The 445,760-nt window shown below is 63.8% G+C and carries 448 protein-coding genes, 4 tRNA genes and 1 pseudogene (1 of these 453 running past the window's edge); 242 read left to right on the top strand and 211 right to left on the bottom strand.

Annotated features, from left to right (window positions below; all coding sequences use genetic code 11):
* Nucleotides 1-28, top strand: partial view of an EAL domain-containing protein gene (locus DTX69_RS02245; protein WP_162916526.1) — the end only. Its footprint begins 1,208 nt before the window's first position; the window shows 28 of its 1,236 coding nt (coding positions 1,209-1,236); the start codon falls outside the window, past its left edge; the stop codon is at nucleotides 26-28.
* 156 nt (nucleotides 29-184) lie between these two features.
* On the opposite strand, the gene DTX69_RS02240 is transcribed toward DTX69_RS02245, so the two are convergent.
* The 4 genes from DTX69_RS02240 to cobT (DTX69_RS02225) all read right to left on the bottom strand — a co-directional run bounded on the left by DTX69_RS02240 (nucleotide 185) and on the right by cobT (DTX69_RS02225) (nucleotide 4,403).
* Nucleotides 185-721 (bottom strand): ActR/PrrA/RegA family redox response regulator transcription factor, encoded by a 537-nt coding sequence (locus tag DTX69_RS02240; protein WP_119299840.1) that lies wholly within the window; start codon nucleotides 719-721, stop codon nucleotides 185-187.
* Nucleotides 718-2,052 (bottom strand): ActS/PrrB/RegB family redox-sensitive histidine kinase, encoded by a 1,335-nt coding sequence (locus DTX69_RS02235; RefSeq protein WP_119299839.1) that lies wholly within the window; start codon nucleotides 2,050-2,052, stop codon nucleotides 718-720. Before DTX69_RS02235 ends, DTX69_RS02240 begins: the two co-directional genes overlap by 4 nt.
* A 94-nt stretch (nucleotides 2,053-2,146) precedes the next feature.
* Nucleotides 2,147-3,358 (bottom strand): DNA glycosylase AlkZ-like family protein, encoded by a 1,212-nt coding sequence (locus tag DTX69_RS02230; RefSeq protein ID WP_119299838.1) that lies wholly within the window; start codon nucleotides 3,356-3,358, stop codon nucleotides 2,147-2,149.
* Between the two features lie 19 nt (nucleotides 3,359-3,377).
* The gene (gene cobT, locus DTX69_RS02225) at nucleotides 3,378-4,403 is read right to left on the bottom strand and encodes a nicotinate-nucleotide--dimethylbenzimidazole phosphoribosyltransferase (protein WP_119299837.1); all 1,026 of its coding nucleotides are present in this window, start codon (nucleotides 4,401-4,403) and stop codon (nucleotides 3,378-3,380) included.
* Nucleotides 4,404-4,517: 114 nt separating this feature from the next.
* Here cobT (DTX69_RS02225) and cobS (DTX69_RS02220) point away from each other — a divergent pair, with 114 nt between their 5' ends.
* The 5 genes from cobS (DTX69_RS02220) to DTX69_RS02200 all read left to right on the top strand — a co-directional run bounded on the left by cobS (DTX69_RS02220) (nucleotide 4,518) and on the right by DTX69_RS02200 (nucleotide 8,817).
* Complete coding sequence (gene cobS / locus DTX69_RS02220; RefSeq protein ID WP_284735494.1) at nucleotides 4,518-5,336, top strand: adenosylcobinamide-GDP ribazoletransferase; 819 nt, start codon at nucleotides 4,518-4,520, stop codon at nucleotides 5,334-5,336.
* Complete coding sequence (locus DTX69_RS02215) at nucleotides 5,333-5,974, top strand: histidine phosphatase family protein (protein WP_119299836.1); 642 nt, start codon at nucleotides 5,333-5,335, stop codon at nucleotides 5,972-5,974. The genes cobS (DTX69_RS02220) and DTX69_RS02215 overlap by 4 nt, the downstream gene beginning before the upstream one ends.
* Before the next feature lie 140 nt (nucleotides 5,975-6,114).
* Entirely contained in the window at nucleotides 6,115-6,795 is a 681-nt protein-coding gene (locus DTX69_RS02210) for a lipid-binding SYLF domain-containing protein (RefSeq protein WP_119299835.1), read from the top strand.
* Between the two features lie 28 nt (nucleotides 6,796-6,823).
* Complete coding sequence (locus DTX69_RS02205) at nucleotides 6,824-7,423, top strand: SCO family protein (protein ID WP_119299834.1); 600 nt, start codon at nucleotides 6,824-6,826, stop codon at nucleotides 7,421-7,423.
* A 170-nt stretch (nucleotides 7,424-7,593) separates the two neighbouring features.
* On the top strand, nucleotides 7,594-8,817 hold the full coding sequence (locus tag DTX69_RS02200; protein ID WP_119300036.1) for a polyhydroxyalkanoate depolymerase: 1,224 nt from the start codon (nucleotides 7,594-7,596) through the stop codon (nucleotides 8,815-8,817).
* A gap of 148 nt (nucleotides 8,818-8,965) precedes the next feature.
* On the opposite strand, the gene DTX69_RS02195 is transcribed toward DTX69_RS02200, so the two are convergent.
* A complete protein-coding gene (locus DTX69_RS02195) occupies nucleotides 8,966-11,587 on the bottom strand; it encodes an ATP-binding protein (protein ID WP_162916524.1) in 2,622 nt (873 codons plus the stop codon).
* A 227-nt stretch (nucleotides 11,588-11,814) separates the two neighbouring features.
* Between DTX69_RS02195 and DTX69_RS02190 the strand changes: the two genes are divergently transcribed.
* From DTX69_RS02190 to DTX69_RS02115, 17 genes are all read left to right on the top strand, one after another.
* Nucleotides 11,815-12,231 carry a GFA family protein gene (locus DTX69_RS02190; RefSeq protein WP_119299833.1) on the top strand — a complete coding sequence of 139 codons (417 nt, stop codon included), beginning with the start codon at nucleotides 11,815-11,817 and terminating at the stop codon, nucleotides 12,229-12,231.
* A 53-nt stretch (nucleotides 12,232-12,284) separates the two neighbouring features.
* Nucleotides 12,285-12,878 (top strand): putative glycolipid-binding domain-containing protein, encoded by a 594-nt coding sequence (locus DTX69_RS02185; protein WP_119299832.1) that lies wholly within the window; start codon nucleotides 12,285-12,287, stop codon nucleotides 12,876-12,878.
* Nucleotides 12,875-13,363, top strand: coding sequence for a cupin domain-containing protein (locus DTX69_RS02180; RefSeq protein WP_119299831.1), 489 nt, complete (start codon nucleotides 12,875-12,877; stop codon nucleotides 13,361-13,363). Before DTX69_RS02185 ends, DTX69_RS02180 begins: the two co-directional genes overlap by 4 nt.
* Nucleotides 13,364-13,428: 65 nt before the next feature.
* The gene (locus DTX69_RS02175) at nucleotides 13,429-13,902 is read left to right on the top strand and encodes a YcgN family cysteine cluster protein (RefSeq protein ID WP_119300034.1); all 474 of its coding nucleotides are present in this window, start codon (nucleotides 13,429-13,431) and stop codon (nucleotides 13,900-13,902) included.
* Between the two features lie 97 nt (nucleotides 13,903-13,999).
* A complete protein-coding gene (locus tag DTX69_RS02170) occupies nucleotides 14,000-14,875 on the top strand; it encodes a bifunctional transcriptional activator/DNA repair enzyme AdaA (RefSeq protein ID WP_162916522.1) in 876 nt (291 codons plus the stop codon).
* Between the two features lie 144 nt (nucleotides 14,876-15,019).
* Nucleotides 15,020-15,727 (top strand): M48 family metallopeptidase, encoded by a 708-nt coding sequence (locus DTX69_RS02165; RefSeq protein WP_119299829.1) that lies wholly within the window; start codon nucleotides 15,020-15,022, stop codon nucleotides 15,725-15,727.
* A 389-nt stretch (nucleotides 15,728-16,116) separates the two neighbouring features.
* On the top strand, nucleotides 16,117-16,290 hold the full coding sequence (locus DTX69_RS29945) for a hypothetical protein (RefSeq protein WP_162916520.1): 174 nt from the start codon (nucleotides 16,117-16,119) through the stop codon (nucleotides 16,288-16,290).
* A 54-nt stretch (nucleotides 16,291-16,344) separates the two neighbouring features.
* A complete protein-coding gene (locus tag DTX69_RS02160) occupies nucleotides 16,345-16,560 on the top strand; it encodes an ATP-binding protein (RefSeq protein ID WP_119299828.1) in 216 nt (71 codons plus the stop codon).
* A 135-nt stretch (nucleotides 16,561-16,695) separates the two neighbouring features.
* On the top strand, nucleotides 16,696-17,256 hold the full coding sequence (locus tag DTX69_RS30920; RefSeq protein WP_162916518.1) for an ATP-binding protein: 561 nt from the start codon (nucleotides 16,696-16,698) through the stop codon (nucleotides 17,254-17,256).
* A complete protein-coding gene (locus DTX69_RS02150) occupies nucleotides 17,141-17,968 on the top strand; it encodes a metal ABC transporter ATP-binding protein (protein ID WP_119299827.1) in 828 nt (275 codons plus the stop codon). The genes DTX69_RS30920 and DTX69_RS02150 overlap by 116 nt, the downstream gene beginning before the upstream one ends.
* Before the next feature lie 401 nt (nucleotides 17,969-18,369).
* Nucleotides 18,370-19,245, top strand: a complete 876-nt coding sequence (locus tag DTX69_RS02145; RefSeq protein WP_119299826.1) for a metal ABC transporter permease — start codon at nucleotides 18,370-18,372, stop codon at nucleotides 19,243-19,245.
* A gap of 62 nt (nucleotides 19,246-19,307) precedes the next feature.
* Nucleotides 19,308-20,123 (top strand): type 1 glutamine amidotransferase, encoded by an 816-nt coding sequence (locus DTX69_RS02140; RefSeq protein ID WP_119299825.1) that lies wholly within the window; start codon nucleotides 19,308-19,310, stop codon nucleotides 20,121-20,123.
* A 59-nt stretch (nucleotides 20,124-20,182) separates the two neighbouring features.
* Nucleotides 20,183-20,944 carry a TVP38/TMEM64 family protein gene (locus tag DTX69_RS02135; protein ID WP_162916517.1) on the top strand — a complete coding sequence of 254 codons (762 nt, stop codon included), beginning with the start codon at nucleotides 20,183-20,185 and terminating at the stop codon, nucleotides 20,942-20,944.
* On the top strand, nucleotides 20,944-22,368 hold the full coding sequence (locus DTX69_RS02130) for a dihydrolipoyl dehydrogenase family protein (RefSeq protein WP_322090872.1): 1,425 nt from the start codon (nucleotides 20,944-20,946) through the stop codon (nucleotides 22,366-22,368). Before DTX69_RS02135 ends, DTX69_RS02130 begins: the two co-directional genes overlap by 1 nt.
* Before the next feature lie 45 nt (nucleotides 22,369-22,413).
* On the top strand, nucleotides 22,414-23,820 hold the full coding sequence (locus DTX69_RS02125; protein ID WP_119299822.1) for a sensor histidine kinase: 1,407 nt from the start codon (nucleotides 22,414-22,416) through the stop codon (nucleotides 23,818-23,820).
* An 87-nt stretch (nucleotides 23,821-23,907) separates the two neighbouring features.
* Nucleotides 23,908-24,099 carry a hypothetical protein gene (locus DTX69_RS02120; protein WP_119299821.1) on the top strand — a complete coding sequence of 64 codons (192 nt, stop codon included), beginning with the start codon at nucleotides 23,908-23,910 and terminating at the stop codon, nucleotides 24,097-24,099.
* A 140-nt stretch (nucleotides 24,100-24,239) separates the two neighbouring features.
* Complete coding sequence (locus DTX69_RS02115; RefSeq protein ID WP_284735492.1) at nucleotides 24,240-24,845, top strand: hypothetical protein; 606 nt, start codon at nucleotides 24,240-24,242, stop codon at nucleotides 24,843-24,845.
* A gap of 9 nt (nucleotides 24,846-24,854) precedes the next feature.
* Here the strand turns inward: DTX69_RS02115 and DTX69_RS02110 are convergent, their stop codons facing one another.
* The 3 genes from DTX69_RS02110 to ggt all read right to left on the bottom strand — a co-directional run bounded on the left by DTX69_RS02110 (nucleotide 24,855) and on the right by ggt (nucleotide 28,382).
* Nucleotides 24,855-25,313: an MgtC/SapB family protein gene (locus DTX69_RS02110; protein WP_119299820.1), complete on the bottom strand. Its 459-nt coding sequence runs from the start codon at nucleotides 25,311-25,313 to the stop codon at nucleotides 24,855-24,857.
* Nucleotides 25,314-25,400: 87 nt separating this feature from the next.
* Complete coding sequence (locus tag DTX69_RS02105; protein ID WP_119299819.1) at nucleotides 25,401-26,591, bottom strand: class I SAM-dependent rRNA methyltransferase; 1,191 nt, start codon at nucleotides 26,589-26,591, stop codon at nucleotides 25,401-25,403.
* A 9-nt stretch (nucleotides 26,592-26,600) separates the two neighbouring features.
* A complete protein-coding gene (ggt, locus tag DTX69_RS02100) occupies nucleotides 26,601-28,382 on the bottom strand; it encodes a gamma-glutamyltransferase (protein ID WP_284735491.1) in 1,782 nt (593 codons plus the stop codon).
* A gap of 141 nt (nucleotides 28,383-28,523) precedes the next feature.
* Here ggt and panB point away from each other — a divergent pair, with 141 nt between their 5' ends.
* The 3 genes from panB to DTX69_RS02085 are packed head-to-tail and all read left to right on the top strand — an operon-like array spanning nucleotide 28,524 to nucleotide 31,201.
* Nucleotides 28,524-29,393 (top strand): 3-methyl-2-oxobutanoate hydroxymethyltransferase, encoded by an 870-nt coding sequence (gene panB, locus DTX69_RS02095; protein ID WP_119300032.1) that lies wholly within the window; start codon nucleotides 28,524-28,526, stop codon nucleotides 29,391-29,393.
* An 18-nt stretch (nucleotides 29,394-29,411) separates the two neighbouring features.
* Nucleotides 29,412-30,260, top strand: a complete 849-nt coding sequence (gene panC, locus DTX69_RS02090; RefSeq protein ID WP_119299818.1) for a pantoate--beta-alanine ligase — start codon at nucleotides 29,412-29,414, stop codon at nucleotides 30,258-30,260.
* A gap of 2 nt (nucleotides 30,261-30,262) precedes the next feature.
* Nucleotides 30,263-31,201, top strand: a complete 939-nt coding sequence (locus DTX69_RS02085; RefSeq protein WP_119299817.1) for a threonine ammonia-lyase — start codon at nucleotides 30,263-30,265, stop codon at nucleotides 31,199-31,201.
* A 10-nt stretch (nucleotides 31,202-31,211) separates the two neighbouring features.
* On the opposite strand, the gene gpt is transcribed toward DTX69_RS02085, so the two are convergent.
* From gpt to DTX69_RS02070, 3 genes are all read right to left on the bottom strand, one after another.
* A complete protein-coding gene (gene gpt / locus DTX69_RS02080; RefSeq protein WP_119299816.1) occupies nucleotides 31,212-31,706 on the bottom strand; it encodes a xanthine phosphoribosyltransferase in 495 nt (164 codons plus the stop codon).
* A gap of 73 nt (nucleotides 31,707-31,779) precedes the next feature.
* Nucleotides 31,780-32,217: a DUF4864 domain-containing protein gene (locus DTX69_RS02075; protein WP_119299815.1), complete on the bottom strand. Its 438-nt coding sequence runs from the start codon at nucleotides 32,215-32,217 to the stop codon at nucleotides 31,780-31,782.
* Between the two features lie 121 nt (nucleotides 32,218-32,338).
* Nucleotides 32,339-33,397, bottom strand: a complete 1,059-nt coding sequence (locus DTX69_RS02070; RefSeq protein WP_162916516.1) for a hypothetical protein — start codon at nucleotides 33,395-33,397, stop codon at nucleotides 32,339-32,341.
* A 364-nt stretch (nucleotides 33,398-33,761) separates the two neighbouring features.
* Here DTX69_RS02070 and DTX69_RS02065 point away from each other — a divergent pair.
* Nucleotides 33,762-33,838, top strand: a tRNA-Arg gene (locus DTX69_RS02065).
* A gap of 717 nt (nucleotides 33,839-34,555) precedes the next feature.
* Here DTX69_RS02065 and DTX69_RS02060 read toward each other — a convergent pair.
* Nucleotides 34,556-34,813, bottom strand: coding sequence for a hypothetical protein (locus tag DTX69_RS02060; protein WP_119299813.1), 258 nt, complete (start codon nucleotides 34,811-34,813; stop codon nucleotides 34,556-34,558).
* A 133-nt stretch (nucleotides 34,814-34,946) separates the two neighbouring features.
* On the opposite strand from DTX69_RS02060, the gene DTX69_RS02055 reads away from it, so the two are divergent.
* Nucleotides 34,947-35,498 carry a hypothetical protein gene (locus tag DTX69_RS02055; protein ID WP_119299812.1) on the top strand — a complete coding sequence of 184 codons (552 nt, stop codon included), beginning with the start codon at nucleotides 34,947-34,949 and terminating at the stop codon, nucleotides 35,496-35,498.
* Here DTX69_RS02055 and DTX69_RS02050 read toward each other — a convergent pair.
* Nucleotides 35,458-35,907 carry a hypothetical protein gene (locus tag DTX69_RS02050; RefSeq protein ID WP_119299811.1) on the bottom strand — a complete coding sequence of 150 codons (450 nt, stop codon included), beginning with the start codon at nucleotides 35,905-35,907 and terminating at the stop codon, nucleotides 35,458-35,460. The genes DTX69_RS02055 and DTX69_RS02050 overlap by 41 nt on opposite strands.
* 108 nt (nucleotides 35,908-36,015) lie before the next feature.
* Between DTX69_RS02050 and DTX69_RS02045 the strand changes: the two genes are divergently transcribed.
* The 3 genes from DTX69_RS02045 to DTX69_RS02035 all read left to right on the top strand — a co-directional run bounded on the left by DTX69_RS02045 (nucleotide 36,016) and on the right by DTX69_RS02035 (nucleotide 37,990).
* Nucleotides 36,016-36,360 (top strand): hypothetical protein, encoded by a 345-nt coding sequence (locus DTX69_RS02045; protein WP_162916515.1) that lies wholly within the window; start codon nucleotides 36,016-36,018, stop codon nucleotides 36,358-36,360.
* Between the two features lie 61 nt (nucleotides 36,361-36,421).
* Complete coding sequence (locus DTX69_RS02040) at nucleotides 36,422-36,676, top strand: forkhead box protein (protein WP_119299809.1); 255 nt, start codon at nucleotides 36,422-36,424, stop codon at nucleotides 36,674-36,676.
* Between the two features lie 456 nt (nucleotides 36,677-37,132).
* Nucleotides 37,133-37,990 carry a DUF2971 domain-containing protein gene (locus tag DTX69_RS02035; RefSeq protein WP_119299808.1) on the top strand — a complete coding sequence of 286 codons (858 nt, stop codon included), beginning with the start codon at nucleotides 37,133-37,135 and terminating at the stop codon, nucleotides 37,988-37,990.
* A gap of 46 nt (nucleotides 37,991-38,036) precedes the next feature.
* Here DTX69_RS02035 and DTX69_RS02030 read toward each other — a convergent pair whose 3' ends face one another.
* Together DTX69_RS02030 and DTX69_RS02025 are read right to left on the bottom strand one after the other, a co-directional pair.
* The gene (locus DTX69_RS02030; RefSeq protein ID WP_119299807.1) at nucleotides 38,037-38,327 is read right to left on the bottom strand and encodes a hypothetical protein; all 291 of its coding nucleotides are present in this window, start codon (nucleotides 38,325-38,327) and stop codon (nucleotides 38,037-38,039) included.
* A gap of 215 nt (nucleotides 38,328-38,542) precedes the next feature.
* Complete coding sequence (locus DTX69_RS02025; protein WP_162916513.1) at nucleotides 38,543-39,334, bottom strand: hypothetical protein; 792 nt, start codon at nucleotides 39,332-39,334, stop codon at nucleotides 38,543-38,545.
* Between the two features lie 96 nt (nucleotides 39,335-39,430).
* On the opposite strand from DTX69_RS02025, the gene DTX69_RS02020 reads away from it, so the two are divergent.
* Both DTX69_RS02020 and DTX69_RS02015 read left to right on the top strand, forming a co-directional pair.
* Complete coding sequence (locus DTX69_RS02020; protein ID WP_119299805.1) at nucleotides 39,431-40,051, top strand: hypothetical protein; 621 nt, start codon at nucleotides 39,431-39,433, stop codon at nucleotides 40,049-40,051.
* A 23-nt stretch (nucleotides 40,052-40,074) separates the two neighbouring features.
* Nucleotides 40,075-40,785 (top strand): hypothetical protein, encoded by a 711-nt coding sequence (locus tag DTX69_RS02015; protein ID WP_119299804.1) that lies wholly within the window; start codon nucleotides 40,075-40,077, stop codon nucleotides 40,783-40,785.
* Between the two features lie 321 nt (nucleotides 40,786-41,106).
* Here the strand turns inward: DTX69_RS02015 and DTX69_RS29935 are convergent, their stop codons facing one another.
* A complete protein-coding gene (locus tag DTX69_RS29935; RefSeq protein WP_162916512.1) occupies nucleotides 41,107-41,274 on the bottom strand; it encodes a hypothetical protein in 168 nt (55 codons plus the stop codon).
* 176 nt (nucleotides 41,275-41,450) lie between these two features.
* On the opposite strand from DTX69_RS29935, the gene DTX69_RS02010 reads away from it, so the two are divergent.
* Both DTX69_RS02010 and DTX69_RS02005 read left to right on the top strand, forming a co-directional pair.
* On the top strand, nucleotides 41,451-41,804 hold the full coding sequence (locus DTX69_RS02010; RefSeq protein WP_119300031.1) for an ArsR/SmtB family transcription factor: 354 nt from the start codon (nucleotides 41,451-41,453) through the stop codon (nucleotides 41,802-41,804).
* A complete protein-coding gene (locus DTX69_RS02005; protein WP_119299803.1) occupies nucleotides 41,801-42,301 on the top strand; it encodes an SRPBCC family protein in 501 nt (166 codons plus the stop codon). Before DTX69_RS02010 ends, DTX69_RS02005 begins: the two co-directional genes overlap by 4 nt.
* An 80-nt stretch (nucleotides 42,302-42,381) precedes the next feature.
* On the opposite strand, the gene DTX69_RS02000 is transcribed toward DTX69_RS02005, so the two are convergent.
* Nucleotides 42,382-43,539, bottom strand: a complete 1,158-nt coding sequence (locus tag DTX69_RS02000; protein WP_162916511.1) for an MFS transporter — start codon at nucleotides 43,537-43,539, stop codon at nucleotides 42,382-42,384.
* Nucleotides 43,540-43,678: 139 nt separating this feature from the next.
* The gene (locus DTX69_RS29930) at nucleotides 43,679-43,852 is read right to left on the bottom strand and encodes a hypothetical protein (protein WP_162916510.1); all 174 of its coding nucleotides are present in this window, start codon (nucleotides 43,850-43,852) and stop codon (nucleotides 43,679-43,681) included.
* Between the two features lie 154 nt (nucleotides 43,853-44,006).
* On the opposite strand from DTX69_RS29930, the gene DTX69_RS29925 reads away from it, so the two are divergent.
* The 10 genes from DTX69_RS29925 to DTX69_RS01955 all read left to right on the top strand — a co-directional run bounded on the left by DTX69_RS29925 (nucleotide 44,007) and on the right by DTX69_RS01955 (nucleotide 55,342).
* Entirely contained in the window at nucleotides 44,007-44,216 is a 210-nt protein-coding gene (locus DTX69_RS29925; protein ID WP_162916509.1) for a hypothetical protein, read from the top strand.
* 32 nt (nucleotides 44,217-44,248) lie between these two features.
* Nucleotides 44,249-44,827: an HPF/RaiA family ribosome-associated protein gene (locus tag DTX69_RS01995; protein WP_119299801.1), complete on the top strand. Its 579-nt coding sequence runs from the start codon at nucleotides 44,249-44,251 to the stop codon at nucleotides 44,825-44,827.
* Between the two features lie 57 nt (nucleotides 44,828-44,884).
* On the top strand, nucleotides 44,885-45,538 hold the full coding sequence (locus tag DTX69_RS01990) for a (2Fe-2S)-binding protein (protein ID WP_119299800.1): 654 nt from the start codon (nucleotides 44,885-44,887) through the stop codon (nucleotides 45,536-45,538).
* Nucleotides 45,539-45,541: 3 nt separating this feature from the next.
* Complete coding sequence (locus tag DTX69_RS01985) at nucleotides 45,542-46,531, top strand: FAD binding domain-containing protein (protein ID WP_119299799.1); 990 nt, start codon at nucleotides 45,542-45,544, stop codon at nucleotides 46,529-46,531.
* Nucleotides 46,532-48,748: a xanthine dehydrogenase family protein molybdopterin-binding subunit gene (locus DTX69_RS01980; RefSeq protein WP_119299798.1), complete on the top strand. Its 2,217-nt coding sequence runs from the start codon at nucleotides 46,532-46,534 to the stop codon at nucleotides 48,746-48,748.
* A 133-nt stretch (nucleotides 48,749-48,881) separates the two neighbouring features.
* Nucleotides 48,882-49,157 (top strand): hypothetical protein, encoded by a 276-nt coding sequence (locus DTX69_RS01975; RefSeq protein ID WP_119299797.1) that lies wholly within the window; start codon nucleotides 48,882-48,884, stop codon nucleotides 49,155-49,157.
* A gap of 109 nt (nucleotides 49,158-49,266) precedes the next feature.
* Complete coding sequence (locus DTX69_RS01970; RefSeq protein ID WP_119299796.1) at nucleotides 49,267-50,343, top strand: LLM class flavin-dependent oxidoreductase; 1,077 nt, start codon at nucleotides 49,267-49,269, stop codon at nucleotides 50,341-50,343.
* Between the two features lie 617 nt (nucleotides 50,344-50,960).
* Nucleotides 50,961-51,251, top strand: coding sequence for a type II toxin-antitoxin system HicB family antitoxin (locus DTX69_RS01965; protein WP_119299795.1), 291 nt, complete (start codon nucleotides 50,961-50,963; stop codon nucleotides 51,249-51,251).
* Nucleotides 51,252-51,364: 113 nt separating this feature from the next.
* Nucleotides 51,365-52,132: an META domain-containing protein gene (locus DTX69_RS01960; RefSeq protein ID WP_162916508.1), complete on the top strand. Its 768-nt coding sequence runs from the start codon at nucleotides 51,365-51,367 to the stop codon at nucleotides 52,130-52,132.
* A gap of 171 nt (nucleotides 52,133-52,303) precedes the next feature.
* Nucleotides 52,304-55,342 carry an HD domain-containing phosphohydrolase gene (locus DTX69_RS01955; protein ID WP_119299793.1) on the top strand — a complete coding sequence of 1,013 codons (3,039 nt, stop codon included), beginning with the start codon at nucleotides 52,304-52,306 and terminating at the stop codon, nucleotides 55,340-55,342.
* A gap of 1 nt (nucleotide 55,343) precedes the next feature.
* On the opposite strand, the gene DTX69_RS01950 is transcribed toward DTX69_RS01955, so the two are convergent.
* Together DTX69_RS01950 and DTX69_RS01945 are read right to left on the bottom strand one after the other, a co-directional pair.
* A complete protein-coding gene (locus tag DTX69_RS01950) occupies nucleotides 55,344-55,958 on the bottom strand; it encodes a UdgX family uracil-DNA binding protein (RefSeq protein WP_119299792.1) in 615 nt (204 codons plus the stop codon).
* Between the two features lie 63 nt (nucleotides 55,959-56,021).
* A complete protein-coding gene (locus DTX69_RS01945; protein ID WP_119299791.1) occupies nucleotides 56,022-56,759 on the bottom strand; it encodes a FadR/GntR family transcriptional regulator in 738 nt (245 codons plus the stop codon).
* 168 nt (nucleotides 56,760-56,927) lie between these two features.
* Between DTX69_RS01945 and DTX69_RS01940 the strand changes: the two genes are divergently transcribed.
* The 5 genes from DTX69_RS01940 to DTX69_RS01920 are packed head-to-tail and all read left to right on the top strand — an operon-like array spanning nucleotide 56,928 to nucleotide 61,058.
* Nucleotides 56,928-57,929, top strand: coding sequence for an ABC transporter substrate-binding protein (locus DTX69_RS01940; protein WP_119299790.1), 1,002 nt, complete (start codon nucleotides 56,928-56,930; stop codon nucleotides 57,927-57,929).
* 19 nt (nucleotides 57,930-57,948) lie between these two features.
* Nucleotides 57,949-58,767: an ABC transporter permease gene (locus tag DTX69_RS01935; protein ID WP_119299789.1), complete on the top strand. Its 819-nt coding sequence runs from the start codon at nucleotides 57,949-57,951 to the stop codon at nucleotides 58,765-58,767.
* Nucleotides 58,768-58,827: 60 nt separating this feature from the next.
* Nucleotides 58,828-59,595, top strand: coding sequence for an ABC transporter ATP-binding protein (locus DTX69_RS01930; RefSeq protein ID WP_284735490.1), 768 nt, complete (start codon nucleotides 58,828-58,830; stop codon nucleotides 59,593-59,595).
* 9 nt (nucleotides 59,596-59,604) lie between these two features.
* The gene (locus DTX69_RS01925; RefSeq protein WP_119299787.1) at nucleotides 59,605-60,360 is read left to right on the top strand and encodes an ABC transporter permease; all 756 of its coding nucleotides are present in this window, start codon (nucleotides 59,605-59,607) and stop codon (nucleotides 60,358-60,360) included.
* Complete coding sequence (locus DTX69_RS01920; protein ID WP_119299786.1) at nucleotides 60,357-61,058, top strand: fumarylacetoacetate hydrolase family protein; 702 nt, start codon at nucleotides 60,357-60,359, stop codon at nucleotides 61,056-61,058. The genes DTX69_RS01925 and DTX69_RS01920 overlap by 4 nt, the downstream gene beginning before the upstream one ends.
* Nucleotides 61,059-61,067: 9 nt before the next feature.
* Here the strand turns inward: DTX69_RS01920 and DTX69_RS01915 are convergent, their stop codons facing one another.
* Nucleotides 61,068-61,967, bottom strand: coding sequence for a LysR substrate-binding domain-containing protein (locus tag DTX69_RS01915; protein WP_119300030.1), 900 nt, complete (start codon nucleotides 61,965-61,967; stop codon nucleotides 61,068-61,070).
* A gap of 114 nt (nucleotides 61,968-62,081) precedes the next feature.
* Between DTX69_RS01915 and DTX69_RS01910 the strand changes: the two genes are divergently transcribed.
* The 3 genes from DTX69_RS01910 (at nucleotide 62,082) to betC (ending at nucleotide 65,403) form a co-directional block, all read left to right on the top strand.
* Complete coding sequence (locus DTX69_RS01910; RefSeq protein ID WP_119299785.1) at nucleotides 62,082-63,107, top strand: NADP-dependent oxidoreductase; 1,026 nt, start codon at nucleotides 62,082-62,084, stop codon at nucleotides 63,105-63,107.
* A gap of 18 nt (nucleotides 63,108-63,125) precedes the next feature.
* Complete coding sequence (locus DTX69_RS01905; RefSeq protein WP_119299784.1) at nucleotides 63,126-63,815, top strand: FMN-dependent NADH-azoreductase; 690 nt, start codon at nucleotides 63,126-63,128, stop codon at nucleotides 63,813-63,815.
* Nucleotides 63,816-63,879: 64 nt separating this feature from the next.
* Nucleotides 63,880-65,403 (top strand): choline-sulfatase, encoded by a 1,524-nt coding sequence (gene betC, locus DTX69_RS01900; protein ID WP_119299783.1) that lies wholly within the window; start codon nucleotides 63,880-63,882, stop codon nucleotides 65,401-65,403.
* A gap of 603 nt (nucleotides 65,404-66,006) precedes the next feature.
* Here the strand turns inward: betC and DTX69_RS01895 are convergent.
* The 9 genes from DTX69_RS01895 to DTX69_RS01855 form a co-directional block, all read right to left on the bottom strand.
* A complete protein-coding gene (locus DTX69_RS01895; protein ID WP_119299782.1) occupies nucleotides 66,007-66,600 on the bottom strand; it encodes a PRC-barrel domain-containing protein in 594 nt (197 codons plus the stop codon).
* A gap of 208 nt (nucleotides 66,601-66,808) precedes the next feature.
* Nucleotides 66,809-67,444, bottom strand: coding sequence for a microcompartment protein (locus tag DTX69_RS01890; RefSeq protein ID WP_119299781.1), 636 nt, complete (start codon nucleotides 67,442-67,444; stop codon nucleotides 66,809-66,811).
* Nucleotides 67,445-67,646: 202 nt separating this feature from the next.
* Entirely contained in the window at nucleotides 67,647-67,928 is a 282-nt protein-coding gene (locus DTX69_RS01885; RefSeq protein WP_119280364.1) for a BMC domain-containing protein, read from the bottom strand.
* Nucleotides 67,929-67,958: 30 nt separating this feature from the next.
* Nucleotides 67,959-68,219 carry a EutN/CcmL family microcompartment protein gene (locus DTX69_RS01880; protein WP_119299780.1) on the bottom strand — a complete coding sequence of 87 codons (261 nt, stop codon included), beginning with the start codon at nucleotides 68,217-68,219 and terminating at the stop codon, nucleotides 67,959-67,961.
* Complete coding sequence (locus DTX69_RS01875; RefSeq protein WP_119299779.1) at nucleotides 68,216-68,662, bottom strand: hypothetical protein; 447 nt, start codon at nucleotides 68,660-68,662, stop codon at nucleotides 68,216-68,218. The genes DTX69_RS01880 and DTX69_RS01875 overlap by 4 nt, the downstream gene beginning before the upstream one ends.
* Nucleotides 68,659-69,276 carry a BMC domain-containing protein gene (locus tag DTX69_RS01870; protein ID WP_119299778.1) on the bottom strand — a complete coding sequence of 206 codons (618 nt, stop codon included), beginning with the start codon at nucleotides 69,274-69,276 and terminating at the stop codon, nucleotides 68,659-68,661. The genes DTX69_RS01875 and DTX69_RS01870 overlap by 4 nt, the downstream gene beginning before the upstream one ends.
* Before the next feature lie 2 nt (nucleotides 69,277-69,278).
* On the bottom strand, nucleotides 69,279-70,874 hold the full coding sequence (locus DTX69_RS01865) for an aldehyde dehydrogenase family protein (protein WP_284735489.1): 1,596 nt from the start codon (nucleotides 70,872-70,874) through the stop codon (nucleotides 69,279-69,281).
* A 10-nt stretch (nucleotides 70,875-70,884) separates the two neighbouring features.
* Nucleotides 70,885-72,192 carry a class-III pyridoxal-phosphate-dependent aminotransferase gene (locus DTX69_RS01860; RefSeq protein ID WP_284735488.1) on the bottom strand — a complete coding sequence of 436 codons (1,308 nt, stop codon included), beginning with the start codon at nucleotides 72,190-72,192 and terminating at the stop codon, nucleotides 70,885-70,887.
* An 11-nt stretch (nucleotides 72,193-72,203) separates the two neighbouring features.
* Entirely contained in the window at nucleotides 72,204-73,202 is a 999-nt protein-coding gene (locus DTX69_RS01855) for a phosphotransferase enzyme family protein (protein ID WP_119299777.1), read from the bottom strand.
* Nucleotides 73,203-73,427: 225 nt separating this feature from the next.
* Here DTX69_RS01855 and qhpR point away from each other — a divergent pair, with 225 nt between their 5' ends.
* Both qhpR and DTX69_RS01845 read left to right on the top strand, forming a co-directional pair.
* The gene (gene qhpR, locus DTX69_RS01850) at nucleotides 73,428-74,498 is read left to right on the top strand and encodes an AraC-like transcriptional regulator QhpR (RefSeq protein WP_162916507.1); all 1,071 of its coding nucleotides are present in this window, start codon (nucleotides 73,428-73,430) and stop codon (nucleotides 74,496-74,498) included.
* 122 nt (nucleotides 74,499-74,620) lie between these two features.
* Nucleotides 74,621-75,613 (top strand): M23 family metallopeptidase, encoded by a 993-nt coding sequence (locus DTX69_RS01845; RefSeq protein WP_119299775.1) that lies wholly within the window; start codon nucleotides 74,621-74,623, stop codon nucleotides 75,611-75,613.
* A gap of 9 nt (nucleotides 75,614-75,622) precedes the next feature.
* Here DTX69_RS01845 and DTX69_RS01840 read toward each other — a convergent pair whose 3' ends face one another.
* From DTX69_RS01840 to DTX69_RS01800, 9 genes are all read right to left on the bottom strand, one after another.
* Nucleotides 75,623-76,381, bottom strand: a complete 759-nt coding sequence (locus DTX69_RS01840) for a class II aldolase/adducin family protein (RefSeq protein ID WP_119299774.1) — start codon at nucleotides 76,379-76,381, stop codon at nucleotides 75,623-75,625.
* 60 nt (nucleotides 76,382-76,441) lie between these two features.
* A complete protein-coding gene (gene fabG, locus DTX69_RS01835) occupies nucleotides 76,442-77,221 on the bottom strand; it encodes a 3-oxoacyl-ACP reductase FabG (protein ID WP_119299773.1) in 780 nt (259 codons plus the stop codon).
* Nucleotides 77,222-77,240: 19 nt separating this feature from the next.
* Nucleotides 77,241-78,065, bottom strand: a complete 825-nt coding sequence (locus tag DTX69_RS01830; RefSeq protein ID WP_119299772.1) for an ABC transporter permease — start codon at nucleotides 78,063-78,065, stop codon at nucleotides 77,241-77,243.
* Entirely contained in the window at nucleotides 78,065-78,970 is a 906-nt protein-coding gene (locus DTX69_RS01825; protein ID WP_119299771.1) for an ABC transporter permease, read from the bottom strand. Before DTX69_RS01825 ends, DTX69_RS01830 begins: the two co-directional genes overlap by 1 nt.
* The gene (locus tag DTX69_RS01820; RefSeq protein ID WP_119299770.1) at nucleotides 78,970-80,037 is read right to left on the bottom strand and encodes an ABC transporter ATP-binding protein; all 1,068 of its coding nucleotides are present in this window, start codon (nucleotides 80,035-80,037) and stop codon (nucleotides 78,970-78,972) included. Before DTX69_RS01820 ends, DTX69_RS01825 begins: the two co-directional genes overlap by 1 nt.
* Nucleotides 80,038-80,133: 96 nt before the next feature.
* Nucleotides 80,134-81,297 (bottom strand): ABC transporter substrate-binding protein, encoded by a 1,164-nt coding sequence (locus DTX69_RS01815; RefSeq protein WP_119299769.1) that lies wholly within the window; start codon nucleotides 81,295-81,297, stop codon nucleotides 80,134-80,136.
* A 218-nt stretch (nucleotides 81,298-81,515) separates the two neighbouring features.
* Nucleotides 81,516-82,253, bottom strand: a complete 738-nt coding sequence (locus DTX69_RS01810; protein ID WP_119299768.1) for a type 1 glutamine amidotransferase — start codon at nucleotides 82,251-82,253, stop codon at nucleotides 81,516-81,518.
* Between the two features lie 11 nt (nucleotides 82,254-82,264).
* Nucleotides 82,265-82,693, bottom strand: a complete 429-nt coding sequence (locus DTX69_RS01805; RefSeq protein WP_119299767.1) for a diol dehydratase small subunit — start codon at nucleotides 82,691-82,693, stop codon at nucleotides 82,265-82,267.
* Nucleotides 82,690-84,984 carry a propanediol/glycerol family dehydratase large subunit gene (locus tag DTX69_RS01800; RefSeq protein WP_119299766.1) on the bottom strand — a complete coding sequence of 765 codons (2,295 nt, stop codon included), beginning with the start codon at nucleotides 84,982-84,984 and terminating at the stop codon, nucleotides 82,690-82,692. The genes DTX69_RS01805 and DTX69_RS01800 overlap by 4 nt, the downstream gene beginning before the upstream one ends.
* Before the next feature lie 295 nt (nucleotides 84,985-85,279).
* Here DTX69_RS01800 and DTX69_RS01795 point away from each other — a divergent pair, with 295 nt between their 5' ends.
* From DTX69_RS01795 to DTX69_RS01785, 3 genes are all read left to right on the top strand, one after another.
* The gene (locus tag DTX69_RS01795) at nucleotides 85,280-85,462 is read left to right on the top strand and encodes a hypothetical protein (protein ID WP_162916506.1); all 183 of its coding nucleotides are present in this window, start codon (nucleotides 85,280-85,282) and stop codon (nucleotides 85,460-85,462) included.
* Nucleotides 85,463-85,539: 77 nt separating this feature from the next.
* Nucleotides 85,540-86,016 carry a cupin domain-containing protein gene (locus DTX69_RS01790; protein WP_119299764.1) on the top strand — a complete coding sequence of 159 codons (477 nt, stop codon included), beginning with the start codon at nucleotides 85,540-85,542 and terminating at the stop codon, nucleotides 86,014-86,016.
* Between the two features lie 118 nt (nucleotides 86,017-86,134).
* Nucleotides 86,135-87,370, top strand: coding sequence for an MFS transporter (locus DTX69_RS01785; protein ID WP_284735487.1), 1,236 nt, complete (start codon nucleotides 86,135-86,137; stop codon nucleotides 87,368-87,370).
* A gap of 3 nt (nucleotides 87,371-87,373) precedes the next feature.
* Here the strand turns inward: DTX69_RS01785 and arfB are convergent, their stop codons facing one another.
* Nucleotides 87,374-87,796: an alternative ribosome rescue aminoacyl-tRNA hydrolase ArfB gene (gene arfB / locus DTX69_RS01780; protein ID WP_119300027.1), complete on the bottom strand. Its 423-nt coding sequence runs from the start codon at nucleotides 87,794-87,796 to the stop codon at nucleotides 87,374-87,376.
* 164 nt (nucleotides 87,797-87,960) lie between these two features.
* On the opposite strand from arfB, the gene DTX69_RS01775 reads away from it, so the two are divergent.
* Nucleotides 87,961-88,173 carry a DUF2061 domain-containing protein gene (locus DTX69_RS01775; RefSeq protein WP_119299762.1) on the top strand — a complete coding sequence of 71 codons (213 nt, stop codon included), beginning with the start codon at nucleotides 87,961-87,963 and terminating at the stop codon, nucleotides 88,171-88,173.
* Here DTX69_RS01775 and DTX69_RS01770 read toward each other — a convergent pair.
* Nucleotides 88,148-88,795 (bottom strand): TetR/AcrR family transcriptional regulator, encoded by a 648-nt coding sequence (locus DTX69_RS01770; RefSeq protein ID WP_119299761.1) that lies wholly within the window; start codon nucleotides 88,793-88,795, stop codon nucleotides 88,148-88,150. The two genes, DTX69_RS01775 and DTX69_RS01770, sit on opposite strands and share 26 nt — an antisense overlap.
* A 122-nt stretch (nucleotides 88,796-88,917) precedes the next feature.
* Between DTX69_RS01770 and DTX69_RS01765 the strand changes: the two genes are divergently transcribed.
* The 6 genes from DTX69_RS01765 (at nucleotide 88,918) to sigJ (ending at nucleotide 94,378) form a co-directional block, all read left to right on the top strand.
* Nucleotides 88,918-90,024, top strand: a complete 1,107-nt coding sequence (locus tag DTX69_RS01765; RefSeq protein WP_119300026.1) for an ABC transporter substrate-binding protein — start codon at nucleotides 88,918-88,920, stop codon at nucleotides 90,022-90,024.
* A gap of 81 nt (nucleotides 90,025-90,105) precedes the next feature.
* Nucleotides 90,106-90,966 carry an ABC transporter permease gene (locus DTX69_RS01760; protein WP_119299760.1) on the top strand — a complete coding sequence of 287 codons (861 nt, stop codon included), beginning with the start codon at nucleotides 90,106-90,108 and terminating at the stop codon, nucleotides 90,964-90,966.
* On the top strand, nucleotides 90,963-91,775 hold the full coding sequence (locus tag DTX69_RS01755; protein WP_119299759.1) for an ABC transporter permease: 813 nt from the start codon (nucleotides 90,963-90,965) through the stop codon (nucleotides 91,773-91,775). Before DTX69_RS01760 ends, DTX69_RS01755 begins: the two co-directional genes overlap by 4 nt.
* Complete coding sequence (locus tag DTX69_RS01750) at nucleotides 91,768-92,829, top strand: ABC transporter ATP-binding protein (protein ID WP_119299758.1); 1,062 nt, start codon at nucleotides 91,768-91,770, stop codon at nucleotides 92,827-92,829. The genes DTX69_RS01755 and DTX69_RS01750 overlap by 8 nt, the downstream gene beginning before the upstream one ends.
* Nucleotides 92,830-92,934: 105 nt before the next feature.
* Entirely contained in the window at nucleotides 92,935-93,483 is a 549-nt protein-coding gene (locus DTX69_RS01745) for a hypothetical protein (protein WP_119299757.1), read from the top strand.
* Entirely contained in the window at nucleotides 93,476-94,378 is a 903-nt protein-coding gene (gene sigJ, locus DTX69_RS01740) for an RNA polymerase sigma factor SigJ (RefSeq protein ID WP_119299756.1), read from the top strand. The genes DTX69_RS01745 and sigJ overlap by 8 nt, the downstream gene beginning before the upstream one ends.
* On the opposite strand, the gene DTX69_RS01735 is transcribed toward sigJ, so the two are convergent.
* Nucleotides 94,375-95,133 (bottom strand): MBL fold metallo-hydrolase, encoded by a 759-nt coding sequence (locus DTX69_RS01735; RefSeq protein ID WP_119299755.1) that lies wholly within the window; start codon nucleotides 95,131-95,133, stop codon nucleotides 94,375-94,377. The genes sigJ and DTX69_RS01735 overlap by 4 nt on opposite strands.
* A gap of 64 nt (nucleotides 95,134-95,197) precedes the next feature.
* Between DTX69_RS01735 and DTX69_RS01730 the strand changes: the two genes are divergently transcribed.
* The 7 genes from DTX69_RS01730 to DTX69_RS01700 all read left to right on the top strand — a co-directional run bounded on the left by DTX69_RS01730 (nucleotide 95,198) and on the right by DTX69_RS01700 (nucleotide 102,185).
* Nucleotides 95,198-95,737, top strand: coding sequence for a 3'-5' exonuclease (locus DTX69_RS01730; RefSeq protein WP_119299754.1), 540 nt, complete (start codon nucleotides 95,198-95,200; stop codon nucleotides 95,735-95,737).
* Nucleotides 95,738-95,835: 98 nt separating this feature from the next.
* On the top strand, nucleotides 95,836-96,351 hold the full coding sequence (locus DTX69_RS01725) for a flavin reductase family protein (protein ID WP_119299753.1): 516 nt from the start codon (nucleotides 95,836-95,838) through the stop codon (nucleotides 96,349-96,351).
* A gap of 19 nt (nucleotides 96,352-96,370) precedes the next feature.
* Nucleotides 96,371-97,885, top strand: a complete 1,515-nt coding sequence (locus DTX69_RS01720) for a 4-hydroxyphenylacetate 3-hydroxylase family protein (RefSeq protein ID WP_119299752.1) — start codon at nucleotides 96,371-96,373, stop codon at nucleotides 97,883-97,885.
* Between the two features lie 8 nt (nucleotides 97,886-97,893).
* Complete coding sequence (locus DTX69_RS01715) at nucleotides 97,894-98,337, top strand: RidA family protein (RefSeq protein WP_119299751.1); 444 nt, start codon at nucleotides 97,894-97,896, stop codon at nucleotides 98,335-98,337.
* Entirely contained in the window at nucleotides 98,334-99,008 is a 675-nt protein-coding gene (locus DTX69_RS01710) for a DUF1028 domain-containing protein (protein ID WP_119299750.1), read from the top strand. Before DTX69_RS01715 ends, DTX69_RS01710 begins: the two co-directional genes overlap by 4 nt.
* 142 nt (nucleotides 99,009-99,150) lie before the next feature.
* A complete protein-coding gene (locus DTX69_RS01705; RefSeq protein WP_119299749.1) occupies nucleotides 99,151-100,080 on the top strand; it encodes a LysR family transcriptional regulator in 930 nt (309 codons plus the stop codon).
* A gap of 11 nt (nucleotides 100,081-100,091) precedes the next feature.
* Nucleotides 100,092-102,185 (top strand): oxidoreductase, encoded by a 2,094-nt coding sequence (locus DTX69_RS01700; RefSeq protein ID WP_119299748.1) that lies wholly within the window; start codon nucleotides 100,092-100,094, stop codon nucleotides 102,183-102,185.
* Here DTX69_RS01700 and DTX69_RS01695 read toward each other — a convergent pair.
* The 3 genes from DTX69_RS01695 to DTX69_RS01685 form a co-directional block, all read right to left on the bottom strand.
* On the bottom strand, nucleotides 102,169-102,846 hold the full coding sequence (locus tag DTX69_RS01695) for a DUF6134 family protein (protein ID WP_119299747.1): 678 nt from the start codon (nucleotides 102,844-102,846) through the stop codon (nucleotides 102,169-102,171). The genes DTX69_RS01700 and DTX69_RS01695 overlap by 17 nt on opposite strands.
* Nucleotides 102,847-103,013: 167 nt before the next feature.
* A complete protein-coding gene (locus DTX69_RS01690) occupies nucleotides 103,014-104,333 on the bottom strand; it encodes a glycosyltransferase (protein WP_119299746.1) in 1,320 nt (439 codons plus the stop codon).
* On the bottom strand, nucleotides 104,330-105,304 hold the full coding sequence (locus DTX69_RS01685; RefSeq protein WP_119299745.1) for a GntR family transcriptional regulator: 975 nt from the start codon (nucleotides 105,302-105,304) through the stop codon (nucleotides 104,330-104,332). The genes DTX69_RS01690 and DTX69_RS01685 overlap by 4 nt, the downstream gene beginning before the upstream one ends.
* Nucleotides 105,305-105,457: 153 nt before the next feature.
* On the opposite strand from DTX69_RS01685, the gene DTX69_RS01680 reads away from it, so the two are divergent.
* From DTX69_RS01680 to DTX69_RS01645, 8 genes are read left to right on the top strand one after another with little or no spacing between them, the layout of a single operon-like run.
* Nucleotides 105,458-106,501, top strand: a complete 1,044-nt coding sequence (locus DTX69_RS01680; protein ID WP_119299744.1) for a polyamine ABC transporter substrate-binding protein — start codon at nucleotides 105,458-105,460, stop codon at nucleotides 106,499-106,501.
* A 59-nt stretch (nucleotides 106,502-106,560) separates the two neighbouring features.
* Nucleotides 106,561-107,439, top strand: a complete 879-nt coding sequence (locus tag DTX69_RS01675) for an ABC transporter permease (protein ID WP_284735486.1) — start codon at nucleotides 106,561-106,563, stop codon at nucleotides 107,437-107,439.
* Nucleotides 107,436-108,221, top strand: coding sequence for an ABC transporter permease (locus DTX69_RS01670; protein ID WP_119299743.1), 786 nt, complete (start codon nucleotides 107,436-107,438; stop codon nucleotides 108,219-108,221). The genes DTX69_RS01675 and DTX69_RS01670 overlap by 4 nt, the downstream gene beginning before the upstream one ends.
* Complete coding sequence (locus tag DTX69_RS01665; protein WP_119299742.1) at nucleotides 108,218-109,270, top strand: ABC transporter ATP-binding protein; 1,053 nt, start codon at nucleotides 108,218-108,220, stop codon at nucleotides 109,268-109,270. Before DTX69_RS01670 ends, DTX69_RS01665 begins: the two co-directional genes overlap by 4 nt.
* 17 nt (nucleotides 109,271-109,287) lie before the next feature.
* On the top strand, nucleotides 109,288-110,580 hold the full coding sequence (locus tag DTX69_RS01660; protein ID WP_284735485.1) for a glycosyltransferase: 1,293 nt from the start codon (nucleotides 109,288-109,290) through the stop codon (nucleotides 110,578-110,580).
* Complete coding sequence (locus tag DTX69_RS01655) at nucleotides 110,577-110,939, top strand: cupin domain-containing protein (RefSeq protein ID WP_284735484.1); 363 nt, start codon at nucleotides 110,577-110,579, stop codon at nucleotides 110,937-110,939. Before DTX69_RS01660 ends, DTX69_RS01655 begins: the two co-directional genes overlap by 4 nt.
* A gap of 11 nt (nucleotides 110,940-110,950) precedes the next feature.
* A complete protein-coding gene (locus DTX69_RS01650; RefSeq protein ID WP_119299741.1) occupies nucleotides 110,951-111,295 on the top strand; it encodes a cupin domain-containing protein in 345 nt (114 codons plus the stop codon).
* Nucleotides 111,292-112,803, top strand: a complete 1,512-nt coding sequence (locus DTX69_RS01645; RefSeq protein ID WP_119299740.1) for an aldehyde dehydrogenase family protein — start codon at nucleotides 111,292-111,294, stop codon at nucleotides 112,801-112,803. Before DTX69_RS01650 ends, DTX69_RS01645 begins: the two co-directional genes overlap by 4 nt.
* Here the strand turns inward: DTX69_RS01645 and DTX69_RS01640 are convergent.
* Genes DTX69_RS01640 through DTX69_RS01625 form a run of 4 tightly spaced genes read right to left on the bottom strand, consistent with a single transcriptional unit; the run spans nucleotide 112,800 to nucleotide 116,535 of the window.
* Nucleotides 112,800-113,924 (bottom strand): ABC transporter permease, encoded by a 1,125-nt coding sequence (locus DTX69_RS01640; protein WP_119299739.1) that lies wholly within the window; start codon nucleotides 113,922-113,924, stop codon nucleotides 112,800-112,802. The two genes, DTX69_RS01645 and DTX69_RS01640, sit on opposite strands and share 4 nt — an antisense overlap.
* 3 nt (nucleotides 113,925-113,927) lie before the next feature.
* Nucleotides 113,928-114,866 (bottom strand): ABC transporter ATP-binding protein, encoded by a 939-nt coding sequence (locus DTX69_RS01635; protein ID WP_119299738.1) that lies wholly within the window; start codon nucleotides 114,864-114,866, stop codon nucleotides 113,928-113,930.
* Entirely contained in the window at nucleotides 114,863-115,858 is a 996-nt protein-coding gene (locus DTX69_RS01630) for an HlyD family secretion protein (protein ID WP_119299737.1), read from the bottom strand. Before DTX69_RS01630 ends, DTX69_RS01635 begins: the two co-directional genes overlap by 4 nt.
* Nucleotides 115,855-116,535 carry a TetR/AcrR family transcriptional regulator gene (locus tag DTX69_RS01625; protein WP_119299736.1) on the bottom strand — a complete coding sequence of 227 codons (681 nt, stop codon included), beginning with the start codon at nucleotides 116,533-116,535 and terminating at the stop codon, nucleotides 115,855-115,857. The genes DTX69_RS01630 and DTX69_RS01625 overlap by 4 nt, the downstream gene beginning before the upstream one ends.
* A gap of 281 nt (nucleotides 116,536-116,816) precedes the next feature.
* Here DTX69_RS01625 and DTX69_RS01620 point away from each other — a divergent pair, with 281 nt between their 5' ends.
* From DTX69_RS01620 to DTX69_RS01595, 6 genes are all read left to right on the top strand, one after another.
* Nucleotides 116,817-118,859 (top strand): elongation factor G, encoded by a 2,043-nt coding sequence (locus DTX69_RS01620; RefSeq protein ID WP_119299735.1) that lies wholly within the window; start codon nucleotides 116,817-116,819, stop codon nucleotides 118,857-118,859.
* 225 nt (nucleotides 118,860-119,084) lie between these two features.
* Nucleotides 119,085-119,402, top strand: a complete 318-nt coding sequence (locus DTX69_RS30525; protein ID WP_284735483.1) for a hypothetical protein — start codon at nucleotides 119,085-119,087, stop codon at nucleotides 119,400-119,402.
* Between the two features lie 86 nt (nucleotides 119,403-119,488).
* Nucleotides 119,489-119,671, top strand: coding sequence for a hypothetical protein (locus tag DTX69_RS01610; protein ID WP_119299734.1), 183 nt, complete (start codon nucleotides 119,489-119,491; stop codon nucleotides 119,669-119,671).
* Between the two features lie 205 nt (nucleotides 119,672-119,876).
* Entirely contained in the window at nucleotides 119,877-120,434 is a 558-nt protein-coding gene (locus DTX69_RS01605) for a PepSY domain-containing protein (RefSeq protein WP_119299733.1), read from the top strand.
* Nucleotides 120,435-120,439: 5 nt separating this feature from the next.
* The gene (locus DTX69_RS01600) at nucleotides 120,440-121,162 is read left to right on the top strand and encodes a response regulator transcription factor (protein WP_119299732.1); all 723 of its coding nucleotides are present in this window, start codon (nucleotides 120,440-120,442) and stop codon (nucleotides 121,160-121,162) included.
* 1 nt (nucleotide 121,163) lies between these two features.
* Nucleotides 121,164-122,528 (top strand): ATP-binding protein, encoded by a 1,365-nt coding sequence (locus DTX69_RS01595; RefSeq protein ID WP_162916505.1) that lies wholly within the window; start codon nucleotides 121,164-121,166, stop codon nucleotides 122,526-122,528.
* Nucleotides 122,529-122,531: 3 nt separating this feature from the next.
* On the opposite strand, the gene phaC is transcribed toward DTX69_RS01595, so the two are convergent.
* Nucleotides 122,532-124,334: a class I poly(R)-hydroxyalkanoic acid synthase gene (gene phaC, locus DTX69_RS01590; protein WP_119299730.1), complete on the bottom strand. Its 1,803-nt coding sequence runs from the start codon at nucleotides 124,332-124,334 to the stop codon at nucleotides 122,532-122,534.
* A 198-nt stretch (nucleotides 124,335-124,532) separates the two neighbouring features.
* Between phaC and DTX69_RS29920 the strand changes: the two genes are divergently transcribed.
* The 11 genes from DTX69_RS29920 to DTX69_RS01535 all read left to right on the top strand — a co-directional run bounded on the left by DTX69_RS29920 (nucleotide 124,533) and on the right by DTX69_RS01535 (nucleotide 137,938).
* Nucleotides 124,533-125,765, top strand: coding sequence for an OmpA family protein (locus DTX69_RS29920; RefSeq protein WP_162916504.1), 1,233 nt, complete (start codon nucleotides 124,533-124,535; stop codon nucleotides 125,763-125,765).
* Nucleotides 125,766-125,819: 54 nt separating this feature from the next.
* Nucleotides 125,820-127,142: a homoserine dehydrogenase gene (locus DTX69_RS01580; protein WP_119299728.1), complete on the top strand. Its 1,323-nt coding sequence runs from the start codon at nucleotides 125,820-125,822 to the stop codon at nucleotides 127,140-127,142.
* Nucleotides 127,143-127,184: 42 nt separating this feature from the next.
* Entirely contained in the window at nucleotides 127,185-128,138 is a 954-nt protein-coding gene (glpX, locus tag DTX69_RS01575; RefSeq protein ID WP_119299727.1) for a class II fructose-bisphosphatase, read from the top strand.
* Between the two features lie 30 nt (nucleotides 128,139-128,168).
* A complete protein-coding gene (gene recJ, locus DTX69_RS01570; RefSeq protein WP_322090871.1) occupies nucleotides 128,169-129,953 on the top strand; it encodes a single-stranded-DNA-specific exonuclease RecJ in 1,785 nt (594 codons plus the stop codon).
* A 109-nt stretch (nucleotides 129,954-130,062) separates the two neighbouring features.
* Nucleotides 130,063-130,138, top strand: a tRNA-Glu gene (locus DTX69_RS01565).
* 876 nt (nucleotides 130,139-131,014) lie between these two features.
* Complete coding sequence (locus DTX69_RS01560) at nucleotides 131,015-132,961, top strand: PrkA family serine protein kinase (RefSeq protein WP_119299726.1); 1,947 nt, start codon at nucleotides 131,015-131,017, stop codon at nucleotides 132,959-132,961.
* Nucleotides 132,962-132,987: 26 nt separating this feature from the next.
* A complete protein-coding gene (locus DTX69_RS01555) occupies nucleotides 132,988-134,298 on the top strand; it encodes a YeaH/YhbH family protein (protein ID WP_119299725.1) in 1,311 nt (436 codons plus the stop codon).
* Entirely contained in the window at nucleotides 134,295-135,851 is a 1,557-nt protein-coding gene (locus DTX69_RS01550) for a SpoVR family protein (RefSeq protein ID WP_284735482.1), read from the top strand. Before DTX69_RS01555 ends, DTX69_RS01550 begins: the two co-directional genes overlap by 4 nt.
* A gap of 19 nt (nucleotides 135,852-135,870) precedes the next feature.
* The gene (locus tag DTX69_RS01545) at nucleotides 135,871-136,362 is read left to right on the top strand and encodes a PAS domain-containing protein (RefSeq protein ID WP_119299724.1); all 492 of its coding nucleotides are present in this window, start codon (nucleotides 135,871-135,873) and stop codon (nucleotides 136,360-136,362) included.
* 149 nt (nucleotides 136,363-136,511) lie between these two features.
* On the top strand, nucleotides 136,512-137,270 hold the full coding sequence (locus DTX69_RS01540; protein ID WP_119299723.1) for a flagellar motor protein MotB: 759 nt from the start codon (nucleotides 136,512-136,514) through the stop codon (nucleotides 137,268-137,270).
* Nucleotides 137,267-137,938 carry a flagellar motor protein MotB gene (locus DTX69_RS01535; RefSeq protein ID WP_119299722.1) on the top strand — a complete coding sequence of 224 codons (672 nt, stop codon included), beginning with the start codon at nucleotides 137,267-137,269 and terminating at the stop codon, nucleotides 137,936-137,938. The genes DTX69_RS01540 and DTX69_RS01535 overlap by 4 nt, the downstream gene beginning before the upstream one ends.
* Here the strand turns inward: DTX69_RS01535 and DTX69_RS01530 are convergent.
* From DTX69_RS01530 to DTX69_RS01485, 11 genes are all read right to left on the bottom strand, one after another.
* Nucleotides 137,935-138,294, bottom strand: a complete 360-nt coding sequence (locus tag DTX69_RS01530; protein ID WP_119299721.1) for a GFA family protein — start codon at nucleotides 138,292-138,294, stop codon at nucleotides 137,935-137,937. The two genes, DTX69_RS01535 and DTX69_RS01530, sit on opposite strands and share 4 nt — an antisense overlap.
* A gap of 13 nt (nucleotides 138,295-138,307) precedes the next feature.
* Nucleotides 138,308-138,502: a hypothetical protein gene (locus DTX69_RS29915; protein ID WP_162916502.1), complete on the bottom strand. Its 195-nt coding sequence runs from the start codon at nucleotides 138,500-138,502 to the stop codon at nucleotides 138,308-138,310.
* Nucleotides 138,489-138,965, bottom strand: coding sequence for an urease accessory protein UreE (locus tag DTX69_RS01525; protein WP_119299720.1), 477 nt, complete (start codon nucleotides 138,963-138,965; stop codon nucleotides 138,489-138,491). Before DTX69_RS01525 ends, DTX69_RS29915 begins: the two co-directional genes overlap by 14 nt.
* A 4-nt stretch (nucleotides 138,966-138,969) precedes the next feature.
* Nucleotides 138,970-139,437 carry an amidohydrolase family protein gene (locus DTX69_RS01520; protein ID WP_456073053.1) on the bottom strand — a complete coding sequence of 156 codons (468 nt, stop codon included), beginning with the start codon at nucleotides 139,435-139,437 and terminating at the stop codon, nucleotides 138,970-138,972.
* 27 nt (nucleotides 139,438-139,464) lie between these two features.
* The gene (locus DTX69_RS01515; RefSeq protein ID WP_119299718.1) at nucleotides 139,465-140,484 is read right to left on the bottom strand and encodes a phosphatase PAP2 family protein; all 1,020 of its coding nucleotides are present in this window, start codon (nucleotides 140,482-140,484) and stop codon (nucleotides 139,465-139,467) included.
* 59 nt (nucleotides 140,485-140,543) lie between these two features.
* Nucleotides 140,544-141,416, bottom strand: coding sequence for an SMP-30/gluconolactonase/LRE family protein (locus DTX69_RS01510; protein ID WP_119299717.1), 873 nt, complete (start codon nucleotides 141,414-141,416; stop codon nucleotides 140,544-140,546).
* Nucleotides 141,413-142,204, bottom strand: a complete 792-nt coding sequence (locus DTX69_RS01505) for an SDR family NAD(P)-dependent oxidoreductase (protein WP_322090870.1) — start codon at nucleotides 142,202-142,204, stop codon at nucleotides 141,413-141,415. The genes DTX69_RS01510 and DTX69_RS01505 overlap by 4 nt, the downstream gene beginning before the upstream one ends.
* A gap of 58 nt (nucleotides 142,205-142,262) precedes the next feature.
* Nucleotides 142,263-143,024, bottom strand: coding sequence for a FadR/GntR family transcriptional regulator (locus tag DTX69_RS01500; RefSeq protein ID WP_119299715.1), 762 nt, complete (start codon nucleotides 143,022-143,024; stop codon nucleotides 142,263-142,265).
* Between the two features lie 60 nt (nucleotides 143,025-143,084).
* The gene (locus DTX69_RS01495) at nucleotides 143,085-143,852 is read right to left on the bottom strand and encodes an ATP-binding cassette domain-containing protein (protein ID WP_119299714.1); all 768 of its coding nucleotides are present in this window, start codon (nucleotides 143,850-143,852) and stop codon (nucleotides 143,085-143,087) included.
* Complete coding sequence (locus DTX69_RS01490; RefSeq protein WP_284735481.1) at nucleotides 143,845-146,031, bottom strand: ABC transporter permease; 2,187 nt, start codon at nucleotides 146,029-146,031, stop codon at nucleotides 143,845-143,847. The genes DTX69_RS01495 and DTX69_RS01490 overlap by 8 nt, the downstream gene beginning before the upstream one ends.
* Nucleotides 146,032-146,209: 178 nt before the next feature.
* Nucleotides 146,210-147,292 (bottom strand): substrate-binding domain-containing protein, encoded by a 1,083-nt coding sequence (locus DTX69_RS01485; protein ID WP_119299712.1) that lies wholly within the window; start codon nucleotides 147,290-147,292, stop codon nucleotides 146,210-146,212.
* Nucleotides 147,293-147,513: 221 nt separating this feature from the next.
* On the opposite strand from DTX69_RS01485, the gene araD1 reads away from it, so the two are divergent.
* The 4 genes from araD1 to DTX69_RS01465 all read left to right on the top strand — a co-directional run bounded on the left by araD1 (nucleotide 147,514) and on the right by DTX69_RS01465 (nucleotide 151,020).
* On the top strand, nucleotides 147,514-148,509 hold the full coding sequence (gene araD1, locus DTX69_RS01480; protein ID WP_119299711.1) for an AraD1 family protein: 996 nt from the start codon (nucleotides 147,514-147,516) through the stop codon (nucleotides 148,507-148,509).
* Nucleotides 148,487-149,446: a 2-dehydro-3-deoxygalactonokinase gene (locus tag DTX69_RS01475; protein ID WP_162916501.1), complete on the top strand. Its 960-nt coding sequence runs from the start codon at nucleotides 148,487-148,489 to the stop codon at nucleotides 149,444-149,446. The genes araD1 and DTX69_RS01475 overlap by 23 nt, the downstream gene beginning before the upstream one ends.
* Nucleotides 149,443-150,063: a 2-dehydro-3-deoxy-6-phosphogalactonate aldolase gene (locus DTX69_RS01470; protein WP_119299709.1), complete on the top strand. Its 621-nt coding sequence runs from the start codon at nucleotides 149,443-149,445 to the stop codon at nucleotides 150,061-150,063. Before DTX69_RS01475 ends, DTX69_RS01470 begins: the two co-directional genes overlap by 4 nt.
* Before the next feature lie 84 nt (nucleotides 150,064-150,147).
* Nucleotides 150,148-151,020: a hypothetical protein gene (locus tag DTX69_RS01465; RefSeq protein WP_119299708.1), complete on the top strand. Its 873-nt coding sequence runs from the start codon at nucleotides 150,148-150,150 to the stop codon at nucleotides 151,018-151,020.
* On the opposite strand, the gene rfbC is transcribed toward DTX69_RS01465, so the two are convergent.
* Entirely contained in the window at nucleotides 151,004-151,558 is a 555-nt protein-coding gene (gene rfbC / locus DTX69_RS01460; protein WP_119299707.1) for a dTDP-4-dehydrorhamnose 3,5-epimerase, read from the bottom strand. The genes DTX69_RS01465 and rfbC overlap by 17 nt on opposite strands.
* A gap of 156 nt (nucleotides 151,559-151,714) precedes the next feature.
* On the opposite strand from rfbC, the gene DTX69_RS01455 reads away from it, so the two are divergent.
* Nucleotides 151,715-153,412: a glycosyltransferase family 2 protein gene (locus DTX69_RS01455; protein WP_119299706.1), complete on the top strand. Its 1,698-nt coding sequence runs from the start codon at nucleotides 151,715-151,717 to the stop codon at nucleotides 153,410-153,412.
* On the opposite strand, the gene rfbA is transcribed toward DTX69_RS01455, so the two are convergent.
* Together rfbA and rfbB are read right to left on the bottom strand one after the other, a co-directional pair.
* Nucleotides 153,409-154,272, bottom strand: a complete 864-nt coding sequence (gene rfbA, locus DTX69_RS01450; RefSeq protein WP_119299705.1) for a glucose-1-phosphate thymidylyltransferase RfbA — start codon at nucleotides 154,270-154,272, stop codon at nucleotides 153,409-153,411. The two genes, DTX69_RS01455 and rfbA, sit on opposite strands and share 4 nt — an antisense overlap.
* 2 nt (nucleotides 154,273-154,274) lie before the next feature.
* Complete coding sequence (rfbB, locus tag DTX69_RS01445) at nucleotides 154,275-155,402, bottom strand: dTDP-glucose 4,6-dehydratase (RefSeq protein ID WP_119299704.1); 1,128 nt, start codon at nucleotides 155,400-155,402, stop codon at nucleotides 154,275-154,277.
* Nucleotides 155,403-155,790: 388 nt separating this feature from the next.
* Between rfbB and DTX69_RS01440 the strand changes: the two genes are divergently transcribed.
* The 3 genes from DTX69_RS01440 to rfbD are packed head-to-tail and all read left to right on the top strand — an operon-like array spanning nucleotide 155,791 to nucleotide 159,669.
* Nucleotides 155,791-156,939, top strand: a complete 1,149-nt coding sequence (locus DTX69_RS01440) for a glycosyltransferase family 4 protein (RefSeq protein WP_119299703.1) — start codon at nucleotides 155,791-155,793, stop codon at nucleotides 156,937-156,939.
* A gap of 29 nt (nucleotides 156,940-156,968) precedes the next feature.
* Nucleotides 156,969-158,771 (top strand): ABC transporter ATP-binding protein, encoded by a 1,803-nt coding sequence (locus DTX69_RS01435; RefSeq protein WP_162916499.1) that lies wholly within the window; start codon nucleotides 156,969-156,971, stop codon nucleotides 158,769-158,771.
* A gap of 7 nt (nucleotides 158,772-158,778) precedes the next feature.
* Nucleotides 158,779-159,669, top strand: coding sequence for a dTDP-4-dehydrorhamnose reductase (rfbD, locus tag DTX69_RS01430; protein WP_119299701.1), 891 nt, complete (start codon nucleotides 158,779-158,781; stop codon nucleotides 159,667-159,669).
* Here rfbD and DTX69_RS01425 read toward each other — a convergent pair.
* The 20 genes from DTX69_RS01425 to DTX69_RS01330 form a co-directional block, all read right to left on the bottom strand.
* Nucleotides 159,666-159,983 carry a hypothetical protein gene (locus DTX69_RS01425; RefSeq protein WP_284735480.1) on the bottom strand — a complete coding sequence of 106 codons (318 nt, stop codon included), beginning with the start codon at nucleotides 159,981-159,983 and terminating at the stop codon, nucleotides 159,666-159,668. The two genes, rfbD and DTX69_RS01425, sit on opposite strands and share 4 nt — an antisense overlap.
* The gene (locus DTX69_RS01420; protein ID WP_119299700.1) at nucleotides 159,980-160,663 is read right to left on the bottom strand and encodes a hypothetical protein; all 684 of its coding nucleotides are present in this window, start codon (nucleotides 160,661-160,663) and stop codon (nucleotides 159,980-159,982) included. Before DTX69_RS01420 ends, DTX69_RS01425 begins: the two co-directional genes overlap by 4 nt.
* A 100-nt stretch (nucleotides 160,664-160,763) precedes the next feature.
* Nucleotides 160,764-162,170, bottom strand: a complete 1,407-nt coding sequence (locus DTX69_RS01415) for an APC family permease (RefSeq protein WP_119299699.1) — start codon at nucleotides 162,168-162,170, stop codon at nucleotides 160,764-160,766.
* A gap of 5 nt (nucleotides 162,171-162,175) precedes the next feature.
* Complete coding sequence (locus DTX69_RS01410) at nucleotides 162,176-162,367, bottom strand: hypothetical protein (RefSeq protein WP_119299698.1); 192 nt, start codon at nucleotides 162,365-162,367, stop codon at nucleotides 162,176-162,178.
* 21 nt (nucleotides 162,368-162,388) lie between these two features.
* Entirely contained in the window at nucleotides 162,389-162,871 is a 483-nt protein-coding gene (locus DTX69_RS01405) for a hypothetical protein (protein ID WP_119300019.1), read from the bottom strand.
* 39 nt (nucleotides 162,872-162,910) lie between these two features.
* Nucleotides 162,911-163,207 (bottom strand): hypothetical protein, encoded by a 297-nt coding sequence (locus DTX69_RS01400; protein ID WP_284735479.1) that lies wholly within the window; start codon nucleotides 163,205-163,207, stop codon nucleotides 162,911-162,913.
* Between the two features lie 288 nt (nucleotides 163,208-163,495).
* Nucleotides 163,496-163,732 carry a hypothetical protein gene (locus DTX69_RS01395; RefSeq protein WP_119299696.1) on the bottom strand — a complete coding sequence of 79 codons (237 nt, stop codon included), beginning with the start codon at nucleotides 163,730-163,732 and terminating at the stop codon, nucleotides 163,496-163,498.
* Between the two features lie 21 nt (nucleotides 163,733-163,753).
* On the bottom strand, nucleotides 163,754-165,154 hold the full coding sequence (locus tag DTX69_RS01390; RefSeq protein WP_119299695.1) for an ammonium transporter: 1,401 nt from the start codon (nucleotides 165,152-165,154) through the stop codon (nucleotides 163,754-163,756).
* A 280-nt stretch (nucleotides 165,155-165,434) separates the two neighbouring features.
* Complete coding sequence (gene glnT / locus DTX69_RS01385) at nucleotides 165,435-166,742, bottom strand: type III glutamate--ammonia ligase (RefSeq protein WP_119299694.1); 1,308 nt, start codon at nucleotides 166,740-166,742, stop codon at nucleotides 165,435-165,437.
* A gap of 45 nt (nucleotides 166,743-166,787) precedes the next feature.
* Nucleotides 166,788-168,116 (bottom strand): FMN-binding glutamate synthase family protein, encoded by a 1,329-nt coding sequence (locus DTX69_RS01380; RefSeq protein WP_119299693.1) that lies wholly within the window; start codon nucleotides 168,114-168,116, stop codon nucleotides 166,788-166,790.
* 12 nt (nucleotides 168,117-168,128) lie between these two features.
* On the bottom strand, nucleotides 168,129-168,812 hold the full coding sequence (locus tag DTX69_RS01375) for a GltB/FmdC/FwdC-like GXGXG domain-containing protein (RefSeq protein ID WP_119299692.1): 684 nt from the start codon (nucleotides 168,810-168,812) through the stop codon (nucleotides 168,129-168,131).
* 1 nt (nucleotide 168,813) lies between these two features.
* On the bottom strand, nucleotides 168,814-169,713 hold the full coding sequence (locus DTX69_RS01370; protein WP_119299691.1) for a class II glutamine amidotransferase: 900 nt from the start codon (nucleotides 169,711-169,713) through the stop codon (nucleotides 168,814-168,816).
* 128 nt (nucleotides 169,714-169,841) lie between these two features.
* Nucleotides 169,842-170,573: a helix-turn-helix domain-containing protein gene (locus DTX69_RS01365; RefSeq protein ID WP_119299690.1), complete on the bottom strand. Its 732-nt coding sequence runs from the start codon at nucleotides 170,571-170,573 to the stop codon at nucleotides 169,842-169,844.
* A gap of 91 nt (nucleotides 170,574-170,664) precedes the next feature.
* Entirely contained in the window at nucleotides 170,665-171,165 is a 501-nt protein-coding gene (locus DTX69_RS01360; protein WP_119299689.1) for a PAS domain-containing protein, read from the bottom strand.
* A gap of 141 nt (nucleotides 171,166-171,306) precedes the next feature.
* Nucleotides 171,307-172,764 carry a preATP grasp domain-containing protein gene (locus DTX69_RS01355; protein ID WP_119299688.1) on the bottom strand — a complete coding sequence of 486 codons (1,458 nt, stop codon included), beginning with the start codon at nucleotides 172,762-172,764 and terminating at the stop codon, nucleotides 171,307-171,309.
* A gap of 186 nt (nucleotides 172,765-172,950) precedes the next feature.
* Nucleotides 172,951-174,012 (bottom strand): GlxA family transcriptional regulator, encoded by a 1,062-nt coding sequence (locus DTX69_RS01350; RefSeq protein WP_119299687.1) that lies wholly within the window; start codon nucleotides 174,010-174,012, stop codon nucleotides 172,951-172,953.
* Nucleotides 174,009-174,737, bottom strand: coding sequence for an aminomethyltransferase family protein (locus DTX69_RS01345; RefSeq protein ID WP_119299686.1), 729 nt, complete (start codon nucleotides 174,735-174,737; stop codon nucleotides 174,009-174,011). The genes DTX69_RS01350 and DTX69_RS01345 overlap by 4 nt, the downstream gene beginning before the upstream one ends.
* 3 nt (nucleotides 174,738-174,740) lie before the next feature.
* Nucleotides 174,741-177,662 (bottom strand): 2Fe-2S iron-sulfur cluster-binding protein, encoded by a 2,922-nt coding sequence (locus DTX69_RS01340; protein WP_284735478.1) that lies wholly within the window; start codon nucleotides 177,660-177,662, stop codon nucleotides 174,741-174,743.
* Nucleotides 177,662-177,973, bottom strand: coding sequence for a sarcosine oxidase subunit delta (locus tag DTX69_RS01335; RefSeq protein WP_119299685.1), 312 nt, complete (start codon nucleotides 177,971-177,973; stop codon nucleotides 177,662-177,664). Before DTX69_RS01335 ends, DTX69_RS01340 begins: the two co-directional genes overlap by 1 nt.
* 10 nt (nucleotides 177,974-177,983) lie before the next feature.
* Nucleotides 177,984-179,240, bottom strand: a complete 1,257-nt coding sequence (locus DTX69_RS01330; RefSeq protein ID WP_119299684.1) for an FAD-dependent oxidoreductase — start codon at nucleotides 179,238-179,240, stop codon at nucleotides 177,984-177,986.
* Nucleotides 179,241-179,448: 208 nt separating this feature from the next.
* On the opposite strand from DTX69_RS01330, the gene DTX69_RS01325 reads away from it, so the two are divergent.
* The 4 genes from DTX69_RS01325 to DTX69_RS01310 all read left to right on the top strand — a co-directional run bounded on the left by DTX69_RS01325 (nucleotide 179,449) and on the right by DTX69_RS01310 (nucleotide 183,807).
* The gene (locus DTX69_RS01325; protein WP_119299683.1) at nucleotides 179,449-181,152 is read left to right on the top strand and encodes a methyl-accepting chemotaxis protein; all 1,704 of its coding nucleotides are present in this window, start codon (nucleotides 179,449-179,451) and stop codon (nucleotides 181,150-181,152) included.
* Nucleotides 181,153-181,228: 76 nt separating this feature from the next.
* Complete coding sequence (locus DTX69_RS01320) at nucleotides 181,229-181,921, top strand: helix-turn-helix transcriptional regulator (RefSeq protein WP_119299682.1); 693 nt, start codon at nucleotides 181,229-181,231, stop codon at nucleotides 181,919-181,921.
* Between the two features lie 73 nt (nucleotides 181,922-181,994).
* On the top strand, nucleotides 181,995-182,978 hold the full coding sequence (locus DTX69_RS01315; RefSeq protein WP_119300017.1) for an NAD-dependent epimerase/dehydratase family protein: 984 nt from the start codon (nucleotides 181,995-181,997) through the stop codon (nucleotides 182,976-182,978).
* A 133-nt stretch (nucleotides 182,979-183,111) separates the two neighbouring features.
* Nucleotides 183,112-183,807: a response regulator transcription factor gene (locus tag DTX69_RS01310; protein ID WP_119299681.1), complete on the top strand. Its 696-nt coding sequence runs from the start codon at nucleotides 183,112-183,114 to the stop codon at nucleotides 183,805-183,807.
* Nucleotides 183,808-183,816: 9 nt separating this feature from the next.
* On the opposite strand, the gene DTX69_RS01305 is transcribed toward DTX69_RS01310, so the two are convergent.
* A complete protein-coding gene (locus DTX69_RS01305) occupies nucleotides 183,817-186,129 on the bottom strand; it encodes a response regulator (RefSeq protein ID WP_119299680.1) in 2,313 nt (770 codons plus the stop codon).
* Nucleotides 186,130-186,154: 25 nt separating this feature from the next.
* Nucleotides 186,155-186,649 carry a molybdopterin-dependent oxidoreductase gene (locus DTX69_RS01300; protein WP_119299679.1) on the bottom strand — a complete coding sequence of 165 codons (495 nt, stop codon included), beginning with the start codon at nucleotides 186,647-186,649 and terminating at the stop codon, nucleotides 186,155-186,157.
* A 264-nt stretch (nucleotides 186,650-186,913) separates the two neighbouring features.
* Between DTX69_RS01300 and DTX69_RS01295 the strand changes: the two genes are divergently transcribed.
* Together DTX69_RS01295 and DTX69_RS01285 are read left to right on the top strand one after the other, a co-directional pair.
* A complete protein-coding gene (locus DTX69_RS01295) occupies nucleotides 186,914-187,291 on the top strand; it encodes a response regulator (RefSeq protein ID WP_119299678.1) in 378 nt (125 codons plus the stop codon).
* Between the two features lie 265 nt (nucleotides 187,292-187,556).
* Nucleotides 187,557-188,030 carry an HIT family protein gene (locus DTX69_RS01285; RefSeq protein WP_284735477.1) on the top strand — a complete coding sequence of 158 codons (474 nt, stop codon included), beginning with the start codon at nucleotides 187,557-187,559 and terminating at the stop codon, nucleotides 188,028-188,030.
* A 185-nt stretch (nucleotides 188,031-188,215) separates the two neighbouring features.
* Here DTX69_RS01285 and DTX69_RS01280 read toward each other — a convergent pair whose 3' ends face one another.
* The 3 genes from DTX69_RS01280 to DTX69_RS01270 all read right to left on the bottom strand — a co-directional run bounded on the left by DTX69_RS01280 (nucleotide 188,216) and on the right by DTX69_RS01270 (nucleotide 189,752).
* A complete protein-coding gene (locus DTX69_RS01280; RefSeq protein ID WP_119299675.1) occupies nucleotides 188,216-188,386 on the bottom strand; it encodes a DUF1328 domain-containing protein in 171 nt (56 codons plus the stop codon).
* Between the two features lie 95 nt (nucleotides 188,387-188,481).
* On the bottom strand, nucleotides 188,482-189,357 hold the full coding sequence (locus DTX69_RS01275) for a family 1 encapsulin nanocompartment shell protein (protein WP_119299674.1): 876 nt from the start codon (nucleotides 189,355-189,357) through the stop codon (nucleotides 188,482-188,484).
* Nucleotides 189,354-189,752 (bottom strand): encapsulin-associated ferritin-like protein, encoded by a 399-nt coding sequence (locus tag DTX69_RS01270; RefSeq protein ID WP_119299673.1) that lies wholly within the window; start codon nucleotides 189,750-189,752, stop codon nucleotides 189,354-189,356. Before DTX69_RS01270 ends, DTX69_RS01275 begins: the two co-directional genes overlap by 4 nt.
* Before the next feature lie 217 nt (nucleotides 189,753-189,969).
* Here DTX69_RS01270 and DTX69_RS01265 point away from each other — a divergent pair, with 217 nt between their 5' ends.
* Together DTX69_RS01265 and DTX69_RS01260 are read left to right on the top strand one after the other, a co-directional pair.
* Nucleotides 189,970-190,734 carry a superoxide dismutase gene (locus tag DTX69_RS01265; protein ID WP_119299672.1) on the top strand — a complete coding sequence of 255 codons (765 nt, stop codon included), beginning with the start codon at nucleotides 189,970-189,972 and terminating at the stop codon, nucleotides 190,732-190,734.
* A 248-nt stretch (nucleotides 190,735-190,982) separates the two neighbouring features.
* The gene (locus DTX69_RS01260) at nucleotides 190,983-191,237 is read left to right on the top strand and encodes a hypothetical protein (RefSeq protein ID WP_322090869.1); all 255 of its coding nucleotides are present in this window, start codon (nucleotides 190,983-190,985) and stop codon (nucleotides 191,235-191,237) included.
* 74 nt (nucleotides 191,238-191,311) lie between these two features.
* Here the strand turns inward: DTX69_RS01260 and DTX69_RS01255 are convergent, their stop codons facing one another.
* From DTX69_RS01255 to DTX69_RS01230, 6 genes are all read right to left on the bottom strand, one after another.
* Entirely contained in the window at nucleotides 191,312-191,497 is a 186-nt protein-coding gene (locus DTX69_RS01255) for a hypothetical protein (protein ID WP_119299671.1), read from the bottom strand.
* Nucleotides 191,498-191,520: 23 nt separating this feature from the next.
* A complete protein-coding gene (locus DTX69_RS01250; RefSeq protein WP_284735476.1) occupies nucleotides 191,521-192,861 on the bottom strand; it encodes an amidase in 1,341 nt (446 codons plus the stop codon).
* Between the two features lie 7 nt (nucleotides 192,862-192,868).
* Nucleotides 192,869-194,287 carry a TRAP transporter large permease gene (locus DTX69_RS01245; RefSeq protein WP_119299669.1) on the bottom strand — a complete coding sequence of 473 codons (1,419 nt, stop codon included), beginning with the start codon at nucleotides 194,285-194,287 and terminating at the stop codon, nucleotides 192,869-192,871.
* Nucleotides 194,284-194,919 (bottom strand): TRAP transporter small permease subunit, encoded by a 636-nt coding sequence (locus DTX69_RS01240; protein ID WP_119299668.1) that lies wholly within the window; start codon nucleotides 194,917-194,919, stop codon nucleotides 194,284-194,286. Before DTX69_RS01240 ends, DTX69_RS01245 begins: the two co-directional genes overlap by 4 nt.
* A gap of 85 nt (nucleotides 194,920-195,004) precedes the next feature.
* On the bottom strand, nucleotides 195,005-196,138 hold the full coding sequence (locus tag DTX69_RS01235; RefSeq protein ID WP_119299667.1) for a TRAP transporter substrate-binding protein: 1,134 nt from the start codon (nucleotides 196,136-196,138) through the stop codon (nucleotides 195,005-195,007).
* Nucleotides 196,139-196,313: 175 nt separating this feature from the next.
* Nucleotides 196,314-197,555, bottom strand: coding sequence for an AI-2E family transporter (locus DTX69_RS01230; RefSeq protein ID WP_119299666.1), 1,242 nt, complete (start codon nucleotides 197,553-197,555; stop codon nucleotides 196,314-196,316).
* A gap of 80 nt (nucleotides 197,556-197,635) precedes the next feature.
* Here DTX69_RS01230 and DTX69_RS01225 point away from each other — a divergent pair, with 80 nt between their 5' ends.
* From DTX69_RS01225 to otnC, 12 genes are all read left to right on the top strand, one after another.
* Entirely contained in the window at nucleotides 197,636-198,100 is a 465-nt protein-coding gene (locus DTX69_RS01225) for a flavodoxin family protein (protein WP_119299665.1), read from the top strand.
* A 428-nt stretch (nucleotides 198,101-198,528) separates the two neighbouring features.
* A complete protein-coding gene (gene nanR / locus DTX69_RS01220) occupies nucleotides 198,529-199,236 on the top strand; it encodes a transcriptional regulator NanR (RefSeq protein WP_119299664.1) in 708 nt (235 codons plus the stop codon).
* Complete coding sequence (locus DTX69_RS01215) at nucleotides 199,233-199,541, top strand: putative quinol monooxygenase (RefSeq protein WP_119299663.1); 309 nt, start codon at nucleotides 199,233-199,235, stop codon at nucleotides 199,539-199,541. The genes nanR and DTX69_RS01215 overlap by 4 nt, the downstream gene beginning before the upstream one ends.
* Nucleotides 199,542-199,577: 36 nt before the next feature.
* The gene (locus DTX69_RS01210; protein WP_119300015.1) at nucleotides 199,578-200,354 is read left to right on the top strand and encodes an HpcH/HpaI aldolase family protein; all 777 of its coding nucleotides are present in this window, start codon (nucleotides 199,578-199,580) and stop codon (nucleotides 200,352-200,354) included.
* A gap of 12 nt (nucleotides 200,355-200,366) precedes the next feature.
* The gene (locus DTX69_RS01205) at nucleotides 200,367-201,416 is read left to right on the top strand and encodes an NAD(P)-dependent oxidoreductase (RefSeq protein ID WP_119299662.1); all 1,050 of its coding nucleotides are present in this window, start codon (nucleotides 200,367-200,369) and stop codon (nucleotides 201,414-201,416) included.
* 97 nt (nucleotides 201,417-201,513) lie between these two features.
* Nucleotides 201,514-202,950, top strand: coding sequence for an ABC transporter substrate-binding protein (locus tag DTX69_RS01200; protein ID WP_119299661.1), 1,437 nt, complete (start codon nucleotides 201,514-201,516; stop codon nucleotides 202,948-202,950).
* A gap of 95 nt (nucleotides 202,951-203,045) precedes the next feature.
* A complete protein-coding gene (locus tag DTX69_RS01195) occupies nucleotides 203,046-203,969 on the top strand; it encodes a carbohydrate ABC transporter permease (RefSeq protein ID WP_162916496.1) in 924 nt (307 codons plus the stop codon).
* Nucleotides 203,966-204,808 (top strand): carbohydrate ABC transporter permease, encoded by an 843-nt coding sequence (locus DTX69_RS01190; RefSeq protein ID WP_119299659.1) that lies wholly within the window; start codon nucleotides 203,966-203,968, stop codon nucleotides 204,806-204,808. Before DTX69_RS01195 ends, DTX69_RS01190 begins: the two co-directional genes overlap by 4 nt.
* Nucleotides 204,809-204,823: 15 nt before the next feature.
* The gene (locus DTX69_RS01185; RefSeq protein WP_119299658.1) at nucleotides 204,824-205,915 is read left to right on the top strand and encodes an ABC transporter ATP-binding protein; all 1,092 of its coding nucleotides are present in this window, start codon (nucleotides 204,824-204,826) and stop codon (nucleotides 205,913-205,915) included.
* Nucleotides 205,916-205,931: 16 nt separating this feature from the next.
* A complete protein-coding gene (locus DTX69_RS01180) occupies nucleotides 205,932-207,902 on the top strand; it encodes a hypothetical protein (protein ID WP_162916494.1) in 1,971 nt (656 codons plus the stop codon).
* Nucleotides 207,902-209,185 carry a 3-oxo-tetronate kinase gene (gene otnK, locus DTX69_RS01175; protein ID WP_119299656.1) on the top strand — a complete coding sequence of 428 codons (1,284 nt, stop codon included), beginning with the start codon at nucleotides 207,902-207,904 and terminating at the stop codon, nucleotides 209,183-209,185. The genes DTX69_RS01180 and otnK overlap by 1 nt, the downstream gene beginning before the upstream one ends.
* Entirely contained in the window at nucleotides 209,182-209,811 is a 630-nt protein-coding gene (otnC, locus tag DTX69_RS01170) for a 3-oxo-tetronate 4-phosphate decarboxylase (protein WP_119299655.1), read from the top strand. Before otnK ends, otnC begins: the two co-directional genes overlap by 4 nt.
* Nucleotides 209,812-209,872: 61 nt before the next feature.
* On the opposite strand, the gene denD is transcribed toward otnC, so the two are convergent.
* Nucleotides 209,873-210,853: a D-erythronate dehydrogenase gene (gene denD, locus DTX69_RS01165; RefSeq protein ID WP_119299654.1), complete on the bottom strand. Its 981-nt coding sequence runs from the start codon at nucleotides 210,851-210,853 to the stop codon at nucleotides 209,873-209,875.
* Between the two features lie 167 nt (nucleotides 210,854-211,020).
* On the opposite strand from denD, the gene mgrA reads away from it, so the two are divergent.
* The 5 genes from mgrA (at nucleotide 211,021) to rbsK (ending at nucleotide 217,038) form a co-directional block, all read left to right on the top strand.
* Nucleotides 211,021-212,064 carry an L-glyceraldehyde 3-phosphate reductase gene (mgrA, locus tag DTX69_RS01160; RefSeq protein ID WP_119299653.1) on the top strand — a complete coding sequence of 348 codons (1,044 nt, stop codon included), beginning with the start codon at nucleotides 211,021-211,023 and terminating at the stop codon, nucleotides 212,062-212,064.
* 145 nt (nucleotides 212,065-212,209) lie between these two features.
* Nucleotides 212,210-213,211 carry a deoxyribose-phosphate aldolase gene (gene deoC / locus DTX69_RS01155; protein ID WP_119300014.1) on the top strand — a complete coding sequence of 334 codons (1,002 nt, stop codon included), beginning with the start codon at nucleotides 212,210-212,212 and terminating at the stop codon, nucleotides 213,209-213,211.
* A gap of 5 nt (nucleotides 213,212-213,216) precedes the next feature.
* Nucleotides 213,217-215,601, top strand: coding sequence for an aldehyde dehydrogenase family protein (locus DTX69_RS01150; protein ID WP_119300013.1), 2,385 nt, complete (start codon nucleotides 213,217-213,219; stop codon nucleotides 215,599-215,601).
* Nucleotides 215,602-215,637: 36 nt separating this feature from the next.
* Nucleotides 215,638-216,087, top strand: coding sequence for an RbsD/FucU family protein (locus DTX69_RS01145; RefSeq protein ID WP_119299652.1), 450 nt, complete (start codon nucleotides 215,638-215,640; stop codon nucleotides 216,085-216,087).
* A gap of 6 nt (nucleotides 216,088-216,093) precedes the next feature.
* Complete coding sequence (rbsK, locus tag DTX69_RS01140) at nucleotides 216,094-217,038, top strand: ribokinase (RefSeq protein WP_119299651.1); 945 nt, start codon at nucleotides 216,094-216,096, stop codon at nucleotides 217,036-217,038.
* Between the two features lie 5 nt (nucleotides 217,039-217,043).
* Here rbsK and DTX69_RS01135 read toward each other — a convergent pair whose 3' ends face one another.
* A complete protein-coding gene (locus tag DTX69_RS01135) occupies nucleotides 217,044-217,718 on the bottom strand; it encodes a DJ-1/PfpI family protein (protein ID WP_119299650.1) in 675 nt (224 codons plus the stop codon).
* A gap of 51 nt (nucleotides 217,719-217,769) precedes the next feature.
* Here DTX69_RS01135 and DTX69_RS01130 point away from each other — a divergent pair, with 51 nt between their 5' ends.
* A complete protein-coding gene (locus DTX69_RS01130) occupies nucleotides 217,770-218,777 on the top strand; it encodes a GlxA family transcriptional regulator (RefSeq protein ID WP_119299649.1) in 1,008 nt (335 codons plus the stop codon).
* Here DTX69_RS01130 and DTX69_RS01125 read toward each other — a convergent pair.
* Together DTX69_RS01125 and DTX69_RS01120 are read right to left on the bottom strand one after the other, a co-directional pair.
* The gene (locus DTX69_RS01125) at nucleotides 218,765-219,106 is read right to left on the bottom strand and encodes a hypothetical protein (RefSeq protein ID WP_119299648.1); all 342 of its coding nucleotides are present in this window, start codon (nucleotides 219,104-219,106) and stop codon (nucleotides 218,765-218,767) included. The two genes, DTX69_RS01130 and DTX69_RS01125, sit on opposite strands and share 13 nt — an antisense overlap.
* Before the next feature lie 65 nt (nucleotides 219,107-219,171).
* Nucleotides 219,172-219,810, bottom strand: coding sequence for a TetR/AcrR family transcriptional regulator (locus tag DTX69_RS01120; protein ID WP_119299647.1), 639 nt, complete (start codon nucleotides 219,808-219,810; stop codon nucleotides 219,172-219,174).
* A 109-nt stretch (nucleotides 219,811-219,919) separates the two neighbouring features.
* On the opposite strand from DTX69_RS01120, the gene DTX69_RS01115 reads away from it, so the two are divergent.
* A complete protein-coding gene (locus DTX69_RS01115; protein ID WP_119299646.1) occupies nucleotides 219,920-220,828 on the top strand; it encodes an SDR family oxidoreductase in 909 nt (302 codons plus the stop codon).
* Between the two features lie 53 nt (nucleotides 220,829-220,881).
* On the top strand, nucleotides 220,882-222,228 hold the full coding sequence (locus DTX69_RS01110) for a type I glutamate--ammonia ligase (RefSeq protein ID WP_119299645.1): 1,347 nt from the start codon (nucleotides 220,882-220,884) through the stop codon (nucleotides 222,226-222,228).
* A 938-nt stretch (nucleotides 222,229-223,166) separates the two neighbouring features.
* On the opposite strand, the gene DTX69_RS01100 is transcribed toward DTX69_RS01110, so the two are convergent.
* From DTX69_RS01100 to DTX69_RS01090, 3 genes are read right to left on the bottom strand one after another with little or no spacing between them, the layout of a single operon-like run.
* On the bottom strand, nucleotides 223,167-224,462 hold the full coding sequence (locus DTX69_RS01100; protein ID WP_119299643.1) for a TRAP transporter large permease: 1,296 nt from the start codon (nucleotides 224,460-224,462) through the stop codon (nucleotides 223,167-223,169).
* Nucleotides 224,459-224,965: a TRAP transporter small permease gene (locus tag DTX69_RS01095; RefSeq protein WP_162916492.1), complete on the bottom strand. Its 507-nt coding sequence runs from the start codon at nucleotides 224,963-224,965 to the stop codon at nucleotides 224,459-224,461. Before DTX69_RS01095 ends, DTX69_RS01100 begins: the two co-directional genes overlap by 4 nt.
* Before the next feature lie 49 nt (nucleotides 224,966-225,014).
* Complete coding sequence (locus DTX69_RS01090; protein ID WP_119299641.1) at nucleotides 225,015-226,016, bottom strand: sialic acid TRAP transporter substrate-binding protein SiaP; 1,002 nt, start codon at nucleotides 226,014-226,016, stop codon at nucleotides 225,015-225,017.
* Nucleotides 226,017-226,190: 174 nt separating this feature from the next.
* On the opposite strand from DTX69_RS01090, the gene DTX69_RS01085 reads away from it, so the two are divergent.
* Entirely contained in the window at nucleotides 226,191-227,087 is an 897-nt protein-coding gene (locus DTX69_RS01085) for a dihydrodipicolinate synthase family protein (RefSeq protein ID WP_119299640.1), read from the top strand.
* 35 nt (nucleotides 227,088-227,122) lie between these two features.
* Complete coding sequence (locus tag DTX69_RS01080) at nucleotides 227,123-227,782, top strand: GntR family transcriptional regulator (RefSeq protein ID WP_119299639.1); 660 nt, start codon at nucleotides 227,123-227,125, stop codon at nucleotides 227,780-227,782.
* A 15-nt stretch (nucleotides 227,783-227,797) separates the two neighbouring features.
* On the opposite strand, the gene DTX69_RS01075 is transcribed toward DTX69_RS01080, so the two are convergent.
* Entirely contained in the window at nucleotides 227,798-228,724 is a 927-nt protein-coding gene (locus DTX69_RS01075) for a LysR family transcriptional regulator (RefSeq protein ID WP_119299638.1), read from the bottom strand.
* Between the two features lie 124 nt (nucleotides 228,725-228,848).
* Between DTX69_RS01075 and DTX69_RS01070 the strand changes: the two genes are divergently transcribed.
* The 11 genes from DTX69_RS01070 (at nucleotide 228,849) to DTX69_RS01020 (ending at nucleotide 244,999) form a co-directional block, all read left to right on the top strand.
* Entirely contained in the window at nucleotides 228,849-229,889 is a 1,041-nt protein-coding gene (locus DTX69_RS01070; RefSeq protein WP_119299637.1) for a class 1 fructose-bisphosphatase, read from the top strand.
* A gap of 10 nt (nucleotides 229,890-229,899) precedes the next feature.
* Nucleotides 229,900-230,775, top strand: coding sequence for a phosphoribulokinase (locus DTX69_RS01065; protein ID WP_119299636.1), 876 nt, complete (start codon nucleotides 229,900-229,902; stop codon nucleotides 230,773-230,775).
* Between the two features lie 14 nt (nucleotides 230,776-230,789).
* A complete protein-coding gene (gene tkt / locus DTX69_RS01060; RefSeq protein WP_407643965.1) occupies nucleotides 230,790-232,823 on the top strand; it encodes a transketolase in 2,034 nt (677 codons plus the stop codon).
* Between the two features lie 2 nt (nucleotides 232,824-232,825).
* Nucleotides 232,826-233,905, top strand: coding sequence for a class II fructose-bisphosphate aldolase (fba, locus tag DTX69_RS01055; RefSeq protein ID WP_119300011.1), 1,080 nt, complete (start codon nucleotides 232,826-232,828; stop codon nucleotides 233,903-233,905).
* A 25-nt stretch (nucleotides 233,906-233,930) separates the two neighbouring features.
* Nucleotides 233,931-235,388, top strand: coding sequence for a form I ribulose bisphosphate carboxylase large subunit (locus tag DTX69_RS01050; protein WP_119299635.1), 1,458 nt, complete (start codon nucleotides 233,931-233,933; stop codon nucleotides 235,386-235,388).
* A gap of 12 nt (nucleotides 235,389-235,400) precedes the next feature.
* Complete coding sequence (locus DTX69_RS01045; protein WP_119299634.1) at nucleotides 235,401-235,820, top strand: ribulose bisphosphate carboxylase small subunit; 420 nt, start codon at nucleotides 235,401-235,403, stop codon at nucleotides 235,818-235,820.
* Nucleotides 235,813-236,736: a CbbX protein gene (gene cbbX / locus DTX69_RS01040; protein WP_119299633.1), complete on the top strand. Its 924-nt coding sequence runs from the start codon at nucleotides 235,813-235,815 to the stop codon at nucleotides 236,734-236,736. Before DTX69_RS01045 ends, cbbX begins: the two co-directional genes overlap by 8 nt.
* Nucleotides 236,736-237,413, top strand: a complete 678-nt coding sequence (gene rpe / locus DTX69_RS01035) for a ribulose-phosphate 3-epimerase (RefSeq protein ID WP_119299632.1) — start codon at nucleotides 236,736-236,738, stop codon at nucleotides 237,411-237,413. The genes cbbX and rpe overlap by 1 nt, the downstream gene beginning before the upstream one ends.
* Nucleotides 237,414-237,524: 111 nt before the next feature.
* The gene (locus DTX69_RS01030) at nucleotides 237,525-239,366 is read left to right on the top strand and encodes an autotransporter assembly complex protein TamA (RefSeq protein ID WP_119299631.1); all 1,842 of its coding nucleotides are present in this window, start codon (nucleotides 237,525-237,527) and stop codon (nucleotides 239,364-239,366) included.
* Nucleotides 239,366-243,643, top strand: a complete 4,278-nt coding sequence (locus DTX69_RS01025) for a translocation/assembly module TamB domain-containing protein (RefSeq protein WP_119299630.1) — start codon at nucleotides 239,366-239,368, stop codon at nucleotides 243,641-243,643. The genes DTX69_RS01030 and DTX69_RS01025 overlap by 1 nt, the downstream gene beginning before the upstream one ends.
* 84 nt (nucleotides 243,644-243,727) lie before the next feature.
* Complete coding sequence (locus DTX69_RS01020) at nucleotides 243,728-244,999, top strand: radical SAM protein (protein ID WP_119299629.1); 1,272 nt, start codon at nucleotides 243,728-243,730, stop codon at nucleotides 244,997-244,999.
* Nucleotides 245,000-245,014: 15 nt separating this feature from the next.
* Here DTX69_RS01020 and DTX69_RS01015 read toward each other — a convergent pair whose 3' ends face one another.
* From DTX69_RS01015 to amrS, 5 genes are all read right to left on the bottom strand, one after another.
* Nucleotides 245,015-245,734: a DnaJ domain-containing protein gene (locus DTX69_RS01015; protein WP_119299628.1), complete on the bottom strand. Its 720-nt coding sequence runs from the start codon at nucleotides 245,732-245,734 to the stop codon at nucleotides 245,015-245,017.
* A gap of 14 nt (nucleotides 245,735-245,748) precedes the next feature.
* The gene (locus DTX69_RS01010) at nucleotides 245,749-246,468 is read right to left on the bottom strand and encodes a vWA domain-containing protein (RefSeq protein ID WP_119299627.1); all 720 of its coding nucleotides are present in this window, start codon (nucleotides 246,466-246,468) and stop codon (nucleotides 245,749-245,751) included.
* 133 nt (nucleotides 246,469-246,601) lie between these two features.
* Nucleotides 246,602-249,010 (bottom strand): polyamine aminopropyltransferase, encoded by a 2,409-nt coding sequence (locus DTX69_RS01005; RefSeq protein ID WP_119299626.1) that lies wholly within the window; start codon nucleotides 249,008-249,010, stop codon nucleotides 246,602-246,604.
* Between the two features lie 2 nt (nucleotides 249,011-249,012).
* A complete protein-coding gene (locus DTX69_RS01000) occupies nucleotides 249,013-249,648 on the bottom strand; it encodes a protein-L-isoaspartate(D-aspartate) O-methyltransferase (protein WP_407643967.1) in 636 nt (211 codons plus the stop codon).
* Nucleotides 249,649-249,819: 171 nt separating this feature from the next.
* Nucleotides 249,820-250,920, bottom strand: a complete 1,101-nt coding sequence (gene amrS / locus DTX69_RS00995; protein ID WP_119299624.1) for an AmmeMemoRadiSam system radical SAM enzyme — start codon at nucleotides 250,918-250,920, stop codon at nucleotides 249,820-249,822.
* Between the two features lie 525 nt (nucleotides 250,921-251,445).
* Here amrS and DTX69_RS00990 point away from each other — a divergent pair.
* Nucleotides 251,446-252,687: a M48 family metallopeptidase gene (locus tag DTX69_RS00990; protein ID WP_119299623.1), complete on the top strand. Its 1,242-nt coding sequence runs from the start codon at nucleotides 251,446-251,448 to the stop codon at nucleotides 252,685-252,687.
* A gap of 68 nt (nucleotides 252,688-252,755) precedes the next feature.
* Entirely contained in the window at nucleotides 252,756-253,436 is a 681-nt protein-coding gene (locus DTX69_RS00985) for a DUF72 domain-containing protein (protein ID WP_284735475.1), read from the top strand.
* 38 nt (nucleotides 253,437-253,474) lie between these two features.
* On the opposite strand, the gene DTX69_RS00980 is transcribed toward DTX69_RS00985, so the two are convergent.
* The 6 genes from DTX69_RS00980 to DTX69_RS00955 form a co-directional block, all read right to left on the bottom strand.
* Nucleotides 253,475-254,401, bottom strand: a complete 927-nt coding sequence (locus tag DTX69_RS00980; RefSeq protein WP_119299621.1) for a M20/M25/M40 family metallo-hydrolase — start codon at nucleotides 254,399-254,401, stop codon at nucleotides 253,475-253,477.
* A gap of 124 nt (nucleotides 254,402-254,525) precedes the next feature.
* Complete coding sequence (locus DTX69_RS00975; protein WP_119299620.1) at nucleotides 254,526-255,671, bottom strand: acyl-CoA desaturase; 1,146 nt, start codon at nucleotides 255,669-255,671, stop codon at nucleotides 254,526-254,528.
* Nucleotides 255,672-255,685: 14 nt separating this feature from the next.
* On the bottom strand, nucleotides 255,686-255,901 hold the full coding sequence (locus tag DTX69_RS00970; RefSeq protein WP_119299619.1) for a hypothetical protein: 216 nt from the start codon (nucleotides 255,899-255,901) through the stop codon (nucleotides 255,686-255,688).
* Between the two features lie 131 nt (nucleotides 255,902-256,032).
* Nucleotides 256,033-256,242, bottom strand: a complete 210-nt coding sequence (locus tag DTX69_RS00965) for a cold-shock protein (RefSeq protein ID WP_119299618.1) — start codon at nucleotides 256,240-256,242, stop codon at nucleotides 256,033-256,035.
* Between the two features lie 380 nt (nucleotides 256,243-256,622).
* Nucleotides 256,623-256,814, bottom strand: coding sequence for a hypothetical protein (locus DTX69_RS00960; protein WP_119299617.1), 192 nt, complete (start codon nucleotides 256,812-256,814; stop codon nucleotides 256,623-256,625).
* Nucleotides 256,815-256,858: 44 nt separating this feature from the next.
* Complete coding sequence (locus tag DTX69_RS00955; RefSeq protein WP_119299616.1) at nucleotides 256,859-257,122, bottom strand: cold-shock protein; 264 nt, start codon at nucleotides 257,120-257,122, stop codon at nucleotides 256,859-256,861.
* Nucleotides 257,123-258,060: 938 nt separating this feature from the next.
* On the opposite strand from DTX69_RS00955, the gene DTX69_RS00945 reads away from it, so the two are divergent.
* From DTX69_RS00945 to DTX69_RS00935, 3 genes are all read left to right on the top strand, one after another.
* Complete coding sequence (locus DTX69_RS00945) at nucleotides 258,061-258,357, top strand: hypothetical protein (RefSeq protein ID WP_284735474.1); 297 nt, start codon at nucleotides 258,061-258,063, stop codon at nucleotides 258,355-258,357.
* 80 nt (nucleotides 258,358-258,437) lie between these two features.
* Entirely contained in the window at nucleotides 258,438-258,686 is a 249-nt protein-coding gene (locus DTX69_RS00940) for a hypothetical protein (RefSeq protein WP_119299613.1), read from the top strand.
* Between the two features lie 356 nt (nucleotides 258,687-259,042).
* The gene (locus tag DTX69_RS00935) at nucleotides 259,043-260,092 is read left to right on the top strand and encodes a methyltransferase (protein WP_119299612.1); all 1,050 of its coding nucleotides are present in this window, start codon (nucleotides 259,043-259,045) and stop codon (nucleotides 260,090-260,092) included.
* On the opposite strand, the gene DTX69_RS00930 is transcribed toward DTX69_RS00935, so the two are convergent.
* From DTX69_RS00930 to DTX69_RS00895, 7 genes are all read right to left on the bottom strand, one after another.
* Nucleotides 260,070-261,314 (bottom strand): glycosyltransferase, encoded by a 1,245-nt coding sequence (locus DTX69_RS00930; protein ID WP_162916487.1) that lies wholly within the window; start codon nucleotides 261,312-261,314, stop codon nucleotides 260,070-260,072. The two genes, DTX69_RS00935 and DTX69_RS00930, sit on opposite strands and share 23 nt — an antisense overlap.
* Nucleotides 261,315-261,322: 8 nt before the next feature.
* Nucleotides 261,323-262,024: a class I SAM-dependent methyltransferase gene (locus tag DTX69_RS00925; RefSeq protein ID WP_284735473.1), complete on the bottom strand. Its 702-nt coding sequence runs from the start codon at nucleotides 262,022-262,024 to the stop codon at nucleotides 261,323-261,325.
* Nucleotides 262,021-262,974, bottom strand: a complete 954-nt coding sequence (locus tag DTX69_RS00920; RefSeq protein ID WP_119299609.1) for a hypothetical protein — start codon at nucleotides 262,972-262,974, stop codon at nucleotides 262,021-262,023. Before DTX69_RS00920 ends, DTX69_RS00925 begins: the two co-directional genes overlap by 4 nt.
* 783 nt (nucleotides 262,975-263,757) lie before the next feature.
* Nucleotides 263,758-265,191: a UdgX family uracil-DNA binding protein gene (locus DTX69_RS00910; protein ID WP_119299608.1), complete on the bottom strand. Its 1,434-nt coding sequence runs from the start codon at nucleotides 265,189-265,191 to the stop codon at nucleotides 263,758-263,760.
* Complete coding sequence (locus DTX69_RS00905; RefSeq protein WP_119299607.1) at nucleotides 265,188-266,417, bottom strand: putative DNA modification/repair radical SAM protein; 1,230 nt, start codon at nucleotides 266,415-266,417, stop codon at nucleotides 265,188-265,190. Before DTX69_RS00905 ends, DTX69_RS00910 begins: the two co-directional genes overlap by 4 nt.
* 71 nt (nucleotides 266,418-266,488) lie before the next feature.
* Nucleotides 266,489-266,770, bottom strand: a complete 282-nt coding sequence (locus tag DTX69_RS00900; RefSeq protein WP_119299606.1) for a SemiSWEET family sugar transporter — start codon at nucleotides 266,768-266,770, stop codon at nucleotides 266,489-266,491.
* A gap of 348 nt (nucleotides 266,771-267,118) precedes the next feature.
* The gene (locus tag DTX69_RS00895) at nucleotides 267,119-267,346 is read right to left on the bottom strand and encodes a DUF378 domain-containing protein (RefSeq protein WP_119299605.1); all 228 of its coding nucleotides are present in this window, start codon (nucleotides 267,344-267,346) and stop codon (nucleotides 267,119-267,121) included.
* Nucleotides 267,347-268,409: 1,063 nt separating this feature from the next.
* On the opposite strand from DTX69_RS00895, the gene DTX69_RS00890 reads away from it, so the two are divergent.
* From DTX69_RS00890 to DTX69_RS00875, 4 genes are all read left to right on the top strand, one after another.
* Complete coding sequence (locus DTX69_RS00890; protein WP_284735472.1) at nucleotides 268,410-269,453, top strand: single-stranded-DNA-specific exonuclease RecJ family protein; 1,044 nt, start codon at nucleotides 268,410-268,412, stop codon at nucleotides 269,451-269,453.
* The gene (gene uvsE / locus DTX69_RS00885) at nucleotides 269,450-270,490 is read left to right on the top strand and encodes a UV DNA damage repair endonuclease UvsE (protein ID WP_119299603.1); all 1,041 of its coding nucleotides are present in this window, start codon (nucleotides 269,450-269,452) and stop codon (nucleotides 270,488-270,490) included. The genes DTX69_RS00890 and uvsE overlap by 4 nt, the downstream gene beginning before the upstream one ends.
* A 278-nt stretch (nucleotides 270,491-270,768) precedes the next feature.
* Nucleotides 270,769-271,218: an SRPBCC family protein gene (locus tag DTX69_RS00880; protein WP_119299602.1), complete on the top strand. Its 450-nt coding sequence runs from the start codon at nucleotides 270,769-270,771 to the stop codon at nucleotides 271,216-271,218.
* A 163-nt stretch (nucleotides 271,219-271,381) separates the two neighbouring features.
* Complete coding sequence (locus DTX69_RS00875) at nucleotides 271,382-271,777, top strand: cupin domain-containing protein (protein ID WP_119299601.1); 396 nt, start codon at nucleotides 271,382-271,384, stop codon at nucleotides 271,775-271,777.
* Between the two features lie 131 nt (nucleotides 271,778-271,908).
* On the opposite strand, the gene DTX69_RS00870 is transcribed toward DTX69_RS00875, so the two are convergent.
* Nucleotides 271,909-271,985: transfer RNA gene (locus DTX69_RS00870), tRNA-Arg, on the bottom strand.
* 244 nt (nucleotides 271,986-272,229) lie between these two features.
* On the opposite strand from DTX69_RS00870, the gene DTX69_RS00865 reads away from it, so the two are divergent.
* Together DTX69_RS00865 and DTX69_RS00860 are read left to right on the top strand one after the other, a co-directional pair.
* Nucleotides 272,230-272,808, top strand: coding sequence for a TRAP transporter small permease subunit (locus tag DTX69_RS00865; protein WP_119299600.1), 579 nt, complete (start codon nucleotides 272,230-272,232; stop codon nucleotides 272,806-272,808).
* Nucleotides 272,805-274,484 (top strand): TRAP transporter large permease, encoded by a 1,680-nt coding sequence (locus DTX69_RS00860; protein ID WP_119299599.1) that lies wholly within the window; start codon nucleotides 272,805-272,807, stop codon nucleotides 274,482-274,484. Before DTX69_RS00865 ends, DTX69_RS00860 begins: the two co-directional genes overlap by 4 nt.
* Nucleotides 274,485-274,544: 60 nt before the next feature.
* On the opposite strand, the gene DTX69_RS00855 is transcribed toward DTX69_RS00860, so the two are convergent.
* Together DTX69_RS00855 and DTX69_RS00850 are read right to left on the bottom strand one after the other, a co-directional pair.
* Nucleotides 274,545-275,645, bottom strand: coding sequence for a TRAP transporter substrate-binding protein (locus tag DTX69_RS00855; protein ID WP_119299598.1), 1,101 nt, complete (start codon nucleotides 275,643-275,645; stop codon nucleotides 274,545-274,547).
* Between the two features lie 193 nt (nucleotides 275,646-275,838).
* Nucleotides 275,839-276,270, bottom strand: a complete 432-nt coding sequence (locus DTX69_RS00850; RefSeq protein ID WP_119299597.1) for a CBS domain-containing protein — start codon at nucleotides 276,268-276,270, stop codon at nucleotides 275,839-275,841.
* A 155-nt stretch (nucleotides 276,271-276,425) separates the two neighbouring features.
* On the opposite strand from DTX69_RS00850, the gene DTX69_RS00845 reads away from it, so the two are divergent.
* Nucleotides 276,426-276,710: a DUF3572 family protein gene (locus tag DTX69_RS00845; RefSeq protein WP_119299596.1), complete on the top strand. Its 285-nt coding sequence runs from the start codon at nucleotides 276,426-276,428 to the stop codon at nucleotides 276,708-276,710.
* A 6-nt stretch (nucleotides 276,711-276,716) separates the two neighbouring features.
* On the opposite strand, the gene DTX69_RS00840 is transcribed toward DTX69_RS00845, so the two are convergent.
* Together DTX69_RS00840 and DTX69_RS00835 are read right to left on the bottom strand one after the other, a co-directional pair.
* On the bottom strand, nucleotides 276,717-277,724 hold the full coding sequence (locus tag DTX69_RS00840) for an alpha/beta hydrolase (RefSeq protein ID WP_119299595.1): 1,008 nt from the start codon (nucleotides 277,722-277,724) through the stop codon (nucleotides 276,717-276,719).
* A 24-nt stretch (nucleotides 277,725-277,748) separates the two neighbouring features.
* A complete protein-coding gene (locus DTX69_RS00835; RefSeq protein WP_119299594.1) occupies nucleotides 277,749-278,759 on the bottom strand; it encodes an ABC transporter ATP-binding protein in 1,011 nt (336 codons plus the stop codon).
* An 87-nt stretch (nucleotides 278,760-278,846) separates the two neighbouring features.
* Here DTX69_RS00835 and DTX69_RS00830 point away from each other — a divergent pair, with 87 nt between their 5' ends.
* The 5 genes from DTX69_RS00830 (at nucleotide 278,847) to DTX69_RS00810 (ending at nucleotide 283,947) form a co-directional block, all read left to right on the top strand.
* On the top strand, nucleotides 278,847-279,032 hold the full coding sequence (locus DTX69_RS00830; RefSeq protein WP_407643964.1) for a zinc-finger domain-containing protein: 186 nt from the start codon (nucleotides 278,847-278,849) through the stop codon (nucleotides 279,030-279,032).
* 85 nt (nucleotides 279,033-279,117) lie between these two features.
* Nucleotides 279,118-281,958: a DNA polymerase I gene (gene polA / locus DTX69_RS00825; protein ID WP_119299592.1), complete on the top strand. Its 2,841-nt coding sequence runs from the start codon at nucleotides 279,118-279,120 to the stop codon at nucleotides 281,956-281,958.
* A gap of 15 nt (nucleotides 281,959-281,973) precedes the next feature.
* Complete coding sequence (locus DTX69_RS00820) at nucleotides 281,974-282,624, top strand: hypothetical protein (protein ID WP_119299591.1); 651 nt, start codon at nucleotides 281,974-281,976, stop codon at nucleotides 282,622-282,624.
* An 8-nt stretch (nucleotides 282,625-282,632) separates the two neighbouring features.
* Nucleotides 282,633-283,334 (top strand): class I SAM-dependent methyltransferase, encoded by a 702-nt coding sequence (locus DTX69_RS00815; RefSeq protein ID WP_119299590.1) that lies wholly within the window; start codon nucleotides 282,633-282,635, stop codon nucleotides 283,332-283,334.
* Nucleotides 283,327-283,947 carry an NUDIX domain-containing protein gene (locus tag DTX69_RS00810; RefSeq protein WP_284735471.1) on the top strand — a complete coding sequence of 207 codons (621 nt, stop codon included), beginning with the start codon at nucleotides 283,327-283,329 and terminating at the stop codon, nucleotides 283,945-283,947. The genes DTX69_RS00815 and DTX69_RS00810 overlap by 8 nt, the downstream gene beginning before the upstream one ends.
* Here DTX69_RS00810 and DTX69_RS00805 read toward each other — a convergent pair.
* The gene (locus DTX69_RS00805; protein WP_119299588.1) at nucleotides 283,940-284,608 is read right to left on the bottom strand and encodes a hypothetical protein; all 669 of its coding nucleotides are present in this window, start codon (nucleotides 284,606-284,608) and stop codon (nucleotides 283,940-283,942) included. The two genes, DTX69_RS00810 and DTX69_RS00805, sit on opposite strands and share 8 nt — an antisense overlap.
* A 179-nt stretch (nucleotides 284,609-284,787) precedes the next feature.
* On the opposite strand from DTX69_RS00805, the gene DTX69_RS00800 reads away from it, so the two are divergent.
* The gene (locus DTX69_RS00800) at nucleotides 284,788-285,435 is read left to right on the top strand and encodes a hypothetical protein (protein WP_162916485.1); all 648 of its coding nucleotides are present in this window, start codon (nucleotides 284,788-284,790) and stop codon (nucleotides 285,433-285,435) included.
* Nucleotides 285,436-285,449: 14 nt separating this feature from the next.
* On the opposite strand, the gene DTX69_RS00795 is transcribed toward DTX69_RS00800, so the two are convergent.
* On the bottom strand, nucleotides 285,450-286,058 hold the full coding sequence (locus DTX69_RS00795) for a glutathione S-transferase family protein (protein WP_162916483.1): 609 nt from the start codon (nucleotides 286,056-286,058) through the stop codon (nucleotides 285,450-285,452).
* 117 nt (nucleotides 286,059-286,175) lie between these two features.
* Between DTX69_RS00795 and DTX69_RS00790 the strand changes: the two genes are divergently transcribed.
* The gene (locus DTX69_RS00790) at nucleotides 286,176-286,478 is read left to right on the top strand and encodes an ArsR/SmtB family transcription factor (protein ID WP_119299585.1); all 303 of its coding nucleotides are present in this window, start codon (nucleotides 286,176-286,178) and stop codon (nucleotides 286,476-286,478) included.
* On the top strand, nucleotides 286,475-286,924 hold the full coding sequence (locus DTX69_RS00785) for an SRPBCC family protein (RefSeq protein ID WP_119299584.1): 450 nt from the start codon (nucleotides 286,475-286,477) through the stop codon (nucleotides 286,922-286,924). Before DTX69_RS00790 ends, DTX69_RS00785 begins: the two co-directional genes overlap by 4 nt.
* A 79-nt stretch (nucleotides 286,925-287,003) precedes the next feature.
* On the opposite strand, the gene DTX69_RS00780 is transcribed toward DTX69_RS00785, so the two are convergent.
* From DTX69_RS00780 to DTX69_RS00745, 8 genes are all read right to left on the bottom strand, one after another.
* Nucleotides 287,004-288,188, bottom strand: coding sequence for a site-2 protease family protein (locus DTX69_RS00780; RefSeq protein WP_119299583.1), 1,185 nt, complete (start codon nucleotides 288,186-288,188; stop codon nucleotides 287,004-287,006).
* 265 nt (nucleotides 288,189-288,453) lie between these two features.
* The gene (locus DTX69_RS00775; RefSeq protein ID WP_162916481.1) at nucleotides 288,454-289,758 is read right to left on the bottom strand and encodes a sn-glycerol-1-phosphate dehydrogenase; all 1,305 of its coding nucleotides are present in this window, start codon (nucleotides 289,756-289,758) and stop codon (nucleotides 288,454-288,456) included.
* 22 nt (nucleotides 289,759-289,780) lie between these two features.
* Nucleotides 289,781-291,247, bottom strand: a complete 1,467-nt coding sequence (locus DTX69_RS00770; protein WP_119299581.1) for a xylulokinase — start codon at nucleotides 291,245-291,247, stop codon at nucleotides 289,781-289,783.
* Between the two features lie 35 nt (nucleotides 291,248-291,282).
* A complete protein-coding gene (locus DTX69_RS00765) occupies nucleotides 291,283-291,942 on the bottom strand; it encodes a class II aldolase/adducin family protein (protein WP_284735469.1) in 660 nt (219 codons plus the stop codon).
* 22 nt (nucleotides 291,943-291,964) lie between these two features.
* The gene (locus DTX69_RS00760; protein ID WP_284735468.1) at nucleotides 291,965-292,768 is read right to left on the bottom strand and encodes a DeoR/GlpR family DNA-binding transcription regulator; all 804 of its coding nucleotides are present in this window, start codon (nucleotides 292,766-292,768) and stop codon (nucleotides 291,965-291,967) included.
* Complete coding sequence (locus tag DTX69_RS00755) at nucleotides 292,765-293,457, bottom strand: beta/alpha barrel domain-containing protein (protein WP_119299579.1); 693 nt, start codon at nucleotides 293,455-293,457, stop codon at nucleotides 292,765-292,767. Before DTX69_RS00755 ends, DTX69_RS00760 begins: the two co-directional genes overlap by 4 nt.
* Nucleotides 293,458-293,648: 191 nt before the next feature.
* Nucleotides 293,649-294,644 (bottom strand): threonine ammonia-lyase, encoded by a 996-nt coding sequence (locus tag DTX69_RS00750; protein WP_119299578.1) that lies wholly within the window; start codon nucleotides 294,642-294,644, stop codon nucleotides 293,649-293,651.
* 9 nt (nucleotides 294,645-294,653) lie between these two features.
* Nucleotides 294,654-295,526 carry a tryptophan 2,3-dioxygenase gene (locus tag DTX69_RS00745; RefSeq protein ID WP_119299577.1) on the bottom strand — a complete coding sequence of 291 codons (873 nt, stop codon included), beginning with the start codon at nucleotides 295,524-295,526 and terminating at the stop codon, nucleotides 294,654-294,656.
* Between the two features lie 150 nt (nucleotides 295,527-295,676).
* Between DTX69_RS00745 and DTX69_RS00740 the strand changes: the two genes are divergently transcribed.
* Entirely contained in the window at nucleotides 295,677-296,381 is a 705-nt protein-coding gene (locus tag DTX69_RS00740; protein WP_162916479.1) for a hypothetical protein, read from the top strand.
* A gap of 2 nt (nucleotides 296,382-296,383) precedes the next feature.
* On the opposite strand, the gene ftsY is transcribed toward DTX69_RS00740, so the two are convergent.
* The 3 genes from ftsY to dapF are packed head-to-tail and all read right to left on the bottom strand — an operon-like array spanning nucleotide 296,384 to nucleotide 299,428.
* On the bottom strand, nucleotides 296,384-297,322 hold the full coding sequence (gene ftsY / locus DTX69_RS00735; RefSeq protein WP_119299575.1) for a signal recognition particle-docking protein FtsY: 939 nt from the start codon (nucleotides 297,320-297,322) through the stop codon (nucleotides 296,384-296,386).
* Nucleotides 297,319-298,590, bottom strand: a complete 1,272-nt coding sequence (mtaB, locus tag DTX69_RS00730) for a tRNA (N(6)-L-threonylcarbamoyladenosine(37)-C(2))-methylthiotransferase MtaB (protein ID WP_119300009.1) — start codon at nucleotides 298,588-298,590, stop codon at nucleotides 297,319-297,321. Before mtaB ends, ftsY begins: the two co-directional genes overlap by 4 nt.
* Complete coding sequence (gene dapF / locus DTX69_RS00725) at nucleotides 298,583-299,428, bottom strand: diaminopimelate epimerase (protein ID WP_119300008.1); 846 nt, start codon at nucleotides 299,426-299,428, stop codon at nucleotides 298,583-298,585. Before dapF ends, mtaB begins: the two co-directional genes overlap by 8 nt.
* 168 nt (nucleotides 299,429-299,596) lie before the next feature.
* Here dapF and rpsT point away from each other — a divergent pair, with 168 nt between their 5' ends.
* The 9 genes from rpsT (at nucleotide 299,597) to DTX69_RS00680 (ending at nucleotide 310,535) form a co-directional block, all read left to right on the top strand.
* Nucleotides 299,597-299,860, top strand: coding sequence for a 30S ribosomal protein S20 (gene rpsT, locus DTX69_RS00720; protein ID WP_119299574.1), 264 nt, complete (start codon nucleotides 299,597-299,599; stop codon nucleotides 299,858-299,860).
* 683 nt (nucleotides 299,861-300,543) lie between these two features.
* Nucleotides 300,544-300,963, top strand: a complete 420-nt coding sequence (locus DTX69_RS00715) for a rhodanese-like domain-containing protein (RefSeq protein WP_119299573.1) — start codon at nucleotides 300,544-300,546, stop codon at nucleotides 300,961-300,963.
* A 32-nt stretch (nucleotides 300,964-300,995) separates the two neighbouring features.
* Nucleotides 300,996-302,402, top strand: coding sequence for a chromosomal replication initiator protein DnaA (gene dnaA / locus DTX69_RS00710; protein WP_119299572.1), 1,407 nt, complete (start codon nucleotides 300,996-300,998; stop codon nucleotides 302,400-302,402).
* Between the two features lie 356 nt (nucleotides 302,403-302,758).
* The gene (gene dnaN, locus DTX69_RS00705) at nucleotides 302,759-303,877 is read left to right on the top strand and encodes a DNA polymerase III subunit beta (protein ID WP_119299571.1); all 1,119 of its coding nucleotides are present in this window, start codon (nucleotides 302,759-302,761) and stop codon (nucleotides 303,875-303,877) included.
* A 43-nt stretch (nucleotides 303,878-303,920) separates the two neighbouring features.
* On the top strand, nucleotides 303,921-305,120 hold the full coding sequence (gene recF / locus DTX69_RS00700; protein WP_119299570.1) for a DNA replication/repair protein RecF: 1,200 nt from the start codon (nucleotides 303,921-303,923) through the stop codon (nucleotides 305,118-305,120).
* A 42-nt stretch (nucleotides 305,121-305,162) separates the two neighbouring features.
* Nucleotides 305,163-307,613 carry a DNA topoisomerase (ATP-hydrolyzing) subunit B gene (gyrB, locus tag DTX69_RS00695; RefSeq protein WP_119300007.1) on the top strand — a complete coding sequence of 817 codons (2,451 nt, stop codon included), beginning with the start codon at nucleotides 305,163-305,165 and terminating at the stop codon, nucleotides 307,611-307,613.
* A gap of 448 nt (nucleotides 307,614-308,061) precedes the next feature.
* Nucleotides 308,062-308,841 (top strand): hypothetical protein, encoded by a 780-nt coding sequence (locus tag DTX69_RS00690; RefSeq protein WP_119299569.1) that lies wholly within the window; start codon nucleotides 308,062-308,064, stop codon nucleotides 308,839-308,841.
* A 79-nt stretch (nucleotides 308,842-308,920) separates the two neighbouring features.
* Nucleotides 308,921-309,718, top strand: a complete 798-nt coding sequence (locus DTX69_RS00685) for a hypothetical protein (protein ID WP_119299568.1) — start codon at nucleotides 308,921-308,923, stop codon at nucleotides 309,716-309,718.
* A 10-nt stretch (nucleotides 309,719-309,728) separates the two neighbouring features.
* Nucleotides 309,729-310,535, top strand: a complete 807-nt coding sequence (locus DTX69_RS00680) for a hypothetical protein (RefSeq protein ID WP_162916477.1) — start codon at nucleotides 309,729-309,731, stop codon at nucleotides 310,533-310,535.
* Between the two features lie 9 nt (nucleotides 310,536-310,544).
* Here DTX69_RS00680 and DTX69_RS00675 read toward each other — a convergent pair whose 3' ends face one another.
* The 7 genes from DTX69_RS00675 to DTX69_RS00645 all read right to left on the bottom strand — a co-directional run bounded on the left by DTX69_RS00675 (nucleotide 310,545) and on the right by DTX69_RS00645 (nucleotide 317,557).
* Nucleotides 310,545-311,510: an RDD family protein gene (locus DTX69_RS00675; protein ID WP_119299566.1), complete on the bottom strand. Its 966-nt coding sequence runs from the start codon at nucleotides 311,508-311,510 to the stop codon at nucleotides 310,545-310,547.
* The gene (locus DTX69_RS00670) at nucleotides 311,503-312,522 is read right to left on the bottom strand and encodes a stage II sporulation protein M (protein WP_119299565.1); all 1,020 of its coding nucleotides are present in this window, start codon (nucleotides 312,520-312,522) and stop codon (nucleotides 311,503-311,505) included. Before DTX69_RS00670 ends, DTX69_RS00675 begins: the two co-directional genes overlap by 8 nt.
* Before the next feature lie 4 nt (nucleotides 312,523-312,526).
* Entirely contained in the window at nucleotides 312,527-313,840 is a 1,314-nt protein-coding gene (locus DTX69_RS00665) for a DUF58 domain-containing protein (RefSeq protein ID WP_119299564.1), read from the bottom strand.
* The gene (locus DTX69_RS00660; RefSeq protein ID WP_119299563.1) at nucleotides 313,837-314,793 is read right to left on the bottom strand and encodes an AAA family ATPase; all 957 of its coding nucleotides are present in this window, start codon (nucleotides 314,791-314,793) and stop codon (nucleotides 313,837-313,839) included. The genes DTX69_RS00665 and DTX69_RS00660 overlap by 4 nt, the downstream gene beginning before the upstream one ends.
* Nucleotides 314,762-316,042, bottom strand: coding sequence for a hypothetical protein (locus DTX69_RS00655; protein WP_119299562.1), 1,281 nt, complete (start codon nucleotides 316,040-316,042; stop codon nucleotides 314,762-314,764). The genes DTX69_RS00660 and DTX69_RS00655 overlap by 32 nt, the downstream gene beginning before the upstream one ends.
* Nucleotides 316,039-316,758, bottom strand: a complete 720-nt coding sequence (locus tag DTX69_RS00650) for a DUF4129 domain-containing protein (RefSeq protein WP_119299561.1) — start codon at nucleotides 316,756-316,758, stop codon at nucleotides 316,039-316,041. The genes DTX69_RS00655 and DTX69_RS00650 overlap by 4 nt, the downstream gene beginning before the upstream one ends.
* Before the next feature lie 238 nt (nucleotides 316,759-316,996).
* Complete coding sequence (locus DTX69_RS00645; protein ID WP_119299560.1) at nucleotides 316,997-317,557, bottom strand: hypothetical protein; 561 nt, start codon at nucleotides 317,555-317,557, stop codon at nucleotides 316,997-316,999.
* A 176-nt stretch (nucleotides 317,558-317,733) separates the two neighbouring features.
* Between DTX69_RS00645 and DTX69_RS00640 the strand changes: the two genes are divergently transcribed.
* Nucleotides 317,734-319,395, top strand: coding sequence for a glycosyltransferase family 4 protein (locus DTX69_RS00640; RefSeq protein WP_119299559.1), 1,662 nt, complete (start codon nucleotides 317,734-317,736; stop codon nucleotides 319,393-319,395).
* Here the strand turns inward: DTX69_RS00640 and DTX69_RS00635 are convergent.
* The 7 genes from DTX69_RS00635 to DTX69_RS00610 form a co-directional block, all read right to left on the bottom strand.
* Complete coding sequence (locus DTX69_RS00635; protein WP_119299558.1) at nucleotides 319,370-321,724, bottom strand: methyl-accepting chemotaxis protein; 2,355 nt, start codon at nucleotides 321,722-321,724, stop codon at nucleotides 319,370-319,372. The two genes, DTX69_RS00640 and DTX69_RS00635, sit on opposite strands and share 26 nt — an antisense overlap.
* An 80-nt stretch (nucleotides 321,725-321,804) precedes the next feature.
* Complete coding sequence (locus DTX69_RS29910) at nucleotides 321,805-322,572, bottom strand: methyltransferase domain-containing protein (RefSeq protein ID WP_162916475.1); 768 nt, start codon at nucleotides 322,570-322,572, stop codon at nucleotides 321,805-321,807.
* Entirely contained in the window at nucleotides 322,569-323,171 is a 603-nt protein-coding gene (locus tag DTX69_RS29905) for an alpha/beta fold hydrolase (RefSeq protein ID WP_162916473.1), read from the bottom strand. Before DTX69_RS29905 ends, DTX69_RS29910 begins: the two co-directional genes overlap by 4 nt.
* A complete protein-coding gene (gene bioF, locus DTX69_RS00625; RefSeq protein WP_119299556.1) occupies nucleotides 323,168-324,343 on the bottom strand; it encodes an 8-amino-7-oxononanoate synthase in 1,176 nt (391 codons plus the stop codon). Before bioF ends, DTX69_RS29905 begins: the two co-directional genes overlap by 4 nt.
* Before the next feature lie 7 nt (nucleotides 324,344-324,350).
* The gene (locus tag DTX69_RS00620) at nucleotides 324,351-325,661 is read right to left on the bottom strand and encodes an adenosylmethionine--8-amino-7-oxononanoate transaminase (protein WP_119299555.1); all 1,311 of its coding nucleotides are present in this window, start codon (nucleotides 325,659-325,661) and stop codon (nucleotides 324,351-324,353) included.
* On the bottom strand, nucleotides 325,654-326,643 hold the full coding sequence (gene bioB / locus DTX69_RS00615; RefSeq protein ID WP_119299554.1) for a biotin synthase BioB: 990 nt from the start codon (nucleotides 326,641-326,643) through the stop codon (nucleotides 325,654-325,656). Before bioB ends, DTX69_RS00620 begins: the two co-directional genes overlap by 8 nt.
* A 76-nt stretch (nucleotides 326,644-326,719) precedes the next feature.
* On the bottom strand, nucleotides 326,720-327,145 hold the full coding sequence (locus DTX69_RS00610) for a GFA family protein (RefSeq protein ID WP_119299553.1): 426 nt from the start codon (nucleotides 327,143-327,145) through the stop codon (nucleotides 326,720-326,722).
* A gap of 78 nt (nucleotides 327,146-327,223) precedes the next feature.
* Here DTX69_RS00610 and bioD point away from each other — a divergent pair, with 78 nt between their 5' ends.
* Nucleotides 327,224-327,898, top strand: a complete 675-nt coding sequence (bioD, locus tag DTX69_RS00605; RefSeq protein ID WP_119299552.1) for a dethiobiotin synthase — start codon at nucleotides 327,224-327,226, stop codon at nucleotides 327,896-327,898.
* Here bioD and DTX69_RS00600 read toward each other — a convergent pair.
* Nucleotides 327,856-329,094: an aromatic ring-hydroxylating oxygenase subunit alpha gene (locus DTX69_RS00600; protein ID WP_119299551.1), complete on the bottom strand. Its 1,239-nt coding sequence runs from the start codon at nucleotides 329,092-329,094 to the stop codon at nucleotides 327,856-327,858. The genes bioD and DTX69_RS00600 overlap by 43 nt on opposite strands.
* Nucleotides 329,095-329,320: 226 nt before the next feature.
* Here DTX69_RS00600 and DTX69_RS00595 point away from each other — a divergent pair, with 226 nt between their 5' ends.
* The 4 genes from DTX69_RS00595 to DTX69_RS00580 all read left to right on the top strand — a co-directional run bounded on the left by DTX69_RS00595 (nucleotide 329,321) and on the right by DTX69_RS00580 (nucleotide 332,283).
* Nucleotides 329,321-330,064: a substrate-binding periplasmic protein gene (locus DTX69_RS00595; protein WP_162916471.1), complete on the top strand. Its 744-nt coding sequence runs from the start codon at nucleotides 329,321-329,323 to the stop codon at nucleotides 330,062-330,064.
* A gap of 73 nt (nucleotides 330,065-330,137) precedes the next feature.
* Complete coding sequence (locus tag DTX69_RS00590) at nucleotides 330,138-330,593, top strand: metallopeptidase family protein (RefSeq protein ID WP_119299549.1); 456 nt, start codon at nucleotides 330,138-330,140, stop codon at nucleotides 330,591-330,593.
* Nucleotides 330,594-330,697: 104 nt separating this feature from the next.
* Entirely contained in the window at nucleotides 330,698-331,486 is a 789-nt protein-coding gene (locus DTX69_RS00585; RefSeq protein ID WP_284735467.1) for a dienelactone hydrolase family protein, read from the top strand.
* Nucleotides 331,487-331,491: 5 nt separating this feature from the next.
* Complete coding sequence (locus DTX69_RS00580; protein ID WP_119299547.1) at nucleotides 331,492-332,283, top strand: phosphodiesterase; 792 nt, start codon at nucleotides 331,492-331,494, stop codon at nucleotides 332,281-332,283.
* A gap of 6 nt (nucleotides 332,284-332,289) precedes the next feature.
* Here DTX69_RS00580 and DTX69_RS00575 read toward each other — a convergent pair whose 3' ends face one another.
* The 7 genes from DTX69_RS00575 to DTX69_RS00545 form a co-directional block, all read right to left on the bottom strand.
* Complete coding sequence (locus DTX69_RS00575; RefSeq protein ID WP_162916469.1) at nucleotides 332,290-332,664, bottom strand: hypothetical protein; 375 nt, start codon at nucleotides 332,662-332,664, stop codon at nucleotides 332,290-332,292.
* Between the two features lie 134 nt (nucleotides 332,665-332,798).
* Nucleotides 332,799-334,592 carry a DNA helicase RecQ gene (recQ, locus tag DTX69_RS00570; RefSeq protein ID WP_284735466.1) on the bottom strand — a complete coding sequence of 598 codons (1,794 nt, stop codon included), beginning with the start codon at nucleotides 334,590-334,592 and terminating at the stop codon, nucleotides 332,799-332,801.
* Between the two features lie 124 nt (nucleotides 334,593-334,716).
* Nucleotides 334,717-335,127 carry a hypothetical protein gene (locus DTX69_RS00565; RefSeq protein ID WP_119299544.1) on the bottom strand — a complete coding sequence of 137 codons (411 nt, stop codon included), beginning with the start codon at nucleotides 335,125-335,127 and terminating at the stop codon, nucleotides 334,717-334,719.
* Between the two features lie 51 nt (nucleotides 335,128-335,178).
* Nucleotides 335,179-337,050 (bottom strand): cobaltochelatase subunit CobT, encoded by a 1,872-nt coding sequence (gene cobT, locus DTX69_RS00560; protein WP_119299543.1) that lies wholly within the window; start codon nucleotides 337,048-337,050, stop codon nucleotides 335,179-335,181.
* A 13-nt stretch (nucleotides 337,051-337,063) separates the two neighbouring features.
* Nucleotides 337,064-338,059, bottom strand: a complete 996-nt coding sequence (gene cobS / locus DTX69_RS00555; protein ID WP_119299542.1) for a cobaltochelatase subunit CobS — start codon at nucleotides 338,057-338,059, stop codon at nucleotides 337,064-337,066.
* Nucleotides 338,060-338,193: 134 nt separating this feature from the next.
* Nucleotides 338,194-338,853: a J domain-containing protein gene (locus DTX69_RS00550; RefSeq protein ID WP_119299541.1), complete on the bottom strand. Its 660-nt coding sequence runs from the start codon at nucleotides 338,851-338,853 to the stop codon at nucleotides 338,194-338,196.
* A 59-nt stretch (nucleotides 338,854-338,912) separates the two neighbouring features.
* A complete protein-coding gene (locus DTX69_RS00545; RefSeq protein WP_284735465.1) occupies nucleotides 338,913-339,839 on the bottom strand; it encodes a DMT family transporter in 927 nt (308 codons plus the stop codon).
* Here DTX69_RS00545 and DTX69_RS00540 point away from each other — a divergent pair.
* Nucleotides 339,811-340,182 carry a BolA family protein gene (locus tag DTX69_RS00540; protein ID WP_322090868.1) on the top strand — a complete coding sequence of 124 codons (372 nt, stop codon included), beginning with the start codon at nucleotides 339,811-339,813 and terminating at the stop codon, nucleotides 340,180-340,182. The two genes, DTX69_RS00545 and DTX69_RS00540, sit on opposite strands and share 29 nt — an antisense overlap.
* Before the next feature lie 132 nt (nucleotides 340,183-340,314).
* On the opposite strand, the gene DTX69_RS00535 is transcribed toward DTX69_RS00540, so the two are convergent.
* Genes DTX69_RS00535 through DTX69_RS00515 form a run of 5 tightly spaced genes read right to left on the bottom strand, consistent with a single transcriptional unit; the run spans nucleotide 340,315 to nucleotide 344,319 of the window.
* Nucleotides 340,315-340,923 carry a DUF2889 domain-containing protein gene (locus tag DTX69_RS00535; RefSeq protein ID WP_119299540.1) on the bottom strand — a complete coding sequence of 203 codons (609 nt, stop codon included), beginning with the start codon at nucleotides 340,921-340,923 and terminating at the stop codon, nucleotides 340,315-340,317.
* Between the two features lie 12 nt (nucleotides 340,924-340,935).
* Nucleotides 340,936-341,274 carry a YbjQ family protein gene (locus DTX69_RS00530; RefSeq protein WP_456073052.1) on the bottom strand — a complete coding sequence of 113 codons (339 nt, stop codon included), beginning with the start codon at nucleotides 341,272-341,274 and terminating at the stop codon, nucleotides 340,936-340,938.
* The gene (locus DTX69_RS00525) at nucleotides 341,271-342,596 is read right to left on the bottom strand and encodes an HlyC/CorC family transporter (protein WP_119299539.1); all 1,326 of its coding nucleotides are present in this window, start codon (nucleotides 342,594-342,596) and stop codon (nucleotides 341,271-341,273) included. The genes DTX69_RS00530 and DTX69_RS00525 overlap by 4 nt, the downstream gene beginning before the upstream one ends.
* A 47-nt stretch (nucleotides 342,597-342,643) precedes the next feature.
* Nucleotides 342,644-343,774: a 3-dehydroquinate synthase gene (aroB, locus tag DTX69_RS00520; protein WP_119299538.1), complete on the bottom strand. Its 1,131-nt coding sequence runs from the start codon at nucleotides 343,772-343,774 to the stop codon at nucleotides 342,644-342,646.
* The gene (locus DTX69_RS00515) at nucleotides 343,771-344,319 is read right to left on the bottom strand and encodes a shikimate kinase (RefSeq protein WP_284735514.1); all 549 of its coding nucleotides are present in this window, start codon (nucleotides 344,317-344,319) and stop codon (nucleotides 343,771-343,773) included. The genes aroB and DTX69_RS00515 overlap by 4 nt, the downstream gene beginning before the upstream one ends.
* A gap of 254 nt (nucleotides 344,320-344,573) precedes the next feature.
* Here DTX69_RS00515 and DTX69_RS29900 point away from each other — a divergent pair, with 254 nt between their 5' ends.
* The 10 genes from DTX69_RS29900 to DTX69_RS00470 all read left to right on the top strand — a co-directional run bounded on the left by DTX69_RS29900 (nucleotide 344,574) and on the right by DTX69_RS00470 (nucleotide 352,042).
* Complete coding sequence (locus DTX69_RS29900; protein ID WP_162916467.1) at nucleotides 344,574-344,717, top strand: hypothetical protein; 144 nt, start codon at nucleotides 344,574-344,576, stop codon at nucleotides 344,715-344,717.
* A complete protein-coding gene (locus DTX69_RS00510; RefSeq protein WP_162916465.1) occupies nucleotides 344,695-346,566 on the top strand; it encodes a hypothetical protein in 1,872 nt (623 codons plus the stop codon). Before DTX69_RS29900 ends, DTX69_RS00510 begins: the two co-directional genes overlap by 23 nt.
* A gap of 3 nt (nucleotides 346,567-346,569) precedes the next feature.
* Complete coding sequence (xerD, locus tag DTX69_RS00505; protein WP_322090867.1) at nucleotides 346,570-347,529, top strand: site-specific tyrosine recombinase XerD; 960 nt, start codon at nucleotides 346,570-346,572, stop codon at nucleotides 347,527-347,529.
* 133 nt (nucleotides 347,530-347,662) lie between these two features.
* Entirely contained in the window at nucleotides 347,663-348,643 is a 981-nt protein-coding gene (locus tag DTX69_RS00500) for an HpcH/HpaI aldolase/citrate lyase family protein (RefSeq protein WP_119299535.1), read from the top strand.
* A 23-nt stretch (nucleotides 348,644-348,666) separates the two neighbouring features.
* Nucleotides 348,667-349,626, top strand: a complete 960-nt coding sequence (locus DTX69_RS00495; RefSeq protein ID WP_119299534.1) for an acetyl-CoA carboxylase carboxyltransferase subunit alpha — start codon at nucleotides 348,667-348,669, stop codon at nucleotides 349,624-349,626.
* A gap of 43 nt (nucleotides 349,627-349,669) precedes the next feature.
* Nucleotides 349,670-350,032: an EF-hand domain-containing protein gene (locus DTX69_RS00490; RefSeq protein WP_119299533.1), complete on the top strand. Its 363-nt coding sequence runs from the start codon at nucleotides 349,670-349,672 to the stop codon at nucleotides 350,030-350,032.
* A gap of 95 nt (nucleotides 350,033-350,127) precedes the next feature.
* Nucleotides 350,128-350,613, top strand: a complete 486-nt coding sequence (locus DTX69_RS00485) for an EF-hand domain-containing protein (RefSeq protein ID WP_119299532.1) — start codon at nucleotides 350,128-350,130, stop codon at nucleotides 350,611-350,613.
* A 24-nt stretch (nucleotides 350,614-350,637) separates the two neighbouring features.
* The gene (locus DTX69_RS00480) at nucleotides 350,638-351,264 is read left to right on the top strand and encodes an RNA polymerase sigma factor (protein ID WP_284735464.1); all 627 of its coding nucleotides are present in this window, start codon (nucleotides 350,638-350,640) and stop codon (nucleotides 351,262-351,264) included.
* A complete protein-coding gene (locus DTX69_RS00475; RefSeq protein WP_119299531.1) occupies nucleotides 351,261-351,587 on the top strand; it encodes a hypothetical protein in 327 nt (108 codons plus the stop codon). The genes DTX69_RS00480 and DTX69_RS00475 overlap by 4 nt, the downstream gene beginning before the upstream one ends.
* Complete coding sequence (locus DTX69_RS00470) at nucleotides 351,584-352,042, top strand: periplasmic heavy metal sensor (protein ID WP_119299530.1); 459 nt, start codon at nucleotides 351,584-351,586, stop codon at nucleotides 352,040-352,042. The genes DTX69_RS00475 and DTX69_RS00470 overlap by 4 nt, the downstream gene beginning before the upstream one ends.
* A 98-nt stretch (nucleotides 352,043-352,140) precedes the next feature.
* Here DTX69_RS00470 and DTX69_RS00465 read toward each other — a convergent pair whose 3' ends face one another.
* The 4 genes from DTX69_RS00465 to DTX69_RS00450 form a co-directional block, all read right to left on the bottom strand.
* Entirely contained in the window at nucleotides 352,141-352,983 is an 843-nt protein-coding gene (locus tag DTX69_RS00465; protein WP_162916463.1) for a protein-L-isoaspartate O-methyltransferase family protein, read from the bottom strand.
* Entirely contained in the window at nucleotides 352,983-353,777 is a 795-nt protein-coding gene (locus tag DTX69_RS00460; protein ID WP_119299529.1) for an alpha/beta fold hydrolase, read from the bottom strand. The genes DTX69_RS00465 and DTX69_RS00460 overlap by 1 nt, the downstream gene beginning before the upstream one ends.
* 107 nt (nucleotides 353,778-353,884) lie before the next feature.
* Nucleotides 353,885-355,249, bottom strand: coding sequence for a glutamate--cysteine ligase (locus DTX69_RS00455; protein WP_119299528.1), 1,365 nt, complete (start codon nucleotides 355,247-355,249; stop codon nucleotides 353,885-353,887).
* Nucleotides 355,250-355,257: 8 nt separating this feature from the next.
* The gene (locus DTX69_RS00450; RefSeq protein WP_119299527.1) at nucleotides 355,258-356,049 is read right to left on the bottom strand and encodes a 16S rRNA (uracil(1498)-N(3))-methyltransferase; all 792 of its coding nucleotides are present in this window, start codon (nucleotides 356,047-356,049) and stop codon (nucleotides 355,258-355,260) included.
* Between the two features lie 181 nt (nucleotides 356,050-356,230).
* Here DTX69_RS00450 and ubiA point away from each other — a divergent pair, with 181 nt between their 5' ends.
* The 6 genes from ubiA (at nucleotide 356,231) to DTX69_RS00420 (ending at nucleotide 362,847) form a co-directional block, all read left to right on the top strand.
* Entirely contained in the window at nucleotides 356,231-357,142 is a 912-nt protein-coding gene (gene ubiA, locus DTX69_RS00445) for a 4-hydroxybenzoate octaprenyltransferase (protein WP_284735512.1), read from the top strand.
* Entirely contained in the window at nucleotides 357,139-357,801 is a 663-nt protein-coding gene (locus tag DTX69_RS00440; protein ID WP_322090866.1) for a class I SAM-dependent methyltransferase, read from the top strand. The genes ubiA and DTX69_RS00440 overlap by 4 nt, the downstream gene beginning before the upstream one ends.
* Nucleotides 357,802-358,130: 329 nt before the next feature.
* The gene (locus tag DTX69_RS00435; RefSeq protein ID WP_119299525.1) at nucleotides 358,131-358,598 is read left to right on the top strand and encodes a (2Fe-2S)-binding protein; all 468 of its coding nucleotides are present in this window, start codon (nucleotides 358,131-358,133) and stop codon (nucleotides 358,596-358,598) included.
* Nucleotides 358,595-360,886: a xanthine dehydrogenase family protein molybdopterin-binding subunit gene (locus DTX69_RS00430; RefSeq protein ID WP_119299524.1), complete on the top strand. Its 2,292-nt coding sequence runs from the start codon at nucleotides 358,595-358,597 to the stop codon at nucleotides 360,884-360,886. The genes DTX69_RS00435 and DTX69_RS00430 overlap by 4 nt, the downstream gene beginning before the upstream one ends.
* Nucleotides 360,887-361,058: 172 nt before the next feature.
* A complete protein-coding gene (locus DTX69_RS00425; RefSeq protein WP_119299523.1) occupies nucleotides 361,059-361,790 on the top strand; it encodes an MOSC domain-containing protein in 732 nt (243 codons plus the stop codon).
* A gap of 64 nt (nucleotides 361,791-361,854) precedes the next feature.
* Nucleotides 361,855-362,847 (top strand): CAP domain-containing protein, encoded by a 993-nt coding sequence (locus DTX69_RS00420; protein WP_119299522.1) that lies wholly within the window; start codon nucleotides 361,855-361,857, stop codon nucleotides 362,845-362,847.
* Nucleotides 362,848-362,959: 112 nt separating this feature from the next.
* Here the strand turns inward: DTX69_RS00420 and DTX69_RS00415 are convergent, their stop codons facing one another.
* From DTX69_RS00415 to DTX69_RS00405, 3 genes are read right to left on the bottom strand one after another with little or no spacing between them, the layout of a single operon-like run.
* Complete coding sequence (locus DTX69_RS00415; RefSeq protein WP_162916461.1) at nucleotides 362,960-363,550, bottom strand: DUF4166 domain-containing protein; 591 nt, start codon at nucleotides 363,548-363,550, stop codon at nucleotides 362,960-362,962.
* Nucleotides 363,513-365,009, bottom strand: coding sequence for a TIGR01777 family oxidoreductase (locus DTX69_RS00410; protein WP_119299521.1), 1,497 nt, complete (start codon nucleotides 365,007-365,009; stop codon nucleotides 363,513-363,515). The genes DTX69_RS00415 and DTX69_RS00410 overlap by 38 nt, the downstream gene beginning before the upstream one ends.
* Before the next feature lie 2 nt (nucleotides 365,010-365,011).
* A complete protein-coding gene (locus DTX69_RS00405) occupies nucleotides 365,012-365,548 on the bottom strand; it encodes a GbsR/MarR family transcriptional regulator (RefSeq protein ID WP_119299520.1) in 537 nt (178 codons plus the stop codon).
* Between the two features lie 280 nt (nucleotides 365,549-365,828).
* Between DTX69_RS00405 and clpS the strand changes: the two genes are divergently transcribed.
* The gene (gene clpS / locus DTX69_RS00400) at nucleotides 365,829-366,134 is read left to right on the top strand and encodes an ATP-dependent Clp protease adapter ClpS (protein WP_119299519.1); all 306 of its coding nucleotides are present in this window, start codon (nucleotides 365,829-365,831) and stop codon (nucleotides 366,132-366,134) included.
* A 3-nt stretch (nucleotides 366,135-366,137) separates the two neighbouring features.
* On the opposite strand, the gene DTX69_RS00395 is transcribed toward clpS, so the two are convergent.
* Both DTX69_RS00395 and DTX69_RS00390 read right to left on the bottom strand, forming a co-directional pair.
* The gene (locus DTX69_RS00395; RefSeq protein ID WP_119299518.1) at nucleotides 366,138-366,449 is read right to left on the bottom strand and encodes a SemiSWEET family sugar transporter; all 312 of its coding nucleotides are present in this window, start codon (nucleotides 366,447-366,449) and stop codon (nucleotides 366,138-366,140) included.
* A 35-nt stretch (nucleotides 366,450-366,484) separates the two neighbouring features.
* Nucleotides 366,485-366,889 (bottom strand): DUF4170 domain-containing protein, encoded by a 405-nt coding sequence (locus tag DTX69_RS00390; RefSeq protein ID WP_119299998.1) that lies wholly within the window; start codon nucleotides 366,887-366,889, stop codon nucleotides 366,485-366,487.
* A gap of 155 nt (nucleotides 366,890-367,044) precedes the next feature.
* Between DTX69_RS00390 and DTX69_RS00385 the strand changes: the two genes are divergently transcribed.
* Nucleotides 367,045-367,755, top strand: coding sequence for a hypothetical protein (locus DTX69_RS00385; protein ID WP_162916459.1), 711 nt, complete (start codon nucleotides 367,045-367,047; stop codon nucleotides 367,753-367,755).
* A 15-nt stretch (nucleotides 367,756-367,770) separates the two neighbouring features.
* Here DTX69_RS00385 and DTX69_RS00380 read toward each other — a convergent pair whose 3' ends face one another.
* The 5 genes from DTX69_RS00380 to DTX69_RS00360 form a co-directional block, all read right to left on the bottom strand.
* Nucleotides 367,771-368,724: a sulfotransferase gene (locus tag DTX69_RS00380; protein WP_119299516.1), complete on the bottom strand. Its 954-nt coding sequence runs from the start codon at nucleotides 368,722-368,724 to the stop codon at nucleotides 367,771-367,773.
* A gap of 140 nt (nucleotides 368,725-368,864) precedes the next feature.
* The gene (locus tag DTX69_RS00375) at nucleotides 368,865-369,770 is read right to left on the bottom strand and encodes a LysR family transcriptional regulator (RefSeq protein ID WP_119299515.1); all 906 of its coding nucleotides are present in this window, start codon (nucleotides 369,768-369,770) and stop codon (nucleotides 368,865-368,867) included.
* 100 nt (nucleotides 369,771-369,870) lie between these two features.
* Nucleotides 369,871-370,236: a SpoIIAA family protein gene (locus tag DTX69_RS00370; RefSeq protein ID WP_119299514.1), complete on the bottom strand. Its 366-nt coding sequence runs from the start codon at nucleotides 370,234-370,236 to the stop codon at nucleotides 369,871-369,873.
* Between the two features lie 179 nt (nucleotides 370,237-370,415).
* The gene (locus tag DTX69_RS00365; protein WP_284735463.1) at nucleotides 370,416-370,880 is read right to left on the bottom strand and encodes a YbhB/YbcL family Raf kinase inhibitor-like protein; all 465 of its coding nucleotides are present in this window, start codon (nucleotides 370,878-370,880) and stop codon (nucleotides 370,416-370,418) included.
* Between the two features lie 141 nt (nucleotides 370,881-371,021).
* Nucleotides 371,022-371,768 carry a hypothetical protein gene (locus DTX69_RS00360; protein WP_119299513.1) on the bottom strand — a complete coding sequence of 249 codons (747 nt, stop codon included), beginning with the start codon at nucleotides 371,766-371,768 and terminating at the stop codon, nucleotides 371,022-371,024.
* Between the two features lie 77 nt (nucleotides 371,769-371,845).
* Between DTX69_RS00360 and DTX69_RS00355 the strand changes: the two genes are divergently transcribed.
* The 6 genes from DTX69_RS00355 to DTX69_RS00330 all read left to right on the top strand — a co-directional run bounded on the left by DTX69_RS00355 (nucleotide 371,846) and on the right by DTX69_RS00330 (nucleotide 378,174).
* Nucleotides 371,846-373,354, top strand: a complete 1,509-nt coding sequence (locus DTX69_RS00355) for a UbiD family decarboxylase (protein ID WP_119299512.1) — start codon at nucleotides 371,846-371,848, stop codon at nucleotides 373,352-373,354.
* 33 nt (nucleotides 373,355-373,387) lie between these two features.
* On the top strand, nucleotides 373,388-373,996 hold the full coding sequence (locus tag DTX69_RS00350) for an imm11 family protein (RefSeq protein ID WP_162916457.1): 609 nt from the start codon (nucleotides 373,388-373,390) through the stop codon (nucleotides 373,994-373,996).
* Nucleotides 373,997-374,271: 275 nt separating this feature from the next.
* Nucleotides 374,272-375,162 carry a 5-formyltetrahydrofolate cyclo-ligase gene (locus DTX69_RS00345; protein WP_119299510.1) on the top strand — a complete coding sequence of 297 codons (891 nt, stop codon included), beginning with the start codon at nucleotides 374,272-374,274 and terminating at the stop codon, nucleotides 375,160-375,162.
* Nucleotides 375,159-375,944: an enoyl-CoA hydratase-related protein gene (locus tag DTX69_RS00340; RefSeq protein WP_119299509.1), complete on the top strand. Its 786-nt coding sequence runs from the start codon at nucleotides 375,159-375,161 to the stop codon at nucleotides 375,942-375,944. The genes DTX69_RS00345 and DTX69_RS00340 overlap by 4 nt, the downstream gene beginning before the upstream one ends.
* Nucleotides 375,944-376,891 carry a prolyl aminopeptidase gene (gene pip / locus DTX69_RS00335; RefSeq protein WP_119299508.1) on the top strand — a complete coding sequence of 316 codons (948 nt, stop codon included), beginning with the start codon at nucleotides 375,944-375,946 and terminating at the stop codon, nucleotides 376,889-376,891. Before DTX69_RS00340 ends, pip begins: the two co-directional genes overlap by 1 nt.
* A 2-nt stretch (nucleotides 376,892-376,893) precedes the next feature.
* Nucleotides 376,894-378,174 carry an ArgE/DapE family deacylase gene (locus DTX69_RS00330; RefSeq protein ID WP_119299507.1) on the top strand — a complete coding sequence of 427 codons (1,281 nt, stop codon included), beginning with the start codon at nucleotides 376,894-376,896 and terminating at the stop codon, nucleotides 378,172-378,174.
* A 4-nt stretch (nucleotides 378,175-378,178) separates the two neighbouring features.
* On the opposite strand, the gene DTX69_RS00325 is transcribed toward DTX69_RS00330, so the two are convergent.
* Complete coding sequence (locus tag DTX69_RS00325) at nucleotides 378,179-378,640, bottom strand: CreA family protein (protein WP_119299996.1); 462 nt, start codon at nucleotides 378,638-378,640, stop codon at nucleotides 378,179-378,181.
* 184 nt (nucleotides 378,641-378,824) lie between these two features.
* Nucleotides 378,825-381,560: a preprotein translocase subunit SecA gene (gene secA / locus DTX69_RS00320; RefSeq protein WP_119299506.1), complete on the bottom strand. Its 2,736-nt coding sequence runs from the start codon at nucleotides 381,558-381,560 to the stop codon at nucleotides 378,825-378,827.
* A 250-nt stretch (nucleotides 381,561-381,810) separates the two neighbouring features.
* On the opposite strand from secA, the gene DTX69_RS00315 reads away from it, so the two are divergent.
* The 4 genes and pseudogenes from DTX69_RS00315 (at nucleotide 381,811) to mutT (ending at nucleotide 384,973) form a co-directional block, all read left to right on the top strand.
* Nucleotides 381,811-382,767, top strand: a complete 957-nt coding sequence (locus tag DTX69_RS00315; RefSeq protein WP_119299505.1) for a peptidylprolyl isomerase — start codon at nucleotides 381,811-381,813, stop codon at nucleotides 382,765-382,767.
* Nucleotides 382,768-382,800: 33 nt separating this feature from the next.
* Nucleotides 382,801-384,036, top strand: a complete 1,236-nt coding sequence (gene argJ / locus DTX69_RS00310) for a bifunctional glutamate N-acetyltransferase/amino-acid acetyltransferase ArgJ (RefSeq protein WP_119299504.1) — start codon at nucleotides 382,801-382,803, stop codon at nucleotides 384,034-384,036.
* Nucleotides 384,017-384,457, top strand: a pseudogene (locus DTX69_RS31190) (GNAT family N-acetyltransferase); the annotation flags it as partial. The gene argJ and the pseudogene DTX69_RS31190, both read left to right, overlap by 20 nt.
* A 78-nt stretch (nucleotides 384,458-384,535) precedes the next feature.
* The gene (gene mutT / locus DTX69_RS31185; protein ID WP_456073054.1) at nucleotides 384,536-384,973 is read left to right on the top strand and encodes an 8-oxo-dGTP diphosphatase MutT; all 438 of its coding nucleotides are present in this window, start codon (nucleotides 384,536-384,538) and stop codon (nucleotides 384,971-384,973) included.
* A 184-nt stretch (nucleotides 384,974-385,157) separates the two neighbouring features.
* Here mutT and DTX69_RS00300 read toward each other — a convergent pair whose 3' ends face one another.
* A complete protein-coding gene (locus tag DTX69_RS00300; RefSeq protein WP_119299502.1) occupies nucleotides 385,158-385,595 on the bottom strand; it encodes a MarR family winged helix-turn-helix transcriptional regulator in 438 nt (145 codons plus the stop codon).
* Nucleotides 385,596-385,836: 241 nt separating this feature from the next.
* Between DTX69_RS00300 and DTX69_RS00295 the strand changes: the two genes are divergently transcribed.
* Both DTX69_RS00295 and DTX69_RS00290 read left to right on the top strand, forming a co-directional pair.
* A complete protein-coding gene (locus DTX69_RS00295; RefSeq protein ID WP_119299501.1) occupies nucleotides 385,837-386,268 on the top strand; it encodes a DoxX family protein in 432 nt (143 codons plus the stop codon).
* 22 nt (nucleotides 386,269-386,290) lie between these two features.
* Entirely contained in the window at nucleotides 386,291-386,962 is a 672-nt protein-coding gene (locus tag DTX69_RS00290; protein ID WP_119299500.1) for a glutathione S-transferase family protein, read from the top strand.
* A 78-nt stretch (nucleotides 386,963-387,040) separates the two neighbouring features.
* Here the strand turns inward: DTX69_RS00290 and DTX69_RS00285 are convergent, their stop codons facing one another.
* From DTX69_RS00285 to DTX69_RS00270, 4 genes are all read right to left on the bottom strand, one after another.
* Entirely contained in the window at nucleotides 387,041-387,640 is a 600-nt protein-coding gene (locus DTX69_RS00285; RefSeq protein WP_119299499.1) for a response regulator, read from the bottom strand.
* 273 nt (nucleotides 387,641-387,913) lie between these two features.
* Nucleotides 387,914-389,500 (bottom strand): peptide chain release factor 3, encoded by a 1,587-nt coding sequence (locus tag DTX69_RS00280; protein WP_119299498.1) that lies wholly within the window; start codon nucleotides 389,498-389,500, stop codon nucleotides 387,914-387,916.
* A 92-nt stretch (nucleotides 389,501-389,592) separates the two neighbouring features.
* On the bottom strand, nucleotides 389,593-389,958 hold the full coding sequence (locus DTX69_RS00275) for a hypothetical protein (RefSeq protein WP_119299497.1): 366 nt from the start codon (nucleotides 389,956-389,958) through the stop codon (nucleotides 389,593-389,595).
* Nucleotides 389,959-390,007: 49 nt separating this feature from the next.
* Nucleotides 390,008-390,340, bottom strand: coding sequence for a hypothetical protein (locus tag DTX69_RS00270; RefSeq protein WP_284735461.1), 333 nt, complete (start codon nucleotides 390,338-390,340; stop codon nucleotides 390,008-390,010).
* 221 nt (nucleotides 390,341-390,561) lie between these two features.
* On the opposite strand from DTX69_RS00270, the gene DTX69_RS00265 reads away from it, so the two are divergent.
* On the top strand, nucleotides 390,562-391,680 hold the full coding sequence (locus tag DTX69_RS00265; protein ID WP_119299496.1) for a succinylglutamate desuccinylase/aspartoacylase family protein: 1,119 nt from the start codon (nucleotides 390,562-390,564) through the stop codon (nucleotides 391,678-391,680).
* 13 nt (nucleotides 391,681-391,693) lie between these two features.
* Here DTX69_RS00265 and DTX69_RS00260 read toward each other — a convergent pair whose 3' ends face one another.
* Nucleotides 391,694-392,311 (bottom strand): LysE family translocator, encoded by a 618-nt coding sequence (locus DTX69_RS00260; protein ID WP_119299495.1) that lies wholly within the window; start codon nucleotides 392,309-392,311, stop codon nucleotides 391,694-391,696.
* Nucleotides 392,312-392,717: 406 nt separating this feature from the next.
* Between DTX69_RS00260 and aqpZ the strand changes: the two genes are divergently transcribed.
* Nucleotides 392,718-393,449 (top strand): aquaporin Z, encoded by a 732-nt coding sequence (gene aqpZ, locus DTX69_RS00255; protein ID WP_284735460.1) that lies wholly within the window; start codon nucleotides 392,718-392,720, stop codon nucleotides 393,447-393,449.
* Between the two features lie 33 nt (nucleotides 393,450-393,482).
* Here the strand turns inward: aqpZ and DTX69_RS00250 are convergent, their stop codons facing one another.
* The 11 genes from DTX69_RS00250 to DTX69_RS00200 all read right to left on the bottom strand — a co-directional run bounded on the left by DTX69_RS00250 (nucleotide 393,483) and on the right by DTX69_RS00200 (nucleotide 402,929).
* On the bottom strand, nucleotides 393,483-393,902 hold the full coding sequence (locus tag DTX69_RS00250) for a metal ABC transporter ATP-binding protein (protein WP_119299493.1): 420 nt from the start codon (nucleotides 393,900-393,902) through the stop codon (nucleotides 393,483-393,485).
* A gap of 116 nt (nucleotides 393,903-394,018) precedes the next feature.
* Nucleotides 394,019-394,933, bottom strand: coding sequence for a DMT family transporter (locus tag DTX69_RS00245; protein ID WP_119299492.1), 915 nt, complete (start codon nucleotides 394,931-394,933; stop codon nucleotides 394,019-394,021).
* 155 nt (nucleotides 394,934-395,088) lie between these two features.
* Nucleotides 395,089-395,511, bottom strand: coding sequence for a ribosome silencing factor (gene rsfS / locus DTX69_RS00240; protein WP_119299491.1), 423 nt, complete (start codon nucleotides 395,509-395,511; stop codon nucleotides 395,089-395,091).
* Between the two features lie 24 nt (nucleotides 395,512-395,535).
* Nucleotides 395,536-396,144, bottom strand: coding sequence for a nicotinate-nucleotide adenylyltransferase (locus DTX69_RS00235; RefSeq protein ID WP_119299490.1), 609 nt, complete (start codon nucleotides 396,142-396,144; stop codon nucleotides 395,536-395,538).
* 234 nt (nucleotides 396,145-396,378) lie between these two features.
* Nucleotides 396,379-397,668, bottom strand: coding sequence for a glutamate-5-semialdehyde dehydrogenase (locus DTX69_RS00230; RefSeq protein WP_407643963.1), 1,290 nt, complete (start codon nucleotides 397,666-397,668; stop codon nucleotides 396,379-396,381).
* The gene (gene proB, locus DTX69_RS00225; RefSeq protein ID WP_119299489.1) at nucleotides 397,665-398,798 is read right to left on the bottom strand and encodes a glutamate 5-kinase; all 1,134 of its coding nucleotides are present in this window, start codon (nucleotides 398,796-398,798) and stop codon (nucleotides 397,665-397,667) included. Before proB ends, DTX69_RS00230 begins: the two co-directional genes overlap by 4 nt.
* Nucleotides 398,795-399,862 (bottom strand): GTPase ObgE, encoded by a 1,068-nt coding sequence (obgE, locus tag DTX69_RS00220; protein WP_119299488.1) that lies wholly within the window; start codon nucleotides 399,860-399,862, stop codon nucleotides 398,795-398,797. Before obgE ends, proB begins: the two co-directional genes overlap by 4 nt.
* Before the next feature lie 212 nt (nucleotides 399,863-400,074).
* A complete protein-coding gene (rpmA, locus tag DTX69_RS00215; RefSeq protein ID WP_119299487.1) occupies nucleotides 400,075-400,332 on the bottom strand; it encodes a 50S ribosomal protein L27 in 258 nt (85 codons plus the stop codon).
* Between the two features lie 31 nt (nucleotides 400,333-400,363).
* Nucleotides 400,364-400,678, bottom strand: a complete 315-nt coding sequence (gene rplU, locus DTX69_RS00210; protein ID WP_119299486.1) for a 50S ribosomal protein L21 — start codon at nucleotides 400,676-400,678, stop codon at nucleotides 400,364-400,366.
* Nucleotides 400,679-400,871: 193 nt separating this feature from the next.
* Nucleotides 400,872-401,915 carry a carcinine hydrolase/isopenicillin-N N-acyltransferase family protein gene (locus DTX69_RS00205; RefSeq protein WP_162916455.1) on the bottom strand — a complete coding sequence of 348 codons (1,044 nt, stop codon included), beginning with the start codon at nucleotides 401,913-401,915 and terminating at the stop codon, nucleotides 400,872-400,874.
* Nucleotides 401,916-402,929, bottom strand: a complete 1,014-nt coding sequence (locus DTX69_RS00200; RefSeq protein WP_119299484.1) for a Gfo/Idh/MocA family protein — start codon at nucleotides 402,927-402,929, stop codon at nucleotides 401,916-401,918. It abuts the gene before it with no gap.
* A 201-nt stretch (nucleotides 402,930-403,130) separates the two neighbouring features.
* Between DTX69_RS00200 and DTX69_RS00195 the strand changes: the two genes are divergently transcribed.
* From DTX69_RS00195 to DTX69_RS00180, 4 genes are all read left to right on the top strand, one after another.
* A tRNA-Ser gene (locus DTX69_RS00195) sits at nucleotides 403,131-403,220 on the top strand.
* 37 nt (nucleotides 403,221-403,257) lie between these two features.
* Nucleotides 403,258-403,482 (top strand): hypothetical protein, encoded by a 225-nt coding sequence (locus tag DTX69_RS00190; RefSeq protein WP_119299483.1) that lies wholly within the window; start codon nucleotides 403,258-403,260, stop codon nucleotides 403,480-403,482.
* A gap of 672 nt (nucleotides 403,483-404,154) precedes the next feature.
* The gene (locus DTX69_RS00185) at nucleotides 404,155-405,144 is read left to right on the top strand and encodes an acyltransferase family protein (RefSeq protein ID WP_119299482.1); all 990 of its coding nucleotides are present in this window, start codon (nucleotides 404,155-404,157) and stop codon (nucleotides 405,142-405,144) included.
* A gap of 208 nt (nucleotides 405,145-405,352) precedes the next feature.
* Complete coding sequence (locus DTX69_RS00180; RefSeq protein ID WP_119299481.1) at nucleotides 405,353-405,598, top strand: hypothetical protein; 246 nt, start codon at nucleotides 405,353-405,355, stop codon at nucleotides 405,596-405,598.
* A gap of 6 nt (nucleotides 405,599-405,604) precedes the next feature.
* On the opposite strand, the gene DTX69_RS00175 is transcribed toward DTX69_RS00180, so the two are convergent.
* The 3 genes from DTX69_RS00175 to DTX69_RS00165 form a co-directional block, all read right to left on the bottom strand.
* Nucleotides 405,605-406,585, bottom strand: a complete 981-nt coding sequence (locus DTX69_RS00175; RefSeq protein WP_162916453.1) for a sulfotransferase — start codon at nucleotides 406,583-406,585, stop codon at nucleotides 405,605-405,607.
* 302 nt (nucleotides 406,586-406,887) lie between these two features.
* Nucleotides 406,888-408,495, bottom strand: a complete 1,608-nt coding sequence (locus DTX69_RS00170; protein WP_119299479.1) for an alpha-amylase family glycosyl hydrolase — start codon at nucleotides 408,493-408,495, stop codon at nucleotides 406,888-406,890.
* Between the two features lie 172 nt (nucleotides 408,496-408,667).
* On the bottom strand, nucleotides 408,668-409,483 hold the full coding sequence (locus DTX69_RS00165) for a FadR/GntR family transcriptional regulator (RefSeq protein ID WP_119299478.1): 816 nt from the start codon (nucleotides 409,481-409,483) through the stop codon (nucleotides 408,668-408,670).
* A 276-nt stretch (nucleotides 409,484-409,759) separates the two neighbouring features.
* Here DTX69_RS00165 and chvE point away from each other — a divergent pair, with 276 nt between their 5' ends.
* From chvE to DTX69_RS00145, 4 genes are all read left to right on the top strand, one after another.
* On the top strand, nucleotides 409,760-410,827 hold the full coding sequence (chvE, locus tag DTX69_RS00160; protein WP_407643962.1) for a multiple monosaccharide ABC transporter substrate-binding protein: 1,068 nt from the start codon (nucleotides 409,760-409,762) through the stop codon (nucleotides 410,825-410,827).
* A 167-nt stretch (nucleotides 410,828-410,994) separates the two neighbouring features.
* Nucleotides 410,995-412,542 (top strand): multiple monosaccharide ABC transporter ATP-binding protein, encoded by a 1,548-nt coding sequence (mmsA, locus tag DTX69_RS00155; protein ID WP_119299477.1) that lies wholly within the window; start codon nucleotides 410,995-410,997, stop codon nucleotides 412,540-412,542.
* 24 nt (nucleotides 412,543-412,566) lie between these two features.
* Nucleotides 412,567-413,772 (top strand): multiple monosaccharide ABC transporter permease, encoded by a 1,206-nt coding sequence (mmsB, locus tag DTX69_RS00150; protein ID WP_119299476.1) that lies wholly within the window; start codon nucleotides 412,567-412,569, stop codon nucleotides 413,770-413,772.
* Between the two features lie 205 nt (nucleotides 413,773-413,977).
* The gene (locus tag DTX69_RS00145) at nucleotides 413,978-416,095 is read left to right on the top strand and encodes a methyl-accepting chemotaxis protein (RefSeq protein WP_162916452.1); all 2,118 of its coding nucleotides are present in this window, start codon (nucleotides 413,978-413,980) and stop codon (nucleotides 416,093-416,095) included.
* 10 nt (nucleotides 416,096-416,105) lie between these two features.
* On the opposite strand, the gene sigZ is transcribed toward DTX69_RS00145, so the two are convergent.
* From sigZ to DTX69_RS00130, 3 genes are all read right to left on the bottom strand, one after another.
* Entirely contained in the window at nucleotides 416,106-416,777 is a 672-nt protein-coding gene (sigZ, locus tag DTX69_RS00140) for an RNA polymerase sigma factor SigZ (RefSeq protein ID WP_162916450.1), read from the bottom strand.
* Nucleotides 416,774-417,340: a DUF2703 domain-containing protein gene (locus DTX69_RS00135; RefSeq protein WP_162916448.1), complete on the bottom strand. Its 567-nt coding sequence runs from the start codon at nucleotides 417,338-417,340 to the stop codon at nucleotides 416,774-416,776. Before DTX69_RS00135 ends, sigZ begins: the two co-directional genes overlap by 4 nt.
* 412 nt (nucleotides 417,341-417,752) lie before the next feature.
* Nucleotides 417,753-418,019 carry a hypothetical protein gene (locus tag DTX69_RS00130; protein WP_119299473.1) on the bottom strand — a complete coding sequence of 89 codons (267 nt, stop codon included), beginning with the start codon at nucleotides 418,017-418,019 and terminating at the stop codon, nucleotides 417,753-417,755.
* Between the two features lie 175 nt (nucleotides 418,020-418,194).
* Between DTX69_RS00130 and DTX69_RS00125 the strand changes: the two genes are divergently transcribed.
* Both DTX69_RS00125 and bchE read left to right on the top strand, forming a co-directional pair.
* The gene (locus tag DTX69_RS00125) at nucleotides 418,195-419,289 is read left to right on the top strand and encodes an FUSC family protein (RefSeq protein WP_162916446.1); all 1,095 of its coding nucleotides are present in this window, start codon (nucleotides 418,195-418,197) and stop codon (nucleotides 419,287-419,289) included.
* A 99-nt stretch (nucleotides 419,290-419,388) separates the two neighbouring features.
* Nucleotides 419,389-420,969 (top strand): magnesium-protoporphyrin IX monomethyl ester anaerobic oxidative cyclase, encoded by a 1,581-nt coding sequence (gene bchE / locus DTX69_RS00120; protein WP_119299471.1) that lies wholly within the window; start codon nucleotides 419,389-419,391, stop codon nucleotides 420,967-420,969.
* Here bchE and DTX69_RS00115 read toward each other — a convergent pair.
* On the bottom strand, nucleotides 420,896-421,627 hold the full coding sequence (locus tag DTX69_RS00115) for an extensin-like domain-containing protein (RefSeq protein WP_119299470.1): 732 nt from the start codon (nucleotides 421,625-421,627) through the stop codon (nucleotides 420,896-420,898). The genes bchE and DTX69_RS00115 overlap by 74 nt on opposite strands.
* A gap of 95 nt (nucleotides 421,628-421,722) precedes the next feature.
* Here DTX69_RS00115 and DTX69_RS00110 point away from each other — a divergent pair, with 95 nt between their 5' ends.
* Nucleotides 421,723-422,151, top strand: coding sequence for a DOPA 4,5-dioxygenase family protein (locus tag DTX69_RS00110; RefSeq protein ID WP_119299469.1), 429 nt, complete (start codon nucleotides 421,723-421,725; stop codon nucleotides 422,149-422,151).
* Between the two features lie 113 nt (nucleotides 422,152-422,264).
* Entirely contained in the window at nucleotides 422,265-423,131 is an 867-nt protein-coding gene (locus DTX69_RS00105; RefSeq protein ID WP_119299991.1) for a pirin family protein, read from the top strand.
* Nucleotides 423,132-423,134: 3 nt separating this feature from the next.
* Here DTX69_RS00105 and DTX69_RS00100 read toward each other — a convergent pair whose 3' ends face one another.
* The 3 genes from DTX69_RS00100 to DTX69_RS00090 form a co-directional block, all read right to left on the bottom strand.
* Nucleotides 423,135-424,985 (bottom strand): SLC13 family permease, encoded by a 1,851-nt coding sequence (locus DTX69_RS00100; RefSeq protein ID WP_119299468.1) that lies wholly within the window; start codon nucleotides 424,983-424,985, stop codon nucleotides 423,135-423,137.
* Between the two features lie 116 nt (nucleotides 424,986-425,101).
* Entirely contained in the window at nucleotides 425,102-425,701 is a 600-nt protein-coding gene (locus tag DTX69_RS00095; RefSeq protein WP_119299990.1) for a dioxygenase family protein, read from the bottom strand.
* Nucleotides 425,702-425,766: 65 nt separating this feature from the next.
* Nucleotides 425,767-426,528, bottom strand: a complete 762-nt coding sequence (locus DTX69_RS00090) for a FadR/GntR family transcriptional regulator (protein ID WP_162916444.1) — start codon at nucleotides 426,526-426,528, stop codon at nucleotides 425,767-425,769.
* Nucleotides 426,529-426,932: 404 nt separating this feature from the next.
* On the opposite strand from DTX69_RS00090, the gene DTX69_RS00085 reads away from it, so the two are divergent.
* From DTX69_RS00085 to pldA, 10 genes are all read left to right on the top strand, one after another.
* Nucleotides 426,933-428,081, top strand: a complete 1,149-nt coding sequence (locus DTX69_RS00085; RefSeq protein WP_119299466.1) for a cupin domain-containing protein — start codon at nucleotides 426,933-426,935, stop codon at nucleotides 428,079-428,081.
* A gap of 41 nt (nucleotides 428,082-428,122) precedes the next feature.
* On the top strand, nucleotides 428,123-429,250 hold the full coding sequence (locus tag DTX69_RS00080) for an LVIVD repeat-containing protein (protein WP_119299465.1): 1,128 nt from the start codon (nucleotides 428,123-428,125) through the stop codon (nucleotides 429,248-429,250).
* A 22-nt stretch (nucleotides 429,251-429,272) separates the two neighbouring features.
* Nucleotides 429,273-429,665 (top strand): RidA family protein, encoded by a 393-nt coding sequence (locus DTX69_RS00075; protein WP_119299464.1) that lies wholly within the window; start codon nucleotides 429,273-429,275, stop codon nucleotides 429,663-429,665.
* Between the two features lie 56 nt (nucleotides 429,666-429,721).
* Nucleotides 429,722-430,327, top strand: a complete 606-nt coding sequence (locus DTX69_RS00070; protein ID WP_119299463.1) for a glutathione S-transferase family protein — start codon at nucleotides 429,722-429,724, stop codon at nucleotides 430,325-430,327.
* A 159-nt stretch (nucleotides 430,328-430,486) separates the two neighbouring features.
* Entirely contained in the window at nucleotides 430,487-431,401 is a 915-nt protein-coding gene (fhmpcd1, locus tag DTX69_RS00065; RefSeq protein WP_119299462.1) for a 5-formyl-3-hydroxy-2-methylpyridine 4-carboxylate 5-dehydrogenase, read from the top strand.
* A gap of 77 nt (nucleotides 431,402-431,478) precedes the next feature.
* On the top strand, nucleotides 431,479-432,528 hold the full coding sequence (locus tag DTX69_RS00060; protein ID WP_119299461.1) for a putative B6 ABC transporter substrate-binding protein: 1,050 nt from the start codon (nucleotides 431,479-431,481) through the stop codon (nucleotides 432,526-432,528).
* Nucleotides 432,529-432,552: 24 nt separating this feature from the next.
* Entirely contained in the window at nucleotides 432,553-434,124 is a 1,572-nt protein-coding gene (locus DTX69_RS00055; protein ID WP_119299460.1) for a putative B6 ABC transporter ATP-binding protein, read from the top strand.
* A gap of 154 nt (nucleotides 434,125-434,278) precedes the next feature.
* Complete coding sequence (locus DTX69_RS00050) at nucleotides 434,279-435,376, top strand: putative B6 ABC transporter permease subunit 2 (RefSeq protein WP_162916442.1); 1,098 nt, start codon at nucleotides 434,279-434,281, stop codon at nucleotides 435,374-435,376.
* Nucleotides 435,377-435,379: 3 nt separating this feature from the next.
* Nucleotides 435,380-436,315, top strand: coding sequence for a putative B6 ABC transporter permease subunit 1 (locus tag DTX69_RS00045; RefSeq protein ID WP_119299459.1), 936 nt, complete (start codon nucleotides 435,380-435,382; stop codon nucleotides 436,313-436,315).
* Nucleotides 436,316-436,371: 56 nt separating this feature from the next.
* Nucleotides 436,372-437,184: a 4-pyridoxolactonase gene (gene pldA, locus DTX69_RS00040; RefSeq protein WP_119299458.1), complete on the top strand. Its 813-nt coding sequence runs from the start codon at nucleotides 436,372-436,374 to the stop codon at nucleotides 437,182-437,184.
* Nucleotides 437,185-437,347: 163 nt separating this feature from the next.
* Here the strand turns inward: pldA and pldH are convergent, their stop codons facing one another.
* Both pldH and ppaT read right to left on the bottom strand, forming a co-directional pair.
* Complete coding sequence (gene pldH, locus DTX69_RS00035) at nucleotides 437,348-438,088, bottom strand: pyridoxal 4-dehydrogenase, SDR-type (RefSeq protein WP_119299457.1); 741 nt, start codon at nucleotides 438,086-438,088, stop codon at nucleotides 437,348-437,350.
* Between the two features lie 27 nt (nucleotides 438,089-438,115).
* Nucleotides 438,116-439,288, bottom strand: a complete 1,173-nt coding sequence (gene ppaT / locus DTX69_RS00030) for a pyridoxamine--pyruvate transaminase (RefSeq protein ID WP_119299988.1) — start codon at nucleotides 439,286-439,288, stop codon at nucleotides 438,116-438,118.
* A gap of 113 nt (nucleotides 439,289-439,401) precedes the next feature.
* Between ppaT and DTX69_RS00025 the strand changes: the two genes are divergently transcribed.
* The 5 genes from DTX69_RS00025 (at nucleotide 439,402) to pgmG (ending at nucleotide 445,615) form a co-directional block, all read left to right on the top strand.
* Nucleotides 439,402-440,982, top strand: a complete 1,581-nt coding sequence (locus DTX69_RS00025; RefSeq protein WP_119299456.1) for a GMC family oxidoreductase — start codon at nucleotides 439,402-439,404, stop codon at nucleotides 440,980-440,982.
* 7 nt (nucleotides 440,983-440,989) lie between these two features.
* Nucleotides 440,990-441,412 carry a hypothetical protein gene (locus tag DTX69_RS00020; RefSeq protein WP_119299455.1) on the top strand — a complete coding sequence of 141 codons (423 nt, stop codon included), beginning with the start codon at nucleotides 440,990-440,992 and terminating at the stop codon, nucleotides 441,410-441,412.
* A 12-nt stretch (nucleotides 441,413-441,424) separates the two neighbouring features.
* Complete coding sequence (locus tag DTX69_RS00015; RefSeq protein ID WP_119299454.1) at nucleotides 441,425-442,948, top strand: acyl--CoA ligase; 1,524 nt, start codon at nucleotides 441,425-441,427, stop codon at nucleotides 442,946-442,948.
* 407 nt (nucleotides 442,949-443,355) lie between these two features.
* Nucleotides 443,356-444,060 carry a Rossmann-fold NAD(P)-binding domain-containing protein gene (locus tag DTX69_RS00010; RefSeq protein ID WP_119299453.1) on the top strand — a complete coding sequence of 235 codons (705 nt, stop codon included), beginning with the start codon at nucleotides 443,356-443,358 and terminating at the stop codon, nucleotides 444,058-444,060.
* Between the two features lie 148 nt (nucleotides 444,061-444,208).
* Nucleotides 444,209-445,615, top strand: coding sequence for a phosphoglucomutase/phosphomannomutase PgmG (gene pgmG / locus DTX69_RS00005; protein WP_284735459.1), 1,407 nt, complete (start codon nucleotides 444,209-444,211; stop codon nucleotides 445,613-445,615).
* Nucleotides 445,616-445,760 lie beyond the last annotated feature (145 nt).

Below are 445,760 nucleotides of genomic sequence, written 5' to 3'. Positions count from 1 at the left end.
GAGCCCGGCTGCCGGCGCTGCGTCATAGAGTCGGCTACGTGACATCATCGCACGTATACACCGGTGTCACCCCGGACTTGTTCCGAGGTCCATCGTCCAACTGCTCGTGCGACTGCGGAATGGAACCCGGCTCGCGCTTCGCTTGGCCGGGATGGCATGAAGAGGTAGGCGTGAGTTCCTGCCTTTACCCCCGCGGCGCGTACTTCGCGAGGATGCGCTGGAGGGTGCGGCGGTGCATGCGGAGCCGCCGTGCGGTCTCCGAGACGTTGCGGTCGCACTGTTCGAACACGCGCTGGATATGCTCCCAACGCACGCGGTCTGCCGTCATCGGCTGTTCTGGTGGCGGTGGCAATGCGGTCTTGTCCTCGAGCAGCGCCGCTTCCACCTGGTCGGCATCGGCGGGCTTGGGCAGGTAATCGGCCGCACCGTGCTTGATGGCCGCGACCGCGGTCGCGATGTTGCCGTAGCCGGTCAGCATCACCACGCGGCAGTCCGGATTGACGCTGCGGATCTCGCTCACGATGTCGAGGCCGCTACCGTCATTGAGCCGCAGATCGACCACCGCATAGTTCGGTGCCTCGGCCTTGGCTACGGCGATGCCGTCCGCGACGCTCTCCGCTTGGTGCACGGTGAAGCCGCGCTTTTCCATGGCAAGCGCCAGCCGCTGCCGATAGACGGTGTCGTCATCGACGATCAACAGGGATTTCGACTTGTCATTCATCCTAGAACGCTCCTTGGCCAGGATACGCGCGCTTCGGCGCCGCCATACTGGTTGTTGCTGAAACCAACGGTACCGCCCGTCCGTTCGATCAAATTCTGCGCGATGAAGATGCCAAGGCCCATATGATCGCCCTGGCGTTGGGCTTGGTCCAGCCCCTCGCCGCTGCTGCTTGATAGATACGGATCGCCCAGCCGCCGCAACACATCGGGCGGGAATCCGGGCCCGTCGTCGGTGATCGTGATGGTGATCTCCGCGCGGGTCCAGGCGATCATCACCTTCACCTCCTCACCCGCGAACTCGATGGCGTTCTGCAGCAGGTTGCCGAGGCCATGCATGATCTCCGGCCGGCGCGGCATGACGGGATCGCGCGGCTCCGCGGGGTCCGGCGAGAACTCGATGCGCAGCGCCACGTGCGGCCGCGCGTGGGGCGCCGCGGCCAGCTCCACCAGCAACCCGGCAGGCAGGACATTGAAGTGGTCCTTGCTCTGGTCCGGCTTGCGCGACAGCTCGGCCAGGATCTCGCGGCAGCGTTCGCTCTGGCTGACCAGCAGATCGGCATCGGCGCGGTGCTCCGAATCCGTCGGCAGATCGCGCGCCAGCTCCTTCGCGACCAGCGAGATCGTGCCGAGCGGAGATCCCAGTTCATGCGCTGCCGCTGCCGCTAGCGCGCCGAGGGAGGAGACGCGCTGCTCGCGATCGAGCGCCGCCTGTGCCGCCGCCAGCGCATCGGACAGGCGCCGCGATTCCTGCGCCACGCGATAGACGTAGAAGGTGAGGAAGAGCACGGCGAAGATCAGTGCGATCGCGTAACCCGCAACGAAAATGTCCGGGATCTCGAACGCGCCTTCGGGCCAGGGCAGGGGCTCGTGCCGGATCGCGAGCAGCACAATGCAGGCGATGGCGAGGCCCGCAAGGCTGAGGGTGCTGCGGTTGGACAGCGCCGCGGCCGAAACCGTGACCGGCGCCAGGATCAGTACCGAGAACGGATTGTTGAGCCCGCCGGTGAGGTAGAGCAGGACCGCGAGCTGCAGGATGTCGAAGGCGAAATAGAGTGCCGATTCGCGGTCGGTCAGTCGCTCCGATTGCGGGCGCCGCACTTGCGTCGCCAGCGTGACCGCCGCTAGCGCCGCTACCGCCGCGCCCGCCCACGCGATCTCCATCGGGAAGCCCAGCACATAGTGCACCACCAGCAGCGTCAGCGCCTGCCCCGCCACCGCGATCCAACGAATGATCAGGATGGTGCGCAGCCGCACGCGGCCGATCGTGCGGCGTGGCGTGCGAACGCGCGAGGAAAGGCCGGTCGAAGGGCTCTCTGCGGTCAAATGGCTCATGAGCGGGACTATCGCCGCCGCGGTGCGTTCATGGCAAGCACGCTAGCCCACCGCACCACCGGTAGAGCGGCATTTTGCCGCGTCTTTCAAGCGCTTAGGCGTCGATCCGGCCAGTAAGCGCGCGGCGCAGCCGGGCCGGCGTGAGGCCCGGCGCCTCGATCCGTACCGCGCCGGCGATCCGCCCCAGGCGGTGGACGGCGTTGCGCAAGCTGTCATCGGGCACCTTCTTGTTGAGATCCAGCCCGACAATACGCCAAACGTCGCCGTCTTTCTTGATATCGATCAATCCGGCCACCTCGTTCCGATACAGGATCGGCATGGCGAAATAGAAGCGCCGCTGGTCCTGCGGCGTATAGGCCTCGAACTTGTAGGCAAAGCCGAACAGCTCGGTCAGCCGCCGGCGGTTGAACAGCAGATTGTCCAGCGGTGGGATGATGCGCACCGCGTCGTCGGCCTCGTGAACGGGCTGCGCCAGATTCTCCGCCAGGGCATAGAGCGGCTCGCCATTAGCCGTGCGCGCGAACGGCGCCTCGACCAGCACGCCTTGCTGGATCGCGCGATCGACCGCCTTGCGCGCCACCGGGAGCCAGCCCTCGCGCCAAGTCCCGATATGATGTGCCGTCCGCTCGGTCAGCTGCCGATGAGTCGCGAGCTTCAGGACCGATGCGGCGGAGCGTACGAAGAACGCCAGCTCTTGGCGGCGCGTCGGGCGGTGCTTGGTCAGCAGCTCCGGCGCGACCTTCTCCGTCAGGTCGAACTGGCGGTGGAAATGCTTGGTGCGGCCGGCAATCTGCACCTCGCCCAGATAGAACAGGTAATCGAGCGCCCGGGTGGTCAGCTTGATGGTGTTGAACCCGCCGGGCACCCGCTCGCTGTCGAGATCGGCGGGAGAGATCGGCCCCTCCTCGCGCATGCGCTTCTTGAGGCGCCGCATGATCGGGCGCAGCTCGCGCAGCCGCTCGGTATTGGTGATGGTCCGGCCGAAATCCTTCACGAACCAGGGCAGCCAGTCGCGCCGCGTGGCGAATTGCGGGTAGTGCGTCTCCAGCATCCCGCGGTCGCGATAGAACAGCTTGTAGAGCGCGTCGACCGGTGCATCCGTGCGCGCGGCCCAGGCGATCTCATGATTGCGGAGGCCGTTCACCCGGATCGAATCGATCTGGATCATGCCGAGCGTTCTGGCTTCTTCCGCCGCACGCTCGGCCGGCCACAGCGGCCCGGACAGACCGAGGCGCGCCAGGATGAAGGCACGCGCAGCCCCCGGATCGTTGGAACTGGGATTGCTGGATGAGTCGGGCTCTCTCACGGAGATGGTCGCCAGATGGTTATTCCTTGTTGCTGACTCCGGCCTCGGCGAAGGTTGCCATGCCCGCGTGGCACAGGGCGGCGGCACGCACGATCGGAATCGCCAACGCTGCCCCCGACCCCTCACCCAGCCGCATGCCCAAATCTAGCAGCGGCTTCTTGCCAATTTCCGTCAGCAGCCGCCGGTGGCCGGGCTCCGCCGAGCAGTGAGCGACCAGGCAGTGATCGAGCGCGCCCGGATGCGATTTCAGCAGGATGCAGGCCGCCACGGTGCTGGCGAACCCGTCCAGCAGCACCGGCACCCGCGCCATGCGCGCTGCCATCACCGCGCCGACGATGGCGGCGAGTTCATGCCCGCCGAGGCAGCGCATGATCTCGAATCCATCGGTGAACTTGGCGCGGTGCAGAGCGAGCCCTTCATCGATCACTTCCGCCTTGCGTTTCAGCTGCGCGCCTTGCACGCCGGTGCCGGGTCCCGCCCAGTCGGAGCCGGTGCCGCCAAACAGTGCTGCGGCGATGGCCGCAGCGCTGGTGGTGTTGGCAATGCCCATCTCGCCGACGCAGAGCAGGTCAACGCCGGGCTCGACGCACATCATGCCGTAGGCCATGGCGCGCGCCCCTTCCTCTTCGCTCAGCGCCGGCGCGCGCGTGAAATCCTTGGTCGGCTGATCCAGGCACATCTCATAGACGCGCAGGTCGGCGTCGGCGTTCTTGCACAGCTGGTTGATCGCGGCACCGCCAGCCTGGAAGTTCAGCACCATCTGCTGTGTGACTTCCCTGGGATAGGCGGAGACGCCGCGGTCCGCGATGCCGTGGTTGCCGGCGTACACGGCAACGCGCGGATGATTGACGGCAGCCGGATGCCTGCCCTGCCAGGTGGCGAGCCAGCTCGCGATCTCTTCCAGCCGGGCGAGCGCGCCGGTCGGCTTGGTCAGCTGCGTCTCGCGCTCGGCGGCCCGGGTCGCCGAGTCCAGGTCGGGGCCAGGGAATTCCGCCAGGATGCGGCGAAGTTCGGCGAAGCTGGCAGCGGATTGGGTATCCAAGATTGGCTCCTGATGGGCGTTTCGTTAAGACTCTGGCTCTAAGTCTTAGTAAGGGAAAGCTTGCGGCCGCTGTTCTGCACCTGCATATGGGGTCCTGGCAATCGGGACAGCGATCGATTGAACAACAAAGAGATGGACGACCAACCCAGACCCTTCCAGCCAGCTGACCAGAGCGCGAGCAGGCCCAGCTGGCATCCCGGCCAATGGTGGCGGGAGATCCGCCTGGCCATCGGCTTTTTCACCCGCCTGCCGCTCAAGTCTCCGGCCGGCCGCGCGGCCGAGGCCGCCCGTGCTTTCCCGATCGCCGGCGCTGTCATCGGCCTGATCGGCTCGCTCATCTATCTTCTGGCCATGGAGATTGGCCTCTCTGGCTTGCTGGCGGCGCTGCTTGCCGTGGCAGCGACGGTCGTCGCCGGCGGCGCGCTGCACGAGGATGGCTTGGCCGATTTCGCCGATATGCTGGGCGTGCGCGGCGATCGCGAGCGCAAGCTGGAGGTGATGCGCGACAGCCGCATCGGCTCCTATGGCGTCCTGGCGCTCGGCTTCTCCACTGCGATCAAGGTCAGCGCGCTGGTGGGGCTGGGCGAGCCCTGGCTGGTGGCCGGAGCCCTCATCGCGGCCCACGCCATGGGGCGCGCGACCTTGCCAATCATCATGCGGTCGCTGCCCTTGGCACGCCCCAACGGCCTCGCGGTGGAGGCCGGCAAGCCGAGCGCGGCCGCGACCTATCAGGGCCTCGGCGTTGCGCTGCTGATCTCCGCCTTTGCGTGCGGTCCGGGCGCGGCCTTGGTCAGCCTGGTGGTCGCGATCGTCGCCGCCTTCCTGGTCTCGGAAGTCGCACGCCGCCAGATCCGCGGCTACACCGGCGATGTCCTAGGTGCCGCCCAGGAGATCGCGCAGCTCGCCGTCTTCATCAATCTCGTCTCGCTGGCATGATTCATACCGTAACCCGCTGGTGGTTGGTGCGGCATGCTCCGGTGATCGGCGTGAATGGCCGCGTCTATGGCCAGGACGACATTGAAGCCGATTGCGCCGATGAAGCCGAGTTCAAGCATCTCGCCGGTCTGCTGCCGCACGATGCGGTCTGGCTGGTCTCGCATCTCAAGCGCACGCATCAGACCGCATCCGCCATTTTCGCGGCGCGGGTCATGGCGACGGTGCCGGCGCCGATCATCACCAGCGCGCTGGCCGAGCAGCATTTCGGCGACTGGGAAGGCATGACCTATGCCGACCTGGAGGCGCTGCGCGGTGCCGATTATCTCCGCTTCTGGCATTCGCCCGCCAGCGAGCGGCCGCCCGGCGGCGAAAGCTTCGAGGATGTGGTCGCGCGTGTCGGCGGCGCCATGTCGCGCATCACGGCAGAGCATGCGGGCAAGGACATTGTCGCGGTGGTCCATGGCGGCACCATCCGAGCGGCGCTCTCGATCGCGCTCGGCATCGAGCCAGAGCGGGCGCTCGGCTTTGCCATCGACACGTGCTCCGTCACCCGCCTGGACCATCTGAAGGGCGCGGCCGAAGGTGCCGCCTGGCGCATCGTCGCGGTCAATCAGCATCCGGACGCCCTAACGCGTTGACGCGCTTGTGAGGTTTGGGCGACTCGCGCCGCCATTGCGCTGCCTTATTTCGCTGGCTATGTCTGTGCCGTCCCGGCATGTCGATTCGTTAACAAGAAGCGCCGGGGCCGCATATCGTCGGGGACCATCAGGAGGCTGCCATGTTGACCCGTCGTTCTCTCATGCTCGCCGGATTGGCCACGCCGGTCGCCGCCGCTGTCGGTGCGCGCGCCGCATGGACGCTGACGCCGCAGCAGGAACTCGTGGACAAGGCGCGGATCACCTTCGAGAAGCTGATCACATCCGTGGAGTTTGGCGAGCTGCCCGGCTACATGAAGCGCGCCAAGGCCGTTCTGATCTTCCCCGAGCTCTACAAGGGTGGCTTCGTCCTGGGCGCCGAAGGAGGCCGCGGCATCCTCTCCGCGCGCGGTGCGCAGGGCTGGAGCCAGCCGGCGTTCTACGATCTGGCGGCCGGTAGCGTCGGCCTGCAGATCGGCGGCCAGGTGAGCGAAGTCGTGCTGACCATCATGAGCGACAAGGCGCTGGACGCCGTGCTGACCGACCAGCTCAAGTTCGGCGGCGACATGTCGATCGCGGTCGGGCCGATCGGCAAGGGGCTTGGCGCCGACACCACCACCAATTTCCAGGCGGATGTCTATAGCTTTGCCAAGACGGCCGGCTTGTTCGGCGGTGTCTCGTTCGAAGGTGCCGGCATCATCAAGAAGGACGATTGGAACCGCGCTTACTATGGCCAAGGCGCGACCCCGCGCGGCATCGTGGTGGAGGGCAAGTTCAAGAACCCGAACACGAATGCGCTGCTGAAGAGCCTGCAGCCTTATTGAGCGCACGTACAGGAAGCAACCGAGGGACATGAACTCAGTCTGGGTACGCCGCGGACTTACCGCTGTCCTCATCGCCGTTTTGGCGATCTGCGGCGTTCTGCTGCACCAGCTCTATCAGCGCACCCTGACCGGCAATACGGCCGGCGAGGCGCTGATCGGTGGGCCGTTCGAGCTGGTGGACCAGAACGGCAATACGGTGACCGACCAGACCTTCCAGGGCAGGCTGATGCTGGTCTATTTCGGCTTCACCTATTGCCCCGATGCCTGCCCGACGGCCCTCGGCGTCATGAGCGCTGCGCTCGACAAGCTGGACGTGGCGGCCGACCGGGTCGTTCCTATCCTGATCACCGTCGATCCCGAGCGCGATACGCCGGCCGTCCTGAAGGACTACGTGTCGAACTTCCATCCGGGCATGCTGGGCCTGACCGGCACCAAGGATCAGATCGCCAAGGCCGCCAAGGCCTATCGCGTCTTCTATCAGAAGGCGGCGGGCCCAACGCCCGACGACTACCTGATGGACCACACGCTGCTGATCTATCTGATGGACGGCGACGGCAAATACATCACCCACTTCGGCCCCGACGCCACGCCGGACCAGATGGCCGACGAAATCCGCAAGCATCTATAAAAACTTGTGGGCGCATGATGTGTGCCGGCCACAGTTTTTCATGTCAGACAAAAGTCTAGTTGCGCGCGAGTCGCAGCCTTCGTAACGTCTCGGCAACCTTCCTGGGGGGAAACTGAGGCCGAGTCGCGCCCGTCTTGTCGGGCCGCGGCGAGAAGGTGGAAGGACTGCATATGCTCTACCAAGCGATCGAGGCCCATTTGGCGAGCCTCACGCCGGCGCGGCTGACCGCGCGTTGGATGCACCAGATGATGTCGCATCCGATGCTGCCGCACTCCTACACGACCGGCTTCCGCGCTGCTGCTGCCTGGTTTGAGTTGTTCGATCGCGCGACCCAGCGCCGGACGAAGCCGGCCTTTGGCCTCGATGCGACGCTGGTCGCCGGCGAGCAGGTCGCCGTGCGCGAGGCGCTGGTGGCCGAGAAGCCGTTCTGTCGCCTCGTGCATTTCGCGCGCGATCTCAAGGCGCCGCGCACCGATCCCCATGTCCTGGTCGTGGCGCCGATGTCCGGCCACTTTGCGACCCTGCTGCGCGGCACGGTGGAGACTTTGCTGCCCGAGCATGAGATCTATATCACCGACTGGACCGACGCGCGGATGGTTCCGCTAAGCGCCGGCAGCTTCCACCTTGCCGACTATATCGACTACGTCATCGACTTCCTGCGCATCCTAGGCCCCGAGACGCATGTCATGGCCGTCTGCCAGCCGTCGCCGCCGGTTCTGGCCGCCACGGCGCTTATGGCGGCGGGCGGCGACCTCGCGACTCCCAAGAGCCTGACCTTGATGGGTGGGCCGGTGGACACGCGCGTCAATCCGACCGCGGTCAACTTTGTCGGCATGAGCCAGAGCCTGGATTGGTTCGAGCGCAAGGTGATCGATCTGGTGCCGCCGCATTATCCGGGCGCCATGCGGCGGGTCTATCCGGGCTTCCTGCAGTTGGGAGGCTTCATGTCGATGAATCCCGACCGCCACGTCCAATCGCACATCGACTTCTTCCATCACCTGGTGATCGGCGATGGCGAGAGCGCCGCCGGGCATCGGCGCTTCTATGACGAGTATCTCTCCGTCATGGACCTGTCGGCGGATTTCTACCTCGACACCATTCGTCACGTGTTCCAGGACCACTCGCTGCCGACCGGCACCTTTACGCACCGGGATGAGAAGGTGGTGCCGGCCGCGATCCGGAAGACCGCGCTCATGACCATCGAAGGCGAGCTCGACGACATCTCGGGCCTGGGCCAGACCAAGGCCGCCCACGATCTCTGCCGCAATATCCCCGCCGCCAAGCGCCGCCACCTGGAGCAGGAAGGCGTCGGCCACTACGGCATCTTCAACGGCCGCAAATGGCGGCAGTTCATCTACCCAGCGTGGGCGGAGTTCGTGCGGAAGGTTGGTTGAGCAGACGAGTTCACTGCGACATCGTCATGGTCGTGCTTGGCACGACCATCCACGAGCTTCGTCATGCAAAATCGTACTATCGCAAGCAAACTCGTGGATCCTCGTCCCAAGCAGGATGACGGATTTGAGAGGTTGGAGTTCCTGATCGTTACCGCGGCACTTGCGGCTTGCACAGCTCACCCAGCGTCTGCCTCAGCTCGCGCAGCTTGGGCGGCTTGCTCAGCACGCGGTCGATGTTGGGCGGAATGTCGTCATCCGGCATCAGGCGCGTGCCCCAGCCGGTGAGCAGGATGACCGGCGTGGAAGGCGCAACTTCCTTTACCGCGCTGGCGACGCGGCGGCCGTCGACGTACGGCATGCCGAGGTCGGTGATCACGGCGGAGAAGGATTCGCGCCGCTGGTGCGCCGCGCGGAACGCGTCGATCGCGCCCTGTCCGCTGCTGGTCTCGGTGACCATGTGACCATCCGCTTCCAGGAAATCGCCGAGCGACTTCAGGAATAGTGGATCATCGTCCACCAGCAACAGGCGCAGCCGCTCCGGCGCGGCATGGGTCCGCGGCGGCGTTGCGGCAGGCGTTTCGGTCGCAGCCTGCACGGGGAAAACCAGGGAAACGGTCGTGCCGCGCCCGTACACGCTGCGAATGTCGATCTCCGCCCCGTGGCGCCGTACCACGCCGTAGACGGTGGCGAGTCCGAGCCCCGATCCGCCATCGCCCTTGGTGGTGAAGAAGGGCTCCATGCAACGCCGCCGCGTCTCGTCATTCATGCCAATGCCGGTATCGGCAAGATCGATCTGGACATAGCCAGCGTCGCTCGCGTGGGGGCGTGGGACCGTCTTGGTCCGCAGCGTCAGAGTGCCGCCGTTCGGCATGGCGTCGACCGCGTTCAGGATGAGATTGACCAGCGCCTCGCGGATCTCGCCCTCGATGCCGGGGACGGTCGGCAGCTCTGCCGCCAGGTCGGTCTTCACGGTGATGATATGGCCGCGCCGCTGCGGCATGTCGTGCCAGCGCGCCCGCGTCAGGTCGATCGCCTGCAACGCGACGGGATTGAGCTGCACGGGCGCTTGCTCCGATTCCGCGGCGCGCGGGCGGTAGAACTCGCGCATGCGCACGACCGTCTGGGCGATGTTGTCGATGGCGCGCTGAATCGTGAGGAGCGAGTCCCGCACGCGTGGGCTGAGGTCGGCCCCGCTTTCCAGCAGCGCCTCGGTATGCAGCGCGATCGGCGACAGGGCATTGTTGATATCGTGGCCGATGCCGCTCGCCATTTGTCCCAAGGCGCGCAGCCGCTCCTGCTGCAGCACCGCGTGCTGCGTCTGCTGCAGATCCTGATAGGCCTGCTGCACCGCTTCGTAGAGCTCTGCCTGATGGGCCGCCAGCGCAACATGCTCGCAGAGCTGGCGCAGGAACTTGCACTTGCCGGTGCTGAAGCCCTTGGCCTGCCGCCGTGCGACGATCAGCACGCCGAATACGCGGTCCTCGATCTTCAGCGGCGAAACGACCAGCGAGCGCAGACCAGCCTCCGCAAGCCGCTGTGACAGGGGTGAGGCGACCAAGCCGGTGTCCGGTTCGGAAACCTGCGTGCCGCGGATGGCGTGCGTCAGGGCATCGCTGTCGATCGGCAGGCGCACGCGCTCGGACAAGCCGAGCTGCCGCGCGAGCCTGGCGCAGCGCGGTCCGACCTTGGAAACGGTCAGCACGTTGCTGCTGCCGTCATAAAGGCAGAGGCACGACAGGTCGACCGGCACCTGCTCTTCCAGGCTGCGGACCACGATTTGGTAGATGCTGTGGAGATCCTGCCGGTTGCCGATCGCGCGGGTTATCTCATGCAGCAGGTTGAGGCGCCGCAACTGGACTTGCGCATTCTGCTCCGCTTCGCGCCGCACCGCGACTTCCGATTCCAGGTCTGCGGTGCGCTCGCGCACCCGGCGTTCCTGCTCGTCGATCAGTTGCGCCAGCTGGCTTTCCGCCCGCACGCGCTCGGTCATCTCGAGCGAGGCTAGCTTCAGCAGCAGCACCAGGAGGACGAGATAACCGACCAGCGTGCCAAGATGGGCGACGATGGCCTGGGTGTCGTTCTCGCGCTGCGAGAACAGCATGACCAGGCCGGCGAGCAGCAGAGCGGGAGATGTCCAAGCGAGCGCGCGCACCAGGCGGTCGTCCGCGCGATTGCGCCAGCAATGGACCCCGATGCCGAGCCACAAGAGCGGCGCCACGAACAAGACCGGGCGCGTGACGCCGAAATGGGCCGGCGCCGTATAGCTGGGCAGCCACTGGAAGGCGGCTAGCAATCCGGCCGTCAGCGCCACGATGATCGCCGCAAAGCCCAGAGTCGATGGCGCGTTGCGGCCCGATAGCCAGAGAGATCCGCCAACCGCGATGGGCAGCAGGTGCGCCGCCGGCCCCCAGGTCGCGGCGCGCAGCGCGTCCGCCGATGCCGGCAGGGCAGGCGCACTGCCCGGCCAATCCACGATTGCGAGGAGATGGATGAGCTCAAGCAGCGACGTGACGGCAAAGCCAATCGCCAGCCAGGTGAGGAACGGCCGCTCGACATGCCGGCCCATCACCCACAGCAGCAGCGCCAGCACACCGGCGGTCAGGCCGATGGCGGTATCGACAATTGTGTGAAGCGTGGGATAGTCGCGCGGCCCCATCGCCAGCAGCGCACCGCTCGCCAGCACATAGACGACCAGCAATGCGGTCGCGGCAAAAAGGGCCGTCGACTTCTCGGTCTCGGCTGTCTGTTTGCCGGCTATGATTGTGGCCATGACGCAAACGACCGTGACGCGCAGGCCGGCGCCTCGGGACGAGCCCGGTGAACGATCCGCATGCGAGCCCCGCTTTGCCCCCGCTGGGAGCGTGTCCGAGATCGATGAGGCCTACTGACGTTAGGATGATGTGCCGGCATGTTCAAGGCCCATCGTTGCTGGGCCCTCTCCAAGGATGGAAGTGAATCGGTTAAAGTATCGAAGCGGCTCCAATCCGGAAGGAAACAATGTCCCGCATTGCATCCTGTTCCTGCGGCCAGCTGAAATTGACCATGGAAGGCGACCCGACCGAGGTGACGGTCTGTCACTGCTTCGAATGCCAGAAATCGACCGGTAGCGTGTTCGGGGTCTCGGCCTATTGGCCCAAGAGCGCTTGCGTCTCCATTGATGGGCAGGTGAAGAGTTGGCGCCGTTCTTCCGATTCCGGGCGATGGGTCGAGAGCTACTTCTGCCCGATCTGCGGGAGCACAATGTACTGGTACGCAGAGTTCGCACCGGACGAGATCGGGGTCGCGCCGGGCAATTTCGCGGACCCCAGCTTTCCCGCGCCGACCTCGGCCGTGTGGGATTCCTGCCGCCATCCCTGGGTCAAACTGCCGGCAGAGTGGCCCGAGGAGGCGAAGCGGGGCGGCCTGCCGGAATAGCGGTCCGCAATTTTCGCCAAGTCGCAGCCTCGGCTTCGCAGTAGGACGATGAAATGACAAACCCTGCGCAAAAGACGCTCCGCCGGGTCGTGTGGCGGCGCATTCTGGATGATCAGTCGTTCGAAGAGTGCGAGACCGCGACCTCGCTCGGCCGCTTCGCGATTGGCGGCCGCATCATCGCCGCGCAGGAAGGCGAACCGCTCAGCGCCTGGTATGAGATTCACTGCGATCAACACTGGTCGGCGCAAGCCATCGACATCGAACAGGCTTTCAATGATACGTCCCGGCATCTGCTGCTGGAACGCGCAGGTGAAGGTTGGCTGGTCAATGGCGTGCGCGACGCGCAGCTCGATGGCTGCATGGAGCCGGACCTGGGCCTGACGCCATCCACAAACGCACTTGCCATCCGGCGCCTCGATCTCGCGATCTGGCAATCGGCGGAGATCCTTTGTGCCTGGGTCAAGTTTCCCGCACTCTCGGTCGAGCCGTCGCTCCAGCGCTATGAGCGTCTGGCGGATCGCGAGTATCGCTACACCAACGTCGCCAGCGGCTTCACGGCGATCGTCACGGTCGATGAGCTGGCCTTGCCTGTTTCCTATGAGCGCATCTGGCTGCGCATTGCCGATTGGCATGGAGATGAATCATGAGTGATGCACCCCGCAAAGTGCTGTGGACGGCGGACGAGATCGCCGCCCGCGGCAAGCCTTTCAAGCAGCGGCTCAATCCCAATTCGGAATTCATCGGGGCTGGACTCTCTCGCATGGCCGGCATGAGCCGCGCCCACGTCACCCTCGCGCGCCTGCCGGCCGGCAAGGACTCCTTCGCCTATCACGCCCACATGATGGAGGAGGAATGGATCTACATCATCTCCGGTCGCGGCGTTGCGGAGATCGATGGCGAGAGCCACGAGGTCGGGCCCGGCAATTTCATGGGCTTTGCCACGCCCTCGGTCCCGCATCTTCTGAAGAACCCGTTCGAGGAGGAGCTGGTCTATCTGATGGGCGGAGAAGATAGACCGCTCGATGTGCTCGATTACCCGGCCCTTGGCAAGCGCTACCTCCTGGTCGGCAGCGCCGGCGGCACGGAGTTCTACGAACTGGGCGCGCCGATCAAGCCGTTTGGACCGGCCTAGCCCCTTCGCCATCGGCGGCGAGAGCCGCTATAGTGCGGCCATCGACAGCACATATGGACACAGCGATGGCGGATGGCGAGCAGCCGTTCTGGAAGACCAAGAAGATGAGCCAGATGACGCAGGCGGAGTGGGAGAGCCTGTGCGACGGCTGCGGCAAGTGCTGCCTCAACAAGCTCATCGACACGGATAACAACGAGCTCCATTTCACCAACGTCGCCTGCAAGCTGCTCGACACCAAGAGCTGCCAATGCACGCGCTACAAGGACCGCTTCAAATACGTGAAGGATTGCGTGCGCCTGACGCCGCGCAACGTGAAGAAGATCCGCTGGCTGCCCGACACCTGTGCCTATCGCCTGGTGGCGGAGGGCCAGGACCTCTACGACTGGCACCATCTGAAATGCGGCGACCGCAATGCGGTGCATCGCGCCGGCATCTCGGCGCGGGGCCGCGCGATCTCGGAAACGGAGGCCGGCGATCTTGAGGACCACATCGTCGATTGGGCTCCGCCGCAGCCCCATCGGCGGGCAGCAAGACGCTGAAAAGGCACGGCTTTTTGTGCGCAAGCCTCGGATAGCTGAAAGGCCTTTGAAACCCTAGGTATCGGCCATGTCCATTCGCAAAAGACGAGAGAGCGACATGTCCGAAGCCATGGTGGGTGCCGTCCGCGATGCCGCCGCCTATATCGAGCAGCGCGCCGATGCGGAAGCAGACGGTCCGGTCAGCCTGAAGGAACTCAGCGACCATACGGGCGTCAGCCCCTGGCACTTGCAGCGCCAGTTCAAGCGCGTGCTGGGTGTCAGCCCGCGCCAGTACGACGACGCGCTGCGCATGAAGCGCTTGCGCAAGGGGCTGAAGAGCGGCGTCGGTGTCGCCGGCGCCACCTTCGAGGCGGGCTATGGTTCATCCAGCCGCGTCTATGAGCGCGCGGCTTCGGCGCTCGGCATGACCCCTGCCAGCTACGCGAAGGGTGGGAAGGGACAGCAGATTCGCTATGGCATTGCGCCCTGCGCGCTCGGCCTCGTGCTGGTGGCGGCGACATTGCGCGGCATCTGCCGCGTGCAGCTGGGTGCAAGCGATGCGGCGATGATCCAGCTGCTCAAGTCGGAATTCGCCGAGGCGGAGATCGATCGCGACGACGAGGCGCTGGAGCCCTATCTCGAGGAGATCCTGCGCCGGCTGGAGGGCCAGGCGCCGCACGAGGACCTGCCGCTGGACATTCGGGCCACCGCTTTCCAGCGTCGGGTATGGGAAGAATTGCGGCGGATCCCGGTCGGCGAGACCCGGAGCTATGCCCAGGTGGCCGCCGCCATCGGCCATCCGGCAGCTGTCCGCGCCGTAGGCAATGCCTGTGCCAACAACCCGGTTGCGATCGCCATCCCGTGCCACCGCGTTTTGCGTAATAACGGAAATCTCGGCGGCTACGCTTGGGGAATTAAGCGAAAACAGGCTCTTATCGCGGCGGAAAAGTCGCGTTCGGACAACTCCGAGGCTCGCGCCAGAAAAAAGGCGTAAGTGGTTGAAACCGGCGAAGCCGGGGCTCTATTCTGACCTCCGAGAGCGCGTCGTTTGCCTTGGGTGGTCATGCCGAAAGCCTTGGAAAACCGGGGAAAAATAAGAAAAGCGCCGCGCCCCAAAGGTTCGGCGACGCGGCGTCGCATGGCGGAAGCGGCCGATCTTCACCTCATGGATTTCGAGCGTCGTTCGGTGCCTCTGGTGTTCCAGGAGAACCGGCGCGCACGGCGCATCATCCTCAGACTCGACTACGGCGCTTCGCGCATCGTGGTGGTGCTACCAAAACGCACGACGCGTCATGAGGGTAAGCGATTCGCGTTGCAGAATCGCGACTGGATCGAAGAAAGATTGGATCAATTGCCGGAGACCGTCGCGTTTGCGCATGGCAGCGTGATTCCATTCCTCGGCATTCCCCATCGCATCCGTCATCGCGCCAATGCTCGCGGGGTCGTGTGGTGCGAAGAGCAGGAGATCCACGTCGCCGGCCACGAGGACCATGTTGCACGCCGGGTTTCCGACTGGCTGAAGCTCGAAGCGCGGCGCGAGATCGAAGCGCGCGCGCGTGCCAAGGCCGAGCAGCTCGGCAAGCAGGTGAAGCGTGTCATCCTGCGCGACACCAAGAGCCGGTGGGGCAGCTGCACGACGGATGGCGTCTTGTCTTTTTCCTGGCGCCTGGTCCTCGCGCCGCGCCACGTGCTGGACTACGTGGTCGCGCACGAGGTCGCGCATCTCAGGGAAATGAATCACGGCCCGCGTTTCTGGAGGCTGTGCAGTGAGATCTGCCGCAGCGTGCAGAGCGCGCGCGTTTGGCTGGAAGAGAACGGAACCGATCTTTATCGCTACGGCCGTTGAGAGGCGGCCGCAGCATCGCTGCAAATTGACCTCTCTCCTCGAAAGGCCTGCGTCGACTCCCCTGTCGGCGCAGGCCGAAGCTTTTCTGGTGCCGGCGCGCGGCCGCAGAGATTACCGTCGCGGCACGTTCGATTTGTCCTAAAAGCCGCGAGAAAGGCCGGTTCCGTATGTTTCGCGTTCTCACCCGCTCAGGCCGTCAGCCCTGTGCGCTTGGCGCGTCGCGCAATCAGATACTGGCGCGCGACCTTGGCGGACCTGCGCCGACGATCGACGATCTCCGTGCGTCCCATCCGGCGATCCGAGCTTCGCGGTGGTGGAGGGCGAGGGCAAGGTCGCTCGACGCCGATCGAAGGCGTGAAGGAGCTGATCGCCTTCCGGTATCCCCAGCGATGTCGACCGGCCTCGCGATCGCGGAGCAGGGTCGCTATCTCGGCGTCGGCACCATGACGGCCTTGCTGGAGAAGGCGGTCGACCTCACCCATCGTCGCGCCGTGGAGTTCGAGGGAGCGCATCGCAAGGCGGAGATCGCGAGCGAGGCAAAAGTCGCTTGCTCGCCATCATGAGCCACGAGCGGCGCACGCCGCTCAACGCCGTCATCAGGTTCGCGGAGCCCCCGCATGCGCGACGTCGAGCAGATGGGAGCGAAGCAACGCCGGGGCTACATCACCGACATCCGGAACTCCGGCGCGCATCTCTTGGCACTCATCAACGACATCCTCGACTACTCGAAGCTCGAAGCGGATCACCTGCCGCTCAGCGAGACGATCTTCGATCTGCGCCAGTTCCTGCATGACGGATTGCGGCTGGTGCGCGTGCAGGCGGAGGCGGCGTGATCCTGCACTTGCCGCCGGCGCGCGGTCGCTATGAAGGGCGACGAATGGCGCTGCGCCAGCGCGTGGTCAACCTGCTCGCCAACGCCATCAAATTCGCGCCCGGCTGTGAGGTCACCCTCGCCGCCGAAGTGACGGATGGGGAAGCATCGAGGTCCGGACGCGCATGCCGGCTGCGGCAACCCGCCAGACCAGCTCGAACAGGTGTTCCAGCCTTTCCACCAAGTCGAGAATGGGCTCAGCCGCAATGGCGCCGGCCTTGGCCTGCCGCTCACCCGGAAGCTGATGGAGCGTCACGGCGGCACGCTCCACGTGGAAACGCGCAGTCGAGCAGGGCACCACGGCCATCCTCCGGCTTCCCGGCGGCTCGGTTCCCCCGGATGGCCTCCGGACAGTTTGGCCGCTTCGCCTAAGTCCTTGGAACAAGCCTCTTATCTGTGGGTTCTCGGCGCGTTGTTGTTATGTTATAACGCCGCTGAACCAATCACGGTCAGGCCATGCATCATCTTCACCCCGCCGAGACAACGCTCAATTGGAGCGCCGCACGCAGACTGGCGATCGCGGGCCTGGGAGTGCTGTTGCTATGGGTCGCGGTTTGGTGGGCAATCCAATAGAAGCGGCCCTGTCCCGGGCCGCCCCGCACGAAAGCCGCCCGTGGCCCGCATCGCAGGCACAACCGGTGGACGTGCTCCGCCTTGACGATGTCACCATCGCCTATGATCGCCACCCGGTCGTGCATCACATCAGCGGCGCGTTCGAGGGAGGCAGCCTGACGGCTCTGGTCGGTCCCAATGGTGCCGGCAAGAGCACGCTGCTGAAGGCGATCGCCGGCTTGCTGCCAGTCACGGCCGGCGCGATTCGATTTGGCATCGACCGGGGCGCTGTCGCCTATCTGCCGCAAGTCGTGGATGTCGATCGCAGCTTCCCACTGCGCGTGGTCGACGTGGTGGATTTCGGTCATTGGCGCAAGGTCGGCGCGCTGCGCCGGTTGAGCGGAGAAGATCGCGCGGTCAGCGTCGCAGCGATCGCGTCGGTCGGGCTCGCGGGTCTCGAGCACCAACCGATCGGCAAGCTTTCCGTCGGCCAGTTCCAGCGCGTACTGTTCGCGCGGCTGATGGTGCAGGAAGCGGCACTCATCCTGCTCGACGAGCCGTTCAACGCCATCGATCAGAAGACCGCGGCGGACCTCATGAATGTCGTGCGCGACTGGCAAACTGAGGGGCGCACGGTCGTCGCGGCCTTGCACGACCTGGAGCAGGTGAGGCGCGATTTTCCCGATGCCCTGCTGATGGCGCGCGAACTGGTGGCCTGGGGCCCCGCACGCCAGACCCTGAGCGATGAGAACCTGGAACGCGCCCGCCATCTCGCCGCCAGCTGGACCGATCCCGCTGCAGCAATCTGCGCACGCTAAATGATGGGCAACTGTACGAACGAGCAATCGCAAAATGCATCGCTCTCCCCTTGCCGGAGAAGGGCATGGCATATGCGCGATTGGTGCAAACAGAACTCCCCTTCCCCCCTTGTTGGGGAAGGATGCGGAGCCTTAGTGCGCGTTAGCGACCCCCGGCTCGCAAGAGCCCGGGGGTGGATGGAAGGCGGCGCGGCGAGTGCCGTGCGCGCTCGCAAGAGCGCAATTCGTCTGGGCCGCAGCGCGGCATCACCCCCCATCCCAACCTTCCCCTACAAGGGGGGAAGGGGCTCGTCGCGCGACGTCGCGCACTCTTGCATTCCAAGTGCGAGCCCCCGGCACCGCAAGGGAAGCAGGGGTTCGTTTCATGGCTCCTTCCGTTACTGCGATTGGCCTGCAGAGTGATGCAGCTGCTCTTCGATTTCCTGTTTCAGCCTTTTATCGAGTTCGGCTTCATGCGCCGGGCGCTGGTGGCGTGCCTTGCCTTGTCGATCAGCGCCGGGCCGATCGGCGTGTTCCTGGTGCTGCGTCGCATGGCCCTGATGGGCGATGCGATGTCCCACGCGATCCTGCCCGGGGCCGCGATCGGGTTCCTGGTGGCGGGCTTGTCGCTCTGGGCGATGAGCCTGGGCGGCCTGATCGTCGCCTTGATCGTGGCGCTGGCGGCCGGCGTCATGAGCCGCATCACGCCCCTGAAGGAAGACGCGGCGCTCGCCGGCTTTTTCCTGATTTCGCTGGCGCTGGGCGTGTTGCTGGTTTCCGTGAAAGGCAGCTCGGTCGACTTGCTGCATATTCTGTTCGGGACACTGCTGGCCGTATCGAACAGCGCGCTGGTGCTGATCGCCGGCGCATCGACCATCACTGTTCTGGTGCTGGCACTCATCTATCGCACGCTGATTCTCGAGTGCTTTGATCCCGGCTTCCTGCGCGCGGTCGGTGGCCGGGGCGGCCTTGCCCACGCCACCTTTCTGGCTCTGGTGGTGCTCAACATGGTGGCGGCGATGCAGGCGCTGGGCACGTTGATGGCGATCGGGCTGATGATGCTACCGGCCACCTCTGCGCGCCTCTGGACCATCTCGATTGGCCGCATGATCGGCGTTGCCGTCCTGGTGGCCGTGCTCTCATCGGTTGCCGGGCTCATCTTTTCCTACTATGCCAATCTGCCCTCCGGCCCGGCGGTGATCCTGTCCGCCGGCTTGCTCTACCTCCTATCCCTCGCAGTCGGCAGCAATGGCGGGTTGCTGCGCCGCTACATCAGGCGGCCCCATCTGGAGCACTGATGGGGTCGTTGCATGGCGCGGGCTGCTGCGACATCATGCGGCTTCTTGGAGGGTGAGAGGCCATGAACGTCCTAGTCATTCAAAATAATCCGCAGACGCCGGTCTCCTTGGTCGGCGACTACCTGGTCGCGGCTGGCGCCAAGCTTGCCACCATCCTGCCGCATCATGGCGATGCACTGCCGAAGACTCCGCAGGGCTACGATGCCGCTATCATTCTCGGGGGACCGCAGCACGCCGGGGACGATGCGAACTACCCGGCGTTTCCGCCCATGCTGGATCTGCTGCACGCGTTCCATGAGCAGGCGAAGCCGCTGCTGGGCTTGTGCCTTGGTAGCCAGCTGCTCGCCCGCGCCTTCGGGGAGAAGGTGCGGCGCAACGAAGAATTCGAGGTCGGCTATCCGCCGATCGAGATCACCGAGGACGGCAAGGAGGATCCGCTGCTCACCGGCCTGGCACCGCGCCAGCGCATTTTGCAGTGGCATGAGGATACCTTCGACATGCCGGAGGGCGCCGCGCACCTGATGACGGGCGCCGCGTGCCGCAACCAGGCCTTCCGTTTCGGTCGCACGACCTACGGCTTCCAGTGCCATTTCGAAGTGTCGGTGGATCTCGCCAAACAATGGTTCGACCAGTGGGGCCATACCATCGTCAAACGCTTCGAAGAGCAGACCGGACGAGAGGTGCTCGACCGCGCCCGTGACGAGATCGCACGCTATGGCGGCCGGGCTGCCAACTTCTGCCGCGTCGTGACCCAGCGCTGGGCCGCCTTGGTGCAGGAGGCCGCGAGGGCAGGGCGGCCTGACCCGGCGTCTCTCATGCCTTTGGGGCATGAATTCACTCAACACTTAGTGAGTGGCGAGCGGGCGCGTGACGGCTAACATGCTGGTTGAAGGCTCGGCTGCGGGGGACCATGCCAGCCAGCAAATCAGCAGGGGCCATGGTCGGACCGCACGAACTCATACCCAACGACGGAAGCCAGCAACCACGCCGCGCAGCGTGGCGCCGCTGGCTGCCGCTCGGCGTCATCGCGCTCGGCCTGATCCTGGTCTTCGCCTTCGACCTCGATCGGTTCGCGAGCTTCCAGCATTTGAGGGCGCATCACCAGCTCCTCGCCGAGTTCGTGGCGGCGCACTACGTCGAGGCTCTGATCTGCTACCTGCTGCTCTACGTGTCGTTCGTCGCCTTGTCGCTGCCTGGCGCGATTTGGCTGACGGTCGCGGCCGGGTTCCTGTTCGGCGCGATGGTCGGCGCGATCCTGGCGGTGATCGCGGCTACCACTGGCGCAACGCTGCTGTTCCTGGCGGCCAAGACATCGCTCGGCGACTATCTCCATACCCATGCCGGTCCGTGGCTGGCGAAGGTCGAACGCGGTTTTGCCGACAATCAATGGAGCTACCTGCTGATGATGCGGCTGTTCCCGGTAATCCCGTTCTTCATCGCCAATCTCGTGCCGGCCTTTCTCGGTGTGCCGCTGCCGGTTTTCATCATCACCACGTTCGTCGGCATCATTCCGGCGACGGCGATCTTCGCAACCGTAGGCGCGGGATTGGGCAGCGTGCTGAAGACCAGCGCAGATCTCAGCCTGCACAGCCTCATGACGCCGGAGGTTGAAGGCGGGCTGGTCGGGCTGGCGATATTGGCTGCCGCGCCGATCGCCGTGAAGTATCTCCGCCGTCGTCGTGCCGCGCGGGATCGATGATGCGGCTGCTGAAACCGGACATCTGCGTGATCGGCGCGGGCTCGGCGGGCTTGTCGGTGGCCGCCGGCGCGGCGCAGCTTGGTGCTGAGACCGTTCTCATCGAAGCCGGCAAGATGGGCGGCGATTGCCTGAACTACGGCTGCGTCCCCTCGAAGGCTTTGCTGGCTGCCGCGAAGGCCGCGATGCAGCACCGTCATTCCGGCGGCTTTGGCGTGGAGTTCGCGCCGCCGCGCATTGATCTCTCGCGCGTCCAGGCGCATATCGAGGAGGTGATCGCCGCCATAGCGCCGCATGATTCAGTGGAACGCTTCGAAGGCCTGGGCGTGACGGTTCTCAGAAGCTGGGCCAAGTTTGTCGATGATAGAACTCTCGAAGCGGGCGACGCGCGCATCCAGGCGCGACGCTTTGTGCTGGCGACCGGATCCTCCGCTTTCATTCCGCCGGTCCCGGGCCTGGATCAGGTGCCCTATCTCACCAACGAGACGGTGTTCGAACGTGTCGCGGAGATTCGCGACCTGATCGTGCTTGGCGGTGGACCGATCGGCGTGGAGCTCGCGCAAGGCTTCGCGCGCCTCGGCGCCAAGGTGCAGCTGGTGGAGATGGCGCGCCTTCTGCCGCGCGACGACGCCGAAGCGGTCGAACTGGTGCGCGCGTCCCTGGTCCGCGACGGTGTCGCCCTGCACGAGGGCAGCACAGCGAGCGCGGTGCAGCGCGTTGGCGACCACATCCGCATCGCCCTGCGCGGTGCCGATGGCCAAACGCAATGGTTGGAGGGGGCGCATCTGCTGGTCGCGGTCGGGCGTAAACCACGCGTGGAGAACATGGGCCTGGAACACGCCGGAATCGCCGCCACGCCCAAGGGCGTGCGGGTCGACGCGCGCCTGCGGACCACCAATCGCCGTGTCTATGCGATCGGCGACTGCACCGGCGGACCGGCCTTTACCCATGTCGCTGGGCATCAGGCGGGCCTGGTCATCCGCAGCACCTTGTTCCGTCTGCCGGTCAGGTTCGATGCACGCGCCTTGCCTTGGGTGACCTATAGCGATCCGGAGCTGGCGCAGATCGGCCTGACCGAGGAAGCAGCGCGGCGCGACCGCGCAGACATCGTCGTCACGCGCCAGCCCGCCGTCGGAAATGACCGTGCGCGGACGGAGCGGCATGAGGATGGATTCCTGAAGGTCATCTCCGACCAAAGCGGCCGCATCCTCGGCGTCACCATTGTCGGCGCGCAGGCCGGCGAGCTGCTGGCGCCCTGGTGCTTGGCGATGGCGCGGAATCTCAAGCTTTCGGCGTTGGCAGGGCCGATGTTGCCCTATCCGACTTTGTCCGAGCTCAGCAAGCGCGCAGCGGGCCAGTTCTATGCTGCCAAGCTGTTTTCGCCGGCCATCCGCAGGCTTGTGCGCGTCTTGCGCTGGTTCGGGTGAGCAGCTATCACAAATCCATGTGTAGACCTTCAGCTAACGGCTAGGATGTCGGAAGAGAAGGCCGCGCTTCCCGGTTTCGGCCGAGGCCTGTCAGCCCGGCTGCTGGCGCTGACCATCTGCTTCGTGATGGTGAGCGAGGTGCTGATCTACGTGCCTTCGATCGCACGCTTCCGCGACGACTGGCTCAGCGAACGCCTTGCCACCGCCTATCTCGCGATCCTCGCGCTCGAGGCGACTCCGGACTACATGATCGATCCGCAGCTCGAGATCGAGCTGCTCGAGAATGCAGGCGCGCGCCTGATCGCCTTGCGCACGCCGGACGGAAAGAACCTGATCATGCGGGGATCGACGCCGGCCAACATCATCATCAGCCGTCAGATCGATCTGAGCGACCAGATGCCGACGACCCTGATCAAGGACGCGTTCGAGCAGCTGTCTTCCGGCGGGGGCCGGCTACTGCGCGTGAGGGGGCAGACGCCGCAAGCGGGCGATGCCTGGATCGACGTCGTGCTGGACGACACGCCGTTGCATCAGGCCATGATCTCCTATTCGTGGCGCATCGTCGGCCTCAGCATTGTCATCTCGCTGGTGACCGCCGCGCTCATCTTCGCGGCGCTGCAATGGCTGCTGATCCGGCCGATGCGCAACCTGACCCAGCGCATGGTCGATTTCCGCGCCAATCCGGAGGACATGTCGCGCGACGATGCGGCGGCGCGTCGAAGCGACGAGATCGGTGTCGCGGAGCGCGAGCTCCTGCAGCTCCAGAAACAGATCCGCAAGGCGTTGAAGCAGCGCGAGCGCCTCGCCGCGCTCGGCACCGCGGTCAGCAAGATCAACCACGATCTGCGCGGCGTGCTTGCAACGGCGCAGCTGGTGGCCGACCGCCTGGCGCACAGCGACAATCCGGAGGTGAAGAAGATGGCGCCATCCTTGGTGCGCTCCCTCGACCGCGCCATTTCGCTTTGCACCGATACGCTCAACTTCACGCGCGAGGGACCGACCAAGCCGGAATATTCCCGCTTCCCGCTGGCCGAGCTGCACGGTGAAGTGGGCGAGAGCCTTGGCAAGTATCTGAACGGCGCGGTCGTCCTCCAAGCCGATTTCGCGCAGGACTTCACCTTGACGGCCGACCGCGCACAGCTCTACCGCGTGATCCACAACCTGGCGGAGAACGCGCTGCAGATGGGAGCGCACAACGTCGCGATCCGCGCGCGCCGGGCCGACGGCAAGGTGGAGATCGAGGTCGCTGATGACGGACCTGGCCTGCCGCCAAAGGCGCTGCAGAACCTGTTTGCGCCGTTCAAAGGGTCTGCCCGGTCAGGCGGCACCGGCCTCGGCCTCGCCATCGCGCGGGAACTGATGCGCGTTCAGGGCGGTGACCTCAAGCTCGCCGCCAACGATGCCAAGGGCGCCACGTTCCTGCTGGAGCTGCCCGACCGCCAATCCGCCTAGCGGCCCTGCAATTAGCCCAAAGGCGGGCTTGCTTCACGGCGGCGCGCCCCCTATTTTCGCGCGACTTGAAGCTGCCAAGCGGGTGTCATGGAAATGATTTCGAAGGTTGGGATCGTCTTTCTGCTGGGACTTTTTGCCGTTCTGTCGCTGGTCGTGGCGGCGGGCGGGCACGACAATTTCCAATACTGGGGCGGCCTCAGCTTCTTCATCGTCTGCATTCTGCTGGCCTTCTACGCCGTCGCCGAACTGACCAACGGCCGGCAGTCCGACCATCACTGAACCCAGCCGCTGCTCCCTGTCCTTTTGACGGTTTGGGCCCATCCCAAACAGTGCTAGGATCGCTTGTATCAAGCGATCGCGGCGTGACCATCCATTGATCGCGCCCCTTCGCCAGTCCGGCCCTGGTCAAGGAGGCGAGGATGGGCGAGACGCGCGAGGCCGTTGGCCTCTTTCACGATGAAAAAGCGCTGCACGACGCTGCTGACGAACTGCTGATCAACGGCTTCAACCATGCCGATCTGTCGCTGCTGGCGGCGGACCGGGCGATTGAGACTCGCCTCGGCCACAAGTTCGAACGCGTTGCCGATCTCGAGGATGATCCGAGCGTGGCCTTCCAGGCGTTCGTCGACAGCGATTCGCGCACTGAGGGCAAGGGCGTCCTGGTCGGCGGCCTGTTCTATATCGGTGCGGTGGCGGCGGCCGGCATGGTGGTGGCGTCCGGCGGAACGGTCGCGGCCCTTGTTCTCGGCGTCGCGGCCGGCGGCGGCGCGGGCGGGGTGATCGGTATCATGCTTGGCCGTTTCCTGGAGAAGCATCACGCGCATGCCCTGCAGGAGCATCTGGACAAGGGTGGCCTCCTGCTCTGGGTCCACACGCCAGACGAGGCGCACGAGCGCAAGGCACTCGAAATCCTGCGCCGCTGTGGCGCCGAGGACGCGCACGTGCATTCGCTGCCGAAGCCTGACTACACCGCGACCGGCGGCGTCTCGAAGCAGCTCAGCTTCATACGCAGAATAGGGCTCTAAGGCGAAAGCTCAATCCTTCCGCTCTCCCACGCCTTTTCCTTCCAGGAGGCCAAGCAGCACCAGGATGACGAGCGAGAGCGCGACCAAGAGCCCAGCAACGATGAAGAACCCGCCGCCGCAAGCCAGGCCTGTAGCGCCGCTCATCCAGATAGTGGCGCCCGTGGTGAGGTTCCTGACGTCGCCGCGCGCCTGGATGATCACGCCGGCGCCCAGAAATGCGACGCCCGCTACGACGCCCTCTATGACGCGGATCGGATCGCCGCTCGAACCTGGCGATATCTCAAGACTGGTCCGGAACAGCTCGAAGGAAATGATCGTGAAGGCGGCCGCTGCGAGCGAGACCAGCATATGCGTGCGCAGACCGGCGGGCTTCTGGCGCCATTCGCGCTCGACGCCGATGATCATGCCGGCCAGCGAGGCTGCGCCCAGCCGCAATGCTAGATCTTCAAGCGGGAGCTCCATCCCCATGTCGCTTCTCATGTGCTGGTAGGTGCCCGCACTACTTCTCAGCAACGAAACGAAGGACTGAATGGTTCCCCCTGCAACGCGTGGGCTCTAGTCGACTTGTAGCAGCAGCCCCTTGAGATAGCCGCTTTCCGGCAGCATGGGATGAACCGGATGGTCCGGCGCTGCGCCGGTCGCGTGCAGGATGCGCCCGGCGCGGCCGGCTTCGTGCAGGCCACGCGCGACCTGGGCGCGAAATTCGTCTGGCGGCATGTGATACGAGCAGGACGCGAGGAACAGGAAGCCACTGTTCCTGAGCCGGCTTGCGCAAAGGCGCGCGAGCTTGCGATAGGCGCGGGCGCCCTGGTGGAAATCCTTCCGCGATTTCACGAAGGCCGGCGGATCGGCCATCACCAGATCGAACGTGTGATGCGCAGCGCCGGCTTGCTCGAGGAAATCGAATGCCTCCCCCGTCTCCGTGGTGAGCCGGTCGCCGACCTCATTGAGGGCGGCGGCGCGATGCGCGAGATCCAATGCTGGCTGGGACCGATCGACGCTGAGCACCGACTTGGCGCCGTGGCGCGCCGCCTGCACGCCGAACCCGCCGCTGTAGGCGTAGAGGTCAAGCACATCGGCGTCCTTGGCGAAGCGCGCGGCGAGCAGGCGATTGTCCCGCTGATCATAGAACCAGCCAGTCTTCTGTCCTTCGGCAAGATCGGCAAGGAACCGCGCGCCGTGCTCCCGCAGCTCGATCGCGCCGTCGAGCGTGCCCTTGGCAAGGCGATGCACCGGCGTCAGTCCTTCCAGGGCACGCGCCGGCCCGTCGCCGGAGATCACGATCGCACGCGGCTTCAGCAACCGATCGAGGGATGCGATCAGCGGCTCGATCAAGCGATCGGCACCGGCCGCGTTCGGCTCCACCACGACCACGTCGCCGAACCGGTCGATGACGCAGCCCGGAATGCCGTCCGCCTCGGCGTGCACCAAGCGATAGTATGGTGCACCGATCAGCCGCTCGCGCAATCTCAGCGCGCGCTCCAGCCGCCGATGCAGGAAGGTCTCGTCGATCGCGCGGTCGGCGTCGCGGGTCAGCAGGCGTGCGGCGATCAGCGAATGGGCGTTGAAGAAGGCCGCGCCGAGCGGTCTTCCATCGGCACGGACGAGTGTCACGATCTGGCCCGGCGGCAGCGCCTTGGCCGCCGCGTCCATCACCAGCTCATTGGAGAAGATCCAGGGGTGGCCCAGCATGGCGCGCTTGTCGCCACCCGGCTGCAATTTCACGCGCGGCCTATCATTGCTCATGTCGTGTTCCTATTCGCCGAGCGCGATGCCGTCCCGCCTGCGATCGCTGGCGCCGATCATTCGGCCGTCCTTGAATTGCACGATATTGAGGCCGCTCCTCAGCTCGCGCTCCTCGACCTCGTGGCCAAGCGCTTGAAGCGAATCGCGCAGCTCGAGTGCATTGGTTCCCGCCTCGAGCAAGGTCGGACCATTGCGATTGAGAATGTGCGGCGCGGCCGCAGCAGCGCCGGGTGAGCGGCCCCAGTCGATCATCTCGATCAGCGCTTGCGCGACATAGCCGATGATGTTGGGTCCACCGGGAGAGCCGAGGGCGAAGGCGGGCCTGCCGTCCCTGTCGAAGACGATCGTCGGCGTCATGGAGCTGCGCGGGCGCTTGCCAGCCTCGACGCGATTGGCGGTGGCCCGGCCGCCGGAGGCCGGCAGGAAGGAAAAATCGGTGAGCTGGTTGTTGAGCAGGAAGCCTTTCACCATGCGGTGCGAGCCGAACGCCATCTCGACGCTGCTGGTCAGGCTGACGATGTCGCCGGCGCTGTCCACGATGACGAAGTGGGAGGTGGAAACCGGTTCGAATTGCTGCTGGCTGACTTGCGCCACGATCAGCGGATCGGTGAATCTGCCGGGCTGCGCCTCGCCGATGGTGCGATCGCTGCGGATCTGGCCGGCGCGCGCTTTGAGATAGTCGGCGTCCAGCATCTTGGCGGCCGGAACACGTGCGAAATCGCTATCGGCCACGTAGCGGTCGCGGTCCGCAAAGGCAAGGCGGCTGGCATCGGCGATCAGGTGAAAGGCTTGTGGGCCGTTGGGGTCCATCGGCGGCAGATCGAAATTCTGCAGGATGCCGAGGATCTGCAGCAGCGCGATCCCGCCGGAGGTTGGCGGACCCATGCTGCACACCTGGTAGACCCGATAGGGCCTGCACAGAGCTTCGCGCTCGCGGGCGCGATACTCCACGAGGTCGATCGCCGTCATGTGCTCAACACCGTCCTCATTCACCGCGGCGAGGATCGCCTGCGCGATCGGCCCGCGATAGAAAACGTCGGCACCGCCCTCCGCCACCGTGCGCAAGGTCTCGGCGTAGGCGGGATTGCGCAGGATCGCGCCGGCCGGCCAGGGATTGCCGGCGGAATCATAGAAATAGGCGCGCGCCTCCGGGTCGCGCTTAAGATGCGCGTCCTTGGACAGCGCAGCCGCGAGCGCCGGCGGCACCGCAAATCCGTTCTCGGCCAGGTCGATCGCCGGTTGGAACAGATCGGCCCAGGGCAAGCGGCCTTCGCGCCGGTGTGCGAGCTCCAGCACACGCAACGCGCCGGGCACGCCGACGGATTTGCCGCTCAACGCCGCATCCAGGAAGTCGAGCGGCTTGCCGTCCTTGTCCAGGAAGAGGTCGGCACGTGCGCTCTTCGGCGCAGTCTCGCGTCCGTCGAGCGCGCTCAGCTTGTGCGTGACGCCATCCCAATGCAGCAGGAATGCGCCGCCACCGATCCCGGAGGATTGCGGCTCCACCAGGCCGAGCACAGCCTGGGCCGCGACGGCTGCATCCACGGCGCTGCCGCCCTTGCGGAGGATGGCGAGCGCTGCTTCGGACGCGGCCGGATCGGCTGTCGCCACCATGAAGTGATCGCCGACCGCTTCGGGCGCGGTCGGAATGCCGCTCTGGGTTGCGACCAGGGGCTCTGTCGGCCGGGGCTCCGGCGCCGACACGCAGCCGCCTGCCAGCAAGCCCAGCAGCGCAAAGGCCAGGATGCTCCAGCTTGGGGATGTCCTTGATACGCGCGGATCGTCGGTCATCATGCGGCAATTACCCAGATTCTCGGCGTTCTTAGCGGCTTCCTGATGGCAGGGGAAGCGGTCCAAACGCCGCCGGATTCCTATTGTGCACCGCAGCAAATCGGTGGAAGATGCGCCTCTCCGAAAGATCAGGCGGAGCTGGGCATGAGCATTCACGATAGCGGCACGGCCGGCGGTAAGACCAAGCCCTCTGGCGCCAAGATGACACGGATCAGCGTGCCTGATCTCGTGGCGCGCAAGGGCAAGGAAAAGATCGTCTGCCTCACCGCCTATACCACGCCGATGGCGCGTGCGCTTGATCCGCATGTCGATCTGCTGCTGGTCGGGGATTCGCTCGGCATGGTGATCTATGGGTTCGAGAGCACGCTGCCCGTCACGCTTGACATGATGGTGATGCACGGCGCCGCTGTCCGGCGCGGGTCGGAGCATGCGTGCCTGGTGGTCGACATGCCGTTCGGGTCCTATCAGGAAAGCACCGAGCAGGCGTTCCGCAGCGCCGCGCGGCTGATGCGGGAGACCGGCTGCTCGGCCGTGAAGCTGGAAGGCGGGCGCGAAATGGCGCCGACCGTGGAGTTTCTGGTCAAGCGCGGCATTCCGGTGATGGGCCATGTGGGGCTGATGCCGCAATCTGTGCACACGCTCGGCGGCTATCGCGCGCGCGGCCGCGCCACCGATGAGGCCGCCGGCGTGATGGCCGATGCGGTGGCGATCGCGGAGGCGGGCGCGTTTTCGGTGGTTGTCGAGGGCGTGCTGGAACAGGTGGCGCAGGCCATCACGGCGCGCATTCCGGTGCCGACCATCGGCATAGGCGCCTCGGTCGATTGCGACGGCCAGGTGCTGGTGACGGAAGACATGCTGGGCCTGTTCGGCGCCTTCAAGCCGCGCTTCGTGAAGCGTTATGCGGAGTTGGCGGACGACATTGCTTCGGCGGCGGCCAGCTACGCTGCCGACGTGCGCACCGGCGTCTTCCCTGGACCGGACAATGTGTTCGGCAGCCTCAAGAAATCGAGCTGACGGACGCTAGCATCGATCATGCCTGAGCTTCAGATTGTCCGGACCGTCGCCGATCTGCGCGTTGCGGTGGCGCACTATCGGCGCAGCGGTGCCAGCGTCGGGCTGGTGCCGACCATGGGTGCGCTGCATGACGGGCATCTGACCCTGGTGCGCTCGGCCAAGCTCGACAATGCGCGGGTGATCGCGACCATCTTCGTCAATCCCAAACAATTCGGCCCGACCGAGGATCTGGCGCGCTATCCGCGCGACGAAGCGGCGGACGTGGCGATGTTGAAGGAGCTCGGCACGGACCTGCTGTTCACGCCGGACGTCGGAGAAATGTATCCCGATGGATTCTCGACCAGCATTTTGGTCGGCGGGCTGACGCAGCATCTGGAAGGCATCTCAAGGCCGCACTTCTTCACTGGCGTTGCGACCGTGGTGACCAAGCTGCTGCTGCAGGCTCTGCCCGACCGCGCCTACTTCGGCGAGAAGGATTTCCAGCAGCTGCAGGTCGTGCGTCGGATGGTGCGCGATCTCAACATCCCGGTGGCGATCGTGCCGATCCCCACCATCCGCGAGGCGGATGGATTGGCGATGTCCTCGCGCAACCGCTACCTCTCGCCCGCGCAACGCAAGATCGCGAGCGCACTGCCGCAGATCATGCATGAGACGGTGGCGGAGCTGCGCACCGGCCTGGCCGCTGCGCCGATCCTCGCCGGCGCCAAGGGCCGCCTGCACCAGGCCGGCTTCGACCGCGTGGATTATCTGGAGCTGTGCGACGAGACGACATTGCAACCGGTCCCGCTTGCACGCACGCCGTCGCGCGTGTTCGTCGCGGCCTATGTCGGCGCGACGCGCCTCATCGACAACTGGCCGGTCATCTGATCATGAATATCTCGATCGAACGGATCGCGGCGGCCATTGGCGCGATCGATCCCATCTTCAAGGCGACGCCGCAGTTCTTGTGCGACGGGCTGAGCGCGGAGCTCGGCCGGCCGGTCCTGCTGAAGGTCGAGACGCTCAATCCGATCCGCTCCTTCAAGGGGCGCGGGACATCATGGTTTGCGCAGAGCTTCGCCGAAAAAGGCCGAGCGGTGATCTGCGCTTCGGCGGGGAACTTCGGGCAAGGCATCGCCTATTGCGGTACGCGCGCCGGGCTCACGGTGCAGGTGGTGGCGCCGGCCAATGCCAATCCGCTGAAGCTGGAGGCGATGAAGCGGTTCGGTGCGGAGGTCATCCTGCACGGCCACGATTTCGACGCGGCCAAGCTGCATGCGCAGGAACTGGCGCGCAAGAGCGGTGGCTATTTCCTGGAAGACGGACGCGAGCAGGCGATCGCCGAAGGCGCGGGCACCATCGCTCTCGAGCTGCTGCAATCGGCCGTCCGCCCGTCGGCGATTTATGTGCCGGTCGGCAACGGATCCCTCATCTCCGGCGTCGCCGCCTGGATCAAGGCCAAGGCGCCGGACATCAAGGTGATCGGCATCTGCCCCGAGGGCGCACCCTCCATGATGCTTTCCTGGCGCGAGGGGCGCGTCGTGACGACGGACAGCGCGAACACTATTGCCGACGGCCTTGCCGTGCGCCTGCCGGTGCCGGAAGCGGTCGCCTTCATGCGCGACCACATCGACGACGTGGTGCTGGTGAGCGATGCGCGCATGAAGGAAGCGATGCGCCTGCTGTTCCGTCACGCCGGCGTGGCGATCGAGCCTTCCGGCGCGGCGGGCCTGGCCGCGATCATGGACGCGCCGCGCGCCGAGGTACCGGTCGCCACCATTCTGTGCGGCGGGAATGTGCGGATGGATTTGTTGAGGGAGTTTGCCTAGGTCGAGGCGCTCACTGGCCCTTCAATTTCACGATCGGCTGGATGAATTGCGGTTCGATGTCCCAGGGGAAATAGATCCAGGTATCCTGGCTCACCTCGGTGACGAACGTGTCGACCAGCGGCCGCCCCGCAGGCTTGGCATAGATGGTGGCGAAGTGCGCCTTGGGCAGCATCTCGCGCACGTATTTCGCCGTCTTACCCGTGTCGACCAGATCGTCGATGATGAGCCATCCGGCGCCGTCGCCAGCCACGCCCTTGAGCAGCTTCATCTCGCCCTGCTGATGCTCGTCCGAGTAGGACGTCATGCAGACCGTATCGATCAGCCGGATGTCGAGCTCGCGCGCGATGATCGCCGCCGGCACCAGGCCGCCGCGGGTGATGGCGACTATGCCCTGCCACTGGCCGCCGGTCGGGCCTTGCCCGATCAGGCGCCAAGCCAAGGCCTTCGCGGTCCGGTGCAGTTCCTCCCAGCTTACCGGGAAGGTCTTTTGGTAGGAGACGGTCATGAGCGCTGGTCCTTGGAAGCCATCGAATATGCGCTTCCCTTAGCGCGGCCTCGCGGCAGCGGCAAGCGGCCAGTCAGACGTTCTCGTCCGCCGCCCGTACCAGGTAGCAGCCACTGATTCGCCAGCTGCCGTCGCGCTGCCGTTCCATGGTGTAGTAGGCGAGATAGGAGAGCCCATCGGGCCCGACAACGAACACTTCCTGGGTCGGGCCGAACTCGCTTGCCTGGACGCCGCGGAACTGGACGCCCCGCGGGCGATAGACCGGCTGATAGGCCTGCGTCACCATCTGGCTGAAGATCTGCGGGCTCTGGAACTTGCTCTGGATCGCGGGCGAGGCATAGGCGAAGGCTGCAGCCCAATCGTCGATCTTGAAGGCCTCCATCTGGCCTCGGATCACCTGCCGGATGGCGGCGGCCTCGGCCGGAGCGATCGACTCGCCCGCCGTCGCAAGGGCACCGCCGGCCAGCAGCATCGTGGCGATCAGAGTCAATCGGCGGGCAAGAGCGACCATTGACGGCCTCCGCGCAGAAGCAGGCGCATCATACGCCTCCTTCAGGCTCTACGCTGTGCCGGCCGATCTGGATTTGGTGCCGCGGAAGCAATGCAGCCGGCGGAACCCCGGTTCCAGGCGATCAGCGGACGTACAGGCGGACTTCGTTGCTCTGGACGTTCGGGTCCGTCAGCTGGCTGACGCTGACGCGATCCGCGGGCAAGCCCATGTTCAGCAGGGATTGCATGACCCTTTGGGTGCTGGCGCGCGCGGCCTCGGCATTCCGTGCGAGTTCTTCCGAAGTGCCGTCGGCCGGTGCGACCGCCACGAGGTCGAAGGCGACGTTGGGCGAGCGGGCCAGGGCGGCGCTTACCGCCTCATAGAGCTGCTGTTCGTATTCGACGCCCGGATTGTCGAAGCGGATGACGACGAACGGCCGCCCGCTGGCGAGGCCGGCTCCGGCCGGGCCGGCAATGTGCGCCGACGGGGCTGCCGATTGCTGAAGCGGTGGGGCAACATTGGCTGCGGTGCCGATTGTGGGCGGCGCCATCTGGGCCAGCTTGGCGCCCTCCGTCCCGAGGAAATGGCTTTCCCGCAGCACCTGCTGCCGCATCCCATCGAGCAGCTGGTCGAGGCTGTTGGCGGTCTGGGTCGTGGCGTCTTCGAGCACGAGCAGCTGGCGACGGTCCTCGTTCGTGCCTTCAGGGTCCGCGCTGGCGGCGCGAATCGACTGCTGCAAATAGGCCGCATAGGCGATGTTCTTCGCCACCTCGCTGGACAACGCGTTCATCTGATCCAGGCTGGCCGAAATGACGCGCAATTGACCTTGGGCCTGCTGCCAGGCCGGGATGGACTCATCCGCTGCGGTGCCGCCCGGCTGGCGGGTTTGGATCGTGCTGGCGGTAATCTGGTAACCGGCAACATTGGCCTCCAGGTCGGTCTGCAGCTGCCGGCCGCGCTGGACCTGCGCGCCCGCAGCCTGCTGAAGCCGGGCCAGGTCCGAACGGAACTGGGTGATGCGGGCCCCCACGGGTGTCGCGCTTGGCGTGCCCAGCTTGGACACGTCCAGCGGCACGATCTGGGCCGGCTGAGTGGCAGGGCTGACGCCAGTGACCGAGGGAGCGACACCCTTCTGGACAAAATCGCACGCGCCAAGCGTCAAGGCCGCAACCAATAGGGCGAAAACTCTGGATTTTTTCATTTTTAGGTAGGCCCCCGGTGCTGGCAACCATGTCCTGGACAGGTGTTATTGGACACCCGTTTGGCAGTTTTTCCGCCAAGAATCAACCGGCATGCCCCTCCGGTCCCGGCGCGCGGGATGCGCGAAAGAGCCACGCCTCGGCGGCTTGCACCAGGGCGGAATGCTACCCAATTCAAGGCTTTGGCGATCGGCCGCGAGGCCTTGCGATCATAGAGAAGGCAGCACGCTTGACGCTTGCAAGTGCCGGCCCTCTCCGCTAGGTTCCGCCCCCGCGACGAGGCGGCCTCCGGGCCCCTTCGCTGCAAGTGTGGCTTGTGCCCGTCCGATGGCGCAGCCAACCAGGGCCGGCCGACCGGCCCGATGCGCGCCCGTAGCTCAATTGGATAGAGCATCTGACTACGGATCAGAAGGTTAGGAGTTCGAATCTTCTCGGGCGCGCCATCATTTCAATATGTTAGCTGCCATCTAGAAGCGTCAAACCGGAGCCTGGGTAACATCCTGGGTAACAGCGTGCATCTGTGAGAATTTTCAGGCCCCCGGCCAGGGATGCCGTTTGCTTACTTGCTCCAAAGCACACCCCACCAATACAGTCCTCGTGCCGTCATTTCGCCGAGTCCACAAGCGATCTGACTTAAGACACAATTACTTGTGGATAAGTTGGTAGTTAACAACTCCCAACTCATTGAAAAACTGGGGATTTTTGCGCGGGCGAATACTTGACCGACGCAACGGGTTACGATAGGTATCGATGCGTCTGAAAAGACACGAGCCGGACGGGGGTCTAGACCGTCCGGCTCGAAACACAGAGGGCCACAGTGCTACCCCTGGCCCCCGTGGCAATAGATGCGGGGCGGACCCTAGCGGGCCGCCCGTGACCACGTCAATAGGGGGTAGCTCCACTTGGCGGCAGCGCCGCCGAACATAGGAGTGCCCTGCCATTGAGCAGTATCACATGGCGTAATTGTGGCGATCACTGGTGCGACTTCGATCGGCTCAAGCTCGAGACGGTCGGGGACGAGATCGGTGGTGTTTACATCATCTGGCATCGCGGCAGCCCAAGTTGGACTGTCCGCGTTGGACAAGGGATCATAGCTGATCGCATCAGTGCGCATCGGCGGGATCCTCTCGTCACCGCCTATCGGCCGCTCGGCCTCAGCGTCACATGGGCAGAGTTACCGGTATGGATGTGGGATGGCGTTGAGCGGTTTCTTGCTGATCGCCTGACCCCACTAGTCGGAGATGCCTTTCCGGACGTTCGGCCCCATCCGGTAGCGCTGCCGTGGTAGCCATCCCAGCCAGGATGGCCTCTGCGGCCTCGATCAGCTTCATGTGCTGATACCAGCTCCAGGGCGGCTCGTTCCCGCCCTGGATCTTTTCCTTGGCCCAGTCCCTGATGCGCTCGAGCTCGTCTTTCATGCCGGCCTCTCAGTGCTGGAAGGTATAAAGCCTCCGCTCTAAACCACTAACAAACAATGAAAACCGGAATCTGTTGCAACCGCAAACGTCGTTCGCTGTCGCGTAGGCGGCAGCCGAACGGGAGCATCGATCCATGATCGGGGACACGCTGCGTCGCGAGGTCAAAGCTTACCTTGAATGGTTCGACATCGTGGCTGCTGCCATGAAGGCGAAGCCCGGAGCGGAACTCACGCTGGGAGAGGTGAGGAGCTACTTCGCCTCGACAGGGAACGACCTTGATGGCGTGCCCTATGATCCCGCCAATACCGTGCACGTGAACAAGTTGGATGAGTGTCTCGAGGGGGTGCTGACTCGATTCGAGCGGCTTCACTTAGTTGATGCTCGCCTGGATCGAAATCGATATACGCCCAACCTCGGCTTACACACACCCAAGCGGGTCGCGCGCCTGAGCAAGCGCGGCGAGCGCCTGTCGATGCGGCCAACCTGGTGGAAAGTTTGCTATTGGACCGTCGTGGTCGTGGCGATCGTAGTGGCCGCGTTCTTCGCCCGGTATAAGTGGGTTATCACCCTTGTGACTATATCGACAGCGATCGCAAAGCTGGTTCTGCAGTGGGACATCGTGGCATCAGGCGCCGTCGGCCTCTTCACCGCACTTGTAGCGTTCGTTGTGCATGCAATGCGGTAGCCTGCGCTGCGCAGCGCCGCGGCATCAGCGGATGATCCGCCTGCGGGAGCTGCTCAAAACCAAACTCAGGCACCACGCGCTTGAGGTAGGCGCCGAGCCACGCCGCAGCAAATGCGCGGTGGCACCATGATTTATGATCCGGCCGCTCGAAGCAGCAGAGCACCGGGCTTCGGCCGGCCGCGAGCTCTTCTATTTTGCCAACGATCGCCGCGGGGTCCAGCTGGTCCAGGATCTGCTGATAGCGCCGGCGATACTGGTCGACGTCGATCGAGGTGAACCAAGGTCCTGGCTGTAGTTCGTGCAGCATGCGATAGCCCGCCGGTTGCCGCCTGGGCACGCCGCGCGAGATGCCGATCTTGATGGAGCCTTCGGGGAGCTGGGAGAACCATGAGGCGGTGAGCAATTTCATTTTTGAATCTTAGGTCGCGAGCGCGCCAAGTAAACTGCAAAGCGTTCCTTGCCCCCGATTCTGATGCTGCCTATGTTCGCGTGGTCGCTGCGCGTCGCGGAGATGAGCATGAGCGAGCCCTATCGGCCTGACACCGGCGGTCACGCGCACGGCGCCATCCGCGACAGCTTCCTCGCCGCAGTTGACGCCTTCGAGGCCTGGAAGGCCGGACTGGCAGAGCCTGAAGTCGCCTTTGGCACCGATCGCGTGCCGGTCCGGATCTCGCGAGTGCTCGAATACATGATCCTTTGCACAGACCCGCTGCCGACCGGCGCCGCGCGACAGGTGGCCAAGGTCACTGGGCGACGGCTGCGTGATGACGCCACGTACGGCGAGGCCGCCGGCGCCCTACTCCCAGCCGTCGCGATCCGCGCGGTGCGCGTGAGATTACTGCCCGCGACTGTCGCGGCTTGACTATTCGCAACCTCCGCGAGAGCATGACTCAGGGGAAGTCGCTAGGGGGACCATTCGAACAATGGAAGAATGGGGCCGATATTGTGTGTTGGCCATCCTCGAATGGCTGACTGGAGTTCTCGTGGGCTGGAACAGCGAACGTCATCTGAAGCAGCGCCTGCGCAAGATGTTAAGAGATCCGAAATTTCCCAAAGGATTCCGCTCAACTGGGCAGCTGATGCATGGAATCGCGTCAGATAAACAGAAGACCGTCCGTCTGCTGTTCGCGATCGGTGCGCGTCGATCGGAAATATCTGACGAGTGGACTCTGAAGTGATCCCTCGATCGCAGGGCGGCACGCACGCGCGCGGCCTTGACTGAGCCTGTGCTGACGTGCGCCAGCTCCGCAGCCTGCTCTCTGGTGACAGTGGGTTCGCAAATTTGCGGACCCTGCTTGAACTGATTGTCGCCCAAGCGAAAATTGGCGAGTGCCGGTGGGGGGCACTCTCAAAACGCCGGCGCTCTTGATCGGGGACCGGTGGGGCAGTTTTGCTTACAGCGTCGCGAAATTGGCAGGGGGGTTGGCGCCAGCCGGTCGCTGTCGTGGCGCCTGTGGCCGGGCGCCTGGTGGCAGCCTGATGGATGAGGGAATGAGGGCTGATTGCCACTGGCCGGCCGGCGGCGCACTACGCAGCCTGGACCAGCGCTGAGGCGGCCGACTATCTTCGCCAGACTTGGGGATTGCTGCGCTGATTGTTGCGCGCGGCGGCCGTTCTCTTGGGGATTAAGGGGCATGTGGTACGCGCTGACCGATCACGCCAGATACGTCTATCACTATACGCGAGCGGAGACCGTGGCGCTTCACATCCTGCCGTCAGGACAGCTGAGATTCTCGCCCTTTCGCCTGACCAACGATCCCCGTGAATCGAAAGACTGGGCGCTCAACTATCACGCCCGCGCGGTTAGCCTTGACTTTGCTGAGCCGCCGGTCCGGGCGCTGCTGAACAAGCACATCAAGCATGGCTGGCGGGTCGGATGCTTCTCGGAAGATGTCTACGAGGCTTGCGAGACAAAAAGGCGAGAAGACAACGGCGAAGATCTCGACGCCGCGCCCTTCGAGCGCGGTCACTCGCGACCGGCGATGTGGTGGCACTATGGCGATCGTTACGCCGGCGCGTGCCTGGTCTTCGATCGCCAACAGCTCGACCGCGATATCAGAGCTGCCGCCGCTGCGCTCGGCCGTCAAGTCCACAGCGATCGCGTGCGATACGAGGTTGGTCGACGCATCCGAAAGGCACCCGATCCGCTGATGGTGAACCTGGATGAGGTGGTGCGGCTTGGGCCGGTTGCCTATGCCAAGGCGCACATCGATCAGCACTGGCGAGAGCTGTTTTTCGTCAAGAACCAGGACTGGAGCCAGGAGCGCGAATGCCGATGGATCGTCGAAGGCGGAGAAGACGAATTCTTCTTCGTGAATATCCACCGGTCTCTCGTCGGCATCTTGATCGGGGATCAATTCCCCAAAAAGCACTGCGCAGCGGTGACCGCATATGCCTTCGCGCACGACCTGAATGTCGCCGTTATGCGCTGGCAGAACAGCGTCCCGCAGCCCTGGCCTGCCATCGCGGAGCTGCTTGAAACGCAGTATTAGCAGTGTGTGGCGGCGGGTCGCGCCTGACCCGCCGCCGTGGCGCCGCCTATTGGCCCGTCGCGGCCGGCGGCCCCAGATCACCTGCGGCCGGCTGCTGGCGCCAGGGCAGCCGCTTCTGCAGGCTGATAGCATGCTGCTTCAGCGTCTCGGCGAAGATCCTGTCGAAGTTTGCCTTGGCGCGCGCTTTGAAGTCGTCGATGTCCTTTGGTGGATAGCCGGCGCACTGGAGGCGTTCCACGTGATCGGCCAGCACATTCTCGAAGTGGCGCAGCATCGCGTTCGCGAGCGCCTCGACGGCGGCGTTCACAGTCCCGTCGTAGGGCGTGGTCTTGCTCATCGGCTTTTCTCCTCGATCTGGCGCAGCCGCCTTTCAGCCGCGTCTAGCCGCGACATCATTCCGCGCACAGTCATCAGCAGCTGATCGTGTTCCCGCTTGTGCGCATTGGCGTGACGCTCGATCGCGTCGACTATCAATCTGCCGATCGTCTCGCCGAGCCATTTTGGATCTAGGGAAAGGGCTCTGGCGCGCTTCTGTGGCTGTGGCACGATGGGTCAGCTCCCGGCCAGACCGCTGATGATCGCTCGCGACACGGCACCGGGATCGCGCAGCCAGAATCCATACTCACGATTGATCTTCAACGCGGAGCTCGAGCTCTGCCAGAGGCCGGTGAGGTTCTGCGCGCCACCCAACGGACCGTCCGAAAGCTGCAGGTCCGCTTGATCAGTTGCATCTACGCTGAGCGCGCCCTGGCTCGCGAGGATCTGATCGGCATCGATCGCCATTAACACGCCGGAATCGAGCGTGTCGCTCACGAGGAAGGGCGTCTCGCCGACCTTACCACCTGAGGGCGACAGGTTCGGGAACATCATGCCAGCACTGCCGACCAAGCCCGCGGCGAGCGCCGCGGTGGCCGGGTCGGAGACCAAGAACACCTTGCTGGTTTGGTAGGTCATCAAGGTGGCGAAGACGGCCGCGATTGCCTCGGGGATCGTGGCAACGGTTGTCTCCTCTGTCTGGCTCGAGACGATGGAGTCGAGAAAGACCATGTCGACCACTCGGGCGGCTGCCGTGCGCAGCTCGAGCGAGAACAGCGTTTGTCCAGCCGTTCCTGCAGCTCGGAAGATTTCGCGCGTGAAGGTCACGATCGCGCTGGCCCTGCGGCGCTCAAGCTGGTCGCCTTCGATCTGGAGGCTGCCGATCGGCACAACCTCGCCCAAATCGAGCTCAGCGCCAATGAGGCCCACCGTCGTCGCGGCGATCTTGGTGCGCATCGGTGCCTGGCGGAATCCGTTCGCGGCGGCGATGGCATCGAATACGCCCACGCTGGCGAGTGACGTTAGCAACGCGAGGCCGCTGTAGGGGTCGATATCCGATCTAGCTCGACCAAGGTCAGGACCAGTTCCTCGTGCTCGGTGCGTTTGCGGTCTTGAACAGTGTTCATGGACTTCCTCCCAGATGGTGCCGGCGACCGGCCGGCGCGGCGCTCCGCGCTCCGTGGTAGGTCATTCGGCGGCTCGGATAACTCCGACCGCAACGCCAATATCGCGATCGGCGCAGTCGGTGTGTTGCTTTTCTGGCCGGCGCTCTTCGCTCTCGATCTGTCCGATGCTGAGCGCGTCGAGATCGATGCCCTGCATCGGCGTAACATGCATTTGGCCAGCTTGGCGCGTGACTGTTCCTCAACCGCGGGCCGGGGTTCGATCACAACCGCCCGCGCTGTGCGCTCCGGCGCATTCGATGGCAAATGGACCGGCGAAGGCGGAAACGACGGATGCGGCTCGCCATGGGCGATGGAGATCAGCGTCACAGGCGGCGAAGCCAAGGGCCTGCTATGGCGCGGCAAGGCCGAATACAACTTCCAGGGAACCATCAACCGAGAGGGCAAGCTCGAGAAGGCCCTGGCGGGCAAGACGCCGGCATCGAATGGCGTCGTGGGCCCGCGCTTCATCACGGTGAATGCTGCGTTTGGTGAGGAGGCGGCGGGCGGCGACTATTCGATGGCAGCGGGAAGCGCCGGCACGTGCACGGTGGCGGTGAATTTGAACCGGCATCAGGCCTAAATCTGCAATTGAGGTCAATTCAAATGGGAACTCGCCTGATAGGAACTCTGGTCGAACGCGCCGGTGAGCTAGCCGCGGACTTAGAGAAGGAATTCGAGAAGTGCTTGCATGATCTGGAAGTTACGCCTCGAGCGCTGAACCTGACGCACGAGGTCATTGAAAAGTGCGCGAACGCACTCGATCAGCTTATGCACTTAGCCTGGGAGATCAGGATAGCGCCGACGCTCGGGGTCTCGGAAAGGCCGCGCGGATATTTTCCAGCCGCGATAGACGAACAGAGCTTTCGATCTGCCCTCGGTCAATGGAAGCTTGTCGACGTTGAGCAAAAAGATCCGGTATTCGCCAAAGTGCTCAGACGGTGGCAGCCGTTGTCCGATCCGCAAAACAACTGGATAGCCATGCTTCGAAAGTTCGCCGCGAAGAAGCACGTGGGCTTGGTGCCGCAGAAGATCCAGTCCGAACCGCGCGTGGTGGTTTCCGATCAACGTGGAAACAGCGTGTCTTGGGGGCCAGGCGTGACATTTGGACAAGGTGTATCGGTCTTCGGCGCGCCAATCGATCCCAAATCGCAGCTGCCGGTTGAAACTCCAGGCGTGGAGGCGCGCGTCGAAATCTGGGTGCGATTCCACATCGAAGGCACTGACCTGAACGCTCTCTCCTTTTGCACAGAGTGTGTTTCGGGAACCAAGCTGATAATCGCCAACTTCGCCTCGGAACTCGTGCTGCCCGACTAAGCCTATTGACCGCACCATGGGCCGCGCAATGAACCTTGACCACCCCTCGAGCGACAGACCGTAGCGCGCCCCTGGTGATGCTCCTCAAGCCGGCCAGGGTTGACCGCCGGCGGAGCTCGAGGCCGCTGGCGGTCTTTGCCATTGACCGGTCGTCACCGCCGATCGCATCGCACACGCTATCCTACCCACATCCAGCCGGTGCCGCCGCCCGCGCTGCCGGCGGGCTGCGCGACCTGCATAGCGATGTAGGGGAACCACCGCGCGGCGGAATCGACGTTCGCATAATCGAGCGTGAACCCGTCCGCGTCGAACGAAACGAAATCAGCTGTCGCACCCGGCGGCGGTGTTGACTGCCCGACCGACGACGATGCTGTCGTTGTGCGCCCGATAGGCGTTCGCGATTGCGCTGTTGTCGTGCGAACCGGCGCCAGCCCAGGCGCGGTTGCTTGATCCTGTCGCGAAGCCCATGAACGCGCGCATGAAGGTCACGACCGTGTCGAGAGATGTAGCATATCCACCAACCCCTCCGGAACCTGTCGGTCAGCGCATTACCCTTCAGCTAGCTTCCAGTGCATTGATGACAAAACAAGCGCCATAAGCAGACCTTTGCCGGCGATGGCGCGCAATTCTTGCGTCGTGCGAACGAGACTGCTACTGTTAGCCAGATGGCTATACATTATACCGAGGCGCTGGATCGGACATTTCATGCCCTAGGCGACGGGTCGCGACGACGCATGCTGGCAACGATCAGTCGAAAAGGTGCCTGCTCGGCGGGCGAGCTTGGAGTCCTGTTCGAAAGCTCGCAGCCGACCATCTCCAAGCACTTGCGGGTGCTGGAGCAGGCGCAATTGATTACCCGACATGTGGAGGGACGTCGTCACATGTTCAGGCTTCAGCCGACGCAATTGCGGCAGGCCCGGGCGTGGCTCGAGCGTCACCTCGCCTTCTGGGAAGGCAGCCTCGATCAGCTTGAAGGCCTTCTGGAAGAATTGAAGCAAGCCGAGGGGAAACGCGAATGACTGACTTACCGAGCTACGTGCTGGAGCGGACATTCGCGGCGCCGCGGGCACTCGTTTGGAGAGCCTGGACCGATCCTCAGCTCCTGTCCCGCTGGTATGGACCAAACGTCGAGACGATCATTCATCGTCTCGACGTGAGGCCGGGCGGACTATGGCTCAACGAAATGAGAATGGGCGGAAGGTCCAGCTATCAGCGTACGCAATTCACTGAAGTCGCCGCGCCGGAACGGCTCGTTTGCCTCATGGCCAATGCCGACGCGCGATGGAACATCGCGCCCAATCCGATGATGCCGGACTGGCCCCGCATCCTGTTGACCACCGTAACTTTCGAGGAAGAGCGCAGCCAAACCCGGATGCGCCTAACGTGGACACCGCACGAAGCGAGCGAAGCCGAGATCGCCTGCTTCGCGGCCGCAATGGACAATATGGGCAAGGGCTGGGGCGCGGGCATGAAGCTGCTCGAAGAGCTGCTCACTGAACTGAAGGCTGCGAACTGATGCACGACCGCCACGGATGCTAGCGGGAGTGTTGTCAATGCGCGCCTGGAGCAAGTGGCGGCTCTGGCGCGCTGCGTCTGTCAGCGGCGCTCGATCAAGACCCAGCCCACCGCCATCGCAACGCAGCTTGCCGCCACGACCAGGAACATGGTGCCGAGCGAACTTTGGCCGGCGATGAGACCGAGAGCTGGCGGACTGGCCAGATAGCCGGCATAGCCGAACGCGACCACGAAGGCGATCGAAGAGCCGGGCGTATTGCTGCGCCCGGCGGCGCTGATCAGGATCGGCACGATGTTGGAAAGGCCAAGGCCGACGAGCGCAAAACCGGCCACGACCGCCAGATAATCAGTCAGCAGGACCGCCATGAGGAATCCGAGCACCGCGACGACGCAGCTGGTGATGATCACCCTTTGCTCGCCGAAACGCAGGCGTAGCCAGTCTCCGGATAGACGCCCCAGCGCCATGGTCGCGGAGAATGAAGCGAAGCCCCAGCCTGCACGATCGATGCTGGTCCGGACTTCACTGGTGAGGAAGAGCGAGCTCCAGTCGCGCACCGCGCCTTCGGCGGAAAAGCAGATCGCCGCCAGGATGCCGAGGGTGAGGGCAATCCGGTTGATCGCGAATCTCGGCCCTGCCTTGCCATCGCCTTTGTGCCGCAGCGGGATCAGATCGTGCTGACAGGTCAGGAAGAGAATGACCAGCAAGGCGCAGAGGATCAGCGCCTGGGTCAGATCGCTGACCACCGCCAGCATGGCACCGACTGCCGCAGCGCCAACCAATCCGCCGACACTCCACATGCCGTGGAAGGACGCCATGACGCGCCAGTTCATGTGCATCTCGACGTCGGACGCATAAGCGTTCATCGCCACATCCATGAGACCGCCGGCGGCGCCGAACAACAACAGGGCAAGGACGAAGAGCGCCCAGGTCGATGAGATCGAGACCGCGATGTAGCTCGCAAGAAAGATTGCGAGGCTGACGCGGATGAGCGGACTTGCGCCAAACCTTGCGATCAGCCGCCCGCTGAAGGCCATGGCCAGGACCGCGCCGATGCCCATGCCGAGCAGCATCAGGCCGAATGTCCCTTCATCCGCATCCAGACGCGCGATCGCGCGCGGAACCAAGGCGGCCCATCCGCCGAACGCCACACCGTTGATGAAAAAGGCCATCGCCGTAGGGTACCAGAAGCGATGAACCGCGCGATAGAGGTGCCGGGTGGACAAGGTCGATCCTGTCATGACTTGAAGCTTGTCGCAGAGCCGCGACGGATGGAGGGAAATACCTTCTATCAAGCAAATGCGCCGCGCAGTGTCGGGAAGCGCCGCGCGCGTGTCAATCGTCGCCGATGACGGCATGCCGTCAATTGTGCGCGCTGCTCTACTCCAGCACCTCGAACTGGCTCACGATCCAATAAATTTCCGCCGCAATCGCCAGCAGCGCGAAGGCGCCGTGATAGCGCCGGTCGGCGATGAAGATGGCGGCGATCGATAGAGCGAATAAAACGCCCTGCCGGACCGGATAGAACACACCGAACGCGCTGAAATGATCCACCCCTCGATCGCGGTATCGACGAGGTCGGCCAGAAAGCGTGCCGAGCAGGAAATAGAACCACTTCTGTCGGGGAATGGAAATACTCGGCAAAGCTCGAATATTCATCCATGCGATCGGGAAACAGAAGCGCGCTTAAGAAGAAGAACAGGGCAGCATGGCAGATGACGAAGAAGTAGATCTCGAACGTCCAGATGTCGATACGCTGCAACCCCAACTCGAACCACCGGAAATGCACGATCGCGAGCGTGACGATTCCAATGATGATCCGGACGTGGATGAAACTGGTCGTGGGTCAGAAGCTGGTCCATGGGCCTTGCTCCCGCAGTCCCGACGTGGGAACATGCCATTGAGGCATCTGTTTTAGGTTTAAGTGTTCCTACCTCAGGGTGAGGCCTCATGCAAAGACCACTGGAGATCGCCTTCAAGGATCTGGACTCGTCGGATTTCGTCAGGAACCTGGTCGAGGAGCGCGTCGACCGACTGGAACGGTTCCATCCCCACATCATCGGCTGCCGGGTCGTGATCGAGGCGACTCATCGCAGCGCTGAAGGGCACCATCCGCCGCTGGGCATTTCAGTGGAGGTCGATGTCGCCAACCGGCCGCGCATTGTCGCCAAGGATTCGGAGGCGCAGCGCTCCATGAAGGGCGACCATTTGGCGGCCATCAATCGCGCCTTTGAAGCAGTCGAACGCCAGCTCGAGAATCTCAGCGACCGGCAGCGCGGCGAGGTCAAGTTCCACGAAAATGCTCGGCAGACCGGCAGTATCGTGCGGCTGTTCCCCGAGCAGGGCTATGGCTTCATCGAGATCGGCGGTGGTCCCGAACTCTATTTCACGCGCAACGCCATGGTGGACGGTAACTTTGACGAGCTGAAGGTCGGCACCATGGTGCAGGTGACGCAAGCGATCAGCGAAGGTCCGATGGGACCGCAGGCGAGCTCCGTCGGCATCGTGAGCGCCCAGCGGCGCCGCTGACTGTCCAGCGTGTTCTGAGGCGGAACGTACTGCAGCGCCAGTAGTTAGCGCTGCAAGATGAAGCGGCCACCAACCTCCCAACCGACTACATCATCCGGCGCGACAGCGCGCGAAGACGGCGTGTTCAACCGGCGACACTTCCTCGTCGGCACCGCGACATCAGCCGTGCTTCCGTTGTCGTTCGGCACCACAGGCGTTCGCGAAGCAGTGACCGACGCCGCGCTGCCGACACAGGTTCCCAGCAGTTCCGTCGCGCTCCTCGTCAACGGCCGCACGCATCGCCTAATCCTTGATAACCGCACGACCTTGCTCGACGCACTGCGCGAGCATCTTGCTCTGACAGGTACCAAGAAGGGCTGTGACCACGGACAATGTGGCGCATGCACGGTTCATCTGGACGGCGAGCCGATCCTGTCTTGCCTGACCCTGGTGGCATCGGTTGAAGGTCGCGCCGTCACGACGATCGAAGGGCTGGCGCAGGCGGATGGGGCTTTGCATCCGGTGCAGCAGGCCTTCATCGATCATGACGCGTTCCAATGCGGCTATTGCACACCGGGGCAGATCATGTCCGCGGTGGCGTGCGTCGAAGGCGACCGCGCCGGCAGCGATGCGGAGATCCGCGAATATATGAGCGGCAATCTCTGCCGCTGTGCTGCCTATCCCAACATCGTCGCCGCCATTCGCGCGGCAAAGACCGAAGTGCGGAGTTGAGACATGCGGCCTTTCATCTTTGAACGCGCCACGTCTCCAGAGAGCGCGATCGCCGCTTTTCACGCGGATCGCGCGACCTCGTTCCTCGCCGGCGGCACGACACTTCTCGATTTGATGAAGCTCGATGTCGTGCGACCGGAGCGGGTGATCGATATCAACGCGCTCGGTGCCAATGAGATCGAGATCAGCGAAGACCGACTGCGGCTCGGCGCGTCGGTGCGCATGGCCGATGCGGAGGCACAGGAGGAATTGCGCCGCCGTGTCCCGATGCTGACCCAGTCTCTGGCGCTCGCGGCCAGCACACAGCTTCGGCACATGGCGACCTTGGCCGGCAATGTGCTGCAGCGTACCCGCTGCCCCTACTTCCGCGATGTCAGCTGGAGTGCCTGCAACAAGAGGTTGCCGGGCTCGGGTTGCGCGGCGATGGCGGGCTTCAACCGGCAGCATGCGGTGCTCGGCGCCAGCGATGCCTGCATCGCGACCTATCCCAGCGATTTCGCGCAGGCGCTGATCGCGCTCGACGCCACTGTGGACGTTGTGGGACGCCGAGGGCGGCGACAGCTTCCGTTTGCCAAACTGCATGTTCCGCCCGGCCGGACGCCGGAAGTGGAGACCACACTGGCGCCGGATGAGCTGATCCTGGGATTCGAGATGCCGATCGAGCCCTGGATGAGCCGATCACTCTATCTCAAGATCCGGGATCGCGATTCCTACGAGTTCGCGTTGGCCTCGGCGGCGGTTGCGCTCGAGGTTGATGGCGGAGCGGTGCGACAGGCGCGCATTGCCTTGGGCGGAGTCGCGGCGGTGCCGTGGCGCGCGCGCGAAGCCGAGCAAGCGCTGATCGGCCGCGTGCTGGATGAGGCGAGCTGCCAGCTGGCAGCGGACATCGCCTTCGCCAAGGCGCAACCTCGGGAGCACAATGCCTACAAACCTCTCCTCGGCCGCCAGACCGTCGCGCGGGCGCTCCTCCAGGCTGCTGCGATGGAGGCATAGATGGCGATCATCGGCCCGGTACAGCAAAAGAACATGGGCCCACCGCACTCGCGCATCGACGGCCGCGCAAAGGTGACCGGCGCTGCGCCGTATGCGTCGGACTTTGCAGTCGGGCGTCCCGCCTACGCGTATTTCGTGACCAGTTCCATTGCGCGCGGGCGCATCACCGGATTTGACATGGCCGCAGCGGGGCAGGTGCCGGGGCTGCTCGACATCCTGACCTATGAGACCATGCGTGGTGCGGTGAAGAAGCCGACCTTCTTTGCCGGAGGTGGTTATGCCGGCACCACCATTCGCCCGCTGGATGGCCCGGAGATTTTCCACGACGGACAGATCGTCGCCGTCGTGCTGGCTGACAGCTACGAATCCGCGCGCGAAGCGGCGTACAAGGTGAAGGTCACATGCCAAGCTGAGCAGCCGGCCGCGACCTTCGGTTCTGCCGGCGCCACCACGGAGGATGCCGCCGACGCCAAGGGCCACGAGGACCCCGCGGTCGGCGACATTGCGGCGGGATTGGCGGCGGCGTCGGCGACCGTGGATGCGGACTATGCGACGCCAACACAGCACCACAATCCGATCGAGCTGTTCACGACGACCTGTGCGTGGACCGGCGACAAGCTGACGGTCTATGAGCCGAGCCAGATTGTCCATGGTCTGAAGCACGGCGTGGCGGAGCAGCTTGGTATTCCGCCCGACCACGTCCGGATCGTCAGCCCGTTCGTCGGCGGGGCGTTCGGTTCCAAGGCCTCGGTCACGCCGCGTACCGCCTTGGCTGCAATTGCCGCCCGGTGCCTCGGTCGTCCGGTCAAGCTGGTGCTGACGCGTGAGCAGGGCTTCAGCGTCGCAACCTATCGCGCCGAAACGCGCCATCATCTGCGCCTCGGCGCGGATGCCGACGGAAAGTTCACCGCACTGTCCCATGAGGCGTGGGAGGTGACGTCACGGCCGGACTCGTATCTGGTCGCCGGAACGGACACGACAGCGCGGCTCTATGCGTGCCCCAACGTCTTCACCAAAGTGCACCTGGTCCATGTGGATCGCAACACGCCTGGCTTCATGCGCTCGCCGCCGGAGGTGCCGTATCTCTTCCCCCTGGAATGCGCGATCGACGAGGTCGCGGAGAAGCTGGGACTGGATCCGATCGAACTGCGCCGGCGCAACGACACGATGAAGGAACCGATCGGGGGACTGCCCTATACCAGCCGGTCTCTGATGGAGTGCTTCGACCAGGCGGCTGAGAGTTTCGGCTGGGCGCGGCGCTCGGCCGCGCCGGCTTCCATGCGCGATGGCGATTGGCTGATCGGCTGGGGCTGCGCCAGCACCTGCTATCCGACTGCGCTTGCTCCCGCCACCGCGCGCGTGATCCTGTGGAAGGACGGCCGCGTGAAGGTGGAAACGGCAGCGCACGATCTCGGCACAGGCGCCTATACGGCGCTGGCGCAGGTGGCGGCCGAGCGCTTGGGCGTGCCCGTCGGCCAGGTGACGATCGCGCTCGGCGATTCCGATCTGCCACCGTCACCCGTCGCGGGAGGATCGATCACCACGGCCAGTGTTTCCTCCGTCATTGCGAAGGCCTGCGATGCCATTCGTGCCAAGCTGGGCGTCAATGACTCTGCGCTGATCGATCCTGGCATCCGCGTGGCCGGGTTTGAACGGTTGGGCGTTGCCCTGGTCCAAGAATATGCCGAGTTCGCGCCGCACGGCGCCAAGCCGGAAGGAATCGACAAGCTCTACGCCGGCCTGTCGACCCTCAAAGGCGGGGCGATGCTGGAGGACCGCATCCAGTACGCCTTTGGTGCGGAGTTTGTCGAGGTGCGAATTCATGCGCGCACGCGCGAGATTCGGGTGCCGCGCGTCCATGGCGCCTTCGCCGCCGGTCGCATCGTCAATCCCAAGACGGCGCATAGCCAGCTGATGGGCGGTCTGATCTGGGGCGTGTCCTCTGCTTTGCACGAGGCGACCGAGATGGACCTGGGGACCGCGCGCTACATCAACGACAACTTCGCCGATTATTTGGTGCCGGTGAACGCCGATATCGAAGACGTGTCCGTGATCCTGGTGCCTGAGCGCGATACGCAGGTGAACCCGCTTGGGATCAAGGGCCTGGGCGAACTCGGCAACGTCGGCACGAATGCCGCAGTCGCCAACGCCGTGTACCACGCGACGGGCCGGCGCATCCGGGAGCTGCCGATCCGACTCGAGAAGCTGCTCGCCTGAGCAGAATTGCCGAACGAGTTCAGGATCATATGCACGACTCGGCGCAACGCGTTACAATCTTCTGACGGTGCAACAAATCCTTAATCTGTGAGTTGCACACTAGACAGTGCAAAAGTCCGAGGTGTAGCGCGCGATGTTCCACCTGGTACTGACGACCTGTTTCGCGGGCATCCTGTGCTACGCCAGCGAGCCAGACGTGGACTACATATCGGCCGAACGCTGCCTGCAGCAGGGAGCGATCCTCTCCGGCCTCGCCCGCGCGCAACTGAAGTTCCCCCGCATGCCGCAGACTTCCCGGATTGTCTGCTCCGGGATCGATGGCTCCACGGAGACCGTCTATCTCGGCCAAGCTGGCGCTGAGATGCCTGCGTTCCCCGACGACGCCCTGAGCTTGCCTGCGATCGACTGACCTCGGCGCACTCCGCCTGATCTTCAGACTTGCACTTGCTCGATCAGCGGACCATTTGGTTTATGTTCGATAGATATCGAATACAGCCCCACTGACCGCAGGCCTTTGGATGATTCCTTTTTCCGTTCTCGATCTCTCGCCGATCACGGAAGGCGCAACGGCAGCCGATGCGCTCCGCAACACGCTGGATCTCGCGCGCCATGCCGAAAAGCTGCGCTATCGGCGATACTGGCTGGCGGAGCACCACAACATGCCGGGCATTGCGAGCGCGGCGACCGCCGTGGTGATCGGGTATGTCGCGGCCGGCACGAAAACCATTCGGGTCGGATCGGGCGGCATCATGCTGCCGAACCACGCGCCGCTCGTCATTGCGGAGCAGTTCGGCACCCTGGAGTCGCTGTTCCCCGGCCGCATCGATCTGGGCCTGGGGCGCGCGCCCGGCACCGATATGATGACGGCGCGGGCCCTGCGCCGCGATCTCGGCGACAGCGGAAATCGCTTCCCGGAGGATGTCGCGGAGCTGCGCGCCTATCTTTCGCCCGCCATTCCGGGACAGCGGATCCGCGCCGTTCCTGGCGAAGGGTTGAAGGTGCCGATCTGGCTGCTGGGCTCCAGCCTCTACAGCGCGCAGCTCGCTGCCATGCTGGGCCTGCCCTTCGCTTTTGCATCGCACTTCGCGCCAGGCGCGATGATGGAGGCGCTGGCGCTCTATCGCAGCCGGTTCGAACCGTCGGCGGAGCTGGCGCGGCCGTATGCGATGCTCGGGCTCAACATCATCGCCGCCGAGACCGACCAAGAAGCCGCAGGTCTTTTCACCTCGCTGCAGCAGAGCTTCGTCAATCTGCGCCGTGGCCAGCCCGGCCGGCTACCGCCACCGATCGAAGATTTCGAGCGCTTCGCTTCGCCGGTGGAGCAGGCGCAGCTTCGGCAGGCGCTCGCGTGTTCCTTCGTGGGCGGAGCGGAGGCGGTGAAGCAAGGTCTTGCCGACTTCATCAATCGAACCCAGGCCGACGAGCTGATCGTCAGCGGCCATATCTTCGATCATGCGGCGCGTCTGCGCTCCTTCGCCATTGCCGCGGAGGTACGCGACGATCTGGCGCGCGAGGCAAAGCAGCCGGAACAGCGCATCATCGGCTCACAACCAGGAAACAAAGTTGAAGAAAAGGAAAGCGGCGGCGAAGACTGAGGGGGAAGGGGAGTGCTTCGCCGCCGGGCCGCTGAGGGCAAGCGGCCACATTCGAGCGATACAACCCCTGTTTGCCAGATTGGTTCCACCCGATTCCTAATTTTTCCGAAATGAACAACTTCTGCAATGCCTCGCCCTATGTATAGCTTTGAAAAATCCGCTCTGCTGAAGCAATTAGAGCATCTTCGCCTCTGACCGCCATGCCACCATTCGGCGAGCCGCTTCCGGATGGCGGCGCCGTTGCCCCGTTCGCGCCAGCTCTACAGACAGTTGGCGTTCGGCCGAAAATCAAAACGCGGCGACGTCGTCGAGTTCGGCAAGGAATGTCGCTGCTTGTGCATGCGACCTGTAGGGCTATCCAGGGGCGTGTCGCTTGAAATCGCTGCTCGGGCGCGCTGTCCCTTGATCGTGATGTCATTTTGATTGCTAAGGATGAGCGAGAGTCATAACGTTTGTGCATTGCAGTGAAACCAAGGCTGGTTGAGTCCGCTGACGGCTCGGCAGCTTCGCCCGCCGGCTTCGGGCGACGATGTTGATCAGGATCGGTCAAGGATCTCCGCACTTTGGGGTGCAAAGTGTGTGGTGTTCCTGCGTTCCCTTGAGGGGAGGTACGTTCAGTGGCCCACTATATCAGCGTGCTGATGCCGCGGAGTGCGGGGGGCTGGCGCGCCTTGTTCCCGGACATTCCCGATTGCGAGGTTGAAGGCGATAGCATCGATGCCACGGTCTTACGCGCGGCTGGCGTGCTGACCGAATACGTCCAGAGCCGCTACGGCGACGGACCGCCTTCGCCGCGCGAGCTTGTCGAGATCAAGGCCGACGACCAGTGGGCATCGTCGCATGCGATCGATTGGACGAAGGCGGTCGTAACTATGGTGCCGCTGCGCGGGACCAACGCCCACACTTGATCCGTCCACACTCCCAGCATGCCCAAAGAGCTTAGTCGGATTGCTCGAGCGCGCGGGGACGTGATATGTCGGCGCCTGTCGTCTTGACTGTGGGCTCGCGAGCGGGGGCAACGATGCGATGGAACCTTAATGTGCGGCGCGTTTCCGCTGCCTGGAGCAGCGGCGCAGTCCTGATGGCTCTTGTCCTCGCGGGGTGCGCCAGCACGAAGTCAGAGCCACCGCCATCCATCGTCGGACTTTGGGCGGCGCAGGAGGTTGCAGGCACGCCGGTGCCAAGCGATGCGCGTGTCACGCTGTCGATTTACGGCGATGGCAGGGCAGTCGGCCGCGCCGCCTGCAACAACTACACGACCAAATACAAGCGCACGGGCGACAGCATCGCCTTCGGGCCGACAATCAGCACCAAGATGGCGTGTGCGCCGGAGCTCATGAGCCTGGAACAGAGCTATCTCAGCACGCTGGATGCCGCGACCCGCGTGGAACGACGCGCCGACGGCACGCTGGTGCTGACGACCGACGGCGCGGAGCAGATCCTGTTTCGCCGCCAGGAATCGTCGAGCCTGCAGGACGCACGCGCCCGCGGCGTCGACTTCCGCGCCCTGGGGCAAGAACCGGGCTGGATAGTGGAACTGAAAGAAGGCGAGCAGATCACGGCGGTGTTGGACTACGGCGCAACCTCGCTCATCCTGCCGACGCCGTCCGCCGACACGGCTGGGGATGGGACGGTGACTTATAACACGAGCACCGATGCCGACCGCCTCCAGCTCACCATCAAGAGAAAGGTGTGCATCGACAGCATGAGCGGTGAATCCCACCCCTCGACCGTGCAGCTCCTGGTGAATGAGAAAAGCTATCAAGGATGCGGCGACTGGCTGTATTGATCAGCGTCCGAAAGCCCGTTCGACAATATTCCGGTCGATACACCGGCAGGTAAGGTCAGGGCCGCATCCACTGCTTTGCCGCGCCTTTCGCAACTGTGGCGTGCTTCGTAGATAGACCGGACCGTTAGCTGGGAATACGCTCCGGCACATAAGCCACTGACGGAGCGTGCCATGTCGCAGAGCGCGATTACGGCGGCCGTTTCATCCTCTTCCGATGCTGCCGGCATCTCATCTCAATCGGAACAAGCGCGGCGACGAAGCAAGACGCTGCGCGTGCCGCTGCACGTGCTGGCGGCGTTGTCCGTGGCCATCCTGCTGTTGGTGACGGTCGGCGCCCTCGGTGGGCAGACCTATCGGGGCGTGCAGGAAATCCTGAGTACGGCCGCGCTGGAAGAGACCCACTTCATCAGTGAAGCGCTGGGCAAGAAGGTCGAGAGCATTCTCGAACCGGCGGAAAGCCAGCTAACATTGCTGGCTCACAGCGATTTGCCCGCGGCCGGCACGCTGGCGAACCGACTGTCGGAGTTGCCGCTCTTTCTCGAAGCGCTCAAGCGTAACACGCTGATCGATGCCAGCTTCGTCGGTTATCCGAACGGCGAGTTCATCCTGTTCCGCCCGTTGCGCAACGCGGAGGCGCGCACGTTCTTCGATGCGCCTGCCGAGAGTACGTTGCTGGTGCAGTCGGTATCGCAGGATGCGGCCGGTGTCATGCTCGGTCTGTATCAGTTCTTCGACGCGAACGGCCGCGTCCTGGATTCGGCGTTCAAGAACGACTACCGCTTCGATCCGCGGACTAGGCCATGGTACATGGAGGTCGGGCGGGATGACGCTTCCATCCTGACCGGCCCCTATCCCTTCTTCACCACCCAGAAGGTCGGCGCGACCATGGCGCGCCGATCCGCCGATGGCAGAGCAGTGGTCGGCCTGGACTTCACCCTGCAGTCGCTCGCCGAAGCGCTCGACGGCCTTGCCATCACGCCCTCCACCGAAATCGCCGTCATCGATGCGGAACAACACGTCATCGGCTATCGCGATGCTGCCAAAATGATCGTGACGGATGAGCTCGGCGGCCTGCGCTTGGCGACCATCGATGAGTTGAACGTACCGGTCCTGGCAGGAGCCTTCTCGGCTTTGGCTGGTGGTGCGGAGCGTGGGGAACTGGAGATAGACGGCCGCGGTTGGCAGGTGATGCGCGCCGCCATTCCGGGCCGCACGGCGCACAATTTCACCTTGCTGGCGGCGATCCCGGACGACGAGCTGTTCGTCGCCGCGCGCCGGATCGTCGAGCGCCAGGCTATTGTCGGCCTTGTCATCGTGCTGGCTGCGATCGCCATCGGCTGGTGGGGGGCTCGGCTTCTGACTAGATCGCTGCATCTGTTGGTCAAGGAGACCAAGCTCATCCGCTCCTTCGATTTCCGGAGAGATACCAAGGTCCCGACCATCCTCACGGAGGTCGAAAACCTGAGCCAAGCGCTCGATACGATGAAGGGAACGATCCGCAAGTTCCTGGACATCGGCAACGCCTTGTCAGCGGAACGCGACCTCGGCGCCCTGCTTGAGCGCGTGCTGCGGGAATCGGTGCGGCTGGCTGGCGGCGATGGTGGCGTGGTCTACCTCGTGGACAAGGAGGGAGCGCACCTGGAGCCTGAGATCGCCCGTTGGCAGGGCAAGCATATGCTCGACGAGCAGATCATACTGCCGCGGCTCTCTCTGAACAGCCCGGCGCTCGTGCCGGAGATCGTCGCCGCCTTGGCTCAGGGAGAGATCATGGTTGCCAAGCGCAACCTGACCGAGGCGGAGCTGGAAGCGCTCGGCATGCGTTATGGGATGACGGCAACCGGCGCCGCGCGGGTGGGACTCGTCGCAGTGCCGCTGTTCAATCGCAAGAGGGAGCCGCTAGGGGCCCTGTTGCTGATCAAGACGCTCGGCGTCAATGATCGCTGGTCGGTGAATCCGCGCCTGCGCGAGCTCATCCGGGCAGTCAGCGGCAGTGCCGGAATCGCCATCGAGAACCACCAATTGCTGCAGGCCCAGAAGGATCTGATGAACGCGCTGATCAAACTGATCGCCGGCGCGATCGACGCGAAGTCGGCCTATACCGGCGGCCATTGCCAGCGCGTGCCGGTCCTGACCCGCATGCTGGCAGAGGCGGCCTGCGCGCAAAAGGAGGGACCGTTCAAGGACTTCCAGCTCTCCGAAGAGGAATGGGAAGCGGTGGATATTGCATCCTGGCTGCATGATTGCGGCAAGGTGACGACGCCCGAATATGTGGTCGACAAGGCAACCAAGCTCGAGACCATTCATGACCGCATTCACGAGATCCGCATGCGGTTCGAGGTGCTGAAGCGCGACGTTGAGATCGCCTATTGGCAGACCGTTGCGAAAGGCGGTGACGCGGATGCGCTGCATGAAAGGATGGAAGCGGAGCTGCGTGCGCTCGATGAGGATTTCGCGTTCGTTGCCGAATGCAATGAGGGCGGCGAGGTCATGGATCCCGAGAGGATCGAGCGGCTGAAGCGGATTGCCGCGCGCACGTGGCGCCGGACGCTGGATGATCGCCTCGGCGTCTCGTTCGAGGAGAGGGAGCGCAAAAATCGCTCGGCTGCTTCCGATCTGCCGGTCGAAGAGAAGCTGTTGGCGGATCGTGAGGACCACATCACCTACCGCGCACCGCATGAGATCATCGGCAGGGAGAATCCGTGGGGCATTCGCGTCGAAACGCCGACGTACAAGTTCAATCGCGGTGAGATCTACAATCTCAGCATTGGACGCGGCACCCTCACGCCCGAGGAGCGCTACATCATCAATGACCACATGACCCAGACCATCATGATGCTGGAAAGCCTTCCGCTGCCGCGTCATCTGCGCAACGTGCCCGAGATCGCAGGCGGCCATCATGAGAAGATGAATGGCAAAGGCTATCCCAAGCGCCTTACGCGCGATCAGATGTCTCCGGTCGCGCGCATGATGGCGATCGCCGACGTGTTCGAGGCGCTGACCGCGGCCGATCGCCCTTACAAGAAGGCGAAGACGTTGAGCGAGGCCATCCGGATCATGGCCAACATGAAGCGTGACCATCATCTGGACCCGGACCTGCTCGATCTCTTCCTGACCTCAGGCGTGTGGAAGAACTATGCGCACCGATTCCTGGATGTGGCACAGATCGACGAGCCGGATGTCGATGCCGTGCTGAAGACGCAACCGGCTTAGGCTACGCTGCGCGCTTTGCGGCCGGGACGTGCTGTGCGATCAGGCGGAGATCCTCGACGAAGCGGCTGTATTCCTGTGCCTTGATCTCCGGATCCGGCATGCGCAGCAGAAAGGACGGATGGATGGTCACGAGGCCCGGCAGGCCATTCTGAAATTGGATGAGGTGACCGCGCGACGTGCCGATGGGGATCGTACGTCCTGCGAGGGCCCGTGCGGCGGTTGCGCCGAGTGCGACGGCCAGAGCGGGCTTGATGATATCCAGCTCCAGATTCAGCCACCATTTGCAGGCTTCGATCTCGCCGGCATTGGGCTTCTTGTGGAGACGCCTCTTGCCGCGCGGCTCGAATTTGAAATGCTTGACCGCATTGGTGACGTAGACACGGTCGCGCTTGACACCTGCGTCGGCCAAGGCGCGATCGAGAATCCGTCCGGCAGGTCCAACGAAGGGGCGGCCCTGCAGATCTTCCTGATCACCCGGCACCTCGCCAACCATCATGACCGGTGCGTGTGCAGGTCCCTCGCCGAACACAGTTTGTGTCGCGAAGCGATAGAGAGGGCAGCGCTGACAAGTCTTCGCGTCCTTGGCGACGCTGGTGAGTGAGAGGCGCGCGGTCATCGCCGGCTCCGGATTGGGACGTTGCTCCGGAAACAGCCACGAAGCGGATCGGTTCCTGGCCCTTTAGAGGCGAGCGCCGGCCGGCGCGGCCTCGCGCTTCTCCGTCATCACGACCTCGGTCGCAGGGCGCGGCCTCAGCAGATTGCGCTCCACATTCTCCAGATGCATGCGCATGGCGGCTGCGGCGCGATTGAGATCGCGATTCTCGATCGCATCGACGATTGCCTCGTGATCCTCGAAGGAATGATGGTTGGGTGCCGGCTTCACCTTCTCTACGCGCAGCCGTCCCCACACCACAGCGCGGCGCACGGCGTTCAGCGTATCGAGCAGTGCCAGGAGCAGCGAGTTCTGCGTCGCCTCAGCGATCACGCGGTGCAGCCGGTTGTCCCATGCTTCGTACTGCCGCCAGGTCTGCGCGGCACGGGTGCGCTGCATGCAAAGGTGCATCTCCGCGATGTGAGCGGAGGTCGCGTTGAGCGCGGCCATCCGCGCCACTTCCGGCTCCAGCACCAGGCGCGTGCGCATCACCTCTGTGGGATTGGTGCGGCGCGTGATCGCCGCGACATCCGCCATTGTCTCGATCGGCCGGCTGCCGATGAAGGTCCCTTTGCCGACATGGCGCCAGATCTGATTCTCCGATTCGAGCACGGCCAAAGCCTTGCGCAGGCCGGCGCGGGTGACGCCCAGCGTCTGTGCAAGATCGCGTTCGGGCGGCAAGCGGCTGTCGAGCGGCATCTCGATCTGCGCGAGATAAGCGCGCAGTCGAGCAAGGGCTGTCCCAGTAGCGATTTCGTCGTTCATAGCAAGAACCAATCACGGAATTGGTCTGCAGAATATCTGCGCAAACATTAGACATTGCAAGCGTGTCGAAGATCAAGCCTTGCAACCAAGCTTAACCATTGTAAGATTGGTTTCAGAACAAAGCCAGAGCCCAAAGGCTCATCTTCAACGGGCGAACGGGAGGAACGGATGAATATGTGGATGAAGGGCCTGCGTGGCCCGCTCACGGCCGCGACCATTGCGCTGGCGTCGCTCGGCTGGTCTGGACTGGCATCGGCGGCCTCGCAGATGCATGTCGCGTTCGGCGACATCGCGACTGTGGAATCGCTCAACTTCCTGATCGCGCTCGAGCGCGCGAAGGAACGCGGCGTCGACGTCAAGGTCACCTTCTTCAAGTCGGAGGATGTCGCCGCCCAGGCCGTCGTCGGCGGCGAAGCGGACATCGGTGTCGGGACACCTTATGCGCTGATCCAGAAGGTCAAGGCGCCGATCCGGCTGTTCTATCAGATGAGTTCGCTGCGCTTTTTCCCGATCGTGAACACCGAATTCTATAAGGACTGGAAGGACCTCGACGGGCAGGAGATCGCGGTGCATGCGCGCGGCTCCGGCACTGAAGCCATCATGAAGCTGATGGCGCAGAAGCACGGCATCACCTACAGCAACGTCAGCTACGTGCCCGGTGCGGAGGTGCGCGCCGGCGCGCTGCTGCAGGGCAATATCAAGGCCTCGATCGTCGATTCGACCAACAAGAACCTGCTCGAGGAGAAAGCGCCGGGCAAGTTCGCAGTCCTGCCGACGGAGGGCGTCAACGCGACCGACGAAGCGCTCTATGCCAATACCGAGTTCCTGAATGAGAACGCCGAAGCGGTGCAGATCCTGGTGGAGGAGCTGCTGAAGACCTGGCGCGAGATCAACGCCAATCCCAAGGTCGTCGCCGATCTGCGCAAGAAATACAATCTGCTGGCGGATCTGCCGGCGGATCTCGAAAGCGAGGTGGTGCCGTACTATGAGGAATCGGTGCCGACCGGCGCGTTCCCCAACAATGGCGGCAGCGAACAGGCGGCCAAGGACGACTTCGAATTCTACGCGCTGGCGGGCCAGATCGAAGGCGATCCTGCCAGCTTGAAGGTCGAGGATTTCTGGACCTTTGAGCCGCTGAACAAGGCGCTCGCCAAGGTCGGCACGCAGTAAGCGCGCGAGGTTTCAAGCGATGGATGCCAGGCTCGAAGATCCCATTGCGGCACAGCTCGCCGCGCAGCCGGGGGAGGCGGCCCGCAGCCGCCACCAAATCCTGTGGTGGCGGCTGGCATCCATCGCTCTGTTCTGCGGCGCGTGGGAGGTTGCCGGGCGTGTGCCCATCAACCTTGCCTTTCCCACCTTCTCCTCGACCATCATGGCTTTCGGCGAAATGGTCGCCGACGGCACGATGCTCAAGGCCTACGGCCTGACGTTGCAGCCGCTCGTCATCGGCCTCATCGTCTCCGCCGTGCTGGGCATCTCGACCGGCGTCGCGATGGGACTGCGTAAGAGCGTCGAATGGATGGCCGCGCCGATCTTCATTGTGCTGCAGGCGGCACCGGTGGCGGCGGTCATCCCGATGGTGACCTTTGTCTATGGCATCGGCTTGACGGCGAAGGTGATCTCCGTCTGTCTGCTGGCGCTGCCGGTGATCGTGCTCAACAGCTACAAGGCGGTCGCCAACGTCAATCCGTCCCTGATCACCATGTGCAGCTCGTTTCTCGGCTCGCGCTGGCAGCAGATCATCAAGATCATCCTGCCGGATGCGAGCCCGGTGATCTTCGCGGGTCTAAGACTGGGAATCGGAGCGGGCTTCGTCGGTATCATCCTGGCCGAACTGCTGATCACACCGACCGGGATCGGCGATCTCATCACCTATCATCGCGCGGTCGCGAACTACGGGCACATGTATGCCGCCACCGCCTCCATCATCGTGTTCTCCGCTTTCACCTTGAGCGCGCTCCAATGGGTGGAGGAGAGCTGGATCCGGCCGGAAAAGAAGAGGTCCTGACGTATTATGGTCGCTGTCACCCGCAAAGTCCCACGCGCCGCCGACCCGCATGGAGAGAATATGGCCAGCCTTGAGAGCATCATCTCGGTCCGCGGCATCAACAAGATCTATCCGGGCCAGGTCCATGCGCTCAAGGACGTAGACCTCGATTTCTCCGCCGGTGCCCTCACCAGCCTGCTGGGACCGAGCGGCTGCGGCAAGACGACATTGCTGAAGATCATCGCGGGATTGCTGGAGCCGAGCACAGGCGATGTGCTGGTCAAGGGCCGTAAGGTGACAGGGCCGGGGCCGGAACGTGCCTTCGTGTTCCAGGATTTCGCGCTGATGCCCTGGGCGACGGTGCTGCGCAATGTCGGGTTCGGCCTGGAGCTGCGTGGCGTGGCGGAAGCTAAGCGGCACGAGACCGCGCGGCGCTATATCGAGCAGGTCGGCCTTGCCGGCTTCGAAGACAAGTACCCGCATGAGCTGTCCGGCGGCATGCGTCAGCGTGTCGGCTTGGCGCGCGCTCTGGCCGTGGATGCCGACGTCCTGCTGCTGGATGAGCCGTTCTCCGCGGTCGATGAACAGACCCGCCGCAAGTTCCAGGAAGATTTGCTGCGCCTGCGCGAGGTCGAACGCAAGACCTTCATCTTTGTCACGCACAGCATCGAGGAGGCCGTCTACCTCTCCGATCGCATTGTGCTGCTGTCGCGCCGGCCGGGGCGCGTCTCGCAAGTGATCACCCCGCAGATCGACCGCTCCGGCTCGCCCGATGAGATCCGCCGCGACCGCGCCTATCTCGATACGGTCGAGGAGATCTGGCAGGGCCTTCGGCACTTCGTGGATTGAGGGGGGACCATGACTCTGTTCGGCTACCGCGTGCCGATGATGAGCTCGCTCATCCTGTGGTGCCTGATCTGGGAGATCGTCGGGCGCCTGGAGCTGGTGTTGCTGTTTCCGCCCTTCAGCGGTGTGCTCGCCGCCCTGGTCGAGCTGGTGCAGAGCCCGAAGTTCCTCGCTGCCACCTGGACCACGCTGACGACGTTCTGCATCGGAATGGCGCTGGCGATTGTTTGCGGCATTGCCCTCGGTGTCCTGATGGGGCGGGTGAAGGCAGCCGAGAATCTGCTTGGCATGTGGGTGAACGTGTTCGCCAGCGCGCCACTGTCCGCCCTGGTGCCGGTGCTCATGATCCTGTTCGGCATGGGCGCGAAGACCATCGTGGTCAGCGTGTTCCTGTTCGCGATCTGGATCATCGCGCTCGACACGCAGGCGGGGGTCAAGCACATCACGCCCTCTCTCATCGACATGGCCCGCAGCTTCGGCGCCGGACGGCGCGACGTCTACGCCAAGATCATCCTGTGGGCCGCGCTGCCGGAGATCCTGGCCGGCATCCGCCTCGGCTTCATCCGCGGGGTCAAGGGTGTGGTCATCGGTCAGTTGCTGGTCTCGATCATCGGCTACGGCGAGCTGTTCGAGCTCTATTCGCGCAGCTTCCTGATGGAGGAATTCTGGGCGCTGACCATCGTGCTGTTCGCCTTCGCGCTGCTGGTAGCGGAGCTGGTCGGCATGCTTGAGAAACGCATCGAATATTATGCAGGAGTGAGACAATGAATATTGAGAACAGCCGTTACATCTTCGCGCCGCATTCGCTGCCGACGTTGCCGATCCGCGGTTCGGACAAGCTGTTCCCGGTGCATCGCATTTATTGTGTCGGGCGGAATTATGCCGAGCATGCCATCGAGATGGGCCACGATCCCAATCGCGAGGCGCCGTTCTTTTTCCAGAAGAACCCCGACACGTTGGTACTGAGCGGCGGGACCTTCCCTTATCCCGACGCGTCCAAAGATGTGCATCACGAGCTGGAAATGGTGGTCGCGCTGAAATCCGGCGGCAAGGACATCCGACAGGATCAGGCATTGGCCCACGTCTTCGGCTATGCAGTCGGCCTGGACATGACGCGGCGCGATCTCCAGGGTGAGGCAAAGAAGCTCGGCCGTCCCTGGGAAGTCGGCAAGGCGTTCGAGTCCGCAGCGCCCTGCTCGGAGATCGTGCCGGCTTCCGTCGTCGGTCATCCGTCGCAAGGTGCCGTCTGGCTGGAGATCAACGGCGAGGTGCGCCAGAAGGGCGATCTCAACCAGCTCATCTGGAAGGTGCCGGAGATGATCGCCTATCTCTCCGGCCTGTTCGAATTGCGCGCCGGCGATCTCATCTTCTCTGGCACGCCGGCCGGCGTCGGGCCTGTGAAGCGCGGCGACGTGCTCCATGGCGGCGTCGATGGCGTAGGGGAGTTGCGGGTAACGGTCGGATAACGCCTGATCTCAGCGCTGGTGAGGCTTTCGGGCGAACTCGCCACGCAGCCAACCTTGCACTGCTGCGATCGGCTCGGTCAGAGGCCGCTCGGGACCGCGCACCAGATGCAGCGTGAATCCGTCGATCTCCGGCCCGAACGGCACAACGAGTGTCCGCGTCGCCAACTCCTCCTGCACCAGCAGCATGCTGTGCAGCGCGACGCCGTTGCCGGCCACCGCTGCCTGGATCGCGTGCGTCTCGTCACTGAAGCGCAGCCCCGCGCGTGCGTCGATGCCGTCCAGGCCGGCGATCTTCAGCCAGTGGCGCCAAGTCGGATTCCTGGGATCGTTGCGGCGCCAGTCCGAGTGGATCAAGGTCGCTGAGCGCAGGTCGCTCGGTTTCTTGAGACCGAGACGCGGGCTCGCTACCGGCGCAAACCGATCGATGGTCAACGGCTCCGCGATCAGATCGGGGTAGGAGCTGCGCCGCCCGTAGCGCAGCGCAAGATCCGCGACGCCGCTTTTCACGTCCACGACATCCAAAGTTGCCAATAAGGTCAAATCGATGTTCGGCCGCGCCTTGCGGAACGCGGCAATGCGCGGCACCAGCCACTTGGCGGCAAAGGCCGGTGTTGCCGAGAGCGTGACCGTGGTGCGCCGGCTCTTGCGCGTGAGTCCCTCGATGGTGCGCGCGAAGGCATCGAATCCGTCGGTCAGGACCGGCAGTAGCACGTGCCCCTCTGGCGTCAATACCACCTGCCGCGTTCGCCGCTCGAACAAGGGCGTGCCGATCGCCTGTTCCAGCTGCCGAATCTGGTGGCTGATCGCAGTCGGCGTGACGTGCAGCTCCTCCGCCGCACGCTTGAAGCTGGAATGGCGCGCGGCTGCTTCGAAGGCTCGTAAGGTGGCGAGGGGCGGCAGGCGTCTCATTGGCGATCTCATGAATGAATTGAACTCATCCATCCCCTGAAGAGCATGATTTTGTCAATGTGGGCGGGGTCCTCCATCTAGTGATCAAACAGTCACGATGGAGAGACTGAGATCATGGCCCAACTCAAGAGCCGCAGGATCGTTCTCGCCTCGCGTCCGATCGGCGCGCCAAGATCTGACAATTTCCGTCTGCTCGAAGAGGACATTCCAGATCCCAGGGGCGGCGAGGTGCTGCTGAAGACGCTGTGGCTGTCGCTCGATCCCTACATGCGCGGGCGCATGAGTGATGCAAAATCCTATGCGGAGCCGATCGGGATCGGCGACGTGATGCCAGGCGGAACCGTCAGCAAGGTCCTCGCGTCGCGAAACAAGGCACTCGCGGTCGGCGACATCGTGCTCGGCTATACCGGCTGGCAGGATTACGCGGTGTCAGACGATACCGGATTGCGGAAGGTCGATCCCACGCTCGCGCCGATCTCGACCGCGCTTGGCGTGCTCGGCATGCCGGGCATGACCGCCTACACCGGCCTGCTCAACATCGGCAAGCCGAAAGCCGGCGAGACAGTGGTGGTTGCGGCGGCGAGCGGCGCGGTCGGTTCAATCGTCGGTCAGATCGCCAAGCTGAAAGGCTGCCGGGTCATCGGGATCGCGGGCGGTGCCGGCAAGGTGCGGTATCTCACCGAGGAGCTGGGCTTCGACGTGGGGCTGGATCATCGCTCGCCGAATCTTACCGAACAGCTCCAGGCGGCAGCACCGAACGGAATCGACATCTACTTCGAAAATGTCGGCGGCCATGTCTGGGATGCCGTCTTCCCGCTCCTCAACAACTTCGCGCGCGTGCCGGTGTGCGGTCTGATTGCACATTACAACGACACAGGCCCCGGGCCAGGCCCTGATCGTTTGCCGGGCATGATGAACACGATCCTCTACAAGCGCCTCACTGTGCAGGGCTTCATCGTGCTCGACTTCGACTCTCAGACCGACGCCTTCCTGCGCGAGGTCGCGCGCTGGGTGAGGGAGGGCAAGATCAAACATCGCGAAGACATCGTGACCGGCCTCGAGCGTGCGCCGGCTGCCCTTGCCGGCCTCTTGGAGGGCCGGAACTTCGGAAAACTGCTGGTCAAAGTCGCCGAGAGCTAATCACTCAGGAGCTACGCTATGAAACTGCTGCACATTGCTTCCAGTGCCCGGCCCGACAGCTCGGATCGCAGCCCGTACGGCTCGCACACGCGTCGCCTCACCGACCGTTTCGTCCGGCGTTGGCTGGCGAACCGGCCGGGCGATTTGGTGGCCTATCGCGATGTCGGCCAATCGCCGCCTAGTCCGGTCACGGCCAAGTGGATCCACGCGGCCTTCACCAAGCCAGACCAGCGCGAGCCCTGGATGCACGCGGTACTGGCTGAGAGCGATGCGCTGGTGGACGAGCTGCTCGCCGCCGACCTGATCGTCGCCGGCGTGCCGATGTACAACTTCGGCATGCCGGCGCAGTTCAAGGCCTACATCGACAACATCGTGCGGGTCGGACGCACCTTCGGCTTCGACCGGTCACGGCCAGGCGATCCGTACTGGCCGATGCTGGCCGGTCTGGAAAAGCGGCTCGTCGTGCTCAGCGCGCGCGGGGATCACGGCTATGATCCCGGCGGGCGGCAGGCTCACGTGAATCATGTGGAAGGCGGCGTGCGTGACGTCTTCGGCTATCTCGGCGTCACGGATTTCCACAGCATCGCGATCGAGTATGACGAGTTTGCCGATGAACGGCTGCAAGCCTCGATCGCCGCAGCCGAGCAGGCCGTCGATGCGCTCGTCGAGCGTTTGTCAAGGGAGGTTGGAGAGCGGAAGGCCGCGTGACCCACTTGACCGGGAGGCCGAGGCGGCAGGATGATCCGGCCTGCCTCCCTGTTCCAAGCCCGCAATGCCTCGCCCGGACAAGCGCCCCAACATTCTCCTCGTGATGTTCGACCAGATGGCGGCCTTGTCGCTGCCGGTCTACGGGCATCCCATCGTGCGAGCGCCGCATATGACACGGCTGGCGGCGCGGGGCACGCTGTTCGCGAACGCCTATTGCGCATCACCGCTGTGCTCGCCGGCGCGGTTCGCAATGCTGACGGGCCGGTTGCCCAGCCGGATCGGCGCCTATGACAATGCGGTGGAGCTGCCGGCAGGCGTGCCGACGCTGCTGCATCATCTGCGCAATGCGGGCTATCGCACCTGCCTCTCCGGCAAGATGGATTTCACCGGCGCCGATCAACTCCACGGATACGAGGAGCGGCTCACCACCGATCTTTCGCCATCGGACTTCGGCTGGGTGCCGGACTGGGAGCATCCGGAGACGGTCCAACCCTGGTTCCACACGCTGCATTCCGTGGCGGAGGCGGGGCCGTGCGATCATTCGCTGTCGCTGCGATATGACGAGGAGGCGTGCCTGCAGGCCGTGCACTGGCTGCACGCCGCGGCGGACCGGCCGGACGGCAGGCCATTCATGCTGACCCTCTCCATCATGCATCCACACGATCCCTACCAGGCGCTGCGGCCGTTCTGGGACCTGTACCAGGATTCCGAGATCGACATGCCGGACTTGCCCCGGCGCAGTGCCAAGGATCGGAATCCGGTGGAGCGGCGGATGCACGCGCTCTACGACCGCGACGAGGTCCCGATCTCTCCGGCACAGGTTCGCCGGGCGCGCCGTGCCTATTACGCCATGTTGAGCTATTGCGACGATGTGCTTGGTCGATTGATGCGGGCGCTGGAGGTTGGCGGGATCAGCGACGACACGATGGTCATCGTGACCTCCGACCACGGCGACATGCTGGGCGAGCGCGGGCTGTGGTACAAGATGACGTTTTACGAGCGCGCCGTGCGCGTGCCCTTGCTGCTCGCCGGGCCAGGAATAAGGCCGCGCCAGAGGATCAAGGAAGCGGTCTCCCACCTCGATCTCTTGCCGACCCTCGCTGCCCTTATCGGCGCCAGGCTTGAGCACAGGGAGCTAGCCGGGCGTGATTTGTCGCCGGTTGTGAAAGGCGAAGCGGCGGCACGGGTCGACATTCGCGGTGAATATCTGGCGGAGGGCTATGACGCGCCAGTCGTGATGGTCCGCCGCGGTTCGCACAAGTTCGTGCATTCCGTCACCGATGGATCCGAGCTCTACGATCTCGCGCGCGATCCGGTAGAACTGCGCAACCTGGCGCTGGAGCCTGCATATGCGGGCATGGTTGCGGACCTGCTGCGCGCCGCGGAGCAGCACTGGGACTTCGGCCGGCTTCGATCGGATGTTATCGCGAGCCAGCGGCAGCGGCGCATGATCCACGCTGCCTTGACCACAGGCCGCATCGCGCCGTGGGACTATGCCCCGAAAACCGACGCAGCGGATTCCTATTATCGCAACTACGATCCGACACGGCCTGATCCGGACCGCGCGCTGCGCCGGCCCCGCAGGTAAGGCGCCGGCCCGCCAATTCCCTGGGCAGCCGCCTGCTCAAAGCCTGTGCAGTGTTCCTATCCAGAACGATGAAAGCCCAGAAATTCGCACGATTCCGAGCAGGAGCGCATTGGTACGGTTCCTGCTTGTTGAGGCCCGAACGCGAGGTTCAAAGTCAATGGGAGGCTGGGATCTCGAAACACCGGCAGGTGGGCTGGCCAAGGCTCCTGATCTCCTGGGTGTGGCCCGCTTGGCGTGTTGCGGCCGGCGGCGTGAGCCGCCGGCCAAAGCTTCCACTCGAATCTTCCGGAGTACCGCCAGCACTCCGAAGAGACGGCCCGGTGACGCCTTCGGGTTTCACCGGGCCGTTACTGTTTCGGTGCTGTTCAGCGCATCGCGCAGGCGCAGCAGGTCATTCCTGAGAGGGCGCAATGCCGGATCAGCCTGCCGGGCCTCGCGCGCAGTCGCCGAAGTGCCGATCGAACAGGCGCATATCGTCTGCTCTCATTCGCATGCGACCCGCGGCAACATCAACGTTGTCCTTGGCGTCGCCTGATCGAAAGAAAGAAAACGCCCGGCGGACAAATCCGCCGGGCGTCGCAGCGTCACGTCACGATCGACAGCTTACTGCGTCGGAGCCGGTGCGTTCTCCTGCTGCGTCTGCATCTGAGCCGCATCGGCTTCGGCCTTCTGGGCTTCCTGGGTCTTGAAGTCTGGGGCCGCCTTCAGCTGGTCTTGGTTGTACTGGATCTTAGCTACTTCGGCATCCGACTGGATGTCGACTTCGCTCCACTGTAGGCCTACCTGCTTCGCGCCGACTCCGAGCACGCCGCCAACAGAGAGGACCATGCCGGTGGCCTTGCCATCCTTGTCGAACAGGATGTCCTTCACGGTGCCAACCTTGTCGCCGTTTGTGTCATAGACCTCCATGCCGATCAGCTTTTCAGCACGCACCTGATCGGCAGCCTGTGCCGGAATGACCGCTTCGCTCGGTGGTGGCGAAGCCGCCTGCTCGGTCTCGGCCGTTGTCGGCGCGGCCGGATCCGTGGTGGGCTGCTGCTGAGTCATGTCACCTGCCGGCGCCTGGTCCGCGGGCTGCGCGGGCGTAGTTTGCTCGGCCGGCGGCGTGATCGTCGTCGGCTGAGTCGCCTCTTGCGCCAGAGCTGGAAATGCGGCAAGCGAAGCGACCGTCGAGAGCAAGAAGAATTTCTTCAACATCTGACGCTCCTTCCTGAGTGTAACGTCTCGCCAGGCAACGCCCGGCGACGCAAGAAAAACACAGGGCTTCACATGCCAGTTCCCGGCGCCGCCGGGCACGCGGGAATGTGATGGCTCGCGGCCCCGTCCGGTGACCCAATAAGACCTTGCAATCCGCGGAAAATCACAGAAAAGTCACGCGCCAAGCGGCGAGGCGTCGCAGCCTCGATCAGCGTCCGGATTGGCGCCCTTCAATCGCGCCCAGAACCTCGTCGATGCGGTCGCGCGCCAGTTCGCAATCGTGCGTGCTGCCGGCAATGAAAAGGCGGCCGCTGGCGCCGATCATCTGCAGGTCGACCAAAGTGATTCCGGGTGCCGCCTTCTCCGCTTCGTTCGCTGCGACGGTGGCGAACAGCGCCGGCTCCAGCTCGTAGACCAGCAGCGATTTGCCCGGCAGCAGCATGGACGCTTCGCGCGTGCGGTTGAGGATGATGGCGTGCTGGTCCGCCACGTTCTCGATGATGTCGGCGAACAAGGTGCGCGGCTTAAACTGATCCGTTGGCTTGCGGCCGATGCCGCTCAGGATTGCCTGCCCCGCCGAGCGAAGCGAGTCGAGATCGGAATGATGCAGCTCCATCAGGCCGTATTGCCGCTCGACATAGAGTAGACCCGGCTCCATGTCCGGCGCGCTCTTCAGCGCCAGATCGCAGATGCGATGGATCGCGAGGGCCGGCGCCACTTCGATGATCAGGCTGTGCTCGCCCTCCATCGGAGGATAGCCACGCGCACGCATGGGCGTCGCCATATAGGCCGCGAACTGCCGCGCCAGCGATTCGATCGGGAGGTAGACACGAAGCTCAGTCATTGAAAGCTCCGCATCGCGGACTCACGCAACCTGAATCCCTTCCCCCAGGCTGGGGGAGGGCCGGGGCGGGGGAAGCGAGCGAAGATTCCCTGCCAGGGAGGCGCGGCTTACCCCTCCCTGACCCTCCCCCATATCGGAGGAGGGGGCTAAGAGCAGAGCGAAGGAATCGGCGCGCCACCACGAAGTCCTTAAGCAAACGCCCTTACTTCCCCGGCACCGTCGTGAAGTGCTTGGCAAGATCGGCGTGCGGGCGCGGGATCACGTGGACCGAGACCAGCGTGCCGACGCTGTTCGCCGCTTCCGACCCGGCCTCGGTCGCGGCCTTCACCGCGCCGACATCGCCGTTGATGATGACGGCGACCAGGCCGTCGCCGACCTGCTCGCGGCCGACGATGGTGACGTTCGCCGCCTTGACCATGGCGTCGGCAGCCGCCAATGCCGCGACGAAGCCCTTGGTTTCGATCATGCCGATTGCGTTGGACATCTCACTCTCCGTTCTTCAGTTGGAGTTGCGTTATTTTTTCTTGTTGGCGCCGCTGGGCTGATCCAGCGAGCCGATGATGAGCGCGTCGATCGGGATCTTGCCGCCGCCCAGCCAGGCGGCCGCGGTGGAGCCGGTCACCACCATGACCTCTTCCCCTTCGCCGCAACCCAGAACATCCAGCGCCATGATGCGGCTTCCGCCCTCGGTCTCCACCTCCAGGAAGGCGCCGGACGGGATGTGATCGATCCGCTTGGTGGCCCAGTACCGGCCGATGACGTGACCGCGTATCATGGCTTCATCCTTTCGAACGTAAGGCCGAGGCTGCGCGCGCGATCCTTGGCCAGGGGCGTGACGGTGACGCCCGGCCCCAGCACCAGACGCGAGAGACCGCGAGGCAGTTTGTTGAGGGAGGATTCCGTGACAACACCGCTGTCGATGCGGTGAGACTGAGCGACCGGGGCAGTCGCTTGAAGAGCGGGCGTTGCAGCAGGTTGCGTCGCAGGGCGAGCCAGCCGGAAGGGATAGCGCCCCGCCGCGATCTCCTTCGCTTTGGCGGGATCGCTTGCGAGCGACAAGACGCGGCGGGCAAAGGCGACCAGATCGGCATCGCTTGCGATGGTGACGCGTTCTTCCGAAAGCGGCGGAGCAGCGTTGGTCGAGGGCTTTCGGATCGCCGCAACCTCTTCGGCGATCACCGACTTGACCAGCTCGCGCAGGAGGCTCTTGTCGATCATGCCGCCAGCCTCGACAGGTTCTGCAGCGCTTCCTCTGCTGCTGCTGCGGCACTGCGCACGGATGATTCTTCGCCGGAGAGATAGACGCGGCCCGTGGCACCGACCATGCGATAATCGATGATCTTGATATCGGCATACTTCTCCGCCTCGTTGGCGGCAAGGATGGCGTAGCTTGCCGGCTGCATCTCCAGCACGAACAATGATTCGCCGGGGAGGATCATGGAGCCGAGCTTGTTCCGGTTGATGAGGAAGGCGTGCACCGGATCGACGCGCGTGACGATCTTGGAGGCGAGAATCTGCGGCCGCGTCGCCTGGCTCTCGTCGGCTTCCAGCGATTCGAGGACGGCCTGAGCTGCTGCCTTGACCAGCCCGGTCGAGCGCGAATGGAACTCGAGATAGCCGAACTGCCGCTCGACCACCAGGATGCCGCCGCCGACCTCGGCGTATTTGAGCGCGACGTTGGTCAGAGGCTCGATGTCGAGACCCGGCGCCACCTCGATGATCTGCGCCGCCATGTTGGTGCGCGGCAGCCTTCCGCGCATCCACGTCGCCATGTAGCACAGAGTCTGCGGTTGCAGCTGGTCGATGAAGATGAAGGAGCGCAACTCGGCCATGATCACTTCCTGAAAGCCGCGCGCAGCTCTTCGAGCACGATGCGGCGGATCTCCTCCCGCATCAGGGCGATCTCGTCGGCGACCGCGTCGCCACCGACTTGCGCGAACAGCGATTGGTCGGCCCGCTCCGCCCCTTCCTGAAGGCGGCCGATGGTCATCGGTGCTTCGCGACCGATCGGCAACGGCGCCTGGCCGTTCCAGGTCTCAAGGCCGGAGAAGTCGCCGAACGCCTCGTTCGCTTCGTCGCTATAGGCGATGCGCGTCCAGTTCACGAGATGCTTGGGGCCAATGTTTTCGCCCACCGACGAGCGGCCGAAGTAGCCGGTGCCGATTGTGAAGGAGGGCGCAAGGTGGGTTCCGAAACCCGCGGCGCCTTGGCTGCAGGGCGCATTGACCACGACGCGCAGGGCTTTCACGGCGCTGGCAAAGCGGAGGATATTGGCGGGATTGCTGCTGTGGATCGCAGCGGAATGACCGGCACCTGACATGCGGATCAACGCACGTGACGTCGAGATGCCCGAATGGACATGCGGCACGCGCACGAAGCCCAGCACGGGACAGAGTTTCTCCTTGGACAGCGCTTCATCGATCCCGACGCGATCGATCGGCGTGAGGATGACCTTGGTCGAAGACGGCACCTTGATGCCGATCCGCGATGCGATCTCGGTTGCACTCTTCCCGACCACCTCGACATTGAAGGAACCGAGGCCGAAGAGATACTCGCGGATGTTGTCCACCTCATCGGGCTTTGCCACATAGGCGCCGGTCTTCGCCATCGCCTGCAACAGCTTGTCCGCGATGGCCTCCTCCGCCACCACCACGCTCTCGTTGGTGCACAGGATCGAGTTGTCGAAGCTCTTGGAGCCGATGATGCGCTTGGCAGCGACATTCAAGTCAGCACTGGCATCGACAAAGGCCGGCGCGTTGCCGGGTCCGACGCCGATCGCGGGATTGCCGGAGGAATAGGCTGCCCGCACCATCGGCGTCCCGCCGGTCGCGAGGATCACACTCACCCGCGGCGACTGCATGACGTAGTTGATAAGCGGCAGGTTCGGTTCTGTGATGATCTGGATGATTCCAGCCGGCGCGCCGGCCTGCTCGGCCGCCTTGGCCATCGCCAGAACCCCTTCAGCCGAGCACTTCTTCGCATAGGGATGGGGCGAGACGATGATGGCATTGCGCGTCATCAACGCCAGCAGGATCTTGAAGAAGACCGTGCAGACCGGATTGGTGGAGGGGGTGAGGGCAAAGACGATACCAGCGGCGCGCGGCACTTCCACGATCTTCTGCTCAGCGATCACGCGCTTGGAACAGAAATCCTCGCTCTTGTAGGCCTCGTAGATGCCGCGGGAGCAGATCTCGTTCTTGATCTTCTTGTGCTCCGCGACGCCGAAGCCGGTTTCCTTGACCGCCGCCTCGGCCAGCGGACCCGCCAAGGCGAATGCCGCATCCGCTGCGGCCTTGGTGATGCGATCGACCGCCGCACGGTCATAGTGCGCATAGGAAGCGGCGGCCCACTCCGCCAGCTGCAGCATCATGTCGGCAGTGCCGGTCTGGCGCTTTTCGCCCGCCAGCAGCTCTTCGACGATCGCGTTCATCGTGGCTCTCTCATGCGGCGTAGCGGCGCTTTCCCGATCCCTTGCATTCGGCACGCGCCAGGCCAATCGAACGCTCCACGCGCTCCAGCAATTCCTCGCAGAGCGGTGCGGTCATCAGCACGCCGGGCTTGAACTGCAGCACGCGCGGATCGAGGGTGGAGAAGATCGCCCACACGCCGTTCTCGTAGAGGTGCTTCATCACTGGCTTGGCCCCTTCGGGGTAGTCGAACTCGAGCCCCAGGACGACGCCGCACTGCCGGATGCCGACGAAGAAGTCGGAATAGAGCTTCATGATCTCGGCTAGGCCGCTCGCCATCAGCTCGGAGATGTAGTTGACCATCGGCTTCATCTGCGGCCGCTCGAGGATCTCCAGCGTCTTCATGGCAACCAGGCAGCCGAGCTCCGCGCCGCCCATGGTCGCCATGTGTCCGAACCCATCCTGCTTGAGCCAGCCGGCATAGGGTTCGCGCACCACCACGCAGGCGATCGGATACATGCCGCCGGAGATGCCCTTGCCAATGACGACGATGTCGGGCTGGATGCCATAGCGCTGATAGCCCCACATCTCGCCGGTGCGCATCAGGCCGGTCTGCACTTCGTCGGCGATATAGAGCGCGTCGTAGCGCTCGCACAGTTTTTTCACTTCGGTGAGGTAGCCGGGCAGCGGCATGGGGAAGCCGTAGGTCGCGGGAATCGTCTCCATGATGACGGCCGCGACGTCCTTGGCCTTCAGCGCGTCTTCCATCGCGTTGAGATCGTTGAACGGCACATTGATGAACTCGTCCGGCTTCTCCGAGAGGAACAGCTTGGAGAAACGGTCGGCGCCGGCTGCGACCGCCAAACCCGTGTGGCCGTGATAGGCCTTGATGATGGAGACGATCTTTTTCTTCTGCTTGGCATGACGCGCGGTCTTGATGGCAATGTCGATCGCCTCGCCGCCGCCTGAACCATAGATCGTGTAGTGCAGGTCGCCACCGCAGCTCTTGGCCAGCTTCTCGGCGAGCGCAGTACGGCCCAGCGCCGGAAAGTGATGGTTGCCCATGTCGAACCGCTGCGTGCCGCGGTTCAGCACCTCGACCAGCTCCGGATGGCGATGGCCGATATTGTAGGTGCCGCCGTTGAGATGCACGTCGATCAGGCGGCGGCCATCCATATCATGGAGGAAATACCCCTCGCGCCGGTCGATCACCAAGTCGACGCCGGCATCCTGCCAGAACTGGGTCTTGCCCGGATTCCAGAACTCGATGGATTTCCGGATGAACTCCTTCTTCTCGGGGCTCTGGGCCTCGAGCATCTCGGCGTTGTCGGGATTGGCCATCGGGCGACTCCTCAGCCGTATCTGCTCAGATATTTCTCGGCCATCTCGCAGGAGCCGACGCAATAGGCTGGCCCTTCCTGCTTGGCGAGGTCGGTCTCGTGATGCGATCCCATCCAGGCGAGCAGCAACATCCGCCTGAGCAGGATGAAGGTCCAGATCTCGTCCTCTTCTTCCTTGGAGAGCGGGCGGACGCGGCGATAGCCTTCCTTCCACGCTTCCATCAGCTCCGGCACTTCGGGCTTGTGCTCGAAGAAGCTGACGGCGGTGCCGGCGTCATAGAGGAACCAGCCGATGCCGCAATCGTCGAAGTCGATGACGCGTGTATTGCCGTTGTGGATGAGGAGATTGGCGAGACGGAAATCCGCATGGATCAGGCCGAACCGATCCGGTGCCTTGCCGAACTTGTTTAGCCGCCGCTCGAGCGTGTCGACCAGGCGCTGCAGGATCGATCGGTGCTCGGGAGTCATATCCGGGCCTTCTTCCCACGGCCCCCAGTTCGCCTGCTGGCCGAGCGAGTGCTCGAAGTCCCAGCTAAGGCGCTCGAAATAGGGCGGCCGCTTCCAGCCCATCGAATGGATGTGCGTACGTGCCGTCACCTCGCCCAGCTGCTTGAAGGGTTCGATCAGGTTTTCCTGGGCGGGCTCCTGCCCGTCGATCAGGTGGAACAGCACGCAATTGCGTGGGCGCGGCAAAGCGCGATGGCTGACGCTCTGGATCTCCTCGCCATCGAGGCCGGGGATCGCCTGCGGCGTCAGCACGTTCGCTTCCGCTTGCAAGGCATGCATCCAGGCGAGCTCGCTCTTGATGCCATTGACGCTGTGATAGCCTTCGCGATGCACACGCAGGATGACCGGCCGTGCACCATTGGCCGGCGTGACGAGATAGGTCGTGTTTTCGGAATGATTGATCATCTCGAGCGTTGCACCGCCCAGGCCCCAGCAGGGCAGGGCCGCTTCCGCCACCTGGCCGACAGCCTGCAGCAATTGCTCGTGGGTCAATATTCCGTTCATTCCAGCCCCTGCGCATGATCCTGATTCGCCCCATAGCATCGTGCTGCTAGGGGCATCTGCGCATTGAGGCAAGCTAGATGTGGTAATGGCACGATGCTTGACAGGTGAGCGGCCGATCTTGACAGAAAGGCCGGCTCAGAGGCTGCCTTGATCCCGCCGTTGGGCCTATGCGAAGATCACATGTCTGCAGGGTTGGGCTGGATTCCAGCAGGGGAGCCTTTGACCATGAGCGGGATTGTTGGAACTGCCAACATCGGCGGTTCGGCCGCGACGCCGAGGGGCGCGCAGCCGGCGATCCTCGCTTCCGCCGCCACCGGCATCGTCGGTCATATCGAGCGCCTACATGGCGACATCGACAGCATTTTCGGCAATGCCGGCATCGCCCCTGAGATGGCCGGCATGCCCACACTTCAGCTGCGCCTGGCGTCCTTCATCACTTTGTTCGAGGAGGCGGCGCGCCGCACGAGCCAAGACAATTTCGGCCTGGAGTTCGGCAACCAGTTCATGCCGCGCGACCTGGGCCTATGGGGCTATGCCGCGATTTCCGCGCCTACCTTGGGCAGCGCGCTTGAGACGCTCGTCAATCTCTTCCCCTATCAGCAGGGCTCGTCCTTCCTGCGCTGCGTGAAGCGCAAGGATGGCTTGCTGCGCCTCGAATATCAGATCGTGGCGCCAGATATCGTGGCACGGCGGCAGGACGCGGAGCTGTCGCTCGGTATGTTCCTCAATGTGATCCGCGAAGCATGCGGTACGAAATGGGCGCCGGAGGAAGTGCACTTCGAACACCCGCGTCCGCAGGCCTGGAAGGAGCATGAAGACGCGTTCGATGCGCCAGTCTATTTCAGCCAGCCGACCAATGCTCTGGTGTTCCGCACCGACATCCTTGGTCGATCCATGCCGGCGCGCGACCTGCAGCTGCTCGCTGTGATGCAGACCTGCATGGAGCAATTGGGCCCGAGCTCGCCCGCCGCGGACGGGCTCTACGATCGGATCTGCGCCGCCATCCGCATGCGCCTGCCGAACGGTTATCCGACGCTGGAGCAGATCGCACATGACCTGCGCATTTCTCCTGGGGCCGTGCAGCGCGAGCTGTCCGACCACAACGTCACCTACAAGGACGCCGTGGAAACGACCCGGCGTAACCTGGCGGAGTTGTATCTGCAGCAGCGCCAGCTACCGCTGACGGAGATCGCGCTGCTGTTGGGCTATTCGGAGTTGAGCGCTTTCAGCCGCGCTTTCACCCGCTGGAGCGGCACTTCGCCGCGACACTATCGGCGGGTGAAGACGGGTCATTGAAGTCCGCCGCATTCCGGCGGTGCGGTTGACATCGCCTCCGCCCACCTCCAGATGACATCTAGATTCAACCGGCCGATTGCCGCCTGACGTTCTGATGCGATGTCATCCCGGCGGATGAAGAAATGCGGTTACTACTGATCGTCAGCCTTGCAGCGTTTGGAGTCGTGGCCTCCACCAATGCGGATGACTCCGCGCTGGTGAAAGGACGAGCGTTATCCGAAGCTTTCCTGGGTCGCGATATGTCGCAGATCTGGCCGGCGATGACGCCTGAGCTCCGCGCGGCACTTGGCGATCCAGCCACGCTCAGGAATCTCCGCAACCAGCTGGAGCAGACCCACGGCGCTGAAGCAGATGCGCCGCAGGAGGATGTGCAGGACCAGGGCGAGATTCAGACCTATCGGCGAACAGCGCAATGGACGAAATCCGGCACGCAGCTTGTGATGCAGTGGTCCTTTGACCCCCAGGGAAAAATCGCCGGTTTCTTCGTCCGTCCCGCGCAAACGGTCGCCGAGAGCCGCTTTTTGGACTATCAGACCAAAGCCGTTTTGCGGGTTCCTTTCCGGGGCGAATGGTTCGTGTTCTGGGGCGGCCGTACGCTCGAGCAGAACTATCATGCCGCCGATAAAGCGCAGCGGTTCGCGCTCGATCTTCTGATCCGCAAGAATGGTGCGAGCTACGCTGGCGATGCGGCCAAGCTCGACAGCTATCATTGTTGGGACCAGCCGATCCTTGCGCCTGCCGAAGGCGTGGTGGCCGGTGCAGTCGACGGATTGCGCGATCAGCCGATCGGGGAAGGCAATCCGAAAAATCCGGCCGGAAACCACGTCATTCTCGATCTCGGCAAGGGTGAGTTTGCCTTCCTCGCGCATCTGAGAAAGGGCAGCGTCACGATTGAGCCTGGCGATCAGGTAACGACCGGACAGGAACTCGGCAAATGCGGAAATAGTGGAAACTCTTCGGAGCCGCACCTGCACTTTCACCTGCAGACCACGCCGGACTTGCGGGCTGGGGAAGGATTGCCCGCCTTTTTCGAGAACTATCGTGCCGACGGAAAGATGGTCGGGCGCGGCGAGCCGATCCAAGGCCAGGTCGTTGCGCCGGCGAGTCCGAACTAGCTCGAGCAGCTACTCCTTATAGCTGGGATCCGCCTTGTCCAGCGCCTGCTTCAACTGTTCGAAGTGGGCGAAGGCGCTGTCGCCGTAATCTTCCCAGCCGCGGGCGGTCTTTTCCGCCAGTTCGTGCGGCATGATGTTGAGCTTCTGCCCCGTGGAGTAGGCGAGGATCATGGTCTGGGCGGCGCGCTCCAGGAAATACATGTCCTCGAACGCCTCGGCGACGGTGGGCGCGGCGCACAGGACGCCGTGATTGCCCATCATGATGGTGCGCTTGTTGCCCAGCACGCGAGCGAGGCGCTGGCCTTCGGCCTTGTCCTCGGCGATGCCATCGTAGGCGAGGTCGATGGCAAGGCGGTTGTAGAAACGCGCCGTGTTCTGGTCGATCGGCTTCAGCTCCGGATCGGCCAGTGCGGCGAGCGCCGTCGCGTAGGGCGGATGCAGATGCAGCAAGCAGCGTGCATGGGCGACGCTGGCATGGATGCCGCCGTGGATCGCCCAGGCGGAAACGTCAGGCGCCTCCGGCGCGTGCATGATGCTGTCGTCATCCGCGTCGAGCAGCTGCAGATCGCTGGCCCGTATGGTGGAGAAGTGCCGCCATTTCGGATTCATCAGGAACGTCTTGCCGTCGGCGGAGACGGCAACGCTGAAATGGTTGCCGACCGATTCGTGCCAGTTCATCTGCACCGTCAGGCGAAAGGCGGCGGCAAGGTCGACGCGCAATTGCCACTCGGTCGCATCGCGGCTGGTCTTCAGTTGGGTGACCGACATTTCTGCACTCCCAGAGAATCTGGGCCGAGTGTCGCCGCAACCGGCTTTAAATGCAAATGCTTAGGCCGAGGCCAATGCCTCCAGCGATTCCGGCAGGATCTGCCCGCCGTCAACAATGATCGTCTGGCCGGTGATGTAGGCCGCTTCCCTGGAGGCGAAGAAGGCGGCGGCGTTGCCGATGTCTTCGACTGCGCCCAGGCGCTTCAGCGGGATCGAAGCCGCCATGGTCTTCATGTAATCCTCGCCCAATCCCGCCAACCCTTCGGTCACGATGTTGCCGGGCATGACCGCATTCACCGTGATGCCGTATTTTGCCAGCTCGATGCAGGCGGTGCGCATGAAGCCGAGCTGGCCGGCCTTGGTCGCGCCGTAATGGGTCCAGCCCGGATAGCCGGTGACCGGGCCGGTGATCGAGGAGGTGATGACGATCCGCCCCTGGCTGCTGTTCTTGAGATGCGGCACGCAGGCCTTGATCGCCAGGAAGGTGCCTTTGAGGTTGGTGTTCATCACCTCGTCCCAGCTCTCGGGACTCATCTCTTCGATCTTGGCCTGCGGGAAGATGCCGGCATTGGCGCACAGGACGTCCAGCGCACCATGCCGGTCGACCGCAGCCTTCGCCATCGCCTCCATGTCGGAGAGCTTGGTGACATCCGCGGCACACGCGCCCACGGTCGCGCCGCCCTTGCCCAGCTCCTGTGCCGCAGCCTCCGCATCCTTCAGGTGACGCGCCACGATCAGAACCTTGGCGCCATGGCCGGCGAACACCTTCGCGATGCCCTTGCCGATGCCCTTGCTGCCACCGGTGACGATGACGGATTTGCCCTTCAGCGATGCAGACATGATGTTCCTCCCTACATTCCTATTTGAGTCGCGCGCGGCGCCGCAACACGATCAGGCCGTAACCGCCGAGGAGCAGGATCGCGGCCATCATGGTGGATACGGTTCCAAGTACCGGCACGCCGGGCGTATAGCCGGCAATCATCTTGGCATAGAGATATTCCGGCAGTGTCGTGTCGGCGCCGGTCGTGAACAGCGACAGCGGGAAATTCCCCCAGGACAGCAGGAAGGCGAACAGCGCGCCGGAGAACAAGCCGGGGAACAGAACGGGCAGCGTGACCTCTCTCAGCACTTGCCAGCGCGTGGCGCCCAGGTCGAAGGCGGCTTCCTCCAATGCCGGGTCGAAGCTATAGACCTGGATCGAGATCACCAGCGTCACGACCGGCACGATCCATACCAGGTGCGCGAACACCGTGCTCTTCCAGGAGAGGGGAATACCCATTGCATTGAACCAGAGCAGCAGCGCAAGCCCCAGCACCGACTGCGGAAAGAAGATCGGCAGCAACACGATCTTCTGGAACAGCGAGCGACCCTTCCAGTCGTAGCGCGCGAAGGCCAGCGCGCCGAAGAAGGCGATCACCACCGCGATGACGGTCACGCACAAGGCGATCGAGATCGAGGTCTTGAACAGGATGTGGATCTCGATCGAGTTGAACGTCTTTTCCCACCAGTCGAAGCCCCAGCGCGTGATCGGGAAAATGAAGTAGCGGCTCGAGGTCGAAGAGGCGAGCAGGAGCGACAAGGCCGGCATGTACATGAAGGCCACGACGCTGAGCACCCAGGCCCAGAGCAGGGCAGTGCGCCACCTCTTGGAGCCCGCAGCGCCGGATGTCGTCGCGCCGGCCATCAGCGCCTCCCCAGGATGGTATCGAGGTCGAACCGCCGCAGGACCAGCATGACCAGCGTGCCGACAACCAGCATCAGGAGAACCGCGAGAGCCGCGCCGAGCGGCCAGTTCTGGGCATAGGTGAAGGCAAGCTCGATCTCATGGACGATTGGAATGACACGCTGACCGCCGAGCACCTTCGCTTCGACAAGCGCGCCGACGGCGAGCACGAAGGAAAGTAGGAAGCCGATGACGATGCCCGGCATGGCCAGCGGCAGGTCCACTTCCTTGAAAACCTGCCAGCGGCTCGCGCCCAAATCGAAGGCAGCATCGCGCGTCTCGTTCGGCACCATGCTGACGCCGAGGGTCATCGGGAACAGCATGAACGGCATGTAAACATAGACCATGCCGAGCACGATCATGCCTTCGGTGAATAGCCAGGTCTCGCCCTCGTAGCCGAACAGAGACTTGAGCGTCCCGAGCATCACGCCGTTCTTGATGAAGAACAGGATCCAGCCATAGAGGCGGACGTTCTCCGACACGAACAGCGGAATGGTGAAGAGCAGGGTCAGCAACGTCGACCAGCGCCCGAACACGCGCGTCAGCCCATAGGCGATGGGATAGCAGATGAGCGCCAGCAGGATGACCGTCACCGCGGCGAGGCCGAGCGACCACAGGAACGACCGGTAGGTGGTGCCGGAGAAGATCGTAACATAATTATCGAGGGTCGGCTCGTTCAGAAGGCTGAAGCTCCGCTCTGGCATGAAGCTGAACATGATGACCCACGCCAGCGGCGCGGCGAAGCCGATCAGCAGGAACGCGATCACCGGCAGCGCATGCGCGGCGCCGGGCCGCAGCTTCAGCCAGCGCAGGATGACAAAGCGCGGCTGGCGGGTGGCGATCGCAGGTGCGCTGGCTTCGGCCATCAGTCGCCCACCAGAATACTGTCGCGGGCGTTCCAGCCGATCTGGACCTCGCTGTCGATGCCGCCCTGGAACGCCTGCTGCCGCAGCCGCTCCACGATGAACACCTGCTCGCCCACGCGCACCTGGTACTGGATGCGCGACCCCAGCGCATATTCGTTGTACAGCCGCCCGCTCAACCTGTTCTCGGCACTATCGCTGCGCTCGACGATGCGGATGGATTCGGGGCGTACGACCAGGTGCCCGGAGCGGAAGCCGGCCGGAATGGGCGGCGAAGTGAACTCCGCACCCAGCTCCGCGGAATGCAGCTTGCCGGTGCCGTTGATCGCCACCGGGATGATGTTCACGTCGCCGATGAATTCCGAGACGAACTTGCTGTTGGGCGCCGTGTAGATCTCGTTCGGCGTCCCCACCTGGACCAGGCGGCCTTGCCGCATGACGCCGATCCGGTCGCTCATCACCATCGCCTCTTCCAGCGAATGGGTGATGTAGATGAAGGTCTTGCCCGTCTCGCGGTGGATGTCCTTCAGTTCCTTCTCGAGCGTCTTGCGCAGCTTGTAGTCGATCGCGCTGAGCGGCTCGTCGAAGAACAGGATGTCGGGATTGTAGGCGAGCGCCCGGGCCAGCGCGACGCGCTGCCGCTCGCCGCCGGAGCACTTGGTGACGTTCTTGCCGTAATAATCCGCAGGCAGGCGCAGCTGCTCCATCAGCTGGAGCGCGCGCGCCTTGCGGTCGGCCTTGGACACGTCACGGATCTTGAGCGGGAACTCGATGTTCTCGCCGACCGTGCGGTGCGGAAACAGGGCCAGCGATTGGAAGACCATGCAGGTCGGCCGCCGGTTCGCCGGCACGTCGTTGATGCGCTTGCCCCGCAACAGGATGTCGCCGCTGGTCGGTGTCTCCAGCCCGGCCAGCATGCGCAGGACGGTGGTCTTGCCGCTGCCCGACGGGCCGACAATCGTGAAGAACTCGCCTTCGCCGATGACAAGGTCGATGGTATGGACGGCGGTGAAGCTGCCGAACGACTTGGTGATCTGCCGAAGCTCGATGACGGGTGTGCGTGTATTCATGCCGCGGGATACCGGCCCCTCTTGCGTGCAATCCATTCCATATATGATCGGGGTCCTCCCGCGTCCGAGAGGACCCCGACCTGCGTCGATTCGCGATCAGCCGCCGGAGACTTCGCGCTTCGCGGCGGTCATGATGTCGAGCAGTTTCGGATAATCCGGCACGATATCATATTCGGCCGAGCGGGCCATTTCCTCTTCAAGGCTGTCCCACTGGATGATCTCCAGCTCCTCCTTGGTGAAGAGCTTGAAGCACTCAGGATCGCCCATCTGGGTGACGGGATTGAACGTGCCCTCGGCGAACGCCACGGTGTGCGACATGTCCGGGGTCTGCACATATTCGAGGAAGTGCTCGGCCAGGGGCGAGACATTCGGATTGTTCACCACCGACGTGATCTCGATCCAGGCGATGCCGCCCTTGCCACCCGGCATTGGGCCCTTGTTCGGGGTAATCCCGCGGATATTCAGGGCGCCGTCAGCCCGCGCCGGCGAGCAGCTGTAGGTGCCGCCCGTCAAGTAGAAGTCGATGTCACCGGAGACCAGCAGCTGGTTCATGGTCGCCAGATCGCCGACCACCTTTGCGTTCTTGAAGACCCGCTTCGCGGTCTCGGTATAGCGGGCAACCTCTGCGTCCGTATGCTCCTTGAACGGGTCGAACCCGGCGATGCAGCAGAGGTCGAACACGTTCCAGTCGTCCGATTCCTGCACGCCGTACTTGCCGGCATTGGCATTGTCGTTCCACAGATCCCACCCTTGATCCTCCGCGCTGGCGCGGCTGATCTTGTCGGTGTTGACGACGAAGCTGTAGGGGCCGAAGCGCTGCGCGATGCCGAGCATGTTCTCGCCGCTATCGTCCATGGCCCATCTGTAGGGCGGCTTGAAGGCCGGCAGCATCTTCGCGAAGTAGGGTTCGAACCTGGCACGCTCGATCGGCTTGATCAGCTTCTCGGGCCACATGACCTTGCGGGCCCACGGGTTGTTGACGTTGATGAGGTCCCAGACATTCATCTCGCCCGCGCGCAGGCGGTTGATCATGGTGGGATCGTTGGTGAGCGATTCCGCTTTGACCGTGGCGCCGGTGGACTTGCGGAACGGATCCAGCACCTGAGCGGAATTATATCCTTCCCAGCACAAAATGTTCAGTTCCTTGGAGCGATCGGCCATCGCCTTGCGCAGGCCAAGCGTTCCGCCGGCCGCGAATGCGGCAGCCCACAGTGCCGATTGCTGCATGAAGTTCCGGCGCGACAGTTTCGATGTGAACATTGTCCCTCTCCCGAATCGGTCGGGTCACAGCGCGGGACAACGGCCCGGATGTCTGTGCCCGGTATGCCTCACCTGATCTTTTTGCGCGCGGGTATTTCAGCGCACCGGCTGCCCGCGGGCAAGTGGAACCAATGGTCCCACCCACTCGAAGCCTAGTGAAGCGGTGCCAACCGATCTTGACATCTGCCGCTGGGATTTTGACAGGCTCCGCCAGCCTCTTAGGGCACCTTGGACAAGACCATCCAGTTCCGCACCAACAGCTGACATTGGGTGCGATGGCGGGCGAAATTCTCCCGGAACTGGCGGTCGAGATCAGTCAGCAGGCGCGGCTCATCGTTGGTAAAGGCGGTCCCGAACTTGCGGATCCAGTCGCGCACGATATCGATGGTCACTTCCGGGTGGAACTGCGTGGCATAGGTGGCGCGACCGATGCGAAAGGCCTGGATCGGACAGGCGCCGCCCGTGGCAAGCGGCACGGCACCGGGAATGTCGCGCACCGCTTCGAAATGGTTCTGGAATGATGTGACCTGGTCGCCGAGCGCGGCGAACACCGGGTCGCTCTGGCCTTCCGGCGTCACGTTCATGGTGTAGAAGCCGGATTCCAGCCGGTCCATGCGATAGACCTCGCCGCCGAAGGCACGGGCGATGATCTGCGCGCCGAGGCAAATGCCGAGCACGGGCCGATCCGCTGCTGCGAATTCCTGGATGAGGCTCATAGTCTCGGCGAGGAAGGGATGCTTGTCAGTCTCGTTCGCGCTCATGGGACCGCCAAGCACGATCAGGCCCGCATAGTCAGCCACCTGATTCGGGATGCCGGGATAGTTGAATGGCGCATGGCTCGCATGACGCTCGACCGGCATCACCGCGTCGTAAATGGCGCCCTCCCCGATCAGGGTTTCGCCGATCAGGCCGGCGGGCGCGGTTGCTTCCGGCACGATCAACAGGTATTTGCGCATGAAAGGTCGGATCAGAAGCGTTTGGAGAACAGGCCGCGGCGTTCATAGACCTCCGCCGCTTCTTCGATGAAAGAGGCCATCTGCTCGGCCTTGTAGGTTCTGCGCAGGAGGTGCGCCGCATCGAGCAAGTCGGCCTTGCCTTTGGCGCGGCCGGGGCGAAGCAGCTCGTAGATCCCGAGGATCACGTCCTGTGGCACATCGACGAGTTCGGCCGCGCGTCCGAAATTGCGACCCAGGGTCGGCCGGCCGGCGGCGCGCGCGATCGCTGCCTGCTGGCGCAAGGCCTCCGGTGTGATGCGCAGGTCTTCCAGCGCAACAGCACCGGCCTCGAGCGCCTCGAGCGTCAGATGCTCCAGCATCTTGCCGCTGCGCGTGCGCACCAGGTCGGGGCGCTTCTCCGCCAGCGGGTAGTCGGTGGTGGTGAGGTGCTTGTCGGTCACTGCATGACCTCCGCCAGGCGGATCTCGATATTTTCGGGTGCCGCGCCGTCTTCGGTCAGGCTGGTCTCGATGGCGTAGATCAGCGCGACTTGGGCATGGAATCGCGCGCCCATCGCCTCGCCCTTGGTCGGTACGACGACTGGCTCCGGCGTTTCACTGAGCGCATAAGCGGCCGCGTTCTCTCCCATGCGCCGGTAGTGCTCGAGCTTGGTGATGGGCGCGTTGGAGAAGAGCTCCAGATTGTGATGGGGCAGTCGATCGTGCTGGTGGATGACGGCGGTTCCCTTCGCCTGAATGCCGATGCCGACCCCGGAACCGGCGAGGCGCGCGGCGCTGAGGCCCAGGAACGAGGTGTCCGCCGTATGCCGCAGGCGCACGATGCGCGGCCGGCAACCCTTGGCACGGATGCCGGAGATGAGCGCATCCAGAATGGAGGAGAGCGGGTGCCCGCCGAGCGTCCGGAAGATCTTCAATCCGAAGGCCGGCGAGATGCCGATCACGACCTCCCTGGGGTCGCTACCCGGCTCGGCCGCTCCCATGGTGCGATATTGGATCAGGCGCGACTCTGCCTTGGCATGGCGCCCCTCGCTGCGCAGCACTTCGTCACGATCCAGAACGTCACGGATGTTCACCAGCTGCTCGCGCCGCTCCTTGCTGACACGATAGCCCGTGCCGGGACCGAGATACTCATTGGGATCATTGACCGCACTGATGATGCGCCCGTTGCGCACGATGGCAGAGGTCTGCAGGTAATCGCCGGTCACGCGCAGCTTTACGACATTCAGCAGGTTCTGCGCCTCGGTGCGATAGCCGCGCTTGGCCAGCGCCTTGATCACGTCGATCACGTTGATGCGGCGCTGCTTGATCGCCTCGCTGATAAAGGAAACGTCCCCCGGCAGGTAGCTCTGCGTTTCTTCAGACCCCGAGGCGGCGACCACGCTTGCCATCATGTCCGCGGTGGGTTTGCCGAGGTTCAACTCTTCGAACACGGCAGCAATGGCCTGCACGGCGCGGCTGCGCAGATCGAGGATCTCCGTTTCGCCAACCGGCGTCAGTCCGCCGTCGGCCTCGAAGTCGCGCTGCAGGACCAGGAAATCCTCCAGCTCTTCGCCGTTCATGAGCGAGGGATTGAAGGAATTGTCGTATTTCAGGATCGAGCCGAAACCGGAACAGATGAGGTCGGACCCGGCGATCAGGTAGGGCAGGATCTTGGCGCCGACGCGGATTTCCGATTCGGTCGGCCGCGCATCATTGCCCGACGCGCATTCGAGGTCGAGCCACACCGCCAGCAAGTTCTCCGCCATCAGCTCGCGCACGCCGCCCGGCACGGTGCAGGTGACGGGCGCGCCATCGATGCCGCCATTCTGCGTGCCCTGCACGCCCATGCCGCGCTGCAGGCAGAGGCAGCGCGCCTCGAGATAGAGCAGCGACTTGCTCTCGTGGAACCCCATGAGCAGTTCGGAGCCCGCGCCGGACGTGCAGCGCATCTTGATGCCGCGGGAGGCATAGGCGGTGGAGAGGAACGCCTTGGACCAGGGCGTATCGTCGCCGTCGATGAAGGCGCGTTCGGTGCCATAGACCGAGACCGTCTCGGCATAGGACGTGAAGCCGGCCATCCCGATCTGCAGCTCTTCTGCCTCCTCACTGGAGCATTGGAACAAGGTGCCCCAGCGACCGACGGCGGCGCCGACGGCGCAGGCCACGGCGTTGGACCAGGCATTGCGCGCGACGCGCATGGTGGTCTCGATCTCGTCGAACCCGAAGGCAACGGCGGTTGCGGCATCCGCCGCCAATTGCAGCGGGTCATCCTTGGCGTTCGTGACATGGCCCTGGTTGCCCGGCGTATGCCGCGCCCGCATCTTGCTGTAGGCAAAGGCGATTTCCAGCGCGTTCAGCTCCGCCACCACCTCCGCCAGCTTTGCCGGCGTCATGCCGTGGGCCAGGCGCACCAGCTTGGCGCGCGGCACGTTCATGTCGACCAGCATGCGCGCGATCTCGTGCGACGGGATCGCCATCGCCTCCGGCGCGACTTCGAGATCGAGATGATGAGTCGCGATGAAGAGGTCGATCATGTCGAAATCGACGGCGGCAATGCCGTCCATCGATTTGACCTTGCCGTCTTCGATCTCGAGGCCGGGCTTAGGATCGTTGGGGGACGAGAAAGCGGCAAAGCCGGCGCTCGCGTCTTCCACGGCGAACTTGTCGAGGCGCAACGGCCGCTCGTCCCAATCTGCGAAGCGCCGCCACCGGTTCACCTTGATCTGCGGCGCGCCTTGCGGCTTGTCCGGCATGCCCAATCTCTCCAGTCGCCGTGCCGGAGGCTAATCCTCGCCCCGGCCGAATGCAATTCGCCCACCCGGCGCCGTACAGCATTGCGCCGGCCTGGCGGAGGCTTCGGGCAGGATATGGGCTGTCACCGTAGCGGTTCTTGACCTTTGAGCGGCACTGTTTGACCGCGGTTTCAGCTCCTTCTTGCCATGTCGCGCCGGCATCGAACCGATTGGCCAACGGCATTTTTCTGCGTGCGCGCGGCGGCGCAGGCTTGTGGCGTCGACGCTTCCGTCGATGCCCTTGGAGATGACGCCGATGATCAGGATTTATCGCCGCTTTCCCAAGAACGCGGTGCGCCACTGGCGCGCGATCGAGCGACACCCCGCCAGTGGCGATTCCAGCTTCTTGCTGCAGCCGGAATTGATCGCTGGCCCATACGTATTGCTGGCCGACATGGTGCCAGTTCGAGCGCGCGATAGCCGGTCGTTATCGAATTGAGAGCCGATCAGCATTTCAGCCCAGCGGCCGCATCGAACATTCTCGCAGCCACCCAAACCCCTCGGAAAGGAAACCACATGAGCAAGACCATTCTGCGCGGCCTGTCTGCGGCCGCTTTGATTGCCGGCGCCATGGTGTTCGGCAGCGCGGCCTTCGCCGGCGAATGTCCGGCCGGCAAGATAGTGGCCGACGGCAAAGGCCAGGCCGACCAGATGCTGGCGGCCAAAGACGTGACCGACACGGTGCTCGCTTCCATCGATCTGTCGAAGGAAATGATCGCCGCGCAGGACCGTCAGTTCCGCATGCGGCGCCTCGAGATCCAGCCGGGTGGTATTGTGCCGTGGCACAGCCACGCCGATCGTCCCGCCTTGATCTACGTGGTCGAGGGCGAGGTCGCCGAGTATGCCAGCATCTGCGCCGATCCGATCGTCCACAAAGCGGGTGATGTCTCGGTTGATGCCGGCCGGTCGCACTGGTGGAAGAACACCGGCAAGAAGAAGGTCGTGCTGATCTCCGCCGACATCCTGCACGACAAGGCCGATACGAATATGTAGTGCTGCCCCGAGATGGGGGCAGAGTGGGGAAGCGAGCGAAGGCTTTCTCCCATCGTGCACCTGCTTTCCCTCCTACCCTCCCCCATTTTGGGGGAGGGGATTCCATCGAGTGATGGTAATGCAAAGTGAAGCACAGACGATTGAAGCGGCGACACTTGCCAGCGGCTCGGCATCGCACTTGCTGCGTCTCTCCACCATTTCGCTGATCGCATTCCTGACGCTGGTCGATCTCTTCGCGACGCAGGCGATCCTGCCGTCGCTGGTGCGCGCCTATGGCGTGAGCCCGGCGACCATGGGCGTTGCGGTCAATGCCAGCACACTTGGCATGGCCGTTGCGGGTCTCGTCGTCGCCGCTTTCAGCCGGCGCATCAACCGGCGGCGCGGCGTCGTTCTCAGCTTGGCGCTGCTGGCAGTTCCGACAGCGCTGCTCGCCACGCTGCCGGATCTGACACTCTTCACCATCCTGCGCGTCATCCAGGGGTTGTGCATGTCGGCGGCCTTCAGCCTGACGCTTGCCTATCTCGCCGAGAATTCCACTGCCCGGGAAACGGCGAGCGCGCTCGCCGCCTATGTGACCGGCAACGTCGCCAGCAATCTGTTCGGACGGCTGATGTCCGCGTCCGTCGCGGACCATCTGGGACTGGCGAGCAACTTCACCTTGTTCGCCGGTCTCAACCTGGTAGGCGCCGTGCTGGCCTACGTCACGCTGACCCGCATGAGCGCGACGATGCCTGGGCGCGGTAATGGGGCGCCGGTCGCTGCCTGGTTGGAGCATCTGCGCAGCGGACCGCTGTGCGCCGCGTTCGCGATCGGCTTTTGCATCCTGTTCGCCTTCATCGGCATCTTCACCTATGTCAACTTCGTCCTGACACGGCCGCCCTTCGGCATCGGGATGATGCAGCTGGGCCTCATCTATTTCGTCTTCCTGCCATCGCTGCTGACCACCCCGCTGGCCGGCCGTGCCGTCGCCCGCTTCGGCACGCGCCCGACTTTCTGGGGCGCCTTGGCAATTGCCGTGATCGGCCTGCCGCTGCTGCTCACGACGAATCTGTCCCTGGTCTTGCTGGGATTGGTGCTGGTCGGCGTGGGGACTTTCTTCGCGCAGGCGGCGGCGACCGGTTTTGTCGGCCGCGCCGCCACCGGAGATCGCGGATCGGCCGGCGGATTCTATCTCGCCAGCTATTTCGGCGGCGGCTTGGCGGGCAGTTTCGTGCTCGGGCGTGCCTTCGATGCCTTCGGGTGGGGCGCCTGCGTGGCCGGCGTGGGCGCTGCGCTGGCGCTCGCCGCTGGTCTGGCGTTCAAGCTGCGCCTGCCGGGCGAGCAGCGTACGCGGAACTCCGAGCAGTTCCGCTAGCCGTCAGTCGAAATCGGGCCGCTTGTTGCGCATGCGCTTGATGCGCCCGCGGCGCTGCTTGCTCTCGTGGCGCTTCTCCTTGGCGGCCTTGGTCGGCTTGGTCTTGCGGCGCGGTTTCGGCACATGCGTGGCGGCTTGGATCAGCGCGATCAGGCGCGCGCGCGCATCTTCCCGGTTGCGTTCCTGGCTGCGGTAGCGCTGGGCATCGATCACCAGCACGCCCTCGTTGGTCGCGCGCTGACCGGCCAAGCGGATCAGCCGCGCCTTCACGTCCGGCGGGAGATTGGGCGAGCCGGCGATATCGAAGCGCAGCTCGACCGCGGTCGACACCTTGTTGACGTTTTGCCCACCAGGGCCGGAGGCGCGCACAAACCGCTCCTCCAGTTCGGATTCGTCGAGGGCGATGGATCGGGTGATTCGGATCATGGCGCAAATTACCTTCTCCGGCCGAAAACGCCAGCGATCGAAGGCGTCGATCAATCTGCCCAGATCAATTCATTGGCCGAATGGGCTGGCAAGAGCCATTTTCATTTGCAGGTCCCGAACCATTCTGCGAATAATTCTCAATTGCGGGATGTGAGGAGGTCAAATTGTTGAAAACATTGAGCTTTGCCGCGGTCCACTTTACCGTCGCCTTCGTCATCGGCTACCTGCTGACGGGGAGCATTCTGGTCGGCGGTGCCATGGCCTTGGTCGAGCCGGCCTGCAACACCATCGCCTATTACTTCCACGAGAAGGCGTGGGCCGCGGCCGCGGCGCGGCGGACTCGACAGCCGATCAGTGCCTACGCCGCGGCGCGGTAGCCGCCTGCCGCGCCGCGAGCCCGGCAAAGACACAGCCGATCTGCTTCCTGAGCTCGCTCTTGAGGCGCGCCATCGGCATATCGTCGTGAGCGACGAAAGTCTGGAATAGGCTGTTCACCATCTCGAACAGCACATCCCCCGCCACGTCCGCATCGATGTCCGCCGACACCGAACCGCGTTCCTGTAGCACCGCGATGAGGTCACCGACCTGGTCGGCGAGCTTGCGATCGAGCGCTGCATAGCCACGGCCGAATGGGCTCTTCGCCTGGGTGAGCGCGGTCGCCATTGCATTGCGCCACAGCTCCTTGCTCAGATGCACCAGCGAGTGGTCGACGTAGAATTCCAGCAACTTGCGGACAGCGATGATGGGATCCGCTGGCGGGTTGGCGATCATCAATTTGCCGCGCTCGCGCACTTCTTCGCCGTCCAGCGCCACCAATGCTAGCAGCAAGTCTCCCTTGGACTGGAAGTAGTTGTAGACAGTGCCGGCGGCGACCTCTGCCTCCGCCGCAATGCCTTCGATGCTGGTTACCGCGAAGCCGTCGCGTTTGAAGAGCGCGCCGGCCGCCGCCAAAATATGGCTGTGGCGCTTGGCCTTCTGGCGCTCGCGCAAGCCGGTCATGATTGCATTCCTGATCTATTTCTGCAGTTGACACAATTTTGAAGTCCATTCATCTTTTGTCAAGGTGGATGGAAGACTGGCCGGCGGAAAAGACCGGCCGGCGGACAGGGATGGAGGGAGAGATGGCTTCAGAGTGCAAGCCGTGCCGCGCTGTGCGCGAGGCTTTCAATCGGCGCAGCGTTCTTCTTGCCGGCGCCGCGAGCGCGTTCGTCGGATCGCTGGGATTGAGATCGCGGCGCGCGGCCGCGGCGGAGGAGCTGAATTGCCTGGTCTGGTGCGATCATACCGATCCCGCGCTGCTGGAGCCGTTCGAGCAGGCGTTTGACTGCAAGATCAACGTCAAGGAATACGGGGGCACGGGCGAAGCTGTCGCGCTGCTGGAGCAATCGCAGCCCGGCGACTGGGACGTGTTCGTCGTCGATTCGGTCGACGTGCCGAACATGGTGGAAAAGGGATTGATGGCGGAACTGCCGGATGCGGAGATGCCGTGGGCGGACATCTTCCCCGAACTGCATCAGAAGCAACTGCACTACAAGGACGGCAAGCTCTACGCGATGCCGGAGAAGTTCGGCTACAACGCGCTCGCCTTCAATCGCGACAAGGTGCCGGAGGCAGAGGCGCGCAAGGCCGCGGTGATGTGGGACCCAAAATATGCCGGCCGCATCGCGATCTACGACTACTACATCCCGACCATGGAGATGGTCGCGCTCGGCATGGGGATTCGGCCGGACACCATCACCAAGGACGATCTGCCGCAGATCCGCGACAAGCTGCTGGAGATGAAGAAGCTGGCGAGCGTGGTGGGCGACGTGCCGACGGTGCAGAACGCGCTCATCACCGGCGCCGCTGACATCATCGTCGCCGGCGGCGAATACTCCGTCGTCAACTTGATGAAGGAGAACCCGGCGCTCGATTGGGTGCTGCCGGCCGAAGGCGGCATCCGCTGGATGCAGGCGATCGGCGTGTTCGCGTCCAGCACCAAGCAGAAGCTCGCGACCGAGTTCGTCAAATACATCCTGAGCCCCGACGGACAGGCGCGTCTTGCGACCTCCAGCTGCTACTGGGCGATGCCCACCAACAGCAAGGCAAGCCTGCCGGACGATATCAAGAAGGTGCTGCGCTGGGACGAGCAGCCCGGCTTCATCGCCGCCTCGTATCCGTACTTCATCCCCGACGCGGAGCTGGATGCGGCGATGCAGGAAGTCTGGACCCAGTTCCTGCAGGCGTGAGTCCAGATCGCCTTGACTCCTCTCTTCGTCATCCCAAGGCGAAGCCTTTGCCATGACGAAATAGAAGCAATGAGAGCAACGATGCGCTTCCATTTCAGCCGTGCGGACCTCCGCGATTGGGGGCTGTGGCCGGCTGTCTTGTGGACCACGTTGTTCTTCGCGCTACCGCTCGCCGCGATGCTGGCCATGAGCTTCGCGGAGCGGGTGGCGGGGAAGATCACCTTCACCTGGACCTTGGCGAACTACGCGGCCTTCTTCACGCGTGCGGGCGGCACGTTTGTCCAGGCGCTGATCAATTCGCTGGAAGTGACGATCCTCGCCACCATTCTCAGCATCTTGGTTGCGTACCCGCTTGCTTACATCCTCGCCTACCGCGTGCCGGCGAAGTGGCGGCGCATCCTGCTGGTGCTGATCGTGCTGCCGTTCTGGACCAGCTACGTCATCCGCTCCTACAGCTGGCTGCTGGTGCTGTCGCAGAATGGCATCATCAGCCAGACCCTGCTCGATCTCGGCTTGATTGCGCAACCGGTCGGGCTCGGCAACAGTCGCTTCGCAACCGTGCTCGGGTTCGTGCATTTCTTCGCGATGCTGCTGACGCTCACCATCTTCGCCAACCTCATCCAGATCAAGGACAGCTACCGCAGGGCTGCCGCAGATCTCGGCGCCAACAACTGGCAGGTGTTCTGGCACGTGACCTTGCCCTTGAGCCTGCCTGGCGTCGCAGTCGGCGCCTTCCTCACCTTTGTGCTGGCGATCGGCGATTACATCACGCCGCAGATCCTCGGCGGCAATCGCGAGCTACTGCTGCCTCAGGCCATCATGCTGCAGATCGGTCGGCAGGCGGACTTCCCGCTCGCCTCCGCGCTGTCGATGATCCTGATGCTGGTCGTCACGGTGGCTTTCCTCGTCAGCGCCAAGCGCTTGAAAATGGAGCGCGTATGAGGGCGCAGGCCAAAGTGATACGGTGGACCGATGGCGTAGCGCTGCTCTATTTCGCGCTGGCGCTCCTCTTCATCTTCCTGCCGGTCGGCTCTCTGATCCTGTTCGCGTTCCAGGACGGCCTCGCCCCGGTGCCGCCGTTCAAAGGGCCGACGCTGCAATGGTTCGACAAGGTGCTGCACAATCGCCGCCTGATGGAGGCGCTGTGGAACTCGGTGCTGGTGGGCGGAGTCTCTTCGCTGGTCGCGACTTTTCTTGGTTTTCTCGCAGCCTTCAGCCTGGCGCGGCGCGACTGGCGTTTTGCGCGCGGCGCGCAGCTGCTCCTGATGGCGCCGATCACGGTGTCGTATCTCATTATCGGCATGGGGCTGCAGATCACCTTCAACATGATGGGCGTGGACCGTTCCCTGCTGGCAGTCGGGATTGGCCACGTGGTCATCAACCTGCCGCTCTGTTTCGCCATCGTCTACTCGCAATTGGGCGAGCACCAGGCCAACATCGAGCGCGCTGCCCGCGACCTCGGTGCCAAGGAGTGGCAGGTCGTCGCCCTGATCACCGCGCCCATGCTATGGCCGACATTGCTGGCCGCCTATTTCATCGCTTTCACCTTGTCGTGGGACGAATTCGTGATCGCGTTTCTGTTGAGCCGTTTCGACGTGACGTTGCCTGTGGTGATCTGGGGCCTGCTGCGCTCCGGCCTCAGCCCAGAATTGAATGCGGCCGGCACACTGGTATTTGCCATTTCCGTCGCGATCGTCCTGGCGGTCGAGCTATTGCTGTGGCGCGGGCGAAAGGCGGTCGCCAATGGCTGAAGCAACGCCGCGCGTCAGCCTCAAGGGCATCGCCAAGAGCTACGGAGAGACGATCGCGCTCGCCGAAACCAATCTTGAGATCGCCGCAGGCGAGTATGTCGTTCTGCTCGGTCCTTCCGGCAGCGGCAAGACGACATTGCTCTCGATTCTCGGTGGCTTCGTGGAACCGAGCGGTGGGCGTGTGTGGATCGATGGCAGTGACGTGACGGACCTGCCGCCCGCGCGTCGGCCAACCGCCACCGTGTTCCAGGATTACGCCCTCTTCCCCCACATGTCGGTCAGCGCCAATGTCGCCTTCGGCCTGGCGATGCGGCGACTCGCCAGGGCGCAGCGTCTGCGCAAGGCCGAGGAGATGCTGGCGCTGGTCGGGCTCAAAGGCTTCGGCGAGCGCGGCGTGCATCAACTCTCCGGCGGGCAGCGGCAGCGCGTGGCCCTGGCCCGCGCTATCGCGGTCGATCCTGCCGTCCTGCTGCTCGATGAGCCGCTGGGCGCGCTGGATCTTGGTTTGCGCCGGCAGATGCAAGAGGAGCTGGTGCGCCTGCAGCGGCAGCTCAACGCCACCTTCGTCCACGTCACCCACGACCAGGAGGAGGCGATGTCCATCGCCGACCGCGTCGTGGTGATGAAGGATGGCAGGATCGAGGACATGGGCTCGCCGTCGCGCGTGTATCTGAAGCCGGCCTCTTTGTTCACTGCCCGCTTCATGGGCGAGAACAACCTGATCGAAGGCCAGGTGATCGGCAGTGTGAACGGGCAGGCGGCGGTGGACACGGTGCTCGGCCGGCTGCTTGTCGACCAGCCGGCTGCGGCCGGAGAGAAGGTCCACCTCGCCCTTCGGCCGGAGCAATTGCGCTTCTCCGCCGAACTGGGTGCGCAGGCCCTGGGCGATGCGGAAATCATCGAGTTCAGCTTCCAGGGCACGCACTTCCGGGTTCATTGTCGCCTGGCCGGTCGGGAGCTGATGGCCCGGGTCCCGGCCGAGGGGCCGCCGATGGCGGGCGAGATGCTGCCGCTCTATGCCCGGGCCGGCGATCTGGTGCTGCTCCGCCAGTAAGCGACTGATCCGGAGGGCTATTTTCTCCATGTCACATGATGCGCGGGCAGCTCGTCATCGTACAGGCTGGCTGAATGCCACATACTGTGCGACAGGAGAGGCGCGATGTTGAAATGGTTCATGAAGCGCAAGCTGCGGGCGTTCGGCGACGCCTTCGGCTATGACACCAGTTACGGCGCGGAGCTGATCGATACCGATCCTGCGGCGGGCCTAGCCCTCGCGCGCCTCTCGAAGGTGGCCGCCTATCAGGCCGACGCACCGGCTCCCGCCTGGTATGCCGCCAAGATCGTGGCGGCGATGAGCGAGGATTGCGGGCCCTGCGTGCAGCTCGGTGTGACCATGGCGCAGCGCGGCGGGGTATCCGATTCCGATCTGCGCGGGATCATCGTCGGAGATGTTGCGCGGATGAGCGCCGACGCCTCCCTCGGCTACCGCTTCGCCAAGGCCCTGCTGGCGCGCAGCGCCGAGCTGGAGGCGCTGCGCGACGAGATCCAACGCCGCTGGGGCGCCAAGGCGCTGGCTGCGATCTCGATCACCATCGTGGCGAGCCGCACCTTCCCTGCGCTCAAATACGCCCTGGGCCACGGTCAATCCTGCCAAGCGGTGGAGATCGGCGGCGACATGGTCGCGCCGAATGAGATCGCCTATGCCTGAGCCCATCTTGATCGAACGCGACGATCCGGCGGCGAGCTTCGAGCCACATCGCGCCTATCTGCGCGGCCTTGCCTATCGCATGCTGTCCTCGATGGCGGAGGCGGAGGACGCGGTGCAGGACGCCTATATCCGCTGGCACCGCATCGGCGTGAAGGCGCGTAGCGCGATCGAGAATCCGCGCGCCTGGCTTTCGAAGGCGACCACGCGGCTTTGCCTCGACAGGCTGAAATCCGCGCGGGCGCAGCGCGAATCCTATGTCGGGCCGTGGCTGCCCGAGCCCGTGATCGAGCCGGAAGCGGCCGATGACCCGGCCGAGCTGGCGCAGGATCTTTCGGTGGCGTTCCTGCTGCTGCTTGAGCGCTTGTCGCCGCTGGAGCGCGCGGCCTTCCTGCTGCACGACGTATTCGAGATGAGCTTCCAGCAAGTAGCAGAGGTGCTGCGGCGGGACGAAGCTGCCTGTCGCCAGCTCGCCACCCGCGCGCGCAAGCATATCGAAGCCGGCCGGCCGCGCTTCGATGCCAACGCTGAGGACCAGGCGCGCATTGCCGCCGCGTTCCTGGCGGCAGCCGGCTCCGGCGACGCAGGACAGCTGGCGCAGTTGCTCGCCAAGGACGCGATCCTGATCAGTGACGGCGGCGGCAAGGTGAAGGCTGCTCTCAATCCGATCCTCGGCAGCGACAACGTCATTGCCTTCTTGCTCGGCGTTCAGAAGAAGGTGCCATTCCCAGAAGGGACGGAATACCGGCCTTCGGTCATCAACGGCTTGCCTGGATTCCTCATCGTCCTGCCGGACGGCAAGATCGTACAGACGCTCTCGTTTGAGATCGAGGACGCCGTGATTCACCGCATCTATGCCGTGCGCAATCCCGACAAGCTGAAGACGTTGCAGTCTTAGCGCGCCGCGCTGTCGCGGGGGCAGCCCATCTTGCGCTTGCCTTCCAGGTACTGGTCGATCAGCGCGACGTAACGCTGGCCGTCGAAGCTCGGGAAATGGCCGCCATGGACGATGCGCGGCTTGAGCGTGCGCAGGCGGTCCATGGTTTTCAGGTATGTCGGAATGTGCGAATGGTAGCACTGGTCCGACAGCGGCCCGTCATAGATCGCATCGCCGGAGAAGAAGACGCCGGTCGCTTTTTCCCACAAGCCGATCGAACCGGGGGAGTGGCCGGGCAGGTGCAGCACCTCGAACTGCCGGTCGCCCAGGTCGATGATGTCGCCCTCGTTCACCAGTCGCGTCGCCGGTGCGGGCTCGATCCGGTAGGCGGACTGCTCGTACCCGCCGGGCGGCAGCGCCAGGAACATCGCCTTCGGCGCATAGACATCGGCGACCGTCGCATGCTGTGTCGGATTGGCTAGGATGTCCGCCTCGTCCTGATGGATCGCGCGGTCCGGGAATTCGTGATGATTGCCGATGTGGTCGAAATGGCAGTGGCTCGCGACCGCCAGCAACGGCCGCTCCCCGACCAGAGCGACTTGCCGGCGCAGGCTGACCACACCCATGCCGGAATCGATCAGCAGGTCGCGGTCGCGGCCGCGCACGTGCCAGATATTGCAACGGTAGTACGGCTCGATGAATTGCTCGCAGATGAGCGTCACGTCATCCGACAAGCGCTCTATCTTGTACCAGCTTTCGAGTGTCGCGCTCTGCATGGAACGACTCTAGCGCGGCTCTGCCTGGCTTGCCAATCGGAGCCGCGCCGGGTCAGATGCGCCGATGAGCAAATACAACCGCATGCTGTTCGTCGATGTCGAGCTCACCTGCTGGGACGGCAATGTGCCGGCGGGAGAAGTGTCGGAGCTGATCGCCTTCGGCATCGTCGACCTCAAGACAGACGAGCTCAAGATCCGGCGCGAGAAGCTGTTCTTCGTGCAGCCGCAAGTCTCTACCATTTCGCCGTTTTGCACCTCGCTGACCGGCATCACGCCCAAAGAAGCGGAGACGGCGCCGCCCTTGCCGGAGGTCGTGCGCACAATCCGCAAGACCTTCGGGCAAAGCGACTGGTGCGCCTGGGGCCGCGACGACGCGCTGATCCGTGAAAGCTGCGAACGCGCCGGGGCAGAGCTGCCCTTTCTCGGCTGTTTCCACGATCTGGCGGCCCAGGTCCGGGGCCTCCTCGGCCTCACGTACCGGCTGGGCCTGGATGAAGCGCTGCACCGGTTCGACCTCGATTGGGAGGGGCCGCCGCACGATGCTCTGGCGGACGCCAGAAACCTGGCCCGCCTCTTTATCGCGCTTGCGCGGCGGCTGCGCTGAATCAGGAATTCCGATCTAAAAGCTCCAAAAGAACTATTTTACTTGCGCCGCGATCCGGCTGACGATGGGCTTGCGTCGATTCCAGGCGGAGGCGGACGATGGAGAACGGAATTTCCACAGAAGAGACGCGAGCGCGCTTCCTGCAGGCCATGGCCGAGGCGGCAACGAGCGTCACGCTCGTGACGACCGCCGGGCCGGCTGGGCGCTTTGGCGTGACGGTCAGCGCTTTCGCGTCGGTTTCGGCCGATCCGCCGATGCTGCTCGCCTGCATCAATCGCAGGAGCCCGGCCGCGGCTGCCATCACGGCGAATGGCGGCTTCTGCGTGAATGTCCTGTCCGCCGCGCAGAGTTATCTCGCCGACGTATTCGCCGGTCGCTCGGAGCACCTCCGGCCGTACGATTTCACCTGTGCCGAATGGGAGCGGGACGAGGGCGGCTGGCGGCTCAACGACTCTGTCGCGTCCTTCGCCTGCGCGCTGGATCGCGAGGTTGCGGCCGGGACGCATCAGATCCTGATCGGCCGCGTGCTCAAGACACATCGTGCCGAGCAATCCTGCACCGGCAGCCTGGTCTATTCCCGCCGCGCTTATTCGATCGCGCAGCCCATCCTCTGACGTCCACGAGAGAGCCACCATGATCCGCACCGGCAAGCAGTATATCGACAGCATCCGCGACGGCCGCGTCGTGTATATCAATGGCGAGCGGGTCAAGGATGTGGCGACGCATCCGATGTTCAAGCCGCTGGTCGACATCCGCGCGCGCATCTACGACATGCAGCACGAGGCGGCGACGCGCGAGGTGATGACCTACGAGGAAGGCGGCGAGCGCTTCGCCACCGGCCTCAAGCTGCCGCACAGCCAGCAGGATTGGTGGGACAAGCGGCGCGCCACCGACGCGGTGTTCGAGGATGTGAAGGGCGTCATCACCCGCGTCGGCGACGAGACCGTCGGCGAGATGTGGTCGCTCTATGACGGACAGGATGTCCTCAATGAGGTCGATCCGCAATTTTCGCAGAACATCACCCGGCACATTGATCGCGTCATCAAGCACGATCCCTTCCACGTCTCAGCCAACACCGACCCCAAGGGCGACCGTTCCAAACGGCCGCAGGACCAGGACCCCGACATGCTGCTGCATGTGGTGAAGGAGACTGACAAGGGCATCATCGTGCGTGGCGCGAAATACGAGACGGCGGCCGCTTACGCCAACCAGGCCTTCACCAAGCCGACCATCGCGAACTGGGGCGATTCGCAGTTGTCGGACTATGCTGTCGGCTTCATTGTCGACCTCGGCGCGCCAGGCATCAGCATGATCTGCCGCACCGGCTTCGCAGGCCGCGCGCCGGTCGAGGATTACCCGCTCGCCAACCGGTTCGATGAGGTCGACTCGCTGGTGGTGTTCGATGACGTGCTGATCCCGTGGGAGAACGTCCTGTTCTATCGCCACACCAAGGCGGCGATGTTCATCCGCATGACCCTGCACCGGTATAGCGCCTATGCCTTTGTCCAGCGCATCATGAAATTCGCCGACATGATGATCGGCGCGGCGCTCTTCAATGCACGGCAGACCGGCCTCGACAAGCAGCAGGCGGTGCAGGAGAAGCTGGCCGAGATCGCGGTCTACCGCGAAGGCATCAACGCGCACCTGACCGCCGCGATCGCGCTCGCGGAGAAGAGCCCGGGCGGCCTGCTGATGCCCCACCAATCGCTGCTCTATACCGGCCGCGTCCATGCCTGTACCAACCTGCCGCGCATGATGCATCTCGCGCGCGAGCTCTGCGGCGGGCAGATCTGCGTCACGCCAGACTATGCGGCATTCCATCATCCGGAGTCAGGCAAGTGGCTGGAGAAGTTCTACACGATCAACGAGGATTGGGTGGCGGATGACCGGCGCCGATTACTCGCCTTCGCGCGCGATCTACTGAACTCCGACTATGCGGGCCATCGCCTGACCTTCCAGCTGTTCGCGCAGTCGCCGCCCTTCGCGCATCTCGCAGCGGTCTATCGCAACTTTGATTGGGAGGGATCGCTGGATTTCGTGCGCAAGTCAGCGGGCTTGAGCGACAAGGTGATGGGCAAGCTGAAGCGCGCGCCGGGCGACAGCGCGGTGATTAAATGGTTCGACGGCGCCAAGAAAGCCGCTGAATAGGGGGAATCATGGCGCACACGCGCATCCGGAAGTTCAATACCAAGGACACCTACCCGGAGCAGAAGCTCGACAACGATCTCTGCCAGGTCGTAGTGGCGGGGGATACCGTCTATCTGCGCGGCCAGATCGCGCAGGATCTGGAGACGCGGGAATCGCTCCATATCGGCGATGCCGGGAAGCAGGCGGACAAGGCGATGTCGAACATCGCCCTGCTGCTGGAAGAGGCGGGCAGCGAACTCAGCCATATCGTGAAGGTGGTGGTCTATCTGACCGACATCCGCTATCGCGAGCCGGTCTATCGCGCTATGGGCAAGTGGCTGAAGGGCGTCTTCCCGGTCTCGACCGGGTTGGTGGTGCAGGCGCTGGCCAGACCCGAATGGGTGGTGGAGATCGACGCGACTGCCGTGATCCCCGAGGGCTACAAACCCAAGAACAAGAAAGGCAGGAAATGACGTTCTCCATTGCTGCGCGCTGCACCGAGACGGGGATGTTCGGGATCGCCGTCTCTTCGTCGTCGCCCGCCGTCGCTGCGCGCTGCGCCCATGCACGAGCCGGCGTTGGCGCGTTCGGCACGCAGAACATCACCGACCCCAGGCTTGGGCCGCAGGGGCTCGACCTCATGGCGAAAGGTGCAAGCGCAGAGCAAGCGATCGCGATCCTGAAGCAGTCGGCGCCGCACATCACTTTTCGCCAGTTGATCGCGGTCGATGCCCAGGGGGGCACGGCGGCGCACTCCGGCGATCATACGCTGGGTACCCATGCGACGGCGCAGACGATGAACGTAGCGGCGGCCGGCAATCTGCTGCGCGACGCGGAGATTCCGGCAAAGATGGCGGCTGCCTTCCAGCGTGTCCAAGGCCATCTCGGCGACCGGCTACTTACGGCAATGGAGGCCGCACTCGCAGCCGGCGGGGAAGAGGGACCGGTGCACTCCGCCGGCCTGCTGATCGTGCGTGACGTGCCCTGGCCGGTTGCCGATCTGCGCGTCGACTGGTCCGACGGCGACCCGATCGCGGAGTTGCGGCGGCTCTGGACCATCTACAAGCCGCAGCTTGAAGATTACGTCACGCGCGCGCTCGATCCGACCGCCGCACCGAGCTTCGGCGTGCCTGGGGATCAGTAGTGGCAGCTTTGCCCCTTGCTATTCATCCCCTACCCCAAGCTGGGGGAGGGTTAGGGAGGGGGAAGCCGTGCTTCGATGCGAGACAGTCATCGCTCGCTTTCCCCACTCCAGCCCTCCCCCACTTGGGGGAGGGGGTTTTCTGATGCGCTTCACCTTGCGGCATTTGCAATATTTCGTCGCCGCCGCCGAGGCGAGTTCGATCGCGTTGGCGTCGCAGAAGATTGCGGTGTCGCCGCCGTCGATCTCCGCCGCCATCGCGCACCTGGAGAAGGAGCTCGGGCTGCAGCTGTTCATCCGGCATCACGCGCAGGGGCTTTCGCTGACCGCCAGCGGGCGGCAGATGCTGCGGGAAGCGAAGGCGCTGCTGGCGCAGGCGGATGCGCTCCATGCCTCGGCGCGCGATCTGACGGAGCAGGCGCGCGGGCCGCTCAATGTCGGGTGCCTCGTCACGCTGGCTCCGATCATCCTGCCTGAGCTATGCCGCGCCTTCCAGCAGCGCTTCCCTGCCGTGCAGGTCTCCGTCCACGAGGGCGACCAGGAGCATCTCATCGATCGGCTGCGGCGCGGCGAGATTGACATATCGCTGACCTACGATCTCCAGGTGCCGGAGGATGTGCAGTTCGAGGGTTTGGCGCAGCTGCCGCCTTACGCATTGTTGTGGCCCGAACATCGCCTCGCGCAGCGGCGATCCTTGTCTCTGCATGACCTGGCGCCGGAGCCTCTCATCCTGCTCGATCTGCCGTTGAGCCGCGAGTATTTCCTGTCGCTGTTCTTCCAGGAAGGGCTGACGCCGCAGATCATCGCGCGCTCGACGCACCCGGATGTCATCCGCACCATGGTGGCGAATGAGTACGGCTACGCGCTGTTCAACGCGCGGCCGCGCAACACTTCGGCGTTGGACGGCAAGCCACTGCAGGTCGTGCCGCTCAAGGGACCGTATCGTCCGATGAGCCTCGGCCTCGCGTCTATGAGGCAGTCGGGCAGGCCGCGCGCACTCATCGAGTTCGAGGAGTACTGCCGGGTCCAGATCAATCAGCGTGGCATTCCCGGGCTCATTACGCAATTCAAGTAGAAGGTGCCGTCATGGCGCGTGATCCGCGTTACGACATCCTATTCGAGCCGGTGAGGATCGGCCCCAAGCTCGCGAAGAACCGCTTCTACCAGGTGCCGCATTGTAATGGCGCCGGCTATCGCGACCCCAGTGCCAATGCCGGGATGCGGCGGGTGAAGGCGACCGGCGGCTGGGCCGTGCTCTGCACGGAGCAGGCGGAGATCCATCATACATCCGAGATCACGCCGTTCATCGAGCTCAGGATCTGGGACGATCAGGACATGCCAATGCTGACACGCATCGCCGATGCGATCCACGAAGGCGGCGCACTGGCCGGCATCGAGCTCTGCTACAACGGCATGAACGGCCCCAATCTTTATTCCCGCGAGACTCCGCTGGGGCCGATGAACCTGCCGATTCTCACCTTCACCAACGATCCGGTGCAGGCGCGGGCGATGAACCGCGAGGACATCCGCAATCTACGCCGCTGGCATCGCGCCGCCGCCATCCGCGCCAAGCGGGCCGGATTTGACCTGGTGTATGTGTATGGCGCGCATGGATTCGGCGCCGCGCAGCATTTCCTCTCCCGCCGCACCAACCAGCGGAGCGACGAATATGGCGGCTCGCTGGAGAACCGTGCGCGGCTGCTCAAGGAGCTGATCGAAGATACCAAGGACGCGATCGGCGATTCCTGCGCCGTTCCGGTGCGCATCCTGGTGGACGAGATGATGGGCGACGGCGGCATCACCAATGCGGAGATCCGCGATGTCATCGGCATGCTGGCGGACCTGCCGGATCTATGGGACTTGGCGCACGGCTCCTGGGACTATTGTTCCAGCACGTCACGCTTCGCCGGCGAGGGTTGCCTCGAAGAGTACGTAAAGGGCATCAAGGCGCTGACCACCAAGCCGGTCGTGGCGGTCGGCCGCTTCACCTCGCCCGATGCGATGGTACGACAGGTGAAATCCGGCATCCTCGATCTGATCGGCGCCGCGCGTCCGTCCATCGCCGATCCGTTCCTGCCCAAGAAGATCGAAGAGGGGCGGCTGGACGACATCCGCGAATGCATCGGCTGCAACATCTGCGTGACTGGCGACATGACGGGGGCGCTCTCCCGTTGCACGCAGAACCCGACCTTCATGGAGGAATGGCGCAAAGGCTGGCACCCGGAAGCGATGCGTGCGAAGCAATCGGACGCACGTGTGCTGGTGGTGGGTGCCGGGCCGGCGGGCTTGTCGGCGGCGCGCGGGCTCGGCCTGCGCGGCCACGAGGTTGCGCTGGCGGAGGCCGGGACCGAGTTCGGCGGACGCGTTGCCAGGGAAGCGCGCTTGCCCGGACTCGCCGCCTGGATCCGCGTGCGCGACTATCGCGTCGGTCAGATCCAGAAGATGCCGAACGTCCAAGTCTATCTAGATTCGATGTTGTCCGCTGATGACGTTCTGGAATTCGGTTTCGAGCATATCGCGATCGCCACCGGCTCCACGTGGCGCCGCGACGGCGTGGCACGGTTCCAGACCCAGCCGATCTCCATCGATCCGGGCATGCCGGTCTTCACGCCGGATGACCTGATGGCTGGCAAGCTGCCCAAGGGCGACGTGCTGCTCTATGACGACGACCACTACTACTTGGGCGGTGTCCTGGCCGAACTGCTGGTGAAGAACGGCAGTAAAATCGCGCTCGTGACACCGTCCATCCGCGTCTCCGACTGGAGCTACAACACGCTGGAGCAGGCCTTCATCCAGAAGCGGCTGATCGAGCTGGGCGTGGAAATTCATGTGACTCGCGGCCTTGTCGAGATTGCGCGCGACCATGCGGACATCGCCTGCACCTATTCCGGCCGCAGGTCACAGATCGCCTGCGATGCCGTGGTGCTGGTGACCGCTCGGCTGCCCAACGATTCCCTTTATCTCGATCTGGAGGCGCGGCAGGCAGACTGGCGCGATGCCGGCATACGCAGCGTCAAGCTGATCGGCGATGCCAGCGCGCCGGCGCCGATTGCCTGGGCGACCTATGCCGGCCATCGCTATGCGGAGGAACTGGATGCGCCGGACATCGGCGATGCGGTGCCGTTCCGGCGCGAGGTGGCCGAACTCGCCCCGGGCGACTTGACTATTCCACTTCGGTGAGGGTGGTCGGTCCCTGGCAGCGCCGGCAGACGTAGTTGATTATCGAACCGTCTTTGGTGCGGAAGCGCAGCTTCACCCAGCGCCCTTCGTCATCGAACCAGATCTCGCCATTGAGATCGCCGGAATAAAGATAGCGCCGCGCGCGCAGCGATCCGCCGCGCGTCGTGACCGTGTCGAATCCCTGATAGAACACCCGGACGTCGCTGAGCTTGCCCGTCAGGGTATTGAGCAACGGCCCGCCTTTCAGCAGGGCTGCGTTCCAGTGGCTGGTCGGCAGGATAGCCGGGACCTTGAAGGTTCCCTCGGACGAGGAGATCACCATTCCGGCGGCATCCCGCACCGCCTGGACATGCGTGTAATCCCCGTTCTCGTTGGTCGAGGCCTCGACGGACTTTAACTCCCCATCGCTCCACAATTCATGGGCCTGGTGGCGTAAACGATAGGCCGAGAGGAACAACAGGTCGACTTCAACGTCGGCACGGGAGTCCACCCGCACGCCCTCCGTCGTGCGCGTGAAGGTCACGATGTGCTGGCCAATCAGCTCACCGTCGCGCTCCACATCGAAAAGGATCTCATTGCCGTACAGCTGGAAGGGATCGCGCGCGGGCAGCGGCACGTCCGCGATCGCGGTGCCTGATGCGAAGAGCGCAGAAGCGCCCACGACTGCAACTCGAACTCCCTGTCGAAGCATGTGTCCCTCATGCTTGCGATCGTGACTGCGTCAGGTGCTGCGCGCCGGTTTCCGGCGCGACCAAACGCGTGAAATGCCCTTGAGTTTCCCCGGGGCAAACAATTGGGAATAATTGCCCTTTTGTCAACCGCTGTTTGTCAGCCCACCGGCGCAGACCGCGACGGGCGCCTGCTGCCCTCGTGTGCCGCGCGCACGATCAGCTCCGCGGCGCGGCGGCGCTGGTTCTGGGCGGCGAGGCTGGCGCTCAACTCCTTGAGCTGCCGCTTCATGGCGGTATCCGACAGCAGCCGCCGAACCGTGGCGAGCATCTCTTGCGGCCGCCAATCATAGCGCGGCAGCCGGGCGCCGAGCTTCAGCTCCTCCACGCGCTGCGCATTGTCGTGGCCGTCCCAGCAGTAGGGCATGACCAGGGACGGTTTGCCAAAGGTCAGCGCCTCGTTCAGCGAGTTGTTGCCGCCATGATGGATGAAGAGGTCGACCTGCGGGATGACCGAGGGCTGCGGATACCAATATTCGAGATGGATATTGTCGGGCACCGTCTCGTAATGGTCCTTGTACGGACCGACGGACATCAGCACGCGATAAGGCGTCTCCGCGAACAGGTTGATCAGGCGCTGGAACAGGTCGGTGTCCGCCGCGCCGAGCGACCCGAAGCCAATATAGATCAATGGCTTGTCATTGTGCTTCGGGAAATAGGGCAACTCATATGGCGCCTCGGCCCGCACCGCGCCCCCGATATAGGCGAAGCGCCGCGGGTCGAGTGGCTGGCGGCGCCGATAACCGATCGCCTCCGGCGTCAGGAGCAGATTGAGCCAGGGCGAGGCCTGGAGAAACTCACCCTGCACCATCCTGGCCTCGCCGACCGAGGTGAGAAAGGCGTTGTAACGGTCATGCACCGGTTTCAACGCGTGCACATACGCGCTGCGGAACACGTTCCACGAGGCGCGATCTTCGAGGGAGCAACCGGACGTGTAGGGTGGCACGTCCTCGTCCGGCAGCTCCGTCTCCGCGCAAGAGATGATGCGCACCCACGGACAGCCGGCCCGGCCGATTGCCGGGAAGTACACGACATTGTCCAGGCAGACGACGTCCGGCTTCAGCGTGGCGAGCGCCTTCTTCAGGCCCGGCTCCGCATGGATCGCGCTGTCCACGATCGCGTTCCAGGCAGGCACCTCGTAGGTCGCGATCTGGTCCAAGGGCGACAAATGGAAATGCGGCCGGTGCTGGTCGATGAAGCGCTGCCAGAAATCCGCGATCTCCGCGTCCGATTTCAGCGGCGACATGGCAACCGGCAGCTCGTGGAACCCGTAATTGCCGAACATGCCGGCAAAGCCCGGATCGCACAGGAAGACCGGCCGATGGCCCATGTCGCGCAGTTCTTGCGCTAGGGCGACGCAATTCAAGGACGCACCGTAGGCCGCTTCCGGCAGGAAGGCGATGGTGAGCTTGTCGCTCATCGCGTGCCCATCAGTGAGGCTCGCAGCATCGGCGGGGCACCGCGATTGACGAAGCCAGGCCGCGCGCGCAGCGATGCCGCCAGATGCTCGCGCATCAGCTCGGCGGCGCGCGTCAGGTCGCCCGCTTCCGCCGCCTCCAGGATGACAAGGTGCTCACGGCAGGATTCGATCAGGCGGGCAGGCGGCACCTGCATGCTGGTGGTGGCAAGGCGGCGCAGGCGGCTTTGTCGTCGGATGGCGTCTGACAGGAACCGGTTGTTGGAGGCATCGCCCATCGCTTCGTGGAATGAGATGTCGACGTCCAAGGCACGCTTCAGATCGAGATGGCGCGCGTCCTGCTGCGCCAGGTCGCGGAGCGCGACCTTGAGGTCACGCGCCCGCTTGGGATCCAGCGCAAAGCCCGGCTGCAGAAAGGCGGCCGGCTCGAGGATCAGGCGAAAGCGATGGCTGTCCTCCTGGGAGCGCAGGGAATCCAAAGCTGGCAGGAACACCCAGCGTTGCCCGAGCGCGCGCTCGACGATGCCATCCTTCTGCAGCCGGTTGAGAACGTGCAGGACAATGGCGCGCGGCGCCGTGTACCGCCGCGCCAGGTGGGCCGCGGTCACATCCGCTTCCAGACGCTTGGAGAAGCGGTCGCGCAGAATGGCATCGTGCAAAGCGGAATCCGGTGTCTCCGCCGCGACCGGCCCGCGCGATCCCGAGAAACCGTCGGCAATGAAAAAGCCGCGCTGATCGCGGCGCTCCAGCAGGCCCTGTTCGGTGAGCAGCGCCAGGGCCGCGCGCACCGGCGTGCGCGACACGTGAAAAGCCTCGGTCGCCAGCCGCTCCGGCACATGATCGCCGGGATTGAGGTCCTGTTGATGCAGCCAGGCGAGTATCCGTTCAGCCAGCGTCGCCCGCGTTGCGGACCGGCGCGGCGCGGCGACGCGTGACCGGGACCGTCTGGATCGTGCTGCGGAACGGGGTGGCATGATTGTATTATTGAACGCGATTATACATTCTTGGCGCTTGACGTATTTTCTAGCACAAAAATACAATTCCCGCCAACCGGAGCCGGATGCAGCGGCTGTCAACGAATGGCCGACCGATCGGCCTGAGGCGTACAGGGAGCGGGAGAGGTTTTCATGACAAAGGCAATGACCAAGGCCGCGTTCATCGCGGTGATGATGTGCGGCGCGAGCGGAGCCGCCTTCGCCGACAAGATCGTTATCTCCAACTGGGACGGCTACATGCCGCCCGAGCTGCTGGAGAACTTCACGAAGGAAACCGGCATCGAAGCGGAGATGTCGGTCCATGCCACCAATGAAGAGATCATGGGCAAGGTGACCGCCGGCGGCGGCAAGGGCTATGACGTGCTGTTCGTCTCCAGCCCGTTCGCCGAGGCGCTCAAGAAGCTCGACCTCATCGCCCAGCTCGACCCGGCGAAGATTCCGAACCTCGCCAACCTGTATCCGGAAGCGCAGAAGCTCGAATACGATCCGGGCAACACGTTCTCCGTGCCGTACGCGTGGGGCACCACGGGCCTGTGCTATCGCAGCGACCTGGTCTCGCCGGCGCCGACCAGCTGGATGGACATGCTGAAGCCGGCCGATGCGCTCAAAGGCAAGATCACCATGCTCAAGACGGACCGCTGGCTGATGGCGGCTGGGCTGAAGGCGCTCGGCTATTCGGTCAACTCGACAAACGAAGAGGAGGTCGCGAAGGCCAAGGAGCTGCTGAGCGGGGCCAAGAAGTCGCTGCTCGCCTACGATGACACGACGTTCTATTCCAAGCTGGTGTCGGGCGAGGCGAGCCTGGTCCACGCCTGGGACGGCTGGTGCAACTACGGCATCGCGGAGAATCCGGCGATCAAGTTCGTGGTGCCGAAGGAAGGCAGCGACATGTGGGTCGACACCATGACGGTGACGGCGGCCTCGCAGAACAAGGACGCGGCGATGGCCTTCATCAACTACGTTCTGCGGCCGGATGTGCACAAGTGGGTCGCCGAAAACATCCTCTACAAGGTGCCGAACCAGAAGGCGATGGAACAGCTCGATAAGGCGATGTTCGAGCAATATCCAAACCTCGCGATCACGCCGGCGGAGCTGATGAAAGAAGAGCAGCTGCGCGATCTTGGTAACGGGCAGAAGCTCTACACCCAGGCAGTAACCGAGATCACCTTCCAGTAAGAGATATGCAAGCGCCGCCGCTCCTATATGAGGGGCGGCGGCGTTGCTTTTGAACCCGGATGATGGCGCGGCGCACGATCCTGATGGCACCCGGACTGGGCTACCTTGCCCTGCTGTTGATCGTGCCGTGTCTGATCATTTTCGCCTACAGCCTGTTCGAGCGTGGGACCTATGGCGGCATCGTCTACGACCCGACGCTGGAGAATTACCAGCGCGCGGCGAGCTCGCTGTTCGCGCGCATTTTCCTGGATTCGGTGCGGATCGCCGCGACGGCAACGATCGTCGCATTGCTGGTCGGCTATCCCGCGGCCTATGCGATCGCGCAACAGCCGCGCAATCGCCAGATGGCGCTGCTGGTCCTGGTGATGCTGCCGTTCTGGAGCAACTATCTCATCCGCACTTATGCTTGGATCGTGCTCCTCAACAACCAGGGCCTGATCAATCGCACGCTGCAAGGCGCTGGCGTGATCGAACAGCCGCTGCCGCTGCTCTATAACGAGTTCGCGATCGTGCTGGGCCTGGTCTACAACTATGTGCCGTTCGTCATCCTGGCCCTCTACAGCTCGATCTCGCGTCTGGGGCCGGAGCTGCGGGAGGCCTCGTTCGACCTCGGCGGCTCGGCCTGGACGACCTTTCGACGCGTGACCTTGCCGTTGACCGTGCCCGGCATCGCGGCCGGCGCGGTCTTCGTGTTCGTGCTATCGATCGGCAACTTCGTGACGCCGGACCTGCTGGGCGGCGGACAGCGGCCGATGCTGGGCAACCTGATCTACAGCCAGTACCTCTCGGCGCGCGACTGGCCGATGGGATCGGCGCTCGGCTTCATCCTGGTCGTCATCATGCTGGCGCTGCTGTTCGGGCAAGCGATCCTCTCAGCACGGGCATCCGGCGAAGGCGAGGCGCGTATCGTGCCACAGCCGGCGAGGGTGGCGGCATGATGGCGCGCGATCCGATCCGGCTATGGCTCAATGCCCATCTCGGGCTGGTCTATGTCTTCCTCTATGTACCGATCCTGGTGCTGATCGCCCTCTCCTTCAACAAGAGCGGCCTGCCAACAGCTTGGACCGGCTTTTCGACCGAATGGTACGGCAAGCTGGTGGCCAATCCGAAGATCCTCTCGGCCGCCGGCAACTCCCTGATCGTCGCGGTTGCCTCGACCATCATCTCGACGGTGATCGGCACCCTGCTCGCAATGGGGCTGGAGGAGGGAAGGTCGAATCCGTGGCTCGACGCGCTGGTGGCGGCGCCGATGATCATTCCCGATATCGTGCTGGCGATTGCGCTGCTCTCCTTTTATACGCTGCTCAACATGAGCCTGGGACTGCATTCTATCGTGCTGTCGCACGCCGTCTTCAATATCGCCTTTGTGTGCATGGTGGTGCGCACCAGGCTTAAGAATTTCGACCGGTCGATCGTCGAGGCCTCGATCGACCTCGGCGCCAGCGAACTCACCACCTTTCGCCGCGTCACGCTGCCCGTGATCGCACCCGGTGTGGTCGCGGCGGCGTTGCTCTCCTTTACGCTCTCGATCGACGAGTTCATCATCGCCTATTTCACCGCCGGGGCGGGGCAGGGCTCGACTACATTCCCGATGCAGATCTATGCCATGATCCGTTTCGGCGTGACGCCGGAGATCAACGCCATCGCCACCATCGTGATCGGCTTCAGCTTCTTCCTGGTCCTGCTGTCGCAGCGCCTGAACCGCGAGGCGGCGCCATGAGTGTGCTGCTGCAGATCGAGAATGTCACCAAGCGCTTCGGCCCGATCACGGCCGTCGATCACATCTCGCTGGAAGTGAAGGACGGGGAGTTCTTCGCGATCCTCGGCCCCTCTGGCTGTGGCAAGACTACCTTGCTGCGCGTGATCGCCGGGTTCGAGCCGCCGGACGAAGGGCGCGTGCGCTTGGCTGGTGGGGATATCACGGAGCTGAAAGCGAACCGCCGGCCGGTCAATCTCATGTTCCAATCCTACGCTCTGTTCCCGCACATGACGGCATTCGGCAACGTCGCCTACGGTCTGGAAATGGAAGGCGTGCAGGGCGCGGAGCTGAAGAAGCGTGTCGACCAAGCGCTTGCCATGGTGCGCATGTCGGAGTTTGCGGCGCGCAAGCCCAATCAGCTCTCCGGTGGCCAGCGCCAGCGTGTCGCGCTCGCGCGTGCCCTGGTGAAGCGGCCCAAGGTGCTGCTGCTCGACGAGCCGCTGGGTGCGCTGGACCGCAAGCTGCGCGAACAGATGCAGATCGAGCTCAAGCGCCTGCAGCAGGACACTGGCATCGCCTTCGTGGTCGTGACGCACGACCAGGAGGAGGCGCTCACGCTGGCGGATCGGATCGCCCTGCTGGACCGCGGACGCATCGTGCAGCAGGCGACGCCGCGGGAACTCTATGACAAGCCGGTCAATCGCTTTGCCGCGGATTTCATTGGATTGATGAACTTCATTGAAGGAACCGTCGCGCGCAGCACGTTCCAAGCGCCCGGGATCGGCCGCTTGCCGGCTCCGAATGGCATTGCGGACGGGCCGGCCGCCCTGGCGATCCGGCCGGAGCGCGTGCAGGTGCGGGACGCCGCCGATGGCGCTGCGATCCAGGGGCAGGTGGAGGGTGCCGCTTTCCTGGGGCAGGACGTGATCGCGCATGTGGCTGTGGCGAACCTGCCGCGGCCGATCGTAGCGCGGCTGGCGGCGGGCCATCCATTGTCCGAAAAGCTGACGCGCGGGCAGCAAGTCTGGCTGAACTGGCAGGCCGACCAGGCCGTTATTCTGAAGGATTGAGCGAGGAGGAGTTCATTATGGGCAAGACCATCGTGTTATTTCCGGAGGCCGCCTTCGGCCCGGCGCTCAATTGCGTCGGCATCGCGCAGCAGCTGAAGAAGGACGGGCACAACCCCGTCTTCGTCTGCGACAAGGGCTTCAAGGGCGTGTTCGAGAAATACGGGTTCGAAGAGAACCTGGTCGACATGTCCGGCGGCATGTCGGACGAGGAAATCGCCAAGTTCTGGGCAAATTTCATCGCCGAGAAGAAGCCGCATTTCCGGCTCTCGCCCATCGACCAGCTCCCGACCTATGTCATCCCGGTGTGGGAGGCGATTGTCGACTCAGCGATCATCGCGGAAGACGGCCTCAACGCGCACCTGCAGCGCATCAAGCCGGACCTGGTCGCGGTCGACAACGTGATCCTGTTCCCGGCGATCAAGCGCGCAGGCTGCCCCTGGGTGCGCATCATCTCCTGCTCGGAGAACGAAGTGCCGGATCCCGATATCCCGCCGCACCTGTCGGGGTGCCACGAGAACGACAAGGCCGGATTCAAGGCGTTCGAAGACCGTTTTCTGGAGCTGGTGAAGCCGACCCATGCGCGATTCAACGAGTTCCTGGCCAAGGTCGGCCATGAGCCTTATCCGCTTGGCCAGTTCTTCGAGACCTCTCCCTATGTCAATCTGCTGCTCTATCCGAAGCCGCTGGCCTTCAAGCGACGCCATCCGCTGGACCCGAAGAAGTTCCAGTATCTGGAAGGTTGCGTGCGCGACGAGGGCACTTACCAGATTCCGACCTTCAATGCCAACAACGACAAGCCGCTGATCTATGTCAGCTACGGTTCGCTCGGCGCGGCAGACGTCGATCTCTATCAGCGCATGATCGGTGTGTTTGCCAAGCTGCCGTACCGGTTCCTGATGAATGTCGGCGACTATATCGGCGAGTACAAGGACGTGCCGCCGAACGTGCATCTGGAATCCTGGTATCCGCAGCCGGCGGTCATTCCGCACGTCGATCTCTTTATCCATCACGGCGGCAACAACAGCTTCAACGAGGCGCTCTATTTCGGGAAGCCTGCCCTCATCATGCCGTTCTGCTGGGACGGCTTGGACAATGCTGCGCGCATCCACGACACCGGCTACGGCGACCAGCTACCGCGCTACAGCTGGACGGACGAGGAGCTGGCCAATACCATCGGGCGGCTCATCGGCGATCAACCGATGAAGAAGCGGCTGGCAGACGTCTCGCGCCACATGCAATCGGCCAAGGGCACGGAAAAGGCCGCGCGCATCCTCAGCGAGGTCGCGACCAAGGGGACCTTCAATCCGTGACCGATAGCCTGAAGAGCTCGGCGCCGCACATCTATGACGCTGTGTGGTTCCCCGACCTCGCGGATTGGGGCGAGCAACCGAAGTGCACGGGGGGGCCGTCGAGATCATCCGGGCGCCTGTTGTTCAAAGGCCCGAACAACGAGCCGGAGACGGGTGTCTGGGTCTGCACGCCCGGCACCTGGCCTCTCATCATTCCGCGTGATGAGTTCTGCCATTTCATCGCCGGTCGGGCGACCTACCGGCGCGATAATGGCGAGGTGATCGAGGTTCGGTCCGGCACCTGCGTGCATTTCACAGCAGGCTGGACCGGCACTTGCACCGTTCATGAGACCATGCGCAACGTCTACATGCTGCGCTGAAGGAGTAGTTGATGACCACACCAGTTCTCTACGACCCGAAGGACGCGACCGAGCTCAAGGATTGGGGCCCGATCCCGACCATGATCGAGGGCCGCTCCATGACCTCCGGCGTGCTGCTGCACAAGGGACCGAACGGCGAGAACGAAAGCGGCATTTGGGTCTGCACGCCGGGCTACTGGCGCTGCGAAGTCACGCGCGACGAGTTCTGTCATTTCCTGCTCGGCCGCTGTACTTATACGCATGAATCCGGCGAGGTGATCGAGATCAAGCCGGACACCATCGCCTTTTTCCCGCAGGGCTGGAAGGGCACCTGCCGGGTGCATGAGACGATTCGCAAGGTCTATATGATCCGATGAGATTCGATCCCTTCGCCGCGCAGATCTTCGTTGCAGGCGGCTACCGCACCGCTCCTGGCGCGAAGACGCAAGACGTGATCAATCCCGCCGACCTGAGTGTGGCGGGCAAGATCGCGCTGTGCGAAGCGCGGCATACCAGTCCTCCCCTGGAGGCCGCGCAGATCGCGCAGAGGGCCTGGGCTGCATTGGATGCCAAGAGCCGCGCCGCAGCCCTGCATCGCTGCGCCGACGCGATGGAAGCGAACGCGCAAGGGCCGGTCGCGGAGCTGATGACCCGCGAGATGGGGAAGCCCTACACCGAGGCGGTGGGCGAGTTGCTGAACGTCGGATCCATCTTCCGCTACTTCGCGGAAATCGTGCGAGACGATGCCGGCTTCCTGGCGGGACCGACGTCGCCGGGCTCATTGCAGTACGCCAGATATTTCCCGTACGGCATCAGCGCCCATATCCTGCCCTTCAATTTCCCGATCATCCTGATGGCCTTCACAGCGGCGGCCTCGCTTGCAGCCGGTAACGCGGTGGTGATCAAGCCGGCGCCGGCCACATCGCTCTGCACGCTCAAGTTCATGGAGCATTTCGCGAGCCTGCCGCCGGGGCTGGTGTCCTGCCTGACCGGCGGTGCCGAGGCGGCACAGGCATTGATCGCCGACGAGCGCGTGAAGGTGGTCGCCTTCACCGGCAGCGTCGAAGCGGGTCAGAAAGTGGCCGCAGCTTGCGGCGAGCGGCTGAAGCCGTGCGTGATCGAAGCGGGTGGCAGCGATCCCTTGATCGTGATGGACAGCGTTGATCCGGATGTCGCTGCGGCGGCAGCGGTGACAGCGGCGTTCCATCTCTCCGGCCAGGTCTGCACCGCAACCGAGCGCATCCTGGTGCATGAAGCGGTGCACGATGCTTTCGTCGGTCGCATGGTGGCGCGCACCCGCGCGCTGCGGGTGGGGCCCGGCCTCACCAATGTGGAGATCGGCCCGCTGGTCAGCGGGGCCGCGCGGGACAAGGTGACGAGCCTGGTGGAGCAGGCGGTGGCGCAAGGTGCCAAGGTCGCCTGCGGCGGGAAGGTTCCTGCCGAGCATAATGTCGGCTGGTTCTACGAGCCGACGGTCCTCACCAACGTGACTCCCGACATGGCGATCGTGCGCGCAGAGTTGTTCGGCCCGGTTGCGCCGATCATCAAGGTGCGCTCGTTCGACGAGGCGGTCACGCTGGCGAACGCGTCGCGTTATGGCCTGGGTGCGGCGATCTATACCAACCGCCTGGATGAAGCCATGGCCGCTACCGAGCGCCTGGAAGCCGGCATGGTGTGGGTCAACAATGTGCTGGGCGACAATGACGCGCTGCCGTTCGGCGGTTGGAAGGCAAGCGGCATGGGTCGTGCGCTCAGCCGCCTTGGCCTCAATGCCTTCCGCCAATCCAAGATGGTGATGCTGGATCCCAAGGCGGAGCTGCAGGGCTGGTGGTATCCCTACTCCGATGCGTTCTTCAAGGAGCGCGGCGGGGACAGGCTCGGCTAAGCCACCGTCCTGCGGTAGCGCAATAGAGCCAGCGCCATCGCCGCCAGCATGAAGGCGGCGATCGGCCAGAGGTTCGGCCACACCTCGTACGGCGCGTTCCCCTTCAGCATCACGCCGCGGATGATGCGCAGGAAATGCGTGAGCGGCAGAACTTCGCCGATCCACTGTGCCCATTCCGGCATGCCGCGGAAGGGGAACATGAATCCGGACAGCAGCAGAGAGGGAAGGAAATAGAAGAAGGAGAGCTGCATCGCCTGCATCTGGCTCTTGGCCAGGGTCGAAAAGGTGAAGCCGACCGACAGGTTCGCCGCGATGAAGAAGATCGCCGATCCGAACAACAGCGGCAGCGAGCCGATCACCGGCACGTCGAACAGGTAGTGCGCGGCCAGGATGATGATGGTGACCTGCACATAGCCGACGAAGATGTAGGGCGCGATTTTGCCCAGCATCACTTCGACAGGCCGGATCGGCATGGCGAGCAGGTTCTCCATCGTGCCGCGCTCCTGCTCCCGCGTCATGGCAAGGCCTGTCATCATCACCATGGTCATGGTGAGAACGACGCCCATCAAGCCGGGCACGATGTTGAATTGGGTGATGCCTTCCTCGTTGTAGCGGCGGTGGATCTGCAGGTCGAATGGCGGCGGCGCATTCTTGAGAGAAGCCAGCGGCCCTTTGAGATCGTGATCCAGCGCCGTGTCATTCAGGCTGATGAGGGCGGAGATCGCGTTGCTGGTGGCGGCGGGATCGGTCGCATCCGCCTCGACCAGCAGGGTCGGCCGGTCGCCACGGATCAGGTCGCGCGTAAAGTCGACGGGAATGGTGACCACGAACTGCACGTCCCCTAGCCGCAGCAGCTCGTCGGCGCGTGCTTCGCTCACCGGCGATTCGACGATGCGGAAATAGGCGGAGTTCTGCAAAGCCGTGACGATCGAGCGGGCAAATGGCGAGGAATCGCCCATTACCACCGCGGTCGGCAGCGACTTGGGATCCGAATTGATGGCATAGCCAAACAGGATGAGCTGCATCAGCGGCACGCCCACCATCATGGCGAAGGTGATGCGGTCGCGCCGCATCTGCACGAACTCCTTGATGAAGACGGCGAGGAAGCGGCGCCAGAGCATAGATCAGGCCGCCCGCGGATCGTTCTCGGCGCGCGCAACGAGGTCGATGAACACGTCTTCGAGATTGGGTTCCGTGCGCTGCCAGGTCAGCATCGGATCGCTGCGGTATGGCGCGATCGCCCGCTCCAGCGCCGCCGCATCGCGCCCGCCGACATGCAGCCCCGCGCCGAACGCCGCCACGGCGTCGATTCCCGGCTTGCCGCTCAGGTCCTGCGACAAGGTCGCAATGCGCGCACCGTCCCCTTTGGCCGCTACGGCCCAGGTGGTCAGGCCCGCTTCCGCAATCACCTGGTGGATCGACCCGTAGGTGAGCAATCGCCCGTAGGCGATGTAGACAATCTCATGGCAGCGCTCCGCCTCGTCCATGTAGTGGGTCGAGACCAGAACGGTGATGCCCTGCGCCGCCATGGCGTGGATCTGGTCCCAGAAATCGCGCCGCGCCTTGGGATCGACGCCGGCAGTCGGCTCGTCGAGCAGCAGCAGTTCCGGCTCGTGCAGCAGGCAGGCGGCCAGCGCCAGGCGCTGCTTCCAGCCGCCCGACAGGGCACCCGCCAGCTGATTGCGACGATGATGCAATCCAAGCCGTTCCAGCGACGCTTCCACCCGTTCGTTGCGGCGATCGAGGCCGTAAACCCGCGCGGTGAATTGCAGGTTCTCCTGGATGGTCAGGTCTTCATAGAGGCCGAACTTCTGTGTCATGTAGCCGATATGGCGCTTGATCTGGTCGGTCTCGCGGATCACGTCATAGCCGAGGCACGTGCCGCTGCCGGAATCCGGCTTCAGCAATCCGCACAGCATGCGGATGCTCGTCGTCTTGCCGCTTCCATTGGGGCCGAGAAAGCCGCAGATCTGCCCGCGTGCCACCCGCAAGGTCAGATCGTGCACGACCGTCTTGCCGTCGAAGCTCTTGCTCAGGCCCTGGACGTCGATGGCGAGAGTCATGAGCCCGTACCCTGCGCCACCGGTTGGCCACTTGGCGCCGCGGGCAACGGCCTGACATCGACCGGCAGTCCCGGATGCCAAGGCTGGTTCAGATCGTCGGGCCTCGCCTCCACCAGGAACACCAGCTTCTCCCGCCGTCTCAGGCTGTAGATGACGGGTGGCGTGAACTCGGCCGTGCGCGCGATGAAGGTGATGGTGGCGGTCAGGTTCGGCGGACACGAATCGCAGGAAACGGCGAGCTTCTGGCCGACGGCAATGGTCGCGAGCGCCGGCTCCGGCACGAAAAAGCGCAGCTTCACCTTGTCGGGTGTAAGCAGGCTTACGATGCCCTGGCCGGCACTCGCAGTCTCGCCTGCGCGGAAGAACACGTCCTCGACACGTGCCGCCGCCGGCGCCCTTTCCTGCCGCCGCGACAACCGCCACGCCGCGTCGGCGAGCGCGGCCTTGCGTGCCTCGACCAGCCTTTCCGCGGCCGCAATCTTGTCGATGCGCGCGGGCAGCTTCGCTTCGGCCAAGCGCGCTTCATATTCGGCGATGTTGCCGCGATCGGCCAGGATGGCGGACTTCGCCTCGTCCAGCTCTTCCTCGCCGATGATGCTGCCTTTGACCATTTTTTCGCGGCGGGCCAGGCGCGGCACCGACAAGGCGAGCGAAGCGCGGGCCTTGTCCAGCTGCGCCTGGATGATGGCGAGGTCTTCCGGTCGATCGCCTTTCCGCAGGTCGGCAAGATCGGCTTCGGCCTGCGCCAGTTCCGCGGCGGCCTGGTTGCGCGCCGCACGTTCGGCGTCGTCCTCGAGCGTGAACAAGGGTTGGCCAGCTTGAACCTGATCTCCGCGCTCGACAGCAAGCGCGATGATTCGTCCGGTTTCGAGCGGTGCGACATAGGTGTATTCGGCTTCGACATAGCCCTGCCACGTGTCGGTGTCGGGCCGGTCGCAGCCGCCGATAACGATCAGCAGGGCAAATGCGGTCACAACACGCAGTGCGGTCATGATGACCTCCTTTTTCGCCGTGCCGGCGTCGCCAGGCCGCGCAGAAGAATGTCGCGATGCTGCCGGATCAGTGCGTCGGGAGCGAAGGGACTCGGAGCGTGGCGCGCAAAGGTGTGACGCCAGATCACGGAGAGAATGAGCGGTGCCACAATGCACTTGGCCGTGAGGTCCGGATCAACTTGACGAAACTCACCGCCGTCGATTCCGCGGCGGACCAGCGCGGTCAACTGCGTCAAGGCCGGCCCGATGACCTCGGCGAGGTAGAAGACCGCGAGCTCTGGAAAATTTCCGGACTCGCTGATGACCAGCTTCGGAATGGCGGAGCGGCGTGGATCGTTGGCTATCGCGACCATCTGGTCCAGGAAGATGTCGAGGGCGACACGCGCACTGTCGCTGGCGCGTGCGCGGTCGCCGACATCGCGGATGGTGGTCACCAGAGTCTGGCGGATGACTTCCTTGAACAGTTCCGCCTTGTTGTCGAAGTAGCGGTAGAGCAGTCCCTTGGAGATGCCGGCCGCCGTCGCGACGTCGTCCAGTTTCGTGGAGGCGAAGCCCTTCGCCACAAACACCGTGAGCGCGGCGTCCAGGATCTCCCGCGGCCGGTCGGCAGCACGCCGGCGCCAGCGCGGCGCAGGATCTTCCAAAGCAGTAGCGGCTTGTCTGTTGGTGCGGGCCATGACGGCGATTATCCGCCGCGTCGGCCATGTGAGTCAATAATTAACTGACTGGTCAGTTAATTATCTTAGCAAGCCGGTGAGCTGCTCAACGAAGCCGCTCGCCGGGTCGATACGTGCCTGACAAGCCTCGAAAAAGTGGCTTGATGCAGCCGCGGCAGAATCTCGCTTGCAGCCGCCTCGGGAGCCTGAAATCATGAGCCGTCAGGAAAAAATGGCCGCGGTCCGCCGGCGTCCATCCGCATCCCGGCCCGTGGCCCTAAAGTCCAGGGAGGGACGGAATCATGGCAGGCAGAGCACCTTCGGCGCCTCGTTGCGCCGCAATTGTCGGACCCTACTCCAGCGGCAAGACGTCGCTGCTCGAAAGCCTGCTGCACGTTGCGGGCGTCCTCTCCAAGAAAGGCAATGCCAAGGACAAGACCCTGCTGGGCGACAGCTCTGCAGAAGCGCGCGCCCGCGGCCTGTCTGTCGAAACGACGGCTGCGCAGGCGGAATTCCTGGGCGAACGGTGGACGTTCCTGGATTGCCCCGGCGCGGTCGAGCTGGGGCAGGACATGCGCAATGCGGTGCTGGCGGCCGATATCGCGATCGTGGTGGCCGAACCGCAGACGGAAAAGGCTCTGACTCTGGCGCCGATCTTCAAGTTCCTTGATGACAACAAGGTTCCACACATTCTTTTCGTCAATAAGATGGACAGCTCCGACCTGCGCGTGCGCGACGTTATGGAAGCGCTGCAGGCGGTCTCCGCCCGGCCGCTGGTGCTGCGGCAGGTGCCGATCCGCGAAGAGGGTAAGAACGGCGACGTGGTCACCGGGTATGTCGATCTCGTCAGCGAGCGTGCCTATCGCTATCACCCCGGCCAGGCGTCCGACCTTATCAAGCTGCCGGAGGACATGCTGCCGCGCGAGCAGGAAGCGCGCGAGCAAATGCTGGAGCATCTCGCCGATTTCGACGACCAGCTTCTGGAGCAACTGCTAAGCGACGCAGTCCCAAGCAAGGACGCGATCTATCAGCAGCTCAGCAAAGATCTAGCACAGGATCTGATCGTGCCCGTGCTGATGGGCGCAGCGGAGCAAGATTACGGCGTACGTCGCCTGCTCAAGGCGTTGCGCCATGACGTGCCGGGACCAGAAGCGGTACGCGATCGCTTGGGTCTTGCCGATGAAACGCCGGCTGTGGTCGTGTTCAAGACCTATCACCAACCTCACAGCGGCAAGGTGGCTCTGGCGCGCGTGCTGTCGGGCCAAATCTCGGATGGCCAGACCTTGGGCGGCCAGCGCATTGGCGCGCTGCTGCGGCCGAAGGGCAACGGCTTCGACAAGATCACCAATGCAGGCGCTGGCGAAGTCGTCGGCCTTGGCCGCATGGATGCAATCAAGACCGGCGATGCGCTCACGGCGAGTGGCAAGGTGCCGGAGGGCTTCAAGTGGCCCGAGGCGCTGACCCCGCTTTACGCGTTGGCGGTGGACGTGGAGAACCGCAATGACGAGGTGAAGCTGACGGCGGCCCTTGCCAAGCTGGCGGAGGAAGATCCATCCCTGCGTTTCGGGCATGACCCGGATACGCATGAATTGCTGCTGCAGGGGCAGGGTGACATCCATCTCCAGATCGCGTTGGAGAGACTGAAGCTGCGCTACAACCTGCCGGTCAAGTCGCGCCGGCCGCAGGTCAGCTACAAGGAAACCATCCGCGCCAACATCAAGCAGCATGCGCGCTTCAAGCGCCAATCGGGGGGCCATGGCCAGTTCGGGGATGTGCATGTCGAAGTCTGGCCGCTCGATCGCGGTCAGGGGTTCGAATTCCAGGACCGGGTGGTCGGAGGCGCAGTGCCTCGGCAATTCATCGGCTCGGTCGAGGAAGGCATCCGCGAGTATCTGAGCCGCGGTCCGCTCGGGTTCCCGGTCGTGGATGTCGCAGTCGCTCTCTATGACGGCCAGTACCATTCAGTCGACAGTTCCGATCAGGCCTTCAAGACCGCGGCACGGATGGCGATGCAGGAGGCGATGCCGAAATGCCATCCCATTCTGCTGGAGCCGATCTATGCGGTTGATGTTTCGGCTCCTGCCAGCCTGACGTCCCGCATCCATTCGCTGGTCACAAGCCGACGCGGCCAGATCCTGCAGATCAAGAACAAGCCGGACTGGGATGGTTGGGAAGTGGTCGAGTGCCTGATGCCACAGTCGGAGCTTCAGGATCTTGTGATCGAGCTACGATCTTTGACCTATGGTGTGGGTAACTTCGCCTATCGTTTCGACCATTTGCAGGAACTAACCGGGCGGCTCGCCGATAAGGTCATAGAGCAGCGCCAGACCGTGGCAGCCAGATGATGCGACTCACATATAGGTGAGCGCATTTCGCAAAAGTGGCTTGGCGTGCAGATGCGCTGCAATTGTAAGATGCACGCTGGAAAGGACCACAAGTGACTGCGCGCAGTAACCACAGCAGGGTGCGATACCGAACAGCAGCGCTGGCACTGCTGCTTGCCGGCGCGTTCACGTCTGCTCAGGTCGTCGCCAACATTATCTGGGCTGCTCCCGCTTTTGCCGAAGCCGGTGGCAAAGGCAACGGGGGCGGGGGCGGCGGTGGTGGTGGCGGCGGTGGTGGTGGCGGCGGCGGAAAAGGTGGTGGAAACGCTGGTGGCGGCGGTAATGCTGGTGGCGGCGGTAATGCCGGTGGCGGCGGTAATGCCGGTGGTGGCGGAAACGCTGGTGGGAATAGCGGGGGCAATAGTGGCGGGAACGCCGGAGGCGGAAACGCCGGCGGGAATAGCGGTGGAAACGCCGGTGGAGGAAATGCTGGCGGCAACAGCGGGGGAAACGGCGACAGTGCTGCGGGGGGCGGGAATCCGGGCGCGGCCGCGAAGTCGGTAGACGGGACCTCACCGGAGACAACGACCGAGGACACCAATTCCGCGCTCAGCCTGCGCGAAGCGGGTGAGATCAAGCCGCTTGGTGACTTGTATAAGGTCGCCGAGCAGCAGCTGAACGGCGAAGTGATCGATGCCAAGCTGGTCGGTACGACGGCGGACGGCTGGTCTTATGATCTGCGGGTCATCACGCGAGATGGCCATGTGCGCCAGGCCCGATATGATGCGTCCACCTTGGCCCTGCGTTCACTGGACGGCCAGCCGATCGAGTGACCCGATGGTCGGTCCCTAAACCGCGGCACCTGCGTCACACTCGTCGCGGAGTACGGGAATAGACGACCTATCTACTTAACCGATAATTAACTGACAAATGGCGGACCTATGCCAAGCAGTGTTACGCTGGGCGGCCGCCGATTCATGGCTGGTTCAGCTTGGAAAGGGTAGAAATCGGGCGAACGGAAAGGATCTGTCCGTAACGATGCTTCGTACCCAGAGCAAAAGGCCGCTCGGCAGACTGGCGCTGGTCGCACTGCTGTCTGCGTGTTTTGTTGCCGGCGAGGTCGCTCTCACCGTGGTGTGGAGTGATCCTGCCTTCGCCGGGAATGGCAAAGGCGGCGGCAATGGCGGCGGAAACGGCAGTGGTGGCAATGCGGGCGGCGGAAACGGCGGTGGTGGCAACGCGGGCGGAAACAGCGGCGGCAATGCCGGCGGCAATAGCGGAAATGCCGGCGGCAACGGCAAGGGCAAAGGCGCTGGCGGCACGCCCTCAAGCGCTGGTTCATCGCCCGCCAGCACGACAGCCAACTCCGCGCTCGGTTTGCGCGAGGCCGGCATTATCCGGCCCCTTGAGGATGTGTACAAAGTTGCGGAGGAGCAGCTCCAGGGCCGGGTCCTTGACGCCGAGCTTGTGGGCAGCACCGTTCACGGCTGGAATTATGATCTGCGCGTCGTGACCGAGGATGGTCATGTGCGCAAGGCGCGCTATGATGCGGCGACCCTTGCATTGCGGGCTTTGGACGGCCAGCCGATCGAGTAACAAAAATGCGCGTTCTGGTGATCGAGGACGATCCCAATTTGAATCGTCAGCTTGGCAGCGCTCTCGATAGCGCTGGCTACGTCGTCGAATCGGCAGTCGACGGCGAGCAGGGTCATTTCCTGGGGGAGACCTCCGATTTCGATGCGGTCGTTCTTGACCTCGGCTTGCCGGGCATGAACGGCATCGACGTGCTGCGTAAATGGCGGTCCGCCGGGCGGACGATGCCGGTGCTGATTCTGACGGCGCGCGATCTGTGGTCCGACAAGGTGGCGGGCATCGATGCCGGCGCCGACGACTACCTCGCGAAACCATTCCACATGGCCGAACTCCTGGCCCGCATTCGCGCTCTGATCCGGCGCAGCACGGGCCGTGCCGATCCAGTCCTGGTCAGCGGTGCCGTCAAGTTCGATACCAGATCCGGCACTGTGACGCGCGACGGCGTGCCGGTGATCTTGACCACGTTCGAGCAGCGGCTGCTGCAATTCCTGATGCACCGCACCGGCCAGATCGTGCCGCGCAGCGAGATCATCGAGCATATCTACGCGCAGGACTTCGATCGCGATTCCAATACCGTCGAGGTGTTCGTCAGGCGCTTGCGCCTGAAGCTTGGTGCCGAGGCGATCGAGACCGTGCGTGGACAGGGCTACCGCATGCCGCAAGCGGACACCACCGGGCGAGAGGAAGCACCGGAAGGCAGCAGTGGACGCGGCGCAGTCGGGACCGACTGACTTGGCGTCTCCTCAGTTTCCGCTGCTTGACCGCAAGTCCCTGACTTTCCGGCTGATCGTAGGAGCCTCGCTGCTCTGCGGCGCGACCTTGCTCGTAGCCTATGTCCTTCTCACGACCTTGTTCGATCTGCATTTGAGGCGCGGGGTCGACGCCGAACTGGTCGACCGGTTGGACGATCTGGCAGCTGGGGTGGAACGCACCGGTGACGGCGGAATTGCGATGGTTCGCCATCCCGACGTACCGAAATACGAACGCCCATTGTCCGGTCAATATTGGCAGGTCGAGGCGGAAGGCCAGCCGCCGATCCGATCCCGCTCGCTGTGGGACGGCCGCCTCCCGGCAGCGACATCGCGCAGCCAACTGGGGCAGATCAGCCTGCGCGAGATCAAAGGGCCGCGTTCGGAGCGGCTGCGCTTGGCGCAGCGGACTTTGCAGTATCCGGCCCCTGCGGCGTACGTCACTTTTTCCGTCGCGGCCGATCTGGCGCCGGCGCTGGCTGCGGCGCGGCAGTTTTCTCGCATCCTCGGCGTCTCGCTGGCAGTGCTCGGAATCGGGCTGGTTTCCGCCGTGGTGCTGCAAGTCCGCGTCGGTCTGCGGCCGCTGGGTGGAATCAAGGCGGCGCTGGCGGCGATCCGGGCGGGCAAGATCCAACGCTTGTCGGACGATGCGCCGACGGAGATTGCTCCGCTCGCACAGGAGCTGAACGCTCTCTTGGATCACCATGGCAGCCTGATCGATCGCGCGCGCGGGCAGGCCGGCGATCTGGCACACGCGCTCAAGACGCCACTCGCGGTGCTGCGCAATGAGCTTGAAAATACGAAGACGCCGGATTGCAAGGTCGCGTTGGAGCAGATCCAGATCATGAGCGATGCCGTCCAGCACCATCTGGCGCGCGCGCAGGCGATCGGCGGCGCGCGCCTCTTGGGCGTGCGTGCGGACGCCGCGCATGCCATCGAAGCGCTGGCACGCACCCTGCCGCGCATGAGCGATCGCGACATCGACGTCGAAGTGCAACTCGCGTCCAAGCCCTTGTGGTTCGCCGGTGAGGCGCAGGATTTGAGCGAGCTGCTCGGCAATCTGCTCGACAATGCGTGCAAATGGGCGTCCGCCAAGGTGCGTATCGTCGCCGCGCGCTCCAATGATCGCTTGAAGGTCGAGATCGGCGACGACGGCCCCGGCATCGCCGTGGAACAGCGCGCCGTGGCGCTGCAGAGGGGAGGGCGGCTGGACGAGCGCAAGCCGGGCAGCGGCCTCGGGCTTACCATTGCGACGGATCTCGCCCAGCTCTATGGCGGCAGCTTGACACTCGGCCAGTCACCGCTCGGCGGGCTCAAGGTGGAATTGGACCTGCCCGCCGCGGACTGACTGCTACTGCGCCTGCACTTTCACATACGAGCCCGGCGCATCTTCGATCGCTTTCAGCTTGCCTGAGCCCGGCGCGCGTGCCGAGATGGTCCCGTCGGAATGCTCCGCAATCCATTCCTGCCATTCCGGCCACCAGGAACCCGGCCGCATCTCGGCCTTCGCCAGCCAGTCGTCCGGGTTCTTTGGAAACTTCTTCAGGCTGGTGTTGGTCCAGTGATTGTATTTGCCGGCTGCCGGCGGATTGACCACGCCCGCGATATGTCCGGAGGCTGCTAGGACGAAGCGCACCGGCCCGGAATAAAGCTGGGTCGCGACGTAAGTGGCCTTCCAAGGCGCGATGTGGTCCTCGCGCGTGGAGAGAATGAAGGTCGGCATCTTCACCTTGGTGAGATCGATCGGCACGCCATTCAGCTCGATTCCGCCCGGCCTGCTCAGCAGGTTGTTCTGATACATAGTCCGCAGATAGAAGCTGTGCATGGCGGCCGGCATGCGCGTCGAATCGGAATTCCAGTAGAGCAGATCGAAGGGGAACGGTTCCTTGCCCAGCAGGTAGTTGTTGATCACGAACGACCAGATCAGGTCGTTGGCGCGCAGCATGTTGAAGGTGTTCGCCATCTCCGCGCCCTCGAGATAGCCGCGCTCGTTCATCTTCTCCTCAAGTGCAGCCAGCTGCTCCTCGTCGATGAAGACAGTGAGCTCGCCCGCTTCCTTGAAATCGACGAGCGTGGTCAGGAACGTCGCGCTCGCGATCCGATCGGCCCCGCCCTGGGCGGCGAGATAGGCAAGCAGGCAAGCCAGCAGCGTGCCGCCGAGGCAGTAGCCGACGACGTTGGCAGTCTTCTCGCCGGTTGCTGCCTCGATCGCGTCGAGCGCCGCAATCGGTCCTTCCAGCAGATAGTCGGAAAAGGTCTTGGCCGCGAGCGTCTCGTCGGGATTGACCCAAGAGATGACGAACACGGTCTGCCCCTGGTCGATCGCCCACTTGATGAACGAGTTCGCCGGTTTGAGGTCGAGGATGTAGTATTTGTTGATCCAGGGGGGAATGATCAGCAACGGCCGCTTCGCGACCTCCTTGGTCGTCGGCGCGTATTGGACCAGCTGAATGAGATCGTTCTGATAGATGACCTTGCCCGCCGTGACGGCGATGTTCCGGCCGACTTCGAAAGCCTCGAGGTCGGTCATCCGGATCTTGAGCTGGCCATTGCCCCGCTCCAAGTCATCGAGCAGATTCTGCAGCCCCTTCACCAGATTTTCGCCGCGGCTCTCCATGGTGGCGCGCAGCACTTCCGGGTTGGTCATCACAAAATTGCTGGGTGCCATCGCATCGACGAACTGGCGCGTGTAGAAATCGATCTTGCGCGCCGTCTTTTCGTCGAGCCCTTCGACGCTCTGCACGGTCGATTGCAGCCAGCGTGCGGTCAGCAGATAGGATTGCTTGACGAAATCGAAGACTTGGTTGTCCTGCCAGGCTGCATCCTTGAAGCGGCGATCATCCTTCGCGGGCGCGATCACGGGGTCGGACTCGTGGCCCATCATGCGCTTGGCGGTGGACTGCCAGAGAGTCATGTAATCCTGCCATAGGGAGAACTGCGCCTCCATGAGCTTGGCGGGATCGCTCATGAAGCGCGCGGTCATTTCCATGAAGGCACGGCCGATCGCCATCGGATCCATGCCTTGCGCGTTCTGGAACTGGTTGCGTTGGACGAAATCGGCGACGAGGCGCTGGGACTGCTCGGCGATCCGCGCCATGGCCTGAGACCAGGCCGCCGGATCCATATGGCCATTTTCCCCGCTTTGTTCGCTCATGCGTCCTCTCAGAATTTCCGTTTTTCTTTCAACGCTTTGACTGCCACAAGCGTTGCGCCGATTTTGCCAATCGACGTAGGCCGATCTTTGCTATAGTAGCGCACGCTCAGGATTCGGCACTAAGTCGTTGAACGGCGGTCGCAAATGACATGCGTATCGCCCGCGACCAAGGTGTCCAGCAGGGAGGATGCTGACTTTATGGTCGTTTCGTTGTCGTCGCGCGGGATCGGCGCTGTAGTCCTCGCCGTCGGCCTGGCGCTGGCCGCCGGCTGTTCGTCCGATAGCGATGTCCCACAGACCACCGTAAGCGCTCCGGACGGCGGTACGAAAGTCAACACCGATACGGGATCCGGCGGCAATTTCCCCGACGTCAATACCGTTCCCACTCAGCGGCCAACCTCCACGATCCAGGACCTGGCCCAGGCGCCCGAGGGGTTGGCAGGTGCGCGGACCGGCACTCAATATGGCGAGGCACTGGTCGGTGGACCGACTTCCTCCGCAGCGCCGCCACCGCCGCCACCGCCACCACCGCAGGAGGAGTTGGCGCCGATTCCGGAGGCTGGAATAAAGACAGAGACGTCGGGTGCCAGTCCGGCGGGCCCATCCACAGCACCAGCCCAAACATATGTGGAGCCGGTCGGATCCGCAGCGCCGGCTGAAATGTCTGCCGCATCGAACGAGCCGATTGCAACGCCGGAGGTCGCGGAGCCTGAGCCGATGGAACCGGTTGCCGGAGCTGCGCCGGCACCGACCGCTCCGGAAGGCCAGATGATTCAGGGCACGACCGCCCAGCCCGCCGCGCCAACGGTGGCGGCACCGCAACCGGCACCGGCTCCGGTGACGACGCCACAGCCGGTGCCATCGCAGCCCCAGGCCGCATTGCCACCCGCTAGCGCGCCGGCGCCATCACCAGCCGCACCACAGCAGGCCCAGCTGCCGGCGAGCGCGCCTGCGTCTGGCTATCGCGCGTCGGCGCCGGAAGCCTACGGAATAACGCCCCCGCAGCCCGTCGCGGCGCCATCTCAGCCGTACAATCCAGCGCCGGCCGCACCAGGCTACGCGAATTACGGCCAGCCGCCCCTCAGCAGGCAACCCTTCGGCTTGATCTATTTCGGCGACGGCTCGTCGGAGGTGCCGTCGGACGGACGAGACGTCCTTAAGCAGATGGCAGACATCCAGCGCGCTTACGGCGGTGTCGTCAATGTCGTCGGCCACGCCAGCATGGGCGGCGGGACCACGGGCTATGAGGCCAACCAGCGCATTTCCGAGGCACGCGCCATCGCAGTGGCACGCCAGCTGATGAGCTACGGTGTACCGCAGAGTGCCATCCGCGCGTCGGCGGTCGGTGCTTCGCAGCCGCTTTATTCCGAAGCAGTGCCGAACGGAGAAGCGGCCAACCGGCGCGTCGAAGTTTATCTTACCGCCTACTGATTCGGGTCTACATGAGAAACAGAGGATGGGTCGGGCAGCCGATCCCCGCCGCAGATGGCTGCTAGCACCGCACCCGACGGACGCGGCGACAACCGGCCGTTGCGCGTGGGCATCGCAGGCCTCGGCACGGTCGGCACCGGCGTTGTGAAACTGCTGGCCGAGAATGCCGAGATCCTGCGGCTGCATTGCCCGCGCGCGATCGAGGTTGTGGCGGTCTCGGCGCGAGACCGGTCGAAGGATCGCGGCATCAACGTCGCAAATGTGCATTGGACCGACGATCCGCTGGCGCTGGCCGACGACCCGAACGTCGATGTCGTGGCGGAGATGATCGGCGGCTCCGACGGTGTGGCGAAGGCGTTGGTCGAGAAGGCGATCGCCAAAGGCAAACACGTCGTCACGGCCAATAAGGCGCTGCTGGCCCATCATGGCACGCAGCTGGCACTGGCGGCGGAGCGGGCAGGCGTCGCGCTGGCCTACGAGGCGGCGGTGGCAGGCGGCATTCCCGTCATCAAGGCGATGCGCGAGGGCTTGGCGGCCAACCGCATTGAGCGGGTCTACGGTATCCTCAACGGCACCTGCAATTACATCCTCACTCAGATGCGCGAGACCGGGCGGGAGTTCGCCGATGTCCTCGTCGAAGCGCAGACGCTGGGCTATGCCGAGGCCGATCCCAGCTTCGATGTGGACGGCGTCGACGCTGCGCACAAGCTCGCCATCCTCACCAGCGTCGCTTTCGGCTGCCAGATCGATTTTCCTGGTGTGCGCATCAGCGGCATCCGCAACGTCTCCGCCATGGACATCGCCTATGCTGACGAGCTCGGCTACAGGATCAAGCTGCTCGGCATCGCACGCCTCACGCCTCATGGAGTGGAGCAGCGCGTGCATGCCTGCATGGTGCCGGTTGGCGCGGTGATCGCGAAGGTCGACGGCGTCTACAACGCCGTCGTCACCGACGGCAATTTCGTCGGCCAGAATGTGGTCATCGGCCGCGGCGCGGGCCAGGGCCCCACCGCCTCTGCCGTGGTCAGCGATCTCATGGATATTGCGCGCGACCGCATCCTGCCAGCCTTCTCGGCGCCGGCTGAGAGCCTGAAGAAGCTTCCCTCGGCACCTCCTGGCAGCCATTTCGGACCGTATTATCTGCGGCTGATGGTGGTCGATCGGCCAGGCGTGATCGCCGATATTGCCGCAGCGTTGCGTGACGAGAATGTGTCTCTGGAGGCGATGATCCAGCGCGCCCGCGGCGACACTGTGCCGGTCGTGTTAACGACGCATGAAACGACGGAGGCGGCGATCCACCGCGTGGTGCGCCGGCTCGGCCACATCGATTCCATCTTGGAACCGCCGCACGTTCTGCCCATTGAACTGCTCGCGTGACGGCGCCCCGGCGCCGCGCGATCCGCAACAGGGAGTGCACTCATGGACCGAAATCTCGCCTTGGAAGCCGTTCGCGTGACCGAAGCGGCAGCGCTGGCCGCCTCGCGCCTGATGGGACGCGGCGATGAGAAGGCCGCCGATCAAGCCGCCGTCGATGCCATGCGGTCGGCGCTCAACAGCCTTGCCATCGAAGGCACGGTGGTGATCGGCGAGGGCGAGCGTGACGAAGCGCCAATGCTTTATATCGGCGAGAAGGTGGGCGCCGGTGGGCCCAAGATCGATATCGCCCTCGATCCCCTCGAAGGGACGACCATCACCGCGAAGGGCGGCTCCAACGCCTTGGCGGTTGTGGCCATGGCGGAGGAGGGTGGGTTCCTTAACGCGCCAGATGTCTACATGGACAAGATCGCGATCGGGCCTGGCCTGCCCGACAACGTCGTCGATCTCGACGGCGGGCCGGAAGAGAATCTTCGGCAACTCGCAAAAGCGAAGCGGATGGAGATCGCCGATCTGGTCGCTTGCATCCTCGACCGCCCTCGGCACACTGAGCTGATCTCGCGTGTGCGCGCGGCGGGCGCGCGCATCATGCTGATCTCGGATGGCGACGTGTCCGGCGTCATCTCCACGGCGCGGCCGGACAGCGGCGTAGACATCTATATGGGTTCCGGCGGCGCGCCCGAGGGCGTGCTGGCGGCCGCCGCCCTGCGCTGCATCGGCGGGCAGATGCAGGGCCGGCTGCTGTTCCGCAACGATGATGAGAAGGGCCGCGCCCGGCGCCTCGGTATCACCGATCTCAATCGCAAATACGGACTGAACGATCTGGCGAAGGGCGACGTGATGTTCGCCGCGACCGGAGTCACCGATGGCGCGATGCTGCCGGGCGTGCGCCGCGGCCCGTATACGGCGACCACGCATTCCATCGTCATGCGTTCCAAATCCGGGACGGTCCGGGTGGTCGAAGCGCAGCACAACTGGAAGATCAAGGCGACCTTGTAGAATCAGCTAAAGGACGCTTTTCTGGCGCCGATGATGGAAGCCACTCCCTATCTCGGCGTCTCCAGATCGCTGTGCGGCCGATTCTGGCTCGAGCGGCCAGGGGATGATCGCCTCGGCCTTGCCATCGCGCAGCGCTGCCAGGTGCCTGAGATCGTCGGCCGCATGCTGGCGGCGCGCGGCCACACCTTGGAGGGCGCGCCGAGCTTTCTGCAACCCAAGCTGCGCGACCTGCTGACCGATCCGTCCGAGCTCAAGGACATGGATCAGGCGGCGGCGCGGCTGGCGGATGGGATCGGGCGAGGCGAGCGCATCGCAATCTTCGGCGATTATGACGTCGATGGGGCGACGTCCGCGGCTCTGTTGTCGCGCTTCCTGCGCGCGGTCGGTGTGGAGGAGCCGCTGCTCTATGTGCCGGACCGGATGCGCGAAGGCTACGGCCCGAATGCGCCGGCCTTTCATGCGCTGAAGGCGCAAGGCGCGACCCTCGTCATCACGGTGGATTGCGGCATCACCGCTTTCGCCGCGCTGGAGGAAGCGCAGCGCATCGGCCTCGATGTCATCATCGCCGACCATCACGTGGCCGAGCCGGCGTTGCCGGCGGCGCAGGCGGTCATCAATCCCAACCGGCTCGATGAGAATTTCCCCCATCGCAACCTGGCGGCGGTCGGCGTGGTGTATCTGCTGGTGATCGCGACCAATCGCGCGCTGCGGCGGCGCGGCTGGTTTGGCCCCGCGCGGCCTGAACCGGACCTGCTGCAGTGGCTTGATCTGGTTGCGCTGGGCACGGTGTGTGACGTGGTGGCGCTGACCGGACTCAACCGCGCGCTGGCCTCGCAAGGGCTCAAGGTGATGGCCCGGCGCGGCAATCTCGGCATCAAGGCCTTATGCGACGTGGCGCGGGTGGACGATCGGGTGGATGCCTATCACGCCGCCTTCCTGCTGGGTCCCCGTGTCAATGCGGGTGGGCGCGTGGGGCGCTCCGATCTGGGCGCAAGGCTGCTGGCGACCGACGATCCGGTCTTGGCAAGCGATCTGGCGCGCCAGCTCGATGCCTACAACGAGGACAGACGCGCGCTCGAGAACGAGGTGCAGGCGGCCGCACTGCGCCAAGCCGAGGCGCAGGCGGCAGACAACCCGCATCTGCTGTTCCTCGCGGGTGCAGGTTGGCATCCTGGTGTGATCGGAATTGTCGCAGGCCGTTTGAAGGAGCGCTATCAGCGCCCAGCGTGCGTCATCGCGCTGGAGGATGGCGTGGGTAAGGCATCCGGCCGCTCCGTCACGGGTCTGCATCTCGGTCAGGCCATCATCGCCGCGCGTGAAGCGGGCCTGGTGCTGAAAGGTGGCGGCCATGCGATGGCGGCGGGATTCGAGGTCCAGGAGGAGAAGCTCGGCGCCTTGCAGGCGTTCATCGCTGCGCGCTTCAAGGACAACCTCGACGGCACGCCGCTCGTGCCGACCTTGTTGATTGATGGCGCGCTGCAGGCGCGCGCCGCCTCCCCGCAGCTGATCTCCACGCTCGATCGCCTCGCGCCCTTTGGCGCCGGCAACGCGGAGCCGCGCTTCGTGCTTCCCGCGCAGCGGGTGGCGATGGCCGACATCGTCGGCTCCGATCACGTGCGCTGCATGCTCACGGGACCGGATGGTGGGCGGCTGAAGGCGATCGCATTCCGCGTCGCCAGTGAGGAATTGGGCCGCACGCTGCTGGCGAGCCGCGGTGCGGCGCTGCATATCGCCGGGCGGCTGAAACGGGACAGCTGGCGGGGCCGCGAGCAGGTGCAAATCCAGATCGAAGATGCGGCGTTTGCGGCAGGCTGACGCATCGCCTTGAATTATGAAGCAATTTCAATGTAATAGTCGCGGTTGATCTGGAGCGACAAAGCATATAAACAAGCCGCGCCGAGAAGTCGGCATGAAGCCTTGTTGCGTCCCCATCGTCTAGAGGCCCAGGACATCACCCTTTCACGGTGAAGACACGGGTTCGAATCCCGTTGGGGACGCCATCTGGCCAATCTGATCCCCTCACAGCTCGCTCATCCCACGATGTTGTTCACGCAACGTTGCAACGCGTTGCATGCATGCGCGCCCGAGGCGCTCTGAGCGCGCAGATGTTCCCACTCAGGCATCCGTAATAGCCATTTCGACAGAGTGATGCTGCATTTGCGCGCCGTGACGGCGCATTTGCGCGCCGTGACGGCGCATTTGCGTTCGTTCTTGCCACAATTGCGGCGTTGCAGTGCGCACACATGTCACGATGAACGGTCTGTGATCGATTGGCCGATTCAATTTTTGCTCTCACGCAGACGTGTCCAGAGTTACACTTACCTTTGGCCGAGTCGGGTTTTAGTATTCGTTAACCCTAACCGTGGCAGACTTGACTTGGCCTGGAGAGCGCATACTTGACAATTGCTGGACCGCCCTTGCGTAGCGTGTGTCCCGGAACCCAGGCGACCGGGACGTGTTGGTAGGTCGGAGCGTGTTGCATGTGCCCAACGAAGACACAGCGAACGGCAGTGACTTTCGATATCGGCTCCTGCGGGAGCCGGTCGCGAGCGCATTGCGACGCGACGACGACGGGTTACGCGGCGGTTCAAGGATGCTCCAGCGATGTTGGTGTCATTTCATCGCAGCGGCGGGTTAGCGACCGCCAATAGAACCGAACTACGTCGTTCGGGGGCAACAACCGAACGCCTCACCCGACTGTACTCGAAATTTGACGCCGCTGCTCGCAGCGCGCGGGGTCACGCGCGCGCGATCGCATGCTTCGCTGCTGATGCAGATCGCTCTCTAGACACGATCGGGGCAAGCACGACCAGAATTGGCGCCGCTGGCCTCGCAATTGCATACACATCGTCACGCCATCACATCCCAGGTGCGCAATGAATCACCAGTCCGACGTCTTCGACCTTTACACCAATCTGTTCGAGAGCCGCAGGCAGACGGAGTTCTCGCTCCGCGAATATCTCATGCTCTGCCGCGAGGATCCGACGACCTACGCCACCTCAGCCGAGCGCATGGTCGCGGCCATTGGCGAGCCGGTCGTGATCGACACCGCGCAGGACGCGCGCCTCGGCCGCGTTTTCATGAACCGGTCGATCAAGCAGTACCCGGCCTTCTCCGACTTCTACGGCATGGAGGAGACAATCGAGCGCATCGTCGGCTTCTTCAAGCACGCGGCGCAGGGGCTGGAGGAGCGCAAGCAGATCCTCTACCTGTTGGGCCCGGTCGGCGGTGGCAAGTCCTCTCTGGCCGAGCGTCTGAAGGCGCTGATGGAGAAGCTGCCGATCTATGTGCTGAAAGCAGGCGACCAGATCAGCCCCTGCTTCGAATCGCCGCTCGGCCTGTTCGATCCTGACCGCATGGGTGCCGTGCTGCAGGACAAATACAACATCCCGCTCCGCTACTTGACCGGGCTCATGTCGCCATGGGCAGTCAAGCGGGTGGGCGAGTTCGATGGAGACATCTCCAAGTTCACTGTGGTGAAGCTCTATCCCTCGAAGCTGAAGCAGATCGGCATCGCCAAGGCCGAGCCGGGCGACGAGAATAACCAGGACGTCTCCTCGCTGGTCGGCAAGGTCGATATCCGCAAGCTCGAATTCTACAGCCAGAACGATCCTGACGCTTATTCGTACAGCGGTGCCCTCAATTTGACCACCCAGGGTCTGCTCGAGTTCGTCGAGATGTTCAAGGCGCCGATCAAGATGTTGCATCCCCTGCTGACCGCGACGCAGGAGAACAACTATGTCGGCACCGAGAGCGTGGGCGCGATTCCCTATCAGGGGATCGTGCTGGCCCACTCGAACGAAGCGGAGTGGCAGAGCTTCAAGAACAACAAGAACAACGAGGCCTTCATCGACCGCATCTGCGTGGTGAAGGTGCCCTATTGCCTGCGCGCCAACGAGGAAGCGCAGATCTACAAGAAGCTGGTGCAGACCAGCGACCTCGCCATGGCGCCCTGCTCACCGGGCACGATGGAGATGCTCTCCCAATTCTGCGTCCTCACGCGCCTCAAGGAGCACGAGAACTCGAACCTCTTCTCCAAGATGCGGGTCTATAATGGCGAGAACCTGAAGGATGTCGATCCCAAGGCCAAGTCCATGCAGGAGTACCGCGATGTCGCGGGCGTGGACGAGGGCATGACCGGCATCTCGACTCGCTTTGCCTTCAAGGTCCTGTCTGAGACGTACAATTTCGACATCGAGGAAGTGGCCGCCGACCCCGTGCACCTGATGTACGTGATGGAGAACGCAATCAAGCGCGAGCAATTCCCCGATGCGGTCGAGAAGCAGTATATCGACTTCATCAAGAGCGAGCTGTCGCAGCGTTACGCGGAGTTCATCGGCAACGAGATCCAGAAGGCCTATCTGGAGAGCTACGGCGACTACGGACAGAACCTGTTCGACCGATATGTCGCCTATGCCGATGCCTGGGTCGAGGATCAGGACTACAAGGATCCGGATACCGGCCAGCTGTTCGACCGCAAGATGCTGGACCAGGAGCTCTCGAAGATCGAGAAGCCGGCGGGCATCGCGAATCCCAAGGACTTCCGCTTCGAGGTGGTGAAGTTCGCGCTCAGAGCCCGCGCCGCCAACCACGGCAAGAACCCCGCCTGGACCAGCTATGAAAAGATCCGCGAGGTCATCGAGAAGCGCATGTTCTCGCAAGTGGAGGATCTGCTGCCCGTGATCAGCTTCTCCAGCAAGGCCGACAAGGACACTGAGAAGAAGCATACCGAGTTCGTGGCGCGCATGGTCAGCCGCGGCTACACGCCACGGCAGACCCGTCGCTTGGTCGAGTGGTATATGCGGGTGAATAAGGCCGGTTAAGGCTATAGTCCGCCGAGGGAGAGCGCATGAACATCGTCGACCGGCGGCTGAACCCGAAAGGCAGAAGTCACACCAACCGGCAACGCTTCATCCGGCTGGTACGGGAACAGATCAAGGATGCGGTGGTCCGCTCCATCAAGGAGCGGGCCCTGGGTGATGTCGATACCAAGGAGGTGGTCAACATCCCCCGCAAGCGCATCCAAGAGCCGCGCTTCCACCACGCCCGCCAGGGCGGCAATCGCGAGCACGTCCATCCGGGTAACAAGGAGTTCGTCGCCGGCGATACCTTGCCGAAGCCCGACGGTGGCGAGGCCGGCGGTCGCAGCCGCGAAGGCAGCCCCGATGGCGAGGGCGAGGATGATTTCCGCTTCACCCTGACGCGGGACGAGTATCTCGACATCCTGTTCGACGAGCTGGAACTGCCGAATCTGGTCAAGACCCACTTGAAGGAGACGGTCGCGTCTCAGCCTCAGCGCGCCGGCTTCACCGCGAGCGGCTCGCCCCGCAATCTCAATCTCGTCCGAACCATGCGGCACAGCCTCGCCAGGCGCATCTCGCTCCATCGCCCGACCTTGGACGAGATGGCGATGGTGACCAACAGGATCGCGGAGCTTGAAGCGAAGGAAGGGCGGACCGAGGTCGAGGAGAAGAAGCTCGGCGAGCTGCGTATCGTCCAGGCGCAGCTCGAGCGCCGCATGAAGCGGATCGCCTTCATCGATCCGGTCGACCTGCGTTTCAATCGCTATGAGCAGACGCCGAAGCCGAATGCGCGGGCAGTCATGTTCTGCCTCATGGACGTGTCCGGTTCCATGAGCGAATACATGAAGGATCTCGCCAAGAGGTTCTTCCTGCTGCTGCACCTCTTCCTGTCCCGGAAATACGAGCATGTGGATGTAGTTTTCATCCGTCACACGTCCGAGGCCAAGGAAGTGGACGAAGAGACGTTCTTCCGCTCGGCCGAAACCGGTGGCACGGTGGTTTCCAGCGCGCTTGCCGAGATGAAGCGCATCATCGACGAACGCTATCCCACCGACGCCTGGAACATCTATGCGGCGCAGGCCTCCGACGGCGACAACTATCCGAGCGACAGTGAAACCTGCACGCGCATCCTGCGGGATGAGCTGCTGCCCTTGTGCCAGTATTTCGCTTATATCGAAGTGGTGGACGAGCGCGAGGCCGGCATGTTCCGCTCCGAGGGCAATGCCAGCCTGTTGTGGCGTGACTACAAGACGGTAGCCGACCTGGCCCTCAACTTCGTCATGAAACGGGTGTTCTCCAAGTCGGACATTTTCCCCGTTTTCCATCAGCTGTTCGCCAAGACTCAGAAGGTTGCATGATGGCGGGTCGATCGGCAAACACGAGCGTGCAGCCGGGTAGCGCTTTGCTGTTCCAAACCGGCGAATGGAATTTCGACACGCTGAAGCGCACTTTTGATGCGATCGAGGATATCGCGCTCAATGAGCTGAAGCTCGATCCCTATCCCGTCCAGGTGGAGATGATCAGCTCGGAGCAGATGCTCGACGCTTATTCCTCCATCGGCATGCCGGTGTTCTATCACCACTGGTCATTCGGCAAGCGCTTCACCCGCGACGAGGCGCTGTATCGCAAGGGCTATCAGGGACTGGCCTACGAGATCGTCATCAACTCCAACCCCTGCATCTGCTACGTCATGGAAGAGAACACCATGACCATGCAGACACTGGTGATGGCGCACGCCGCCTTCGGCCACAATCACTTCTTCAGGAACAATTACCTGTTCAAGGAGTGGACCGATGCCGAAGGGATTCTCGATTATCTCAATTTCGCGAAGTCCTATGTCGCGCGCTGCGAGGAGCAGCACGGCATCTCCTCGGTCGAACGCGTGCTCGACGCCGCGCACGCGCTGATGGATCATGCGGTCAATCGCTATGGGCGGCGGCCGCGGCTCAGCCTGGCAACGGAGAAGAAGCGCGCCGAGGAGCGCCTGGAGCATCAGCGGCAGACCTACAACGATCTTTGGCGCACGCTTCCGCCCAAGCCGAAGCGCGAGGAAGTCAAGCCGGAAGTCGACATGGCGCGCAAGAAGCTCGGCTTGCCGGAAGAGAACCTGCTCTATTTCATCGAGAAATTCTCGCCGTCCCTCAAGGATTGGGAACGCGAGCTGGTGCGCATCGTGCGGAACATCGCGCAATACTTCTATCCGCAGAAGCAGACCAAGATGATGAACGAAGGTTGCGCCACCTACGTTCACTATCGGATCATGAACAGGCTCTACGATCTGGGTAAGATCAGCGAAGGCTCGATGCTCGAATTCCTCTCGAGCCACGCCAACGTCGTGTTCCAACCGGACTTCGATGATCGGCGCTATTCCGGCCTCAACCCCTATGCCCTCGGCTTCGAGATGATGCGCGACATCGAGCGCGTCGTGACCGACCCAACCGATGAAGACCGCGAGTACCTGCCGGAAATCGCCGGCAACGGCGATGTGATGGAAACGCTGAAGACGGTCTGGGCGAATTTCCGCGACGATTCCTTCATCGCGCAATATCTGAGCCCTACCATGATGCGCAAGATGCGGCTGTTCAAGCTCACGGACGAGAGCGAGGCGCCGCACTATCTGGTCGATGCGATCCATGATGAGCGCGGCTATGCCCGCGTTCGCCGCGCTCTTGCCCGGCAATATGATCCGGGTGAGCGGGATCCCAACATCCAGGTCTCCGATGTCGATCTCAAAGGCAGCCGGCGCCTGGTGCTAACCCACCAGTTGCACAACGACATCCCGCTTTCGGAAGATGACGCTCGTGCCGTTCTCGGCTACGTGGCCGACCTCTGGGGCTATGACGTGCAACTGCTCGGGATCGGTACAAACGACGTGACGAAGTATCAGTACGACGCTTCGCCGCGCACCTAAGTGCGCGATCAAGGAAGGCATGGCATCTCATTCCAAGCTGATCGATGTCAGCCAAGTCACGTCCGAACGGGTCAAGAAGTTCCGGTTCTATTGGCCAGGCAAGTTGACCGGCAGATCGCTTCCGCCGCGGGACGCGATCGATCCAGCGGAGATTCCGCGCCTGCTGCCATATCTGGTGATCGCCGAGATCGAGCGGAAGCCGCTTAGAGTGCGCTACCGGCTGGTTGGCACGCGAGTGGTGGAGGCGAATGGCCACGACTTCACCAATCGCTATCTCGACGAATGCAAGTTCGCCGTCGAGCCCCTGCTTGTGGAATGCTATCGCCGGCTGGTCGCAACGCGCGGGCCGGTCTTTGCCTACTACGAATGGAACAAGAGCGAGTGGCACAAGCCGACCGGTCGTGTGGGTGGCTGCGAAACCGGCTTTTTCCCATTGAGCAACGACGGCATCACGGTCGATGGCGCCATCAGCATGGCCGATTCCGGGGTTCCGCCGCGGCAAATCGCCTGATGCCGAAACGAGGGGGCCGGCGGATGTCCTTCTCGGGCTCGTGACCTAAGAGGCTGAAAGCCAAGGGACCGGCAGGCCTTAAGCCCTTTTTAAGCATAATATGTGTGGATGGGAGCCATGCTTGGCTGCGGGCGACGGGTCCCCAACCCATGGACGTGATCAGCGACACGATCGACCCCGCACGCGCTCATGCGGCGTCGGATGGCACGGCGAACAGCGCGCCCGGCGAAGCCCAATTGACGCAAGCCATACGCTGGCGTCCGCCGAGCCTGCCGACGGCGCCCCGGGTACATCAGCCCCGCAACCCGAGCCTACCAAGCTTTGCAGGCCTGATGACTCTCATTCTGACCTTCTTCATCGTTCTGGCCAGCATGTCTCTGCACGACAAGACCAAGACGGACGCGGCGATCGCCAGCGTCCAGGAGGCGTTCGGCAACGCCATCCCGGTCGAGGAGCCCCGTGAGCGCACGGATGAGGACATCCTGCGCGACTATATCGTGGGTCTGACGCAGCGCATCCAGTCTCTGGTGCCGCTCATGGGCGGCAAGCCGGCGCCGGCCTCCGATCATCAGGTGCTGTGGCTGCCGGCGGAGCTGGTCTTTCCGGATCAAGACGTGACGCTCGCGCCGGTGTTCCCGACCGTGTTGCGCGAAGTTGTGAATTCCCTGGATGGAGTTCCGCAGCGTTTCATGCCGCACATCGAAATGCGGCTGTGCGCGGCCGAGCCGAGCGATCAGGTGAGAGCCCGTGCGGTGGCGATCGGCGCTGCATTGGCGGGCGAGCGTGCACCGCTCAAGCAATTCTCGATCGGCATTGCACGCTGCGATCCAGCTCGTATCGGGATCGCGGTGGCCTTGACGTCGACCACCGATGACGCCGTGCCCGCCGCTGAGGAGCAGGCGCCATGAAACCAGCGCGTCATCGTTCCCTTCAGTCACCGCCGCCGTCAGACAGTGGGGTACAGCAGCCCTGGCTGCTCAGCTATGCGGATTTCATCACCAACGTGCTGGCGTGCTTCGTGCTGTTGTTTTCGATGGTTTCGCTGGATCACGACAAGTTCCAGAGGATCCTGGGCTCGATCCCTGGTCGCGCGCACCTCGATCTCCAGGCGCCTCAGCCCGTGGAACGCGGCATGGTGTCCGAAGCGACGGATCCGGCCCGCAGCCCGAGCTACCTGCTGGCCCTTCTCAAGGGTTCTTTCGAGAAGGACCCGAAGCTTGCGACCCTCGAGCTGACGGGCAACGGCGACCGCGTGATCGTGACGCTGCCGACGAGCACCTTGATCAGCGAGCTTGGCAACGGGGGCGGTGCGAAGAAGGACGGTCTGCTTTTCGCTCTTGGCGGTGCGCTGCGCAGCTTCCCGAACGAGATCATGGTGCAGGGCCAGGGCGTCGCGATCAACGATCCGGACCGCTGGGGCAAGCTGCTCGTGCTGACCCAGCTGTCTGCCGCTGCGATCGAGCAGGCCGGCGTTCCGGGACCGATCCCGGCGCGCACGGAGCTTAGCGCCAGTGGTGCCGCCTCGATGCAGGTCAACGTGATCATCACGGAGCGCGCCGCCGACACGACGCCTTAGTGTGTCCGTCCATCCCACGTGGCGCCGTCGAGGGAGCGGATTCGGACTGAGTTCAGGACGTCGAGGGGGAAGTTGCGGATGTTGACGCCCATCTTCCGCTCCGGATCTGGCCTCACTCGCTGCCAGCACACAACGCATCCACACGTGGTGCAACGGACGAAGCGAAGCGCCTTTCGGCCCCAGGCATAGGATTCCGTCGCCCCGGCCTTCGCTTCAACGCGCACAGTCGACGCCTTGTAATAGGCCCACAGCACGCCATAGCGCCGGCAGATGGAGCAATTGCAGTCGGTGACGCTGCGTGGCTTTCGCGGAATTGTCACGTGCACGGCGCCGCAATGGCATACGCCAGTCAGCATCCGACCTCCGTTATCAGACCTGCCGCCATTCCGTCAGCGGCGGGAGATCGCGTGCAAACTGCATGCGACGCGACGGCAGGCCGCCCAGTTCCAGTACCAGCGACGCGATTCGTTCCAGGCCTTCACCTGCGCGTGTTTGGGAAAACGACCGGCTTGTCGCCGCGCTTGGCGGCATCCGCCAAACTGGTGCGCGGTCAATCGTGTCCATGATGGTGACCGCCCGACAGCGTGACATAGGCGCGGCCCTCGGCATGGAAAGGCGCGGTGACGGTACGCGTCTCGGCGCCCAGGCCGCGCAGCATCTGCTCCAACACGGGATCATCCACGATGCGCAGGCAGCGATCATCGACGATCTGCACGGGCACATGCCGGTTGCCGGCATGCCAAGCCAGGCGTGCCAGATGCCGCGCATCGGTCGCGATGGCCTCGACCAGCGGCTCCGGTGCTGCGATCACGCGGATGATCGTGCCGTCAGCCAGCACCAGCCCGTCACCGTCCGCCAGGCGCGCCGGCCGCACCAGATCGAGCAGGAACGGGACGCCACGATCGTCCAGCAGGCGCACGCGCCGCCGGCAGCGATCGGCATAGATCAGAGTGACGGTGCCGCGCTCCAGAGTCGCGAGCCATTCACCGGCGGCGATGTAGTGGGCGGCGTGACGCGATGCGTCCATGGCATCAGAACAGGAAACAGCGGTGCGCCATGGGAAGCTGCGCGGCAGGCTCACAGGTCAGTAGCCTGCCATCGGCACGGACTTCATAGGTTTCGGGATCGACCTCGATCACAGGCATGGCGCTATTATGCACCATATCCTTCTTGTAAATCGAGCGGGTTCCGGCGACCGCGATCAGCGGCCGAGTCAGGCCGAGGCCCCGTCCGATATCACGCTGCAGCGCCGCGGCGCTGGTGAAGGTCACGGCACTGACGGAAGATGCCCCGCCGAAGGCGGCGAACATCGGACGGTGATGCCGCGGCTGCGGTGTCGGGATCGAGGCGTTGGGATCGCCCATCGGTGCCGCTGCGATCGTGCCGCACTTCAGCACCAGATCGGGCTTCACGCCGAAGAAGGCTGGGTTCCACAGAACGAGGTCAGCCAGCTTGCCGACCTCGACCGAGCCCACGTCGGCGGCCATCCCCTGGGTCAAGGCAGGACTAGGATTGCATCATTGGCGTCACGCCAGCGCGACAGCAGGCTGATGCCGGCTTGCGATGAATGCGACGGCCTTGCTGGCAATGGTCCAGGCAGCGTAAGCGATGCCGACGGATGCGATGCCGTCAACGGCATAGTGATAGCCAAAATGGATCGATCCGATCCAGATTGTCATCGCGAAGAACAACGACGCATATCGCAGCAACGGCTTGCGCCAGGACGCGATGACGTAGAGCACGGCGACGGCCACATGCACGGATGGGAAGGCGGATATGCCGCCGCCCTTGACTGCGACTTTCGCGTTCCAGTACTTCGCGAGGTAGTGCTGCGTCATCTGGATGGGGCCATCCTTGAGCAGCAATGTGAGCTGATCATTCAGCGGCGCAAAGCGCTCTTTGAGCACGGGGTTGAACTCGCCGGCAAAGCAGGGCCCCGCGGACGCGAACAATGCGGCAAGGCAAAGTCCCGCCATGGCCCAGGTCAGAAACATGGCGAGCAGGAACTTCGCGGCATGCTCGCGGCCCGCCAGCACGACGACAAGCGGCATCGAGAACGCGACGGGCACGCCCCAACCGACGTACCAGAACTGCAGAAACTTGGATCCCATCTCGGTGCCGAACACGGCGTGCGTGTAGCGCCACGGATCCGTGCCAAAGATGACCCTGTCGAGCTCGGCAAAGTAATCATCCCACGTGAAGCCGAGCTTGATGCCGATCAGGGTCTTCGTAATCGTGAAGGCCGCCATGAAGATCGGAGCGATGAATCCTGGGACCGCGAGCCAGACCCAGAGCTTGGGATCCGTCAGGGACTTGTAGACTTCTGCGAGCGGCGACTTGCCCGTTCGGCTCGCCTGGAAAGTGGGGAACACCACGCGAGGGATTAGCCCAACGAGAAGGCTCAGAAACCCGATCTGGAAATAGCTCGAAACAATATCGCCCCAGTGCAGGACGCCATGGGACAGCACCCACGCCACGCCAAGAGTGACGACGGCAATCAACCCGAATAAGGCAAATAAATCCCTGTCAATCCCATCAATTTTCATCCCTGCAGTTAGCCCGAAAAGGTATTACTTTTCGGTAAAACGGTCGACCTGAAGTGGAGCTATCCCGCGAATTGGGAGGTTGGCAGACCGGCTGTTCCCGGATCGACCTCGAACAGCCCGCCGGCCAGCGGCTCTTTCGCGAGCTGCGCGTCGGAAAGACCGATACGCGCGGAGGTCACAAACATCCGGTCGAGATTATCGCCGCCGAACGTGCAGGAGGTGACCTGCGATACCGGCATCGGGATTACTTGATCGCGCGTTCCGTCGGGCCGGAACCGGGTGATGCGCCATCCAGCCCAATGGGCGACCCAAAGGCAGCCATCGCAATCAGTGGTCATGCCGTCTGGATAACCTTCTTCGTCGGTGAATCGCGCGAACACGCGCTTGTTGGTGAGGCTGCCATCCGCTTCGATCTCGAAGCGGTAGATTTCGCGTATGAAACTGTCGGTGTGGTAGACGGTCCGGCCGTCGGGGCTGAAGGTCGGACCGTTGGCGACGATATAACCCGTGTCGACCTGGTGAACGGAAAAGTCCGGATCGAGGCGATAGAAGGAACCCGAGGCCTCCTGTTCCGGATTGTGCATGGTTCCGAACCAGATGCGGCCTTGCTGATCCACCTTGGCGTCATTCAGGCGATTGGCCGGCTTATCGCGCTCGATTTCACAGCGGCGCGTGACGGTGAAAGGATCGAGCGTCACGTCCGCAATGGCATGGGCGAGCCCGACGATGAAGCCCGGCTTGCCACGGCGCTCGACGGCCCATCCGATCGTGTCCGGTATATCCCAGCTGTGCGTCGCGCCATCGGCCAGGCGATAGCGGTTGAGCTTCTTGACCTTGATGTCGGTCCAGTAGATCGCCTGATCCCTTGCCGACCAGAGCGGTCCTTCGCCCAGATTGGCCTTCGCGTCCAGCAGGAGTCGCGGCGCGGTCATGCCCAGCCGCCATCGACGGTGAAATCCTGCGCCGTGCACATGCGCGCATCGTCGGAAGCGAGGAACATGACCAGCCGCGCCACGTCGATCGGTTCGATCCGGCCTGCCAGACATTGCTCCTGGTCGAGCAGTTTCTCACCGGCTTCGTCCAGCCACAGCTTCTTCTGCCGCTCCGTCATGACCCAGCCCGGCAGGACCGTGTTGACGCGGATATTGTCTTTCCCGAGGTCGCGCGCCATGCCGCGCGTGAGGCCATGCACGGCCGCCTTTGCCGTGGTGTAGGCCGCAGCGCCCCCCATCCTCACCTTCCAGCTAATGGAACCGAAATTGATGATGGAGCCGCCGCCCAGCCGCTTCATCTGCGGCGCCACCGATTGGATTGCGAAGAACATGGGCCGCAGATTGATGGCCATGCGCTCGTCCCAATAGTCCGGCGTCACGTCCTGCCAGTCATGACGCATGTCGTTGGCTGCGTTATTGACCAGCACGGCGATGTCGCCCAGCTCGCGCCCGATTCGATCGATGGCTGCCTGCATGGCGGTGATGTCGGTGACATCGCAGCGGGTGAAATGCGGTGCGACGCCGTATTGTCCGCGGAGCGACTCGCACAAATGCTTGCTCCCGGCTTCGTCGATGTCGACGAACGCGACGCGGGCGCCTTGATCGACGAAGCTCTCGACGATCGCGGCACCGATGCCGGAGCCGCCACCGGTCACGAACACACTCTTGTCGCGCAGGCTCGGAAACTTGCCGAAATTCGAAAGGTCCATGGATGCAATCTTGCTCAAGGAAATCGTCTCAAGGCGTGAATCAAGATCACAGCCCGCCGCCCCTTGGCAAGATTTGTCAGGCCGACCGCTTTCGGATTTCGCTCCTCGGCTTGGCATTTCCCGAGCGCCGCGACTTGCCGATCACGCTGCTGGTATCGGCCAGGAGCGCCCTGGCGGCGCGGCGCGCTGCGGTCGGATTGCGGCGCCGGATCGCCACCAGGATAGCCTCATGCAACGGCAAGGCAGCGCGCAGCTGCTCGTTGTGAGAGGCGGTGTATTCGAACATGTTGCTGAGCGCCGATTCGATCATGAAGCCCAAAGGCACCAGCAACTCATTGCCGGCCGCGCCCAGCACCGCCAGGTGGAACTTGACGTCGTTCGCGTTCCAATCCGTGGTGTTCGTCGAATCGACCATGCCCGTGTAGGCCGCCTCGATCGCAGCCAGCTGGGACTCCGTGTGATTGAGGGCGGCGAGCGCGGCCACTTCCGGTTCCAGCATCTCGCGCATCTGCTGCACGTTGCTCAGGAAGTGGTGCTGATCCGAAGCCGCCCAGTACCAGGCGAGGACATCCCGGTCGAGCAGGTTCCACGCCTCGCGCGGCCGCACGCGCGAGCCGATCTTGGGCCGCGAGAGGATCAGGCCCTTGGCCGCCAGCATCTTGATCGCCTCACGCACCGCCGTGCGGCTGACGCCATAGACGTCGCACCACTCGGCTTCATTGGGCAGCAGCGATCCGGGCGCGTAGTCCCCTCGGAGAATTCGGGCCCCGATATCCTGCGCCAAAGAGTGATGAAGGCGCTCTCCCCTGGCCTTTGCGGCTTTTTTTAGTTTCCTCATCTTCAGTGCGGATTATATGGCACCAATCGACGTTCAGCACAACGCATCTTATCCGGGCGACTAGGCAACCTTCTCGCGCCGTCCGGAGACGATGATCTCCAGCACCTCCTGCTCGGTTGTATTCTTGATGTAGCGCTCGCCGACATTCTCGCCGCGCTTCAGAACCATCACACGGTCGCCGACCGCAAAGATGTCCTGTAGCCGGTGTGAAATGATGATCTGCGCGACATTGTGTTTCTTCAGCTCCAGCATGGTCTCCAGCAGCCGCTCGGTCGCCATGACCGATAGGTTTGCTGTCGGCTCGTCCAGGATCACGACACGCGGATCGAAGGAGATGGCGCGCGCGATCGCGACCGATTGCTGCCGTCCGCCCGACAGGCTTTCCACCCGCTGATAGACCGAATTCACGTCGACCTTCAGCCGTTTCAGGACCACATCGGCTTCGCGATACATGGCCTTGCGGTCGACAAACAATCCTTTGCGCGGCCAGCGGCCGAGGAAGATGTTCTGGCCGACATCCATGTTTCCGCACAAGGCGAAGTCTTGATAGATCATCTCGATACCGGCGGCGCGGCTCTCATGCGGGCTCTTGAAATGCGTCTGTGCGCCGCTCACCAGCACGTCGCCGGAATCGCGCGTATAGGCGCCGGTCAGGATTTTCATCAGGGTCGATTTGCCGGCGGAATTGTCGCCGACCAGCCCCATGATCTCGCCCGGATGGAGCCGGAGGTCGACGTCGCTCAACGCGCGGACGGCGCCGAATGCCTTGCTGATGTGGCGCATCTCGATGATCGGAGCCGTTGGCTCGAGGATCGGTTGCTCAGGCATGTTCAGGCTCCGATTTAAGGCGGATGAAGCGTGCGAGGCGCAGGCCGGCCAGGATATTCGCCTGCCGCAGCCAGATGTCGATCAGCACCGCGACGATCAGGATGAGGCCAGTGAACACGTTGACCCAGTGCTGCGGCATCACGAAGGAGCCGCCGCCGGGCAGGATGATGTTGAGCTGCAGCAGGGCGCGGATCAGGGTGATGACGGCGGCACCGGCAAGCGCGCCGATCATGGTGCCGTATCCGCCGAAGATCGATCCGCCGCCGATGATGACGGCTGCGATGGCGTCGAGCTCGCGGAACTGCCCTGCCGTCGGATTGAAGCTGCGGAAGAAGGCCGTGTAGATGATGCCCGCCATGGTCGCGCACAGCGCGGAGAACATGAGCGAGATGAATCGCACACGCCTGGTGTTGATGCCGGCATAGTCGGCCGCACGGCGGTTGCCTCCGGTTGCATAGATCATCTGCCCGAACGGCGTGTAGCCGAGGATGATGCCGGCGATGATGGCGATCAGGATCATCCATAAAGTCTGAATGCTGACTGCCTCGCTGACAGCCCGCAGCGTGCCACTCCCGACATCAATGCCGAAATGATCGAGCACGTTCGCGATCTTGCGTCCCAGCAGGTTGAAGCTCTCCGGAAAACCGGTCAGCTGCTTGCCGGCGACGATCCAGGCAGCCAGGCCGCGCGCGATGTAGAACATGCCGAGAGTCGCAATGAAGGCCGGCAGGTTGAACCCCACGGTGATCAGCGCATTGACGAATCCGGCCGCCATGCCGGCCAGCAATCCGATCAGTACGGCTGTCCAGGGATCATAACCCATCACCTTCATCGCAAATGCGGTTGCCGCGCCGGCGAGCGCCAAGACAGCGCCGACCGACAGATCAATGTCGCCGCAGGCAATAACATAGGTGAGGCCGATGGCCAGCAGCGCGAGCTCGGTATAGTTCAGCAGAATCGCGAAGCTGTTCTGCAGGTTCCACCAGTAATCCGGCCTGAGCCAAAGTCCGATCAGCCACAGCACGATTGTGAGAGCGATGGCAAGGGCATCGCGCCGCGCCAGGAACTTGCCCAGGCCCCGTGCCGACAGCGCCTTGTCGCTCGCCATCGTTCCTTTGGTCTGCACGCCCTCGATCGCGATGCCGGTCGCCTCGATGATGAGTGGCGGCTCCTTTCCTCTGAGCCACGCCCAAAGCCGGCCAATCAAGCGCCGTCGCAGGACATAGGGCTCGATCAACACGGCAAGCAACAACAGCGCACCGAGCAAGGCGGGAACCGCGCCGACCGGGAGCTGCGCAATGGCAGCGACCTCGAAATCCTGGCCGTCGATCTGGACGATGCGCGTTGTCGGCCAGCCTTCGCGCAACACCTTGTCGATCACGACGGTCAGCATCGCGCCGAGGCACGCACCGATCACCCGACCGCGTCCGCCCAGGATCGAGGCGCCGCCGATGATGACGGCGGCGATCACGATGAGCTCGGAGGAAAGGCCGGCCTGTGCCGTCACGCCCTTGTCCTGGGTGACCGCCATCAGGCCCGCGATGGTGGCGCAGATCGAAGACAACAGATAGGCCCGGATGCGCACCCAGCGGGTCGGGATGCCGGCATAGGCCGCGGCCTGCTCGTTGCCGCCAGTCGCGAACGTCTCATAACCCCAGCGCGTCTTGGCGAGCACGAAGGCGCCGACGATGACGATCAGCAAGGCGATTGGAATCTGGTTGTTGAAGCCGAGGATGTTGGTTTCGCCAAGATGAAAGAACCAACCATGCTCGCGCGCCTTCACAGCATAACCGATCGATCGTCCGCCCGTCAGACCAAGGATGATGCCGCGCCCGATCAGCAGCATTGTGAGCGTGGCGATGAAGGACGGTACCTTCAGGATCGTCACCAGCACGCCGTTGATGAGGCCGATCGTGATGCCGAGAAGGAGGCAGAAGATAGTCGCGGAGATCGGCCCCCAGTCGTTGAACTGGGGCGCGAACAGGATGGAGAATGCGACGCCCACCAGGCCGTTGGTCGATCCGACCGAGAGGTCCAGGTCCTTGTTGACGATGACAAAGGTCATGCCGACCGCCACTACCGCATAGCGCGCGGTGTCGCGCAGGATGGCGTGGAAGGCGTCGCCGCTCAAAAAGAAGGCCGGATTGATCAGGGCGCCGCCAACGAACAGGATTGCCATGAGGACGAGCAGCCCAAGCTCCCATCCACCAACCAATTGGGCGGGCAGGCGGTCAACTCGCAGTTGCGCGCTTACAGACATCGGCCTTCACGATCTCCCAGGCAGACGAAAAGATAGCACGATCGCGGGAGGGGATGGTCCCTCCCGCGATGCGCGTTCCGGCGCGACTACGGTGGGTTCAGTTCTCGTAGCGCTTGCCGACCAGCTCGACGTCTTTCTTCGTCACCAGTTGCGCCCTGGTGTCCAGATTGGCGGCCGAGATACCGCGGTCGATCTGGAGGTAGAGCTGCATGACCGGCCAAAAGCCCTGCAGGAACGGCTGCTGACCCAGCGATCCGGTCAAATCGCCGCTGCGGATGGCATCCTGCTGCGCCGGGCCAAGGTCGAAGCCGTAGGCACAGATCTCGCCGGTCTTGCCTATCTGGGCGACGGCCTTGGCGAGGGCGGGGGTGAACACGTTGTTGGCGGTGAAGGCGCCGACCACGTCGCCGCGTGATTCGAACAGCGATACGATGCTATTCACCGGATCCTGCGGATTAGCATCGACGCCGACGTTCTCCGGCCCCGCATCCACCTTGAAGTTCTGCAGCTTGCCGGCATCGTTCAACGTCTTGACGATCGCGTTGAAGGCGGCCGTCACCCGGTTGTTGACCTCGATGTTCCCCATCGCGGTCGAGGACGGCAGGATGATCGAGCCCTTCTCGACGCCTTTGTCCAGCACGCACTTGGCCAGCGCTGCACCGCCTATTGCTGCCGCAGAGGCGTCCTGCCCGGTATGGCTGATGCCGCTCCGATTGTAGATGGTATCGTCGAACGAGTTGGTGGTGGCGACCAGGATGCCGTTCTTTTCCGCGGTCTTCACGATGTCGTTGTAGGCGCCGACCTGCGGCGTCGTCATGATGATGCCATCGATCGTCGGGTCCTGCACGATTTGGTTCAGGATCTCGATCTCGCGCTGCGGATCGTCGGTCGGCGATTCGGAGCCTAGCAGGAGGATCTTCGCGCCGATCATGTTGCCCGCGACGGTCGCGCCGACGTAGACCGGATCGAAGAAACCGTTGCCCGCGGTATGCGTGACGATCGCGAACGTCAGATGCCCGTCGGCGGAATGAAAGTTCTTGGTCTCCGGCGCTTCCTTAGCCGCCTGCTCGAAGGTGTAGCCGCCCACGGCCTTCGCCACTGTGCCTTCCTGGGCGTACGCGCCGACGGACAACAACACCGCCATAGCGCCGATGCTTGCCGAAGCAAGTAGTTTCCGCATTGTTTCCTCCCATATTTTGCTTGGACACATTTATCTGACAATTGTGCCAAGCAGACTATAAGCCAGCCCGGCTGCCATCGCAATTTGCAGAACGATTGCTCCCGTCATCGCATTGCGATTAACTCTTGCCATCATTTTCCCTCGGTGGCAGGACAGTCCCGCGTTGCTGGATTTTCAGTTTGTATGATAAAAGACCCGCACTCGTTGGAAGAAGGTGCCAGATGCGTCTCATTCAATTTCTGACCGATACAGGTGCGCGCGGCGTGGCGCGCATCGAAGGCAGCCGGGCGATCATTGTGAAGGGAGCCACCAGCGTGATCGCCTTGGCGCAGCAGGCGATCGCAGCGGGTCACAGCCTGGATGAAGCGGTCAAGAGAGCGGGCGAGGGCGAGGCGCTGGACTATCCCGCCCTGCTGTCGCGGGGACGCGTGCTGGCGCCGGTCGATCATCCCGACGCCACCCATTGCTTGGTGACCGGCACGGGCTTGACGCATCTCGGCAGCGCCGACGCGCGCGACAAGATGCACAAGAAGATCGCGGGCGATGTGGAGTCCCTGAGCGATTCGATGAAAATGTTCCGCATGGGCCTGGAAGGTGGCAAGCCGCAAGGAGCGGGACCCGGCGTGCAACCGGAATGGTTCTACAAGGGCGACGGCAGTTGCGTCGTGGCGCCGGGCGCCGATCTGCCGCTGCCCGATTTCGCGCTCGATGGCGGTGAGGAGCCGGAGATCGCGGGCCTTTACCTAGTCGATTCCCAAGGCAAGCCGTGGCGCCTCGGCTTCGCGCTGGGCAACGAATATTCCGATCACGTCATGGAGCGGCAGAACTACCTCTATCTCGCGCACTCGAAGCTGCGCGCCTGCGCCATCGGACCGGAGCTGCGCACGGGCCCTCTGCCGGACAAGGTGGAGGGCGAAAGCCGCGTCGTCCGCAAAGGCGAGGTGATCTGGCGTAAGCCGTTCTTGAGCGGCGAGGGCAACATGTCCCACACCATCGCCAACCTCGAATACCATCACTTCAAGTATGGGCAGTTCCGCCGCCCGGGCGATCTGCATGTCCACTTCTTCGGGACGGCGACGTTAAGCTTTAGCGACGGCATCCGCGCCGAATCCGGGGATGTGTTCGAAATCGAGATCGCGGAATTCGGAGCTCCCTTACGCAACCGCTTGGCGCCGGCGACGGGTAGTTTTGCCTATGGCGGAGTGGGAGCTCTCTAGCGCCACCATGGCGGGCTCGACCCACTCCTGCATTGCAGTCGATTGGGGAACGACCAACCGGCGAGCCTGGCTGCTCGGACCCGACGGAAAGGCAGTCGACGAGCGTGCGGATTCTTCAGGGCTGCTGGCGGTCCAGGATCGCCGGTTTGCGGAATCCTTGGAGGTCTTTCTCGGCGACTGGGTCGGTTCCGCGTCGATCATTCCCGTCGTGATCGCCGGCATGGCGGGCAGCCGCATGGGTTGGGTGGAGGTGCCCTATGTCACGGCACCGGCGCCGCTGTCGGATCTGGCCCAGAATCTTATGAAGGCCGGCCGCGTCGCCGCCAGCAATTGCTGGATCGTGCCGGGCATCAGCCTCGACAGCGCCACCCAGCCGGAGGTGATGCGGGGCGAAGAATGCCAGATCCTGGGCGCACTGCTGACGCACCATTTGTCGGACGGGGTGTTCCTGTTGCCCGGCACGCATTCCAAATGGGCGCGCGTCTCCGGGCAGCGCCTGACCGAATTCCGCACCTATATCACCGGCGAGATGTTCAATTTGCTGCGCCAATCCGGCACGCTGGCGCAGCTGATGACCGGCGACACGGAAGATGAAGGCGCGTTCGCCCGCGGTGTGCTCGCGACCAGTCATGATACCGAGCTGCTCAATCGCCTATTCAGCGCGCGCTCGCTCACGCTGTTCGGTCGGCTGGAAGGGCGCGCGCTCGCCAGCTATGTTTCCGGCATGCTGGTTGGTGCCGAAATGCGCGATGCGCTCGCTGCCTGGCCGGACCTCGGTCGCACGGGTGTGATCTGTATCGGCTCCGCGGGCATGTTGGCGCGATATGGCGCTTGCGCGAACCTACTGGGTCTCGATCTGCAGGGCATCGACAACAAGAACGTTCTGCCGGCTGCCTTGTTCTGGATCGCACAACAAGCCGGGTTGGTGCCGAAATGACGGATATTCTTCGCAGCTGCCTCGCACGGCTTCCCTTGATCGCTATCTTGCGCGGCATGAAGCCGGAAGAGGCGCCCTGGGTGCTGGAAACATTGCTGGCGACGGGATTCCAGATCATTGAGGTGCCGCTGAATTCGCCGCGGCGGTTCGAGAGCTTGGCGTATTTCGTCCGTCATGCAGGCCCTGACATTCTGATCGGCGCCGGCACCGTCCTGAGTGAGGCGGAGGCGGATGAAGTCGCGGCGACCGGCGCCAGGCTGATGATCGCACCGAACTGCGCGCCGCCCGTCATCGCCGCCGCGAAGGCGCGCGGGCTGATCACGTTGCCCGGCGTCGCGACGCCAACCGAGGCCTTCACAGCCCTTGCTGCCGGGGCGGATGGCCTGAAGATGTTTCCGGGCGAGTTGTTGCCGCCGACGGCGGTCAAGGCCTGGCGGGCGGTCCTGCCAAAGGACACGTTGCTGATACCCACCGGCGGCGTGACACCGGACAATATCGCCGCCTATCGTGCGGCAGGCGCAGACGGCTTCGGAATCGGCTCGGCGCTCTACAAACCCGGCACGTCGCGGGAGGAGCTGGCGCAACGTGCCGCCGCCTTTGTCTCCGCACTGCGGTAGATCCTGCATCGCTCGATGTAGCTAACCATTCCTTAATGCGGCCGGCCTTATCCAGTAGATCCTGGATAAGGCGAGCCCGCGAGCATGGCCGAGACCTGGGATCTCTCTCTGCTGATCGACGCAACGACCAGGATTCACGATGCGCGCGGCATGACCGGGCAGTATCTGGGGCTGGAAGCGCGCTTCCTGCCTGAGCGGCTCTTCATCGATTTCGTCGATCCTTCCAATCGCGGCGCCTTCCGCCGCCGCCTGATCAAGATGCAGGCCCGCAAGCTCGATATCGTGCGCGTGCGTCTCATGACGGAAAGCGAAGGCTCGCAGGAATTCTTCGCCGCCCTCCGCGATTCCAAGATCGAGCAGCAATGGTGGCTGATGCTCGTGGCCAGCCTGCGTGACGAGACGCCGGCGCTCGCCGCGCTGGAACGGACGGGGCTGGCCGAGGGCGACGAATTCATGATGCTGGTCGAAAGCGCGGCGCGTCAGCTGAACGGCGAAGTGGACCTGATGCAGGTGCGAGCCGAACTGCTGACGGAGGAGGGCGCCGGCAAGACTCGGCCCGACGTGCGCGAGCGCCTGGAAAGCAAGTTCAATGAGATCGTCGCGGAGAACGCATACGACAACATCGCGACCCGACCGCAGCCCGGCGAATATCTGCTGTTGAAAGATCGCGCCAAGCCCGCGGCGGAGGTGCTGGACAAGCTCGGTGCCGCGGCGGAACGCATGTCGATCCCGCCGGCCGATCTGGGATTGGGCGCAAAGACGGTCCCCATGGAAACACTGGCAGGGGACTTCAGCCAAGCTAGTATCCAAGGTGTCGTCTTCGACCTGCGGCACGACCCGTCCCGGCCGGTGCAGGAATGGGACGTGGAGCCCGCGCCGCGATCCTGGATCAGGCCCGTGATCCGCAGTGCAGCGGCAGCCCTGTCCGGAATCCTGCCGTCTAGAACAAGTCGGTAGCGTCTTTGAGACACGGCCATTGCCTGTCACGCGGTGACAGGGTGGCACTGGCCTTCAGTTGGGCCGGCCAGACAATCGCCAAGTCTGGATCATCCCACGCGATGCCGCGCTCCGATTTGGGCTCGTAGGGAGCGGTCACCTTATAGGCGACCATCGAATCGGGCTCCAACGTCATGAAGCCGTGCGCAAAACCTTCCGGAACGAACATCTGCTTGCCGTCGCCGGCCGCGAGCTCAAGCGCGATGTGACGGCCGAAGCTCGGCGAACCCCGACGCAGGTCGACCGCGACGTCGAGGATCCGTCCGCGCAGCGCCTGCACCAGCTTGGCCTGTGCGAACGGCGGCATCTGATAGTGCAGCCCGCGCACGGTACCAGCTGGCGCCGAGTGTGACTGATTGTCCTGGATGAATGGTCGATCGCGCAGGATCGACCGCCAGTCCGCTTCCCTGAACGTCTCCATGAAGAAACCGCGGTTGTCGCCGTGCACCTTCAACTGCACCAGCTTCACGTCCGGTAAAGCGAGCTCTGTGATCTGCACAGGCAGAATCCCCTACGGCCAATGTACGTGTGATTAATCGACCGGATGGAACCGCACAAGCCGAAAGCGCGTATCTGGCCCTTGGCGGGCTTTCGGTCAGCTTGTATTGAAGGGAAGTAGGGTCACCAGGTGAATGGTCTGGGGGGAAGCATCGCGATGGCTTTCGGCCGCTTGCGAAAGTTGTTTCGGCGCGAGCCGACGCGGCAAGAGCTCTATCTGCGGCTCACACGCGGCCTCAATATAGAGCGCGACTATCAGAGCTGGATCGAGCTGTGGGAGAACTACGCGCCGCTGCAGGCCTTGCCCCGGTCGTCCCTGCCGCTTTCCATCCTGCTGGTTGGTTCCGGATCGGACAACGATCGCGCCTACTGGGACGAACTCGCCAGGTCGGGCAACGGGCCACAGCCGATTTGGCCGCCGGGGACCGACGCGCCGCTCAATGAGGCGCTGCCGCATGCGCTTCGAATTGCATCCGACTATCTAGTGATCCTGCATCCTTCGGATCGGCTGGCAGTTTCGGCGCCGCAGCGGCTTCTCGCGGCTTTCGATGCCGTTCCGGATGCACTCCTTATCTTCGGTGACGAGGATCAGATCGACGCAGCGGGTCGCCGCTTCGCGGCTTGGTTCAAACCGGATTTCGGCGAGGATCTGTTTTTGTCCCAGAACGGCTTCGGCCGTGCAGTGATTTTCCGCAAATCGGTGCTCGAGCGCCTGACACTTCCGGAGGCTGTCGATCTCGACGATGCGATCTACGATCTGGCGCTGCAGGCGATCGCGACCAGCGACAAAGATCCGCTTCACTGTCCCGGTATCCTCGTGCACGTGGCCGGGGACCCCACCGTGACGCCGAAGGCCCGCTCGCTCTACCTCTCCGGCGGCGCACGCCGCACGGCCGTGGAACGCTACATCACGCAGCGCCCCTCGCTCCCCGGCGCGACGGTCGAGGACTCTGGCGCCCACGGATTCCTGCGCCTGCGGCATCCTCTGCCCGATCCCCTGCCGCTGGTCTCCGTCGTCATTCCGACACGCGACCGCAAGGATCTGCTCGAGCTCTGCATCAAGGGTCTCGACGAGGCGACCAGCTACAGGAACAAGGAGATCATCGTCATCGACAATGACAGCACGGAAGAAGAGACCAAGACGTATTTCAAGGCGCTGTCGCAACGGCCCGACGTGCGCATTATCCCTGCGCCGGGCCCCTTCAACTACCCGCGACTGATCAATCTCGGGGCGGCCCAGGCCCGCGGCGAAATCCTGATGACGCTCAACAACGATATCGAAGCGTTCGAGCCGGACTGGCTGCACGAAATGGTGAGCCAAGTGTCGCGGCCGGGGGTGGGATTGGTCGGGTGCCTGCTGCTCTATCCCGATCGCAGCATTCAGCACGCTGGGGTGATCGTCGGGCTCAGCGGCGTTGCAGGTCATATGTATGGCGAAGCTGCTCCGGATGATCCGGGCTATGCCGGTCGAATCCTAGTGGCACAGGATTTGAGCGCCGTCACCGGCGCGTGCCAGGTGATGCGGCGATCCTTGTTCGAACAGCTTGGCGGGCTCGACGAGCGCCACCTTGCCGTCGCCTATAACGACATCGACTTCTGCCTGCGCGTGCGCGAGGCTGGTCTGCGCGTCATCTACACGCCGCATGCGCGGCTTCTGCATCGCCATTCGGCCAGCCGCGGCTCCGACATTCGCCCCGAGCGGCTCGTCAGTTTTGCCTGGGAACGCGAATATATGCGTGAGCGGTGGGCTCACGTGATCTTTGACGATCCGTTCTTCAATCCGAATCTGTCCTTGTCAGGCAAACGCGGGCGGCTGGCGACTGCGCCACGGCCCCGCATCTTCAAGAAGAACTAGGCGAGCAACGCTTTCAGATATTGGCCGTAGGTGGACGCGCGCATTTCGTGCGCCAGCTTGTCGAGCTGGGCGGCCGAGATGAAGTTGTTGCGGTAGGCCACTTCCTCGGGGCAGCCGATCATCTGGCCCTGGCGGTGGAAAATCGTTTGCACGTAATGGCAGGCTTCGAGCCAAGAATCGTGCGTGCCGGTGTCGAGCCAAGCATTGCCGGGCCCCAGTTTCTCGACGCGCAGCTGCCCAAGATCGAGATAGCGTTGATTGAGATCGGTGATCTCCAGTTCGCCACGCGCTGACGGTTTCAGGTCCGCGGCATAGTCCGACGCGCGCTGGTCATAGACATAGAGGCCAATGACGGCCCAGTTCGATTTGGGCTTCGCCGGCTTTTCCACCAGCCGCTGCGGCCGGCCCTCGGCATCGAACTCGATGATGCCGTAACGCTGCGGATCGGACACCCGATAAGCGAAATTGATGGCGCCGGTGCTGAAGGCACGGGCACGCGCCAGGCTCTGGAACAGACCCTCGCCATGGATGAAATTGTCGCCCAGGATGAGCGCGACCGCGCTGTCCTTGATGAAGTCCTGGCCGAGCAGCAGCGCTTGTGCGATCCCTTCGGGCTTCGGTTGGCGGCAATAGGAGATGTTGATGCCCCACCGCGTGCCGTCGCTGAGAAGATGGCGATAGCGTTCTTCATCCTCAGGCGTGGTCACCACCAGGATCTCGCGGATTCCCATCTGCATCAGGGTTGCGAGGGGGTAATAGACCATCGGCTTGTCGTAGAGCGGGATGAGCTGCTTCGATACCGCTTTCGTCGCGGGATAGAGGCGCGTGCCGCGGCCGCCGGATAGGACGATTCCTTTCATGGCTAGGCTTCCGCAACCCGGCGCTGATCGAGGCCGAGGCGCTCGCCGCCATAGCGGCCGGAGCGGAAGATGCTCTCCCACCATTCCTTGTGGTCGATATACCACTGCACCGTCGATTCCAATCCATCTGCCAGGGAGCGCTGCGGTCGCCAGCCGATCTCCGCCCGCACCTTCGACGGGTCGATGGCATAGCGGTGATCATGGCCCGGCCGGTCGACGACATGGGTGAGCAGAGAGCGGCTCGGCTGGTTGCGCGGGACCATGCGGTCGATCAGGTCGCAGATCATCTCGGCAAGGTCGAGGTTGCGGCGTTGCTCTTCCGCCCCGATCAAATATTTGCCGCCAACAGTGCCGAAGGCCAGAACGCCCAGCAAAGCGCGCGCATGGTCCTCCACATGTATCCAGTCGCGCACATTCGTGCCGCCGCCATAGATCGGCAGCTCCTGGCCCTTCATGGCGCGGATGATCAGAGTCGGAATGAACTTTTCCGGAAACTGGAAAGGGCCGTAGTTATTGCCGCAATTGGTGATCAGCGTGGGCACGCCGAACGTATGGCGCCACGCCGCCGCGAGATGATCCGAGGCCGCCTTGCTGGCGGAATAAGGGGACCGCGGATCATACCGGCTTTGCTCGTCGAACTGTCCGTCATTGCCCAGCGAGCCATAGACCTCGTCGGTAGAGACATGGACCAGCCGGAACGCCGCCCGCGCCGAATCGGACAGCTCGGCCAAGTGAGCGCGGCACGCCTCCAGCAGATTGAAGGTGCCCACGACGTTGCTCATGATGAAAGCCTGCGGCCCGTCGATCGACCGGTCGACATGCGATTCGGCTGCCAAATGGATCACGGCATCGGGGCGGTGACGCTGGAACACACCCGCCAAGGCTGACCGGTCGCAAAGATCGACTTGCTCGAACGTGTAGCGAGAATCGCGCCCCAGAAGCTCCAGAGCGGCCGGACTGGATGCGTAGCTGAGCTTGTCCAGATTGACGATTCGGCAGGCCGTCAGGTCCTGTAGCAGGCGGCACACGGCCGAGCCGATGAAACCAGCCCCTCCGGTTACCAAGACTGTGCGCTGTCCAAGGGCAAGGCGCAGGTCGTGATCGGTCAGGCTAGTTCTCTGGACGGTCATGAGATTTCCGCGGCCGCAATCAGAATCCGCAGGTTAATACCGTCGTTCGGCAGCTTAGTCCACCCTGTCAAAGTGCATAAAGGCTCTGGAATTGCAATATTTAAGCGTGCACAATGCCACCGCTTTACCACCATAGTCAGCGGTTATGTCCTTGAATTACATGGGGGGATTGAGTACTAGTCATCCTTCGGGTAAGAGCCCATCTCGCGCAGACATGCGTCTAGCGGGCGGGCGCACAAGAGTGGGTTGTCCGGCGGGGCGGGGTAAGAGCCGCTGGATCGGGCAGCGAGGGTAGCGGGATGACTCAAAGGTGGGGACGTAACGGCCGAGGCGTGTGGTTGCGTGCGCTGCCCATTCGAGCGGAGCGCCCCGGGGCCGGGGCGTGTCCATGCGCCTAGCCTGGATTGTCTCGGAGGCCGATCCGGCGGTCGCCAGCTTCCGCTACCGCTGTCTGATCCCCGCCTGGGCGCTGCATCAGATCGGGCACGACAGCGCGATTTTCATCGATCAATATCCCGATCCTGCCGCGTTCGATGCCTTGATCATCGTGAAGCAGGCCGGTGAGCGGCTTCACGAAGTGGCGCGTGCGTTCCGATCTCATGGGAGGGCGGTTTTTCTCGATCTATGCGACAACGTCTTCATTCCGGGCTATGCGCAGCGTCGCGATCCAAATCTGTCCGCTGAAAGCACGGCTGATCTAGCCCGCTATGCGGATGCCATCGTGACGCCCAGCCAGGCGCTTGAGCGGGTGGTGCGCCGGCACTTGGGGGACCTCATGGCCAGCCGGGTCGTGCCGGATGGCGCGATCACCCCTGATGCCTATCAGGCGATGTGCGCGTGGCTGCCGCGCTCGCTCGCTGCCGCGGCGCGCAGCGGGCCGTCCGGCGCACGCGATTTGCATGACGGAGGCATGTTCGACGTCGAATCAGACTGGCAGGTCGAACATCTGCCGGAGGACACTGCGCGCGTGCTCTGGTTCGGTCGCCACGGCAGCTTCCATTCCGAGTTCGGCATGGCGCTCCTGAGGCCGGTGATCGAAGAACTGGAACACGTGCATCGCGACCGGCCGATCGAGCTCGTCGTCATCAGCAACAACCGCGTCCGGTTCGATGCCCTCACCCATGGCGTGAAGATCTTCACGCGTTACGAGGCCTGGTCCAACGAGCGAGTGTTTTTCGAGTTGTCGCGCGCCGATCTGTTCGTCATGCCGAGCGGTACCGACGCGTTCTCGGTCTGCAAGTCCGCCAATCGCGCTGTACTCTCCCTGGCCAATAACGTGCCGGTGGTTGCCACGTATCTCGAGGCGCTGGAGCCCTTGCGCGACGTGATCATGCTCGACGATTGGCGCGCCGGCCTCGATGCCTACCTGTTCAGCCGCCACACCGCCAAAGAGCACCTGAGGCGCGCGCAACCCATCCTGGCGGAGCAGTTCAGCGTCGAGGCGATCGGCCGGCAGTGGCAGACCATTGTCGGCCGCGGTCGAGCCGAACTCTCGGAATCGAATTCTCATTGGCAGCCGGCTGCCCAGATGGCCTGAGCGGACCCACACAAGCGAAGAACCAGGATATGGCGAGGAACAAACCAAAGAAGCCGGGTCTGCTGCGCTCCACGCTCACATCGCTGCGAGCAGTTCCGCCGCTGCAGCGTTCCATCGTGATTGTCGGCGTTTGCGTGGCGAGCGTCTTTGAACTCGTGGGATTTGCGGCCATCATTCCGCTGTTCTCGGTCATGAGCCCGGATATGGATCTGGAGCCGGGCGGCCGGCGAGCGCTGATCCACAACGCGCTCGAGAAGGCCTTCACGACCATCGGCCTGCCGATGAATCTGGTGACGCTGTTGCTCACGATCGTGCTTTTCATGGTGGTCAAGGCCGCCGTCAGCATTGTCGTGACGCGCTATGTCGCGAACGTCATGGCACGGATCAACACCCGAGCCAGGCTCGATGTCATCCGAACCCTGATGCAAGCGCGGTGGAGCTTCTATGCGCGCCAGAGACTGAGCCGCCTCGTCGCGGCCGCCGGCGAGAGCTCTAATGCGGCCGGCGATGCGTTCCAGCTTGGTACCGAGATGCTGACGGCGTTCCTCCGCATCTTCATCTACCTGTTGATCTGCTACGTCATCGCGCCGGCCATGGTGCTGGTGGCAGCGGCGGTCGCTGCCATCATGGCGATCTCTTACGGGGCGCTGGTCCGGCAGTCCAAGCGCGCAGCGAAGGGGCAAAGCCGGGCCATGCGTCACATGAAGGCGGACTTGACGGACGTCTTCATCGGCATCAAGTCGATCCGCGCCATGGGGCGACAAGCGCAGATGTCGAAGCTCCTCGCCAAAGACAGCCGCGCACTCGACAGCAGCATGAAAACCCGCGTCCTGTCGGCGGAGTATGCCGAGGAACTCCAGGCTCCGCTAATCGCGATCTGCATGGTTCTAGGCCTGCTAGGCGGCAGCCAGCTGCTGCATCTCGGCGGGCATGAACTGCTGCTTGCCGCGATTCTGCTGGTGCGCCTGGTCAATACGTTCGGGTTCGTGCAGCGCGGCAGTCAGCGGCTCACGACGGCCCAGGTCTGGCTGAGCTCGGCCAGGAGCCTTGTCGATGCCGCCGCGGCAAGTCAGGAGCAGCTGACCGGCAGCAAGATCCCCGACCCCGCCGCCGGAATCCGCTTCGAGGGTGTTTCGTTCAAGCATGCCGATGGCCAGGAACTGTTGTCCAAGGTCGACTTCACCGTGGAGGCGGGCAAGGTCACAGCTCTGATCGGCGCATCGGGCGTCGGCAAGACGACGACGCTGGATCTCATGCTTGGGCTGCTTCCACCGCGTTCTGGCAAGCTGTTCTTGGGTGGCGTGGACAGCTCCGAAGTGGACGTCGCGAAATGGCGGCAATTGATCGGCTATGTGCCGCAGGATGTCACCCTGTTCCATGACAGCGTGCGCAACAATGTCGCCCTGGGGGAGACGCGGTTCAGCGATACGGAGGTCTGGCAGGCGTTACATGCAGCCGGCGCCGGAGAGTTCGTCAAGGATCTGCCGAACGGGCTCGACCATATTGTCGGTGAGCGCGGCCAGATGATCTCCGGTGGGCAGCGTCAGCGCATCGCGCTGGCCCGTGCGCTGTTGAACCGGCCGGCGATCCTGGTCCTCGATGAGGCGACCGCAGGCCTCGACCGCGAATCGGAAGATGCGATCTGCACGCGGATTCGCGAGATGGTGCGGGATGAAGGCTTGACGGTGATCGCGGTCAGCCACGGCGATGCCTGGCGGCAGATGGCGGACCGCATCTACAAGATTTCGGGCGGTAATGTCGCGGCCATAGAGCCCGGTATCCCAGCCGAGGTGGTGCCGATTTCCAAGGCCAACCCCGCATTCAGCGCGTAATCGGTCCGTGCCGAAGATCGTCGTCATCGGCGAGAGCGGTCAACTTGCGCAGTCGCTGCGGGCGCTGCATTGGCCCTCTGGCTTCACGCTCGCTTTGCATGGGCGCAGGTCGCTGAAGGGCAATCTCGAAGCGGACCTGCTCCGGGACGTGCTTCGGACGGAAGGTGCTCACCTGGTGGTGAACGCCGCTGCCTACACGGCGGTCGACCACGCGGAGAGCGAACCGCAAGCTGCTTCGGCGCTCAATGCGCGGCTGCCCCAGACGCTGGCGGCCGCGTGCGCCGAGCTGGATCTTCCGCTGGTGCACAGCTCGACGGACTATGTCTTCGATGGGCAGAAGGGCGCACCCTACGTAGAGACGGACGCGCCCAATCCGCTTAGCGTGTACGGCCAGACCAAGCTCCAGGGCGAGCGCGCGATCGAGCAGGCGGGGGCGCTTCGCCGCTGGGCGATCTTGCGTGCCTCGTGGGTCGTGAGCGAAGTCGGTGACACGTTCCCGGTCAAGCTGCTGCGCCGCGCCCGCGCGGGGGAAGCTCTGCGCGTGGTCAATGATCAATGGGGTTGTCCGACCGTCGCATCGGACTTGGCCCGCGCAATACAGGAGGTCGCGCTGCGGCAGCTGGATGGCGAAGGTGCGGCCTGCGGCCTGTTCCACTTCTGCGGCGCTTCGGATATGAGCTGGTACGGCTTCGCAGAGAGAGTGCTGGCGGCCGCAAAAAAGACCGGGCTGAAACCACCACCACTGCAAGCAATCACAACGGCCGAATTGAATGCGCCGGCGCGCCGCCCGCTCTATTCAGTGCTGTCCTGCGCGCGCATCAGGCAGTCCCTTGGGCTGTCCGCTGTCGCAATCGAAAGCGATCTGGATCGTATGGTGCGGTCAATCCTGGCGCGCTAGCTGGGACGATTGCCATCCGAGCCATAATGAAAGATCTCCCAGCGCACCTTCGCCCATCGATAGGCGTCCATGAGGGCGATGGCGTGGATGAAGAATCCACCGGCATAGCGCCCGAAGATCGAAACGTCGGGCGCAGCGTACTTGGACGTGACATAGCCGAGTGCCACGGTCGTGAACGCAAACAGCAGGCCGCGCACGGGCTGATTATTCATGATCTGCCCAATCCCGGGCAGGACGATCGCGACCGCCAGCACCAGCAGCGGATGGAACGGCGGCTTGATCGGCTTCTGTCCTGGCATTGGCGCTTTGGTCATGCGGGCTTCCTGCTGGCCGCCAAGTTCTCATAAAGTGCGATGGTCCTGTCCATCAGATCCCTCAGGGTCTCCCGATCCACAGACGCGTGCTCGAACTCGGCCTGGCGCAGCACCAGATACTCCGCGCGTCGGGCCTGATCCAGCATGTGGACCACGCGCGTGCCCTTGGCCGTGACCAGCAATTCCTTGGTCGCGGGGCGGGCGAACACGGACATATGCCGATCGACAACCGACAGATCGGGCGCGCGCTGCGGGTCGTCGGTTCGTACCAGCGCATCGGAGGGCCACCCAGGCAACGGCGCCAACGCGTGTGGCAGGTCATTGGCCGGCGAATAGAACTCGGCGTTCTGCGAGCGCACCAGGATGTCGAGCGTCGCTGTGCCGGGCAGGGAAGCCAGCAGCGACACCCGTAGCCACAGCACGGGAAGCTTCCTGAAGGTCAGCGTGTCGACGATCGCATCGATATGAAAGCTTCGTCCACGATACTCGCCGGTCAGCACGGGATAGTCGATGCCGTGCTGCGTCACGCGATATGCGGAGAAGAGATCATAGGCAGGCGTGAAGAGCCCGGCTCGGCGGCTTCGGACCGCCAAGCGATTGCGGCGATACATGATCGCCAGCACAGCGATTCCGGCGGCGGCTAGCGCGAGGATTATGAACCAGACGGTGCTACCCGACATTCGACCCGTTGTTGATTGCTCGTCTGCTTATTTGGCCTAACCCCAATGAGCACGGCCGGCAGGGAACCCTGCCGGCCGTGCTGGCTCGCTCAAGGAAGGATCAATAACCCTTCGGTCGCGGCCACGCCATCGTGAACTGGTCGCCGCGCCGCACATATTTGTAGCGGAAGACGACAAACCAGATCGAGGCCACGACGTAAAACACCATCATGGCCAGGAGCTGCGTTCCGAAACCCAGATAGACCGCAACGTACGTCGCGATGCAGAGCACCAGCAACGTGATCGCCGGCAAGGGGTGGAACGGATGGACGTAACCGCGCTTGATCGACCCCAGCGGCCATTTCGCCCGGAAGCGGAACATGTTGATCGGCATGAACGTGTAGCCGAGCAGGCCGGAGAGGATCGAAAAGGTGACGACCGGCGCCAGCAATCCCAGGAACCCGAACGCCGCCGCGATCGGGATCAGGAAGATGATGGCGCGGAACGGTGTCCGATAGACCGGATGAACTGCGGCGAAATATTCCGGCAGGTAGCGGTCCCGGCCCATGGAGAACCAGGCCCGTGCCGCATCATTGATGCAGCCGTTTGCCGAGGCAAGAGCCGAGAAGACGGTGCCGACCCACAGGAGCACGATGAGGAACGTGCTGCCGGACATCAGCGAGGCGTCATAAAGCGGAGCCAGGGCCGTGCCGAGATACTCCCAGGGCAGCGTGCCGGAGCATACATACCAAGTGAGCGCGGCGGCGATCAGGAGCGTGATCATGCCCGTCATAGTACCAAGCGGCAAAGAGCGGCCGCAGGAGCGGACCTCTTCCGCAGCCTGGCACGTGCCTTCAATGCCGAGGTAGTACCAGATCGCGAACTGGAAAGCCGCCAGGACGCCCATCCACCCGTAGGGCAATTCGCCCATGCCGAGGCCGCCATGCTGCAATGTCTCGCTGGTGCCGATCCCGAACTGATAAGCGATGACGAGCACGATGATCGAGATGAAGGCGACGGCGGTGATCAGGAAGTTCACCGTCAGGGTCATGAACACCCCGCGGTAATTGAGGAAGGCAAGGACGGAGACGGCCAGCAGCACGAACGGCCTTGTGTCGACCGTGCCCTGTTCCGCGCCCAGATTTTCGGCCGCAATCCGCACCAAGTCGCCGAACACGAAGATGTCGGCCGCTTCCAGCATGGTATAGGCCAGGACAAGATAGAGGCCGACATTGAAGGCCATCAGTGGCCCCGTCGTGTGCTTCGCCTGCGTGTACTGTCCGCCGGCAGCGGCCACGGTCGATGTAACCTCCGAATCCAGCATCGCGACGCAGGTGTAGAGCAGGCCGATGATCCAGCACGCGATCAGCGAGCCCAAAGCGCCGCCCTTCTCCACGGAGAAGTTCCAGCCCATGAACTCGCCGACCAGGACGATACCAACGCCCAGAGCCCAGACATGGACCGGACCCAGGACCTTGACGAGATTGATCTTGGTCGGCTGTGCGCCGCCAACAGTTGTGTCGACCATTGCGCTCACCGTACCCGATCGTGATGCTGGAGCAGTTCGTCCACGCCTTCTTGAGAGCTGGCGAGGACATCTTCATTGAATTTGCGTCCGGTCCGGATAGCGTCTAACACCATCCAGCCGAGCAACGCGATGGACACGAGCCAGGCCGCGGCCTGCAGCCAATCCCACGGGCCGCGGAACTGCAGAAAATCGAGCATGCTTATCTCCTTCGACCCAAATCAGGAGCGGTTGCCGAACTTCTCGGCGATGACTTCGCGGTATTCCTTGTCCGATTGCCTCACCAGGAACAGGAAATATCCACCGATGGCGGCGAGCGTCAGGATCAGCCACAGCCAGTCGAACGAGTAGTCGTAGCGCTTGGTGATCGCTTCCGCTGCAGCCTGGAGGTCGTAGCCGAGCTTGCTCCACTGGGCCTGCATGACTTCGTTCTGCTGCAGGGCTTCCCAGGTCAGATTCTCGAAGGTGACTGTTCCATCGGCGGCGATTGTCTTGATCAGCCCGCTGTCGTTCTTGAGCACAACGCCGCCATCGGCCGTTTGCTCGACCGCATAATTCCCCGGCAGCCAGTCGCCCTTCTCGGCGCCGGCCAACTCCATCTCCAGCGGAATGAAAAGAGCCAGGAATACCAGAATAAGAATTACAGCCGCATCGATCAGCTGTCCCAAGCGGGACTGCTTCGGCGGCTGGTACACTTGTGCCATGCCATCCTCCCTGATGAACGCCTCGAACCGACCCAACGGTCAGTGCCGCGCGTCCAGATGCTTGATGTCGAGTTCGTAGATCGCGTTCTTGTCGTGCGAATAGTGGCTGATCATCGCCCCGATCGAGGCGGTATTGAAAATACCCACCAGCACCGCGGCGATGGCCGCGACGATCTTCGCCGTGCCGTCGACGATGAAACCGGAAACGGCAAAATAGACGAAGGCAAGAACGACCCAGAGCACGATGACGAATCCCCATGCCCACAACCGGTCACGGCCGAACATCCGGTCAACACGGGATTGCATTGATTGGCCGGCAAGAACTTCTTCCGCCATACTTTTGACTCCCCTGATCCAACCGACCCGGCGCCTTTGCGGCGTCTTGATCGAGCCGTTCTCTGCGACAATTCGTATGTTTGCACGAGATTGGAGAATCCACTAGCAGGAAATTTTTTTGAATGACCAGAAATCGGCATTTCACGGCCGCTTTTCCGTCGAACGGTCGCGCGTCGACTATTTCAAAAGGCTAAGGTGCGTCGATCGGACACAGTGGCGGAACCGCGGCAAAAAGAAAGCGCCGGCATTTTTTGCCGGCGCTTGAAGCGATGTTCGCTGGCGCGTCTGCTACATGGTCCGCAGCACGTGCTCTCCTTTGAGAGCCCGGTCCATCTTGTCTGGACTCCTCAGGATCTCGAGATCGTCGCTGTAGTTTGACGCTTCCATCCGCCACTGCAGCACGTGCCAGCCGATCCAGAACACCAGACCGACGATGAACAGGAACATCTCCGAGCCCACGAAAGGATAGAGCGGTCCGATATCGGTCATCGTACCGTGCCAGTTTTCGAAATTGCCGGTAGACATGATTTCCTCCAACCGTAGTGTTTAGCGGATAACGCCTGCGCGCCGGGCTTCGTCCAGCTCGGCCCGGTTGACGTCGTCCTCGTTCTCGTAGCGCGCCGCATATTCCGAAAGATCGAGCCCAACGAGTTCGATCTCGCGCGGGATGCGCAGCACATTCATCGCTTTCATGATTCCGGCCAGGATGTAAGCGGGCAGGAAACCCAGGACGAAGAACATGATGATCGCGCCGATGAAGTTGCCCCAGGGCGTGATCAGCACGTCGTACTTCTGAGACGCCGGATAGCCCCAAAGCATGAAGCCCGCCACGACCACGCCGAGGAAGCCTCCATAGCCGTGCACCGCAACGGCACCGACCGCATCGTCGATCTTGAACCGCCGCTCCACCCAGTAGTGCATCTTGTAGGAGATCGCCGCCACGACGGCGGCAATGAGCATGGCCTGGATCGGGTGATAGAGATCATTGCCAGCCGATGCGCCAATGATCCCGCACAGGCCCGAGGAATAGGTCCAGAAGGCATCGCCGCGGGAGACGATGTAGCCGGCCAGCAAACCGCCGGATAGCGACATCAGGAAGTTGAACGTGATCGCCGACAAGGTAGTCGGCGTCAGGTAGATGTTGGTGGCCGAATAGAAGACCCCTTCACCTTCCTGAACGTCGATGATCGGAATGTTGCACGCGACGTAGAAGCCCCAGAAACCCGTATAGATCAGGAACAATCCGATCGTGATCAGCCAGGGGTTTTGCGGCACGATATTGCGTGGCGTCCCGTCGGCCCGGAACTTGCCGATTCGTGGACCAAGGTGGATCAGGACTGCCAACGCTGCGCCACCCGCGATCGCGTGGATCACGCCCGAGGCATAGGCGTCGTGGTATCCCAGCAGCTGGACCATCCATCCATCCGGGTGCCAGCCCCAGGCCGCATCAATGATCCAAGTGAAGGAGCCGACCGCGACGGCGATCAGCCAGAAGGAGCCTGACCGGATGCGCTCGATGACGGCGCCGGAGACGATCGATGCCGCGGTCCAGGAGAACAGCAGGAACGCAGCCCAGAACACGCCGTTGATGCGGGCCCAGAATGCCGTATCTTCAGCGGTGATGTCGGTTCCTGCTGGCGCGCCGCCCATGTGGGCGCCCATCAGTTCATTCCAAGGCTCCGCCCAGGGCGACGAAATCAGGCCGCCAAGGATCCCGGGCCCGTTCGGGAACGCGAAATAGATCCACCAGCCGAAGAAGAAGAACGTGATGGTGACCAGCGGGATCAGCATCGTGTTCTTCATCAGCGTGTGCATGTGGTTCTTCCGCCGCGAGGCGCCGACTTCGTACATGCAGAAGCCGATATGGATCAGGAACATAAGAACGACGGTGATCCAGTAGTAGAACTCGGTGAAGATGATCGTCAGTGCGCCGATATCGGTATCCATGGCTCCCCCTCTACCGATCTTGGCCTTTCCAGATGAGAAGGCCCCATGGCCGGACCCAAGGCTCGCCGGCCGAGAGAGTTACCGAGATGCCGCCGAGAGGCGGGCGTTCCCCACATATGTCTTGTGTGTTCTTTGGTCGCAGTATGCCAGACTTAGTGCGCCTTAACTAGCTGTAAAAAAAGTTTCTTGACTTAGGCGACGCCGAGTCGGCACAGCCGAGAATAAAGAAGGAGTGGCGCCGCTACGCCGCTCTTTATGTCGATTTCGAGTTAGTGCCGCATCAGCAGTCCAGGCTGTTCTGTCGCTCCCACTCGGTCAGGTGACGCGTGTAGGAATTCCATTCTGTCATCTTCATCGAGCAGTACGACTCGACAAAGCTGCCGCCGAAATAGGCGCGCAGCGATTCGCTTTTCTCCGTGACGCGGATCGCATCGAGCAGGTTGAGCGGCAGTTTGCGGCCGTTCTTCACCTTGTGGCCCTCGGTATACATGTTGATGTCGAGGCGCTCGCCAGGGTCGCGGTCGTTGTCGATGCCGTCGAGTCCCGCTGCCAAAATGCCGGCCTGCAGCAGATACGGGTTGGTCGCTCCGTCCGCGAGGCGCAGCTCGAACCGCCCGGCATCTGGAATGCGCACCATGTGGGAGCGGTTGTTTCCCGAATAGGTGATTGTATTGGGCGCCCAGGTCGCGCCCGAGACAGTGCGTGGGGCGTTGATGCGCTTGTAGGAATTGACCGTCGGATTGAAGATGGAGCACAGCGCCTCGGCGTTGTGCATGATGCCGCCCAGAAACTGGTAGGCCAGCTTCGAGAGGCCCAGCTCGCCCTTGGCATCGGCGAACAGATTGGTCTTGCCGCTTTTGTCCCAGACCGAGACATGGGCATGGCAGCCACTGCCGGTCAGGTTAATGAACGGCTTGGGCATGAAGGTCGCACGCAGCCCATGCTTTTCGGCAATCGTCTTGGCCATGTACTTGAAGAAGACGTGGCGGTCCGCGGTCAACAGGCAATCGTCGTAGTGCCAGTTCATCTCGAACTGGCCGTTCGCGTCCTCGTGGTCGTTCTGATAAGGCTTCCAGCCCAGCGCCAGCATCGAGTCGCAGATCTCGGTGATGATGTCGTAGCGGCGCATCAGCGCCTGCTGGTCGTAGCAGGGCTTCTCTTGCGTGTCGGCGCCATCGGCCAAGCTCCTGCCGTCGGGCGTCGTCAGGAAGAACTCGCATTCCACGCCGCTCTTCATGCGCTGGCCCTTCTTGTCGGCCAGGGCGATCATCCGTTTCAGCTGCGCGCGCGGGCTGTCGGCGACTTCCTTGCCGTCCATCCACAGGTCGCTGGCCAGCCAGCCCACTTCCGGCTTCCAGGGCAGCTGGATGAGGCTGGCCGGGTCCGGTTTGGCAAACAGGTCCGGATGCGCCGGCGTCATGTCCAGCCAGGTCGCGAAGCCGGCAAAGCCGGCCCCATCGCGCTGCATATCCGCAATGGCGGCGGCCGGCGCCAGCTTGGCACGCAGCACGCCGAACAGGTCAGTGTAGCTGATCAGAAAATATTTGATCTGTCGCTCTTTGGCGATCTCGGCAAGATCGGCGGTCACGGAAAACCTCCCCTCAACGCGTTATCGATCAGGGCTGTCGCGAGATTACATCCCGTTCTTGCCCGGTATCCAGTTGGTTCCGGCGAGCGGCACGCCCGCCATGGCAGCCGCCTCGACGGTCAACGCGACCAGGTCGTCCGGCTCCAGATTGTGGACATGGCTCTTGCCGCAGGCGCGCGCGATGATCTGGGTCTCCATGGTCAGGACCGCCAGATAATTGGCGAGGCGTTTGCCCGCCTTCACGGGATCGAGCCGCTTGGAAAGCTCCGGATCCTGGGTGGTGATGCCGGCGGGGTCGCGGCCCTCGTGCCAATCGTCATAGCAGCCGGCAGTGGTGCCGAGCTTCTTGTATTCCTCTTCCCAATGTGGGTCGTTGTCGCCGAGGGCGATCAGCGCGGCCGTGCCGATTGCGACCGCATCGGCACCCAGCGCCAGTGCCTTCGCCACGTCCGCCCCGTTGCGGATGCCGCCGGAGACGATCAGTTGCACCTTGCGGTGCATGTCGAGGTCCTGCAGCGCCTGCACCGCCGGGCGAATCGCGGCGAGGATCGGCAGGCCGACATGCTCGATGAACACGTCCTGCGTTGCCGCCGTCCCACCCTGCATGCCGTCCAGCACGACCACATCGGCACCCGACTTCACGGCCAGGGCGGTGTCAAAATAGGGCCGCGTCGCGCCGACCTTTACATAGATCGGCTTTTCCCAATCGGTGATCTCGCGCAGCTCCTGGATCTTGATCGTGAGGTCGTCGGGTCCGGTCCAATCCGGATGGCGGCAAGCGGAGCGCTGGTCGATGCCGACCGGCAGCGTGCGCATCTTGGCCACGCGCTCGGTGATCTTCTGGCCCAGCAGCATGCCACCACCGCCGGGCTTCGCGCCCTGGCCCACGACCACTTCGATCGCGTCGGCCTTGCGCAGATCGTCCGGATTCATGCCGTAGCGCGAGGGCAGCAGCTGATAGACCAGGATCTTGGAGGAGATGCGTTCTTCCGGCGTCATGCCGCCGTCGCCGGTGGTTGTGCTGGTGCCCATCTGCGTGGCGCCGCGACCGAGCGCTTCCTTGGCGTTGCCGGACAGCGCGCCGAAGCTCATGCCGGCGATGGTGACGGGGATCTTGAGGTGGATGGGCTTCTTGGCAAAGCGGGTGCCCAGCACGATGTCGGTGCCGCACTTCTCCCGATAGCCTTCCAGCGGATAGCGCGAGATCGATGCGCCGAGGAACAGCAGATCGTCGAAATGCGGCACCTTGCGCTTGGCGCCGGCGCCGCGGATGTCATAAATGCCGGTCTGGGCGGCGCGATGGATCTCGGCAACCGAGTGCGGGTCGAACGTCGCCGACCAGCGCGGCGGCGTGTAGAAGGGCGTGGAGCTCATGAGGGTTGTTCCTCAGTACGCGTCGACATTGTCGACGTGGAAGTTGTAGAGCTTGCGAGCGGAGCCGAAGCGCTTGAACTTGCTGGGATCGCCGTTGATTCCGGCGCGTTTCAGCAGGCGTTCCAACTTCGCGAGGTGGTGCGGCGTCATCTTCTTCTCGACGCAATCGGCGCCCAGGCTTTCGACCTTGCCCTGCACATAGATGCGCGCCTCGTAGAGCGAGTCGCCCAGATTTGCGCCGGCATCGCCGCACACCACGAGCGAGCCTGCCTGCGCCATGAAGGCGCTCATCGCCCCGACGCTGCCGCCGACCACGATGTCGACGCCCTTCATGGAAATGCCGCAGCGCGTGCCCGCATCGCCCTCGATGACGATGAGGCCGCCTTGGCCGGTGGCGCCGGCGGCGGCGCTGGCGTTGCCCTTCACCCGCACTTCTCCGGACATGATGTTCTCGGCCAGGCCCACGCCGCACTGGCCGTTGACGACGATGGTGGCTTCCTGGTTCATGCCGCCGCAGTAGTAGCCGATATGACCGTCGATCTGGACCTCGATGGGCTTCGTCAGGCCGACGGCGCAGGCGTGCTCGCCGTGGACGTTGATCAGCTTCCAGAGCCGTTCGTTGGTATCGTTGGGCAACTTCTGGAGGCGGCTATTGACCTCGCGCAGCGGGGTCCTGGACAAGTCGATGACGTTCATCTCAGTGCAGGCTCCAGGTGTACACGGTCGCCGGCGCCGGTTCCCAGATCTTCGCTTTCTCGATGTTGGGAAGGTAGGCGAGGGAGCGGAACTCCGATGCCATGGCCACCCAGTCGTCATTCTCTGCCAGCACGGCCGGCTTGCAGGCGATGCCGTCGCGCACCACCGCGAAGCCGTCCTTCGTGCCCATGGTGAAGGTGAAAAATCCGTCAAGGTCCGTCAGGCCCGCCTCCAGTGCTTCGTTGAGGCTGGCGCCTTCAGACAGGCGGTACGCGAAATAGCGCGCGGCCACCTCCGAATCGTTGTCAGTGTCGAACGTTTGCCCCTGCTTGCGCAGCCATTTGCGCAGGTTGTTGTGATTGCTGAGCGAGCCGTTGTGCACGAGGCACATGTCCGGCGCCGGCGTGAAGGGGTGCGAATGTTCCGTGGTGACGGCGCTCTCGGTCGCCATGCGCGTATGGCCAATGGCGTGCGTGCCGGACATCTTCTGGAGGCCGTATTTCTTGGCGACCTCGCCCGGCAGGCCCATGTCTTTATAGACCTCCATCAGCTTGCCGTAGCCCATGATCCGCACATCGGGGCGGTTGGCATGCAGCCACTCGATGACTTTGCTTTCGCTGGCCTCCGCGGTCAGCAGCGCGTGATTGCCCTTCTGGCTGACGTCCGTTTCGACACTCAGCCCCGCGCCGAGGTCGCCTGCGAGCTTGCGCCAGGGATAGGCGTCGTCGGCATTGAACAGGGTCAGCTTGCTCCGCCCTTGGGCAACAGGGCTGTGATAGACGGCGATGCCGGCACTGTCCGGACCGCGCTCACTCATGCCGATCAGCATGGTTTCAAGGTGCGCGCCGAGCTTCGATTGCAGGGCGGGATTCTTCACGAACAATCCGACGATACCGCACATGATTTTTGCCTTCCTCCAGGCGCCAGCAATGCCGGTGTGCACCGGCTGTAAGCAGGATAGTGCCAGCCGGGCTCCAGCGCAAGGTTCGTGAAACTTTTTTTACTGTGGGTAAAGATACGGTAAATCAGCTATTCCGCGTTGCGGGCGTAGCAGATGACCGACAGGTAGCGGGCTGGCAGCTTGCGGAGTTCCTCCGGCCCGTGCGGAACATCGGCGTCGAAATAGAGGCTGTCCCCCGGCTGGAGCAGGTAGGTCTTGTCACCGTGGCGGTAGCCGACTTCGCCTTCCAGCATGAACAGAAACTCGACTCCCTCATGCTGAAAGATGGGGAAGACGTCGGAATCCTTGCTGAGCGTGATGAGGTAGGGCTCGACTGCCAGCAGCCGGCTGAAGGAATGGCCGAGCAATTGATACTGATGGCCGGCACGGGTCCCGCGCCGCTCGATCGGCAAGCCCTGGCCGGCCTTCACATGGGTGGCGCTGCGTTCCTCCTCGAAGCGCCGGAAGAAAGCCGTGACTGGCACCTGCAAGGCGCGCGACAGTTCAGTCAAGGTGGCGAGCGAGGGCGAGGTCTGGCCGTTCTCGATCTTGGACAGCATGCCGGCGGACATGTTGGCGTTCTGCGCCAGCTGCGTGACGGTCATGCCGAGCTGGTGCCGGAAAGCCCGTACTTCGCGCCCGATCGCCGATTCCAGGCGCGTTGCGCGCGAGGCGACGTGATGTGGGTCCTGAAACTGGACCCCTCCGCCATTACTACTCTTGGAAGCACTCTGTTTCCTGGTGGAACTTGAGGCCGCACCGGGCCGCTTGCCGGCCGCCTTGCCGCTGGACTTCGCTTCCGCGCGCCGCGTTTCCTTCATTCTCGCCTCGTCCCAGGTCGAACAAGCTCCGCCACCATAACCCGGCGGCCCGTTGGCGTCATTGAGACTTTCGGAGTGTCCCGCGGGCGGCCTAGAGATCGAGTTGGACAACCGATCCGGGCTCGAGCACGTCGACGAAGGCGAAGAACACGATGATCTTGTTGACGCTGATTCCGTCATCCGACAGCGGGAGGAAGATCGTCTCCTCGGTCGTGTAGCGGCCGTTGGTCGCGGTGAACGGCACCGGGTCGAGGACGGGCGCCTTGGTCGCGACGACGCGGTCGTAGCAGCTCAGCGCATCCTCCACCGATGGTCCGAAGAAGCCCTCGATCACCGACTTTCCGGTCGGATCATGACCGCGGACCTGCACATCGGCGGTGCCGACCAGGCGATAGACGTAGCGCCGATCATCAGGCACGACGTCGACAATGGAAATGCATGGCAACAGGCGCGGCGGAATCTCGGACGGATCCAGATCCGCGCGGCTGGGCATCAGGCGGTCGCCGCACTTCTTCCGCCAATATTCATAGAGCGCCACTGTCTCGGGGCGGCAGGTCGGCGGAAATTCCAATCGCCGCTGGTCAGAAGCCATGCATTTCAATTCCCGACTTAGTCGGAATGTCTATAAGCGATTCTATTTGTGCTGCTAAGTGACTGTAAGTAGTAAAGTAATCATGGCATGCAAAACCGAGATTACTTTAGGCCAGCACTCCTTTCACCAGGCCTACACGGGTCAAGGCTGGTGCGCAATGCCGTGGCGCTGCCCATCCTGGAGGGCCTGCTCCACCTCCTTGCGCCGGATCTGCGGCAGGTGGGCCAGGATCTTGGCCAGATGCCCAATGCCGGCCTCGGTTTGCGAAGGCATATCGAAGCCTAGCAGGCCTTCGAACTCCGCCTCCAGCCGCATCGCATCCTCGCGCGATGGCGCGATGGAGAGATATTCCAGGTGACCCGAGCCAGATGCATCCTCGCCCGTCACGATGATACCGCGTCCCTGGCTCCGATCGAAAGCGAGCTTGCGCTCGTTGAGGACGCCGAAGGCCTGGTCGATGGAAATGTCGACCGTGCGGCTGTGGGAGACGACCACCAGCGTGTCGCCATAACGCGGCCCGGCGACGGCCTCAAGGATATGATGGATGTGGGAGCAGCCGCCGATGCGGCCGTTGAACTCGTTGACAATGACATTGCCATCGGCGGTGACGATACCGTCGATATTCACCAGCCCCTCATAGCCAAGATCGCAGCACAGCCGCGCCAGCTCCGTCGCACCAGAAACGAACGACGCCAGCTGATAGGGTGGAACGGCGGACGGCATGATGAGGCCACTCAGGATCGGCGCCTGCCGGACTTCGCCGCAATTAAGGAAGGTGACGGCGTTGTCCGCCGCATCCACTTTGAACTCCGCCGTGACGCAGGCTGATACCGGATAATAGACTTCCACGATCAGCGGCGCGCGATCCGTGTAGGCAAGGCGCGCCCAGGCGATGCGCGACTGGTCGCGGATCTGCGATTCATCCTTTGCCACCAGCACTTCGGGCGCGCCCAGCGCGCCGGTGGCTTCCGCGCGGCTGACGATCAGATTGCCGAATCCGCCGCTGTGGCGGTCCTGCTTGATGATGACCGCACCGGTCTTGTCGATCAGCGCGCCGATGGATTCCTCGAGTTGCCATTGGGTCGCGCAGACCACGCCCTCCGCGATCGAAACGCCCCGACCGGCGGCAACGCTGCGGAACACGCGCTTGTCGTTCAGCAATTCCGCACCGCCCTGCTTCACAAACGGGCGCACGTCGCGTTCGCCGTCCAGGCCGAGACGTTCGGCGAATTGCTGCGTCGAGCGCTCATAGCAATAGGGATAGACGCTCCAGTTGCCGGGGTCGCCGATCATCCGAACCATCCGTTCCGCAAGCCCTGTATGCAGCAGCTCGTGCGCGCGGATCGGGCGGGGATGTCCATTGCCCCAGTCCGGCGTCAGATAGGTGACGGAACCGGGCTCATAGCCCATGGTGCGTGCGATATAGACTTTCATCTGCGGCGACAGATCGCGCGGCAGCACGACGATGTCGCCGGCTTCGGCAAACCATGCCATGCGTCTGGCGGTGATGGCGCTCGCACGGCAGAAATCCGGCGTGAGCGCGCGCTCGTCCGCCATCATGCTTTCATTATCGATGTTCGAAACCAGAATCCGAGGCATCGTTCCCACCAAAATTCATACTGTCCTGCACGACGTACTTGCTTGGCCGGCAGATCGACGGTTGTCGCCTTGCGGAGTCCCCGTCAGCGATGATAGCGCGCCGATTGGGGGAGTAGGCCACTAAAATTTTAGCCTAACCGCGCCCGCGACTTAAGACGTAGATCGATGGGTATAGAGTCTGTGTGGTTATGTCGCCTTGCGGTCCTCGCGCGGCGATAAACCATAGTGACGCCTGTAAACCTTGGCGAAATGTGACAGCGAGACGAAGCCGCAGGCAATCGCAACCTCCGCGACGGACATGTCGGTCTGCCGGAGCATGCGGCGTGCGCGCTCCAACCTGAGCTGCACATAGTATTGCGCGGGCGTGGCCCCGAGATAACGCTTGCACAGCCGCTCGAGCTGGCGCTGCGATACGCCGGTACGCTGGGTCAGTTCGGTCAGCGGCACCGGCTCCTCGATCGCGGCCTCCATGAGCGAGACCGCCTTCTGCACAACGGAGTTGGTGACACCCATGCCCAGCAGCATGCGGCGCTGGTCGTCGGCCGCGGCGCGGATGCCGCCATGGAGGAACTGCCCCGAGATCTGTCGCGCCAGATCCTGCCCCTGATGCGCGCCGATCAGCTGCAGCATCATGTCGAGCGCCGCAGTGGCGCCCGCGCAGGTCAGGATGCTGCCATCCACCACGAACAGGTCGTTGCAGAGCGCGATGTCAGGGAACGCTTCGGCAAAACTGTCGGCATAGTCCCAATGAACCGTGCAGCGTCGCTCATCCAACAGGCCGGCGCGCGCCAGCACGAAGCTGCCGGTGCTGACGGCAGCCAGCGCGACGTTGCGGCGGGACAGGCGGCGCAGGACCTCTTCAACGGTGCGGAAGCGGCGCTGCTCCGCATGGCTGGCGGCGCACACGACGACGAGATCGAAATGGCTTTGCTCGAGAGTCGAGACCGGGGCAGCGGCGACGGTGATGCCGCTGTTGGATTCCACCATCCCGCCTTCTGGGGCGAACAATTCCCATTCATAGAACGTGGCGCCGCTGAGGCGGTTGGCGCCGCGGACCGGCTCGATCACCGAAGCGAAGGACATCAGGGCAAAACCGGGCACCAGGATGACGGCGACGCGGAACGGCGACTTGGCATTGGTGCGCGGTTTCAGGAAATCGGGCAGCAAGCCTCCCTGCAAACCGCCGCGATCCGCGACCTGCGGCGCGTTGCCTGGTCTCTGAGACCTGGCTCGCGCCGTGACGGTCATGCCTGCAGGCTCCGCAAGGCAGCCAATCCAACGATGCCGCCGTCATACTCGGCGATCGCATCCTCGACGCAGGTCCACAGATATTCGGCTGAGGCGATATCCGCCAACAGATGATAGGCGAGCGTGGAGCCAAGATCGGCGCGGATGATGCTGCTGCTCATCTTGGCGACCGAGGTCTGCGCAATGGTGCCAACGGGGCAGTGTTGCGGACGCAGGTCGACGCCGCAGATCTTGGCAAACATCTCGGCCGACTTCTCGCCCGTCACCATGAACCAGGCATGGCTATCCTGGCGCGGCGTCGGATAGCCTTGCTGCGGCCGCGGCGCGGATGGCGCCCATTGCCAGGCCGCGTTCAGCTGGTTGATCAGCCGCCCGGTACCCTGCAGCGCATCCAGCAGGAAGATCTCGGTCGGGGCGAGGCGCGCCGCCAGCTCGCCATCGGCCTGGACATAAGCCTTGTTGCTGTCCGCGCCGATGGTAAGTCCCTGCCTCGTCAGCCATTCGACCGTGCCGCGGCCCTTGAAGCCGCCATGGGACAGGACGGAAAGATCGGCCAGCCCCATGCGTCGTGCAACGGCCATTTCGTTCTCCGCGCGCGCGGGATAGCGCATGGCAACGGCGCCGCCATTCACCTCGGCGAACTCCGCGCCGGCGGCCGCAAGCTTGCGATAGATGAAGCTGCGGCGCTTCAACGTGGCGGGATCGAGGTTGGTCAGACTCGCCATCGCTCACATCTCCTGCCGTTTGTTGTCCGGGTCATAGAATGGGTACTTGGTCACCACGCCTTTGATGCGCCTGCCGCCGTCGACCTTGATGTCGAACTGCTTGCCGGGCTCGCCATCGCTGGGATGCACATAGGCTAGGCCCACCACCTTGTTGAGCGACGGCGATCGCACCGCGGACGTGACTCGGCCGACGATTTCTTCGCCCTTCAGCACCAGGTGGCATTCCTCGGGGCATGGATCGCTGTCGTTGGCCAGGGTAAAGCCGACCAGCTTGCGGGTCAGCGGCTTCTTGGCCTGGATCTCCGCCGACCGGCCGCCGACGAAGAATGGCTTGGTTTTCGCCACCGCCCAGGCCATGTCGGCTTCCCACACGTTGGTCAGGCCGTCGGTGTCCTGGCTGACGATGATGTGGCCTTTCTCCAGGCGCAACACGCGCTGCGCCTCCACGCCAAACGGCCGGATGCCTTCAAGCCCGCCGGCCGCCATCAGCGCATCCCACAAGGCTTCGCCCTGGCTCGCCGGCACGTGCACTTCGTAGCCCAGCTCTCCGACGAAGCCGACGCGCATGATGCGCGCAGGAATGCCGGCCACTTCGGCCATCGCCGCGCCCATATAGGGGAAGGCCTGGGCTGAGAGGTCGACGCCCTCGCACACGCGCTTCAGCACCTCGCGGGATTTCGGACCGGCGATGTTGACGCCGGCATAAGCGGCGGTGACGTTCGCCACGTCGACGTCGAGGCGCCATTGCGCGTTCCACCACAGCATCTGGCGATAGACCGCGTCGACGCCGCTGGTCGTGGCGGTGACGTAGAAGTGCTCGTCGTGGAACCGCACCGCCACGCCGTCATCGGTGATGACGCCGGCATTGTCGGTCATCAGCACATAGCGGCAGCGTCCGACCTGCTGCTTGGCATAGGCGAAGGTGTACATCCGGTTCAGGAACTCGGCGGCATCCGGCCCGCGCACGTCGAGACCGCCCAGCGTCGAAACGTCGATCAATCCGACGCAGGTGCGCACGGCGTTCGCTTCTTCGCGGATCGCCTTGTCGCGCTCGGATTTCTGGCCGTAATAGGCAGGGCGCCACCACAGGCCCGCCGGCATCATCTGTGCCCCCAACTCCAGGTGGCGATGATGCATGGCGGTGCGCCGTTCCGGCTCGAACACGCGGCCGGCCATGTGGCCGAACTTCTCCGGCGTATAAGGTGGGCGCTGCGTCGTGACGCTCATGCGGTTCAGGTTTTCGCCGGTTTCGCGCGCCACGATGCGCACCGCCGCGACGGCGGAGTGCTTGCCTTGGCTCGGGCCCATGCCGAGGGTCGAGTAGCGTTTCAGCAGTTCGACATTGTCGTAGCCGTCGGCGATGCCGTTGATCAGGTCCTTGTATTTGAGGTCCTCGTCGAAATCGACGAAATCCATGCCCTTCTCGTGCGGGAAGATCGGCCAGGGGTGGGTGAGGCCGTCGCAACCCAGCTCCACAGGGGCCGGCGGCTCCGCGCCGGCAGAATGACCGGCATCGCGCGCCGCGAGCCAACCGGCACGCCTGCCGTCCGCCAATGTGGCGTCGAGCACATAGGCCTGGTTGACCGACCCGGCGGCGAACACATGGGCTGGCAAGGTCTCCAGGCGATACATGTGGCTGCCGGTGTCGTAGGCAAACTTGGCGCCGGCGTGATGCAGCAGATGCGCTGCCGGCGAGTAGCCGACCGCCATCAGGATCAGATCGCAGTCCAGAACGCGTCCGCCATCGCCGAGCTTGCCATCGCCCGCGACCGGCGCGGCAATGGCGCCGGTGATGCGAGACTTGCCGTGTCCGGCGATCGCTTCCTTGATGGCGTGACCCGCGATCACGTCGATGCCGGCGCGGCGCACGGCCTGCGTCATCTCGTTCGTCGGCACGGTGGCGCGCAGATCGACCATCGCTCCAATGGAGATGCCGGCATCGAGTATTTCCAGCGCCGCGCCATAACCATCGTCGTTGGCGGTCAGGATGACGGCGCGATCGCCTGGCTTCACGCCATAGAGGCGCACCAGACGCTGCGCCGCCGAGGCGAACATCACCCCTGGCAGATCATTGTTGCGGAAGACCGACGGCTGCTCGATCGAGCCGGTCGCCACCACGACAGATCTGGCGCGCAGCTTATAGAGCCGATTGCCCGTGATCACCGGCAGCCAATTGTCGGCGAACAGACCGGTGCAGACGGCATCGCTCAGCACGCGGATGTTGCGCTTAGCGGCGATTGCGGTTTCCAGCTCCCCCCGAGTCAAGGAGCCGTGCGTGCCATCGACGTTGAACCGCGCGTACCAGAGCGATCCGCCAAGCTCAGCGCCTTCATCCACCAGGATGACCTCCGCGCCGCTCTCCGCGGCCGACAGAGCAGCGGCCATGCCGGCCGGTCCGCCGCCGATCACCGCCACATCGGCGAACAGATATTGCTTGTCGTAGTAGGAATGATGGAAGTCAGCCTTGAGGTCGGCTTTGCCGAGGCCTGCCATGGCGCGGATGATCGGCTCCCATTTCTTCCACGACGTCTTCTGCTCATGGAAGCTCTTGTAATAGAAGCCGACGGGGAGGAAGCGCTCGACCAGTTCCGTGAAGCGGCCCTTATCATCTTCGAACGAGCCGACATAGTTCTGCGCTTCCACCTTCAGGCCCGGCTCGATGCGGCGCTTGTCCGCGAGGCAGTTCGGCTCTTCGCCCACCTGGACGAGGGTGTTCGAATCCTGGCCCGCCATAGTGAGTACGCTGCGCGGCCGGTGATATTTGAAGGAGCGGGAGATCATGGTCTGGCCGTTGGCCAGCAGGGCGCTCGCGATGGTGTCGCCCGCGAAGCCCTCGATGGGCTTGCCTTCGAAGGTGAAGCTGATCGGCTTGCTGCGGTCGATCCAGGCACCGAACGGAGCGGGAAGGCGGTTCATGCCAGCCATCACTTCTTCTCCGCTTGTGGACTTTTGGCGGAAGGGGCGAAGTTCACGCGCTCCTTGAACAGCTCGCTCGCCGGATAGGTCTTCAGGATCTCGTCCGTCACCGTGTTGCGCTCCGCGATGAACCAGAAGGAGGTCGGCACGTGGCACCACCATTCCCGCACCACGCCGGCCTCGTTGTTCTCCAGGAACAGCCAGTCGCCCCAGGCGCGATCGTCGAGCGACGCGGGATCGGGCATCGGTTTCACTTCGCCGCCCCAGGCGAATTCGCTGATGTTGCGCGGGCCGTTGAGGGGGCAGTTCATGATCTTCATCGCATCCTCCTCAATGCCCGACCGAGGCCGCGCCCTTTTCGCCGACCTGCGCGTACTCGACGAAGCGGTCGAGATAGAACGGCTTGATGAGATCGTGCGGCTCATCGTTGGCGATCGTGTGCGCCATGGTCATGCCGCAGACCGGCGTCGCCTTGAATCCCCAGGTGCCCCAGCCACTGTCGATGTAGTAGTTCTTGACCGGCGTCAGCCCCATGACGGGCGAGAAATCCGGCGTCATGTCCGCCATGCCTGCCCATTGGCGCAGGATCTTCACCTCGCCCAGCATGGGCAGCAGCTCGAGCATGTGGCCCAGCAGCCCTTCCTTGAAATCGAGCGTGGAGCGCGTGGAATAGAGGCCGTAAGGGTCGGTCGATCCACCCATCACCAGCTCGCCGCGCGAGGACTGCGACACATAGACGTGCAGCGATCCTGACACGATGATCTGGTCCAGGAACGGCTTCAGCGGCACCGACACGCAGGCCTGCAACGGAATGGTGCGGATCGGCAAACGGAAGCCCGCCATCTTCGCGACCACGGAGGTCGAGCCAGCGACCGCCTGCATCACCTTGTTGGCGTAGACCTTTCCGCGGGGCGTCTCGACGCCTTTCACGGTGCCGTTCTCGATGATGATGCCGGTGACGGGGGTCTGCTGATGCACCTCCGCGCCCATGGCAGTGGCGCCGCGCGCGTAGCCCCAGGCCACGGCATCATGGCGCGCGATCGATCCCGGCGGGTGATAGAGCGCGCCCAGGATCGGATAGCGCACCTTGTCCGACATGTTGAGGTGCGGGCACAGGCGATGGATCTCGTCCGGGAAGATGAGCTCCGAATCGACACCGAGCTGCTTGTTCACCTCCGCGCGCCAGCGGCTGGTGCGCACCGCCGCGTCGGTGTGCGCCAGGGTGAAATGCCCGCGCTCCGAATAGAGGATGTTGAAGTCGAACGCCTGCGACAGGTCGCGGTAGAGGTTCAGCGACTGCTCGTAGAACTTGACGCCTTCGGGCGTCAGGTAGTTGGACCGGATGATCGCCGTGTTGCGCGCCGTGTTGCCGCCGGCGAGGTAACCCTTCTCCAGGACGCAGACATTTGTGATGCCGTGGTCGCGCGCCAAGTAGTAGGCGCAGGCGAGGGCATGCCCCCCGCCTCCGATGATCACGACGTCATAGGAGGACTTGAGGTCCTTCTGCTTTGGGATGAATCGCTGCGGCCGATATTTCCTGCGAAAGCCATAGGGCAGGAGCTTATAGGGAAACAACGCTGGAAGCATGTACGGTCATCCCGGGTGCCGTTGTGGCGCGGCCCCAAAGCTAGCCAAGGCGCGATTCGCTCATCGCTCGATTTCGACGCAGACTAGCCCATAATCGACAGAGACGTCACCGGCATGACGTTTTTGCGTCCGTTCCGTCAGGGAACGAAAGTTTAATGATCCTAAAGTATAGAAGGGGACTCGGCTCAGACGTTGAGGGGATGAGCAGATGGTCTTTGAGCACAGCGGGGCGACTTCGGCAGCGGCCCAGATCTCGAACCGCATGCCGGCGTACGAGACTGCGCAGTTCCTGCGCCACTGCGTAAACCTGCTCAACCACGCCGGCGCCGCCAGCGACACAGCCAACCAGTTGGTGGCGGAGGTGCAGAGCTGGGGCGCCTCCCTGGACAAATCGGTCAACGCCAGCCGCAGCGAACTCAAGGCAGCCGATCAGACCATCGGCGAGCTTGTGCAGCAGGTAAAGGGCCGTGTCGGCCAGACCGAAAGCAATGTAGGCCAGGGGCTCGAGCGCGTGGTCAGCATGCTGAGCGAGCGCGCAGGCGAACTGCAGAAGGTGCTGGCAGGCATCACCAAGATCGGCAACACCGTGCGTATGCTGGCGCTCAACGCGACCATCGAGGCGGCGCGCGCCGGAGAGGCCGGCCGCGGCTTTGCAGTGGTAAGCCAGGAGGTCCGCGCCCTGGCCCAGGATACGCTGAAGAGCGCCGATGAGGCGGCGAGCGCCGTGCAGCTGACCGAACTGCAAGGTGAGCTGGCGCGGCTTGCTGATCTCACGCGCGATGCGCTTGCCAACGTCGCGCGCGCGGTCGAGGAGACCAATGGCCGCCTCCACGAGACGTTCGCCCGGACCACTGCCGAAGTGAACATGATGGCAGAGAGCAACCGCGTGCTGCACGAGGTGTTGAGCGGCATCCGGACCGCGTCCGAGCGGGCCCGCGCGAAAGATGAATGGGTGCGAACGCTTCTGATGAAAGCGGTGGAGGCGTGGAGTACCGGCGATCCGGGCGCCGCTTTCGCACAGCTCCTAGAGGGGGAAGCGGTGAAGTCCGACCCGGCTTTCGACCGACTGGTCGAGGTCAAGCGGCGCGGCACTCTCCGGGTCGCGCTTGAGCCGGATTTCAAGGGTCTGTCTTTCCAGGATCCGAGCGGCCGGTTTACGGGGCTCGACGTCCAGTACGCCGAGGCTTTTGCCAAATGGCTCGGCGTGGCGGTGGAGTTCGTTCCGCAGCCTTGGGATCTGTGCTGCGAACTGCTCCATGCCGGCCGCAGACGCGGCGAAGCGGAGTGCGACGTGGTGTGGAGCGCTCTGCCGCCCAATGCGCGCTGGCGCGGCGTCGCTTATTCGGAGCCCTACACCTATCTGCGCTACGTGCTCGCGCGCCGCGTTGGCGATGCGCGCATCGGCGGGATCGGCGACCTTGAGGGCAAGGTGCTGGGCTGCATCAACGATCCGGCGGCCTTTGCGACCTTGGAGGCGGCCGGGCTCCGCTGGGCCGCCAACATGGGCACGCCCGGCGGCAAGGTGAAGCTCGCCAACCTCATCGCCTATACCGACCAGAGCCGCATTCATGACTGCCTGTCGGAGGGCGCGGTCGATGCCTTCGCAGTCGACAAGCCGATCTATCATTGGGCCTGCACCGGCGCCGGCTCGCCATGGCACGGCAAAATCGAATGCCTGCCGGTCGATCTCGCGCCCGAGCCGTGGTACTACGCCGTCGGCGTGGCGGACGATCCCTCCAGCCATGGGCTCCTGAAGGCCGTCAACCAGTTCATCGACTGGTTCAAGGCCCAGCCCTCACGGGCGGAAATCGAGCGCCGCTGGCAGGGTGAGATTGTTGCCGGCCGCATGACGTATCGTGACGAGCCCGGCAGCCTCAAGGGCGAGACAGAGCTGGCACGAGCGCGCCCGTGAATTATCCTGACAGAAACTGTCAGGGACTCTGAAAAGCCCGCTGGCGTTCGCGTGACGGCTTTGCCATTCTGTCAGCATGTCCAAGTCCGAGCGATTGCTGGCGTTGCTCCAGGCCTTGCGTGCCTATCGCAGGCCCGTCAGCGCGGAACGTCTGGCCGACGAGCTCAACGTTTCGATTCGCACCATCTATCGTGATGTTGTCTCACTGAACGCGCAGGGCGCGACCATCGAGGGCGAGGCGGGCATCGGTTATGTGCTGCGCCCGGGCTTCCTGCTGCCGCCGCTGATGTTCGATGACGAAGAGATCGAGGCCCTGGTCCTGGGCTCGCGCTGGGTCATGCAACGCGGCGACAAGCTCCTGGCTCACGCGGCGCGCAATGCCCTGACCAAGATCGCCGCCGTTCTGCCGGAGGATCTGAAGGAGCGAGTGGAACTGGCCGGCGTCATGGTCGGTGCAAGCCGCGAAGCGGCGCCGGAGCCGGTCGACCTCAGCCCGATCCGTCAGTCGATCCGCGAAGAGCGCAAGATCAAGATCGCCTATACAGATGAAAAGGGCCAGAAGTCGGAGCGCATCATCTGGCCCATCGCACTTGCCTTTTTCGATCGCGCGCGCGTGGTGGCTGCCTGGTGCGAGATGCGCCAGGACTTCCGCCATTTCCGCGCCGATCGCATCGAGAAGGCTAAGCCCCTGAAGCAGCGTTACCCGAAGCGCCGCCGCGTGCTGCTCAAGGACTGGCGAATCACGCAAGGCATTCCGGAACAATTCTAGCGTGGCATCGCGCCGGGCGGATTGCCTATAGTCCCTGCGATCGTCGATCCTTTATTCGCCTGAATTGCAGATCATGAAGGTTCTGGTCACGGGAAGTTCCGGTCACCTCGGCGAGGCTCTGGTCCGCACCTTGCGGGATCTGGAGCATGAGGTCGTCGCACTCGACATCCGGGAGAGTCCGTTCACCAGCCAGATCGGTTCGATCTCGGATCGCTCCTGCGTCCGGCACTGCATGAAGGGTGTCGATGTGGTGTTCCATGCCGCCACGTTGCATAAGCCGCATGTCGCCACTCACGGCAGGCAGGACTTCATCGATACCAACGTCACCGGCACGCTCAACCTGCTGGAAGAGGCGGTGGCGGTCGGCGTCAAATCCTTCATCTGTACCAGCACGACCAGCGTCTTCGGGGATGCGCTGGTGCCGCCGGTCGGGGCCCCGGCGGCCTGGGTGACGGAAGAAGTCGTGCCGATGCCCAAGAACATCTATGGCGTCACCAAGGAGGCGGCGGAGAATCTTTGCCAATTGTTCCACCGCAACCAGCACCTTCCCTGCATCGTCTTGAGGACGTCGCGCTTCTTTCCCGAGGAGGATGACGACAAAGCCGTACGCGCGGCCTATGCGGACGAGAACGCCAAGGCGAATGAATACCTGTACCGGCGGGTCGACATCGAAGATGTGGTGAGCGCGCATCTGCTTGCCGCGCGGCACGCGGCTTCGCTGGGCTTCCGACGTTACATCATCAGCGCGACCACGCCCTTCTCCCGCGACGATCTTTTGGAGTTGAGGCGGGATGCACCGGGCGTCGTGCGGCGCCATGTTCCCGAATATGACGCGGAATACGCGCGCCGCGGCTGGACAATGGCTTCGGGCATCGATCGGGTATATGTCAACAAACGGGCGCGCGACGAGCTCGGCTGGCGGCCACACTATGATTTCAGGTTCGTGGTCGAGCGACTCACGGCCGGGCACGACTTCAGAAGCCCGCTGGCGCGGCTTATCGGATCGAAAGGCTACCACGCGGAGACCTTCCTCGAAGGACCCTATCCGGTTGAGTAGTCGCCCTTCGTTGCGCGCGATCGCTCGTCCGATCTAAGCCTTTCGACCTAGCGTTCCTTAACTCTTTGCTCACGCCTCGCAGTCAAACATGGATGCATAGTAACACTCATGTCACTCTTGTACAGGGTGCGGTATGAACATCATGACATCGCCGGCTGCATCACCGACTGAATCCAGAACTGAGAACGCAGAATGGCGTGTTCTTCTCGCGGACGATCATGCGATGGTGCGGGAGGCGCTCGCTCAGATGCTGGAGCGCCTTGATCCCAATCTGCGCATGCGGCAGGCGCGCAATGTCGATGAGGCGAAGGCGCTGCTGCGAACCGAGACCGCGTTCTCGATAGTACTGCTCGACTACAACATGCCGGGCATGTCCGGCGCGGCCACCATCACGGCATTGAAGAACGAATATCCGACGCTGCCCGTCGGGGTGATCTCCGGCTACGTCTCCAGCGAAGAGGTCGAGCCTTTGATCGCGGCCGGTGCCGCGGGCGTCTTCCCCAAGGCGATGTCCGCACCCGCCCTCCTGATGGCCTTGAAGCTGGCGGTCTCAGGTCAGGTGTTCGTTCCCTGGAGCGGCGACCTCGCGCAGCCGGCCGAACCGGAGCAGCCTGTGGAACCGCTGCCCGCGCTGAGCGATCGGCAGAAGGACGTGCTGGTCCGCGTGGTGGCCGGTTCGCCCAACAAGGAGATCGCTCGCCAGCTCGGCCTCAGCGAAGTCACGGTCAAGATCCATGTCGCTTCATTGTGCCGCAAGTTCCAGGTCGCAAACCGCACCCAGCTGGCCACTGCGGCCATGCGAGCAGGTGTGAAACCGACGGCGGACTGACGCATTCCCTCAGGCGCCGAAGGCGCGGGCAGCGCCCGCTCGCGCGTTTTCTTCGATCTTTTTTGTTGCACGCGCGCCGGCGATCGACCAGATCACTGCGGCCACCTCGCTCAAGGTGAAAGGCTTCGCGATCGTGTATTCGATTCCGGCACGTGCTCGCTCCTCAAGGGAAGCATCCTGCAAGCGGGCACTGGCCAACACGATCGGCCGGGCAAACCGGTGCTCTCTGAGGCGGCTCGCCAAGTCGAGCCCCGACATCTCCGGCATGGCAAGATCGGTGACGACCAGGTCGAACCAATCGGGTTCATCCACAACGACCGCTAGCGCCTCCGCTCCGCTGGCGACATAGGAGACCTCGCAGCCGACCTTCTGCAAGATGGCGCCGAGTGCGTTGCCGGCGCCAGGGTCATCGTCCACCAGCAGGACATGCATGTCCGAAAGCACGGTGGCGGATTCTTTGCCTGCAGCGGCTTGCGCTTGCGCAGTCTCGGTCGGGGCTGCCTGCAAGGGCAGCAGAATGTCGAAAATCGAACCCTTTCCGATGGTGCTGTCCACCGCGATTGCACCACCATGGGCTTTCACGATTCCAAGCACGGAGGCCAAACCCAGACCGGTACCCCGCCCTACATCCTTGGTGGTGAAGAAGGGATCGAACATCTTCTCCATGATGCCGCGACTGATGCCGCTGCCGTCATCCATCACACGGATGCGGGCATAGAACTCAGCCACCTTACCCGCTCCGCCAACCCAGGCGCGTGTCTGCGTCTCCGAGATTGGATCGATGCTGACGACCGCTTGCTGCGCAGCGGGCAAGGTGGGCGCGGAGCCGATCATGCCCGCGTCCTCCGCCAGCACCCGGGCAACCTCGAGCCTGACGGTGCCGCGATTGCCTTCCAGCGCGTCGCGCGCGTTGATGCACAGGTTGAGAATGGCGCGATTGATCTGCGTGGCATTGCCGACGACCGGCAGGCTGCGAGGCTCGATCTCGGTCTCGAACACGGCCGGGCCGGGAATCGAAAGGGCGGCCATGGTGGCGGCCTCGCGGCAAATGGCGCCGACTTCGACGACCGCACGCTCCGACTTTTCGGTGCGGCTGAAGGTCATGATGCTCTGCACCAGCTCCTTGCCTCGCTCCGCCGCGTTCAGGATCTGCTGCGCCATGTGGCGCTGCTCCGGGCGATCTTCGAGATCGAGCTCGAGCAGGGAGCCGAAACCCAGGATGGCGGCGAGGATGTTGTTGAAGTCGTGTGCCACGCCGCCGGCCAACCGTCCGACCGCATCCATCTTTTCGACCCGATGCAGTTGTTGCTGCAGCAGGCTGTGTTCGCGCTCCGCCGCCTTGCGGTCCGTCAGATCGCGAATGACCGCCACGAACCCTTCTTCGCGGCGGCGCATGATATGAGCTTCCCAGTCCCGCTCGGCGCCTGCCAGCGTGCGGCCTCGGATCTCGCCCTTCCACGGCATCTGCCGGTTGGCCTGGCGCAGTCCCCGGAGCAAGGTCCTCGCGCCATCGCGGGTCAGGAACCGCCGCCATGAGCGGAGATTGAGGGTGCGGGTAAAGTCATCGCCGATAAGCTGATGGAACGCCTCATTGGAATAGCCGAGGCGGCCCTCTGCGTCGAACATGGCAATGCCTTCGCCGCTGCTTTCGATGGCGGCAAGCTGGGTCGCCTGCACCCGCTCGATCGCCTCCCGCTGTGCCAGCAGGTTCCGGATCCGGCGCGTGTTGATCAGGTTTCCGATGATGAGAACGACTCCGGCGCTGATCGCGAGCAGAAATGCCGCGACGGTCCACCACATCTCCTTCAGCAGGCTGCCGGAGCGATAGCGCAGCTCATCCTGCACCAGGACGACCCGCGTCATCTCCTCGAATAGGGGCGCCAGCGAAGCCAAGCGGCGCTCGAACGGCTTGACCGATCCGATATCGCCTACCTGGATCCGCTCCAGGTCCTCGTCCAGCAGCGGGAGTTCCGCCAGCACCTTGTGAGTGTTCGGGACAATCGCATCGATGCGCCTGATGTCGACGCCTTCCTGCGAATCCAGGATCAGCGGGATGCGGCTCCAGAAAACATCGAACCGGACCGCCAGTTCATCACGGGCCACCTCCGACGGTTCGATCCGGAAGGTCTTCGCGGCCATCAGCGCATTCTGCAACTCGGTCTGCGCCTCCACCACCAGCCAGGTGCCGGTACGGTAGTTCCAGAAGATCGCCGCTTGAGTTTGATAGATCCGATAGGCGGAAACGATCGTCCCAAGCAGGAAGACACCGATGGCCACCAGCAGCCAGGCGTTCCGCTGGAATGGTCGCGGAAGCGAGAGCATGGGAAACGCCTGGCCTGGGGCAGTCTTACCGGATTTCGAAGGCTTTGATCTGCCAGATCATCTTGGTGTGCGTCGCCTCGGTTCGCAGCGACGGCTCATCGCTCAACGGATAGATCAGCCAGAGCGGCCCCTTGTCACGTACCCGCATGGTCTGGCCGTTCATGCGATAGGCGACGATCACCTTGGGGTTGGCCGAATCCCCTACTGGAATGTCGACCGCATAGTCATTGAGGGCGACTGCGTGAATGGTCTCGCCGTTCGCCGCGGCCAGATCGAGCAGCGCCTTCAGCGGAACGCCTTCGAACGTCACCATGCCTTCGGTCCAGGGGGTCTCGGTCTTCACGATGGACATTGGCATGGCCTCGAACGCGCCTCGGTCCAGCACCAGCTTGCCATCCTGGTTGCCGGACCCGATCTCGCCCGAGATGGTGAGAAGCGCGGGCTCCCCCAAGGCGGCACTCGGCGCCGCACCCAGGAACAGGAGCGCCAGTGCGCTCAACAGGACCTTTAGGAACTGCATAAGACGTCTCCAAATGGCACATGTTGGTGGGCAATCGCGTCGCACGCACATTGCCCCTGCATTGACTTCTAGGCCGTTAATCGCCGCGGGGAAATTCCGCATCCGGATGGCCGCTCATACTTTCGTATGATGCGCTCATGCCGATGACACCGTCGACCATCCTTGGGCGCAATCGACGCCGTCGCCGTCGCCCTGCCATAAGAGAACCGCAACAGAGACACCAAACCCGGATAAACGCGGCACAAGGTAAAGGAGAGGTGAATCATGGCTATGGCGCTTGTGATCGATGACGACCCGCAGGTGCGTTGCCTGATCGCGATGATGCTGAAACGAGCGGGTTATGAGGTCGCGCAGGCCAAGGATGGCGGCGAAGGAATCGAGCTCTGCGCCTCGCTCGAGCCGGAGGTCATCGTCACCGACATCTTCATGCCGCACGTGGATGGCATCGACGTCCTGCGCGAGGCGAAGGTCGGGTCAAGACAGCCGCGCGTCGTTGCGATTTCCGGCGGATCGCCGCGCCTGCCGGTGGATTATCTGAATGTTGCCCAGACATTGGGCGCTGACGCGGTCGTTCAGAAGCCCTTTACTCCCTCGCAGTTGTTGCAGGCGGTTACCGGGAATCCGGAGCACATCTTTGCATAACGCCGAGCACGTTCCTCCCCCCGAAGCAGAGTGACCGTTCGCGATGGCTCGATTGTCCCGACTGCCGGCCAAACCGGCAAAACTCTCGAGCGCAGCATCGTCGAATGGTCACCTGCCGGCGGCGGGCGCGGGCGGATTCGCCCTCACACCGCGCGCGATCATCAAGGCGGTGCCGTCGCGCCGCCCCAGGCCGATGGCGCGCTTGCACAAATACTGAGATCACCCAAAGATCGGTTCACCCGTCGCCTGAGCGAGGAGTCGGCCGATGACGATCCCTGAATGTCCCATGTGCCGCAGTGTAGCGGCAGACCAGGAGCTTGAGCGCGTGCAGGTGTGGGAGGATCGCCTTTGGCGCCTCACCGTCAGCCTGGCTTCGGAAGTGCCGGGCTTTGCCTATCTCGAGCCAAAGCGGCATATCAGATTCATCACCGATCTGGATGGGGCAGAGGCGGCGACGTTCGGTGCTGTCATGGCGCGCTGCACGCGCGCCTTGAAGGAGGCGACGGACACCGACATCGTCTATGTCTACATCTTCGGAGACGGCGTGCCGCACCTGCACGTCCACCTGGCACCGCACCGCGCCGGCGACGCGCTCAATGATCAAATGATTCGCGGCGAGATCGTCGAAGAGAAGATGCCGAGCGGCATGACCCGCATCATGAGCCGCGAATTTCCGGCGCTCCCTGTCGAGCAACTGCGCGCGCTCGCAGAGCGCATTCGGTCCCGCTTGGCACGCTGAATCCGGAGATCAGGGAAGGAAATGGCCCGTGGCAAACGATGTCACCGATGCTCCTTGGTGACAGCGCGGCAGCTCTGGGGGGAGGGACCTGCTGCCGCTTTGGGCGCTCACTCGCGTGCTTGCCACGGGCCGGCGGCGGAATCTGCTGGCCGATGCCGCCGCCACGTCAAGTATCTGTTCCGGCGTCAGGGGCCGACTCCGCCCCGCCAGCCGAAGAACAGGCTGATGATGAATAGCACCAGGAAGATAAAGAACAGCACCTGTGCGATGCTGGACGCAGTCGTCGCAATGCCGCCAAAACCAAAAAGACCGGCGACGATCGCGACGATGAGAAAGAGCAACGCCCAATACAACATACTGGACCTCCATCCCGGCTCCCGCACCTCATCTGCCGCGCAAGCTCGTGATGCGCGGCTTGCTAAGTAAACGGATGCTGCAGGTACAGAGTTCCCTATTCTTGCGCTCTTGATCGGCGCCCCGTGGACGCGCCGCGGGCGGGCGGCGCCAGCTCTGCCTTGTTTTCACGGTAACGTAAGGCGATGGCGGCCTCCGCGGTCAGCACGCGGAACGTGAGGCTCTCTTGCAGATATAGTCGCACCGTATTGGAGGTATGGTTGAGATAGCCGATCGAGAAATCCTCGCCCACCGTCAGCTCGAAATCTCCCCCGCGCATCGACACCACAATGGCGCCATCGATACCAGGCGTCCAAACCAGCGGGCCGTTCAGCAGGCGCTTGACGTGATCATAGACGCGATAGCCGCCTCCAGTCGTGGTCTCGGTGAGGCCGACATAGCAACGTGGACCGAGCGCTATGCCATAGGGCCCGTCGACTCCCAAGTTCCGTAGCTTGCCAAGCGCCTCTGCCACGACCTCCGGATAGCGCACATAATCGTCAGTGAGAGTGAGCGCGCTTTCTAGGGTCGCTTCGAGCATTCCGGTGATGCGCCCGGGTGCAAAGCCGTTGAACACCGCCTGGTTCTCGGCGATCGAAATCGAGCGAGCGGCCTCTGTGACCGGTCTCAGATCCGGGTCCCCGCCGCCGCGGCTGATGATGTCGAGTTCCTCACGCGACAACTCGAACGGCACGCGGAGTTCTATCAGCGGCTGCACCCGGCGGCGCCGGATTTCCACGCCCGGACGAATCTCGGCTCCGACATCTTCCACCCGGCCCAGGTTGATACTGGAGGTTTGCCAGCCATGCGGGCCGCGAAAGTCCACCAGTCGGCGCGCCGCGAGATTGATCTTGAGCGTGCGTTTGGCTTCCTCATCGATCGCTTTCCATTCGCCGCCGGTGAGCGGGGCGAGCTCGCGCAGCAAGTGATTCATGGCGCCACCTCCTCGCCTCTGAGGTCGCCGATCCCAAGGCAGCCATCGCTCACATCGGCCGCATCAGGAGCTTCTGCCCCCACGGCTTCCGCTGCCTCCGCTCCGGCCTCGACCGAGAGGATGTCGCCTTCCTTGAACAGGTACGTGCGAAGCTGCTCGTCCAGCACCGGGTCTTGTCGGCGCAGCCATTCCAGGACCATGGCGGCATGCTCTTTTTCTTCGTCGCGGTTGTGCCGCAGGATCTCCTTCAGCCTCTGATCGGTCGCCGCGTCGATGCGCTGGTCGTACCAATCGATCGCTTCCAGCTCCTCCATCAACGATACCGTCGCCCTATGGCGGTCTATGGTCGCGGGCGATAAATTTTCGGCAGCCTCATGCAGCAGTTCGCTCGACATCGGAATCCCTCTGGCTGACAGCGACAATTGGTCCCACGGCGTGCCCGTGGGTTGTCACCGTTAAACCCTCGGAATCTGTCCCGGTTCCGCTCCCCCGCGCCTCCGGAACCGGTTTCCGGGCGACTTGTTTACTTTCGGTGCCGGGGGCTCGCCCCTGCGAGCCGTTCGGCGCTTCAGAAACTGCCTTCTTTGCAACGCGTTTTATCGGTGACAGGTCATGGCTTTCACGCTTCCCAAATTGCCCTACGATTTCGATGCACTCAGTCCGCATATTTCGCCTGAGACGCTCAAGTTCCACCACGGCAAACACCACAAGGCCTATGTCGACAAGCTGAACAAGGCGATTGAGGGGACGCCATATGCGCAGTTGGCGCTCGGCGAGATCATCCAGAAGAGCTGGCAGAAGGACTGGGAGGTCTTCAACAATGCCGGTCAGCACTGGAACCATTCCTTCTTCTGGCACTGCCTCACGCCCGACGGCGGGGCAGGACCTGGTGGCGATCTCAAGCGGCAGATCGACAAGGACTTCGGCGGGTTCGACGCCTTCCAGAAAGAGTTCGCCGACAAGGCCGCGAAACAGTTCGGCAGCGGTTGGGCCTGGCTGATCCTCGATCGCGACAAGCTGAAGGTGGTCACCACCGCCAACGCAGAGCTCCCGATGCTGCACGGCCAGCAGGCACTCTTGACGTGCGACGTGTGGGAGCACGCGTACTATCTCGACTACCAGAATGACCGCCCAAAGTTCATCGACGCCTTCGTGAAGAAGCTCGCGAACTGGACGTTCGCTGCGGAGCGATTCGAGTTGCGCGGTGAAGGTGACGTCCTTTCGGCGCGCGACTATCAGTCCGCGCAACATGCCTTCGCAAAATCCGGCGCAACGGAAAGTGGCGCACGTCAGGCCGCGCGCGCCTTGGACAGCGACGAAGGTGCCGAGTTGGAGGAGGCGCGGCAACGCACTGGCAAGCGCGCAGCTCGCCGATGAATCAAAACTGAGCGGCGCGGCCACATTGTCGCCACAATCGGCCGCGCCGGCTGCGCATGAGCCGGTGCTCACGGCGAGTTGATTCAGCGCCGAAAGTCGCGGTGAAGCGCCTAGTTTCAATACAATAGGAGCTGCAAGGGTGGGTGGACTCACGTACTCGTGCCTTCCCATTGCGCACGCCGGAACCAAGATTGGGCCCGGCGTGTTTTTTAGGCACGCGACGGAAACTGCGACGAGGAGAGTTTCAGATGCGCGGCATGAAGGTCATCTCTCTAGTTGCCTTGCTGGCGATCGGCGCCGGGTTATCGGCCTGCGGCACCAGCAAAGGTGAGCGTGCGATAACAGGCGGAGCCCTTGGTGCGGGTGCGGGTGCAGCGGGCGGCGCTTTGCTGGGTAGCCCTGGAACTGGCGCATTGCTCGGCGGTGCCGCGGGCGCAGCGGGCGGCGCACTGACCGATCCGGATGATGTCTATTTCGGTAAGCCGATCTGGGAGTGGGACTAACCACTCACACGATCGCAACTTATCGAACCAGCGGCTGCCCGTTTCCCCTCGACGGGCAGCCGTTTCTTATTGGCTCAGCGCTGACGGTTGTTGCCGTTGCGGATCCGGATGGGACGGATCAGGAAGTCATAGATCGCCATGACGGCGACGATGATGAGGACAGCTATCAGATCCAGGTCCGGAACATAGATGGCAAGCACGGTGACCGACGCCACGAAACTTGCCAACGCAGCTAACTTGAGGATCGTATTCAGCATCATCCGGCCTTTTTTGCCATTCCGTGCTACGCTTGGTTTTCGATCGCGCTCGCCAGCCAGCGCGCCGTCCGTAACAGCCTTGCATCCTCTCCGCGGCGACCGACCAGCTGAACGCCGACCGGCAACCCGCTCGGACCGGTGAGAAGCGGCAGTGTGATTGCAGGAACGCCGCACAGAGTCCAAAGGCCGTTGAAGATCGGATTGCCCGTTGAGTCGAATCCGCGCGGGGCCTCTCCGGGGGCCGCCGGCGTGACGATCGCATCATAGCGATCGAACAACTGCTCGAGGCCGTTATTCAGCGCCTCGCGCCAATCCAGCGCCGTCAGATAATCGACGGCGCTTACTTTCAACCCATCCTCGATGATGGCGCGCATCGCCGGGCTGAGCTTGTCCTTGGCCTTCCGGTAATAGGGGCCGAGGTTGCGCGCCATGCCTGCCTGCATCAGCGACCGGTGCGCGCCGAGCCACTCTTCGAAAATCTCCGGCAGAGCCACTTCCGTGCAGCGCTCGCCGAGCGCCTCGACGAGTTCGCGAAAGCCCTCCTGCGTCTCCGGCTCCGCCTGGTCCCACACATTCGACTTTACGAAGGCGATGTCCGGCTGCACTGGCGGGTCGGTCAGCGCGATTTCCAGCAGCTTCGGCGGCGGCGCCAGGCTAGTATCGACATCTCCCGGATCGTGGCCTGCGAGCACCTCAGCGATCATCGCCGCATCGGCAACGGTGCGGGCGAAAACGCCGACCGTGTCGAGCGGACCGACGAGCAACCGGACGCCGGTGCGCGGAATAAGTCCGTGGGTCGGTTTGAAGCCGACGACGCCACAGAAGGAGGCCGGCCGGATCACAGATCCGAACGTCTGGGTCCCAACCGCAAACGACACCATGCCGGCGGCAACGGCAGCGGCGGAGCCGGAGGAGGACCCGCCAGGGGTGCGCTCCGGGTCGTGCGGATTGCGGGTCTTTCCAGGCGCGGCGTAGGCCAGTTCCGTCGTCACAGTCTTGCCCATCACCACGGCGCCGGCCGCGCGCAGGCGTCGCACGATGGTGGCGTCTTTCGCAGGGCGGCGTCCGGCATCGATCGGCGTGCCGTTCTCCGTCGGCATATCGGCGGTGTCGATGATGTCCTTCAGTCCGACGCTAAGGCCATGCAGTGCGCCGATCGGCCGGCCGCTCGCGCGATATTCGTCGCACGCCTTGACGGCCGCGCGCGGCAACTCCGGATCGAAGAAGGCGAAGGCCTGGATAGTAGCGTCTCTGGCGGCGATCCGGCGCAGCTGCGCCTCGATGAACTCGCTCGCCCGCAATTCGCCCCGTTCCATCCGGGCGCGGGCTTCGAGCGCGCTGAGATCGGCGAGGTCCGTCATGGTCATTCCGACCTCACCGCCCGTACAGCAGGTTGGGCAGGTAGAACACCAGGTCCGGGAACACGTACAGCATCACCATGGCCAGCATCACCAATGAGAGGAACGGCAGGCAGCCGCGGAAGATCTGGACCAGTTGCACGAAGGGCGGCGCAATTCCCTTGAGATAGTAGGCGGACATCGCCATCGGCGGTGTCAGGAACGAGGTCTGCAGGTTGAGCGCCACCAGGATCCCGAAGAACAAGGGATCGATGCCGAAATGCGGCAGCAGCGGCAGGAAGATCGGCACGAAGATGATGATGATCTCCGACCATTCCAGCGGCCAGCCCAGCAGGAAGATGATGATCTGGGCCAGGATCAGAAACATCAGCGGCGTGATGTCGAGTCCGGTGACGAATTCGGTGATGATCTGCTCGCCGCCCAGATAGGAAAAGACCGATGAAAAGGTCCAGGAGCCGACGAACAGCCAGCACACCATGGCCGTGGTGCGCACCGTCAGGTAGATGGATTCGCGCAGCCGCTGCCACGTGAGCGCCCGGTAGGCGATGGCCAGCACCAGGCCGCCGAGCGCGCCGACGGCCGCCGCTTCCGACGGTGTCGCCCAGCCGAAGAAGATCGCACCCAGGACCGCCATGATGAGGATAGCGAGCGGAAAGAACGAGGTCAGCAGCAGCAGGAACAGCTGCGGAAGCGGCATCGCTGTCTCTTCCTTCGGGGGCTTGGGCGCGATCTGCGGCTGCACGGCCGCACGCAGGATGATGTAGGTGAGGTAGAGTCCGGCGAGCATCAGTCCTGGAAACAGCGCGCCGGCATAGAGCTGGACGATCGAAACGCCAGACGCCGCAGCGTATACGATTAGCATGATCGAGGGCGGAATGAGAATGCCGAGCGTGCCGCCGGCGCAGATGATGCCGCTGGCAAAGCTGGTATCGTAGCGTGCCTTGAGCATGGCGGGGAACGCCAGCAGACCCATCAGCGTCACGACCGCACCCACGATGCCGGTGGCGGTGGCGAACAAGGTGCAGGTAATCAGCGCGGCCACGGCCATCGAACCTGGCACGTGCCTTGCCGCGATGGCGAGGGTGGCGAACAGGCGGCTAACGATATTGGCGCGCTCGACGATATAGCCCATGAACAGGAACAGCGGCACGGCCGTCAGCACATCATTGGCCATCACCGAGAATGTCTGGTTTATGAAGAGGTCGAATACCCGGTTGTTGAAGAAGCCGCCGACCCAGGTCTCGATCAGGGTCCAGGTATCCGCACCGCTCTCGACCGCGCGATTATAAGTGCGCCACATCCGGGCGGCATCGAAATAGGCGTAGTAGCCGAAGCCGACGCCCATGGCCATCAAGGTGAAGGCAATCGGGAAGCCGAGCAGGATAATGAAGATGAACGCGCCCAGCATAAACAGCGCGATCTGCGGATCGGTCATCGACGAGTCTCCTGGTCTTCACTGGGCGCGACCACGTCGATCGTCTCGGCAGTGCTTCCGCGCAGCTCCTCAACCGTTTCACCGCGCATCAGCTTGACCTCTGTTTCCTCGATGTCATCCTTGGCATGGCTCCAGTAGCCGTCGCGCATGCACATGATGCAGCGCATGGCCTGCGCGACGCCTTGGATGAAGAGCAGGGCGCCGGCCGCGAAGATGATGGTCTTGAACTGGAAGATCGGCACACCGGCGGGGCTGTTCACGCTGACCTCGCCGTAGCTCCAGGAGCGTGCCGAATACTTCCATCCGACGAAGATCAGGGCGATAACGCCCGGAAAGAAGAAGAGGAAATAGAGCAGAAACTCCACGATCGCCTGCGTGCGCGGCTTCCACAGGCGATAGAGGAAGTCGCCGCGCACATGGCCGTTGCGGGAGAGCGTGTAGGCACCCCCCATCATGAACAAGGTGCCGTACATGATGTAGGAGACATCGAAGGCCCAGTCGGTCGGGGCGCCCAGGAGCCGGCGAACGACGACCTCATAGCCGACCCCGAATGTCATTACCATGATCGCCCAGGCGAACGCCTTGCCGAACCACGCGGACAGCCGGTCGGCGAACTCGATATATCGGATCATATCTGCTGCAACCCTGCCGCCGAATGCTATCCGACCCGGCGCGGCGTCACGGCCCCGCCGGGTCGGACTTTGCTAGTGCCCCGTATTATAGCGCAAGCTTGCCGGGATAATAGTGATTGTACGCCAGCACATAGTCGGGCGCGTTCATCAGTTCATAGAACACGACCTTCTCAACGAACTGCTTCTGGCTGTCCATGATGCGCTTCATGAACTCGTCCTTGCCCAGCTGCTCGATCAGCTTATCCCAGCCGGCGAGCTGCGCGTCCAGAATCTCTTGAGGGGTGCGCAGGACCTTCACTCCATGCTCGGTCTGGAGCTTGGCCAGATCGTCGGAGTACTGCTTCAGGGCCCAGTAGGTGTTGACGCTGCTGGCAGCATCGACGCTGTTCTGCAGAATCGCCTGCAGATCCGGCTCCAGGCCCTCGAAGAAGTCCCTGTTGAACTGGAATTCGAAGCACTCGCTTGCCTGGTGATAGGACGAGAGCATGTAATTTTTCGCGACATCCTGGGCGCCGAACCGCATGTCGGAAGTCGGATTGTTGAACTCGAACGCGTCGATGACGCCGCGCTCCATCGCCGGCACGATTTCGCCGCCGGGAAGCTGCGCGACGCTCAAGCCCATCTGTTGGAACAGATCGGCGGCCAATCCGACGGTACGATACTTGAGGCCTTTGAGCTGCCCTGCCTTGGTTACCGGACTCTTGAACCAGCCGAGGGGCTGTGCCGGCATCGGGAAACCCATGAAGCCGATGATGTTCAGTCCCAGGATGTCCTGCGTCAGCTCGCGATAGAACTCCTTGCCGCCGCCGGAATGGAACCACGCCAGCATGGTGGTGGCGCTGCCGCCCCAAACCGGACCGGTTCCGAAGAAGGAGGCTGCCTTGTGCTTGCCGTACCAATAAACCGGCACCGTGTGGGAGGCGTCGATCACGCCGTCATTCACGGCATCGATGACCTGGAACGCACCGACCACAGCGCCCGCCGGCAAAAGATCGATCTTCAGCCGTCCGCCTGAGGTTGCCTCAACCAGCTTCACGTATTGCCCGGCCATTTCGTGGAAAGCGTCCGATGCGGGCCACGAGGACTGCATCTTGATGACGACCGGGCTTTGCGCGACGACGGTGGGGGCTGCGATGACAGAAGCCGCTGCCGCACCGGCGGCAATGCCGCCACCCTTGAGAAAGGCGCGGCGTGATTTGGATTGATGAGTGCCCGTCATGATTTTTCCTCCGCTAGTTATTTGTGATTACCCGTCTTTGGCGGGTTGATTGTTGTTTTTCTAGATTAATGCACAGAAAGGCCGGGGAGGGAAACGGCAAAGGGTCAGGTTTCGACCTTTGGCGGATGATCGCCCCCGCCCAATACCGAAATTGGTGTGGGCGTAGCCGCCCGGCTCAGCTGCCCAGAAACTCTCCTACCGGCTTCAGAGGCTCGATCTGATCGCAGGCGATCTTCATCACGACCAGAAGCGGCACGGCCAACAGGAAGCCAACGATTCCCCACATCCAACCCCAGATCAGGAGTGCGGTCACCACTGCAACCGGGTTGAGCGTGAGGCGTCGCGCCACGATCATGGGGGTTATCACGTTGCCCTCTAGAGCCGCAATCACGATGAAGATGGCCGGCGGGATCAGCGCCGTCGTAACATCGGGAAGGCTGAGCAGCGCCACCATGCCGATGACAATGGCCGAGACGGTGTGTCCCAGGAATGGGACATAATTGAGCAGCCCCGCCATCGCGCCCCACAACAAGGGATTGGGCATACCGGTTGCGAACATCGCGCCGGCGACAACGCCGCCGAAAGCCACATTGATGCCGGTGATGGTGAGCAGATAGTGCGACATGTCGCTCTGCAGCTGATGGGCGATTTCGACCGCTTGCTTCTTGGTGCGGAAGTCGGGCAGTGCCGACACCAGGTGGCGCAGGAACTTGTCGCCCATTGCCAGCATGAAATAGAGCAGCACCAGAGTTGCGACCGCGCCGACTGTGAAGCGCGTGGTTTCGTTGAGGAGCACGTCGCGCAATGTCGTCTGCCGTGCCACGACCACTTGCGTGACGTCTTCGACGGTCTCCTCCTCCGCACCGACGTTGCCGAGCGCTTCCTCGGCTTGCCGCAGCTGTTCGGCGGGGACCCGCAGGAAGTCGAGCCGATCGCTCAGCTGGTCGATCACAAAAGGCAGGCGCCGCAGCCAGCCGGCTGCAGGCTCCGCCAAGGTCGACAGGCCAAGCCCGAACAACAGCAGGAACGGCACTACCACCAATACGGCGCCGATCGGCTCCGGAATCCGCATGCGCGCAAGGGCCAGCACCAATGGTGTCAAGACCAGGTTGAGCATGCAGGCCAGGACGATGGGGATTGCGACCGTGCGCGTAACGTAGAGCGTATAGAGCACCAGGATCCCGGCGATGACGCCCAGAAAGACGGTCTGAACGTTGATGGTACGGCCTATCTGCTCTACGGCCTCTTCTTCGGCGCCCTGTCTGGCGCCCTGTTGTGGGGTCGTTGCCCGCTCCTTGTCCTTGAGCGCCTTGGTCACTGGTCCGCCATGACTCCCGTTCGACATGACGCGCACCTCCCCGCGGACACGGACGATGCCGCTCTGGAAACCCTCCACACGCGGCGTTGGTTCCGTCACGTCCGGGGCCTCGAGACCTTGATTCAGCCCGAGGCTCGGGCGGATAGTGCGGCCCGCAATCCCAGGGAAGCGCCGACCTCATGGCCAAGCACTTGCTGATCGTGGCCCACGTGCCCTCGCCGAATACGCTGCGCTTGCGCGATGCGGCGGTGGCGGGCGCGACCAAGCCGGAGATCATGGAGGTCGAAGTGCGGGCGCTGACGCCATTCGAAGCGTCGGCCGATTCCGTTCTGTGGTCGGACGCAATCATTCTCGGCACGACCGAGAATCTCGGTTACATGAGCGGCGCGCTCAAGGACTTCTTCGACCGCACCTACTACCCCTGCCTGGAGCGGACGGAAGGCAAGCCCTACGCGCTCTACATTCGCGGCCGCCACGACGGCACTGGAACAAGGCGCGGCGTGGAGACGATCGTGACCGGCCTGCGCTGGCGCGCCGTGCAGCCGCCCTTGATTCTGCGCGGCGATTGGCAGGAAAGCTTTGTCGTGCAGTGCGAGGAGCTTGGCACTCTCATGGCCGTGAGCCTGGAGGCGGGGATCATTTGAATTTGGCGAGCGGGTATCGCTTGCGCTGCGCCGATCTTGGATCACACTGACGCCGGCCATAGGGTGAGCCAGGATCGGCGCAGCGAATGCATTGATCGGACGGAGGCCGACGCGCTCCGTCCTTTCATCAGTGAATCGCGTCATCCGTAAGGCCTGCACAACTCACTCAAACACATGACGGCCAAGGCGTGCGCGGAAGGTCCGAACCCGCCGAGCTGCAGAGGTGCGCGCAAGCGAGTGAGCGAGCGAGCTGCCGGAGCGAAGTGCTGGTGGTGCGTTGCCGCTGCCGAGCGGATGGCTCTTGCCTCGCATCCAACGCACACGTGGCGCCTCTTAGGTGTGTGCTGTGCAACAAAATTTCCGTGTTTGACTCGGCTCCGCAATCTCGTTAGGTTTCGAGCCGAAATTGGTATGACAGGTATACCAAAATGACCGTCATCCGCCGTCGGAAGCTCTACGAGGAGATCGCCCAGCACCTGGAGCAGCGCATCCGGGACCAGGCTGTTGCGCCCGGCGAGCAATTGCCCTCGGAGCGCGATCTGATGCGCGAATTCGGCGTCGGCCGTCCTGCGGTGCGCGAGGCTTTGTTCCACCTGCAGAAGATGGGGCTGGTGGAGCTGCGCTCGGGGGGACGGGCGCGCGCCACCAGGCCGACACCGAAGGTCGTGGTCGAATCCCTGGCCGGGACCGCGCGCTATCTGCTGGCCCAGCCCGACGGCGTGCGGCACTTCCAGCAGGCGCGCTCTTTCTTCGAGAGTGGCCTGGCGCGCTACGCGGCAGTGCACGCGACCGATGAGGAGTTGCGCGACCTGCGCGAGGCGCTGGAGGCGAACCGCCGGTCGCTGGGCGATACCGCGAAGTTCGAGCGCACCGACGTCGAGTTCCACCACATCCTGGCGGTCATCCCTGGCAATCCGATCTTCGAATCGATCCATGCCGCCATCGCCGAATGGCTGGTGGAACAGCGCCACGTCACGCTGACCTATCCCGGCCAGAACGAGATCGCCTTCACGTATCATGCCCAGATCTACGAGGCGATCGCCGCGCGCGATCCGGATCGCGCCGAGCGCGTGATCCGCGCGCACCTCGATCAGGTCGCCGATCTCTATTGGCGGGTGAGGGGGAGCGCGGAATGAACGGCTTCGTGATCATGGTGGATTTCCGCCTGAAGCCGGGCGCCAGGAGCGACTTTCGCCGCCTGATCGACGAAAATGCCCGAGCATCGTGCCGTGACGAGCCCGGCTGCCGCCGCTTCGATGTGCTGGAATCGCCGAGCGACACCGACCGCATCGTGCTCTATGAGATCTATGACGATCGCGCCGCGTTCCAGGCGCATGTGAACACCAGCCACTTCGCGCGCTTCAACGAGGCGAGCGCCGATCTCGTGGCAGACAAGAAAGTTACGGAGTTGAATTTGGTGTGCGAGGGATCGGCAGCCTGAAGACTGCCATCCTCGGCAAGGAACAGGGAGGAAATGATGGCCGAGACCGGCTTGAAAGCGATGTCGCGTACCAGGGGGTTGAAGCTGGGCCACTTCATTGTGGAGTTTGCGACACCTGGCATCGGCCACATCATGAAGAATGCCGGCTGCGAGTTCGTCCTGTTCGATCTGGAGCATTCAGGATTCGGCTACGAGACGGTGAAGAGCGCCATCCGCTACTTCGAGGCAGCCGACATCGCGCCAGTCGTGCGCGTGCCGTCCAAGGAATATCACCACATCGCGCGCGCCTGCGATATGGGTGCCGAAGGCATCATGCTGCCGATGGTCGGCAATGCCAAGGAAGCGCGGGCGATCCTCGATTGCATGAAGTACTACCCGGAAGGCAAGCGTGGTGTGGCGCTCGGCGTGGCGCATGATGGCTACACCGCAGGGCCTGTGCCGGAGAAGCTGGCCGGTGCCAACAAGCGCACGACTCTGTTCTGCCAGATCGAAACCGCGGAAGGCGTCGAGAACGCCGAGGCCATCGCGGCGGTCGACGGCGTCGATTGCCTGTGGGTCGGGCACTTCGACCTGTCGGTATCGCTCGGCATTCCGGGCGAGTTCGGCAATCCCAAGTTCACCGGCGCGATCGACCGCGTGGTCGCGGCCTGCCGCAAGCACAACAAGGCGACGGGCCGCCTGGTGCCGGACGTCAAGACTGGTATCGACTACTACAAGTGGGGCTTCGACTTCATCTGTTACTCGGGCGATGTCTGGGTGCTGCAGGGTGCCTTGACCGAAGCGGTGAACCAGCTTCGCGCCGGCTGCAAATAGACGGTGGCAGAAATGGCCGACACGTTCCGCGTCGCATTGTCAGGCGATTTCAGGAAGGCGGACGGTTCGCCGACTTTCCCGGACTTCGATCTTGCGCCGCTGCAATCGGCGCCGGGCGTCGAGGTCGCGTTCCTGGAGAACGCCAATCCAGTTCGCGCGGACCAGATCGCCGATTTCGACGCGCTCATTCTGCTGATGCCGCGGTTCGCGCGCGAGAGCATCCATCCGAATGGCCGCCTCTCGGTGGTAGCTCGCTTCGGCGTCGGCTACGACAATGTCGACGTTCCGGCCTGCACCGAAGCGGGTATTCCCCTCGTGATTACGCCCGACGGCGTGCGCCGGCCCGTTGCCGTCTCGATCATCACGTTCATGCTGGCGTTGACCGGCAAGCTGATGATCAAGGACAAGCTGACGCGCGGCGGACCCGAGACCTTCAACAAGCGCGCCGAGCACATGGGGGTGGGGCTGGTGGGGCGCACTTTGGGTTCCGTCGGCATCGGCAATATCGGGGCGGAGCTGTTTCGCCTGGCCAAGCCGTTCGACATGAAATTCATCGCGCACGATCCATTGGCCGACAAGGCGATCGCTGCAGAGCTTGGGATCGAGCTGGTGGGGCTGGAGGATGTGTTCCGGCGCTCCGACGTGCTGTGCGTCAATTGCCCGCTGACACCGGAGACTCGACACCTGGTCAATGCAGAACGCCTGTCGCTCATGAAACCGACGGCGTATCTCATCAACACCGCGCGCGGGCCGATCGTCGATCAGGCGGCGCTGACCAAAGTGCTCAGCGAACGGCGCATCGCGGGGGCTGGCCTGGACGTGCTGGAGGTGGAGCCGCCGGCACCGGATGATCCGATCCTGAAACTCGACAACGTGATCCTGGCGCCGCACGCTCTGTGCTGGACGGATCAGTGCTTCGCCGGCAACGGCGCAGCGGACGTCAAAGCAGTTCTGGACATCCAGCACGGCCGCGTGCCACGCGGCGTCGTCAATCGCGCTGTTCTGGATCAACCGCCCTTCAAGACGCGGCTGGACAATTATCGCAACCGCTTCGGCGCTTAGCGCCGCGGCTGCAAGGAATCCCTACCCGGTCGGGGAGGCCGGCAAGGGATAACAAGGCGAGCGCCACGGCGCGATCGCCGTAAATGGGAGAGAGATCATGATCAAGACAGTGGCATGGGTGGGCGCCGTCGCCGGCTTGGCGATGTCGTGGGCGTCCGCTGCAATGGCCGAGAGCGCGGCAGAGATCGCCGTGAAGGAGGCCCAGAAATATCGCGGGCAGACCATCACCATCGCCTGGGAAGCAGGCTTGCAGGCGTTGGATCCCCTGAACTTCTCGGGTCCGAAGTGGGAAGAGCTGACCGGCATCAAGGTGAAGGTGGTTGAGCTGCCGATCGCCGAGATGTTCACCAAGATCATGCAGGAATACCGGGCCGGCACCGGCGCCTATGATGCGCTCAACGTGGTGCCCGCTTGGATGCCCGATCTTGCCAATGCCGGCGCCCTGGAGGTGCTCGATCCCTATGTCGAGAAATACGGTTATGCGGCGGAGCTGCAAACCATCGCCCCGACCTATCGCGACAACCAGATGAAGGTGGGCGACAAGATCTACGGCTTCCCGGATGACGGCGACGTCTTCGTCTTCTACTACCGCAAGGACATCTTCGGCGACCAGGCGACCAAGGATGAGTTCAAGGCCAAGCACGGCTACGACCTCGCGCCGCCCAAGACCTGGAAGGAGTTCGCCGAGATCGGCCAGTTCCTGACCGACAAGTACAAGCCGGACATGTACGGCGCCGCGTTCTTCCGCCAGCCACCGTACGGCATGTTCATGTTCCAGGAGCGGTTCCGCACCGAAGGCGGCAAGTTCTTCGATGCCGAGACGATGAAGGCGACCATCAACAGCGACGTCGGCGTGAAGGTGCTCGAAGGCATGCGGGCCGAGAACAAGTTCATGCCGCCGGGCGTGGAGCAGTGGGGCTTCGTCGAGAACCTCGCCGCGTTCCTGCAGGGGCAGACGGCCATGACCATCTCCTGGCCGCCCTACGGCCGCTGGGCCGCCGGATACGGCACCGACCAGGAAGTGCTGAGCTGGGTGCCGAAATCGCAGATCGCCGGCAAGGTTGGCTATGCCCTGCCGCCGGGCGGCCATCCGGAGCTGGCGGCCGGTTTCGCGCTGTCGGTCGCCTCGACCAGCAAGAACAAGGACGCGGCCTATCTCTTCATCCAGTGGCTGAACAGCGAAGACGTCAGCCTCCAGCGCGTGCAGCTGCCCTACGCTCTGCGCGATCCGTTCCGGGATTCGCATTTCACCAGCCCGGAATATTTGGCCAAGTGGCCCGACGCGAAGGACTACCTGGCTACGCTGAGCGAAGGGGCTAAGACCGGCCTGCTCGATCTGTCTCTGCTCCAGACCGATAAGTACGAAGAGGTCCTGCGCCAGGCAATCAGCAAGCTATGGGCCGGTGAAGACGCCAAGTCCATCCTCGACGCTGCCGCCGCCGAGTGGGACGCGATCACCGCGAAAATCGGGGTCGACAAGCAAAAGGCCGTGTATCAGGCTTGGGCAGCGAAGTCGGGCGCCTATCCGCAATAGAGCGTTCGGCAGTCACCCAACACCGCTCCCCCGCTCTGCCTCGCGCAGGGCGGGGCGCAGCGGTGATGGCGACCTCAGGGGGATGCGTCACGCGCATGAGCGAGAGTGCAACATCGGCGATGGCGGCGGGCGGCGTGGCCGCGCCCGCCGGCCATGCGCCCGACCGCTTCTTCAAATACTGGCTGATCGCGCCAGCGATCTTCCTGCTGCTGCTGGTGGGCCTGTTCCCGCTGATCTATTCGCTGATCGTCAGTTTCCAGAACATCACCATGATGGAGGTCGATACCTCCTTCGCCGGTTTCATCAACTATGCGCAACTTTTCAAGGATGCGCGCTTGTGGCAGGCGCTGCTCCACACGGCGCTCATCACCATCATCGCCCTGCCGCTGGAGCTCGTGCTCGGGCTTCTGATGGCGCAATTGTTCCTGGAACGCATGCCGGGCCGGCAGATCTTCGTGTCGCTGCTGGTTCTGCCGACGGTCATCTCGCCGATCGTGGCTGGCGCCACCTGGCGGTTGATGTTCGACAATCGCTATGGGCCGATCAACCAGATCATCGGGTGGTTCGCGGGCGAGCCTATGACCATCCTGTGGACCGTCAATCCGAATCTCGTCTACCCCTCCATCTTCATCTGCGAAGTGTGGCAGTGGACGCCGTTCATGTTCCTGATCCTGCTGGCTGCGCTGTCGAACGTGGACAAGTCGCTGACTGAGGCGGCGGAGATTGACGGCGCGGGCTACTGGCGTACCTTCTTCAAGATCGTGCTGCCGTCGATCTGGCCGGTCATGGCGATCGCCATCCTGATCCGCGGCCTCGATCTCGTTCGCATCTTCGACGTGATCTGGGCGCTGACCCAGGGCGGGCCGGGCACCATGACGGAGACGATCTCGATCTATACCTACGTCCAGGGCTTTCAGCAGTTCGAGACCAGCTACACCGCCGCCATCGCCTTCCTGGTAATCGCGATGCTCACCGTCATCGTGGTCTGGGCCATCCGCCGCATGGGGTTGGCGAAATGACCCCGCAAGCGCCCTTCCTGCGCCGGCCTGGCACCGTCCTCGCGCTGCGTTACCTCGCCGTGCTCGCGCTGACGATCGTGTTCCTGTTTCCCGTCTATTGGCTGTTCATCATTTCGTTCAAGACGCCGGAGGAGATATTCGCCTTCCCGCCGGTCTGGTATCCGGAGAGCATCCAGTTCGCGAACTACCGCGTGCTGTTCAAGGACGGCGACGCGGTGACGGTATGGAACAGCCTGGTGCTGGCGGGCGTCAGCACGGTGATCGCCATGGTGCTGGGCACCATCTGCGCCTACAGCCTGGTGCGGTTCAAGACGGGCGGCGAGAACCTCGCGGTCTGGATCATCTCGCAGCGCATGATGCCGCCGATCGCGATCGCATTTCCGATCTTCCTGCTCTACGTGTTCTTCGGCTGGGTGGATTCCTATCACGGCCTCATCATCCTCTACACCGCGTTCAGCCTGCCGTACGTCATCTGGATGATGCGCGGTTATATCGAGGATCTTCCGCTGGAGCTGGAGGAAAGTGCGTTGGTCGACGGCTGCACGCGCTGGGAAGTGCTGTGGAAGGTGGTGTTCCCCATGGTGCGCTCGGGGCTGTTTGCAACCGCCGTCTTCACATTCGTGTTCGCCTGGAACGATTTTCTATTCGCGCTGGTTCTGACCCGAACGGAGGTCATCACCTACACCGTGCAGGTGACGCACTATTTCGGCGGCCAGTCGAATTTCTGGGCCAAGATCGCGGCCATGTCGGTGCTTGGCACCATTCCGGTATTCTTCACGGTCGCGACGCTGCAGCGTTATCTGGTGCGCGGCATCTCCATGGGCGCAGTCAAAGGGTAGAGCGGGGCAGGGCATATGGCCGATCTCAAGATCACCAATCTCCACAAGCATTATGGTGGCGTTCAGGCGGTGCGCGGCATCGACCTCGAAGTTGCCTCGGGCGAGTTCACGGTCCTGGTCGGCCCATCCGGCTGCGGCAAGTCCACCTTGCTGCGCACCATTGCGGGATTGGAGACACCCGACGGCGGGACATTGGAGATCGGCGGACGCGTGGTGAACTATGTTCGCCCGCGCGACCGCGACATCGCCATGGTGTTCCAGAACTATGCGCTCTATCCCTACATGAACGTGTTCGAGAACATCGCGTTCGGTCTGCGCGCTCGCAAGACGCCTCAGGCGGAGATCGAGACCCGGGTCCGGCGCGCCGCCGACATGCTCGGCATCACGCCGCTGCTGGACCGCCTGCCGCGCCAGCTGTCGGGTGGCCAGCGGCAGCGGGTCGCCATCGGTCGTGCCATCGTGCGCAATGCGCGCTTGTTCCTATTCGACGAGCCCTTGAGCAACCTCGATGCCCAGTTGCGCGACGAGATGCGCAGCGAGATCAAGCGCCTGCACCAGGAGCTGGGCACCACCATGATCTATGTGACCCATGACCAGATCGAGGCGATGACCCTCGCGGATCGGATCGTGCTGCTGCGCGAGGGGCTGATCGAGCAGGCCGGCACGCCACTCGATCTCTATGAGCGTCCGGCAACGCGTTTCGTGGCGGGATTCCTGGGCTCGCCGCAGATGAATTTCATTCCGGCGCAACTCACGCAATCGGGGGGCGGTTGGGCGATCAAGTTCGGGGACAATATTAGCCTCGCCTTGCCGCCGCGGCAGCGCAACGGCTTCTCCGACGGACAATCCGTCGTTCTCGGGCTTCGACCGCAATATGTGACGCGCGCCAATGGTAGCGACCGGCCGGGGCACCAGCGCCTCGGCGTGACGGTCGAGCTGGTCCAACCGACCGGCTCGCGCGCCTATATCACCTTCCCGCTGGGCGGCGTTCCGACCGTGGCGGAGCTGGAATCGCACGACGTGCAGCGGCCGGGCGAGCGGATCGACCTCGACCTCGACATGAACCGAGCCGTCTTGATCGATCCAGAGAGCAATCGCGTGATTTGAGAATAGGGGAGAGATCGTGATGCGACCCATTAAGCCGAAACGCGCCATCAAGCTGTTCGGCACGGAGGTGCCCGAGCCCAAGCTCCGCACCTTGCAGGCGGGTGCTTTGTCCGCTGTGTTCGATAATGGTGCGCTCCGTTATATCAAGCTCGGCGAGACCGAGGTGCTGCGTGCCATCGCCTTCCTGGTGCGGGATGAGAACTGGGGCACCTTCACTCCGGAGATCAGCAATCTCAAGATCAGGCAAGGCAAGAGCGATTTCCGCGTGACCTACGACGCGCGCTGCAAGGATGCCAAGCGCTTACTGACCTACCATGCGGAGATTTCCTGCGGAGCCGACGGCGCGCTGCGGTTCAATGCCACGGCATTGCCGGAGACAGACTTCCTCACCAATCGCACCGGATTCATCGTGCTGCATCCATTGACCGGTGTCGCCGGCTATCCGGTCGAGGTCGAGCACGTCGATGGCCGCAAGGTGAAAGACAAGTTCCCCGCCATCATCAATCCGGTCCAGCCCTTCTTCGCCATCCGATCGCTGCGGCACAAGGCGGCGCCGGGCATCTTCGCAACCTGCCGCATGGAAGGCGATCAGTTCGAGATGGAGGATCATCGGAACTGGACGGATTCATCCTTCAAGACCTATGTCCGCCCGTTGGCGGAACCCTGGCCCTACACGCTGCCGAAAGGCGTGGAGATCAAGCAATCGGTCAACCTCACTTTCTCCGGCAAGCTCCCGCGGCCGAAGGCGGCTGGCCGCGCCAAGCCGGTCGAGATTGCGCTTGGCCGCAGTGGCGGTACATTGCCGGCGATCGGCGTTGCGATTCCCGAGGCCGAAGCCGATGCCGCCTTGGTCAACGCACCCCACATTGCGGCGGCGGCACCCAAGCATCTCGTCTGCGAGGTCGATGCACGGCGCGGCGGATTGGCCGGCACGCTCAGCGTCTATGAGAAGCTGGGCCAGGCAACCAAGGCCGACGTGATCCTGGAAGTCATCCTGCCCGGTGAGCAGGCGCCGGCGGCGGAGCTCGCGCCGATCTCCGCGGCGATCAAGAGCGCCAAGCTGATGCCGGCCGCAATCGCGATTTCCCCCGCCATGGATTTGCGCGGCGTCCTGCCGGGCAGCAAGGGACCAGCTGGCCCGACGCTGGAGCAGATCTACAAAGCGGCGCGCGCGGCGTTCCCCGGCGTGCGCCTGGGCGGCGGCACTTTCGCCTTCTTCACGGAACTCAACCGCAAGCGTCCGCCGGCGGAGCTGCTCGATTTCGTCACGCACACCACGTGTCCGATCGTGCATGCGGCCGATGATATCTCCGTGATGGAGACGCTGGAGGCGTTGCCCTATGTCACGCAATCGGCCAAGGCCTTCGTCAAGGGCAAGGATTATTGCGTAGGGCCCAGCAGCATCCCGGCACGCCTCAACCCCTACGGCGCATCGACTGCGCCGAATCCCGACAATGGCCGCGTGTGCCTGTCGAACATGGACCCGCGCCAGCGTGGGCTGTTCGGGGCCGCGTGGACTCTTGGTTATGTCGCCGCACTCGCGCCGGGTGGCCTATCGGCGATCACGCTCGGCGCTGCGACAGGTCCGGCCGGCATGATCTACCGCCGCACCAACTATGCGCAGCCCTATTTCGACGGCGTGGGCGGCCCGGCGGTTTATCCGCTCTACCACGTGATCGCCAGCCTCACCGGTGCCAGCGGCAGCAAGTTGGTGCACGCGAAGTCCGCCGCGCCCGGCAAGATCGCGGCGCTCGCTTACCGAGCCAAGTCCGGTCCGGTTCTATGGCTTGCCAATCTGACTGGCGAGACTCAGAAAGCGAAGATCTCGGGCTTCAGCGGCGGTGCGCTGCTGCACATGCTCGATGAAGGCAGCTTCGTCGCCGCGACCAAGGACGCGGGCTATCTTGGCAAAGCCGGCAAGACATTGAAGAAGGTCGGCACGGTCGAGCTGGCACCCTATGCCGTTGCACGGATTGTGGGAGCCTGATGGCGCAGAACGGTGCACTGCTGCTCGGCTGCATTGCCGACGATTTCACAGGCGCTACGGACCTCGCCAACACGCTGGTGCGCAATGGCATGCGCACGATCCAGATCATCGGCATGCCCGATGGCCTTGATGTGCCGGCCGATGCCGAAGCGATCGTCGCAGCCCTGAAATCCCGCACGGCGCCGGTGGCTGAAGCGGTGGAGCAATCGGTCGCCTCCTGCCGGTGGTTGCGGCAGGCAGGCGCGCGCCAGATCTATTTCAAATACTGCTCGACCTTCGATTCGACGGACGAGGGCAATATCGGCCCGGTTACCGACGCCTTGCGCGCGGAGCTGAAGACGGACTTCGCCACTGTCTGCCCGGCCTTTCCCGAGACCGGCCGCACGATCTACCTCGGCCATCTCTTTGTCGGCGAGGTGCTGCTGTCCGATTCACCGATGCGCAATCATCCGCTGACACCCATGACCGATGCCAATCTGGTGCGTGTGCTGGGGCGTCAGACCCGGGCGTCCGTCGGTCTGGTTCCCGTCGGCACGGTGCGGAGAGGACCGGCTGCAATCCGCAATGCTTTCGAGACCTTGCGGCGCAATGATGTCGCCTACGCCGTCGTGGATGCGATCGAGGATGGGGATCTGCGGCGCCTGGGCGCGGCCTGCGCCGATCTCACGTTGGTGACCGGCGGATCAGGCGCGGCGATGGAACTGCCGGAGAATTTCCGCCGTGCCGGTTTGCTCGCGCGCAGAGCGGGCGAAGAGGAGCTGCCGCCCGTCGGCGGCAAAGCGGCTGTGTTGTCCGGTTCCTGCTCGCCTGCGACCTTGGCGCAGGTCGAGCGGATGCGAGCGCGACATCCCGCGCTCAAGCTCGATCCATTGGATCTCGCAGAGCGCGGTAACGCCGTAGTGGCAGAGGCTTTGGCCTGGGCCACGGCCGAACTGGAAACCTCACCCGTCCTGGTCTATGCGAGTGCGCCGCCCGAAGCGGTGAAGACCATCCAGGCCAAGCTTGGCCGCGAGCGTGCGGGATCGCTGGTTGAACATGCGCTGGCGACGCTGGCGGATGGGCTGGTGAAAGCGGGCGTGCGGCGCCTGGTAGTCGCCGGCGGCGAAAGCTCTGGGGCCGTCGTGCAGGCGGTGGGCATCCGCGCGCTGCAGATCGGGCCGCAGATCGATCCCGGCATTCCCGCGACCCTGTCGCTAGGCGAGCCGAAGCTTGCGCTCGCGCTCAAATCCGGGAATTTTGGGGCCGAAGACTTCTTCCTCAAGGCGATCGACAGGTTGCGATGACGGACGCCCGAGACTCCCTGGTTGCTAGCGGCCGCTCCATATTCGAGCGGCGCCTAACCTTCGGCAGCTCCGGCAACATCAGCGTCAAGACCGACGATGGCTGGCTGATGACGCCGACCAATGTCTCGCTCGGTGCCCTCGACCCGGCGCGGCTCTCCAAGCTGAATGGATCAGGCAAGCACATTTCGGGCGATGCGCCGACCAAGGAGAGCTTCCTGCATCTTGCGATGTACCGCGAGCGTGCCGGCGCCGGTGCCGTCGTGCATCTCCATTCCACGCATTCGGTTGCGGTGTCGTGCCTGGACGGCATCGATCCGGACGATGTGCTGCCGCCCATCACCGCCTATTACGTGATGCGCGTTGGCAAGCTGCCGCTCATTCCTTACTACGCGCCTGGCGATCCAACCTTAGGCGAAGCCGTCGGCCAACTGGCCGCCAAACATTCCGCCGTCCTGCTCGCCAATCATGGCCCCGTGGTTGCCGGCTCATCGCTCAGCGCCGCCGTCAATGCGATCGAGGAGCTGGAAGAGACGGCGCGGCTCTACTTGCTGCTGCACGGCCGGCCGACGCGCTATTTGACGCCGGAGCAAGTCGCGGACCTGCGCCAGCGCTTTCCGAATTCGTGATGTGACACTCTTACCTCGTCATGGTCGTGCCAAGCACGACCATGACGAAAGTGAGCCCGTGTCAGAGAAAGTCCTCGATGTAGGCCTTCACAATCGCATCCAGGTCCGGGTCCTTTGGCAAGCCGAGCGACAGGGCGCGTTCATAGGTGGTGCCGACCGGCCAGGTGGCGACGATGCGTTCGATGACTGGGTCCTTCTCCACGCGGATCTCGCCGAGCCTGCGGTCGGCGGCAACGCGCTTCAGGGCCGCGATCATGTCGCCGACCGTGACGTCAAGAGACGGCAGGCTGACCGCGCGGTCTTCGCCCAGCTTCTCGCCAGCGACTTCATGCAGCTTCACAAAGCACTCGACGATGGTGCGGTATCCGGCGAGCGGCATCACGGCCTCGGTGCCGACCGGCAGCACGCATTCGACGCCGTTCAGCGGCTCGCGGAACACGCCACTCGCGAAGCTGGAGGCCGCCTTGTTCGGCTTGCCCGGGCGGATGATGACGGTCGGCAGACGTGCCGAACGGCCGTCGATAAAGCCCTTGCGCGTGTAGTCATTGACCAGCAGCTCGCCGATCGCCTTGGTCATGCCGTAGGTGGTCTGCGGCGTCTGCTTGGTGGTATCGCCGACGTGTTTGGGCATTGTCTTGCCGCCGAACACGGCGATCGAGCTCGCGAACACCACACGTGGCTTGGAGCCCAATGCGCGCGCCGATTCCAGCACATGCAGATTGCCGTCCAGGTTGACTCGCATCGCGAGGTCGAAGTCCTGCTCTCCGCCGCCGCTCACCACCGAGGCCAAGTGGAAGACGGAGATATCCGGCCGATCGAACAGCCGCTTCACCGTCGCCTTGTCGGAAATCTCGCCCGCTACGAACCTTGCGCGATCATCGAGCCCTGAGGGCCGCCCGTCCGGCACCACCATGTCGAACAGCAGGAGCTCGTCAATGCGCTCCGACTTCCCGGAGGGGCCTGTCAGCGCGCCGAGTGCTGTCAGGCGGCGCGCCAGTTGCAGCCCGATGAAGCCCGCCCCTCCGGTGATGATGACTTTCATGAATTCCCTCATTCTCGCGGCGAACAGCGAAGGACAACACTAGGGCGCTCGCGGAAAACCGCAACCGATTCCAGGAAGAATTTGGCGATGTCCCTAATTGGTTCGCGGTTGCCCTTATCCGCCTTTCACCGCTACTTCTACTCATCCCCTCGCCGGAGAATCTCACCATGACTTACACCGCCCATTCGCAGCGCTATGAGATGATGCATTATCGCACCTGCGGGCAGAGCGGCCTGCAACTGCCGGTGCTCTCCCTCGGCCTGTGGCACAATTTCGGCAATTCCACGCCTTATGCTGCGCAGCGCGAGATGGTCACCACGGCCTTCGATTTCGGCATCACACATTTCGACCTCGCCAACAATTATGGCCCGCCGCCGGGCAGTGCGGAGATCAACTTCGGCCGCCTGCTGCGCGAGGAGCTGAAGTCCTATCGCGATGAGCTCATCATCTCGTCGAAGGCCGGCTGGGACATGTGGCCCGGTCCATACGGCCGAGGCGGCGGCAGCCGCAAATATGTGCTGGCGAGCCTGGACCAGAGCCTGAAGCGGCTCGGCCTTGACTATGTCGACATTTTCTATTCGCACCGGTTCGATCCCGACACGCCGCTCGAGGAGACGATGGGCGCGCTCGCGACAGCCGTGCAACAGGGCAAGGCTCTCTATGTCGGCATCTCGTCTTACTCAGCCGGCAAGACGCGCGAGGCGGCGAAGCTGCTGCAGGGCGTGGGCGTGCGCTGCCTGATCCACCAGCCGTCCTACAACATGTTCAATCGCTGGATCGAGGGCAGCCTGCTCGACGCGCTGGAGGAGACCGGCATCGGCTGCATCGCCTTCTCGGTCCTGGCGCAGGGCTTGCTGTCGGAGAAATACCTCGATGGCGTTCCGGCGGAGGCGCGCATCAACCGGCCGGGCGGCGGGTCCTTCAAAAAGGACCATCTGAAGCCGGAGAACCTGGCACACGTCAGAGCGTTGAACGAAATCGCCAAGAAGCGCGGCCAGAGCCTAGCGCAGATGGCGCTTGCCTGGGCCCTGCGAGACCAGCGCGTGACCTCTGCCCTGCTGGGCGCGAGTAGTGTCGAGCAGCTCAAGGAAAATGTCGCCGCGCTCAAGAATCTCGATTTCACCGCAGCCGAATTGGCCGCGATCGAGCAGCATGCGGTCGACCTGGGCATCAATCTCTGGGAGAAGCCGAGCACCGACCAGAGGCCATAATCCGCATGATGTTACCTTTTTAACAGTTGTTAGAATTATGACATTCTGAGATACTGCGATGGAGCGGCAAGGATGGCCGTATCATCGCGGCAATGATCGGCCGCCCGCGCCGTTTTCGTCGCAGCGCCAGCATTGGAGAGCCAGCATGGCGGAACTGAAAATCGCCCCCATGGTGCGTCCCGAGACCGGCCGAAATGTGCCGGCGCGCAATGAAGCCTGCCCGCTCGATCTCGGCTGGGTGCGCGACGTCCGCGTGAATCTGTCGGCGGCGGAGCGGCGCGTGGCCACCCTGCCCGGGCGCCGCACGGTCAAGAAGGATGCGCAGGCCGCCTGGTTACTGAAGGCTGTCACCTGCATCGACCTCACCACGCTCAACGGCGACGATACGGCGGGCCGCGTGCGCCGTCTGTGCGCGAAGGCGAAGTCGCCAATCCGCCGCGATATCCTGGAAGCGCTCGGGATGGCCGATCGGCGCATCACGACCGGCGCGCTCTGCGTCTATCACCGCTTCGTCAAGACGGCGGTGGAGGCTCTGCAAGGCAGCGAAATTCCGGTGGCGGCCGTCTCCACGGGCTTCCCCGCCGGTCTCGTTCCGCACGACGTGAAGCTGAAGGAGATCGAATCCTCGGTGCGCGACGGCGCGACGGAGATCGACATCGTCATCACGCGTGAGCATGTGCTGACCGGCAATTGGCAGGCGCTTTATGACGAGATGCGCGACTTCCGCGCCGCCTGCGGCAACGCGCACGTCAAGGCGATCCTGGCGACCGGCGATCTCAAGACCATGCGCAACGTGGCGCGTGCGTCTTTGGTCTGCATGATGGCCGGCGCCGACTTCATCAAGACCTCGACCGGCAAGGAAAGCGTGAACGCGACGCTGCTCGTCACGCTCATCATGGTGCGCATGATCCGCGCCTATTATGAGCGGACCGGCTTCATGGTCGGCTACAAGCCGGCCGGCGGCATTTCCAGCGCCAAGGACGTGCTGAACTACCAGTTCGTGATGAAGGAAGAGCTGGGGCGCGAATGGCTGGAGCCTGACTATTTCCGCATCGGCGCCTCCAGCCTGCTCGCCGATATCGAGCGCCAGCTCGAGCATCACGTGACTGGCCGTTACTCGGCCTTCAATCGCCATCCGGTGGGGTGATCGCCATGAGCGTTGCACGCTATTTCGACGAGATGTCCTATGGCCCCGCGCCGGAAGCCGACACCGAGGCGCGGGCCTGGCTGACGTGCCACGACGCCACCTTCGGCCATTTCATCGGCGGCAAGTTCGTTCCGCCAGCCTCCGGCACCTACATCGACACGATGGAACCGGCGACGGGCGCCACGCTGGCGAAGATCGCGGCCGGCGCAGCAGCGGATGTGGATATGGCCGTCGCCGCCGCGCGCAAGGCGCAGGGAGCGTGGGCCAAGATCGGCGGTGCGGCCCGGGCGCGTCATCTCTATGCCCTGGCGCGCGCGGTTCAGCGCCACGGCCGTTTGTTCGCGGTTCTCGAATCGATGGATGGCGGCAAGCCGGTAAGGGAATCCCGCGACCTCGATATCCCGCTGGTGGCGCGGCATTTCTATCACCATGCCGGCTGGGCACAGCTGCAGGAACACGCGTTCGCCGATCATGTGCCCGTCGGGGTGGTGGGGCAGGTCATCCCCTGGAACTTCCCTTTGCTGATGCTGGCGTGGAAGCTGGCGCCGGCCCTGGCGCTTGGCAACACGGTGGTGCTGAAGCCGGCGGAGTTCACCTCGCTGACGGCGCTGCTGTTCGCGGAGATTGCGACGCAGGTTGGACTGCCGGCCGGCGTGCTCAACGTCGTGACCGGCGACGGCTCGACGGGCGCGGCGCTGGTTGATCATCCCGATGTCGACAAGATCGCTTTCACCGGATCGACGGAAGTCGGCCGCCTGATCCGCGAGAAGACTGCCGGCACAGGCAAGGCGCTGACGCTCGAGCTTGGCGGCAAGTCGCCGTTCATCGTGTTCGACGACGCGGATCTCGACGGCGCGGTCGAAGGCGTGGTCGACGGCATCTGGCTCAACCAGGGCCAGGTGTGCTGCGCCGGATCGCGCCTGCTGCTGCAGGAGGGCATCGCGGAGGACTTCCTGGCGCGGCTGAAGCAGCGCATGACCAAGCTCCGGGTCGGCCATCCGCTGGACAAGGCCATCGATATGGGCGCGATCGTTGCGCCCGTTCAGCTGAAGCGCATCCAGTCGCTGGTCGAGACCGGAATCTCCGAAGGCGCCTCGATCTTCCAGCCTGATCTCAGCCCGCCCAAGGGCGGCTGCTTCTTTCCGCCGACGTTGATCAGCGACGTGCAGCCGACTGCGACGGTGATGCAGGAGGAGATCTTCGGCCCGGTGATCGTCGCGATGACCTTCCGCACCCCGGACGAAGCGGTCGTGCTCGCCAACAACACGCGCTATGGCCTGGCCGCCAGCATCTGGAGCGAGACCATCGGCCTCGCCCTCGACATCGCGCCCAAGCTGCAGGCCGGCGTGGTCTGGGTCAACGCCACCAACCTGTTCGACGCGGCGGTCGGCTTCGGCGGCTATCGCGAATCCGGGTTCGGCCGCGAGGGCGGCAAGGAAGGCGCCTACGAATATCTGAAGCCGAAAGCCTGGGCCAATCGCAAGCCGCGGCAGGTCACCGAGCAGCCTCAGCTCCAGACCGCGTCGGGTGGATTCGAAACGCCGGCGCTCGACCGCACCGCCAAGCTGTTCATCGGCGGCAAGCAGGCGCGGCCGGACGGCAACTATTCGCGCGTCATCGTCTCACCTGCAGGCAAGCTGGTCGGTGAAGTGGGCGAAGGCAACCGCAAGGACGTCCGCAACGCCGTTGCTGCGGCACGGTCGGCGGAAGCTTGGTCGCGCGCCACCAGCCACAACCGCGCGCAAATCCTCTATTACATCGCGGAGAACCTTTCCGCGCGCTCCGCAGAATTTGCGGGCCGCATCACCGCCATGACCGGCGCGTCGCCGGCGCGCGCCAGAGCCGAAGTCGAGGCGACGATCAACCGCCTGTTCAGCTATGGCGCCTGGGCCGACAAGTTCGAAGGCACAGTTCATGCGCCGCCGCTGCGCGGCGTCGCGTTGGCGATGAACGAGCCAATCGGCGTGGCCGGCGTCGTGTGCCCGGACGAAGCGCCGCTGCTCTCCTTCATCAGCCTGGTGGCGCCGCTGATTGCGGTCGGCAACCGCGTCGTCGTGGTGCCGAGCGAGCGTCATCCGCTCTGCGCCACCGACTTCTACCAGGTGCTGGAGACCTCGGACGTTCCGGCCGGCGTGGTGAACATCGTCACGGGCTCGCGGGAGGAGTTGACTAAGGTCCTGGCAGACCACGACGACGTCGATGCGCTCTGGGTGTTCGGGTCGAAAACAGCCTCCGCCACGGCGGAGAAACACTCCATCGGCAATCTCAAGCGGACGCTGGTCGATCATGGGCTGGAGACGGACTGGAACGACCCTGCGGCCGCGGAAGGGCCGATCCTGTTGCGCCACGCGGTGCAGGTGAAGAATATCTGGATTCCGTACGGCGAATAGCCAAGATAGGCAGTCCAGAAATCAGGGGAGGCTGACGTGCTGAAGAATCTCGACCCGCTGCTCAACGCGGACGTGCTCTATGCGCTGCGCGCCATGGGCCACGGCGACACGCTGGTGCTGAGCGACACCAACTTCCCGTCCGACTCCATCGCCCGCCAAACCCGCCTCGGCAAGCTCCTGCGCATCGACGCCAGCTGTCCACGCGCGGCCCGGGCCATTCTGTCGGTGATGCCGCTCGACAGCTTCGTCGAGCATGCCACTTACCGCATGGAAGTGGTTGGCGATCCCAAGGACATCCAGCCGGTGCAGAAGGAAGTACAGGTGGAGATCGACCACGCGGAAGGCAAGCCCTGGCCCATGGGCTCGATCGAGCGCATGGCATTCTACGAGCATGCCAAGAAGGCCTATTGCGTCATCACCACCGCCGAGACCCGCTTCTACGGCTGCTTCATCTTCACCAAGGGCGTGATCCCACCGAAGGAGTAGGCGCCCATGGTTCAAGCGGCGGCCGCGCAAGAGGGGGTGGCCATTCTCGGCATCTTCGTCGCCGACCTCGCGTTCCGCGCGGGGCGGCTGCCGAAAATTGGCGAGACGATCGCGGGCTCCGGCTTCGCGATGGGCCCGGGCGGCAAGGGCTCGAACCAGTCAGTCGCCGCCGCACGCCTCGGCGCCAAGGTGACCTTCATCTCCAAGATCGGGCGCGATGCCTTCGGCGACATCGCGCTCAAGACCTGGAAGGATGAAGGCGTCGTTGCGCGCGCCGCGCAGTCGGACAAGGAGCCGACGGGCGGCGCCTTCATCTTCGTCAATCACGAAACCGGCGAGAACGCAATCATCGTCTATCCCGGTGCGGCAGGCACGATCTCAACTGCCGATGTCGAAGCCGCAGCGGATGCCATCCGCGGCGCGAAAGTTTTCGTGACGCAATTAGAGCAGCCGGTCGCCGCAGCGCAGCGCGGTCTGGAGATCGCACGTGCAGCCGGCGTGACCACGGTCTTCAATCCCGCGCCGGCGGAGCCGATCCCGGATTCGATCTATCCGCTCTGCGACTACATCGTGCCGAACGAGACCGAGGCTGCGACGCTGACCGGTACGCCTGTTGCGACTCTGGCCGACGCGCAGCGCGTCGGTGACGCATTGCTGGCGAAGGGCGCCAAGACCGCGCTTATCACCTTGGGCGAGCGCGGCGCCTTGTTCCACAATCGCGAACGATCGGTCGAGATCCCGGCCGTAAGGGCAGGCCCCGTGGTGGAAACCACCGGCGCCGGCGACGCCTTCGTGGGCGGGTTTGCCGCCGCGCTCGCACGCGGTATCGATCCTATCGAAGCCGCGCGTTTCGGCTGCGCCGTCGCCGGCATCTCCGTTACGCGGCCCGGCACCGCGCCTTCCATGCCGCACCTCGCGGAAGTGGAAGCGCTGCTTGCCAGGCGCGGTTGATCGACCTACGCCGCTGTCAGCCCTGCGATGATCGCCTCGCGTGCCTTCCGCGTTGCGCCGAGGCGATCTTTCACCGCCGCAAGCACCGCAGGCGGCGCCTGTTCGGGCGTGCCTGCGTTGAAGGGCGGTTCCGGCGCGTATTCCAATCCAAGCTGGATCGCTTCTGCCTGTGCTTTCCCGACCAGCTCGGCGACAACCGCAAGGCCGAAGTCGATACCCGCCGTGACGCCACCGGCAGTGATGAGGTTGCCGTCGCGCACCACGCGCCCATGGACGGGAATGGCACCGAACCGCTCCAGGAAATCGTGCGAGAACCAATGCGTCGTGGCCCGGCGGCCTTTGAGCAATCCCGCGGCGCCGAGCACTAGGGAACCGGTGCAGACGGACGTGACATAGCGCGCTTGTTTCGCCTGGCTGCGCAGAAAGTCCAGCACCATTGCGTCCTCCAGCAGCGCATTGACACCGCCGCCGCCCGGCACGCACAGCACATCGAGCGCTGGGCATTCGCCGAACGTCATGGTTGGTGAGAGTACGAGACCAGTCGCGGAGGCGAGTGGCGCGCGATCCTTCCAGAGCAGATGAACCTTCGCATCCGGCAGCGTGGCAAACACCTCATAGGGGCCGGTCAGGTCGAGCTGCTGCACGCCGGGAAACACAAGAATGCCGATCTGAAGAGCCATGACTCCCTCCTGGTTGACGGCGCGATCTTAGTGGGTCAGGATTTGGCGGAAATGCCAAAGACCCCACGTTTCACGCCAAGGCCGCGCCGCATCGAGATCCTTGCCTTCCAGGATGTGCAGCTGCTTGATGTTGCAGGCCCGCTGCAGGTGTTCGCCACCGCCAACGATCTGAGCCGCGCGGCGGCGCGCCCAACGCCCTATGAGCCGGTCGTTGTTGCGGAAGGCTCGCTGGCGATGTCGTCAGCCGGACTTGGCCTCGCCGCGCAGACGCTGCCGAAGCCGCATTCGGCCGTGGATACGCTGATCGTCGCGGGCGGGTGGGGCGTCTCTACAGCGTGCGCGAATCGGAAGCTCATCACCTGGATCAAGGCGCGTGCCAAGCATGCGCGCCGCGTCGCCTCTGTGTGCAGTGGTGCGTTCCTGCTGGCGACGATTGGTATGCTGGATGGGCGGCGCGCGGCGACTCATTGGAGCCGTTGCCGGGAGTTCGCACAGCGTTTCCCCAAGGTGCGATTGGAGCCGGATCCGATCTTCGTCCAGGACGGCCATGTGTGGACCTCGGCCGGCATCACCGCCGGCATCGATCTTGCGCTGGCGATGGTGGAAGCGGATCTCGGCCGCGATCTAGCGCTCGCCGTGGCGCGCCAGCTCGTCGTGTTCCTGAAGCGGCCGGGCGGCCAGGCACAGTTCAGCGCCACGCTCGCCCTGCAGCACGGCAATGCGCGTTTCGAAGGCCTGCATACCTGGATCGCGGACAATCTTACCGGCGATCTCTCCATCGCCGGTCTGGCGAAGGCCAGCGGCATGAGCGAGCGCAGCTTCGTCCGTCACTATCGCCAAGCCACCGGCACGACACCGGCGCGCGCCGTGGAGCAGATCCGGGTCGAAGCCGCACGCCGTGCGCTCGAGCTCGGCCTGCCCGTCAAGCGCACTGCGGCGCGCTGCGGATTTGGCTCGGAAGAGACGATGCGCCGGAGCTTTCTGCGCCTCTTCGGCGCCTCGCCGCAGGCCTATCGAGAGCGCTTTTCGTCCAGCGCCGCCGCCGCTCAGCTTTCATAGTCTCCGCTCTGCGCCCACGGAATCGCCCAGGGCAGGAATACGACGAACAGAAAGAACGCGATACCGAGGGGAAGAAGGCCGTAGAACGCAATAGCGCTGCCGGCATAGTCCAATGCCGCCGCGACCCATTGGACTGCGAAGGCGGGGCTGCCTTCCGGGGCATTGGCGCCAGCCATGCGGTCGATTGCCCGATGATGGTCATAGACCGAAAGTGCCGAGACGAGCATCAGCCACGGAACGGCGCACAGCACCCAGATCCGGAAAGGACCAGGCCGCTGTCGCTGATCTTCCTGACGGTTGGTAATCTGCGATCCAGTCGAGCGTTGCATGGTCTCCTCGCAGTGCGGCCGGAATTGTCTCCAATCTCATCCGTTCCCGCAACCTCGCGGTCACGCTACCGCCGCCGTTTCCTTGATGGTTTGGAGCGGCTGCTGGCCCTCAATGCCGCTTCTCTTGCGGTGGTCTGACTTTTGGTGTCGAGGATGGCGGCGACGAAGCGTTTCAAGTTCTCTTCGACGTAATCCTCCACCCGTCCGTTTGGGTCGAAGCTCCACCACAGCAGCGAGCCTTGCCATTGCGTTGCCATCAGGAGGCCGACGTCCTTGGGCCGGCGAGCGGTTCCGGCGAAGCAATTATCCAGCTCCCTCGAGAGCGCTGATTTCCATTTTGCGCCGCGCGCCCGCAGGCTGGGATCGCGCAGGTCCTCGCGCAGGATCAGCAGGGCATCGGCATAGGCTTCGATCCCGCCATAGTCCTGGGACAGCATCGTGAGCAGCCTGATCGCACCTTCCGGTGTCTTGGGTACCTTGGCGGAAAAACGCGCGGTCTTCTCATCCAGTCCGTCCCAGGCGTAGAGAAGCGTGCTGTGGACGAGCTTGGCCTTGCTCTTGAACCGCTGCACCAGAGTGGAAGCGGAGAGTCCGCAGGCCTGCGCCAGGGTGGAAAAGGTGAGCGCCTCCGGACCGTGCCGGTGCATGAGCCTGTAGGCTGTATCGAGCACATCCTTGTCGGGCAGCGTCTTGGGCCTGGGCATTCCCTTGCTCCTGTTTATAACCGAACGATCATTTATATATTGCATAACCGAACGGTCGTTTATATATTCCGGAGCGAGGGCGGTCCGTCAATCCCAGGTGGAGGTTGCCATGTCGTTGCAAGGCAAAGTCGCCCTGGTCGCGGGTGCCACGCGCGGGGCCGGTCGCGGAATCGCCGTTGAGCTGGGCGCGGCGGGTGCCACGGTCTATGTGACCGGCAGGACCACGCGTGCGCAACAATCGGAATATCGGCGGCCCGAGACCATCGAGGAGACGGCGGAGCTTGTGACCGCCGCCGGCGGCAACGGGATTGCGATCCAGGTTGATCATCTCATCGCTGAGCAGGTCGAGCAGCTGGTCGCCCGCATACGGGCGGAAGACGGGCGCCTCGATATCCTGGTCAATGACGCGTGGGGCGGCGAGACTCTCAAGGAGTGGAACAAGCCGGTCTGGGCGCACAATCTGGCGAATGGGCTGCGCCTGCTCGATCTCGGCGTGCGCACGCACCTCATCACCGCGCACTTCGCCTTGCCGCTGCTGATCGAGCGGCCCGGCGGCTTGCTGGTCGAAGTCACCGATGGCACGGACGCGTACAATGCCGACCATTACCGGATCAACCCGTTCTACGACCTTGCGAAGGTTTCGGTGAGTCGCATGGCCTGGGCGCATGCCAAGGATCTGGCGCCCCACGGCGGGACCGCGGTCTCTGTCACGCCCGGCTGGCTGCGCTCGGAGATGATGCTGGAGGCGTTCGGCGTCGCGGAAGAAAACTGGCGCGACGCCACCCAGCGCATCCCGCACTTCGCCATCTCCGAGACACCGCGCTTTGTCGGGCGTGCCATCGCGGCGCTTGCCGCCGATCCTGACCGCGCGCGCTGGAACGGGAATTCCTTGTCGAGCGGTCAGTTGGCGCAGCTCTACGGCTTCACGGATCTCGACGGCTCTCGGCCGGATGCCTGGCGCTATGTCGTAGAGGTGCAGGACGCGGGCAAGCCGGCCGACACGACCGGCTATCGGTAATAAGCCGATTCGGGCAGAATTGCCCCGGGGGAGCAGCACCGGCGGGGCGCACAGTGACCAGTCACAGCGACGTTTCCGCACGGATTGCCAAGGAATTGGACCGTCTCGATGCCGACATCGTGCATGTCGGCCTGTTCGATTTCGCCACCATGTTCCGCGAGCGGCGGCTACGGCGCGAGGATCTGCTGAGCGGCGCCGATCACGCCGTGTTCGCCAACGTTCTGCCGAAATGGGACGCGGCCGAATCCATCCTGGCGCCAGGCCCTTACGGCAGCGAAACAATCGCCTACGATCCGGATTCGATCCGCCCCTATCCGTTCGAGCCGCGCGCCGTCGCCTTGGTGGCGGACTACACTGGCCCGCAGGCGGAGATCATGCCGCGCCGTGTGCTGGCGCGCCAAGTGGAGCGCGCGAGGGCGGCCGGCCTCGACGTGCTCGCCGCCTATGAGTTCGAGTTCATCCTTCTCAACGAGACGGCGGACTCGCTGCGCGCGAAGGGCTTTGCCGATCTCAGCCACTTTGCCGCCGACAATCGCTGCTGGTCCGGGCAGACCGCAGCGACCTATGCAAGCTTTGTCGCCGACCTCGAGAGCCTGTTGCGGGCGGCAGACATCGACCTGTTCGCCCTCGGCGTCGAGCTTGGTCCAGGCTGCCTCGAGGCGACCCTGCGGCACAAGGCGGCCATGCGCGCGGCCGATGACGCGGCGTTCTTCCGCATGTTCACCAAGGCCTTCTGCCGGCAGCGTGGCCTGACCGCCTCCTTCATGCCGCTGCTCGGCGCTGGTTTTCCCGGGATCGGCGGCCATGTGTGCCTCTCGCTGCGTAATCGGCAATCCGGCCGGAATCTGTTCGCCGATGCGCACCAGCGGTACGGGCTGAGCGAGGCGGCGCAATCCTTCCTGGCGGGCATCATTGACATGGTGCCGGAGGCGTTCCCGATGTGCGCCCATACCGTCAATGCCTATCGCCGGTTTGCGCCGGGAAGCTGGGCGCCGAAGACGGTGAGCTGGGCGCCCTACAACTACGCCGCGGCGGTGCGCACCGCCGCGGAAACGGAAGAGGCGACGCGACTGGAGCTGCGCCTGCCGGGCAGCGATGTGAACGTCTATCTCGCGCTCGCCCTCATGCTGGGCGCCGGGCTGGAGGGATTGGAGCGCGGCCTTGCGCTCGCCGACGAGCCGATCGGTTCGGGCGGCCCGAACGAAATTCCGGCGGACGCCCCACGCTTGCCATCGGACCTGCGCGAGGCCACGCAGCGCTTCCGGGCGAGCGACAAGGTGCGGCGCCTGTTCGGCGTCGCCTTCGTCGACCACTTTGCGATGCTCTGCGAAGCAGAGGACGCGGCGCTGCGTCGCGCCGTCAGCGCTGCCGAGGTCCAGCGCTATTTGGAGGCCGGTTAACGTCTGCAGGCAAGCCACTGACGCACGTTGCTGCAGTTGCGGCGCGGCCAGCCGATCGAGCTGAAAAGAGCGGCGAGGCCTTTAGTGCGGGCCTCACTGCACGGAACACTCATGTGACAATGGTATATCTTCCCGATATCCGCAAACAAAAGTTGAGAATGCCGTGATTTCAAACGGCCAGGACGGCTGGGTGATCAGGCGAAATTGCAAGAAAGTTCGGCGGCGAAGTTGGCCAGCGGGTGAGGGCCATTCCGTGGCGCTTCGCCGCCCGTGACCGAGACCTTTTTGGGGAAGGGACGGTGTCGGTCACACAAGGCTCGATCGCAATTGCTCAACAAAAGACAACACGAGCTGATGCGAAGTGGTTCCGTCACCCGTCATTTCATAGCGGCCAGCCGAAACGCTGGCACTTGATCAGACCAAGCACGCTAGCTTACGACCGCCCAGAGGAGGACGGCCAGGACGCCGATAACAGCTGCGAGGAGCAACCAGGTCCGCACCTGCACCCTCGAGGCATTGTCCCGCATGCGGTCCGTCCTGGCCCGCTCATGTTGGCGCACCTCGGCGACGGTGCGGGGGTGCGGCGCATGGCCTCCGGCCTCGTCATCGGTGCCGAGTGGAGCAGCCGCAGGATCGGGGAAGTGAACCTTATCCCCGGTTCGGCCGCGGTCAATGTCGTCGCGCAGTTGGTCCGTAGTTGCCTTGGGGGCGTCGCGACCCATCCGGAGCTCTCCCTTCGATTGGAAGAGAACCTTCCGCCATCATCAGCGTTGCAATCGGGCGGCGCTCGCCGTTCCGCAGGGCCTCCCGGCTCTCCGAAAATCGCCATGCCTGCTTGATCTAAAATGGAAAAGTGCATTCGCTTCTTGCTCACGCGGAAGCGAGGCTCGCCTCGCGCCCTCGAGGCGGCGCATAGTGAAGCGCGATGGGCGGCATGCCTATCCTTCGTAGCCGAATTGCCGGGGCAGCCAGAGCACGGTCTCCGGTACGAACACCATCAGCAGCAGCGCGGCAACCAGGATGCCGAGGAACAGCCAGATCTCGCGGATGATGGCGCCGAGCGGAACGTTCATCAGCCCGCTCATGACGAACAGCAGGACCCCATAAGGCGGCGTAATCAGGCCGATCATGATGTTGATCACGATCACCACGCCGAAATGCACCAGATCGATGCCGAGAGCGCGGCAGGTCGGAATGAACAAGGGCACCAGGACCAGCAGCATGGTGGTCGCATCGAACAGGCAGCCTAGCGCCAGGAACAGCAAATTGATCAGCAGCAGGAAAACCACCGGCGACATCTGCGATCCGTCGAGCCAGTCCGCCACCATTTGGGGCACGCGCTCGGTCGCCACGATGTAGTTGAGAACGAAGGCACCGGCGATCAACAGGGCGACGACCGAGGTGGCCCGGGTCGATTCCACGAATATCTTCACGATCTCGCGCAGTGAGATCGAGCGATAGAACAAGACGGCCAAGGCGAGGGCATAAAGCGCCGCGAGGGAGGCTGCCTCGGTCGGCGTCGCTGCGCCGCCATAGATCCCGCCCAGCAGGATGACCGGCAGCATCAAAGGCGGAAATGCTTGCACGGTGGCGCGCGGCAATTGGGACAGCGGCACACCCGGATCGCGGGCGAAGTTGCGGCGCTGCGCGATCAAGGCAATGGCCGCCATCAGAGCGAGACCCATCAACAAGCCGGGAACGACTCCGCCGAGGAACAGGTAGCCGACCGAGGTATCGGAGACGAGTGCATACAGCACCATCGGGATCGAGGGCGGAATGATCGGCCCGATGGTTGCAGACGCGGCGGAGATCGCTGAGGCAAAGCCCGGCGTGTAGCGCCCGGACTTCACCATCATCTCGGTCAGAAGCTTGCCGACGCCTGCAGCATCGGCAATGGCGGAACCGGACATGCCGGCGAAGATGATGCTGGCGATTACATTGACATGCGCCAGACCTCCTCGGAACCGCCCGACCAGCGCCTGGCAAAAGCGCAGCAGCCGCTCGCTGACGCCGCCAGCATTCATCAGGTTGGCCGCCAGAATGAACAGCGGCACCGACAGAAGCACGAAGCTGTCGATGAAGTTGTTGAGGATCTGCTCGGCGAACAGCGCGAGGTCGCTCTGCGTGAAGAGCAGATAGCCGATCGCCGCGACAAACATGGCATAGGCGATCGGCATGCCGACGGCGGCAAGCCCCAGAAAGGCCGCCAGGACCAGGACGAAAGCCAGGCTCATTCGTGCGGCTCTTCAGGTTGCGCGTAGAATTCGCGCTTCCAGCCGCTCGAGATGAGGCGTCGTGCGCGCAGGATCGCACGCACGATCACGACGCCGGAAAACAGGATGAAGATCGAGTACAGCCAGTCATAGCGCAGGCCCAGCACCGGCGATTTCTCGAACCGCATGAATCGGATCCAGTCGAGCGTCTCCGGCAGGATTATCGCGAAGGCGACCGCCACCAGGACTGCGCAGGCGAGCGCCAGCCAACGGCGGATTGAGGGCGGCAAGGCGATCGCCACCATGTCGAAGGTGATCTGGTCACGCTCCTCCAGCAGGAAGGCCGCGGTCCAGAACACGACCCAGACATAGCAGATGAGTGTCACTTCCTGCGTCCACGCCGTGGGGTCGTTCAGCACATACCGGCTGAAGATCTGGACGATGAAAGCCACGAACATGATGGCGAAACCCAGAGCCGCCAGCCAGGCCGCCACATCCTTCAATCGATGGATGGATGATCGCATGGGCTCAAAGAGAAAGCGCATCCCGGGCGGTGCCGGGATGCGCGCTGAGTTACTGAACGGCGTTGATGCGGTCGACCATGCCCTCGGGCCAGGTCTTCGACCATTCGGAGTCCAGATAGGCCTGCTGCACGGTCTTGCGGAACGCCTCGACGTCCGGCGAGTAGACCTTCAGCCCCTGCTCCTTGAGGAAAGTGACCAGCTCCGCTTCGTCCTTGATGCGGTTCTCGTTGTTGTATTTGACGGCGGCATCGGCTGCTTCCAGCACGGCCTTCTGCTGCGCTTCGTCCAGCTTCTCCCAAGTCTCGCCGGCCATGGACAGGAAGATGGCGTCGACCAGATGGTTGGTCATCACCACCTGCTTGGTGACCTCATAGAACTTGGCGGCCTTCACGGTCGGCAACGGATTGTCCTGTGCATCGATGGCGCCGGTCTGCAGCGCGGTATAGACCTCGCCGAATGCGAGCGGCAGAGGATTAGCGCCCAGCGCCTTGCCGAGGAACAGCCAGGTGTCCGATGACGGCATGCGCAACTTCACGCCGGCGAGGTCGGCCGGAACCTTGATCTCCTTGTCTGTGCGGAGGTTGAGTTCTCGCGTGCCGAGATAGCCGGCGGCGAGGACCTTGATGCCCATCTCATCCTGCACGCGCTGATACATCTCCTTGCCGATGTCGCCGCCGAACACCTTGGCCTGATGGTCGGGATCGCGGATCAGATAACCGGCCGTGAAGATCGACCATTCGGGAATCTGTTTGGCGATGTCGAAGGCGGAGATCATGGCCATCTCGAGGTTGCCGCGCTGCATCGCGGCCGGCTCCGTGCCCTGCTTGAACAGGGTGCCGTTGAGATGGATCTCCACCGCGAACTGACCGGGCGCCAGCTCCTCGAGCCTGTCCTTGAACACGGTCAGCATCTTGGCGTGCCAGTCCGTTTCGACAGCCGGCGTGGAGATACGCACCTGGATTGGATCGGCGGCTTCGGCCGGCATCAATCCCAAGGTCATCGCGATGGCGGCGGCGCCAAGCAGGGTTCGGCGGGAAATCAGGGTCCGCATGAGTTCCTCCCAGGGTTTCGAGGTCTATTGGTGACGGAACGGTTCGTGCCGCCAAGCCTCCGGGCGCATTATGCTGCGTAAGAACTCAGTTGCAAACATTTTTTAACGCACTAACATGTTAGATGGCGCAGCAATGTTCTCAAAAGCTTAATTCTAAACACAAGGAACCATTTCGTGCCGTCACAGTCTTCCCGGTTCGGACTTTCGGCCGCTTTGACAACCCCGTTCGATCCTCGGGCGGCGATCGATTTGGGCCGGCTCACCCGCCATGCGCGCTGGTGCCTGGACAATGGCTGCGGCAGCGTGACTGTGTTCGGCACGACGGGAGAGGGCGCCTCCATCGGCCTCGCCGACCGTCAAGCCGCACTGCGGGCCATGATGGATGCTGGCTTCACCATGCGTCGCGCGGTAGTGGCAGGCGTCTCGGCGCCTTCATTGGCCGAAGCGGTATCGCAAGCTCAGGTCGCCCTCAATGCCGGCTGCCGCGCCTTGCTGGTGGCGCCGCCGTTCTATTTCAAGAATGTCGATGACGAAGGAGTCTATACCTGGTTTGCGCAGCTGATCTGGGCGCTTGGCGACAGCGCGCGCGACTTCATCCTCTACAACATTCCGTCGGTCACGCACGTGACGCTGACGCTGGACCTGATCGGCCGGCTGAGAGCTGCCTTTCCGAACGTGATCATCGGGGTCAAGGATTCGTCGGGAGATTGGGATTACGCACAGCGACTGCTGGCGGCGCACAAGGATCTCGCGATCCTGATCGGCGACGAACGGCTGCTGGCCAAGTCCGTACGGCTCGGCGCACAAGGCGCCATCTCCGGCCTCGCCAATCTCTGCCCGCAGGTCTTGGCGCAGATCATCGAGACCGGCAGCGAAGACGCGCGCATTGCGCCCCTGGTCGAGGAAGTACTGAAATATCCGGTCACGGCGGCGATCAAGGCGGTGCTTGCCCACCGAACACGCGACGATGCCTGGCTTGCGACCCGCGCTCCTCTGGTCGGTCTCGGAACGGCGGATGCCAAGCGATTGAGCCAGACTTACGACATGCTGTTTGCCGCGGCGGCGGCTTGAGGCGAGGGGAGCCTCGGCGCGAGAAGGAGAGGGCCATGCTGGAGCGCGAACCGACCAAGTTGCGAGAACAGGCCTATGATAGTTTCACGCGGCATCTGCTGGCGCGCGATGTCAGGCCCGGCCAGTTCATCTCACAACGCGAGCTGGTGGAGCTGACCGGCCTGCCGCTGGGCGCGATCCGCGAATTGGTGCCGCGGCTGGAGGCAGAAGGCCTGATCAAGACCGTCCCGCAGCGCGGCATGCAGGTGGCCCACATCGATCTCAACTTGATCCGCGATGCCTATCAGTTCCGGCTGTTCCTGGAGCGCGAGGCCGTCGCGCTGTTTGCAGAGCGCGCGCCGGACGAATTGCTGGCAAAGCTGCGTGCCGATCACGAGCGCGTGCTGGAGCGTGTTGCCCGCGAAGGCAACACGCCCGACGTGATCGCGGAAGCGCAGGCGGTCGATTGGGGCATGCATGACACCATCATCGATGCCTTGGGCAACGAGATCATCTCCAAGGCCTACCGCGTCAACGCGATCAAGACCCGCCTCATCCGTGAGGAGCTGGTGCGGATCGATCCCGTGGTTGCGCCGGTGATGCGCGAGCATCTCGGCATCCTCGAAGCGATCGAGACGCGCGACGGCAGGAAGGCCGCAGCTGCGATCTCCGCCCACATCGAGAATGCGCGCAACCGCGCCATGGGAATCAGCTGACGCGCTGTCCGGCGGCTATTCTTCGATCACCAGCTGCGGCAGGAAGCTGCCGCCTTCGGCCGCGAAGAACTCCCACAGCGTCGCGGCGGCCGGCATCATGCGCCGCTCCGCGCGCCGGACCACGAACCATTGCCGCATGATCGGCAGGCCGACCACGTCCAGCATGACCAGTCTGCCGTCCTCGAGCTCGACCGAAACCGTGTGCGCCGACAGCAGTGCGATACCGAGCCCCGCCATCACCGCCTGCTTGATGGTTTCGTTAGACTCGATCTCCATCCCGATGGAGGGGGTCGCGCCGGTATCCGCCAGCAGCCGCTCCGTCAGCATGCGGGTGCCTGACCCCGGTTCGCGCATCAGAAAAGTCTCGCTCGACAGCTCCCGCGGCGGGATGTAGCGGCGCCGCGCCAGCACGTGGTCCGGCGGCGCCACGATGATGTGCGGATGCGGGCCGATGATGGACCGGTCGACGTCGAAGCGGTTCGGCGGCCGCCCCATCACGGCAAAGTCGATCGCGAACGTCTCGAGCGCGGCGATGGTCTGCTCGCGATTGCCGACCGAAAGCTGGATCTCGACGCCGGGATGCGCACGCTTGAACGCCGCCAGCACGCGGGGTGAAAAATACTTCGCGGTCGAGACCACACCGACGCGGACATGACCGGCGCGTGCGCCCTTGAGCGCCCCGATCGCATCCTCCGCTTCGCTCAGCAGCGCATCGATGCGCAGGGCCGTGTCGGCGAGTTCGCGTCCGGCGCCGGTGGCGCGCATGCCGGTCTCCGCCCGCTCCAGCAACGCGATCCCGGCCAGCTCCTCCAGCAGCTTCAGCTGCAGCGAAACCGCGGGCGGGGTCACGTTCAATTCCTGGGCGGCGGCCGTGACGCTGCCGCTGCGGATTGTCGCAGCGAGCGCCCTCAGCTGACGCAAAGTGGCGCGATTGAGGGACATTTAGTTTTTCTAACAGAGAGCGTCAGTTAATTCAAATTTCTTTCAGGTATTAATCCCGCCACGATCCCAGCAACAAACAGTGCGCCTGCTGAAGTCCAGGCGACACTCGGACTGGGAAGGAAAAATGGCGGTAGATCAAAGGCTAAGGGCATTCTTGAAGGCGTGGGCCGACGGCCGGCCAGAGCGCGGCCCGACCGCGGCTGCTATGCTGGCGCTGAGCCGGTCTGCGGCGGAGATCGCCGGCTTGGTCGAAGGCGCCGCCGCCGGCACACTCAACCGCACGGTCGGCGGCAATGCCGGCGGGGATTCCCAGAAGCTGCTCGACCTCAGGGCCAACGAGATCATCCTCACCGCCCTGGAGGATGCGCCGGTCTCCGCCGTCACGTCCGAGGAGTTGGACGACATTCGGATTCTCGATCGCTCCGGCAAGGTTGCCGTCGCCATCGATCCGCTCGACGGCTCCTCCAACATCGACGCCAACGTTTCGATCGGCACGATCTTCTCGATCCTGCCGGCGCGCTCGGAGGCCGATCCGGACTTCTCGGCCTTCTTTGCACCAGGGCGGATGCAGCTCGCTGCCGGCTTTGCGATCTACGGGCCGCAGACAATCCTGGTCTTCTCGCTGGGCGCCGGCACCCATGTGGCACAGTTCGACCCGGGCCTCTGCGATTTCGTCGTAGCGGAGAAGGCGATTCGCCTGCCGGCGGGCAAGCGCGAGTACGCGGTCAACACATCAAACTACCGCTTCTGGGAACCGGCGGTGCGCGCCTATGTGGATGACTGCGTCGCCGGCAAGGACGGCCCGCGCGGCGCGGACTACAACATGCGCTGGATCGCCTCCCTGGTCGCTGAAGCCTATCGCATCCTCAGCCGCGGCGGCGTCTTCCTTTATCCGCGCGACAGCCGCAAGGGCTATGGCCAAGGCCGCCTGCGGCTGATCTACGAGGCCAATCCCATCGCCTTCCTGGTGGAGCAGGCTGGCGGCGCTGCGACCGACGGCATGCGTCCAATTCTCGATCTCATTCCCCGCGAGCTGCATCAGCGCACCCCGCTCGTCTTCGGTGCTCGGGACGAAGTCGAGCGGGTGGCGATCTACTACCGCGGGCTGAGCGAGCCGATCTATGTGGCGCCGCTTTTCAACCAGCGCAGCCTTTATCGGAATTGAGGAGCGGAGCATGTCGGTCAAGCATCCGATCATATCGGTCACCGGGTCCTCGGGCGCCGGCACCACGACCGTCAAGCACACCTTCGCGCAGATCTTCCGTCGCGAAGGGATCCAGGCCGCTATGGTCGAAGGCGATGCTTATCACCGCTATGGCCGCGCCGAGATGAAGCGCGTGATGAGCGAGGCCGAAGCGAAGGGCAACCGCCATTTCAGCCATTTCGGCCCGGAAGCGAACCTGTTCGAGGAGCTGGAGCACCTCTTCCGCACCTATGGCGAGACCGGCCGGGCCCGCAACCGCATCTATGTCCACGACGCCGAGGAAGCGGAACCGTACGGCTGCGCCCCTGGTACCTTCACGCCCTGGGCGGATCTCCCCGAACAATCGGACCTGCTGTTTTATGAGGGTCTGCACGGTGCCGTCGTCACCGACAAGGTAAACGTCGCGCAACATGCGGATGTCAAGATCGGCGTGGTGCCGGTCATCAATCTCGAATGGATCCAGAAGATCCATCGCGACCGCGCGACCCGCGGCTATTCGACCGAGGCGGTGATGGACACCATGCTTCGGCGCATGCCGGACTATGTCCGTTATATCTGCCCGCAATTCACTTTGACCGACATCAACTTCCAGCGCGTGCCGACAGTCGACACGTCCAATCCCTTCATCGCGCGCTGGATTCCGACCCCGGACGAATCCATGGTCGTGATCCGCTTCCGTAATCCGCGCGGTATCGACTTCCCGTACCTGGTCTCGATGATCCACGACAGCTTCATGTCGCGCGCCAATTCCATCGTCATTCCCGGCGGGAAGCTCGATCTCGCCATGCAGCTTATCCTGACGCCTACCATCCTGCGCCTGGTCGAAGCCAAGCGCCGCGCCGCGTGAAGGGAGACGCCACCATGAATCTCGTCATGGCGAATACACATCCGGACACGACCGAGCTCCCTGAAGCCGCGCACCCCGACATGGCGAATGCATTGCGCGCTCTTGCGATGGACGCCGTGGAAAAGGCGAAGTCGGGCCATCCCGGCATGCCCATGGGCATGGCCGACGTTGCGACGGTGCTGTTCTCGCGCTTCCTGAAGTTCGACCCGACGGTACCGGACTGGGCTGATCGCGACCGCTTCATCCTGTCGGCCGGCCATGGGTCGATGCTGCTTTACGCACTGTTGCATCTGACCGGTTATCAAGGCGTCACGCTCGATCAGCTGAAGTCATTTCGGCAATTGGGTGCGCTGACCGCCGGCCATCCCGAGGCGGGTCACTGCCCGGGCGTCGAAACCACGACCGGCCCTCTGGGCCAAGGGATCACAACCGCAGTCGGCATGGCGCTGGCGGAGCGCATGCTGAATGCGCGGTACGGCGACGAACTGGTCGATCACTTCACCTACGTGATCGCCGGCGACGGCTGCCTGATGGAGGGTATCAGTCACGAGGCGATCGACCTCGCCGGCCATCTGCGCCTCAATCGCCTGATCGTGCTGTTCGACGACAACGGCATCTCGATCGATGGCGCGACCAGCCTCGCCACCTCGACGGACCAGTTGATGCGCTTCCGTGCCGCCGGCTGGAACACGACACGGATCAACGGCCACGATCCCGACATCATCGCCGGCGCCGTCGATGTCGCGCGGCGATCCAGCCGCCCAACCTTGATCGCCTGCCGCACCGTGATCGGCTACGGGGCGCCGAACAAGCAGGGCAGCGCCGCGACACACGGCGCGCCGCTGGGGCCGGATGAGATCGCCGCTACGCGCCGCGCGCTCGGCTGGCCCTACGATCCGTTCGAGATTCCAGAGCATGTCGCGGCGGCGTGGCGTGCGGTCGGTGCGAAAGGCCGTGCGACGCGCGCCGAATGGGAGCGGCGGCTTGCACAAGCGGAGCCCACACGGCGCCAGGCTTTCCTCGACGATTTGGCCGGTACGCTCAATCCGAAGCTCGCCCTCGGGTTGGAATCACTGAAGGCGCAGTTCGTGGACGAACAGGCAAAGCTGGCGACGCGACAGGCATCCCAGCGTTGCATCGAGGTCCTGACCAAGGCGCAGCCGAATCTGGTCGGCGGCTCCGCCGATCTCACCCATTCCAACCTGACCCAGGCCAAGGGTCAGCCGGTCGTGCAAGCGGGTGCTTTCGCTGGCAGCTACATCCATTTCGGCGTGCGGGAGCATGCGATGGCGGCGGTCCTGAACGGGCTCGCGCTGCATCGTGGTTTCATCCCGTACGGCGGCACGTTCCTGGTCTTCACCGACTATGCGCGCCCGGCAATGCGGCTCTCTGCTCTGATGCGCCAGCGCGTCATCTATGTGATGACGCACGACTCGATTGGCCTCGGCGAGGATGGGCCGACCCATCAGCCGGTCGAGCATCTGGCCAGCCTGCGCGCGATTCCAAACCTGTTGGTGTTCCGGCCAGCCGATGCGATCGAGACTGCCGAAGCGTGGGCGATCGCTCTCAAGTCGAAAGCCTTGCCCAGCGTCTTGTGCCTTAGCCGTCAGGCGCTGCCGCTGCTTCGTGGGGTCGGGGATCCGGAGCTTTCAGTCGTGCGCGGCGCCTACATCCTTCGCGAGCCGGCAAATGGCCGAGACGTCACCCTGCTGGCCAGTGGATCGGAAGTCGCGCTGGCGGTCGAGGCCGCGGATCGTCTCGACAGGGACGGCATAAAGGCGGCAGTCGTCTCGATGCCCTGCTGGGAGCTGTTTGCCGCGCAGCCGCGCGCCTACCGCGCCGCCGTGCTGGGAGGTGCACCGCGCATCGCGATCGAAGCCGCCGTCCGCGATGGTTGGGACCGCTGGATCGGACCGGACGGACTTTTCGTCGGCATGGAAGGGTTCGGTGCGTCGGCGCCGGCCGAAGCTCTCTATCGTCATTTCGGCATCACGGCGGACGCCATCGTCGCAGCCGCACGGCAGATTGTCACTGCAGGAGAGGAATGATCATGGCTCGCATCACGTTGCGCCAGTTGCTGGATCACGCCGCCGAGTTCGGCTACGGCGTGCCCGCCTTCAACATCAACAACATGGAACAGGGCCTTGCGGTGTGCGAGGCGGCCGCTGTGGTCGATGCGCCGGTCATCCTGCAGGCCAGCCGTGGCGCGCGCTCCTATGCCGGCGACATCATGATCGTGAAGATGCTCGATGCGCTGGAACAGATGTTCCCTGGCGTTCCGATCTGCCTGCACCAGGACCATGGCAACAGCCCGGCCACCTGCATGTCGGCCCTGCAGCTCGGCTTCACATCCGTCATGATGGATGGCTCGCTCACGGAGGATGCGAAGACGCCGGCCAGCTACGACTACAATGTCAGCGTGACACGCCGAGTGGTCGAGATGGCGCATTGGGTCGGCGCCTCGGTGGAGGGCGAGCTCGGTTGTCTCGGCTCGCTGGAAACCGGCCAGGGTGAAGCCGAGGACGGCCATGGCGCCGAAGGCAAGCTGGGACACGATCAGCTGCTGACCGATCCGGACCAGGCAGTCGATTTCGTCACGCGCACCGGCGTCGATGCCCTCGCCATTGCGATGGGCACCTCGCACGGCGCTTACAAGTTCTCGCGCAAGCCCGATGGCGCGATCCTGGCCATGGGGGTGGTCGAAGAGATCCATGCCCGCCTGCCCAACACGCACCTGGTGATGCATGGCTCCTCCAGCGTGCCGCAGGAGTTGCAGGAGCTGTTCAACGCCGCCGGTGGTGCCATGCCGCAGACCTGGGGTGTGCCGGTGGAAGAGATCGTGCGCGGCATCCGCCACGGCGTGCGCAAGATCAACATCGATACCGACTCGCGCCTAGCGATGGCAGCGGCGATGCGCGGCGTCGCGCACAAGAACGCCGCGGAGTTCGATCCGCGCAAGTTCCTGCAGCCGGCCCGCGACGCCATGCGCGCGCTCTGTAAGCAGCGGTTCGAGGAATTCGGCACGGCCGGCAACGCCTCGCGCATCAAGCCGATCGCTCTTGCCGACATGGCCAAGCGATACCGCGGCGGCCAGCTCGACCCGCGCATCGCCGGCGCCAAGGCAGCCTGACACGGTTCAAGGAAAGGATAGAGAGATGAGCAGCAGCGACGTAAGAACCAAGGCCGACCGCTACAAAGCCGGTGTCATGGAATACAAGCGCATGGGCTATTGGGAGCCGGACTACCAGCCCAAGGACACCGACATCATAGCCTTGTTCCGCGTGACACCGCAGGACGGCGTCGACCCGATCGAAGCGTCGGCGGCAGTCGCCGGCGAATCCTCGACGGCGACCTGGACGGTGGTGTGGACCGATCGCCTGACCGCCTGCGAGAAGTACCGCGCGAAGTGCTATCGCGTCGACCCGGTGCCGAACGCGCCGGGGCAATATTTCGCCTATATCGCCTACGACCTCGATTTGTTCGAGCCGGGCTCGATCGCGAACCTGACCGCGTCCATCATCGGCAACGTGTTCGGCTTCAAGCCGCTGAAGGCGCTTCGGCTCGAAGACATGCGGCTCCCCACCGCCTATGTGAAGACCTTCCAGGGCCCGGCCACCGGCATCGTGGTCGAGCGCGAGCGCCTCGACAAGTTCGGCCGGCCGCTGCTCGGTGCCACGGTCAAGCCAAAGCTCGGCCTCTCCGGTCGCAATTATGGCCGGGTGGTCTACGAAGCGCTGAAGGGTGGGCTCGACTTCACCAAGGACGACGAGAATATCAACTCGCAGCCCTTCATGCACTGGCGCGAGCGCTTCCTCTATTGCATGGAGGCGGTGAACAAGGCGCAAGCGACCACCGGCGAGATCAAGGGCACCTATCTCAACGTCACGGCCGCGACCATGGAGGACATGTACGAGCGCGCCGAGTTCGCCAAGGAACTGGGCTCCGTCATCGTCATGATTGACCTGGTGATCGGCTACACCGCCATCCAATCCATGGCGAAGTGGGCGCGGCGCAACGACATGATCCTGCACCTGCATCGCGCCGGCCACTCGACCTACACGCGGCAGAAGTCGCACGGCGTCTCGTTCCGCGTCATCGCCAAGTGGATGCGTCTCGCGGGCGTCGACCACATCCATGCCGGCACCGTGGTGGGCAAGCTGGAAGGCGATCCGGCCACCACGCGCGGCTACTACGACGTCTGCCGCGAGGACTTCAACCCGACGAAGCTGGAGCACGGCCTATTCTTCGATCAACCCTGGGCCTCGCTCAACAAGGTGATGCCGGTCGCTTCCGGCGGCATCCATGCGGGCCAGATGCACCAGCTGCTCGACCTTCTGGGCGAGGACGTGGTGCTGCAGTTCGGCGGCGGCACGATCGGCCATCCCATGGGGATCGCGGCCGGCGCCACTGCCAACCGCGTTGCGCTGGAAGCGATGGTCCTCGCCCGCAACGAAGGACGCGATTTCGTGAACGAAGGGCCTGAGATCCTGAATGCAGCAGCCAAGCACTGCCTGCCGCTACGCCAGGCGCTCGATACCTGGAAAGACGTGACCTTCAACTACTCATCAACAGACACGCCGGACTTCGTGCCGACCGTCACGGCCGCCGCGTAAGGAGAAACCATCATGCGCATCACACAAGGCGCCTTCTCGTTCCTGCCCGATCTCACGGACCAGCAGATCGCGGCCCAGATCGACTACTGCCTCGGCAAAGGCTGGGCGGTGAACATCGAATTCACCGACGATCCGCACCCCCGCAACACGTATTGGGAGATGTGGGGCCATCCGATGTTCGACATCAAGGATGCGGCCGGCGTCATGCTGGAGCTGCAGGCCTGCCGCAAGGCCTATGGCGATCGCTACATCCGCCTCTCGGCGTTTGATGCCAGTCATGGCTGGGAATCGATCCGCCTCTCCTTCATCGTGAACCGGCCGAAATCGGAGGACGGCTTCATGCTGGAGCGGGAAGAGGGTGCGGGGCGGCGCATCCGCTATCGCACACGCGCCTACGCCACCGACCGGCCGGAAGGGGCGCGCTATGACTGAACCGGTTGTGCCGGAGACGGTGCCGACCAGCATCGATCTGCGCCGCGAGTATGAGGAAGCCGGGATCGGCGAGGTGTTCCGCCAGCTCGATTCTGAGTTGGTTGGCCTCGCCCCGGTGAAGCAGCGGATCCAGGAAACCGCAGCGCGCCTGCTGGTGGAGCGGGCGCGCCGCAAGCTCGGCCTTACAGACGAACCGCCGACCCTGCACATGAGCTTCACCGGCAATCCGGGCACCGGAAAGACCACGGTCGCGCTGCGCATGGCCGACCTGCTGCATCGCCTCGGCCTCATCAGGCGTGGCCATCTGGTGACGGTCACACGCGACGATCTGGTCGGGCAATATATCGGCCACACCGCGCCCAAGACCAAGGAGGTGCTGAAGCGCGCCATGGGCGGCGTGCTCTTCATCGACGAGGCCTATTATCTCTACCGGCCGGAGAACGAGCGCGACTACGGACAGGAAGCGATCGAGATCCTGCTGCAGGTGATGGAGAACCAGCGCGGCGACTTGGTGGTGATCCTGGCCGGCTATGGCGACCGCATGGAGCGCTTCTTCGAGAGCAACCCTGGTTTTCGCTCCCGCATCGCGCATCACATCGATTTTCCGGACTACGCAGACGACGAGCTGCTGCAGATCGCCGAGCTGATGCTGGCCAAGAGCCACTACAAACTCTCGGGCCACGGCCGCGCCGCACTGGCCAAATATATCGAGCAGCGCCGGCGCCAGCCGCACTTCGCCAACGCGCGCTCCATCCGCAATGCGCTGGACCGCGCGCGCCTGCGGCAAGCCAACCGCTTGTTCGAGACGTCCGATGGACCGATCGATGCCATCGCGCTGTCTACCATCGAGGCAGCCGACATCCTCGCCAGTCGCGTCTTCGCAATCGCCGGACAGGATCAGAAGGTGGCGCAGTGATGCCTCCCCTCTGCATTGCACCTTCGATCCTGTCCGCCGACTTCGCGCGGCTTGGCGAGGAAGTGGCGGCGGTGGACCGCGCCAAGGCCGATTGGATCCATCTCGACGTGATGGACGGCCATTTCGTGCCGAATCTCACGTTCGGCCCGCCGATCGTGCAGGCGCTGCGCCGCTTCAGCACGAAGCCGTTCGACGTGCATCTCATGATTTCGCCGGTCGATCCCTACGTCGAGGGATTCGCCGCGGCCGGCGCTGACCTGATCACCGTTCATGCCGAAGCAGGACCGCATCTCGACCGCTCCCTTCAGGCGATCCGGGCGCTCGGCAAGAAAGCCGGCGTCGCGCTCAATCCCGCCACGCCGGTCAATACGATCGAGCATGTGCTGGACCGCCTCGACCTCGTCCTGGTGATGAGCGTCAATCCAGGCTTCGGCGGACAGGCCTTCATTCCCGCCGCGATCGAGAAGATCCGGCGGGTGCGCGCCTTGATCGGAAACCGGCCGATTGAGATCGAGGTCGATGGGGGCATCACGCCCGCCACCGCGCCGCAGGTCGTCGCAGCCGGTGCGACCGTTTTGGTCGCCGGCTCGGCTGTCTTCAAAGGCGGGACCGAGACGACCTATCGCGCCAATATCGAATCTCTGCGGGCAGCGGGCCGATCCGCAAAGGCCGCTTAGCGCGCCTCGGCCAGAACGAGCCGCACTGGTTCGCACCTTTGACCAAGCTGTGATTTTTCCGTGCAGCAAAGGTGCGTCGACCGTTGGGTTCTTTTCTGATTAGTTCCTTCCATGAAGTCGCTGATCCGAAACCGGCCGGCCCCGCCTTTCCGGCTACTCTTCCTTGTGCTTCTACTGTCGCTGGGAGCACACCCAGGCGTTGCCCTTGAGTACAAGACCGAGTTGGCGCCGATCGAGGACTCTGTCCTGGAGGAAGCGGCCAGGGCCAGTTCCGTGTTGATCGAGCTGGGGGCCAAGCCCCCCGATAGCCTCTACGGTCTCTACCGCCGCGCACAGGAGGATGTGGAGCGGCTTCAAAAGGCCTTGCGCTCCTCGGGTTATTATAATGGTACGGTGTCCGTTCTGGTTGCTGGTCGGCCGGCCGAGGCATTGCCTCCAGCGGATGGAGAGCCCGCGCCCGAAACCGTAATTCCGGTGACGATCGAGATCCGTCCGGGCAAGCTCTATCACCTGCGCGAAATCCGCATCACTGGCGGAGAGGCACTGCCGGAGAAGCTGCAGCCGGAACTGGCGCCGAAGGCACCCGCGCGCGCCGCCGACATCATGGCGGAGCGGGATCGGCTGCTCAACGCGGTGCTCGCCCAAGGTTACCCCTTCGCGTCCGTGAATCTCGAGCCGGCTGTGGTGGACCACGAGGATCGGTCGGTGTCGGTCCACTATGTGGTCGATTCCGGTCCGCCGGCCACGCTCGGCGATATCCGCGTGAAAGGTCTCGATCGCGTGGACGCTGATTTCGTCAATCGCCGTGTGGCCAAGTTCGAGGGGAGGTCGTACGCGCCCAGTGAGATCGCCAGCCTGCGGGACGATCTCCGGTCCCTCGACGTCTTTGAATCCGTGAAGATCACGACGGCGGAGCGCGTAGATGAGGCCGGCCGGCTGCCGGTCGATATCGAGGTCATCGAGCGCGACCGGCGCTTCATCGGCTTCGGCGCCAACTATTCGACCAATGACGGCGCCGGGGCCAAGGCCTATTGGGGCCATCGCAACCTGTTTGGCGGCGCGGAGCGCCTGCGCCTCGATGCCGACATCTCCGGTCTCGGCGAGAACGAGCTGTCGGAGCCCAATTATGGCGTCTCGGCCGATTTCGCGAAGCCGGACTTTCTCAGCGAGCAGCAGACGTTGCGCAGCAATCTTGCGCTGGTGCAGGAGTACGATTCCGAGACCTTCGACCGGAAAGCAGCCACCTTGACGCTCGGGCTGGAACGCCGGCTCAGTGACACGTTGAACGTCAGCTTTGGCGGCGAGGCGGAGATCTCGCGTATCACGGACGACGGCGTGACCAGGAATTTCGAGCTGTTCGGTCCCACCGGCGCCATCAACTACGACACCAGCAATGACCTTCTGAACCCGACAAAAGGTGTCCGGCTCGGTTTGACGGGCGCAGCATTCCCGGAAGTCATCGGCTCCAGCCAGGACGTCTTTCAAACCCGGGCCGCCGGCAGCTCTTATCTCGATCTGTCGGGCAGCGGGAACCTCGTGCTGGCCGGCCGGCTTTCTGTCGCGAGTGTTTTCGGCGGATCCATTGATGAGTTGCCGCAAGACCGGCTGCTCTATGCCGGCGGAGGCGGTTCGGTGCGCGGCTATGAATTTCGCTCCATCAGCCCCCTCGACGAGGATGGCGACCCAACCGGCGGGCGCAGCCTGGTCGAAGGCAGCATCGAGGTGCGCTACCGCTTCCTGGAGGATTACGGCATTGTTCCATTTTTCGACGCCGGAACCGTGACGGAGGAGGTGTTCCCCAGTTTTAATGAAGACGTGCAATATGCGGCCGGCCTCGGCTTCCGCTATTACTCGCCGATCGGCCCGATCCGCGCCGATGTTGCCGTTCCGCTCAACCCGCGCGAGGATGACGATCCGGTGGCGTTCTACATCAGCATCGGGCAGGCATTCTGATGCGCCGCGCGATCTATATCCTTCTCTCGATCATCGGCGTTCTCCTGCTGCTGGTCGCGGGCCTGTTCGCGGCGTTGCAGACCGGTTTCGCGCGCGATCAGGCGCGGCTTCTGATCGCCGATATGACGGCAGGCACCTCGACGCACGTGCGCCTGGACGCGATCGAAGGGCTCTTGCCGTTCGACATGCGGCTGATCGGCATTAGCCTGTCGGATCGCGATGGAACCTGGCTGACGGCTGATCGCGCCAGCGTGAGGTGGCCGCCACTGGCCCTGCTGTCCGGGCGCCTGCAGATCGACGAGATCGGGGCCAGCACCATCGATCTGGCGCGGCCGCCGGTTGCGGACGGGCAGGCGCCTGAGCCCGCGCCGTCGGGGCCGTTGGTTCCGGAGCTGCCGGTCACAATCGATCTGCGCTCGCTGTCCATCGAGCGTCTGGCGCTCGCGGCACCGATTCTCGGCGAGCCCGCCGCACTCTCCCTTCAAGGGAGCGCGAAATTCGGCGAACCTGCTGAAGGCTTGTCGGTCTTGCTCGCGATGCGGCAGCTCGCCGGCAATACCGGGACCGCGACAATCGATCTGGCCTATCGACCGAACGAGGACTTCTTCCGTCTCATGGGCAAGGTTGATGAGCCGCAAGGCGGCGTGCTGGGGAAGCTGATAGGATTGCCCCGGGGCAGCAATCTGCAGATCGCGCTGGAGGGCGAAGGTCCGCTTGAAGCTTGGCAGGGTCACGCGAATGCCAAACTCAACGGCAAGCAGCTGCTGGATCTGACAGCCGATGTGCGCGGCGACGATGCGCGCACGATCACGTTCGCACTGCAGGCTGCACCCGATGAGTTCGTGCCCGAGAAAATGCGGCCGCTGATTGTCGGCGGCGTCAACGCAGAAGGTACCGTCGAGGTCAGGCCGGGCGGCGGCACCATTGGTGTGTCCGGAATCTCCGCGACCGCCGCGGCGGGACAGGTGAGCGCATCCGGTGTCCTGGGCCTGACCGAGCCGGGCGATCTATCCGTGACGGGCGTGCTCGCGGATTCAAGCCCATTCGCAACGCTCGTACCTGATATCACCTGGTCGGGCGCGAACCTGCAGGCGCGTCTGCAGGGCCCGATTGATCGGCCGCATGTCACCGGTGAGATCGTAGCGCAGGCTCTTGCGCCGGCTGACCTGCGCATCGGTACGACCAAACTCACGTTTGATGTGTCGGCCGAGCAGGGGTTCGAGCAGCCGATCGGCGTTCGCGCCGATCTGCATATGTCGGATTTCACCGCCGCGGACCAGCGGCTTGCCGCGCTCTTGACAGACGGTGCTCACCTGAGCCTGGCGGGCAGCTTGGATCAGGCGGGTACGCTCGTTGCGGACAAGCTGGAATTGCGGGGCGCGAAGCTCTCACTCTCCGGCACGGCGCGGGCCGAGCAATGGGGCGCGGCGGCGCGCCAGGCTGACGCGACGCTCACCATCGCCGATATCTCCGCCATCGGAGGACCTCTTGGCTTTCCCGGCGTGGGCACGGCCGAAGTCACACTGAAGCTCGCTCCGGCCGAGAGTGGCGAGCGTCTGGAGGTGAGTGGAACGAGCCAGGCTCTGTCGCTCGGCATGCCAATCGCGGATCGGCTGCTGGGGCAGTCGCCAAGCTTGCATCTGGTGCTCACCGGCAACCTTCCTCAAGAGATGACGATCAGCACAGCGCAGCTGGCCGGCGCGAAGGCGCGGTTCGACGCGCAGGGTACGTTGGCGCAGCAGGATCTCGATCTCACGTTCACCGCCGAACTGCCAGATACGGCCGCGATCGATCCGACGCTGCGGGGCGAGATCACGCTGGGCGGCAAGGTCTCCGGGACAATGGAGGCACCCACACTGGTGGCGGAGCTCAAGTCGCCGGCCCTGACCATCGCGGATCGCCGCTTGCAGCAAGTGAGGCTGAACACGACTGCGGTCGATCTGCTCTCAAACCCGGACATCGCGTTGGAAGGCACCGCGACGCTCGACCGCCTGCCAACCAAGGTCGCGACCAAGGTGGCGATCGAAGGCGAGCGGATCGCCGTACCGAATCTGGTGCTCACCCTCGGGCAGACCAGGATGACAGGCGATTTCGTGATGGCGGGTGGGCTGCTGACGGGGAAGGCCGATCTCAATGCGCCTGATCTGCGCGAGCTTGGACAGCTGGCGGGCACTGCCGTGAGCGGAGATCTCTCCGCAAGCCTCCAGCTGAATGACTCAAATGGTTGGCAGGGCGCGATTCTATCTGCCACAGGCCACCGAATTGCCGCAGCGGACGCCTTCACCACGCGCAGCCTCGACGTAAGGGCCACGGCGGACGATCTGTTTGGAGCGCCCGCCATTACGGCCGATCTCGATCTGGCTCAGCCGACGATCGCGGATCGCCCATTCACTGAGGCCTCGCTAAGGGCGAAAGGTCCCCTCTCGGCGCTGCAGACCCGTCTGTCGCTGGCCGGCACCGATCTCACCGCGGCGGCCGCTGCCGAGATTGCGCAGATCGCAGACGGCTATCGCATCAACCTGCAAACGCTCACGGCCGACGTAAGCGACGTTCAGGTGAAGGCTGAGCGCCCGGCGACCATCGAGGTCGGCGCCAAGGCAACTCGCATCGATGATTTCGTTCTGGCCATCGAGGATGGCTCAGTTCGGCTGGACGGATCGGTCGCTCCGGACGACATGCAGCTGACCGCCGCGGTCCAGTCGCTGCCAGTCTCCATCGCGCGCGCTTTCGCTCCGGATCTTCCGATCACGGGGCGTCTCGATGGGGAGGTGCAGGTAAGTGGCACCCCCGCCGCGCCCAGCGGACGCTTCACGATTGCCGGCAAAGGCATCGGCGCCACCGGCGTGGCGGAGCAGCAGGCGGACCTGCAGGTTGCCGGCACCCTGCAGCAAGGCAGATTGGAGCTGAATGGCGAACTGAAGCCGAAGAGCGGCGGAACGCTAGCGTTTACCGCCGCATTACCGAGCCTGACATCCGATGCGCGCCTCGAAGCCGGTGCGAAGGGGACGTTCGATCTGCTGCTGGTCGACGCTTTTCTCGCCGGAGGCGCCGATCGCGTCCGAGGCAAGGCGGAACTCGATCTGTCGGCCACGGGCAGGCTGAGTGCGCCGGAGCTGCGCGGCAGTCTGCGCCTCGTGGACTCCCGCTACGAGAATCTGCGCTATGGAATCAAGCTGCGACGGATCGAGGCGGATATCCGCGCCGAGGGGCCGGCGATTCAAATTGCCAGCCTATCCGCCACCACGCCGGGTGGTGGCCACATCACCGGCGAGGGGCAGGTCGATCTCGCGCGCGGCATTGAAACGGCGCTCACGATCCGGGCGCAGAACGCCACAATCCTGGACACGGATCTCGCGGCGGCGACCATCGACAGTGATCTTGCGATCAGCGGCAACCTGCAATCACGCATGAAGCTGGGGGGCAGCGTGAAGATCGTAAAGGCCGACATCCGCGTGCCTGACCACCTGCCGCCCAGCGTGCAGGAGATCCAGGTGGTGGAGGTCAACGCGCCGCCGCGAGTGGCGGCCCGTCTCGCCGAGCATGACCAGCCGCCGCAGCAGACCGTGATCGTGGATTTGGACCTGGCCGTCGGCGCGCCGCAGCAGATCTTTGTGCGTGGACGTGGGCTGGATGCTGAGCTGGGCGGTAACATCCACATCGGGGGAACGAGCGAGAAGCCTGAGATCGACGGCGCGTTCAAGTTGCGGCGCGGATCACTCGACATCGCAGCCAGACGCCTGGAATTCACCGAAGGTCAAATGACGTTCGAGGGCGGGGATCAGATTGACCCGATCCTCGATCTGACCGCCGTCACGCGCGCGCAGGACCTGGAGGTGACGGCCAAGGTCGAGGGATCGGCCCGCGCGCCGCGCATCACGTTGTCATCGGTGCCCACCATGCCGGAGGACGAGATCCTGGCGCGCCTGCTGTTCAGCAAGTCCGCCGGCGCGCTCAGTGCCTTCGAGCTGCTGCAGCTGGCGCAGGCGACGGCCGACCTTGCGGGCGTCAGCACCGGCCCGGGCGTGCTCGACAAACTGCGGAAGAGCACCGGTCTCGATCGCTTGTCGCTGGAGCAGGCGGAAGGTACCACCGGGCCGAGCCTGACGGCCGGCCGCTACGTGGCGGAAGGCGTCTATGTCGGCGTGTCGCAAGGAGCCAAGGCTGGGAGCAGCGCCGCCACGGTAGAGATCGAGGTGACGCCCAACATCAAGGTGGAGACCGAGATCGGCGCCAACGCCACCAGCAAGGCCGGCGTCAATCTGGAGTGGGATTACTAAGGCTCGGACCTCATGGTCTCTCTTGAACGAAGGCGCGGCTTGTTCCACCTTTAGGCCGTGATAGACCAGCAGGCGCCGGCTCCCATGAGCGATTTGGCCAAGCTGACCATTTGGGACGATCCAGCGATCCGCAGCGCACTCTGCTGGTACCTCGATGTCGCGGAGAACCGGCGCCCGGCGAAGTTTCGCATTGCCGCAACGATTGCTACTGAGATCGATCCCGCGGCGAGCGATGAGGACGCGCTCTGGGCGGAGCTCGATCGCCTGACGCCGGTCTTTGTCGCGCGCTGGCAGGATATCCGCGCGGGCGCGCCGCTGCTGTCACAGGCGGACGGACCGAGCCTCCTGGAGCTATGCCGCGAACTTGCCTACCGCATGCTCGGCCACTGCAATTTCTGTCCCTGGAACTGTCGGGTCGACCGGATCGCAGGAGTCAAGTTCGGCGCATGCAAGCTCGCCTCCGGTTCGCGGGTCAGTTCACACTTCCATCATACGGGAGAGGAGCTGTTCTATCGCGGTACGGAAGGGTCCGGCACGATCTTCTTCACCTCCTGCAACATGCGTTGCGCATTCTGCCAGAACGGCGACATCAGCACGGACAAGGATAACGGCGAGGAGACGGATCCGCGCACGCTGGCGGCCATGGCGTGGACATTGCGCAGCGAAGGCTGCCACAACATCAATTGGGTCGGTGGCGAGGTCGTGATCCATCTGCACGCCATTGTCGCAGCCATCGTGCTGCTGGGCCGCGGCTTTGTGCCGACTCAAGCTGAACTGGCGCGAGCGCGCAGGACCAAGGCAGATCGCTTCTGGTGGTTCGAAGAGGTGCCCGGCGCTGGCGTCTATGACGGCCTGTTCAACGCGCCGATGCTGTGGAACAGCAACTTCTTCATGACGCCGGAAAGCATGAAGATCCTGCGCATCCTCACAGACGTGTGGCTGCCGGATTTCAAATTCGGGCCAGGTCGTTGCGCGATGACGCTGGCGAAAACGCCATCGTACTGGGAGACCGTAACGCGCAATATTGCCCTGCTCGACGAATGGGGCGAGGATTTCTCCATCCGCCACTTGGTCATGCCCAATCACGTCGCGTGCTGCACATATCCGGTCCTGGAATGGATTGCCGAGCATGTGCCGGCCGCGCCGGTGAATGTGATGGAGCAGTTCCATCCCGACAACTTCTGCGATCCCGCTGATCCCAAATACCGGGATCAATACGCGGAGATCGCCCGCCGACCGACCCAAGCAGAACTCGGCAACTCCTGGCGCCACGCCCGCGAACTTGGCCTCCGGTTCGAGACCGCGTCCTTTGATCGGCGAGGCGATTTCCTGACGCAGGCAATGCTGGAGACCTGAGGGTGTGGCAGGCTCTTAGCTGCCAATCAGCACATCTCTGGCTTGATTGAGCTTGGCAGCCAGATAATCGGACCCGCCGTGATCCGGGTGCAGTTTCCGGATCAGCTTGTGGTACGCTTCACGAATCTCTGCGTCGGTGGCTCCTGGCGCAAGGCCAAGCACCTGCAATGCCTCCTCTCGGGTCATCGTTGTTGACCCAGGTTTCGGTGCGGCATCTTCGGACGACTGCTGACCGGACGTCGCGCCGCGCCAACTAGCGCCGTGGATCCGGTCGAGGTAGGCCTCGATCAGCGGTACCCCCTCCGGGTCGTCAACCAGGCAATCTGCTCTCACCTCGAGCAGCTGCTCGAGCGTCAGTTTGCTCAACAGCGTGTCGCGATGCTTGCCGGAAAGCACCAAGCCGTCGAATGCGCCGGTATCGTGGTCGAGCGCCATGCGTAGATGTTTCGTATCGATGCGCGAGGTCTTTCCCGCCGGCTGGTTCGGTGACGCCCCAAATACGGGCCACAGGGCGCGCCATCGCAGTGTCAGGGGAAGAATGGCTCCAATGCCGACAAAGACGGAGCCGAGCGGCACTCGCAACAGCAGCAACAGGGCGCCGAGTGCTGCCGAGATCATGGCAACGCGCTGAACTGCGCGGGTCAAACCAGCCGGATCGGCCGACGCATAAGTCCGCAGCATGAAGATAATGCCGGCCAGTATGAAGAGACCGAGCAGAAGGTAGGTCGTCAACATCGGTATGCGGGTCGCTATGACTTTGCGACCTGTCGCGCAAGGAGGAGAGTCGCACCGCCGGCTCGTCGGCTGTAGTCTTCCAGCGCCGCCCGCCCCCCTGCGGCATAGACCGCGACAGCGCTGAGGAGTTCGCGCAGCTGCTGTGCACTGTTGGCATCGAATGCACAATACGCCCCGCGCGTCAGGTGTGCGATTTGCCGGAAGGCTTGCGCAGCTTTTGGATCGCGTCCTTCGTGAAAGATGAATGTCGGTACGCCGAGCAATCCCAGTTCGCCTGCTTGGTGGCACAGCGCGTCGACATCTTCCTCCATGCAGTCACCAACGAAGACAAGTGCATTGATTTTTTGGCGCTTGGTTTCGGCGATCGCAGACTTCAAGACCCTGCCGATCTGCGTCTTGCCACCAAGGCAGGCAATGCCACTCATATGCTTCAGCAGATCTGCGGCCTCGCTGAACCAAGGGCTGGCGCCAAACCCGGCAAAACCACGGTAGTACACAACCTGAATGTCGAGACCACCCAGCGCCGCAGTCTCCCGGAACATTTCTGCCTGGATATGACAAGCCTGATCCCACGTCGGCTGTCGGCTGGCCGTCGCATCAAGGGCAAACATCAGCCGGCCACGCCGGCCCGGCCCGGGTCGAACCGCAGGCGTCGCTGCGAGCTTCTTGAGGAAGGCATCTACCTCGGCGCCCTTCGCGGGCATTCCGGGCAGCTTGTCGCGATCATTCGACATGATCTCGGTACTCGATTGCCCGATAGATTATTCTATACCATCCGCAAACACTTTGGGGGCGGAATATGTCGGTCACCCATGTATATTGGTGGCAAAGCTGGCGGTTTGTAGGCCCTGGACAGCGTGCCGAGGATCACGTGGCGCCACGGAGGCGGCCAAAGAGCAGCGCCGCTGCACCGTAAAGGCCGATTGCCACCGCCAGGACAGCGGTGAAGCCGATATGCATGGCGAGCAGACTGGCTGCTACAGCCGACACGACCGACGCGCAGCCATTGATGCCCCAGGCCCACGGCAGGAGCGCCGGCGTTCTCTCCGCGACGCGACTGAGGCCGAGCGGAAAGGGAAATCCCATCGCAAAGCCCAGAGGCGCGACTAGGCCCGCTGCAACGGCGGACTTCGCAAGCAGTGGCCACCCCATCAGGGTGTCGAACACAAGCGGCAGCAACGCAACATAGCCCGCGCCAATGGCGACGATGGCGCCAACGGCCAAGATGATCGTCGCCCGTGGCCAGCGCGCGGCGGCGCGCGTGGAGAACCCGCTGCCAAGTCCGGCAAAGACGAGAAAGCCTGCGAGCGTCACGGCGATCGCGGTGAGCGGGTGGCCGAGAAACAGGCTGAAGCGCTGGATGAATGCGATCTCGATGAACAGGAAAGCGAAGCCAACCAGCAGGAAGTAGAGCGCCACGCTCATCCAGCCAGATGCCGGCACTCGTTGCTCGTGTCGAAGCCACAGCAGCGGTATCAGGATAAAGATGCCGGACAGCACGATGGCCTGCAACAGCGCCAGGATGAGAACAAGATATCCAGCATCGACGAAGACGAACCCGGCCTGTCCTTTCATCGCTGCCAAGTGCGGCAGAAGGCTCCATCTGAAGAAACGAAAGAAGAATGGCTGATCATCGGTCGCCGGCCGGATGTCGAACCGGTAGTTCGCGATGAAGTCTGATCTTGCGGGGCCAAGCAGCGCAACGGCTGCATCATAGAGCGTCGGCTTCGCCATGCGGTTGAAGCGATTGGTCTCGCTGGCGCGTATCCCAGCGAACCACGCGAGATCGAATTGCCGATCGCGCGCAAAGGTGCGCGCTGCCGCTATCTCGTCCCGGCTGAACGGAGCATCCTTGATCAGCAGTGTCGCCGTGTTCCAGCTGTGCAGGAGGACAAGCTGCTCGGCAGGATCGGCGGCGCCGTTGGCTCGGAGCGCGGCGGTGGCGATGGCGAAGAGCTTGAAGGTGTCGCGCGGCGGATTGCCCAGCCAGCGCGTGATGGCGAGCATCCCGTTGGGAGCAAGGTGGCCGATATAGGCTTGGAATGCTTCGATCGTGTAGATCGGGCTCTCGCTGAGCGCCTGCGCGCCGGCGGTTGATGTGGCGAAGGAATCGAGCAGAGACAGGTTGATCAGGTCCCAGCGTTTCCTGCTCGCCTCGACAAAGCTGCGCGCTTCGGCCATATGGAGAGCGACCGCCGGATGGTCATAGATGCGGCCTGCGAAATCGGCGAAGTCGTGGCGGACAAGGTCGGCGAGCTGGGGGTTAAGCTCGACCGCATCGATGTGCGATGCGCGGTGATAGAGGGCCTGCAGCACATCGGCACCGCCACCGGCACCGAGCACGAGAGTCTCAGGCCGGTCGAGCAGGTGGTAGGGCAGTGCAGACGTCTGCTGGTCGAGATAGCCGATGGGCTCCAGATCGCCGGTAGAGCGCGTGATGGGCGTCACGCCCTCTCCGTCCGTGAAGACACCAAGCTGCGCTGGCGGCATCAGCGTCGTGGCGAGGCTCAAGCCCGGCGCGATGCGCAGGGGCACCTTCGGACTTTCGATCACAGACAGGCGTCCGAGCGGACCGCTGCGCTCGGCGATCACGCGGGCTTCCGGTGCGGTCAGAGCCAGACTGAGGCTCTTGTAGGGTGAGGGCGTCGGCGCGAGCCACGCCGCCGGCCAGGCGAGCGTCGCGGGCACGGCGACTACAAGGATCGCCGCCGCTGCCCAATGCCGCCTTTCTCGAGTCACTGCAAGTGCTGCCGCTCCGAAACCGCTGGCTGCGATGACCCGCAAGCAATCCTCGAGCGGTAATACGAACGTGGCTGCGACGACGCCGAGCGCACCCGCGCCGGCGCCCATCAGGTCGGCGCGGTAGATGGCACCGATGTGCCCCGGCCAGACAGCGAGCGCCAACGCGATCGCGCTGGCGGCGGCAAAGAACGGCGCCGCCAGGATCAGATACATCGTGGCCAGATAAAGCTGCTGATGCCAATCCCAGATGACCTCGAGCGGATTGAATGGCACGCGCTGTGCCAGCACGTAGCATCCGATGACGGTGACCCCGAACAACATGGCCAGCACGGCAAAGCTCGTGCCGAAATGCGGGATCAGGCGGTGCTTGACAAATACCAGGAAGGTTCCACTGGCGCCGTAGCCGAGGAGCGCCAGGCTGATGATCATGTAGACGTAGTGGTGCCACAGCGTGATCGCGAACAGTCTGGTCAGGAGGATCTCGTAGGCGATCGCTGCGAGGGAAAGGAGTGAAACGGCCGCGAGCAGCGGCATCGCTACTGCGCGCTCGTGAGCGGCACGAACGAGACCGGCAGCAATGCCTCGGTGCGGACCGTCCCGTCCGCCTGCTTCTCGATCAGCATCAGCTGCTGGGTCATGAAGGCAGCACCGACAGGAATCACCATCCGGCCGCCCGGCTTGAGTTGCTTGATCAACGGCGGCGGGACATGCGATGCCGCCGCGGTCACGACGATGCCGTCGAACGGCGCCGCATCGGGCCATCCGAAATAGCCGTCGCCCTCGCGTGCGCGAACTGTGTCATAACCCAGGTCGGAGAGCCGTTTCGCCGCCTGGTCGGCTAGGGCCGGGACAATCTCGATCGTGAAGACCTCGTGCCCCAGTTCCGCAAGGACTGCCGCCTGATAGCCGGAACCGGTGCCGATCTCCAGCGCGCGGCTGTGTGGTTCCAGCCGCAACAGATCGGTCATCAGAGCGACAATGTAGGGCTGGGAGATGGTCTGCCCGTAGCCGATCGGCAGCGGGCGATCGGAATAGGCCAGGTCCTGCAGATGTGCCGGAACGAAGGCGTGGCGCGGTGTGCGACGCATGGCATCAAGCACACCGGAATCAAGCCTCGTCGGTGTCGCGCCACCACTGACTTGCTCCGAGATGGCCTCGATGGTGCGCACCATCTCCAGCCGGACAGCCGAGTATTGATCGGCTGCCACCGGCGCCGCTGTCGCAAGCGAGACGGCGAGCATGGCTGCGATCACCAGCCGGCAGGAAAGTCGCGTCATGTGCAATCCTCGAGAGCACGCATGCACCAGACCGATGCACCTCCGCCTCATGAACCGCCGAGGGAACTATGTGCTCCAGCCCGACGCTTGCACGGAGAGCGCGCGGCGGCGGTGACCCCACCCGCCCGGCGGGCCGTCGAACACGCCAGGGCAGGGAACGTCGCAATCCCTGCAGCGGCCATCGTCGGTCAGGTTCCAGGCTGTCAGATCGTACCAGTCGCGGCCGATCAACAAGGCGCCGCAGGCCTGGCAGTAGGTGCTGTCGCCTTCCGGATCGTGGACGTTTCCGACGTAGACATGGTGCAGGCCCGCCGCACGTCCGATCGTGCGGGCCATGCGTAGGGTCGCTGGCGGCGTCGGCGGTGTGTCCAGCATTTTCCAGTCCGGGTGGAAAGCCGTGAAATGCAACGGCACGTCCGGTCCCAGGTGCTCCATGACCCAGGCGCTCAGCGCCTCGATCTCGGACGGTGAATCGTTCTCACCCGGAATCAATAGCGTGGTGATCTCGAACCACACCTTTGTTTCGTGCCTCAAGTATTCCAGCGTTTCCAGCACGGCGCCCAGCTGGGCCGAGCAGAGATTCCGGTAGAAGCGCTCGGTGAAGCCCTTGAGGTCAATGTTCGCGGCATCCATGTGGCGGAAGAACTCGACCCGCGGCTCGGGACAGATATAGCCGGCGCTGACCGCAACGGTCCGGATGCCGCGCGCACGGCAGGCCACTGCGGTATCAATGGCATACTCCAGGAAGATGACCGGGTCGTTGTAGGTGAAAGCGACGGAGCGGCAGCCATTCGTGACGGCCGCATCGGCGATCGCCTCGGGCGAGGCCCTCTCCTGCAGGCGGTCGAACTGGCGCGCCTTGGATATGTCCCAGTTCTGGCAGAACTTGCAGGTCAGGTTGCAGCCCGCCGTACCGAACGACAGCACGGCCGTGCCCGGCAGGAAATGGTTCAGCGGTTTCTTCTCGATCGGATCGATGCAGAAACCCGAGGAGCGCCCATAGGTGGTGAGGACCATACGGTCGCCCGACCGGGCTCGTACGAAGCACAGGCCGCGCTGCCCCTCATGCAACCGGCAATAGCGCGGGCACAGGTCGCACCGGATGCGGCCATCGTCCAGCCGATGCCAATAGCGTCCTGGAACGCCGTCGAAGGACAGAGCTTCCATCGCAAGCCGACCGGCTATTCGTGATCTGTTCGGATTATACTCGTCATCGGCGCCTCCGGGCTACGTGCAGTGCTATCGCATATGAGGAACCCACGACGAGAATACTCCCCCGCGAGGCAGGGCTATCGCATATGGCTGCTGAAGCACGAACTGCAGTTCCCTCCCCCGAGGCGGGGGAGGGTTGGGGTGGGGGCGACGGCGGTTCAGCTGGACACAATCTTCGGCGGAGAGAACAACCCCCACCCCAGCCCTCCCCCAGCTTGGGGGAGGGAGAAATGCGACGTGCATCAGCAAATGCGATAGCTCTGCCCCGCAAGCGAGGAAGGGGCGTTTTCCTTGACATGGATATTCATGCGATTGCCCTGGGCCACATGGAGGACGAGGTCCGACACCTATGACCTGTCGTCGCAGCCACCCGCCAGCTGCCGATTCAGCGGCGGATCCCAAAAAAAATGGATGACCGGCGTTCGCATGGGATCTCATTCGCGCTATCTTTGGTGATATAGAACCAATCGAGGTTGCCACGTGTTCCTGACCGCCGTTGCCGTCGCCATCATCGCGGCCTTCCTGCTCGACATCTGGCTGAGCCGCCGACAGATCCGCCACGTCCTGGCCCATCAGGAGCGCGTGCCCTCGGCCTTTCGCGACGCGGTGTCTGGCGAGGATCATCGAAAGGCGGCGGCCTATACCGTGGCAAAGCAGCGTTTCGGCATGAAACGCGACGCCGCTGGTGCAGTCCTGAGCCTCCTGCTCCTGGTCGGAGGCGGGTTCGCATTTATCCACTCTACCGTCACGACGACAGTCGGGACCGGTTATCTGGGCTCTTTGGCCCTCGTGGCGGCCATCGCAATCATCGGCAGCCTGGTGTCTCTGCCGTTCGACTATGTCCAAACCTTTTCGATCGAGGAGAAGTTCGGCTTCAACCGCATGACCAGAAGGCTCTTCTTCATCGATCTCGCAAAGTCCGTGGCGCTCGCGATTCTCTTCATGACGCCGCTCGTTCTTGCGGCCGACTATGCGATGCGGCAGCTGGGCTCATGGTGGTGGCTGGCTCTCTGGGGGATTTTCGTCGCGTTCAATGTGCTGGCGCTGCTGATCGTACCGACCTTCATCATGCCGCTGTTCAACAAGTTCGAACCGGTGGAGGACGAATCCCTGAAGGCCCGGATCGAAGCGCTCATGAAGCGCTGTGGATTCCGCGCCAAGGGCCTCTTCCGCATGGATGGCAGCAAGCGCTCCAGTCACGGCAACGCCTTCTTCACCGGATTCGGACCTTCCAAGCGGATCGTCCTGTTCGACACGCTGATGGAACGGCTGACGCCCGACGAGATCGAGGCGGTGCTTGCCCACGAGCTGGGCCATTTCAAGCTGCGGCATGTCTTGCGGCGTGTGGTCGCCTACTTCGGCCTCAGTCTTCTTGTTCTCGCGTTCCTCGGCTGGCTTTTCCGCGAGCGTTGGTTCTACGAAGGCTTCGGGATCGATCCGGCGATGGCGCGCGACATGCCGCTGACCGGCATGCTGCTGTTCTTCCTGGTCTTCCCGCTCGTTTCGACATGGTTCAGGGCAATTCCAAACTATGTCTCGCGCCGGCACGAGTTCCAAGCCGATTCCTATGCCGCCAACCACGCCAGAGCCAAGGATCTTGCTACGGCCCTCGTCAAGCTGCACCGCGACAACGCGTCGACCCTGACGCCGGACCCGATCTATTCGGCGGTCAATCACTCGCACCCGAGCGCTGCCCAGCGGATCGCCAAGCTCGCAACGTGATACGTGCGAGGCCCGAGGAGATGCGCGTCGGGTGCGCCGGGTGGACCGTCCCCACGCAACACGCGCCCTTGTTTCCGCCTGCGGGGAGCCATCTCGAACGCTATGCGCAGCGTTTCACCGCGGTCGAGATCAACAACTCGTTCCGTCGGCCGCATCGGCAATCGACCTACCGGCGCTGGGCGGCCACCGTCCCGGAGGGCTTCGCCTTTGCCACGAAGGCGCCGCGGACGATCACGCACGACCTTCGCCTGGTCGACGCCGGCCCGGCCCTCGACGCGTTCCTGGCGCAAGCGCGCGGGCTCGGCGCCAAGCTCGGGCCGCTGCTGTTTCAGCTGCCGCCAAGCCTTGCCTTTGACGAATCGCTACACCGGTCGTTCTTTCACACGCTCCGGGCAGGGTTCGATGGAAACGTGGCCTGTGAGCCGCGTCATCGCGGTTGGTTCACCCGACGGGCCGATGATCTGCTCAAGGAGTTTCGAATCGCCCGGGCCGCCGTGGATCCGGCAATCGTCGATGCAGCTGCCGTCCCTGGAGGATGGGACGGGCTGATCTATTTCAGGCTACACGGGTCGCCACGCGTCTATTATTCGGAATACACGGAAGACCGGCTCGAGCAGCTCGCACGCCAACTGATCGCCACGTGCGACGGCCAGGCCCCTATTTGGTGCATCTTCGACAACACCGCCTCCGGCTCTGCGACGGTCAATGCGCTCGGGCTTCAGGCGCGTGTTCGGAACCATCTACCTTAGATGGCTGGGCAGGGACCACCGGACGGACAAGGCCGGCGTCAGTCCGAACTTGAATTGTCGGGCTTGGCGCAGGAAGCGACCCGCGCGAGCGCCAGCCGCGCCACGTCACACATGAATTCATAGTCCAGCGTGTCAGGCGTATCAGAGGCGAGATGATAGTGCGGGTTCCGAAATTCCGAGGTATCCGTCCACATAATGGCTGGGACGCCGGCCTGCCAGAAGGGCGCATGATCGCTGCGATTCAGATCTCCAAAGACCTTTTCCAGTCCCAGATGGACCTTGAGTGCGGCGACGGGGGACTGCGGAACGTAGCACGCAGCGAGGCTTACCAGCTCTTCGGCAATGGCGTTTGATCCGCTGTTTGCCAGGAGCCCGAGAAAGTCGCCGACCGTTGGAGCGAGAAGCGGCGGCAATCCCGACGGCATCCTTTGCGACTTGGGAGCGCGGTCTCGATAGCCCACCATCTCGAAGATGTGCGCTTCACGGACGCTACCTGCAGCCTGCCGCGTCAGATGAGCTACGAAGTCCTTGCTGCCGAGAAATCCATCCTCTTCCCGATTGAAGAACACGATCATGACTGATCCGAGATTATGCCGCCGGATCAGCCGGGCGCATTCAAGGCAGACCGCAACCGCGCTGGCGTTGTCATCGGCTCCTGGCGTGCTCGGCACCGAATCGTAATGTGCCCCAAGCAGAAGGAATGGACCGTCGGCGCCGCCGGTCGAGGTCAGGACGACATTGTCGAACTCGCCCTGCAGCGTCGGCTGATAGCCGAAGTCTTTTGCGAGCTCCATAAGCAGATCCCGCGCCCTGCGATTTGCCCGGTTCTGGGCGGAGTAATGCCGCGGAAACGCCAGCCTCTCCACGAACGCGCGAAGGTTTTCGCCGGAGACTTCGACCAGGATGTCCGCAACGACCGGGTCAACGTTGGCCGCCCTGCGGTTCTTGGAATGAATGATATTCATGCATCTCCCGAAAGTAGCCGCCCGCGCGATTGTGCCACCGACACAATGGTCGCATCAAACGGGTGGCAGTGCTATCGGGATCCGTGGCCCGCGGCTTTGGCGCGGGTGCACCACAGCGCCGACGTTATCCGGCCGCGCAAAGCCGTGTGCCGACGGATGTGCGAATGAGTTCGGCTGCCCGGTCGACGATGTCGTCGAGCGACGGACTCTTGGCAAACATCCTGCGGGCTTCCGCCATGATATGGTCCCGCGTGGGCATATGCGGCACGCGAAGCGTCGCCCACGTTTCGCTCATGCGGTGGCGCGTTTGCCCGAGCGCCCTCTGCAGCTCGGTCAGTTCGGGTCCATGCAGCGCCGAGCTGATGGTAAGCGCGATCCGTTCTGCGTTGAAGCGTGCTGCCAGCTGTTCGGCCGCGCGATTAAGCACGCGCACGCCAAGGCGCTGGTTGTTCCGCAGGACCGCCTCCGGCGGCGCCTTGAGATCCCAGATGAGGCCGCTCCAGGACAGCACCTTCAGGACATAGTAGGCGAGATCGATCTCCCACCATCGGAAGCCCTGGCGGACGCTGCTCTGGTAGGCGTGATGGTTGTTGTGCCAGCCCTCGCCCATGGTGAAGAAGGCAAGCAGCACATTATTACGGGAATCGTCACCCGTCACGTATCGCCTGGTGCCACGCACGTGTGCAAGCGAGTTGATGCAAAAGGTGGCATGATAAAGGAGCACTGTGCTCCAGAGGAATCCGACGACCAGGCCGGGCCACCCCGCGATCAGGAAGCTGAGGCCCGCAACGGCGACCGCCGGCAGCAGCTCGTACCGGTGCAGCCACATCAGCTCAGGATAGCGCGCCAGATCGGCCACTTTGCTCAGGTCGGCCTTGTCGTGCTTGCGTGCGAAGATCCAGCCCAGATGGCTATAGAGGAAGCCGGTATGGCGCGGTGAATGCACGTCCTGAGGCATGTCGGAGTGCAGGTGATGGTCGCGGTGTTTGGACGCCCACCACAGCAGGCTCTTCTGCGCGCTCGTCTGGGCCAGGAATCCCAGCATGAACTGGAACACGCGGCTGGTCGAGAATGTGCGATGGGAGAAATACCGATGATATCCCGCAACGACCCCGAACATGCGCACCCAATAGAGCACTGCGCAGAGGACGAGCGCCTGCCACGTGATTCCGGACCAGAACGCCGCAAAGCAGGCTAGATGAGCCAGCAGAAATGGCAGAGCTGACGGATAGATGATGTCGTTATGGTCGTCCCCGAACGCTCGCGGCATCTCACCTGTTGTCCTTAGCTGGCCTTCTTGATCGGCTTTTTTGGTTTGGGTTTAAGGGCATCGTCGGCCTCCTTGGCCAGGCGCAATGCGCGAAGGCGTGCCGTCTTGTCGAGGACGGCTCGCTTCTCCGCCTCGTATTGCTGCATCGCCAGCGCTGCATCTTTGGCGCGCTTTTCCCTTTCCGCTTCCCTGGCCGCGCGGGCCTCGGTATTCTTCGGTTTCGGGGTCATGACAACTCCTGTTCTTCGGTGCTCGCGTCCCGAAAATGGAAACCCCGCGGCCAACGATGCCAGCCGCGGGGTTTCGATAGCGTTAAGCTTGCCAGTACATCCGTGGTCAAGCGTATAGCCATCAGCGCGCGTTACTCAGCGCGCAGGTTCTCGGCAGACGATTTACCCGACTTGCGGTCGGCGACAACCTCGAACGAGATCTTTTGGCCCTCTCGCAGGGTGCTCATGCCAGCCCGCTCGACCGCGCTGATGTGGACGAAAACGTCCTTGCTGCCGTCCTGCGGCTGAATGAACCCGAAGCCCTTTTGGTTATTGAACCACTTCACAGTTCCCGTATTCATGGGGATAGTCCTCTAGTGCGTGTTTAGAAAAAGCCGCTTATCGCAGCCAGTTAGCTCGAGAATTGGGGAGAGGTCGTCAGTCAGGCGCGCTGTTCGCGGCGAGGCCAAGTCGTTCGGCCGAAACTCGATAGCCTATAGGTGGTGATTGCCCTTCGGAATGCAAGGGCTAATCTCGCTCCCCGCGTCACGCTTTCGTGCCCTGGGCCACGCTCCTTAACGCCTTTGGCCTAGCTCCAAAAGCCCACCGCGGTGCTGTGGAATTACGACTCATCTGCTTGGCCCGAGCAGCCGCGAGCACCGATACACCGCCACAAGATCCTCCATTCCGATCTCGCCGCCGTCACCCCTCTGCGATCTGAGTGGCCGAGACGACTGGCTTCTCACGCCGCGAGATTCTTGCGCGCGGTCGGCGTCTTCCCAAGCTCTTTACGTGCCTCAACCTGCATCGCCGCTTCTCGGGCCAAGCGCAGGGCGCGCAGGTTTTCGACCTTTTGTGTTTCGATCGCGAAAATCGCCGCTCGTTCCTGGAGCACGGCGTTCTCGCGCTCCTTCGCCTCGAGCGCGACAGTCATCGCCTGTTTGCGTACTTCTTCGGACCTCCGAAATCTTGCATTATTCACGACGGCACGTTCCTTGTTGGGGTTTGGACTTGAACAGTCGCACACCGCTGTTGCGGTCGGATGAGCTTCAAGTTTGCGGCTGCCTCTTTCCCGCGCTCTCTCACGATTTCGAAACTGACCGCTTGTCCTTCGCTCAGGAAGCCGATGCCGGCGCGCTCCACCGTCGATATATGCAGGAACACGTCCTTGGCCGCCCCATCAGGTTGGATGAAACCAAAGCCCTTCTGGACATTGAACCACTTGATCTTGCCAGTCTTCATTCTGAAACCTCCAAAAGGGAAATGCTCCGCCGCACTCAACTTGGCGGTTGTGCTTCGAAACGGATGAAGCCGAATCTGCTCACGAAGAGCAAAAAACGGGTCGAGCCCGTTGACGGGATGGATAGCCGCACCATGAACTCTTTCGCCTGCGTTTGCAACGTCGAGTGCCGGCTCTCAGTGTGCCGATCCTATTCTCGTGGAACGAGGCTGTCCTTAGGCACCTCGATACGCTCAGGAATCCACCAATTCGCCCGTGGCCGTATCACGGGTTCGGGTTGGTGCTTTGCCATCCACCGAGCCGTTGAAACCTTGTGTTTCGAGTCCAATGGGCGTACTGTGTTTCGGTCGGACCGCGCGCGATGTCGTGCCTGCCCTTCCACTACAGGTCCGCTCCACACGACAGTTAGCACTGCTTGACTCGATCAGTGGCTTCTTCGCCGTCGGCGACATGGCCGCTGCGCAGCGCGCCCGATCACCTAGAACGCATGTCATCGCTTCGGAGCCGCACATGACCTTTAGACTCTTGCTATCCCACATGATGAATGGCCTCGCCACGTTGGTGATCGTCTTTGCCCTTTTTGTCGCGCTGGCGAACGTGGGGCTTATTTCACGGCCTTCCCCCCAGAATGTCTTCTTTGGAGGATGACCGGATGAAGTCCTGGTTTACTCCTCCCGTTGGCGTGCCGCTCATGATCCTGATCGTGGTGACGCTTGTTTATCTGTTCCGCAGCGCCGTCTGACGCCACGGAACCAAGCACCTGACAAGGCCACCGTCCACGTTCCGCGATTTCCGTATCATTGTAGAGAGCATGAGCGCATGATCATGGCTTGGAGGAACGGTGATATGCTACCGTTCCGGAGCAAGGACTCTCTCAATGAACGTTCCGACATGGACGAAGCCCGCGATCCTTGGTGCGATCGTAGGTGCAGTCGCCACCATGGTCTTCGGTTTCTCGCAGGGCGGCTGGTACACGGGCAACTCGGCTGAGCGCATGGCCGACCAGAAGTCCACCGCTGCGGTTATCGATGCACTGATTCCAATCTGCCTCAGTCAATCGAAGCTGGACCCGGACTCGACAGCCAAGCTTGCGCAATTCGCCGCGATAAAGACGAGCTATGAACAGCGCGATTTCGTGATGAAGACTGGATGGGCGACGATGCCGGCAGCCGAGCAACCGGACCGGGACTTGGCAGCCGCCTGCGCAGGCGCGCTGTCGAAAGCCGGGCAGGGTTGATGCGTCGTCAACGCCGTCGCGTCTGATTGCCGAGCGGCCATGCCGCGCGCATTGCCGTCGGCCGCTGGAGATAGCGGACTATGGTTACTGCTGAGCGTCAAACCACGTCGAAACTTGTCGCCCTCGATGGCGACTCCAGGGTCTTGGGATACACGCACACGAACGACCCCAAGCGGTTCCTTCGCGAACTTGGCGACAGCGCCAAGCTGGCGTACCAAGTCCGCATCTATGAGGTCTGCCCTCCTGTCATTGATGATGTCGACCACTACTATGACTTCGAGGCAACTTGCCTTCTGCAGAAGGACTCAAGGGAAGAGTCGCAGAGCTGAGCCACGCGAGCGCTGGCGGCGACCGCGCAAGTCCCTGCCGAAGGCACGGGACGGCAGGAGTCGCCGTCCATACCATGAGGGCGCATCGCCTGGATGGAAATGGGCACTGGAACATCAACACCTTAGCGGAGGCTTCCAACGGGACCGGGCCCGTGAGAAGCAAGCTTGTCTTTGCCCGGACGGGATAACTGTCGCCTGGAGGCCGGACGGCCGATATCATTTGGCTGACTGACCTGCCTCTGCTGAATGCCCTCGCTCGATGGGATGAGGGCCGAACGCCGAGCTGGTGGTCCGCCCCGCAACGCAGTTCGTTGCGATATCTGTCGGCTGGAATGCAGTTGGTGTCGTGATCCCCCATGAGTTCGGAAACTCCTCAAAGTCTCAATGCCCCGGAATTGGTTGAACGGTTTCAATCAATTCTCACGGGCAGCTGGAAGACCCAGGCGCTTCATGTGGCCGCGGAGTTGCGGCTCGCGGACCTTCTGGCAGCGGGGCCCCGGACGAGCGCCGATCTGGCCCTATCCGTGAAAGCCCATCCGCATTCCCTGCATCGCCTTCTGAGAGCTCTGAGCGCGCTCGACATTTGTGCCGAGCGCGCTGACGGCAGTTTCGAACTGACGCCTCTCGGAGCGCTGCTGCGGGACGACTCCCCGCACTCGCTGCGAGCCTGGACGCTGTGGTGGGGACACCATCTCTGGCCGGTCTGGGGCAACCTCTTATACAGCGTCAGGACCGGTAAGAGCGCCCGGAAGCACCTGTTCGGAACGGATGGTTTCGAGCACCTCCAGAACAATCCGGAAGCCGCCGCCATATTCTACCGGGTCACGATCGAATTGACCCGCTTAACGGCGCAGTTCGTGATGCAAGCCTACGATTTTTCGGGGCTGAAGCGGGTTGTAGATGTCGGCGGCGGCCATGGAGAGATGCTCGCCTATGTCCTGCGGGCAAATCCCGAAGCGTCGGGCATTCTGTTCGACCTCGCGATTGCGGTCGAGGGAGCGGCCGGGAACTTCAAGAAGAACCATCCTGATCTCGACGGGCGATGCGCGTTCGTCCCTGGCGATTTCTTTGAATCGGTTCCGGCGGAAGCGGATGCCTATATCCTGAAGAGCGTAATCCACGACTGGGATGACGAACGAAGTGCCCGAATCCTGGTGAACTGCAGGCGGGCGATGGCGGAGGGCGCGCGACTCCTGGTCATCGAGCCAGTTCTGTCGGAGCGAAGCGCAGCTATCTCCCTTCAATCGACCCTGTCACAGCATGACTTGACCATGCTGGTGGCCCTCGGCGCGCAGGAGCGCACGGAGGGCGAATTCTCGGGTCTGCTGAAGGATGCGGGTCTGCAGGTCTCGAGGATCATTCCTGCCGGTCCGGTGTACAGCATCATCGAGTGTCTGCCGAATTAGCCCGAGCCAGCTCGAGCATCCGCGTGAGGACTGCAGGGCGCTGCGCCATCACGTCCAGCTCCCACGATCTTGTTTGCTCCAGCCTCGCCATGATGGATTCCCGTTCCTTGGCCAAAGTCTCCAGGCCTGCCCGCACATCGTCCGCGACGACCGGCCCGCGCACGGAACTCGCAAGCGGAACCGCGATCCCGAACTGGCGGCATCGTTCTGCGAGCGCGGGCTGGTCCGTGAAGATGGGATAGGAGAGCATGGGCACACGTTGGAAGATGGCCTCGTGAGTCGAATTAAGCCCGTGATGGGTGAGAAACACGTCCGCCTCTCCCAGCACCGCCCGCTGATCGGTGTATTCAACGACCTCCACGTTCGGCCGGCGTAGCCGGCGGATAAGCCCGTCCTCGACCGCCGCGCCGCCAAGGCTGATCAAGGCGCTGGCCTTAGGCATATCGGCAAGGCAGTTCGAGAGCATCTCGAAGACACGCGTTGCCACGTCGGCATAGTACCGGAGGGCGACGGTTCCGAAGCACGCATAGATCCTGAACCGGTCCGGCCCACCGGCGAAATAGGTGTGGGCAGCATCATTCGGCCGCTCACTCTGATCCGGCGATGGAATACAGCCATAGAATGCCACCGGCTCGAAGCTGTTGCGTTCCTCTTCCGTCAGGAACTCGGGCGGCTGGCAGCACACATTCAGATGGGGGCTGTGGCCGGCGATATAGGAGAAGGGCGAGGCATCATGCATTCCGTAGCGTTCGCGCAGGATGGCGACCGCGCGGTGACAGCGTTGCGAGATCGCTACGCGCGGATCAACATGCAGGGCAGGCAGGAAACGCTGCGGATGGATGTTGTGGCCAGGCAATACGTTGATGAAGGGAACGCCGAGCCGCTGGGCGGCCAATCGGCCGATCACGGCGAACGTCTCACAGACCACGAGCGCCGGCCGGATGCTCCTCAGCTTCTCCAGCACCTCCTCCGCATAGTAGGCGGCAAAGCTGACGTAGCGGCACGGCACCGGGACCGATTCGCTGTCCGCGTGCTCGATCGGATGCTCCGTGAAGAGATCGACCAGTCTTGCCCCCATGCGCTCGACATCTGGGCCATAGCGACGATGGGTGAAGACATGAACGTTGCATCCCGCTTGCACGAAACCGGAGATGAGCGCACGGAGCAGCATGAAGTGGCCATGCTCCGGCATGCAAAAGATCGCGACAACGGTTCCCGCCATGTCCGGTTTCATAGCGGCCCGTTGTCGAGCCAGTCGTAAGGGTCCCTCGTCGCGTCTTCATCGAGCTTCCTGAGTAGGGTCAGGCCGGTGCGGCCGTACGGCAGGTCGAGAAGCTGGAGCATCGGATCCTGCTTCAGGCGGTCGACGAAGTATTTGACGCTCATCCCGTACGCTTTGTCGGCGCCATAGACCTTGTCGGGGCGCACGATCATGCTGTCGTGCAGCATGATCAAGCCGCGGGGCTCGAGCAAACCGGAGAACGCCTCATAGTCGAAGCGCGCCTGTTCCTCGGTATGCAAACCGTCAATGAAGATGAGGCCGAGCTTAGGGAGGACACGGTAATCGCTGGTCGTGACGAACTCCTGGGTGGTCATCGGGAAGTGCCGTATGTTCGCGACACCGAAGCCAAGGAAGTATTCCTTCACCCGGACTGCATCCTTCCAGAAGTCGTCCGCCAGGGAAGGGTCGATGAAGATCACTTCGCCGGACTCCAGATTGTCCTGCAGTGCTTTGGCAATCACCAGCGGCACGAAGCCGCGCCATGAACCGATGACCACCGCCAAGCGCGGGCGGACAATGCGGCCGAGGGCGTAGTAGAGCCACCCCAGGCCAAGATTCTGGTCCTCCGCCCGTTGGTGATGTGCCATGCGGAGCAGATCAGGATGTTCAAAGAGATGGGCGATCCAGTCCGGGGACATACCGTGTTTCACGCTTCCTCCATTCTGTCGTTTCCTGCCGGCTCCGGCGGTGCTGGCGGTTGCGGCTTGAGCTCGAGTGGGTCTCGCACGAAGGCGCCGATGCCCGTGGCAAGAGACTTGGCAAGGGGAAGATACCGTTCCTTCGGAAAATCCCCGATCGTCGGCGTGCGGTTGGCGTCGAACAGCACGGGCCGGCCATCCACCATCGTGTAATCGAACTTTCCGAAGTCGAACTTCAGATTCCGACGGATCTGCCGCAACTCTTCGGGCACTTCGGAGAGCCGCTCAAAGTCGACAATGTTGTGCGATTTTATGACCGGGTCGTGAGAGAAGAAGATCGCATGTCGATCCTGGTCGCCGAAGAATAGCCACGTGCGGATGCAATAGCGGCCGTTGATCCTCTCTGGCAGGAAGCGCTCGACAACCAGGTCGTTGTCGCTCCAAACAGCGTCCGGGACCTCGGTCATTGAATCGAAGACAGTGTAATCGAGGAATGCGCTGTCGGAGCCATATCGCCGCCGTCGTCGGGCACGAATGTATCCTTCCTTGAAGTGATCGAGGGCGCTTCTGACGATGTGTCTGCGCTTGCGCGACTTCCAGCCATTCCTGGCAATACGCTCTTCCGGGTAGCCAGCGCAATTCCGATTGGTCTTGACGATCACCGGGCCTTCGTAGCGATCCCCGCGGTCAAGCAAGTTCGTGCTGATCGCACGTTTGGAGATATCGGAAACCTCCCCATTGACGGTCACGACAAAGCGTCGGACGCAAGCGAGGTATTCCTGGGGTATGACGGTGAGATCGACATGCAGGATTGCAAGGTCGGCATCTACACGGGCCTTGGGCTTTTTAACCACGCTGACACGAATGCCGCTTTCGAGCCAGCACTCAGAGATCGCCCGGAGCCAGTAGTCGAGCCGATCAAACCGGTCATGACGATGGACGACGATTGCGACATGGAGCATGATCTTGTCATCTCGATCCGGCTTACATCCCTCCGGTGATCCTCGCGATCGAACCGGGCTCCGCGTCGCATCCGTTCCTGGGACTCATCAACGGTTCCAACCTGCGAGAAATAGTCAACACAAGATCGCCCCTACAGCCCTCACCCTTCTCGGCTTCTACCTGATACGGCGTTTCCACGAATGAGAGCGCCCGCAGCGCTCTCAGAAGCCAACGAGGAATCGCCGTCGAATATACGGTCCGGGGACAAGTGGCTCAATCCGCGAATCACCACCGAAGGTTGGCCCATGACTGCCATTTCATGGTCCACCCCGGCGAGCTTCGTGCCGAGCAGTGCTTCCTCAGCCGGCGGGCTACCGATGGCGCAGCGATCTTGAGCACAAAGGACAATCCTGGCGCACCGGGCTGGATGAAGGTGGGCACTGGAAAATCAATGCGTTAACTGCCAGGAGAGTCGCGCGATCCGGCCCCGGTCCAGCGCCATGACGACTCCATGAGAAGTCGTTCCGGGACCTCCCCAGCTTTCTGATATTGGTAGCCATCATCGCGGCCAATCACGCGCTCGCCGGACGGACTGACGAGGCGCAACGAGCGATGCAGTGCCTGCGCCAGCTCGATCCGGCCCTCCGCGTCTCCAGCCTGACGGATTGGTCCCGATCCGCCGGCCGGAAGACCTCGCCGTCTTCTCGGGCGGCCTGCGCAAAGCGGGACTCCCGGAATGACAGAAGAGCCTTCCATCCATTTGCCATAGGACGAGTTCACTGAAACGCCGAGATTTAAGGGCTTTATTGCTCTGCGCGTTCGCACCAGAGTTTCGCCCGCCGGAGGTCGGCCACGAACCGATCGTACTCCGCCGCGGCAACATCGGGGTCTGGCAGGCGCAAAAGATATGACGGGTGGACGGTGACCAGGACCGCCCTGCCGCTCCAAGATTGAATTGACCCTCGCTCCTTGGTCACCGGCACGGGACGGCCAGCCAAGCTGAGAGCCGCGGTTGCGCCCAGACTGACAACGAGCTTCGGCCTGATCAGGTCCAATTCACCCCGAAGCCAGTGGCGGCAGGCCGTCACCTCGATCGTGCCCGGTTTCTGATGGATGCGGCGCTTTCCACGCGGTTCAAATTTGAAGTGCTTCACGGCGTTCGTCACGTAGACAGCGCCTCGGTCGATACCGGCCTGGGCGAGGGCACGATCAAAGACCTGCCCAGCCGGCCCGACGAAGGGCCGTCCCTGCAAGTCCTCCTGGTCGCCCGGCTGCTCTCCAACGAAGACCATGCTGGCGCTTAACGGCCCTTCGCCGAAAACCATCTGCGTCGCCGCAGCGTGGAGCGGACATTGCCTGCAGGCGTGCGCCGCTTCCTTCAGCGCCTCCCATGGGGGCGGCGCCTCGCCCGCTGCGCCGAGCTGCCGCTCCGACAGCACGTCCGCAAACCGAGGCGGCCGGTCAGGCGCGCGTTGCTCCATCTCTTTCACCCGAGTGCGCGCCGTCCTCACAAGCTGGGGCATCGATGTGGTCTCCGGCATGGTCGGCCAGTGGCGCTTGGGCATCTGGGCCAGCATCGCGTTCACGCGCAGGCGTGCGGGATTGAAGGTGATGCGGTAATAGGTGCTCCACACCTCATCGAGAACGGCATCGTCCTGCTTCGGAGGCCGTGCGACAGGTGGCCCGAAGTGCAGAGACTTGTCTTGCCACGCAGCGGTGCCGCAAGGCGTCGCGATGATCCAGTCCATGTTGGTGAAGCGATCGGCAAAAAATGGCGCTGCCTTCCGCAACACGTTGTGCTGCGGCTCGAACCAGGCCACGAACATGGGCCTGCCCTCGATCATTCGCTCCCTGAAGCGCGTGAAGGCGTGCATGCGGTAGACATCGCGCGCCACCGCCTTGGCGTATTGCTGCGCGCGCTGCACATCGGGATCCGCTGCTTGCTCGAGCACATTGCGCTCGCCCGCTTGAACACGCCACAACAGCCGATAGAGCAGTGCAAACCGATCCTCGGCGCTGTGGCAGACCACGTCCGAGACAAGCTCGACGAAGCGCCGCGGCATGAGGATCGTAGGCGCATCGCGTGGCTCCGCTGGCTCGAAGAGCGAACCAGTGCCGTCCGCGTCGAAGACCACCTCGTCGGGATGCAGCCCCTGCGCAAGGCAGGACCGCGCGATCCTCCGGAAAGTATCGTCGCCGCCATCCGGCGGCACTGTGACGGAACGAAGTGCCATCATAGTGCCAATGCAAGTTGTTGCGGTGCTGGTGCGAGACGGTGTCGCAGAGTCGCATCCTCTAACAGGCTTTTTGGCCGCCAGTCGGGCGTCACGATGAACGGCCGCACGCGTGCCAGAGAGGATGTAAGGCGCGCCACGTCTTTCAGCCGCAGCCTGCAGTGGCGGCGCGCGGCAACAATACGGTCGACCGACCGCGTCCCGAGACCAGGCACGCGCAGCAAGCTCTCGCGGCTCGCTCGGTTGACGTCCACTGGGAACGCGTCTCGATGCGCCAGCGCCCAGGCCAGCTTCGGATCCACTGCGGCGTCCAGCATGCCGTTCGCCAATGTGCTCTCGACCTCCGGGAGCGAAAATCCGTAGAACCGCAGCAGCCAGTCGGCCTGGTACAGGCGATGCTCGCGCACCAGCGGTGTAGCGTGGTTGGGCAATTGCGGTGACGCGTGGCCCGTGGGACTGAAGGCGGAGTAGTAGACACGCTTGAGCGCGTAGGAGGCGTAGAAATTGGAGCTGGCACGCAGGATATCGAGATCAGTGGATGGATCCGCACCGATCACCATCTGCGTACTTTGTCCCGCCGGAGCGTAGCGTGGCGGACGCGCCGATCCACGCGAGGGCTCTGCCGCGGCATCGATGTGGCTGCGGGTGCGCGCCAGACCGCGCTTGATTTCAACCGCCGATTTCTCCGGCGCAAGGGCAGCGAGCGCAGCGTCGCTGGGCATCTCGACATTCATCGACAGGCGATCGGCATAGCGGCCAGCCTCGGCGATCAACTCGGGAGAAGCGCCGGGAATCGTCTTCAGGTGGATGTAACCTCGGAACTGATGCTCCTCTCGCAGGGTCTTCGCGACGCGGATGAGTTCCTCCATCGTCTGGTCGGCTGAACGTGCAATCCCCGACGACAGGAACAGCCCCTCGATGCAATTGCGTCGGTAGAGATCGAGGGTGAGCTTCACCACCTCTTCCACGGAGAAGCGTGCCCGAGGCACATCGCTCGATCGGCGGCTGACACAGTAGGCGCAGTCATAGATGCAAAAATTCGTCAGCAAGATTTTCAGCAGCGAAACGCATCGGCCATCCGGCGTGAAGGCGTGGCAGATGCCCTGCCCGGTGACCGAGCCGAGGCCCGACCCGGCATTTCTCTTGTCTCCACCGGAGGAGACGCAGGACGCATCGTATTTCGCTGCGTCAGCCAAAATCTCTAGTTTCTGCAATGTGTTCAGGGGCATTCAGCACTCCTGTTCATGATATGTTCTAACGCCAGCCCGGGGAACTTGCAAGCGCGGAGACGAGGATGTTTTCAGGGATCGGGTTCGGCGAGCTCGTTGCGCTCACGCCATTTGAAGCCGAGCAGGATTGCGACTAGGCCGAGGCTGATCGCATTCGCGGCAGCGATGATCAGATCATCGCGCAGCAGCCCGTACGTAAGCCAAAGCGCAAATCCAAGGCTTAATGCGATGAGCATCTTCTTCGAGAGGTCGCCGGACCTACCGGTGCGGAAGCATTTGATCACTTGTGGAACGTTGGCGATGGTCGTCAGAAATGCCGCGAGGCCCCCCAGCAGGTTCGTGAGTACGTCCATGCGTGAAGAACGGCGCTTCGGCTTCTTCGTTCCATGAAGACGTCGCAGACGCCACTCGCTCTGTGGCGTCGCTCCAGGTGTGTGCGTCGGCGAGCAAGCTCATGCTTGACCTCGGCGTATTTGAACCGCGCGATAGGCCAACTCACGAGCTCGCTGCTGCACCAAAATCGTGCCAACCGGGGCCCACACAGTCCGGGGCCTTCTAGGTCCTGATGGCGCGCAATGAGACCCGACGCGTCTGCTCCTGGAGTAGCAGCCGCGGCGGAAGAACTGCGAGCAGACGCGCCCGTGCGCGCTGCTTGCTCTGCGATTGTGTGCCGACTTGTCTCCTTTTGAAAGCGCGCTTTGTCAGCCGTGCCGCTCGGCCTGGACCTCGCCTACACTGATCGCACGGGAAAACGGGATCAGCTGCCACAAGGCCGAGAGGCCGACCAGAACATAGACGACGCGGGCGAGCGCAGCATTTTGCCCGCCGAAGATCGCCGCGACGAGATCGAACTGGAAGGCGCCGACGAGCCCCCAGTTGATACCGCCAATGATGATGAGAACAAGTGTGATCAGATTTACCGCTTTCATCGCAAGTCTCCATGCAAGGCCGGAACGTGTCACGGCGAACCAACGCGAACTTGCGATGGCCAGTAGTAGTTCCCTTTCACGCGGGCTGCGTGTGCATTTGGGAGCGCACCCAGCTTACAGTGGGCCGAGATGATAGCCGCTGGTCGGGCGGTGCGACGCGCTCGTGTCAAAGAGGCAGCGAGTCAAGCGCCGCCAGCCGCCCGCTAAACAGCCCAGCATCAGGGCGGCTCGTTGGGCCCCAACCTCCGAACCAAATCAGCTCGTTGGCGGCGAACAACACGCTGCCATCCCGTCGGAACACCTCGAACAGTGTCACTTGTACCCATACCCTCTCCCGCCCGACCACGAAGCACCCAGTACGCGTAGGCCACATAGCCGAGCGAACACCGGGAGAAGAATGAGCATACCCAACAGCAGGAACACCTGGTTCGACTGAGGAGCTGGGGCTTCGTGAAAGTTGACGCTCCGCGGGACGATATTTGGCCAAAGGCTGATGGCCAAGCCGAGAAAGCCGAGCAGGAAAGCACCATTGCGAGGAGAAATGGGAGCACGTGCCACGTTTTTCCCTGCCGAATGGCCGGTGGATGTCGCAGCTTGTCGCCGCAACGAGCAGCGGTGCCGGGGATAAATAGGCGAGATTCGGCCACAAGAATCACCGGTCGGCAATCGCCGGACCGAGAAGGCTGCCGCGCTCGGCTCCGGTACCGGAACCGGAGGCCTCGCTTGGCGGTTCACCTGCCAAGCACCGCACGAGCTTTGCTTGCTGCCACGTGAGGAGCGATGCCGCAGCTGCCCTACAGGAGGCGGGTAACCGCGGGCGAAAGTCGCCCGCGACGGGGCCGAATCAGGCAGGGCCGGCGCAATCTCGCGCTGACCACGCGGCGGGAACTTGAGGGCTGCCGGCGGCCTCAGGGGCGAGCCCGTTGCGGGGGTTGCGCGACGTGCCCGAGCCAAAATCATGATGCTGCGGTTGCGCTCGCGGCGATATTCACACGATCTTCGTGCCGTTTTACACCCCATCGCACGTTGGGGCTCGCCGGTGGCTGAGGCTAGGATGCTACGTGTGGCCCGAGCGGCGGAGTTCCGGGATCACCTGACGCTTCTGCGCGATGACATCCTGCTCGTCTCCCACAACGATGCCGATGGCTTGTCGGCCGCGGCGATCCTCGCGCGTGCGCTCCCGCGGGTCGGGCGCCGCGTGAGGCTGCGCATCCTCGGCAGAGGCGAGAATCCCTGGTCCGCCGAGTTCCGCGGGGAAGTCGCGGCGAGCGCGATTGGCGGTATCATCGCCACCGACCTCGGCGTGCGCGCGGGGTCCATTCGCGCCGACTGCCCGACCATTCTCATCGATCACCACGTGCCGGCCGGCGTTCCCGACGAGGCGATTGTCATATCGGGCTTCCACGAAGATCCCATCCCCACCTCCAGCCTTCTCGCCTACCGCTGCACGGCGAGCCTCGGGCCGGCAGACGACCTGCTCTGGCTGGCGGCTCTTGGCATCGTCGGCGACATGGCCGAGAGCGCCGCTTTCCCGGAGATGGGGGAGGCTCGGCGGCGGTATGGCGTCACCCCGCTGCGCAAGGCGGCGGCTCTGATCAATGCCGCGCGGCGCAGCGCGACGGGCGACGCAGGTCCTGCGCTCGCGCTGTTGCTGAAGGCCGACTCGCCGCAAAAGGCACTCTCGCGCCAGAATCCGGAAACCGCTGTGCTCGAGGCCGCGCGAGATGAAGTCAAACGAGCGCTCGAAGCCGCGAAACGTCTGCCTCCGAAGATTGCTGGGCCCGTGGCTCTCGTCCTGCTTCACTCGCCATGCCAGATCCATCCGCTCGTGGCGCAGTCCTGGCGGGCGCGACTGAAGGATCGGATCGTGATTGCGGCAAACACCGGCTACCGGCCGGGCTGGATCCATTTCGCCGCGCGGACCGACCGCGATGAGGATCTCATCGCCTTCCTGCGCGATCACGCGCCTCCCGGCGCTGACGAAGCCTACGGGAGCGGGCATCGGCGCGCGACGGGTGGCGCGTTGCGACCGGCAGCGTGGAACGCCTTTGCGCGCTCCCTCGGGCTTGGCGAGGCTGCAAGCATTTCGGCCGGGGATTCGGCATGAACCCAAAAATTCGCCGGCTTGGGTTTGCCGTGAAGGTGCTGGGCGTGCCCGGAATGAAGAGTAACGACTCGCGGCGCTGGGCGAACAACCCGCACCTCAAAGTCTCGCTCGAGTACATTGATCAGATCCTTAGCTATCTCGGGCGCAGTCGTATCACGATGTACCGGCTGTCGTCGGACCTAGCGCCCTATGCCACGCACCCGGACATGCCACAGTTTCACAGGATGGTCGCAGAAAGCGCACGCGAGCTGCGGGCGGTCGGCGACAAGGCGAAACAACTGGACATCCGGCTCTCGTTTCATCCGTCGCAATACATCATCCTCAACAGCCCCGACGCGGAGCTGGTCAAGAAGAGCATTGCCGACCTCGTCTCACAGGCAGAAATGCTGGACCGAATGGAACTTGGTCCGGAGGCCGTGCTCGTAATCCATGTGGGAGGAACCTACGGAGATGCGGCGACGAGCCGCGCGCGCTGGGTCAAGACCTGGCGCGATTTGCCCGAGCCAGTGCGGCGCCGCCTGGTCCTGGAGAACGACGATCTGCGCTTCAGCGCCGCCGATGTCCTCTGGATTCACCGATACACTGGCGTGAGGCTGGTGTTCGACTATCAGCACTTCTGGTGCCTCAATCCCGAGCGGCTAGAACTGCGCCCAACGCTCGCTTCATTCGTGGCGACTTGGCCCAACGGCGTCGTGCCGAAGATTCATTTCTCCTCGCCGCGCACCGAAATGCGTGAGGTGAAGCGCAAGGATAAATCTGGCACGATGAAGTCGGTCCTGCTTCCACCGGTATTCACCGGACATGCGGATTTCTGCAATCCGTTTGAATTCGCGACATTCATGAGGGTTGCCGAAGGGCTACCGTTCGATGCCATGCTGGAAGCGAAGGCAAAGGATCTGGCATTACTGCGCTTGCGCGGCGACCTCCTCCGCTACGCACCAGACCTCGCGCCGCAGTTCGGCGTCGCGCCCGACGAGGGCGCTACTGCGGAAACATTGGAAATTCCAGCGGCTGAAATCGAAAAAGAGCTGGCCTAATGCGTTTCTAGGGCCTCCGATAAGCTCGGGTGCGGCAAGCTATCTCAGCCGTCGCAACCGGGTCAGCCACCGCAGCCGCCACCGGCCGTCGCTTCCTGCCGGACCTCCCTGAAGTGAATCGGTACCGCCGCTTCTGCCCTCGGACCTGAAGCTCCGACTTGCGCCGACGGGCGAAGCCGTTGAGGTGCTAGGGTCCAGGCTACTGCCGTGTTGGAGCAATCTCCGGTCACCGCTGTTCACACCAGCACGCGACAATTACTTCACCCTGGAGGCGACATATGGAGCGGATTGAAAAGCACATTGAAGTCGATGTGCCCGTGTCCACAGCGTACAATCAGTTCACTCAATTCGAAGAGTTTCCGAAGTTCATGGAGGGCGTAGAGCAGATCACGCAGATCGACGACAAGCACACGCACTGGAGAGTCGAAATCGCTGGTCATACCCGAGAGTTCGATTCCGAGATTACCGAACAGGTTCCAGATAAGGTAATCGCGTGGCGCTCGACCACTCCGCCGTTCAATGCCGGCCGAGCAATCTTCGAGCCTTTGGAGTCGAACAAGTGCCGCGTCACTCTCCAGATGGAATACGAGCCTGAAGGTATGGTCGAGAACGTCGGCTCCTCGCTTGGGCTGGTTGGCAACCGAGCTAAAGGAGACCTGGAGCGTTTCAAGGCTTTTATCGAGTCGCGTGGTAGCGAGACCGGAGCGTGGCGCGGCGAACTCCATTGAGCGCGCACGTCTTCCCGCGCCTACCGCAGCGCGCGCCGGAGGTGGATTGCAGGCTCGAGTTGCTCTCGAGCCTGCGCGCGACTGGCGGGTGAGGAACGCCCGCCGAACCGACTTTGTTGTTCATCCCGCAGCCATTCTGCGGTGGTGAAGGAGGCGCTATCTCATGAAAGGCTTCGTGGGTGACATTGAAGAATTGACAATCAACAACACCGACTTCCGGCGGGTTTTGTATACCGGCCATCATCTTCAGTTGGTCTTGATGTCGATTGGCATTGATCAAGATATCGGCGAGGAAGTGCACGAGGACAGAGATCAGTTCTTCAGGGTTGAGAGCGGCGAGGGCGAGTTTCTAATCGACGGCGTCGTTCATAAGATCAAGGATGACGACGCGGTGGTCGTCCCCGCAGGAGCTCGCCATAACATCACCAATACCGGCACCAAACCGCTCAAGGTCTACACGATTTATGCCACGCCTGAGCACAAGCATGGGACCGTCCACCACACCAAAATGCAAGCGGATGCTTCACACGAGCATTTCGACGGTCAGACGACGGAGTGAATCGGGCGCGCGTTTCCCACAGCTCACCATACTCGACCTAGCGCGTTAAGCGATTCAAAATCTAAGTAAAATTGCGTGCTTCCCCGGGGAAGGCAATTGCTTGAAGTGAAGCTTTTCCGTCTAGGCGAGAATGGCGCACCCGGCGAGATTCGAACTCACGACCTTTGCCTTCGGAGGGCAACGCTCTATCCAGCTGAGCTACGGGTGCTTGGCGAACGGTCGGAGGCGCACCATACTCGACCATCTCGCCGGCATCAAGCCTCCCATGGTATCGAATTTCCAGGATTATCAAGCGGTTGGCAGGCATCAGTCGATATTGCGCAAGCGCGACGGTCCCAGACCAAAGTCCCGCGACGTACCGGCATAAGCCCTTGTTTTGCATGAAGGTTTGCACGTAGTCTGCGCACCTAACTAAACCCGGAAAACGGGTTCCTCGCAGGGAGGATCAGTTCGTGCAATCACTGCTGGCCGTCAGCCGCGCCATCGACGCGGTGACGGGCTTCATCGGCCATCACATTCGTTGGCTTATCCTCGCGGCCGTCCTGGTCAGCGCCGTCAACGCCATCGTACGTAAGCTGTTCGACATCAGCTCCAACGCCTGGCTGGAGTTGCAATGGTACCTGTTCGGCGCCGTCTTCATGCTCGCCGCCGCCTATGTACTGCAGCGCAACGGCCATGTGCGGATCGACGTCCTGTCGAATCGCCTGACCGAGCGCGGACGGCAATGGATCGACCTCTTCTGCCACATCCTGATGCTGCTGCCGCTGGTGCTGGTCATGATCTGGCTCAGCGTGCCGTTCGTGATCGACTCCTACCGCAGCGGCGAAATCTCCACGAATGCCGGCGGCCTCATCATCTGGCCGTCCAAGCTGTTCGTGTTGCTCGGATTCGTGCTGCTGCTGCTCCAGGCGATTTCCGAGATCATCAAGCGCATCGGGTTTCTGACTGGTGCCTTGCAGGAGGCGGAGCCGGAAGCGATCCACGGCCTGACGCCTGAGGAACTCGGCGTCAAGGGGAGACAGCCCGAATGATCGAGTTCATCGCCCAGAACCTGGCGCCGATCATGTTCGCCTCGTTGGTCGTGTTTCTGCTGCTCGGGTATCCGGTCGCCTTCTCCCTTGCCGCCAACGGCCTGCTGTTCTTCTGGGTCGCGGTCGAGCTGTCGCCCTATTCGAACGAGATTCGCCTCTCCTGGCCGCTGCTGCAGACGCTGCCCGGGCGCGTGCTCGACGTCATGCGCAACGACACGCTGCTGGCGATCCCCTTCTTCACCTTCATGGGAATCATCCTCGAGAAATCAGGCATGGCGGAGGACCTGCTGGATACGATCGGCCAGTTGTTCGGACCGATTCGTGGCGGTCTCGCCTATGCGGCGGTCCTGGTCGGCGCGCTGCTGGCCGCGACCACCGGCGTCGTCGCCGCCTCCGTGATCGCCATGGGCCTCATCTCCCTGCCCATCATGCTGCGCTATGGTTATGACCGGTCGTTGGCAACCGGCGTCATCGCCGCATCCGGCACGCTGGCGCAGATTATTCCGCCGTCGCTGGTGTTGATCGTCTTGGCCGATCAGATCGGACGCTCGGTCGGCGACATGTATGCTGGCGCGCTCGTTCCCGGGCTCATCCTGACTGGCCTCTATTGTCTGTATGTCTTTGTCATGAGCATCGTGCGCCCATCTGCTCTACCGGCCTTGCCGATGGAGGCGCGCACTTTGGGCGGCGGGGTCCTGTCGCTGGTCGTCGCGCTGGCGGTTGCCGCCGCCATTGCCTTTGCTGCGAACTATCTCCTGCAGGACAGGTTTGAGAATGACGCCGCGATCTGGGCCGCCACGATCGCAGTCGCCGCTATCTATGTCGCCGCGGTGCTGGACAAGACGCTGGGCACTGGCGTGCTCTCACGCCTGGCGCAGCAGGTGATCATCGTCCTCATTCCGCCGTTGGCGCTCATCTTCCTGGTGCTGGGCACGATTTTCCTCGGTATCGCGACGCCGACAGAAGGCGGTGCGATGGGCGCGACCGGCGCCCTGATCATGGCTTTCGCCAAGCGCCGGCTCGATTTCAGGATCATGAGTGATGCACTGGAGGCAACCACGCGGCTCGCCTGCTTCGTCATGTTCATCCTGATCGGCGCGCGGATCTTCTCGCTCACTTTCTATGGCATCAACGGCCATGTCTGGGTGGAGGAGCTGTTCGTTGCGCTACCTGGCGGTGAGTGGGGCTTCCTGATCGCGGTCAACATCCTGGTCTTCGTGCTCGGCTGCTTCATCGATTTCTTCGAGATCGCGTTCATCGTCATTCCGTTGCTGGCGCCGGTCGCCGACAAGTTCGGCATCGACCTGGTCTGGTTCGGCGTCATCCTGGCGGTCAACATGCAGACCAGCTTCCTGACGCCGCCCTTCGGCTTCGCCTTGTTCTACATGCGCTCGGTCGCGCCGAGCGGGCCCTGGTTCGACAAGATCAGCAAGCGCACGATCGCCGGCGTCGCCACCACCCAGATCTATCGCGGCGCGATCGCGTTCATCGTCATCCAGGCAATTATGATCGCGATTGTTCTTCTGTTCCCGCGGCTGTCGATCCCCGAGGCAGGGCCTGCCATCGACCCCTCGACCATCGAGATCGAGCTGCCGCCGATCGGTGGAGAAGGGGAGGGCCAGCCGGAACTGCCTCCGCTGGATTTCGGCCAGCCGCCGGAGATCAATCCAAACTGAGAGCGGAAATAGAAAGGGCCCCACCCGGGGCCCTTTCCAATTGGTGCTTGCGATGAGAGCTTAGAGCATCTTCTTGCGCTGCTGACCCATCATGAACGTATCGTATGTATGTTCCGACACCTGGAACCAAAGGTACTGGTCGGCGCGGAACGCCATCATTGCATCGTGCACCTTCTTGAACGCGGCGTTCTTGGCCGACACGTCGGCATAGGTCTCCTTCGCGGCATCGAACGCCGCTTCCATCACGTCCTGAGGATACGGCCGCAGTTTGGCCCCGCCCGCTGCCAGTCTCTTGAGGGCCGCCGGATTGGCAGCATCGTAGTTGGCCATCATGTCCACATTGGCGGCTTGGGCTGCCGACTTGACGATCGACTGGTAGCTCTTTGGCAACTCTGCCCACTTGGCCGTGTTCACCATGGCGTGGAGCATTGGGCCACCTTCCCACCAGCCTGGATAGTAGTAGTAGGGCGCCACCTTGTTGAACCCGAGCTTCTCGTCGTCGTACGGGCCGACCCATTCGGCCGCGTCGATCGTGCCTTTCTCGAGCGCCGGATAGATATCACCGCCGGCGATCTGTTGCGGCACCACGCCGAGCTTGGAGATCACTGCGCCGCCGAATCCGCCGATGCGCATCTTGACGCCCTTGAGATCGGCAACCGAGTTGATCTCCTTGCGGAACCAGCCACCCATCTGCGCGCCGGTATTGCCGCAGGGGAAGCCGATCAGATTATGTCCCGCCCAGAACTCGTTCATCAGATCGATGCCGCCGCCATAGTACATCCAGGCATTCTGCATGCGGCAATTGAGGCCGAATGGGATCGCCGTGCCGAACGCGAAAGTCGGATCCTTGCCCCAGTAGTAGTAGGTCGCGGTATGGCACATTTCGATCGAGCCCTTGCCGACCTCGTTGGCAGCTTCCAGGCCCGGTGCGATCTCGCCTGCCGGGAAGACCTGGACCTGGAACTTGTTGTCGGTGGCGTCGGCGACGTATTTCGCGAAGGTTTCGGCCGCGCCATAAATGGTGTCCAGGCTCTTTGGAAAGCTCGATGTCATGCGCCACTTGATATCCGGCGCGCTCTGCGCGATCGCGGGCGCGGCGATGGTCGTGGCGGCTGCCGCGGCGCCGAGGCCGGCGGTCGCGATAAAGGTACGTCTCCTCATGATGTCCGATTCCTCCCTGGATGACGGCGCGCACTATACGGCGCTGTTCCTCATGCTCAACTTTGTTTCCTGAAGGGCGGTCCCTTGCACTTGGCCCCCGGCAACAAGCCAGCCTAGCTAACCTATGACTGTGGACAAAGACAAGCCGGATGCGGCCCGCATCCGGCCTGCATCGCAATTCCTGGCTGTGCACTCAGCCTCGTGCGATGTATTCGCGCAGCGACTGGCTTTCCGCCTCGGCTTCCTCGACCTTCTGCTTGACGACGTCGCCGATCGAGATCATGGCAACGATCTTGCCGCCTTGCCGGACTGGCAAATGGCGGAACCGCCGTTCCGTCATGATTGCCATAACCTGGTCCACAGTATCTTCCGGTGCACAGCACGTGACGTCCTTGGTCATCAGCTCCGCCACCGGCCGGGCCATCATTTCCGCGCCTTTGAGCCCGACCGCCCGCACGATATCGCGCTCGGACATGATGCCGGCAATGTCGCCGTTCGGCTTCAGCACCAGCAAGGCGCCGATCCGCTCGCGCGTCAGAACCTCCGCCGCTTGTTGAATCGTGTCATCAGGCGCAACGGAGATGAGCCTGTGGGGTTTGCCGTGAATGATGCTTGCGATGCTCATGCACGCCTCCTTTCGCCCTGTCGCGAAAGCGGGCCCCGATCCCGCAGACCGCACAAATATTAAGACTAATGGCCCCGAGCGGCAAGTATGTGACCCTATGGATATGCACCAAATGCCAGCGTGCATTAACGATAGATGAGGCGTAGCATAACCCTATGACGGCTAAGCAGACCCTGCCGGATCCGCACACGCTCGCGCTGCAGGCGCTGGCGTGGTTGGCGAGCGATGAAGAACGCCTGGTGCGGTTCTTGAACCTGACCGGACTAACGCCGCGCGGCCTGCGGGCGACCGCGACGCAGCCGGAATCGCTCGGCGCAGTGCTCGATTATCTCCTAGCCTGGGAGCCGTTGCTGAACAGCTTTTCCGAGGAGCTTGGCGTCGCGCCGGAAATCGTCGCGCAGTCGCGCCATCGCCTGCCTGGTGCGCCTTCGCTCCACTGAACGTCCCTAGTTGATCGACTTGGCCGCGCCACTCTCATCGGCGCCGCTTGGCAGCGGCGCCGCGGGATCGCGGATCCACGCCGCCATGTCGTCATAGACGGCGTATTGATTGAAGTCCCGCAGCAGCAGGTGATACCCCTGCGGATAGATCGCGACGCGTCCTTGCTCGGGCGGCAGTTCGCGGAAGTGGGGCAGCGCCTCATTGACCGCGCCGCGATCAAGGATCGCCTCGTGCTTGCCGAACAGAACCAGCCAACGCGGCGTGTCGAGCTTCGAGGCGGCGTTGAACGCGTCGGTCATGAGATTGACGAGGCCAAGCGCTGTGTCGATCCTGGTCTCCTTGATGACGAGAGGATCGCGCGCCAGTTCGCGCAGCGCGGCACGGTTGTTCGAGGCCAAGCCGTGAAAGCCGGTCGGCACCACCGTCACCCAGGGAATGATGTGCGCTGCCGTCTCGGTCACCGTGCGCGCGAGCGGCGAGAGGGTCTGCCAGCCCCAGATCGCGGGCGCTGCCAGGATCAGGCCATCCGCGATCGGTGGATCGTCGCTCACCGCAGCATTCATGATGACGGCCCCGCCCATGCTTTCGCCCAGAAGGAACAGCGGCAGATCGGGGTGCCTGGCCTTGATAAGGCGCGCGGCAACGCGGAGATCGTCCATCATCTGTTGCTCGCCGGCCCAGATGCCGCGCTGCGGTGCCCGGCCGAAGCCGCGCTGGTCATAGGCGTAGAAGATGAAGCCGCGGCGCGCCATGCCTTTGCCCGGCGCCGCGAAGCCGCGCGAGTAGTCATTGAAGCCGTGCAGCGCCAGGATCACCGCTTCCGCCGGCCGGTCCCACGGGTACCAGACGCGGAGCGGCAGGTCGACATCGTCCGGCATATGGAGCGCGGCTTCATGCCCATCATTCTCGACGATCCGCGGCTGGTCCACCGGCGGCCCGATCTCCTGCAGCCGCGGCGCACAGGCGGCCAGCAGCAACGGCACAAGGAGGATCGTCGCCAAACGGCCTAGCATGCTCGCTCGATCATTCGCCGCCCATCACTCACTCGAGGGGCTCCGCCGTGTCAACTGCAAGAAGATGTCTTCGAGGTCGGTCTCGACTGTGGTGAGGTCGACGACCTCCAGGTGGCTGGCGCGCACCTGGTCCAGGATATCCGAGACCTTCGTCTCCGAGGGGCGATAGCGCAGCTTCAGTTGACGCGCGGCGCCGCCTTCGACGTGCCAGCGCTGCAGGCTCTCCGGAATGGTGGCTATGTCGCGCGCCAGGGTCAGCACCAGCTCCTTGCTGTCCACGCGCGCCAGCAGATCCTCCTTGCTCTCGCAGGCGATCACCTTGCCGTGATTGATGATGGCGATGCGATCGCACAGCTCCTCGGCTTCTTCCAGGTAGTGCGTGGTGAGAAGGACCGTGACGCCCTGGCGGTTGAGCTGGCGCACATAGCCCCACAGCTGCTGGCGCAGTTCCACGTCGACGCCGGCAGTCGGTTCATCCAGCACCAGGACGGGCGGATTGTGCACCATCGCCTTCGCCACCATCAGGCGCCGTCGCATGCCGCCCGACAGCGTGCGGGCATAGGAATCCGCCTTGTCCGACAAAGCGAGCGCGTTCAGCAGTTCCGCCGTCCGCCGTTCTGCCTTCGGCACGCCATACATGCCGGCCTGGATGTCCAGAAGCTGGGCCGGCGTGAAGAACGGATCGATGTTCAGCTCCTGCGGCACGATGCCGATGGCGGCCGCCGCATGCCGCGGGTCGCGGTCGAGGTCGATATCCCAAATCTTCACCTCGCCTGAGGTCTTGATGACCAGCTGGGCCAGGATGTTGATCAGGGTAGACTTGCCCGCCCCGTTCGGCCCCAGCAGGGCGAACAGGCTGCCGCGTGGAATCTCGAGATCCACGCGGTCCAAGGCGCGCTTGGGCGGCGCCGTTCCATTGGACGGCGCATAGACCTTGGTCAGGCCGCGGATGGAAACGGCGGAATCGGGCAGGGGAGAGCTGTGGGGCACGATTTGAGCTGTGGTGCGCGGCGGTTGATTCACCGATGGGCGCATGGGTATCATCCGGCCGAAATGGGGTCAACGCCGGGCCCATCTGGGCGCCAGGCGGGCCCTTATTCCTGCGAAAATCCCGCGAGTTGGATGAAAATGGAACCGTTCGAGATCATTGCCGTCGAAACCACCACGGTCGCTTGCGACGGCGGCGGCGGGCCGCTGGGCCATCCGCGTGTCTACCTTACCCTCGGCAAGGATGGGGAGATCGAGTGCCCCTATTGCAGCCGCAGATATGTGCTTAAGGAAGGTGCGGGCACGGCAGCCGCTCACTAGGGGATCACCCATTGATCCTGACGGGAAAGGCCGTCCATTCGCCTAATCTGGCGGGCGTATCGAGCGGCGTAGTAAAGGGCGGCTGATGTCCAAAACCAAACATGTCTATCTGGTCGACGGCTCGGGCTACATTTTCCGGGCCTTTCACGCGCTGCCGCCTTTGACCCGATCGGACGGCACGCACGTCAACGCCGTCCTCGGCTTCACCAACATGCTGCTGAAGCTATTGGATGAGACTGATGCCGACCACATCGGCGTCATCTTCGATGCGGGCCGCAGCAGCTTCCGCAACGAGATCTACGCGAACTACAAGGCCAACCGGCCGGAGGCGCCGCCGGAGCTCATCCCGCAATTCGGGATGGTGCGGGAGGCGACGCGCGCCTGCAACGTCGCCTGCATCGAGATGGAGGGCTACGAGGCCGACGATATCATCGCGACCTATGCCTGCCGGGCAAAGGAAGCCGGCGCCGACGTCACCATCGTCTCCTCCGACAAGGATTTGATGCAGCTTGTGAACGACAAGGTCCGCATGTGGGACCCGATCAAGAACAAGCCGATCTCCTATCCCGAGGTGCAGGAGAAGTTCGGCGTCACGCCGGACAAGGTAATCGACATCCAGGCGCTGGCCGGCGATTCCACCGACAATGTGCCGGGCGTGCCTGGCATCGGCGTGAAGACCGCGGCCGAGCTCATCAACGCCTATGGCAGTTTGGAAGCGCTGCTCGAGCGCGCGAACGAAATCAAGCAGCCCAAGCGCCGCGAGAACCTGATCGCGAATGCCGAGCTCGCGCGCATCTCCAAGCAGCTGGTCACCTTGAGCTGCGATGTGAAGCTGGACACGCCGCTGGAGGGACTTGAACGGCGCAAGCTCGAGGTTCCGCGCTTGCTCGAGTTCGTGAAGGTGAACGAGTTCCGCGCGCTGGCGACGCGCATCATGGCGCGCCACGGCGGCGAGGGGAACGGCACGGGTCCGAAGGTCGACACTGCACCCCCGGCCGCTCCCGCCATCGCCGGTACCTCATTGGCTGCGGCGCCCGTGCCCGCGCTGCCCGCACCGTCGGCCGCCGCGCCCATCAGCTTCGACAAATACGAGCTGGTGCAGGACAAGGCGACGCTCGAGCGCTGGGTGCGCGAAGCACGCGAACAGGGCTATGTCGCGTTCGACGTCGAGACCACGTCGCTGCACGTGGTTGCGGGTGAGCTGTGCGGCTTCTCCTTGGCACTGGCGCCGGGCAAGGCCTGCTATGCGCCCGTCGGCCATGGCGGGGCAAGCGGCGATCTTCTGGGTGGCGCTACCGAGCGCCCAAAGCAGATTTCGCTCACCGAGGCGCTGGCCATCCTGGGGCCTCTGCTCGAGGACCCGTCGGTGATGAAGATCGGGCACAATATCAAGTTCGACCTCTGCGTCATGAGCAAATACGGCATCGAGGTCGCGCCGATCGACGACACGATGCTGGTCTCCTACGCGCTCGAAGGCGGCGCGCATGGGCACGGCATGGACGAATTGTCCGAGATGCACCTCAGCCACAAGCCGATCGCCTATGGCGATGTGTGCGGCACCGGGAAGTCCGCGGTGACCTTCGACAAGGTGACGCTCGACAAGGCGCTGAACTATGCGGCCGAGGACGCGGACGTGACGCTCCGCCTGCATCAGATGCTGAAGCCGCGCCTGGTTCCTGAGCATGTTCTGACCGTCTACGAGGCCATCGACCGGCCCTTGATACCGGTGGTCGCCGCGATGGAATGCGCCGGCATCAAGGTCGACACCAAGGCGCTGCAGGCCCTGTCGAAGGATTTTGCCGGCCGCATTGTCGAGATCGAGCGCGAAATCCAGGACATCGCGGGGTTCGACTTCAATCCGGGCTCGCCCAAGCAGCTGGGCGAAGTCCTGTTCGATAAGCTGAAATTGCCCGGCGGCAAGAAGGGCAAGACGGGGGCCTACGCCACCGGCGCCGACGTGCTGGAGGAGCTGACGGTCGTATCCGGCCATCCGCTGCCCCAGAAGATCCTGGATTGGCGCCAGCTCACCAAGCTCAAAAGCACCTATACCGACACGCTGCAGAACGAGATCGACCCGACGACGGGGCGCGTTCACACATCGTATGCGTTGGCGCTGACGCCGACGGGCCGGCTCTCCTCCAGCGATCCCAATCTGCAGAACATCCCGGTGCGCACCGAAGAAGGACGCAAGATCCGTCACGCCTTCGTGGCGGAGAAGGGGCACAAGCTGCTCTCGGTCGATTATTCGCAGATCGAGATGCGGCTCGCGGCCGACATGGCGGACATTCCCGCGCTGCGCGATGCTTTCCGTGACGGCAAGGACATCCATGCTATCACCGCGAGCCAGGTGTTCGGCGTGCCCATCGAAGGCATGGACCCGATGGTGCGCCGACGCGCCAAGGCGATCAATTTCGGCATCATCTACGGCATCAGCGCTTTCGGATTGGCGCAGCAGCTCGGCATCCCGCAGGCGGAGGCGCGCGACTACATCGGCGCGTATTTCGCGCGCTATCCCGGCATCCGCGAATACATGGAGCGCTGCAAGAAGTTCGCGCGCGACCACGGCTACGTCGAAACCTTGTTCGGCCGACGCTGCCACGTACCCGGCATCAACGACAAGAACCCGGCGCGCCGCAGCTACATGGAGCGCGCCGCCATCAACGCGCCGCTGCAAGGCACCGCCGCCGACATCATCAAGCGCGCCATGATCCGCATCCCGCCCGCACTGAAGGAGCGCGGCCTCAACGCGAGGATGCTGCTCCAGGTACACGACGAACTCGTGTTCGAGGTGCCCGAGGCGGAGGTCGAGGAGACGTCGGCAATCGCCCGCGCGATCATGGAAAAGGCCCACGAGCCCGCCCGCAAGCTCGCCGTGCCCCTCACCTGCGACGCCGGCGCCGGCCAGAACTGGGCGGAGGCGCATTAGATGCGAGGCGTTTGAATGGGTCTCGATCTCATCGTAGAGGGCTGTGCCAAGCCCGGACACGAGCGCGAATGGCGTGAGCTGCTGGAGCGCTCCTTTGCCGATGAGGAGTTGTCGGAAGCGGAAGTCGCGCAGTTCCGGGAAGTTAGCATCCCGGGCTATGAGCGGATCGGCGCACCACGGGTGGGACACGATAGTGCTGCAAATCAATGGATTCTCAAGGCACGAGATGCGAAGACACCCGAGGAAATGGCCGCTGTGCTCAACGAGTTCGAAGGCTACTATGTCGTGCGTCTCGTGGACTGCGATGGCGTCCCCGAATACTCGCATGGAGGGATGTACGACGGCGCCGACGAGACGAGCTTTCGTGGCTCATTTCTGGAAACTTGCCAGAACGTGCTGGGCAAGGACCTGATTGACGAGGCGTGGGCTCACAAGCTTCCCGAGCAAGCGGTCGCTTATGGGAGAGCGCTGCTCGCGGCAGCCGACGCGGCAGAAGCCGGTCGAGCCCCCAGGTCCGGGCGGCGACAATCGCTTCTGTCGCGCCTGTGGCCGTCCAAGGAACCAGATCCGATCCCAATTGCAGACCAGCTCGATATCGTGCGAGCGGCAGGACGCTGGTTCGTCTTCTGGGGCGAGCGCGGGCATCCCATCCGCGCTTGGTTCTAATTGGAGTCATGGCGCAAACTCCAAACCATCGTCCTCCCGCCATCGCTCAGCAGCGCTTTGCTGCGCGGCGAGCGGAGTTCGAGGGGCTCGACCTCGCGCAGCGGTTCGAGCGCATTCATGAAGCCAATCTGTGGGGCGCGGATAACAGCGTCTCGGGCGTGGGGTCGGAACTGGAAGCAACGGCGGCGATTCGCGAGCGGCTGCCGGGTCTGTTGAAAGAGCTTGGCGTGCGTTCCATACTCGATGCGCCGTGTGGCGATCATCGCTGGATGGCCAGCCTCGATCTCGATCTCGAGCGCTATGTCGGCGTGGATATCGTGCCCTCGATCATCGAAACCCTGCAGCGGCGCCATCAGGGCGATGCGCGGCGCAGCTTCTTGTTGGCGGATATGACGTGCGAGCCCTTGCCGCGCTGCGATCTCATCTTGAGCCGCGATTGCCTGGTACATTTTTCATTTGCGACGCTTCAGCGCGCGTTGAGGAACCTGAAGGCGTCCAGTGCCGTTTGGCTGCTGACGACAACCTTCCCGCAGCTGGAGCGCAACGAGGATATCGAAGACGCCGACTGGCGGCCCCTCAATTTCGCGATCGCGCCGCTGAACTGGCCCGCGCCAGTCGAGATCATCAATGAGCGCTGCACCGAAGCCGATGGCGCGTATGCGGACAAGAGCTTGGCACTATGGCGGTTGAGCGATTTGCCTGATGCCTAAGAAGAAAGTTCAAAGCGTGATGGAAAACCTGCCCGGCTCCGACCGCGTGCGGATCGAGCATGTCGATGTGCTCAGCGACAATTGGTACGTGCTGCGCAAATACACCTATATGTACCGCCGCCGTGACGGAACGGAACAGCGGCAGGCGCGCGAAGCTTATGACCGGGGCAATGGCGCGGTCATCCTGCTCCACGACAAGGAGCGCGGCACCATCCTGCTCACGCGGCAATTCCGCCTGCCGGCCTTCGTGAGCGGCCATCCGGACGGCATGCTGCTTGAGCTGCCCGCCGGGCTGCTGGATGACGATGATCCCACGACCGCCGTCCGCCGCGAAGCGGAGGAGGAGACCGGCTATCGCATCAAGGACGTGAAGGAAGTGCTATCCTGCTATATGAGCCCCGGCGCGGTCACCGAGCAGCTGCATTTCTTCACCGCCGAATACACGCCGGCCGACCGGGTCGGCGCAGGCGGCGGCCATCTCGGTGAGGGCGAGGACATCGAAGTCGTCGAAGTGACCCTGCAGGACGCGCTGGCGATGATCGACCGCGGCGAGATCATCGATGCCAAGACCATCATCCTCATCTATCACGCCAGGCTGAAAGAGATCATTTAGCAGGTTTGCGCGGCATCACCGCGCCGCGCCACAGCATGCGGCCGCCGCGGCGCAGAATGGTGGCGATCGGCTGCGCCTTGTCGCAGGGATGGCGCCTGCTCAGGCACTGATTGAGCCACGCACCCTCGGTCAAGCTGACGATGGCGCAGGCGAGATCGTTGATTGACGCGCCGGGCTGCACTGTGAGTTCGAAATGATCGAGTGCGCCCAGGATCGCCTGCTCCAGCTTGTGTACCGTCTGGACATACTCCGCCACACTGGGCTTGGCGATCTCCTCGCTCCAGATGCCGTACGGCACGGCGCTCAGCCACAAGGCCCACACCAGCCCGTGCTCGGCAGCCGGCTTTGCGCCATGGGCCGGTCCGCGCGCCGACTCTCCTGTCAGAAGAGCATCGACCCAGTCTTCCGCGTCGCTGAAATCCTGCGGCGCGGGTAGCTCAATCCGCTCCACCCATTCGTGCGCATCGAGCGCCAGCGCCATCGCCGCGGCCTGGAAGGCGGCTTGGCTGCCGAACAGATTGGTGATGGCCCCGCGCGTCTTGCCGTCATGGGCCGCAACGGTCTCGGCATCTAGCCGCGCAAATGGCCCGACCGCGAGCGCCCCTTCGCCCAGGAGCTGCGAGTCCTTTTGGATTTGCTCGAGGGCGACGAGGCTGCCCATCCGGGCATACCGCTTGCGAGCCTCGTCCTTGGGAAGCGTCGAGCGCTCCCGCTTCTGTTTGGTCGGAATGTGACCCTCCTCAGTTCAGTGCGTACCGTATGTACGTAATTTGCTTGACTCCGGCAAGGGCAGGATTACGTTGCGTACATACCGTACGTACGTATCATATAGAGATGTTCATGAGCGGGAAGAATGCACTGTCTGGCCTGCAGGGCGTTTCCCGATTTGGCCGCGGGCGCACTTGGCTCGCCACCATTGCAGCGTCGATCGTCACCGCCTATGCGCTGGAAATCGTGGCGACCGGCGCCGGCCTCCTGGTTGTGGCATCGGGACTGCTCGGCAGCATCAGCCATTGGGAGGCGCTCGCGCTGTTGCTCGCCACCTATCTGGTATGGGGTGCCGGCCTGTGGGCAATGATGCTCGCGAACTGGGAGTTGCTGCGGCGCACGGGCGCGAGCGCCAACATCCTCTCCAAGATCGCGCACGATCTCGTGGCGCGTTGGACGTGGAACGCGCGCTGGCGCCGCATCGCCGCGCATGTCGGATTCATGGCGACCGAGTTGGCGAAGGAAGCGCCGTATTATCTCGGCGCGGCGGGTGCAGCCCTGTTCACCGCCTCCATCACCGCGGTAGACGCGATCGTGTTCCTGGTCGGCGCCAATATGGGTGCGGCCGCCTACGGTTTCACACTCGCCCGTAGCATACGATGGCTCGCCCACCGCGTCGGCCGCGAAGAAGGTGAGCAATCGCCGGACGGCTCAAGCCTGCCGCGACCTCATGGGAAAGGCGCCTCAGTGCCGCCCTTGGACACAGATCGGCGCGGATAAAGCGCCGGGCCGCATCATGCCATCCTGGGCGCGGTCTCATGAAAGCTCGGCCGGCGTTTGAGTCCCTCGAACCAGGCGGAAACTGCTGAGTGATGCGATGGACTGCCGCCAACCAGCTCATAGAGCGCGAGCGTGCTGGCGATCGAAAGGTCGGCGAGCGTTACTGCACCTCCGATGCTGTCTCTTGAGTTCAGAGCGCGATCGAGGATCGCGAGCGCGTCTTGAGCCTGAGTGTGGGCGCTCGCGATGATGGACTGGTCGGCCTTGTCTTTCATGACGATCTGCTGGATCGCGATCGTCTGAATGGGTGGGTTCAGCCGCGTGTGGTTCCAGTCGAGCCACATGTCGACAACTGCGCGTGCCTTCACATCGGCAGGATAGAATGCGCGATCGCCCGACACCGCCGACAAATACCTCATGATCGCGTGCGACTCGGCGAGCCTGAGATCGCCATCCGCCAAGACCGGGATGAGGCCTGTTCTGCTCAACCGGAGAAAGTCTTCCGTCTTGTGCTCGCCCCGATCCAGGGCGACGACAATGCGATCGATCTTCAGGCCGAGTTCCCGGCAGAGCATCAGCACGCGACGGCAATGCTGAGAAAACGGATGCATGTAGAGCTTCATCTTTCCCCTCCGTCGACGGACCCGGGCGAGCGCCGCTTCATGTCTATTCACAAGTGAATGCTTGTGAAGTAGCATAGGTTTCGGCCATTTACAAGTGACCACTTGTGGAAGCGAGGCATGAATCCTCAAGCTGCATTGAAGGCCATCGTCGAGCCGCGCCGGCGTGAGCTCCTGGCCCTGCTCCGGGACCGGGGTGCGCTTTCGGTCGGCGAACTGGCGGACCAGGTCGACGTGAGCCAGCAGGCGGTCAGCCAGCACCTGAAAGTGCTGGAGGATGCCGGGCTGGTTGAGGCGCGTCGCGAGGGGACCCGGCACATCTACGCCGTCCGGCCGGACGGATTTCGGCCGATCGAGGAATTCGTGGCCGGCTTCTGGAGCGATCACCTTCAGAAACTGAAGCGCAGCGTGGAGCGGAAATGACGGAGACGTTTCGCACCTCGCTCTACATCGAAGCCGAGCCCGAAGCGGTCTTCGACCATTTCGTTAAGCCGGAGCTCCTGGTGCGCTGGATGGGCGACTATGCGCGCCTGGAGGCGGTGCGCGGCGGTGTGTTCTCCGTCGACATCAATGGCGTACTCATCCGTGGCGAGTTCCTGGCCGTGGATCGTCCCAGCTATGTCGAGATTTCCTGGGGTCAGGCTGGAAACGAAGTGATGCCTCCGGGCGCGACGCGGCTGGCCGTCCATTTCAAGCCGGTCGAGGGCGGCACGATGCTCGAGCTGGAGCATTCGGGACTATCGCCGGCGGAAGCAGCGAGGCACGCGATCGGCTGGCCGCACTTCCTCGATCGTCTGAAGATTGCTGCGGCCGGCGGCGATCCAGGACCCGATCCGTGGGCGGTCGAACCGCCTCACCCAGCAGCTTAGCCAGCCGCCAGCAGCCTCAGACCTGCCGCTGTCCTATGGGGGAAGGCGCCCCAGTGCCGTCCCTGGAGGAACATCGCAACTATGCGGCACTCGCGTCCGCAGGACCACGGAAGGAATGGCGGGAAGGGACGTCTTTCATGTCGCTCTGCAGGTCCGACCGGATGCTGAGGTGCTGCAACAGGTCGCGCAACGAAAGCACGCCGACCAGCCGGCCATCCGTGACCACGAACAATCGCCCGCCCGTCGTCCGCTGCATCTGTGCGAGCGCTTCGTCCGCGCGCGCATCGATCGCGATCGTGCGATCGCCAGCCGGCCGCATAATGTCGCCGACAAGACGGTTGGAGCGCTCGGATGCAGCCATGGCCTTGACATCCGCCACACCGACCACGCCGGTGAGGTCGTCGCCTCGCACGACCGGTACCTCCTTCAGCGAGTGCGCGAGCAGAATGTCCTCCGTCAGCTGCTGGACCGAGATGTCGGGCGTTACGCGGACGGGATCCGGGCGCATGAGCCGCCGCACCGAAACATCGGCCAATATCCTCTGCGCAAGCACCTGACGGTAGGAGGAACTGGCCGCTGCCCGCACGAACAGACCGATCAGGAACCACCACATGCCTCCAATCAGGTTGCCGTAGAGCGCGCTCACAATACCCAGCACGATCAGCACAAGCCCGAAGGCGCCGCCTATCAGCGATGCCACCCGCGTGGCCCATATCAGGTCTCCGCGCCACGCCCACAAGGCCGCGCGCAGCAAGCGTCCGCCATCCAGCGGATAGGCAGGAACCATGTTGAACGCCGCGAGGATCGCGTTTGCCATCGCCAGGTAGCCGAGCACGATCGCCACCGGCTGTGGCGTGTTGAAGCCCGCGAGCAGCGTGGCTGCAGCAAAGCAGAGGATGGCAAGTGCAACGCTCATCGCCGGCCCTGCGATCACCATGAGTGCTTCGATGCGTGGCGTTGGCGGCTCCTCGGTCATCTCGGCTGCGCCGCCGAACACGAACAGGCGAATGCCTTTGATCCGCATGCCGAGCCGCCGCCCGACTACCGAATGGGACAACTCGTGCAGGATGATGGATGCGAACAAACCGAACGCACCGAACATTGCCATCCAGATGTAAGTGCCCGTCGAGAGGTCGGCCAGGACCACTGGGAAATAGCCCGCTCCCAGCGTCCAGACGATGAGGGCAACGAGGATGAGCCAGGTTAGATCGAAGCGGATCTCGAACCCGAGCAGGTTTATCAAAGGACGACGCCTGGTGGCCATGGCACAATTCAACCCAAGAGAGACCTCAATTACTCCGAACAAGTGGAGCAGCTTCGAGGTTCCGTGGCGGGGCGCATCAACCCCCTCGTGAGCGGGCCATCATCCCGCCGTAGCGGGCTATGAGGGGTAGGCGTCCAGAGCTGGTCGCAATGCTGGCGCTGCAGATCGCATCGACCAGCACGATGTCCATATGCCCGCGCGATGCGGAGCTCCAGGGCAGTGACATCGGTGGCGCGCGAATCCGCGATCGTGTGCGCCTATTCGGCTACGCGATCTCGGGAATGGCGCTCTCCAGGATTCCCGCATCAGCCGCGAAATCCAGGAACGTGTAGCGATTGCGGATCTTTCGCGCATGGCGCACCGCCTCGCTGTATGAAGCGCGCGACCAGCCGAGATCTTCCGGTGCACGGGGTGCAATCGCCTCTCTCAACACTCTTTCGAGCACCTCGGCGCGCACGAAACTAGCAGCCAGCGTGTTGCGTATCTCTTCCCATTGGGAGGCAATCCGCTGGTTGACGGCTTCGGCGATCTCCGCAGTGAGGCGTTTCAGTCTGAATTCTTTCCAGCAGGAACGCCCAAGCGTCGCCCCAAACAGGCCGATGAAGTCCTCTTCGGAGCTGTGGTCGGCCGAGACGACTGGCGGCGGGCCATCCAGCATCCGGCCCTGCAGGCGGGCCATGGTCAGGGTGGTGACGCCAATCTGCTCGCCATGAAGCGAGAAGGGACGGCCGGGCTCTTGCAGCATGTCGCCGTAATGGCTGATGAGATGTTCGCCTTGGCTCGCGGGCAGCGACGTGCCGCAGATCGCCGTTCCAAAACCGGACAGGAGCAGCGTGCGCACCAGCTTCTCCATCGCCTCGAGATCGCCTTTCATCGGCGCCCCGGCGGACGCGAACAGCTCCGGCTCGTCATCGGCGAGCAGGGCGAACGGCATGGTGCGATAGGGCTGGTCGAACAACAGGTGCGCGAGCAGCCAATCGGTCTGAGCGGTGGAGCGGCAGAGACTGTCGCCGAGGCCCGAGCGGATCATCCGGACCGGTGCCGCGGCGAGGATCGAAAGGTCAAAGAACGCGCCGACCGGCGCCTGCGCAGGCAATGACTTTTTCAATCCGTCGACCGTTATGGCAGCATTCAGCGAAGTATAGCCATTCATAGACGGCGCAGTGGCGAACACCGCATAGGGTTTGCGATCGCACGCGCTGGCATACTTGCACAGGTCATTGATCGTTCCGGAGCCGACGGCGATCAGCGCATCCGCGGATCGCGTCGCGGCGCAGATCCGCGCGACGGTCTCGGTGTCCGCATGCGGACGGTTTGGCAGCACGACGCTCTCTACCTTGCCGAGGCTCTTCAGGGCGCTCTCGACGCGCGCGCCAAGGACGGCATGCGTCGTCGGATCGCTGACCACGGCCAAGCGCCGACCGAGCGCCAATGGCCGGATGAGCTCTGCCTCGGCGCCGGCCAAAGATCGGCCAAGGGTCACCGCCCGGGTCTGCACGCGGAGCGGGGGCCCGCCATCCGGGTCCGGATAGGTCCCGGCGATCAGCCGATCAATGATGTCTGGAGGCATCCCAGAATGTCCTTGTTTTTGTTTAGTCGCTTTGCTGCTGCACGAAGAGCGGCCTGAGTGAGCGGAACAGCTGGCGATACTTGTCGTATGCCTCGTCATACGCGGACGCTTCCCGCGGACTTGGGTCGATCTCGGTGTGCTCATCCGAGAGCGCGCCGACGGCCTCGTTCAGATCGCGCGCGACGCCTCCCGCGACTGCGGCCAGGAGGGCGGCGCCGACCGGAGCGCTGTCGACGCGTTGCGGCAGTTCAGCAGGGCGCTGCACGATATCCGCGCGCATCTGTGACCAGAGGCGGCTATGCGCACCACCGCCGATCAGCAGCAGGGAGCGCGTCGCAACGCCCATCTGCTCAAGGCGATCGACGACGTCGCGCATGGCGAACGCGCATCCTTCCAGCACCGCGCGGATCATGTGCTCGCGGCCATGGGCCGGAGTCATGCCGTAGAAGCAACCCCGTGCGCTGGGCTGCCACTCGGGCGCCATCGCGCCGGTCAGGGCCGGTATGAAGCTGAGGCCGGCAGCGCCAGCGGGCGCCTGGGCTGCGAGGGCGTTGAGGGCGGTGAGATCCGGAACATTCAAGAGCTGGCTGATCCAGGCAACGGCGCCACCGGAGAACCAACCCGGATTCTCGATGAAGAAGGCGCCGCCGGGATAGGCATGCGTTTCCAGCAATCCGCTCTCGTCGCGCAAGGCCACCGGGTGCAGGCCGCCGACAACCTCGCCGGTGCCGAGAACCACGGCGACCCGGCCGGGTGCATTGAAACCGGCGCCGAGCGGTGTCCCGAAGTCATCGCCGGTTCCGACCGCCACCGGCAAGCCCGCAGGCAGACCGGTCAGCGCTGCGCCGCGCTGGTTGATGCGGCCGGCGCACGTTTCCGCTTCGGCGATCGGTGGCAACTGCGTTTCGGACAACTCGAACCTGTCGAGCAAGGCCTGCGCATAGCCGCGACGATCGAGGCAATAGAGCATGCTGGTCGATGCCAGCGCGTGACCGATGACCGCGATTCCGGTCAGCTGCTCGACCACGTAGGAAACCGGCTGGTGAAATCGCGCGATCGCCGCCTCGCGGCCCAGGTGCCGTGCCAGCCAGCGCGCTTTCGCCGCGAGATGGCCGGGATCCAGCACCAATCCGCATTCGTCGCGCACCAGAGCGGCCGGGATATCTTCAATTTCGGCGGTCGCGCGCCGGTCCATCCAGATCAGGCATGGCGACAAGGGCGCGCCGCTGGCATCGACCGCGATGCAGCCGTCCAGCTGGCCGCAAAATCCCATGGCCTTTATCTCGGTCGGTGCGACCTCTGCGGAGCTGAGCGCTTCGGAGATGGCCGGCCCCAACGCGTCCGTCCACAAGGTGGGCGCCTGTTCGACCCATCCGGGTTTCGGGTAGCTCGGCCGATAGCACTTCGCCGACTGACCGACGATCCGCAGCGCCGGGTCAAGGATCACAACCTTGAGGCTCTGCGTGCCGATGTCGGCGCCGACGAGCATGCCGGCTCAGCCTTCGCTGACAGAGGCGACGTATGCTAGCAGCATGCGGCCACCGGTTCTCCGACCTGACCGTAGGTCTTGAACTTGTCCATGACGCGACGAACCTCCGCTTTCGGCAGGATGTTGGGTTTGCCGACCTGCAGCGCACGCCAGTATTGCGCGGCCAAGGTCTCCACCTCGACCGCCAGCCACATCGCCTTCTTGAGATTGCGTCCAACGACGATCATGCCGTGATTGGCGAGCAGGCAGGCATTGCGGTCCTGAAGCGCTTTCACCGCGTTGTCGGCGGTCTCTTGGGTCCCGTAGGTGGCATAAGGCGCGCACCGGATGTTTCCCCCACCGGCGGCCGCGATCATGTAATGCATGGCCGGGCTCTCGAGGCCGAGGCAGGAGAGGGTCGTCGCGAACATGGAATGGGTGTGCACCACCGCGCTGATTTCCGCACGGCTCGTCATCAGTGCGTGATGAAACCGCCATTCACTGGACGGCTTGCGCTTGCCGACATGACTGCCGTCGGGCCGCATCAGCACGATGTCGCTCGCCTTCATCTCGTCATAAGCCATGCCGGAGGGCGTGAGCAGGAATCCTTCGTTCACGCGTACGCTGATATTGCCGGACGTCCCTTGATTGATGCCCCGGCGATTCATGTACAAGCATGCCTTGACGATGTCGCGCCGCTCCGTTTCGTATTTCACGATCAGACTCCGTTCTTGCCGATCAGGCGGTGTCCTTGTCCGCAACCAGGACCTCGAGCGGCAGATGGGCCAGTGCATTGGTGATTTCGGGCTCCGGCGTCACATCCGTGATCAGGTGTGTTGCCCTCTCGAAATTGCCGACGCGGATCGGGGCGAAGCGCCCGAACTTTCCGTGATCGGCGACGACAGCGGCGGTGCGGGCGGTCATCAGTATGCGGCTATGCAACTCACCCTCTTCACGCGTGTAGTCCATCAGCCAGCCGGCCGGCGAGATCGCGCCCGCTCCGATGAAGCCGAAATCCGCGAAATAGTGTGCCAGCATCTCGGTGGCATCGCGACCCAGGGTGGCGCCATTGCTTGGCTGGATCTCGCCGCCCAGCATGTAGACGCGGTTGCCGTTGCGTCCCATCAACTTCCCGCAGATGAAGACGCTATTGGTGAAGACCGTCAACTCGCGCCGTGCCATCAAGGCCTCAGCGACCGCTTGGGTGGTGGTTCCGCTGGCCAGGATCACCGATGCGCCGTCGGGCACCAGGCCGGCGGCCAAGCGGCCGATGGCGCGCTTGGCCTCGATATTGGTGACTTGGCGTACCGCCATCTCTGGCTCGCGCTGCTCCAGCGAAAGTGCGCCACCGTGAGTCTTGCGCAGAAGCTGGCTGTCAGCCATGGCGACCAGGTCGCGGCGGATAGTCTCGCGCGAGACGTTCAGCTTGCGCTGGATCTCCGTGATGGAGATCGAGCCTCGATCATTCACCATCGAGAGGATAAGTCGCTGTCGTTCTTCGGCGAGCACGCGTGAGTCCCTCAATTCGGCGATCGGCTTCATCCAGCATCGGCTCTCGATGCGGCCGCACAATCAGCCTCTATGGCGGCGACCTGGGACACAATGGATCCCATACTCTCGGCGTAGGAGCCGTCGAACACGGCCGATCCGATGGTGAAGGCATCAGCCCCGGCCTGGTGCAACGCGGCGATCTGATCAGCCGTGGACACGCTGCCAGCCACGATCAAGTATTTCTTTCCAAGACCGCGGCGCGCCGCCTTGACGAGTTCGATCGGATCGGCCGAGGTCGCGCGATAGGCCAGCAGGTCGGTCCCGGCACAACCCTGCGCGATGAACCGGCGGCAATGTGCCTCGATCTGGTCCGGCCGCCCGCCGAGCCTGGTCGGATGGCCGCTCGGGAAGCCGCAGAACGGGAAATAGGAGATGCCGCTGTCGCCCAGGATCTCCTGAGTCCGCACGACGTCGGTGCCGCCCAACAGCCGATCGACGCCGAGCTCGACGGCGACACGCGCGGAATTGAGCGCATCTTCCGGACTGGTGCTGACAACCTCCATGTAAGAGATGGCGCCTGACTTGCGGATGCGCTCCGCCAGCATGCTCAGCGTCTGCTTGTCGACACCGACATCCTTGAAGCCGATGTGCCGCAGCTTCAACGGCAGGATGAGGTCGAGCACGGCCAGGCAGTCGGCGATGGTCCGGTCCTGCCGCGTGAGCATGAAAATGAAATCCACTGCGCCTCCGCCATCACGACCGATTCGAGCTCACGCAAATTGCAATAATTCGCAATCCTGACGGTCGAATATTGGCAAAATCGCTCAATAGTCAACATTTTGCAACAGGACTATTTTGCGGGGCCGGGGTCTTCTGACGGAGCCGGCGACCCTCTAACGGTCACACTTGTGCAGGAGGAGCGAGGCGGTGATCAGGCCAGGTTTCGCCGGCCGCGCGCCAGCAGAGCGCCATAGGTCTCCGCATCGATGTTGGCGCCGCAGATGACGAGGCAGACGCGCTTGCCGGCAAGGCGCTCGCGCAGTGGTCCCATGGCGGCCGCGGTCGCAGCCGCCGCAGCCGGCTCGACTGCCAGCTTGGCCTCTGTCTGCAGCAGAGCCAGCGCGGCGCACATGGCATCGTCGTCGACCAGCACGATGTCGTCCATGTGCGCGCGCGCCAGTTCGAAGCCGTAGGGCAGCGACATCGGTGGCGCGAGCGAATCCGCGATCGTGTCGATGCGGTCCAGCTTCACTGGCGCGCCCTCATCGAACGAACGGCGCATTTTGGGCGCGCCGACCGGCTCGACGCCATAGACCTTGCAGGTGGGCTGCAGCAGCTTGATCGCCCGCGCCATGCCGGATGCGAGACCTCCGCCGCCGACCGCGACCACCACGGCATCCAGGTCCGGCACGTCGTCCGCGATCTCCGCACCCAAGGTGCCGGTGCCCCGTGCGACATTGGGTCCGTCGAACGGATGGATGAAGGTCAAGCCCTCTTCCTTCACCAGCCGGTCGGCAATCGCAAAGCCTTCAGGCCCGTTCTCCGCGATCACGATGTCCGCACCCAGGTCTCGTGCCATGGCGAGGCGCAGAGGGTTGGCGCTTTTCAGCACGATGATCTTGGCGGGCGCGCCCACCGCCTTGGCCGCGAAGGCGGCGGCGATCGCGTGATTGCCGGCGCTGACCGCCGTGATGCCGCGCCCTTTCTGCTCGGGCGTCAGCGACAACGCCCAAGTCAACGCCCCGCGCGCCTTGAACGTGCCGGTCACCTGGAACAGCTCGAGCTTCAGGAACAGCTTGGCATCATTGCCAAGCAGCCGCTCCAGTGTTGGTGACACCCACGGCACCGTCGGCGTGCGCACCACATGCGGCGCCAGCAACGCCTGCGTCGCGCGGATGTCGGAAAGCGTGGGCCAGTTTTTGTTCATGGCTGCGTCCTATCCATAAATCAGGCGATTCCGCACCTCATAGAGGTCATGGAAGAACCGCAGGTCGAGCGCTTTCTTGAGGAACGCAACGCCGCTGGAGCCGCCTGTCCCGGGCTGATGGCCGATGACACGCTCCACGGCGCTTACGTGATCGAAGCGCCAGCGCTGGAACAGCATCTCCATGTCCATCAGCTTCTCGGCGAGGTCGTAGAGCTCCCAATGATCGCGCGGATGGCGATAGATGGTAAGCCAGGCCTCGACCGCAGCCTTGTGCCCGGCGAATGGCTTGCGCCAATCGCGCTTGACGACCGTCGCCGGCAGCTTGAAGCCGCGCCGCGCCAGCAGCCGCAGGACCTCGTCGTAGAGCGACGGTTCAGCCAGGACCGCTTCCAGGCGTGCAACGATCTTGGGGTCGCGCCGATGAACGTCGATGTAGGACGCATCCTTGTTGCCGAGGATGTATTCGACCAGCCGATAGCCCCAGCTCTGGAATCCGGAGGATGTGCCGAGCACGTGGCGGAACTCCAGATAGTCGGCCGGCGTCATGGTGTTCAGCACTTTCCAGGCGGCGATCAACTGCTCCTGGATCGCCTTCACCCGCGCGAAATGCTTCAGCGCCTGCGGCAGCTCGTCCTGCGCGATCTCGCGCCGCGCCTCGCTGAGCTCATGATGCATCAGCTTCAGCCACAATTCGCTCACCTGATGGATCACGATGAACAGCAATTCGTCGCGCTGCGGCGGATCATGCAACGTCGCCTGCAGATTGAGCAGGATGTCCAGCTGCAGGAAGTCCGAATAGGTTTCGCGGCTCCCGCCTGGCCTTCCAAGGCCAGCGCTTGTTTGGCGTGAGCGTTTGACGCCGGCGTTCTTTTCACCCTTCATAGGTTAGCCGCCCCTCAAGCTTGAATGGTAGTCTGGTCGCCACTAGTCTACCTACGGTCGACGCCGCCCCTTGGGGAGTATCGTAGTCATATGAAGGGCTCGCGACTAGCTGTGTGCGTGCTCCTGTTATGTCTGGTCGGGGCCTCGGCCTTGGCTAAGCCGACCGACTCGATTGATGATTGCCCGGTGGGCACGCAGCGTGTCGGCTTGGCCGACCTCGTATTCTGCTGGCCAGCAGATTCGCACGCGATGGAGTTCAAGGCCGATCTGTCCTTTGGATTTACTGTTGGCCAATATTGGCTTGGTTCAGTGCCTGTTTCGAGGGAGGAATTCGACCGGTCGCTCGACAAGGACGGCGATTGGCCGGATAACGCCGTTTCTGTCTTGATGTATATATATCCTCGCAAGCATTGGAGAGCCCGTGACGACTGGCGTCAGGCCAGGGCAAATCGGGAGATCGCCACTGCGCTCGCGTCGCTTCAGGGTGGGGACAGCTTCCAGGCAGAATATTATCGCACCGGGGAAGATATGCGCTCTCTGACGTTCACGCGTGTGCGGGGTGATTTGTTCTCGGCCGCTTTCGTAATTCCCGAGAACAATGGGCCTCGGCTGGATTACGAGTTCCGGGTCCGGACCAGCGAGGGATCGCTCGACTATCTTCTGGTCTGTTCGGCCGTGGGGTTCGGTGACTCCCGTGGCAAATTGCGTGCGTGCAGCGTGCTGTCTCGGCTGGGCGATCATCATATGCGAGCCCTGATTCAGGGCGGCAACACCAGCTTGGCAATGTACGTCTACGAGCTTATGCGCGCGCGTATCCTATCATATTGGTTACAACCGGCATCCGGCGACCAATAGGCTCACACGTCCATCAGATCCTTCGCGAACACCTCGGCGTCGAACGGGCGCAGGTCGTCGGCCGTCTCACCGACGCCGACGGCGTGGACCGGCAGCTTGAATTTCTCGGCGAGGGCCACCAGCACGCCGCCTTTGGCGGAGCCGTCGAGCTTGGTGATGACGAGGCCGGTGACGTCGCACATGGCCTTGAAGATCTCCACCTGGGAGTGGGCGTTCTGGCCGGTGGTCGCGTCCAGAACCAGCAGCGTGCTGTGCGGCGCTTCGGGATCGAGCTTGCGGATCACGCGGATGATCTTCTGCAGCTCTGCCATCAGGTCGGTCTTGTTCTGCAGCCGCCCGGCGGTATCGATCAGCAGCAGGTCAGCGCCCTCCGCCTTAGCGGCGGCCAGGGCGTCATAGGCCAGGCCGGCGGCATCGGCGCCGGCCTCGCGGGCTACGACTTTCACGCCCGCGCGCTCGCCCCAGATCTTGAGCTGTTCGACCGCCGCCGCGCGGAAGGTGTCGCCGGCCGCGAGCATCACATTCTTGCCGGCGCGCTTATAGTTCTGCGCCAGCTTGCCGATGGTCGTGGTCTTGCCCGAGCCGTTGACGCCGATCACCAACACGACGTGGGGCTCGCGGTCGCTCAAGACTAGCGGCTGGGCTACCGGCTTCAGGATGTTGGCGATCTCCGTGGCGAAGACCTCGCGCACCTCCTGCTCGGTGATCTCCTTGTCGAAGCGATCCTTGGCGAGCGCCTCGGTCAGGCGCGCGGCGGTCGCAGGGCCCATGTCGGCAGCGATCAGCGCCTCCTCCAGTTCCTCCAGCAGCGCGCGATCCAGCTTCTTCTTGGTGAAGATGCCGGTGATGCTGCCGGTGATCTTGGTGGAGGTGCGCGTAAGGCCCGCCTTCAGGCGCTGGAACCATCCGCGCTTTTCGGTTTCCGAGGTTTCGAGAGTCATGCGGCGATCAGAAGTTCTTCCGTGGCGGCGGTCACCCGCGCATCAACAATCGCCCCCTGCGGTGCGCTCCCCTTGAGGCGGACAGGCGCGAAATGGTCATTGTGGCCGAACGCCTCGCCGTCCTCGCTGCGCTCGACAAGGAGTCGCGTCTCAGCCCCGATCCTGCTGGCGAGATAGCGGCCGAGCGCCTGCTGCCCCGCTGCCCGCAGCCGCGCCGCCCGTTCCTTACGCACCGGCCCTGCCAATTGCGGCATGCGGGCGGCCGGCGTCCCGACCCGTGCCGAGAACGGGAAGACATGCAGGAAAGTGAGGCCGCATTCCTCGACCAGCGCCAGGGAATTGGCGAACATCGCCTCGGTCTCGGTCGGGAAGCCGGCGATCAGGTCCGCGCCGAACACGATGTCCGGGCGCAGGGCGCGTATTTCGCGGCAGAAGCGGATCGCGTCGTCACGCAGGTGCCGCCGCTTCATACGCTTCAGGATCATGTCGTCGCCCGCCTGCAGGCTCAGATGCAGATGCGGCATCAGCCGCGGCTCCTCGGCGATCAAACGCTCGAGGTCCGCGTCCACCTCGACCACATCGATGGAGCTCAAGCGCAAGCGCGGCAGACCCGGCACCAAGGCCAGCAGCCGCCGGCACAATTGGCCCAGGCTCGGCTGCCCCGGCAGGTCGCCGCCATAGCCGGTGATGTCGACGCCGGTCAGCACCACTTCCTTGACGCCGTTCTCGACCAGCGTGCGAACCTGCGCGACTACCTCGCCCATCGGCACCGAGCGGTTGTTGCCGCGCCCATAGGGAATGATGCAGAAGGTGCAGCGATGGTCGCAGCCCTGCTGGACCTCGACAAAGGCCCGCGTCCGCTCGGCATAGCCAGAGATCAGATGCCCGGCCGTTTCCTTGACGCCCATGATGTCGGCGACCGCAACCCGCGGGGCGTCCCTGCCGGCGAGCGCGAAGAAGCTCTCTGCCTTCAGCTTCTCTTCATTGCCGATGAGGTGGTCGATCTCCGGCATCGCCGCATAACGGTCGGGCGCGATCTGCACCGCGCAGCCGGTCGCGATGATGCGCGCGCCGGGATTCTCGCGCCGCGCTTTGCGGATCGCTTGCCGCGCCTGACGCTCCGCCTCCGCCGTCACGGCGCAGGTGTTGACGATGACCGCATCGCCCAGCCCGGCTGCGGTGGCGTGGCCGCGCATGACCTCGGTCTCGAAGGCGTTCAGCCGGCAGCCGAAGGTGATGAGCTTTGCTGTGCTATTGGATTCAGGCAACGGCGCGCTCCAGTTCGGCAAAATCGATCTCGCCGCGGAAGCTCTCTGTCCAGCCGCCGGTCATGCGCACGTGGTTGTCCGGCAGCCACTCGATCAGTAGCTCCCCGCCGTCCAGCACGACGGTCGCGCTGCGGCCGGTGAGCTTGCGCCGCGCAGCCGCAACCAAGGTCGCGCATGCGCCGCTGCCGCAGGCTTGGGTAATCCCCGCGCCACGCTCCCATACCCGCATGCGGATGCGCTCGGGGCCCACGATCTGCGCCAGTTCGATATTGGCGCGCTCGGGAAACAGGCGATGGCGCTCCAGCACAGGGCCGAGGCTGGCAAGGTCAACCTTCTCCGCGTCGGCTACAAAGAACACAGCATGCGGGTTTCCGACATTCACCCCGACGGGGTCGGCGAGCGGCCCGAGGCTGAGCGGAAGATGCAGCGTGTCGCAGGGCTCCGCCACCGGGATCTCCCGCCAGTCCAGCTTGACCAGGCCCATGTCGACGGCGATGCGCCCGCTCTCCACCACATCGGCGTCCAGCAGGCCGGAGACGGTCTCCACGATGACATGGCCGGTTGCCTTCTCCGCCATTACCTTGGCGGCGACGCAGCGCGTGGCATTGCCGCAGGCGCCAGCCTCGCCGCCATCGGGATTGTGGATGCGCATGAAGACGTCCGCCACCCGCTGCCGCGGCGGCTCCAGGAGGATGAGCTGGTCGCAGCCGATGCCTCGCCTGCGGTCGGCGATCCAGCGGCGCTGGGGCAGGGTGAGCGAGACCGGGCGATCGCGCAGGTCGATCACCACGAAATCATTCCCCAGCCCGTGCATCTTCAGGAACGGCAGCGCCGCCATGTCCATCCTCAGTTTGGTTGCGTCAGGTATATGCTCTGCCGTGGCCCATTCGTCCATAGGGCGGTCGCCGAGGTCCGAATGGCGTTTCTGGCCGCTGGGTTGACCTCGCCGGGCACCCCCTATATAACCCGCGCCCGAGTTTGACCGACCCATACGGATAAATGTCTCATGGCTCATCATAAGTCGGCTGAAAAGCGCATCCGCCAGACGCCCAAGCGCACGCTGCGGAACCGCGCACGCGTCAGCCAGATCAAGACCGAAGTGAAGAAGGTCGAGACCGCCCTCGCTTCCGGCAACAAGGCGGCGGCGGAGGCTGCTCTGCGGGCTGCTCAGCCGGCGATGCAACGCGGCGTCACCAAGGGCGTGGTGCACCGCAACACGGTGGCCCGCAAGATCTCGCGCCTGACCAAGCGCCTGAAGGCCCTCGGCTGATTGTTACAGCTTCGCGAACCTCATCAGGTTCGGCTGCTAACCGACAGCAATCGTTACCATCGCCGCGAAGTCCGCTTCGCGGCGATCACTATTTACAGGCCAAGTCGCGTGCCTGCGCCACCCTGCGTTGCGATATTGTGTGACCAATTTCTGTTGCGAGTCGGCCACAGTCGGGCCCCCATTCATGACAGTTTGTGCGTTCTCGATTCGGTCATGTTGCGCGCCGGGAGAGCCAAGTATTAGAGTTATCCCCAGCCAAAAACAGGGGTGCCGCGCCTCCGTGCGGCAGTCGGGCTAGGGACAAAAACGTAAAAAAATCAGGCAGATATGCTGCAGGTCAAGATGTTAACGCCCACTCCTCAGACAACTGCTGGGGCAGTGGACGATTGGATGCCCCAAGGCTTGTCGAGCATGGCTGGAGGGGTCCGCTGTTGCGATCGCGCCACAGACCTGTCGGCTAATCGAGACAGATCGGTCGGATCCCTGCCGACCCCATCGATGTGTAACGACTATTTCAATCGAGAGTTGCGCCCTAGTGGCGCCGGATCGGCCTGATTCCGAGGGTCGGTCCGGCGAAACGGTGACCGCTCGAGCGAACTGAGCGGCGGTCGCCCGATGGTTGAATCCCGCTGCGATGCGGGGTCTGCAGTGATTTTGAACAAAGTGGGCGCAGCGGTGACAGCATGAGCTACGCAGGGGACGTATCGCCGACGGACGCATGGCAGGGGCTTTCCCAGGACCCCAAGGCCGTGCTGATCGATGTGCGCACGCAGCCGGAATGGAACTTCGTCGGCATCCCCGACCTGCGCAGCCTGGGCAAGAAGACAGGCTTCGTCTGCTGGCAGGTCTATCCGCAGATGCAGATCGATCCCGAGTTCGTCGCCAAGGTCGAGCAATTGACCGGCGGGGACACAAGCGCGCCGCTTTATTTCATCTGCCGTAGCGGCGCTCGCTCCAGGTCGGCGGCTCAGGCGCTGACTGCGGCAGGTTATGGCAAGTGTTTCAATGTCGCTGGCGGCTTCGAGGGGGACGTCGATGGCCACGGCCATCGCGGCACGACCAACGGCTGGAAGGCCAGCAATCTGCCGTGGGTGCAGCAATGAAGGCGCGTACGCAGGATTACCGGGGGGCATCAATGACGGAATTGAACAGCGATTCCATGCTGAATGCGCAATGGGCGCGCGTGCGTGGCCGGCTGAGAGCCGAATTCGGCGAAGCGACGTTCCGGTCATGGCTGAAGCCACTCAACCTTGCCGGCAAGCGGGGGCCCGATCTGCGCGTCTCAGTGCCGTCGCGCTTCATGCGCGACTGGGTGGCGACGCACTACGCGGACCGGCTGAAGGCGCTCTGGAGCTCGGAAAATCCGGAGGTGCGATCGGTCGAAGTCATTGTCGATGCTCATCGCCCGGTGCCTGATCTCGACCTCGACAATCTCGATGAGGCGGCGAACGAAGACACGCCGGTCAGCACGTCGCCCATCCCCGCGACGCCCGTGCGCGATGACGACAGCGTCGAAAGTGTCTCGGCGCCCTTGGATCCGCGCCTCACGTTCGAGAATTTCGTGGTCGGCAAGTCCAATGAGCTGGCGCATGCGGCAGCCTTGCGCGTGGCGGAAGCCGACAGCGTGCCCTTCAATCCCTTGTTCCTCTATGGCGGCGTCGGGCTCGGCAAGACCCACCTGATGAACGCCATCGCCTGGCACATCCGCACCAAGAAGCCGGAGAAGAAGGTCATCTATCTCTCGGCCGAAAAGTTCATGTACCAGTTCATCCGCGCCATCCGGAACAAGAATACCATGTCGTTCAAGGAGCTGTTCCGCTCCGTCGACATCTTGATGGTGGATGACGTGCAGTTCATCATCGGCAAGGATTCGACCCAGGAAGAGTTCTTCCACACCTTCAACGCGCTCGCCGACCAGAACCGGCAGGTCGTGCTCTCCGCCGACAAGTCGCCCTCCGACCTCGAGGGGCTGGAGGAGCGCATGCGCTCGCGCCTCGGCTGGGGCCTAGTGGCCGACATTCATCCAACCACATACGAATTGCGTCTCGGCATCCTGCAATCGCGCGCTGAGCAGTCGGGCGTGCCGATCCCGCACAAGGTGCTGGAGTTCCTGGCTCACCGCATCTCCTCGAACGTGCGCGAGCTGGAAGGGGCACTCACCCGCATCACCGCCCACGCCACGCTCGTCGGCCATCCCGTGACGCTGGAATCCGCCCAGGAGCTGTTGCGCGACCTGCTGCGCGCGAACGACCGCCGGGTGACGATCGAAGAAATCCAGAAGCGGGTGGCCGAGCATTTCAACATCAAGCTGGCGGACATGCAGTCGCCACGCCGCGCTCGCCAGGTCGCACGGCCACGCCAGATCGCCATGTTTCTGGCCAAGCAGCTGACGACGCGCTCGCTGCCGGAGATCGGCCGCAAGTTCGGCGGGCGCGATCACACCACGGTCATGCACGCCGTCAAGAAGGTCGAGGAGCTTTGCACCGCCGACAGCGGCTTCGCCGAGGATGTCGATCTGCTGCGCCGCATGTTGGACGGCTGAGGTTTTTCCCGCGTTCTTGGGGGTGCGTAGGGGGTGCCGAGGCGGTCGGCAGGCCGACCCTGAAGATCGGCCGCCGACCCCAGGCGAAGACCGCAGAAATGGCCTGAAAAACGACCGTCCGGCAGGGCCGTTTCGCCTTTCTGGGCGGGTATTTGGTGCGCTTTTGGCTGTTGCTTCCCGCCTCACCTGATATAATCCCTGGCTTGCTGTATGGAGCCTTTGATTCGGGCCGATCTGCCGGGCTTCTCCGGGCACTCCAGCAAGGAAAAAATAAGCAGCGATCGGAGCGGCTGGAGCCCTGATTTCCAGCCTCTGCGAGCCGGTCGCCGGAGATTTGCGATGGGGTTGCGAGGACCATGAAACTGACGATCGAACGGACGGCATTGCTGAAATCCCTGGGGCACGTGCAGAGCGTGGTGGAACGGCGCAACACCATTCCGATCCTCAGCAACGTGCTGCTGGAAGCCAAAGGCGAACGGCTGGCTTTGACCGCCACCGATATGGACCTGGCGATTGTCGACCATGCACCGGGGGAGATCGCCGCGCCGGGCGCGGCGACGGTCCCGGCTCACATGCTCTACGACATCGTGCGCAAGCTGCCCGAAGGCTCCCAGGTCCAGCTGGAGCTGGCCGGCGACGGCGGTCAGGTGGCGATCCGGGCCGGCCGGTCGCGCTTCACGCTGCAGACCCTGCCCAAGGAGGATTTCCCCTCCACGGCCGCCGGAGAGCTGCCGCATCGCTTTCCGATCGCGGCGGTCGATCTGCGCAGCCTGATCGACCATACGCGCTTTGCGATCTCGACCGAGGAGACGCGCTACTACCTCAACGGCATCTACCTGCACGCCCACACCGGCAGCAAGCAGCATGCGCTGCGCGCGGTCGCGACCGACGGCCACCGCCTGGCGCGGGTCGAGATGCCGCTGCCGGACGGGGCGGAAAACATCCCCGGCGTCATCATCCCGCGCAAGATGGTGGGCGAGGTGCGCAAGCTGATCGAGGAAGTCGACGGCGCGGTGGAGGTCTCGCTGTCCGACACCCGCGTGCGCTTCGCCTTCAACGATATCGTGCTGACCTCGAAGCTGATCGACGGCTCCTTCCCGGACTATCAGCGGGTCATCCCGACCGGCAACGACAAGACCCTGGAAGTCGACCGGCGCGAGTTCCGCGACGCGGTCGATCGTGTCTCCACCATTTCCAGCGAGAAGTCGCGTGCCGTGAAGCTCAGCCTCAAATCAGGCTCGGTCGTGATCTCGGCCACCTCGCCCGAGAACGGCACGGCGATGGAAGAGCTGGAAGTCAAATATGAGGGCGCGGCCCTCGAAATCGGCTTCAACGCTCGCTATCTGTTGGATGTGGCCGACGAGGTCGACGGCGATGGCCTGCAGATGGTGTTGGCCGATGCGGTCGCGCCCACCCTGGTGCGCGATATGGCCGACGCCATGGCGCTCTACGTGCTGATGCCGATGCGAGTGTGACGGCTTGGCAGGGTACGCGCAGGAACCAAGGACTCAGGATACGATGACCGCGACCGGCGCCCAGCCGGCGGCGGTGATCGGGCTGACGCATCTTGCGTTGACCCAGTTTCGCAACTACCGCCATCTCGCGCTGGAGTTGGGGCTGCAGCCGGTGGTGCTGGTCGGCGTCAATGGTGCGGGCAAGACCAATCTGTTGGAAGCCATTTCGCTGCTCGGGCCGGGTAGCGGTCTCCATCGCGCGAAGCTGTCGGAAATCGATTTCCGCGGCCCGGGCAACCAAGCCAACATGGCCTGGGCGGTCCATGCGAAGGTGCAGACCGCGGGCGGCGAATTCGCACTGGGGACCGGCCGCGATCCCTTGGCGCAGACGCAGACCGGACGCGATCGGCGCCTCGCGCGGATCAATGGCGCGCCGGCGCGCTCGCAGGCCGATTTCGCCGACATCCTCTCGGTGCAATGGCTGGTACCGGCGATGGATGGATTGTTCGATGATGCCGCCTCTGCCCGGCGCCGCTATCTCGACCGGCTGGTGACCGGCATCGATTCCAGCCACGCCGCGCGCATTGCGGGCTATGAATCGGCGATGCGCGAACGCGCGCGCCTGTTGCGCGGCGAGGTTGGCGCGGCGCCGGCGGATCTGGATGCTTGGCTCGACGCGCTGGAAGCGGAGATGTCCGGCAGCGCCGTCGCGATCGCGGCGTCGCGGTGCGAAGCGGTCGACGCGCTCAATCTGGCGCTCGCCGATGGCGATGGGCCGTTCCCGCGCGCCAGCTTGGCGGCGACCGGTGCAGTGGAAGCCTGGTTGACGGAAGGGCCGGCGCTGGCGGCAGAGGAGAAGCTGAGAGCGCAGCTGAAGGCGGCCCGGGCCAGCGACGCGGCGTCGGGCGTCACGGAATGGGGCACGCATCGCAGCGACCTGGATGTTGTTTATCTGGGACGTTCGCTTGGAACCGCACCGCTGCGGGCGGCGGAGTGCTCGACCGGGGAGCAACGCGCCTTGCTGCTGTCGATTGCCTTGGCGGAAGCGCGCCTCACCAAGAGCCGCCGCGGCGAGGCGCCGATCCTGCTGCTGGACGAGGCGGTCTCGCATCTGGACGGCCAACGGCGCGAGGCCCTGTTCGCGGAGATCCTGGCGCTCGGCCTGCAGGCTTGGCTGACCGGAACGGACCGCGATCTGTTCCGTCCGCTGATCGGCCATGCCCAGTTTTTCGCGGTCGAGGATGGCCGCATCCACAATCTTTAGAAATCCGGCTCGAAAGCAGCCGATGACGTTGAGTGAAGCATGATGACTGACGACAAGAGCGACATTCCGCCGACGAACGGCAACGGCAATGGTGGCGACGGCGAGAGCTATGATGCCGATTCCATCAAGGTCCTGAAGGGCCTCGATGCCGTGCGCAAGCGGCCGGGCATGTATATCGGCGACACCGATGACGGCTCCGGCCTGCACCACATGGTCTATGAGGTGGTGGACAATGCCATCGACGAATCGCTCGCCGGATTCTGCGATCGTATCGACGTGATGCTGAATGGCGATGGCTCGGTGACCGTGCGCGACAATGGCCGCGGCATTCCGGTCGACATCCACAAGGAAGAGGGCGTCTCCGCGGCCGAGGTCATCATGACCCAGCTCCATGCCGGCGGAAAGTTCGACCAGAACTCCTACAAGGTGTCGGGTGGTCTGCACGGCGTCGGCGTCTCGGTCGTCAATGCGCTGTCGGAGCATCTCGATCTCCGCATCTGGCGCGACGACAAGGAACACTTCCTACGCTTTCGCATGGGCGTTGCCGAGGCGCCACTGGCGGTGGTCGGCGATGCTCACGGCAAGCGCGGCACGGAGGTTACCTTCCTGCCGTCGCCCAAGATCTTCACCAAGACCGAGTTCGACTATGCGACACTCGAGCATCGCCTGCGCGAGCTCGCGTTCCTCAATTCGGGCGTCCGTCTCATCCTGACCGACGCGCGCGGAGTCGAGCCGAAGCAGGCCGAGTTCCATTACGAGGGCGGCATCGAGGCCTTCGTGCGTTATGTCGACCGCGCCAAGAATGCGCTGCACGAGCCGCCGATCGTGATCGCGGGCGAGAGGGACGGCATCACGGTCGAGGCCGCGATGGAATGGACCGACGCCTATCACGAGAACATGTTCTGCTTCACCAACAACATCCCGCAGCGCGACGGCGGCACGCACCTGGCGGGCTATCGTGGCGCACTGACGCGGCAGGTGAACAAATATGCCGAGGAAAGCGGCATCGCCAAGAAGGAGAAGGTGGAGCTGACCGGTGAGGACGTGCGCGAGGGGCTGACCTGCGTGCTCTCCGTCAAGGTGCCGGATCCCAAGTTCTCCTCCCAGACCAAGGACAAGCTTGTCTCCTCAGAGGTGCGGCCGGTGGTCGAAGCGGTGGTGAACGAGAAGCTCGGCCAGTGGCTGGAAGAGCATCCGATCGAAGCGAAGAAGATCATCGGTAAGGTGGTGGAAGCGGCGGCCGCGCGCGAAGCGGCACGCAAGGCGCGCGAGCTCACGCGGCGCAAGGGCGCGCTCGACATGGCGTCCTTGCCTGGCAAGCTGGCGGATTGCCAGGAGCGCGATGCGGCTCTCTCCGAGCTGTTCGTGGTCGAGGGCGACAGCGCCGGCGGAACAGCCAAGAGCGGCCGCGATCGCAAGACCCAGGCCATCCTGCCCCTGCGCGGCAAGATCCTGAACGTCGAGCGCGCGCGCTTCGACAAGATGCTGAGCTCGGCGGAGATCGGCACGCTGATCGCGGCGCTCGGCACTGGCATCGGCCCCGAGGACTTCGACATCAGCAAGATCCGCTATCACAAGATCATCATCATGACGGACGCCGATGTCGATGGCTCCCACATCCGTACCCTGCTTCTGACGTTCTTCTATCGCCAGATGCCGGAGGTGATCGAGAAGGGCTATCTCTACATCGCCCAGCCGCCGCTCTTTCGCGCCGCGCGCGGCAAGTCGGAGACCTTCCTCAAGGACAGCCGCGCCTACGAGGAGTTCCTGATCAACCTTGGGCTCGAAGGCGCGATCCTGAAGCTCGGTACCGGCGCGCAGATCGCCGGTGCGGACCTCCGCCGCGTTCTCGATCAGGCCAACTCCGTGAAGCACATGATGGAGCCGCTGGTGCGCAAGGTCGGCTCGCCCGACGTGGTGGAGCAGACGGCCATCGTCGGCGGGCTCAATCCGCAAGCCGCCGCCGATCCCGCGGTGGCGCAAGCGATCGCGCTGCGCCTCGACGCGCTGGCGCCGGAATCCGAACGCGGCTGGACCGGCCTGGCCGACCAGGATGGCGGGCTGGCCTTCAAGCGCCGGCTGCGCGGCATCACGGAAAGCCACACCATCGACGCGACCCTGATCCGCTCCACCGATAGCCACCGGCTGGACGGGATGAAGGCCGATCTCGCGGAGATTTACAGCCAGCCCGCCATCTTCGTGTCGAAGGATCGTGAGATCCGCATCAACGGTCCAATGGGCCTCGCCAAGGCGGTGATGGATATCGGCGGCAAGGGGCTCGATATCCAGCGCTACAAGGGCCTCGGCGAAATGCAAGCCGAGCAGCTGTGGAAGACGACGCTCGACCCCAACGCCCGCGCGCTCCTGCAGGTGAAGGTGACCCACGCCGACGAAGCCGAAGAGGTGTTCTCGACCCTGATGGGCGACCTGGTGGAGCCGCGCCGCGACTTCATCCAGTCGAACGCGCTGAACGTGGCGAATCTGGACGTTTAATCCGGCAAGTGTGGTGTGCCGTTAGCTACGTCGTGGCGCGTCAGAAGCGCGCTTTGAACTTGGCCCACCGATCCTGAAGCCACAGAGCCAGGATGCCGACGGGAACGACCAGGAGCAGGGTTGCACTAATCGCGTTCTGATGGATCGTGGGGCGATCTGACGTCGTGCCTGCCACTGTCGAGCTCTCTCGTAGCTTGAGGCGAACGTATTACCAGGCTGATTTAGTCGTTCGTTCGCCTCACGCCAATCACCCGAATGGCCTATGAAGGATCGGCAGTTTGGCAAGGCAGCTGAAGCCTATTCCGTGACAGCAAGGCAACCATCGCAAGAAGTACCTGTGAGTCGGTCCCGCCGGGGTCCAAAGCTGGGTTGTCTGTCCTAGCGTCCTCTGGCATCATCGCGCGACCCGGGGTGGGGAAAGAGGCCCCGGAGACAATTGGGGGAAAACATGGCTGCGGAACCGGGTGCGGTGCAGTTCTCGATCGGGCGCGTGATCGGGGACAGTTTCGGCGTGTTGGCGCGCAATATCGTCAGCTTCGGCATTCTGGCGCTGCTGATCGGCCTGATCGATCTGCTGTTCAGCCTGTTCTATTTTGATCCTGCGCTGCTCGCCGCCACTCTGTCGGGGCCGTCACAGATCGATCCGACAATGCTGCAGCCCAACTGGACGGCTATTGGTGTCGGTGCATTGGTCACCATGATCGTCAGCAGCCTGACCCAGGCCGCGATCATCTACGGCACGTTCCAGGATCTCCGGGGACAGAAGGCCAGCATCGGCGACTGCGTCGCGCGCGGGCTGGCATCGGTCATACCAGTGATCGTCGGCAGCATCCTGTTATCGCTGGGCGTCAGCATTGGGTTGGCTCTGCTGATCGTGCCGGGGATCATCCTGATCTTGATGTGGTGGGTCTACATCCCGGCCATCGTGGTGGATCGCAAGGGCATCATCGAGGCCTTCGGCCGCAGCCGCGAACTGACGCGCGGCCGACGCTGGCACATACTGAGCCTGGCGATCATCATCCTTATCATCTACATGGCGGTAGGCTTCATCGTTGAAACCGTCTCCGGCATCGTCGCCAGTGGCGGCACCGCTTACACCATCATTCAATACGTCTTCATATCCCTGGTGACCGCTTTCAGCGCCGTTCTGGTTGCGGTGAGCTACTATTACCTGCGGGCGGAAAAAGAAGGCGTCGACGTGAACGAAATCGCCCGCATCTTCGACTAAGCGGCAGCGGAGGGGGAGAGCGATCGGCGCAATGCGCGCCGTTGCTCTCTTCGACCGACACTGACATCAGGGGGAACTCATGACGGATCTGGCATCAGCGATGATCGCGCCAGAGGGCCCGCGGTTCTCGATCGGACGCAGCTTGTCCATGACGCTCGCCGTGCTCGGGCGCAATTTCGTCGCGATGATGATCATCGCCATCATCGTGACCGCCATCCAAAGCGTGATCGAATACATCCTGAGCGGAGATGCGTCGGGCGGCGAGGGGAGCGGCAGCGGATTCCTGAACATCCTCAGCTACGGGCTCATCACTGCCCCGGTGACCTATGCCACCTTCCAGGATTTACGCGGCACTCGCGTCGACACGTCCACCACGATGTCGCGCGGTTTCAGGCGGGTCGGGCGCGTCATGGGTGCTGCACTAGCGATCGGGGTCATGGCGATCGTAGCGATCCTGCCCGTAGTGTTTGTCTATATCGCGAACGAATCCATCGGGGTCATCGCGGGCATTGCAGCGGCCGTTTTCCTCGTCTTCATTTTCGTCACTTGGTTCGTTGTCGTGCCGGTTCTGGTGGTCGAGGACGTGCGGTTCCTCGCAGGCTTCGGCCGCGCTGCCAACCTCAGCAAGGGCCGGCGCTGGAGCATTCTCGGACTGCTCCTGGTCTATGCCGTTGCCATAATCGGCATGTCAATCGTGCTGTTCGGCGGCATCGCCGTGGCAGCGGCGAGCGCCCCGATCCTGGCGCTTGTCCTCATGATACCGTTTCTCGCGCTCTATTCCGTGGTCGGCGCGATCCTGCCGGCGGTGGTCTATTGTCTCCTGCGCGTGGAAAAGGAAGGCATCGGCATCGACGACATCGCCAGGGTGTTTGATTGAGGCATGCCGCGTGTCGCTGAGCCCTGCGCTATCAGATTGGACCGAACGGTTCACGATCGGTCGGGTGCTGGCCCTGTCGTGGCATGCCTTTGTTGCACGTCGCTGGCGATTTCTGCTCATCGCTATGTTTGCCTCGATGTTCTCTACCATCCAGGACAAATTGACAGAGGACGGCAACTCCTACGATTCCCCTTGGTCGTTCCTTTCCGACGTGTGGTTTTCCGCTGCCGTCTACACGTTCGCGATCGTCCCGATCACGATGGCGGTTCTCGGAACGGGCGGCGGGCACACCCGCGACACCACTGGCCTGTCCCGTGGTCTCTGGATATCGCTTCCAAAGGCTGTGTGCGCAAGCTTGATCATAAACACACTAGCCCACTGGCCGGTCGCCGCGTTTTTTGCATCCGTTGCCGAAGACGGGGAAATCACGATCACGATCACGGATTACGTCATAGTTGCCGTCAATGTCTTGACCGTCAGCACGGTCACGTATCTCTACTTTCCAATCCTTCTGGGGGAGGGAAGGTCGATCTGGAGCAGCGCCGTCCGCAGCGTCCGCCAGATCGTGCCGCAGATTTGGCGAATTCTGGTGCTCAATGTCATGTTTTGGGTGATTTATCTCGGCGGCACCACTGTAGTTGTGATGGCGAACGCGTACGATACCCAGCATCCGGGTTGGACGTTCTACATTGTCTGGTGGGCCTGGGCGACCGTTCTTCTGATCGCTGCCACCATCATGCCTGCCGTCGTCTATCGGCTACTCCGCATCGAACGCGACGGCCCAGATCCGGAGCACGTTGCGCACGTGTTCGACTGAGGGGATCAACTACACCTTGTCGTGCTTGTCCCTGCGGCGCTTGCCAAAGAGCATCTTGTGCTCGAGGTGCGCGCGCTGGGCGACGTAGAAGGCCTGCAGAAACTCGGTCACCAGGCCGTCATAGCGGAGGTCCCAGCCGGCTTGCTCCTCGGTCCAGCCGATCTTCTTGCGGATGCGTTCGGCGATCTCGCGCCGTGTTTGGCTGGCATGCACATCGTCCCGCCGGAGTACGGCTTCCAGCGTTTGCAGCTCATAGATGCCGTAATGCTCCAGCTGCTGTGGTGTGAACGTGAACCGCTGGTCGACCGATGCCGGTTGCATTCTGCGGATGCTGGCGGGAGAGACTGCCTTCTCCACGAGATCGGGCAGCAGCGCCGCCTTGGGTGAGGCGACCACCAGCGTTCCCGCCACCATGTCGCCCACACGCAGGCCCTGCCGGTTGAACAGCGGCATCAGCGCGAAGATGCCGATCCAGATCGTCATGAACAGGCGGATCCAGGCCGCATTGCCGACCGTCTCCGGCATCATCATCACCGACAGCGGCAGGAACACCTCGATCTCGCGCAGGAGGTTACGCACGACGATGGAGCTGGGCCGCAGCGGTCCGCCCGCGCGGTCGATGACGCGCAAGCCGATGAGGCGCTTGCCGGGCGTCCGCCCCCGCCACAACAGCTCGAAGAATGCAAAGTAGAACGTGCGGATGAAGAAGAAGACCACCAGCCCGGCGGCGAGCGCGTAGCCCTCCAGCGCGGTCATGAGATACAAGGTCAAGAACACCAGCGCGATCACCGCCGCGACGATGATAAGCGCGTCGATCAGGAAGGCGCCAGCACGCTCGCCACGCTCCGCCAGCTCGACCCTGAGTTCCACGCCCTCCGGCGTGAGAATCGCGGCTTGGCGCCGTCCGCTTTCGGCCCGCTCGAGCGGGCCTCTGGTCAGCTGCGATGTCGCCGCATAGAGCCGCGCATCAGTCATGAGACGATCCGTCCTGCGGTGAGCTGCGATCTCCAGTCAGGAAATAGAACGACCAGAGGACCAGCATACCGATGCCGATCGTGTAGCGCATAAGATCATCGGTGATCACCTGGCGCCCGATTCCTTCCAGGATGCCGGCGATCGCCAGCATGAAGACGGCGCCCAGCGCGACTAAGCCGGCCAGCCGACCACGCTCGGCCAGGCTCTGGAGCCGGGTCTTCTGGCCCGGAAACAGGAAGGCGTCGGCCAGCGCAAGGCCGGCGCCGCCGCACAAGGCGACCGCCAGCAGCTCCGTGCCGCCATGGATGATCAGCCAGCCGCCGAGCTCGAAACCCAGCCCGCGGCTAGCATAGAGCGCGAAGAACGATCCGAGCATCAGACCGTTGCTCACGAGCAGCAGCAGGGTCGGGACACCGAGCGCGATCCCGAGCGCGAAACACAGGAGCGCGATACGTGAATTGTGCACGAATAGAAAGGACGAGAAGGCCGAGAGCGCCCCGCCGTCGGCGTCGTCGCCGTCATAGAGTACGGCGCGCAGCGATTCGGTAGAAGACGCCGGCGAACGTCCCGCTGCCAGATCCTCCGGCATCAGGGTGTAGTACCATTCCATGTCCGCCATGGTCAGCCAATATCCGGCCAGCGCGCTCAGGATCGTGACGGCGATGCTGAGCAGGGCCGGGCGGCCGGTCGCGCGAACCGCATTCGGCCAGGAGCGTGCGAAGAATCCTGCCAGCACCTCGCCCAGGCCGGCGCGCGGGCCATAGATCTGGAAATAGGCGCGGTTCGCCAGGTTCTCGAGATAAGCGAGCAGGCTGCGATCGAGCGAGATGGCGCGCGCGACGCTCAAGGACGACAAGGCCGCGCGATACAGCGTCGGTAGGCGCATCAGTTCCGAGGGCTCCAGCGCGGCGGTGGATCTCTTCTCCATCCGTCCCACCAGCGAGTCCAGTTCGCGCCAGCTCGCCTCGCGTTCCTTGCGGAACTGGCTGCTCTTGAGGATGGTGCGCTTCATCGCGTCAAATCAGCTCCCGCCGCTTAATGTCGAGATAGCGGTTCAATAGGTCGGTCCCGAAGCGCTCGTGCGGCGCTTCCAGGCACTGCACGCCCAGGCGCCGCAGCCGTTCCAGAACCACCAGCCGGTCACGCCGCATATCCTCGGCCGCAACCGATTCCGCAACGTCGCGGAATGCACGGGGGTGCTGGTCGATCATCGACTCGATCTGCGGATCCTTCAAGGTGACGAACAGCACCAGGTGCCGGTGCGCCAACCGTGCCACATTCTCCACCATCAGCTCCGCCGTCACGGTGTCGACGAACTCGGTCATGATGACGATGAGCGACCGGCGGTTGAGACGGCTCATCAGATCGGTCAGCGCGAGGGTGAAGTTGGTCTCGACCGCGGAATATTCGATCTCCGCCACCTGCCGGCGCAGGCGCGCAAAGGTCTGCACGCCGCCCACCGGCTCCAGGTAGCGATCGACCTGCGCATCGAACGCCATCAGTCCGACGCGATCACCGGCCTTGAGCGAGACATAGGACAACAGCAGCCCGGCGTTGATGGCGTGATCCAGCTTGGGGATTCCAGACAGGGGTTCCTGCATCAGATGGCCGGTATCGAACGCGAGTACGATCTGGTGGTTGCGCTCGGTGCGGAACTCCTTGCTCACCAGCCGGTAGTGGCGCGCCGAGTGCTTCCAGTCGATGGTGCGGCGGTCCAGGCCGGGAATGTAATCGCGCAAGGCGTCGAATTCGGAACCGGTGCCAAGCTCCCGCTGCGCCTTGACGCCCAGCATCGAATCGATCGCCGTGAAGTGCAGGGCGGCGCCGCGGGCGGCGCGGATGGAGGGGAGGATGCGGATCTTGACCCCCATTGGCATGCGATAGCGCCGTTCCACCAAGCCATAGCTGCCGCGCCAGCGCAGCCACAGGGCTTCGATCTCCGCCAGCCCGCGCCGCAACGGGCGCAGCGGCATCTGAAAGCTGACCGGAGTCTCCGGCGACAGCGCCGCGCGGGAGAGCGGTGGCGCATCCACGACCGGTGCGATATCGACCCGCGCTTCCACATCCTGCGGAGGGGTCGGCCAATCGGTCGCCACGGCCACGTCGAGGCTGGCGGGCTCGCCGATGAAGAGGCTGTCGACGGGCCGCACAGAGACCGATAAGCGCCTGGGCGGCAGAGCCCGGGCGCCATCAACCGCCATCAGGGCCAGCACGAACATCAGGTAGCCGAGACCGACGGGCCAGAGCTCCGCATCCAGCGCCGCGATCGCCAGCGACAGCGGGGCCGCGGCTGCGACCAGTACGATTGCGCGGCGGCTGGGCTGTATCATCGGGGAGCCGGCACCTGGTCGATGATCTGTGCGATGACCTGCTCCACGGTCTGCCCTTCGATCTCCGCGCCGGGCGCCAGTACCAGGCGGTGGCGCAGGCAGGGAACAGCCAGGAACTTGACGTCATCGGGGATCACATAATCGCGTCCCTCGATCGCGGCATATGCCCTGGCTGCCGTCGCCAGCATGTTGGCGGCGCGCGGCGAGGCCCCGAACTGCAGGGACGGGTGGTCGCGGGTCGCTCGCACCAGATCGACGACATATGCCACGATCTCCTGAGACACTCGGATGCTGGCCGTCGTCTGCCGGCACGCCACGATGCCGGAGAGATCGACGATGGCGGTGATGCCGAGCTCGTCGAGCCTCGGCATGATGCCGCGATGGCCGTGCCTTGAAACGATGTCAATCTCTTCGCTGCGCTCGGGGTATCCCAGGACGTGCTTGAACAGGAAGCGGTCGAGCTGCGCTTCCGGCAGCGGATAGGTGCCCTGTTGCTCGATCGGGTTCTGGGTCGCGATCACGATGAAGCCGGCGCCCAGGTCATGGGTGCTGTTGTCGATCGTGACCTGCCGCTCCTGCATGGCCTGCAACAAGGCCGCTTGCGTCTTGGGCGGGGTGCGATTGATCTCGTCGGCGAGCAGGACTTCGGTGAAGATCGGCCCTTTCACCAGCTGGAACGTATTGGACTGGAAGTTGAAGAGATTGGTGCCGATCACGTCGCCCGGCATCAGATCGGGCGTGAACTGGATGCGGCCGAAATCCAGCGACATGGCCGCCGCGAAGGCGCGCACGAGCAATGTTTTGGCGGTGCCGGGCACGCCTTCCAGCAGCACGTGCCCTTCGGCAAACAAGCTGACCAGCAGCAGATCCAGCGCTTCGTCCTGTCCGACGATCGCCTTGTGCACCTGTTCCCTCAGCTGCTCAGCGATCGCTTGAACCTTTTGCAAGTCCATACAAAAACTCCTGCTTCCATGCGTGCAAGTCGGCGGCCAGGCGCATGGCCCGTCCGGGCTCGGTTGAACCGGCGCGCGTCGCGGAATCGATGGCGGCGGCGATCGGGTGCAGTTGCGATCGCAGCCGCCGCGCGTTGGCGAGATCGTCGAGCCAGGCGATCTGGCGGCTTTCGCTGAGGCCCCGCGGCCCGTTCAGCCGCGCAACCATGTCGGCGATCTGAGCGCGCAGATAGCGTGTGAGCACCAGCTCAACGGTGCCGCTCCTGCGGCTCGCGTGCCGCAACAGGTCGGCCGTCGTGCGGATCAGCGTGACCTTGCCGGGCTGCAGCGCGCGCTGGCCTGGTTCCGGTCGGCCGAAGCGCATCATGCCGCCCCAGATCGCCAGCAGGATCGCGACCGCGCTGGACAAGGTGACGATGCTGAAAGGCAACTCGAAGGCGGTCTTCAGCAAGTTCGGCCGCTGCTCGAATCCGTGGATGGTCTCGTCGAAGATCACAACGCCGCTGCTGGGCCGCAGCTTCTCGATCATGGAGACAGCCACAATGACGTTGTCTGCTTCATCGATCCCGTGATTGGAAATGAGATCCGGATCCGACAGCACCCATTGCCGGCCGGACCCAAGCCGCACTTCGCCGATCAGAACGCCGCCCTTCAAGGAGACGATCGGCCTCAGGCCGCGTGTATCGATGAGGACCTGTGGATCGGTCAGCTCGATCCGGCCGCCGAACTCCGGCATTTCGATTGTGAACGTGCCCTGGATCCGCTTGATCAGCGCATCAATCTGCGCGTGGTCGAGCACGCGCTCGACGGACTCGATCGAAACGGGATCCATCTTGCGTACCCAGCGGGGCTTCGAGAGATCCCGGCGCCCCTCCCACTTCGGGAGGACGAGCAGACCCCGAGGGACATTGCCGAACCCGCCGAGGAGCGCCTTCGCGATCGCGTTGTCGTCCGGCTCCGCCAGCACGAGGAGGCTGCCGCTGCCGGCCTTTTCGCCGGAGCGAAAGCGGCTGACGATAACCGGCACATCGATGCGGCGCAGCGTTTCCAGGAGTGCCTTGTGGCCGATCGCGGAGCTGGAATAGGTGGTGGCGCCGACCTGGAAGTCCGGATCGTCCGGATCGGCGAACAGCTGTAGATAGAGCATGCCGGCAAAGGCGGCGATCCCGATCGCAATGACCAGCATGAGCGTGCGCGGCGAGAAGAGCTCGCCTGGCCGGCCTTCGCGCGCGTCGCTTGGGCTGCTCATGTCCGGGCCATCCCGCGCTCGCTTCCGATCAGGCGGTACTGATCGAGGCAGGCGCGATAGATCTGTTCGTTGGCGCTCCGGCCACCGAAACGGCTGATCTCGACTGCGCCAACCAGCATCTTCAACGCTTGGCGGTCCGTTGCCGGGAGTTCGGAACGGCGCGCGATCTCCCGGCTGGTCATCGACTTCGCCCAGCTCGTGCCAAGCCGACGGCGCAGCGCTTCGAGCGCGCGCAGCAGCATCAGGTGGACCGCTTCGGCATAAGCGCCGGCCACGGCCAGCCGCTCGATCTCATCCAGGTCCGGCAACCGCTCGTCCACGGCGCGCGCGATCGGCCGGCTGCCGAGCTCAAGCGGCTGGTTCAAGTCCCGCGCGGTAAGGCGCCGGCCCGAAGCATACGTGCGATAGAGGTGGTAGAGCACGATGCAGAGCGCGACAGCGAGGACAGTCAGCAGCAGATAGAGAACGATGTCGCCTGGAATCGGCATACTGAACCGAGCCTCGTCCGGCGGATCACCGGGTTGAGGCGGTTCGTGTTGCAATGTCGGGTCCTTGGCAATGCTCTCCGATTGCTGGCGTACACGCTCCGCCAGGGGCGCATCTCGCTGAATTTCGCCGCCTTCGAGAGCTCGTTCCGCCTGGCTTCGGATCTGCTGGAGGTCCGCTTCATCGGCCAGCGCCGCCGGTGAGGCATGCAGGATCGTCGTGAGGACCATGACACAAAGGCCGGGTCCCCCGGCTGCAACCAATCTTGCCCTGCTGCCCCCAATCACAGACGTCTACATATCCAGCCCATTGGACCCTGGGCCGTGACGCCGCAGGAACCAAACCCTAGCACGGTGCGGGAACACGGCCAAGGGCGGCAGGAGCCGCTTGCAAAGCGGCGCGCGCAGAGCCAAGTCGACGGCGACGCTGATAGGTTGGCCCGACGGTGCGCGTCGAGACCTGGCGCGCTTAATCTTCTTCTGCCGGTGGCGAGAAGGCTGGATCAGCCTGTTGTGCCGCCTCGGGTTGCGGCCCGGTGACGGTGTTCATCATGCTGCCGGTGCTCGGATTGGTGACCGCGAACCCCGTCGGCCTGACGTCTCCTTTGAGCGATGAGAAAGGGCTGCCGGCGCCGGCGGCGAGCTCGGCGCGCCTCAGCTGTGCGGTCAACCGTTCCACGTCCATCACGAGCTCGCGCACCTTGCGCTCGGCTTTCAGGCGCTGTTCCCTCGCTGCTGCGGCATCTGCGCGACTGTCTTCGATTTGTCGCAGCGCGACCGGCAAGGGGGTACCCGCAGCGTTGCTGCTGCAGGCGAGCGCGTGTTCGGGAGTCACGACGCAATCACTGAAATCGATCAGACCGGAGCGCAAGGCGTAATCACGCAGCTTCACCTTGGCTGCCTGTACGACATGGCCGCCGACTGGCACCAGCATGACGCCGCCTGCGAGCAGGAGGCAGAGCAGCAGGCCGGTCTTCGAGATGGAGCGCGGTTTTTCCTTGCGATAAAAGAGCGGGCGTCGGCTTGTCATGACGTGAACCGGGTGTTTCCCCAAACAGGGGATTGTTTGCCGCGGGAATGCTAAGAAGCCCTTAAGCGTGCGGATGATCGGAAAATTCGAGGCGAATGTGACCTGCAGGCACCGTGAGCACGGCGCGCATTTTGCGGGGCGTGTGCTAGTCTCCAGCCCCAGATTTGGGAGTACCGATGCCGCCAGCCAACGCCGCCATTCATTACGTCCCTGCCGGCTACGACACGACCGGCCCGAAGCTCATGGGCCGGATGGCGGCGGGCGAGGGGTTCCTGGACGCCTTTCTGCGCCACGCCGGGGTCGAGCGCTTCTATTGCTATGCCTCGGAGCGCAAGGCGGCGGAACAATTCGCCGGCCTGGCGCGCAGCGTCGGCGCGACGCCGGTCGAGTGGATTCCTTGGGCCAACCCAACCGGCCTGGCCAAGCCCGGCGCGCTCTATATCCCGGATCCCAGCCTGCATGATCATGCCTGGCGCCGGCGCGGGCGCGACCAGCGCGCCTATAGCCTGACCGGTATCACCCATACTACGGCATCCTCAGGCGCGATGGATATGATCGCCGAGTTTGCCGTAGCACCCGTCCAGGAATGGGATGCGCTCATCTGCACCGCGAAGACCGTCCGGACCATGGTCGAAGCCCTGATGGATGAGCAGGCGGCGTATCTGAAGGGCCGCCTGGGGGCGCAGCGAGTCCCCCGCCCTCAATTGCCGATCATTCCCCTCGGCGTCGACTGCGCGCGCTTCGCAATGGACCCCGCCATACGCGCGACGCAGCGGGACGCGCTTGGCATCGGGCCCGACGACGTTGTCTTCCTGTTCGTCGGTCGCCTCAGCTTTCATGCCAAGGCGCATCCCTATCCCATGTATCTGGCCCTGGAGCGCGCGGCCCAGCGCACGGCCAAGCGCCTGCACCTGGTCCAGGCCGGCTGGTTTGCCAATGACTTCATCGAGACTGCCTTCCGCGACGGCGCCAGGGACTTCTGCCCCAGCGTCACCGCACATTTCCTGGATGCGCGCAAGCCCGAGGTGCGTTTCGCGATCTGGCAAGCAGCGGACATCTTCACCTCGCTCTCTGACAATATCCAGGAGACTTTCGGCCTGACGCCGATCGAGGCGATGGCGGCGGGCCTGCCCAGCGTGGTGACCGATTGGGATGGCTATCGCGACACCGTGCAGCATGGCGAGCATGGCATCCGCGTGCCGACGCTGGCACCGCCGCCAGGGCTGGGCGTGGACCTGGCCGATGCCCATGCGATCGGCATCGACACCTATGACCGCTATTGCGGTTATGCCAGCCAGTTCATTGCCGTCGATATCGATGCGACGGCAGAGGCGTATGTCACGCTGATCAACAATCCCGATCTATGCGCCAAGCTCGGAGCAGCGGCGCGCAAGACAGCGCAAGGGACGTTCGATTGGCGCCATGTGATCGCGCGCTATCAGGAACTCTGGGCCGAGCTGGCAGCGCGCCGTGCCGCGGCGACGGAGTTCGCGCCGGCACTGGGCGCGATCCACTGGCCCGCCCGCGCCGATCCCTTCACCTTGTTCGCCGATTACCCGAGCGAGACGTTGTCATTGCAACACCGGCTGGAGCGCGGCGACTTCCCCGGCAATCTCACCACAATTGTCGATCATCATCTGTTCAGCTTCGCCAAGCACCGCCTGCGGCTCGATCTGTGCGAGCATGTGCTGCGCAAGGTGATGGAGCAGAGCGGGACCGATCTGGCTGCCATCGGTGCGGGCCTGAACGACGCGGATCGCGCGCTGCTGCTGCGCAACGCCGCCTTCCTGGCGAAGATCGGCCTGATCCGCGTCAGGCCGCGCGGATCTGCGTCATGAACTGATCGACCTGCCGGCGCAGATCGCCCATCTTCTCGCCCAACGCTTGGGCCGTCGCCTTCAGGCTGTCGGCCACGTCGCCGGATTGCGAGGCGGAGTGCGCAGCGGCGCCGATGTTCTGCGACACGTCCCCGGTCCCGACCGAGGCCGCCTGGACATTGCGGGCGATCTCCTGCGTTGCCGCGCTCTGCTGCACCACCGCCGCGGAAATCGCCGCGACGATCGCGCTGACCTCGTCGACCGTGGCGCCGATCGATCGGATGGCCGAAACCGCACTGCCGGTGGTTTGCTGGATGCCGGCGATCTGCTCGGCGATCTCTTCCGTCGCCTTGCCGGTCTGTGTTGCCAAGTTCTTCACTTCCGATGCGACTACCGCGAATCCCTTGCCGGCATCGCCGGCGCGGGCCGCTTCGATGGTGGCATTGAGCGCCAGCAGGTTGGTTTGACTGGCGATCTCGTTGATCAGCCGCACCACGTCGCCGATTCGCTCCGCGGCCTGGGCGAGGCCCTGGACCGTCGCGTCGGTCGATTTGGCCTCTTCGACCGCACGCTGCGCGATGACGGCCGATTGCTCGATCTGCTTGCCGATCTCCGCGATGGACAGGGACAGTTCTTCGCTGGCGGCCGCCACCGCCTGGACGTTGCCGCTGGCATGGGCGGCGGCATCCGCCGCCGCATTGGCTCGCGATTCCGTTTCGCTGGCCGTGCTCGCCATGGTTTGCGCACTGCTTTCCACGTCGCTGGAGGACTTGGCGACCGTCTCCACCAAGGCTTTCACCTGGGCCTCGAAATCCCTGGCCAGCTGTTCCTGTTGCGTCACCACGTCCAGGCTCATCACGGCATCGATGATTTCGCCGGACCGGTTCTTGACGGGGGACAGGCTGATTCGCAGCGCCTCGGCGCCCACATGCGCGAGGCCAGTAGCCGGCAGTCGCGAGGAATCATCGAGCACCGCCTTCAATTCCGCCGTATCACCGAACAGAACGGCACTGCGCTTGCCGACAGCATCGTTGCCGCCGAACCCGATGGTGGGCGCGAGCTTGTCCAGCAGCGCGCGTGCGGCCGCGTTGACATAGCCGATTCTGTAGCCTGTCATCGGATCGACCGCCGCGACCGGCAGCGGCAGATCCTCGACGATCTGGCCCAGCCTAGCGGCATTGGCGACAGCCTGCTTCAGATCGCTCATGGCTTTGCGCAGGGTGCCAATCTCGTCCTTGCGCGCCGTGTTCGGAATAGCGATGTCGGTATCGCCCTGCGCGAGTCTCGCCAGGGTCTCCGTTGCTCTCCGGATCGGCTTGCCGATGGAGCTGCCGACCATCCAGGCGCCCAGCACGCTGACGGCGAGTACGCTGAGCGAAGCCAGCACGCAATTCCACATCAGGGCGTTGACCGGCGCCATCACCTTGTCCATGGGCGCGACCACTTCGAGCGCCCACGGCGTCGGTGCGCTGCCGATGTGGATCGGCACGTAGACCTTGAACGCCTCGCCGCCCACCCGTGCCGATGATTCGATGGTCGAATAGGTTTTGCCGGCGGCAATCGCACGCTTGACCGCGTCGAGATCGCCGACATCGGCCAATCCCTTCGTCAACAGGGCGGAATCCGGATGCGCGGCGTAGGTGCCGCCGTTTGAGATCAGCGTGCCGAAGCCGGTCTCGAACGGCTTGATCCCGGCAACGATCGTCTGCAACCCGGTCAACTCAAGGTCGACACCCGCAACACCGACGATCTTGTCCTTGTGAAACAGCGGCACGGCCAGCGATGTCATCAGGACGTCGCGGTCGCCGGCGCGGTAGGAGTAGGGCTCGAGCACCGCCTGTTGCCCGGTCTTGAACGGAATCTGGTAGTAGTCGCCGTTGCCCTCGACCGCATAGTCCTTCAGTGGCTCGAGCACAGGCTTGCCATCCTGGCGGAACCAATAGGGGATGAAGCGACCGGTGTCGTCATGCCCCGGCTTGCCGACGAAAGCATCGTCATTGCCGTCGAGCGCCTTCGGTTCCCAACCCGTCCACGTGCCGAACAGGCTTGCATCGGCTTCCAGGGCGCCTTTCACCAGACTCGTGTAGTGCTTGCGGTCGAAATTGCCGGCCGATTTGAGGCCCACCAATGCGCTGCCGATCCCTCGCGCTTCCGTCATGGCGCGCTCGAGCTGGATAGTGATTTGCTGTGCATTGCGTTCCGCCGTCTCGAACACGAACGCCTTGGCGGATTTCTGTGCGTCCTCGACCGCGAACCACAGCACCAAAGCGGTCACGACCGACGCCGTCGTGGCGGAAGCCAGGAACACGGACAGAATGATCTTGGTTTTTAGGCTGAGATTGCCAAGCATGAACGCCCCCGATGAAGGGCGTCATCTTGGATGCCAGTTCTTTCCGGATTCTTAACGATACTGGTCGGACGTGCCGACGCCTAGCTCTTGCGCCAGAGCACCGTCAGCACGTGATAGGTTGCGTTGACGTGCCCCTTCGCATCGACCTGGCGCAGGATGCGCCGCAATGCACCAGGCGAAAGTGGGCGCGCATCGTCGGCCGGCAGGTCGGCGCCGATCCTGCGCAACGATTGAAGGAAATCGAGCGCCGAGGGGTGCTCGTCCCACAGCCTTTGCTCGTGCGCGGTCTCCACGAGGAAGCCCCGCGGCCTTTGCCAGTCCAGCTCCGCCAGCGATGGATAGGCGGGGATCGCCGCATCGAGGCCCAGCATCGCGGCCGCAGCGCGCCATTCCTGGAACGTATCGGAGCCGAGGGTCGTCAGGGCTAGCACGCCGCCCGGCCGCAACAGCGTGCCGAGGGCGGCAAAGGCATGCGCCGGCTTGGCGAACCATTGCGCGGCCAGGCTGCCGCCGACCAGATCGAATTGCGCTGGCGCAGAGGCCGGCAGCTCGGCATCCATCGCGGCGTACGAGAGGCGCGGCGAAGTGCCCAGCCGCTTGCGGCACAATGCCGTCATCGGCGGCGTCAGGTCGGTCGCGATCAGATGGGCATTCGGGAACCGTGATGTCAGCGCGAGCGTCAGATTGCCGGTGCCGCAGCCGAATTCAAGGATCCGCGCCGGCTGCGTCAGCGCCGCAATCTCGCCGGCGAATTGCTCGGCGATCCGTGCCTGGATGCGCGCCGCATGGTCGTAGGTCGGCGCCGCTGCCCCGAAATGCCGCGCAATCTGCTGCTTGCGATCGCTCATGGGCGGATCAGCCTCGCCACTTTCGCCGGATGGGTTTGCGGCAAGGCGTGGCCGCCGGGCAGCCAGTCGATTGCAAGATCCTTGAAAGCCATGCGGGTCATTGCGGGCGCAACGATGGCATCCTCCTCTCCAGCGATCAAGCGCAGGGAGCTTGCGCGGGTCGCGAGATTTTCGCGCGCGTTCCAGGTGGCGAGGTGATCGAGCCCTTCTGCCAGGGCCGCCGTCTGGGGCGTTGCGGCGGGGCCTGGTGCGCCGGCACGTTGCCAGAACTCGGCGAGCACAGCCGCCGGATCGACGGAGAGGCGCCGCTTCATCCGGTCCAGCACGCGCGGTGCGATGGCTGGAGTGTAGTCCTCTGCTTCGAGGAAGCGCGGAAACGCATTGATGCCGATCAGCGGCAGATGGCGCAGCGTCTGTTCCCGCGCCAGCCATAGGAATCCAAGCGAATGGCCGACCAGCAGCGTTACGCCGTCTGGAATAACCGTCTTCGCGGCGCCGAAATAGCCGAGATCGAGCGCCACACTCGGAACCTGCAGCGCATCGCGCAGCGGATCCCAGAAGCCGGCATCGTAGCCCCAGCCGTGGACGAACAGGATCAACGCGGCGGCTCCAAACCAGTGAGTGCATCGCACAGGCGCGCGACATCGGTTTCATGATGCGCGGCGCTCAACGACAGGCGCAAGCGCGCCTCGCCGTCGGGAACCGTTGGTGGACGGATGGCGATGGCGACCAGGCCCTCCTCCTCCAGGCGCGCCTGCGCCGTCAGCGTTGCGTCGTTCCCACCGATCAGCAGCGGCACGATCTGCGTGTCCGATGCACCGGTCGAGAAGTTATGGCGCTTCGCCGCCTGACGGAATCGTTCCGCGTGATCGCGAACCCGCATGCGCTCTCGCTCCATCGTCGGCACCAGATCCAACGCGGCATCGAGCGCGCCGAACACTGACGGCGGCAATGCCGTCGAATAGATGAACCCGGCGCAGCGGTTGATGAGGAAGTCGATCAGCTTCCGCGACCCGGCGACATAGGCGCCGAAGCCGCCCAACGCCTTGCCCACTGTACCCATGACGATGTCGATGCGGCCGGGATGCTCGGCAGTCAGGCCGCGCCCTTGCGGCCCCAAGACACCCGTCGCGTGGGCCTCGTCGACGTAGAGGTGCGCACCGAACTCCTCCGAGAGCGTGATCAGATCGGCAAGCGACGCGCGGTCGCCATCCATGCTGAACACCGATTCCGTCACGATCAGGCGCCGGCCTGGCTTCTCCTTGTCGCGCGTCAGCAATGTGCGCAGATGCTCCAGGTCATTGTGCCGGAAACGTTGTTGGCGCAGCCCCGCCGCTGCGATGCCGTGATGCAGGCTGGCATGGTTGAGGCGGTCGGAATAGATCAGGGTTTCGCCGAGTAGTTCCGCCAAGGCCGGCAGGATGGTGGCATTGGCCTGGAATCCGGCGTTGAACACGAGCGCCGCTTCTGCGTCCTTGAAGGCAGCGAGTTTCTTCTCCACCGCAACATAGGCATCAAAGGTTCCCGTCACCAGCCGCGAAGCGCTGGCGCCGGCGCCGTAGCGCTCCGTCCACTCCCGTGCACGTGCGATCAAGTGCGGATGGCGGCTCAGGCCCAGATAGTCGTTGCCGGAAAAGTCAAGGAGGCGCGTGCCGTCCGCTGTGACGAGATGTACACCCTCGCGCCGATAGGGACGCAGACGACGCAGTCGACCGGCCTCTGCCAGTTCCATCAGGCGCGCTTCCGCCAGTTCATCCAATCGGCTTGGCATGATGCGATCAGGCGGCCGCGCGCTGCTGCGACCAGGCCGAAACGTGGCGCACGATCGCCTGTGTCAACCGCGCGAGCTCGTCGCTCGAAATGACGAAGGGTGGCGCGACATAGACGATGTCGCCGAAGGGGCGGATCCACACGCCATCTTCCAGGAAGCGCGGCCGGAACCACGCTCCTTCGCCGGCGCGGTTCAACTGCACCACGCCGAGCGCGCCGCGCACGCGCACATCGACGACGCCAGTCAGGCGTCGGCAGGGCTCGAGTTCCGCACGCAATTGCGCCTCGATCGCACGCACTTGTTGGAGCCGCGGCTCGCTTTCGAACAGGTCGAGCGAGGCATTAGCCGCCGCGCACGCCATCGCGTTGCCCATGTAGGTCGGGCCATGCATCAGCGCCTTGGACGGATCATCCGATAGGAACGCCGCGAACACATGCTGGCGCGCGATGGTCGCGGCCAGGGGCAGCGTGCCTCCGGTCAGCGCCTTGGAAAGCGTGATGATATCCGGCACGATCTCCGCCTCCCGGCAGGCGAACATCGGGCCAATGCGGCCGAAGCCGGTCATGATCTCGTCCAGGATCAGCAGGCAATCAGCGTCATCGCAGGCTTTGCGCAGGAAGCGCAGCACCTCCGCCTCATGAAACTTCATGCCACCGGCACCCTGCACGAGCGGCTCGATGATCACCGCTGCGACCTCATCGCGACGCGCTTGCAGGAGCTGCGTGAATTCCGACTGCTGCTCTTTTGTGCGCGGCACGTCGGCGATGATCTGCTGCGGCAAATAGCCTTTGAACAGGCCATGCATGCCTTCCTCTGGATCGCACACCGACATGGCGGCGAGCGTGTCGCCGTGATACCCGAAGCGGAACGATACGAACCGATGCCGGCCCGTCTGCCCATGGTTGATCCAGTATTGCACCGCCATCTTCATCGCGATCTCGACCGAGACCGAGCCGGATTCGGAGAAGAACACGTGATCGAGGTCGCCGGGCAGCAGATCGGCCAATCGCTTGGCAAGACGCAAGGTCGGTTCGGTCGCCAGCCCACCCAGCATCACATGCGGCACCGCCTGCACTTGCGTCGCGACGGCCGCACGGATGTGCGGATGGTTATAGCCGTGACAAACCGTCCACCAGGACGACACGCCATCGATCAGCGCGCGCCCATCCGCCAGCTGCAGCCGCGCCCCATCCGCACCGACCACCGCGATAGGCGTCGGCGCCGTCTTCATCTGGGCATAAGGCAGCCAGAGATGCGGGAAACCGCTGGTCAGCCAGTCGGGAGCAGGGGATGCGCGACCTGCAGCGGCCTCAGCCATGCGCGTGGGTTTCGAGCGGCATCGGCTCGATGCCGAGGCGGTCGAACAATTGGCTGTCGTGGTCGCGGCCCGGATTCGGCGTCGTCAACAGCTTCGGGCCGCAGAAAATTGAATTGGCGCCGGCCAGAAAGCAGAGCGCCTGCAATTCGTCGCTCATCTCCTCGCGGCCGGCCGACAGGCGCACCATGCTCTTCGGCATCATGATGCGCGCTACCGCGATCGTGCGCACGAACTCGATCGGATCGAGTGCATTGGTGCCATCGAGTGGCGTGCCATGCACCTGCACCAGCATATTGATCGGCACCGACTCCGGATGGTGCGGCAGGTTGGCGAGGGTCACCAGCATGCCGGCGCGGTCGCGCGCGCTTTCGCCCATGCCGACGATGCCGCCGCAGCACACCTTCATGCCAGCGTCGCGCACATGCGCGAGCGTATCCAGTCGCTCCTGGTAAGTACGGGTGGTGATGATCTCGCCATAGTACTCGGGCGAGGTATCGATATTGTGGTTGTAGTAGTCGAGCCCGGCTTGCTTTAGGCGCTGCGCCTGCGGCTCTGTCAGCATGCCGAGCGTCATGCAGGTCTCGAGCCCCAGTGCCTTTACTCCTTGCACCATATCGCAGATCGCATCGAGATCGCGGTCCTTGGGCTCGCGCCAGGCGGCACCCATGCAATAGCGCGAGGCGCCGGCTTCCTTGGCGCGCTTGGCCTCCGCGATCACCGTCTCCACCTGCATCAGCTTCTGCGCCTCGACGCCCGTGTCATAGCGCGCCGCTTGCGGGCAATAGGCGCAATCCTCTGGGCAGCCGCCGGTCTTGATGGAGAGCAAGGTCGACAATTGCACCTGGTTGGCCGGGAAGTGCGCGCGGTGGACGGTCTGCGCACGGAACATCAGATCGTTGAACGGCAAGGCGAACAGTTGCTCGACCTCGGCCACCGACCAATCGTGGCGGATCTCCGCCGGAAGTGCGGATGCGTCGGCCATCGGATGCTCCCTGTGAGTGCGTTTGGCCGGACGCTATCGGCGGGGTCCCACCCTGTCAAGCAAGCCGGCAATAGTCCTATTTGCGGGGGATCGAGGCGGGTTGACCGGCGCTGTGCGGCAGGTCCCGATCCACGAAACCCCAGCTCGGCGCCGATTTCGTCCAGATGACGCTCTGCGGGCCGCCGACCTCGCGATCATCCAGCGCGCCGACCCGGACCACCATCAGTTCGGGCCGGGCCGATGACTGGCTGAAAAGGTGCGTCCCGCATCTGGGGCAGAATCGCCGGCGCATGATGTTCCCGCTCTCGGCCGTGCTGACATACTCGCCGACTTCGCCTGTCACGTTGAAACCCTCGGTCCTGAAGATCGCGTTGACCGAGGCATTGCCGGTGGCCAGGTACTGGCAGTCCCGGCACCAGCAGGCGCGCACCGCGATCGGCGCATGGTCGAATTCAAATCGCACGGCGCCACAGAAACAGCGGCCGGTGACGGGTTTGCTCATGCAAGCCATCCTCGCTGAAGTCGCGGTTCGAGACATTAGCAAACTTGACAGACGGGTGAAGGTCTAGGATGCAGAGCCATGCGCGCCTTTTTCATCACTGCCACGGGCACCGACATCGGCAAGACCTATCTGGCCTGCAGCCTCATCCGGGCTTGGCGCGCGGAGGGGCTGAAGGTTGGCGCCTTCAAGCCCGTCCTCTCCGGATTCGACCCCGCCAAGGCGGCGGAGAGCGATGCGGGACAGCTGCTGGCGGCCCTGGACCAGCCGATCTCGCCACAGTCCCTTGATGCTATTTCACCCTGGCGCTTCGCAGCGCCGCTGTCGCCGGATGCGGCCGCAGAGAAGGAAGGCAAGCGCGTCGATTACGGGGCGGTGCTCGCTGCCTGCCGCCGCTTCCTGCGCGGCGATCACGATGTGGCGCTGATCGAAGGGGCGGGCGGCGTGATGTCGCCACTCTCCGAAGATCGCACGATGCTGGACTGGATGGCCGATCTCCGTTTGCCCGTGATCCTGGCGACCGGCTCCTATCTCGGAACCATCAGCCATTCGCTGACGGCCCTCAGCGTGCTGGACGCGCGACGGGTTCACGTGCGTCTCGTCGTGATGAGTGAAACCGAGGGCGCCACTGTCCCGCTGGCGGAAAACGCCCTCGCCCTGACCCGGCGATGGGCGGCCGTACCGGTTTATTTCCTGCCGCGCGGAGCCTCGCCTCAAGCCACCGGCATCATCGCGGATACGCTGCTGGCCGGCTGAGCACCTTCGATCATCTGCTGGTTCAAGCGGCACAACGTCCCATCCATCGGCCGCTCTTTCAGGGTCACGATCGGGCAGGCGGCGCGCAGGCGTGCATGCATGTCCTTCACCGGCATCTCATACTCGCTGAGCGGTCCCGCCTGATACTGATAGCTGGAAAGGCCGGCCTGAACGCGCTCGCAAAGCGCCTTGTCCTCGTGGCCGATCTGGGCATTGATCCGGTTGGCGAGGAACTGCATCGCTCGTGCTTCCCGCCGCACATCCGGCCGCACGAACAAAGGCGTGCGAATGACGCAACGCGTCGCGCCCTTGGGCAGGATCTGGAAAATGTCCATGCTGTCGGGGAACACGTCGAAGCCGATATTGACCGGCATGAAGCCGAACAGCCACGTCGTGCGCACGTCTTCCGGCAAGTTGGCAAAGGCGCGAGGCGCCAGGCGCTGATACATGCGTTCCGACCACACATGTGATTCGCGCGCGCGGATCGCGCTCTTCGAAAAAGAGATGCCGTGCCGATTGATCGTGCAGGCAAGCTCATTGTCCATCAGTCGGTTGAGGCCGGGATGGCCGAACGGCACATGGTAGTTGTCGAGGTAGTTGTCGAGCGCGACCTTCCAATTGCACGCCCACTCCTCGGAGATCTGCACGCCGACGGCCGGCACCATTTCCTCGATGCGATAGGGTGCCAGTTCTTGCGCAAGCTCGCCCCACTGCTCCCTGATCGATGGACCGCCGCCCGCGATGCGCACGAAGACGAGGCCGCAGAAAATCTCCAGCTCCAACTCCTTGAGGCCAAGCTGCGACTTGTCGAGGCCGGGGAAGGTCTTCTCCGACGGTACTGCCGCCAGCTTTCCGTCGAACTGATAGGACCAGGCGTGATAGGGGCAGGTGATGCGATGCTTGCAGGTGCCATCGCCGTCCAGCAGGCGCGCACCGCGATGACGGCAGGCGTTCTGGAACGCGCGCAGCACACCGTCCTTGCCGCGCATCACGATGATGCTGTCGCGCCACAGATCGAGCGTCGCGAAATCGCCAGCCTCTCGCACCTGGTTCTGATGGCAGACGAACTGCCAGGAGGGCAGGATCACCCGCTCATATTCCAGCTCCAGCAGTTCTGCATTGAGGTAGGTCCAGGCCGGCAGCGGCTCGGTCTCGTAGATCCGTTCCGGGTGGCGAATGTCGATGAAGCTGTTCATTGTGGGTCCGCCTATGCAGTTGTTATTGTTTATTAATTACGGATATATTGATTGAACGATCATTTAACATAGGTCCCTGCCGAAGGTCAAGACGCGGATCGCCTCTGTCGATTTGCCGCAGCGATTCAAGGCCTTGGAAGGTACGCAGGAAGGTCTTCCTTAACCATCTCGGGACAAGATCGCCCGGTCAGCTGCTTGCGGGGTGCAGATGCGTTACGCGACATTCATGATTGGACTGCTTGGCTTCATCCTGGGCGCAGGCGCCTGGGTGGCGGAGGGCTTGGCAAGCCAGTCGAGCCTGCGCCTCGCCTGCAACGATTTCCCGCCGCATAAGATCGCCCATCCGGTCGACGATGGCCTCGCCGGCTTCGACGTCGACATCATTTCCGAGGCGCTGAAGCGCATGGGACAGTCCGTTGAGGTCTCGTTCATGCCCTGGAAGCGCGCCTTGGAGATGGCCGAACGCGGAACCTATGACGGGCTTTGCTCCTGCTCCTACACCAAGGAGCGCGAGGCCAAGCTCCTGTTCAGCGACAGATTAGGCGCGGTTTCCGTGGGGCTGTTCGCCCGCAATGAGGATGTGTTGTCCGGTATCGCGGCGATCGCCGATCTCAGGGGTCACAAAGTGGCGACCGTCGGCGGCTACAATCTGGAGTCTGAATTGATTGACGCTGGCGCCGATGTTGAGGCTACCTCGAGCGACAAGAATGCGCTCGACATGCTGGTTGCCGGCAATGTCGATCTGTTCTACGGCTACGAACTCACGACCAAGCACTTCATCGCGTCGGATCCGCATACCGGCCGCATCGCCTACAAGGAAATCCGCCACAATCCCTATTACTTCTGCCTCAGCCGCGCCATGCCAGGCGCCGAAGCGGCGATGCAAGGCTTCAACCAGAGCCTGTCCGCGATGGCGAAGGACGGCTCGATCCAGCTCATCCTCGATCGGTACCACGTCACGTTCCGCTAGACGGGTACGCCTCCCCAGCCTACGCTCCTGACGTCATGACCGTGCCACGCATGGCAGGCACGAGGATGACGGAATGTACATCAAGGGACGGGAACGCCGCTTGACCGACCGTTATGACGAGCCGCGCGACTTGGGGTCACCGCCCAGCCTGGCGGAGATGGAATCGATCGCTTATCAGGAGTTCGAGCACATCCCCGAAGAGCTGCGCAGCCGCTGTGTCGGTGTCGCGATCCGGGTGGAGGATTTCGCGGACGACGAGATCCTCGATGACATGGACATCGAATCGCCGTTCGATCTCATGGGCCTCTATCAGGGCATCCCGCTGACCCAGCAGAGCACGATGGATATCCGCCATCAGCCCGACATCATCCATCTCTACCGCCGTCCGATCCTGGACTACTGGTGCGAGGGGGATGACGACCTGCGCGCCGTCGTGCGTCACGTCCTGATCCACGAGATCGGGCATCATTTTGGATTCTCCGACGAGGACATGGACCGCATCGAGGCTGCGGCCGCCGAGAATGCCTGAGCCGCGCGCGTGCATGATTGCACGCCGACAATGATCCTCTTGGCCGCATTGCGCTGACGGCACTACCATGCCGCCGCTGCAAAACCCGCGAGATGGGGCATGTCATGAAACCGCAATCCAGTTCCATCCAGTCTTCCTCGCGCCGGCAGGTCGTGGTCGGCCTCGCCGGGCTATCGCTGGCCGCGCTGCTCGCCGATCCGGCGAAAGTCGCCAGGGCAGCCGCGTCGCTGCAGACCGTCACCACCAAGACGCCATCGGGGCGATCTGTCTCCGCCGCGCTTGCGGTGCCGGACCAGAAACCGGCCGCGGCAGTCATGCTGGTCCACGAGTGGTGGGGCCTCAACGACCAGATCAAGTCGGTTGCTTCGGAGATCGCCAAGCAGGGCTATCTCGGGCTCGCCGTCGATCTCTATGGCGGCAAATCCGCAAGCACGCCGGCGGATGCGGAGAAACTGATGAAGGGGGTGGTGCCGGCGGAGGCGAGCGAGGCCATGTCGACCTGGATCGATTGGCTGCGCCAGCATCCCGATTGCACCGGCAAGGTCGCGTCGATCGGCTGGTGCTTCGGCGGCGGCATGGCGCTGCAGGCCGCGCTCGATCGCCCGCTGGATGCCGCGGTGATCTATTACGGCAATGTCGCGCGCTCTCCCGATGAGCTCAAGTCCCTGAAGGGGCCCGTCCTCGGCCAGTTCGCCAACCAGGATCAGTGGATCAATCCTGCGATGGTGGACGGCTTCGAGGCGGCGATGAAGCAGGCCGGCAAGGTGCTGGAGGTGCACCGCTACGACGCCGACCACGCTTTCGCCAATCCCACCGGCGATCACTACGATGCCGCCGATGCGCGCACAGCATGGGACCGCACCGTCGCCTTCCTCAAATCGACACTTGGATAGCGTCGATGCTGATCGCACAGATTTCGGACACGCATATCCGGCCCAAGGGCGTGCTGGCGATGGGCCGCGTGGATACAGCCGGTCACCTCGCGCGGGCCGTTGCGCATCTCACCGCGCTGCGTCCCGCGCCCGACGTCGTGCTGGTGACTGGCGACCTGGTCGATGCCGGCATGGCGGAGGAATACGCGCATTTTCGCGAGCTGCTGGCGCCGCTCCGCATGCCGGTCTATCTCATCCCTGGCAACCACGATCTGCGCGATCCACTGCGCGCTGTCTTCGCGGAGCACCGCTATCTGCCGTCCGGCGACTTTATCCAATACGTCGTCGATGACAAGCCAGTGCGCCTGATCGCGCTGGACACGCTGACGCCGGGCGCACCGCACGGCGAATTGTGCGAAGAGCGGCTCGACTGGCTGGAAGCTCGGCTCGGCGAATCCGATCGGCCAACTATTCTCTTCATGCATCACCCGCCGTTCGAATGCGGCATGAAGGAATTCGACGAGGCACGTCTCAATGTCGGCGCCGATCGGTTGGCGGCGATCGTGAGCGATCATCCCAATATCGAGCGCATCCTATGCGGCCACGTCCATCGGCCGATCCAGATGCGCTGGGCCGGCACCATCGCTTCGGTCGCGCCGAGCACGGCGCACCAGGCGACGCTCGACCTCTCGCCTGATGCGCCCTTGATGTATTCGATGGATCCGCCAGCGGTCGCCCTGCACCAGTGGCGGCCTGGCGCCGGGTTGGTCACGCATTTCAGCTATGTCGGCGAATACGATGGACCGTATCCGTTCTAGCCGTCTTCAGTTCACGGTACTCGGTGCGTCGGTCGCTTTGGGCGGCTTGCTGGTGGTGGGAGCGAGGCTGTCGGGCGGCACATCGCCCATCAGGGCCTTGGCGGATTTCGGCGGCAGATCCTTGGTCCACTGGCAGACCGCACTGCCATCATTCGTGTTGAACGAGCAGTCGACCGTTTGACCGCTCGGGAGCGTGCAGCGGATGCCGCCGCCCGGTGCTTGCGAGCTGGTCCCGCCCATGCTCTGGCAATTGCTGACGAACTTCTGGGGCGACAGGCTGACGATCGCGAAGCCCGGTTTCGCCAAAGCGGGTGCAGTCACGCCCGCAATGCCGGCGACACAGGTCAGCAGCCCGATCACGCGTGCTGTGGATAGCGTCATGCGTTCCTCCATACGGCCATCGGCCGAAAGCCAGTAGGATCTGGCGTTGTTGGAGGTAACACGAAAAATGCTAATAAAATGTGCGAACTATCACAGTAACTGGAAGAAATTGTGCGAGTTCACGCAGTTTGTGGTCAGCTTGGTCGGGTGATTGTCAGGAAGGCCGCGCCGAACTGCTCCAGCTTGCGCGGCCCGACGCCGCCGATTTGGCGCATTTCGTCCAGTGAGGTCGGGCGGACCCGCGCCATCTCGATCAGTGTCGCGTCCGGAAACACCACATAGGCCGGCACCTGCTGGGTGCGGGCGAGATCGAGGCGCAGAGCCTTCAGTCTGGCCAACAGCGCTGGATCGACATCGCCGCCGATGCCGGCTGCAGCGCGCGCAGCACGGCGCGATGCGCGCGCGGCTTTCTTGCCCGGCTCGCGAAAGAAGAACGGCATCTCGCCTTTGAGGATCGCGCGTCCGCGCTCGGTGATCTCGAGCCCGCCATATTTCGCGATGTTGATGGCGATCTGCCCGCCCGCCACCGCCTGGCGCACCAGAGACTGCCAGTACTGCTTCGGAAACTCCTTGCCCACGCCATAGGTCGGCAGCCGGTCATGGCCGCGCTCGCGCACCTTGTCGGTCTCGGCGCCGAGCAGCACGTCGACGACATGGCCGGCGCCGAAAGCCTGCCCGGTGCGATAGATGGCGGAGAGCAGCATCTGCGCCTGCCGCGTCGCGTCAACGAGAGTCGGCGGGCTGAGGCAATTGTCGCAATTCCCGCACGGTCCCGTCTTCTCATCGAAATAGCCGAGCAACGCGATGCGCCTGCACTCCGCCGATTCGCAATAGGCGATCAGCGCATCCAGCCGCCGATGCTCGCGCCGCCGGTGTTCTTCGTCCTTGCCTTCCTCCTCGATGAAGGTCCGGCGCAGGCGGAGATCGTCATAGCCGTAGAGCAGCATCGTCTCCGCCGGCTCGCCGTCGCGCCCCGCGCGCCCGATCTCCTGGTAATAGGCCTCCATGCTGGCCGGCAGGTTCAAGTGGCAGACGTAGCGGATGTCCGGCTTATCGATCCCCATGCCGAAGGCGATGGTCGCCACCATCACCGCCTCGTTCTCGCTCATGAAGCGGTCCTGGTTGCGCTTGCGCACGTTGGCGTCCTGGCCGGCGTGATAGGGGATGGCATTCCATCCCTGCTCCTGGAGGAACTCGGCGACCTCTTCGGTGAACTTGCGCGACAGGCAATAGACAATGCCCGACTGCCCCTTCTTGTCGGCCAGGAATGCCAGCAGTTGGCGCGACCAATGAGTCTTGTGCGCGACGCCCAGGCGCAGGTTCGGCCGGTCGAATCCGTGCACAATGGTGCGGCTCTCGCCCTTGAACAGCTTCCGCGCGATGTCCGCGCGCGTCGCCTTGTCGGCCGTAGCCGTAAAGGCGGCGATGCGCGCATCCGGGAACAGGTCCTTCAAGCGCGACAGCTGTTCGTACTCGGGCCGGAAGCTCGGCCCCCATTTGGAGATGCAGTGCGCCTCGTCGACGACGAAGAGATGTGGATCGAGCCGGTGCAAGGCCGCGAGCATGTTGTCCGTCATCAGCCGCTCTGGCGCCAGATAGAGCAGCTTGGCGTTGCCGGACGTGACCTTGCGCCACTCCGCAATTTGCACCTCGCGGTTCATGCCCGAATGGATGCACGCCGCCTCCACGCCATCCGCGCGCAATCCGGCGACCTGGTCGTCCATCAGCGCCATCAGCGGCGACACCACGATGGTCGGCTTCTCGAGGATCAGGGCTGGGATCTGGTAGCACAACGACTTGCCGGATCCCGTCGGCATCACCGCCAGCACATTCTCGCCCGCGAGGATGAGATCGATGATCTCCTCCTGCCCTGGGCGGAAGGATGTATAGCCGAAGATGTCATGGAGGATTTGGGCGGAAGTCGTCATGGCGCGGAGATTACCCGAACGCCAGCGCCGGGTCATCGACTACCTGCGCACTACAAGGTTTGTCATCTCGGCCGAACCGCGCAACGGCGCGAGCCGGCAACTGCCTGGCGGCCTTTGGCCAGTCTCACTCCTGCCGCAGTGTGAAGGCCATCTCTCGTCCGTCATCAAGGATCGCGGCTACCTTGATGTTCGCCGGGTCCGTCCTGTCGTAGGTGAGCGGGCCGGACCTGCCGTTGCTGCAGGTCATCGTGCCGCTGCCCGTGCTGCCCGACGATTCGAATGTATGCGCACAGCGCGAATAGCGGTGGGCGATGCTGTCTGCATGGGCGACATAACGGCGCTCGACACCGGAGCAACTCAGCGAGGCGGCTTGTGACGGCTCTTCTCCGAATGCACGGAGATTGCCGCGGCAAACGGCAGTCGTGGAGGAAACCTCCGGAAAGCCCGTTCCCGCGTTCTGTGATGAAGCGCAGCCGCTGAGCAGGGCTGCCGCGACTGCTCCCATGAGCCATGCGGCATCAGACATGCGGGCCATTGGCAATCCCCCAAACTTGAAGCGCAGCGCGCGTTACCGGCGCTGCTGATATCAGTGCGCCATCACCCAGCGCCGCGCGGCCTGGCGGCCCTTGGCGCCGGCGTCTTCTTCGAACAGGGCGGCGAGCTGTTCCAGCACGGTGCCGCCCAGTTGCTCGGCGTCGACGATGGTGACGGCTCGGCGGTAGTAGCGCGTGACGTCGTGGCCGATGCCGATCGCGAGCAGCTCGACCGGTGACTTGGTCTCGATCCAGTCGATCACTTCGCGCAGGTGATGCTCCAGGTAGTTGCCCGGATTGACCGAGAGCGTTGAATCGTCCACCGGCGCGCCGTCGGAGATCACCATCAGGATCCGGCGCTGCTCGGTGCGCTGGATCAGGCGGTTGTGCGCCCAGAGCAGCGCCTCGCCGTCGATGTTCTCCTTGAGGATGCCCTCGCGCAGCATGAGGCCCAGGTTCTTGCGCGCGCGCCGCCACGGCGCGTCGGCGGCCTTGTAGACGATGTGGCGCAGATCGTTGAGCCGCCCGGGATTGGCCGGCTTGCCGGCATTGATCCAGGCCTCGCGCGACTGCCCCCCTTTCCACATGCGCGTGGTGAAGCCGAGGATCTCGACCTTCACGCCGCAGCGCTCCAAGGTGCGCGCCAGGATATCGCCGGTCATGGCGGCAACCGTGATCGGCCGGCCGCGCATGGAGCCGGAATTGTCGATGAGGAGCGTGACGACCGTGTCGCGGAACTCCGTATCGGTCTCGCGCTTGTAGGAGAGCGGCAGGTCCGGGTTCACGATCACCCGCGGCAGGCGCTTGCTGTCGAGCAAACCTTCCTCGAGATCGAAGATCCAGGAGCGGTTCTGCTTGGCGAGCAGACGGCGCTGCAGCCGGTTGGCGAGCTTCGCCACCACCGTCTGCAACGCATGCAGCTGCTGATCGAGCAGCGCGCGCAGGCGCGTGAGCTCGTCCGGATCGCACAACTCCTGCGCCTCCACCTGCTCGTCGAACTGGGTGGTGAAGCTCTTGTAGGCCGGCTCGTTGCGGCGCTTGTGGATCGGCTCGTCATTGCGACGGCCGGGATTGCCGGGCTGCTCCTCGCCGCCCTGGGCCGGCATCTCCATTTCCTGCTCGCCCGAATCCATCTCCTCGGCCTCGGCTTCCGCCTCCTGCTGGGCGTCCATCTCGGTCGTGGATTCGGATTGCTGCTGCTTGCCGCTCTTCTGTTGCGGCTGCTGCTGCTTGTTCGGGTCCTGCTGGTCCTGGTCCTCCTGGTCGTCGCGCTCGCTCTCCAGCTCCTCGTCGGTCTGCTCAAGCTCCATATCGGCGAGCAGGCGCCGGACGGCCTTCGCGAAATTGCGCTGGTTGGAGAGCTTGTCCTTGAGCCCCGCGACATCGTCCAGGACCTTCTGCGCGAAATCGGTGCGCCAGGCATTGACCATGGCGCGCGCGGAGTCCGGAACGGCATCGCCGCTCAAGGCCTCGCGCACCATCAGGCGCATGACCTCGGCCAGGTTGCCTTCCTCGCGCGTGTTGACGCGGGCATAGCCCTTGATCCGGCACTGCTCCTCGAGGGCGGCGCGCAGGTTCTGCTTCACACCCGCCATCTTGCGGGAGCCGATCGCCTCGTAGCGCGCCTGCTCGACCGCGTTGAACACGTCGCGCGCCAATGGCGTCTTCGGGCATTCCTTGGCATGGACCCGCGCATTGTGATGCTTGAGCTTCAGCGCGATCGCATCTGCTTCGCCGCGGGTCTGCGCCATCTCGCCGGCGGGCAGGGCCTTGGAGGGCAGAGGCAGCCGCGCCTCGCTGCCCAGCAAGGCGGCCGGGCCGGGGGCGAAGGTCGCCTGCAGGTCGTTGCGTTCCGCGATCGCGCGCATCGTCGCGCCCGTCGCGCGGCGGAACTCCTCGATCGCGTTGGCCGGCTTGTTCGTCATTGCACCAACCGCGTCAGGCGAGCTGCACCTTGCCCACGACGTCCTTCAGGTCGGTGCCGAAGCAGCGCTGGAAGTATTCGGCCACGACCGGGCGCTCCAGCTCGTCGCACTTGTTGAGGAACGAGACGCGGAATGCGAAGCCGATATCGCCGAAGATGCGCGTATTCTCGGCCCAGGTAATGACAGTGCGCGGGCTCATGACGGTCGAGATGTCGCCGTTGATGAAGCCGGCCCGCGTCAGCTCCGCGCAGCTGACCATCGCCTTGATGGTCTTGCGGCCCGTGTCGTTGTCGTAGGTCGGCGACTTCGACAGAACGATGCCGACCTCATCGTCGTGTGGCAAATAGTTCAGCGTCGCGACGATGTTCCAGCGGTCCATCTGGCCCTGGTTGATCTGCTGGGTGCCGTGATAGAGGCCGGTGGTGTCGCCAAGCCCCACCGTGTTCGAGGTAGAGAACAAGCGGAAGGCGGGATGCGGGCGGATGACGCGGTTCTGGTCGAGCAGCGTCAGCTTGCCTTCGACCTCCAGCACGCGCTGGATCACGAACATCACGTCCGGCCGGCCGGCATCGTATTCGTCGAATACCAGGGCGGTCGGGTGCTGCAGCGCCCAGGGCAGCAGGCCTTCGCGGTATTCCGTCACCTGCTTGCCGTCGCGCAGCACGATCGCGTCCTTGCCGATCAGGTCGATGCGGCTGATGTGGCTGTCGAGATTGACGCGGATGCACGGCCAGTTGAGGCGCGCCGCCACCTGTTCGATGTGGGTCGACTTGCCGGTGCCGTGATAGCCCTGGATCATGACACGGCGGTTGTAGGCAAAGCCGGCCAGAATCGCCATCGTGGTGTCATGATCGAAGCGATAGCTCTCATCGACATCCGGCACATGCTCGGTCTTCTGGCTGAAGCCGGGCACCTGCATCTCGGAATCGAGCCCGAAGACCTGACGCACCGAAATGGTGATGTCGGGCAACGTTGAAGTTTCCGCTGGCGCGGCGGTTATATTCGCCATCTCCAAAATCCTGATTTCCTTGATTGCGGGTTGGTTTTACCGGATTCCGGTCAATCCGGCTAGGCCACAGCCGACGTGGGGAATTGCGCCAGCGTCAACCCTGCAATGCGAATATGGGCCGAAATCGTCCCGATTCAACCAAGTGCCGCGGCTTTCAGCGTGCTGTAGGCCTGGTTCACCACCTTCAACCGCTCTTCGGCGGATTTGTCGCCGCCATTGGCGTCTGGATGCAGCTTCTTGACCAGCGCCCGGTAGCGGGCGCGGATCTCCTGCATGGTGACCGGCGCGGTCAAGTCCAGCACCCCCAATGCCTGCTCTTCCTTGCTGAGCTTGGCATTGCGCCGGCGCATCTCGCGTTCGCGCTGCGCCTTGGCATGGGCCCCATTCAGCGCTTCCGCGACGTCCTCCGGAATGAACTCCGAATGCACTGTATAGGGTCGCCCGCGCGGCCCATGAGAGCCCCACTTGCCCAGCGGCCAGGTGGGCCGTCCGCCGACCACGTCGTTGCGCACGTGGCGCTCGATCTCCGCCTGGCTCATGCCCGCGTAATAGTCCCACGCCTTGTTGTAGTCGCGCACATGGTCCAGGCAGAACCAGAAATACTCGTTGAGCTGCGTGCGCGATTTCGGCGCGCGATAGACGCCGGGCAGCTCGCAATCGGGATGCTGACAATGGGTCGGCTGCGGCGGCGTCTCCGGCTCATAGAAGCGCGGCCGCCGCTTGCGCGCGCCCTCGCCGGGCGCCGATTGCGTCGCCGCGCCTTGCCGCACATTTTGAGTGCCAACTCTGCTCATCGTCACAGTATGGGAATTGACCGCGCCACAAGCAAGGAAAAGGCGCAACTGGCCGCAGGTCAGCGGCGCCGCGCGTCGCCCATCACGATCGCGGCCACACCAAGCAGGATCAGAACGCCCCCAAGAATGAGGCTCACCGGCAATGCTTCGCCGAGCCACAGAGTCGATGCGATCAAGCCCCACGCGGGCACGGCAAGGAAGGACAGCGATACCGTGGTCGAGGGCAACGCACGCTGAATGCTCACCGACGCCCAGAACGCGAACGCGGTTGCAAGCGGCCCATTATACACGAGCATGGCGACCAATTGCCACGACCATTCGGCGCGGAACGGCCCTTCAAGAGCCCATGCAACGAAGCAGGCCGGCACGATCAAGAGCGCCATTTGAAATGGCGCGAGCTGCAGCGGCGACAAATGCCAGCGGTGCCGCCGCGTATGCAGAATCGCGATCGCCCACATGCCGGCGCCGATCAGCAGCAGAAAATTCCCGATCAGCACATTTCGATCCGACCAGTCGATGCTGGCGGGATTGAGGAGCACGACCAGGCCGACAAGCCCCAGCGCCATGCCGAGCAGCTTCCAGCGTGTCAATCGCTCGCCGAACACCAGGATCGCTGCCGGCAGCACCCACAAAGGTGTGGTGTAGGAGAGGATCGCGGATCGGCCAGCCGGCACGAACTGCAGGCCAATGGTCGTCAAGCCCATGAACAGCCACATCTGGAACACCGAGACCGAGCAGATGACCGGCCAGTCGGCGCGCGTCGGTTTCTCCAGGCGCCCGGTTGCCAGCAGCAGCGCGAACAGGCAGATGGCGCCGACTGCAAGCCGCGTGACCACGAACCAGAGCGGCGGCATCGCCTGCACGACCATCTTCATGATCGGCCAGTTGGCGCCCCAGATCAGCACCAGCGCGGCCAGCACCGCATAGGCCGTGCCGCGGGACAGGGGAACACTGGTCTTGACGGAAGAAATCGCTGAATCGTTCAAAGGCTGTCTTGCGTATTGGCTGGACTGCCTGCTAGGCAATCGTACTATGGTTTCCAGTTTTGAGGGCCGCACTATGGGCCAGGTTGCCGACCGGATCGAACGCAAATTGCGCATGGCATTCCAGCCGGAATCGCTGGACGTCATCGATGAAACAAACCAGCATCACGGTCATGCTGGCTGGCGCGAAAGCGGCGAGACGCATTTCCGTGTTGAGATCATTGCAAGCGCGTTTGCCGGCAAGTCCCGCGTCGAACGCCAGCGCGCAGTCTACGAGGTGCTGGCGGAAGAACTCGCCGGTCCGGTGCATGCGCTCGCGCTGACCGCAAACGCGCCGGCGACGTGAGCCGTGCTCTCGCCATAGTCTCCGTTCTGTCATCCCGGCCCTGAGCCGGGATCCATTGTTCCGCCGCACGAGCGGTTGATGGATGGACCCCGCCTCGCGCTGCGCTTGGCCGGGGTGACGAAGAATAAGTGACTACTTTCGCTCTTCGTAGAACTGTGGAAAGTGCGTCTGCACGATTTCACCGTCGCTCGCCAGCGCGTGGCAGGAATCGATGAAGCCGGGCCTGCGTCCTGGCGCAGTCTCGCGGTCCGGCGGGCCCTCGCTCGTGCTCAAGCCCGCTTCGCGCTTCCGGCGCTCCTGCCAGCCGTAGATCGTCTGGAAGGCGACGGTCGCCATCGCGCGCAGCATCTCGACATGATGTACGCAGCCGTTCCGCCCACCGAATTTCTCGCGCAGGATGCGCGACCAGCCGCGGCCCACGCGCTCGCCCTTCAACGCCGCGAAGGCCGGTGTGATCGCCGGGCAGATCTCGTACGGGCCAGCCGCTGTCACACATTCGACATCCCGGATGACGAAGTGCTCGTCCAACGTCAGGCGGATGCGCATGTCGTGGATCGGCTCGCCCGCGTCGATGGTCTCGCGCCACTCATTGGGGAAAGCATAGCTCTTGGTGTCCGTCATCCGCCCTTCGATGTCGAACAGGTCATCGGTGCGACGGTAGCCCGCGAACTGGTAGTTCCGGAAATGCTGCGCCTCGCGCGCCACCGGCGCGCTCAGTTCGGCGCTCGTGGAATTCGCCATGATGATCTCCAATCAGCCGAGGCGGACCGCCGTCCCGGTCGCGCTCACCATCAAGATGGTCTTGCTGTCGCCGCCGATCGAATCGTGGTCGAAGCTGATGCCGATCACGGCATCCGCGCGCATCGCCTTGGCGCGCTCCATCAGGTCGGCAAGGGCCGCATCCTTCGCATCCGCCAACACCGTCTCATAGGAACCGACCCGCCCGCCGACCACATCGCGGATGCCGGCGAAGAAATCCCGGAACACATTGCTGCCCATGACGGCGCAGCCATGAACGACTCCCAGATACTCTGTGACGCGCTGTCCTTCAATGGCGTTCGTGGTGGTGACGATCACGCCCGCCTCCTTCATGCCTGTCCTCCGGCATGGCGCTGGGCGGGCGCGTCCTTGTCCGCGTGCGGCTCCTTCGGCTCCAGCGGCGTCACGCGGATCTTGCGGATCTGGTTGCGCTGCCGCTCCAGGATCTCGAAACGCAGATTGTAGAAGGTGAAGACCTGCCCCTGCAGCGGGATCTGCCGTGCCTCGTAGAGGATCAATCCCGCCAGGGTCGACGCGTGCTCGTCCGGCAGGTCCCAGTCCAGCTCGCGGTTGAGGTCGCGCAGGGTCACGCTGCCGTCCACGATGTAGCTGCCTTCCTCCTCCGGCACCACGCCTTCGACTTTCTTGTCGTGCTCGTCCGCGATATCGCCGACGATCTCCTCCAGGATGTCTTCCAGCGTCACCACGCCCATCAGCGCGCCATATTCGTCGACCACAATGGCGAAATGCTCGCGGCGGGTCTTGAACGCCTCCAACTGGCTGAGCAGCGTGGTGCCTTCGGGAATGAACCACGGCTTGCCCGACAGCGCGACCACGTCGATTCCCTGCAGGCGCCAGCCGCTGTTGTGCAGCGCGCGCAAGAGGCCCTTGGCGTGCAGCACGCCGATGATGTTGTCCGGCTCCTTGCGCCAGATCGGGATGCGCGTGTGCGGGCTGTCCAGCACCTGCCGCACGATCTGCTCCGGCGGCAGATCGGCATCGATCATGGTCATGTTGCGCCGGTGGACCATGATGTCGGAAACCGGCACCTCGTCCAGGTCCAGGATCGAATGCAGCATCGCGCCGGCTTCACGGATCTCCTCCGCCGATTCCGAATGCAGGTCGATCGCGCCGCGCAGCTCCTCGATGCTTTCCTCCGCGCCCGGCTCACGTTCCACCCGCACGCCGGCCAGCCGGAGAACGCCGCTGATGATGATCTGCGTCACGTGCGTGAGGGGATAGGTGATGGCGACGATGGCGGAAAGCACCGGCGCCATCGCCATCGAGACGCGCTCCGGATTGTTGACCGCATAAGTCTTGGGCAGCACTTCGCTGAAAATGAAGATCGCGGCGGTAATGCAGATCGAAGCAACCACCACCATCCCGCCGCTGGTGCCGAAATAGGTCGCGAAGATTACCGCCGTGAGGGCTGCCGCGAAGTTGTTGACGAACGTGTTGCCGAGCAGGATGGTCGCGATCACGCGCTCCATCTGGCTATGCAGCCTTTCGACCCGCGCGGCGCGGTGATCGCCCTGCGCGGATAGAGCATAGATCCTGGCGCGCGATGCGGCCGTGATGGCGGTCTCGGTTCCGGAGAAGAATGCCGAGCAGCAGAGCAGCACCAGCAAGAGAAGCAATTGAAGTTCGACGATCATGGTCGTGATCCGATCATCCGGTCAGTCTGTGAGAGTAACGGACAGGGTCAGGCGGCGATGGCTTCGTCCAGCATGGCGGCAACATCGGCTAGCTCCACGTAGGCAGGCGTGAAGGCCTGGCCGATCCCGCGCGTCAGGACGAAGCCGATGCGCCCGTCCTTCACTTTCTTGTCCTGGGACATGTGCTCGACCAGGCGCGCCGACGACCAGCTCCGCCCGTCAATCCAGGTGGGGGAGGTTGGCAGGCCAAGGCTGGCGAGGTGCCGCTGCACCCGTGCCGCATCTTCGAGCGGGCAGAGCCCCAGCCGCGCCGACAGATCGTACGCCATCACCATGCCGATGGCGACCGCCTCACCATGGAGCAGGTCGTCGGAATAGCCGCACTCCGCCTCCAGCGCGTGACCAAAGGTGTGACCGAGATTGAGCAGCGCCCGCGCGCCAGATTCGCGTTCATCGGCGCCGACGATCGCCGCCTTGGCGCGGCAGCTGGCGGCGATGGCGTGGCGCCGCGCGCCGGCATCGCCGGAGATGATTCCCGCGCCGTGGCCCTCGCACCAGGTGAAGAAAGCAGGATCGTTGATGAGGCCGTATTTCACCACTTCGGCATAGCCGGCGAGCAGCTCGCGCCGCGGCAGCGTGTCCAGCACCTCGATATCCGCCAGCACCAGGCGCGGCTGGTGAAAGCTGCCGATCAGGTTTTTGCCCTGCGCGGAATTGATGCCGGTCTTGCCGCCAACAGAGGAATCGACCTGAGCCAGCAGGGTCGTGGGAACCTGAATGAAATCGATGCCGCGCAGCAGGATGGACGCTGCGAAGCCGGTCAGGTCACCGATCACGCCGCCACCCAGCGCGATCAACGTGGTCGATCGCTCTACCTTCAGATCGAGAAGCTGATCGCACAGCGATTCCAGCTGGCTGAAGCTCTTGGCGCTTTCACCCGGCGGCAGGGTGATCGCTTCGCTGGCGATTCCGGCGCTGCGCAGCGATTGCTGCAACTCGTCTAGATACCACCGTGCAACGTGTGAATCGGTCACGATCGCGGTGCGCTTTTGCTTCAGCACGGGCGCTACCAGTTCACCTGCGCGCGCTACCAATCCGCCGCCGATCTTGATCTCATAGCTGCGCGATCCCAGATCGACGCGAACCACGTCGACCGCCGAACGATCGATGATGGTCATGGCTGTGTGGCCTGGTCGAGTCCCGCTTCAATCGCGTGCAGCACGCGCTGCACCGTCACGTCCGGGGGTCCGTCCGCGCTCTCGACTGTCAGGTCGGCCTCGGCATAGACGGGATAGCGCACCTCGATCAGCTCGGAGAGCTTGGCGCGCGGATCGACATTCTGCAGCAGCGGCCGGTCGTTGCGCCGGCCTACGCGCTTCAGTAACTGATCGAGCTCGGCCTTCAGCCAGATCGACAGCGCCTTTTCTTTGATCAGCGCGCGGGTCGAGGGGTCCATGAACGCGCCGCCGCCGGTCGCCAGCACATGCATCGGATTGCCGAGCAGCCGCTGGATCACGCGCCGCTCGCCGTCGCGGAACACCTTCTCGCCATGAATGGCGAAGATGTCGGGGATCGAACAGCCGCCGGCGGCCGCTTCGATCTCGCGGTCGGCATCGACGAAGGGCAGGCCAAGGCAGGCGGCCAGCCTCTTGCCGACGCAGCTCTTGCCGGCACCCATCAAGCCGACCAGAACGATCGTCCTGTTCAGGCGCTGGGCAAGCATGTGCGCAGGGGCAGCGTTCTTGGCACGCGCGCGGGGGCCTGGCGATGGTCGTCCATCGTCCTTCGGCTGTGCGTTGCCGCCCGGGATCACCGCTGCCTCGCAGAGTTTTGACGTGTTTTGGCCATATTTGAACACTAGCATGAATCGAAAGCCCTGTGGCAAGTTACAGCCCGTCCGCGGCGGGCCCGACTCGGGCTTATGTCGCGGATATCATGAGACAAATGATCGACCTCCATAGGGCAAAGCCATAGGTTATGAGCAAGCTGGTGATGGTTCTGGTGCTGCTGCTTCTGGTCGGGGCCGGGGGCATGGCCGTGTTCCTGGCGATCTGGGAACCACCGATGCCGCCCGGCACAATGGAGATCCCGATCTCGAATGACCGCCTCTCGATTCAATAGCGGCGCGCGCACCGCTCTTGGCGCCGCCGTATGCGGCGCGTTGCTACTGGGCATGTGGCCGGCGCCCCTGCTTGCCTTGTCGGACCCGACGCCGATTGGCCTTCCCGGCGAGCAGCCGACCGGCCAGCCCGCGTCACCGCCTCCGGAGACAAATCCGCCCCTGGGCCAGAGCGGCATTGGCGGTGCGCCCTTGCCGCCGCTACCGGCGCCGCCGCCCGACGGTCAGCTGCCAGACGGTCAGCTACCTGGCGGTCAACTGCCCGGCGGTCAACTGCCTGGCGATCAGGCGGCGCCGTCGACCCAGCAGGACATGCAGCCGGCTGCCATCGGCGGTGGGCAGCCGCTGCCCGCGGTGGATGCCGGCGCCCCCGGCCTGCTGGACGACAGCAACAGCGGCCTCGGCGCCAACATCTGGCAGGGCTCGAGCGGCGCGCAGCTGATCTCGCTGCTGCCAAAGCTGCCCGCGCCGCAGACCCAGCCCTCCTTGCGCGACCTCCAGCTGCGCCTGCTGTTGACCAAGGCGCCAGGCCCGACCGCGACCATCGGCATCGACCCGCTGGTGCCGCTGCGTGCGGAGCGGCTGCATGCCATGGGCTTCAGCACTGAAGCTCTGCTGCTGACCCGGGGTGCCGCCAATGCCGCACCGGCCGATGCCAAGGGCGCATTCGAAAAGGCGCTAGGCGCGCAGGATCCGGACACCGCCTGCGGCAAGGTTGATGAAGTCGCCAACAGCCAGCAGATTCTCGATCTCTACTGGCGCAAGGCCCTGCTGTTCTGCCAGATCCAGCGCGAGCAGAATGAGCAGGCAAGCCTCGGCCTCGATCTCATTCGCGAAACGCCGGACAAGGATGCCGGCACGAAGGATTTCATCACGCTCGCCTCGATGCTGCTCGGCGAGAGCAAGGTGAAGAAGCCGAAGCTGGCCGGTAGCCCCGATCCACTGCTGACGGCCATGATGCAGAAGGCGGGATTGCCCGCCGTGACCGCGCAGGCCGCGCAACCGCCGAAGCCGCCCGGTCTCGCCGGCAACGCGGCGGCGGCACGCGACCCGTCGCTTCCCCTGGACAAGCGGATCGAAGCGGCCGAGCTCGCCTTTGCCGGCGGGCTGGTCAGCGTAGATGAATTGGTCCAGCTTTATCGCCAGGCCAAGGTCGGCGGCGATCCGCTGACCATGCCGGACTCGCCGCTGATGCGCGCGCAACTGTATCAAGCGGCCGATCAGGCGTTCGATCCGGTGCGCCGCGCCCAGTTCGTGCAGCGTGCGCTGCTGAACGCGCGGGCGCGCGGCAGCTACTTCTCGCTCGCGGCTCTCTATCAGCCGATTGCCGATCGGATCACGCCGGCGCAGAACCTCGCGTGGTTCGCGCCGGAGGCCGCGCGCCTGATGTTCTGGTCCGGCAACGTCGAACGCGGTGGTTTCTGGCTCAATCTGGCACAGGGTGCCTCTGTCGCTCAGCCCGATGTCGCGCGCGCTGTCCCAAGCTTGCAGATCCTGGCTCAGATGGCCGGCCTCACCGGCAACTACGATGCAGATCCGGTGCTGGCCTGGCAGCAAGCGGGCGGCAATCCCGCGATCGCCGAGCGCCTACGCGGAATCAAGGCCGGATTGGGCTTATCCGGCGGCATCGCGCCGGTGGCAAGCGGAGAGGCGGCCGCCATCGGCAGCGCGGCCCAAGCCGGACGGCGGGGCGAAACAGTGCTTCTCTGCCTGGTCGCGCTTGGCGGCCGCGGTCTCGCGAATGCGGACAGCGCCACGCTCGCGCAAGCGCTGGGCGGCCTCAGGGCCGTCGGGCTGGAAGAGGAAGCACGGCGCATCGGCATCGAAGCGGCCATCGTGTCAGGACTATAAAAATTGGGCCGGCAGCGCGCTTTGCCGCTGGACGACACCAGGCCGGCAACTCGCTATTGGGAAATCTTCCACGAAATGTTGATGGCGGAGCGCAACGCCTCCGCCAATACGCGCGATGCTTACCGCCAGGATCTGAAGCACGCAGAAGCTTTCCTCGCAGCACAGTGTGATCTGGCCGACGCATCGATCGACGGTCTGCGCGGGTATCTGGAGTCGCTCAGCCGCCAGAAGCTGAGGCCGGCAACGGCGGCGCGCCGCCTGAGCGCGCTCCGGCAGTATTTCAAGTTCCTGGTGACGGAAGGATTGCGTGCCGACGATCCGACCGCCGCCCTGGATGCGCCGAAGCGCGGCCGGCCTTTGCCGAAGGTTCTCTCCGAGACCGAAGTCGCGGCAATGATCGCCGTGGTCGCGCGCGAGGACAAGGCTGCGGCGCTCCGGCTCAGCGCGCTCATGGAGCTGATCTATGGCAGCGGGCTGCGCGTCTCGGAGCTGGTCAGCCTCCCGCTCGCGGCCGCCAAGCGCGATCAGCCGGTCCTGGTGGTGCGCGGCAAGGGCGCCAAGGAACGGCTGGTGCCTCTGGGCGAGGCCGCCAAGCACGCACTCACCGCCTATCTTGCGGTTCGCGACCGGTTCCTGCCGCGCTCCATCAAGGCGTCACCGTGGCTGTTCCCCTCAAGCGGGGAGAGCGGTCATCTCACGCGCCAACGACTCGGGCAGCTGCTGAAGGACGCGGCCGTAAAGGCCGGCATCGACCCCACGCGCGTTTCGCCCCACGTACTGCGCCACGCTTTTGCAACGCATCTCTTGGATCACGGTGCCGACCTGCGCGCCCTGCAGAAGATGCTGGGCCATGCCGACATCGCCACCACGCAGATCTACACCCATGTCGCGACCGGCCGGCTCGCCGCCCTGGTTTCAGAAGCGCATCCGCTCGCAAAGGCGTCGCGATCCCGCAAGCCGTGATGGAGCGGGAATGGCTCCCTGGAGGTTCGCGGGATTGACAGGCCGCCTTTAGGCCGCCAATAAACCAGCGGATATCATTAATGATGCCGGCGGGGCACCCACCCCGCCGCGTTAACCAGTTTTGGGGACCCCAATGAGCTTCAAGATCATCGAGCAGGCGCCGGCCCGGTTGAATCGCAGCGAGCTGGCGGTCCCCGGCTCTCAACCGCAATTGTTCGAGAAGGCCGCCAAGTCCGCGGCCGACGTCGTCTTCCTGGATCTCGAGGACGCAGTTGCGCCGGACGACAAGCCGCAGGCGCGCAAAAACGTCATCCAGGCGCTGCGCGATGTCGACTGGGGCAGCAAGACCATCTCCGTGCGCATCAATGGGCTCGACACCCATTACATGTACCGCGACGTGGTTGACGTGATCGAGCAAGGGGGCGAGCGCCTCGACCTCATCATGATTCCGAAGGTCGGCACCGCTGCTGACGTCTATGCCGTCGACATGCTGGTGACGCAGTGCGAGGCGGCAGTCGGCCGCAAGAAGCGCATCGGCTTCGAGATGATCATCGAGACCGCGCTCGGCATGCAGAACGTGCACGAGATCGCCGGCGCGTCGAAGCGCAACGAGAGCCTGCATTTCGGCGTCGCGGATTACGCCGCATCGACCAAGGCGCGCACCACTAATATCGGCGGCGCCAATCCCAGCTATGCGATCCTGACCGACAAGGACGATGCCGGTCACCGCGACACGCATTGGGGCGACATGTGGCACTATGCGATTGCGCGCATGGTTGTGGCGGCGCGTGCCAACGGCCTCAGGCCGATCGATGGTCCGTTCGGCGACTTCTCCGATCCGGACGGCTATCGCGCCGGCGGCAACCGCGCCGGCGTATTGGGATGCGAAGGTAAGTGGGCGATCCATCCCAGCCAGGTCGCGCTGGCCAACGAAATCTTTTCACCCAGCGAGGCGGAGGTGACCAAGGCAAAGCGCATCCTCGAAGCCATGGTGCAGGCGCAGAAGGAAGGCCGCGGCGCCGTGGCGCTCGACGGCCGCCTCATTGACTTGGCTTCGATCCGTCAGGCTGAGGTCCTGGTGGCCAAGGCGCAGCAGATCGCCGGCGCGCGGTAGGATCGGCGGTCTGGGCGCATTTCATGCCGACCTTTCTCGACTTCGAAAAACCGATCGCCGAGCTGGAAGGCAAGATCGCCGAGTTGCGGCATCTGTCGAACGCCGATGACATGAACATCGCCGAAGAGATCTCGCGCCTGCAGGTCAAGGCGGACAAGCTGCTGCGCCAGACCTATTCCAAGCTCACCGCCTGGCAGAAGACCCAGGTCGCGCGCCATCCGGAACGGCCGCACTTCTACGATTACGTCGGCGCGCTGGTCGAAGACTTCGTACCGCTGGCTGGCGACCGGTCGTTCGCCGACGACAAGGCGATCCAGGGCGGCCTCGGGCGGTTTCGCGGCACGCCCATTGTCATTATGGGGCACGAGAAGGGCACCGACACCACCACGCGCGTGAAGCACAATTTCGGCATGGCGAAGCCGGAAGGCTACCGCAAAGCCGTGCGCCTGATGGAGCTGGCCGACCGCTTCTCGCTGCCGGTGGTGACTCTGGTCGATACGCCCGGTGCCTATCCCGGTGTCGATGCCGAAGCGCGCGGCCAAGCCGAGGCCATCGCCCGCTCGATCGAAGCGTGCCTCAAGGTCAAGGCGCCCTTCGTCTCCGCGATCATCGGCGAGGGCGGCAGCGGCGGTGCGATCGCGCTGGCCGCCGCGAATCATGTCATCATGCTGGAATATTCGGTCTATTCCGTGATCTCGCCCGAAGGGTGCGCCTCGATTCTCTGGCGCAGCGCGACCAATGCGCAGGAGGCGGCCGAGGCCTTGAAGCTGACGGCCGCGGATCTGAAGGCGCTTGGCGTGATCGACGAGATCGTACCCGAACCGCTCGGTGGTTCCCACCGCGCCAAGGACCAGGCGATTGCGGCACTAGGCGACGCGATAGAGCGTGCGCTACAATCCATGCATAACCAGGACGGGCCGACGCTGCGCGAGCAGCGGCGCGATAAGTTTCTGGAGATGGGGCGGCGCGGGCTCAGCGCATAGGTTTCGAACCTGCCCGTCCGTCACACAACAGGCAGAGGACGACATGGGGTTCAAGCAGATCGGGAAAGGAACGCCTGCCTTGGCGGTGGCGCTCATGTTCGGGTGCGCTCTGTTGGGGAATGTGCCGCAAGCCGCGGCGCAATCTTTCGGCAGCATGAGCATCCTTGATCTGGAAGCGGAGCGGGACAAGTTCTTCCAATCGGCGGACAGCGACGGTGACTTCGCTCTATCGAGCGAGGAACAGGTGAGCGCGGTCGGCGCCGCCGACGCGGGGCTGTTCGAATGCTGGGACGAGGACGGCGACGGCCTCTGCAGCTACATGGAGTTTCTGAATTCCGGCCAGAAGGTCTTCGATGAACGTGACATTGACGGCGATGGCCGCTTGAGCGTCGAGGAAGTTCAATAATATCAATACCTTAGGCGCTTCGCAGGGTTTCCTCTTCGGGTTCGTTAGATTTGACAGACGGTCGTTTTCGACCCGCAGTCAAAGAAGGAACCCAAATGCGTAGAACTTTTGCACTCGCCATTTCCACTGCCCTTGGCCTGACCGCGTTCGCTGGTGCCGCACTGTCCGAGAGAGGGCCTGGTTTGTTCGAGCGCTCGGATACTAATGGCGACGGCTTCGTGAGCAAGGAAGAGTTCGCCGCCGGCCGCGACACGATGTTCACCAAACTCGACGCCAATAGCGACGGCACGATCGATCAGGCCGAGATCGACAAGGCGCGCGAAGCATGGCACCACCGCATGAATAAGCCTGCGGACCAGGCGCACGCGGACGGCAAAGGCAGGAAGCATGGCGGCTTCATGCAGCGGATCGATGCCAACAGCGATGGCAAGGTCACAGCCGACGAATTTGCCGCGGCCGGCGACAAGATGTTCGCGCGCCTGGATGACAATGGCGACGGCAAGATCGCGAAGGACGAGCTGCCGCAGCGTCACAAGCGGCCGCATGACGCGCCGGCCGGCAGTGAAGCCCCGGCGCAGTAGCGCAGGACGGAGGGGGATCGCGCCATGATGGCGCGGGCGATCATGGTAAACGAGATGGCGTTGGCGACAGCGACGGGGGCGCGAAGCGTGCAAGCGGCGGAACTGGTCGATGGCGACGCGGAGCTGTTGCGGGCGATCGCGCATGGCGATCGCTTGGCCTTCGATCGAATGTCGCGGCGCCATCTCGATCGTGCCTATGGCGTGGCCTTGCGCATGACCGGCAGCCGTGCCGACGCGGAGGACGTGGTGCAGGAGGTGTTCCTGCGGCTGTGGACAAGGCCGGACGCCTGGCGGCCGGGACAGGCGCAATTCTCGACCTGGCTCTATCGCGTGGTGGTCAATCGCTGCCTTGACCTGAAGCGCCGTCCGAAAGGGACCGATCTGGAATCGGTCGAGGAGCCGCAGGCCCCCGATGCGAATGCCGAGGAGAGCCTGCTGGACGCGGAACGCAACCGTGCACTCGACGGCGCGGTGGCCCAACTGCCGGAGCGGCAGCGGACGGCGATCGTGCTCACCTACACCGCCGGCCTGCGCAATGCCGAGGCGGCTTCGGCGATGGATATATCGGTCAAGGCCTTTGAGGCCCTGCTGGTGCGCGCCAAGCGCGAGCTGCGCGATCACCTGGCTGGGCAAGGATGGATACAGCCATGATGGAACGTGATCCTTTTGAACAGGAGTTGCAGCGAGCGATGGCCCCGCGCCCCGCGCCAGCGGATTTGCGGCGGCGGATTGGGCGGATCCCGCTGGAGCATCGGCGTCCGGCGGGCGCTGCGCCCTTTTGGCGGCGCTGGCTGGACGCCGTCTCGGCGCCCTGGGCCGTCAGCATGACGGCCGCCTTGGCCTCGCTGGCGATCGGTTTCTGGCTGGGCTTCAGCGGACTCGTTGAAACCACGAGCACCGCTTCGGCCAGCGCGGATGAAGCCCTGGTCTCCCTGGTGTTCCCCAGCGTGCCGACGATGGGAGACGTGGAATGACTTTGACCGGTCGCACCGGCACGGTGGCCATCGTCGCCCTGGTCGTTTCGCTGTGCGTCAATCTGCTGCTGGCAGGGTTCATGGTTGGCAGCCGGTGGCACGATGGCCCGCGCCATCATCGGTTCTTCGGTGGCCCCATGATGGGCAGCGTGCCGGAGGAAGCACGGCCGCTGATGCGAGAGGTGTTCAAGTTTCACAAGGCGGAATTCGACGGCCATCGCGCGGCGATCGAGCAGGCCCGCATGAAAGTGGCGGACGTGTTGAAGAAGGATCCGATCGACCAGGCGCAGCTCAATCAGGCGCTGGACGAACTCATGCGACAGACCCAGTCGCTGCACCAGTTCGGCCACCAGGTACTGGTCGAGGTCGCGCAGAAACTGCCGCCCGATCTGCGGCGCGAGATGGCCGACCGCTGGGCCAAGGACCGCTTCCGCAAGGTGTCCCCGCCGGATTGAATCGAGGCGCGGCGCTTGAGCGCCGGCTTGATGGGCGGCGCGATCGAGCTTTGCCGGGTGCTGACGGACCGGCCACCGCTCGATCGCAGCCGCTCGTTCTATTCGACTTCAAGCCGCGACAGGCAAAAGCCGTCGCAATGCATCCAGCAGGTGTCGTCGGCATCGTGCGCGTCGCGGCGGAGCGATCTGACGTCTCCTATGCCGCCGGTGGCGAGCGCGGCGGCGAATGCGGCTTCGCTTGCTGCATCGCGGCCGTTGATGCACGGAATGATGCCGCAGGGCCCAAGCAGAGCTGCCGCGTAGCCGATATCCGCACGCTGCACCTTCAGAATCCGGCCCCAGCGATCGGCTGCCGTCAGCACCATGATCAGCCGGCCCGATGGTTTGAGCTTGTCGAGCCAAAGTGGGCTGGGTTGCGTTGCGCCGGCATTGACATAGATGCCGTCGGCCGGATCGAAATCGTAGCTCGTTCCGTCCGCATGGATGACTTCAACGTTCCGCTCGCCGGCAAGGTTCGCGGTTGCGCGCTGCGCCAGCGCCGCGTCGTATTCGATGGCCGTCACACGGCCGCTTGGCCCGATGAGGCGGGCGATGATCGCCGTATAGTATCCGCCACCAACGCCGACCTGGACCACGTAATCACCCGCTTGAGGGGCGAGCTGGGCCAGCAGCCCGATGTGCAACGCCGGCTCGCCGTTGTTGATCCGTCGTGCAGCATCGAGCGCGATCGGCGCATTGACATACACCAGCGCCGGATCGTCGCTGGCGGTTACGACATAGTCGGGCGTGTTGTCCAGGACGTGCCATGGGCCGGGGCCTAGGAAATCTTCACGTGGCACATTGGCAAAAGCGTCGATCAGGCGCTGGTCCGTGATCTTGCGCTGCTTCGCGATTTCTTCCGCGAAACGCCGTCGAGTGCTCGCAAGCGGATCGCCGGGCACTATCTCAACCGCCCGAGAAATTCGTCGATGATCTGGTTGAAGCGGTCGGGTGCTTCGACCGGCGTTTGGTGCAGGCAATTCGGGATGACTTCGAGGCGCGAGCCCTTGATCCGCTCGTGGATCACCTCCGATGCAGCGACCGGCGCGCCGGGGTCCTTCTCGCCAGCGATGATGAGGGTTGGTGCAGTGATCTGCGCAAGTTGCTCGGTGTAATCCAGCTTCTGGATCGCCCTGGCGCAGCCGACCATCCCCGCGGCCGGCGTGGTGCGGATCATGTCCGCAACCCACTGGGTGGTCTCGGGGTCGCGTGCGCGGAATTCGGGTGACAACCAGCGCTCCAGCGTCGACTGCACCTGGCCTTCAACGCCGTCCTTGCGGATTGCTTCGATGCGCTGGTCCCACATCGCGCGGCCCTCCGACGGTGTGCGGCTCACTGTGTTGCACAGAATGAACGCGCGGAAACGCGCCGGATGGCGCAAGGCCAGGGCCTGGCCGATCATGCCGCCGATCGAAATGCCGAGAAAGATCGCTGGCCGCTCGACACCCAGGCTATCGAGCACACCGATCACATCTTCGCTCAGCATCTCCAGACTATAGGGATAGTCCGGCGCCGCGCTCTCGCCATGGCCGCGCATGTCATAACTGACGACGCGATAGCGCTGGGCGAAATGCGGGATCTGCCGCCGCCACATTGCCCGGCTGGTCGCCAGCGTGTGGGAGAGCAAAAGGACCGGCCCCTCATCGGGCCCGTCCACCTGGCAAACCAGATCGATCCCGTTGATCGTGACGTGCATTTCGCTCCGCTCCGCTTCGCTCCAGGAATCAGGTATCAGTAATCAGAAAGGAAAGCGGAGCCGACCTCTTCTGATACCTGATTCCTGATCCCTATCTTCTGAATTCGCTAATAAGCGAATTCAACGAACACCGGATCGACGCTGCGGTTCCAGCGGCCGTTATAGAGTTCCAGCTTCTCCTCCGCCGGGCATTTGCCGCTTTCTGCGATCTCCTGCAGCACGTTCAGGAATCCGGATTCGTCGCCGCCGATGCGGTCCAATGCGGCGCGGCGCTGCAATCCGGCCCGCGCGATGGCGATCACTTCCAGCGTCCATTGCTGCAGCTTGCGGTCCCGAAAGTCCACGTGCAGCGCCTGCTTCGGCACCTCTCGGCGGAGGAAGGCGTGCTCCTCCGCTGTCCAATCCTTCACCAGGTCCCAGGCGGCGTCCAGTGCCTGGTCGTCATAAAGGAGGCCGACCCACAGGGCCGGCAAGGCGCACAGGCGATCCCACGGGCCGCCGTCCGCGCCGCGCATCTCGAGATAGCGCTTCAGACGCACCTCCGGGAACGCGGTGGTGACGTGATCGGACCAGTCGCCCATGGTCGGAATCTCGCCGGGCAGTGCTGGCAGCTTGCCCTGCATGAAATCGCGGAAGGATTGGCCGGCGGCGTCGACGTATTCGCCGTCGCGATAGACGAAATACATCGGCACATCGAGCATGTAGTCGACATAGCGCTCGAAGCCCATGCCGTTCTCGAACGCAAAGGGCAGGGTGCCGCAGCGGTCGGGATCGGTATCGGTCCAGATATGGCTGCGGTAGCTCATGAAGCCGTTCGCCTTGCCGTCGGTGAAGGGGGAATCGGCGAACAAGGCGGTCGCGATCGGCTGCAGCGCCAGCGACACGCGCAGCTTCTTGACCATGTCGGCTTCGCTGGCGAAATCCAGGTTGGTCTGCACCGTGCAGGTGCGGTTCATCATGTCGATGCCGAGCTTGCCTTTGCGCTCCATCTGCTTGCGCATGATCTTGTAGCGGTCCTTCGGCATCCAGGGCGTGTCTTCGCGCGGCCACTTCGGGTTCATGCCCATGCCGAGCAGGCCGATGCCCAGCTCGCCGCCCACCTCCTTCACCTGCTGCAGGTGACTTCCGACCTCGGCGCAGGTCTCGTGGATGGAGCGCAAGGGCGCGCCCGACAGCTCGAACTGCCCACCTGGTTCGAGCGTGATGTTGCAGCCGTCCATGGTGAGGGCGATGACGTTGCCGTGCTCCTCGACCGGCTGCCAGCCGAAGCGCTGCAGGCCGCGCAGCACTGCGCCGATGCCGTTCGCCTGCTCATAGCTGACGGTGTGTAAGGTCCTGAGGTCGAACACGAACTTCTCGTGCTCGGTGCCGATTCGCCAATCGGCGCGCGGCTTGCAGCCCGCCTCGAAATACTCGATCAGCTGCCGCTTGCTGGTGATGGGTAAGCCGCCTGCCTTCGGTGGTGCCGACATCGATGCTCCTATTCCTCGCCCCCGGCCCCAGTGCCGAACGGCGTCATCGGATGCGGCGGTCGCAGCGTGCCGTCGCCCAGGATCGCTTGAAAGACGGCCAGCGCGGTCAGCGCCGCCGTGTCGGCGCGCAGAATACGGGGTCCCAGCCCGACCGGCGTAACAAAGGGCAGATCGCGCAACCGGTCAAGCTCGCTCACATGAAAACCGCCCTCTGGCCCGCAAAATATAGCCCATGTGTTAGGGCAGCTCACACGCGCTGTGAGCGCCTTGAACGCTTCGCCAATCGGGAGGGCGGGCCCTGCTTCCGCGCACAGGATCATATGCCGCGAAGGCTGCCAGCCGCTCAGCAGCGCCTCGAGTGTCAGCGGCGCTCGGATTTCGGGAACCGTCAATCGCTCGCTCTGTTCCGCCGCCTCGATCGCATTAGCGCGCAGGCGATCCAGGTTGAGGCGGCTTGCGACCGTTCGCCGCGTGATCACCGGCTGAAAGGCGGCAGCGCCCAGCTCGGTCCCTTTCTCGATCAGGAAGTCGATCGCGTCCTTCTTGAGCGGCGCGAAACAAAGAATGATGTCCAGCACGCCGTCCTGCGCGCGCCGCAGCCGCGTGACCTTCATCTCCGCCTTGCGCTTATCGATCGCGGCGATCTCCGCCTCGAACTCGCCGTCGCGCCCGTTGAACAGCACCAGCGGATCGCCCGCCGATCGCCGCATCACGTTGCGGAGATAATGCTGCGCGCGCTCGTCGGCCGCGATCGTCGAGCCGGTGCTGAGCGGCTGCTCGATGAAGAGGCGGGGGATCATGAGTCCCCCTCACGTCATTGCCGGGCGAAGACCCGGCAATCCAAATGCGCTCTGGTGCGCGTGCCGAAAATTGGGATCACCGGGTCTTCGCCCGGTGATGACGGCGGAGAAAATTGACTCTCGGCGCAGCTTCAACGACCTTGTCCCTGACGAAACCCAGCAGCAGGCTTCTGCCACCAATATGAGCAGCGCGGCAGACATTCAAGTGGGCGACTGGATCGACCGGCACCTGCCGGCCGAGTTCAGGCCCTATGCCCGGCTCGCGCGGCTCGATCGGCCGATCGGCATCTGGCTGCTGCTGTTCCCCTGCTGGTGGTCAATCGCACTGGCGGCGGAGCCGGATCATTGGCCGGACCTCTGGCTGATGATCCTGTTCGGCATCGGCGCGGTGATCATGCGGAGTGCCGGCTGCACCCTCAACGACATCATTGATCGCGACATCGATGCGAAGGTGGCGCGCACGGCAAGCAGGCCGCTTGCTAGCGGCCGGCTCAGCCTCACCCAGGCTTTCACATTCCTTGGGCTGCAGCTTGCCTTCGGGCTTGTCATTCTGTTGCAATTATCGGCGACCGCGATCTGGCTCGGTGTGGCCTCGCTGATCCTGGTTGCGGCCTATCCTTTTATGAAGCGCATCACCTGGTGGCCGCAGGCGTTCCTCGGCCTCACCTTCAACTGGGGCGCGCTGATGGGCTGGGCGGCGGTGCGGGACGAGGTCGCGTGGCCGGCGGTCCTGCTCTACATCGCCGGCTTCTTTTGGACCCTGAGCTATGACACCATCTATGCACACCAGGACAAGAGCGACGACATGCTGATCGGCGTCAAGTCCACGGCGCTGAAGCTCGGCAAGGATACCAAGGCGTGGCTGCTGGGCTTCGATGCGGCGATGCTCGTGCTGCTGGTCGCGACCGGTGCGCAGGCCGGCATGTCATGGATCTACTTTCTCGGCGTGCTCGGCGTGGCGATCCATCTCAAATGGCAGCTAGTGGACGTCAATCTCGACAATCCCAAGGACTGTCTCGCTAAGTTCCGGAGCAATCGCTTCATCGGTTGGATCCTGCTCGCCGGCATCGTGCTCGGGCGCCTCGGGTCGTGATCCGATCTTCGCCTGCGACCGATCCCGCCGCCTTCATTCTAGCGCAGACCACGATCGCAACGCCGCCGCTGACACCGGAGATCAAGCTCCATCTCGCCACTGAGATCACGCCGATCTGGGAAGCGACCGAAGTCACGCTGACAGAGATGAACCTGCCGCCGCCCTACTGGGCGTTCGCCTGGCCCGGCGGCCAGGCGCTGACCCGCTTCCTCATGGATCATCGCGACTGGGTGAACGGCAAGACCGTGCTGGATTTCGCCGCCGGCAGCGGCCTGTCGGCGATCGGCGCCGCCAAGGCCGGCGCCGCGAACGTTCAGGCGGCGGAGATCGACGACTTCGCGATGGCCGCGATCACGCTCAATGCCCGCATCAATAATGTGGCCATCGATTTGGTGCGCGAGGATCAGATCGGCGTCGAGCCGCGCTGGGATGTCGTGCTCGCCGGCGACGTCTGCTACGAACGCCCGATGGCGGAGCGTGTCATCGCGTGGTTCCGCGCGATGGCAGGTCGCGGTGTCGCCATTCTGATGGGCGATCCCGGCCGCGCCTACCTCCCGCAATCGGGCCTGGTGGAACTCGCGCGCTACCAAGTGCCGACCAGCCTCGAGCTGGAAGACCGCACTCAGCGCGAGACTATTGTCTGGCGGCTGATGCCGTGATGACGGATCGCGTGGGCAAGTGATAAGGCAATGACACACGCAGTTGATCGATTCTTGCAAATTCGACTGATCGCTCATCTCGCGCTTTTCTTGCATGAGGCTCGCGCGCTAGACTGAAAAGTCTTCGACAAAACGCGTTTCGTGCGGCAGCTGGCGGCCAATAAGCACGATGCGCATCTGGCTTTGATCGAAGCATCGTGTCTTTAGTTTACGCCAATAACAACGCGGTCAACCGAAGCAAAGTCAGACATCTGTGCTTTCCCCTTTCGAGGCACGCATGTGCGTGCCCGCACCAACTGCTAGCCCTGACGTGAACCAGTGGAGGGACCATGGCTTTCACACTCAAAATCAATGGAGCGGATCACGACGTCGATGTCGACAGTGAGACGCCGCTCTTGTGGGTGCTGCGTGACGTGCTCGGGATGACCGGCACCAAGTTCGGCTGCGGCCAGGCGCTGTGCGGCGCCTGCACCGTGCATCTCGACGGAATCGCGGTGCGGTCCTGTCAGACCTTGGTCAGTGATGCGGTCGGTGTCGCTGTGACCACCATCGAAGGCTTGTCACCGGACGGTAATCATCCGGTGCAGATTGCGTGGCGGGACGCCAACGTGCCGCAATGCGGCTATTGCCAGGGCGGCCAGATCATGCAGGCCGCCTCGCTGCTCAAGGACACGCCGAACCCCACCGATAGCGACATCGACGCCGCGATGAGCGGCAACATCTGCCGCTGCGGCACCTATCCCCGCATCCGCGCTGCCATCAAGGCGGCTGCCCAGAAAATGGCAGGTGCGCAATGAGACATGATCCAACATTTGGCGCGACAATCGCCAACGTCAGCCGCCGTGCCTTCCTCACCGGAATCGCCGCTGGCAGCCTCATCCTCAGCGTCGGCCTTCCCGTGCGCGCAGAGGAACAGAAATATGCCGGCGACGGCATGCCGAACGGCCTGCGCGAAGATCCCAAGATCTTCATCGCCATCGCCGAGGACGGCACCGTGACGGTGCTCTGCCATCGTTCCGAGATGGGGCAGGGCGTGCGCACCAGCTGGCCGCTGGTCGTGGCCGATGAGCTCGACGCCGACTGGTCGCGCGTCAAGGTGGCTCAGGCGCCCGGTGATGAGGCGCGCTTCGGCAACCAGGATACCGATGGCTCGCGCAGCATGCGCCATCATTTCATGACGTTGCGCCGGATGGGTGCTGCGGCGCGCCAGATGCTGGAGCAGGCGGCTGCCAACCAATGGGGCGTACCGGTCGCGGAGGTGAAGGCAACCAACCACGAAGTCGTGCACAAGGCGTCGAACCGTCGCCTCGGGTATGGCGAACTGGCCAAGGCCGCGGCGGATCTGCCGGTGCCGCCGCGCGAGAGCCTGGCGCTCAAGCACCCAAGCGAGTTCCGCTACATCGGCAAGAGCGAGACGCCGCTGATCGACGGGTTCGACATTACCACCGGCAAGGCCCAGTACGGCATCGACACCCAGCTCGACGGCATGGTCTATGCCGTGGTCGCGCGTCCGCCGGTATTCGGCGGCACGGTCAAATCCTACGACGATGCCGAGACGCTCAAGGTGCCGGGCGTGCTCAAGACCGTCGCCATCGAGCCGACGCCGGCTCCGGCGGTGTTCCAGCCGCTCGGCGGCGTCGCCGTCGTCGCGACCAACACCTGGGCCGCGATCAAGGGGCGCGAGGCGCTGAAGATCGAATGGGATGACGGTCCGAACGCCTCCTACTCGTCCGAGGAGCACAAGGCATCCCTCGAAACCGCGGTGCGCAACCCGGGCACCGTCGTGCGCGAGGATGGCGACACGGACAAGGCGCTCGGCAGCGCAGCGAAACGGGTGGAGGCGGAATATTACATTCCGCATTTGGCGCACGCGACCATGGAACCGCCGGCCGCCGTGGTGCGGATCGCCGGTGGCAAGTGCGAGGCGTGGGCCTGCGTGCAGTCGCCGCAAGCGACCCGCGACCATCTCTCGCAGCGGCTCGGCATTCCGGTGGAGAACGTGACCGTCAACGTCACGCTGCTCGGCGGCGGATTCGGCCGCAAGTCCAAACCGGACTATGTGGTGGAGGCCGCTCTCATCTCCAAGGGGATGGACGGCAAGCCGGTCAAGGTGACCTGGACCCGCGAAGACGACATCACCAACGACTATTTCCACGCGGTGTCGATGGAGCGGATCGAAGCCGGTCTCGACGAATCCGGCAAGCCGGTGGCATGGCTGCATCGCAGCGCGGCACCGACCATCCTCTCGATCTTCGCGCCCGATCCCAAGCAGGAAGCGGATTTCGAGCTGGCCATGGGGCTGATCGACATGCCGTTCGACATCCCCAATGTCCGGGTGGAGAATCCGCAGGCCGCAGCGCACACGCGCATCGGCTGGTTCCGCTCCGTCTACAACATCCCGCATGCCTTCGCGGTCCAGTCCTTTGCGGCCGAGCTCGCCGCAGCCGCGGGACGCGACCAGAAGGACTACCTGCTGGAGCTGATCGGCCCGCCGCGCCAGGTCGACACGCGCAAGCTCGCGGTCACGTGGAACTATGGCGAGGACCCGGCCGTCTATCTGCTCGAAACCAAGCGCCTGCGCGGCGTGGTCGAGACTGCAGCGGAGGCGATCCAATGGGGCCGCAGCATGCCCAAGGGAAGCGGCCTCGGGATCGCCGCGCATCGCAGCTTCGTCACCTACGTGGCGGCCGCGGTCGAGGTCGAGGTGAGCGAGAACGGTGCCCTCACCATTCCGCGCGTCGACATCGCCGTCGATTGCGGGCCGCAGATCAATCCCGATCGCATCCGCTCGCAGATGGAGGGCGCGGTCGTGATGGGCGTCAGTCTCGCGACATTGGGCGAGATCACGTTCAAGAACGGCCGGACCGAGCAGGCCAACTTCGACACGTTCGAAGTGACCCGCATCGACGCCGCGCCGAAGGAGATCCACGTGCATCTGATGCCGGCAAGCGACTACAACCTGCCGCTCGGCGGCGTCGGTGAACCCGGCGTGCCGCCCATCGCGCCGGCGCTCACCAACGCCATCTTCGCCGCCACCGGCAAGCGCATCCGCCGCCTGCCGATTCGCGACCAGTTGGCGACCTGATCGCTCTCGCATCTCCCTGCCCCGTGCCGAATGGGGCAGGGAGAGCGCTTCTGCCAGCCGACCCGCTCTGGCCAAGTTGAGCCCGCTGCGCTAAGAGAGCGCAAGCCGAAAGCCAGAAACAACGCGATGCGCGAAGCCGGTCGGCATTGCGCAATCCACGAGGTTGGGGAAAATGGCATCTGAAGTTGGGACGGTTTCGGAACTCTGGCGCTATCCCGTACAGAGTCTGCAGGGCGAATCGCTTCCGGCGTTGCAATTCACTGCACAGGGTGTGGTCGGCGATCGCGGCTACAGCATCGTCGATGACACCGGCGAAGGCGGCACCGCCGCGCGCCCCCAATGGAAGGCACTCATCGGCTGGCGCGCCCGCTATCTGGCCGAGCCCGCGGCCGGCGCCGATCTGCCGAAGGTCGAGATCACCTTCGACGACGGCACGCAGATGGTCTCCGACGATGCGCGGCTTGGCGACGCGATCTCTGTGCGCCTTGGCCGGCGCGGTCGGCTGGCCGTGACCATGGCGCCTGATGTGAAACGTCCTTATGTCGCGTCGCCCTGTCACCTGCTGACCAGCGCCACGCTCAAGGCACTGAGCGCCGCCTATCCGAACGGCCGGTTCGTATCGCAGCGCTTCCGCCCCAATGTTCTGCTCGGTTGCGGTGATCAGGCCGGCTTTATCGAGACGGGCTGGCTGCACCAATCACTGACAGTTGGACCAGTCGCCATGAAAGCCGTGGAGCATTGTCTGCGCTGCGCGCTCACCACGCGGCCACAAGGGGAACTGCCCAAGGATCCTGGAATCCTCCATACGGCCCAACAGCATAATGAGAACCGGGTTGGGATCTATGCGGAGATCAGCGCGCCGGGCACGGTGCGGATCGGAGACGTCGCGCGCTTGAACGGTTAGCGGAGCCGCCACGGCCCGCCCGCTTGGCTGTTGTATCTCGGAACACAATGACAAGAGCAACGCCATGCTGCGAACCGCGATTGCTGGAATTGCGAGCGTACTTGCGATATCCGCAGCGACCCTCGCGCAAGACTCGGTCCAGCCGGGTGAGCAATCCTCTGAGCAGTCTGCGGCCCCCGCTCCGGCGCTTGAGGAGATGCGGCATCGGGCTCTGTCGCTGGTGAACGATGCGCGCAAGCAACATGGACTTGAACCACTGCAATCCGGCGAACGCCTCGACAAGGCGGCGCAGGCGCACGCCGAGGATATGCTCGCCCGCGGCTACTACTCGCACGTTTCGCCCGACGGCGAGACCGTGGAGGACCGCTATCGTGACCAAGGCGGTAGCCGCTGGAAGCGGGTCGCCGAGAACATCGCCACCTGCAAGGAGTGCAAGATGCCAGCTACGCTGGACCGGGTCGCCCGGTTTCACGAAGGCTGGATGAAAAGTCCGGGACACCGCGAGAATATCCTGATGAGAGGGGTGCAGAACTTCGGCTTCGGAGTCGCCGGCAAGGACGGCAGGGTCTACGCGGTGCAGACCTTCGCCGGGCCGGGCATGCCGCTGGACCTTGCCGACGGCGAGGAGCCGGTCGCGCTGTCCACCGACGAGCAGATGCAAAGGGCGGTGCAGGCGATCAATCGCGCAAGAGAACGCGAGGGGCTCGATCCGCTTGAGCACAGCGCGGTCTTGAGCGAGGTGGCGAAGAAACTCATTCCGGAGAACGGCACCGGTGATCACTTGATCGATCGGCCGGACGACCTGTTTGCGCTTCTGCCGGGGGACACCGGACTGAGCTGGCGCCGACTGCAGGTCATGGCCGCGGCCTGCGGCGGCTGCGGAACACAGCCGACTGCAGCGGACATCCGCTATTTTGCCGACCAGTGGACGAACAATCCGAACGACAGGCCATACGTGCTGCAAAGCGCCGCGAGCCATATGGGGTTCGCGATGCAGGCCGATGGCGAGGGCCGCAAGACCGCCGTGACCGTATTGGGTGAACGCAGGGCAGATTGAGGGCGACCGGTCGTGTCTTCTGCCTCAATCCGGTACTGGCACCCATCCAGGCGGCCGACCTTGGTGTCGGAACGGAGAGGCCGTCCCAAAACTTCATGACTCAGCAGGCTACCTAGATCGCGCGTTCCGCCTTGCCCGCACTGCCTTCCAGCCAGCCGAGATAGTGGATCAGCGGCACGCGTCCGGGCAGGTCGATCTTGATGTCGAAGCGGAACCAGCCTCCCTCGTTCGCTTCCTCGGCGGTGAGGTGCGGCCACAGGAAGCGTGGTGTCGGGATGCCCAGCGTGCGCATGCCCACCACATCGAGTGTCAAGGCGCCGTCCTGGATTCCGGTCTTGAGGTCGAACTCGACCAGCCCGAAACACTCGCGCACGATTCGCGCGCCGGGCGCGGTCGGCAGCAGGCGCGTCTTGATGTCGTGGCTGCCGAAGGCGCGCATCCACACCTCGCCCACCCGGTCGCGCAGCACCGTCACCGACATGCGCGGATAGAAGCCCGCCGGCGGGAATTGGAACCACCAGCCGACCAGCTTCGAGAGCAGCGAGCGCCCGCGCTTCACTTGGCACAGGCCGCGCCAATAGCCGATCTGCTCGGTGCCATGGACATCGCGCACCGCGCTGGCGAGGCGATCGAAGCTGCGCCCCATCAACCCTTTGAGCAGGCGCTTATCGCGCGGCAGTGCGAAGTCCGACAGGATGGTCATGCTGTGCCCCCTTGTCCGATTTGCGCGCGACGATCTCCGCCAGCGCGGCGGGCAGCCTGCGATAGCGGAACTGGAACCCGAGCTGATCCGCGCGCTCCGGCAATGCGCGCTGCCCATCCAGCAGCAGCGTCGCCATCTCGCCCAGCATCAGGCGCAGGACGAATGCGGGCGCGTGCAGGATGGCCGGTCGGTGCACGCTGGCCGCGAGCGCGCGGGTGAATGCCGCGTTGGTGACCGGGTGCGGCGCGACGGCATTGATCGCGCCTTGGAAGGTCGGATCGTCGATGGCACGGATGATGAGGGCCAGCAGGTCCTCGAGATGGATCCACGACATCCATTGCCGGCCGTTGCCGACGCGTCCGCCAAGACCGAGCCTGAAGGCGCGCATCATCGGCCGCAGCATGCCGCCGTCGCGCCCAAGCACCAGCCCGATGCGCAGCCGGCAAACGCGCGGCACTATGCCTTTGGCGCGTTCGGCCCCCTTCTCCCAGGCGCCGCACAGCATGGCGGGGAAGTCGCTGCCGCTGCGCGCATTCTCGGTCAAAGGCTGATCGCCGCGATCCGCGCCATACCAGCCGATTGCCGACGCACTCACCAGCACCCGCGGCTTCACGGCGTGGTCCGCGATCCAGTCCACCAGCGCGCGGGTGGTGTCGACGCGGCTGCGCACGAGCGCCACCTTGCGTGCATCGGTCCAGGGCCGGCCGAACACTGGCGCACCGGCGAGGTTCACGACGGCGTCGATCTTCACCGTCTCCGGCAAGGCCTGCAGCGAGGGCGCGATCAGCGCCTGGTTGCCGAACAGCCGCACGGCCTTGGCTGGTGAGCGCGCGATCACGTAGACCTTGTCGCCGCGCGCGATCAGCCGCCGCACCAGGGCCGTGCCGATGAAGCCGGTACCGCCAGTCACCAGGATGCTCTGTGGCTGCAGGTTCGGGCGAACCTGGATCGCTGGCCGCTGCACAACCGGCCTCAGCCCGTGCGCCGCAATCGCTTCGCGCAGGCCGAACCCGCTCGAGCCGACGGCATAGAGGGTCAGCAGCCACGACATCCAGCCGTGATCGGCGGGGATGATCGCGCTTTCCGTGGTCGCGTGCGTCAGCAAGTCAGGCAGGATAAGCGCCAGGAACGCGCCATAGTTCAGGGTCAGCAGCCCGTGCAGGATCCGCTCCTGCGGGCTCAAGGCGCGCGAGCGATCCTCTTCCACGAAGTCCGCCAGCGTGATGACGAGCTCGATCGCCAGAATGGTGAGGAGCGCCACCGCGAACAGGCCGCGCAACTCCGCCCAGGCGAAGGCGAGGAACACCGGCCCGTAGATCAGGCCGCGCGCCGCATGCAATTGCAGCTCGCGCCGCGCGCTGGGGCTCGAGGGCAGCTTGGCGCGCCATTCGTGATTCCAGATGTTGTCGATGCCGCCCAAGAGCCCTTGCGCAGCGAGCAGCCAATACGCGACGGGCATGATTACACCTGTGTGCGGGAGGGAATGAGGCGCGCGACCTTGGCGCCCAGCTTCAACAGCTTCACCAGGATGGGCTGCGGCAGGCGGCGCACCTCCTCGTACCAGGTGGTGGAGGCCTGCACGAAATCGACCATGCTCTCGAGCCGCTCCACCACCTGCGGATCCTCGCCGCTCTCTGAGCGTGCATCGATCAGGCACTGCCGCAGCATGGTGAGGGTGGGGTCGATCTCGCGCCGCTTGCGCGCCTCGATGATGTGGAAGGCGATCTGCCACACATCCTTCTCCGCCTCGAAGTGATCGCGCCGGTCGCCCAGTACATGGGTGACGGAGATGAGATTGAAGGACTGCAATTCCTTGAGGCTGGTGGAGACGTTCGAGCGCGCGATGGTGAGCGTGTCTGCGATCTCCTCGGCGGTCAGCGGTCGGGGCGACAGGAACAGCAGGGCGTGGATCTGGGCGATGGACCGGTTGATCCCCCATCGCGCGCCCATCTCGCCCCAATGGAGGATGTAGCGCTCCATCACCGGGCTCAGCTTCATCACGGCCTCCAGCGATGCTGGTGTATTCAGTTATTTCTGTCATGACAGAAATTATAGAAAGGAAAGAGCGAGGTCAATGGCTATCGATGGTTAATGCATGCGCGTGGGTGTCGCACCGGTTCCTCCCCCTTCCTTGTTTGTCATGGTCATCCGTCGGACCAGGTCCGGTTGGTCTGCCATACAGTGGGCGAGGGCCGTGACTTTGCCACGGAACGGACTTACCCTTGAGGCGTTAGCGCAGGAACCGGCACGTTCCATGTCATTCGGAGCATTTCCTCCGATGAGCGACACTGTCATCGTCCCACGCACCAAGACCAAGCCGAAGGTCGAGCGGCCGCGGCTCCACAAGGTCATTCTGCTCAATGACGACTACACGCCGCGCGAGTTCGTCGTGATGGTCCTCAAGGCCGAGTTTCACATGAACGAGAGCCACGCCTACAACGTGATGATCACGGCGCACAAGAAAGGCGCCTGTGTCGTGGCGGTCTTCACACGGGACGTCGCCGAAACCAAGGCCACGCGCGCGACCGAGGCTGCCCGCGCCAAGGGCTACCCGCTGATGTTCACGACCGAGCCGGAAGAATAGCGCTTACTCCGCTGGCGCCGGCGCGCAGAGCTTCAGGTCGCGGATGCGCCGCAGATGACGCAGCTTCATCACCAGCACCCACGCCACGAGCAACATGGCAACCACGTTGGCGCCGATCATGGATGGGCTGGCGATCACGACGCCATAGGCTAGCCACAGCCCTTGGCCGGTGACCATCATGAGATACATGGTGAGGGAGACGTCGTCCGCCGAGCGCAAGCGGCGGATGCGTAGCGCCTGGGGTAGGAAGCTCAATGTCGTGAGAATCGCCGCGACGAAGCCAAGCGTCTCGATCGCCAGGGATCCGGGTTGCATGGGTAGGGTGTCCGAGTTTTCAGTGGGGCAGGGAGCTACGACGCCTTGCGCGGCCGCTCCCCATAGGCGAGCTTTTCGATGCGATAGCGGCACATGGCGTCGTCCACCGTGGACCAGGCCAGGCGCGACCATTCGATCTTGGCGTCTTCATAGGATTTAAACGGGCCATGCCATTCTTCGCCACCACCGTCGGCGGGCTCCTTGAACCGGGTGTCGGCATAGGGGCCGCCGACCACCCAGTACCACGTGTCGCCCGATTCCTCCTCGATGCGGTAGCGCGCGTTCGCGTTGTCGACCGTGCTCCACGCGCGGCGTTGCCATTCGGCCTTCGCCTCTTCATAGGTCCCGAAGGGACCGAATCTCTGCTCCGGACCGCCGTCCTGCATGCGGTCGAATTTGGTGTCGGCATAGATGCCGCCGATCACCCAATAGCGCTTCATGATCAAAATCGGTGTAAGTCAGTGGTGAAACCCAGAACATATTACGTTAGAAAGCGTTCACGCTCTATGAATATTCGGAATACCCGCCCCTCGGCGGGGCCAGGGAGGTTGTTTTGCCAAAGCCCTCGTCGGGAATGACGCCCGCGGATTTCGCGGTGATTTATGACAGATTCAAGGCCGCCGTCTCGCGCTACGATTGCGGCAAATTCTGCTCTCCGCTGAATGACGGATCGCCGGTCTGCTGCTCGACCCAGCATGCCGTTCCGGTGGTGGACAAGGCCGAATACAAGTTCCTGAAGTCCCGCACCGACCTCTGGCACACGTTCAAGCCGTACGACGCCGCCACCCGGCAGATTGTGGCAGAGCTGCATCACTCCTGCTGCGCGATCGAATGCAAGGGCGCGCGCCATTGCGAGCGGGACAACAGGTCGGTGGCCTGTCGGGCCTTCCCCTTCTATCCCTACATCACGCGCCAGGGCGAGTTCGTCGGCCTCGGCACCTATTGGACTTATGAGGATCGCTGCTGGCTCATCTCCAACATGCGGGTGGTGGAGCGGGAGTTCGCGCAGGAATTCGTCGCTGCCTACGAATACATCTTCTCGAAAGACCCGGAGGAATACGCGACCATGAAGTCGCATTCCGCGGCCCATCGCCGGGTGTTCAGCCGGCGCAATCAGGCCATTCCGCTGATTGGGCGCGAAGGCGGCTTCCTCCAGGTCTTGCCGCGCAGCGGTCGCATCCTGCCGCTGCCGGCCAGCCGCCTGCCTAAGTTCGGCGCCTACGTCTCGCAGGCGGCATATCGAAAGGCGATCAAGGACGCGGGCGGGGACGACGAAGTCACCTTCACGGCAACATTGCGGCTCTGACCGGCCTTCTTCGTCTCAGACTAGAGTGCCAAGGCGGTGACGGAGCCGATCCCACGCCGTGGGCACATAATGCGGGAATGGCGAGAAGGCCCTTTCCAGGAATCCCTTGTCCCTGAGACGCTGCTCGAACTCCGACCAGTTCGCGACCCGGTCGCTCACCTCCTTGTTCCGGTCCTGTCGCTTGATGTCGCTTGGTTTCTCATTGTCGGAAACCGTAAGGTCCGACACGCCGTGACTCGCCAGGATTCCGCGGAACCGATCGAGGATCTTATCCGCCGGCACGTCGACATCGTCTTCGTAGGTCAGCCGATGAAAGGGCTTGTTCATGGCCCAGCAGGCGGCCTCCACCTGGCGGAACCACGCACTGGCCCGGCCCCACCAGCCAATGAAGTCATCGGCATCGATGCTGATCTTGACGTCGGTCGTGTCGCGACCGTGCCAATCCTGAAGATGCAGAGCCTTGCGCACCGACACGAACGTGTCGATCGGCCTGCGGCGCAGGAAGATCATGATGGCATCGGGGCGCCGGATGAACGCGTCCCTGACCTGGCGAACGGACAGCTGCTGCCTGAAAACCTTGAAACAGAGCAGTCGTTTCTCGGGCGCCATCAGTTCGGTCAGGCAGTCCATGACAAGGCCCGGGTGCCGCCGGACGGCGCTGACGGTCGCCGGGCTAGCGCAGTCAGGCGGAAACGCCTTTCCCAATCGGTGGGAGAGCTTGGCGAGCTCGCGCTCGTTGAGCTTCTGACACCGTATTTTATGGAAGATCTCGTGGCGAACGTCGATCTCGGAGATCCGCGACAGCACGGAGCAGAGATGATTGGTGCCCGATCTTGCGCCGCTCACCACGCAGATCAGCCTTGGCGTGACCGGCTGGACGGAGCGTGCCCGAGCCCCCGGTTCGTGCGCCGCCGATGCGATGTCATCAATACGGACCTCAGCCTCCAGGCCGCGCGCAAGCTGTGGCATGCATGATCTCCGCAGTCGTCGTGCGATTGGGTTCGTTCCCCTACCTTTCCAGAGGAAGCGAGGCAGGGTCGATTAAACACCGCGCGGGTTGGAACATTCCAATAACAAAGTGCTGTCAAGACCTCCGCAGCCACACCAATCTAGAATCGGATCGCATCCAGCCGGTGCCGCAGCCTTGGGGCCGCGAAATCGAGGAAGGCGCGGACCTTGGGTGGTGTCAGGCGGGCTTCGGGATGCACCAGGCTGACCGGAATCTCCGGCAGCTCGAATGGGCGCAACAGCAGCTTCAGCTTGCCGGTCTTGACCGCGGCCGCCGCCTGATAGGACAGCACGCGCGTGATGCCGATACCGGCGATCGCAGCATCAATCGCCGCCTCGGCGGTCGTGACCGCCAGGCGCGAGCGGATAGGCACGGTGCGATCCTCGCCATCGATGCGGTAGGACCAGCGATCGGTCGCCGACAAATTGGCCGAAGCGATGCAGTGATGCTGCACGAGCTCCGACGGCGTTCGCGGCGTGCCGTTCGCTTTCAGATAGCCCGGCGCCGCGCACGTCACCAGGCGGACAGCGCCGACTCGCGCCGCGATCAGCGAGGAATCGGCCAAGTGCGCGATGCGCAGTGCTACGTCGATGCCTTCCTCGATCATGTCGGCGATGCGGTCGACCAGCGACAGGCGCAGATCGACCTCGGGATAGGCCTTCAGGAACGCCAGCACAACGGGCAGCACATGCAACCGCCCGAAGACGATGGGCGCGGTGATATAAAGCCGGCCCTTCGGCGCTTCGTATTCGCCGGCCGCCATCCGTTCCGCATCCTCGATCTCGGCCAGCAGGCGCCGACAGGATTCGAGATAGGTGCGGCCGGGATCGGTCAGCAAGAACTTGCGCGTCGTGCGCACGATGAGGCGCACGCCCAGATGCTCCTCCAGCAGGGCCAGCTTGCGGCTGACCGTCGGCAACGGGACCTTCAGCTTGCGCGCGGCGGCGGACAAACTTCCCGCGTCGCCGATCGCAACGAACAGCCGCATCGCATCCAGACGGTCCATGGCAACTCTCTCAGATCCTGAAAGCCGGATCCTAAATGCTGCCATCGACTATCGCTTTTTGGAAGGAGCCAAGGCTGCTGGGCGGCGCGCACGCGCAGTTTTAGGCCTGGAGCCAATCCCATGCCTGCGCAAGTTGATTGCGGTCAAATGTGCGGATCTCGCCGCGGAGGAGGGCGAAGCCAGCAAACTTCGCGCACCAGCGCTCCCAAAGTGGGCCGCCCACGACCGCCACCTTCTCGAGCTTTCTTCTGTAGCGAAAGTCCACCAAGGTATTCGTCCAGGCTGATCTCATGTCCCATCCGGCGAACCCCTCGTCCATCAAGAACAGGATTCGGATGTTCCCGGACGGGTCGATGCGTGATTCGAGGGACGGAACGAGCACGCGCCGATAGTCCTCCTCGCTCAGCCGGCCGCTGGCACGCAGGCCAAGGACATTTCCGCTGCTTCGCTCCATCACCTCGATCACGCAGCTTCTCGTCTTGCTTGATACTGGTCGTCAACCAGTTCAGGGCTCATCAACAGCGACGGGTGAGAGTACGGCCACTCGTGTCGGCACAATGGCCCGTGGCCGGACGTGGGTCGAACCGATGCACGGCCTTGTATCCAAGATAGCCCTTGGCCCAGCTCTCGCGGCCGCAGCTGGCTTCAGCGCGAATAGGTGCCGACCAGCTCCGCCTCGGCGATGCAATGCTCGCGCGCCATCGCTTCGATGTCGGCGCAGGTTGCCCGGCCATGCGTATCCAGGTGGCCGCAATCCAGCGCCATCACCTTGAAATGATAGTGATGGTCGCCATGCCCCTGGGGCGGACACGCGCCGCCATAGCCCGTCCTGCCGAAATCGTTCGTTCCCTGCAGGACCAGACTGCGCGCCACGTTGGACGCGAAATTCTCGGGCAATTCGTGCGTCGTCTTCGGGATGTCGTACACCGCCCAATGATGGAACGTGCCGCTCGGCGCATCCGGATCGTCGCAGAAGACGGCGAAGCTGCGTGCGTCCTCAGGCGCATCGGACCAGGCCAATGGCGGCGACATGTCTTCGCCGTCGCAGGAATAGCGTTCCGGCAGGCGATCGCCGTCCTTGAAAGCGGAACTCTGAATCTGCATGCCCATGAGAGCCTCCTCGGAATAGCGGAAAGCGCCCCGCACTCGCGGGGGCGCATCGTTGCTCGCGTCGATATTATGATAATCGATTCTAGGACTGGCGCCCGGCGCCCGCAAGCGCGCGAGTCGGAAAAGTGATCGGACCGCGCTCTAGGATTGTGCGAACAGGAAAGTACCCAGCAACACCCACCGCGCCGCTTTTGTTTCCTGTTTTGGTTCGGTCTGCAGCGGCGTCGTGTAATGCCAGAAGGGCAGACGATAGAGCGTGAGGCAACCACTCTCCGCCACCGAGACCATTTCGGTGAAATGCCCGGCCTTGGCATAGACGAGGTACTGATGCGCAACGCCCGGTCCGACCAGGCTCAGATGGAAATCGAGATAGCCCTTGGCCGCGCGCTTGATCTGCGGCGTGTGGTCGGTGTGCGGGCCGGCATAATCGCTAGGGCCATAGCGCAGGATTTGCTGCCCGCCTTTCGGGTTCAGCTTTCGGCCAAGCACCGCTTCGGCGAACGCGATCATGCTCGGTGACGACAGCAGGTCGATGAGACCGAGTTCGTTGGCGCGTTGCCAAGCCGCGCCGCGGCGGTTCTCGAGATAAGCGGTGCGGCAGCGCACGCTTTTCGGCAGCCAGTCGTCATAGTTCCGCGTCATGTCCCAGATGGTCTCAGGCGGAATCGGCTGGTTGAGTTCGCTGAGCAGCCCCGCCAGCTCGCGCTCAAGGACGCGGCGCAGCCGTTCGGCTTTCGTGGGCGCGATCATGCCGTTCAGGGCCACGAAGCGCCGCCTGGGGTCGGCGAGCGCGCCGCACACATCCGGCGCGTTGCCGGCCAGCACCCGCTTGCCGGCAGGGGTCAAAAGGTCTTCGAATTCGGCGGGAATCGCGGTTTTGGGCGGCATTGCGCCGGATCATAGGCCGGTTGGCGCGGTGCGGCAAAGCCGATAGGATGCGCCCTCGAACAAGCACCCTCATCCGCATGCCCTACGACTCCCTCCGCGATTTCATCGTCCGCCTCGAGCAAGCCGGCCGCCTCAAGCGCGTTTCTGTGCCGGTCGATCCGCATCTGGAAATGACCGAAATCCAGACTCGCCTGCTGGCGGAGCAGGGGCCGGCCATCCTGTTCGAGCAGCCGGTCGGGCGCGACGGACGGCGCTACGAGATGCCGATGCTGGTGAATCTGTTCGGCACGGTGGAGCGCGTTGCTTGGGGCATGGACCGCGAGCCTGATGCGCTGCGTGCGGTGGGCGAGACGCTAGCGTTCCTGAAGCAACCAGAACCGCCCGGCGGCTGGCGCGAAGCGGTCGAGATGTTTCCGCTGGTGAAGACCGTGCTCGCCATGCAGCCGAAGTCCGTCGGCTACGCACCATGCCAGGATGTCGTGCTGACCGGCGATCAGGTCGACCTCGCGCGCCTGCCGATCCAGGGCTGCTGGCCGGGTGAGCCGGCGCCACTCATTACCTGGCCGCTGGTCGTGACCAGGGGCCCCGGCAAGCGCAAGGAAGACGATTTCAATCTCGGCATCTATCGGATGCAGGTGCTGAACAAGAACCAGACCCTCATGCGTTGGCTGAAGCACCGCGGCGGCGCACAGCACCACGCGCGCTGGAAGCAGGAGCGGCCGGAGCCGCTGCCGGTCGCTGCGGTGATCGGCGCCGATCCTGGCACAATCATTGCCGCCGTCACGCCTGTGCCCGACACGCTCTCGGAGTATCAGTTCGCCGGCATGCTGCGTGGCCGCAAGGTGGAGCTGGTGGATTGCAAGACGGTCCCGCTGAAGGTGCCGGCAACTGCGGAGATCGTGTTGGAGGGCCACGTCTCGCTCGATGACTACCGCGATGAAGGGCCGTACGGCGATCACACCGGCTACTATAATTCCGTGGAGCGGTTTCCGGTTTTCACGATCAGCGCCATCACCATGAGGCGCGATCCCATCTATCTCTCCACCTTCACCGGCCGTCCGCCGGACGAGCCGAGCGTGCTGGGCGAAGCGCTGAACGAAGTCTTCGTGCCGCTGCTCACGCAGCAATTCCCGGAAATCGTGGATTTCTGGCTGCCGCCCGAAGGCTGCTCCTACCGCATCGCCGTGGTGTCGATGAAGAAGGCCTATCCCGGCCATGCCAAGCGCGTGATGATGGGCGTCTGGTCGTTCCTGCGCCAGTTCATGTACACCAAGTTCGTAATCGTGGTGGATGACGACATCAACGCGCGCGACTGGAAGGACGTGATGTGGGCGATTTCCACTCGCATGGATCCGGTGCGCGACATCACCATGGTGGAGAATACGCCGATCGACTATCTCGACTTCGCCTCGCCGGAATCCGGCCTTGGCGGCAAGATCGGCCTCGACGCCACGAACAAATGGCCGCCCGAAACCAAGCGCGAATGGGGCCAGAAGATCAGCATGGCGGACGACGTAATCGATCTGGTCACGCGCAAATGGTCGAGTTACGGCTTGCCGGGCAGCGGCAAGCCGATCTGGCGCTAGCGCCGTAAAGAGGCTTTGCGAGGAATATTCAACGTGGCTTGGCTGATTGATGGGACGCCAATCGATCCGAGGTTCAATCTGGGATTCGAATGGGTTGGTCCAGGTACGTCTGCTATTCGCCAGCTCCTTACAAGACCACAGGCGTTGACCGATGTACCTCCGCTAAGATTGCAGCGCGCCCAACACAGTCGCAACAATTCAATGCCGCTTGATTTCTTCCGGCCCGGTGGCGTCTGGGTCGTCAGCGATCGCTTCAGAACGATGGTGCAACAGCTAGAGCCGCAGCAGAATCAGTTCTTTCCGGTGACCTTGCACGACAAAGCCGGAGCGGATTTGGGCGTTCTGTTCCACCTGATGAATGTCACTCAAGGACGAGACGTCCTGATCCCGGAGCAGTCCGACATGTATGCGGATTGGAGAGAGGTCAAGAAGTCGTCAGGGGAGGTAGTGAAACTTTGCCTGTGGGATCTTCACGGTCATCCAAAGTACCTTGTTGCAAGGAAGGAAGAGATTGGCGCAATGCACCTGTGGCGAGGGCTTACGTATTTGCGACTCCGGCTCTTCTTTTCGGATGAACTCATGAAGCGTTGTGAGGACGCCGGATTGCGTGAATTGGTTTCTTACCCAATTGCCGAGAAGTGACAAGGCAACACATCTGCATTTGATCTTTGGGCGGACGTAATGATGGAGACACATCGCACCAACATGCACGCTGCGCCCCTTCCCCCCTTGTGGGGGAAGGCAAGGATGGGGGGTGCCGCCGCACGATGCCAGAACTTTGTATCCGAATATTCTGAGTGCGTTGCTTTCGCGGTTCGTGCGGCGTCACCCCCCATCCAGCTTCGGCTAAGCTCGCTGCGCTCGCTGAGCCTGCGCATCCTTCCCCCACAAGGGGAGAGACGCCGAGCGAGTCTACGATGACCCCCTCCGAGATCCCCGCCTGGCGCAAGGAGCAGCGCGCGCAGCTCATCCCGGCGCGTGTCGCGATCCCCGATGCGACGCGCGACGCATGGACCCGGCGCATCATCGCGAGCCTGGAGCCGATCGTGATGGCCGCGGAGGGGCCGGTCAGCTTCTATTGGCCGTTCCGCGGCGAGCCCAACTTGCGGCCGCTGATGCGCCGCATGATCGCTGCCGGCAAGCACGTGGCGTTGCCGGTGGTGGTGCAGCAGCGCCAGCCGCTGGAATTCCGCCCGTGGACTCCAGGCTGCACCATGGAACTCGGCGTCTGGAACATTCCCATTCCCGATACCAAGGAGCGCGTCACGCCGCGTCTGCTGGTGGCGCCCGTGGTTGGCTTCGATCCGCAACATTATCGCCTCGGCTATGGCGGTGCCTTCTATGACCGGACACTGGCCGCATTGCACGGCCCGCGAACCGTGATCGGCGTGGGCTTCGATGCCCAAGCGATCGACACTATCCATCCCCTTCCGCACGACATTCCGATGGACCGGATCGTCACCGAATCCGGGCTCCTGGGCGCGGAGGCGTCGACGGAATTGTCGTCGCCGGCTTGCTCGCTGGCCGAAGCGCCGGACGCCTATGCCGGCTATCTCGACGAAGCGGAGATCGCGGCCGAGCTGCAGGCCCTGCGCGCCTCGTCCGACCTCGCTGATCTTGCATTCACGCGCGCTTTGGACCAGTTGCTGGCGCGCCTGCCGGTGGCGTCTCAAGACCAGTCGACGGCTGGCGGCAATGTCCCAATCTCCGATCGCTTAGCGCAGCTCCGCGCGCGGGTGCGCGACGATGCCTTGCATGCGGCGCTCGGTGAAGTGCTGCGCATCGCGCAGCAGGCAGAGCAGAAATGACCGATGGGCTCCATGTCGAGATCGAGGGCCGCGTGATGATCCTCACGCTGGACCGTCCGAAGGCCAACGCCATCGACAGCGGGCTGAGCCAAGCGCTGGGCAATGCGTTCACCCGGTACCGCGACGATCCGTCGCTGTGCTGCGCGATCGTGACCGCGGCCGGCGAAAAGTTCTTCTCCGCCGGCTGGGACCTGAAGGCCGCCGCCGAGAACAAGGACGCGGCGGAGGATTACGGCCCCGGCGGTTTCGCCGGGATCACCGAACTGTTCGACCTCGACAAGCCGGTGATCGCAGCGGTCAACGGTATGGCGGTCGGCGGCGGCTTCGAGATCGTGTTGTGCTGCGACGTGATCGTCGCCGACGAGCACGCGCAATTCTTCCTGCCCGAGGTAAAGGTCGGCGTGGTGCCCGATGGCGGCGGCATGTTCCGCCTGCCGCGCCGCGTGCCGGAATCCCTCGCGCTTGAGATGCTGCTGACCGGCCGGCGACTCTCCAGCGACGAAGCGTTGCGCCTCAGCCTCGTCAATCGCGTGACGGCGAAGGGCGGCGCGCTCGCCAAGGCGAAGGAGATCGCTGCCGAGATCCTGCAAGCGAGCCCAAAAGCCATCCGTGCAGTGAAGCAGGCCCATCGCCTGACGCGCGACTTGAGCGTCGAACAGGCTTATCGCGCGCTCCGCTCCGGCGGTGTGCCGGCCTACGATCGCCTGCGCGCCAGCAAGGATTACTGGGAAGGGGCTGCCGCCTTCTCCGAGAAACGCGAACCCAAATGGGAAGACGATTGATGCGCACCTTCTATCCTGAAATCGAACCCTATAATTCCGGCCATCTCGATACCGGCGATGGCCACCAGATCTATTGGGAGATGTGCGGCAATCCCAAGGGCAAGCCAGCCGTCTTCCTGCATGGCGGGCCGGGCTCAGGCTGTTCGCCCAAGCATCGCAGGCTGTTCGATCCGGAGCGCTACCGCGTGCTGCTGTTCGATCAGCGCGGCTGCGGCCGGTCAAAGCCCCATGCCAGCCTGGAGAACAACACCACTTGGCATCTGGTCGCGGATATCGAGCGGCTGCGGACGCTCATGGGTGTTGAGCAGTGGCTGGTGTTCGGCGGCTCCTGGGGCAGCACGCTGGCCCTTGCTTATGCCGAGACGCACCCCGTGCGCGTCTCCGAACTCGTCGTGCGCGGCATCTTCACGCTGCGGCGCAAGGAGCTGCTCTGGTACTACCAGGACGGTGCGTCCTGGATGTTCCCGGACCTGTGGGAGAAGTTCCTGGCGCCGATCCCGGAGAACGAGCGCCATGATCTGATCGCGGCCTATCACAAGCGCCTCACCGGCGCCGACCCGGGCGAGCAGCTGCGCTGTGCCAAGGCCTGGAGCGTGTGGGAAGGCAGCACCATCACGCTGCTGCCGAACCGCGACCATGCCACCGCCCACGCCGACGATCATTTCGCGCTCGCCTTCTCGCGCATCGAGAACCACTATTTCGTCAATGGCGGCTTCTTCAATGCCGACGACCAGCTGCTGCGTGATGCCCCCAAGCTGAAGACGATTCCCGGCGTCATCGTGCAGGGCCGCTACGATGTCTGCACGCCGGCCGTGACGGCGTGGGATCTCCATCGCGCCTGGCCGGAAGCGGAGTTCCACATGGTGGACGACGCCGGCCACGCCTTCGACGAGCGCGGCATCCTCGACCGGCTGATCACGGCCACCGACAAATTCGCGGGCAAGTGACCATGCTGGATACCAAGCTCGCCGACGACATCATCGCCGCAGTAGATGCCGGCTTCACCGATCAAGTGAAGTTGACGCAGGATCTGGTGCGCTATCCCTCTCTGCGCGGCCAGGAGCATACCGCGCAGGACTTCCTCTACGGCGAAATGGGGCGCCGCGGGCTCACCATGGATCGCTGGGCGATCGATGTCGAGGCGATCAAGCACCACCCCGGCTTCTCTCCGGTTGCGGTCGATTACAGCAACGCCTTCAATGTCGTCGGCACGCATCGGCCGACCGATGCCAAGGGCAAGTCGCTGATCCTCAACGGCCACGTCGATGTCGTGCCGCTGGGCCCGCTCGATATGTGGGAGCGCCCACCGTTCGAGCCGGCGATCGAAGGCGACTGGCTGTACGGCCGCGGCGCCGGCGATATGAAGGCGGGTCTCGTCGCCAACATCGCCGCGCTCGATGCTTTGAAACGCCTCGGGCTGCAGCCCGCAGCGCCGGTCTATGTGCAGTCGGTGACCGAAGAGGAATGCACCGGCAACGGTGCCTTGGCCTGCCTGCTGCGCGGCTATCGCGCCGAGGCCGCGATCATCCCGGAGCCCGGCGGCGATTGCCTGACGCGCGCCAACATGGGCGTGATCTGGTTCCGCGTGCACGTGCGCGGCCTGCCCGTGCATGCCTCGGTTGCGGGCAGCGGCGCCAATGCGATCGAGGCCAGCTATCGCCTGATCCAGGCGCTGCATGGGCTGGAAGAAGAATGGAACGCGCGGCGCGTGGACCATCCGCACTTCAAGGACCTGCCGCATCCGGTCAATCTCAACATCGGCAAGATCGAAGGCGGCGACTGGGCGTCCTCGGTGCCGGCCTGGTGCAGCTTCGACTGCCGAATCTCCTTCTATCCCGGTGTCGCCGCGCGCGATGCCGCGAACGAGATCGAAGCCTGCATCGCCAAGGCAGTGCGCAACGACCCCTTCCTCAGCAACATGCCGCCGCGCATCGAATACAATGGCTTCTTCGCTGAGGGCTATGTGCTGAGCGAAGGGACGGAGGCCGAGCGCGTGCTGGCCGGCGCACATGCCAAGAGCTTCGGTGCCAAGGTGGAAGCGCGCATCGCGCAGGCGTACGTGGATGGCCGCGTGTTCATGCTCTACGATGATTGCCCGGCGCTCGTCTATGGGCCTAGGGCCGAGAATTATCACGGCTTCGACGAGCGCGTATACCTCCCCTCCGTTAAGCGCGTGACTGCGACCATCGCGCTGTTCATCGCCGAATGGTGCGGGGTGGAGAAGGCCTGAGCAGTCATTCCTCGATCGGAATTGCTGTCACGCTGTTGTAGGGCGAGCCTTCGATCAGCTTGGTCGACCAGACCAGATAGACGAGCACGTTCTTCTCCGCGTCGTAGAACCGGCTGACCCGCATCTCCTTGAAGAGCATCGACGTGTCCTCGCTGAACACCACCTCGCCCTTCTTGGTGCGGTTGATCTCGTCGATGATCTTGACCGGCCCGGTAGCGCGGCAGGCAATGGAGAAACGGCTGGGATCCTCGGCGAGGCCCACCCACCCCTTGAGCCCGCCCGTGTCGGCACGGCTCAGATAGCAGCTCGCATTCTCCACCTTCGGGTCGTCGAACCGCTCGATCACGACCTTGTCGTTCGGCCCCATGACCCGGAAGGTGGTCGACACTTCGCCCACGCGTTCCTGGGCGAGGGCGGGAGATGATAAACCTAGCGCCAGAATGAACGCCGCCGCGAGCTTACGCATGGAAGCCTCGAAATTGTTGGCCTGAGAAGTGATGTCGGCTGACCGCAATAGAAGGTTCAAGCATCACGCACCCGTCACCCCCGCCTTGGGCCGGAATCCAGTCCGCAGTCGCACGTGCTCTTGCGAGATGGACCCCGGCTCAAGGCCGGGCGACAAAAACAGAAAACGCCGACGTGCGAACGCCTCAGCCCAGCTTGCCGTGGCAGTGCTTGTACTTCTTGCCCGAGCCGCAGGGGCAGGGCGCGTTGCGGCTGACATTCTTCCAAGCTGCCGGGTTGCCACCGTCGCCGCCGTACTGTGCGTCGCCGCTGGCCATGGCTGCATGCATGCGCTGCTGTGCCGGCTGAGCCTGTGACGCAGGCGGGGCTTGCATCGGCTCTGGCTGCCGGATCTCGATGTGTGCCAGCAACTGCGTGACCTGCTCGCGCAGCCGATCCATCATCCCTTCGAACATGTCGAAGGCTTCCCGCTTGTATTCGTTCAGCGGGTCGCGCTGCCCATAGGCGCGTAGCTGGATGCCGTGGCGCAGGTGATCCAGGCCAAGCAGATGCTCCTTCCAGCTCTGGTCCAGGATCTGCAGGAACAGCGTCTTTTCCGCGACGCGCATCACCTCCGGCCCGATGCGCGCGGCCTTCTCCGCCATCTTGCGCTCGACCGCATCGGTCACGCGCTCGCGGATCGCCTCGTCCGCGATGCCTTCTTCCTTGGCCCAATCCGCGACCGGCAGGTTGATGCCGAAGAGGCGCAGCACTTCTTCGTGAAGGCCGCCCGTGTCCCACTGCTCGGGGTAGGCCTTCTCCGGGATGTAGCGTGCGATCAAATCGTTGATCACTTCCTCGCGCATGCTCTTGACGTCACCGCTGAGGTCGGTGGCCGCCATCAGGTCCTTGCGCTCGGAATAGATCACCCTGCGCTGGTCGTTCATCACGTTGTCGTAGCGCAGAAGGTGTCGGCGGATGTCGAAGTTGCGCGCCTCGACCTTCTGCTGCGCCTTTTCCAGCGCCTTGTTGACCCAGGGATGCGCGATCGCCTCGTCCTCCTTGAGGCCGAGGGTCTTCAGCATGGAATCCATGCGCTCCGACGCGAAGATGCGCATCAGGTCGTCTTCGAGCGAGAGATAGAACTTAGAGCGCCCCGGGTCGCCCTGCCGGCCGGCGCGGCCGCGCAGCTGGTTGTCGATGCGCCGGCTCTCGTGCCGCTCGGTGCCGATGATGTAGAGACCGCCGGGGAAGGTGATGGTCTTGGCCGCCTTGTTGCCCTTGGCCGGCTCCACCTCCCACACTTCGCAGGCGTTCAGCACCTTCTCGCGCTTCTGCGCAATATCGGCCTTGATCTGCTCGATCCGGCGCTCGCGCTCGCGCTCGTCGGTCACGTCGCCCAGTTCGCGCTGGATGCGCATCTGCAAGTTGCCGCCGAGCTGGATGTCGGTGCCGCGGCCGGCCATGTTGGTCGCGATGGTGACGGCGCCCGGCACGCCGGCCTCCGCGATGATATAGGCTTCCTGCTCGTGATAGCGCGCGTTGAGCACGTTGTGGGGGATGTTCTCCTTCTTGAGCAGGGCGGAGATTTGCTCCGACTTCTCGATGGAGACCGTGCCGACGAGGACCGGCTGGCCGCGCTCGCGCGCCCGGCGGATATCGTGGGCGATCGACTTGTACTTTTCCTTGGCCGTGCGATAGATCTCGTCGTCCTGGTCTTCGCGCTGCACCGGCACGTTGGTCGGGATCTCGATCACGTCGAGACCGTAGATCTCTGAGAATTCCGGCGCCTCGGTCATCGCCGTGCCGGTCATCCCGGCGAGCTTGGGATAGAGGCGGAAATAGTTCTGGAAGGTGATCGAGGCGAGCGTCTGGTTCTCGTTCTGGATCTGGACGCCTTCCTTGGCCTCGAGCGCCTGGTGCAAGCCTTCGGAGTAGCGCCGGCCTTCCATCATGCGGCCGGTGAACTCGTCGATGATGATGACCTTGTTGTCCTTGACGATGTAGTCGACGTCGCGGGTGAACAGCTTGTGCGCACGCAGCGCCTGGTTCACGTGATGCACCAGTGCGACGTTCTGCACGTCATAGAGCTCGCCCTGGCGCAGCATGCCCGACGCCCTCAGCAGCTTCTCGATGTTCTCGTTGCCCTCTTCCGTCAAGGTGACGTGACGCGTCTTCTCGTCCTTCTCGTAGTCCGTCTCTTTCAGGTGCGGGATCAGCTTGTCGACCTTGGCGTAGAGCTCGGAATTGTCCTCGGTCGGACCGGAGATGATGAGCGGCGTGCGCGCCTCGTCGATCAGGATCGAGTCCACCTCGTCGACGATCGCGTAGTTGAAGTCGCGCTGGACCATGTCCTCCAGGCGGAACTTCATGTTGTCGCGCAGATAGTCGAATCCGAACTCGTTGTTGGTGCCGTAGGTCACGTCGCAATCATACGCGGCGCGGCGCTCGGCATCGCTGAGGCCGTGCACGATCACGCCGACGTTCAAGCCGAGAAAGCGATAGATCTTGCCCATCCAGTCGGCGTCGCGCCGGGCCAGGTAGTCGTTGACCGTGACGACGTGGACGCCTTTGCCCTCGAGCGCGTTGAGATAGACCGGAAGGGTTGCGACCAGCGTCTTGCCTTCACCGGTCTTCATCTCGGAGATCTTGCCCTGGTGGAGCACCATGCCGCCCAGCAGCTGAACGTCGAAATGGCGCTGGCCCAGCGTGCGCACCGCCGCCTCGCGCACGGTCGCGAAAGCCTCGGGCAGGATGTCGTCGAGCGTCTCGCCCTTTTCCAGGCGCTCCCGCAGCATCTGGGTGCGTGCGGCAAGATCGGCGTCGGAGAGCTCCTTGAGCTCGGGTTCCAAAGCGTTGATGGCCTGGACCGTCTTCCCTAAACCCTTGATGAAGCGGTCATTGGCGGATCCGAAGACCCGCTTGGCCAAGGCGGCGAACATGAAGACCTCGGAGGCGTAAATACAATCGAATTGCCCGCAACAGATAGGTGCCGGGGGGCGGGAAGTCAACTTGGCTTAAGGCTGATCCTGGGCCGTTTTGGAGACCCGCGATCACGGGATTTTTCCTTGTGCCACGGGGGCTTGTTGGGCATGATGCCGGCCTTCGCGGGCCTGCTGCCAATGCCATCGGCCAAGGCCGGAACCGGCGGCCCGATCACACTGTTCTCGTAGACCAGGAACACCCAAGCCAATGCCCAAACCCACACTTCGCGCCGCCCTGATTGCCGGGGCAGCCATCGCCGCGATCCTCGCCGGATCGATCCCACTGATCGCGCCGCGGATGAGCCCTGCCGTCGCCCAGGATACGCAAGCGCCAGCACCCGAAACCCAGGATCCGGCGGCACCCGCCGTCACCGAGACCAAGCCCGATCCCAATCAGGTGGTGGCGCGCGTGAACGGCGCCGACGTCACGCGCCAGGAAGTGCTGGATTCCGCTGCCGATCTGCCGGAGCAGATCCGCTCGCAGATCGACCTCGTCTTTCCGCAGCTTCTCAACCGCTATATCGGCTTGAAGCTGTTGGGCGATAAAGGCCGGGCGGAGGATCTGGCTAACGATCCCGAGGTCAAGAAGCTGATGGGCGAGTACGAGACCCAGGCGATCCGCCAGGTCTATGTCACGCGCTATCTCAACAAGCAGGTGACCGAGGAAGCGATCAAGGCGCGCTACGATAAGAAACTCAAGGACAATCCGCCGCCGGAGGAAGTGCGCGCGGCCCATATCCTCGTGAAGACCGAGGATGAGGCGAAGGCGATCATCGAGCAGCTGAAGGGCGGCGGCGATTTCGCAGCGATTGCGAAAGAGAAGTCGGAGGACAAAGGGAGCGGCGCCAATGGTGGCGAACTCGGCTGGTTCACCAAGGACGTCATGGTGAAGGAATTCGCCGATGCTGCCTTCGCAATGAAGCCGGATGAGTTCAGCCAGACTCCCGTGAAGAGCCAGTTCGGTTATCACGTGATCAAGCTGGAGGAGCGGCGCACCCAGCCCGCGCCAAGCCTGGACAGTCAGCGCGAGCAAATCCGCGCGGAGCTGTCTGAGGAAAACGTTCAGACGCTGGTGCAGAATCTCCGCAAGGAGGCAAACGTCGAGATCCTCGGTCCGGACGGCAAGCCGGTGGAGGAGCAGAAGCCGGCCGAAGGCCAGCAATAGCCTGAAGGCGGCAATCGGGGGGATTCGCCACAGATGACGCATCCGGTATCGCCGTTGGCGCCGGCGGAGAGCCCGCGCTTGCCCGCCCTGGTGGGCGTGCGGATCGCCGCGCGCGAATGCAACGTCCGCTACAAGAATCGCACCGACGTAATGCTGATGGAATTCGCGCCGGGCACCACCATCGCCGGCGTGCTGACCAAGTCGCTGACCCGCTCGGCACCGGTCGATCTCTGCCGCAAGAACCTGAGATCGGGAAAGGTGCGCGCCATCCTGGTCAATTCCGGCAATGCCAATGCCTTCACCGGAAAAGCCGGCGTGGCTTCCGTCGACCGCTGCAGCAAGGCGGTGATGGCCGCGCTGAAATGCAAGCCGAGCGAGGTGTTCCTGGCCTCAACCGGCGTGATCGGCGAGCCGCTGCCTGATGAGCGGATCACCGCCAACCTGCCGGCGCTGATCAAGGGTCTGAAGGCGGGCGGCTGGGCGGAGGGCGCGGCCGCGATCATGACCACCGACACCTTCCCGAAGCTCGCCACGCGCCAGGCGAAGATCGGCGACGTCGCGGTCACCATCAACGGCTTCTGCAAGGGCTCCGGCATGATCGCACCCGACATGGCGACCATGCTGGCCTTCGTGGCGACCGATGCGGCGATTCCGGCGCCGGTATTGCAGGAACTGCTGGCGCGCGGTGCCGATCGCTCCTTCAATTCCATCACGGTCGACGGCGACACCTCGACCAGCGACACGCTTCTGCTGGCGGCGACCGGCCAGGCGCCGAAGCATCCCAGGCCGAAATCCGCCGGCGATCCGGTGCTGAAGCAGTTCCGCGTGGCGCTGGAAGACCTGCTGGCCGACCTCGCCATCCAGGTGGTGAAGGATGGCGAAGGCGCCTCCAAGCTGGTGACCATCGACGTGACCGGGGCCGCGACCGCACGCGCCGCGCGGCGCATCGGCCTTGCCATCGCCAACTCGCCGCTGGTCAAGACCGCGATCGCCGGCGAGGACGCCAACTGGGGCCGCATCGTGATGGCGGTCGGCAAGTCTGGCGAAAAGGCCGACCGCGACAAGCTCAGCGTCAAGATCGGCGGCGTCGTGATCACCGAGAAAGGCCAGCGCCGGCCCGATTATGACGAGACTCCGGTTGCCGCACACATCAAAGGAAAGGACGTGCGCATTGCCATCGATGTCGGCGTGGGCAAGGGCAGTGCACGGGTCTGGACCTGCGATCTGACCCATCGTTATATCGAGATCAATGCAGACTACCGATCCTGAGCTGGAGACCGAGCGGCTGCGCCTCCGGCGGCTGCTGCCGTCGGATGCGCCCCTGATCGCGCCGCTGGTGAACGATTGGGAGGTGGCGCGCTGGACCTCCCATATTCCCCACCCCTACACTGTGCAGATGGCGGACGAGTTCATCGCGGCCCAGGCGGAAGCACCCTCCAACGGTTCGCGCGTTTTCGCCATCCTGCGCAAAGAGGACGATGCGCTGATCGGTTGCGTCGGCCTGCATCGCGAGTCCGGCTCCCATCATGGCGAGCTGGGCTACTGGATCGGCAAGAGATACTGGGGCAACGGCTATGCCAGCGAAGCCGTGCGCGCGGTCGTCGACTACGCGTTCAACGAGCTGAATCTGGCGGAGCTGGAGGCGGGTGCCGTTCCCGTCAACCGCGCCTCGCATCGCGTGCTGGCGAAGGCCGGCTTCATCGCTTGTGATGTGCGCGAAGAGGATGCGCCTGCGCGGGGCCATCCGATACAGCTCATCATCCGGCGCCTGAAGCGCGCGCGCTGGCAGGTGCCGAGCGCCGGGATCAAGACGGTGCTCACCGTGGTTGCCGTCGCCCTCGTGGACACTGACGGCCGCGTGCTGCTGGCCAAGCGCCCGGAAGGCAAGCCGATGGCGGGCCTGTGGGAATTCCCGGGCGGCAAGATCCAGGACGGCGAAAGCCCCGAAGAGGCGCTGATCCGCGAGCTGCGCGAGGAGCTCGGCATCAACGTCAAGCAGGCGTGCCTCGCGCCGCTCACCTTCGCCTCGCACGAATACGAAAAGTTCTTCCTCCTGATGCCGGTGTTCGTATGCCGCCGCTGGGAGGGACAGGTGACGGCCAAGGAAGGCCAGGAGCTCGCCTGGGTGCACACCACCAAGCTGCGCGACTACCCGATGCCGCCGGCGGACGAGCCGCTGATCCCGACGCTGATGGATCTGCTGTAGCTCTCTCTGTCATCCCGGCCGAGCGCAGCGAGAGCCGGGACCCATGCCATTTCTCCGCGTCGCCGACGGATCAAATGGGTCGCGGGTCGCGCCGTTTTGCGGCCCGCCCGGGATGACAGCAGGGGGAACGCGTCGCGCTAATTGCAACGATGACGGAGGGCCGCATCAAGGTCAGCGCATAGCGCTATCTCTCGATCAACTTTCCCAGCAGCGCAGCCAGCTTCTCCGTCTCCGCTTCGGTCAGCTTCTCGCCCAGGTGCGTGTTCACCGCGCGTGCGTAGTGTGGCCAGCTGGCCTTGCGCTGCTTCTTGCCGAGATCAGTGATGAACAGCATCTGCCCGCGCTTGTCGGTGGGACAGATCATGCGCTTGACCAGGCCCGCGTCCACCATCCGGTCGATCAGGCGCGACAGGTTGTACTGCGCGAAGAGGAGCCGTTGCTCCAGCTCGAACGGCCTGACACCTTCCTCATGACGCTCCAGGTCCCAGAGCACGTCGTACCATTCCAGCGGCAGCACGCCGGCTTCTTTGGCGTCCGCCTCCACCGCGCTGACGACGGCATGCCGCGCGCGCACCAGCCGTACCCAGGCCTTGGTCACAGCGTCGGAGAGTTTCTCGCTCATGCCGCCACCTTTTCACTGTCATCCCGGGCAAGCAAAGCGCGACCCGGGGCCCACGCGGCGGTGCAGCTGCGCGGACGGATAGGGCCCGGCTCAAGGCCGGGATGACAGATAGAGTGGTGGTTAGATCGAAGGGTCACTCCTGAATCCTAACATCAATTCCATGCGTCTGCATCCAGCTTGACAGTGGATGCATTTACATCTATATGGATGCATCTGCATTGATCGGCAAGGAGCTGCCCTCATGAGCACCGATTCCCGCGCCATCGCCGCCGGCGCGACCCTGTTGCGCCTCACCCTCGGCGGCATGTGGGTGAGCCACGCCTGGTTCAAGATCTCCGCGTTCGGTGTCGCGGGCTTCGCGGGCTGGCTGGACAGCCTCGGCCTGCCGGGCTTCATGGCGGGTCCCGTGATCGCGCTGGAGCTGATCGGCGGCATCCTCATCCTCGCCGGCTTCTATGCACGGTATGTCTCGATCGCGCTGCTGCCGGTGCTGGCGGTGGCGACCTGGACGCACCTGCCCAACGGCATGATCTTCAGCAGCGCCAATGGCGGCTGGGAATATCCGGTGTTCCTGATGATCGCTTCGGTGGTGCAGGCCCTGATCGGCGACGGTGCGCTTGCCCTCAAGTCGCGCCCACTGCCGTTCGCCGCATTGCGTCCGGCCCAAGGCTAACAACCGATAACGGAGGTCCGCGATGACCAAGCTCACCCTCGTCAGCCACGAGCTTTGCCCCTTTGTGCAGCGCGCCGCGATCGCGCTGGAGGAGAAAGGCGTCGCATTCGAACGGATCAACGTCGATCTCGCCAACAAGCCGGACTGGTTCCTCAAGATCTCCCCGCTGGGCAAGGTGCCGCTCTTGAAGGTTGGCGACGCGGTCATCTTCGAATCCGCCGTCATCCTTGAATATCTCGAGGAGACGCAGCCCAACCCGCTGCATCCCGCCGATGCGCTCAAGCGCGCGGAGCATCGCGCCTGGATGGAATTCGGCTCGTCGATCCTCATGGACCTGTGGAACTTCTACACGGCTACCGATGAGGCCGCGTTCCAGGCGAAGGCGACGCTGCTCACCGAGAAGTTCGAGCGCCTGGAGCAGCGGCTCGGGGACGGCCTCTATTTCGAGGGCGCGCGCTTCAGCCTGGTGGATGCGGTGTTCGGGCCGGTGTTTCGCTATTTCGACACCTTCGACCGGATCGCGGATTTCGGCATGCTCGCGAACAAGCCGAAGATCGCGGCTTGGCGCCGTGTGCTGGCCGAGCGGCCTTCCATTGTCCGGGCGGTGAAGCCGGACTATCCGGAGCGTCTCCGGCAGTTCCTCCAAACGCGGAATTCCAGGCTGTCTCACTTGATGATGAAGCAGGCGGCTTGACGACGTCAGCGACCGGCGTTGCGGGAGCGGATATGACGCAGCACCGCTTCCGCAGCGCCGGTTCCTGATGCGAACGGCCTAGGCGGCGTCGCCCGCCTGCGGATCGTCCGAATGGGTGTGCTCGGAGCGCACATACTCGGTTTCGCCAATCCGGCGCTTCTCGCCCAGATATTCCGCCGCGCGGAAGCGGCGCCGATCCGGACCCACATAGAATTCCGAGCGGATGAAGGGCGTATCCTGCCCCAGGGTCCACATCACCTTGTCGAGCAACTGCGCCGCGGAGAACGGGCGCAGCAATACCACGTTCACCCCCGAATCGCGCGCGGCGAAGACGATCTCGCGATCGGCATTGGCGATGATGGCGATGACGGGAATCTCTGCGATCGCGGCATCCTGCACGCGGCGCAGCTGGCGCACGAAAGTCTCGCCGTTCACCGGGTGCGCGTTCCAGTCGAGCAGGATGATGTCCGCCTTTGGCCGCGGCTCAGTGTTGAGGCGCGACCATGCGTCGTCGGAATTGCCGAGCACGGTGACCGACTGGAAACGGAAGGACCGCAGGATACCAGAGAGAATGCCCATCATCGCGGGCGACCCTTCGATCGCGAGGATGCCGACCCGCTCCAGGTCTTCCGGCCTGCGGACGCGCAGCTTCGTTTTCTTGGTCGCAGCTAGAGCCATGCAGCGCTCATCCCAAACTCACTGATGGAATCCGATCATGAATCCCGCAGTCTCGCAAGTATGAGCGCATATGGTTGATGAAGGGTTAAGCTAGCGGGCTCAAGGCCTTACGTTCCCTGACACCTCGCCCTTCCAGTCATCACCGGGCGAGGCGCGCAGCGGCGAGTTCCAATGATACAAATCTGCCGATGAGCGACGGATGCCAATTTGGATGACCGGGTCTTCGCCCGGTCATGACGGAGTGGGGAGGAGCATCAAACCCCGCGCCTCCCGTCAGTGCGGCTGCTCTTTGATCTTCAGGAATTTCAGCTTCGGGAAATCCTGCTGCGCGCGGTCGAGGTGCCAGGCGTTGCGCGCCAGGAACACCGGATCGCCGTTGTGGTCCTCCGCGATCGAGGCGCGCGTCTCGTCGAGGAAGCTCTTGAGTTCCGCCGGCTGCTCGGCCTCGACCCAGCGCGCGGTAAAGAGGCTGGATGGCTCGAAGCGCACCGGCACGCCGTACTCCGTGCGGATGCGATCGGCCAGGATCTCGAATTGCAGTGCGCCCACCACGCCGACGATCCAGTCGGTGCCGATGAGCGGCCGGAACACGCGCGCGACGCCTTCTTCCGCCAGCTGCTCCAGCGCCTTGCCCAGGTGCTTGGCGCGCAGCGGGTCCTCGGGTCGCACGGTCTGCAAATGCTCGGGCGCGAAAGAGGGGATGCCCGTGAATTGCAACTGCTCGCCTTCGGTCAGCGTGTCGCCGATCCGGAGGTTGCCGTGGTTCGGCACGCCGATGATGTCGCCGGGCCACGCGTCTTCCGCGATCTCGCGGTCCTGCGCCAGGAACTGCACGGGATTGTGGAGGTTCAGCTGCTTGCCCGAGCGCACATGCAGCAGCTTCATGCCGCGCTTGAAATCGCCGGAGCACAGCCGCACGAAGGCGATGCGATCGCGATGCTTCGGATCCATGTTCGCCTGGATCTTGAACACGAAGCCGGTGACCTTGTCCTCGGTCGGCTCGACCTTGCGGGTCAACGTCGGTTGCGGCCGCGGTGCGGGCGCGTACTTGGCCAAGCCATTCAGCAGCTCGGCCACGCCGAAGTTGTTGATGGCTGATCCGAAATAGACCGGGCTCAAATGACCTTCGCGATAGGACTGCACGTCGAACTGCGGCAACAGCTCGCGCGCCAGCTCTGCATCGTGACGCAGCTGCTCGACCATGTCGGCCGGCAGATGCTGCTTCAGCAAAGTCTGGTCGAGACCTTTGATTTCAATGCCCTCGGCTTGCGTACCGCCGCGCTCCATCAGCACGAGCCGGTCGTTGACGAGATCGAAGCAACCCTTGAAGCTCCTGCCCATGCCGATCGGCCAGGAGGCCGGCGTGACGTCGAGCGCCAGCGTCTCCTGGATCTCAGACAGGAGATCGATTGGCTCGCGGCCCTCTCTATCGAGCTTGTTGATGAAGGTGATGATCGGCACGTCGCGCAGGCGGCACGCCTCGAACAGCTTGCGGGTCTGGCTCTCGATGCCCTTGGCCGCGTCGATCACCATCACCGCGCTGTCGACGGCGGTCAGCGTGCGATAGGTGTCCTCGCTGAAATCCTCGTGGCCCGGCGTATCCAGCAGGTTGAAGGTGCACCCCGCATAGTCGAAGGTCATGACCGAAGCGGTGACCGAGATGCCGCGCTCGCGCTCGACCTTCATCCAGTCGGAGCGTGCGCGCCTTTGCTCGCCGCGCGCTTTCACGGCGCCCGCCATCTGGATGGCGCCGCCGAACAGCAGCAGCTTCTCGGTCAACGTGGTCTTGCCGGCGTCGGGGTGCGCAATGATGGCGAAGGTACGCCGCCGGGCGACCTCTTTCTCTAGGTTCGTGGGCATATGGCCTGGATTTCCCAAAAGTCGCCGGGAATGTAGGGATTTTTCCGCGGATTTCCAGGGGATTCAGTGCCGCAGCCCGGGCGGGATTCCGCTCAGCGGGGCAGAGGAACCGTCATGACTGCGCCGTCATACCCTTTTGGCTTATGCCGGGCCCGAACGGTGACCTCGTCGATCCCGGGAGGAATTTCCACGCCATAGAGATCGCGCGTGAAAGGCTGCTCCTCGACGTGGGGATGCAGCAGGACCCGCTGGCCGAGCACCGTCCCATCCGGCCCCAGCACCTCGAAGGCATCCGCATAATGATCCCAGCCGGTATCGTTGCTGCGGATCGTGACGTCGAAGTCGTAGATTCCGCCACCCGCGCTCCTGACCTTCACGTCGACGATGTTCGCCTCGCCGGCGCATGCCGGGCCTGCAAGTACCGCCGCCATCAGCGCAAGAATGGCTGCACGCGTCATAAACCTGACTCTAGACTTATGGCGGGGACGCGCAAGACCAGCGCCCGCCTCACCCCGCCGTCTTCGTCGAGGTGAGCACGCTGTCGACGCCGTAGATCTGCCGGAGGCAGCGCGCGATATAGGCGGCAAGCTCCGCCTCGATCCCTTCCATCTGGATGTCGACCTGCAGATCCTCGCCATTCGGGCCGATCACCGCGCTGTGCCACTTGGTCGGGACCAGGTTGCGCTTGGCGAACAGCTCCATCAGGCGCGGCAGGATGCCGGGCCAGGCGGCGGCGCGGATCGCGAAACAATGAGTCTCGACCGCCTGCAGCGGCGGAAGAGCACGGGACTGAAGGCTAGGTCGACTGGCGTCAGAGACGTGAAGATCAGGGGTAGGCATGGCACGCAAACTCCAAAGTGGCGATTGAAACGCAAATCATCGCTTCCGGGAGCCCAAGGGGCGCCCGGCCGATAATTCGCGCATCAATGCGCTGCTCGAGTTGCGTGGTCATGGGAAGAAGGTAGCCGCAGGGCAGTGGGCCGTCAACCGTCGCCCCCTTGCGCGTCAAGGCCCCACTCTTTACGCTTGATTAATCCTACCCGCGAGACACGCCATCCCGCATGAGCCACCGCATCGAGACCATCGCCTTGCCGGCCATGAGCCCCGGCACGCAGCGGACGCTGAAAGTGCACCGTTTCGGCACGTCCGGCGCGCGCCCAAAGGCCTATCTACAGGCGGCGCTGCATGCGGACGAGCTGCCGGGCATGCTGGCCGCGCATCATCTGCTCGGGCTGCTGCGCGCGGCCGATGCGCGCGGCGAGATCAAAGGCGAGATCGTGCTGGTGCCGGTTGCGAACCCGATCGGCCTTGGACAGAACATGCTGACCGTCCATGCCGGCGCACGCTATGCGCGTGGCGGCGGCGATTTCAATCGCGACTGGCCGGACCTGTTCGAAGGGCTGCGCGAGCGCGTCGAACCGCAGCTGGGCAACGATGAGGCTGCCAACGTGCGCGTGATCCGCGCCGCACTCGCCGACACCATCGCCAGCATGCCCAACCACGATGAGCTCTCTGCGCTGTGCCAGATCCTGATGGGGTTCGCCTATGACGCGGACATCGTGCTCGATCTGCATTGTGACGACGAGGCGCTGCAGCACGTCTACATGATGCCGCAGCATTGGCCGGAAGGCGCCGATCTCGCAGCGGAGCTGGGGGCAGCCGCCTGCCTGCTGTGCGACGATTCCGGGCTCTTCTGCTTCGATGAGACCTTCTCGCTGCCCTTCACCAAGCTCCGGAAGGAGCTGGGTGATCGCTTCTCGATTCCGGCCGCATGCTTTGCGGCGACGGTGGAGTTCCGTGGGCAATCGGACGTGTTCGACAAATTGGCGGAAAAGGATGCTGCAGCCTTGCTGCGCTTCCTGCAGCGCCGCAAGTTGATCGCGGGAGATCCCGGTCCGCTCCCGGCACCCTGCGAAGCCAAGAAGCTGGATTTCGTCGAGATGGTCGAGGTGCCGGTCGCCGGGCTGGTGGCCTACAAGGCCGAACTTGGTGAGCGCGTGAAATCGGGCGATCTCGTTGCGGAGATCGTCGACCCGATGGCCGATGATCCAGTGAAGGCGCGCACACCGATCCGGGCGCGTAGGGACGGCCTCATCCTGACGCGCTGCCTGAAGAAGCTGGCGGCGCCGGGCGACACGATCATGATGATCGTGCCACCCCGCTCGGCCCCGCCGTCTTGATGGAGTGAGCGCTTCAGCTCTTCCGCGCCAACGCCAGACCGACGCCCGCGCCGATCATCAACCCGCCTGCCAGCCGATTGCGCAGCCGGCCACGTGCGCTGAGAAAGCGCCGTGCCCGCGCGGCCATGAGCGCCCAGCTGCCATCGACCACGATCGCCAGCGCCAGGAACGTCGCGGACAGCAGGGCGATCTCCATGCTCGCGCCAGGCCCGCCCGAGAGGAACTGCGGGAAGAACGCGCCGTAGAACAGCAGGGTCTTGGGATTGCTCAGTGACACCAGCAGGGCCCGCAGGAACATCGCGCGCGAGGACTTGCGCTCGGGCGCGACCTTGGTGAGATCGACGGGCGCCGCCCGCCAATACGTCACGCCGAGATACAAGAGATAGGCGACGCCGATCCAGCGGATCCATTCGAACCAGCTGCCGAGCTTGCCCAGCAGTTCCGCCATGCCGATCGCCGTGACGGCGAGCTGCAGCACCATGGCCGCGCTGGTGCCCGCCACCGTCAGCAAACCATAGCGCGCGCCGTGCGCCACGCTATTGGCGACGATGAGCGCCACGTTCGGTCCCGGTATCAGCATCAAGGTGGTCACGGCCGCCACGAAGGCGGCATAGAGATGCAAGTCGATCATCGGTCTTCTCCTTCAGTCTGACAGAGCGACCGGTGTCGTCCAAAGCAAAGGCCCCGCCGATCGCATCGACGGGGCCTTTTCGAATTCCGGTGAAGCGCGGGTCTCTGTGGACCTGCTACGCGCTCCGCTTCGACACAGCCAAAAGCACCGCCGCGAGTACGTCGCGCGGTTGTTGCTGGCTGCAGTGGGTGTAAGCGGCCTCTTTCATGGCGCGCACACTACACTTCATGTGGTTGGAAAGCAACCAAGGTAATACAACTGCGATTTCCATTCGCGCTCGGCTGAGCTATGTTCGCATTCCTACGAGTCGCCAGGCACGCTGCACGATGAGGGCTGCATTGAATGCTGTCGGCGCCCCTCTCGCGCAGTGAATCCCGGCGCAGATCTTGGAGGGGATTCCATGTCCATGACCCATCGTTTGGCGGCCGAGTTCTTCGGCACGTTCTGGCTGGTGCTCGGCGGCTGCGGCAGCGCCGTGTTGGCGGCGGCATTCCCGGATGTCGGCATCGGTCTCACCGGCGTCTCGCTCGCCTTCGGCTTAACCGTCGTCACCATGGCCTATGCCGTCGGCCACATCTCGGGGGGCCATTTCAATCCGGCGGTCACGCTGGGCCTGTGGGCCGGCGGGCGGTTCCCAGCGTCCGAAATCATCCACTATTGGGTGGCGCAGGTGCTGGGCGGTGTCGCGGCAGCCGCAATACTTTATTTGATCGCATCGGGCAAAGCGGACTTCTCGCTCTCCAGCGGCTTCGCCTCCAACGGCTATGGGGAGCATTCGCCCGGGCAGTACACGTTGCTTGCCGCCTTGGTGTGCGAAGTGGTGATGACGTTCTTCTTCCTGATGGTGATCCTGGGCGCAACGGACAAACGCGCACCTGCCGGTTTCGCACCGCTCGCCATCGGCCTTACGCTCACGCTGATCCATCTCATCAGCATCCCGGTCACTAATACCTCGGTCAATCCGGCGCGCAGCACGGGGCCGGCCTTGTTCGTCGGCGGATGGGCGCTGGCGCAGCTCTGGCTGTTCTGGGTGGCGCCTCTGGTGGGCGCCGTGATCGGCGGCTTCGCTTACAAGTGGCTGGGCGGTACCGCGAAGGCATTGGAAGCGGTGACGCCGCCGCGCGCTCCGGCGGAGTGATCGTGATCGGCGGGGCGCCCAGCGCCCCGCCACCTACTTCCTGCCGCCTGCCCCTGGAGCCGATGTCGAGGCCGTCTTGGCCGGCTCCTGCAGGGGCTTGTACGCGATATCGCATTGCCTCGCTGTGCCTGCCGCCTGCAATGCTTCGTACTCGCCCTTGAGTTTCCCGTACTCCTCCGCCTCGTCCGCATCGCCGATGGCGAAGAACATGACCGGCCAGAATAGCACTGCGCCGACGGCAACGGCCGCCGCGTCACCCGCCGCATCGGCATCAATGGCTTCGCGCATCTGGGCGCCGCGGAGGTAGGCGCTGTCGAGTTCCGCCGCGATCTGCTCGCAGTTGTAGCTCTGGTATTTCTCCGGCGACACGTGAACGGCTTCGATATCCCGCGGCGATGTCGCACAGCCGACCGCGAACATGGCTGTCAAAGACAGCAGCAAGAGCTTGCCCATGAGTCCCCCAAGCAAATGGCCCCTCAGCAACCCGCGGTCCGGTTCGCCCCGAACTTCTACGTCCCCTGGTTGTTGAGGTGGAGGCTGGCACAATTGGCCGCTCGGGGCAAGTAGGATCAGTCCGCCGGCACCGCCACGGGCTTTGGCTTCGGCTTCACGCTGATCAGCAGCACGCCGCTCATCACGAGTGCGGCGCCCACCATCTGCTCCCAGCCGATCGGCTCGCCGAGAAACCACCAGGCGAGCACGATAGTCGCGACCGGGCCTACGGCGGCGATGATCGCGACCTTGGGCGCGCCGATCATCTGGATTGCTTTCGCCGTCATCACGACGGGCAGCACCGTCGCGATCACCGCCATGGCGAGGCTGTAGCCATAGACCTGCCATGGCAGGACGATGGCGGAGAGCGGCCTGGTGAGCGCGAACTGCACCAGGCAGCAGAGCGCGGCCACGCTGGTCGCATAGGCGGCGAAGCGCAGCGCGCCGATGCGCCCTACCATCTCGCCGCTGCCGACGATGTAGATCGCGTAGGTAATGGTGCAGGCAAAGATGAACCCACCGCCGATGAGCACGGCGGTGGTGTCGCCGGTATGCTGCAGGTCGCGCACGAACGAGATCGCAATGCCGATGTAGGAGAGCACAAGCGCGACCACGCCCTTCATGCCAATCGGCTTCTTGAGGAACGCCCAGGAGATCAGCGCCACGATCGTCGGATAGAGGAAGAGGATCAGCCGCTCCAGCGATGCCGTGATGTATTGCAGGCCGAGAAAATCGAGCAGGCTGGAGAGGTAATAGCCGACGAAGCCGAGCAGGAACACCGCCTTCCAGTCGGCGCGGGTCAAGGGCCGCGCCCCGCCGCGCGTCGAATACCAGGCGATCACCAGCAGAAACGGCAGTGCCATGATCATGCGCAAGGCGAGCGCGGAGATCGCGTCCGCGCCATGGATGTAGGTCAGCTTGACGAAGATCGCCTTGGTGGAAAAGAAAACGGCCGCGGTGAAGGCGACAATCGCGCCGGTGGAGATCCACATGAGAGCAAGGGAAGGGCTGGCGTTGCGTGCTGCGGCCGGCCTGGTGGCGGGCCGCGAGGCGCATCATGCCCACCCTGGCGCGGCGCGTGAACCCGCCGCGCATGCATATCTGCCATGTTGCGGCCCGGTTACGGACCGCTGAGGCGTCTAGTGCGTCAGCCCACGGCGGTCAGCCGCTCCGGGCTCGGCATCTCCGCGCCCCACATCTTCTCGAGTGCGTAGAATGTGCGCACTTCGGGGCGGAACAGATGCACCACGACATCTCCGCCGTCGAGCAGGACCCAGTCGCCCTGGTCGGCACCCTCGACCGAGACGCGGCGAACGCCGGCCTTGGTGAGCTTCTCGTCCAGGTGCGAGGCCATGGCCGCCAGCTGCCGGGAGTTGCGCCCGGTGGCGATCACCATGTAGTCCGCGATGGTGGATTTGCCTCGAAGGTCAATGGCGACGATGTCTTCGGCCTTATCGTCGTCCAGGGAAGTCTCCACGATCTTCAGAAGATCATGGACTTGATCTGCAGTCTGCTGTGCGACTGCCTTACGCGTGCGAGGAATGGCTTTAACCTCCTTACCCGACGGCATCGGCTAATCCGCCGGCCTGTTGGCCTAGTCACCCGATTTGGACTTGCTCGCCCTCTTGCGCGCACGCTCGGCACGGATCGCCGTCGCCGAGATCGGGTTCAGCCGATGATGCACGAACACCCAGGCCGGTGCCGGGGTTGCCGCCAGGGTCTTGAGCGCCGCTTCGCGCCGTCGCGACCGCCGGAAGCGCCGGGCCGCCAGGGAAGTCAATGCCTTATTAGTATAGGAAGGCCGATCGAAAACCGCAATCGGCGTCAGGTGAAAGATTCGTGTCCAGTCTGCCCAGGAGGCAATTTGCGCCAAATTGTCGGCACCCATCAGCCACACGAACCGATATGACGGAAAGCGCGTGACCAGCTTACGTAATGTGTCGGCCGTGTAGCGGGTGCCGAGCTTTGTCTCGATATCGGTCACCCGAATGCGCGGGTGATGCGCCATGGCCCGGGCACTCGCCATGCGCTCGGCAAAGGAGGCCATGCCTTTTTCCGGTTTCAACGGATTTTGCGGCGAGACCACCCACCAGACCTCGTCGAGATCGAGATAGGCGATCGCCGCCAAGCTGATGTCCCGATGGCCTTCGTGCGCGGGATTGAACGACCCGCCCAACAATCCGATGCGCCTTCTTCCCCCCATGCGCGTGCGTATTTTCCGTGTCAGCTTGTCACGTTTTGCGTGTTCCACGTGGAACAATGGCGTGCGGAGGCGCACCTGTTAGCGCGGCAACCACTCTTCCTGTCACCCCGGACGGGCGCGTCAGCGGCGCGATCCGGGATCCATCGTTCAGCCACACGAGCCGCGGCGCACTGGATCCCGGCTCAAGGCTGGGATGACAGATGAGTGAGACGCCAGAGCGGTGCGTCATACCAATCAAGCCCGCACCTGGCCGGTGCCGCGCACGATGTATTTGTAGCTGGTGAGCTGCTCGCAGCCGACGGGGCCGCGCGCGTGCAGCTTGCCGGTGGAGATGCCGATCTCCGCGCCCATGCCGAACTCGCCGCCATCGGCGAACTGGGTCGAGGTGTTCCACATCAGGATGCCGGCATCGATCTCGCGCAGGAAGCGCTCGGCAGCCGCCTTGTTCTCCGTCACGATCGCCTCGGTGTGCCTGGAGCCGTAGCGGTTGATGTGCCGGATCGCTTGACCGACGCCATCCACCACCCGCGCCGCGATGATGGCGTCGAGATATTCGGTGTCCCAGTCAGCGTCCGTCGCCGGCTTCACACGCGTGTCCGCGGCCTGGAACGCCGAATCGCCCCGCACTTCACAGCCGGCCTTGATAAGGTCGTCGATCAGCGTCGGGATCAGAGCCTTGGCGCGGCTGTCGACCAGCAGGGTCTCGGTCGCGCCGCAGATCCCAGTGCGCCGCATCTTTGCATTGAGCACGATCCTGCGCGCTTTCTCAGCATCCGCGTCGCCGTCGACATAGGTGTGGCAATTGCCGTCGAGATGCATGATGACAGGGATGCGGCTCTCCGCCGCGACGCGCTCGATCAGGCCCTTGCCGCCGCGCGGCACGATCACGTCGACCAAGTCGTGCATGGAAAGCAGGATGCCGACCGCGGCACGGTCGCTGGTCGGCACCATCTGAATGGCTTCGGCGGGCAGGCCAGCGCTGCGCAAGCCTGCCTGCAGGCAAGCGACGATCGCGGCCGACGAACGCGCGCTTTCGGATCCGCCGCGCAGGATGGCGGCATTGCCAGACTTGAGGCAGAGGCCGCTCGCATCGGCGGTCACGTTGGGCCGGCTCTCATAGATGATGCCGATGACACCGAGCGGCACGGACACGCGCGCGATCTCGAGGCCGTTGGGGCGCGTCCATTCCGCGAGCGTGCGACCAACCGGATCAGGCAGCTCGGCGATCTCCTCCAGCCCCGTGGCCATAGCCTCGACGCGCTTCTGGTCCAGCATCAGGCGGTCGAGCAGGGCGGCGGTGAGCCCCTTGGCCTTGGCGTCCTTCATGTCCTGGCCGTTGGCGGCGAGGATGTCGGCGCTGCGGGCTCGCAGCTCCGCCGCCATTTCCTTCAGCGCTTGGTCCTTGGTCGCGCGATCGGTCAATGCCAGCTGCGCCGCAGCCTCGCGCGCGGCTCGGCCGAGGGTGCGCATCGTGTTGCTCAAATCGGCGGCCAGATCGCCGTTATGCGCCTTCACCACATTCATGACAGCACCAGATCGTCGCGGTGTATCATCTCATCACGCCCGCGATAGCCGAGCAAGTCGGCGATTTCGCGGCTCTTGTGGCCCATGATGTGCCTGGCATCGCGGGCCGAATAGGCGGTGAGGCCGCGCGCTACCTCGTTCCCGTGGGTATCGGTGACGATCACGGCATCGCCGCGCTCAAAACGGCCTTCGACCTTGATCACGCCAGCGGGCAGCAGCGACCGGCCGGACTTGAGCGCAGCCAGAGCACCGGCATCCACGACCAGAGTGCCAGATGGCTTGAGCGCGCCGGCGATCCAGCGCTTGCGCGCAGTCTTCGGCTCCGAAGCGGGGAGGAACCAGGAGCAGGTGCCGCCATCCAGGATCGCCTGCAGCGGGTTCATGCGGCGCCCATCCGCGATCGCCATGCGGCAGCCGGCGCTCATGGCGATGCGCGCTGCCGCCAGCTTGGTCACCATGCCACCGGAGGAGTAGCCGGTGGGCGCTTCGCCCGCCATCGCTTCGATGTCGGCGGTCATCTCCGTGATCTCGGTAATGCGGGTGGCGCTCTTGTCCTTGCGCGGATCGGCGGTATAGAGGCCGTCGATGTCGCTCAGCAGCACCAATGTATCGGCGCTGATCATCGCCGCGACGCGGGCCGCCAAACGGTCATTGTCGCCGAAGCGGATCTCCGCGGTTGCCACCGTGTCGTTCTCGTTGATCACGGGCACCGCGCCCATCTTGAGCAGCTGATTCAGTGTCGAGCGTGCATTGAGATGCCGCCGGCGCTCCTCCGTGTCGTCGAGCGTCAGCAGGATCTGCGCGACCGTGATGTGATGGCGCGCCAGCGTCTCCTGATAGGCGTGCGCCAGGCGGATCTGGCCGGTCGCGGCCGCCGCTTGTTTTTCTTCCAGGCGCAACGTGCCGGTCTCGAGGCCGAGATGCCGGCGGCCAACCGCGATGGCGCCGGAGGAAACCAGGATCACATCCGTGCCACGCTCGCGCAGCGCGGCGACGTCGTCGGCGAGCGCATCTAGCCATTTGCGGCGGATGCCGCCGCTCTCCTCATCCACCAGCAGGGCCGAGCCGATCTTGACGATCAAGCGCTTGGCATTCGCAAGGCTCGCGACGGTCTTGCGCTTCTCGGTCATTGCGCCGCCTCGATCGTCGTCTGCTTCTGCTCCGCCTCCTTGGCGCGCGTCTCCTGGATCACGGCGTAGGCGCGGCGCAGCAGCTCGGTCGTCCCCATCTTCGCCGCGCCTGAGATCGCCAGCACGGGCGCGGGCGCGTTCTTACCACGGCCCTTCTTCAGCTTGGCGGCCTTTGTCAGCGCCTTGGTCTTCTCGTCGATCTCCTCTGCCGTGAGTGCGTCACACTTGTTGAGACAGAGAATCTCAGGCTTCTGCGCGAGCACCGGCGAATAGGATTTGAGCTCCGCGCGGATCGTCTTGTACGCGCCCGCCACATCCTCCTGCGTCCCATCCACCAGGTGGATGAGCACGCCGCAGCGTTCGACATGGCCGAGGAAGCGCGTGCCGAGACCGGCGCCTTCATGAGCGCCTTCGATCAGGCCGGGAATGTCCGCCAGCACGAATTCCTTGTCGTCGACATGGACGACGCCGAGCTGCGGATGCAGCGTGGTGAAGGGATAGTCGGCGATCTTCGGCTTGGCGCGCGTCACCGCCGCCAGCAGCGTCGACTTGCCGGCATTGGGCAGGCCGACCAGCCCCGCATCGGCGATCAGCTTGAGCCGCAGCCATATCCAGCGCTCCTCGCCCGGCCAGCCGGGAGTCGAATGGCGCGGTGCCTGGTTGGTGGAGCTTTTGAAATGCGCGTTGCCGAACCCGCCGTCGCCGCCCTTGCACAGTGTTACGCGCTGGCCCGGCTTGGTGAGATCGAACAGGACGGTCTCCTTGTCCTCGTCCAGGATCTGGGTGCCGACCGGCACGCGCAGAAGGATGTCCTCCGACTTGGCCCCCGAGCGGTTCTTGCCCATGCCGTGATGGCCGCGCCGCACCTTGAAATGCTGCTGGTAGCGGTAGTCGATGAGCGTGTTGAGGTTGGGGACGGCTTCCGCGATGACATCGCCGCCCTTGCCGCCGTCGCCGCCGTCCGGCCCGCCGAACTCGATGAACTTCTCACGGTGGAAGCTGACGCACCCGGCCCCGCCGTCGCCGCTTTTCACGAAGATCTTGGCTTCATCGAGGAACTTCATGATCTCTACACTCGCTGCAATCACCTCCCCAAACTGGGGGAGGGCTAGGAAGCCGCTTTCCACGGCAGACAGTCATCACTCGCTTCCCCCACCCCGACCCTCCCCCATGTCGGGGAGGGGGAACAAACAAAAAGGGGAATGGCCCGATGCCATTCCCCTTTATCCGTCTCGTGAATGGCCGCGCTGGGGCGTCAGCCCCGCGCCGATCGCATTCAGTTGCTCGGCTTCACCGAAACGTAGGTGCGGCCGCCGCTGCTGTGCTTGAAGTCCACGCGGCCGCTCGCCTTGGCGAACAGGGTGTGGTCCTTGCCCATGCCGACGTTGGCACCGGGATGGAACTTGGTGCCGCGCTGGCGGACCAGGATGTTGCCGGCCAGCACTTCCTCCGCGCCGAACTTCTTGACGCCGAGGCGCCGGCCGGCGGTATCGCGACCGTTGCGGGATGAACCGCCTGCTTTCTTATGTGCCATTGCTCGAACTCCTTACGCGAGGCGCGTTTTCTTACGCGGCCTTAATGTCGGTGATGCGCAGCACCGTCTGGAGCTGCCGGTGGCCGCGCTTGCGGCGGTAGTTGTGGCGGCGGTTCTTCTTGAAGATCAGAACTTTGTCAGCCTGGGCCTGGTCCAGGACCTTGGCCACGACCGAGGCGCCCTTCACCAGCGGCGCGCCGACCTTCAGGTTGGAATCTTCGCCCACCATCAGGATCTCGCTGAAGGTGACGTCGGCGCCGGCCTCGGCTTCCAGCTTCTCGACCAGAATGACGTCGTTCTTGGCGACTTTGTATTGCTTGCCGCCGGTCTTGATCACTGCGAACATCTTGTCCCGTCTCGATCTTCCCATCCAGGCGGGAGCCGCCCTCGGGGCAAAAAACAGGGGCCGCCTGCCCGGAATTCCGGGGCGGCCCGTCCAAGGCGCGGGAATATACAGTGGGAAGGCGCACTGTCAATTGGATTCCCTGCTCTGCCGGGGGCTTCGCAGGGCACGGCCAGTATCCTTTAACGTATTGATCCTACACGTATTGCCGCTTGGCAGGCACGGGCATGTCGACATGCAGGACCTTGGTCACGGGCATCGCGATGGTGCCCTTGGCCTCCAGGCCGATGACGGAGAGGGCGCCGGTGGCGGCATTCATGACCGCGGCGAGGCGGGTGAGGCGGTTCAGGACCGGCGGCCGCAGCCAGCCGAAGCCCTGGCCCATTTCGGTCTGCTCGGTGGAGGCGCGCAGGGCGCGCCAGCGCCCCTCGCTGTCGATGCCGCGGGCGCGGCCGCGCCGCCACTGGCTGTTGAGCCAATGGTTTGCCATCACCTCGTTGCCGTCGAACACGAAGGCCTTCTCCTCCTGCCGTTCGATCACGCAAGCCTCGCCATTGGCGCCGGAGATCGCGAACATGCAGGGCAGGGCGATGGGCGTGTCCCGCAGTAACTCCACCGCCTCATCGAACGTGCTGCAGGTCTCGAGGGCAAGGCGTAGTGCATGGGTCGGCGGCATGGCACGCGTGCCGTTGATCTTGAGCCGGTCGATTGCCCAGTCGATCGGCAGCAGATAGGTGCGCCGGCGCAGCGGGGCCTGGTTGAGGGCGGCGGCGAAGCGTCCCGGCGCGAGCGCCGTCAGCGCGCCCACAAAGCCCGGCCACGTGACGTTGAGCCACGACCCCGCCGGACTGCGGTGGCGCGCCACCACCACCTCGCGCCCCATCCCATCCAGTCGCCAATCCAGCGCCCGCATCATCAGCGGCGCGACTGCTGCGGTGGTGCAGGCCCATTCATAGGAGAGATTGAGGGCATGCGCGCCGGCACCCGGAAGGCGTTCGGCGATGTGCTCGATCTCCGGCACGTAGGGCGAATCGTTCTTTTCGATCCATTTGCGCGACCGCCAATCGAGCCAGGCCACGACCGGCGGCGTGAAGGTGCGCCGCGCGATGGTGGCCAGCCGCCGCGCGCCGGTGGCGGATAGGTCGAACAGCCGCTCCGCGCCCCCTTCATCGCAATCGATGATAGGGATCTCCGGGAGAAGCGCGTCGGGACTGCGATAATGCATCGGTTTCGGCGGCACCTAGAGGGCGATCCAGCCGCCCTCGACATCGGAGCGGAAGAGCGCATCCAGGATGCGCATGTTCTGGATCGCATCCTCGATGCCGTAGGGCAGGCTCTTGCCCTCTAGCACCGCAAGGGCAAAGGCTTCCGCCTCTTCCGTGTATTGATCGCAGGGCGCAATGGTCTCGCGCCGGGCAGAGCTGCGGTCCAGCGCCTTGCCGCTATCGATGAGGATGGTGGTCGCCTCGCCCTGTGGCGCGTTGAAGGGAATCAGTATCTCGACCCGCCCCTTGGTGCCGAGCGCCTGCACCGTCTGGAACGGCACCATTTGGGTCGAGCAGGTGAAGTTGAGATGGCGTCCGCCACCGAAATCCACCAGCGCGCCGGCGAGGCGATCGGTGCGGAACGTGGGGTCACGCTCGATCACCGAGACCACGCGCTTCGGCTCGCTGCCGAACAGGAAGCGCGCGCCGACGATGGGATAGCAGCCGATATCGAGGATGCCGCCACCGCCGATGTCCGCCTGGTTGCGCACGTTGTTGGGGTCGTCGTTGTAATAGGAGAAGATTACGTTGACGCTCTTGAGCTCGCCGATCTCGCCGCTGCGGATGACCTCGCGCGCGCGCAGCCATTGCGGATGGAAGCGCACCATGAAGGCTTCCATCACGATGCGGTCCTTCGGGCACTGGCGCAGATGCTCCGCTTCGGCCGCGGTGATGGCAATCGGCTTCTCGCACAGCACGTGCTTGCCGGCCCGAGTCGCCTGCAGGGTCAGCGGCACGTGCATATGGTTGGGCAGGGGATTGTAGATCGCCTCGACATTGGGGTCGGCCAGCAGCTCGTCATAGGAGCCATAGGCCTTGGGGATGCCAAGCTTGGTGGCGGCTCCTTGCGCGCGTTTCAGATCGCGCGAGCCGATGGCGACCACCTCCGAATGGGGCGAGCGCTGGATGCCCGGGATGACCTTCTTGAGGCCGATATCGGCTGTGCTGATGATGCCCCAACGGAGCTTGCGATTGGCTTGAGCAGCCATCTCCTCCCCTCCCAATGCAGCCGGCGGATCTCGCCCCCGCCCGGCAAATAAGCGCCAACTATGCCACAGGTGCGGCGGGCACCGCCAAGTCTTGGTGGGGACGGAAAAATCCGGTGTTTAGCCGGGCTGACCAGCGGACTTGCGGCGCAGGGCCGCCGTCGCTATTGTCCCGCCGCCTTACAGGGCCACACCCTTGCGTGCGGAGAGGTGCCGGAGTGGCCGAACGGGGCGGTCTCGAAAACCGTTGTACCCTCGCGGGTACCGTGGGTTCGAATCCCACCCTCTCCGCCATCCTACGTTGAAGCCTCGGAACACATCGGAGCGACCAGTGGCCCGCAAGAAGCAAGCGATCAGCAATTTCGTGATGTTCGACGTGTTCTATCAGGACGGCAGCCGCAGCTCGCACCGCAAGGTGCCGGCGCCTGAGCCGTACGAGCTCGATTTCGAAGGCCGGGTCAAGGCAACGATCGAAGCCCAGGACCGGGAAATCGCAGAGAAATCAGGCCAGCCGCGCGGGCCGATCAAGTCGATCGTCCGGTCGGCGGGGCGCTAGCTGCTCCAGATGCATTTCCGACTTGCCTGCGGGCTCATCACGGCTGCGACGCAAGGCGAATGGTTCACTAAAGAGCAAATACGAAGCCGCGGAGTATGAGACACTCCGGGCGGATGGGCTAGGTGAACAAACGCCCCTTCGCTAAGCGTTGGCAAGCGCGACACCCAAGGCATTTCCACTTTTCAAAAGTTCAGTCGAGCCGGTCCCCTTGGCCATGACCCCGCGACCTCATGCCGGTCGCTTTGCGCGCGAAGTGCGCACGTCATTCCGCGGCTTTTGCGGGCAATCACCAGCCACCGGAGCGGCGAGTATTCGGCGATCGACCGCGCGGCCGAGAACCATGACATCCGGTTGGATCACGGGGTGAACGCCAGGTCGCGGGCCGCAACAGCGCGCAGATGAATGCAGCATGAACAGGAGTGTTCAAAATCGGCGCCGGCAAGATGTTCTTGCGTCCGCGGTGCAATGGATCGCACGGCGTTTTGTTCAGCAACATGGAAGAACAAAGATCATAGGGGTTGGCGCGGGTCGTGCCGCGCCAACAGGGGAGGCCGCGCGCCTCGCTTAAATTGTGATGCTGCATGGGATGGCGATCCTGGGACGGTGATCCCGCGATTGGCGGCATGAGGCGCCCGATCATGGCAACGGTCGCGCGCCCATGGAGCGAACGCATTGAAGCAGCGTTTCAGCTACATCGATCGAACGAAAGGTCTCGCGATTCTGCTGGTGGTGCTGGGGCACCTGATCGCGCGGGAGACCCCGCCAGGTCCCGAGATCGAATGGTACCTAGCCGTCAAGGACGGGATCTACACCTTCCACATGCCGCTCTTCATGGCAGTGAGCGGCTTGGTGTATGGGCTGAGCTGGCGACCCAGCGTTACGACGGCAGGTGATCTAGCGGAGGCGCAGCGGCGAGCCATGCGATTGTTGCCAGCCTATCTGCTCGTAGGGCTGGCGGTGTTCGTTGGGAAACTGACGTTCCAGTCGTTCACTCCGGCCGTGGACAACGAAGTGGACGGGGCGCATGAATTGCTGGACCTGTTGCTACGGCCAACCGCGAGCTTCTCGTCCTTCTTGTGGTACATCTATGCGCTCGCGGTGCTCTATGTCGCGTTTCCGCTGGCTTTCCGCGCGCTGGATGGGCGGATCCTCTGGTTGCTGCCGGTTACGATGGTGTTCTGGTGGCTGCCCGACAGCAAGTGGTTCGCGTGGGATAACCTGAAGGTCCTGAGCTTCTTCTTCGTCCTCGGCGTGATTGCCGGGCGTCATCACGAGGTGACACAGCGTTGGTTGGGACTCTGTTGGCTGCCGGCATTGATCCTGTTCATGGCGGTCGTGCCGATGGGGGCCGAGGATTATGAAATTGCCGGCTGGGCCGCGGCCGCACTCTCGGTCATCGCGTTGCCCGGTTTCATGCGCGCGACTGAGTCGTGGCACCTCGGCGTTCTCGATGTCCTGGGTCGATATACCCTGATCATCTATCTCACCAATACCATTTTCATCGGGCTGGTGAAGGTTGCCACCTTCCATCTTGGTTTCTGGCACACGCTATATTTCCCGCTGGTCGCGATCATCATGACCTTGGTGGCAATCGCCGGTGCAATAGTGCTCAAGCGCTATTTCCTGCCCCTGCTGCCGCCACTGGACCGCATCACGACCTGATCCGTCCGTGGCTGCTGCTGGGCCGCCTGGGCTGGAACACTCAGAGCAATGAGCCGGAGCGGTCTGCCTTGCCGGGTTCCGGTGCGTAGCTTTTCAAAAGCACTTGATTCGAATGCAGAGCGCAACCGTTCGACTTGTTCACCCGCTATTCACGAAGGTTCTGTCAAATATCGGCGCGAGATGCGGGGGCCGTGTGACAGGTGTTCCGATGTCAGATGGAAATCAGATTCTGGCGACGGTGCGTCGATACATCTTGGACCTGGAAGAGCGCGTCGAGAAGCAGAAGGCACTGATCGAGAGGCTGGCCGCCTCCGGCCGCGACAGCACGCAAGCCAAACAGACCTTGCGCGCTCTTGCGACGACACTTGCGTTGACGCGAGAACATCTGGAGCTTCAGACCATCATCGAGACGCGCAGAAACTCCCTTGCGCCTGCTGCGGATCAAACCGGCTGAAAATCGCTATTGCGTCGACGGCCGCATCATCATGGCAGGCTTGATCGCGCGGCGGCCGAGATAGCCGTACGCCAGCGTCATCGGCAGGGTGCACAGGGTGACCACCGCCTTGTCGAACGCCGTCAGATAGCGTGGCAGCCCCTTCCTCGGCGAGAACACGATCTCATCCGTGCGCATAAGGCGGTTGCCCGACAAGGCATGGCTCGGTTGCATCGCGTGCCCGTCGCGTGCGGCGGCCTTCGATTCCGCAAGAGAGACGCCGGTGAAGCTTTCCAGCTTTTCGAGCAGCGCGATCGGCTGGTCGCACAGATCCTCGTAGTGCAGGGTGATCAGGCGCCTCGGATAGAAGACCCGCAGCAGCTCGCAGATGAAGCTCTCCACGGTCCACACCAAGGCGCCGACGGCGACCGGCACGAAATAGGAGCGCTCCACCCGGAAGTGCTTGTGAAACAGATCGAAGGTCTTCGTGCGCCTGATGCGCTTGACGTAGGAGTCAACGACGCCGTAGGGGCTGCGGACGAAGTGGATAAGCTTGGCTTCCGGCACATGCCGCAGCAGGAAGATCGCAGTGGCGAGCTCCTTGGTGGAGTCAAGCACGACCGGACGGCCTGATGCTTCGGCGATGCTGTCATAGAGCGCTTCCGTCAGCCGCTTCGCCTCCATGACCTCCGCGTTGCGAGATGGAGCCAGGAGGTTCGCCGGCGCCCGCGAAAAATGTGCACGGCGGTTCAGCACGGCCATGGCATCGGCGAATGGCGTGCCCGTCCGCTGCTCGAAGGCCGATTTGACCGCCTTCCAGAAGCTTGATTCGGAGAAGGTCTCTCCGTTTGCGCAGCGCTTGCCTTCATAGCCGGGGCGAAAGCCGGTGATGATCTCTCCCTCGCTGGCAACGTTGTGCGCCTGGCCAGCCAGCATCGAGAAAATGGTGGTGCCGCTATGACCTCTTCCAACGATGTAGAGGTACTTCGTCGGCAACTCCTGGCGCATGATCGACACCTCCCATTTCGTGTCTTACCGCGGAATATCGGGTTCACTGTGCAGTCAGGGCGGCATCGCGGAAGAACTGCACATATCGCGTATCGCGCGGCGGTGGGCGCCGTCGGACCCCGAACACGCAGAAGAAGACTGGAGGAGTCAAAGCAGGATTTCAACGGAACTAGGATTTTTGGGTCCTGATCCACGCGTTTGTTTGGGTTTTGTTACGGCTCTGACGCTTCTGGCGTAACCTCCTGCCCTCCCCGGCCCTTTATTGAGGGAGATGCACAGCGATGGCGGGACGACGTGAGGGCCTACGCCGCTTCCAGGACGACGCCCTCGACGCCGTGCAGCTCGATCGAATCCTGTACAGGCTGCAGCTTTCGGTTGGCCTCGCTGGAGAGCCGCAGGCGCGCTTTCGGCATCTCCGCCGGTAGCGGAAGCCGGTGTGGGCCTTCGGAGAAATTCAGCATCACCAGCAATCGTCTTCCCTCGCGGCTGCGCAGGTACGTAATGGATTGGTCATCGCAGGCCAGGCCCTGGTAGTCGCCGATGCAAAGTGCAGGCTCCTCACGCCGCAAGCGAAGCAGGCGCCGTGTCAGCGAGAGCATGGAATTGGGATCGGCGGCCTCGCTCTCCACGTTGCAGATCGCGAGATTTTGTCCGATCGGCAGCCAGGGCCTGCCGGTGGTGAAGTCACCATAATTGTGTCCCGTCCATCGCATCGGCGTGCGCGAGGGATCGCGCCCCACCCCGATGCCGGGCACATTCTTCTCGAACGGGTCCTGCACCAGTTCCGCCGGGATCGGCACATCCGCCATGCCGAGCTCTTCGCCGTAGTACATGGTCGGCGTGCCGCGCAGGGTGAGCAGGAGCATCTGCGCCAGGCGCGCGCCGTTGGCGCCGACGCGGCTGGCGATGCGTCCCGTGTCGTGACTGCCGACCACCCAGTTCGGCCAGGCGCCGCGCGGCAGGGCGGCCTCGTAGGTCGCGATGATCTCGCGCACGATGGCGGCCGACCAAGGCGCGCCGATCAGATTGAAGTTGAAGGGCAGATGGATGCCGGAGAGCTCTACGCCGTAGTAGGTGACTAGCCGCTCGATGGGCAGGTGGATCTCGCCGATCAGCACGCGCTCGGGGTATTCGTCCGCAACCTTGCGCAGGCCCGTGATGATGCCCTGGATCTCCGGCTGATCGACGGTGTGTACGCGCAGCAGCGCGTGGCTGGGTCGCATGCCGAGCGCGAATTCGGGATTGAGCGGATTGTCGCGGAACTGCGCATCCTCGATCAGGTGATGCAGCACGTCGATGCGGAACCCGTCGACGCCGCGGTCGAACCAGAAGCGCAGCACGTCGTGCATGGTGCGCACCACTTCTGGGTTCCGCCAGTTGAGATCGGGCTGCTCCTTCAGGAAGGCGTGATAGTAGTACTGGCCCGTGGCCTCGTCATATTCCCAGGCGGACCCTCCGAACTCGCTCAGCCAGTTGTTGGGCGGCCCGCCGTCCGGCGCGGGATCGCGCCAGATGTACCAGTCGCGTCGTGGATTGCGGCGGTCGCGCCTTGCTTCCTGGAACCAGGGATGCTGGTCGGAGGTGTGGTTGGGCACGAAATCCAGGATGATCTTGAGGTTGCGGCTGTGCACGTCCTCCACCAGCGCGTCAAAGTCAGCGAGGGTGCCGAAGATCGGATCGATGTCCAGGAAGTTCGAGATGTCGTAACCGAAATCCTTCATCGGCGAGGGGAAGATCGGCGACAGCCAGATCGCGTCGATGCCAAGCCATGTCAGGTAATCGAGGCGCCGCGCGATGCCGGGAAGGTCGCCGATGCCGTCGCCGTTGGAATCCTGGAACGAGCGCGGATAGATCTGGTAGACGACGCCGCGCTGCCACCACGCCAGGTTGGAGAAGGAGCCACTTATCATCCGAACACCCCGGGGAAGTCTCGCGGTCCGTCGGTGGCGCAAGCCATCTCGCCGAAACCAGCGATAACCATATCCGTTTAACGCAAACACCTGAGCTTCGCCGCTGTCGCATCCATACACCTGTTTCCGAACAGGTCCGCGAGGCAAAGGCGAGCTGTCTGTTCGGGGAGTTTCAGGCGCGCGCCGCCTTCGCCTTTCTGGAACCAGCCTGGATCACCTGGCCGACGATGCGGTTGGTGTCGCCGAGCAGGCGGCGCACGGCCAGACGGGCGGCGTTGGGCCGCCGGGCGCGGATCGCCACCAGAATGCGCTCGTGGCCGGGCAGGGTGCGGCCGACATCGCCCTTCTGGCTCGCTGTGTAGGCGAACATGCTGCCGAGGGCGGATTCGATCACGAGCCCGAGCGGCACCAGCAACTCGTTGCCGGCGGCCTGCAGGATCGCGAAGTGGAACCGCACGTCGGCTTCATTCCATGCGACCAGGGTCTTGGCAGCGGCCATTTCCGCGAACGCCTGCTCGATTGCCTTCATCTGCTCCGCGGTGTGATTGGCGGCGGCCAGCGCGGCGGTCTCCGGCTCCAGGATCTCGCGCACCTGTTGCATATGGGCCAGGAAATGCGACTGCTTGGCGGCAGCGCAATACCAGGTGAGCACATCCCGGTCGAGCAGGTTCCATTGCTCGCGCGGCAGCACCCTGGAGCCGATGCGCGGGCGCGAGATGATGAGCCCCTTTCCCATCAGCATCTTGATCGCCTCCCGCACGGCAGTCCGGCTGACGCCGAAGCTCTTGCACCAGTCCGCTTCATTGGGCAGCAGGGTGTCCGGCGCGAATTCGCCACTCAGGATCCGCGCGCCGATATTCTGCGCGACGATGCGGTGCAGGCTGCCTCGCGAGGCTCTCTGGGGCGTTTTCTGCGGAGCTTTCAGTGGCTTCAGCGGCGCCCTTTGGGGCGCTTTCGGCCCCTGGGATGCGCTCTTGTGGGGCTTCATCCGGCGGCTTTCCCCTCCCAGTTTCGCGTCATTTATCATACAAACGATGATTGCCGCCACCTGTTTTATATGATAAAAGCCGCGCCTAAAGAACATGACGCAGCCCGCCCTCCGAGGCAAGGGAGCGCAAGACGGATGGGAGGAGCTCTGGTCAGATGCCATCGCCTTTGGTCGCCGTTTGGGCGCAGGACATGAATGCACGCGCGTGTCTTCGCCGCGCGTCGCATCGCATCTGATCCGATACCGCATTTCAATCAAGCACGTGGGAGGAACGACGTGAAATTGAGCAAGACTCTGATGACCATGCTGGCGGCGGGCATGTTTGCCATGTCGTCGCAGGCGATGGCACAGGACAAGGGTACCATCGGCATCTCCATGCCGACCAAGTCATCGGCCCGCTGGATCGCGGACGGCGACAACATGGTCAAGGTCTTCACCGAGCTGGGCTACGGTACCGATCTGCAATATGCCGAAGATGACATCCCGAACCAGCTAGCGCAGATCGAGAACATGGTGACCAAGGGCGTGAAGGTCCTGGTGATCGCCGCGATCGATGGCACCACGCTCTCCGCCATTCTGCAGCAGGCGCATGACAGCGACATCAAGGTCATCGCCTATGACCGCCTGATCCGCGATTCGGGCAACGTCGACTACTACGCGACCTTCGACAACTTCCAGGTCGGCGTGATCCAGGCGCAGTCGATCGAGCAGGCGCTCGGCCTCAAGGAAGGCAAAGGCCCGTTCAACATCGAGCTGTTCGGCGGCTCGCCGGACGACAACAACGCCTTCTTCTTCTATGACGGCGCCATGTCGGTTCTGCAGCCCTACATCGACAGCGGCAAGCTGGTGGTGCAGAGCGGCCAGATGGGCATGGACAAGGTCGGCACCCTGCGCTGGGACGGCGCGGTGGCGCAGGCCCGCATGGACAACCTCTTGAGCGCCTATTACGGCGACAAGCGGGTCGATGCGGTGCTCTCGCCCTATGACGGCCTCTCCATCGGCATCCTGTCGTCGCTGAAGGGCGTTGGCTACGGCACGCCCGATCAGCCGATGCCGATCGTCAGCGGCCAGGATGCCGAGATTCCCTCGATCAAGTCGATGATCGCCGGCGAGCAATATTCGACCGTGTTCAAGGACACGCGCGAGCTCGCCAAGGTCACGGCCCAGATGGTGGACGCCCTGCTGGCCGGCAAGGAAGTGCCGGTCAACGACACCAAGACTTATGACAACGGCGTCAAGGTCGTCCCCTCCTATCTGTTGAAGCCGGTCAGTGTCGGCCGCAACGACTGGAAGGAGATCCTGGTCGGCAGCGGCTACTACACAGAGGATCAGATCACGAAGTAGTCACGCGTGACTGGGTGGCCCCGCCTTCACCGGGCGGGGCCAACCCCGGCTTTTCAGATCCGACCGGCGAGGATGGCCGGCTTTTTGTTTTTCTTCCGCTTGCTTTTCATCCCCTGAGCGGCGGAGCAAGATGGGGCGAATTCGGAGGTTCCTGTTTGACCCTGGCAATGACGCAAGATTCCCGCGCTGACGTCATCCTCGAGATGCGCGGCATCACCAAGACCTTCCCCGGCGTGAACGCGCTGGACAATGTCAACCTCGTGGTGCGCCAGGGCGAGATCCACGCGGTGGTGGGCGAGAACGGCGCCGGCAAATCCACCCTCATGAAGGTGCTGAGCGGCGTCTACCCACACGGCGACTATTCCGGCGAGATCTATTTCCAGGGCCAGGAATGCAAGTTCCGCGACATCGCCGACAGCGAGAAAGCCGGCATCGTCATCATCCATCAGGAACTGGCGCTGGTGCCGCTGCTCTCGATCGCGGAAAACATCTTTCTCGGCAACGAGCCCGCGAAGAACGGCGTTATCGACTGGCACGCCGCCTTCGTGCGGACGCGGGCGCTCCTGAAGAAGGTGGGCCTCAACGAATCATCCAACACGCTCATCACCGATCTGGGCGTCGGCAAGCAGCAGCTGGTGGAGATCGCCAAGGCCCTGTCCAAGGAAGTGAAGCTGCTGATCCTGGATGAGCCGACCGCCAGCCTTAACGAGAGCGACAGCGATGCGCTGCTGGCGCTGCTCAAGGAGTTCCAGGCACAAGGCATCTCCTCCATCCTCATCTCTCACAAGCTGAACGAGATCCTGAAGGTCGCGGATTCCATCACCGTCCTGCGCGACGGCGCGACGGTCGACCGGCTCGACTGCCATGCGCAGCAGGTGGACGAGGATCGCATCATCCGTTCCATGGTGGGACGCGAGCTGGCGGACCGCTACCCCAAGCGCACCGCGCGCATCGGCGAGCCGATCTTCGAGGTGAAGAACTGGGTCGTCCATCACAAGGAACATGCCGACCGGCAGCTTATCAAAGGCATCGATCTCAACGTCCGCAAGGGCGAGATCGTCGGCATCGCCGGCCTGATGGGTTCCGGCCGCACCGAGCTCGCCATGAGCCTCTTCGGGCGCTCCTACGGCCAGAGGATCAGCGGCCAGGTGCTGCTGCATGGCAAGGAGATCGACGTTTCCACCATCGACAAGGCGATGAGGGCCGGCATCGCCTACGTGACCGAGGATCGCAAGAACTACGGGCTGGTGCTGATCGACGACATCCGGCACAACGTCACGCTCGCCAATCTCGCAGGCGTCGCGCGCAGCGGCGTGATCGATGACGGACGGGAGCAGAAGGTCGCCCACAAATTCCGGCGCGACCTCAACATCCGCTGCTCCAGCGTGTTCCAGCGGACGGTGAACCTCTCCGGCGGCAACCAGCAGAAGGTGGTGCTGGCCAAATGGCTGTTCACCGGGCCGGAGATCCTGATCCTGGACGAGCCGACACGTGGCATCGACGTCGGCGCCAAGTACGAGATCTACACGATCATCGCGCGTCTGGCGGAGGAGGGGAAAGGCATCATCTTCATTTCCTCCGAGATGCCGGAGCTGCTCGGCATCAGCGACCGGATCTACGTGATGAACGAAGGAAAGATCGTCGGCGAGATGCCGACCAAGGACGCGAGCCAGGAAAAGATCATGCGCGCGATCATGAAGTCCTGGACCAATTGAGCCAAGCTTGCAGGAAGAGTTGAGATGACACAGCAGACCCTAGCGGCGGAAGAGTCGGGCCATCACCGTTCCCTCGCCAGCTTCGTCAAGCGCAACATCCGCGAATACGGCATGCTGCTGTCGTTGATCGCGATCATGGCCTTCTTCCAGATCCAGACCGAAGGCACGCTGCTGAAGCCGATCAACCTCACCAACCTCATCCTGCAGAACTCCTACATCGTCATCATGGCGCTCGGCATGATGCTGATCATCGTCGCCGGCCATATCGACCTCTCGGTTGGGTCGGTGTGCGGATTCGTCGGCGCGGTCGCGGCCGTGCTGATCGTGAAGCTCGGCTATCATTGGCTGCCGGTCACGTTCTTCTGTCTTGCGCTGGGAGCGGCAATCGGCGCCGTGCAAGGCTATTTCGTGGCGTTCTGGAAGATCCCGGCCTTCATCGTGACATTGGCCGGCATGCTGGTGTTCAAGGGGCTGGCGCTCTGGATCCTGGCTGGCCAGTCGGTCGGACCATTCCCCGTGCCGTTCCAGCGCATGAGCTCCGGCTTCCTGCCGGACGCGGCGGCGGGCGCGATCGAGGCCTTCAATCTCACCTCCTTCCTGATCGGCGTGGCCGTCACGGCCCTCGTCATCTACTTCAACGTGAAGGAGCGGCGGGGCCAGCAGGCGCATGGGTTGGTCGAGGAGCCGTTCGCGTTCTTCCTCGGCCGCAACCTCCTGGTTGCCGCGGGCTTCCTGCTGTTCTCGTACCTGATGGCGTCCTACAAGGGCCTGCCGAACGTGCTGATCGTGATGTTCGCGTTGATCGTGCTCTATGCGTTCGTCACCTCCAGCATGACCATCGGGCGGCGCATCTATGCGCTCGGCGGCAATGAGAAGGCGGCGCGCCTCTCGGGCATCAAGACCAATCGGCTGACCTTCTATACCTTCACCAATATGGGTCTGCTGGCGGGCCTGGCCGGGCTCATCTTCGCCGCGCGGCTCAACACGGCGACGCCGAAGGCGGGCCTCGGCTTCGAGCTTGACGTGATCGCGGCCTGCTTCATCGGCGGCGCATCGGCCTCGGGCGGTGTGGGCAAGGTGGTCGGCGCGGTGATCGGCGCCTTCGTGATGGGTGTCATGAACAACGGCATGTCGATCCTCGGCGTCGGGATCGATCTGCAGCAGGTAATCAAGGGCCTCGTGCTGCTCGCCGCCGTGTTCCTCGACGTCTACTACAAGAACAAGGCTTAGAGCGCCGTCCGAAGGTCTCGGCGCTTTCGGTCCGCCAGGCAACCCCGGACGGCGCGGGCCAGTGGCAGCTGGCTTAGGCCTCTCGGCATAGTTCGTTTGGGGAAACAAATTTACCCGACATTAAACAATCCCGTGCAGCCTCGCATCCGTCAGGCTCGGTGGCGAGCCCAGGAAAAGATCGGGGTTGAGGATGCTGACGGGGCGCATGAAAGGGATCAAAAGCAAGCTGTCGCTTAACGCAAAGATATTGGCGTCCCTGACAGCGATCCTGGTTCTTGGGCTCGGAGTCACAGCCTATCTCATTTCCAGCAAGAGCGCGCGCACGACGGAGGAGTTGTCGGTGCACGCCGGCAAGCAACTCGCCAGCGGCGTCGCGAACGGCGTCGAGCGCGACATCAATACCGCTTTGCGAATCACCGAAACGATGCGCGACGCCTTCGTCGGCGCCTACATGCAGGGAGTCAAGGACCGTTCGACTTACCTCTCGATGCTGGAGTCGGCGGTCAAGGCTAACCCGCAATATGTCGGGATCTGGACCGCGTGGGAACCGAATGCGCTCGACGGCCGCGATGCCGAGTTCGTCAATGCGGACGGCAGCGCCACCTTCGCCGGCGCCAAGGCCCATGACGCCACTGGTCGATTCGTGCCCTATGTCTTCACAACGCCAGAGGGATTCGAGGTCACGCCGCTGACGGACTATGACAAGCCGGGCCCGGGCGACTACTACCTGCTCGCACAGCGCTCGGGCAAGCAGCAGATCATCGAGCCCTATCCTTACGAAGTCGGCGACAAGACCGTGATCATGACCAGCCTCGTGACGCCGATCATCATCGATGGCGCGGTGAAGGGCGTGGTCGGGCTCGATCTCGATCTCGCGGCCATCCAGGAGCGCCTCGCTGAGGTCAAGCCGTATGAGACCGGCTCGGTCTCCTTGATCTCAGCCGATGGGAACTGGGCGGCTTACTCCGATCTGCAGTACGTCATGAAGCCGATCGAAGAGCAGAATCCGGGTCTTGCTGTTGCCAAGCCGCGTATTGCCAAAGGGGAGGTGTTCGAGCTCGAGGACCACTCGAAGAGCCTCAACACCGACGTGCTGCGCATCTTCGAGCCGGTCGAGGTCGGCATCACGGGAACGCCATGGTCGATCCTCGTCAATCTGCCGAAGGACAAGGTCCTGGCACCGGCCAGGGATCTGACCATGTTCACGCTCAGTGCCGCGGCCGTTCTGGTGGTAGTGCTGTCGGTGATCCTCGGCCTGCTGATCCGGGCGCTGGTGGTGCGGCCGATCGGCCATCTGACCGGAATCGTCGAGACGCTCGCCAGCGGCGAAACCGCTATCGAAGTGCCGGCGACGGAACGCAGCGACGAACTGGGCGTGATGGCGCGCGCGATCAATATCTTCCGCCAGAAGCTCGTCGAGATGGATTCCATGCGGCAGCGCCAGGCAGAAGCCGAGAGGAATGCCGAGCTTGAGAAAAAGCGCATGATGCAGCAACTCGCCGATGGGTTCGAGCAGAGCGTTAAGGGCATCGTGGAATCCGTGTCCAGCGCCGCCGTGGAACTCCAGGCGAGCGCGCAATCGATGTCCGGCGTGGCTGAGGAAAGCACGCGACAAGCTAGTGCCGTTGCTGCTGCTGCCATGCAGGCCACCGCCAACGTCTCCACTGTCGCGTCGTCGGCTGAGGAATTGTCGGCATCAATCTCGGAGATCACCCGGCAGGTGAACGACAGCGCGACGTCCGCGCGCGGAGCGGTCGACGAGGTGGCGAAGACCGGCGCCACCATCGAAGAGCTGAATGCCGCGGCCAACAAGATCGGCGGCATCGTGCAGATGATCAATGAAATCGCCAGCCAGACCAATCTTCTCGCCCTGAATGCGACCATCGAGGCGGCGCGCGCCGGAGAGGCCGGCAAGGGCTTCGCCGTGGTCGCCTCGGAGGTCAAGGCCTTGGCGACCCAGACCTCCAGGGCGACCGAGGAGATCGCGACCCAGATCAACGAGATGCAAGGGATCACGCACCAGGCGGTAGACGCGATGGGTTCGATCCGCGCGAGCATCAATCGCATCAGCGAGATCTCGAGCGCTATTGCCGCAGCCGTGGAAGAGCAGTCGGCGGCGACCCGCGAGATTTCCAACAACGCAAATCAAGCCGCGACAGGCACCGGCGAGGTTAACCAGAACATCACGGGCGTCTCGGATGCGGCGCATGAAGTAGGCGGGGCTTCGAGCCAGGTCCTCTCGGCAGCCGACCGGCTCTCGAGCGAATCAAACAAACTGAAGCGCGAAGTCGAAACCTTCATCAGCCGGGTGCGGGCGAATTAGGCCTGCAGCATCATCGCCCTGCCACGCTTCCGTCGGGACAGCGCACGCGATCGTCCGCAGCCTCGTTGTCGCTGCGCCGCTGCAAGCAGCAGGCAGGTCCCTCCGCGCGCGAAGAATAAGGGCTACACCTTCCGTTACGCGGCTCATAGCTGACGACGCCACCTCGTGCATCAGTCGTAATGTCGCAACACGCCAGCAGCAGTTTCCTAAGCTTCCTGCGACCGCGCTGTACGCGAGTCTTCATTCCTGACAGTGAAATCCCAGTCCGGTAAGCCGCTTCATGCTGCGTCAATCCATTCAACTCGGTCTGACGAATTGCGTCCCGATAGGATCTGGGCAGGCCTTCAATTAGTGGCTGGAGGCAATCACTGAGTTCCATCAACGCCGACGCTTCAGGACCAGAACATGCAACATCGAGACCGTCGGAAAGAGGTTCAACCCGCCTGCCATTACCGCGAAAGTAATCTGCGATCGCGTTACGGGCGATCCTGAAAATCCACGCGGCCAAGCGCGAGTCATCCTTGAGCGAGGGGAGATGCTCGTGGATGCGGATGAAGATCTGCTGCACCACGTCCTCAGCATCCGCGGCATTCTTCACCCGCTGGGAGACGAACGACCGGAGCCGCCCGTGGAAAACATCCCAAACGGCTCGCGAGCTGACCCTATGCTCGATAGCTTTCATCCGCACCCGCAACTCGCTCCCACCCCCAGCTCGTTTGAACCGCAGCATGCCTTCTTGTCTGATGGCGCACAGCATGACTCCTGTCTTTCCGTGGAGCAACAGCCAGCACTCACCGTTTGTGCTGCTGCCTTCGCGGCGAAGAACTGCTTGAGATTCTCGGGCAGCACGAAGGCCTCCGGCTCGAGCGCCTCCATGCCGGCCACTCTTTCGCCAACGGAGGCTATGAGCCCGTTCACGATGAGTGGAACTGGCGCTTCTGTGTATTCCTTGCCTTCGTGCACCCAGACGCGGCACGCGACTGAGCCGCCACAGCCGCACGCTTCCCCGCACGAATCGCATTCGCTCTCCCGCAATTCAAGCGCAATGTCCTGGCCGTTTACGCGGATGGTCGGCGACGAAACAAATCGCAGCTCACGCGCCTTGGCCTCTGAATCGATGAGCGTCTTGCGCACCTGCACAGCCGTCCCTGACGCCTCAAGCATGTCCTGCGCGGTCCTCAGCGCTGTCTCCAGATTGGCATCTGTCCCTTTGCACCGCGAGCATACATCGAGATCGAGATACATGAACTCGATCTCGACGCGATTAACCTTTGTCCCTGGTTTCAACATTGGATCTGCTCCCAAGTCCGTCTGACCTATGGAGACGGAGATCCAGGGAAAAGGACGCACCAAGACGGTATCTTCCTTGCTCTCGAGAAAGAGCTGGCACGGAAAAGCTCGCCGACCAATAGCTGAAGCCCGACCGGTCCTCCGGCTGCAAGCGCCTCGCCACCGGCCAGGCACTCCATAACGAACGTGGCTCGCGTGTGGGCGCCGACGAGGGGCCGCCGTCTCCGCGCGTCGAACAGCGGCGGACGGACAGCACGTATCTCTCGATTGTCGCGGAAAGTCACCCCTCGATTCCCGACGTTTGGGATCGCTCTGCAGTGGACGATCAGGTGCCGGTGCTACGCGGGCGCATGATGAACAGGTCTTATCAACCGGCCGATCTCAGCTCCGTAATCGGGCAGGTGTAATTGAGGCCATTAACGGCGACCAACGCCATCAGCGGCCCGCGGATGCTGCTGGCGCCGAAGCACAGGATGGTGCCGATCTTGCCATCGCGGAATCGCACGCGGTCGCCGACCCGAAAATCCTCGATTTCCACAGGGCCTTCTTTGTGAACCCAAGGATGAAGCAGGGTATGTTCCCCGTTCAGTCGCGCGCGCCGTGCGGCGGCCAAGTCGAATACCATCGCCGTCATGGGACATGATCTCCCAGCTAGCCATTCGGTAGGAAAACGCCGAGACCCCGGCCGAAGTTCCGCGATGCCCCGTGGTGCGACATTCCGGAACCTGGGCGAGGTTGCGACCTGCTGGCTGAAACCGCGCGTGGCCGCTAGCATGGCGGCCTGTGCCTGACGCGCGTGGGCGATCCATTTGCCATCCTTTCTCCATTTCCTTACCAACCGGACCGCCGAACTGCGCTTGGCGGTGCGCGTCACGTCGGCGGCGATCCTGGCCTTTGCCCTCGCCAAGCTGCTTGGGTTTGCCCACGGCTATTGGGCGGTCATAACGGCGATCATCGTGATGCAGACCAGCGTCGGTGGGTCGCTGAAGGCAGCTTTGGATCGGCTGCTCGGCACCATGGCGGGCGCACTCTACGGCGCCGCGATCGCGATCGCCATTCCGCATGCCACCACGGCCGCGCTCGCGGCGGCGATGGTTGCGGCGATCCTGCCGTTGGCGTTGCTGGCCGGGATCAAGCCGGGATTCAAGGCAGCACCCATCACCGCGTTCATCGTGCTGGTGCCGCTCTCCGGGCAGGAGGTGGCGCCGCTGACCTATGCGCTGGATCGGATTCTCGAGATCACGATCGGCAGCCTAGTCGGGCTGGCGACCTCTCTCATCATCCTACCGGCGCGTGCGCACCAGATGCTGGCGCAGGTGGCGGCCAGAGCGGCGAGCCTCAATGCCGATCTGATGGCGGCCTTGTTCGAAGGGCTGATCGGCGATGCCGGCCGCCCGGGCCTGCGCGCGCAGCACGCGGCGATCCGCAAGGCGCTGGTCCAGGCGGAGAACGCGGCGGAGGAAGCGCTGCGCGAGCGCAAGAGCTATCTGACGGATTCGCCCGATCCGGAGCCGCTGGTACGCACGCTCTACCGCCTGCGCCATGACCTGGTGATGGTCGGGCGCGCCGCGACCAGGCCACTGCCTGCGGTGCTGGCGTCGCGGCTGGCACCCAAGCTGGTCGGCGTGCGTGATGCCGGCAGCGACCTGCTGCGCGCCATGGCTGAGGCCCTGCGCACGCACCACGCCGCGCCGAGCCTCGAGCGGTTCGAGACCGCCTTGCGCGACTACGTGACGGAGATGGACGCCGTCTGGAAAGATTCCGCCACCCAGGTTCTTGCCGCGGAGGATGCCGGCCGCATCTTCGCCTTGCGCTTTGCTCTCGAGCAGATGATCCAGGATTGCCGCGACCTCACCAACCGCATCAACGAGTTCGCGGGGAAGAAGCCGTCAGTCGCAGCATAAAGCGGCCGCCGCACAATCATCACGATCGGGCCGCGGCCGCGCCCCATCGCCGCCCCACTCCTCCGCCACAAACCCGCATGGCTTCGAGCGGAGGGGGACATGCGCATCCTGCTGATCAATCCGGGGCATCCGTCGATCGGCAGTCGCATTCCCGACGAGCATCTGCCGCCGCTGGGGCTGCTGTCTGTCGGGGGGCCACTGATCGATGACGGGCATGAGGTGCGATTGCTGGATGCGGAGTTCGGGCCGTTGCCGGTCACCGCGATCGTGGCGGACGCTCTTGCCTACGCGCCCGATGCGGTTCTGGTGGGCCATTCCGGCTCGACCTCCGGCCATCCCGGTGCGGTAGAGATCTTCCGCGCTATCCGCAACGCGCTACCGCGCGTCACGATCATCTATGGCGGTGTCTTTCCCACGTATGATTGGCGCGAGGTGCTGGCGCAAGTCCCGGAAGTCGACGTGATCGTGCGCGGCGAGGGCGAAGAGACGGCGCGGCGGCTGATCCGTACGCTGGAAGACGGTCGCTCCTTGATGGAGGTTGCCGGCATCGCCTATCGGATGGGTGGCCGGCCGCTCGCGACCCTGGCAGCGCCGGCCATCCGCGACCTCGATGCCTATCGCGTCGGGTGGGAGCTCATCGACTTCGCGCGCTACTCATATTGGGGCAACAAATGCGCGGTGGTCGTGCAGTTCTCGCGCGGTTGTCCGCACCTCTGCAATTACTGCGGTCAGCGCGGCTTCTGGACCCGTTGGCGGCATCGCGATCCGGTGCGCTTCGCGAAGGAGATTGCGCGTCTGCATCGTGATCACGGCGTGGAGGTGTTCAATTTCGCGGATGAGAATCCCACGGTGTCACGCAACGTGTGGAAGCGCTTTCTCGAAGCGCTGATCGCAGAGAAGGTCCAGGTGATCCTGGTCGGCTCCACCCGCGCCGACGACATCGTGCGCGATGGCGATCTGCTGCCTCTCTACAAGAAGGCGGGCTGGGCGCGCTTCCTGCTCGGCATGGAGAACACCGATGCCGCGACCCTGAAGCTGATCCGCAAGGGCGGCAGCGTTTCGACCGACCGCGAGGCGATCCGCCTGATGCGCCAACACGGCATCCTTTCCATGGCGACCTGGGTGGTCGGCTTCGAGGAGGAGCGCGATGCCGATTATTGGCGCGGCCTCAAGCAGCTGCTCGCCTACGATCCCGATCAGATTCAAATGCTCTATGTGACGCCGCATCGCTGGACGCCCTATTTCCGCATCGCTGCCGACCGGCACGTGATCCAGCTTGACCAGCGCCGCTGGGACTACAAGCACCAGGTGCTGGCGACGCGCTTCGTGCCGCCCTGGCGCGTGCTGCTGTGGGTGAAGCTAACGGAAGCGATCCTGCAAGGCCGGCCGAAGGCGTTCTGGCGCACGTTCTTTCAGCGGGATCGCGGCCTGCGGCACGCGATGCAATGGTACACGCGCATCGGCAAGCGTGTGTGGCCGTATGAGGTCAAGAACTTCTTCTTCCGCGATCAGCGTGTCGAGAACGGACCGACGCTCACCGAATATTGGGGCGCGCCGCAGGATGCGGAGGAAGAAGCGCTGCGCCTCGCGCGCAGCCCGGCCGTCGTCACCGGCACATCCGGAATCCACCAAGATCCAGATGGAAGTGGTTTGCGTGCAGCTGGTTGTAGTTCGGGCTGAGCACGACGTTGAAGAAGCGGCAGGCTTCATCGCGCGCGTCCGCGAGGAAGTGGCCCTGCGGCGTCTCTCTGCCCCAGTCCTTGAGGATTGAGATCGTGCGCCCGTCGGCGAGGCGGAAGCCCGCGATGTCGATGGCGTTGGCAGTCGCGTGCTGGCTGCGCCGGCCAGTGTCCGCGCTGTTGACGTTGCGGCAAGCATAGGTGCCGAGCTGGTCGATGCGCGCGATCGAGGTGCCGAGATGCTGCTGCGCCAGGCGCTGCAGCTCGGCTTCGTACCAGTAGAGCGCCGCCATCATGCCGCAGCTGATGTCAAACGGGCGGTTGTAGCGGATGTGCGATTGCAGCGGCCGCACGGCAGCTTCCAGCCCGCAGCCGTTCCTGATCGGCCGCACCGGGGTGCGCCGGTATCGCAGCTGCGAGCGGTCGAGCGCGGCGATACAGGCGGCGGAATCCGACGCGAGGCTGTTGATCTGCATGCGCGCCAGCCAGCCCGGCGGCCGGTCGAGTTCGACATCGCCCCATGGCGCGATGTTGGCGGGGATTCGGATCCAGGACTGGTAGAGCGCCACGAAGAACGCGGTCGCGACGACCAGCAGGAGCGGTCGAAACCACCGCCGGAAGCCTCTCCGTACGCGTCCTCGTGCCGATCCACGTTCCATCTTCGTCTGTGCCTCTGAAAGAACCTGGATGGCGATTGTGTTGTTCCGGTGTTCTAATCTTGTCCCCCGCGGCGTCGGGCGATAGAAGAGCGGATATGACCGGCAAATCCGACGCACCGCTGCCCGTGAGCGCGATCACCAGCTATCACGCCCACATCTACTATGAGCTGGGCGAGGAGCGGGCGCGCGCCGAGTGGCTGCGCACGCTGATCGGCGAACGGTTCATGGCGCGCATCGGCGCCTGGCACGACGAGCTGGTCGGGCCGCACCTCAAAGGCATGTACCAGGTGGCGTTCGCGGTCGATCTCTTCCCGCGCTTCGTGCCGTGGCTGATGCTAAACCGCGTGGGGCTGTCGGTGCTGGTCCATCCCAACACCCGGCGGCCGCGCGATGATCATCTCACCTACGCGCTCTGGCTTGGCGAGAAACTGCCGCTGAAAGAGGAGACCCTGCCGATCGAGGTGCCCGAGGCCAAGATCGAAGAGTTGCCGCCGCCCAACACCAACCCGACCCTGCGGCCTTGATTGTTTCTTGTATGTGAACAATGATTTCCGCCGCCGGCCATTACCGGCCGATGGCTGCGCTGCCTACATTAATGCCCTAATCTAGCCAGCCGTTTCTGATGGGAGAGCCGATCATGGGCCAAGCCAAAGTTCAGTCCGTCAGTTCCGAGCGTCGGATGGTCGCCACCATCCGCGGCCGCGCGGCCAGCGACGGCGCGGGCGTAAAGCTGACCCGCGTCATCGGCCAGCCGTCGCTGCCCGACCTCGACCCGTTCCTGATGCTGGATGAGTTCGGCTCCGACAAGGGCGCGGACTATATCGGCGGCTTCCCGGACCATCCGCATCGCGGCTTCGAGACCGTGACTTACATGCTCGCAGGCCGCATGCGCCACGGCGACAACCAGGGCAATGTTGGCCTGCTGCGCCCGGGCAGCGTGCAATGGATGACTGCCGGCCGCGGCATCATCCATTCCGAGATGCCGGAGCAGGAAGAAGGCCTCATGCAGGGCTTCCAGCTCTGGGTCAACCTGCCGGCCAAGGACAAGATGACGAAGCCGCGCTACCAGGACATCGACCCGGAGAACATTCCGGTGGTCGAGCGCGCGGACGGCGTCAAGGTGAAGGTACTGGTGGGCAGCTTCGATGGTGTCACGGGTCCCGTGACCAACGTGGCGACCGATCCGCTCTATCTCGATATGACGCTGCCGGCGGGCAAGTCGGCCAGCGTGCCGATTGCGCCGGAGCACAATGCCTTTGCCTATGTGTTCGAAGGCCATGCGAGGATCGGCTCGGAATCGCAATTGGTCGAACGCGGCCAGCTTGCGGTGCTCAGCCTTGGCGATGGCGTCACTGTCGAAGGCGGCCCCAAGGGCGGTCGCCTGATCCTGGTCGCCGGCCGGCCCTTGCGCGAGCCGGTGGCGAAGTATGGCCCGTTCGTGATGAACACGCCGGCGGAGATCCGCCAGGCAATCGCGGATTATCAGGCTGGCCACTTCGTCTGACGCCTAGAGCGGCCAGAAGATCAGCAGCGCCGGCACGGCGACCGTGAGGACAACCAGCTCCAGTGGCAGCCCCATTCTCCAGTAGTCGGAGAACCGGAATCCGCCGGGTCCCATGATCAATGTGTTGTTCTTGTGCCCGATCGGCGTGAGGAAGGCGCAGGAGGCGGCGACCGCGACGCCCATCAGGAAGGTGTCGGGATTGACCTCCAGCCGCTGCGCAACATCGATGGCGATGGGGCCGGCGACGACGATGGTCGCGACATTGTTGAGCATGTCCGACAGTGTCATGGTGGCGATCATCAGGGCGACGAGGGCGACCACCGGTCCGTAGGAGCCGGTCAGCCGCGTGATGCCGTCCGCCACCAGCGCGGCGCCGCCGACCTGCTCGAACGCCGCGCCGATGGGCAGCAGGCAGGCCAGCATCACGATCACCGACCAGTCGATCTGCTCATAGAACTCCCGCGCCGGAACGAGGCCGAGCGCCGCATAGGCCACGACGGCGATTGCAATGGCGATGGTGAAGGGCGTGAGGCCGACGGTGGCTGCCGCGATGGCCGCGGCGAACAAGCCGATCGCCAATGCCGCATCGAGCGGCCGAAACCGGGCGATGCCGAGCTGATTGATGGGCAGCAGTCCGAGCAGGTTCAAGGTCAGGCCCGCTGCGGACCGGCTGCTGGTGAGCAGCAGCATGTCGCCCGGCCGGATCACGCGCTCACCCACTTTCTGGCGGGCCACAGTACCCGCCCGCGAGATGCCGACCAGCGTAAGGCCGAACCGGCTGCGCAGGGCGACGCTCTGCGCCGACCGGCCGATCAGGCGCGAATCCGCGCGCACGACAGCCTCGATGACCTGCGGCTCTTCGACGGTATCCTCCTTCGGCAGATCGTCCGGCCTCGTATCGCCGCCCGCAATGCCGGCCTCTGCCATGGCTTCGCCCACCGAGTTGGGGGAGCCTTCCCCTTCGCCGCCACCATGCGGCTCCTGCAGGCCCGCTGCCTTGATAAAGGCCGCGATCGCATCGGTCGCGCCCTCGACCACCATAATGTCCGCTGGCGCAATCTCCATGACGTGCGCCAGGGCATCGTAGCGCTTGCCGCCGCGAACCAGGCCGAGGATAAGGACCTCGGCGCGCTCCGCCATCTGGTCGAGATCGGACGGCGTCCGTCCCACTGCGGGGCTGTCCGCCGGGACCCACAGCTCCGCCCTGAACGATGAATGGCGTGCCGGCGCATCCGACTGGTCCATGCGATGCGGCACCAAGCGCCAGCCGATCAGCGCCACGAACAGGACGCCCGCAACTGCGACCGAGAGCCCGACCGGCGTGAAGTCGAACATGTGGTACGACTGGCCGAGCCGCTCGTTGCGGATGGCGGCGGCGATCACGTTGGGCGGCGTCCCGATCAGCGTCACCATGCCGCCGAGAATGGTCGCGAAGGACAGGGGCATCAGGGTCATCCCCCGTGGCCTGCCGGCCTTGCGCGCGGCCTCGATGTCGATCGGCATCAGCAAGGCCAGCGCCGCCACGTTGTTAATGACAGCCGACAGGATCGCGCCCAGTCCGCCCGTGAGGCCGATGTGCCGTCCGACCGGTCGCGACTCGCGAGCGATGATGGTGGCAGGTAGACCGAGTGCGCCGGAATTCTCGAATGCCCGCGAGGCGACCAGCACCAGCGCAACGATGATCACCGCATGATTCGAGAAGCCGGAGAATGCCGCTCCTGGAGATACAAGTCCGAGCAGGACGGCAGCAAGGAGGCCGCCGGCCGCCGCCAGGTCGTGCCGGATTCGCCCCAGCATCATCGCCCCGAGAATGAGCGCGAAGAGGACGAACAGCAGGACCTGATCCAGCGTCATCGTGCTCCTTTCGCAGCGCCGTGCCGAGATGGCTCAGCCACGATTAGTACATGGTGAAGCGCATCGCCGACTTGCAGGCGTGATGTCGAGACGGCCCTGCCGTCAGGCGACCGCCATCAGGCGAGATCGAGAACGAAGTCGTAGCGCCCGAGTTTCGTGTCCTGCTCGCCCGTGAGGTCCAGGAGCAGGGCCGAATCGAAGATCCAATCGCGGGCGTTCCCCGGCTCGCCGGGGAAGTAGAGCTGTGTCGTCAGGATGCGTTGGCCGGGCGCTTGGACCTTGATGTGGAAGTGGCGGGTGCGGCCGGGATAGAGGCCGGGCACGATGGTTTCGAACACGAAGCGGCCGTGCGCGTCGCTGAACTGGTGGCCGCGAAGGCGGTAGCCGACATTGTCGTATGCGCCGGTCGAATCGCAGTGCCAGAGATCGAGCAGCGCGCCGGGCACCGGGCGGCAGCGCCGGTCCAGCACGAAGCCAGCAAGGGAAATGCGGTCGCCTTTCATGCCCTCATCGACCAGGTTGGTGCGTTCCGGAGAATTGGGCGTGAAATAGGGACCTTCGGTCTGCGGCGGCGTCGGGTCGTCGGAATCAGGGCATTGCGGCGTCGCCGGGAGTAGATTCTGCTGCGCTTGCGGCCGCCGCCAAGCGAGCCCCGCCAAAATGCTCGAGGCGCCGATGCCCAGCAGGGCGCGGCGTGACCATCTCACGTAGCTCATGAACCATCCGTAACTGCAATTGCCGTCCGCCTTCAACGGGCGGAGGGGTCACAATCCTGCGAGGCCTACTCCGCTACGCTCTTCTGCTCCGCCGGGAAGGCGTAGGTGTAAACGTGGCGCTGTATGTCGCTCAAGTGCTTGTACATGCACTCGAACGCGCGCTCGCTGTTGCGCGCCGCGATCGCCTCGTAGATCTCCTGGTGCGACGCGGAATGCACCGATTGGCGTTTGAAGCAATGGGCATTCTCGCTGAGGCGCCGCCAAGTGGCATCGCGCCGGCTCGCGCTCAACGTGTCGAACAAGGACAGGAACAAGGCGTTGCGCGCGGCCTCGGCGACCGCGCGATGGAAGTTCTCGTCGGCCCGCTCATAGAACGCGGGGTCGGTCGCCGTCCGGGTCTCCTCGGCCAGTCCCTGCAGGCGGCGAATGTCGGCCTGCGAGGCGCGCAGCGCCGCAAGCCGCGCGATCACCGGCTCAACCGCCAGGCGCACCTCGATCACCTCCAGGGGATTGGTGAATTCCAGGATGCGATCGAACGGAATCGCCGCCATCGCCGAAGCGACGGCCATATCCGCTTGCCGGGCCCGCACAGCCGTCGGCGCGGCAATCGGCGCGGTCTTGCTTTGCACGAAGGTGCCGCGGCCCTGGTGGCGCGTGATCTGCCCTTCTTGCTCCAGGATCTCCAGCGCGCGCCGCAGCGAGCGGCGGCCCACACCCATCTCGCTCGCCAGCGTGCGCTCCGGCGGAATGCGACCACCGGTCCCCAGGCTGCCGTTGGCGATCATCTGGCGAAGCTTGCTCAAGGTCTGGTCTGCTTGCTGCAACATCGAAGGGCCTCTCGTCCGCGCCGATCCGCCGAGACCGAATGGTCTCACCGCGGTCGCCCGGCCTCGAACCAAACAGAGCGCGCAGCGGTGGCTGCAGTTATTGGTCCCGATATGGTCCGAGTTCGCGCGCTCCGGACGACCGGCCCATGATGCGGCCCAATTTGTCTGATGTAAACCTTTCATTGTGCCGGCACGCGCGGGAAAGCTGGGGAAATCTTCAGCGCGGCACATCCGTCCGATCACATTTTCCCGCATGGCGCGGGACCGACGCCTGAGCCAATCACGGCAAATGGATCGCAGTTGACGGCACGGAACGGGAATGGTTACGTTTGGATCGTGTATCGACGCCTTCCGGAACCATTCGCTAGAAAATGGTTCGCGGCGCCGAAACGAGGGAGAGGCGGATGAGCGCGAGCGCCAGGCCCGAAGGCCACAATCTCCAGGCGGCACTGGACCAACTCCATGCCGATGTCTACCGCCACCACATGGCGCCGTTCTGGGCGATCGACAAATCGAACAAGAACGACGAGGACAACCAGCTGCGCGACACGCGCAAGCCGGTTCCCTTCATCTGGAAATACCGCACGGACATCGAGCCGCTGCTTCATCGTTCGGCCGAGCTCATCAACACCGAATCCTCCGAGCGCCGCTCGCTCATCCTGGTCAATCCGGGCCTGGCGCCCAAGCGCGCGTCGGTCTCGACGATGTACACCGCCTACCGGCTCAACGATCCTAACGAGATCATGCCGCCACACCGGCACTCGCCCAACGCCATCCGGCTCGGGCTCACGGGCGCGCTCAACTTCACCGGGGTCGAAGGCGAGAACATCACGTTCGGCCCGGGTGACATGGTGCTGACGCCGCACGACACCTGGCACAATCACGGCAATCAGGGCGACGAGCCGGCAATCAACTTGAGCGTCCTCGATCTCCCCTTGGTCGAGACGCTGAACGCCATGTATTTCGAGCACGACTACACCGAGGAAGAGGAAGGCAAGCGCGTCCGCCGCGTCATGCAATCCGAGCGCTACACGCCGGACTACTCCCAGCGCGTCTATGGCGCGGGGGGCCTTATGCCGCGGTTCGTTTCGCACGCGCGCGGCACCGGCAACGCGTCGCCGATGTATGTCTATCGCTGGGACATGATGCGCGAGGCGCTGGAGAAGTTCCGCAACTGGGATGGCGATCCTTACGAAGCCATCATGATCGAGTATGTCAATCCGCTCGACGGCAAGCCGGTCTTCAAGACCATCACCTTCTTCATGCAGATGCTGCGGCCGGGCGAGCGCACGCAGCCCTTGAAGCAGACCGCGAGCCTGCTGGTGGCGCCCTTCGAAGGCCGCGGCTACAGCCTGATCGGCGGCAAGCGGCTGGAGTGGGAGCGGTTCGACACCTTCGCGGTTCCTGGCGGCGAGTGGGCAGAGCATGTCAATGCGTCCGAGCACGAGCCAGCCATCCTGTTCGTCGCCAGCGACGAACCGACCTTGAAGGCATTGGCGCTGTATCAGAAGCATGGGCGCATGAAGAACGGCGAGGTGGTGCGGCTCTCCTGATTTCCTCGCCGGCATATCCTCATCACCAGCGCACAATCATCATGGCCCGATCCAAAAATACCAAGCTGTTAGCGAACTACGACTGCCCCGGCGGCGGACAGGTCTGGGTCGAGGGCACCACGCTCTATGTCGGCCACATGCGCGAGCCAACGGGCACAAGCATCGTCGACGTGTCGGATCCAAGGAACCCCAGGACCGTGGCACGCATCGAGGTGCCGAAGGGCTGGCATTCGCACAAGGTGCGGGTTGCCAACGACATCATGGTCGTCAACCACGAGAAGCTCGGCACCGAAGGCGATGCGTCATTCGGCGGCGGCCTCGGCATCTATGACGTTAGCAATCCGCCCGAGCCGAGGCTCATCACCAAATGGCGCACCCAGGGCCGCGGTGTGCATCGCTACGATTTCGACGGGCGCTACGCCTACATCTCGCCGACGGCCGAGGGCTATGTCGGCAACATCTGCATGATCCTCGACCTCAAGGACCCGGCGAGACCGGAAGAGGTGGGGCGCTGGTGGATCCCCGGCCAGTGGAAGGCGGGCGGCGAGGACTATCCGTGGGAGAACTGGACCGCTCCGCGTTGCCATCATCCGATGCGCCGCGGCGACCGGCTTTATGTCAGCTATTGGCACCACGGCTATTACATCCTCGACATCTCCGACATGTCGAAGCCGAAGCTGATCTCCGGCGGCAATACGTCACCGGCCTTCCCGCATCCGACCCACACCTGCCTGCCGATGCCGCAGCCATTGAAGGGCCGCGACATCATGGTGGTGGCTGACGAGGATGTGGCGAAGCTCTGGCCGGCGCCGCCGGCCTTCACCTGGATCTACGACATTACCAACGAGGCATGCCCGGTGCCAATCGCGACCTGGCAGGTAGAAGGCCTTGACAAGGATGGTTCACCGCAGCCGCCGATGATGGGCTGCCACCAGCCATCGGAACGTTTCAAGGGCACCATCATCCCTTTTGCCTGGTTCGCGCAGGGACTGCGTCTGCTCGAGATCGCGGATCCTTACAACCCCCGCGAGGTCGGATTCTACGAGCCCGATCCGCCGCAAGGGTTCGAGGTGTCCTCGTCGAACGATGTAACCATCGACGATCGCGGGCTATGCTATCTGATCGACCGCCAGCGCGGTGTCGACATCATCGAGACGTCGGTTTTGTAGCGAAACAATTGGGGCGTGACCCATGAGCGGTGACAACAAGGACATCCATCCGATCGGCAAGAAGAGCCCAACGCTGCCGTTCCATCCCGCCGTGCGCGCCGGCGATTTCATTTTTGTCTCGGGACAAGTCGCCAAGGATGAGAACGGCAATATGTGCGTCGGCAATATCGAGGAAGAGACGCGCTTGACCATCGAAGGCATCAAACGAATCCTGGCGCTGGAAGGCGCCGATCTCTCGGATGTCGTGAAAGTGACCGTCTACCTGGAAGACGCGCGCAATTTCGGGCGCTACAACAAGGTGTTCGCGGAGTACTTCCCGGACGGGCGGCTGAGCCGCACCACGGTCGAGGCGCGCGCGGTCATCGAGTGCAAGATCGAAATGGATGCAGTCGCGTACAAACCGCGACGCGGATAAGCAAGTGGGCGCAAACTGCGTCCGGCAGGGTGACATAAAGGGAGGGAGATAGGAACATGTTGCGGCTTCTCGGTCGGAACACGTCCGGCAATGTCCAGAAGGTCATTTTCCTGCTGGAGGAATTGGGCGCGCCCTATACGCGCGAGGATTACGGGCGCCAGTTCAACAACACGCAGGACGCCGCGTATCTGAAGCTCAATCCCAATGGCAAGGTGCCAACCCTCGTCGATGGCGACGTGGTGGTGTGGGAGTCGAACACGATCCTGCGCTACGTGTGCAATAAGCTGAACAACACCGCGCTTTATCCCGCTGACCCCGCTGCGCGGACGGAGGTCGAGCGCTGGATGGACTGGCTGCTGGCATCGGTGAACTATCATTACGTGGCCGTCTTCAAGGATTCAAAGAAACCAGCCAATGAGCGCGCCGCGACCTTCGAGGCCGATGCCAAGGAGTTGGCGGCTCAACTTTCGATCCTCGACGGCGCCATGGCAGGCAGGAAATGGATCGCGGGCAGTAATTTCGCCCTCACCGACATTGCGCTGGGGCCGATCTTGCATCGGTGCCTGGATTTTCCGATCGCGCTGCCGGCGCTTTCCAACCTGAAAGCCTGGCGCGAGAAGCTCAAAGAACGGCCGGCGTTCAAGAAAGCAACGGGAGCTTAGGAATGCTCCACGCTCACCATGCCCCCTCTCGTCATGGTCGGGCTTGGTCCGACGGGCAGCGCTGAGCAGTAGCAGACAAAGTCGTGGATGGTCGTGCCAAGCACGACCATGACGGAACATAGCGAATGAGCAAGAAGAGCGAGCAAGAGGAGAGGCAGGATGGCTAAAGCAGCAGTGGTGGGTCTGGGAACCATGGGGCCGGGCATCGCGCAGACTCTGGCGCGCGCCGGCATGGACGTGACGGCCTTCGATCTCAGCGAGGACCAGCGCAAGAAGGCACCGGAAGGCATCGAACTCGCCAACAAGGTCCTGAGCGCGCTTGGCGTGGCCGACCGCGCTAAGGCGCCGGTTAAGATCACCGGCTCTCTCAAGGAGTGCGTCGACGGCGCGACCGTGGTGGTTGAGACCGTGCCCGAAAAGCTCGACATCAAGGCGGCGGTGTTCAAGGAGATCGACGGGCTGGTCGGCAAGAACTGCATCATCGCCAGTAACACATCCGGCATCCCGATTACCAAGCTGCAGGAGAACATCTCCGCGCCGGAACGGGTGGTCGGCATGCACTGGTCAAACCCGCCGCACATCATCCCGATGATCGAGGTGATCGCCGGCAACCAGACCTCGAAGGAGACCGTGCAGTGGATGGTCTCCACCATCAAGGATCTCGGCTTGCTGCCGGTGGTGGTGCAGAAGGATGTGCCCGGCTTCGTGGAAAATCGCGTGCTCTATGCGCTGCTGCGCGAGTGCGTCGATCTGGTGGACCAGGGCGTGATCGATGCCGAAGGACTCGATACCTGCGTCTCTTGGGGCATCGGCTACAAGCTGTCGGTGATCGGCCCGATGGCGCTGCTCGATATGGCCGGCCTCGACATCTATCAGGCGGTCGGCTCTTATCTGAACAAGGATCTGTGCAACCGGGGCGACCTTAGCGCCTATGTGACCGAGCGCACCAAGGCTGGCAAGCTGGGCATGAAAACGGGCAGCGGCATTTTCAGCTACACGCCGGAAAAGATCGCGGAGCTGCGTGCGCTGCGGGCCAAGCGCCTGGTCGCCGTGCGCAAGGCGTTGGAGAGCTGAGCGGCAGCTCGGCCCGAACCTCAATTGCGTGGCGTAACAAGCGTTAAAAATGGGGACAGGAACGGAAGGAAACGACAATGAGCACGAAGACTCTCAAAAGGTTGGCGCAGGTGTCGCTGCTTGCGCTTGCCCTGACCGGGATCGCAGCCGCGCAGGCGGCGGATGTGAAGAGTATCGCCATCCTGACACCGGAAGATCCGACTGACTACGGCTGGAACCAGCAGGGCCATGACGCAGCCAAGGCGGTCGCGGAGAAATACGGGCTTGAGTTCATTCCGGCGACCGGCCTCGGCTATGGCGATGTGCATCCGCAATTGCGCGAAGTGGCCGATGACGGCGCCAGCCTGATCATCGCCCACGCCAGCGGCTATAACACCGCGGCACCGGAAGTGGGCGCCGAGAAGGGCGTGCCGGTCGCGATCGTCGATCGGCCCGACGCCAACAAGGCCGGCATGGTTGCCGACTACACGCTGAGCGGCCATGAGGGTGCCTATCTCGCCGGCGTGCTCGCGGCCAGGACCACGCAGACCAAGTCGGTCGGCATCGTCGTCTCGGGTGAGCCGCCGTCCTGGAACTCGCAGTCCGCCGCCTTTGCGCAGGGCGTGAAGGCGACCGACGGCAGCATCAAGGTGCTCTATGCCGTGATCGGCCCGGCCGCCTATTCCGATGCGGCGGGCGGCAACCGCGTGACCGCCTCCGTGATCGGCGCGGGCGCGGATGTGATCTTCGGCCAGGGTGACGGCGCCACGTTCGGCATGCTGCAGGCGGTGGAGACCGGCAAGTCGACGGCGAACGGCAAGGTCTGGTTCATCGATGTGATCGGCGACAAGACCTCGATCGACAAGGGCAACTTGCTCTCCTCGGTGGTGTGGAACCTGGTGCCGGTCTATTCCGCGATGGTCGAAGATCTGAAAGCCGACAAGTTCGGCACCAAGGGCTATTCGATCCAGCTCTCCGACGATTCGGTGCAGCTCCTGAAGACCAAGCACATCCCGGACGACGTCTGGGCCGAAGTCAGCAAGGTGCGCGAGCAGATCGTCAAGGGCGAGCTGAAGGTCGAGCCGATCTGGGAAGCGGACAAGGTGCGGGCGCTGATGACACAGGTCACCGACGCACCGGCTCAGTAAGAGTGTGAACGAGAGGCGTCGTCATTGGCCGTTCCAGTCGCCGCGGTCCGCAACGTCACCAAGCGCTTTCCCGGCGTGGTGGCCAATGACGGCGTCTCGCTCGAATTCCACGCGGGCGAGATCCATGTGCTGCTGGGCGAGAACGGCGCCGGCAAGTCGACCCTGATCGGCCTCCTCGCCGGTATGCAGCAGCCGGATGGGGGCGAGATCGTGATCGACGGGCAGCCGGTCAACATCGCCTCGCCCCGCGCCAGCTTGGAGCTCGGCATCGGCACCGTGTTCCAGCATGTACTGCTGGTGCCGTCGCTCTCCGTCATCGAAAATCTGATGCTGGGCGGGCCGTGGCGGCGGAAGCTGCTGCGCGGCCCGGCGCTGGCGCGGTTCCGCGAGCTTTCGCAGCTGCTGGGCGTGGAGATCGATCCCGATGCGCAGGTCGGGCGGCTCTCCCTGGGCGAGCAGCAGCAGGTGGAGATCATGCGCGCGCTGTGGCGTGGCGAGAAGGTGCTGATCCTCGACGAGCCGACCTCCATGCTCACGCCGCAGGGCGTGAAGGATCTCGGTGCCGTCATGCGGCGCCTGCGCGAGAAGGGCGTCGCGCTCATCCTCATCACCCATAAGCTGGTCGAAGCCTACGAGCTCGGTGATCGCATCTCGGTCTTGCGGCTGGGCCGCGTGGTCGGCGCGCTGCCACCGGAGCGGCTGCGGGCGATGAGCGAGCAGGAGGCGACCGATGCCGTGATCGAGATGATGTTCGGCACCGTGACGCATCACGAGCGCGATGCGGAGATCCTGGTCGGCCGCGGTCGGCAGGCGTATCGCGCGCGTGTCGTCGATCGCACCCGCGCGCCGCGTCTCTCGGTGCGCGGGCTGACCACCGAGGCGACGCGTGGCGCATGCCCATTGCGCACGGTCGATTTCGATCTCTGGCCGGGCGAGGTGCTCGGTATCGCTGGTGTCGATGGAAACGGGCAGAAGCACCTCGCCGAAGTACTGGCGGGGCAGCGCGTGGCGGCTTCCGGGACGATCATCCTGGACGGCAAGGATATCACGGCTGATGCAGTGCCGGAGCGGCGGCGCCATGGCGTGCGCTATGTAACGGACGAACGGGTGGGCGAGGGGACGGTCGGCAGCTTCTCCGTCGCCACCAACCTGGTGCTGAAGGAGATCGGGGCATCGCCGTTCTTCCGCCGTGGCATCAGCGACTGGGACTATATCCATGATCATGCCCGCGCGCTGATCAAGCGCAACGACGTCCGCACGCCGTCGGAGAAGACGCCGGTGGGCAAGCTCTCTGGCGGCAACATCCAGAAGGTGCTGTTGGCGCGCGAGCTCAATGCCGAAGCGAGCGTGGTCGTCTTCAACAAGCCGACCTACGGCCTCGACCTGCAGAACACACGCCTCGCGCACGAGCGCATCCTGGCTGGTGCGGACCAGGGGCTGGCGACGATCGTCATCTCCACCGATCTCGATGAGCTGCTGGAGATCGCCGACCGCATCGGCGTGATGTTCCAGGGGCACCTCGCCGGCATCGTCGAGAACGGCCCGGATGTGGAACGCAAGGTGGGCCTGCTGATGACGGGGGCGAAGGCGGCATGACGGGCTCTTTTCCGCTTCGGCCATTTCTCCAACTGTCACCCCGGACAGCCGCGCAGCGGCGTGATCCGGGGTCCATTCATCCGCCGCACGTGCGGCTGCCCAATGGATCCCGGCTCAAGGCCGGGATGACAGTTGAGTGGGTGGAGGCGCTGGCATGCGAGGCACCGGCATGACCGCCGAAGTGCACGTCGCGCAGCGCGGTGCGCCGGGGCACGAGGGCGGGCGCGAGATTGTTGCCTCGGTCCTGCGCGTCGCGGTGCCGATCCTGCTGGCGCTCGTCGTCGGCGGAATCATCCTGCTGATCCTGGGCAAGGACCCGATCGCCTATTACGGCTATGTCGCGCGGCGGGGGCTCCTCACCTGGGGCGGGCTACAGGAGACCTTCACGCGCATGTCGCCGCTGCTGCTGATCGCGGCGGGCTTGATCGTCGCGTTTCGCGCGGGCATCTGGAACCTGGGCGGCGACGGGCAGTTCCTGCTGGCGGCAGTGATCACCGCGGCGCTCGGGCCGGCATTGGTCGGCGTTCTGCCGAAAGCGCTGACGTTGATCGCGTGCGTGATTGCGTCCGCAATCGTGGCGGGCTTGTGGGCCGTGATCCCGGCGATCCTGAAGGCGCGCTATGGCATCAACGAGATCATCACGTCGCTGATGATGAGCTTCCTCGGCATCAGCTTCGCGAACGTGCTCATCAAGCTGTTCTTCTGGGACCCATCGACCACGGTGCCGCAGACCCGCACGCTGCCGGTTGAGGACAGGCTGCCGCGCCTGTTCGATACGACGATCCACAGCGGCGTTCTGATCGCGCTGGCGGTGGTCGTGCTGGTGCACCTGATGATGACGCGCACGGCGTTCGGCCTGAAGCTGCAGGTGGTCGGCGCGAATCCGGCCGCTGCCGTTCATGCGGGGCTCAACGTTGCGTGGCTAACGATCGCGACCTTCACCCTGAGCGCCGCCTTGATTGGAATCGGCGGGTCGGTGGAGATCCTTGGCGTGTTCGGCACGGTGCGGGCGGATTGGAATCCTGCTTTCGGGCTGCTGGTCGTGCCGCTCGTGTTCCTGGCGCGCTTCAACGGCTATGCGGTGATCGGCTTCACCCTGTTCTTCTCCGCGCTCATGATCGGCGGTGACAGCGCGGCGCGGCGCATCGGCGTGCCGCAGCATTTCGTGCTGGTGCTGGTTGCCCTGCTGCTGATCTTCCTGGCGGTGGTCGAGTATCTCGATCACCAGCGCCGCAAGCGGATCGGAGCCTGAGCGATGGAAGCGCTGCTCAACCAGGCCTTCCTCACCTCGCTGCTGTTCGGCGCCGTCACGGCGGGTGTGCCGCTGCTGCTGGCCGGCTTGGGCGAGCAGATCTCCGAAAAGGCCGGCGTCCTCAACATCGGCATCGAAGGGATGATGCTGTTCGGCGCTTACACCGGATTCGTGGCCGCCTATTACAGCGGCTCGTTCTCGCTCGGCTTCGTCGCCGGCGGTATCGGCGGCGCGCTGGTGGCATCCTTGGTCGTGCTGCTCTGCATCCGCTATGGCCTCAACCAGATCGTGATCGGCATCGCCATTACCCTCGGCATAGAGGGCCTGACGGCACTGCTGCATTACTTCCAGTTCAGCAGGACCTATCCGCGCCTGGACCAGGCGCCGGTCTGGGCCCTGCCGTTCCTGAGCGACATCCCGGTCCTCGGGCGCGCGCTTTTCAGCCACAACCCGATCGTCTATCTCGCGGTCGTTCTGATGATCGCGCTGGTCTGGGTATTCCGCGCCACCTATGTCGGCCTCAATCTGGAAGCTGCCGGCAACAAGCCGGCGGCGCTCGACGCGGCCGGGGTCAGCGTGGTGAAGACGCGTGCCTTCGCCGTGCTCGCGACAGGATTCCTGTCCGGCGTGGGCGGCGCCTACATGGCCAATGTCGGCGCGGGCCTGTTCGTGCCCTTCATGACCGGTGGGGCCGGCTTCATCGGCATCGTGCTCGCCATGCTGGCGCGCGGGAAACCTGTGTGGGTGCTGCTGGGCGCGGCCCTGTTCGGCATCAGCCTCGCCATGACCACCGCGCTGCAAGTGGGCGGCATCAACATCCCCACCGATGTGGTGCAGATGCTGCCCTTTGCCATGGTGATGCTGGTGCTGGTGATCTTCGCGCGGCACAGCGTGCTGCCGCCGGCGCTGGGCCTGCCTTACGTGCGCGGGGAGCGTTGAGGTCGGTACTGAAGAGTGGAATTATAGGCTGAAAGGCTGGAGCTGGGAGAGGGACAATGGCTGATACGAAAGTCTATCTGCTCGACGGCGGAACTTTGGTGATCGACGGCTTTCACGCGTTCTGGAATCGCGGGCCGGGCGGCGAGCTGCGCTTCCCGTGCTATGCGGTGGTGGTGGAGCATGATGATGGGCGATACATGTTCGACACCGGTTACGATTTCGATCACGTGATGCGCGTGCTGCCGTTCGAGAAGCCGATCCAGGACAAGCGGCAGACCATCCCCGGGCTGCTCGACAGCATCGGGCTCAAGACCGACGACGTCAACTACGTCATCAACTCGCACTACCACTTCGACCATTGTGGCGGGAACAAGCACCTGCACAAGGCGTGCACCATCTGTCACGCGAAGGAGCTGGAGGCGAGCGGGAATTGCCAGCCGTTCGAGCATCTCGGCTATTCCGATCTCACCTTCGCGCCGGAGCTGCACAAGAAGAAGAGCGGCGGCAAGGAGCTGCCGCCGGATCCCGCGCTCGACATGTACACGCCGACCTTCCAGACGCTGACCGGCGATCAGGAGATCGCGAAAGGACTCTGGCTGTTCGAGACACCCGGCCACACCGCCGGCCACTACAGCATGATGGTGGAACTGAAGAACCGCCGCCCGATGCTGTTCACCGCCGACGCGTGCTACAGCAAGAAGAACATGGATATGATGTGCATCTCCAGCTTCCACCTGGATCCGGTGGCGAGCGTGCAGTCGCTGCATCGCTTGAAGGAGCTGGCCGCGAAATACGACGCCGAGCTGTTCTACTCGCACGATCCGGAAAGCTTCAAAGGCTACCAGACGGGCGCGAACTATTATTCGTGAGGCGGCGCACCAGGCAATCTCAAACCGTCGCCCCGGACAGCCGCGAAGCGGCGTGATCCGGGGTCCATGGTCGCGGCAAGCGCAAGCCGATGAATGGACCCGGCTCGTTGGCCGGGGTGACAATAGAGTGGGTGGCTGGTAGCGAGCGTCGCTGAACGCGCGGCTACCAGCGCACCATGCCGGCATCGACGTTGAGCGCCTGGCCGGTGATCCAGTGTGCTTCTTCCGATGCGAGGAAGGCGACGGCCGGGACGATGTCGGCCGGCTTGCCGACGCCCTTGATCGCCTGCAGCATCTCCACGAAGCCGAACGCCTCCTTGTGGGGAGTCTGCTGCACGCCCTCCGTGTCGGTGAGGCCGGGGCAGATCGAATTCACGGTAATCTTGTAGGCGCCGAGCTCGGTCGCAAGCGCGCGGGTGAAGGTCAGCACGCCGCCCTTCGACGCGACGTAATGCGCCATGTTGGGTGTGCCGGCGAAAATGGAGTTGGAGCTGAAGTTGACGATGCGGCCGTAGTTGTTCTTGCGCATCAGGTCCGATCCGGCCTGGCACATCAAGTAGAGCCCGTCCAGATTGACGCGCAGCACGCGCCGCCATTCCTTGAAGGTGAGCTCGTCCCACTTCACGAAGGGGACGATGGCGGCGACGTTCACCAGCACGTCGAGCTTGCCGCATTCCTTTGCGACAACGTCAAACAGCTTGCCGACCTGATCCTCGTCGCCGATATCGCAAGAGATCCCGAAGCTCTTGCCGCCGATCGCCTTGGCCGTCGCCTCTACGCCGCCGCCGTTGATGTCGACGGCGACGACCAGCGCACCTTCCTGGCCCAGCCGCTCCGCGACCGCTTTGCCCATGCCCTGCGCGGCGCCCGACACCACGGCCACGCGACCCTCGAATCTGCGCATGTTCAGCTCCCCTCGAGATTGAAACGCCTATTGAGCTTCGATCACCTGCATGGCGGCCTCGATGCCCGCCGCCACGTCGACCTTGCGCCCCAGCTTGCGCAAGGCGCCACCGAGCGCGGTCAGGGCGACCGTCGCATAGATCGGCTCCGCGACCGGGCCCATATGGCCGATGCGGATCAGCTTGCCCTTGGTCTCGTTGCGGCCGCTCGAGAACACCACGCCGAATTCGGCGCGCGCCGCTTTGAGAATGGCATCATCATTGACGCCCGCCGGCACGCGCACGGCAGTGCAGGTGGGAGAGGCGATGCTCTCGGTCTTCGCCCACAATTCCAGCCCCATGGCCTTGATGCCGGCGCGGCAGGCGCGCGCGGTGAGCGCATGGCGGCGCCACACATTTTCCGGCCCTTCGGCGAGATATTGATCGATCGCGCCGTCCAGCCCATTCATCTCCGCGACCGATGGCGTGAAGGCGAAATCCTCCTCCTTGCTCCAGGCGTTCTTCCAGTCCTTGAGGCTCAGCACCGACGCGAAGGGCGCCTTGGGATTGGCTTCGATATGCTTCCAGGCGCGGTCGCTGACCGCCATCAGCGTCAGGCCCGGTGCGCCGCCCAGGCATTTGCCAGGGCCGGTGATGAAGATGTCGGCGAAGCAGTCCTCGGGATGGATGTCCATGCCGGCGAACGAGGAGACGGCATCGACGATCAGCAACCCATCATGCTCGCGCACGATCTTGCCGATCTCACGCACCGGATTGAGAGTGCCGGATGGCGTGTCGTGATGCACAACCGAGACGATTTTGATGTCCGGCCGTTTGCGGAACGCCTCCGCCACCTGGCCAGGATCGATCGCCTCGTTGAAGGGCACCTCGATCTCCACCATTTCCTTGTGGTAACGCGCCGACCAATAGCCGAAGCCCTTGCCATAGACGCCGGACGCGAGGTTCAGCACCACGTCGTCGGGCGATATGAGGGAAGCAGCCGCCGCCTCGATGCCCGGGGCCGGTTCGATGTGCAGGACGAGCGTCGGCGCCACGGTGCGCAGCGCGGTCGCGCACTTGCGCGTCACATCCTCATAGAATTGCAGGAACCAAGGGTCGAAATCGTACTGAACCGGGCGCGACATGGCGCGCAGCACACGTGGATAGGCGGCCACTGGTCCCGCCGACAGAGTGATCACCGGTTCCTTGATCCTGGATGCCATGACGCGAGCCCCCGCTGGGTTTTCTTGCTCTTCCTTTGGTTCGCTGATCATAGACGCGGGGCAAAAAAAGTGGAAACAATATCCGCAATGGGACGGCATTGGTTCCGGCGGGGATGAATTCAAGATCCGAAAATTGGTTCGATTTCCTGGTGATTGGTTCCGGGACTGCGGGGTCGGTGCTGGCCGCCCGCTTGAGCGAGGATCGCGAGCTCAGGATCGGGTTAATCGAGGCCGGCGGCAGGCCGACCGATCCGCGCATCGCCGAGCCGGCGCAGTGGCCGCTGCTGCAGGGCAGCGCCATCGACTGGGCCTATCGCACCATCCCGCAGCGCCGCACCGCGAACCGCATCCATGACTGGGCGCGTGGCAAGGTGATCGGCGGCTCCACCGCGCTCAACGCGATGGCGCACGTGCGCGGCCATCCGGAGGATTTCGATGCCTGGGTGGCCCAAGGGTGCGCGGGCTGGGGCTATGCAGACCTCATGCCCTACTTCCTGCGTTCGGAACATTACACGCCGGGCGCCTCCGCCTATCACGGAAGCGGCGGGCCGTTGCATCTGATCCGCCCGAGCGAGCCGCATCCGGTGACGCTGGCCTACATGGCGGCGGGGGAAGAAATCGGCATCGCCCTCACCGACGATCACAACGGCGCGCGGATGAGCGGACCCACGCTCAACACCCTCACCATCAAGGATGGCAAACGCCAGACCATCGCCGACGCCTATCTCGCGCCGGCGCTGTCGCGGCCGAACCTGCATCTGATGGCGGAGACACAGGTGTTGTCGCTGATCCTGGAGGGCGGGCGCTGCCGTGGCGTGCGTGTCTCCGAGGGGTCGGGAGAGCGCGATCTGGTGGCGGAGCGCGGAATCATTCTGGCTGCCGGCGCGATCGCATCGCCCGTGCTGCTCATGCACTCGGGCATCGGCACGGCGGAGGAGTTGCGTGCGCTTGGGATCTCTGTGCGCCACGATCTGCGGGGCGTCGGACGCAATCTGCACGATCATCTGCTGTCCGGCGGCAATGTCTATCGCGCATGCCGAACGGTGCCGCCTTCGAAGTACCAGAACTCGGAATCACTCATGTATGTTGCGCGCGAGGGCGCCATCAGCGCGCCGGAGCTGGTTCTGGCCTGCGTCGTCGCGCCGGTCACCACGGAACAGTTCGCACCGCTGCAGGTGGGCGAGGCCTATACCATCATGTTCGGCTTCACACATCCGCGCAGCCGCGGCAGCATCAAGCTGGCCAGCGCCGTATCGAATGCAGCGCCGCTGATCGATCCCAACTATCTGGCGGAGCAATATGATCGCGACGTGTATCTGGATGCGCTCGAACAGGCACGGGCGGTGGGTCACGCGCAGGCGCTGTCCGATTGGCGGCTGGAAGAATATCTCCCCGGGCAGACCGTCAAGACATCCGCCGACAAGCGGGCTTTCCTGGAGAAGGCTGCGTTCACCCACCATCACCCGGTCGGCACCTGTCGCATGGGCTGCGACGTGGATGCGGTGGTCAGTGCCGATCTGAAGGTACGTGGCCTTGACCATCTCTATGTTTGCGACGCCTCGATCATGCCCTCCATCACCACCGGTCCGGTCAATGCCGCTATCGTCGCGATCGCGGAACGGTTCAGTGATCTGATGCGCGGCCGGGCCCCGCTCACCCCTTATTTGCCGACACGCGAAGCGGTGCTGGTATAGATAGGATATGAAAATCGGACTGAGCACGCTGATTCTATGCGCCGGGCTGCTGGCGTCTTGCGTATCCGGAGCGCAGGACCGGCCGGTCACCTTGTCGCTGACCAATGGGGGAGCAGAAGGCCTGCATTGCCGCTTGATGTTCGGCCACTGGGTCGATCGGGATCTGGGCGAGCTCGAGCCCGGCGAGACCACCACGGTAGGCATGACGCAAGCGGCGGAGGATGGTGCGCTCTACATCATGCGATCGGATGGGGCGCGCAAGATGATGATCGAAACCATTCAGTGCGCCCAGCCTGGCAACTGGATGCAGAATTTCGGTCAGGTCGATTTTGCGCCAATCCGCTCTAGGCGCGCCCGTCTAATTGAGGCAATCTGCGCCGCGCCAGCCGGCGGGGGGCGGACGGTCTGCCGGCTGGATCGCATCGATTAACGACGGACAAACATGAGCGTGAGTACAAGCAACACCATCGCCGATCTGCTGCGCGTGGGCGATCCCGCTGCGCCTGCCATCGGTGCTCCGAACCGGAAGATGATGTCCCGCCGCGAGCTGCTGCAACTGGTCGATCACACGGGCGGCGCGCTACGCACATTGGGCATCCAGCAGGATCATGCTGTCGCCATGGTCATGCCGAACGGTCCCGAAATGGCCGTGGCTTTTGCGGCGGTGGTGAACTGGGCGATTGCCGCGCCGCTCAACCCCATCTACCGCGCCGAGGAGTTCGACTTCTATCTCGGCGACCTCGATGCCAAGGCGCTGCTCATCCAAGGCGGGGCCGACTCTCCGGTGCGTGCGGTGGCCGCGCAGCGCAAGATCCCGATCATCGAGTTGACGGCGGATGAGAGCGCGCCGGCCGGCAGCTACACGCTTTCGGTGCCGTTCGCTGATGCAGGGCCAGCGCGCCCGCGCCCCGAGGACGTCGCGCTTGTGCTGCACACGTCGGGCACCACATCGCGGCCTAAGCTCGTCCCGCTCAGCCATCGCAACATCGCGACCTCCGCGCACAACGTCGCGACGACTCTGGCTCTGACGTCGCAGGATCGGTGTTTGGTGATCATGCCGCTGTTCCACATCCATGGACTGGTGGCGGCGCTGTTGGCGTCATTGTCGGTGGGCGGCAGCGTGCATTGCCCGCCTCCCTTCCATACCCTCAAATTCTTCGGCTGGTTGGATGAGTCGAAGGCAACCTGGTTCACGGCAGTGCCCACGATGCACCAGACGATCCTGGCGCGTGCCCATAACAATGCCGATGTGATCGCACGGCGCAAGCTGCGTTTCGTCCGATCCTCGTCGGCACCGTTGCCGCCGCAGGTGATGAGGCAACTGGAGGAGGCGTTCGGCTGCCCGGCGATCGAATCCTATGGCATGACGGAGGCCGCGCATCAAATGGCGAGCAACCCGTTGCCGCCGCTGCCGCGCAGGCCGGGAACTGTCGGCATCGCCGCCGGGCCGGAGATCGCGATCATGAACGCCGACGGCAAATTGCTCGCGCCGGGCGAGATCGGTGAAGTCGTGATCCGCGGCGAGAATGTGACGGCCGGCTACCTTCACAATCCGAGAGCCAACGCAGAAGCCTTCACCAACGGCTGGTTCCGCACTGGCGACCAAGGCGTGATAGACGCGGACGGCTATCTCAGCCTCACCGGCCGGCTGAAGGAGATCATCAACCGCGGCGGCGAAAAGATCGCGCCACGCGAAGTGGATGACGTGCTGATGAATCATCCCGCCGTCGCGCAGGTCGTCACCTTCGCGATGCCGCACGACAAGCTGGGCGAGGACGTGGCCGCCGCGGTCGTCCTGTGCGACGGGCGGAGCATCACCGAGCAGGAGCTGCGCAACTTCGCCGCCATCCATCTCGCTGAGTTCAAGGTCCCGCGCAAGATCCTGTTCCTGCCCGAAATCCCCAAAGGCGCCACCGGCAAGCTGCAGCGCATAGGCCTGGCGCAAAGGCTGGGTCTGTCGGCGTGACCGGATGGGTCTCATCCGGGCGGTACCGGAACGGGGCGAGCGCGTGGCAATCGACGCCTTGACGTGGATGCGATCCCGACGTTGACCCGCCGGAAAGCGATCGCCGCCGGCCTTCTTGCCTCGCTGAGCGCCGAGGCGGTCTATTCGCGGTTGCGAGAGTCCGTTTGGCTTCCTGTTGCACAAAAGTGATATTTTGGGAACATTTAGCGCGTCTGCTGCATTGCACCATTCGAGGGTTTTCAGGGGCCCCCGCGTTGGGTTAGCTTCGTCACATCGCTGCGGCCACTGCTGCGCCGAGTCAGTGGAATTAGTTTGGTCCGCCAAGCCCGCCGGGAGAGCCGGCTGAACTCCGGCGAGACTATGTTTTGCCGCCCGATCTGGGTGGCCAGTATTGGAGCGGGACAGACATGCAGGTGAGCGTCTTTGGTCTCGACTATGTGGGTTCGGTCGCCGCGGGGTGCCTCGCCTCGCAGGGCCATGAGGTGATCGCCGTCGACCCTGATGCCGATAAGGTCGCGATGATCCGGCGCGCCGTCGCGCCAGTGAACGAGCCGGGGCTTAGCCTTCTCATCAAGGAAGCGGTGGGTGCCCAGCGGCTCCGCGCGACCACGGACGTAGCCGAAGCGATCGCGGGCTCCTCGCTGACCAGCATCTGCTCCGGCACCACCGACCGGCACACTCGCCCCGATCTCTCGCTCATCCTGTCGCTGTGCGAGGAAATCGGCGTTGCGCTCCGGGAAAAGACCAAATTCCACGCCATCGTCCTGCGCAGCCCGGTGCGGCCGGGCACGGTCCGCGACTTCATTCTTCCCGCCCTGGAACGCGCCTCGAGCAAGCGCGTGGGCGTCGACTTCGGGATCGGCATCTACCCGCAGTTCCTGCGCCGTGGCAACGCCATGGAGGATTATCTCAATCCGCCTGCGATAATCCTTGGAGTCACGGATGACGAGACCCTGGCGCGGCTGCGCGAACTGGATATCGCGCTGGAGGCGCCCGAGATCGTCGTGGAGCTGGACGAGGCGGAAGCCATGCTGCACGCCAACTTGCGCTCCGCGGCGCCGGCTCGCTCGCGGCCGGAACCGGCCTGGCGCGCACTGCCCGCAATGGCTTGAGACGATGTGAATTTCGGCAGTTCAGCCGCGGCAACCATGAAGCCGCGGCGGTGTTATTCCACGCGACACTTTCCCCACCCGTTCCTATGCATTTCCGGTAGGCTGAGCCATGTCATCGCTTACATCAAAAGAGAAGAATTCTGTCTCCATGCCCTCTCATCGCTTCCATCCCAGCATCCTGCGCGAATACGACATCCGCGGCATCGTGAACGAGACCTTGTTCGAGGCGGATGCCGAATGGGTCGGCCGCGCCTTCGCGACGGTGCTGGCGCGGGAACTGAAGCGCGCGCCGGTCATCGCGGTCGGACGCGATGGCCGCTTGAGTTCGCCGGCGCTGGAAGCTTCGCTGATCAAGGGCCTTAGGGGCGCCGGCGCCAATGTGATTTCCGTCGGGGTCGGGCCGACGCCGATGCTCTATTTCTCGGTTTACAAGCTGGAGACCGATGGCGGCATCATGCTGACCGGTTCGCACAACCCGCCGACCCACAACGGCTTCAAGCTGATGATCGGGCGCAAGCCGTTCTTCGGCGCCATGATCCAGGAGCTCGGCAAGATGGTCGCCAGCGGTGACGTGCTGAGCGGCAGCGGCACGCTCGAGAAGGCGTCGGTGCTCCAGGATTACATCGCACGGCTCGCGGGCGAGGTCTCGGACGTCGATCTGAGCGGCCTCAAGGTCGGCTGGGATGCCGGCAACGGCGCGGCTGGCGAGGCGATGGCGCTGCTCACCCAGCGCATCGGCGGGCACCATGTGATCCTCAATGAAAGGATCGACGGCAAATTCCCGGTTCATCATCCGGATCCCAGCGAGCCCAAGAACCTGGTGCAGCTGCAGGAGACGGTCGCGCAACAGAAGCTCGACATCGGCATCGCGTTCGACGGCGACGGCGACCGCATCGGGGCGATCGATTCCAAGGGCCGCATCATCTGGGGCGACCAGCTGCTATCGGTCCTGGCGCGCGACGTGTTGAAGGACAAGCCGGGCAGCACGATCATCGCCGATGTGAAAGCGAGCCAGGTGCTGTTCGACGAGGTGGCGCGCCTTGGCGGCAAGCCGCTGATGTGGAAGACAGGCCATTCGCTGATCAAGGTCAAGATGGCGGAAACCGGCTCGCCGCTCGCCGGAGAGATGAGCGGGCACGTCTTTTTCGCCGACCGTTACTATGGCTTTGACGATGCGCTCTATGCCGCGGTCCGCCTCTTGAAGGCAGTGGCGCGTAATGGCGGCGATTTGGCCGCCCTGCGCGATCAATTGCCGAGCCCGGTCAATACACCGGAGCTGCGCTTCGCCTGCGCCGATGATCGCAAGTTTGCCGTCGTGTCAGAGGTGCGCGACCGCCTGAAGAGCGAGCACGCGGAGTTCGACGATGTCGACGGCGTACGCGTGAAGACCAAGGACGGCTGGTGGCTGCTGCGCGCCTCGAACACCCAGGCCGTGCTCGTCGCCCGCGCCGAAGCGCGCGACGAAGCGGGGCTGGAGCGGCTGAAGGCGCACCTTGGCAAGCAGCTTGAAAAGAGCGGCGTGGCTTTGCCTGAGAAGTCGACGGCAGGGCATTAGGCACTAGTTGTCTCTCGTCCTGGTCGCGCTTGGCACGACCATCCATATGTGGACGGCCCTTTGCCTGCAAGGTTGATTGGATGGTTGAGCAGGTCCGATCGCTTGCGTCCATATGTCCGGCCTGTTGGTGCGATCGTGACTGATC

Source organism: Dongia deserti (genome assembly GCF_003574735.1).
GTDB classification, from domain to species: domain Bacteria; phylum Pseudomonadota; class Alphaproteobacteria; order Dongiales; family Dongiaceae; genus Dongia_A; species Dongia_A deserti.
Note: the sequence above shows the minus strand (reverse complement) of the source record. Positions and strands in the feature narration are given on the sequence as shown.

Bases quoted from the DNA above. Each gene is read 5' to 3' on its own strand.
- pip (WP_119299508.1), top strand. From the start codon at position 375,944: ATGCGCACCTTCTATCCTGAAATCGAACCCTATAATTCCGGCCATCTC.
- DTX69_RS00330 (WP_119299507.1), top strand. From the start codon at position 376,894: ATGCTGGATACCAAGCTCGCCGACGACATCATCGCCGCAGTAGATGCC.
- mmsB (WP_119299476.1), top strand. From the start codon at position 412,567: ATGACACAGCAGACCCTAGCGGCGGAAGAGTCGGGCCATCACCGTTCC.
- fhmpcd1 (WP_119299462.1), top strand. From the start codon at position 430,487: ATGGCTAAAGCAGCAGTGGTGGGTCTGGGAACCATGGGGCCGGGCATC.
- DTX69_RS02135 (WP_162916517.1), top strand. From the start codon at position 20,183: ATGGTCGGACCGCACGAACTCATACCCAACGACGGAAGCCAGCAACCA.
- DTX69_RS00970 (WP_119299619.1), bottom strand. From the start codon at position 255,901: ATGACCCCGAAACCGAAGAATACCGAGGCCCGCGCGGCCAGGGAAGCG.
- DTX69_RS00345 (WP_119299510.1), top strand. From the start codon at position 374,272: ATGACCCCCTCCGAGATCCCCGCCTGGCGCAAGGAGCAGCGCGCGCAG.
- DTX69_RS00940 (WP_119299613.1), top strand. From the start codon at position 258,438: ATGGTTACTGCTGAGCGTCAAACCACGTCGAAACTTGTCGCCCTCGAT.
- DTX69_RS01075 (WP_119299638.1), bottom strand. From the start codon at position 228,724: ATGTCCCTCAATCGCGCCACTTTGCGTCAGCTGAGGGCGCTCGCTGCG.
- DTX69_RS01870 (WP_119299778.1), bottom strand. From the start codon at position 69,276: ATGGCCGAGTTGCGCTCCTTCATCTTCATCGACCAGCTGCAACCGCAG.
- DTX69_RS01425 (WP_284735480.1), bottom strand. From the start codon at position 159,983: ATGACCAAAGCGCCAATGCCAGGACAGAAGCCGATCAAGCCGCCGTTC.
- DTX69_RS00500 (WP_119299535.1), top strand. From the start codon at position 347,663: ATGAGCTTCAAGATCATCGAGCAGGCGCCGGCCCGGTTGAATCGCAGC.
- DTX69_RS01150 (WP_119300013.1), top strand. From the start codon at position 213,217: ATGAGCGTTGCACGCTATTTCGACGAGATGTCCTATGGCCCCGCGCCG.
- DTX69_RS00355 (WP_119299512.1), top strand. From the start codon at position 371,846: ATGCCCTACGACTCCCTCCGCGATTTCATCGTCCGCCTCGAGCAAGCC.
- sigJ (WP_119299756.1), top strand. From the start codon at position 93,476: ATGCCTGAGCCCATCTTGATCGAACGCGACGATCCGGCGGCGAGCTTC.
- DTX69_RS01995 (WP_119299801.1), top strand. From the start codon at position 44,249: ATGCAAAGACCACTGGAGATCGCCTTCAAGGATCTGGACTCGTCGGAT.
- DTX69_RS00635 (WP_119299558.1), bottom strand. From the start codon at position 321,724: ATGCTTGGCAATCTCAGCCTAAAAACCAAGATCATTCTGTCCGTGTTC.
- glpX (WP_119299727.1), top strand. From the start codon at position 127,185: ATGGACCGAAATCTCGCCTTGGAAGCCGTTCGCGTGACCGAAGCGGCA.
- DTX69_RS00015 (WP_119299454.1), top strand. From the start codon at position 441,425: ATGAGCGTGAGTACAAGCAACACCATCGCCGATCTGCTGCGCGTGGGC.
- DTX69_RS01860 (WP_284735488.1), bottom strand. From the start codon at position 72,192: ATGGCCAATCCCGACAACGCCGAGATGCTCGAGGCCCAGAGCCCCGAG.
- DTX69_RS00475 (WP_119299531.1), top strand. From the start codon at position 351,261: ATGATGGAACGTGATCCTTTTGAACAGGAGTTGCAGCGAGCGATGGCC.
- DTX69_RS00280 (WP_119299498.1), bottom strand. From the start codon at position 389,500: ATGCCCACGAACCTAGAGAAAGAGGTCGCCCGGCGGCGTACCTTCGCC.
- betC (WP_119299783.1), top strand. From the start codon at position 63,880: ATGCCTCGCCCGGACAAGCGCCCCAACATTCTCCTCGTGATGTTCGAC.
- DTX69_RS01325 (WP_119299683.1), top strand. From the start codon at position 179,449: ATGGTCTTTGAGCACAGCGGGGCGACTTCGGCAGCGGCCCAGATCTCG.
- DTX69_RS29945 (WP_162916520.1), top strand. From the start codon at position 16,117: ATGTCGACCGGCCTCGCGATCGCGGAGCAGGGTCGCTATCTCGGCGTC.
- DTX69_RS01550 (WP_284735482.1), top strand. From the start codon at position 134,295: ATGATGGCGGGTCGATCGGCAAACACGAGCGTGCAGCCGGGTAGCGCT.
- ggt (WP_284735491.1), bottom strand. From the start codon at position 28,382: ATGATGACCGACGATCCGCGCGTATCAAGGACATCCCCAAGCTGGAGC.
- bioF (WP_119299556.1), bottom strand. From the start codon at position 324,343: ATGCCAAGCCGATTGGATGAACTGGCGGAAGCGCGCCTGATGGAACTG.
- DTX69_RS00455 (WP_119299528.1), bottom strand. From the start codon at position 355,249: ATGTCGGCACCACCGAAGGCAGGCGGCTTACCCATCACCAGCAAGCGG.
- DTX69_RS01490 (WP_284735481.1), bottom strand. From the start codon at position 146,031: ATGGCAATCCTGTTCGTTGGCGGCGCCCTGATCAATCCGGCCTTCTTT.
- DTX69_RS00050 (WP_162916442.1), top strand. From the start codon at position 434,279: ATGCGAGGCACCGGCATGACCGCCGAAGTGCACGTCGCGCAGCGCGGT.
- obgE (WP_119299488.1), bottom strand. From the start codon at position 399,862: ATGAAGTTCCTCGATGAAGCCAAGATCTTCGTGAAAAGCGGCGACGGC.
- DTX69_RS01320 (WP_119299682.1), top strand. From the start codon at position 181,229: ATGTCCAAGTCCGAGCGATTGCTGGCGTTGCTCCAGGCCTTGCGTGCC.
- DTX69_RS02205 (WP_119299834.1), top strand. From the start codon at position 6,824: ATGAACTCAGTCTGGGTACGCCGCGGACTTACCGCTGTCCTCATCGCC.
- DTX69_RS00920 (WP_119299609.1), bottom strand. From the start codon at position 262,974: ATGCTCCATGTCGCAATCGTCGTCCATCGTCATGACCGGTTTGATCGG.
- DTX69_RS01600 (WP_119299732.1), top strand. From the start codon at position 120,440: ATGCGCGTTCTGGTGATCGAGGACGATCCCAATTTGAATCGTCAGCTT.
- DTX69_RS00665 (WP_119299564.1), bottom strand. From the start codon at position 313,840: ATGATACAGCCCAGCCGCCGCGCAATCGTACTGGTCGCAGCCGCGGCC.
- DTX69_RS01700 (WP_119299748.1), top strand. From the start codon at position 100,092: ATGGCGCGTGATCCGCGTTACGACATCCTATTCGAGCCGGTGAGGATC.
- DTX69_RS01030 (WP_119299631.1), top strand. From the start codon at position 237,525: ATGAAGTCGCTGATCCGAAACCGGCCGGCCCCGCCTTTCCGGCTACTC.
- DTX69_RS01510 (WP_119299717.1), bottom strand. From the start codon at position 141,416: ATGACCGCGCCGCGACTCCTGCTGGACGCGAAGGCCAATCTGGGCGAA.
- DTX69_RS00490 (WP_119299533.1), top strand. From the start codon at position 349,670: ATGGGGTTCAAGCAGATCGGGAAAGGAACGCCTGCCTTGGCGGTGGCG.
- bioB (WP_119299554.1), bottom strand. From the start codon at position 326,643: ATGGCCGACGCATCCGCACTTCCGGCGGAGATCCGCCACGATTGGTCG.
- DTX69_RS01960 (WP_162916508.1), top strand. From the start codon at position 51,365: ATGCGATGGAACCTTAATGTGCGGCGCGTTTCCGCTGCCTGGAGCAGC.
- DTX69_RS01905 (WP_119299784.1), top strand. From the start codon at position 63,126: ATGAAACTGCTGCACATTGCTTCCAGTGCCCGGCCCGACAGCTCGGAT.
- DTX69_RS01485 (WP_119299712.1), bottom strand. From the start codon at position 147,292: ATGCGGAAACTACTTGCTTCGGCAAGCATCGGCGCTATGGCGGTGTTG.
- DTX69_RS01795 (WP_162916506.1), top strand. From the start codon at position 85,280: ATGATCAGGATTTATCGCCGCTTTCCCAAGAACGCGGTGCGCCACTGG.
- DTX69_RS00130 (WP_119299473.1), bottom strand. From the start codon at position 418,019: ATGACGGCGATGGTATTCGACTTGGCCGCCGCACGGCGCGCGCGACTG.
- otnC (WP_119299655.1), top strand. From the start codon at position 209,182: ATGACGGACGCCCGAGACTCCCTGGTTGCTAGCGGCCGCTCCATATTC.
- DTX69_RS01660 (WP_284735485.1), top strand. From the start codon at position 109,288: ATGGGCAAGACCATCGTGTTATTTCCGGAGGCCGCCTTCGGCCCGGCG.
- DTX69_RS01245 (WP_119299669.1), bottom strand. From the start codon at position 194,287: ATGACCGATCCGCAGATCGCGCTGTTTATGCTGGGCGCGTTCATCTTC.
- DTX69_RS00640 (WP_119299559.1), top strand. From the start codon at position 317,734: ATGCCGCCAGCCAACGCCGCCATTCATTACGTCCCTGCCGGCTACGAC.
- DTX69_RS01955 (WP_119299793.1), top strand. From the start codon at position 52,304: ATGTCGCAGAGCGCGATTACGGCGGCCGTTTCATCCTCTTCCGATGCT.
- DTX69_RS01925 (WP_119299787.1), top strand. From the start codon at position 59,605: ATGACTCTGTTCGGCTACCGCGTGCCGATGATGAGCTCGCTCATCCTG.
- DTX69_RS00180 (WP_119299481.1), top strand. From the start codon at position 405,353: ATGTCAGATGGAAATCAGATTCTGGCGACGGTGCGTCGATACATCTTG.
- DTX69_RS02050 (WP_119299811.1), bottom strand. From the start codon at position 35,907: ATGAAATTGCTCACCGCCTCATGGTTCTCCCAGCTCCCCGAAGGCTCC.
- DTX69_RS00095 (WP_119299990.1), bottom strand. From the start codon at position 425,701: ATGAGCTACGTGAGATGGTCACGCCGCGCCCTGCTGGGCATCGGCGCC.
- DTX69_RS01865 (WP_284735489.1), bottom strand. From the start codon at position 70,874: ATGAACGCGATCGTCGAAGAGCTGCTGGCGGGCGAAAAGCGCCAGACC.
- DTX69_RS02075 (WP_119299815.1), bottom strand. From the start codon at position 32,217: ATGGTCGCTCTTGCCCGCCGATTGACTCTGATCGCCACGATGCTGCTG.
- DTX69_RS01455 (WP_119299706.1), top strand. From the start codon at position 151,715: ATGGCTTTCGGCCGCTTGCGAAAGTTGTTTCGGCGCGAGCCGACGCGG.
- DTX69_RS00110 (WP_119299469.1), top strand. From the start codon at position 421,723: ATGACCGGCAAATCCGACGCACCGCTGCCCGTGAGCGCGATCACCAGC.
- DTX69_RS01090 (WP_119299641.1), bottom strand. From the start codon at position 226,016: ATGCGGACCCTGATTTCCCGCCGAACCCTGCTTGGCGCCGCCGCCATC.
- DTX69_RS00495 (WP_119299534.1), top strand. From the start codon at position 348,667: ATGCCGACCTTTCTCGACTTCGAAAAACCGATCGCCGAGCTGGAAGGC.
- DTX69_RS00690 (WP_119299569.1), top strand. From the start codon at position 308,062: ATGGCTGCGGAACCGGGTGCGGTGCAGTTCTCGATCGGGCGCGTGATC.
- rpe (WP_119299632.1), top strand. From the start codon at position 236,736: ATGCCTCCCCTCTGCATTGCACCTTCGATCCTGTCCGCCGACTTCGCG.
- DTX69_RS01605 (WP_119299733.1), top strand. From the start codon at position 119,877: ATGCTTCGTACCCAGAGCAAAAGGCCGCTCGGCAGACTGGCGCTGGTC.
- DTX69_RS01810 (WP_119299768.1), bottom strand. From the start codon at position 82,253: ATGCGCAAATACCTGTTGATCGTGCCGGAAGCAACCGCGCCCGCCGGC.
- DTX69_RS29910 (WP_162916475.1), bottom strand. From the start codon at position 322,572: ATGAGCGATCGCAAGCAGCAGATTGCGCGGCATTTCGGGGCAGCGGCG.
- DTX69_RS00800 (WP_162916485.1), top strand. From the start codon at position 284,788: ATGAGCGGGAAGAATGCACTGTCTGGCCTGCAGGGCGTTTCCCGATTT.
- DTX69_RS01370 (WP_119299691.1), bottom strand. From the start codon at position 169,713: ATGTGCGGTATCGTCGGATTGTTCGTGAAGAATCCCGCCCTGCAATCG.
- DTX69_RS00260 (WP_119299495.1), bottom strand. From the start codon at position 392,311: ATGATCGACTTGCATCTCTATGCCGCCTTCGTGGCGGCCGTGACCACC.
- DTX69_RS01890 (WP_119299781.1), bottom strand. From the start codon at position 67,444: ATGACTGAGCTTCGTGTCTACCTCCCGATCGAATCGCTGGCGCGGCAG.
- DTX69_RS00610 (WP_119299553.1), bottom strand. From the start codon at position 327,145: ATGAGCAAACCCGTCACCGGCCGCTGTTTCTGTGGCGCCGTGCGATTT.
- DTX69_RS00115 (WP_119299470.1), bottom strand. From the start codon at position 421,627: ATGGAACGTGGATCGGCACGAGGACGCGTACGGAGAGGCTTCCGGCGG.
- DTX69_RS00965 (WP_119299618.1), bottom strand. From the start codon at position 256,242: ATGAATACGGGAACTGTGAAGTGGTTCAATAACCAAAAGGGCTTCGGG.
- proB (WP_119299489.1), bottom strand. From the start codon at position 398,798: ATGACCGAGAAGCGCAAGACCGTCGCGAGCCTTGCGAATGCCAAGCGC.
- DTX69_RS01910 (WP_119299785.1), top strand. From the start codon at position 62,082: ATGGCCCAACTCAAGAGCCGCAGGATCGTTCTCGCCTCGCGTCCGATC.
- DTX69_RS00650 (WP_119299561.1), bottom strand. From the start codon at position 316,758: ATGGTCCTCACGACGATCCTGCATGCCTCACCGGCGGCGCTGGCCGAT.
- rbsK (WP_119299651.1), top strand. From the start codon at position 216,094: ATGGTTCAAGCGGCGGCCGCGCAAGAGGGGGTGGCCATTCTCGGCATC.
- ubiA (WP_284735512.1), top strand. From the start codon at position 356,231: ATGAGCAGCGCGGCAGACATTCAAGTGGGCGACTGGATCGACCGGCAC.
- recJ (WP_322090871.1), top strand. From the start codon at position 128,169: ATGATGGAAGCCACTCCCTATCTCGGCGTCTCCAGATCGCTGTGCGGC.
- DTX69_RS01675 (WP_284735486.1), top strand. From the start codon at position 106,561: ATGATGGCGCGGCGCACGATCCTGATGGCACCCGGACTGGGCTACCTT.
- DTX69_RS01830 (WP_119299772.1), bottom strand. From the start codon at position 78,065: ATGGCCGGCGCGACGACATCCGGCGCTGCGGGCTCCAAGAGGTGGCGC.
- DTX69_RS01540 (WP_119299723.1), top strand. From the start codon at position 136,512: ATGGACGTGATCAGCGACACGATCGACCCCGCACGCGCTCATGCGGCG.
- fabG (WP_119299773.1), bottom strand. From the start codon at position 77,221: ATGTCTGCATCGCTGAAGGGCAAATCCGTCATCGTCACCGGTGGCAGC.
- DTX69_RS00810 (WP_284735471.1), top strand. From the start codon at position 283,327: ATGCCTAAGAAGAAAGTTCAAAGCGTGATGGAAAACCTGCCCGGCTCC.
- DTX69_RS01720 (WP_119299752.1), top strand. From the start codon at position 96,371: ATGATCCGCACCGGCAAGCAGTATATCGACAGCATCCGCGACGGCCGC.
- DTX69_RS00420 (WP_119299522.1), top strand. From the start codon at position 361,855: ATGCTGCGAACCGCGATTGCTGGAATTGCGAGCGTACTTGCGATATCC.
- DTX69_RS00600 (WP_119299551.1), bottom strand. From the start codon at position 329,094: ATGAACAGCTTCATCGACATTCGCCACCCGGAACGGATCTACGAGACC.
- DTX69_RS01260 (WP_322090869.1), top strand. From the start codon at position 190,983: ATGCGCGGCATGAAGGTCATCTCTCTAGTTGCCTTGCTGGCGATCGGC.
- DTX69_RS02120 (WP_119299821.1), top strand. From the start codon at position 23,908: ATGGAAATGATTTCGAAGGTTGGGATCGTCTTTCTGCTGGGACTTTTT.
- DTX69_RS01500 (WP_119299715.1), bottom strand. From the start codon at position 143,024: ATGAGGAAACTAAAAAAAGCCGCAAAGGCCAGGGGAGAGCGCCTTCAT.
- DTX69_RS01940 (WP_119299790.1), top strand. From the start codon at position 56,928: ATGAATATGTGGATGAAGGGCCTGCGTGGCCCGCTCACGGCCGCGACC.
- DTX69_RS01270 (WP_119299673.1), bottom strand. From the start codon at position 189,752: ATGTCGAGCGAACTGCTGCATGAGGCTGCCGAAAATTTATCGCCCGCG.
- DTX69_RS00580 (WP_119299547.1), top strand. From the start codon at position 331,492: ATGCTGATCGCACAGATTTCGGACACGCATATCCGGCCCAAGGGCGTG.
- mmsA (WP_119299477.1), top strand. From the start codon at position 410,995: ATGACGCAAGATTCCCGCGCTGACGTCATCCTCGAGATGCGCGGCATC.
- DTX69_RS00860 (WP_119299599.1), top strand. From the start codon at position 272,805: ATGATCGAGTTCATCGCCCAGAACCTGGCGCCGATCATGTTCGCCTCG.
- DTX69_RS00900 (WP_119299606.1), bottom strand. From the start codon at position 266,770: ATGGACGTACTCACGAACCTGCTGGGGGGCCTCGCGGCATTTCTGACG.
- DTX69_RS01210 (WP_119300015.1), top strand. From the start codon at position 199,578: ATGGCCGAGACCGGCTTGAAAGCGATGTCGCGTACCAGGGGGTTGAAG.
- DTX69_RS02190 (WP_119299833.1), top strand. From the start codon at position 11,815: ATGTCCCGCATTGCATCCTGTTCCTGCGGCCAGCTGAAATTGACCATG.
- DTX69_RS02030 (WP_119299807.1), bottom strand. From the start codon at position 38,327: ATGAGCAAGACCACGCCCTACGACGGGACTGTGAACGCCGCCGTCGAG.
- DTX69_RS01750 (WP_119299758.1), top strand. From the start codon at position 91,768: ATGGCTGAAGCAACGCCGCGCGTCAGCCTCAAGGGCATCGCCAAGAGC.
- DTX69_RS00285 (WP_119299499.1), bottom strand. From the start codon at position 387,640: ATGGCTCTAGCTGCGACCAAGAAAACGAAGCTGCGCGTCCGCAGGCCG.
- DTX69_RS30920 (WP_162916518.1), top strand. From the start codon at position 16,696: ATGGGGAAGCATCGAGGTCCGGACGCGCATGCCGGCTGCGGCAACCCG.
- DTX69_RS01265 (WP_119299672.1), top strand. From the start codon at position 189,970: ATGGCTTTCACGCTTCCCAAATTGCCCTACGATTTCGATGCACTCAGT.
- DTX69_RS00645 (WP_119299560.1), bottom strand. From the start codon at position 317,557: ATGACAAGCCGACGCCCGCTCTTTTATCGCAAGGAAAAACCGCGCTCC.
- DTX69_RS00085 (WP_119299466.1), top strand. From the start codon at position 426,933: ATGAGCGCGAGCGCCAGGCCCGAAGGCCACAATCTCCAGGCGGCACTG.
- DTX69_RS00530 (WP_456073052.1), bottom strand. From the start codon at position 341,274: ATGAAGGAGGCGGGCGTGATCGTCACCACCACGAACGCCATTGAAGGA.
- DTX69_RS01680 (WP_119299744.1), top strand. From the start codon at position 105,458: ATGACAAAGGCAATGACCAAGGCCGCGTTCATCGCGGTGATGATGTGC.
- DTX69_RS01000 (WP_407643967.1), bottom strand. From the start codon at position 249,648: ATGGTGCGCACCATCGAGGCCATCTCGGAGCAAGTCAGTGGTGGCGCG.
- DTX69_RS02235 (WP_119299839.1), bottom strand. From the start codon at position 2,052: ATGAGCCATTTGACCGCAGAGAGCCCTTCGACCGGCCTTTCCTCGCGC.
- DTX69_RS02145 (WP_119299826.1), top strand. From the start codon at position 18,370: ATGCAGCTGCTCTTCGATTTCCTGTTTCAGCCTTTTATCGAGTTCGGC.
- DTX69_RS01630 (WP_119299737.1), bottom strand. From the start codon at position 115,858: ATGACCGCACTGCGTGTTGTGACCGCATTTGCCCTGCTGATCGTTATC.
- DTX69_RS00250 (WP_119299493.1), bottom strand. From the start codon at position 393,902: ATGGGCAAGCTCTTGCTGCTGTCTTTGACAGCCATGTTCGCGGTCGGC.
- DTX69_RS00685 (WP_119299568.1), top strand. From the start codon at position 308,921: ATGACGGATCTGGCATCAGCGATGATCGCGCCAGAGGGCCCGCGGTTC.
- DTX69_RS00620 (WP_119299555.1), bottom strand. From the start codon at position 325,661: ATGGCTGAGGCCGCTGCAGGTCGCGCATCCCCTGCTCCCGACTGGCTG.
- sigZ (WP_162916450.1), bottom strand. From the start codon at position 416,777: ATGAAAGCTATCGAGCATAGGGTCAGCTCGCGAGCCGTTTGGGATGTT.
- DTX69_RS01115 (WP_119299646.1), top strand. From the start codon at position 219,920: ATGTCGTTGCAAGGCAAAGTCGCCCTGGTCGCGGGTGCCACGCGCGGG.
- DTX69_RS00415 (WP_162916461.1), bottom strand. From the start codon at position 363,550: ATGACCATCCTGTCGGACTTCGCACTGCCGCGCGATAAGCGCCTGCTC.
- fba (WP_119300011.1), top strand. From the start codon at position 232,826: ATGGCTCGCATCACGTTGCGCCAGTTGCTGGATCACGCCGCCGAGTTC.
- argJ (WP_119299504.1), top strand. From the start codon at position 382,801: ATGACGCATCCGGTATCGCCGTTGGCGCCGGCGGAGAGCCCGCGCTTG.
- DTX69_RS00510 (WP_162916465.1), top strand. From the start codon at position 344,695: ATGACCGCCTCTCGATTCAATAGCGGCGCGCGCACCGCTCTTGGCGCC.
- DTX69_RS01895 (WP_119299782.1), bottom strand. From the start codon at position 66,600: ATGTTGAAGAAATTCTTCTTGCTCTCGACGGTCGCTTCGCTTGCCGCA.
- ftsY (WP_119299575.1), bottom strand. From the start codon at position 297,322: ATGACTCTCGAAACCTCGGAAACCGAAAAGCGCGGATGGTTCCAGCGC.
- DTX69_RS02240 (WP_119299840.1), bottom strand. From the start codon at position 721: ATGAATGACAAGTCGAAATCCCTGTTGATCGTCGATGACGACACCGTC.
- DTX69_RS01645 (WP_119299740.1), top strand. From the start codon at position 111,292: ATGAGATTCGATCCCTTCGCCGCGCAGATCTTCGTTGCAGGCGGCTAC.
- DTX69_RS00430 (WP_119299524.1), top strand. From the start codon at position 358,595: ATGAGACATGATCCAACATTTGGCGCGACAATCGCCAACGTCAGCCGC.
- DTX69_RS02125 (WP_119299822.1), top strand. From the start codon at position 22,414: ATGTCGGAAGAGAAGGCCGCGCTTCCCGGTTTCGGCCGAGGCCTGTCA.
- DTX69_RS02105 (WP_119299819.1), bottom strand. From the start codon at position 26,591: ATGAGCAATGATAGGCCGCGCGTGAAATTGCAGCCGGGTGGCGACAAG.
- DTX69_RS00405 (WP_119299520.1), bottom strand. From the start codon at position 365,548: ATGAAGCTGAGCCCGGTGATGGAGCGCTACATCCTCCATTGGGGCGAG.
- DTX69_RS01690 (WP_119299746.1), bottom strand. From the start codon at position 104,333: ATGAGCGACAAGCTCACCATCGCCTTCCTGCCGGAAGCGGCCTACGGT.
- DTX69_RS00290 (WP_119299500.1), top strand. From the start codon at position 386,291: ATGACCAAGCTCACCCTCGTCAGCCACGAGCTTTGCCCCTTTGTGCAG.
- DTX69_RS01465 (WP_119299708.1), top strand. From the start codon at position 150,148: ATGGCCGAGACCTGGGATCTCTCTCTGCTGATCGACGCAACGACCAGG.
- DTX69_RS02085 (WP_119299817.1), top strand. From the start codon at position 30,263: ATGAATATCTCGATCGAACGGATCGCGGCGGCCATTGGCGCGATCGAT.
- DTX69_RS00930 (WP_162916487.1), bottom strand. From the start codon at position 261,314: ATGGCGGGAACCGTTGTCGCGATCTTTTGCATGCCGGAGCATGGCCAC.
- DTX69_RS00340 (WP_119299509.1), top strand. From the start codon at position 375,159: ATGACCGATGGGCTCCATGTCGAGATCGAGGGCCGCGTGATGATCCTC.
- DTX69_RS01670 (WP_119299743.1), top strand. From the start codon at position 107,436: ATGATGGCGCGCGATCCGATCCGGCTATGGCTCAATGCCCATCTCGGG.
- DTX69_RS00270 (WP_284735461.1), bottom strand. From the start codon at position 390,340: ATGCCTACCCCTGATCTTCACGTCTCTGACGCCAGTCGACCTAGCCTT.
- DTX69_RS01020 (WP_119299629.1), top strand. From the start codon at position 243,728: ATGAGCGATTTGGCCAAGCTGACCATTTGGGACGATCCAGCGATCCGC.
- dnaN (WP_119299571.1), top strand. From the start codon at position 302,759: ATGAAACTGACGATCGAACGGACGGCATTGCTGAAATCCCTGGGGCAC.
- DTX69_RS02175 (WP_119300034.1), top strand. From the start codon at position 13,429: ATGGCGGATGGCGAGCAGCCGTTCTGGAAGACCAAGAAGATGAGCCAG.
- DTX69_RS01665 (WP_119299742.1), top strand. From the start codon at position 108,218: ATGAGTGTGCTGCTGCAGATCGAGAATGTCACCAAGCGCTTCGGCCCG.
- DTX69_RS00980 (WP_119299621.1), bottom strand. From the start codon at position 254,401: ATGAATATCATTCATTCCAAGAACCGCAGGGCGGCCAACGTTGACCCG.
- DTX69_RS02070 (WP_162916516.1), bottom strand. From the start codon at position 33,397: ATGAAAAAATCCAGAGTTTTCGCCCTATTGGTTGCGGCCTTGACGCTT.
- rpmA (WP_119299487.1), bottom strand. From the start codon at position 400,332: ATGGCACATAAGAAAGCAGGCGGTTCATCCCGCAACGGTCGCGATACC.
- DTX69_RS01950 (WP_119299792.1), bottom strand. From the start codon at position 55,958: ATGACCGCGCGCCTCTCACTCACCAGCGTCGCCAAGGACGCGAAGACT.
- DTX69_RS01880 (WP_119299780.1), bottom strand. From the start codon at position 68,219: ATGATACGCGGTCACGTCATCGGCCGGTACTGGGCCACCAAGCGGATC.
- DTX69_RS00515 (WP_284735514.1), bottom strand. From the start codon at position 344,319: ATGCTTGCCCAGCGCCTGAACAGGACGATCGTTCTGGTCGGCTTGATG.
- DTX69_RS00750 (WP_119299578.1), bottom strand. From the start codon at position 294,644: ATGAACAAAAACTGGCCCACGCTTTCCGACATCCGCGCGACGCAGGCG.
- DTX69_RS00945 (WP_284735474.1), top strand. From the start codon at position 258,061: ATGGTCTTCGGTTTCTCGCAGGGCGGCTGGTACACGGGCAACTCGGCT.
- DTX69_RS01915 (WP_119300030.1), bottom strand. From the start codon at position 61,967: ATGAGACGCCTGCCGCCCCTCGCCACCTTACGAGCCTTCGAAGCAGCC.
- gpt (WP_119299816.1), bottom strand. From the start codon at position 31,706: ATGACCGTCTCCTACCAAAAGACCTTCCCGGTAAGCTGGGAGGAACTG.
- DTX69_RS01580 (WP_119299728.1), top strand. From the start codon at position 125,820: ATGGCTGCTAGCACCGCACCCGACGGACGCGGCGACAACCGGCCGTTG.
- DTX69_RS02150 (WP_119299827.1), top strand. From the start codon at position 17,141: ATGGGTCGCGGTTTGGTGGGCAATCCAATAGAAGCGGCCCTGTCCCGG.
- DTX69_RS01935 (WP_119299789.1), top strand. From the start codon at position 57,949: ATGGATGCCAGGCTCGAAGATCCCATTGCGGCACAGCTCGCCGCGCAG.
- DTX69_RS01005 (WP_119299626.1), bottom strand. From the start codon at position 249,010: ATGCCGCTGCTCGCGGCCGTTTCACTCCTTTCCCTCGCAGCGATCGCC.
- DTX69_RS00535 (WP_119299540.1), bottom strand. From the start codon at position 340,923: ATGGCGAATTCCACGAGCGCCGAACTGAGCGCGCCGGTGGCGCGCGAG.
- dapF (WP_119300008.1), bottom strand. From the start codon at position 299,428: ATGGCGGCGCTGCCGTTCCTGAAGATGCACGGGCTGGGGAATGATTTC.
- DTX69_RS01985 (WP_119299799.1), top strand. From the start codon at position 45,542: ATGCGGCCTTTCATCTTTGAACGCGCCACGTCTCCAGAGAGCGCGATC.
- DTX69_RS02215 (WP_119299836.1), top strand. From the start codon at position 5,333: ATGATTCATACCGTAACCCGCTGGTGGTTGGTGCGGCATGCTCCGGTG.
- DTX69_RS00460 (WP_119299529.1), bottom strand. From the start codon at position 353,777: ATGCACGTCACGATCAACGGGATCGATCTGGTTTGCCAGGTGGACGGG.
- DTX69_RS00480 (WP_284735464.1), top strand. From the start codon at position 350,638: ATGATGGCGCGGGCGATCATGGTAAACGAGATGGCGTTGGCGACAGCG.
- DTX69_RS01255 (WP_119299671.1), bottom strand. From the start codon at position 191,497: ATGATGCTGAATACGATCCTCAAGTTAGCTGCGTTGGCAAGTTTCGTG.
- DTX69_RS00910 (WP_119299608.1), bottom strand. From the start codon at position 265,191: ATGATGGCACTTCGTTCCGTCACAGTGCCGCCGGATGGCGGCGACGAT.
- DTX69_RS00410 (WP_119299521.1), bottom strand. From the start codon at position 365,009: ATGCCCGTCGCGTATTGGCTGCTCGCTGCGCAAGGGCTCTTGGGCGGC.
- DTX69_RS01130 (WP_119299649.1), top strand. From the start codon at position 217,770: ATGCCAAAGACCCCACGTTTCACGCCAAGGCCGCGCCGCATCGAGATC.
- DTX69_RS00655 (WP_119299562.1), bottom strand. From the start codon at position 316,042: ATGAGCAGCCCAAGCGACGCGCGCGAAGGCCGGCCAGGCGAGCTCTTC.
- nanR (WP_119299664.1), top strand. From the start codon at position 198,529: ATGACCGTCATCCGCCGTCGGAAGCTCTACGAGGAGATCGCCCAGCAC.
- DTX69_RS00380 (WP_119299516.1), bottom strand. From the start codon at position 368,724: ATGCCACAGCTTGCGCGCGGCCTGGAGGCTGAGGTCCGTATTGATGAC.
- DTX69_RS01240 (WP_119299668.1), bottom strand. From the start codon at position 194,919: ATGATCCGATATATCGAGTTCGCCGACCGGCTGTCCGCGTGGTTCGGC.
- DTX69_RS01785 (WP_284735487.1), top strand. From the start codon at position 86,135: ATGCAAAGTGAAGCACAGACGATTGAAGCGGCGACACTTGCCAGCGGC.
- DTX69_RS01800 (WP_119299766.1), bottom strand. From the start codon at position 84,984: ATGCCGGACAAGCCGCAAGGCGCGCCGCAGATCAAGGTGAACCGGTGG.
- DTX69_RS01315 (WP_119300017.1), top strand. From the start codon at position 181,995: ATGAAGGTTCTGGTCACGGGAAGTTCCGGTCACCTCGGCGAGGCTCTG.
- DTX69_RS00850 (WP_119299597.1), bottom strand. From the start codon at position 276,270: ATGAGCATCGCAAGCATCATTCACGGCAAACCCCACAGGCTCATCTCC.
- DTX69_RS02055 (WP_119299812.1), top strand. From the start codon at position 34,947: ATGATCGGGGACACGCTGCGTCGCGAGGTCAAAGCTTACCTTGAATGG.
- DTX69_RS01530 (WP_119299721.1), bottom strand. From the start codon at position 138,294: ATGCTGACTGGCGTATGCCATTGCGGCGCCGTGCACGTGACAATTCCG.
- DTX69_RS01300 (WP_119299679.1), bottom strand. From the start codon at position 186,649: ATGCAGTTCCTAAAGGTCCTGTTGAGCGCACTGGCGCTCCTGTTCCTG.
- DTX69_RS00045 (WP_119299459.1), top strand. From the start codon at position 435,380: ATGGAAGCGCTGCTCAACCAGGCCTTCCTCACCTCGCTGCTGTTCGGC.
- DTX69_RS00550 (WP_119299541.1), bottom strand. From the start codon at position 338,853: ATGAGCAGAGTTGGCACTCAAAATGTGCGGCAAGGCGCGGCGACGCAA.
- DTX69_RS01440 (WP_119299703.1), top strand. From the start codon at position 155,791: ATGCGCCTAGCCTGGATTGTCTCGGAGGCCGATCCGGCGGTCGCCAGC.
- DTX69_RS01135 (WP_119299650.1), bottom strand. From the start codon at position 217,718: ATGGCTCTTCAGATCGGCATTCTTGTGTTTCCCGGCGTGCAGCAGCTC.
- DTX69_RS00485 (WP_119299532.1), top strand. From the start codon at position 350,128: ATGCGTAGAACTTTTGCACTCGCCATTTCCACTGCCCTTGGCCTGACC.
- DTX69_RS01845 (WP_119299775.1), top strand. From the start codon at position 74,621: ATGCGGTTACTACTGATCGTCAGCCTTGCAGCGTTTGGAGTCGTGGCC.
- DTX69_RS00875 (WP_119299601.1), top strand. From the start codon at position 271,382: ATGAAAGGCTTCGTGGGTGACATTGAAGAATTGACAATCAACAACACC.
- DTX69_RS02015 (WP_119299804.1), top strand. From the start codon at position 40,075: ATGGGAACTCGCCTGATAGGAACTCTGGTCGAACGCGCCGGTGAGCTA.
- cbbX (WP_119299633.1), top strand. From the start codon at position 235,813: ATGACTGAACCGGTTGTGCCGGAGACGGTGCCGACCAGCATCGATCTG.
- DTX69_RS01350 (WP_119299687.1), bottom strand. From the start codon at position 174,012: ATGACCGTCACGGCGCGAGCCAGGTCTCAGAGACCAGGCAACGCGCCG.
- DTX69_RS01970 (WP_119299796.1), top strand. From the start codon at position 49,267: ATGATTCCTTTTTCCGTTCTCGATCTCTCGCCGATCACGGAAGGCGCA.
- DTX69_RS02000 (WP_162916511.1), bottom strand. From the start codon at position 43,539: ATGACAGGATCGACCTTGTCCACCCGGCACCTCTATCGCGCGGTTCAT.
- DTX69_RS01410 (WP_119299698.1), bottom strand. From the start codon at position 162,367: ATGCTCGATTTTCTGCAGTTCCGCGGCCCGTGGGATTGGCTGCAGGCC.
- DTX69_RS00770 (WP_119299581.1), bottom strand. From the start codon at position 291,247: ATGCTCGTCGGCGCCGACATCGGCACGCAGAGCCTCAAGGTTGTGATC.
- DTX69_RS00375 (WP_119299515.1), bottom strand. From the start codon at position 369,770: ATGGACCGTCTGGATGCGATGCGGCTGTTCGTTGCGATCGGCGACGCG.
- DTX69_RS00265 (WP_119299496.1), top strand. From the start codon at position 390,562: ATGAGCCACCGCATCGAGACCATCGCCTTGCCGGCCATGAGCCCCGGC.
- DTX69_RS02130 (WP_322090872.1), top strand. From the start codon at position 20,944: ATGCGGCTGCTGAAACCGGACATCTGCGTGATCGGCGCGGGCTCGGCG.
- DTX69_RS29915 (WP_162916502.1), bottom strand. From the start codon at position 138,502: ATGGACACGATTGACCGCGCACCAGTTTGGCGGATGCCGCCAAGCGCG.
- DTX69_RS01770 (WP_119299761.1), bottom strand. From the start codon at position 88,795: ATGACCGGCTTGCGCGAGCGCCAGAAGGCCAAGCGCCACAGCCATATT.
- secA (WP_119299506.1), bottom strand. From the start codon at position 381,560: ATGTTCGCCGCCTTGGCCAAGCGGGTCTTCGGATCCGCCAATGACCGC.
- DTX69_RS01235 (WP_119299667.1), bottom strand. From the start codon at position 196,138: ATGACGGGCACTCATCAATCCAAATCACGCCGCGCCTTTCTCAAGGGT.
- DTX69_RS00135 (WP_162916448.1), bottom strand. From the start codon at position 417,340: ATGTATCTCGATCTCGATGTATGCTCGCGGTGCAAAGGGACAGATGCC.
- dnaA (WP_119299572.1), top strand. From the start codon at position 300,996: ATGACGGAATTGAACAGCGATTCCATGCTGAATGCGCAATGGGCGCGC.
- DTX69_RS01730 (WP_119299754.1), top strand. From the start codon at position 95,198: ATGAGCAAATACAACCGCATGCTGTTCGTCGATGTCGAGCTCACCTGC.
- DTX69_RS01495 (WP_119299714.1), bottom strand. From the start codon at position 143,852: ATGCCTGAGCAACCGATCCTCGAGCCAACGGCTCCGATCATCGAGATG.
- DTX69_RS00575 (WP_162916469.1), bottom strand. From the start codon at position 332,664: ATGACGCTATCCACAGCACGCGTGATCGGGCTGCTGACCTGTGTCGCC.
- pgmG (WP_284735459.1), top strand. From the start codon at position 444,209: ATGCCCTCTCATCGCTTCCATCCCAGCATCCTGCGCGAATACGACATC.
- DTX69_RS01685 (WP_119299745.1), bottom strand. From the start codon at position 105,304: ATGCCACCCCGTTCCGCAGCACGATCCAGACGGTCCCGGTCACGCGTC.
- DTX69_RS00715 (WP_119299573.1), top strand. From the start codon at position 300,544: ATGAGCTACGCAGGGGACGTATCGCCGACGGACGCATGGCAGGGGCTT.
- DTX69_RS00660 (WP_119299563.1), bottom strand. From the start codon at position 314,793: ATGGACTTGCAAAAGGTTCAAGCGATCGCTGAGCAGCTGAGGGAACAG.
- DTX69_RS01975 (WP_119299797.1), top strand. From the start codon at position 48,882: ATGTTCCACCTGGTACTGACGACCTGTTTCGCGGGCATCCTGTGCTAC.
- DTX69_RS02040 (WP_119299809.1), top strand. From the start codon at position 36,422: ATGGAAGAATGGGGCCGATATTGTGTGTTGGCCATCCTCGAATGGCTG.
- DTX69_RS01930 (WP_284735490.1), top strand. From the start codon at position 58,828: ATGGCCAGCCTTGAGAGCATCATCTCGGTCCGCGGCATCAACAAGATC.
- DTX69_RS29920 (WP_162916504.1), top strand. From the start codon at position 124,533: ATGGTCGTTTCGTTGTCGTCGCGCGGGATCGGCGCTGTAGTCCTCGCC.
- DTX69_RS00070 (WP_119299463.1), top strand. From the start codon at position 429,722: ATGTTGCGGCTTCTCGGTCGGAACACGTCCGGCAATGTCCAGAAGGTC.
- DTX69_RS00895 (WP_119299605.1), bottom strand. From the start codon at position 267,346: ATGAAAGCGGTAAATCTGATCACACTTGTTCTCATCATCATTGGCGGT.
- DTX69_RS02185 (WP_119299832.1), top strand. From the start codon at position 12,285: ATGACAAACCCTGCGCAAAAGACGCTCCGCCGGGTCGTGTGGCGGCGC.
- qhpR (WP_162916507.1), top strand. From the start codon at position 73,428: ATGAGCGGGATTGTTGGAACTGCCAACATCGGCGGTTCGGCCGCGACG.
- DTX69_RS01025 (WP_119299630.1), top strand. From the start codon at position 239,366: ATGCGCCGCGCGATCTATATCCTTCTCTCGATCATCGGCGTTCTCCTG.
- DTX69_RS01945 (WP_119299791.1), bottom strand. From the start codon at position 56,759: ATGAACGACGAAATCGCTACTGGGACAGCCCTTGCTCGACTGCGCGCT.
- DTX69_RS01620 (WP_119299735.1), top strand. From the start codon at position 116,817: ATGGCAGGCAGAGCACCTTCGGCGCCTCGTTGCGCCGCAATTGTCGGA.
- amrS (WP_119299624.1), bottom strand. From the start codon at position 250,920: ATGGAAGCTCTGTCCTTCGACGGCGTTCCAGGACGCTATTGGCATCGG.
- DTX69_RS01345 (WP_119299686.1), bottom strand. From the start codon at position 174,737: ATGGCGAGTCTGACCAACCTCGATCCCGCCACGTTGAAGCGCCGCAGC.
- DTX69_RS01070 (WP_119299637.1), top strand. From the start codon at position 228,849: ATGGCGGTAGATCAAAGGCTAAGGGCATTCTTGAAGGCGTGGGCCGAC.
- rfbA (WP_119299705.1), bottom strand. From the start codon at position 154,272: ATGAAAGGAATCGTCCTATCCGGCGGCCGCGGCACGCGCCTCTATCCC.
- DTX69_RS00955 (WP_119299616.1), bottom strand. From the start codon at position 257,122: ATGAAGACTGGCAAGATCAAGTGGTTCAATGTCCAGAAGGGCTTTGGT.
- DTX69_RS00315 (WP_119299505.1), top strand. From the start codon at position 381,811: ATGCCCAAACCCACACTTCGCGCCGCCCTGATTGCCGGGGCAGCCATC.
- DTX69_RS01390 (WP_119299695.1), bottom strand. From the start codon at position 165,154: ATGGATACCGATATCGGCGCACTGACGATCATCTTCACCGAGTTCTAC.
- DTX69_RS02010 (WP_119300031.1), top strand. From the start codon at position 41,451: ATGGCTATACATTATACCGAGGCGCTGGATCGGACATTTCATGCCCTA.
- rpsT (WP_119299574.1), top strand. From the start codon at position 299,597: ATGGCTCATCATAAGTCGGCTGAAAAGCGCATCCGCCAGACGCCCAAG.
- denD (WP_119299654.1), bottom strand. From the start codon at position 210,853: ATGAAAGTCATCATCACCGGAGGGGCGGGCTTCATCGGGCTGCAACTG.
- DTX69_RS01640 (WP_119299739.1), bottom strand. From the start codon at position 113,924: ATGCTCTGGCGCCGCTTCCTCGCCGTCTTCATCAAGGAGTTCGTGCAG.
- DTX69_RS00905 (WP_119299607.1), bottom strand. From the start codon at position 266,417: ATGCCCCTGAACACATTGCAGAAACTAGAGATTTTGGCTGACGCAGCG.
- DTX69_RS01275 (WP_119299674.1), bottom strand. From the start codon at position 189,357: ATGAATCACTTGCTGCGCGAGCTCGCCCCGCTCACCGGCGGCGAATGG.
- DTX69_RS01705 (WP_119299749.1), top strand. From the start codon at position 99,151: ATGCGCTTCACCTTGCGGCATTTGCAATATTTCGTCGCCGCCGCCGAG.
- cobS (WP_119299542.1), bottom strand. From the start codon at position 338,059: ATGGCGAATATAACCGCCGCGCCAGCGGAAACTTCAACGTTGCCCGAC.
- DTX69_RS00470 (WP_119299530.1), top strand. From the start codon at position 351,584: ATGACTTTGACCGGTCGCACCGGCACGGTGGCCATCGTCGCCCTGGTC.
- DTX69_RS00300 (WP_119299502.1), bottom strand. From the start codon at position 385,595: ATGAGCGAGAAACTCTCCGACGCTGTGACCAAGGCCTGGGTACGGCTG.
- DTX69_RS01555 (WP_119299725.1), top strand. From the start codon at position 132,988: ATGAACATCGTCGACCGGCGGCTGAACCCGAAAGGCAGAAGTCACACC.
- DTX69_RS00060 (WP_119299461.1), top strand. From the start codon at position 431,479: ATGAGCACGAAGACTCTCAAAAGGTTGGCGCAGGTGTCGCTGCTTGCG.
- DTX69_RS00100 (WP_119299468.1), bottom strand. From the start codon at position 424,985: ATGACGCTGGATCAGGTCCTGCTGTTCGTCCTCTTCGCGCTCATTCTC.
- DTX69_RS01395 (WP_119299696.1), bottom strand. From the start codon at position 163,732: ATGTCTACCGGCAATTTCGAAAACTGGCACGGTACGATGACCGATATC.
- DTX69_RS00010 (WP_119299453.1), top strand. From the start codon at position 443,356: ATGCAGGTGAGCGTCTTTGGTCTCGACTATGTGGGTTCGGTCGCCGCG.
- DTX69_RS01190 (WP_119299659.1), top strand. From the start codon at position 203,966: ATGACCCCGCAAGCGCCCTTCCTGCGCCGGCCTGGCACCGTCCTCGCG.
- DTX69_RS00935 (WP_119299612.1), top strand. From the start codon at position 259,043: ATGAGTTCGGAAACTCCTCAAAGTCTCAATGCCCCGGAATTGGTTGAA.
- DTX69_RS02005 (WP_119299803.1), top strand. From the start codon at position 41,801: ATGACTGACTTACCGAGCTACGTGCTGGAGCGGACATTCGCGGCGCCG.
- DTX69_RS00235 (WP_119299490.1), bottom strand. From the start codon at position 396,144: ATGGGGGGAAGAAGGCGCATCGGATTGTTGGGCGGGTCGTTCAATCCC.
- DTX69_RS02210 (WP_119299835.1), top strand. From the start codon at position 6,115: ATGTTGACCCGTCGTTCTCTCATGCTCGCCGGATTGGCCACGCCGGTC.
- DTX69_RS01380 (WP_119299693.1), bottom strand. From the start codon at position 168,116: ATGAGCTCCACGCCCTTCTACACGCCGCCGCGCTGGTCGGCGACGTTC.
- DTX69_RS02020 (WP_119299805.1), top strand. From the start codon at position 39,431: ATGGACTTCCTCCCAGATGGTGCCGGCGACCGGCCGGCGCGGCGCTCC.
- DTX69_RS01980 (WP_119299798.1), top strand. From the start codon at position 46,532: ATGGCGATCATCGGCCCGGTACAGCAAAAGAACATGGGCCCACCGCAC.
- DTX69_RS01285 (WP_284735477.1), top strand. From the start codon at position 187,557: ATGACGATCCCTGAATGTCCCATGTGCCGCAGTGTAGCGGCAGACCAG.
- DTX69_RS00820 (WP_119299591.1), top strand. From the start codon at position 281,974: ATGGGTCTCGATCTCATCGTAGAGGGCTGTGCCAAGCCCGGACACGAG.
- aqpZ (WP_284735460.1), top strand. From the start codon at position 392,718: ATGACCCATCGTTTGGCGGCCGAGTTCTTCGGCACGTTCTGGCTGGTG.
- DTX69_RS00245 (WP_119299492.1), bottom strand. From the start codon at position 394,933: ATGTGGATCTCCACCGGCGCGATTGTCGCCTTCACCGCGGCCGTTTTC.
- DTX69_RS00230 (WP_407643963.1), bottom strand. From the start codon at position 397,668: ATGAATGTGGTGAAGGCGCATAACGGCGATCTGGCCGCCGATTTGAGC.
- DTX69_RS01295 (WP_119299678.1), top strand. From the start codon at position 186,914: ATGGCTATGGCGCTTGTGATCGATGACGACCCGCAGGTGCGTTGCCTG.
- DTX69_RS01365 (WP_119299690.1), bottom strand. From the start codon at position 170,573: ATGAAGGAAACGCGGCGCGCGGAAGCGAAGTCCAGCGGCAAGGCGGCC.
- DTX69_RS01310 (WP_119299681.1), top strand. From the start codon at position 183,112: ATGAACATCATGACATCGCCGGCTGCATCACCGACTGAATCCAGAACT.
- cobT (WP_119299543.1), bottom strand. From the start codon at position 337,050: ATGACGAACAAGCCGGCCAACGCGATCGAGGAGTTCCGCCGCGCGACG.
- DTX69_RS00585 (WP_284735467.1), top strand. From the start codon at position 330,698: ATGAAACCGCAATCCAGTTCCATCCAGTCTTCCTCGCGCCGGCAGGTC.
- DTX69_RS01855 (WP_119299777.1), bottom strand. From the start codon at position 73,202: ATGAACGGAATATTGACCCACGAGCAATTGCTGCAGGCTGTCGGCCAG.
- DTX69_RS00170 (WP_119299479.1), bottom strand. From the start codon at position 408,495: ATGATAAGTGGCTCCTTCTCCAACCTGGCGTGGTGGCAGCGCGGCGTC.
- gyrB (WP_119300007.1), top strand. From the start codon at position 305,163: ATGACTGACGACAAGAGCGACATTCCGCCGACGAACGGCAACGGCAAT.
- DTX69_RS01340 (WP_284735478.1), bottom strand. From the start codon at position 177,662: ATGGCTGGCATGAACCGCCTTCCCGCTCCGTTCGGTGCCTGGATCGAC.
- rplU (WP_119299486.1), bottom strand. From the start codon at position 400,678: ATGTTCGCAGTGATCAAGACCGGCGGCAAGCAATACAAAGTCGCCAAG.
- DTX69_RS29900 (WP_162916467.1), top strand. From the start codon at position 344,574: ATGAGCAAGCTGGTGATGGTTCTGGTGCTGCTGCTTCTGGTCGGGGCC.
- DTX69_RS00975 (WP_119299620.1), bottom strand. From the start codon at position 255,671: ATGCCGCGAGCGTTCGGGGACGACCATAACGACATCATCTATCCGTCA.
- araD1 (WP_119299711.1), top strand. From the start codon at position 147,514: ATGCGTCTCATTCAATTTCTGACCGATACAGGTGCGCGCGGCGTGGCG.
- DTX69_RS00845 (WP_119299596.1), top strand. From the start codon at position 276,426: ATGACGGCTAAGCAGACCCTGCCGGATCCGCACACGCTCGCGCTGCAG.
- DTX69_RS01375 (WP_119299692.1), bottom strand. From the start codon at position 168,812: ATGAACGTCATCGACTTGTCCAGGACCCCGCTGCGCGAGGTCAATAGC.
- clpS (WP_119299519.1), top strand. From the start codon at position 365,829: ATGAGCGACACTGTCATCGTCCCACGCACCAAGACCAAGCCGAAGGTC.
- DTX69_RS01305 (WP_119299680.1), bottom strand. From the start codon at position 186,129: ATGCTCTCGCTTCCGCGACCATTCCAGCGGAACGCCTGGCTGCTGGTG.
- DTX69_RS01280 (WP_119299675.1), bottom strand. From the start codon at position 188,386: ATGTTGTATTGGGCGTTGCTCTTTCTCATCGTCGCGATCGTCGCCGGT.
- DTX69_RS01195 (WP_162916496.1), top strand. From the start codon at position 203,046: ATGAGCGAGAGTGCAACATCGGCGATGGCGGCGGGCGGCGTGGCCGCG.
- DTX69_RS01650 (WP_119299741.1), top strand. From the start codon at position 110,951: ATGACCACACCAGTTCTCTACGACCCGAAGGACGCGACCGAGCTCAAG.
- DTX69_RS01545 (WP_119299724.1), top strand. From the start codon at position 135,871: ATGGCATCTCATTCCAAGCTGATCGATGTCAGCCAAGTCACGTCCGAA.
- DTX69_RS02195 (WP_162916524.1), bottom strand. From the start codon at position 11,587: ATGGCCACAATCATAGCCGGCAAACAGACAGCCGAGACCGAGAAGTCG.
- mgrA (WP_119299653.1), top strand. From the start codon at position 211,021: ATGACTTACACCGCCCATTCGCAGCGCTATGAGATGATGCATTATCGC.
- DTX69_RS00590 (WP_119299549.1), top strand. From the start codon at position 330,138: ATGTACATCAAGGGACGGGAACGCCGCTTGACCGACCGTTATGACGAG.
- DTX69_RS01815 (WP_119299769.1), bottom strand. From the start codon at position 81,297: ATGTTCACATCGAAACTGTCGCGCCGGAACTTCATGCAGCAATCGGCA.
- DTX69_RS00790 (WP_119299585.1), top strand. From the start codon at position 286,176: ATGAATCCTCAAGCTGCATTGAAGGCCATCGTCGAGCCGCGCCGGCGT.
- recF (WP_119299570.1), top strand. From the start codon at position 303,921: ATGACCGCGACCGGCGCCCAGCCGGCGGCGGTGATCGGGCTGACGCAT.
- DTX69_RS01635 (WP_119299738.1), bottom strand. From the start codon at position 114,866: ATGACTCTCGCCATCGACGTCCAGGGCCTGAGCAAGAGCTTCGACGGC.
- rsfS (WP_119299491.1), bottom strand. From the start codon at position 395,511: ATGCCGTCGGGTAAGGAGGTTAAAGCCATTCCTCGCACGCGTAAGGCA.
- DTX69_RS00840 (WP_119299595.1), bottom strand. From the start codon at position 277,724: ATGCTAGGCCGTTTGGCGACGATCCTCCTTGTGCCGTTGCTGCTGGCC.
- DTX69_RS00780 (WP_119299583.1), bottom strand. From the start codon at position 288,188: ATGGCCACCAGGCGTCGTCCTTTGATAAACCTGCTCGGGTTCGAGATC.
- DTX69_RS01125 (WP_119299648.1), bottom strand. From the start codon at position 219,106: ATGCAACGCTCGACTGGATCGCAGATTACCAACCGTCAGGAAGATCAG.
- DTX69_RS01755 (WP_119299759.1), top strand. From the start codon at position 90,963: ATGAGGGCGCAGGCCAAAGTGATACGGTGGACCGATGGCGTAGCGCTG.
- DTX69_RS01560 (WP_119299726.1), top strand. From the start codon at position 131,015: ATGAATCACCAGTCCGACGTCTTCGACCTTTACACCAATCTGTTCGAG.
- DTX69_RS01405 (WP_119300019.1), bottom strand. From the start codon at position 162,871: ATGGCACAAGTGTACCAGCCGCCGAAGCAGTCCCGCTTGGGACAGCTG.
- DTX69_RS01765 (WP_119300026.1), top strand. From the start codon at position 88,918: ATGGCTTCAGAGTGCAAGCCGTGCCGCGCTGTGCGCGAGGCTTTCAAT.
- DTX69_RS02115 (WP_284735492.1), top strand. From the start codon at position 24,240: ATGGGCGAGACGCGCGAGGCCGTTGGCCTCTTTCACGATGAAAAAGCG.
- DTX69_RS01435 (WP_162916499.1), top strand. From the start codon at position 156,969: ATGGCGAGGAACAAACCAAAGAAGCCGGGTCTGCTGCGCTCCACGCTC.
- DTX69_RS01225 (WP_119299665.1), top strand. From the start codon at position 197,636: ATGGCCAAGCACTTGCTGATCGTGGCCCACGTGCCCTCGCCGAATACG.
- DTX69_RS01420 (WP_119299700.1), bottom strand. From the start codon at position 160,663: ATGTCGGGTAGCACCGTCTGGTTCATAATCCTCGCGCTAGCCGCCGCC.
- DTX69_RS00525 (WP_119299539.1), bottom strand. From the start codon at position 342,596: ATGATCGTCGAACTTCAATTGCTTCTCTTGCTGGTGCTGCTCTGCTGC.
- DTX69_RS00450 (WP_119299527.1), bottom strand. From the start codon at position 356,049: ATGATCCCCCGCCTCTTCATCGAGCAGCCGCTCAGCACCGGCTCGACG.
- tkt (WP_407643965.1), top strand. From the start codon at position 230,790: ATGAATCTCGTCATGGCGAATACACATCCGGACACGACCGAGCTCCCT.
- DTX69_RS00565 (WP_119299544.1), bottom strand. From the start codon at position 335,127: ATGGCCCGCATGTCTGATGCCGCATGGCTCATGGGAGCAGTCGCGGCA.
- DTX69_RS00785 (WP_119299584.1), top strand. From the start codon at position 286,475: ATGACGGAGACGTTTCGCACCTCGCTCTACATCGAAGCCGAGCCCGAA.
- DTX69_RS00830 (WP_407643964.1), top strand. From the start codon at position 278,847: ATGAAAATGGAACCGTTCGAGATCATTGCCGTCGAAACCACCACGGTC.
- DTX69_RS00390 (WP_119299998.1), bottom strand. From the start codon at position 366,889: ATGAAGCGCTATTGGGTGATCGGCGGCATCTATGCCGACACCAAATTC.
- DTX69_RS01820 (WP_119299770.1), bottom strand. From the start codon at position 80,037: ATGAATACACGCACACCCGTCATCGAGCTTCGGCAGATCACCAAGTCG.
- DTX69_RS00275 (WP_119299497.1), bottom strand. From the start codon at position 389,958: ATGACGCGTGCAGCCATTCTTGCGCTGATGGCGGCGGTACTTGCAGGC.
- deoC (WP_119300014.1), top strand. From the start codon at position 212,210: ATGGCGGAACTGAAAATCGCCCCCATGGTGCGTCCCGAGACCGGCCGA.
- DTX69_RS01095 (WP_162916492.1), bottom strand. From the start codon at position 224,965: ATGCGATCATCCATCCATCGATTGAAGGATGTGGCGGCCTGGCTGGCG.
- DTX69_RS00145 (WP_162916452.1), top strand. From the start codon at position 413,978: ATGAAAGGGATCAAAAGCAAGCTGTCGCTTAACGCAAAGATATTGGCG.
- DTX69_RS01045 (WP_119299634.1), top strand. From the start codon at position 235,401: ATGCGCATCACACAAGGCGCCTTCTCGTTCCTGCCCGATCTCACGGAC.
- bchE (WP_119299471.1), top strand. From the start codon at position 419,389: ATGCGCATCCTGCTGATCAATCCGGGGCATCCGTCGATCGGCAGTCGC.
- DTX69_RS00020 (WP_119299455.1), top strand. From the start codon at position 440,990: ATGAAAATCGGACTGAGCACGCTGATTCTATGCGCCGGGCTGCTGGCG.
- DTX69_RS00090 (WP_162916444.1), bottom strand. From the start codon at position 426,528: ATGTTGCAGCAAGCAGACCAGACCTTGAGCAAGCTTCGCCAGATGATC.
- DTX69_RS01250 (WP_284735476.1), bottom strand. From the start codon at position 192,861: ATGACCATGACGGACCTCGCCGATCTCAGCGCGCTCGAAGCCCGCGCC.
- DTX69_RS01330 (WP_119299684.1), bottom strand. From the start codon at position 179,240: ATGCTTCCAGCGTTGTTTCCCTATAAGCTCCTGCCCTATGGCTTTCGC.
- DTX69_RS01825 (WP_119299771.1), bottom strand. From the start codon at position 78,970: ATGGCCGAAGCCAGCGCACCTGCGATCGCCACCCGCCAGCCGCGCTTT.
- bioD (WP_119299552.1), top strand. From the start codon at position 327,224: ATGCGCGCCTTTTTCATCACTGCCACGGGCACCGACATCGGCAAGACC.
- DTX69_RS01200 (WP_119299661.1), top strand. From the start codon at position 201,514: ATGATCAAGACAGTGGCATGGGTGGGCGCCGTCGCCGGCTTGGCGATG.
- panC (WP_119299818.1), top strand. From the start codon at position 29,412: ATGCCTGAGCTTCAGATTGTCCGGACCGTCGCCGATCTGCGCGTTGCG.
- DTX69_RS01525 (WP_119299720.1), bottom strand. From the start codon at position 138,965: ATGGACGCATCGCGTCACGCCGCCCACTACATCGCCGCCGGTGAATGG.
- DTX69_RS01515 (WP_119299718.1), bottom strand. From the start codon at position 140,484: ATGAAAATTGATGGGATTGACAGGGATTTATTTGCCTTATTCGGGTTG.
- DTX69_RS02170 (WP_162916522.1), top strand. From the start codon at position 14,000: ATGTCCGAAGCCATGGTGGGTGCCGTCCGCGATGCCGCCGCCTATATC.
- DTX69_RS02160 (WP_119299828.1), top strand. From the start codon at position 16,345: ATGCGCGACGTCGAGCAGATGGGAGCGAAGCAACGCCGGGGCTACATC.
- DTX69_RS00105 (WP_119299991.1), top strand. From the start codon at position 422,265: ATGGGCCAAGCCAAAGTTCAGTCCGTCAGTTCCGAGCGTCGGATGGTC.
- DTX69_RS00595 (WP_162916471.1), top strand. From the start codon at position 329,321: ATGATTGGACTGCTTGGCTTCATCCTGGGCGCAGGCGCCTGGGTGGCG.
- DTX69_RS00435 (WP_119299525.1), top strand. From the start codon at position 358,131: ATGGCTTTCACACTCAAAATCAATGGAGCGGATCACGACGTCGATGTC.
- DTX69_RS01790 (WP_119299764.1), top strand. From the start codon at position 85,540: ATGAGCAAGACCATTCTGCGCGGCCTGTCTGCGGCCGCTTTGATTGCC.
- DTX69_RS01335 (WP_119299685.1), bottom strand. From the start codon at position 177,973: ATGAAGATCATGAACTGCCCCCTCAACGGCCCGCGCAACATCAGCGAA.
- DTX69_RS02200 (WP_119300036.1), top strand. From the start codon at position 7,594: ATGCTCTACCAAGCGATCGAGGCCCATTTGGCGAGCCTCACGCCGGCG.
- DTX69_RS01875 (WP_119299779.1), bottom strand. From the start codon at position 68,662: ATGATCGACAAGAGCCTCCTGCGCGAGCTGGTCAAGTCGGTGATCGCC.
- recQ (WP_284735466.1), bottom strand. From the start codon at position 334,592: ATGACGACTTCCGCCCAAATCCTCCATGACATCTTCGGCTATACATCC.
- DTX69_RS00425 (WP_119299523.1), top strand. From the start codon at position 361,059: ATGGCATCTGAAGTTGGGACGGTTTCGGAACTCTGGCGCTATCCCGTA.
- DTX69_RS01360 (WP_119299689.1), bottom strand. From the start codon at position 171,165: ATGGCTTCTGACCAGCGGCGATTGGAATTTCCGCCGACCTGCCGCCCC.
- DTX69_RS01725 (WP_119299753.1), top strand. From the start codon at position 95,836: ATGGAGAACGGAATTTCCACAGAAGAGACGCGAGCGCGCTTCCTGCAG.
- DTX69_RS01475 (WP_162916501.1), top strand. From the start codon at position 148,487: ATGGCGGAGTGGGAGCTCTCTAGCGCCACCATGGCGGGCTCGACCCAC.
- DTX69_RS01710 (WP_119299750.1), top strand. From the start codon at position 98,334: ATGACGTTCTCCATTGCTGCGCGCTGCACCGAGACGGGGATGTTCGGG.
- DTX69_RS00960 (WP_119299617.1), bottom strand. From the start codon at position 256,814: ATGACTGTCGCGCTCGAGGCGAAGGAGCGCGAGAACGCCGTGCTCCAG.
- DTX69_RS00165 (WP_119299478.1), bottom strand. From the start codon at position 409,483: ATGAAGCCCCACAAGAGCGCATCCCAGGGGCCGAAAGCGCCCCAAAGG.
- DTX69_RS00835 (WP_119299594.1), bottom strand. From the start codon at position 278,759: ATGCGCCCATCGGTGAATCAACCGCCGCGCACCACAGCTCAAATCGTG.
- DTX69_RS00325 (WP_119299996.1), bottom strand. From the start codon at position 378,640: ATGCGTAAGCTCGCGGCGGCGTTCATTCTGGCGCTAGGTTTATCATCT.
- DTX69_RS00815 (WP_119299590.1), top strand. From the start codon at position 282,633: ATGGCGCAAACTCCAAACCATCGTCCTCCCGCCATCGCTCAGCAGCGC.
- DTX69_RS01885 (WP_119280364.1), bottom strand. From the start codon at position 67,928: ATGTCCAACGCAATCGGCATGATCGAAACCAAGGGCTTCGTCGCGGCA.
- DTX69_RS00080 (WP_119299465.1), top strand. From the start codon at position 428,123: ATGGCCCGATCCAAAAATACCAAGCTGTTAGCGAACTACGACTGCCCC.
- DTX69_RS01010 (WP_119299627.1), bottom strand. From the start codon at position 246,468: ATGTCGAATGATCGCGACAAGCTGCCCGGAATGCCCGCGAAGGGCGCC.
- DTX69_RS00295 (WP_119299501.1), top strand. From the start codon at position 385,837: ATGAGCACCGATTCCCGCGCCATCGCCGCCGGCGCGACCCTGTTGCGC.
- DTX69_RS00675 (WP_119299566.1), bottom strand. From the start codon at position 311,510: ATGACTGATGCGCGGCTCTATGCGGCGACATCGCAGCTGACCAGAGGC.
- DTX69_RS01535 (WP_119299722.1), top strand. From the start codon at position 137,267: ATGAAACCAGCGCGTCATCGTTCCCTTCAGTCACCGCCGCCGTCAGAC.
- DTX69_RS00745 (WP_119299577.1), bottom strand. From the start codon at position 295,526: ATGAAGGGTGAAAAGAACGCCGGCGTCAAACGCTCACGCCAAACAAGC.
- DTX69_RS01415 (WP_119299699.1), bottom strand. From the start codon at position 162,170: ATGGTCGACACAACTGTTGGCGGCGCACAGCCGACCAAGATCAATCTC.
- DTX69_RS29925 (WP_162916509.1), top strand. From the start codon at position 44,007: ATGGCAGATGACGAAGAAGTAGATCTCGAACGTCCAGATGTCGATACG.
- DTX69_RS01470 (WP_119299709.1), top strand. From the start codon at position 149,443: ATGACGGATATTCTTCGCAGCTGCCTCGCACGGCTTCCCTTGATCGCT.
- DTX69_RS01745 (WP_119299757.1), top strand. From the start codon at position 92,935: ATGTTGAAATGGTTCATGAAGCGCAAGCTGCGGGCGTTCGGCGACGCC.
- DTX69_RS01355 (WP_119299688.1), bottom strand. From the start codon at position 172,764: ATGCCTCGGATTCTGGTTTCGAACATCGATAATGAAAGCATGATGGCG.
- ppaT (WP_119299988.1), bottom strand. From the start codon at position 439,288: ATGGCATCCAGGATCAAGGAACCGGTGATCACTCTGTCGGCGGGACCA.
- phaC (WP_119299730.1), bottom strand. From the start codon at position 124,334: ATGAGCGAACAAAGCGGGGAAAATGGCCATATGGATCCGGCGGCCTGG.
- DTX69_RS02180 (WP_119299831.1), top strand. From the start codon at position 12,875: ATGAGTGATGCACCCCGCAAAGTGCTGTGGACGGCGGACGAGATCGCC.
- DTX69_RS00760 (WP_284735468.1), bottom strand. From the start codon at position 292,768: ATGAAGCCGATCGCCGAATTGAGGGACTCACGCGTGCTCGCCGAAGAA.
- DTX69_RS01205 (WP_119299662.1), top strand. From the start codon at position 200,367: ATGGCCGACACGTTCCGCGTCGCATTGTCAGGCGATTTCAGGAAGGCG.
- DTX69_RS01100 (WP_119299643.1), bottom strand. From the start codon at position 224,462: ATGAGCCTGGCTTTCGTCCTGGTCCTGGCGGCCTTTCTGGGGCTTGCC.
- DTX69_RS00075 (WP_119299464.1), top strand. From the start codon at position 429,273: ATGAGCGGTGACAACAAGGACATCCATCCGATCGGCAAGAAGAGCCCA.
- DTX69_RS00025 (WP_119299456.1), top strand. From the start codon at position 439,402: ATGAATTCAAGATCCGAAAATTGGTTCGATTTCCTGGTGATTGGTTCC.
- DTX69_RS00880 (WP_119299602.1), top strand. From the start codon at position 270,769: ATGGAGCGGATTGAAAAGCACATTGAAGTCGATGTGCCCGTGTCCACA.
- DTX69_RS02140 (WP_119299825.1), top strand. From the start codon at position 19,308: ATGAACGTCCTAGTCATTCAAAATAATCCGCAGACGCCGGTCTCCTTG.
- aroB (WP_119299538.1), bottom strand. From the start codon at position 343,774: ATGACCATCATCGATCGTTCGGCGGTCGACGTGGTTCGCGTCGATCTG.
- arfB (WP_119300027.1), bottom strand. From the start codon at position 87,796: ATGATCCGAATCACCCGATCCATCGCCCTCGACGAATCCGAACTGGAG.
- DTX69_RS01715 (WP_119299751.1), top strand. From the start codon at position 97,894: ATGGCGCACACGCGCATCCGGAAGTTCAATACCAAGGACACCTACCCG.
- DTX69_RS01015 (WP_119299628.1), bottom strand. From the start codon at position 245,734: ATGTTGACGACCTACCTTCTGCTCGGTCTCTTCATACTGGCCGGCATT.
- pldA (WP_119299458.1), top strand. From the start codon at position 436,372: ATGGCTGATACGAAAGTCTATCTGCTCGACGGCGGAACTTTGGTGATC.
- DTX69_RS01080 (WP_119299639.1), top strand. From the start codon at position 227,123: ATGCTGGAGCGCGAACCGACCAAGTTGCGAGAACAGGCCTATGATAGT.
- DTX69_RS01065 (WP_119299636.1), top strand. From the start codon at position 229,900: ATGTCGGTCAAGCATCCGATCATATCGGTCACCGGGTCCTCGGGCGCC.
- DTX69_RS00775 (WP_162916481.1), bottom strand. From the start codon at position 289,758: ATGCCTCCAGACATCATTGATCGGCTGATCGCCGGGACCTATCCGGAC.
- DTX69_RS01185 (WP_119299658.1), top strand. From the start codon at position 204,824: ATGGCCGATCTCAAGATCACCAATCTCCACAAGCATTATGGTGGCGTT.
- DTX69_RS02165 (WP_119299829.1), top strand. From the start codon at position 15,020: ATGGCGGAAGCGGCCGATCTTCACCTCATGGATTTCGAGCGTCGTTCG.
- DTX69_RS00395 (WP_119299518.1), bottom strand. From the start codon at position 366,449: ATGCAACCCGGATCCCTGGCGATCGAGACGCTTGGCTTCGTCGCGGCG.
- pldH (WP_119299457.1), bottom strand. From the start codon at position 438,088: ATGCGCAGATTCGAGGGTCGCGTGGCCGTGGTGTCGGGCGCCGCGCAG.
- DTX69_RS00175 (WP_162916453.1), bottom strand. From the start codon at position 406,585: ATGCGCCAGGAGTTGCCGACGAAGTACCTCTACATCGTTGGAAGAGGT.
- DTX69_RS02035 (WP_119299808.1), top strand. From the start codon at position 37,133: ATGTGGTACGCGCTGACCGATCACGCCAGATACGTCTATCACTATACG.
- panB (WP_119300032.1), top strand. From the start codon at position 28,524: ATGAGCATTCACGATAGCGGCACGGCCGGCGGTAAGACCAAGCCCTCT.
- DTX69_RS00365 (WP_284735463.1), bottom strand. From the start codon at position 370,880: ATGGGCATGCAGATTCAGAGTTCCGCTTTCAAGGACGGCGATCGCCTG.
- DTX69_RS01760 (WP_119299760.1), top strand. From the start codon at position 90,106: ATGCGCTTCCATTTCAGCCGTGCGGACCTCCGCGATTGGGGGCTGTGG.
- rfbB (WP_119299704.1), bottom strand. From the start codon at position 155,402: ATGACCGTCCAGAGAACTAGCCTGACCGATCACGACCTGCGCCTTGCC.
- DTX69_RS01215 (WP_119299663.1), top strand. From the start codon at position 199,233: ATGAACGGCTTCGTGATCATGGTGGATTTCCGCCTGAAGCCGGGCGCC.
- DTX69_RS01920 (WP_119299786.1), top strand. From the start codon at position 60,357: ATGAATATTGAGAACAGCCGTTACATCTTCGCGCCGCATTCGCTGCCG.
- DTX69_RS00670 (WP_119299565.1), bottom strand. From the start codon at position 312,522: ATGAAGCGCACCATCCTCAAGAGCAGCCAGTTCCGCAAGGAACGCGAG.
- DTX69_RS00360 (WP_119299513.1), bottom strand. From the start codon at position 371,768: ATGCCGCCCAAAACCGCGATTCCCGCCGAATTCGAAGACCTTTTGACC.
- DTX69_RS00200 (WP_119299484.1), bottom strand. From the start codon at position 402,929: ATGGCTGCTCAAGCCAATCGCAAGCTCCGTTGGGGCATCATCAGCACA.
- polA (WP_119299592.1), top strand. From the start codon at position 279,118: ATGTCCAAAACCAAACATGTCTATCTGGTCGACGGCTCGGGCTACATT.
- DTX69_RS01120 (WP_119299647.1), bottom strand. From the start codon at position 219,810: ATGCCCAGGCCCAAGACGCTGCCCGACAAGGATGTGCTCGATACAGCC.
- DTX69_RS00795 (WP_162916483.1), bottom strand. From the start codon at position 286,058: ATGAAGCTCTACATGCATCCGTTTTCTCAGCATTGCCGTCGCGTGCTG.
- DTX69_RS02060 (WP_119299813.1), bottom strand. From the start codon at position 34,813: ATGAAAGACGAGCTCGAGCGCATCAGGGACTGGGCCAAGGAAAAGATC.
- DTX69_RS01735 (WP_119299755.1), bottom strand. From the start codon at position 95,133: ATGCAGAGCGCGACACTCGAAAGCTGGTACAAGATAGAGCGCTTGTCG.
- DTX69_RS01400 (WP_284735479.1), bottom strand. From the start codon at position 163,207: ATGGCGGAAGAAGTTCTTGCCGGCCAATCAATGCAATCCCGTGTTGAC.
- DTX69_RS00855 (WP_119299598.1), bottom strand. From the start codon at position 275,645: ATGAGGAGACGTACCTTTATCGCGACCGCCGGCCTCGGCGCCGCGGCA.
- DTX69_RS01840 (WP_119299774.1), bottom strand. From the start codon at position 76,381: ATGTCGGTCACCCAACTGAAGACCAGCCGCGATGCGACCGAGTGGCAA.
- DTX69_RS00805 (WP_119299588.1), bottom strand. From the start codon at position 284,608: ATGGGCAGCCTCGTCGCCCTCGAGCAAATCCAAAAGGACTCGCAGCTC.
- DTX69_RS02110 (WP_119299820.1), bottom strand. From the start codon at position 25,313: ATGGGGATGGAGCTCCCGCTTGAAGATCTAGCATTGCGGCTGGGCGCA.
- otnK (WP_119299656.1), top strand. From the start codon at position 207,902: ATGGCGCAGAACGGTGCACTGCTGCTCGGCTGCATTGCCGACGATTTC.
- DTX69_RS01050 (WP_119299635.1), top strand. From the start codon at position 233,931: ATGAGCAGCAGCGACGTAAGAACCAAGGCCGACCGCTACAAAGCCGGT.
- DTX69_RS01625 (WP_119299736.1), bottom strand. From the start codon at position 116,535: ATGGCCCGCACCAACAGACAAGCCGCTACTGCTTTGGAAGATCCTGCG.
- DTX69_RS01990 (WP_119299800.1), top strand. From the start codon at position 44,885: ATGAAGCGGCCACCAACCTCCCAACCGACTACATCATCCGGCGCGACA.
- uvsE (WP_119299603.1), top strand. From the start codon at position 269,450: ATGAACCCAAAAATTCGCCGGCTTGGGTTTGCCGTGAAGGTGCTGGGC.
- DTX69_RS02045 (WP_162916515.1), top strand. From the start codon at position 36,016: ATGAGCGAGCCCTATCGGCCTGACACCGGCGGTCACGCGCACGGCGCC.